Source organism: Mycobacterium sp. NTMscope_MAC_12 (assembly GCF_976985675.1).
In genome coordinates this window covers 1665603-2126975 of sequence record NZ_CDRJYY010000001.1, presented here as the reverse complement: position 1 = coordinate 2126975, position 461373 = coordinate 1665603, and the positions used below count along the sequence as shown (strand labels likewise).

Below are 461373 nucleotides of genomic sequence, written 5' to 3'. Positions count from 1 at the left end.
TGCGCGATGACTTCCGCGCCGGTCAGGGCCCGCTGGACCGCTGCCGCATCACGAACGTCGGCGTCCACGAAATCAGCTGCGCTCGGCCAGCTTTCGGGGCGGTGGCGGGCGATGCCGACGACGTCGTGGCCCTGGGTGAGCAGCCGCGCGGCCAGACCGCGGCCGAGAACCCCGCTGGCCCCGGTGACAGCAATTCTCACTGAATGCCTTTGGTGGTCATGGTGGCTAGTCGTCGTCGTCCAACAGCGCCGCGTTGACCAGATCATCGAGGTCCATGTCGGCGATGTCCTTCTCCGTGGTCACCGGCGCCGCGGACGGCCCACCGCCACTCGATTCGTCGGCCAGCGCCAGCAGCAGCTCCAACACGCCGGCCTGCCGGAGGCGCTTGACCGGAATGGACCCGACAACACGCTGGATCTCGGCTTCGCCCGGCGCCGCGGCCGCCGCGGTGTGTTCCGACGCCCCGAGGAGTTCTCGATGCATGTAGCCGGCCAGCGCCGCGGAATTCGGGTAGTCGAAGATGAGCGTCGGTGAAAGCGGCAGTCCGGTCGCGGCTTTGAGCCGGTTGCGCATCTCGACTGCGGTCAGGGAGTCGAAGCCGAGCTCCTGGAACGCCCGGTCCGGGTGGATCGCCTCCGGGCTGGAGCTGCCGAGCACGGTGGCGATGTGGGAACGCACCAAATCCAGCAGGATCGCCTGCTGCTCGTCCTCGGGTAGCCCTTCGAGGCGTTGCAGCAGGGCAGATTTCGACTTGGCGGCGGCCAGCGAGTCGTCGACCTGACGCCGGGTTGGGGCGTTGATCAGGTCGACGAACATCGGCGGCAATGTGCCCGAGTCGAACTTGACGCGCAGCGCCGCGAGGTCGATGTGGGCGGGCAGCATGAACGGCTCGTCGACGATGAGCGCGGTGTCCATCAGCTCCAGCGCCTGGTCCGAGGACATCGCGACGATCCCGTCCCGGCCAAATCGGGCGAGATCGGCGGCGCCCAGCCCGCCGGTCATGGCGCTGGCCTGATCCCACAGCCCCCAGCCCAGCGAGATCGCCGGCAGCCCGTGGGCGCGTCGATGCGCGGCCAACCCGTCCAGGAACGAGTTGCCGGCGGCGTAGTTGGCCTGACCGGAGGCGCCCGCCAGCCCGGCGATCGACGAAAACATCACGAACGCCGACACATCCAGGTCGCGCGTCAACTCGTGCAAGTTCCACGCCGCATCGACCTTGGACCGCAGCACGGCATTCATCCGCTCGGGACTCAGCGACGTCACCACCGCGTCGTCCAGCACGCCGGCGGCATGGATCACGCCGGTCAGCGGGCGCTGCATCGGGATGTCGGCGATCACCTTGGCCAATGCCTCGCGGTCGGCGGCGTCGCAGGCCACCGTCTCCGCGTGCGCGCCGGCCGCGCTCAGCTCGGCCACCAGCTCGGCAGCACCCGGCGCGTCAAGACCGCGGCGGCTGACCAACACGACGTTGCGCGCGCCGTGGCGGGTCACGACGTGTCGCGCGACCGCCGAACCGGCCATCCCGGTGGCGCCGGTGATCAACACCGTGCCCGACGTCCACGCGTCGGGCATGGTCATGACAACCTTGCCGACATGGCGGGCCTGGCTCAGGTAGCGCAGCGCGGCGGGCGCGCGGCGCACGTCGAATCTGGTCACCGGCAGCGGCCTCAGCACGTCCTCGGCGAACATGGCGGCCAGCTCGTCGAGCATCTGCGCAATGCGGTCCGGTCCGGCTTCGAAGAGGTCGAAAGCGCGGTAGCGCACACCGGAGTGGTCCCGGGCGACGACCTGGGGATCGCGGATGTCGGTCTTGCCCATCTCCAAGAACACCCCGCCGGGCGCGACCAGGCGCAGGGAGGCGTCCACGAAATCGCCGGACAGCGAGTCGAGCACGATGTCCATCCCGCGCCCGCCGGTGACGGCCCGGAACTTGTCCTCGAACTCGAGGCTGCGCGAATCACCGATGTGATCGTCGTCAAAACCCATGGCCCGCAAGGTGTCCCACTTGCCGCGGCTGGCGGTCGCGAACACCTCCAGTCCGATCTGGCGGGCCAGCTGGACCGCGGCCATTCCCACCCCGCCGGCGGCGGCGTGCACCAGCACCCGCTGACCGGGCTGGGCGGTGGCCAGGTCCACCAGGGCGTAGCGCGCCGTGGCGAACACCACCGAAGCCGTCGCGGCGGCGGTGTGTGACCATCCCGCCGGCACCTTGACGAGCAGTCGCTCGTCGGTCTTGGCGATCGTCCCGGTGCCGTCCGGGAAAAGCCCCATGACGCGGTCGCCTACCGCGAAACGCCCATTCTGCGAGCCGGTTTCGGTGATCACGCCGGCGGCCTCGATGCCCATGATCGCGTCCGGATCGGGATACAGGCCCAATGCGATCATGACGTCACGGAAGTTGGCGGCGATGGCCGACAGCGCCACCCGCACCTGGCCGGGCCCCAAGGGCGCGTCGGCGTCGGGAATCCGCTCTATCCGCAGGTTTTCGATCGTGCCGTAGCTGCTCATGCCCAGCCGCCACGGCCCCTCCTCGGGCGGCGTCAGCAGGCTGCCGACCGCCCGGCTGCCGAGCACCCGTGCGGTGTAGACCATCCCGTTGCGCAGCAACGCCTGCGGCTCGCCGACCGCCAACACGGAGGCGATCGCGTCGGAATCCAGTGGCGCATCGGTGTCGACGAGCACGATCCGGCCGGGGTGTTCGGTCTGCGCCGACCGCACCAGGCCCCACACCGCCGCGCCGGCCAAATCGGTGACGTCCTCACCCGGCAGCGTCATCGCGCCCCGGGTCGCCACCACCAGCGTTGCGGCGGCGTCGCGAGACAGCCAGGACTGCAGCACCGGCAGCACGGCCCGCGTCGCCGCGTACACCTCGGTGACCACGTCGCCGGAGACCGGCTGCGATTCGAACAGCACCACCGATCGCTCGGCCCCGTCGTCAACCGATTCGACGGAATCCGGTGCGCCCCAGGCACTGACCGACACCGATGGCACCGTCGATGACGGCTGGGCGGACCAGATCAGCTCGAAGAGGCGATCCGGCCCCGAATTCGACACCGCGGCCAGGAGCTGCTGATCGGTCACCGGACGCGCCACCATCGATGCCACCGAGAGCACCGGCAGCCCCAAGCCATCGGCCAGTTCGATCGACACCGCCGAGGGGCTCACCGGCATGATCCGCGCGCGCACCGCCGCCGCCCCCGCGGCGTGCAACGACACCTGCTGCCAGGAGAACGGCACCAGTATCGAGCCCTGCGCGAGCTCGTCATCCTCGGACGCCAAGATGACCGCGTGCAACGCCGCGTCGAGCATCACCGGGTGGACCCCGAACCCGGTCACCGACACCCCGGCGTCGGCGGGCAGGTTCACTTCGGCGAAGATTTCGTCGCCACGACGCCACATCGACGTCAAGCCACGGAACGCGGGGCCGTACCCGTAACCACGCTCGGCCAGCTGCTCATACCCGTCGCCGACATCCAACGAGACCGCACCCACCGGCGGCCACACGGACAGATCCGCGCTCGGTTGCACCGATCCCGCGCGCAAAACGCCTTCGGCGTGCAACGACCAACCCGAGCCCCCGTCGGTCCGCGAGAACACCGACACCGCACGCGCGCCTGAATCGTCCGGGCCGCCGACCACGACCTGAACCGCAACCGAACCGCCGGCCGGCAACACCAGCGGCGCCGCCAGATTCAACTCGTCGACGATTCCGCAGCCCACCTCGTCGCCGGCGCGGATGGCCAACTCGACGAATCCCGCTCCCGGGAACAGCACGACACCGCCGACGGCGTGATCGGCCAGCCAGCCTTGCGTGCCCGGGGACAACCGGCCGGTCAACACCACCCCGCCCGACGCCGGCAGTTCGACCACGGCGCCCAGCAGGGCGTGTTCGCCGGGGGCCAGGCCCAGGCCCGCAGCGTCCGCCGGGGCGTCGTCGCGCAAGAGCCAAAAGCGCCGGCGGTCAAAGGCATACGTGGGCAAATCGACGAGATTCGCCGTGCCGATTGCTGCGCGCCAGTCCACCGCCATCCCGGCGACGAACCCGTGCGCGACGGCGTTGACCAGGGCCACCGGCTCCGGCCGGTCCTTGCGCAGTGCGGACATCGTCGTCACCGGGTTTTCGGCCAGTGTTTCTTCGATCGACGCCGTCAGGCCGCTGCTCGGACCGACCTCGAGGAATCGGTTGCCGCCGGCCGAATGGGCGAAACGCACACTGTCGGCGAATCGCACCGCCTCGCGGACGTGCCGCTTCCAGTACGCCGCCGTTCCGAAGTCATCGGTGGCCAGATCGCCGGTCACGTTGGAGATGATCGGGATGGTCGGCGTGCCGATGGTCAGGCCCGCGGCCACGGTGCCGAATTCGTCGATCATGGCGTCCATCAACGGGGAGTGGAACGCATGCGAGACAGCGAGTTGGTGGACGCGCCGACCGTCGGCGCGGAGCCGGTCCGCGATCGCGGTCACCGCGTCTTCAGTTCCCGAAATCACCACGGAGGCAGGACCGTTGACGGCCGCGATGCCCGCCTCAGGAACCAGCAGCGGCCGTACCTCGTCTTCGGTGGCCTGCACGGCGACCATCGCCCCGCCCGCAGGCAGCGCCTGCATGAATCGACCCCGGGCGGCCACGAGGACGGCGGCGTTCTTCAGCGACAGAACACCGGCGGCGTGCGCGGCGGACAGCTCGCCGATCGAGTGGCCCATCACGAAGTCAGGGTGTATGCCCCAGGATTCGAGCAGCCGGAACAACGCGACTTCGACCGCGAACAGCGCCGGCTGAGCGAATTCGGTGGTGTTCAAAAGGCTTTCGTCGTTGCCCCACATGACGTCGCGCAGAGGGCGCAGCAGGTGCTGATCCAGTTCGGCCAGGACCGCGTCGAAGGCCTCGGCGAAAATCGGGTACGCGCCGTGCAATCCCCTACCCATGCCGAGCAGCTGGGAGCCCTGGCCGGGAAAGACGAAGACGGTCTTGCCGCCGGGTGTTGCCGTACCGCGAATGATCGAGGGCGCCAGCTCGTCTGCGGCCAACTCGTCCAGCCCGGCCAGCAGGCCGTCGCGGTCGTCGCCGACGATGACGGCACGCTGTTCGAACCTCGATCGGCCCGCCAGCGTCCAGCCCACATCGGCGACGTCGAGATCCGGGTGGGCGCGCAGATGGGTCGCCAGCCGGGCGGCCTGAGACCTCAACGCCGACGGCGATTTCGCCGACACCATCCACGGCAGGACAAACACCTCGGGGCGCTCGGTCACCTGAACGGCGCTCGGGGAGGTCTCAGATGGGACGGCCTCGATGATCACGTGCGCGTTGGTGCCGCTGATACCGAACGACGACACCCCGGCCCGACGCGGACGCTCCGCCCGCCAGGGCCGAGCCTCGGTCAGCAACGACACCAACCCCGCCGACCAATCCACATGCGGGCTCGGCTCATCGACATGCAACGTCGCGGGCAGCGTTTCGTGGCGCATCGCCTGCACCATCTTGATCACACCCGCCACACCCGCGGCGGCCTGCGTATGACCCATGTTCGACTTAATCGACCCCAACCACAGCGGCTCACCACGATCCTGCCCATAAGTCGCCAACAACGCCTGCGCCTCGATCGGATCACCCAACGTCGTCCCGGTCCCATGCCCCTCAACGACATCCACCTCGGCCGCCGACAACCCCGCATTAGCCAACGCCGCACGCACCACCCGCTGCTGCGACGGCCCATTAGGCGCCGTCAACCCGTTAGACGCCCCATCCTGATTGACCGCCGAACCCCGCACCACCGCCAACACCGGATGCCCCAACCGCTGCGCATCCGACAACCGCTCCACCACGAGCATGCCGCCGCCCTCGGAGAATCCGGTGCCGTCGGCCGCGCCCGCATAGGCCTTGCATCGGCCGTCCACGGACAATCCGCGCATCCGGCTGAACTCGACGAAGATGTCGGGCGTGGCGTTGACCGTGACGCCGCCGGCCAGCGCCAGGTCGCACTCCCCCGAGCGCAGCGACTGCACCGCCATGTGCAACGCCACCAACGACGACGAGCACGCCGTGTCCACCGACACCGCCGGGCCCTCCAACCCCAGCACATACGACACGCGGCCGGACGCGACACTCGAGGACTGACCGGTCAGCCGGAAGCCCTCCGCGGTGGGCGCGGCGTGCATGCCGTAGCCCTGCGTGTACACGCCGGCGAACATGCCGGTGGCGCTGCCGCGCAGCGCGCCGGGTTCAATCCCCGCCCGCTCCAAGGCTTCCCAGGAGAGCTCGAGGAAAATGCGTTGCTGCGGGTCCATCGCGAGTGCCTCGCTCGGCGCGATGCCGAAGAAGGCCGGGTCGAAGTCCGCGACGCCGTCGACGAAACCCCCGGTGCGGGTGTAGCAGGTGCCCGGGACGTCGGGATCCGGGTTGTACACGCCGGCCAGATCCCAGCCGCGGTCGGTCGGGAATTCGGAGAGCACATCGCGGCCCTCGGTGAGCATCTGCCACAGATCCTCGGGGGAATTCACCCCGCCCGGATACCGGCACGCCATGCCGACGATCACGATCGGATCGTCCTGGGTGGCGCGCGCGACCGGGGCGTGCTTGATCTCCTGCGGGGCCCCGGCGAGCTCGGTGCGGATGTAGCCGGCCAGGCCGTTGGGTGTCGGGTAGTCGAAGATCAGTGTGGGCGAAAGCGCCAGTCCCGTCGCGGTTTTGAGGCGGTTCCGCATTTCGACCGCGGTCAGCGAGTCAAAGCCCAACTCCTGGAACGCCTTGTCCGGGTCGATCGCCTCGGCGGAGGTGTTGCCCAGCACGGTGGCGATATGCGAACGCACCAGGTCCAGCAGCACGGCGTGCTGCTCGGCCTCGGAGAGGCCATCCAGGCGATGCGCCAGAGCCGATTTGGACTTCGCGGCCGCGAGCGAGTCGTCGACCCGGCGCCGCGTGGGCGCGTTGACCAGGTCGGCGAACATCGGTGGCACCGCGACCGCATGGGCGCGCAGCGCGCCGAGATCGATGCGGGCGGGCGCCAGGAAGGGTTCGTCGACGATCAATGCCGTGTCGAACAGTTCCATCGCCTCGTCCGAGGACAACGCCAAGATTCCGTCGCGGCCCAGCCGGGCGAGGTCGGCGGCGTCGAGACTGCCGGTCATGGCGCTGGCCTGGTCCCACAGGCCCCAGCCCAGCGAGATCGCCGACAGCCCCTGCGCGCGCCGATGTGCCGCCAGCCCGTCGAGGAACGAGTTCGCGGCGCCGTAGTTGCCCTGGCCCGACGAGCCCACCAGTCCGGCCATCGACGAAAACATCACGAACGCCGACAGATTCAGGTCGCGGGTCAGTTCGTGCAGGTTGAAAGCCGCGTCGATTTTGGCCCGCAGCACCGCGTCGACCCGTTCGGGCGTCAGCGAGGTGACCATCGCGTCGTCGAGCACGCCGGCCGCGTGGATCACGCCGGACAACGGCCGCTGCGCCGACAGTTCGGTGATCACCGCGGCCAGCGCCGTCCGGTCGGCTGCGTCGCAGGCGATCACTCGCACCCGGGCGCCTGCCGCTTCCACCTCGGCGATCAGCTCGGCGGCTCCCGGCGCGTCCGGTCCCCGCCGGCTCAGCAACGCCAGGTCTTCGACGCCGTGGTGCGCCACCAGGTGACGAGCCAACGTGGAGCCCGCCATGCCGGTCCCGCCGGTGATCAGCACCGTGCCCGAGGCCAGGCCGACACCCGGTCCGGTAGGCACAGTCATGACGACCTTGCCGATGTGACGGGCCTGGCTCAAATAGCGCAACGCCGCGCGACCGCGGCGGATGTCAAACGTCGTCACCGGCAACGGTTTCAGGACCCCGGCGTCGAACAGTCCGGCGAGCTCGATCATCCACTGGTGCATCCGGGGACGTCCGGGCTCGAACAGGTCGAAGGCGCGATAGCGGACGCCCGGGTACTCCTGGGCCACCACGCCCGGATCGCGGATGTCGGTCTTGCCCATTTCCAGGAACATGCCGCCGGGAGCGACCAGGCGCAGGGAGGCGTCGACGAATTCCCCGGCGAGCGAGTCCAGCACCACGTCCATGCCGGCCCCGCCGGTGACCGAGCGGAACTTGTCCTCGAACTCGAGGCTGCGGGAATCCGAGATGTGGTCGTCGTCGAAGCCCATGGCCCGCAAGGTGTCCCACTTGCCTCGGCTCGCGGTGGCGAACACCTCCAGGCCCAAGTACCGGGCGAGCTGGACGGCCGCCATCCCGACCCCACCGGCGGCGGCATGCACCAGCACCCGCTGCCCGAGCTTGACCTCGGCCAGGTGGATGAACGCCATGTACGCGGTGGTGAAGACAGCGGAAATGCCGGCGGCGTCGGCGTAGGACCAGTCGGCGGGCTTGCGCTGCAACAGGCGGACGTCACCGGGTACCAGGGTGCCGCTGCCGTCGGGGAAGAACCCGTACACCGAATCGCCGACGGCGAATTCGGTGACTCCCGGCCCGACCTCGACCACCACCCCGGCGCCTTCGCCACCGAGCAGCGCCTCATGGGTGAACATGCCCAGGGTGATCATGACGTCGCGGAAGTTAGTGGCGATCGCGCGCAGGGCCACGCGAACCTGACCCGGCTCCAGCGGAGCGTCGGCGTTGGGAACCGGCTCGAGTTGCAGGTTTTCGAAGGTGCCCGCGCTGCTGATGCCCAGCCGCCACGGTCGGTCTTCGGGCGGTGTCATGATGCCGTCGACCGCGCGGCTGCCGCGCACCCGCGCGGTGTGGGCCTTGCCGTCGCGCAGCAGCACCTGGGGTTCGCCGACCGCGAGAACGGTCGCTACCGCGCTATCGTCCAGCGGGGCATCGGAATCCACCAGCACGATCCGGCCGGGGTGCTCGGTTTGCGCCGCCCGCACCAGCCCCCACACGGCCGCGCCCGCCAGATCGGGTACGTCCTCCCCCGCCAGTCCCATCGCGCCGCGCGTCGCGACGACCAAGACCCCGGCGTCATGCTCGGTCAGCCACGACTGCACGGCGGCCAGAACCTCATGTGTGCGGCGATACGATCCGGTGACCGGATCCTCCTCGGCCGCAAAGGATTCGAAGACCTCGTGCGCTGGCAACTCCCCGGTGGACGCGGTCGCGGGCGCCCACTCCACCTCGAAGAGCCGGTCCGGGCCCGAAGCCGACACCGCCGCGCGCAGCTGCCGCTCGCTCACCGAGCGAGCCACCATCGCGCGCACGGACAGCACCGGCAACCCCAGGCCGTCGGCCAGCTCGATCGACACCGCGCTGGCGGCGGCCGGCGCGATGCGCGCGCGCACCGCCGACGCACCCGCGGCATGCAACGACACGCCCTGCCAGGAGAACGGCAACACCACTTCGTCGGTGTGGTCGGCCATTTGGTGGCCGATGACCAGCGCGTGCATGGCCGCGTCGAGCAGCGCCGGGTGCACGCCGAACCCGGTGACGCCCCCGGCGGCGTCGGGCAGCCGCACCTCGGCGAATACCTCGTCGCCGCGTACCCAGGCCGCGGTCAAGCCCCGGAAAGCCGGGCCGTAACCGTAACCGCGCGCGGCCAATTGCTCGTAACCGTCCGCCGGGTCGACCGCGACGGCGCCCGCCGGCGGCCATGCCGACAGATCCGCGCCCGGCTCGACCGAGCCGGTGCTCAGCGTTCCCTCGGCGTGGCACACCCAGCCCGAACCGGCGCCGGGGCGCGAGTAGATCGACACGACGCGCTGACCGGACTCCTCGGCGGGGCCTACCACCACCTGGATGGCAACCGATCCCGACCCGGAACCCTTGGCCGGCAACATCAACGGCGCCTGCAAGGTCAGTTCGTCGACCGTCGAACACCCGACTTCGTCGCCGGCGCGAATCGCCAGCTCCACGAACCCGGCGCCGGGGAACACGACCGCACCGGACACGGCGTGATCGGTCAGCCAGCCCTGCTGGCTGGGCGACAGGCGGCCCGTGAGCACCACCCCGCCCGAGGCCGGCAGCTCGACGACCGCGCCCAGCAGCGGGTGCTCGCTGGTTCCCAGCCCCAGGCCCGTGGCGTCGGCCGCGACGCCTTCGCCGGACAGCCAAAACCGCCGTCGGTCAAAGGCATACGTCGGCAGCTCGACGAAGCCGGCGCCGCCCAGCGCGCCGCGCCAACCCACGCTCACTCCCGCGACGAACGCGGTGGCGGCCGACGTCAGGAACCGGTCGAGGCCGCCGTCGTCGCGTCCCAGGGTGGGAATGACTTTCGCTTCGGAGACCTCGGCGTAGCGGTCGGCCTGGTGGTTGGCGGTGTCCTCGATCCCGGCGACCAGGGCCGGATGCGGGCTGGACTCGATGAACGTCCGGTATCCGTGCTCGCTCGCGCTGCGCACGGCCTGGTCGAACTGCACGGTCTGTCGGATGTTGCGGTACCAGTAGTCGGCGTCCAATCCCGCTGTGTCCAAGCGGTTTCCGGTCACCGTGGAAAAGAACGCGATGCGCGAGGAACGCGCCTCGATACCGGACAGTGCCTCGGCGAGGTCATCGCGGATCGCCTCGACCTCGACCGAGTGCGAGGCGTAGTCCACGTCGATCCGCCGGGTCCTCAGTTCGAGGTCGGCGCAGAAGCCGACGAGCTCGTCGAGCGCGGCGACATCGCCCGATACCACCACGGCCGATCGGCCGTTGACCGCGGCGATGCTGACCCGATTTCCGTAGGGCGCCAACAACTCCCGCGCCCGCTCGGTGCTGCAGGCGATCGACAGCATGCCGCCGGGGCCGGCCAGCGATCGCAGCAGCTTGCTGCGCAGCGTGACCACGCGGGCGGCGTCGCGCAGCGACAAGGCGCCGGCGACGTAGCCCGCGGCGATTTCGCCTTGCGAGTGGCCGATCACCGCATCCGGACTGACCCCGACCGATTTCCAGAGTTCGGCCAGCGACACCATCACCGCGAAGAGCACCGGCTGCACCACGTCGACGCGGTCCATCCCCGGGGCGCCGGGTGCGCCGCGCAGCACGTCGATCAGCGACCAGTCGACGAATTCCGAGAACGCCTCTTCGCACGCCTGGATCTGTCGCGCGAAAACCGGTGCGGTATCCAGCAATTCGACGCCCATGCCCAGCCATTGGGAACCCTGGCCGGGGAAGACGAACACGGTCTTGCCCGGCGGCGTCGCGGTGCCGCGCAGAACCGTCCCGGCCGGGTCGTCGTTGGCCAGCTCGTCCAGCCCGGCCAGCAACCGGTCCCGGTCGCCTCCGACCACCACCGCCCGGTGCTCGAACATCGCGCGGCCGGCCAGCGTCCAGCCCACGTCCGCGACGTCCAATTCATCGTGGCCTCGCAGATGTTCGGCCAGGCGCGCAGCCTGCGCCGCCAGCGCCGTGGGCGACTTCGCCGACAACGCCCACGGGACCACAGGTAGCGCCGGACCGGCTTCCCGCTGCGGGGCCTCCGGGCCCGACTCGATGATCACGTGCGCGTTGGTGCCGCTGATACCGAACGACGACACCCCGGCCCGACGCGGCCCATCCGCCCGCCAGGGCCGAGCCTCGGTCAGCAACGACACCAACCCCGCCGACCAATCCACATGCGGGCTCGGCTCATCGACATGCAACGTCGCGGGCAGCGTTTCGTGGCGCATCGCCTGCACCATCTTGATCACCCCGGCCACACCCGCGGCGGCCTGCGTATGACCCATGTTCGACTTAATCGACCCCAACCACAGCGGCTCACCACGATCCTGCCCATAAGTCGCCAACAACGCCTGCGCCTCGATCGGATCACCCAACGTCGTCCCGGTCCCATGCCCCTCAACGACATCCACCTCGGCCGCCGACAACCCCGCATTAGCCAACGCCGCACGCACCACCCGCTGCTGCGACGGCCCATTAGGCGCCGTCAACCCGTTAGACGCCCCATCCTGATTGACCGCCGAACCCCGCACCACCGCCAACACCGGATGCCCCAACCGCTGCGCATCCGACAGGCGCTCGACGACCAGGATCGCCCCGCCCTCCGACCAGCCGACGCCGTCGGCCGCACCGGCGTACGCCTTGCATCGCCCGTCGGGCGCCAATCCCCGGTGCCGGCTGAATTCCACGAAGACCGTCGGCGTGGCGTTGACGGTCGCGCCGCCGGCCAGCGCCAGGTCGCACTCCCCCGAGCGCAGCGACTGCACCGCCATGTGCAACGCCACCAACGACGACGAGCACGCCGTGTCCACCGACACCGCCGGGCCCTCCAACCCCAGCACATACGACACCCGCCCCGAGGCGACGCTGGAGGTCATGCCGGTCAGCCGGTAGCCCTCGATCTCCTCGGCGAGCATGCCGTAGCCCTGGACGATGAGCCCCGCGAACACCCCGGTGGCGCTGCCGCGCAGCCCGCTGGGGTCAATCCCGGCCCGCTCCAACGCTTCCCACGACAGCTCCAGCAGCATCCGGTGCTGGGGATCCATGGCCAGGGCTTCGCTGGGTGCGATGCCGAAGAAGGCCGGGTCGAAGTCCGCGACGCCGTCGACGAAACCCCCGGTGTTCACGTAGCACTTGTGGCGGGCGTCGGGATCGGGGTCATACAGCGCCCCGAGGTCCCAGCCACGATCGGCGGGAAAGTCCGAGATCACGTCGCGGCCGTCGGCGACCATTTGCCACAGCGACTCGGGGCTGTCGACGCCGCCGGGGAAGCGACACGACATCCCGACGATCGCGATCGGCTCGCTCGACCGCTCCAGTAGCGCGCGGTTGGTGCGCTTCAGGCGGTCAACCTGGACCAGCGCTTTCCGCAGCGCTTCGGTCGCATGCTGGAGTTGGTCCACCATCACTAAAACCTCGCCCTAACCCTCACCTAATGCCTGGCGTCTTGTCCCGCCGGATGCGGTTGTCGCCGATTCACGGGATTTGCTGCACGAGGCGACGCCGTGTTTCGTTCGACCAGCGTCGTGCTGCTCTCCGACCCAAGAATGTTGCTGGTGAGTATGGCCAACTCCGACTGGATTTCAAAACGTCCGCTACTCCCGACTGCTACAGGAGGACCGGCTTGGACAGGTGCGACGCCCCGCTGCGGCGGGATGCGCCACGTAGAGCCCGGTGAGCTCGCTGGACAACGGTCCGCCGTCGACGTGGCCCGTGGTCCATGGCGAGACTGTACCCGGCGAGCCATCGTCGGTGGTCAGGCGCAGTGTCAGACACCCGCTCGGCGCCAGCCGTCGGCGGCCCGGGCGGCATGGATCAGCGCATCGCACAACTGGCGCAGTTGGGTGGCCCCGGCGCCCTCCTCGAGCGCGGTGGCGACGTCCTCGGCGGCGCACCGCACTTGGTAGACGCGATCCGAGAGGTCGGCCGCGTCGTCGGCCGACAGCACCACCGCGTCGTCGGGCACTGCCGCCGCGCCGTGCCGGTGCAACGAGGCCCGTTGCTCGTAGGCCCGCTGCCGGCACGACTGCCGGCAATACTGGCGGCGACGGCCCATTCCCGCGTCGGTGACGTCTCGACCGCACCAGCGGCAGGGCTGCGGGTGGGTACGGCGGCTCACGCCTGCCGACTTTAGTCGGGATTCTCCTGCGATCCCGGTATCATTGATGGTCGCGTCGCGTATGCCGGCTCCCCGCCGGGAACTGCGCAGATCGCCGCAGCGTTGCTAGTCGAGAGAGAATTGCACTACAGGAGCCGGAGGGCTCCGAATACGACTTAAAGGAGTAGCACCCATGGCCGATCGCGTACTGAGAGGCAGTCGCCTCGGAGCCGTGAGCTACGAGACCGACCGCAACCACGACCTGGCCCCGCGCCAGCTCGCGAAGTACCGCACCGAGAACGGCGAGGAGTTCGAGGTTCCCTTCGCCGACGACGCCGAAATCCCCGGCACCTGGCTGTGCCGCAACGGCCTGGAAGGCACCCTGATCGAGGGTGATCTGCCCGAGCCGAAGAAGGTCAAGCCGCCGCGCACGCACTGGGACATGCTGCTGGAGCGCCGCTCGGTGGAAGAACTCGAAGAGCTGCTCAAGGAGCGCCTCGAGATCATCAAGACCCGTCGGCGGGGCTGACCCCGCGGCTCAGGTGCGGTTGTCGGCCCGGGTGGCGCGCGCGCCCGACCGGCGGCCCTGGACACCCCATCGGGTCACCTTGACCAGGGCCTCGCGGATGTTGGAACCGCTCATCTTGGACACGCCGAGTTCGCGTTCGGTGAACGTGATGGGCGCTTCGACGATGGTGAAGCCGTTGCAGATGGTCCGCCAGGTCAGGTCGATCTGGAAGCAGTAGCCCTTGGAGTCGACGCCGTCGAGGTCGATGGCCTCGAGAACCTCGCGGCGGTAGGCGCGGTAGCCGGCGGTGATGTCGTGCACCCCGATGCCCAGCGCCAGCCGCGCATAGGTGTTGGCGGTCCAGGACAGCGCCCAGCGCCGCCACGGCCAGTTGCGCACCGTCCCGCCGTCGACGTAGCGCGAGCCGATGGCCAGATCGGCGCCGTCGTCGACCGCCTCCAGCAGGCGGTGTAGCTGTTCGGGCGCGTGGCTGCCGTCGGCGTCCATCTCGACGAGCACCGAGTAGTCGCGGCCCAATCCCCAGGCGAAGCCCGCCAGGTACGCCGCGCCCAGGCCGTCCTTGGCGGTGCGGTGCATGACGTGGGTGCGACCGGAGTCGGCCGCGGCCAGCTCCTCGGCCAGCTGGCCGGTGCCGTCGGGGCTGCTGTCGTCCACGATGAGCAGGTGCACGTGCGGGCACGCGTCCTTGAGCCGCCGGTGGATCACCGGCAGGTTCTCCAGCTCGTTGTAGGTCGGGATGATCACCAAGACGCGCTGGCTGGGACGATTGCCCGGGGCGTGGGGCGCCGGCTGGCCGGTGGTCATGTAGCTCCTCTGTGTCGCCCGAAATCGAAAGAATGTCGGCCGTCCCCGGTGGGACGGAGTGTCGTCACCCGCCGTCGTCTGCCGGCGTGCGATCCCCGCCCTCGTCGGGCGCGGTGTCTGAGTCGTGCTCGTCGGGCGGGTGTGTGCCCGGGGTCGTACCGGCCGTTTTGGAAGGACGTGTCGATCGACCCGAGGGCCTCGGCCTGAGACGAATCCGACGCGGGAACCATCCATTGTGCCGTATCCCGGCCAAAATGACCGCCCCGGCCGCTGCCACGATGACCCACTGCAGCAACGGCGCCCAGCGGGTTGCCGGCGTCAACTTGGTCTTGAGGCGCACAGGCATGTCCAGGTACGCGGGCTGGAAGAAGTCGGTACGCGCCAACTCGCCGCCGTCGGGGGCGATCACGGCGCTGATTCCCGTGGTGCCCGCGACCACCACGTAGCGGTCGTGCTCGACTGCCCTGACCTTGGCGAATGCCAGCTGCTGTTCGCTCATCTTCTTGTTGAAGGTGGCGTTGTTGGCCGGCACGGCCAGTAGCTGGGCGCCGCCCAGGACCGCGTGTCGGGGGACGCGGTCGAAGATCACTTCCCAGCACGTCGCGACCCCGACCGGAACCCCAGCCATGTGGACCACGTCGCTACCGGGCCGGGGCACCATGGTTCCGGCGCGGCCCGCGTACCCCGACAGATGCTTGAACAGCCACGGCATCGGCAGGTACTCGCCGAACGGCTGCACGATTTCCTTGTCGTGGCGTTCGGCCGGGCCGGTGGCCGGATTCCACACGATCATGGTGTTCGTGTAGTGGGGATCCTCCGGGGGGCGTCCGGGGACTTCGAGCACGCTGCCGATCAGGATCGGGGCGCCGATCGCCGCCGCGGCCTGCGATATCTCCAGCGCGGCATCCGGGTTGACCAGCGGGTCGATGTCCGACGAATCTTCCGGCCAGATCACGAATTGCGGTTGCGGAGCGGCCCCGGCGCGCACGTCGTCGGCCAGCGCCAGCGTCTCGCGGACGTGGTTGTCCAGCACCGCCCGTCGCTGCTCGTTGAACTCGAAACCCAGCCGCGGCACGTTGCCCTGCACCGCCGCGACGGTCACCGACGGCTCACCTCCCGACCCGGTGCCCGCGTGCCGCACCTGCGGCCAGACCATGACCGACGCGAACAGCACCAGGCAGATGCAGATGCCGGGCAGCACCACCGCGGGCGGCGGCGGCTCACTTTCGGCTTGGTCTGCGGCGGCGTGCGCCGGGTGGCCCGAGCGCCACCACTTCACGATCTCCAGCGCGATGGCGGTCGCGCTGAAACCCACCAGCATGATCGCCATGGACAGCAGCGCGACGCCGCCGAGCTGAACCAGCGGCAGGAACGGGCCGTGCGTTTGGCCGAAGGCCACCGACCCCCAGGGGAAGCCGCCGAACGGGAAAACCGACTTCAGCCACTCCTGGGCCGCCCACAGCAGCGCGAACCAGATCGGCCAGCCGGGCAGCCGGCGAACGAGGACGGCGAACAGACCGAAGGCGGCGGGAAACAGCGCCGATACGGCCGCCAGTGCAAGCCACGGGACGGAACCGACCAGGAGCCCGACCCACGGCAGCAGCGGCAGGTAGAAGGCCAGGCCGAAGAGGAACGCGTAGCCCAGCCCGCCGCCCGGCGTCGTCGCGGGGTGAGTCAGCACCCACGCCAGCAACGCCGCGGCGACGACGGCACCCCACCACCAGTTCAGCGTCGGGAAGCTGGCGCACAGCAGCAGGCCGGCCACCACGGCGCCGATCAACCGGGTCAGCCGTGGCAGCATCGCGGCTTGGGCGGCGGGCAACCTCGCGATCACCGCGGCGACCAGCCCGGTCGCCGTCCGGCGCGCCCCGGTCCGCAGTCGATGGGTCAACCTCGCGTGTTCGCCGGGCCGTTCCGGTTCCCCGGGGTGAACGTCGGCGGGTTCGTCGTCGCGCTCCGATTCGGCCTCGTCGCTGATCGGGTCAATGTGCTCGTCCACCGGGTCGGTCCCACCGGTTGGGTCCGGGGACTCGCCTTGGTCCGGGGGCTCGTCGCCGCCCGACGAATGCCTAGCCATGGATGACAGCGCCCCGATGCACCGTTCGCCGGCACCGCGGTAGGGCATCGTTCGGGCCCAAGCGCGGCAACGCGGGCACGCGGGAACGCGGATCGGTCGACCAGCGCTGGACGGTGTCGCGGGGTGCGTGCACCTCCAGCGCCCCCGCATCCCAGATGGCGTACGACGCCGGCGCGCCCGGCGTCAGGGTGCCCGCCTTGCCGTCGCGCACACCGGCGGCCCGCCAGCCGCCGCGGGTGGCGGCAGCAAACGCGGCCCGCGCCGAGACCGCGCTGCCCGCGGTGCGATGGTTGACGGCCGCGCGCACGCTCGTCCACGGGCCTAAACCCGTCACCGGGGCGTCGGAACCTAGCGCGAGGGGCACGCCTTGGGATGCTAACAGCGCAAACGGGTTGAGCCGACTGCCTCGCTCGGCGCCGAGCCGGCGGGCGTACATGCCGTCGGCGCCGCCCCAGAGCGCATCGAAATTGGGCTGCACGCTGGCGATGACGCCCCACTGGCCCAGTTTGGCGGCCTGCTCGGCGTTGATCATCTCGACGTGCTCGAGGCGGTGGCCGCAGCGGGCGACGGCGACCGGCCCGAGGTCCGCGGCGACCCGTTCGAAGGCGCCCACCACGGTGGCGACGGCGGCGTCTCCGATGACGTGGAATCCGGCGGTGATCTTGGCCTCAGTGCACGCCCGAACGTGGGCCTCCACGTCGTCGGGGTCCAGGTAGGAGGTGCCCGTGCGGTCCGGCGCGTCGGCATAGGGCTCGTGCAGCCAGGCGGTGCGCGATCCGAGCGCTCCGTCGACGAACAGGTCACCGGCCAGCCCGCGGGCCCCGGTCGCGTCCATCAGCTCCCGGGCCTGGGCGGGGGTGCGCACCGGCTCGCCCCAGTAGCCGATCACTTCGACACCCTGATCGAGGGCACGCAGTTGCAGCCAGTCGTCGATCCCGCCGATCTGGGGTCCGGCGCACTCGTGCACCGCGACGATCCCGGCCGCCGCGGCGGCCCGCAGTGCCGCGGCGCGGGCCTCGGCGAGCTGCTCGGCGGTCAGCAGGTCGCGGGCGACGGCGCGCACCAGATGGTGTGCGTCGCCGGCAAGCGGGCGCTCCGCGCTGAAACCGGTCGCCGACGGGAGTTCGTCGACGAGCCGTCGCAGGCCCGTCGAGGCCGCCGCGGAGTGCACGTCCACGCGGGCCAGGTACGCCGGCCGGTCGCCGAGGACGGCGTCGAGGTCGCTGGTGCCGGGCGGGGTGTTGTCCGGCCACGACGTTTCATCCCACCCATGCCCCCACACCGGTTCGCCCGGATGGGCGGCGGCGTAGTCGGCGACCATCTGCAGGCACTGCGCGCGCGAGCCGGCCCGCCGCAGGTCCAGCCCGCTCAGGGTTAGTCCGGTAGCGGTCAGATGGATGTGGCTGTCGACGAATCCCGGCGCCACGAAACCGCCGTCGACGTCCTCGATGTCGGCATCGGGGAACATGGTGCGGCCGACCTCGTCGCTGCCCAGCCAGGCGATGACGCCGCCGCGGACCGCCATCGCGGTCGCTTCGGGGTGAGCGGGACTGTGCACCCGGCCGTTGATGAGCAGGGTCACCGGACTATCGGGGCCATTGGTCACGTGCCGTGACGATGCAGGCCGTGAAACGGCCTGAGGAGGAGGGGGACCATCGGTCACGTGCCGTGACGATGCAGGCCGTGAAACGGCCTGAGGAGGAGGGGGACCATCGGTCACGTGCCGTGACGATGCAGGCCGTGAAACGGCCTGAGGAGGAGCGGGGCCATTGGTCACGTGCCGTGACGATGCAGGCCGTGAAACGGCCTGAGGAGGAGCGGGGCCATTGGTCACGTGCCGTGACGATGCAGGCCGTGAAACGGCCTGAGGAGGAGCGGGACCATCGGTCACGTGCCGTGACGATGCAGGCCGTGAAACGGCCTGAGGAGGAGCGGGACCATTGGTCACAGCCCAAAGCTACGTGCAAGGGCAAATGCGGTTTGCCTCGCCGGCTCAGCGCCCGTCGAAGCGCTGGGTTCGCACCGGCCCGACGTCTTGGACGTCGATGACCTCGCCGTCGATGTAGTCGCCGTGGCCGCGGGCGTCACCCGGGTAAGACGCCGCCGGATACGGATTCGAGCGGAAAGTGGTCGCGTAACTGATTCCCGGCATCTGGCGCCGCAACGTGCGCACCGCGATGGCGCCCAACCCGGGGCCGGCCACAGACCGCACCGGCGGAATGAGCAGCAACAACCCCAGCGCCGTGCTGACCAGCCCGGGAATGAGAACAAGAAGCGCGGCCACACTGACCAGCGCGCCGTCGCCAGCCGCGTTGCGTGATCCGGCGAATCCGGAGCGCAATTGCCCGATCCGACGGATGAGGTGGGACCCTGCCATCGGGGCGACGATGCCCCACCCGAGCAGGAACGTCGCCAACAGCGTCAGCAGGGTCCAACCCCATCCGATCGTCGACACCAGCGCGAAGATCACCGCGAGTTCGACGACGGCATAAATCAGCAACAGCCGCGACACCATGTCAGGCCAACGTCTGTGGACCGCGCCCGAGTTCCCGTGGTGCTGTCCCCCGCGATTGCAGTTAGATGACGCTATGACGACGATTCAGATCGATACCCCCGACGGACCGATCGATGCGTTACTGAGCACGCCACCGGGGCAGGGGCCGTGGCCGGGCGTCGTGGTGATCCACGACGCGTTCGGCTACGGCCGCGACAAGCAGTCGACGAACGACCGCATCGCCCGGGCGGGTTATCTGGCGCTCACCCCGAACATGTACGCGCGCGGCGGCCGGATCCGCTGCATCTCCAGGGTCATGAAGGAGCTGCAGACGCAACGCGGCCGAGCCCTCGATGACATCCTCGCCGCGCGCGATCACCTGAAAGCCATGCCGGAATGTTCCGGCCAGGTCGGCATCGCGGGCTTCTGCATGGGCGGACAATTCGCACTGGTGATGTCGCCCAAGGGTTTTGGCGCCGCCGCGCCGTTCTACAGCACTCCCCTGCCCCGCAACCTCGACAAGACGCTCGACGGGGCGTGCCCGATCGTGGCCAGCTTGGGCGGCCGCGACCCGCTGGGACGGGGTGCGCCCGAGAAGCTGCGCAAGACGATCGCCGACAAGAACATCACCGCCGATGTGAAGGTCTATCCCGGTGCCGGGCACAGCTTCGCCAACGAGCTGCCCGCCCAGGGCCTGCTTCGGATCACCGGCTTCGGTTACGACGAGGCCGCCACCGAGGACGCCTGGCGCCGCGTTTTCGCGTTCTTCGGCGAACACCTGGCGGCGGGGGCAACGACGTAGTGTTCAAGCCACTTTCAGCTCGAGCCCCACGTTGTTTTCCATGCCGCCGCGCAGCTTGCTGAAGAGGTTGAACACTTTGCCCACGATGCCGTAGCGCTTGCCAATCGCCTCGTAGACCGCGCCCGTGTGCGACTTGTCGAGGATGACGGCTGTCCCCTCGACGGCCTCGCTGGTCGGTCGGCCGTTCATCGTGCAGGTGGCCAGCGTGACGCGAGGGGTGTTGCGGATCCGCTTGACCTTCCACGACGTTTCCTGGGTGATGACCAGGAGCCGGTCTTGATCCGGGGCGGCCCAGATCGGCGTCGGCTTGGGCCTGCCGTCCTTGGTGAAGGTGGTCAACAGGATGTATTGCGCCTTGGTGAGATCGGCGAAGGTCGGTGTCACGGTGCCAACCTACCGCTGTTGAGACTCAGCGTTGACATCGTCGCCGCTGCGCTGCGATAGTCATAACCACACTTAAACGAAAACGCTATTTTCATTTAAGGTTATGGCACCGACAGAAACGGGCAATCGTGAGCGATCCCAACAAGCCGCTGACGTGGCTGCCGTTCTCCATCGGCGAGGCGGCGTTGTCGGCCGAATCCGATTGCGCCGATCTAGCTCTGGCGTGGTCGCATCTCCTCACTCGGCTACGTGAAGCAGCCCAAATCGTGGAATCCGACCCGGCGAATCACCATCAGATCGACCTTGCCGCCGGAATCCGGCATCTGTTGGTACTGCTCACCGCGGGCATAGACGAAGTGTTGCGGTTCGATCCGGATCCGACGCTGCGCGTTCAACGCACCAGCACAGATGACGTCGTGACCTGGGGAATGGAGTGTCCGGACTGCATCTACACCCGCGCCGTGCTTCGCGGCGGGGAGAGTTATCGATTGTTCGGCAATCGCGGCACCGCACGCTACGTCGGGCTACAGACAATGAATGGGATCGCGGCAACAGCGAACGAGCTGGTTGACGAGCTCGAGATTGATGCCCGCGGCAACTTCGAGGTGGTGCTCTCGGCCTCCGAACCGACGGGGCGAGCAGGCAATTGGATGCCTATCGAAGGCGAACATCCCACGCTGACCGTGCGGCACTTTTTCTACGACTGGGATGCCGAGGTGGCATCGTCGCTGCGCATCGAGCGGCTCGGTGACACGATGGCGGCGACAAAACGTCCGGTCGAACCCGGCGTGGCGCTGTCGAGGCAGCTGGAAGCCCTCGGTGACTTCGTTCGCGACAACCTGACGTTCTTTCTGCAATTTGGTGCCGCCGCACCGGCCAACGGTTTTTTGCCCCCCATCGACCGCACGGATATCGGGGCGGCGGAGAACAGGCCGGTGATCGGGCGGTGGGAGCTGCGTCCGCACCAGGCGCTCATCGTGGAAGTCGAACCGCCAGAAGGCGTTTACTGGAGCTTTTCCATCGGAAACCCGTGGTGGGAGACGATTCACTACGGGCGCCACCAGTCGAGCCTGAATGCCCATCAGGCGGTGGTGGATTCCGATGGTTTGGTGCGCGTGGTGCTGTGTGAACGCGATCCCGGCGTGGCGAATTGGCTCGACACCGCCGGTCACAGCAACGGCCCGATCATCCTTCGTTGCGTGCGAACCAAGACGGCACCGACACCGACGACGCGACTCGTGCCCTTCGCCGATCTTGACGCGGAATTGCCTTCGGATACCGAAAGGGTCAGCCGAGAACAGCGGAAAGTGACGCTCGCGGCACGTGCCCGGGCCGTGCACGAAAGGTTCGGCACATGATGTTCGACGCCGACGAATTGGAGGACGGGGCCCGTGCCGCAACGGGTCTCGAGGACTTCGGCTCGCCCTACTACCGCGACGGACTCGAGCGCATCGTTGAAGCGCTGAACACCGAGGCCGACCTCAACGAGATCGGCCGGGTCATCCAGCACGCCACTGTCAGCAACGCCTTGATCCAGCGCCTCAAGGTTGAGGACACCTACCGGCAACACCCCGAGATCGACGATCAGGTGGTCGGTGGCCCCGTCTTCGTCATCGGGTTGCCCCGCACCGGCACCACAGCCCTGAGCCAATTGGTGGCCGCCGATCCCCAATTCCGGTCGCTTCGGATGTGGGAATCCCAAGCACCCGTCCCGCCGCCGGAGGCCGCGACCCAGCACAGCGATCCCCGGATCGCGCAGGCCGAAGCCGGTCTCAAGATGCTCGACAACATGTTCCCGTTGATGAAGACGCTGTACAACTCCGAGCCCACGGCCCCGACCGAATGCCAAGACCTCATGGGAATGAGCTTTCGCACCTTCCACTTTGACGGGGCGGTTCGCGCACCCGGGTATCTCGCGTGGCTGATGGACTGTGACATGCGCGGGACCTATCTATTCCATCGGCGGGTGCTCAAGCTCCTGCAGTGGCATTGCCCGCCGGTGCTGTGGCACCTCAAGACTCCAGTGCACATGTTCGCCCTCGACGCCCTAGTCGAGGCGTATCCGAATGCGAAATTCCTTTGGAGCCATCGCGATCCGGCCAAGGTGATGGGCTCGGTCTGCAGCCTGATCCGGTATGTGCGCAGCTGGAGTAGCGACCGCACCGATGACGAAGAACTTGGCGCCGAGCAAGTCGACAGCTGGGCAGAAGGCGTGCGGCGCGCCATGGACTTCCGCGGCCGGGTGGGCGATGACCGTTTCGCCGATGTCTCGTTTGCCGATCTGCAGTCCGATCCGGTAGGCACGCTGCGAACCAGCTACGACGCCCTTGGTTTGACCTTCACCGATGGCACCCGTTCTTCCGTCGAGCGTTGGGCCGCGGATCGCCGACCCGGCTCACGTGGCGCACATGACTACGACCTGGCCGACTACGGCCTGACACCCGACGGTGTCCGTGCACGGTTTGCGGACTATCTCGCCTCCTATGACGCGACGGCGTGACCCGGTGAGCGCTCCCCGCACGCGGCGACGCGAGAAGTTGGGTCCTGATCCGACGGTTCGCCGCCAGATCCTGGCTGCGGCGTCGACAACGCTGCGCGAGCATGGAGTCGAAGGACTCAGCATCGCCGCCGTCCTGAAACGGGCCGCGTTGAGCACGCGGGCGTTCTATCGGCATTTCGGTTCCAAGGACGAACTGGTTGCCGCGGTCTTCCTGGAGAGTGCGCACACCGAAAAGCGGCGGCTCAAACGTCGAATGTCCGGTGCTGCAACTGAAATCGAGGCAGTCGCGGCATGGATCGACGCTAGACTCGACTTAGCATTCGATGAGCGCCTCAAGAAGGATCTGCGGCGCCTGTCGTTAGAGGCTCAAACGCAGATCTTCACGTCTCCCGGCGTGGTTCAGCCCGCATATGCGGAGATGCTTGCGCCGCTGCGCGACGCAATTCGGCGCGGCCTACACGACGGCGTCTTCCACGGGGTCGATCCGGTGGCGGACGCCCAGTTCGTCCATGGGGTGGTGTGGGCGGGAATCGACCGGCACTGGACGAAGGCCGCCGGCGCTCGCGACGACCTGCGCCGGGGCATTCAACGGTTCTGCCTGCGCGGGCTCGGCGCCGCGAACGAAGCGATCGAACAAGTGTGTTCGACGTGATGGAAAGGGACTAGCGATGGACCTGGGTCTTGCGGGATCGACGGCCGTGGTCACCGGCGGCAGCAAAGGTATGGGACTGGCCATCGCCGAAACCCTTGCGGCCGAGGGGGCCAGGGTGGCGGTGATGGCCAGGAGCCGGGGTGCGCTCGATGCCGCCGTGGCGTCGCTGCACCAGGCCGGCGCCTCGGACGCCGTGGGGATCAGCGTGGATATGACCGATCCCGCCTCCATCGCCGCGGGTTTCGCCGCCGTCGCCGACCGTTGGGGGCACCTCAACAGCCTGATCCACACAATCGGGCCCGGCGACGGCTATTTCGAGCAGATGGACGACACCCAGTGGGACGAGGCGTTCAGCCTCGGCACGATGTCGGCGGTGCGATCAATCCGCGCCTCGCTGCCGCTGCTGCGCGCCTCGGACTGGGCCCGCGTGGTGACGTTCTCGGCGCACTCGATTCAGCGCCAGAACCCGCGGATCGTCGCCTACACGGCATCGAAGGCGGCGTTGGCCAGTATCACCAAGAATCTGTCGAAAAGCCTTGCCAGGGAAGGCATTCTGGTCAACTGTGTGTGTCCGGGGACCATCGTGACCGCCAGCTTCAGCGAAAACCTCAAAGGCATCCTCGCCGCCGATGGGCTCGATGCCACCGATCCGGTCGACGTCATGACCTGGATCGACAAGAACTTTCACCAGCCCTGTGATCTCGGCCGTGCCGGCCTTCCCGAAGAGGTCGCGTCCATCACCGCGTACCTCGCATCGCGGCGAAATGGCTATGTCACCGGGGCGACGGTCAACGTGGACGGCGGATCGGATTTCATCTGACTCGGCGCGCCCCGCGCGAGCAGACATAGAGTCGCACGGAAGGAACTGGCGCAATGCGATTCCGCGTCTGCTCGCCAGGGAACTAGCCTTCGAGATCGCCCTCGGTTTCCAGTAGCGCCCGGCGCAGCCCGTCGAGGGTTTCCGGTTGCGGCTGCGCCCACATGCCGCGCCCCGCCGCCTCCAGCAACCGCTCGGCCATGCCGTGCAGCGCCCAGGGATTCGACTCCGCCATGAATTTCCGGTTCTCCGGGTCCAAAACGTAACGCTCGGTGAGCTGTTCGTACATCCAGTCGGCCATCACGTGAGCCGTCGCGTCATAGCCGAACAGGTAGTCCACGGTCGCCGCCATCTCGAACGCGCCCTTGTAACCGTGCCGGCGCATCGCCGCCATCCAACGCGGATTCACCACCCGGGCCCGGAACACGCGCGTGGTTTCCTCCGACAGGGTGCGGGTGCGGATCGCGTCGGGCCGGGTGTTGTCGCCGATGTAGGCCGCCGGCGCTTGGCCGGTCAGCGCCCGCACCGTCGCCACCATGCCGCCGTGGTACTGGAAGTAGTCGTCGGAGTCGGCGATGTCATGTTCCCGGGTGTCGGTGTTCTTGGCGGCCACCGCAATACGCCGATATTGCCGGTTCATGTCGTCGACCGCCTCGCGGCCGTCCAGGTCGCGCCCGTAGGCGAACCCGCCCCAGGCGGTGTAGACCGCGGCGAGGTCGGCGTCGTCACGCCAGTTGCGGCTGTCGATGAGCTGCAGCAGCCCGGCGCCGTAGGTGCCCGGCTTGGAACCGAAAATCCTGGTGGTCGATCGGCGTTGATCGCCGTGCTGAGCCAGGTCGGCCTGGGCGTGGGCCCGCACAAAGTTGTCCTCGGCGGGTTCGTCGAGGTCCGCGACCAGCCGCACCGCGTCGTCGAGCATCGTCACCACATGCGGGAAGGCGTCGCGGAAGAAGCCGGAGATCCGCACCGTCACGTCGATGCGCGGGCGCCCGAGCTCGGCCAGGGGTATCGGGGCGAGGTCGACGACACGGCGCGACGCGTCATCCCACACGGGCCGAACGCCCAGCAGCGCAAGCACTTCGGCGATGTCGTCGCCGGCGGTGCGCATCGCCGAGGTCCCCCACACCGACAGCCCCACCGACTGCGGCCAGCGGCCGTGGTCGTCGCGGTAGCGGGCGAGCAGCGAATCCGCCAGTGCCACACCGGCTTCCCACGCCAGCCGGGACGGCACCGCCTTGGGGTCGACGGAGTAGAAGTTGCGCCCGGTGGGCAGCACGTTGACCAGGCCACGCAGCGGGGACCCCGAGGGGCCGGCCGGGATGAATCGTCCGTCCAGGGCACGCAGCACCTGCTCGATCTCGGCGGAGCTGCCGCCCAGCCGGGGCACCACTTCGGTGGCGGCGAACCGGAGCACACGTGCCACGTCGGCGTTGTCGCTGAGCCGTTCGGCCGCATCGGGATCCCAGCCCGAGGCCTGCAGCGCGGCGACCAACGCCCGCGCCGCGGCCTCGGCCGCGTCCACGCTGGTGCGTTCGTCGGTGCCGTCCTCGGCCAGGCCCAGCGCCTGCCGCAGGCCGGGGATGGCGTGCTCGCCGCCGAAGAGCTGGCGCGCGCGCAGGATCGCCAGCACGAGGTCCAGTTCGGCCTCCCCCGTTGGCTTTTGCCCCAGGATGTGCAGGCCGTCGCGGATCTGGACATCCTTGATCTCGCACAGCCAGCCGTCGACGTGCAGCAGCATGTCGTCGAACGAGTCCTCGGCGGGACGCTCGGTGAGCCCGAGATCGTGGTCCATCTTCGCGGCCCGGATGAGGGTCCAGATCTGCTGGCGGATGGCGGGCAGCTTGCCGGGATCCAGTGCGGCGACGTTGGCGTGCTCGTCGAGCAGCTGCTCCAAACGCGCGATGTCGCCGTAGGTTTCGGCGCGAGCCATCGGCGGGATGAGATGGTCGACGAGCACCGCGTGCGCGCGCCGCTTGGCCTGCGTGCCCTCGCCGGGGTCGTTCACCAGGAAGGGGTAGATCAGCGGCAGGCTGCCCAGCGCGGCGTCGGGTGCGCAGGCCGCCGACATGCCCAGCGTCTTGCCCGGCAGCCATTCCAGGTTGCCGTGTTTACCCAGATGCACCACCGCGTGCGCCCCGAATCCGGTGTCCAGCCAGCGGTAGGCGGCGAGATAGTGGTGGCTGGGCGGCAGGTCCGGGTCGTGGTAGATGGCGACCGGATTCTCGCCGAAGCCGCGGGGCGGCTGCACCATCAGCACCAGGTTGTCCGATTGGATTGCGGCGACGACGATTTCACCTTCGGGGTCGTTACTGCGATCGACGAAGAGCTCCCCGGGCGGCGGTCCCCAATGCGCCTCGACGGCGTCGGTGAATTCGGCGGGTAAGGTCGCGAACCACGAGCGATAATCCTTGGCGGACACCCGGATCGGGTTGCCGGCCAATTGCCCCTCGGTGAGCCAGTCGGGATCCTGGCCGCCCCGTTCGATCAGCGCGTGGATCAGGGCGTCGCCGTCGTTCGCCTCGACGCCGGGCAGGTCGCCGACCTGGTACCCGCGATCGCGCATCGCCTGCAGCAGCGCGACGGCGCTCGCGGGCGTGTCCAGCCCCACCGCGTTGCCGATTCGGGCGTGCTTGGTGGGATAGGCCGAGAACACCAGCGCGACCCGCTTGTCGGACGGGGCGACGTGGCGCAGCTGCGCGTGCCGCACCGCCAGCCCGGCGACCCGGGCGCAACGCTCGGCGTCGGCGACGTAGGAGATCAGGCCGTCTTCGTCAATCTCCTTGAAGGAGAACGGCACCGTGATGATGCGACCGTCGAACTCAGGCACGGCCACCTGGCTGGCCACGTCGAGCGGGCTCAGGCCGTCGTCGTTTTCGCACCACTGGGCGCGCCGGCTGGTCAGGCACAATCCCTGCAGTATCGGAATATCCAGGGCGGCGAGATGTTCGACGTTCCAGCTGTCGTCATCGCCCCCGGCGGACGCCGTGGCCGGTTTGAGTCCACCCGCGGCGAGGACGGTCACGACCATGGCGTCGGCGGCGCTCAGCCGTTGCAGCAGTTCGGGTTCGGCGGTGCGCAGCGATGCGCAGTAGACGGGCATCGGCCGCGCGCCGGCGTCCTCGATGGCCTCGCACAACGACTCGACGTAGCCGGTGTTGCCGGCCAAATGTTGAGCGCGGTAATACAGGACGGCGATCGTCGGGCCCTCGATATCCCTCGCATCCGGCCGCGCCAGCTCGCCCCAAGTCGGCGTGACGACCGGCGGGGTGAATCCGAACCCGGTCATCAGCACGGTGTCCGAGAGGAAGGCGTGCAGCTGGCGCAGGTTGTCGACGCCACCGTGGGCCAGGTAGATGTGCGCCTGGACCGCGATGCCGGCCGCCAGCGTCGACAGGCCGGTCAGCTCGGCGTCGGCGGCCTGCTCGCCGCTGACCAGCACCGTGGGCACGCCGCTGGCGATCACCGTGTCGATCCCGCTCTGCCAGGCCCGGTAGCCGCCAAGGATCCGCACCACCACGATGGCGACGTCGGCCAGCAGGTCGGGCAGTTCGTCCTCCGACAGCCGCGACGGGTTGGCCCACCGGTAGTTTTTCCCGCTGGAGCGGGCGCTGATCAGGTCCGTATCGGACGTCGACAGCAGCAGGATGCTCGGTTCAGCCACCCGTCATTCGTACCGCAGCGGCTTCGGACGGCCGAATCGGCACGTAGGGTCCCTCTATGAGCAGAGGATTCGTCGTCACTTTCGCGGTCGGGCTGATCATCGCGTTGTTCGGTGTGATCTGGGCATTGCAAGGGTTCGGGGTGCTTGGCGGCAGCCCGATGAGCAACACCACCACCTGGTCGGTCATCGGGCCGATCACCGCGCTCGTCGGGATAGCGATGGCGGTGATCAGTTGGCGGAAGCTCTCGTCGAAATAGGTTGCTACGCCGGCACGACGGCGAAGTTCACCGTGTGCCAGCCGGTGGCGCCGTCGGGGACGGGATTGGCGCGCTCTTCGGTCTGGACGGCACCGGTGTTGTCGATGGCGCGCACGGTGATGGTTTCTCGCCCGGGGCTTTTCGCCTGCCACGGGAAGCTCCACAACCGCCATGTCTCATTGGAATAACTCGCGCCCAGTTCGGCCGGTTGCCAACCGCCGTCGCCGATGCGGACTTCGACCGCTCGCACGCCACGATTTTGTGCCCACGCAACGCCGCCGAACACCACCGGCCCCACCGGCACCGTCTGGCCGCCCCTGGGCACGTCGATCCGCGACTCCGTCTTGATGGGCGCCTGCGCCGCCCAGCCCTGCCGCGTCCAGTAGGCCTTGGCCCGGTCGAACCGGGTCAGCTCCACATCCACCACCCACTTGGTGGCCGACACGTAGCCATAGAGTCCCGGCACCACCATGCGGGCCGGGTAGCCGTGCTCGGCCGGCAGCGGTTGACCGTTGAGGCCGACCGCCAGCAACGCGTCGCGGCCGTCCGTGACCGCCTGCACGGGGGTGCCGACGGTGAATCCCTCGATCGAGGTGGAGAGCACCATGTCGGCATCGCGGTGCACACCGGCCGCCGCCAGCAGGTCCGCCAGCCGGTAGCCGGTCCAGATGCCCGTTGAAATGAGATCTCCGCCAACGGGATTGGATACACATGTCAACGTGGTCACCGTCTCGACGATGTCGAATCGGGTGAGGTCGTCGAAGCTCAAGGTGATCTCGCGGTCCACCATCCCGTGGATACGCAGGCGCCAGTCGCCGCGGCTGAGCTGGGGAACGCTCAGCGCGGTGTCGACCCGGTAGAAGTCAGCACTTGAAGTGATAAAGCTCGGCAGCGCAACGCCTTTCGGCTGCACCGCGGCGGGTATCGGACGCGCCGGGGATCGTGGCCGGGGTAGGGCGAACGTCTTACGGTCGGCCTCCACCGAATGCGCCAGCCGGGTACCGAACGCCCCCACTACCCCACTGACGACGCCCAGTCCGAGCAACCCGTACATGACCAACCTGCGCCGGCTTGGATCTGCCTGCTGCTGGTCGTCTGCGTCGCCGTCCGGCTCAGGCGAGAACCGTCGGGTGAGCACCCGCAGCACCCCTACGCCGCACGCGGCGCCGACGATGGTGGGGAGCGTGTCGAGTGCCGTCCCGCCTGGTCGCGACAGCACGGCGATGCAGCCAAGGACGCCCGCCGCGGCGATCACTGCGCTGCCGAACGGGCGGCGCCGCGTCTCGAGGGTCCCGGCGATCGCCGCGATCGTCGCGATCACCACGAGCACGACGACGGCCAGGAAGGGTTTGTCCAGCGGACCGAGCGTTTGGATGGCCCACTCTTTGACGGGGCCCGGTGTCAGATCGACGACCGCGGAACCCACGGCGGCGCGGGCATCGGCCCGCGCACCGAAGGGGATGCTGGCCAGTTGGGTGACACCGAGCGCGACGGACGCAGCGGCGACCCCGGCGATCATCCGGTCATTCGACGAAGCCGCGGCCACCGAAGTCACTTTACTCGCGCTTTCTCCCAACCCCGCAAAACTCTTGCGGCACAGTGCTGGTGGCATCGAGCCGGGTAGCGTCCCGCGCCGGGTCTGAGCCTCGCCGGAGGGTGATTCGCGTCGGTCAGTGACCGATCAGGGCCGCAATCCGCGTGGCGACCTCCCCGGCGACCCGCAGCGCCTTCTCGCTCGTGCCGGGCTCGTAGCGATCCGCCACCGGGTCGTAGTCGGCGCCGGCGATGGAACCATGATCGGCGTCGAGCTCCACCAACTCGACCGGCCAGCCCACCCCTTTCAGGCCGGCGGCGAACTCCCTGCTGGTACTGGCGGGGACCGCGTCGTCCGCCAACCCGTGCAGCAGCTTGAACGGCGTGCCCGCGCGGCCGGCCGACAGTGCGTCGGTCGGCACCTGACCGGAGAGCGGGTCGGGCACCATGAACGCGCCGGCCAGGCACACGGTGTGGACGAGGGTGACGTCGAACCGCTCCGCGTTGAGCGTCAGACCCGCTGCGGCGCAACCACCCATGGACCACCCGACGAGCACGATGCCGTTGCCCGGGCCCGCGAAGTCGCGGGTGAAATCGAGCGAACCCAGCAGATCCGCCCGGCCGCCGTCGTCGGCGTGGGAATTCCAGTCCGGCGCCACCACGGCCGCACCGCGCTCGCTGAGCATGCCGGCCAGGGGTCTGAAGGCCGCGCGGGCGTCGGTCTGCATGCCGTGCCACAGCAGGACGGTGGGTCGTCGGGAGTCGCCGAAGACGTCGGCGAGGCGTCCGGGGGCGTATTCCACCGTGTCCACGGCCACGAGTGTGCCCCGGGGACCGTGATCCCAAACGGCGGGTCAGGCGATGCCCTTGCGGTGGAGGTCAACTCGACGCCGCGAAGATCGGCCGGTTTCTAGGTTGACGATTGCACGCCAAGTCGATCCAGCAGCTCGGCGCGATGCCGCTCGGTATGGGCGCCGGGATGACCGGGTGTGCGCCGCGGCTCGTCGATCGTCAGCGTGTGAATGATGCGGCCCTCCTCGAGCACCAGCACGCGGTCGGCCAACGCCACCGCCTCGTCGACGTCATGGGTGATCAGCAACACCCCGAATCCGTGCCGGCGCCACAGATCCAGCAGCAAGGCGTGCATCGTCAACCGGGTCAACGCGTCCAGCGCCCCGAAGGGTTCGTCGAGCAGCAGCAACCGCGGCTCGGCGACCAACGCCCGCGCGAGTGAAACTCGTTGCGCCTGACCGCCGGACAGGGTCAGCGGCCAGGACCCGGCGTGGTCGGTCAACCCGACGTCGGCCAGCGCACGCTCGGCGCGTTGTCGCACCTGCGGCCTTGGCAGCCGGCTGCGGGTGAGGCCGTATCCGACATTGGTGCGCACGTCGCGCCACGGGAGCAGCCGCGGCTCCTGGAAGGCCAGCGCCGGGGCGCCGGCCACCACGCGTTCGCCGCTGTGGTCAGGCGAGAGGCCGGCCAGCACCCGCAGGACCGTCGATTTGCCCGAGCCGCTGCGCCCGACCAGCGCGACGATCTCGCCGCTGCACACCCGCAGTGAAACGTCTTTGAGCACATGGGCAGTGCCGTACCACTTGTCGACGTGGCGCAGCTCGCCGGCGATCTCGGTCCGCACCCGAATGGCGTCGGGTTCTGCGATGAGTGTCAAAGCCTGAACCTTTCAGTGTCGGTAACGCAGGGCGCGGCGTTCGATGATCCGGACGATCGCGTCGGTGATGATGCCCAGCAGCGCATAGATGGTCAGTCCGAAGATGATGATGTCGATGCGTAGGAAATCTCGGGCGTTGTTGATCAGGAAGCCAATTCCCTTGTCGGCGTTGATCTGCTCGGCGACGATCAAGGTCAGCCACGCGATCGCCAGCGACTGCCGGAAACCGACGAGCACCTGCGGCGCGGTGCTGGGCACGATGATCCGGGTGAACCGCTGGGCAAACGAAAAGCCCAGCACTTGAGCGGCTTCCAACATTTTGGGGTCGACCTGGCGGATCGCGGAGAAGGTGTTCAGGTAGAGCGGGAAGACCACGCCCAAGGCCACCAGCAGGACCTTGGGCAGCTCGCCGATCCCAAACCACAGGATGAACAGCGGGATGAGACCCAGGTGCGGCAACGCGCGGATCATCTGCATGGGCGGGTCAACCGTGGCCTCGAGCCAGCGGGACAGCCCGACCGCCGCGCCCGCGCCGACCCCGATCACCCCACCCAGGACCAACCCCTCGACAACCCGGACAGAGGAGACTTGCAGCGCGGCGGCGAGCTGGCCGTCGCGGATCAACTCGACTCCCGCCTCGACGATCAGCGACGGCGCCGGCAGCACATCCTGCGGGATGACACCGATCGCGCTGCCCAGCTGCCACAGCGCCAGCAACGCCAGCGGGGAAGCGATGCGCACGATCTCCCATTTGCGGCGCGCCCATAACCCACCGGGCGCGCCGGCGTGGACGCTCCCAGGCTGTTTCGGCGCAGCGTCGAGCGCGGTGGCAATGCTCACCGTGCCGACGGTAGGGCGCGACCGTTGCCGTGAGTAAGGGTTTACGTCTGCCTGAAGCCAATGTCGGCCGCCGTGTTCAGCCGGTGGCCGTACCGTGGACGGGTGGCCAGGACGCGTGACACCGACGCTTGCCCGGGTGCGCTGCAGGTGCACCAGGCCGCCGACGGCGCCCTGGCCCGGGTGCGGTTACCCGGGGGCATGCTCACGGCCGCCCAGCTGGCGGCGCTGAGCGCCGCCGCCACGCAGACAGGGTCGGGAACGCTCGAACTCACCGCGCGGGGCAACGTGCAGTTGCGCGGACTGACCGACGTCACCGCCGTCGCCGAGACGCTGGCGGCCGCAGGCCTGTTGCCGTCGACCACGCATGAGCGCGTCCGCAACATCGTCGCGTCACCGCTGTCGGGGCGGGCCGGCGGCGACGTCGACGTGCGGGGCTGGGTCGGCGAACTGGACGCCGCGATCTGCGCGGCGCCGCGACTCGCGGACCTGGGCGGCCGGTTCTGGTTCAGCCTCGACGACGGGCGGGCCGATGTGTCCGGTCTGCGCGCCGACATCGGCGTGCACGCGCCGCCGGACGGTTGCGCGCTGCTGCTGGCCGGACGGGACACCGGCGTCCGGCTGGCCGCCGGCGAGGTGATCGAGACGCTCGTCGCTCTCGCGACGCGTTTCGTGGAAATCCGCGAAACCGCTTGGCGCGTCCAGGAATTGGACGACATTCGTCGGCTACTACCCGACGCCGAGCCCGGCGGGACACCTTTTCCCGTCGTCACCAAGCCGCCCGTGGGATGGATCGATCAGGATGACGGCCGGGTGACGCTGGGCGCCGCGGTGCCGCTGGGTGTGCTGCCCGCGCGGGTCGCGGAGTACCTGGCCGCGATCGAGGCGCCGCTGGTGATCACCCCGTGGCGCTCGGTGCTGGTGTGCGATCTCGAGGAATCCGTCGCGGACACCGCGCTGCGCGTGCTGGCCCCGTTGGGACTGGTGTTCGACGAGAACTCCCCCTGGCTGACCGTCAGCGCCTGCACCGGCAGTCCCGGGTGTGCGCACTCGGTCGCCGACGTGCGGGCCGACGCCGCCCAGGCGCTGGACGCCGAGGTCACGCTGCACCGGCACTTCGTGGGCTGCGAACGCGCGTGCGGCAGCCCGCCGGCCGGTCAGGTGCTGGTCGCCACAGGCGACGGATACCGGACGCTTCGAACCTGACAACCCTTAGGGTGAGCGGGTGCTCGACTACATCCGCGATGCCGCGGAGATCTATCGCCAGTCGTTCGCGACCATCCGCGCCGAGGCCGACCTGGCGCGATTTCCCGCCGACGTAGCCCGGGTCGTCGTCCGGTTGATCCACACCTGCGGCCAGGTCGACGTCGCCGAGCACGTCGCCTTCACCGACGACGTCGTCGAGCGCGTCGGCGCGGCCCTGCGGGGCGGCGCCCCGGTGTTGTGCGACTCGTCGATGGTGGCCGCCGGGATCACCACTGCCCGGCTGCCCGCGGGCAACGAGGTCGTGTCGCTGGTGGCCGACCCGCGGGCGGCCGAGCTGGCCGCACGCCGGCAGACCACCCGTTCGGCGGCCGGGGTCGAGCTGTGGGCCGAGCGGCTCGACGGCGCCGTGCTGGCCATCGGCAACGCACCGACGGCCCTGTTCCGGCTGCTCGAGCTGATCGACGAGGGGCTTTCGCCGCCGGCCGGCGTGCTGGGCGGGCCGGTGGGATTCGTCGGGTCGGCGCAGTCCAAGCAGGAGCTCATCGACCACCCGCGCGGCATGTCCTATCTGGTGGTGCAGGGCCGCCGCGGCGGCAGCGCCATGGCCGCCGCCGCCGTCAATGCGATCGCAAGCGACGCCGAATGACGGCACAAGGGACCACGCGAAGCGCCCATAGGGGGACACTGTGGGGCGTCGGGCTGGGGCCCGGCGACCCCGAACTCGTGACCGTCAAAGCCGCGCGGGTGATCGGTGAGGCCGACGTGGTCGCCTATCACAGCGCCCGGCACGGCCGCAGCATCGCGCGCGGCATCGCCGAACGCTATCTGCGGCCCGGCCAGATCGAGGAGCACCTGGTGTATCCGGTGACGACCGAGGTCACCGACCACCCGGGCGGCTATTCCGGCGCGCTCGAGGACTTCTATGCCGAGGCCACCCGACGGATCGCCGCGCACCTGGAGGCCGGCCGCAACGTGGCCCTGCTCGCCGAGGGCGACCCGCTGTTCTACAGCTCGTACATGCATCTGCACACCCGGCTGACCGAGCGATTCAACGCGGTCATCGTTCCGGGTGTGACGTCGGTGAGCGCCGCGTCGGCGGCCCTCGCGACGCCGTTGGTGGCCGGCGACGAAGTGCTGTCGGTGCTGCCGGGCACGTTGCCCGTCGCGGAACTGACCCGCCGGCTGGCCGACGCCGACGCCGCCGTGATCCTGAAGTTGGGGCGCTCGTATCACGCTGTGCGCGAAGCGCTTTCGGCGTCCGGGCAGCTCGACGACACGTTTTACGTCGAACGAGCCAGCAGCGCCGGGCAGCGCATCCTGCCCGCGGCGGACGTCGACGAGACCAGCGTGCCGTACTTCTCGCTGGCCATGCTGCCGGGCGGCCGCCGGCTGCACCGACGCTCCCCCGATAGGCGGGCGGCCGGCAGCGTCGCGGTGGTGGGCCTGGGCCCCGGCGACATGGACTGGATGACACCGCAGAGCCGGCGGGAGCTCGCCGCGGCGACCGACCTGATCGGCTACGGCGGCTACCTGGATCGCGTGCCGGTGCGCGACGGCCAGCAGCGGCACCCCAGCGACAACCGCGACGAACCCGAGCGTGCGCGGCTGGCCTGCGCACTGGCCGAGCAGGGCCGGGCCGTGGCGGTGGTGTCGTCGGGCGACCCGGGGGTCTTCGCGATGGCGACCGCCGTGCTGGAAGAGGCCAAACAATGGCCGGGCGTGCGGGTTCGGGTGATTCCCGCGATGACCGCCGCCCAGGCTGTGGCCAGCCGGGTCGGCGCCCCATTGGGCCACGACTACGCGGTGATCTCGCTGTCCGACCGGCTCAAGCCGTGGGACGTGATCTCCGCGAGGCTGCAGGCCGCCGCGGCCGCCGACCTGGTGCTGGCCATCTACAACCCCGCGTCGAAGACGCGGACCTGGCAGGTCGGCGCGATGCGCGACATTCTGCTGGCCCACCGCGAACCGGGCACGCCGGTGGTGATCGGCCGCAGCGTGTCGGGCGACGACGAAGACGTCCGCGTGGTCCGGCTGGCCGATCTCAATCCCGCCGAGATCGACATGCGCTGCCTGCTGATCGTCGGTTCGTCGCAAACCCAGTGGTATTCAACGGATTCCACCGACCGGGTCTTCACTCCCCGGCACTATCAGCCATCTGGCTAGTCGCGGTCCCAGGTGCTCGGCATCATCGGCACGCTGGGGCCGTCGCTCAACCCGTCGCGGGTCAGCGTCGCCAATCCGGCGGCGCAGGGGGCGTCGGATTTGGCTGCGGCACCGGCGAATCCGAGCCGCCCCGCACTGTCCTCAGAGGGCCTGGCGGCGTTCGGATCGTCGGCATCGACGCCCGGATCCAAATCGGAGTCCAGGTCCATGAATTCGTAGCGGTAGGCGCGTTCGGTGGCGGTTCCGCCGCGGCGCCGTCGGGCCCGGGCCTTCTTTTTGGCCGCGGTGGCCGCGGCCGCGGCGGCGGGCGCGTCGAGGTCGTCGGAGGACGGCTCCTCCGACTTTCGGCGTGACCGACTGCTCGCGCTGCCGCGCGCCGAGAGTCCCGACAGCCCTACCGCATACAGGGCGTTGGACAGGCCGGCGCCGATTCCGTCGGTCGCCGTCGGGCCGAAGCCGACCCCCGGTCCGCCACCGGCCGGGCCGCCGCCGGCCGATCCGGCGACCGTCGTCGCGGGCGCGGTGGACGGTGTCGGCACGTGGCTGACACTGGCGGGCGCGGTGGCAATCGTCGGCGCCGGAGCAACCACCGGTGCGGGCGCCGCCGCGACGGCCGGCAGGGGCGGGGCAGACGCGAGCGGGATCCCGACGCTGATCGCGGTGACCGCGGCCGCCGCCCCACCGGCCGCGGCCGCCCCGATGGCGGCAACGACGACCGGCGCGAGCACCACCGCCATCTGGATCGCCAGCTGAATAAACGGCCAGAAGATCATCAGGGTGTGGAAGATGGCCCAGCCGAGCGCGATCGACAGCGCCGGGGACAGTCCCAGCTGCCCGAAGAATGAGGCGAGACTGTTGACCCACGGCACCGGCGGGAAGGGCCACCCACCGGGGTTGAGGTCCTTGGACACCGGCCACGCGAAATTCTGGGTGTACTGCTGCAGCCACTTGGTCAGCTGGTCCATCCAGGACGGGTAGGTCTGCGTGGTGGCCTGCTGCTGGGCGCTCGACGTGTCGGCATTGTTGAGGTTGGAGCCGGAATTTGCCGCCGGCGCCACGGCAGCCGCTTGCATCGCTGCGACGCCGGCGGTGCCCGCCTCGGCGCCCGGGACGACGATCGTCGGCGCGGGAGTGGTCGGCGGGACCGCGGCCAGCGCAGATTCACTGACGGCCTGGTAGGTGGTCATCGTCGTGGCGGCCTGCACCCACATGCGCGCGTAGTCGGCTTCGTTGACCGCTATGGGGATGGTGTTGATGCCGAAGAAGTTCGTGGCGACCAGTGCGCCGTGGACGGCGTGATTGGCGGTGAGTTCGCCCATCGTCGGCATGGCGGCCAACGCGGCGGTGTAGGCGGTGGCGGCGGTCTCGTGCAGGCTCGCCGCGGTTGCGCTCTTGGCCGCGCTCTCCACCAGCCAGGCCTGGTAGGGGACGTGGGCGGCCACGTACTGCTCGGCGCTGGGCCCGTCCCACGCGCCGGCCTGCACGGTGCCCAGCAACCCGGTGAGCTCGGCCGCCGCGTTCGCATAGTCGGTGCTCATCGACGTCCATGCCGTCGCGGCGGCCAGTATCGGGGCGGGGCCGGGGCCGCTGCTGAGCAAGGTCGAGTGCACTTCGGGCGGAGACGCCGCCCAGATCGGGGCGGTCATCGTCGGGGGCCTTCAGGGAAGGACACGGATACCTCGTCGGTGAAATCTCGTGGATGGGCTGGCGATGCGGACGACCAGAGGTCGGTTGCCACGGCCGTTTAGTTCCCCGCCGTTTCGTTCGGGCACCAAATTCCGGGAGTCTTTGCGCGCGGACCGGCCATGCTGCAACGATGCAGCGATGCGGTGTGACGTTGCGCGTGAGGCGCTGTCGGCTCGGTTGGACGGCGAGCGCCCCCAGGTGCTCGCGCAGCAGGTCGACGCGCACCTCGAGTCGTGCCGCAGTTGCCGCTCCTGGCTGATCGGGGCGGCGGCGCAGACCCGTCGGCTCGCCTCGGTTGCGCCCGGCGAGGGACCCGACCTGGTCGACAAAATCATGGCGAGCATCGGCGAGCAGCCCTCCGGACACCAGAGTTGGATGCGCTGGTTGCGGTCGCACTACCGACGCTGGGGCCTGATCGCTGTGGGCCTGTTCCAGGTGGCGATCGCCGCCGCCCAGATCAGTGGGGTCGATTTCGGCATGGTGTCGGGTCACATGCACGGCGCGATGTCGGGCGAGCACCTGATGCACGAGTCCACGGCGTGGTTGCTGGCGTTGGGTCTGGCGATGGTCGCCGCCGGCATCTGGCCCGCCTCCGCGTCGGGGGTGGCGGCCATCACCGGTGTGTATTCCGTTGCGCTGCTTGGTTATGTGATCGTCGACGCCTTCGACGGACAGGTCACGGCCACCCGGATCGCCAGCCACATGCCGCTGTTGTTGGGTCTGGCATTCGCGTTGTTGGTGGCGCGGGAGCGCGTGGGCTCGCACCGGCGGCACGGTTCCGATGGCTCGGTCGACGCCGACGATCCCGCCTGGGCGGCCGACGCTTCCAGCGGTCGGAGGCGCGGGCATCTGCGGCCGATCAATCGCGCCGCGCGCGACCACACCGCGCCCTCTACGACGACCCGTCGTAGGATCGGAAAACCCGCGCAACTAAGGTGGTTGAGCATGATCGCGCCGAGCGACGACGAGGCGGTAACCGAGCTCGCTTTGTCCGCCGCTCGCGGGAACGCGCGAGCGCTCGAGGCGTTCATCAAGGCCACCCAGCAAGACGTGTGGCGGTTCGTCGCCTACCTGTCCGATGCCGGCAACGCCGACGATCTGACCCAAGAGACGTTCCTGCGCGCCATCGGCGCCATCGAGCGATTCTCTGGACGCTCGAGCGCCCGGACGTGGCTGCTGTCCATCGCCCGCCGGGTCGTGGCCGATCACATCCGCCAGCTGCAGTCGCGGCCGCGCGCCGCCCTGGGCGCCGATCCCGAACACGTGGTGCGTGGCGACCGCCACGCACGCGGATTTGAGGACCTCGTAGAGGTGACGACGATGATCGCCGGCCTCAATCCCGAACAGCGGGAAGCGCTTTTGCTCACCCAGTTGCTCGGGCTGCCCTACGCCGACGCCGCCGCGGTGTGCGGTTGCCCGGTGGGCACCATCCGGTCCCGGGTCGCGCGGGCCCGCGATGCGTTGCTGGCCGACGGCGAGCGCAGCGACCTAACCGGCTAGCGCGCCAACCCATTCGGCGGCCTCGGCCACGGTGCCGACGGTGGACACGCCCTCCGGTAGCGGCGGCCGCGCCACCATCACCACCGGTACATCGAGCGCGGCGGCGGCATCCAGTTTGGCGCGCGTCATCTGCCCGCCGCTGTTCTTGGTGACGAGCGCGTCGATGCGGTGCTCGCGCAACAGCGCGACTTCGTCGTCGTAGCGGTACGGGCCGCGCGAGAGGACCAGCTGGTGATGATGCGGCAGCGAGGCGCTGTCCGGTTCGGTGACCGCCCGGATCAAAAACCACGCGTCGCTGTCGGTGAAAGCGTTGACGCCGGAACGGCCGGTGGTGAGGAAGATGCGCGAATAGCCTTGGCGGGCAACCGTTTGTGCCGCATGGGTGTCCGACGCGACGACAAGGGCCGCGCCGGGATCCCAGGCCGGGCGTGCCAGGATCAGGTGGGGTATCCGTAATTCGCCGCACGCGGTGGCTGCGTGCGCCGTCATCGTGGCCGCGAACGGATGGGTGGCGTCGACGACGGCGTCGATGCTTTCGTCGCGCAACCAGCGCCGCAGGCCGTCCACGCCGCCGAAGCCGCCGATGCGCACGGGGCCGACCGGCAGCGCCGGGTCCGGCACCCGGCCCGCCAGGGAGCTGATGACGTCGATGCGGGGGTGCAGGGCTTTCGCCAGCGCGCGCGCCTCGCCGGTGCCGCCGAGCAGCAGGACGCGCATCAGTGCCTGCTCCCCCGGGTCCGCCCGGTCGAATACAGATAACTGTCGGTGAATTCGCCCGCGGTCAGCGCGTCGCCGACGACGATCACCGCGGTCTTGGTGATGTTGGCCTCATGCATCTGGGCGGCGAGGCCGGCCAGGGTGCCGCGCAGCACGGTCTCCTGCGGCCAGCTGGCGAAAGCCACGACGGCGGCGGGGGTTTCGGGGCGGTAGCCGCCGTCGAGGAGTTGCGGAACGATGGCGTCGATCTGCGCGGCCGCCAAGTGCAGGACCAGGGTGGCGCCGGATCGGGCGAGCGTCGCCAGGTCTTCGCCGGGCGGCATGGCCGTCGACAGGGTCGCCACCCGGGTCAGTGTCACCGTCTGCGCGACGCCGGGGACGGTGAGTTCGCGTTTGAGGGCGGCCGCGGCGGCGGCGAAAGACGGTACGCCCGGCACGATTTCGTAATCGATGCCCAGCGCGTCGAGGCGGCGGCACTGCTCGGCCAGTGCGCTGTACAGCGACGGGTCACCCGAGTGCAGCCGCGCCACGTCAAGCCCGGCGGCGTGCGCCTCGCTGAGCTCGGTGATGATCTGCTCTAACGTCAACGGGCCGGTGTCAACGACTTTCGCGTTCTCCGGGCAGAGGGCGAGCAGGGCGTCGGGCATGATCGACCCGGCGTACAGGCACACGCGGCACGTTTGGAGGAGGCGTTGACCGCGGACAGTGATCAGGTCGGCCGCACCCGGGCCCGCGCCGATGAAGTACACCGTCATTTGGTCATCGCCCACTGGGTGACCGGGTAGTGCGGCTGCCAGCCCGTGAAGGCGCCCAGCGCCGTGCCGTGATAGTGCTGGAAGCGTCGCAGCGTGCCGCCGAGGCGCGCATATGCCTGCGTGACAGCGGCTTCCGACTCGGTGGTGACCACGTTCGCGACAAGTCGCCCGCCGGTGGGCAGGTGGTCGAGGCAGGCGTCGAGCAGGCCGGGCCGGGTCAGTCCGCCGCCGATGAAGATCGCCGACGGCGGCGCGGCTCCATCGAAGGTGCCAGGGGCGTCGCCGCGTACCTCGATGCCGACACCGAAAGCCGCGGCATTGCATTCGAGGTTGTGCCGGCGTCGTTCGTCGCGTTCGAATGCGATTGCCCCGCAACCCGGTCCGCTCAGGCACCACTCGACGCTGATGCTGCCCGAACCCGCGCCGACGTCCCATAACCGCTCCCCCGGCCGCGGCGCCAGGGCGGCCAGTGTTACGGCGCGGATCCCCTGTTTGGTGATCTGGCCGTCGTGGGTGAAGGCGTCGTCGGGCAGGGGCGAGACGCGTTCGTCGGGCAGGTAGCGCACGGCGATCACGTTGAGGTCGTCGACGTGTTCGGGGGCGCCGTCGGCCCAGTCCCGCGCGGTGCCGTCGCGGCGGTGTTCGTCTGGGCCGCCGAGGTTTTCGAGCACGGTGAACTGCGAATCGCCACGGCCGTGCGCGGTGAGCAGGGCGGCCAGCTCGGTGGGTGTGGAATGGCTTTGTGACAGCACGATCGCCTGGCCGCCGCGGCGCACGGCGGTGTGCGGGTGCGCGGTGACCAGGCTGATGACCTCGGTGTCGTGGACGTTCCAGCCCATCCGCGCGCATGCCAGCGTCACCGAGGACACGTGTGGCAGCACCCGCACCTTCTCGGGGCCGTATAGGCGGATCAGCGTGCCCCCGATGCCGTGCAGCAGCGGGTCGCCGCTGGCGACCACGTGGATGTCGTCGTCCACCGGCAGCGCTTTCAGGGCGGGCAGCATCGGCGAGGGCCACTCCCGGCGGCGCGCGGGCACCGTGTCGTCGAGCAGGCCAAGTTGGCGCTGGGAGCCGTAAATAACTGTGGCCCTTCGTAATTCGGCGCGCGATGCTTCGGCGAGCCCGGCCATGCCGTCGGCGCCGATTCCGACGACGACGATCATGAGCGCCGCCGCCCCGGCTCGCGGATCATCGAGGCATCCTGCGCCAGACGAACGCGGGGAGCAATCGCATCACGGCGGCCGCGGGTCCCAGGGCCCATGGGATCCACACGGTGCGGCGGCCTTTGGCCAGTGCCCGCGCGGTCGCGGCGGCCACCTTCGTGGGCGTGCTGGGCAGGGGCGCGGGCGTCATGCCTTCCGTCATACGCCCGATGACGAATCCCGGGCGGGCGATCAGCACCCGCACCCCGGTGCCGTGCAGCGCGTCGGCCAGACCGTTGGCGAAGCCGTCCAGGCCGGCTTTGGCCGAGCCGTAGACGTAGTTGGCGCGCCGCACCCGGGCACCGGCGATCGAGGAGAACACCACCAGTCGGCCTTTGCCGGCGTTGCGCATGGCGGCGGCCAGGTGGGTGAGCATGCTCACCTGGGCGACGTAATCGGTGTGCACGACGGCGACCGCGTGCGCGGCGTCGGTCTCGGCGCGAGCCTGGTCACCCAGGATTCCGAAGGCCAGCACCGCGGTGCCGATGGGCCCGTGGTCGGCGACGACCGAGGCGACCAGGGCGGCGTGCGAGGCCAGGTCGTCGGCGTCGAATTCCCTGGTGTCGACCGCGGAGGCGCCGGCCGCTTTGAGCGCGCTGACCTGTTCAGCGAGCTGATCGGCGCGGCGCGCGGCCAGCACCACCGTCGCCCCGGAGGCCAGGCGTCGCGCCAACTCGACCCCGATTTCGCTGCGTCCGCCCAGGATTAGTACCGGACCCGCGCCCGTGTCGTCCACGGCTGCGATTATTACCTGCGCTAGCGTGAGCGGTGATGGCGAATACCACTACCCGGCTCACCGACGAGGCCCTCGCGTTTCTGTCGGAGCGCCATCTGGCCATGCTGACCACGCTGCGAGCCGACAACTCGCCGCACGTGGTGGCCGTCGGTTTCACCTTCGACCCCAAGACCCACATCGCGCGGGTCATCACCACCGGGGGTTCACAGAAGGCGGTCAACGCCGATCGTGGCGGGCTGGCCGTGCTGAGCCAGGTCGATGGTGCGCGGTGGCTGTCGCTGGAGGGCCGGTCCAAGGTCAACAGCGACGCGGACGCGGTGCGCGACGCCGAGCTGCGCTACGCCCAGCGCTACCGCACGCCGCGCCCCAACCCGCGGCGCGTCGTCATCGAGGTTCAGGTGGAGCGGGTGCTGGGTTCGTCGGATCTGTTGGACCGGGGCGCGTAGCGCGCCGATCGAATCTACAGAGTTTCAATTTAGTTACCGACGCTCGAAAAGCGGCTTTCCGTCCGGATCGATCGTCGACGATTCGATTTGGTCGATTGTCGCCGACAGATACAGCGCGAGTTTCTTTAGTTCCGCCGTGGCAGTTATTTTGTCGGCGCTTCCGATCGCTACCGTCGAGCCGTCGGGAGCGATTAGAGCAAAGCGCTCGACACCTTCGTATTCGCGCGTTTCAATACTGAAGTTCGAGCATACTTCGTTGGCCGGCATTGGCACGCCCACCCGAGGCAGACTCCGTGCACTGCGGATATATGTACCGAACCTTCCGAACAGGTACTTCTCAATCACATCGAGGGATGGAGCGGCTAAAACAAAGCCCTCAGATTCCATTCGATCGGAATCAGTAATGACTAACCAGCCGTCTTGCTTTCTTCCAATGAAGAGCCGATTCTCGCCTAGAGCCGACCAAAATACAGGCCGCCCGTCAGGTGTATTCGAACCAGATGTGAGTGCGTAATCAGCCAATTTGGCCCATTGCTCAAGGCGTTGGGAGGCTCCGATACCGCCCATCATCTCAACACATCGAATTTCATGAACGCGGCCATCTCGAGCACCCGACTTGTAGCGCTTTCACTCGGTATTCTTAATATCGCTCCAAAGCCCAAACAGCGGCTTGCCGTCGGCCGAGAGGTAGGAGTTTTTGATTGCATCGACAGATGCGTCAAGATAGTGCGACAGTTCCACTAGCCTATCGACTGCCGCAATAGCCACTGCCCTTCCATCATGATCGATGAGAGCACGCCGCTCTCGGCCGGCGAAATTTACCTTGCTAATGTCATATCCCGGCCGCAATTCGTCGCGCTCAAACGGCGCCCTGATAGACGGTAGTTCGTCACCCCGGACTACAGAACCCAGTTCGCCGTATAAGTATTTTTCTATAACTTGCATCGATTCTGCTGCCAGGTCATACGTCTCGGGTCCCATGCGGTCAGACGAAGTGACGACGTACCAATCATCGACCAAACCGATAAAGTTTCGAACCTCACCACCCTTATTCCAAATGATGGTCCGGTTATCGTTAGTTTGCGACCCTTGTATCAAGTCCAAGTCGGCGAGGCGCAACCAGGCTTGTAAGTCTGGAGTTAGATCCACACTTGTCGTCACTTTCGCAATACCCCTTTCCTAATCAGATCTGCGACGCGACGCACTGCACCCTCGTCATCGAATACTCGCACCTGTATCGAGCCGCCCGGTTGACCTACGCCAGGGCCGACCTCCGACACTTCGATGGTCCAGCCATCTGGTAACTCGCCGAAGGTATACGCGTTGTACGGGTCACGACGGGAACTGACGTGAAGGGCCCGCTCTTCCCATGAAGCTGGTTGGCCATCCTCCACCACCGCCAAATACTTGCCATCTGTCTTGCCGATGCGATCAAGTAAAGGTCCGTAGTCTCGTAGATAGGATTCAGCGTTCGCGTAGGCGACTCGCGTCCCCGGTAAAGCACCGTCGTTAAGCGGAAAATTGAACCAGGACTCGCCGTTATCCCCCACTTTGTTGAAGCGCTCTGCATATTGCTCTTTGGTGTAAGGATGCCCTTCGGGATCGCGACCGAATGGCGCTTCGGGATCACGAATCAGCTTGGCAACATCGCCGTCGATCTTGGAAGCGTCGACTGGATCGTCGGTGAAATCCCAATGATTGTCCAGCGGCTCGCCATAGTGGGGGTCAAGTTCCTCGTCTGGCAACCGATGCCATCCGTCGCCAGACGACTCGTGCGAATGGACTGGATCCTGGCGTTCGCCGCCGGAGGAGTCGCCATGACCGTGTCCCGACGGGTCGTCACCGTTCGGGACCTTGCCGTCCGGCCGATCGCCCGATGGACCCCCATTGCCATCGCCATGTCCACTGGCATCGCCGCCGCGTGGCTCTCCCGGCGTGTGTCCACCCGGAGGGCCGCCGTCGCCAGGCCCATGCGCGCCACCGCCGCTCGGCGTTGGTAGTTCTGCCGGGCGGCCGCCTGGAGCCTCGAAATGGGGCGCCGCCGATGAAGGCGACGGCGCCGGCGAGTGGGCGGAGACAGCTGCGGCATCTCCGGAAGATCCGCTGGGCGACACCGGAACCTGTGCTGGCGAATGCTCGAGCAGTTGCGGAGTCGCCGACGGCAGCCCGTCGCCAGCAGCCTGCACAGACGGAAGGCGTGAACCGACGGCGGGCGCCGAGGCTGGTTCATGCGGGCCACCCGGGGGTTTCGCGACTGGATCATGGGCGCCGCCGGCAGGCACGGATACCGGCTCACGCGGCTCCTCCGCCGGCACCGACGCGGGTTCGTGCGGGCGGCCGGATGGTGTGGACACCAGATCGTGCGGGCCGCCCGGAGCGGTCGGCGCAGCCGGAGGAGCGGGCTCGGTCGCCGGTTCGTGCGGACCAGAACCACCCGGCGGAGGAGTAGGAGCCGGCCCAGGTGCCGGGTCATGCAGGCCCCCAGAACCACCGGGCGACGCCGCCGGGGCGGGTGCCGAACTGGGGTCATGCGGACTGCCATTGGGGCTGCCCGCGGGAGACGGCGAATCGCCAGCCGGGCCAGCCGAACCCGGGGAGGTTGGCGCGGGCGTTGACCCTTGAGGCGCAGCCGGTGCGCCATCGGCGGGCCGCGGCGCCGATTCGACCGGCGGCTCAATCGGCTTGCCGGGCAATGCCACCGGAGCGCCACTCGCAGGAGGCTCAACCTTCGGCAGGTCCTTCGTGACTCCTTCAAGGTTTTTGGTCAGGTCGCTGCCCGTTTTTGTGATGTCGGTCAGGGCTCCCCGCGCGCTGGTGATCCCGCCAAGCGCTTCGGACCCTTTTCCGCTGACACGCCCGGCGGCGCCGGCGGCCTCCGCCTCCGCTTCGGCGCCGCGTGCCGCCGCACCCGCACCGTCGGCCGCCGCGCCCGCCTCACCAAAACCGGGCGCGATCAGCGCGGCGACGTCGAACACGTTTTCACCGGCGGCCAATCCCGGCCGGTCGCCGGTCCAATCCTCGGCATGCACCAGGCCTTTCAGCTCCTGCTGCCGCGTTTCCGCGAACTCCTCGGGATTGAGGGCAGCGTTGAACAAACTCCCTTTCCACGCGTTCTTCGCCAGCCCGGTCCAGGTGGCGCCCGCACCCTGAGGGTCGACGGCGAGCCAATGCGGGCTCAGGTCGACGAGGCCTAACCCCATGCCGACCGCGCCTTTGAGAACACCCTCATGGGCGTTGATATAGGTATCGAATACGGTCGCCACCGGATTGCCGACGTCCTCACCCAAGAACTGGACGAGACCCCGCCGCGCGTACTTCTCGCACGTGACGACTTGGCGATCGGCCGCTTGCATGAGCAACCTGATCCCCTGTTCGCAGGCCCGCGCTTCCTGTCCGAGATGATGGAGTACGTCGTTGATGTCCTTGGCGATCTTTTTGATCTCGTCCCACGCGTCGCCGTCGATAATCAGCATGATGTCGTGACCGAGGTCGCCCAAAGATCCGATCCGGTGCAGCAGGTCCCGGATCGCATGCTGGGCATGGTCGACCCGGTCGGCAAACTTATCGATGGTGGTCGCGAGCTTGCCGCACTGCTCTCCGATAGACGCTGCCGCAGAACCTATTTCGTTCAGAGCGTTATCGATCTGTTCGCCTTCAGGAATGTGTTGGCTATCGAACAGCGCCTTCGCCCCGTTGAGAGTTCCCTGAACCCCTTGGGCCGCCCCAGCGAAGCCACGCCAACGCGAGGCGGCACCACGCAAGCCCGCCACATCACCGTCGGGCCATAACTCGAGGACGAGCGACTGCACGACCGCCCACAGCAGCGGTGGCGGCTCGCCGGGCCCCATCGTTCCCGGAGCTTTGGGCGCCGCGAGCTCGGCCGGCGGAGACGGCGACTGCAATACGCCGCCACCGCCGCCCAGCGTCGAAGCCGCATCGACACTCGAGTAGTTCGCCGCCCCCTGCTGGATGACGGCCCCGCATTGCCGGCACGCGTTGACGGCCGCCGCCATCGCCTTCAGCAGCGATTCCGCCGTGTCTTGATACGCCAAGCCGAATACCTCGCCGGCGCGGTCCACACCGGTGTGGGCCGAGAAACCAGCGGTAAGGATGCTCAGACTTGCGGCAAGGCCATCACCGGCGGCAACCACGGCGCTGCCCGCGGCATACATCGCCTCCGGATCAACTGCCAAGGGAGCCACAGGCGAAATTTTCGCTCAGGCCCGCCCGTCGTCGCTACTCACCCAATGCTCGCTGCCGCCAAGCTAGCCGCGCCACCCGGGCGCCACAACTCACTCATCCACAGCGTCACCCGACCGGAACCACGATCAGTTCGTGCGGCCGGTTGTTGACGGCCAACGCGCCGTCCTCGGTCACGACGACGATGTCCTCGATGCGCGCCCCCCAGCGGCCGGGGAAGTAGATGCCCGGCTCGATGGAAAACGCCATGCCGACAGTCAGCGGCAGGTCGTTGCCGGCGACGATGTAGGGCTCTTCGTGCACCGACAAGCCGATACCGTGCCCGGTGCGGTGCACGAAATACTCGGCGAGGCCTTCGGCGGCCAGCACATCGCGGGCCGCCGCGTCGACCTGTTCGGCCGTCACGCCCGGACGGACCGACTCATAAGCTGCGCGCTGGGCGCGCTGCAGCACCGAATATTGTTGAGCTACTTCCGGATTCGGCTCACCGAGGCTGTACGTGCGCGTCGAGTCGGAGTTGTAACCGGGTTCATAGGCGCCGCCGATGTCGACGACGACGATGTCGCCGGCCTGCAGTTCGCGATCCGAATATCCGTGGTGCGGGTCGGCACCGTGCGGCCCCGATCCGACGATGATGAACGCCACCTCCGAATGCCCTTCGGCCACAATGGCGTCCGCGATGTCGGCGGCGACGTCGGCCTCGGTGCGGCCGGGCACCAGAAACTCGGGCACCCGGGCGTGGACCCGATCGATGGCCGCTCCGGCTTTGCGCAACGCGTCGACTTCGCACTCCTCCTTGACCATTCGCAGCGTGCGCAGCACATCGGTGGCCAGAACCGGCAGCACGCCGAGCACATCGGCCAGCGGCAGAAGATGCAGCGCCGGCATGGAATCGGTCACTGCGGTCGCGGCGGGGGCAGCGCCCAGCGCGGCGCACACCAAGTCGTAGGGATTGTCACCGTCGACCCAATCGCGCACAGCCAGCCCGAGTTCGGCGATGGCCGACCCTTTGAGCGAGGCCAGCTCCAGCCGCGGCACCACCACCGTGGGGTCACCGGACGCGGGCAACACCAGCGCGGTGAACCGCTCCATGGTCTGGGCGCGCGACCCGACGAGGTAGCGCAGGTCATACCCGGGTGTGATGACCAGCCCGGCCAGACCCGCGTCGGCGGCCGCGGCGGCGGCCGCGCCCAGTCGGCGGGCATACACAGCTGCGTCGAAGCGGTGTGACTCCATGGCAGCCAGGCTAACCCGCCCGCCGAACGTCGACTCGTTGCGCCGATTTCGCCCGTGGGTCGACAGCGAGTCGACGTTCGGCGGCGGGAGACCGCGGGCGGCGTGAGACCATAGCGGGCATGCCAGGACCACTAGTGCTGCTCGATGGCGCCAGCATGTGGTTCCGTTCGTATTTCGGCGTGCCGTCGTCGATCACCGCCCCAGACGGCCGGCCCGTCAACGCCGTTCGCGGATTCATCGATTCCGTCGCATTTGTGATCACCCAGCAGCGCCCCAGCCGGCTGGTGGTCTGCCTCGACCTAGATTGGCGGCCGCAGTTCCGGGTCGACCTCGTGCCGTCCTACAAGGCCCACCGCGTGGCCGAGCCCGAGCCGCCGGGCGAACCGGACGTCGAGGAGGTTCCCGACGACCTGACACCCCAGATCGACATGATCGCCGAACTGCTTGACGCCTTCGGGATCCCCACGGCGGGCGCGGAGGGCTTTGAGGCCGACGACGTGCTGGGCACGCTGGCCGCGCGGGAACGCGACGACCCGGTCGTCGTGGTGAGCGGCGACCGCGACCTGATGCAGGTGGTGGCGGACGATCCCGTTCCGGTGCGGGTGCTCTACCTCGGTCGCGGGCTGAGCAAAGCCACGCTGCTCGGGCCCGCCGAGGTGGCCGAACACTATGGTGTGCCGGTCGAGCGTGCCGGGCCCGCCTACGCCGAACTCGCGCTGCTGCGCGGCGACCCGTCCGACGGCTTGCCGGGCGTTCCGGGCGTCGGTGAGAAGACGGCGGCGGCGCTGCTCGCCCAGCACGGGTCGCTGGAACAGATCCTGGCCGCCGCCCACGACCCGAAGTCGAAGATGCCCAAGGGTCTGCGGGCGAAACTGCTGGGCGCGCTGGACTACATCGAGGCGGCCGGCCACGTGGTGCGGGTGGCCACCGACGCGCCCGTCACCTTCTCGACCGCCAGCGACAAACTTCCGCTGGTCGCCGCCGATCCCCGCCGAACCGCCACGCTGGCGACCGAACTGGGTGTCGGCTCGTCGATCGCGCGCTTGCAGAAAGCGCTGGACGCCCTGCCGACGTAACTACTGCGGGCGGCCGACCTCGTAGGTGCCCTTGTTGTCCTGGAAGGTCACCGTGACGTGCTTCGGGGCGCCGTCGATGCTGACGTCGCAGTCGAACGTGGCGCCCTTCTTGACGGTCGGGTTTTGGCCGTGGTTGCACTTGACGTCTTTGACGTTCTTGGCGCCGTAGCCGTTGGTCTCGTCGCTGAGGACCTGCTGGACCCCGGCCTGCGCCTTGCTGACGTCCAGCTTGGTGGTGACGAAGAAGCCCGGCTGCCAGAAGCCCAGCACCAGCACGACGACGACGAGCAGCAACGCGATCCCGCCGCCCACACCGGCGATCAGCCCGACCGGTCGCTTCTTGCCGGGCTGCTCATATGGCGGGTACTGCTGCGGGTACTGGCCCGGCTGGCCGTACTGACCCGGCTGGCCGTATTGACCGTATTGGCCCGGCTGCGGGTACTGGCCCGGCTGCGGGTACTGGCCGGGCTGCGGGTACTGGCCCGGCTGCCCGTACTGACCCGGCTGGCCGTATTGGCCGGGCTGGCCGTACTGCCCGGGCTGGGCGTAGCCCGGCTGCTGGGGGTACTGCTGGGGATAGGCCTGTTCGGCCGGCTGCTGGTACTGCGGGTAGTCGGCGGGCGGCGTGTAGGCGGGGGCCTGCCACGAGGCTTCCTGGGTCGACTGATCCTGCCAACTCGGCGCCACCTGGGTCGGGTCCGACGAGTGGTCGCTGCCTTGACCTTGGCCAGGCGGTTGCCACTGCTGGTCCGATCCCTGCGGTCCGCTCATCTTTCTCCTCAGCCCCTTGTGTCTCGGCATGAACTATCGGCGTTTAACGGTAGCTCCGGCCTAGCCTACCCGGCGTCAACTGCGACGACGCCGCGCCGAATGTCGTTGATGGCCCGCTTCGCGGTGGTCCGGACCTCGGCGTCCGGGGCGGCGTTGCGCACCTGATCCAGCAGGTCGAGCGCCTGCCGGCACCACCGCACGAAATCGCCCGCCAACAGCGGCGAGCCGGTGCCCGCCGGGTCGGCCGCCGCCAGCGCGGCGGCCAGATCGCCCGTCCGGGCCCAACGGTAGATGACGGTGACGAAGCCGTCGTCGGGCTCGCGGCTCGGGGCGATCCGGTGCGACTGCTCGTCGGCGCGCAAGGCCATCGACAGCCTCGACGTCTGCTGCAGCGCCTGCCGCAGTTGCTGGGTGGGGGCATCGGCCGCAAACGCCGCGCCCGGCCCGTCCCCACCTCGGGTCTCGTACAGCACCGACGAGACCACCGCCGCCAGCTCCGCGGGCTTCAAGCCCGACCACGCGCCGGTGCGCAGGCATTCGGCGACCAGCAGGTCGCTTTCGCTGTAGATGCGCGCCAGCAACCGCCCGGCGTCGGTGACGCGGGGATCGCCGTCGCGGCCTTCGATGAAGCCGCGCTCGGTGAGCAGTCCGACGATTCGATCGAAGGTTCGGGCCAGCGAATTCGTCGCTGCCGCAACCTTTTTCTCCAGTTGCGCGTTGTCGCGTTCGATCCGCAGATAGCGCTCGGCCTCGCGGACCTGGGCTTCCAGGCCCGGCGTGTTGTGCGACGGGTGACGGCGCAGCTGTTCGCGCAACTTCGCCAGCTCCGGGTCATGAAACTCGCCGTCGCCGTCCCCACGGCCGCGGCGCCTGGCCGGAGTGGTCAGCTCGGCGGCCGCCGAGCGGAGCGCCGACGCCAGATCGCGGCGGACCCGTGGCTGCCGGTGCTCGACCCGCTTCGGCAGTGGCATCGAACCGACCGGCGCGGACACGCCCGAATAGTCGGCCGAGGAAATCCTTCCCGCCCAGCGGTTTTCGGTGAGCACCAACGGCCGCGGGTCGGAGCTGTCGCGTGCCGATTCCAGCACCACGGCCAGGCCACCGCGCCGGCCGTGGGTGATGTTGATGATGTCACCCCGGCGCAGCGCGGCCAGCGCGTCGCTGGCCGCCTGCCGCCGTTGCAGTCGCGAGGCGCGCGACTGCGCGCGCTCCATCTCGGAGATGCGCGCGCGCATCCGGGCGTACTCGAGGATCGGCGCCTTGGGGCCGCCCAGCCCGGTAGCGATCTCGCCCAGCATCGCGGTGCCCCGCTCGATGCCACGCACCAGCCCGACGACGGAACGGTCGGCCTGATACTGCGCGAATGACTGCTCTAGCAAGCGATGTGCCTGCTCGGGGCCCATCTGCTGCACCAGGTTGATCGTCATGTTGTACGACGGGGCGAACGAACTGCGCAGCGGGAAGGTACGGGTTGAGGCCAGCCCGGCAACCGCGGAGGGTTCGGTGGTTTCTTCGGTGGGATTCCAGAGCACCACCGCGTGGCCCTCGACATCGATGCCGCGCCGCCCGGCGCGCCCCGTCAACTGGGTGTACTCCCCCGGCGTCAGGGCCATATGCTGCTCGCCGTTGAACTTGACGAGCCGCTCGAGCACGACGGTGCGGGCGGGCATGTTGATCCCGAGCGCCAAGGTCTCGGTGGCGAACACGGCCCGCACCAGCCCGGCGGTGAAGAGCTCTTCGACCGTGTGCCGGAAGGCCGGCAACATGCCGGCGTGGTGGGCGGCCAGACCCCGCAGCAGCCCCTCCCGCCACTCGTAGTAGCCGAGCACGGCCAGGTCGGCGTCGGCGAGATCGCCGCAGCGGTGCTCGATCACCTCGGCGATCTGCGCGCGCTCCTCCTGAGTGGTCAGCTGCAAGGGCGAACGCAGGCATTGCTGGACGGCGGCGTCACAGCCCGCCCGCGAGAACACGAACGTGATCGCCGGCAGCAGCCCCTCGGAATCCAGGGTCGCGATCACGTCCGGGCGCCCCGGTGTGCGGTAGAAGCGGGGCCGCGACGGCCGTACCGCGCCTCCCCTTCCCGCCTGCCGGCGGGGACCACGCCAGTCGGTCATGCGGTCCGCCTCGCGGCGGTGCGCAATGTGGCGCAGCAGTTCGGGATTGACCCGCGGTTGACGCTCCGCGGCCGGTTTCTCGTTGTCGTAATCGAACAGATCCAGCAGCCGCTTGCCCACCAGCACGTGTTGCCAGAGCGGCACCGGCCGGTGCTCGTCGACCACGACCGTCGTATCGCCGCGCACGGTCTGGATCCAGCCACCGAACTCCTCGGCGTTGCTCACCGTCGCCGACAGGCTGACCACGCGGACCTCATCGGGCAGGTGCAGGATCACCTCTTCCCACACCGGGCCCCGCATCCGGTCGGCCAGGAAATGCACTTCGTCCATCACCACGTGTGAAAGTCCTTGCAGCGCAGGCGAATCCGCGTAGAGCATGTTGCGCAGCACTTCGGTCGTCATGACGACGACGGGTGCGTCGGCGTTGACCGACATGTCCCCGGTGAGCAGGCCGATGCGGTCGCGGCCGTAGCGCGCGGTCAGGTCGGTGTGCTTCTGGTTGCTCAGCGCTTTGAGCGGCGTGGTGTAGAAGCACTTGCCGCCGGCCGCCAGCGCCAGGTGCACCGCGAATTCGCCGACCACCGTCTTGCCGGCCCCGGTCGGCGCGCAGACCAGCACGCCGTGGCCGCGTTCGAGCGCCGCACACGCCCGATGCTGAAAGCCGTCGAGCGCGAAGGGCAGTTCCGCGGCGAAGCGGGTGAGCTCGACCAGCTCCGCGACCTCACGGGGCGCCGACGGTTCAGGTGACATCGTCGTGTTGCCCGGCGGTGACCGACGGCTCCGGTATCGCGGTGGGCCGATCGATGACCGACGCTTCGTCGTCGGGGATCTCCGCCTGGGCTTCGCGTTTGGCCTTGCGCTTGTCGTGGATGCGGGCGATCTGGATGGCGAACTCGAGGAGCACGGACAGCGCCAGTCCGAGCGCGGTCATCGAAAACGGGTCGGAGCCGGGCGTGAATATTGCCGCGAACACGAACATCGCGAAGATCAGACCGCGCCGCCATGACTTGAGCCGTTGGTAGGTCAGCAGCCCGACCGTGTTGAGCATGACGATCAGCAGCGGGAATTCGAAGCTGACGCCGAACACCACCAGCAGATTGATCAGGAACCCGAAGTAGCGGTCGCCGGACAGGGCGGTCACCTGCACGTCGCTGCCGACCGTCAGCAGGAACCCCAGCGCCTTGGACAGCACGAAGTAGGCCAGCGCCCCACCCGCGGCGAACAGCACCACCGCCGGGACCACGAACGCGACGGCGAAACGGCGCTCCTTCTGGTAGAGCCCGGGGGTGATGAACGCCCACAGCTGGTAAAACCACACCGGGCAGGCCAGCACCACCCCCGCCGTCAGCCCCACCTTGAGCCGCAGCATGAACTGGTCGAACGGCGCGGTGGCCAGCAGCCGGCATTGCCCGTCGGCGCTGATGTCAGCGCGCGCCGACTGCGGCAGCGAACAGTAGGGATGGCGCAACCATTCGCCGAGGCTTTCCAGCCCGAAGATCGGATGCGAGTACCAGATGAACCCGAAAATCGTGGTCAGCACGATCGCGGCCAGGGAGATGAGCAGCCGTGTGCGCAGTTCGGTGAGGTGGTCGACCAGCGACATGGTCGCGTCCGGGTTGGTGCGACTGCGTCTGTTGCGCGGGTTGAGGCGCTTCAGCAGGCCGGATGTGCGCGCTGAAACCTTGAATGCTTTCACGATGCTCGTCTAGGGCTCGGTGAGGGGCGCTCGGGCACCGCGACGATGACGGCGGCTACGCCGGACGTGCTTCGCTGTGCCCCTGTTCGCTGGGCTTCGGGGCGTCGACCCGCTGCGATTGCACGGGGGTGGGGTTCGCCGCAGCGGCGTCGCCTTGGGTCCCCAGAGCCGACGTCTCCGCCTTGTTCTCGCTCTGCATTTCCCGGATCTCGGACTTGAAGATCCGCATCGACTTACCCAACGAACGCGCCGCATCGGGGAGCTTCTTGGCACCAAAAAGCAAGATCACCACGACCGCAAGGATCGCCCAGTGCCACGGACTGAGACTGCCCACTTTGATTACCTCCAGACGTTGACCCGATGCTACCGCAGTAGCGCCACGTGGCGGTGGGCCCGCGCCGCGCCGCCCGGGCCACATTGCCTGGACTTTTATGAGCTCAGGGCGTCGTAGGCCGTCACGGCGGCCGCCGCGGCATCCCGGACCCCCTGCGTCAGCGACTCCGGTTCCAGCACCTGCACGGCGGGCCCCAAGCCCAGCACCAGCCGCGTCATCCAATCCTCGGAGGCGTAGGTCATCACGGCCTCGCAGGATCCGTCGGGCAACTCGCGCACGTCGCGCATCGGGTAGTACTCGAACATCCAGGACGCCGCGGGGGCCACCCGTAGCTTGGCGAACGGAAGCGAGGGATCGCCGTCGAACAGCGAGGTGTCGGGTGGCGCGTGCAGCACCGGCTCGGGCGGCGCGGCGGGCTCGTCGAGTTCGCTGGCCTCCACGATCCGGTCGAAGCGGAACAGCCGGACCTCTTCGGCGTCCCGCGACCAGGCCTCCAGGTAGCTGTGGCCGCCGATCAGCAGCACCCGGATGGGGTCGACGACCCGGCTGGTGAGTGTGTCGTGCGAGGCGGAGTAGTAATCGATGGCCAGCGCGTGTTTGGACTGCACGGCCGCGCGCACCGCGGCGGCGGCCCGGCTTTCGACGGGTGCGGGCTCGTCGACGGCGGTCGCCGCGTGGGTGGCCTCGTGGCCGAGGGCCCCGGCGGCATCCTCGATCTTGGCGATCGCGCTGCGCGCGGCTTCGGGGTCGACGACGCCGGGGATGTCGGCCAGCGCCCGCAGCGCCACCAGCAGGCCGGTGGCCTCCGGCGAGGTGAGCTTGAGCGGCCGGTCGATGCCGGCGGAGAACGTCACCTCGATGGTGTCCCCGGAGAACTGGAAATCGATGAGGTCACCCGGGAAGTAGCCGGGAAGGCCGCACATCCAGAGCTGGTTGAGGTCCTCTTCCAGCTGCTTGGCCGATACCCCGAGGTCGGCGGCGGCCTTGGCCCGGGTGACCCGCGGGTTGGCCTGAAAGTACGGGACCATGTTCAGCAGCCGGACCAGGCGGGTGGAGATGGGGGTCATGCGGACACGCCCGCATGCGCCCGCAGCCGGGCCAGCACCTCGTCGCGCAGCGATTGCGGCTCGAGCACCAGGGCGTCGGCGCCGTAGCCGGCGATGTCACGGGCCAGCTGGTCGGTGGATCGGATGTCGAGTTCGATCACCTCGCCGTCGCGCTCACCCAGTCGCCGTTCGCCGACGGGCCTGCCGGCCCGGCGCAGCGCGGTGGCCCGCCCGCCGGCCACCCATACGCGGGCCAGCCCGCCGGCCGGCGCCGCGGAAATGTCCGTGACCGTCTGGGCCACGATCCTGCGCAGGTCGATGCCCTCCGGCACCGTGACCGCGCCCGTCGGGCCGACCGGCGTGACGTCGGGGCCGATCCGGGAGAGCCGGAAGGTGCGGGTGGCGTCGCGGTCGCGGTCGTGGCCCACCAGATACCACCGGCCCTTCTCGGTGACGACGCCCCAGGGCTCGACGGTGCGGGTGGCGTAGGGCTCGGCCCGCGACGACCGGTGCGGAAACTGGACGACCTGCCGGGAGCCGATGGCGGACAACAGGATTCCGAGGACGTCCTCCGAGCCACGCAGGCCCGGCACTCCGGCCGGCGACGCGATGGCGACCGGCGCGTCCGGATCGACGTCGACGCCGGCCGCGCGCAGCTTGAGGAGCGCGCCCTGGGTGGCGGTGATGAGTTCGGGCGACTCCCACAGCTGGGTCGCGACGGCCACCGCGGCCGCCTCGTCCGGGGTGAGGTCGACCGGCGCGAGCGCATAGGCGTCGCGGTTGATTCGGTAGCCCTCGGTGGGGTCCCAGGCCGACACCCTGCCGACCTCGAGCGGGATGCCGAGGTCGCGCAGCTCGTTCTTGTCGCGCTCGAACATGCGGGAGAACGCCTCGGCGCTGGCGTTGTCCGAATAACCCGCCACGCTCGACCTGATCTTTTCCGCCGTGATGTACCCGCGGGTGGACAGCAGGGCGATGACCAGGTTCACCAGCCGTTCGACTTTTGACGTCGCCATTGGCACCAGATTATTCGATGGTCGCCGCCCGGCGCTTCCAGCCGCGCACCGCGTCGCGCAATTCGCAGGAGCCGCGTCAGTCCGTGGCAGGCGGTGCGCCGACGGCGGCTACATGCTGGCGATCAGCCGCTTGACCCGCTCGTCGACCGCACGGAAGGGGTCTTTGCACAGCACGGTCCGCTGCGCCTGATCGTTGAGCTTGAGGTGCACCCAGTCGACGGTGAAGTCGCGGCCGGCCGCCTGGGCGGCGCTGATGAACTCGCCGCGCAGCCGCGCCCGGGTGGTCTGCGGCGGATTGTCGACCGCCTCGGCGATGTCCTCGTCGGTGGTGACGCGGGCCGCAAGTCCCTTGCGCTGCAGCAGATCGAACACGCCGCGCCCGCGCTTGATGTCGTGGTAGGCCAGGTCCAGCTGGGCGATCTTCGGGTCGGACAGCTCCATGCTGTAGCGGTCCTGGTAGCGCTGGAACAGCTTGCGCTTGATCACCCAGTCGATCTCGGTGTCCACCTTGGCGAAGTCCTGGCTCTCGACAGCGTCGAGCTGGCGGCCCCACAGGTCGACGATCTGCTCGATCTGGGCGTTGGGTTCGCGGGTCTGCAGGTGTTCGACCGCGCGGCTGTAGTACTCGCGCTGGATGTCCAGCGCGCTGGCCTGACGCCCGCCCGCCAGCCGCACCGGCCGCCGGCCGGTGACGTCGTGGCTGACCTCGCGGATGGCGCGGATGGGGTTGTCCAGCGAGAAGTCCCGGAACGGCACGCCGGCTTCGATCATCTCCAGCACCAGCGCGGCAGTGCCCACCTTGAGCATGGTGGTGGTCTCGCACATGTTGGAGTCGCCGACGATCACGTGCAGCCGCCGATACTTCTCGGCGTCGGCGTGCGGCTCGTCGCGGGTGTTGATGATCGGCCGGCTGCGGGTGGTGGCCGAGGAGACGCCCTCCCAAATGTGCTCGGCGCGTTGAGAAAGGCAGAACGTGGCGGCCTTCGGGGTCTGCAGCACCTTGCCGGCGCCGCAGATCAGCTGGCGCGTGACCAGGAACGGCAGCAGCACGTCGGAGATCCGGGAAAACTCGCCGGCCCGCACGATCAGGTAGTTCTCGTGGCACCCGTAGGAATTGCCCGCCGAATCGGTGTTGTTCTTGAACAGGTAGATGTCGCCGCCGATGCCCTCGTCCGCGAGCCGCTGCTCGGCGTCGACGAGCAGGTCTTCGAGCACCCATTCCCCGGCGCGGTCGTGGGTGACCAGCTGCACCAGGCTGTCGCATTCGGCGGTGGCGTACTCGGGGTGGCTGCCCACGTCGAGGTAGAGCCGGGCGCCGTTGCGCAGGAAGACGTTGGAGCTGCGACCCCACGACACGACCCGCCGGAACAAGTACCGGGCCACCTCGTCCGGGCTGAGCCGACGGTGGCCGTGGAATGTGCAGGTGACCCCGAACTCGGTCTCGATGCCCATGATTCGCCGCTGCACGTAATCGAGCGTACTGGTTGTCCGAGCGCGACGGTGGGCAAGCCGCGCCTATCGATCCACGAAGTTTGTCGCACGCCCGTTTCCTGGCCACGCCGGGGCGCCTGGGCGATCGACGCCGCGGTGCTGACCAGAGGACTCATCAGCACCTTGAGCACCAGCAGCCACACCAGTACCGGCGGGTGGGAAGCCGCCGGTCGCGCGGTCTACTCCGACGATTCGCCGTTCGAGTCCGGCTCGTCGCCGTCGCCTTCGGCGGACCCGTTCGAATCCATCTCGCGCAGCAAATTTTCCAGGGTGGCGCGGTTGATCCGCCGAAACGCCCGTCGCGGCCGGTTGACATCCAAGATCGCGACCTCCAGGCTCGCCACGTCCAGGGTGGACTGGTCGCCGTTGGAGGATTCACTGCCGGCCCGCAACGCTTTCACGGCGATGCGCGTGGCCTCGCGCAGGTTGGCGTTCTCGGCGTACGAGTCCTTGAGCGCGGTGGTGATCGGCTCGGTGGTGCCACCCATCACGACGAAATGGGGCTCGTCGGCGATCGATCCGTCATAGGTAATGCGGTACAACTCAGGCGGTTTCGTCTCGCCGTAGTGCGCCACCTCAGCGACGCACAATTCCACCTCGTAGGGCTTGGCCTGTTCGGTGAAGATGGTGCCCAGCGTCTGCGCGTAGACGTTGGCCAGCTGTCGGCCGGTGACGTCGCGACGGTCGTAGGCGTAGCCACGGGTATCGGCGAATTGGATTCCGCCCCGGCGCAAATTGTCGAATTCGTTGAACTTGCCCGCGGCGGCGAAGCCCACGCGATCGTAGAGTTCGCTGATCTTCTGCAGCGACCGCGACGGGTTCTCCGCGACGAAGAGCACACCGCCGGCGTAGACCAGGGCGACCACGCTCTTGCCCCGGGCGATGCCCTTGCGCGCGAGCTCGCTGCGCTCGCGCATCGCCTGTTCGGGCGAGATGAAATACGGGAAGCTCACTTTTCACCGCCATCGGGGCCGAAAGTGTCAGCGCGCGAACGGCTTTGGATCACCTCGCGAGCCAGTTCGGCGATGCGGCCCTCGGGCACTTCCAGCGCCCCCTCGGCGCCGATCGTGACCGCCGTGGGATAGATGCCGCGGACCAGATCCGGACCGCCGGTCGCGGAGTCGTCGTCAGCCGCGTCGTAGAGCGCCTCGATCGCGACCCGCACCGCCGAATCGGCGTCGGTGACCTGCGAGTACAGCTTCTTCATGGACGACTTGGCGAAAATCGAGCCCGAGCCCACCGACTGGTACCCCTCCTCCTCCAGGTTCCAGCCGCCGGCCGCGTCGAACGACACGATGCGGCCGGCGCCTTCCGGATCGGCCGCGTCGATGTCGTAGCCCCCCAGCAGCGGCAACGCAACCAGCCCCTGCATGGCCGCAGCCAGGTTGCCGCGCACCATGATCGCCAGCCGGTTGACCTTGCCGGCAAACGTCAGCGGCACGCCTTCGAGTTTCTCGTAGTGCTCCAGCTCCACCGCGTACAGGCGGGCGAATTCCACGGCGATGGCGGCGGTGCCGGCGATGCCGGTCGCGGTGTAGTCATCGGTGATGTACACCTTCTTGACGTCGCGCCCGGCGATCATGTTGCCCTGCGTCGAGCGCCGGTCGCCGGCGAGCACCACGCCTCCGGGGTATTTCAGCGCGACGATGGTGGTCCCGTGGGGCAGCTGCGACGCCGCGCCTTCCGACTGGGATGCCCCGAGGCTGGCCGGCAGCAACTCCGGCGCCTGACGGCGCAGGAAGTCGGCGAACGACGAGAGGTCTATGGCGGGGTTTCCCGGAAGTGCGGAGTTGATGGGTAGGCGATCAGAGAACTGCCAGGTCACTGGCCGCCCTTTTGGACGTACGCCCGCACGAAGTCCTCGGCGTTCTCCTCGAGAACGTCATCGATCTCGTCGAGCAAGTCGTCGGTCTCCTCGGCCAGCTTCTCCCGGCGTTCTTGGCCCGCGGCCGTGCTGCCGGCGAAGTCGTCCTCGTCGCCGCCACCGCCGCCACGCTTGGTCTGCTCCTGAGCCATCGCCGCCTCCTGCGTTGTCTGGGCTTGTTGAATGGCTTTTTCAATTGTCCAGCCACGCTGCCCGTTGGTCTTTCCTACCCTACCGGTCAACCCCGACGTTCCCCGGCTGAACCGGCGTCTAGCTGGTGAGTTGTTCGACCAGTTCCGCGGCGCTGTTCACCGAGTCCAGCAGCGCCCCCACGTGCGCTTTGCTGCCCCGCAGCGGCTCCAACGTCGGAATGCGAACCAGGGAATCGCCCCCCAGGTCGAAGATCACGGAGTCCCAACTGGCCGCGGCGATGTCGGCGCCGAACCGGCGCAGGCATTCGCCGCGGAAGTACGCGCGGGTGTCCGTCGGCGGACTGTCCACCGCTTCGAGCACCTGGTGCTCGGACACCAGGCGCTTCATCGAGCCCCGCGCGACCAACCGGTTGTACAGGCCCTTGTCCAGCCGGACGTCGGAATATTGCAGGTCGACCAGGTGCAGCCGCGGTGCCGACCAGCTCAGGTTTTCTCGCTGCCGGAACCCTTCGAGCAGGCGCAGTTTCGCGGGCCAGTCCAGCAGCTCCGCGCATTCCATCGGATCGCGCTCCAGTTGATCGAGCACGTGCGCCCACGTTTCGACGATGTCGGCCGCGCGCGGGTCGGGGTCGCGGCTGTCGACCAGCTTCGCCACCCGATCGAGGTAAACCCGTTGCAGCGCAAGCCCGGTCAGCTCTCGACCGTCGGCCAGGGCCACCGCGGTGCGCAGCGACGGGTCGCGGCTGATCGCGTGGACCGCGTGCACCGGCCGCGCCAAAACCAAATCGCTCAGGTCGATTCCGTGGGCGGGGCCCTCTTCGATCAAGTCCAGCACCAGCGACGTGGTGCCCAGCTTGAGATAGGTCGACGTCTCCGCGAGGTTGGCGTCGCCGATGATGACGTGCAGCCGCCGGTACCGGTCGGCGTCGGCGTGCGGCTCGTCGCGCGTGTTGATGATGCCGCGTTTGAGGGTGGTCTCCAGGCCGACCTCGACCTCGATGTAGTCCGAGCGCTGCGACAGCTGAAAGCCGGGCTCGTCACCGGAGGGTCCGATGCCGACGCGTCCGGAGCCGGTGACCACCTGCCGCGAGACCAGGAACGGGGTCAGCCCGGCGATGATCGACGAGAACGGCGTCTGCCGCGACATCAAATAGTTTTCGTGCGACCCGTAGGAGGCGCCCTTGCCGTCGACGTTGTTCTTGTAGAGCTGCAATTTCGCGGCCCCGGGCACGCTGGCGACGTGCCGGGCGGCGGCCTCCATCACCCGCTCGCCGGCCTTGTCCCAGATCACGGCGTCCAGCGGGTCGGTGCATTCGGGGGCGGAGTATTCGGGGTGCGCGTGGTCGACGTAGAGCCGCGCCCCGTTGGTCAGGATCATGTTGGCCGCGCCGACCTCGTCGGCGTCGACCACCGGGGGCGGGCCGGCCGAGCGGCTCAGGTCGAAGCCGCGGGCGTCCCGCAGCGGCGATTCCACCTCGTAGTCCCAACGGGTGCGCTTGGCGCGCTGAATGCCGGCCGCGGCCGCATAGGCCAAAACCGCTTGCGTCGACGTGAGGATCGGGTTGGCCGTCGGGTCCGATGGCGAGGATATGCCGTATTCGACCTCCGTCCCGATAATCCTTTGCATGCTTCAAAGACTAGGCGAGGTGCGGAATTGACCTTCTCCCGGGCGTCGGCGCCCTGCAGCCGCCGGTCATCGGTGATCGCGTTTGCTGTTGACGTCGCTGACGGCGGTGATTAGCTTCACGGGATGACCGACCTATCCGGGAAGCGTTACGGCGAAGTGCTTCTCGTGACCCCCGGGGAGGCCGGACCGCAGGCCACGGTTTACAACAGCTTCCCGCTCAACGACTGTCCGGCCGAGCTGTGGTCGAAGCTCGACGCCCAGGCCATCGCAAAAGAACACGGGGCGGCCACGGCGTTGCTCAACGGTCCGCGCTACTGGCTGATGAACGCCATCGAGAAGCAGCAGCAGGGGCCGCAGATCACCAAGACCTTCGGCGGAATCGAGATGATTCAGCAGGCCACGGTCCTGCTGTCGTCGATGAACCCCGCGCCCTATACCGCCAATCAGGTCAACCGCCACACGGTCTTCGTCTTCAACCCGGGTGAAGAGGTCTACGAACTCCTCGATCCCGGCGGGCAGCGCTGGGTGATGCAGACCTGGAGCCAGGTCGCCGATCCCACACTGTCGCGCGCCGACCTGCCCGGCTTGGCCGCCCGGCTCAACCTGCCGCACGGGTGGGCCTACCAGCCGCGCCGGTTGACCGAGGAGTTGCGGGTGGACACCCGGACCCGTACCGCTCACGTCACGCAGGACGACTTGACGAACAGCTACTCGCTCCAGTTGGACTGACGCCGCGTCACAGGCGGTTTGCCATCCAACTCTGGTGCCGCACCGCCGCTTTGCGCGCGGTCTTGGCCAGCGCTCGGTCCGGCAGGTGACGGCCGAGCGCGTCGAGGACCAGCGCGGTCTCCGGCGCCGGATGACGCCAGATGTCGTCCAGCAACTGGGACGGGTCGGATAAACCAGCGAAGAGGCTGCACAACTCCTCGGGCGACTCCAACGACTCCGCGAGGACGTCGACGAGCACGGCAACGTCGACGAAGCTCGCGAGCGTCTCGGCGTCGGCGCGGTCCCGCTGGATCAGCCAGAGCGCGGCGTGGCCGGCGACCGGGCTGTCCAGCAGCTGACGAACGAAGGGTTCGGCGACGTCGAGGTCGAACTCGTTCAGGGCGACGAAGCCCATCGTCCGGCCGGCCGCGGTCTCCATGGTCGCGGCCGCCTCGGTGACCATCTGCACCCGCTCGGCGGCCGGCCGGTCGGACCGCCAGTTTGCTATCAACGGCACTTGAGTGTCCTTGCCCACCAACAACATTGCGCCGATCAGGTCCGTCGCATCCCAGTCGTTGATTCGGTCGAGACGGCGCAGCGCGAACCCGGCGTCCTCCAGGTATTCCGGCACGACGTGACGCCCCAGCGCGGTCAGTGCCACAGTCCCACCGGTCCAATTGCTAGGCCCAAGCGGCTGCCGCCGTTCGAGGGCGTCGGTCCAGTGCACCACACCGGCCTGCCGCAGAACGTCGAAGAGTCGGCCCATGTCGTCCTCGACGTATGCCTCCAGCGTGTCCTCCTCGTCGGCATACCAGCGCGGCGACGGCCGTTGCGCGGCAACCAGCGCGTGCACCCACTCCAGCAAGGATTCGAAGGGAAGTTTCGCGCCGTCTTGCAGCAGCGGCGCCAGCCAACACGCGATCCCGTCGTCGAGCAGGTCGTGCATGACGTTCTGCTCGGGATAGAGCTGCGCCGAATGCAACGACCGCAACGGACGTGACAAGAGGATCGCCGCGAACAGCGACTCCGCCCGCTCCACGGGCGAGCGCGTCCCCCACTCCTGCCCCGGCAGCACCCGGTGGCGATGCACGTCCACCGCGCCCGCCTCGATAGCCACTTGGATGAGGAAATTCAGGCGCCGCAGCGCCGCCGTCGACCGGGCCGGATATTTCAGCTCGCCCAACTCGAAATCCAACACGTCGCCGGTGTCGAGGCGCTCCACCAGCGCGCGACCATCAGCAAGTTCGAGTTCGCCCTTGTCGGTGAGCGGCTTGCCGTCCGGCCCGAGATAGTCGCGCAAGGCATCGAGTTTGGCGAGCAGCGGGACCGCCGTCGCGGCGGCCGCCAGGTCGGTCGCGGACGGCGGAACGTAGAGGAACGGCAGTTCGAAGGGCTCCGGCGCGTCGCCCGGGTCCGGAAGATCCTCGACAACGGTAGGGTCGCGTGCTTCGGCCAGCAGGGTCGGTGCAAGGTCGTCGGCCAGCCTGCGCAACCTCGCGGCGCGGTCGGCACCGCCGACCAGACGCCCCGTTGCCTCCATGAAGTCGACGTATACGCCGACCGCGAAGCACAGGCTGACGGCGTCCTCCGGCCGGCCTTCGAACCGTCGCGGACACCACTCCAGCAAAAATTCCGCGATATCGCCGGGCGCGAAATCGTCGAGAACACCGGTGGAGTCGAAGTAACGCCAGTCCAGAAGGACGGCGACGTCGGAGACGACCGCCTCCCGGTCCGAGTCGAGTCCGGCCCACCAACCGTCGAGCTCGTCCAATAGCACGCCACGAACCTGGTCGTAGGCGTCGTCGTCACCCGGAGCCTCAAAGCGGAGCCGCACGGGTGCGACGCTAGCCGGTGGCGCCGACAAATGTTTACAAGTACTGACCCAGGTTCGACTCGGTGTCGATGGCCCGCGACGCGCTCGAGCTCTTGCCGGTGACCAGCGTGCGGATGTAGACGATCCGCTCGCCCTTCTTGCCCGAAATCCGCGCCCAGTCATCGGGGTTGGTGGTGTTGGGCAGGTCCTCGTTCTCGGCGAACTCGTCGACGATCGAGTCGAGCAGATGCTGGATGCGCAGGCCCGGTTGACCGGTTTCCAGCACCGACTTGATCGCGTTCTTCTTCGCCCGGTCGACGACGTTCTGGATCATCGCCCCGGAGTTGAAGTCCTTGAAGTACATGACTTCCTTGTCACCGTTGGCGTAGGTGACCTCCAGGAACCGGTTGTCGTCGATCTCGGCGTACATCCGCTCGACGACCTTTTCGATCATCGCCTTGATGCAGGTGGTGCGGTCACCACCGAACTCGGCGAGGTCGTCGGCGTGCAGCGGCAGCGCCTCGGTCAGGTACTTCGAGAAGATGTCTTGCGCCGCTTCGGCATCCGGCCGCTCGATCTTGATCTTCACGTCGAGGCGCCCGGGCCGCAGGATGGCGGGGTCGATCATGTCCTCGCGGTTGGAGGCGCCGATCACGATGACGTTCTCCAGTCCCTCCACACCGTCGATCTCGCTGAGCAGCTGCGGGACCACCGTCGTCTCGACGTCCGAGGACACCCCCGTGCCACGGGTGCGGAAGATCGAGTCCATCTCGTCGAAGAACACGATCACCGGTGTGCCTTCCGACGCCTTCTCGCGGGCGCGCTGGAAAATCAGCCGGATGTGGCGCTCGGTCTCGCCGACGAACTTGTTCAGCAGCTCGGGGCCCTTGATGTTCAAGAAGTACGACTTGGCCTCGCGGGCGTCGTCGCCGCGCACCTCGGCCATCTTTTTGGCCAACGAGTTCGCGACCGCCTTGGCGATCAGCGTCTTACCGCAACCGGGCGGACCGTAGAGCAGCACACCCTTGGGCGGACGCAGCGCGTACTCCCGGTACAGCTCCTTGTGCAGGAAGGGCAGCTCCACGGCGTCGCGGATCTGCTCGATCTGGCGGGTCAGGCCGCCGATGTCCAGGTAGCTGACATCGGGCACCTCTTCGAGCACCAGGTCCTCGACCTCGGCCTTGGGGATGCGCTCGAAGGCGTAGCCGGCCTTGGTGTCGACCAGCAGCGAGTCGCCCGGGCGCAGCTTGCGGGGCCGGGTGTCGTCGTTGAGAGCGTCGGGATGACCGTCGGGCAGGTTCTCGGCGACCAGCGGCTCGGCGAGCCAGACGATGCGTTCCTCGTCGGCGTGGCCGACGACCAGTGCCCGGTGCCCGTCGGCCAAGAGCTCACGCAGCGTGGAGATCTCGCCGACCGACTCGAACGTGCCCGCTTCCACGACGGTGAGAGCCTCGTTGAGGCGAACGGTCTGGCCCTTGCGCAGCAGCCCGACTTCGATGTTCGGCGAGCACGTCAGGCGCATCTTGCGGCCGGACGTGAACACGTCGACCGTGTCGTCCTCGTGCGCCCCGAGCAGCACACCGTAGCCGCTGGGCGGCTGCCCCAGCCGGTCGACTTCCTCACGCAACGCCAGCAGTTGCTGGCGGGCCTCTTTGAGGGTCTCCATCAACTTCGAGTTGCGGGAGGCGAGGGAGTCGATGCGCGCTTCAAGCTGATGCACATCGCGGGCGGAGCGGGCGCCGCCTTGCGTGCCGACCGCATGATCGAGTTGCTCGCGCAACATCGCGGCCTCACGGCGTAATTGCTCCAACTCGGCCTCGTCGGCGCTGGACATGTCTGATTCGTGGGGGGTTCCGAATGCTTCAGAACGCTCTGAGCTACCCATCTTGCGCTCCTTTCCCACCCCGAATTGGCGCGGCGGATACTTCAACGCTACCGGCGATTGACGATTGATGTGCGTAGTCAAATACCCACGAAAAGTTAAGATTTTCGTCACGCTGGTAATCTCGGCCACTAATCGTGATGATCGAAAGGGCCTTGGGAGGTGGCAGAGTGACCGCAAAGAGCCTCGCCACAGGCTCGCCTCGCGTCGCAGTCACCGTCGGCGCCGCCGGTGTGACTTCAGTTGCACCCATCGGCCCGACCTTAGCGACATCGCTCCCACCCGAAGCGGCCAGCGCCGCCTAGCCGGCCGACCGACTGGATGCACCGACCACTGTCCGTAGCGCTCAGCACCGCCACCGTCCTGGCGGCGGTCGGGCTCGCCGCGTGTTCGTCGAAGCACCCTGCGAGCGAGTCGTCGACCGTCTCTTCGCTGCCACCGGCCACGTCCAGTCCAGTTGCCGCGCCCGTCACGGCTCCCCTACCACCCCCCGAAGCACTCACCGACGTCCTCGCCCGGCTGGCCGATCCGAACGTCCCCGGCGACGCCAAGGTGAGCCTGGTGGAGGGCGCCACGCCGGAGAGCGCGGCCACGCTGGACAAATTCACCAACGCCTTGCGGGACAACGGCTACCTGCCCATGACATTCGCCGCGAACGACATCGCGTGGTCGGACAAGAACCCGTCGAATGTGAAGGCCAGCATCGCCGTCCACACCGCCCAGGCCAACAACGCCAACTTCACCTTCCCGATGGAGTTCGCACCCTTCCAAGGCGGCTGGCAGCTCTCCCGGCGCACCGCCGAAATGCTGCTGGCCCTGGGCAAGTCGTCGGCGGCCCCGACGTCCGGAGCTCCCGCGGGCCCGCCCGAACCCGCACCGCCGCCCCCGGAATCCCCCGCGCCACCGGCCCCGCCGCCGCCCCCGCCCGAACCCGCTCCCTCCCAGAACCCACCAGGTTGACCCGCGGAATGTGGATCGGCTGGCTCGAGTTCGACGTCTTGCTGGGCGACGTTCGCTCACTCAAACAGAAGCGATCGGTGATCCGTCCCGTCGTCGCCGAATTGCAGCGCAGGTTCAGCATGTCGGCGGCCGAGACCGGTTCGCATGATCTGTATCGACGGGCCGGCATCGGCGTCGCCCTGGTCTCCGGTGATCGCGGCCACGCGGTCGACGTCCTGGATGCGGCCGAGCGGCTGGTGGCCGCGCATCCCGAGTTCGAGCTGCTGTCGGTGCGACGCTCGCTGCTGCGCAGCGACGATATGGACTAGCCGTCGCGGCCCACGCGCTTGCGCCCCAGCGGCGCGGGCGCAACCACCCCGGGCGCAAGCCGTCGCGTGAAGATCAGGAAAGCCGTGTGCCCCCGCATCGAATGCTGCGGCCGCACCGCGAGCCCGACGACGTTCCAACCGCGTTGCAACGTCTCCCAGGACCGCGGCTCGGTCCAGCACTGCTGCGCCCGCAACGCCTCGACGGCGCGTGACAGTTGGGTGACGGTGGCCACATAGATCATCAGCACCCCACCGGGGGTCAGCAGCCGCGCGACCGACTCCAGCACATCCCACGGCGCGAGCATGTCGAGCACGGCGCGATCGAAGGATCCGTCCGGCAGCTCGGAGTCGGCCACATCGCTGACGATCAATTCCCAGTTGTCCGGCACGGCGCCGCCGGAGAACACCGACACGTTGCGTTCGGCGTGTTCGGCGTGGTCGGCGCGCTGCTCGTAGGAGACCACCCGCCCGCCGGGCCCGACCGCGCGCAGCAGCGAACAAGTCAGCGCGCCCGAACCGGCGCCGGCCTCCAGCACCCGGGCCCCGGGGAAGATGTCGCCCTCGTGGACGATCTGAGCCGCGTCCTTCGGGTAGATCACCTGCGGCCCGCGGGGCATCGACATCACGTAGTCGATCAGCAGGGGCCGTAGCACCAAGTACGCGGCGCCGTTGCTGGACTTGATCACGCTGCCCTGCTCGAGCCCGATGACCGCGTCGTGCGGGATCGACCCGCGATGGGTGTGGAACTCGGCGCCCTCGGCAAGCACCATCGTGTAGTGCCGACCCTTGGCGTCGGTGAGCTGAACACGCTCGCCCACGGTGAACGGGCCGGTTGCGGACACGCGGTATAGCGTGCCAGCCGACTCGCCCCCTCGGGTGCTTGGGGGTTGTCGGCGCCCGGTCATAGGCTTCCGACATGATCGTCCAGCCGGAGGCCCCGCAGTCGGTGACGGGCCCGGCGCGGCAAGTGTCCCGCCCCGCGCTGTCACCGTCGCGCGCCGCGGACTTCAAGCAATGCCCCCTGCTGTACCGGTTCCGGGCCATCGACCGCCTGCCCGAGGCCCCGTCGCCGGCGCAGCTGCGCGGATCGCTCGTTCACGCCGCCCTCCAGCAGCTCTACGGGCTGCCCGCCGCGCAGCGCGGCCCCGACACCGCCATGTCGCTGGTGCAGCCCGCGTGGGAGCAGGTGATGGCCGCGACGCCGGAGCTCACCGCCGACCTGGACCCGGCCCAGCACACCCAGCTGCTGGCCGAGGCCCAGGCGCTGCTCGCCGGCTACTACCGCCTCGAAGACCCGACCCGTTTCGACCCGCAATGCTGCGAAGAACGCGTGGAAGTCGAACTCGCCGACGGCACGCTGCTGCGGGGCTTCATCGACCGCATCGACGTCGCGGCCACCGGAGAACTCCGGGTGGTCGACTACAAGACCGGCAAGGCGCCACCGGAAGCGCGGGCCCTGGCCGAGTTCAAGGCCATGTTCCAGATGAAGTTCTACGCGGTGGCGCTGCTGCGGTCGCGCGGTGTGCCGCCCACCCGGCTGCGGCTGATCTACCTGGCCGACGGCCAGGTGCTGGACTATTCACCGGACCACGCCGAGCTGCTGCGCTTCGAGAAGACCCTGATCGCGATCTGGCGCGCCATCCAATCCGCCGGCCAGACCGGCGATTTCCGTCCCACCCAGTCGCGATTGTGCGACTGGTGTCCCCACCAGCAGCTCTGCCCGCTTTTCGGTGGAACACCGCCGCCCTACCCGGGTTGGCCGGAATAATTTGACGCGCACAGTGATTCACGCTCGAGCGAGCCGGCGGCGTAGCAGTCTAGTCGAGCGCCGACATCTCCTGCAGCACGGTCGGAATGAGCTCGCTGACCGTGGGATGGATGTGCATGGTGCGTGAGAGCGTGGTGTAGGGCGCGTTGGCCGACATGACGTCCAGGATGCAGTGAATGGCCTCGTCGCCGCCGACCCCAAAGATGGCGGCCCCCAGGATCTCCTCGGTTTCGGCGTCGACCACGACTTTCATGAAGCCTTGTGTCTCACCCTTTTCGACCGCCCGGCCGACCCTGGTCATCGGCCGCTTGCCGACGAGCGCCTTGCGTCCCGACGCGCGAACCTGATCGACGGTCAGGCCGGCGCGGCCCAGCGGCGGGTCGATGTAGAGCGCGTAGGTGGTGATGCGGTCGCTCACCCGCCGCGGGTCGTCATCGAGCAGATTGGCGGCGACGATCTCGAAGTCGTTGTATGACGTGTGGGTGAACGCGCCCCTGCCGTTGCAGTCGCCCATCGCCCAGATGTGCTCGACGCTGGTCTTGAGCTGGTCGTCGACCACGATGTAGCCGTGGGCGTCGGTCCGCACACCGGCGGCTTCCAGACCAAGGTCGTCGGTGTTGGGGCGCCGGCCGACTGCCAGCAGCAGGTGACTCCCCCGGACGGGAGCGGCGCCGTCGCGGGGGGTGATCTCAAACCCGTTGTCGGTCTTGGTGATTCGCATGTCATCAGCACCGACGATGATGTCGATGCCCTCGGCTCGCAAGATGTCTTCGATGGTGGCCGAGACGTCCTCGTCTTCGCGGGACGCCAACCGCGGGCCACGCTCCACCACCGTCACCCGCGCCCCGAAGCGCCGGTACATCTGCGCGAACTCCAGCGCGATGTAGCTGCCTCCCACGATGACGAGATGCGTTGGCAGCGTGTCGAGTTCGAGGATGGACACGTTGGTGAGGAACTCGACCTCGTCCAGGCCCGGGATGTCGGGCACCACGGCGCGGCCGCCGACGTTGAGGAAGATGCGCTCGGCGCGCAGCACGTCGTCACCGACCCGCACGGTGTGCGGATCGGTGAATACCGCGTGCCCGCGGACGACGGTGCAGCCGTCCATGCCCTCGAGCCAATCTTCGACGCCCTTGCGATCGCCCAGCATGATCTCGTCCTTGCGGGCCTTGACTTTCGCCATGTCCACGCTGATCTCGCCGGTGCCGACGCCGTAGTCCGCGCCGCGCCGCGCCAGGTGCGCGGCGTGCGCGGAGGCCACCAGCGTCTTGGTCGGGATGCATCCGGTGTTGACGCAGGTGCCGCCGATCAGTTTGCGTTCGACGATCGCGACGCGCTGCCCGGCTGCCGTCAGCCGCCCCGCCAACGGCGGGCCCGCCTGGCCCGCACCGACGATGATCGCGTCGAAATGTTCTGTCACTTAACCGCCGTCAGCAGGTACTCCGTCAGCACGTGGCCCGTCACCGCCACGATGACGAATCCCCCGACGATCGCGACCACGTCCTCGAGCAGCGCGATGGGCAGATCCTTGCCCGCCACCGCGGCCAGCCGCTTGCGCGCCTGGTAGCCGCCGAGGGTGCCGAGCACCGCGCCGATGACGCCGGCGCCGAGCGCGGTAAACGTCCAGTGCGGCCAGGCGCCCAGCGCCGCCCCCGCGAGACCGCCCGTGACGATGCGGGCCGCGAAGATCGGCGCCGCCGTGCGGGCCGGGGTCTTGGGCAGCTTGTCGTTGATCAGTTCGCCGACGGCGAGGACGGTGAAGACCACCACCGCGACGATGCTTCCCATCCACGACGCCCAGGTGCCGTGCAGGTCGATCCAACCAAGAAGAGCGGGGGCGGCGGCCCAGGCGACCAGGGCGGGCGCCGTCAGCGAACGCAACCCGGCAACGACGCCAATCAACAAAGCCAGCAACACAACAAGCGCGTGAGTCACGAAGACCTCCTGGAGGACGAAACAGCCGGCGACCTTTTCAGGGACGGCCCACACGCCAACCCGGGCAATCCCCCGAGGCGGACGCTAACACAGCCGCGGCGGTCGCACCGCGTGTGCAATCAGAACCGGCAAAACCTGATATCGGACGCCAGAATCGCCTTGGCGCCGATGGCGGCCAGCTCATCCATGATTTCGTTCACGCCCCGGCGCGGGACCAGCGCCCGGATGGCAACCCAATCCGGATCGGCCAGGGGCGCAATGGTCGGCGACTCCAGGCCCGGCGTGATCGCGGTGGCCTTGTCCAGCACCGAGCGCGGGCAGTCGTAGTCGAGCATCAGATACTGCTGGCCGAAGACCACACCCTGGATGCGCGCCACCAGCTGATCGCGCGCGGCCTGCGTCCCGGACCGGCTGCTGTGGTCGCTCTCGATCAGCACGGCTTCCGAATCGCACAGCGGATCACCGAACGCCACCAGGTTGTGCAGGCTCAGGGTGCGCCCGGACCCGACCACGTCGGCGATGGCGTCGGCGACACCGAGTTGCACCGAGATCTCCACCGCGCCGTCCAGTCGGATGACGGTCGCCTCAATACCGCGCCCCGCCAAGTCTTTTCGCACCAAGTTGGGGTACGCCGTGGCCACCCGCTTGCCGGCCAGATCGGCGATCTTCCAGTCCCGCCCGGCCGGGGCGGCGTAGCGAAAACTCGACGACCCGAATCCCAGCGCCAGACGTTCCCGCACCGGGGCGTCGGAATCGCCCACCAGGTCGCGCCCGGTGATGCCGAAATCCAGCTCGCCCGAACCCACATAGATGGCAATGTCTTTGGGCCGCAGGAAGAAGAACTCGACCTGATTGGCCGGGTCGATGACGGTCAGGTCCTTGGAGTCGGTGCGGCGCCGGTAGCCGGCCTCCGCCAAGATCTCGGTGGCCGGCTCGCTCAGCGTGCCTTTGTTGGGAACCGCAACCCGCAGCATGGTCACAGCTTCCGATACACGTCGTCGAGGGACAGCCCGCGCGCGACCATCAGCACTTGCGTCCAGTAGAGCAACTGGCTGATCTCCTCGGCCAGCGCGTCGTCGGGTTCGTGTTCTGCGGCCAGCCACACCTCGCCGGCTTCCTCGAGGATCTTTTTACCCAGCCCGTGGATGCCGCCGTCGAGCGCGGCGACCGTCGCGCTGCCGGCCGGCCGGGTGCGGGCACGCTCGCCGAGTTCGGCGAACAGATCCTCGAAGGTCTTCACGGCCAGCGATTGTTTCACGCGGCGGTCGGCAAAGTCACGGCGGTTTCGGTCGGGGCCGCCCGGTTCAGTCGAATCCGGCGAGAGTGAGCCGCAGCGCTTGTTCCAATTGTTCGTGAAAAGCCGGGCTTTCGCCGATATCCGAGGACAGCCACCCGTCGAGGACGAATTGGACTGTGGCCAAACTGGTGTGGACCAACAACGCGGGTCGAGTGTCGACCCCCGCATCGACACCCATCCGGTGAGCGACTTGCTCGATCAGCGTGCCGTGATCGGTTTCGCTGACCAAGACGGATTTGCTCAACAGGTGGGGCGCGGTGGCGACGGCGTGACGCCAGGTATCGAGGTTGGCGACGTTGCTGACATCCCTGGCGTGCGTGACGAACAGCTGGATCAATGCTTCGACCGGTGACTCGTGTGGCGGCCGGGCGCTGTACGAACCCACGATCTCGGCGGCCGCCTCCCGAACGGGATCGACGAGCAGGCCCTCCTTGGTGGGCGCATACCGGAAATACGTGCTGATGGAGACCCCGGCGGCCGACGCGATGTCCTCGGTCGTCACCGCCTCGAAGCCCCGCTCGGCGAAGAGCTGGTGCGCGGTCTGCTGGATCTGGGAAAGCAGCTCAGCACGGCGTCGGTCCCGCAACGAACCGGTGTTTGCTGAGGGCATGCCATCACCTTCGTCAATCCGACATTAGAACCCCGCGATGCCGTCCAGCGACGATCTCAGATGAGGGACTCTACACTATTGAAAGTCCCTATCAAATAGGCTAGTGTGATGCAGCACACACCGATGAACTGCAGAGTCTTGGCGCTTGTTGACACTATTTTAATAAAAATAGGGTTCCAACGGCTACCCAACGGCCTCTGCTCGGCGCTCAGGACTTAGGGGTGGGAAGAGGGCCGATGAGCGGTAGCTGGTACGCGATGACCTGTGCCACGGGTTTGCTAGACCGACCGCGGGTCGCGCCGCTATGACGACGGCACAGCTTGACGGCGTTGTCGCCATCCGGAACTGGTCGGTCGGGTACGTCAGACGTCATCCGGTCGCCTCGCTGACGACGGTGGGCGAACAGTTCGTCCTGGGCGTGCGCACCGTTCAATATTTCTTCGTCGACCTGATCACCGGGCGATTTCAATGGCACGAATTCGTCCGGCAGGGCGCGTTCATGGCCGGCACCGCGGTGCTACCGACGATCCTGGTCTCGCTGCCGATCAGCGTCACCCTGTCCATCCAATTCGCGCTGCTGGCCGGCCAGGTCGGCGCCACCTCGCTGGCCGGCGCGGCGAGCGGGCTCGCGGTCATTCGGCAGGGCGCGTCGTTGGTGGCGGCGGTGCTCATGGCGTCGGCCGTCGGGTCGGCCATCACCGCCGATCTCGGTTCGCGCACCATGCGCGAGGAAACCGACGCGATGGAGGTGATGGGGGTCTCGGTGATCCGGCGCCTGGTTGTCCCCCGCTTCGCCGCGGCGGTGATGATCGGTGTGGCCCTCACCGGCGTCGTGTGCTTCGCCGGATTCTTCGCGAGCTACATGTTCAACGTGTACTTCCAGAACGGCGCGCCGGGCAGCTTCGTGTCGACGTTCGCGTCGTTCGCGACGACCGGCGACATGATTCTCGCGCTGCTGAAGGCGATCGTGTTCGGCGCGATCGTGGCCGTCGTGTCCAGCCAAAAAGGCTTGTCCACCAAGGGCGGACCGACGGGCGTCGCGAACTCGGTGAACGCCGCCGTCGTCGAGGCGATCCTGCTGCTGATGATCGTCAACGTCGCCATCAGCCAGCTCTACATCCTGTTGTCGCCCAGGACGGGGCTCTGACGTGACGGCCTCGGCGTATGAGCCTTTCGCACCGATTTCGACGCCGCTCGTCCGGCTCTACCGCAGGGGCAAGGTGCCGATCATCCGGCTCGGCCATCTGCTGGTCTTCTTCGTCCGGGCGGCGGTCGCCGTGCCGCTCGCCGTGCGCCAGTACAGCGGCGAATTTCTGCGGCTCCTGTCGAACATCACCTGGGGCAACGGCTCGATCGTGGTCGGTGGCGGCACCGCCGGCGTGGCGGTGGTGCTCGGCATGACGGTCGGCGCACTCGTCGGCATCGAGGGCTATAACTTCCTCGACCTGCTCGGCCTCGGCCCGGCCACCGGGTTCGTCTCCTCGTTGGTCAACACCCGCGAACTGGCGCCGTTGATGGCATCGCTGGCCTTCGCCATGCAGGGCGGTTGCCGCTTCACCGCCCAGCTGGGATCCATGCGCATCGCCGAGGAGATCGACGCATTGGAGTCGATCGCGATCCGCCCGATCCCCTACCTGGTGACCACCCGGCTGATCGCCTCGGTGGTGGCGATCATCCCGCTGTACGCCGCGTGCCTGGCGATCGGCTACCTGAGCACGCAAGTGGTGGTGGGGATCGGCAGCGGTGGCTCGACCGGGTCCTACCTGCACTACTTCACGCTGATGCTGGCCGGCCAGGACATCGTCTACTCGTTGATCAAGGCCGTCATCTTCGTGTGGATCGCCTCGACGATCCAGTGCTACTACGGGTATTACGCGAGCGGCGGACCCGAAGGCGTCGGCGTCGCCGCGGGGCACGGCATGCGGGCCAGCATCACGGTCGTGATCATCGTGAACATGCTGCTCACCATGGCGCTGTGGGGCGTCGACTCCGGCGCAAGGTTTGGCGGTTAGGCCCGTGGCTAGGTCGGTGGAAGATGCCCAATTCCCTTGAGCTGGACGGACGTGGCCCCTCCGAACGCCAGCTGTTCGGCGTCGGCATCGCCGTCGTGGTGGTCAGCGCCCTGGTCACCGCCGCGATGTTGGTCAAATCCACTGGCAGGCTGGACAATTACGTGCGGGTGGTTGCCGATCTGGTCAACGTGGGCGACGGCCTTCCGCAAAAATCGGACGTCAAATATCACGGCGTGCTCGTCGGAATGGTCGACGACGTCGTCCCGGCCGCGCACGGCAAACCCAACTATGTCCACATCGACCTCAAACCCGAATACGCCAAGTCGATTCCGGCCGCCGTGACCGCGCGCGTGGTGCCGAGCAATGTGTTCGCCGTGTCGTCGGTGCAGTTGGTGGGCTCCCCAAACCAAAAGGGCCCGGGGGCGAAAATCCGCCAGGGCGCGCATATTCCGGAGGACAAGCGGTTGCCGACCGTGTTGTTCCAGACGACGGTCAGCAAGTTGCGCGACCTGCTGGCCGCCGCGGGGCGCGGCCGTGACGACAGGTCGGTGGGGATCCTGGCCGCCCTGGGTGCGGCGACCGACCACCGCCGCGTCAGCCTGCTCAACGCCGGTGCGCAGTTGAATCGCCTTCTCGACCAGCTCAATTCGATCGTCAGCACCGACACCGGTCCGTCGACGGTGTCCGCGCTGCTCGATGCGACGACGGGGCTCGCGCAGACGGCCCCCGACCTTCTCGACGCATTGCATCAGGCCGTCGAGCCGATGCGGACGTTCGCCGAGACGCGCGGACAGCTGAGCTCGCTGCTGTCGGGCGCCGACGACACGGTCGGCACGACGCGCCAATCGTTCGACAACCACATCGACCAACTCATCAGGATCACCGCCGATTTCACGCCGGTGTTCGGTGTGTTGGCGCAGAAGTCGAACAATTTCGTGCCCGCGGTGACGAAATTGGACAACCTTGCCAACCAGTTCATGGAGCAGGTCTGGAACCCGGACACGAATCTGGGCAACATGCGCGCGATGCTGACGTTCACGCCCAGTTCCACCTACACCCGCGCCGACTGTCCACACTACGGCGAGCTGAAGGGGCCGAGCTGCTTTACCGCGCCGCTGATCCCGGTGCGCCCCGATCTGCCCGAGGTGCTGCTGCCGCAGAACTATCATCCCCCCAAGGATCTGGCTCCGCCGCCGGGCACCGTGATCGGTCCGGACGGAAACCTGGTTGCCGTGGGTCCGCCGCTGATCAACCCGACTCCGAATTTGACCGATCCGAATCCCCCGCTGGCCCCAGGGATTACGCCGTCACCGCCCGTTCCCGGCAGCGCGAATCCCGACAACCCGTCGCCGGGGGCGCCGGCGACACCACAACCGCATCAGCCGTGGGTCGCGCCGGTGGCGCCCAAGGCGCCGTGGATTCCGCAGGCGTCGTTTGGCCCCTCGCGTTTCGGGGGGAACGTGGGACCCGTTGGGAGCCAGTATGAACGAAACATGTTGGGTGTGATCACCGGCGGCCCCGCCACGCCGGCCACGGAGCTGCTGCTCGGTCCGGTCGCCCGTGGCACCACGGTGTCGGTAGCCCATCCGTCCGGGGAGGCCAAATGAAATTTCGCGGCCCGCTCATCGCGCTGACCCTGTTCATGATCGTCTCGCTGACGGTGACCTGGCTGGTGTATGTGAGCTTGCGGCGTGACGTCGCCGGTGACACGGCCAGGTATTCGGCGGTGTTCAGCGACGTGTACGGGCTTCGCGAGGGCGACGACGTCCGCATGGCGGGAGTGCGCGTGGGCCGGGTCGAAAAGGTGGAACTGGACGGGAAACTGGCGAAAGTCTCGTTCGTGGTGCAGCAGGAACAACGGCTGTTCGGCAACACCCTCGCCTCGGTGACGTATCAGAACATCGTCGGGCAGCGCTACCTGGGACTGTCGTTGGGCAAGGAAGGCAGCCCCGAGCTGCTTCCGCCGGGCAGCACCATCCCGCTGGAACGCACCGAACCCTCTTTCGACGTCACCACGCTGCTCAATGGCTACGAACCGTTGTTCAGCCTGCTGAACCCCCACGACGCCGACAACCTCACCAAAGGCATCATCGCCTCGCTGCAAGGTGACACGTCATCGCTGGCCACGCTGGTCGGCCAGACCTCCACGCTCACAGAGACATTCGCGGGGCGGGATCAGGCCCTGGGCAGCGTGATCACCAACCTCAACAAGGTGGTGGGCAACCTCGCGGCCCAAAACGACGACCTCGACGGGGTCATCACACAGACCCGCAGCGTCGTCGGTGAGCTCGACCAGCGGCGCCCCGACCTGGTCGCCTCGGTGGGTTCGCTGGCGCGGGTGACGGGTCGACTGTCGACGTCGGCGACCGACGTGTACCCGGCATTGCGCGAATTCATCGATCGCAAGCCCGGTGTCGCCAGACACATCATGGACGTCGAACCGCAGGTGGCGTTCTTCGGCGACAACATCCCGCTGCTGCTGAAAGGCCTTACCCGGGTCGGCAATCAGGGCGCCTACGGCAACGCCTACGTGTGTGACGTGAACTTCATGGGGTTCTTCCCCGGGCTCAACGATGTCGTGCCGATCATCATCAATGCCGCCACGCCGGGAAACAGGGCGTGGCACACCCCGAGGTGCAGGAGCACGGTCGATGGCTGACAAGACTGTGCGGCAACGGCTTTCGGGGATTAAGAAGCGGCCGCTGGAAAGCTACAACAAGACCTGGCTGGGGTTCATCGCGGTCGCGGTGGTAGCGGTGGTCATCGGGGTCATGCTGCTGGTGCATGCCATCGGCGCCGGCTATCGGCACTACACCGCCGAGTTCCTGCAAGCGGCTTCGCTGCGGGCGGGCAACCCCATCGTGGTCGCGGGCATTCCGGTGGGCAACGTCACGAGCATGAAACTCGTCGGCGACCACGTCGAGGCGGGGCTGAAGGTCCGGGACGACATCAAGCTGGGCAAGGACTCCCGGGCGCAGATCAGGGTCACCACGATCCTGGGGTCGCGCTACCTCGCGCTGGAACCCAACGGGCCGGCGCACCTGCCCAAGAACACATTCGACCTGGCGCACACCGAGGTGCCCTACGACCTGCAGGCCGCGTTGCAGGACGCCACCACCACTTTCGAACAGGTCGACTCCGACAGGTTCGCACGGTCGCTGGCGGTGCTCGGCAAGCAACTCGAGGGACTGCCCTCCGTGGTGCCGCAGGCAATCACGAACATCAACACCCTTTCGTCGATCATCGCGGTGCGCCGCGACCAGCTTGGACAGCTGCTGCGCAGCACCGAGCAGGTGACGAACACGCTGCGGCGCCAGCAGGCCGGTATCGGCGCGCTGGTCGACCAGGGGCAGGACCTGCTGGGCCAATTCGTCGCGCGGCGCGCCGTTTTCCACGCGATGATGCAATCCCTCTCGAGTCTTGTCGACACCATGAGCCAGGTCGTGGTCAACGACCGCTCGGGTCTGGACGCGCTGATCAAAGACATGCGCGACTTCACCAACCTGATGTCCGCGCACGACGACCTGCTGCACAGCATGCTGCAAACCAGCCCGATCTTCTTTCGCGAGGCGGCCAACCTCACCGGTGACGGCAACGCGGTCAACTTCAACGCGCCCAACGTGCCCCTGATCGACTCCTGGATGTGCGCGATCAGCGGCCGCGCCAAGCAGTTCGGCATGATCCAGTACTTCAAGGACTGCAAATGAGGGGGTTCGGCGCCAGGGCGCTGGCCATCGTCGCCGCGGTCGCGGTCATCGGCGCGGTGGTCGGCGTCGGTTGGTGGTACCTGCGTTCCGACGAGGACACGATCACGGTGACCGCCCAATTCGACAGCGCCTCAGGACTTTACGAGGGCAACGTGGTGGCGGTGCTGGGCATGCCGGTGGGCAAGGTCACCAAGATCAACGCCAAGGGCGGCTACGTCGAAGTTGACTTCACCGTCGACCGCCACGTCAAGGTTCCCGCCACCGCGCAAGCGGTCACGGTGTCGACCTCCATACTCACCGACCGCCAGATCGAACTCACACCGCCCTACCACGACGGGCCGACCCTGCAGAACCACGACACCATCGGGTTGCCCCGGACCAAGACACCGGTCGAATTCAGCAGCGTCCTCAACGTCCTGGACAAGGTGACCAAGTCGCTCGAGGGCGACGGCCGCGGCGGCGGCCCGATCGCCGACGTGCTCAATGGCGGGACCGAGGTGATCAACGGCAACGGCGAAAAGATCAAAGCGGCGCTGGGCGAACTGTCCAAGGCGCTGCGCCTGTCCAGCGACGGCGGCGCGACGACCCGTGAGCAGATCACCACGATCGTCAAAAACATCAGTACGCTGTTCGACGCCGTGGCCGCCAATGACACGAAATTGCGCGAATTCGCCTCCACCATCCACCAAGTCAGCCAGATCATGGCGGACGAAAATCTCGGCAGTGGCAGCACCGGACGCAAACTCGACCAACTCATCCAGCGGGCCGGCGACCTGCTTGACGCCAACCGCGACAACATCAAGCAGACGGTCGTCAACGGCAATGCCGCGCTGAAGACGGTGACCGAGCAGAGGCGCGACCTGGCCGAGCTCCTGGATCTCGCTCCACTGGTGGCCGACAACGCCTACAACATGATCGACCGGGCCAACGGTGCCGTGCGCGCCCGCTTTTTGACGGACCGATTGCTCTTCGACAGCCAGTACACCAAAGAGATCTGCAACCTGATGGGCCTTCGTCAACTGGGCTGCAGCACCGGGACCATCCAGGACTTCGGCCCCGATTTCGGGTTGACCTACGTGCTCGACGGCATGGCCGCCATGGGGCAGAAATGATGACGGCGCGCACGCGGGGAATGCCGGCGGTGCTGGCCGCGGCCATGGTCACCGCAGGATGCGCCACGAACGGCCTTGCCAGCCTGCCCCTTCCGGCACCGGGGCTGGGTTCGGGAGGGTATTCGCTGAACGCCGTGTTCTCCAACGCGCTCAACCTGCCGATGAACGCCAAGGTCAAGCTCGCCGGGGCCGACGTCGGGCAACTCGAGTCGATGGTTGCGCGCAACTACACCGCCCTCACCAGGCTGCGGATCAGGGAGGGCGTGCAACTGCCCCGCGGCAGCACCGCCGAATTGCGCACCGCGACGCCACTGGGCGACGTGTTCGTCGCGTTGAAGCCGCCCGGCGCGGGTGAGGGGGACGGGCCGCTATTGAAGAACGGCGACACCATCGGCCTGGACTCCACCGCGGCCGCCGCGACCGTCGAGTCGGTGCTGAGCTCGGCGGCGATTCTCGTAAACGGTGGCGCGGTACGCAATTTCACTAACATCATCAACGGTTTCGGCAAGGCGACCGGTGACCAGGGACAGGCGTTCGGAGACATGATCCGCAAGTCCAACGAGTTGCTCGGGACGCTGGATTCGCGATCCGATCAGATCAAGAACGCGTTGAGCCAATTGTCGCGGCTGGCCGACCAACTCGACGCCAAGAATCAAACGATCAGCGACCTGATGGCGGCGGCCAGGCCCGCGACGTCGGCCCTGGCCGCCAACACCACCCAGCTTTCCAATTTGGCCGTCCAGGTGGGCGACACCACGCGGTTGCTGGCCAGGTTCCCGTCGATCGGCGGGACCGACACCAGCGGCCGCAGCGTGATCCGCGACCTGAACACCATCGCCGGGGCCGCCAACGACGTCGCGGTGAGCCCGGACACCAGCTGGCTGTCGGTGAACCGGCTGATCCCTCCGTTGGTCAAATCGACGGCGGGGAACTCGATTTCGGTGCACGTGGGCGTGGACAAGATCATGCTCGGTTCGCTGCCCGATATCGGATACCCCGGTGACATCGGGCTGCACGGACCCCACCACTACAACGTGAACCTGCTCGTGGGCACCCTCAAGTACACCCTGTGGCGGCTACAGGAGCGGGTGGTCGGCCGGGGACCGGATTCGCCGCAGGTTCCCGTCATCCCGGACCCGACCATCCCGGGCCAAATCGATGTCGCCCCCGGACCCCCGCCGGGACCGGTCCCGCCACCGGGGTCGGCCGAACCGCCGCCGGGGCCGCACTCATGATCCGCGCCATCGCCGACTTCGCCAATCTCGTTGTCCGGGCGGTGCGTACGGGCCACCGGCAACAGGTGTGGCTGTCGGTGGCCGGGTTGGCGCTCATCCTGGTCGTGGCCACTGCCTACCTGCTGATCGGCGCCTTGCGGGTGAAGCCCTTCGCCGCGTCCTACCGGGTCACCATACAGTTGGCCGATTCGGGCGGGCTCCTCCCCAACCAGGACGTCGCGCTGCGGGGGGTGCGCATCGGCCGGGTCGAGTCGCTGGAGATCACCGACCACGGGGTGAACGCCGTCGCCACCATCACGTCGAAGGTGCGGATCCCGGCGAACAGCGTCGTGCACGTGTCGGCGCTCTCGCCGGCCGGTGAGCAGTACGTCAACTTCGAAGCCGCGTCCGACGCCGGCCCGTATTTGCACGACGGCAGCCGCATCGCCCTGGACCACACCACGGTCCCGGTCAGCTTGGCGCAGTTGCTGGGCGACGCCGACGGGCTGCTGGCCCAGGTGGACCCGCACAAGATCGAGTTGATCAAGAAGGAACTGAGCCTGAGCAAGGAAGGTCCGGCGAAGCTGACCGCCATCGTCGACGGCGGCACTTTCCTGCTTTCGACGCTGGATTCGGTGCTGCCGCAAACCACCAGCATCATCAAGACCAGCCGGGTCGTGCTCACCCTGGCGAGCGACAAGAACTCCGGCTTGGGCGCTGCCGCAACAGAACTCAACCAAACGCTGACCGGCGTCGCCCGGATGCAGGCTGGCTATCGCCGTTTAACCCAGCAGACACCGCGCACACTTTCGGCCGTCGACAATCTGTTCGCCGACAATTCCGACACGATGGTGCAGTTGCTGGGCAGCATGGCCACCATGTCGCAGCTTTTATATCTGCGGGTCCCGGCGCTCAACGCGCTGTTCCCGGACTATCGTGGGTCGGTACTGGACGCGGTGACGAGCGCGTTTCACGACAACGGAGTCTGGGCGATTGCCGACCTCTACCCCCGCTACGTGTGCGACTACGGAACTCCCTCGCACCCACCGTCGGCCGCCGACTACTACGAGCCGTTCATGTACACCTACTGCCGCGACGACGACCCCGCGGTCTCGATCCGCGGCGCCAAGAACGCACCGCGCCCGGGCGGCGACGACACCGCCGGCCCGCCGATGGGCGCGAACCTGGGCCAGCGAACCGATCCGACCCCCAAGGGCCGCTACACCATTCCCACCCCCTACGGCGGCCCGCAGCTGCCGATCGAACCGCCGCACTAGGCCTGAACCGTCCGAGCCGATCCCTAGGAGATGACCGTGATCGTGACCTCCCAAAAGAATCCGAAGTCCGAGGCCGTCAAAACGGAGCCGGACGTCGGATCGACGGAAGCCGCCCCCGACGGCGTCGACGACGTGACCGCCGGCGAGGCCGAGGAGCAGGCCGACGAGGGTGGTCTGCTCACACGCAAACGTCGCGACTCCGAACGCGGCAAACGGCCCTGGAAGCAATACCTGCGCCGCAGCATACTGCCGCTGTTACTCGTTGCCTCGCTTGCGGTTTCGGGGTTCCTGGGATGGCGGCAGTGGCAAGACCATCAGGTCAAGGTGGCCGGCGAACAGGCCCAGCAGGCGGCCATCGCTTACGCGCAGGTGCTGACGAGCATCGACTCGAACAAGGTCGACGAGAACTTCCGGCAGGTGCTCGACGGCGCCACCGGCGAGTTCAAGGACATGTACACCCAATCCAGCGTGAAACTTCGGCAGCTACTGATCGACAACAAAGCCACCGCGCATGGGGTGGTGGTGGACTCGGCCATCCAGTCCGCATCCACCAACAAGGTCGTCGTGCTGGTGTTCATCGACCAGACCGTCACCAACACGGCCGCTCCCGACCCGCGCATCGACCGCAGCAGGATCAAGATGACCATGGAAAAGGTCGACGGCCGCTGGCGGGCAAGCAAAGTGCAGCTGCTGTGATGCGCCGGCTCATAGCGGCGTCCGTATTGGCAGCCGCCGCAACGCTTCCCACCTTCCCCGCTGCGCACGCATCGGCCCCGTCGTTCTGTGGCGAGCTCGGCGGGAACTGGGACGGCCAATATTGCCACACCTCGGTGACCTCGGAACGCAACGCCGTGCGCGACATCAAGGTCGCGGTGCCCGAGGATCTGGTCGACAATCCGACCACGGGTCCGGTGATCCGCGACTACCTGCACACCCTGGTCAACAATTGGCGAAACGCCAACTCCAGCATGGCCGCCGACAGCTACGGCGAGGAGAACTTCGAAGTCTTCCGGCACGCCAACCTGCTCAGCGCGGTGTTTCATGAGGACTATCATGCCGACGGCCCCCAGCCGAACAACGCCTATCGGACCTTCACATTCGACATGGCAAGCGGAAGACGGGTGCAGCTGGCGGACCTGACGACGTCAGACCCGCTGACCGCCATTCCCCCACTGGCCCAGCCGTTTGTCCAGACCGCGCTCGACCAGGCGCCGCCGCCGCACGACCCGGGAACCTACCCGTTCGTCGTCGACCGCTGGACGCCGGACGAGGTCTATTCGGGGGCGTACAAGGCGTGGGCGGTGACGCCCGACGAGCTGATCCTCTACATGCCGGACTACCCGGTGGGCCACGACAGCCCGATCAACTTCTCACCCGGCCTGCCGCAGTGGTACATGGACGGGGGCACCGTGCAAGCGCATATTCCGCTGTCCGCCTTGGCTTCCGTGCTGCGCGTCTAAGCGCGCGTCGGCTCGCTCGTGTCGATAGGTGTCGACGCGCTGTCCGTTCTGGTGGCCGCGGTCGAGCGGGTCATCGAAGCCGGGCGGATCCGATCGCAGGATCCGACCGCCGCGGCCACCCAAATCCTCAGTGCTACACACGGATTCGTCCTGCTGACTATGGGCGGATTCATCGACACCCAAGGGCTGCAAGACGTGATGGCCCCGATGGCGGTCAACCTGATGGTGGGTCTCGGCGACACCCGCCGGCGCGCCGAACGCTCCCTGGCCGCCGCGATGAAAGCGCGCGTTTCTCCGGCGCACGACAACTGATGACTCGGCCCCGAACGCCACCGCCCGTCAGCGCGATAGGTGAGCTCGCCTCACGCCGGGCTCGTGGACCGCGGCGGGCTCAGTCCTCCGGGTTGTAGGCGAGGTTGGAGCTGAGCCAGCGCTCACCTTCCTTCAGGGTCCAGCCCTTGCGCCTCGCGTAGTCGGCGACCTGATCCTGGGCCATCCGGCCGACCACGAAGTACTGCGACTGCGGGTGTGAGAAATACCAGCCGCTGACGGCGGCCCCGGGCCACATCGCCATCGACTCGGTCAACTCGATGCCGGTCCGCTCCGTAACGTCCATCAACTTCCAGAGCGTCGCCTTCTCGGTGTGCTCCGGGCAGGCCGGGTAACCCGGGGCGGGCCGGATTCCCTGGTACTTCTCGGCGATGAGTGCCTCGTTGTCCAAGTGCTCGTCGGGCTGGAATCCCCAGAACTCCTTGCGGACCCGCTGGTGCATCCGTTCGGCGAACGCCTCCGCCAGCCGGTCGGCGAGCGACTCCAGCAGGATCGCGCTGTAGTCGTCCAGGGCTGCCTTGAACTCCGCGATCTTTTCTCCGCTGCCGAGCCCGGCGGTGACGGCGAAGGCGCCGATGTAGTCGGCCAGGCCGGTGTCCTTGGGCGCGATGTAGTCGCCCAGCGACCGGTTGGGGATGCCCTCCCGGTGCTCACCCTGCTGACGCAGGTGGTGCAGCGTGGTCAGCACCTCGGTGCGGGTGTCGTCGGTGTAGACCTCGACGTCTTCCACACCCGAGCCGACCGCGTTGGCCGGGAAGAACCCGATCACCGCGTTGGCGGTCAGCCACTTCTCCTTGATCAGGGTGTCGAGCATCTCTTGGGCGTCGTCGTACAGCTTGCGGGCAGCCTCGCCCGAGGCCGGGTTGTTGAGGATGTCGGGGAAGCGGCCCTTCATCTCCCAGGCGTTGAAAAACGGCTGCCAGTCGATGTACTCGCGCAACTCCGCGAGGTCGTAGTCCTTGAACTCCCGCACCCCGAGACCCTGGGCGGGCACCGGCGGCGTGTAGCCGTCCCACTCGATCGGGGTCCGGTTGGCGCGGGCCTTCTCCAGCGTGAGCATCGGGCGCTCGTTCTTCTGCGCGTGCCGCTCGCGCAGCGATGCGTAATCCTTCTCGGTGGCCTCCAGCAGGCCCGGCCGCTGTTTGTCGTCGAGGAGGGCCGCGGCGACCGGAACCGAGCGGGACGCGTCCTTGACCCACACCACCGGACCGGTCCGGCGCGGCGATATCTTCACCGCCGTGTGAGCGCGGGAGGTGGTCGCGCCACCGATCAGCAGCGGGATCTCGAGGCCTTCACGTTCCATCTCGACGGCGAAGTTGGACATCTCGTCCAGTGACGGGGTGATCAGTCCGGACAACCCGATGATGTCGGCGTCGTGCTCCCTCGCCGCGGCCAGGATCTTCTCGGCGGGCACCATCACACCGAGGTCGATCACTTCGAAGTTGTTGCACTGCAAGACAACCCCGACGATGTTCTTGCCGATGTCGTGGACGTCGCCCTTGACGGTCGCCATCACGATCGTGCCGTTGGTGTCCTTGCCTGCCCCGGCGCCGGACTCTTCCTTCTCCGCCTCGATGAACGGCAACAGGTACGCCACGGCCTTCTTCATCACCCGGGCCGACTTCACCACCTGGGGCAAAAACATCTTGCCCGAGCCGAAGAGGTCACCGACGACGTTCATGCCGTCCATCAGCGGGCCCTCGATCACCTCGATCGGGCGACCGCCCGCGTCGGCGATCTCGGCGCGCAATTCCTCGGTGTCGGCATCGACGTGTGCGTCGATGCCCTTGACCAACGCGTGCGTGATCCGCTCGCGAACCGGGAGGCTGCGCCACTCGGCTTCCGCCGCGGCGTCTTTCCCGGACTGGTCCGTGCTGTTGAACCGTTCGGCGATCTCCAGGAGCCGTTCGGCCGCGTCCTCGCGACGGTTCAGGACGACGTCCTCGATGCGGTCCCGCAACTCGGGGTCGATCGAGTCGTAGGGCACCAGCGCGCCGGCGTTGACGATGCCCATGTCCAGGCCGGCCTTGATGGCGTGGAACAAAAACACCGCGTGGATCGCCTCGCGGACGGGGTTGTTGCCCCGGAACGAGAACGACACGTTCGAGATGCCGCCGGAGATGTGCACCCCCGGAAGGTTCTCCTTGATCCAGGCGCAGGCCTCGATGAAGTCGATCCCGTACGTCGCGTGCTCCTCGATACCGGTTGCCAGCGCGAAGCAGTTCGGGTCGAAGATGATGTCCTCGGGCGGAAAGCCGACCTCTTCGGTCAGGATCCGGTAGGCGCGCCCGCAGATCTCCTTGCGGCGCTCCAGGTTGTCGGCCTGACCCTGCTCGTCGAAGGCCATCACGACGACGGCGGCGCCGTACTTGCGGCACAGCCGTGCCTCGCGGATGAACTTCTCCTCGCCCTCCTTCATGGAGATCGAGTTGACGATCGGCTTGCCCTGCACGTTCTTCAGGCCCGCCTCGATGACCTCCCACTTGGAGGAGTCGATCATCACCGGGACGCGGCTGATGTCCGGCTCGGCCGCGATCAGCTTGGTGAACCGGTCCATCGCGGCGACGCCGTCGATCATGCCCTCGTCCATGTTGATGTCGATGACCTGCGCGCCGACCTCGACCTGCTGCAGGGCCACCGACAGCGCGGTGTCGTAGTCCTCGGCCTTGATCAGGTTGCGGAACCGCGCGGAGCCGGTGATGTTGGTGCGTTCACCGATGTTCACGAACAGGGAGTCGTCGGTGATGTTGAGCGGCTCCAGGCCCGAGAGCCGGGTGGCCACCTCGATCTGCGGCACCTCGCGCGGCGGTTTGCCCTCGACGACCTTGGCGATCTCCGCGATGTGCGGCGGCGCCGTCCCGCAGCACCCGCCGACCAGGTTGACCAGGCCGGCCTCGGCGAAGTCGGCGATGTAGCCGGCCTGACGCTCCGGGGTCTCGTCGTACTCGCCGAAGGCGTTGGGCAGGCCGGCGTTCGGGTAGCAGGAGACGAAGGTGTCCGCGATGCGGGACATCTCGGCGATGTAGGGCCTCATCTCCGGCGCGCCCAGGGCGCAGTTGAGGCCCACCGCGATCGGCTTCGCGTGCCTGATCGCGTTCCAGAATGCTTCGGTGACCTGACCGGACAACGTCCGCCCGGACGCGTCGGTGATGGTGCCCGAGACGATCACCGGCCAGCGGCGTCCGCGGTCCTCGAACAGTGTCTCGACGGCGAACACCGCCGCCTTGGCGTTCAGCGAGTCGAAGATCGTCTCGATGATGAGGAGGTCGGCGCCGCCGTCGACCAGGCCGTTGGCGGCTTCGAGGTAGGCGGCGACCAGCTGGTCGTAGGAGACGTTGCGGGCGCCGGGGTCGTTGACGTCCGGCGAGATCGACGCGGTCCGCGTCGTCGGCCCGATGGCGCCGGCGACGTAGCGGGGCTTCTCGGGGGTGCTGTACTCGTCGGCGGCCTTGCGGGCCAGGGCGGCGCCGGCGTAGTTGAGCTCGTAGCTCAGGTCAGCCATGTCGTAGTCGGAGAGCGAGATCGCGTTCGCGTTGAACGTGTTGGTTTCCAGAATGTCGGCGCCCGCCTCGAGGTACTCGCGGTGGATCCCCTCGATGATCTGCGGCTGCGTGAGGTTGAGCAGGTCGTTGTTGCCCTGAAGAGCGGTCGGCCACTCCGTGAACCGATCGCCGCGGTAGCCGGCCTCGTCCGGCCGGTCCCGTTGGATCGCCGTCCCCATCGCGCCGTCGATCACCATGATCCGCTGGCGCAGAGCAGCCGTCAGTGCGGCGGTGCAGTCGGGGCGGACGTTCGGCGCGAAGGTGCTCGATGCGGAGGTGTCCAAGGCGGTCACGTGTAATCCTTCCGTAGCGGAAGGCGTCCTTGACTCTGCCGAGCGTGGCGGAAACCGGCAGTACCCGGATCCGTTGCAACGCCTCTCGACGGTGGAAAGTCTACGTCGTCACCCGACGTCTGGACGCCCCCAGCTCGACCCGATCCACGTGGGGCCACGAGCCCCTCGATCCCCAGCTCGCGGATCGTGTCGGCAATGTCGTAGTTACCAAGGTTAACGAGATTGCAGCCGCACGTATTTCGCCTCGACCGCCGCGACGCCGTTGTGGATGCCCGTCGCAGCGTCGGTGTCGGAGCGGTGTTCGTCAGCGGCAGTCACGCCATAAGAATAGTCGTCCTATGTAAAGCTCCCGGTAAAACGCCCGGCGGGGCTCAATTCGCGGCCACCGCGCCCCGAAGATCGGGGCGGAAGGCCGTACGCTAATTCTGTGACCCCGCCCGACGGCCCCCCCTTTGGCCTCCCTAGTGGCAAGGCCGCATTACCCGAACTGCACCAGACCGTCGTCGTGGCCGCGTTCGAGGGCTGGAACGACGCCGGTGATGCGGCCAGCGACGCGCTCGAACACCTCGAGGCCATCTGGGAAGCGGACCCGATCTTGGAGATCGACGACGAGGCGTACTACGACTACCAGGTGAATCGGCCGGTGATCCGGCAGGTGGATGGGGTGACCCGCGAGCTGGTGTGGCCGGCGATGCGGATCTCGCACTGCCGGCCCCCGGGCAGTGACCGCGACGTCGTGCTGATGCACGGGGTCGAACCCAACATGCGCTGGCGCACCTTCTGCGCCGAGTTGGTGGCCATCGCCGACAAGCTCAACGTGGACACCGTGGTGATCCTGGGCGCCCTGCTGGCCGACACCCCGCACACCCGGCCGGTTCCGGTATCGGGCGCGGCCTACTCCCCCGAGTCCGCGAAGCGCTTCGGGCTCGAGGAAAGCCGCTACGAGGGCCCCACCGGCATCGCCGGGGTGTTTCAGGATGCCTGCGTGGCCGCCGGGATCCCGGCGGTGACGTTCTGGGCCGCCGTGCCGCATTACGTGTCCCAGCCGCCGAACCCGAAGGCGACGGTGGCCCTGCTGCGCCGGGTCGAAGACGTGCTCGACATCGAGGTTCCGCTGGCGGACTTGCCGTCGGACGCCGAGGAATGGGAGCAGGCCGTCACCGAGATGGCCGCCGAGGACGAGGACCTCGCCGAATACGTGCAATCGCTGGAACAGCGCGGCGACGCCGAGGTGGACATGAACGACGCGTTGGGCAAGATCGACGGCGACGCCCTGGCCGCCGAGTTCGAGCGCTATCTGCGCCGCCGCCGCCCCGGCTACGGGCGCTAGTGGCGATCGCGAGCGCGGCGGAGCCGGGCGCAGCGGGTCGCCACCATCGACACTGACGGTGCGCCGGCGAACTTGCCGGCGACCGATCAACTACGGAAGCATCGCTTCGCGACCTACCGATTGGACGTTTCATGGCCGCGTCGCCTGGTGACGGCAACCCCCACGAAGTAGTCGGGGACTTCGGCGAAGACGCCGGTTACCGCAAGGGGCTCAAGCCCCGGCAAGTGCAGATGATCGGCATCGGCGGCGCGATCGGCTCCGGGCTGTTCCTGGGCGCGGGCGGCCGGCTGGCCAAGGCGGGACCCGGGATGTTCCTGGTGTACGCCGTCTGCGGGATATTCGTGTTTTTCATCCTGCGAGCACTGGGCGAGCTGGTCCTACATCGCCCGTCGTCGGGCTCGTTCGTGTCGTATGCGCGCGAATTCTTCGGCGAGAAGGCCGCCTACGCCATCGGCTGGATGTATTTCCTCGGCTGGTCGATGACCGCCATCGTCGACACCACCGCGATCGCCACCTATCTGCGGCGGTGGACGACATTCGAATCGATCCCGCAATGGGTGTTGGCGCTGCTGGCCCTCGTCGTCGTGCTGTCGATGAACCTGATCTCGGTGGAATGGTTCGGTGAGCTGGAATTCTGGGCGGCGCTGATCAAGGTTTTCGCGCTCATCGCCTTCCTGGTCGTGGGCATCGTCTTCGTGGCGGGGCGCTATCGGGTCGACGGCCACAGCACCGGGCTGAGCGTGTGGGCCGACCACGGCGGCCTCTTTCCCTCAGGCGTACTCGCGACGCTGCTGACCACCTCGGGTGTGGTATTCGCCTATGCCGCCGTCGAATTGGTGGGCACGGCCGCCGGGGAGACCGCCGAACCGGAAAAGGTCATGCCGCGCGCGATCAATTCGGTGATCGTTCGCATAGCGATCTTTTACGTCGGATCGGTTGCGCTGCTGGCGTTGCTGCTGCCGTACACCTCCTACAAGGCCACCGAAAGCCCTTTTGTCACTTTCTTTTCCACGATCGGCTTCCACGGCGCCGGGGACCTGATGAACGTGGTCGTGCTCACCGCAGCCCTGTCGAGCCTGAATGCGGGGCTGTATTCCACCGGCCGCATCATGCACTCGATGGCCTCGAGTGGCAGCGCCCCCAGGTTCGCGACCCGGATGTCCAAGAACGGTGTGCCGTACGTCGGCATCACGATGGCGGCCGCCATCTGCCTGTTCGGCATTGCCCTGAATGCGGTCAATCCCGGCGAAGCCTTCGAGATCGTGCTCAACATCGTGGCGCCGGGCATCATCGCGTGCTGGGCGACCATCGTGTTGTGTCAACTGCGCGCCTACCGGCTGGCCAAGGCCGGGCTGTTGCAACGACCACGGTTTCGCATGCCGTGGGCGCCGTATTCGGGCTACCTCACACTGGCGTTCCTGGCCGCCGTCCTGGTCATGATGGCCTTCGACAAACAGACCGGCACCTGGACCATCGGCACGGTGGTGGTGGTCATCCCGGCGCTGAGCGCCGGATGGTTCCTGGTGCGCAACCGGGTGGCGGCCGTCGCGTCGCAGCGCGCGGCACAGACCGGCTAGTTACCGAGGCCTTGGTTATAGGCGCTCGTGGAGCGGCCGAGCGCGGCGACCTGGGCGTCCAGTTGGGGCAACAGCTCGGCGGTGGATTTGTGCAGGGGCAGTTCGCCGACCGAACTGGACAGCACCGGCTTGACCCAGCGGAACAGGGCCACCCAGCGCGGGCAGTACACGCGGGTGCGCCGGTGCTGGATGCCCTTGACGAACGCGGCCGCGCATTTGTCGACGGTCGTCGTCTTGTTCAGCGGCCACGGGAAGCTGGCCAGCAGTTGGTTGAACGCGGACAGGTCGGTCTGGGTGTCACGGACCAGCGCGGTGTCGATCCAGGACATATGCGCCGAGCCGACGCTCACGCCGTGGCGGGCCACCTCCAGCCGCAGCGCATTGGCGAACATCTCGACGCCGGCCTTGGAGGCGTTGTAGGGCGCCAGCCCGGGAGCCGCCGTGTACGCGGCCAGCGAGGAGACGATCAGCACATAGCCGCGACGCTCGATCACCGCGGGCAAGGTGGCGCGGACCGTGTGAAAGACACCGAGCACGTTGATGTCGAGCACCCGCTTGAACGCGTCGGGGTCGACCTGGGCCACCGACCCGTAACTCATGATGCCGGCGTTGGCCACCACGACGTCGATGCCGCCGAACCGCTCGACGGCGCGAGCGGCGGCGGCCTGCATCGCTGACAGGTCGCGCACGTCGGCGACCGCGGTCAGCACCCGGTCTTCGCCGAGGTCGGCGGCGAGCGCCTTCAGGTCGGCTTCGTTGAGATCGGTCAGGACGAGCTTGGCGCCCTTGGCGCACAGCCGGCGCGCGACCTCGGCCCCGATCCCCCGGGCACCGCCGGTGATGAAAACGACTTTGTCCCCCAGCGACGTCATGACCGCCAACGTACCGCGCGGTGGTCCGTGTGAAGGCCCCCGCGGGGCTCTCGACCAACTGCGAGGCATCCTCGGTCCGGCTCTACCGGGGTGGGCCAAGGTCGGCGCCGACAGATTTGCGCCCACGGCCACCGCCCGCCATGGATCAGCAGACGGATAAATTACGCACGAATGGAATTAGCGCCCAATTAAATTGACTCCACCGAAAGCACGTTCTATTTAGCGCGCGTCTTACAAATGCCGCGCAGTGTTGCAATGGACGATGCCGATCTCCGGCCAGTGGTGGGGCCAGTCTTTCGCAGCGGCGGTTTTCCGGGTTAACCACTACGCTAACTCGGCGCTTCCACTACTCTATTTCGCTCTCACCTTGCCCGACGACACCAGAGCCGACCGTAGGCTCCCGGCATGACACGCAATTGCGCATGTCGGCGGGGGCCGCTGGATCACGATCGACGTCGTGGCCCCACCGCCAGCGACCTCGGTAGACCGTTCAGGCGGCAACGCCGAACGTTACCGAAACTAAGTCGAATTCGGCCATATCCCCTAAGCCACCGGCGCGCGGTGGCCCCGCCAACCCAGTCACCGCGCGCCGGATTAAACAACGCATCCGCCTGGTCGGCTTGAGTTCGTAAAGGGAGGGATGATGCCCAGAAAATCGACTCCATCTAATCTTCCCGTGTGGAAATTTGTGTCCCATACGAACTTGGGTGATCTTGACACCTATCTCTGGCATCGTCAGGGCAGCAACCTATTCTGCTGGCGCCCGGTGGGAAAGACGTGGAATGCAGCGACAAAGAAGAACGTTGCGGGATGACGGACGTAACTGAATTCGCCGGCTAAAAGACGAAGAAAACAACGCAATCGTAGCTACATCGGCAGCGCGGGCGGAGCACACCAAATTTCTACGCGCCCCGACCAGACGGTCTGCGGAGCCGCCGAGCATCCATCCCCTCGATAAAGAGACGTCCGCCTACGCGTTCAGGCGGGCGAACTGACCTTGCCGGTATTGCTCCACGCACGCCGCCCGCCGAACCTTGCCACTCGTGGTGATCGGTATCGAACCGGGCGTCACCAGAACCAGATCCGCGACGCCGATGCCGTGCGAGTTGGAGACCGCCGAGGTGACTTCGCGCTCGACGACGGTGAGCTTGTCCGCCCCCTTTTCGTGGGACGCGCCCTGGTTCTTGACTTCGATGATGACGACAAGCTTTTCCATGCCCCCCTGCGGAACCGCTATCGCCGCGCACCGGCCCCGGGTGATCTCCTGGACCGTCGCCTCGATGTCGTCGGGTGAGTGGTTACGCCCGTAGACGATCAACAGATCCTTGATGCGGCCGATGATGAACAGCTCGCCGTCGAAAAAGAATCCCGAGTCGCCGGTTCGCAGCCACGGCGCTTCGGGTACGCCGGCCAACGGTGCGGCCAGTCGATCGCCGAACGTGCGTTCAGTCGCGCGGGCCTTCTGCCAGTAGCCCATGGCAACGTTGTCACCGTGAATCCAGATTTCGCCGACGGTTCCCTCCGGGCACTCCATCCTGGTGTCGGGGTCGACGATGCGAATCATCGGTGACCGCGGCGCCCCGTAGCTGATCAGCGTTGTCCCGGTTGCGCGTTCGCAGCGCGCCGCGGTGCCGGTGGCCAGCTTCTCGGAATCGAAGTGCACCATTTTCGGCGGCTGCGCCGGCGTGCGGGTCAACGCGTACACCGTCGCCTCTGCGAGTCCATAGGCCGGCCGTACCGCTTTGTCGGGCAAATTGAAGCGCGCGAACCGCTCGGTGAACCGCCGCAACGTCGCAGGATGCACACGTTCGCTGCCGCTGAGGATGACCAGCACATCGCCCAGATCCAGTCCGGCCATATCCTCGCCCGATGTTTTGCGTGCCGCCAATTCGAAAGCGAAGTTCGGCGCCGCCGAAAATGCGTGACGTTCCGTGGCAAGCGATTGCATCCACCGGGCTGGTCGCTGCAGGAACGACACCGGACTCGTCAGCACAGCGCGAATTCCGCCCAAAACCGGTGCGCACACTCCCAGTATCAAACCCATGTCGTGATAAAACGGCAGCCACGAGACAATGGTCGTGTCTGGTGGGGCGACGCCTCCGTACTCCGCGCAGAAGTCGGACATGACCTGCCCGAAATTTGCCAGCAAGTTCCTATGCGAGACCATCACCCCGGCGGGTTGACGGGTCGATCCGGACGTGTACTGCAAATACGCCAGCCCTAGGTGATCAGAGCCCCCGGCGCCGGACCCTGTCCGGGCGTCCAGGCCCAGCCGGTCGACCTGAACGACGGATGGAACGGGTCCGCCGGATTGCGACTTGACGTATCCGGCAACGGTTTCCGCGGCTGAGGACGTTGTGAGAATGACAGTCGGCGACGCGTCGCGCAGCACCGAACCGACGCGCTCATCGCTGACGCCCCCCAGCGGAAGCGCAAGCGGAACCGCGACCTGTCCCGCGTGCAATGCGCCGAGGAAAGCCACGATGTAATCCAGCCCCTGCGGGGCCATTATCACAGCACGGTCGCCCGTCGACCCGTAATGCTGAAGTCCCCGTGCAACATTCATCGTTCGCCGATGCAGCTGAGACCACGTCAGGCTTTCGGCAATCCCGTTCCAGTCCTGCTCGTAATCAATGAAGGTGAACGCCGTGTCGTTGGGCTGCAAGCTGGCGCGTTCACACAGCAGGTTCGAAATTGACGTTTCAACCATGATCACTCCATCCCGGCTCGGCCGGGGGTCCAAAAGGGTTTGGTGCGTATTTGGCGTCGGTCCCAACCACGTTCGGTGGTCAGGATTTTGCGCAAGGTCTGGACGGTGCGCGCCTCGCCGGCGAGGTAGGCGACACCGGGATAGGCGGGCAGCGGGAGGCTACGTAGGGCGTCGGCGAGCACGGCAGAGTTCGCGGCTGGGGCGTCACCGCGCTCGACCCGGGTCAGGGGGGCGGCCAGGGGAAGGTGGTCGGTGTCGGTCGCGGCCTCGATCACGCCGTAAACCTCGGCGGTTGGGTGCAGAGATCGAAGCATCGCGGCGAACGCGACCGACGCGGTTTCTTCGCCGGAGAAAACGTGGTAGGGCGCGTCGCGGCGGATGACGAATTTGCCCTGGGGCCGGGTGAACTCGGCGTGGTCTCCGACGGAGGTGGCCGTCGCCCAGCGTCTGGCGGGTGTCGCGCCCTTCGGGTGACCGTCGTGGTCGACCATCACGATGTCGAGCGCGCCGAGGTCGGGGTCGACGTTGTAGATGGAATACGCGCGTAGCACCGGGTAGGGGCGCAGCCGCAGAACGGAATCACGCAGACTCGCGACCTGCAGCCGGACATGCTGACCCGGCGTCCAGGTCAGTCCCTGCAGCCGCGGGGCGCTGAACCGGATGCGGCGCATTATTGGTGTCAGCCTTTCGATCTCGCTGACGATTGCAGAGAGGAAAACAGCGTCTCGCAGCGTACTGATGAGCGGGAAACGTTCGATGAGTGTGGCCACGAAGCACTCCAAAAGGTTTTCGGTGGTCGACGGTTGGGCGCCGGTCCGCTCAGTAGTTGTTGCAGGTGCTGAAGACGCGCTGGACGAGGTCAAACTGCTGGTCAGCGCCTGGCTGGCCGGCCAGCATCTGGGCCATCTGCTGGCGTTGACTCGGCGGCGAGGCGAGGAACTGACGCAAGAAGGAGACGCTCTCCGGCGAAGAGTTGAATTGCGCGGCGGCTTGCGGGTCCGCCGCCTGCAGCGCCGAGATCACCTGCCCGTAATTGCAAGTGGTGTTGACGAAAGGAGTCAGGTCCCGATCGGCGGTCGCGAGGCCGGCCCCGGCGGTCAACGACAATGCCAGGCCGCAAACCCCGACAGCGAATCGGGTCAACGATGGCGTGGCCAATTGGACACCTCCTGAACTGGAGTGAACTCGAGGTGCAATTCCTTGAGGCGCCTGAACAACAGGGTGCGGTCCCAATTGAGCCGACGAGCGCCGGGGGGACCGTGCTCGGCCTCTGAAAGCCGAATGTCGCGCGTCCGGGCCAGGATTCGTTCCAGGCTCACGCGCACTTCGGCGCGCGCAATGGGGGCGCCCGGGCACGTGTGAACACCACGGCCGAACGCCATGTGATGCAATATGTTGGGGCGGTCGAGGCGGAATTCGTCAGGATCGTCGAACCGCCGTGGATCGCGGTTTGCCGCACCGTTCATCACCAGTACGCTGGTGCCGGCTTGCACATCGAGGTCGCCGATCCTGGTGGTGCGCCGCGCCAGGCGGAAATTCGATTTGATCGGACTTTCGAAGCGCAGCATCTCCTCGATAAAGGCGGGAATCTTTGAATTGTCTTCGCGCAGCTGCTCTTGCAAGTCCGGTCGCTCCGCCAGCGTGAGCATCGACAGACTCAGCAGGTCGATCGTCGTGCCGTGGCCGGCGGCGTACATGAAGGTGGCAACGCGGGCGACGTCTATCGCGTCGGGTGTCGTGCCGTCGGGAAACTTTGCCAGCGCAAGCTCGGTGAGGATGTCGTCGCGCGGATTGCGTCGCCGTTCCTCGACGTACTCGACGAACCACTCCTCTTTCACGCCAACAAAACCGCTGCGATCGCCTTCGAGTCTGCTGGCTCGCGCAGCGCTGCGGAATCGCTCGCGGTCGGCCTCGGGTACGTCCAGCAGGTCGGTGATCGCGTCGAGCGTGAACGGGAAGTTGTAGTCGAAGACGATCTCGCACTTGCCCTTCGCGACGAAGCGGTTGAGTTGTTCGTCGGCAAGACGCCACAGGAAGTCCTCGTTGTTCTTGAGCTGCTTCGGCGTGAACAACCGGCTCAACAGCGACCGGTGCGCGGTGTGCTTCGGTGGATCGAACGTAATGAAGTAGTCGCCGAACGTAACCCTCTTGCGGTGCCGCTCGATCACATCCGAGATGTCGTCGCTGTCGGTTTTGGTCGGAATCCCCGACCATGGTCCGCTGACGATATTGCATACCGAGAAGGTCTTCTCGGCGTCGCGCTGCACCGCGAGGGCCTCGTCGTATCCCGACACCATCACCACGCCGTGCGCCGGCTCACGCCATACCGGGCAACGACGGATCGCGTCGTAGTAGTCGTACGGGTCGTCGACGACCGACTTGTCGGTGAAGAAGTCGACGTTCTCGAGTCCGCTCCGAGCGGACTTTCCTGTGATCGTGTGATCAGTAGCCATGATTCAAACCCTTTCAGCCTCACGCCGCGTCCGCGGGCGCCAGCTTTTCGCACAGCAGTTCCGCCAGACCGCGAATGGTGCCAATGGCGGCGATGTCGGCGGGCGTCACGCGGATGCCCGTTTCGTTCTGGATGCGGGTAAGTAGTTCGAGGCCGCCCAGCGAGTCGAGGCCGTACTCGGACAGCGGACGGTCGGGGTCGATGTTGCGACGCAGGATCAGGCTGACCTGGTCGGAAATCAGGCGCCGCAGCCGGGTAGGCCACTCGTCCAAGGCCAGCTCCTCGAGCTCGGCACGCAGTTTGCTTGTGCCCGTTGCGCTTTGCCCGTTGGAGCGGAACGCTTCGGCGAAGGGACTGCGCTGGGCGAAAGCGGTCAACCACGGTGTGCCCGTTATCGGGGCATAGCCCGTGCACGCGCGGTCGTGGCGCAGCAGCGCTTCCAACGCATAAGCGCCTTCGTCGGGAGCTATGGCGGCGGCGCCTTCGGCCAAGGCGGTGCCGCGCCCTATCTGCGCCCAGGCACCCCACGCGATCGCGGTGGCCGGCAGACCCCGAGCCCGGCGCCAGCGGGTGAAGGCGTCCAGCCAGCTGTTGGCCGCGGCGTAGGCACCCTGCCCGGGCGACCCCACCAGCGCGGCGGCCGAGGAGAACGAGCAGAACCAGTCCAATGGCTGCGAAGCGGTCGCGGTGTGCAAATTCCATGCACCGTAAACCTTTGGCGCCCAGTCACGCTCGATGAGCTCGTCGGTGATGTTGGTCAGCGTGGCATCCTCGATCACCGCCGCCAGATGCAGTACGCCGCGCACCGGAAGCCCGGTGGCGGTCGCCGTGGCCACCAAACGCTCAGCCGTGCCGGCCTCGACTATGTCGCCGCACTCCACCGCGACGTCGGCACCGATCGCGCGGATGCGCTCGATCGTCTCCCACGCCTGGGGAGTTGGTTGCGAGCGCGAGGACAGCACGATACGCCCGCAGCCGGCCCCCGAACCAGGCGAAGCCATCTTCTCGGCCAAGAACAGCCCCAGGCCGCCAAGCCCGCCGGTGATGATGTAGGCGCCATCGCGGCGGAAGACCCCGACCCGCTCCGGCGGCACCACGACGCGGCTGCGGCCGGTGTGCGGGACATCGAGCACGAGCTTGCCGGTGTGCTGGGCGCCGCTCATCGCCCGAATCGCGGTGGCGGCGTCGGCAAGCGGGTAGTGCGTGCTTTGCGGCATCGGCAACGAGCCGTCCGCGGTGAGCCGGCACACCGTGTTCAGCAAGTCTCGCAGCCGGTCCGGGTGGCTGAATGACATCAACGCCAGGTCAAGGGCGTAGAACGTCAGGTTGCGCCGGAACGGGAAGAGCCCCAATCGGGTGTCGCCGTAGATGTCGCGTTTGCCGATCTCGACGAATCGTCCACCGAATGCCAGCAATTCGATGCCCGCGCGCTGGGCGGCGCCGATGAGCGAGTTGAGCACGATGTCCACGCCATAGCCGTCGGTGTCACGGCGTATCAGGTCGGCGAACTCTACGCTTCGCGAGTCGTAGACGTGCTCAATGCCCATGTCGCGCAGTAATTGTCGACGTTGCTCAGTGCCGGCGGTGGCGAAGATCTCGGCACCCGCGGCCCGGGCGATGGCGATTGCCGCCTGTCCGACCCCGCCGGTCGCGGAGTGGATCAGCACCCGGTCACCGGACCCGATTCGGGCCAACTCGTGCAGCCCGTAATAGGCGGTGGCGTGCGCGGTCGTCACCGCCGCCGCCTGGTCATCGGCCAGGCCGGCCGGCAGCGTGACAGCCAGGCGCGCGTCGCAGGTGAGGAAGGTACCCCAGCAACCGTCGGCGCTCAGGCCCCCGACGTGATCACCCACCTTGTGGCCGGTCACGTCCGGTCCGACCGCGGTCACCACGCCGGCGAAGTCGGTGCCCAGCTGCGGTAGCCGACCCTCGAAAGCGGGGTAACGGCCGAACGCGACGAGAACGTCGGCGAAGTTGATGCTGGACGCGCTGACCGCGACCTCGATCTGTCCCGGTCCCGGTGGAACGCGGTCGCAGGCAACGAGTTCGAGTGACTCCAGATCGCCGGGGGTGCGGATCTGCAGCCGCATCCGGTCGCACTCGTGGTTGGCGACGGCGGTTTGTCGCTCCTCGGGGAGCAGTGGAGCAGGGCACAATCGCGCGTGGTACCACGCGCCGTTGCGCCAGGCGGTCTCGTCCTCCTCCGACCCGCAGAGCAGTTGCTGGGCCAGTTGCTCGGCATCGGTGGATTCGTCCACATCGATCTGGCTGGCGCCCAGATGCGGGTGTTCCATGCCGATCACGCGGACCAGGCCGCGCAGCCCGGCCTGCCCGAGGTTGGGCTCGTCGTTGGACACCACGGTTTGGGCGTTGCGGGTCACGACATACAAGCGCGGCGGTTCGCCAGGAAGGTCCGCCAACTCACGGGCGATGCGCACCAGATGTTGCACGTAGTCCCGGCCCAGAAGCGCACCCTGGTCGTCAGCGTCGCCGTTTTTCGGCCCGGTGAGAATCACCACACCGGTGAATCCATCGGCGCGCAAATGATTTCCGAGCTGCTCCGCATTTGAGATGTGGTCGATCTGCTGCGGCCACGACATCGTGGTGCAGTGCACCCCATGGTTTTTCAGGGCGTCGGCTAACGTGCTGGCCCCCACATCCGCGGTGGTGGTAGTGCTGATCAGCAGCCAGCTTCCGGCGTCGGTGTGGTCCGGCTCGGGCAATTCTCGTTGCCGCCATTCGATGGTCAGCAGCCGCTCGGCCATAACGCGATCCTTATTGCCGCTCTCGGACGCGCTGGCGCCCACTCGCAGCCCCCGCACGGTTACCAGGACTGCCCCGTGCTCGTCGAGCACGTCGATGTCGGCCTCGACGCCGGAGGTATCGGCTTTGGTCACGCGGGTGTAGCAGTAGTGAGCGTTGCGGGCAGCGCTGTAGGAGCGGAGTCGACGGATACCCAACACCAACCCCAGCGCACCTTCGCCCAGGGCCTGGACGTCCGGATGAGCTTCAACGGACTGGAAACAGGCGTCCAGCAGTGCGGGGTGCACGCCGTAAGCCGCTTGTTGCGAGCGGATTTGGCGGGGTAGCGCCACCTCGGCCAGGACGGTGCCGGTCGCCTCCTCGCCGGTGTGGACGTCTCCCAGACCGGCGAACGCGGGACCGTACTGAACTCCGCGTTGGTCCATGCGCCTGCGTACCTCGGCGCCGTCATCGCAACTTCCATGCTCGGCGAGCAGCGCGGGCACGTCATACGCGGGCGGCTGCTCATCCGCTGCGGCCCGGAGGACTGCGGCAGCATGCCGCGTGTGTTCGCCGCCCTGATTCGACTCGACGGTGAATTCGACGACGCCCGGGGAGGACAACGACGCCGAGGCGCCGATCGTGGTCTGCTCATCGAGCAGGAGCGCCTGCTCGAAGCGGATGTCACGAACCTCGACCGTCTCGCCCAGCACGGTACGCGCGGCGGCTAACGCCATCTCGCAGTAGGCGGCCCCCGGAAGCACGACCACATTGCGGATCTGGTGGTCGGCGAGCCAGGGCTGGGCGGCGGTGCCGACCTCGGCCTGCCACAAGTGGCGCTCGGGCTCCTCCTGCAGGTGCACGTGCGAGCCCAGCAGTGGATGTACCGAAACGGTGCAACCACCATGTGGTGGGGAGTCCTGACCGTCGCCGCTCAACCACAGCCGGCGGTGCGTCCAGGTCGGCAGCGGCGCGTCGACGAGCCGCCCGGTCGAATAGAGCACGGAGAAATCGACCGCGGCGCCCGCCCCGTGCAGATCCGCCACAAAGCCCAGCAGCCCGTGCGGAAGCGCTTGTTCGCGACGCATACCGGCCAGTGCGGCGATCGGCATCTCGCGACTGCGGGCGGTCTGCTCGAGGGCGCGGACCAGCAGGGGGTGTGGCGCCAGCTCGGCGAAGACCCGGTAGCCGTCCTCCAAAGCCGCCTGCACGGCCGTGGCGAATCGCACCATCCGGCGCATATTGTTCGCCCAGTAGCGGGCGTCGCAGATTGGCTGCTCGCGCGGGTCGAACAATGTCGCCGAGTAGTAGGGAACTTCCGGCGTCATCGGGCTGATCTCTGCGAGTACGTCGGTCAGCTCGCCCATGATCGGATCGACCTGGGGCGAATGGAAGGCGACATCGGTGGGGACCTCGCGCGCCATCACATCACGCTGCTCCCAGGCCGCGACCAGGTCGCGAACCGTTGGCGCGGCGCCGGCAATCACCGTGGACTGCGGCGAGGCCACCACCGCCACCACCACGTCGTTGATACCGCGTGCCGTCAGTTCCGAAAGCACTTGCTGCGCGGGCAATTCCACCGATGCCGTGGCTCCGGAACCGGCAACGCGGGACATCAGCCGCGAGCGGCGGCAGATCACCCGCACCCCGTCTTCCAGCGATATCGCACCCGCGACGACAGCTGCCGCGGCCTCGCCGAGGGAGTGCCCGATCACCGCGCCCGGGCACACTCCGTATGCCTTCATCGTCGCGGCCAGCGCGACCTGCATGGTGAACAGCGTCGGCTGGACCCGGTCTTGACCCGTCACGACCCGCGGCGCCGAAATCGCCTCGGTCACCGAGAATCCCGACTCCCGGGCGATCAGTGGCTCGGCTTGCGCGACGGTGGCGGCAAACACCGGTTCGGTCGCCAGCAGGTCTGCACCCATCGCCGCCCATTGCGAACCCTGCCCGGAGAACACCCAAACCGGCCCGCGGTCGTCCTGTCCGACCGCGGCCGGATACGGAGCATCGCCGTCGGCAACCTCGCGCAGAGCCACGACGAGCCCGGCGCGGCTATCCGCGATGACCGCGGTGCGTACCGGGCGGTGCGCGCGGCGGCGCGCCAGGGTGTAGGCCAGGTCGGGCAACGCCAGATCGTCATGTGCTCGCACCCAGTCGGCGAGCCGGCCGGCGGTGTGGCGCAGTTCATCGGCCGAGGTGGACGACAGCGGGAATATCAGCGGTTCCGTCGTCGACGATTCGGCCTGGGATACACCGGTTTTCACAGCCTGTTCGGGTGCTTGTTCGACGATGGCGTGCACGTTGGTTCCCGACAGGCCATACGACGACACCGCCGCCCTTCGTGGGTGGTGCCCGTTGGTGACCCAGGGTGTAGTCTCCTGCGGCACAAAGAGTTTCGTATCGATTTTGGCTAGGTCATCGGGTAACCGGGTGAAGTGCAGATTCCGGGGAACCACACCATGCTGCAGCGCGAGGATCGCCTTCATCATCCCGAGCGCTCCGGAGGCCGCCTGCGCATGGCCGAAGTTGGTCTTCACCGACGCCAGCGCGCAGGGGCCCTCGACGCCGTAAACGGTGGCCAGGCTGGCGTATTCGATCGGGTCACCCACCGGGGTGCCGGGCCCGTGCGCCTCGACCATGCCAACCGTGCCGGCGTCCACACCGGCGGCGGCCAAAGCCGCCTGATACACCGCGGTCTGCGCGGTCTTCGACGGGGTGGCGATGTTCACCGTATGACCGTCCTGATTTGCGGCCGTCCCGCGCACCACGGCAAGGATCCGATCACCGTCTCGTAGCGCGTCGGACAACCGCTTGAGTAGCAGCATCACGCTGCCCTCGCCGCCCACGAACCCGTCGGCCGCGACGTCAAACGCGTGGCAGCGTCCGGTCGGCGACAGCATGCCCTCGGCTGACCCCGCGGCGAACTTCCGCGGGTCCAACGCCAGCGTGGCGCCACCCGCCAGGGCGAGGTCGCTTTCGCCCTCGTGCAGGCTGCGGCAGGCCAGGTGTATCGCCGTCAGGCCGGACGAACACGCGGTGTCCACAGTCAATGCGGGGCCGTGGACCCCCAGCGCGTAGGCGATGCGCCCGGACGCCAGGCTGAAGTTGCTGCCGGAAAAGCCGTACGCGCCCTCCACGGAGTGGGCGTCGGCGGCCAGCAATTGGTAGTCGCCATGCGTCAATCCCATGAACACACCGGTCAGCGAGTCGGCGATTCGCTCCCGCGTAAGACCGGCGTGTTCCATGGCCTCCCATGAGGTCTCCAAAAGCAGCCGGTGTTGCGGATCCATCGCGGTCGCCTCCCGCTCGTTGATCCCGAAGAACTCGGGATCGAAGCCGGCGACGTCGTCGATGAATGCGCCCCACCGCGATACCGACCGGCCCGGCACACCCGGCTCGGGATCGTAGTACTCATCGGCATCCCAACGGTCGGGCGGGATTTCGGTAACCAGGTCGTCGCCGCGCAACAACGCCGCCCACAACTGCTCCGGCGAGTCGATAGCTCCGGGTAGGCGGCACGCCATGCCGATCACGGCAACAGGAGTGACAGGAACGGTGCCGATCGCGGGCGGAGATTCGGCCGCGGGCGAGCGCTGCATGACGTCGTCGATCGGGTATGTAGTCATTTCGCCTCCTCACAGCGACGGCCGAGCGGCTTGTCCGTTGCGCGCACACCGTCAGGTGCAAATGGAACTCGGAGACGGCGGCCATGCAGGATGAGCGATCGGCTGCCAGAGTCGTCGAACGTATTGATACTCACCAGTCCTCCAAAGTTCGCTTTTGCATGAGCCGAACAGATCGGTGCACTCGCTATTGCTGGCCGGGCGCTCTAAGGCATGGCCCGGAAGGACTCGACGATGTGCATGATCAGAGCGTCGTGGGTTTCAATCCTGTTGTCAGGCTTATTAAGTCGGTAGCGTAGTCAGGGCCGACACATAGAGTGGCGGGCGTAAGGCGACCGAGTGGTGGCCGTGTCTGCCGTAGACGTTTACGCAACCGAAAATAAGGTGCTAGCGAGGATTGCGTTCTGCAACAGTGGTTTTCGTCGAACGCGCCGGCTAGGCGGCTCTGCCGTGCAGCAGCCGCTCAGCGTTCAGCAGATGTAGCCGGCGTAGAGCTACCTCTCCCCTGCGTCGATGGACTCCTTGACTTCCTGCGCGCGGGCCACCTGCGCGGCGGTGTACCCGATCAGCAGCGCCACCCCACCGAGCAGCAAGACCACCCCGGCCAACCACAACAGGCCGTAGGTGTAGCCGCGGTCCAGCGCATGCAACTGCGCGGCGTTCATGGACTTCACCGGACCTACGGCGCCGCCCAGCCGCAGTGTGCGCGACGTGATGGCGGCCTGGATGATGACCAGCACCAGCGGTCCGCCCAAGGTCTGCAGCATTACTGCAATCGCCGAGGTCGGCCCGATCCGGTCGACGCCGACGCTGGCGATCACCGACAGCGTGAGCGGGACGAAGATCGCGCCGACACCAATAGCGCAAACGATGAGCGGCAAAACAAGATTCGGAAAGTACGGCATGCCGCGGTTGAAGGTCGAACCGTACAGCGTCGCGATCAGGATCAGGCTGCCGCTGGCGAGTACCACCACACGCGGCGGGAACCACATCACCAGCTTCGACGCCACACCCACCCCGATGGCCACCCCGATACCGAACGGGATGAAGGCCACACCGGCGCGCAGCGGACTGTAGCCCATGATGGTCTGCACATACATGCCGACCAGCACGGTCAGGCTGAAAAGGACGCCACCGCTGAGGAACATGGCCGCGAACGCGGCCAGCCGGTTGCGGTCGAAGAACAGGCCGAACGGCACGATGGGGCTCTCGGCGGTGCGCTCCGCCACGACGAACGCCACAAGAGCGGCCACAGCCACCAAGCCTGAACCGATCGTGATGGTCGACAGCCACCCCTCCTCCGGGCCCATCGACAGACCGAACACCGCGGCGGTACAGGTCAACGTGGCCAGGACGGCCCCGGTGGCGTCGAGCTTCATCCGCTCCTTCTGGGTTTCCTCCAGCATGATGGCGGCCAGGCAGATCACCGCCAGCCCGATCGGCACGTTCACCAAAAACGCCAGCCGCCACGACACGTCGGTCAGCGCCCCGCCCACCACCAGGCCCAGCACCCCGCCGAGACCCGACATCGCGCCGAACACCCCCGTTGCGACGTTACGTGCCGATCCCCTCGGGAACGTGGTCGCGATCAGCGCCAAATTGGTCGGTGCCATGATCGCCGAAGCCGCGCCGTGCAGCAGCCGTGCCGATATCAGGGTGCCCCCGTCCCAGGCGATGCCGCACAAGGTCGAGGCGAAAGTGAACAGCGCAACCCCGAGGATGAAAGCGCGCTTGCGGCCGATGGTGTCACCCAGGCGGCCACCCAACAGCATCAGGCCACCGAAGGTCAGCATGTAGGCGGTGATCACCCAGCTCCGCCCGGCGTCCGACAAGCCCAGCTCGTTCTGGATCCTGGGCAGCGCGAAGATCGCGACGGGGCCGTCCATCGCCACCATCAGCTGCATGCCGCCGATCGCGACAACCAGGGCGACGAACCGGCGAGACCGCAGCAAAGCCGGCAAATGCCTTTTCGTGGGGCGCAGCGTGGTCGGTTCGACGGACATCTCGAACCGCTACTTCGCTGCGGCGCTTTGACTGAGGATGGCGCCGAAACGCTCTTTGTCGCGGTACGTCGAGGCCCGGCCGAAAAAGTTTTCGAGCCGGAAGAGCAGGTTTCGTACGGTTTGAAAGAGCCAAATGCACGCTCCCACAACGGATCCCCGCCGCTGCGCATCGCTCATTGCCACGTTGCCGAGCAAATCATAATCGATTCTTTGCATGGAACCTGGCCCTCTTTGTGATGCCGACTTGTCCGAATCCTGGAAAGCGCTTTCGGTGCAATCATTCTGCGCGCGCACCTTCAGGTTCTAAGAGAATCTTGAGTTGTTGGCCATACAGGACGAGCGATGCGGGGTCCATCATTTCTTGGTGCCTACAGTCGACCGGGTATCTGTTTATGTCGCCCGTGACATAAGGACGCCAACTTTGCAGAAGAGGAGGCGAACTCTGATCGCCCTCGTCCCCCACAGCGGAAAATATGGTTATATCGCCATCGAAGACACCGGGTTCGTGGCCTTCAGACAACGCCCGATTATTCTCAATGTTCTGAACGCCCAAATCCAGAAGCGGTTTGTACCGAGCAAATTCGACTATTCCTTGTTCGCGAAGTAGTTCTTCAACCCGGTCATAAGTAAGCGGCTCATCCTGATCGGGAAGGTCTATACGACAGAACCGCAAAACCTCTGCTAGCACGTCCTGCTCGTTCAGGATTGGCAGAGTGGCACCGCTATCGATGAAGAGTAAAGCGTCGAGAAGGATAAGGTTTGCGATCGAGCATCCACGTCGCTGGAGCTCGGTGGCAATCTCATGGGCGACAACGCCTCCAAACGACCAGCCGAGAAGGTTGTAGGGCCCGGTAGGATCAACCGCTTGGATCCGATCGGCATAGTTTTTCGCCATATCGCAGATTGACGCAGCTCTAGCCTCGCCATTTTGCGGGTTTTGTTGAATTCCAATGATCGGGCAGTCCAAATAATTACCGAGCGCATAGTACGGCCAGACCAGGCCACTACCGGGATGAATGCAGAACAGCGGATCACCGGTACCCTCCTTGAGGAACTCAACCGGGACTACTTCCACCTCGGTGGCACCTTGACCTAACTGCTGGCTCAAGCTCCTAACGGACGGCGCGTGGAACAATGTGCGCACTGCGAGGTTCGCATCCAGGCTGGCGTTGATCGCGGCAATCAGGCGCATTGCCGATAGTGAGTCTCCGCCCAAATCGAAGAACGAGTCATCGACACCGACCCGCTCGAGCCCGAGGACTTGGGCATAGATGGCGGCCAGGATCTCCTCGGTGAGGGTGGCCGGGGCACGATACCGATCAACATCGGTGTATTCCGGTGCCGGCAGGGCGCGCCAGTCCAGTTTGCCGCTGACCGTCAACGGCAGCGCGTCGATCCCCACCACCGCCGCTGGCACCATGTAGGCGGGGAGCCGCTGACCCAACCGGGCACGAACATCGGCCGGGTCGGCGGTCCCGGTGATATAGCCGATCAGGCGCTTGTCACCGGGGCGGTCCTCGCGGGCGATCACGGCCGCCTGCTCCACCCCGTCGAGTGCGGCCAGCGCCGCGCGCACTTCACCGAGTTCGATGCGGAACCCGCGGACCTTGACCTGCTCATCGGCGCGTCCCAGATACTGCAGCTGCCCGTCGGCGCCCCAACGCACGAGGTCCCCGGTGCGATACATCCGTGTCCCTGGCGGCCCGAACGGGCAGGCCACAAACCGCGACGACGTCAACCCGGCCCGGCCCACATAGCCAATACCGACCCCGGCGCCGGCCACATACAACTCCCCGACCACCCCGACCGGCACCGGACGCAACCACTGGTCCAGCACGAACAACGCCGCGCCCGGTAACGGCGAGCCGATCGGCGGCACCCCCGAACCCGCGGCCAACGGCGCACTCCTGGACACACACACCGTGGTTTCGGTTGGGCCGTACTCATTGACCATCACCCGCCCCGGCGCCCACCGCGCCACCACCTCGGCCGGGCACGCTTCACCGGCCACCAGCAACGCCATCGACTCCAACCCCTCATGGGGGAGCATCGCCACCGCAGACGGCGACTGGCTTAATACACCGACCTGTTCAGCAACCAGCAAGGCGTGCAAGTCTTCCGGCGAGCGTGTAGCCGACTCGGGCACGATCACCAGCCGCCCGCCGTGCAACAACGAACACCAGATCTCTTCCACCGAGGCGTCGAAGGCCAAGGAATGCGACTGCGCCCACGAGTGTGCCTGCAGGTGGATATCCGGCGACCCGAACAGCTGGGTGACGTTGTGGTGGGTGATGGCCACGCCTTTGGGCACACCGGTGGTGCCAGACGTGTAGATGAGGTAGGCGATGTGGTCGGGAGCCGGCGCCGGCAGTGCCGTGCTGGGCTGGGCGTCGACAGCGGCGTCGTTGATGTCGATGACCCGCAGGTCGTACCCGTCAAGCCGGTCTGCCAGCTCGGTGGTGGTGATCGCAGCGATCGGCGCGGCGTCGGCCACGACGAATTCGATGCGCGCGTCGGGATGCGCGGGATCGATGGGCAGGTAGGCCGCCCCGGCCTTGAGCACCGCCAGTATCGCCACGACCGCCTCGGCGCAACGGTTGAACATGAGCGCCACACACTGCCCCGGGCCCACCCCATGACGGGCCAACAAGTGCGCCAATCGGTTCGACGCCTCATCGAGCTCTCGATAGGTCATCGAGTGGCCTTCGAAGGTCACCGCCAGCGCTTCGGGCGCGCGCGCGACCTGAGCGGCGAACACCGCCGGAATCGACAGCCCCGTCGCCGGCTGGGTCAACACCTCCCGGTTACCGGTCTTGTCCAGGTGGGCGTGCTCGGCGGCATCCAACAGGTCAACCGACGACAACCGCTGGCTGGGATCGGCGGTCATGGCCATCAACACCCGCTGCAGCCGTTCGATCAGCGCCTCGATGCTGGCCGCGTCGAACACATCGGTGCGAAACTCCACCGACCCGCCGATTCCGGCGGGCTCACCGCCGGAATTCCAGCGTTCGCCCACCGTGAATGTCAGGTCCATGCGGGCGACCTGGGTGTCCGCCGCCAGCGGTGTGACCTGCAGATCACCCAAGGCCAACCCGGCGGGGACCCCATCCTCCCGCGCGATGTTCTGCCAGGCCAACACCACCTGCACCAGCGGCTGATGGGCCAGGCTTCGGGTCGGGTTGAGCCGCTCCACGAGCACCTCGAAGGGCACATCTTGGTGCTCGTAGGCGGCCAGGCTCCGCGCCCGCACCTGATCCAACGTTTCGGTGAAGCTGGGATCGCCGGCCAAGTCGACCCGCAACACCAAAGTGTTGACGAAAAAGCCCACCAACCCATCGAGTGCGGGATCATCACGGCCGGCGATCGCGAATCCGACCGCCACATCACTGCTGGCGCTGAGCTTGGCCAGCAGCACCGCCAGGGCAGCCTGGATCACCATGAAGCTGGTCGCGTTGTGCTCGCGGGCCACACTGCGCACCCGCTGCTGCAGCTCGGCTGGCCAATCCACGACCACACTGGCGCCGCGGTAATCGGCCACCGGCGGATAAGGTCGGTCGGTCGGCAACGCCAGGCGCTCGGGCAGCCCGGCCAGCTCGTGCTCCCAATAAGCGAGCTGCGCAGCGATCGGGCTGTCGCTGACGGCCACGTCACCCAGCTGCGCGCGCTGCCACAGCGTGTAATCGGCATACTGCACCGGCAACGGCGCCCAACCCGGCGCCTGCCCGGCACACCGGCTGGCATAGGCCACCCCCAGATCAGCCACCAGCGGGGACATCGACAATCCGTCGGCGGCGATATGGTGTACCACGGCCACCAGCACGTGTTCGTCATCGGCGACGCGGAAAAGCCTTGCCCGCAACGGAATCTCAGTGGCGAGATCAAACGAGTGACGCACCGTGGGATCGATGGCCTCCTGCAGCCGGGCCGGCGGCCAGCCAGTGGCATCGACGACGTCCCAACGGAAGTCGGCGCGATCCGCCGGGATGACCACCTGTTGGGGTATCCCGTCGACCGCCGGGAACAGGGTGCGCAGGCTCTCGTGGCGGGCCACCACATCGGCCAGCGCCGCCCCCAACGCCTCGGCATCCAGGTTTCCGCTGAGCCGCAACGCCGCCGGGATGTTGTAGATCGGAGAAGGCCCCAGCAGCTGGTCGATAAACCACAACCGTTGCTGGGCAAACGACAACGGAATCAGCTCGGGCCGCTCCACCGCCACCAACGGCTCGCGTCGGTCCCCATCGCCACCGATGCGGAGCGCCAACTGGGCTACCGTGGGCGCCTCGAACACGGTGCGCACCGAAAGATCGGCATTCAGACCCATCTCAATCGCGGCGATCACCCGCATCGCCAGCAGCGAATCCCCACCCAAATCAAAGAAGGAGTCGTCGACGCCGACGCGTTCCAACCCCAGCACCTCGGCGAACACGCCGGTCAAGATTTCCTCGACCGGGCTAACCGGAGCGCGATAACTGGCATTCTGATACCCGGGGGCCGGCAGGGCGCGGGTGTCGAGTTTGCCGTTGGGGGTGAGTGGCAGCGCGTCCAACACCACCACCGCAACCGGCACCATGTATTCCGGCAACCGCTCGATCAGCGCGGTACGTAGCCCGCCGGAATCGACTGTCCCGGTGCTCGATTCGGTGATGTAGCCGACGAGGCGTTTGTCGCCGGGGCGGTCCTCGCGGGCGATGACGACTGCTTGCTCCACCCCATCCAGGGCGGCCAATGCGGACTGAATCTCCCCGAGTTCGATGCGATAGCCGCGGATTTTGACCTGCTCATCGGCACGCCCGAGGTAATCCAGCTGCCCATCGGCGCGCCAACACACCAAATCCCCTGTGCGATACATGCGTAGCCCCGGCGCCCCGAACGGACACGTCACAAAGCGCGAGGCGGTCAGTGCGGGTCGGCCCACATAGCCGGTGGCCACGCCGGCGCCGGCCACATACAACTCCCCGACCACCCCGACGGGCACCGGCCGCAGCCACCCATCGAGCACAAACAACGCCGCCCCCGAAACCGGCGCACCGATCGGCACCGCACCCGAGCCGGCCTTCAGCGGTGCGCTGATCGCCACACACATCGTGGTCTCGGTCGGACCATAGGCGTTGACCATCACCCGATTTGGCGCCCACCGATCCACCACCTCCACCGGGCACGCCTCACCGACCACCGCCAACGCCACCGACTCCAACCCCTCAACCGGCAACGCGGCCACCGCCGACGGCGTCTGCGTCAACACACTGACCCGCTGCTCAACGAGCACCCGGTGCAGCTCTTGCGGGGAAGCGGTCACCGGCTCGGGCACCACCACCAGCCGCCCACCGCGCAACAACGCACCGAAGATCTCCCACACCGACACATCGAACGCCAACGAATGACACAGCGCCCACACCCCCGCCCCAGGCAGGCCGGCATCCAACGACCCCAACAACTGCGTCACATTACGATGAGTAACCGCAACACCTTTGGGCACCCCGGTGGTGCCCGAGGTGTAAATCAGATACGCGACATCGTCGGGATCCGGCCCCGCCAACCCCGTGCTGGGCTGGGCCGCAACAGCGGGATCACCCACGTCGATGACCACCACGTCATACCCATCGAGACGCTCGACGAGCTCGCCGGTGGTGACCACGGCGATCGGTGCGGCATCGGCCAGCACAAACCCCATCCGCTCGGCCGGCACTCCCGGGTCGATCGGCAGATACGCCGCCCCCGTCTTGAGCACCGCCACGATCGCCACCACCGCCTCGACCGAACGCGAAAACAGCAGCGCCACAGCCTGTCCCGGCCCCGCACCCCGGCCCACCAACACCTGCGCCAACCGATTCGATACCTCATCCAACTCCCGATAAGTCACCGACACGCCCTCGCCCACCAACGCCACAGCATCCGGCGTCCGTGTCACGTGGGCGGCGAACAATGCCGGCACCGACATCGGAACGCTCTGCGGGCTGGCTAAAACCGCTGTATTACCAAGCTCTTCCAGCCGGGCATGCTCACCCGCGTCGAGCACATCCACCGACGAGAGCCGCCCGGCGGGATCGGCCGCCATCGCCACCAACACCCGCTCCAACCGCGCGATCAACGCCTGGATGGTGTCCGCGTCGAACACGTCGGTGCGAAATTCGACCTGCCCCGAAATCCCGGCGGGCTCGCCGGTGTCGGTCCAGCATTCTTTGAGGAAGAAGACCAGGTCCATTTTCGCGGTCTGGGTATCCTCGAGCAGCGGCGTGACCTGAAGATCACCCAAAGTCAGCCCGGCCGCGGGGACGTTGACTTGCCCAGGGAAGTTGTTCCAGCCCAACATCACCTGAACCAGCGGGTGATGGGCCAACGATCGGGTGGGGTTGAGCCGCTCCACGAGCACCTCGAAAGGCACATCCTGGTGCTCGTAGGCGGCCAGGCCGCGTGCTCGCACCTGGGCCAGCAGCTCGGCCACGGTGGGGTCACCGGCCAGATCGACGCGCAGCACCAAGGTGTTGACGAAAAAACCCACCAGCTCATCCAGCGCGGGATCGCGGCGCCCGGCGATCGCGAACCCGACCGCCACATCGCTGCTGGCGCTGAGCTTCGACAGCAGCACCGCCAGGGCGGCCTGCGTCACCATGAATCCGGTCGCGTTGTGCTCGCGGGCCATCCGCGCGATCTGCTGCTGCAACAACGCCGGCCACTCGACGGTCACCCTGGCGCCGCGCTGATCGGCCACCGGCGGGTAGGGCCGGTCGGTGGGCAGCTGCAGCCGCTCAGGCATCCCGGCCAGCGTCTGCTCCCAGTAGGCGAGCTGCGCAGCGATGCGGCTTTCGGTGTCATCGAGATCACCGAACTGCGCGCGCTGCCACAGCGTGTAATCGACATACTGCACCGGCAATGGCGCCCAATCCGGCGCGCGCCCCGCGCACCGGCTCGCATAGGCCACACTCATGTCACGCACCAGCCGGGTCGTCGACCAGCCATCCGCGGCGATTTCGTGCACGACCGCCACCAGCACGTGTTCGTCGTCGGCGACGCGGAAAAGCCATGCCCGCGACGGGATTTCGGTGGCCAGGTCAAACCGGTAGCGCACCGCGGCGCGGAGGGCTTCCTCCAGGCGGGCGGCCGGCCACTCGGCGGCATCGATGACCTCCCAGCCGAAGTTGGCCTGCTCGGCGGGCACCACCAGCTGCTGCGGGATCCCCTCGGCCGCCCGGAACATGGTGCGCAGGCTCTCGTGGCGGCCCACGACATCGACCAGCGCCGCACCCAGCGCGTCGGCATCGAGGTGCCCACTGAGCCGCAACGGCAGCACGACGTTGTAAAGCGGTGACGGCCCCTGCAACTGGTCGATGAACCACAACCGGCTTTGGGCAAACGACAACGGAATCACCGGCGGCCGCTCAACCGGCAGCAGCGGCTCCAGTCCTCCTCCCTTACCGATGAGGGGCGCCAACTGGGCGACCGTCGGCGCCTCGAATACGGCACGCACCGAAAGATCGGCATCCAGATTGGTGTTCACGGCGGCGATCAGGCGCATCGCGGACAGCGAATCCCCACCCAGGTCGAAGAACGAGTCGTCGACCCCGACCTTGTCGATCCCCAGCACCTCGGCATAGATTCCGGCGACGATTTTTTCGGTCTGGGTCTGCGGCGCCCGGAATGCCGTGGTGGCAAACACCGGTGCCGGCAAGGCCTTTCGGTCGATCTTGCCCGAGGATGTCATCGGGAACTCGTCGAGCACCACAATGTGCGTCGGCACCATGTATTCGGGCAACCACGCGCTCAACTGCTGACGCACCGCGGTGATTTTGGTGTTGGTCTGCGGGTCATTGGCGCAACTCGTGACTCGGTGGGGCCCGTCAGGCGGCAGATACAGATCGGTCAGCGCCGAGGTCTGCTCAGCGTCAGCCGCAGTGATGAACACCGCGTCCACGGTGCCCGGCTGGGCGCCCCAGGTGACCGCGACGTGATATCCGGCGCTCTCACCAAGGCCGTGCAGTTGTTCTGGGACAACGGCATCGGCACCGTCGGCGAGGGCCAATGCGTCGGCAAGCGCCAGTCCGTCGACAAGGGCGTGTTCGATGTGGACGTCGCTGATCAGTCCCGCGCGGGGGATCTCGGTAATGCGGACAGTGTGGGGACGCTGGGCTACCAACCGGTCGTGCAGCCCGCGCAGGCCGGCGCACTGGGCCCACGCCCAGCTGTCTGCGCCGGCCAGTGAGCGCACCGGTGCGGGGGATTTATAGATGACGAGGTCGTAGCGATACCGGTTGAGTTCGTTGTCGGCCATCCCGCGCTTGACTTCGATATCCAGCCCGGCCACCGATGCATGGCCGGCAGCCCAGTTAGTGAAATACTCTGGGGCCAAAAGCAATTCGGCTTCGCCGAGCATGGCGCGCTGAACTCGTTGGCGAATCTCGTCGGCGTCGGCGTCGCCGTCGGCGGTGCGGGCGAGCGCGATGCCGGTTTGAAAAGCGCCCTGCAGGCTGTGGTTGCGCACATCGCCGATGAACAGTGCCCCGCCCGCTGCCAGTAACCGCATCGCGACCGCCAGCACATCGCTCAGATACCGCGCGCTCGGGAAGTACTGCACCACGGAGTTGAGCACCACCAGATCGAAATGGCCCTCCGGCAACCCATCGGCGACATCGGCGGGCTGCACCCGCAACCGCACCCGATCCCCCCACGACTGCCCGGCCACGTCGGCCTGCAGCCTCTGGATCGTCGGCGCGGAGAAGTCCGTAGCCCAGTACTCGGCGCAGACCGGGGCCAACTGGGAAAGCAACAGCCCCGAACCGACGCCGATCTCCAGCACCCGCGCGGGATGCAACTGAAGGATCCGATCCACCGTGGCCGAACGCCACTCCCTCATCTGTTCGAGCGGGATCGGATCGTCGGTGTAGCTGCTGTTCCAGCCGCGGAAATCCATGCCGAATTCCGGCGCGTCCACGTCAGCGGCATACGCCTCGTCATACAGGTGTTGCCACGCTTCGACGGTTTCGGCGTCGTGTTCGGCGGTGGTGGTCTGCTCGAGGGTGACATAGGCGACCAGATGCGAGCCGGTTCCGCTCTCATGCACGGTGGCGGCCGCCCGGGCAACCTGCGGGCAGCCCAGCAGGGTGTTTTCGATTTCGCCCAGTTCGATGCGGTGTCCGCGCAGCTTGATTTGTGCGTCGGCACGGCCGAGATAGTCCAGGGTTCCGTCGAGCGCCCAGCGCACCAGGTCGCCGGTGCGATACAGCCGCGCGCCCGCGGGCCCGTAGGGATCGGCCACGAACCGTTCCGCGGTCAGACCCGCCCGGCCCAGATAGCCGCATGCCACCGCCGGTCCGCCCAGATACAACTCGCCGACCACCCCGATCGGGGTCGGGTTCAGCCGCGCGTCGAGCACCAGTGCGCGCATCCCGGGGAGCGGGGTGCCGATGCGGACCGGCTGCCCCGCCGACAGCGGCGCCGTGGTGGCCCAGATAGTGGCCTCGGTGGGGCCGTAGCCGTTGAACATGCGGCGCCCCGGCGCCCACGCGGCCACCAACTCGTCGGGGCAGGCCTCACCGCCGACGATCAAGGTGGACAACACATCTAACCGGCTCCGATCCAGCGACGACAGCAACGTCGGGGTCATCACCGCCGCGTTGACCCGTTGCTCCTGCAGCAATGCGGTCAAAGCCTCGCCGGCGTACACCTCCGGCGGCGCAACCACCAACGCTCCCCGCGATCCCACCGCGACCAATAACTCACCGAGCGCGGCGTCAAATGTCGGGGAGAGCACAGCCAGCATGCGGGTATCCGGGCCCAGCCCAAACGGTTCGCGGTGCGCCGCGGCTACCCCGGGCAGACCGCCGTGGGTGACCGCCACCCCCTTCGGGGTGCCGGTGGACCCCGACGTGAAGATCACATAGGCGGTGTTCTCCGGTCCCAACGCCGCCAGTCGGTCGGTGTCGGTGATCGGCTCGGCGCATCGCCCGGACAGGTCCAGGCCGTCGATGCGCAGCACCGGGCGCGCCCCGGCGCCGGCCACGGTGTCGGCATCGCCGGTCAACACGCACACCGCGCCCACCGAGTCCAGCACCGTGGCGATCCGCTCGACCGGGTGAGCGGGGTCCACCGGGACATACACGCCGCCGGCTTTCAGGACCGCCCAGCACGCCACCACCAGCTCCGCGGACCGGCCGATCGCCACGCCCACCGCGCGTTCCGGGCCGACCCCCGCCTCGATCAGCACCCGCGCCAGCCGCGTCGACCACGTGTCGAGTTCGCGATAGGACAAGCTCCGGGCGCGATCGACGACCGCCACCGCGTCCGGGTCGGCGGCCACCGCCGCGTCCAACAACTCCGGCGCCACCCCCGCCGGTGCCCCGACCCCGGCGCCAGACCACCGCGACAGCACCAGATCACGCTCGTCGGGATCCAGTAACGCCAGATCACCCACCACCGCCGACGCATCCGTCACGACGGCTTCGATCACCCGTGTGAACCAGGTGACGAAGCGCTCGATGGTGGCCCGGTCATACAGGTCCGTGGCATAGGTGACGACCCCGGCGGCCATCGGCGCGGTCGGGTCCTCGGAGGGCACCTCCCGCAGATCGACATCCAGATCGAATTTGGCGGTGCGGCTGTCCACCGCCAGTGGCTCGACGGTGACCCCGTCGAGCGCCACCTCGGGGCGCACATTGTTCTGGAACGCCAGGGCCACCTGGAATAGCGGATGATGCGCCGTGGAGCGCACGGGGTTGAGTTGCTCGACCAGCCGCTCGAACGGCACATCCTGGTTGCTGTAGGCGTCCAGCGCCTTCTGGCGCACCTGCTCGAGCACATCGCTGAACCGCTGTGCAGAGTTGACACCGACCCGCAGCACCCAGGTGTTGACGAAGAACCCGACCAGCTCATCGAGCGCCGCATCCATCCGTCCGGCGATCGGGGTGCCCATCGTCACGCCCTCGCCGGCCCCGGCCCGGTGCAACACCACCACCATGGCCGCCTGCAACACCATCGAGGCGGTCGCGTTATGCGCCGCCGCCAACGCCTTGATCCCCGCCCACAGTCTCGGGTCGAGGTGCATGTCCACGGCATCACCGCGGTAGCTGGGCACCGGCGGGCGCGCCCGGTCCGCCGGCAGCGACACCACCTCGGGCAGATCAGCCAACTCCTGCCGCCAATAAGCCAACTGCCCGGCGATCACGCTGTCGGGATCAGACTCGACGCCCAACCAATCCCGTTGCCAGAGCGTGTAATCGGCGTACTGCACCGGCAATGGCGCCCACTGCGGGGCCTGGCCCCGCCGCCGCGCCAGATAGGCCTGGCCGATGTCCCTGGCCATCGGCGCCAGTGACCACCCGTCAAAAGCGATGTGGTGCACCACAATCCCCACGACATGCTGTCCGGGGCCCACCGCATAGATCTGCGCACGAATCGGGATCTCGGTCGCCAGATCGAACCGGTACCCCGCCAGCGCCACCAATTCGCCGATCAGATCCTGCTCCGGCAATGACACCACTGCTGGGCCCCCGCGCCGCCACATCCCGGCCTCGGCCGGCAGCACCTGCTGGAACGGCACACCGTCGATGTCGGGAAATATGGTGCGCAGCGCCTCGTGGCGGGCGATCACATCATCGACGGCCGCCGTCAACGCCTCGACATCCAGCGCCCCGCTGATCCGGAACGCGGTCGGCATGTTGTAGGTCGCCACCCCGCCCTCGAACCGGTCAAGGAACCACAACCGGCTCTGCGCATACGACAACGGCACCATCGTCGGCCGCGCGCCGGCCACCAACGGCTTGCGCCCTTCCCCGTCCAAGCCGATACGGGGCGCCAACTGGGCGACGGTGGGCGATTCGAACACGGTGCGCACCGCAAGGCCGGCGTCGAGGGTCTTGTTGATCGCGGCGATGACCCGCATCGCCGAGAGCGAATCGCCGCCCAAATCAAAGAAGGAGTCGTCGATCCCGACCCGCTCGAGGCCGAGTACCTGGGCGTAGATGTTGGCCAGGATCTCCTCGGTGGGGGTGCTCGGGGCGCGGTAGCGATCGCCCTCGGTGTATTCGGGTGCCGGCAGGGCCCGGGTGTCCAGTTTGCCGTTGACCGTCAGCGGCAGCGCGTCGATCACCACCACCGCCGCCGGAACCATGTAGGCGGGGAGCCGCTGACCCAACCGGGCCCGAACAACGGCCGGGTCAGCGGCTCCAGTGATATAGCCGATCAGGCGCTTGTCACCGGGGCGGTCCTCGCGGGCGATCACGGCCGCCTGCTCCACCCCGTCGAGTGCGGCCAGCGCCGTGCGGATTTCGCCGAGTTCGATGCGGTACCCGCGGACCTTGACCTGCTCGTCGGCACGCCCCAGGTAATCCAGCTGCCCGTCGGCGCCCCAACACACCAGGTCCCCGGTGCGATACATCCGTTGGCCCGGCGCTCCGGCGCCGCCGAACGGGCAGGCCACGAACCGCGACGCGGTCAGACCCGCCCGGCCCAAGTATCCGTACGCCAGCCCGCCGCCGGCCACATACAACTCCCCGACCACCCCGACCGGCACCGGACGCAACGACGCATCCAGCACAAAGAAGCCAAGATGCACCAACGGCACCCCGATGGGGCTGACACTGCGGTCGACGTCGACGACGCTGATCTCGCGGAACGAGGCATGCACCGTCGTTTCGGTGATGCCATACATGTTGATAAGCCGCGGTGATCGGCGGTGGCGGTCCAACCAGGTTCCCAGGCGCTGGGGTTCGAGCGCCTCGCCGCCGAACACCACCGTCTCCAGCCTCAGCTGAGGTCCCAGCTCGGGTGCGCGCGCTTCGGCGGTTTGCAGCGCATAAAACGCCGACGGCGTCTGACTCAATACGCTGACCTGTTCGGCGATCAGCAACGCGTGCAGGTCTTCGGGTGAGCGTGTCACGGACTCGGGCACCACCACCAGCCGCCCACCGTGCAACAGCGCACCGAAGATCTCCCACACCGAGTAGTCGAAGGCCAGCGAATGGCACTGCGTCCACACCTGCTCTGGCGACAGTTCCAGGTCGGCGCTCAGCGCCGTCAGCAGCCGGGTCACGTTGTGATGGGCGACGGCCACCCCCTTGGGCACCCCGGTGGTGCCGGAGGTGTAAATCAGGTAAGCGATCTCGTCGGGGGCCGGCGCCGGCAGGCTCGTGCACGAGCAACCGGAAATGCGCGGGTCTCCGACGTCGACAACCGGCAGGCCACAGCCGTCGAACCGGTCGGCCAGTCCATTGGTGGTGATCGCGGCGATCGGTGCGGAGTCGGCGACCATGAACTCCATCCGCTCGGTCGGATGCGCCGGATCGATCGGCAGATACGCCGCCCCGGTCTTGAGCACCGCCATCACCGCCAGGACCGCCTCGGCCGACCGCGGCAACAGCAGCGCCACACACTCCCCCGGGCCGGCGCCCAGGGCGACCAGCAGATGCGCCAACCGGTTCGACGCCTCATCGAGCTCTCGGTAGGTGCTCGAGTGACCTTCGAAGGTCACCGCCAGCGCTTCGGGCGCGCGCGCGACCTGAGCGGCGAACACCGCCGGAATGGACGCCGCGGTTGGGACCGTCCGGGCCAACACCGCCCGGTTACCGGTCTTGTCCAGGTGGGCGTGCTCGGCGGCATCCAGCACATCCATCGACGACAACCGCCGGGTGGGATCGGCGGTCATGGCCGCCAATACCCGCTGCAGGCGCTCGATCAACGCCTCGATGCTGGCCGCGTCGAACACATCGGTGCGAAACTCGACATCCCCGGCGATCCCGGCGGGGTCACCGGCCTCGGTGAACCGTTCGGCCAGCGTGAATGTCAGATCCATGCGTGCCGACTGAGTGGCCACTGGCAAACGCGTGACCTGTAGATCGCCCAGGTCCAGCCCGGCGGCGGGGTCGCTGGTGTGCCCGGGGAAGTTCTGCCAGGCCAACACCACCTGCACCAACGGGTGATGGGCCAGGCTTCGGGTCGGGTTGAGCCGCTCCACCAGCACCTCGAAGGGCACGTCCTGGTGCTCGTAGGCGGCGACGCTGCGCGCCCGCACGTGCGCGAGCACATCGGCCACGGTGGGATCGCCGGCCACATCGACGCGCAGCACCAGGGTGTTGATGAAAAACCCGACCAGCTCGTCGAGCGCTGGGTCGCGCCGCCCGGCGATCGCGAATCCGACCGCCACATCACTGCTGGCGCTGAGCTTGGCCAGCAGCACCGCCAGGGCGGCCTGGATCACCATGAACTTGGTCGCGTTGTGCTCGCGGGCCACCTGTGCAATCCGCTGCTGCAGCTCGGCTGGCAAATCCACGACCACGCTGGCGCCGCGGTAATCGGCCACCGGCGGATAAGGTCGGTCGGTGGGCAACGCCAGGCGCTCGGGCAGCCCGGCCAGCTCGTGCTCCCAATAAGCGAGCTGCGCAGCGATCGGGCTGTCGCTGACGGCCACGTCACCCAGCTGCGCGCGCTGCCACAGCGTGTAATCGGCATACTGCACCGGCAACGGCGCCCAACCCGGCGCCTGCCCGGCACACCGGCTGGCATAGGCCAGTCCCAGATCACGCACCAGCGCGGTGATCGACCAGCCATCCGAAGCGATGTGGTGCACCACCGCCACCAGCACGTGCTCGTCGTCGGCGACGCGGAAAAGCCTTGCCCGCAAGGGGATTTCGGTGGCCAGATCGAACGTGTAACACGCTGCGGCGTTAACCGCCTCACTCAGCCGCCCTGCCGACCAGCCGGTGGCATCACTGATCTGCCAGCCGAAATCGACTTGTTCGCTTGGGATAACCACCTGCTGCGGTGTTCCGTTAGGCGCCGCAAACAGCGTACGGAGGCTCTCATGGCGGGCGACCACATCGGCCAGCGCCGCCCCCAACGCCTCGGCATCCAGGTTTCCGCTGAGCCGCAACGCCGCCGGGATGTTGTAGATCGGAGAAGGCCCCTGCAATTGGTCGATAAACCACAACCGTTGCTGGGCAAACGACAACGGAATCAGCTCGGGCCGCTCCACCGCCACCAACGGCTCGCGTCGGCCCCCATCGCCACCGATGCGGAGCGCCAACTGGGCTACCGTGGGCGCCTCGAACAGGGTGGGTACCGAAAGATCGGCGTCCAGGCTGGTGTTGATTGCGGCAACCAGGCGCGTCGCGAGCAGCGAGTCGCCACCCAAATCGAAGAACGACTGGTCGACCCCGACGCGCTCGATGCCGAGCACGTCGCCGTAGATGCCGGCCAGGATTTCCTCGACCGCGCTGGCCGGAGGGCGATAAACGGCATTCTGGTATTCGGGTGCGGGGAGAGCGCGGGTGTCGAGTTTGCCGTTGGGGGTGAGTGGCAGCGCGTCCAACACCACCACCGCAACCGGCACCATGTATTCCGGCAACCGCTCGGTCAGCTGGGGGCGGATCTCGGTCGGGTCCGCGGTCCCGGTGATGTAGCCGACGAGGCGTTTGTCGCCGGGGCGGTCCTCGCGGGCGATGACGACTGCTTGCTCCACGCCATCCAGGGCGGCCAATGCGGACTGAATCTCCCCGAGTTCGATGCGATAGCCGCGGATTTTGACCTGCTCATCGGCACGCCCGAGGTAATCCAGCTGCCCATCGGCGCGCCAACACACCAAATCCCCGGTGCGATACATGCGTAGCCCCGGCGCCCCGAACGGACACGCCACAAAGCGCGAGGCGGTCAGTGCGGGTCGGCCCACATAGCCGGTGGCCACGCCGGCGCCGGCCACATACAACTCCCCGACCACCCCGACGGGCACCGGGCGCAGCCACCCGTCGAGCACAAACAACGCCGCCCCCGAAACCGGCGCACCGATCGGCACCGCACCCGAGCCGGCCTTCAGCGGTGCGCTGATCGCCACACACATCGTGGTCTCGGTCGGACCATAGGCGTTGACCATCACCCGATTTGGCGCCCACCGATCCACCACCTCCACCGGGCACGCCTCACCGACCACCGCCAACGCCACCGACTCCAACCCCTCAACCGGCAACGCGGCCACCGCCGACGGCGTCTGCGTCAACACACTGACCCGCTGCTCAACGAGCACCCGGTGCAGCTCTTGCGGGGAAGCGGTCACCGGCTCGGGCACCACCACCAGCCGCCCACCGCGCAACAACGCACCGAAGATCTCCCACACCGACACATCGAACGCCAACGAATGACACAGCGCCCACACCCCCGCCCCAGGCAGGCCGGCATCCAACGACCCCAACAACTGCGTCACATTACGATGAGTAACCGCAACACCTTTGGGCACCCCGGTGGTGCCCGAGGTGTAAATCAGATACGCGACATCGTCGGGATCCGGCCCCGCCAACCCCGTGCTGGGCTGGGCCGCAACAGCGGGATCACCCACGTCGATGACCACCACGTCATACCCATCGAGACGCTCGACGAGCTCACCGGCGGTGACCACAGCGATCGGTGCGGCATCGGCCAGCACAAACCCCATCCGCTCGGCCGGCACTCCCGGGTCGATCGGCAGATACGCCGCCCCCGTCTTGAGCACCGCCACGATCGCCACCACCGCCTCGACCGAACGCGAAAACAGCAGCGCCACAGCCTGTCCCGGCCCCGCACCCCGGCCCACCAACACCTGCGCCAACCGATTCGATACCTCATCCAACTCCCGATAAGTCACCGACAGACCCTCGCCCACCAACGCCACAGCATCCGGCGCGCGCGTCACGTGGACGGCGAACAACTCGGGAATCGACACCGGCGCGATCGCCGACTCGGTCAGCACCGCCCGGTTACCGATCTCACCCAACCGGACACACTCACCCTCACCGAGCACATCCAGCGACGACAACCGCCCGGCGGGATCGGCCGCCATCGCCACCAACACCCGCTCCAACCGGCCGGTCAAATCGCGGACGTCACAATGAGAAAGCCATTGCCCGGCGCCCCCGAACCCACTCGTCTTCGCGCCCGGCTGCAGGCCGAGAAACAGCCGATCATGGTCGCTGAAAAAGTCCAGCCCACATTGATCGACGAGATTCGTATGGGTCAGGGTGCCCGAAATCGTAGCACCGGCAATATTCGCCAGATTTGTGGTCGGAATGAAATTGAGAATTACGCGATTCGAGCCCTGGGCGGAGCCGCGGGGCCGCTTGTAGTCAATAAGGTGGACCGGGAACCGCTGATGGTCCAGCGCTTCTCGCAGTCGCGTGTCGACATGTTCACAAAAACTGGCAACCGTGGACCCCGGCGAGGCTTTCAGCGCCAGTGGGACGAACCCGGTAATCATTCCGGGCACCGTCTGTGTCTCCGGACGCACCCGCCTGCTTACCGGAAAATCGAACACCACGTCCGAACTCTCGACGCCGCACCCGCCCACCAGCAGCGCGCATGCCGCAGCGATCACCGACGAGCGACGCACCCCCAACGCCTGCGACAACTCTCGGATCCCGGCGACGGCAACAGGATCCAATTCCACCGGTGCAGATGGTTCATAGGGATCACGTCCGTCCGCGGCGGACGCCAACTGATAGCTCGGTTCGCTTTCGGCCGGCAGGTTCTTGGTCCAGTAGGCCTGATCATCGAGATAATCGGTGGACGCTTCGTATTCTGCTTCGCACGCAATGAGATCACTTAGCGACCCAAAAAAAGCGGGGGGAATCGGCGCGCCCGAAGCCATGGCATTGTAGACATCTCCGATCCGATGGCAGACAAGAGCGAGGCCGATTCCGTCGGCCACTATATGGTGGCAGCATACGTAGAGATAAAATTCATCTGGCCGCGTCTGCATCAACGCAAATTTGAACAGGGGCCCACTGAGCGGCATTACCGCGCCCTGAATCGAGGATGCCAGCCGATAGGCTTCCTGGACAGGATCCTGCGAGCCCATGAGCTCATAGCGAGCAAGCTCAACATCTGGGTAATCAACCGTCGTTTGAAAAACCTGGGCATCCACCTGGAAAAAGGCGGCTCTAAGCGGTTCGGCCTCGCGCACCACTTGACGGATCGTGTGCTCGAGCAACCAAGGGTCTATGGTGCCCGCGATTCGCAGAAGGTAGCCCAGCTGCCACCTCGCACCGCGGCGATCCGTTTCCTGCGCAAGCCATATATCCAGTTGCCCGCGCGTCAGCGGGAATGGCCCACCATCAGGTTCCGTCAGTTGTTCGCGCCCAAGCGGCAGCGCCCGGTCATCGATCGTCATCGGATAGCCTTTGCGGTTTACGTGCCGGAAGCCTGGCGCTGTGCCGCCAGCCTGCTGCGTAGAGTCTTCGGCCGGATATCGGGCCAGTTCTGTTCGATGTACTCGAGGCACGCGGCGCGATCCGCTTCGCCGTAAACCATCTCCCAGCCGGCTGGTACCTCGGCGAATGCCGGCCATAGGCTGTGCTGTTCTTCGTCGTTGATCAAGACGAAAAAGCTGCCAGTGTCGTCGTCGAACGGATTGATACTCACCGGTCCTCCAAATTTCGTTGTGGCATGAGCCGAACAGTTCGGTGCACTAACTGTTTCCGACCGGGCGCTCAGGGGCTTGCCACGGAACCGGTCTCGACGGAGTGCATGATCCAGAGCGTCGTGGGTTTCAATCCTGTTGTCAGGCTTATCAAGTCGGTAGCGTAGTAGGAGCCCGCACATCGAGTGGTAGGCGCAAGCCGACAGAGTGGTGGCTGTGGCGTATACAGAAAATTACGCAACCGAAAATTGGCGCATTCGCACGGATTACATTCTGTGACAGCGATTTTCGTGACGCCGTCGGCTTTGGCTCCGACTAGGCAACCCTGGTACCTCCCGAGACGACGGTGCGGGTTCGTGCCGAACACTCGCGCGGCGTGCTGACCTCGTCTTATGTCCCGGTCTGTGCCAGATGGGCATCGGGACGAGCTGGTGACACGCGCGCGTGACACAGCCACACCTCGCTATTCGCCTGCGCAGGAGGAGTTTTCGTTGTTCAATTGGTCGCGGCTACCGGGTGGTGGACGAACCACGGTGGTGAGGCTGCCTGCTGGCAGCCTCACCGACAACCTGTTGCTTCACGACGCATCTCGGCTGATCAGACGGATGAGTTCGTCGCGGTGGTTGACGCCGAGTTTGGTGAACAGACGGTAGAGGTGCCCCTCCACCGTGCGCACCGAAATGACCAGCCGGTCGGCGATCTGACGGTTAGACAGTCCGGCAGCGACCAGCAGCACGATCTGACGTTCACGGCCACTGAACGGAAGGGGGCGCGCCGCGGCCTCGAGCGCCGGAGTACGCACTCCGCACTGGCCGGCCAAAACGTGCGCCCAGCTCGACGATTCGACCTCCTTGCGCCGCTCCCCTCGGCGGGCGTGCTCGGTGGCCGCTTGGGCCGACGCATCGGCGGCAAAAGCCAATGCGCCGAGATCGGCGAATTTGTGTGCGGCGACATCCAGCACATCGCCGTCGTGTTCCGCCAGACCGCGGGCATGGTCGGCGACCGCCTGGGCCGATGGCGAGTTCAACATTCGGGCGAGCTCCTCCACTCGCTTGGCCTGCGAACCGTCCCCGAAGCGCACGGCGGCATGGCGCGCCCGCATCTCCGCCACGTACATCTTGGCCGCCCCCGCGACTTCCGCCGCCTGCATCGCATGCGCACGGGCGGCCGCCGTGTCACCGGCAGCTGCCCGCTCCCAGGCCCGGGCCAGCTCGAGTTCGGGCAAGAAGACTGCAACGTGGGGTCCATACGTTTCCTCCGCGCGCCGCAACGCCGCGGCGGCCGCCGCGCCGTCGCCCCGCGCCCCCTCGGCCTGCGTCAGCAGGGCAGCCACCACGAGCAACCACGGCGACGGAAAGCCCTGGGACAGCAGGGAAATAGACCGGGCAAGTGTGGTGCACGCCGACGGCAGCTCGCCGCGGGTTACCTGCAGGAGCCCGAGCATCGCGTCAACCATGGCCTCCGCCGCGGGAAGACCGGTTGCCAGCGCGGCGTAACGCCTCTGGATTCGGTCGGCCGCCGGATAGTCACCGGCGGCGGTCGCCACCATGACCTCAGCCAATCCGATGGCGAACCGCTGTGCACCCGCCCGGCAGAGTGCCGTCGCGCGGACGCCGGCGGCGGCAATGCGGCTGACTTCGGAAAAGCGCCCGGCCGCCAGCAGGGCGCCGCATGTCGCGACGGCCGCCCACACGGTCGCGATCGGCGCTACGTCGGCCTCGCACAGACGGGGCCCGAGCTCGAGCGTCGTCTCAACGTCGCCGCGGAAGAACCCGATCGACATCTCCAGCGCGGTGATCAGCTGGAGGGCGCCCTCGGTCACGAGACGCGGTTTCACCTCGGCTAGTACGCGTGTCGCGATTTCGGCGTCACCGCAACCCCACGCCAAGTTGGCGGCGCGCAGACAGCCCCATCGCGCGATCAGCCAGTCGTCGGCGTCACTGAGGTCGACGCCCAGAAGGATTGACTCGGCCTCCTCCCCGCGCCCCTGCCAACTCACCGCCTCGGCAAGCACCAGAGCGGCCGGCAGACCACCACCGCGATCGACCGCGAACTTGGCCAGTTCCTCACCCAGCACCACATTCGACATCGCCAGGGCACTGGCCGCCGCGTTGATTGCCACGTCGAGGTCGGGCTCCAGGTCGCTTCGCATCATGAACTGGGCCAACCGGATTCGGCCGCGCGGATCGGAGAAATGTGAGCGCCGCCCGCTTGCCCGTAGGTGCCTTCGAAGAGTTTTCGCCAAGATTCCGTTGAGTTGCCGCGAACGCACTATCCCTGCATGGCGGGTCGCCGCTTCACCGAGCATGGGGTGATTGAGTTGCGCCAGGGTGTGGGATCCGTCGACGACCAACTGGATCAGGCCACGACGCTCGAGGTGTGCCATCGCGTCGGCATCGCAGACGTCACGCAGGATCTCGCACTCCAGCACCTCGGCGGTGGCCAAGATCTCCACCACCTCCAACTCCTCTGGAGTCAGCGATTGCAACCGGAACTCCAAAGCGTCGTGAAGTTCGCGATCCGCGCGCAGCGGACCCTGAAGTTGCCAGCCCTGCTCGGTTTGAACCAAGGTCCCACTTTCGCGGGCCGCGGTCAGAAAGCCCCGCAGTAGCAACGGATTTCCCGCGCTGCACTCGTACAACTCGTCAACCAATCGCGGATTGACCGGACCCCCCAGGACTGTGCCCGCCAACAGCTCGGTCTGCTCGTGGGTGAACGGGTCGACGTGAACGGTCAACAACAGGCGCTCCTTCAACAACACGGTCAGCGCGTCCAGCACCGGCTCACCGGACCGGATCGTCACGATCAACCGCGTACTGCTTCCGGCCGCAAGCTGATTGACCAAGGTGGCCGACAACGGATCCAGCAACTGGGCCTCGTCGACTACCACCACCAGGTTCTTGTCCTGACTCAGGGTCTGATGCGCGGCGGCCAGCATGATCGCCGGCTCGTGGCCCACCCCTAGGCTCACCGCGCGAGAAAAGGCGCCCAGGGGCACGGCCGAACCCGTTTGGGTGCCCAGCGCAAATCGCACCGTTCGCCCCGCCGATTCCACCGCCTTCGCGAGCATGCGCGCCAGTGTCGACTTACCCATACCGCTGTCGCCGACCAGCGCCACCCCGTGGAACTCGCCGTTGTTCAGCGCCGCCAGCGATCGCCGCAACTCCACATCGCGCCCCACAATGGGCCATGTCGACCCATTGACCCTCTGTGTCAAATGATCTGTCTCCCCACTCCCACCAAGCCGCCGACACGGCGACCAGAATGTTGCTGGGTCGCGTACCGGCGGCCGCGAGCCAGTGACGCGCCGGACGAGACGCCCTGAGCGCGCTGCCGCTACATGAACCCCGAATTCGCGGCCGCCAGATAAAGCCTTAAGGGGTCACACGCGATCGAGGTCGTGCCCGAGCGGCCCGATGCGTGTCGGCCCTCGACGATCAGCGACTCCCCCGGCGGGATCGTCTCTGCAGGTCCGGGAGGGTCGGCCTCGTCGTTGACGATCGCGACCGTGCGCTTGCGACTGCGAATCATGTGCGGGAGCGTATGGCCGCTCAAGCAGGCATCGTCGGAATCCGCTCGCAAGTCGAGTGGTGTGCCCGCGGAGTTAGAGTGGCGGCCCCGTGAACTCCATAGGTCGCCGATGAAAGCTCAGCCGGTCCGAGGGTGATCGTGGCTTTCGTAACCCAGCGACTCGTCGATGCGACGTGATAACTCGCTCGGGACGGGAGGCTCCCTGCGGGTCAGGCAGATGAGCTGCTCGCGAGTGTTGATCCCGAGTTTGGCGAAAAGCCGATAGAGGTGTCCCTCCACCGTGCGCACCGAGATGACCAACTGGTCCGCGATCTGCCGGTTGGACAAACCGGCCGCGACCAGCATGACGATCTGGCGCTCACGTCCACTGAAGGGCAGTGGGCGCGCCGCGCTCTCGACCGCCGGTGTGCGCGAGCCGCAATGGCTGGCTAACGCGTGTGCCCGGGTCGACGACTCAAATTGCTTGCTGCGATCGCCTCGGCGGGTGTGCTCGCTGGCCGCCTGCGCCCACGCGTCCGCGGCAAAGGCCAATCCGCCCAGATCGGCGAACTGTCCTGCGACGGCATCGAGCACAGCGCCGTCGTGTCGCGCCAGACCGCGGGCATGCACGGCGACCGCCTCGGCCAGCGCGGTGCGGAGAATACGAGCAAGTTGCTCCAGACGCGTGGCCTGCGAACGATCGCCGAAGCGCACGGCGGCATGGCGTGCCCGCATCTCGACCGCATGCATCCCGGCCGCGCGCGCGATCTGTGCCGCGTGCGTCGCGTGTCCTTGGGCGGCCGTCGTGTCACCGGAGGCTGCCCGCTCCCAGGCCCGGGCGAGCTCGAGTTCGGGCAAGAACACCGCGACATGCGGTCCGTAGGTTTTCTCCGCTCGCCGCAACGCTGCCGCGGCCGCCGCGCCGTCCCCCCGCGCCCCTTCGGCCTGGGCGTGCAGGGCGGCCACCACAATCAACCACGGCGACGGAAAGCCCTGGGCGAACACCGCAATCGCGCTCGTGAACGCAGCGCACGCCGACGCCAGCTCACCGCGGGCAATCTGCACGCATCCCAGCATCACGTCCACCATGGCCTCCGCGGCAGGAAGACCCGCGGCCATTGCGGCATAACGCTGGTAGATCCGCTCGGCCGCCGCATAGTCACCGGCAGCCGTCGCGGCCATGACCTCGGTGAGGCCGATGTTGAATCGATGCGGGCCCAATCCGCACAGCTCGGCTGCACGCACCCCGAGGTCTGCGATGCGGCGAACCTCGGAAAACCGCCCGGCCGCTGCCAAAGCACCGCATGTCGGGAAAACCGCCCACACGGACGCTATCGGCAGTTCATCGGACTCGCACAGGCTCGGCCCCAACTCAAGCGTCGTCTCAACGTCGCCGCGGAAGTAGCCCATGGCCAGTTCGAGCGCGTCGATCAGCCGGACGCCCGCCTCGGCTGCCACACGCTTTTTCACATCATCGAGTGCTTCGGTGGCCGCCTCGACGTCTCCGCAGCCCCAGTACAAGTTGGCAGCGCGCAGGCAGCCCCACTGCGCGATCAGCCATTCGTCGCCGCCGTCGGGTTCGGCGTCGACCAGCACGGCATCGGCCTCCTCGCCGCGCCCCTGCCAACTCACCGCCTCGGCAAGCACCAAGGCGGCCGGCAGGCCACCGCCACGATCGACCGCGAACCTCGCCAACTCCTCGCCCAGGACCAGATTCGACATCGCCAATGCGTCCACCGCCGCGCTGATGACCGCATCGAGGTCAGGCCGCAAGTCGCTTCGCATCATGAACTGGGCCAGCCGAATTCGGCCCTGCGGGCCGGGCAACCTCACCAGCCGGCCCCCTGCCCGCTGATGTTTTTGAATAGCTCGCGCCAATTTGCCGTTGAGTTGCCGGGCGCGCACCATCCCGGCGTGCTGGGTCGCCGCTTCGCCAAGCATCGGGTTATTCAGCTGCGCCAAAGTGTGTGATCCGTCGGCGACCAACTGGATCAGACCACGGCGCTCGAGATTTGCCACCGCTTCGGCATCGCAGATGTCACGCAGGATCTCCCACCCCAGCAGCTCACTGGTGGCCAAGATCTCTACCACCTCCAGCTCCTCCGGGGTCAGCGATTGCAGCTGGAACTCCAGAACGTCTCGAAGTTCGCGATCTGCGCGCAACGGACCCTGAAGTTGCCATCCCTCCGCCGTGCGAACCAAGGTCCCGCTTTCGCGCCCCGCGGTCAGAAAGCCGCGCAGTAGCAACGGGTTTCCTGCGCTGCGGTCGAACAACTCGTCAACCAATCGCGAGGCGACCGGACTGCCCAGCACCGCGCCGGCCAGCACCTCGGTCTGCTCGCGGGTGAACGGGTCGACGTGAACTGTCAACAGCAGGCGCTCTTTCAACAACGCAGTGACCGCATCCAGCACCGGCTCGCCCGACCGGATCGTCACGATCAACCTCGCGCTATGGCCGGCCGCGAGCTGGTTGATCAGGGTCGCCGACAGCGGGTCGAGCAGCTGCGCGTCGTCGACCACCACCACCAGGTTCTTGTCTTGGCCCAGGGTGTTGTGCACAGCGGCCAGCATGACGGCCGGTTCGTTCACCGCTCCAAGGCTCACCACGCGCGAGAACGCGCCCAGCGGCACAGCGCAGCCCGTTTGAGTGCCCAACGCGTAGCGCACCGTGCGGCCCGCCGACTCGACCGTCTTGGCCAGCATGCGCGCCAGCGTCGACTTGCCCACGCCGCTATCGCCGACCAGCGCCACGCCCTGATATTCCCCGTTACTGAGCGCCGCCAGGGACCGCCGGAGCTCCTTGTCGCGCGCCACTATCGGCCACGCCGAATCGGTTTCCCCCCGCATCGGAAACCCCTAGCTTTGTTGAGGGGGCGTCGGCGCCATGACATTTCGCAACGCCTGACACCTACCCCGGGAATTGCGTCGTGGATCGCAGACGAGCCGACGACCGGCCCGAGCTGTAGCAGCCACACGACGCGGTTGTGGCCGATCGGGATCGCCACCCCGCGGTCGACGCAGCCGTCTGCCCACCAACAGCCACGCCGCCACGCTTCTGGTACGCACCGGACCTCACTCCTTCTATGGCCCAGCAATTACTCGAAAATATACCTGACATTCCAGCTCCCAGCAAAAGCTTTTGACCCCACGTAATTCGACGTAGGTGTAAATTAATGTGCTGGTTATACAGCTGTTTTATAGAACCTCGGCCGCGGTCCGGGCAGGCCGCTCAGCAAACAATACTTTCATGGTATGGGTTAGCCGGGAAGGCCGACGGAAACGACGGTGGGCACTGCTGCTCGCGCCAGTCCCCACCGTCGCTGCGGTTACAGGGCGACGCCCAGGAGCGCGTCGACCGCGATCGCCACCAAGCGTGGCGCCTCGGTGTCGTGGCCACCGTATTCCAGCGCATCGGTAGTCCAACCATCAAGCGCGGCAAGCGCTTTGGGGGTATCGAGGTCGTCGGCCAAATATTGGCGCACCCGCGCGATCACGTCGCCGGCGTCCGGGCCGGCCGGAAGCGCGGTCGCGGCGCGCCAGCGCTGCAGGCGGGCGATGGCCGCGTCGAGCACCTGCTCGCTCCAATAGCGATCGCCGCGATAGTGCCCGGCCAGCAGCCCCAGCCGGATCGCCGCGGGTTCGACGCCTCGTGCGCGCAGTTGCGACACCAGCACCAGGTTGCCGCGGCTCTTGGACATCTTGTGCCCGTCCCAGCCGATCATGCCGGCGTGCACGTAGTGACGCGCGAATCGCCTTTCGCCGCGGACACATTCGGCGTGCGCGGCGGTGAATTCGTGATGCGGGAAGATCAGGTCACTGCCCCCGCCCTGGATGTCCAGACCGCTGCCGATGCGGCTGAGGGCGATCGCCGCGCACTCGACATGCCAGCCGGGCCGGCCGTCGCCGAACGGTGAGGGCCAGCTGGGCTCGCCGGGCCGCGCGGCCCGCCACAGCAGGGCGTCGAGCTGATCCGTCTTGCCGGGCCGCTGCGGGTCGCCGCCGCGCTCGGAGAACAGGCGCAGCATGGTTTCCCGGTCATAGCCCGACTCGTAGCCGAACTGGGGCGTGGCGTCGGCGCGGTAGTAGATGTCCGGGTATTCGCCCTCGACCACGTACGCCGCCCCGGACGCCAGCATCTTCTCGACCAGTTCGACGACCTCGGCGATCGCCTCGGTGGCCCCGACGTAGTCGCGGGGCGCCAGCATGCGCAGCGCCGCCATGTCCTCACGGAACAGCGACACCTCCCGCGCGGCCAGGTCCCGCCAGTCGATGCCGTCGCGCTCGGCGCGCTCCAGCAGCGGATCGTCGACGTCGGTGACGTTTTGCACGTAGTGGACGTCGTGGCCGAGGTCCAGCCATTGCCGGTTGATCAGATCGAACGCCAGATACGTTGCGGCGTGGCCCAGATGGGTCGCGTCGTACGGGGTGATGCCGCAGACATACATCGTGGCGGTCGAACCGGCCGCCACGGGACGCACCTGCCGGTCGGACGTGTCGTACAGCCGAAGCTCCGGGCCGCGTCCCGCCAACGCGGGAACCTGTGGGGAAGACCACGACTGCATGGCAATCAGCCTAAGCGCGCCGACGTTGAGCCCCCGAACTGCCCGGTCACTCCGGCCCCCGAAGCTATATCCCCTCCGGGCGTTTTGTGGTTTGCTAAATCCGGTATCGAGCAAATTCGCTCAACGTCGACGAGCGAGGTGGTTGCGATGTCGACTCATACAACTGACCGCACCGGCACCGCGGCCGCGGCCACACACCAAGAAATCGTGGTCACCTGCCCGGCGACGCGACAGGTCGTCGGTCACGTCCCGGTGGCCGCACCCGGCGAGGTCGAGGCCCTGGCCGCCCGGTTGCGGACGGCCCAGCCGATGTGGCAGCAAATGGGGGTCCGGGGCCGGGCACGGTGGCTGGGCAAGTGGCGGGACTGGATGCTCGATCACCGCGATGACCTGCTGACACCGCTGCAACTCGAAACGGGCAAGTCCTGGGGCGACACCGGCGTGGAGATCTCCGCGGTGCAGATCATCAACTATTGGATCGACAACGCCGCCGAATTTCTCGCCGATCAGGCGGTGCGCCCCTACGGTGCCGCCAACGCGGGCAAGAAGCTGACCCTGGCCTACGAGCCCTATCAGCTCGTCGGCGTCATCACCCCGTGGAACGGGCCGCTGTCGGTGCCGCTGCTCGACGTTCCGGCCGCGCTGATGGCCGGGTGCGCCGTGCTGTCCAAACCCTCGGAGTTCACCCCGCTCGCCTGGCGGGTCGCGGTCGAGGGCTGGAAGCAGATCGGCGCGCCCAATGTGCTGGACGTCGTGTTCGGTTACGCCGAAACCGGTGCCGCACTGGTCAATTCGGTCGACTACGTGATGTTCACCGGTTCGGTCAACACCGGTCGGCGCATCGCCGTCGCGGCGGCCGAGCGGCTGATCCCCTGCAGCCTGGAACTCGGGGGCAAGGACGCGATGATCGTGTGCGCCGACGCCGACATCGACCGCGCCGTCGACGGCGCGGTGTGGGGCGGATTCGTTTACACCGGACAGGTGTGCATCTCGGTGGAACGGGTCTACGTCGAGGAGCCGGTCTACGACGAGTTCGTAAAGAAGTTGGTAGCCAAGACATCTGCGCTGCGCAGCGGCATGGACGCCGGACACGACTACTCCTGCGAGGTGGGATCGATGACCACCGAGCAGCAGCTCGAGATCGTGTCCCGCCACGTCGACGACGCCGTGAGCAAGGGCGCCAACGTGCTCGTGGGCGGTAAGGCGAGCGACGGTGGCAGCGGCGGCCTGTTCTACGAGCCGACCGTGCTGGTCGACGTGAACCACGACATGGCCTGCATGCGGGAGGAGACCTTCGGCCCCACCCTGCCGGTCATGAAGGTCCGCGACGTCGAGGAGGCCATCGCGAGGGCCAACGACTCCAATCTGGGGTTGTCCGGCAGCGTGTGGACGCGCGACAAAGACAAGGCGATGGCCGTTGCGCGGCAGATGAATACCGGCAGCGTCAACATCAACAACGTCGTCACCAGCCTCCTGCAGTTCGGTCTGCCGATGGTCGGATGGAAGGAATCGGGGATCGGCTCGCGCTCCGGCGGCGCCGACGGCATCCGCAAGTACTGCCGCCAGAAGGCCATCGTCGCCGACCGGGTCGCGATGAAGAAGGAACTGCTCTGGTACCCCTACAGCCGCAAGAAGGGCGCCGTCGTGGAAAACGTTGTCCGCATGCTGTCGGCCAAAGATTGGCGACGCCGGCTGGGCCGTCGGGCTCCCTAGCGCCACGCGTCGCGGATGGCGCCCAGCAGGATCGGCGCCAGCTCGGCGCGGCACATGACGAAGTCGGGCAGGTAGGGGTCGAGCTGGTTGTAGCGCATCGGTGATCCGTCGAGCCGCGAGGCGTGCATCCCGGCGGCCATCACCACCCCGGCGGGGGCGGCCGAGTCCCACTCCCACTGGCCGCCGGCGTGCACGTAGGCGTCGACGTCGCCGTCGATGATGGCCATCGCCTTGGCGCCCGCCGAGCCGATCGCGACCGGCTGGATGGGCAACGTCTGCCGCATCCGGTGCAGGACCGCCGGGGGCCGCGTGGCGCTGACGGCGATGCGGATGGTGTCGGTGACGCCGACGCGCGCGGCGCCGGCCGTCACGGTGTCGCTGCGGTAGACGATGTTGCCGCGGGCGGGCAACGACACCGCAGCGTCGGTGATCTCGCGCTGGCCGTCGCTGGGCCGCTGCCACAACGCGATGTGGACCGCCCAGTCGTCGCGGCCCGGCGTGGAGAACTCGCGGGTGCCGTCCAGCGGGTCGATGATCCACACCCGGTCGTGCTGGAGCCGGGACAGGTCGTCGTAGGCCTCCTCGCTGAGCACCGCGTCGCCGGGCCGCTCGACCCGCAGCCGCCGCAGGATCAGTTCGTTCGCCAGGCTGTCACCCGCGTCGCCCAGCGCCCAGGGATAGCCGAACCCGACTTCGTCGCGGACCTTGAGCAACAACTCCCCCGCTTCGGCGGCGAGATCGGCGGCCAGCGCGGCATCGGTCATCTCGTCCGACTGGTCGCCGGGGGCATCGCTCACCGGTTCAGTATCGCCGACACCATGCCGCGGCCTTCACGCGATGGCGGCGACCCGCCGCGCCCGGCCGCGCCGCGCTTGCGATCGCCGCTAAACGCGATGGCGATCACCGCTAGAAAGCCGGCCACGGAATCGGGCGATGCCGATTGGGTCCCGGCATCACCGGATTGTCCAGCAGCGCGTGCGCACGCATCCGCAGCGCGGCGATCTCCGCGGAAGTGATGTGCTCGGCCAGTTCGTCGCCGAACGAGCCGGTGAGGGCCTCGGCCAGCCCGGCGACGGCCTTGCACGTTTGGCCGTCGATCGGCTTGCCGGCCCACCCCCACAGCACGGTGCGCAGCTTGTCCTCCACGTGCAGGCACACGCCGTGGTCGACCCCGAAGATGTGGCCGTCGAGGTCGCGCAGGACGTGGCCGCCCTTGCGGTCGGCGTTGTTGACCAGCACGTCGAACACCGCCATGCGCCACAGGCGAATGTCATCGGCGTGCATCAACACGACCTCGTCGCCGGCGTAGTCGTGGGCGCGCAGCACCGGCAGGTAGCCGGGCTGGGCCTTGCCGGCGGGAAACAGGTCGACCAGATCCGGGCCCGGCCGCGGCTCGGTGTCCACCGTGTCGCCGGGCTGCTGCACCCACTGCTGCAACATGCCCGGGCCCGCCGGCCCGTGGCGAATGATCGTGTAGGGCACGATGTTCCAGCCCAGTTGCGCCGACACCAGGTACGCGCTCCGCTCGCGGCCGGCCAACGTCCCGTCCGGAAAGTCCCACAGCGGCGCCTCGCCGGCGACCGGCTTGTAGACGCAATGCACCGCGCGCTCGTCGAGCGTCGATTCGCACAGGAAGGTGGCGTTGCTGGCCGAGCGGATCCGTCCGATGACCGTCAGCTCGCCGTTGCGCAACACCTCATGGTCGTCATATCTCGGGGTCATCGTCAGACCCGAGCAGCGCATTGCGCCGATAGCCGTTGGCGCGTGCGCAGATATGCCCCTCCGGGTCCAACGGTTCGTCACACAGCGGGCACGGCGGACGCCCCGCCGAGATCACACGGTTGGAGCGGGTGGCGAACTGCCGCGCCGACTCCGGTGTCAAGAACACCCGCACCGCGTCGGGACCCTCCTCGGTGTCGTCGAGCACCACCGACGCGTCGAACTCGGCGTCGGTGACGGCGAGCAGCTCGACCACCACGGTCTGGGCCTCCGAATCCCAGCCCAGGCCCATGGTCCCGACCCGGAACTCGGCGTCCACGGGCGTGACCAGCGGATCGAGGTCCTCGATCTCGGCGGGCTCCGGCGGGACGGGCGTGCCGAACCTGCGGTTCACCTCGAGCAGCAGCGCCCCGATGCGCTCAGAGAGCACCGCCACCTGCTGCTTCTCCAAAATCACCGACACCACTCGGGCGTCGTGCACCGCCTGGATGTAGAACGTGCGGTTTCCGGGCTGGCCAACGGTCCCGGCCACGAAGCGGTCGGGGGTGCGGAAGACGTGAATTGCGCGGGACATGGCACCTCCAAAATACCGGCTGTTGCCGTCGCCGTGCGATCCGATAGTGGTGGCGGCCGAATTAATCCGTCGAACCACCGACCACGGCGTCGCTGGACGGCAGCCCGGCGGCCGGTGGTGCCTGCGGCTCGCCGTTGGACTGCCCGTCCGTTTCCGGCTTCGCCTCTTCCTTCGGCGGCGGCCCGGCCCGCAGCGCGGCGGACAGCCGCGCGCCGGTGTGGTTGACGTGCAACACAAACGGGCGCAGTTCGGTGTAGCGGATCACGCTCACCGACGCCGGGTCGGCGGTGACGCGCTGGAACCCGTCCAGGTGTAAGCCGTAGGCGTCGGCGATGACCGCTTTGATGACATCACCGTGAGTGCACGCGACCCACAGCGCGTCGCCACCGTGTGCCGCAGCCAGCCGGCGGTCGTGCTCGCGGACGGCGGCCACCGCGCGCGCCTGCACCTGCGCCAGGCCCTCGCCGCCGGGAAAGACCGCCGCGCTGGGATGGGCCTGAACGACCTTCCACAACGGCTCGCTCACCAGCTCGCCGATCTTGCGGCCGGTCCATTCTCCGTAGTCGACTTCGGCGAGCCGGTCTTCGACGAGCGGCGTGAGACACAGCGCGTCGGCCAGCGGCTCGAGGGTGCGACGGCAGCGCAACAGCGGCGAGGTGATCAATTCCCGAATCGGCAGATCACCGATCCGGTCGATCAGCCCGGCGGCTTGTTCGCGGCCCTTGTCGTCGAGGTCGACGCCCTCCGAACGACCGGCGAGAATGCCCGCGGTGTTCGAACTGGATCGGCCGTGTCGCAACAAAATGACGGTCATGTCGACCACGACGCTACCCGTGTGGGACTCCTACGCCGCGCTTGCGATCACCACTAGCGCGAAACCGGCTCCGCGTGCGCCACCGAGTCGCGCACCGCCGCGCTCAGGCTGCGTTCGTCGGTGAGGTCGATATCGACGAGGCCGCGGACCGCGGTGGCGACCACCTCGTCAGCCTGCGGAACGGGCCCGGCCAGGCGCGGCCGGTAAACCTCGACGACCAGCGATCGATTCTCGATATGGAACGAGAAACTTCGCCCATCACCGACTTGTCCGTATCCGCTAGCGAAAATACCTGTCGACATGTCTTCGACAGCAAACTCTTTCTGCGTCATATGACGGTCAGCGGTGACGGCCATGAGCCGACGATACCTCGCCGGTACGGCGGGAGGCGGGCAGCATGGCCCGGCGGGGCGCGACCGCGTTCCTTAGAATTTGTGTTCCACCGCCGCACCACGAGGGAAGCAATTGCTGTCACGACCAGAGCGCCGCAGGCTTACAGCTCAAAGCGGTTTGTTGAGCCTTGCGGTTTTGCTGGGTGCGACGGTCGGTTGTTCGTCGAATCCGCTTGCCGGCGCGCCGCGGACCATCGAACCCGCGCTGGCGGCCGTGTCGCCGCCGGTGTCGCAGCCGCCGGCCGGCGCGGTGCGCCCGCTGGCCGGCCACGCCGCGGCGGCGGTGCTCGATACCGGCACCCATCAGCTGGCCGTCCTGGCGCCGGGCTCCGACCCGGCAGCGCCGGGCAGCATCACCGTGTTCGGCGACCCGCAGGCGCCACCGCGCGTCGTCGACCTACCGGGCCCGGCCACCGCGGTGACCCATGACGGCCACGGAACGGTCTACCTGGCCGCGCGTGGCGGCTACTTCGCGGTCGACCTGTCCACCGGCCGCACGACGCAGGTGAGCGTCACCGAGGCCGCCCAGACCGAGTTCACCGCGGTGGCCCAGCGCGCCGACGGCAAGCTGGTGTTGGGCAGCGCCGACGGCGCCGTCTACACCCTGGCCTCCCCCACGCCGGCCGCGGTGACCAGCGCGAGCGTCGCCAACCGCAATAAGATCTTCGCGCGCGTCGATTGGCTTGCCACACAAGGCAATACGACGGTGGTGCTGGACCGCGGGCAGACGTCGGTGACAACGATCGACGCCGACGGTCACGTCCAGCAGGCCCTGCGGGCCGGCAGGGGTGCCACCACGATGGCCGCCGACGCGCTGGGCCGGGTGCTGGTCGCCGACACCCGCGGCGGCCAGCTGCTGGTGTACGGCGTGGACCCGCTGATTCTGCGGCAGGCCTACCCGGTTCCGCAGGCGCCCTACGGCCTGGCCGGTTCCCGCGCGTTAGCCTGGGTTTCGGCGACCCTTTCCAATATCGTCATTGGTTACGACCTGTCCACCGGAATTCCCGTCGAAAAGGTGCGTTACCCGACCGTGCAGCAACCCAACTCACTGGCCTTCGACGAAGCGTCAGACACTTTGTACGTGGTGTCGGGATCCGGTGCGGGAGTTCAGGTCATCGACCACGCGGCGGGTACGCGTTGACCGCGGCGCGGCACAGCCGCCTGCCCGCGGGCTGGGACACCGAGATGTCCGACGAATACGAATGGGCGCCGCTGCGGCTGCCCCCGGACGTGACCCGGGTCAGCGCGTCGACCCGATTGTCCATCGAGGCCGAATACCGCGGCTGGGAGTTGACAAGGGTACGGCTCTACACCGACGGCAGCAGACGAGTGCTGTTGCGCCGCAAGAAGTCTCGTCTAGACGGCGCCGGCTACGACGGGCGACGGCCCGACCAGCCGGAACTGTGACACCCGACCGGCCACGCGAGGGCAGCCGCCGACTGTACGGCCTGCTGCGAGGGCTGTTTTTCGTGATCCCGCCCGAACGCATCCACACGCTGGTTTTCGCCCTGCTGCGCGGAGTCACGGCCGTCGCCTGGACGCGCCGGGCCCTGCGCCGGCTGCTGGCCCCGACCGATCCGGCGCTGGCCAGCACCGTGTTCGGGGTGCGTTTCCCGGGGCCGCTTGGCCTGGCGGCCGGCTTCGACAAGGACGGCCTGGGCGTGCTCACCTGGGGCGCGCTGGGTTTCGGGCATGCCGAGGTCGGCACCGTCACCGCCCACCCGCAGCCCGGCAACCCGGCCCCCCGCATGTTCCGGCTGCCCGCCGACCGGGCGCTGCTCAACCGGATGGGTTTCAACAACCTCGGTGCCGGCGCGCTGGCGATGCGGCTCGCGCGCCAGCGGCCGGAGGTGCCGATCGGGGTCAACATCGGCAAGACGAAGGCAACGCCGGCCGATCGGGCCGTCGACGACTACCGGGCGAGCGCCCGGCTGGTGGGCCCGCTGGCCTCTTACTTGGTGGTCAACGTCAGCTCGCCGAACACCCCCGGGCTGCGTGATCTGCAGGCGGTCGAGTCGCTGCGACCCATCCTGTCGGCCGTCCTCGCGGAGACGACCACACCGGTGCTGGTGAAGATCGCGCCGGACCTCTCCGATTCCGACGTGGACGAGATCGCGGACCTGGCGGTCGAGCTGGGCCTGGCCGGCATCGTCGCCACCAACACCACGGTGTCGCGCGACGGCCTGAAAACCCCGGGGGTCGAGGCGCTGGGCGCCGGCGGCATCTCCGGGCCGCCGGTGGCGCGCCGCGCGGTCGAGGTGCTGCGCCGGCTATACCGCCGGGTCGGCGATCGCCTGGTGTTGATCGGCGTGGGCGGCATCGAGAACGCCGACGACGCCTGGGAGCGGATCACCGCGGGCGCCTCGCTGCTGCAGGGCTACACCGGCTTCATCTACGGAGGAGGCTTGTGGGCCAAGCAGATTCACGACGGCATCGCCCGGCGGCTGCACGACGGCGGGTTCGCCTCGCTTGCTGACGCGGTCGGCTCGGCGGCGCGGGGTTGAGCCCCGCGAGACTGTAACCACCGACGCATTTCCCGAGTGCACCCGTCGGTGGTTACAGTCTCGCCGTTAGGACTGTTCGTAGGTGGCGTGGATGACCGCCCGGGCGATGGCGTGCTGGAACAGGTTGAACCCCAGGAAGGCGGGGCTGGCGTCCTCGGGCAGATCCAGTTTGTCGGTGTCCACGGCGTGCACGGCGATGTAGTAGCGGTGCGGGCCATGCCCGGCCGGCGGCGCGGCGCCGAGGTAGCGGCGCAGCCCGGCGTCGTTGACCAGCGTCAGCGCGTCACCGGGCAGGTTGCTGCCGTCGCCGGCGCCCTCGGCCAGCTCGGTGACGTCGGCGGGCAGGTTGGCCACCGCCCAGTGCCAGAACCCGGAGGCCGTCGGCGCGTCGGGGTCATAGACGGTGACGGCGAAGCTGCGGGTCTCGTCCGGGAATCCCGACCAGCTCAGCTGGGGGCTGACGTCTTCACCGCCGGCGCCCATGATCCCGCTGACCTGGGGCTTGGCCAGCGGCTGGCCGTCGGTGACCGACTGCGAGGTCAACGTGAACGTCGGCAGCTTCGGCAGCGATGCGTACGGGTCGGGCGCGGTGCTCATGGCAGTCCTCTCGAATGATCGGCTTGCGTTCGTCAACTAGCAGTGGGTCAGGAAGTGGGTCAGCACATCGGTGCCGAACCGCAACGCGTCGATGGGTACCCGTTCATCGACGCCGTGGAACAGCGCGGTGAAATCCAGATCCGGCGGCAACCGCAGCGGGCTGAAGCCGAAACAGCGAATACCCAAGCGCGCGAAGGATTTCGCGTCGGTACCACCGGAGAGCATATACGGCACGGTGCGTGCGTCCGGGTCGAGCGCCAGCACGGCGTCGTTCATCGCGTCGACCAGGTCACCGTCGAAGCTGGTCTCATAGGACGAGAAGTCCTTGATCCACTCGCGGGTCACGTCGGGCCCGAGGAGCTCGTCGATCTCGGCCTCGAAGGCCTCCTTGCGGCCGGGAAGGATGCGGCAGTCCACCACCGCCTCGGCGATCGCCGGGACGACGTTGGCCTTGTACCCGGCCTTGAGCATCGTGGGGTTCGCGGTGTCGTGCAGGACGGCCTTGAGCATGCGGGCCATCGGGCCCAGCTTTTCGACCGCTCCCCGCAGGTCGCCCGAGTCGGTATCGAACGTCAGACCGGTTTCCTCGCTGACGGCCGCGAGGAACTGCGCGACGGTGTCGGTCAGCACCAGGGGAAACTGGTGGCGGCCCAGCCGGGCGACGGCCTCGGCGACGGCGGTGACGGCGTTCTGGTCGTGCACCATCGATCCGTGGCCGGCCGGGCCGCGGGCGGTGAGCCGCATCCACGACAGCCCCTTCTCGGCGGTCTCGATCAGGTAGAGCCGACGTTCGCCCCCGTCGCGGCGGGGCACGGTCAGCGAGAACCCGCCCACCTCGCCGATCGCCTCGGTGACGCCGTCGAACAGATCCGGCCGGTTGTCGACCAGCCACTGCGCCCCGTAGGTCCCGCCGTGCTCTTCGTCGGCGATGAACGCGAAGACCAGGTCGCGCGGGGGCACGATGCCGGCCCGCTTTAACTGCCGGGCCACCACGATCATCATGCCGACCATGTCCTTCATGTCGATCGCGCCGCGGCCCCAGACGAAGCCGTCTTTGACCGCGCCGGAGAACGGGTGCACGCTCCACTCGGTCGGCTCGGCCGGCACCACGTCGAGATGCCCATGGATCAGCAGCGCGCCCCGCGACGAGTCGGCACCGGGCAGGCGGGCGAAGACGTTGCCTCGGCTCGGGGCGCCGGATTCGAGGTACTGCGGCGTATAGCCGACCTCGGCGAGCTGCTCGGCGACCCAGTGGGCGCACTCGGCCTCGCCCTTCGTCGTCTCCGGTTCGCCGGTGTTGGTGGTGTCGAACCGGATCAGCTTGCTGACCACCTCGACCACGTCGTCGCTCGGGATGGTCGGCTGCTCGGTCGCCCCGCTGTGAATGGTCACAACCCCCTTTCCTACCATTGGTCGGGCCGAGCACCGAGCCGTCCCGAGGAGCTGGATTGGGTTCGCGGCGGGCGATCCGATAGCCTTAGCTGCCAACCCATGCTGGTTTGGCCTTGTCCGAGTGGCGGAATGGCAGACGCGCTAGCTTGAGGTGCTAGTGCCCTACTAATGGGCGTGGGGGTTCAAGTCCCCCCTCGGACACACGACTGAGCCGAATGGAATGAAGGCTCGCATTCATTCCTGAGGCGATGGAGTGTGTTGAGCGGCGAAGCCGCGATCACACCCACGCTGATGTCGATTGGGCATCGCTTGATGTCCTGATTCTGCCCTCCGGCGCGATGGAACGGTGTCTTACACAGTTTCATTTGTGCAGTTCAGCAATCCATGGTCTCCCAGCGTCTCGACGGTGAGCCATGAGGCACGAAGGGGCGACTTGGAGGTGCGCGGACTGATCGACTGAGCATCAGACGATATGGCACCGCCGCCGCCGCTGGCGGCACCCAGCACTCACGGTCATAGCGTGACACCCAAATCGTCGCGAACACGACCGAGGAGATCCTGCGCCAGAGCTGCGAAGCTGGGCGCTGTGGTGGGGTTGCCGCCGTCGACCGCCGCGGCGGCCTGCGGCAGAACCGAAGTAGCTGACGTGCCTTCCTTTTCGAGAAAGCCCAACGCGCGGATGCTGACATCTCGCGCGTGTGATTCGGCGATATGCAGGCGAAAACCGACAGTCAGATCATCGGTGTCGACAGCTTGAAGCAGACGCAGCATATCCAACGCGTCTTTTTGCTTGACCCGCTTGCCCTCGGCCTTGATGTCGTTGAGCCGTTCCTCGAACTTGATGATCTTGGCGACCAAGAGTGCGGCCGGTCCTGCCACATTGACCTCAACACAGCGATGATCGTCGGGGTCTAGTGTCCTGAGTCATGAACTACCCCAGGTTTAGTTCCTACTCGGTTGCGAGGGCCGGGGTCGGCTGGCTCGCAGGGTGTGAGGTGCCGGTGAGGGCGGCCTCGTACTCGGCGGGTGGAACGTAGCCGAGGGCTTCGTGCAGGCGTTCCTGGTTGTACCAGGCCACCCATTCGGCGGTCGAGAGTTCGACATCATCGATGCACCGCCAGGGCTTGCCGCGGTTGATGAGCTCGGTCTTGTAGGCGGCGTTGACCGCTTCAGCGAGGGCGTTGTCATAACTATCGCCACGCGACCCGACCGAGGGCGCGATCCCCAGTTCAGCCAGCCGGTCGGTATAGGCCAGCGATAGGTACTGGGATCCGCGGTCGGAATGATGAACCAACTCGGATAGATCGGTATTCGACTGCCACACAGCGTGATTGAATGCTTGAAGCGGGAGGTCTTCGGTGCGCATCGTGGCCGAGACCGCCCAGCCAACGATCTTCTTGGTGCACGCATCAGTGACGAACGCGGTGTAACAGAACCCCTGCCAGGTCCGCACGAACGTGATGTCGGCGACCCATAGCCGGTTCGGTGCAGCGGCCCGGAATTGGCGGTTGACCAGATCGGCCGGCCGGATCGCGGCCGGGTCGCTGATCGTGGTGAACACCGGCTTGCCCCGCTGGGCGCCGCGCAACCCGGCCTTGCGCATCAACCGGCGGGTTTGTTCACGGCCCAGCTGCCAACCACGCCGTGTCATCGCCGCGTGCATCTTCTTGACCCCATACACCGAGTAGTTCTGCCGGTGCACCGCCTCAAGGTCAGCGATCAGCTGCTCATCGCGGATCTCCCGGTCCGACGGTGGTCGGGTCCGCGCGGCCCGATAACCCCGCGAGGTGAGGAATCCGGGGATAGCTGCCCGCAGCACACGGCAGATGAGCTCGACCCCGAACTGATCGCGATGAGCATCGATGTAGGCGATCATTTCGTCGCGGGGCGGTCGAACTCCGCGGCAAAAAACGCAGACGCTGACTTCAAAATCTCGTTAGCCCTGCGCAGTTCAGCGTTCTCGCGCTTGAGCTTACGGATCTCGGCATGCTCAGAACTGGTCATGCCCGGCCGTTCACCAGCATCGACTTGGGCCTTGCGTCGCCACCGACGCACCGACTCCTCCGAAATATCGAGTTTGCTGGCGACAGACTTTATGGCCTCGAACTCCGACACTTCCGAGGCTTCCATCACAGTGTCCAACAACCGCAACGCACGCTGCCGAAACTCCGGCGAATACTGACGGGGCATAGCTTCCAATCCTCCTATAAGGATCGGAACTAAACCTGGGGTAGTTCATCATTAATTTTGGTGCAGTAGTTTGCGATGCTTGCCAGGATCTGGTCGGCGGTTTTGGTCCAGACGTAGGGTCGCGGGTTGTCGTTCCAGGTGTCGATCCAGGCGCGGATGTCGGCGTTGAGTTGGCGGACCGAGGTGTGGGTGCCGCGGCGCAGTTTCTTGGTGGTCAGCTCGGCGAACCAGCGTTCGACGAGGTTGAGCCAGCTTGAGCCGGTCGGAGTGAAGTGCAGTACGAACCGGGGATGTGTTGTCAGCCAACGCTTTACCGCAGGAGTCTTGTGCGTGGAGGCATTGTCGAGAACGACGTGGCAATCCAGGTCGGCGGGCACTTGTTCGTCGATCTTTTTCAGGAAGGCCAAGAACTCCTGGGAGCGGTGTCGGGCATGCAAAGAGCCGATGACTTTTCCGGTGGCCAGGTCCAGGGCGGCATACAGGCTCGACGTGCCATAGCGGACGTAGTCGTGGCTGGCCCGTGCTGGCGTGCCGGGCAGCATCGGGAACACCGGTGCGGTGCGGTTGAGCGCTTGGATCTGGGTCTTTTCATCGACGCAGAGCACCAGGGCGCGCTCGGGTGGGTCCAGGTAGAGCCCCACGATGTCGCGGACCTTGGCCACGAACAGCGGATCCTTGGACAGTTTCCACGAATCCTGCTTGTGCGGCGCCAATCCAAACGCCCGCCACACCCGCGAGACCATCGACTGACTCAACCCGAGGTGGGTGGCCATCGAGCGCGTCGACCAGTGCGTGGCATCGGGCGGGGTGGTCTCCAACGTCGCGGTGATCAACGCTTCGATCTGCCCATCGCCGACCACCCGAGGCCTACCCGGCCGCGGCTCGTCAAGCAGGCCATCGCAGCGCTGCTCAACAAAACGGTTACGCCACCGCTTGACCGTCGAGCGTGAGATTCCCATCCGGTCGGCCATGTCGGAATTGGACTCACCATCAGCGGCCGCCAACACAATTCGCGACCGCAACGCCAACCCCGCCGCACTCGTTCGTCGCCGAGCCCACCCCTCTAACTCGGCACGTTCAGCATCAGTCAACACAATCTCAGCAGCACGCGGAGTGGGCATCACCCAGTTTAACAACTGAGCCGTAATTAACGACTCAGGACACTAGCGCATGCAGGGTACGCGGGCCGTGGTCGACGAGGGCGGGTTCCAAACCGGCTGTGGGTCTGGCAGCCCACTTCTCGTGCCCGACCAGCCGCGCTGAGCGTGCACCTTTGGCAGTGCGGCCGGACTGAAACGGCGCAACCATGATGTCGACTGCCACTTCGCCGCGGCCCACCCATCGACCAGGGTTTGCACCCTGGTTGAAGCCCACAGCTGCCATTGCGGCAGTGATCTCAGGGCTAGTCTTCAGCGACTCCGCATTGAGGGCCAGGTCGCCGTCGGTGGTCATCGGCGGTTCAACAAAGTCGCCAGCACCAGTATGTAGATACACGGCTTGAGCGCCGACGACGATGATCGTCGGCAGGTGCCCATCGAGCGCGTCAAGAGCGTCGAGCAGTACAGCTCGCGCCGCGACATACTCCGGTGCGTGAACGAATTCATTCTCTCCAGGCATCGTCGCTCCTTGCCAATATGTCGATGAGCTGCTCAGCCTCTTGGGCGAGGCGGCCTTTGGGAAGGGTCAGCAGGTCCGCGAGCACCTGGGAGATGGGTACGACGCGCAATCCCGTCGCGGTGATGTCCACACTGGTTAGCAATGTGCGATCTCGCGGGGTCGTGATCATGACGTTGCTGGTGGCACGGTCACTGCGGACCAGCCCGAAACTGCTGGCGGCACTGGTGATGTCATCGGCGTAGAGCGTGAGCACGGTCAGAGGAACAACCGAGGTGATGTCCGCGGGAAGATACTCGCGGGCGGCAGCCGACCCGGTGGCGGTTATGTCGTCGCGCCCCCGAATTCGGTCGAGGGTGCGTGCGACACCGCGTGGCGCGATGTAGTCCAGGACGACACCATTGCCGTTGGTGAAGCTATAGTCGGTCACCCAGCGATCGAGGAGGGTGCGTTTCCGTACGCGGGTGATGGTGCCGTCCTCGGATCGCTCGATGGCGCCGGCATCGACCAGCGTTGGCATCAGTTTGGAGACCGCTGCAGCGCTGCTCGACGATAGATCCGCAAGTTCGCGGATCCCCAACGGTGGTTGTCGGTCGAGGAGGGTGCGGATGGTGCGCGCCGTAGCGGGGCCGGTGAGTCGGACGGTGGCCGTCGACTCTCGGGGCCGCGGCGGTTTGGGCGCACCCTCTAGGCGGATCAGCACCGGCGGATTGGAGGCCGTCAGACTAACCCAGCCGGTCGTATCCAGGTAGCTGATGTTGGCCTCGTCCAGTTCGCGCCGGAGCGGCGGGCTGACGTACTCGCTGACGTACAGCAGAGGAGCGTCGCCGAAGGCGGCGGCCATGGTGCGCAACTGCCTTGTGATGTCCTGCACCGAGCGGCGATTCGTCGACAGCTTTACTTCGGCCAGGAAGCTGACGGCGGCGCCGTCCTCGGTGGTCAATGTCATCCGGAAGTCGACGGCGCGGTCCGGTTCGATGCCGATCCTCCAGGACGGCGGCAGTCGCGAGCGCAGCGTCTCGACCGCTGCGTTACGTACAGCCGTTTCTCCAATCATCGCATTTCGCATCACGAGAAACATGGTACTTTGCGAAACAGGGAAAGCACAGAGGCAACGGTCACCGAGCCTGGGTCCAACAGCAGCAAGATGAGCGCCTGGCAGATGGCACAGTCCCGCATTTCGCGGAGATATTGAGTTCGCCTACTCCCAAAACAGCGGCCACTACCAGATCGGGAGCGGAACCAACGAGGTGACGCTGGCTGTCGGCAATACGGATTGGGCACGGTCTACGTGCTCACGGATCCGTCCGACATAGCCAACGTCGCGGTCATCAACAGTGCGCGAACGAATTGCTGACGGACATGTCTCGGTTCGATACAAGTAGCCGGATCATCGACGCGGCACCAGGCGACGCGGTCGTGCTGCACAACGGGAGCGAGTTCTGGGCGCTGGTGTACATCGTGAAGGTGTTCGCACGACAGGCGTTGAATCGCGAACTGGCGATCGAGTTCCGGTACGCGAGACCGCCCACCCCAAATTTCAGCGGGTTCGTCTTCCCTGGGACAGACGCGGGCCGGCGCGGGCGAGACGCCCGACCTTGCCGGCGCAGCCGCAGCCAATCGCCGGCCGCCAGAAAGCTGACTGGTCAACGACCAACTCGAAGACCCCACCGTGTCGCAGGTGGACAAGTCCCCCTCGGACACATCGTTCTTGCGGTCGGATTGACGGTGCGGCGACCAATTTCATTGGTGATCACCGGCGTAGCGGCACGGGGACGGAGTCCCCCGTCTTCTCAGCTCATCGCCATCCTGGACGGGCCCAACACTTGTCCTTAGCACTGAAGCCTCAGTCGCCGCGCGGTCCCGGGTGTCGGAGGTGCGCGTAACACTGCGTCCAAGGCGTAGCTCGCCGCCACGCCCTCTCGTCGGTTCGAACCGGAAAGGCTGACATCGTGAACGTACTTGCAGCGTGGGGCTTATTTCTCATGGGTGGATCCATTTTCATCGGGTTGACATACTCCATCGTCTCGGTGGGTTTCTCAGCGGGGATATTTCAGTACCAAACGTTGGCTGTCGACGCTTTTCGTGAGAGGTTCGCCGAGATCACCGGCGGGACGGTCGAGGATTACGTCAAAGCGATTCCACGCTTCCGCAAGTTCTTCTCCCGAATTTCCTCTGATGACGGGCCGATCAGAGGCATTGGCGACGGGGTGCGGATTCTGATAGGCAGACCGGTGCGACTGACCAACGAACGACGGTGGGAAGTCTTCGACGCGCTCCAACACGGCCCAGCGTGGCGCATAACCGAAGACACCGAAAGGCGGCTAGTTGCAGTCGCGCTCTACTGCGCGAACCTACCCATCACGCAACCGCCACCTGACAGCCTGAAGGGGAAGGCGTTTAGTGGACAGCGGCAGGCGGAATTCCTTGTCGCACAGACGAAAAACGACATCGACGACGCCCAGAGCGTCGAGGAGCTTTTCACCGTGTACCAGACTTACCGGGCGGTGGTGCGGCGCAAATGGTTCCATGCGCTTACCGGGGGACACCGAAAGATTCTCAAAGCAAGAGCAACACCACAGCTCATCTTCTGGAAGAAAATGTTCGCCTACTCCGGCGGGGGAACCGGTGCCGGTACCCTCCTTTTCCTGTATTCGGCGGCGCTCCGGAACGACACCCTGCGGCACCTATCCTGGCCCACTATCGGCGGAGGGATTGGGCTGGTCCTCTTCGCGACAGGGGTTGTGAAGTCATACAACCGAGGCCGCATGGTCGACCATGACCGTACGAAATTTCGGCTATTTGCCCAGAAACAGCCGTTGGTTGCCACAGGCGTGATGTCCGGACAGGTCGTGCTGGCATTCTTCGCCGGAATCATGATGTTGGTCTTGCTATTGCTTGCTCTGTACTTCTTCCAGGGGTTGGTGCTCGGCTTGAGCCTGAGATTGATAGGTGACCAGCCATAATCAGCCTGCTAACCCGATCGGTCTGGGCAGTCACGATGGCCCGCCTTCGAGCGCATGCATTCGCAATATTCGGCTGATGCGCGGTGCAACGAGGTAACCACACCAATAGCTCCCGCCGGCGTTCACCGCCCTAATCGCAAGCCCGCAAGTCGCGTCATAGGCGGGCACAAGCCCCCACCCTTGCTGCGGCCAGCGTATGCAACCGCGGCGATCTTAACCCCAAGTTAATCCGCAGGCTCCAAACACCTTCCCGCGCAACCGTATTGCGCTACCGCAGGCCATCCACCGAGCATGCACCTCACACGGGGGCTTTCCCACGTAGGCTGGTAGACGACCAATGAACCGACCGAACGGCTTTCTCCGGCGAACGGCGACACGCAGTTTTTGTGACCGCCGCGAGGCCGGCCGCGCGGTGGCCGAAGAGCTGACGGCCTACCGCGGCCGCGACGACGTGCTGGTGTTCGGGCTGGCGCGCGGCGGCGTGCCGGTGGCCTGGGAGATCGCCGCCGCCCTGGGTGCCCCGCTGGATGTGTTCCTGGTGCGCAAGCTGGGGGTGCCGAACTGGTCGGAGCTGGCGATGGGTGCCCTGGCCAGCGGTGGCGGCCTGGTGATGAACGACGAGGTCGTGGCCAGCTTGCGCATCACCGACGCGCAGGTGCGGGAGGTGATCGACAGCGAGACGTCCGAACTGCTCCGGCGCGAACACGCCTACCGGGGCGGCCGGCCGATCGCCGACCTGCGCGACCGGGTCGTCATCCTGGCCGACGACGGGATCGCCACCGGCGCCAGCATGCTGGCCGCCGTGCGGGCGGTGCGCGCCGCGGGCCCGAGATCAATCACCGTTGCGGTCCCGGTGGGGCCGGAGTCGACCTGCCGCGACCTCGCGCGGGAGGCCGACGACGTGGTGTGCGTGACGATGCCGCCCGGATTCGAGGCGGTCGGGCAGGTCTACGACGACTTTCATCAGGTCAGTGACGACGAGGTGCGCGAACTTCTCGCCACGCCGACCGACTAAGCGTTACTTGGCGGGCTCGTCGCTGCGGCCGTCGGCCGCGACGCTGGACTCCTCCGTCGGCTCGGTCGCCTCGGTGGCGGCCTCCGGTTCGCCCTGCGCGGGCACTTCCTCGGGGTAGTCGACGTAGTCGTCCTCGTCGGGATGGGTCTCGCCCGCATCCTGATCTTCGTCACCGCCGGGCGGGCGCTGCTGGCGCTCCCGCAGGGCGTCGAGGATCAACAGGACCACACCCACCACGCTGGCGGCGATGCACACCCAGGCGACCAGCTCGTTGCTCGTGACGACGGCGAACACCAACGCGACGAGCCCGATCAGGGCCAATACCAGCGCAATGACGAGCATCGGGCATCCTCCAGGCGACGAGCGGGACTGCGGTGTTCAAGACCTAGTGTGCCAACCCCGAAGCTCGGCGAGCGTCCGGCACGGCTGAAAGACTAGTTGTTGCCCCGGTTGAATTGCTCGAACCCGCCGGCATCCGCGCTGGAGTCCACGGGCGCCGCCGACCCTCGCTGGCCGAGCTCCTCGAGCTGAGACTCCAGGTAGGTCTTGAGCCGGGTGCGGTATTCACGCTCGAAGGTGCGGAGCTGCTCGAGGCGACCTTCCAGCACCGTGCGCTGCTGGTTGATGGTGCCCATGATCTCGGAATGCTTGCGTTCGGCGTCGGCCTGCAGGGCGTCGGCCTTCTCCTGGGCCTGGCGCAACTGGGTCTCCGAGCGGGACTGCGCGTCCGCCAACATCGCGTCGGCGCGCTGCCGCGCCTCGGCCACCGTGGTCTCGGCGGTGCTGCGGGCCTCGCTGAGAATCTGGTCGGCGTTGGCGCGGGCGTCGGACAGCATCTTCTCCGACTCGGCCTGCGCGGTGCTGGTGAGCCGGTCGGCGGTGTCTTGGGCCAGGCTCAGCACCCGAGCGGCCTTCATGGCCTGTTCCTCGTTGTTGACCGCCGCGGCCGGTGCGGCGGGCGCGGCGGCGGCCTTGACGGGCTCCGGCTCGGGCTCGCGGACAGGGATGGCCTGCGTGGGCGCGGCGGCCGCGGCCGGGGCGGCGGCCCCGCCGCCGGACGCCAGCTCCTGGTCGAGCTCTTCGATCCGTTGGCGCAGATCGCTGTTCTCTTCGATGAGTCGCGTCAGCTCGGCTTCCACCAGATCGAGGAAGGCATCCACCTCGTCTTCGTTGTAGCCCCGCTTGCCGATCGGTGGCTTACTGAACGCCACATTGTGGACGTCGGCTGGTGTAAGCGGCATTGTTTCGTCCCCTCAAGTTCCTGTCGAACGTTCTGGAAAGTGTAGAACGCAGTGGTAGCCGTAGTGCAACTGCCGTCCATCCTGTCACACCAGGCGCGACGGTTGCTGATTAGCCCAATAAATAAGAGCCAATTTCAAACAGTGAGGCCAATAAAATCCGAAACCTTAGAAATTTTAAATCGCGGGAACCAAACCGACGCTAAAACGTGTCCGGACCGTCTCCGGGACGGAACGGGGGCTCAGGCCGCGGGCCGGAATCGGGTCACGCCGCGGCGCCGAACGCCAGCTGCATCCCGATGAACGCGACCAGCAACAGCACCATGATCGACAGATCGAAGCGGACCGCTCCGATGGTGAGCTGGGGGATCAACCGGCGCAGCAGCTTCACGGGCGGATCGGTGATCGACATGATGATCTCCAGCACCACCACGGTGATCCCGGTGGGATGCCAGTCCCGGCTGAACGAGCGGATGAACTCAACGACGACCCGAGCGATGAGCAGCAGCCAGAAAATGAACAGCGCAAACCCAAGGATCTGAAAGAACAACACCAACTGAAGTGCCCCGACCTTATCGATGAGATGCCAAGCGCCGCGGACGTGCGCGGCGCCTGCCAGCCTACCGACTCCGGGTTACCGGCCCCACCTCACGTGGCCTCGGGAGTCGTTCACCCATTCGAGTGCGCGATCGGCCACCCGAGACGGGCCATCGCCGAGCGCGGCGGGTGCGTCTATTGGTAAGCGTAGAAACCGGTTTCGGCGATCCGGCGGCGCTCCTCCGGGGACACGTCCACGTCGGCGGGCGACAGCAGGAACACCTTGGTCGCCACCTTGTCGAAGGATCCGCGCAGCGCGAAGGCCAGGCCGGCCGCGAAGTCGACCAGCCGCTTCGCGTCGGCGTTGTCCATCGACACCAGGTCCATGATCACCGGGGTGCCGTCGCGGAAACGCTCGCCGATGGTGCGGGCCTCGCTGTAGTCCTTCGGACGCAACGTGGTGATCTTCGACAGCGGGTGGCCCTCTTCGAACATCATCGCCATCCGGCGCGGGTCCATCGCCAGCGCGCCGCGGGTGGAGTTGCGCAACCACGAGCCGAAGCGGGGTCCGCCCCTCTCGGCCCGGTCGAACTCGCGCGGGTGCACGGCGCCGTAGCGCGGCTCCTCGCCGTAGCCACCGCGGTAGCCCGCGGGCGCCACGTAGTCGGCGGGCTCGCGGCGCGGGTCGTCGTAGTCGTCGCCGTCGTAGCGGCCGTATCCCTGGAAAGTCTCGTCAAATCGCGGGCGCGGGAAACCGCGGGACGGCGCGCGGTCGTCGTAATACTCGTCTTCGTAGTCGTCCATTGGGGCCATACCGAAATAGGCCTTGACTTTGTGCAGTGTGCTCATTGCGTTGACCCTTCTAGCCCCTGGGATTCCTGGTGTTAGTGATAAAGCTGTTACTGCAGTGACTACTTACGGTGACGGTAACCTCCGACGGCCCAATAGGGCGGTACCGACACGCACACATGTCGATCCGTGTTTGACGGCGATTTCGAAGTCGTCGGACATGCCGGCGGACAGGCCGACCGCGTTCCGGTGCGTCTCGAGCACCCGCCGATGTTCGGATTGGAGCCGGTCAAAGGCCTCGTCGGGATCGGAGTTCAGCGGCGGGATGGCCATCAGGCCGGCCAGATCCAGATTGGTCGCCTCCTCGACCCGCGCGCACATCTGATCGACGGCCCCCGGCCGAGAAATGTCGACGCCGCCGCGGGACTCGTCGCCGTCGAGGCTGACCTGAACATAGATCCGCATCGGTTCGGTGCGGCGGCCTTCGGCCAGCGCCGCCGCGACGCCCCGGTCGAGCGCGGTCACCAGGTGCGCACTGTCGACCGAGTGGGCGGTGTGGGCCCAACGGGCCACCGACCGCGCCTTGTTCCGCTGGATATGACCCACCATGTGCCAGCGCGGATTTCCCACGTTCGACCGTTCAGAAGCCGCCAGCAGCCGAGTGACCTCGGCCACTTTTGCCGTCGCTTCCTGGTCCCGCGATTCGCCGACGGCCCGGCAACCCAATCGGGACAAAGTCACGACGTCGGTTGCTGGAAAAAACTTGGTCACCGGTAAAACTTCGATCTCCCCGACATTGCGGCCCGCCGCTTCGGCCGCCGCGGCAAGGCGTGAGCGCACCGCCGCCAATGCGTGGGTCAATTCCGATTCGCGGTCTCCCCCATTGGACATGTCCACCGCCATCGCGGTCACTCCATCCAGACCAGCGAGGCCAGCCGGCCCGTCGGTGCATCCCGGCGGTGGCTGAACAATGTCGGGTCGGCCACCGTGCACCGCGGATCGATGTCGATTGCGGTGACGCCCAAACCCTTGAGCTGGCAAGCGATTCCGGCCCGCAGATCGAGTCCGGGCGTGCCGGCCGCGGTGGTGGTGCGGCTGCCGGGCAGCGCCGCTTCGACCTCGTCGGCCATCGCCGCCGGCACCTCGTAGTTCTGGCCGCTGACGGCCGGACCGAGCAGGGCCGAGATGTCCTCGGGCTGCGCTCCCAGTTCGAGCATCGCCGCCACGGTGCGCGCCACCACGCCGCGCTGGGCGCCGACGCGCCCCGCGTGCACCGCCGCGGCCACACCGGCGCGCGCGTCGGCCATCAATACCGGAACGCAGTCGGCGGTCACCACCGCCAGCGCCAGTCGCGCGGTTCGGGTCACCAGCGCATCGGTGTCTTCGAGCGTGGCCTCCGGTGGCGCCTCGACCACCTCGACCCGATCACCGTGGACCTGGTTCATCCACACCACGCGCCCGGGGCGCAGGCCGACGGCGCCCGCCAGCCGCGCCCGGTTTTCGGCGACCGCCGCCGGGTCGTCACCAACGTGGTCACCCAGATTGAAGGTGTCGAAGGGGGGCTTCGAGACACCACCGGCGCGGGTGGTGGTCACCCGCCGGATGCGAACGCTCACGTGACCAGTATCCGGAAGCCCTTGCCCGCCAGGCTGCATCGACGTAGGGCCCCTATGCTTCGACGCCGGTTTGTCGCGCAGTGGCAAGCAAATCGAGACCTCAGCGGCGCATGAACGGCGGCACATCGACGTCGTCGTCATCGCCGCCGATATTCAAGGTCGAACCGTTCGTGTGCACCGGCACGCTGACCGCGTCGACCGGTTCGAACAACGTCGAGGTGAGCTTGCCGGCCTTCGCCGACTCGATGCGGTGCGCGCCGACCTTCTCTTCCTTGTCGGCGTTGCCACCGATGACGGGTTTGCGGCCGGGGCCGGTGGCGTCGAATCCCGCCGCGATGACGGTGACGCGCACCTCGTCGCCCAGCGAGTCGTCGATGACGGTACCGAAGATGATGTTGGCGTCCTGGTGCGCGGCGTCCTGCACCAGCGAGGCCGCCTCGTTGATCTCGAACAGCCCCAGGTCGCTGCCACCGGCGATCGACATCAGCACGCCCTGCGCGCCTTCCATCGACGCCTCCAGCAGCGGGGAGTTGATGGCGATCTCGGCGGCTTTGAGCGAGCGGCCCTCGCCGCGCGCCGAGCCGATGCCCATCAGCGCGGTGCCGGCGCCGGACATGATGCCCTTGACGTCGGCGAAGTCGACGTTGATCAGGCCCGGGGTGGTGATCAGGTCCGTGATGCCCTGGACACCGTTGAGCAGCACCTCGTCGGCGCTGCGGAAGGCGTCCATGAGCGACACCGCGGCGTCACCCATCTGCAGCAGCCGGTCGTTGGGGATCACGATCAGGGTGTCGCAGCTCTCCCGCAGCGACGCGATGCCGCTTTCGGCCTGGTTGCCGCGCCGCTTGCCCTCGAACGAGAACGGCCGGGTGACCACTCCGACGGTCAGCGCGCCCAGCTTGCGGGCGATGCTGGCGACGACGGGGGCCCCGCCGGTGCCGGTCCCGCCGCCCTCACCGGCGGTGACGAACACCATGTCCGCCCCGCGCAGCAGCTCTTCGATCTCGTCCTTGGCGTCCTCGGCGGCCCTGCGCCCGACCTCCGGGTCGGCGCCGGCGCCCAGCCCGCGGGTGGAGTCGCGCCCGACGTCGAGTTTGACGTCGGCGTCACTCATCAACAGCGCCTGCGCGTCGGTGTTGATCGCGATGAACTCGACGCCTTTGAGGCCCTGTTCGATCATTCGGTTGACGGCGTTGACGCCGCCGCCACCGATACCCACGACCTTGATCACGGCCAGGTAGTTGTGCGGGGGGGTCATCATTCGTCTTCCTCCCTGATGGGCTCGGCTCTCCCGGTGGTGGGCTCCTCCGGACGTTCGCGGTCCTCCCTGGCAAACCCTCAACCTCAACCATAGAGTTAGAGTTATGTCAAGTAGTTCCGCGCAACCAGAACGGTATGGGCATGGCGCGCGCTAACCCCGCAGGCGCGCCGACGCGCGTCCCGCAAATTTTGCCCATTTTTCCGCCGCTGAGCGGGCGTGAGCGCTGCTCGACGGCGCCGCGGCGCGCGCGACGTGACGAAGGTCGCTACTTGACCGTCGGCAGGTCCGGGCTGGACACGTCGTAGGTCTTGCCGGGCTGGGTCAACAGCGCGGACAGCTTCTCGGCCTTCTCGTCGGTGCGGTCGGTGGTCCCCCAGATCACCACCCGGCCGTCGCCGAGCGTCAGGGTGATCGAGGCCACCGAGGGCGCCGCGATCCGGCCGACCTGGTCCTGAACCTCGGGACGCAGCGCGGTGAGCACCTGCAGGGCGGCCTTGGTGGCGGGGTCGTTCGGCCCCGGATCGGCGACATCGAGGTAGGGCAGCGCCGGTGGCGGCGGCCCGGTCGCGAAATCCACGCCGTCGCGGTCGAACAGGTGTGGCCCGTCGGGAAAGTCTTTGACCGCCACCGGGACTCGCTCGACGATCGTGATCCGCAGCGCGGACGGGTACTGGCGCTGCACGCGCGCGCTGGCCACTCGCCGGATCGCCGCCACCCGATCGGCGACCTGGTTGGTGTTGATCTGCAGCAGCGGCGTTCCGAGCCGCACCTGCGCCGCATCCAGGACCTCGTCCCGGGTCACCACGCCGGTCCCGACGACGACGATGTTGCGGGCCGACATCGCCGGCGTGAAATAGAGCACCAACGCCAACCCGATGCCGACAATCACCAGCAGGATGGTGACCAACAGCATCTTGAGCCCCCGAACAACGCCCCGCGCAACGGGTTTGGGTTCGTGGACCGGCCGTCCGGTGGCCCTGCGCTTGGCTTCACGGCGCGCCTCTTCGATGGCCATGGCGCGGGCCTGGGCGGCGCGGCGCTCGGCGCGTTCCCGGCGGGCCCGCCGGCGCGGCCCCTCGACCTCCGCCGGATCGGGGGTTTGATCGGCCTGTGGATCGGGTTCCGCCGGGTCGGTGCCCGTGCCGGTGAAGAGCGGCGCGGTGACCGCGTCGTCCGGGACCGGGTTGTCGGCCTGCATGGCCCCGGGCGGTTCGGGGGTCGGCTGGGTCATCGCCGCGCCCCCGGCGCGCCGCGGTTGGCCCGCCCCCGCAACGCCGTGACGATCTCGGGCCCCAACAGGGTCACGTCGCCCGCCCCCATGGTGACGATGACATCGCCGGGCCCGGCGACCGCGGCCACCTGCTCGGCGGCGGCGGAGAAGTTCGGAAGGTAGCGCACCGGGACGCTGACGTGCTCGGCGACGCTGGCGCCGCTGACGCCGGCCAGCGGTTGTTCGCGCGCGCCGTAGACGTCGAGGACGAAAACCTCGTCGGCGGCGTCCAGCGCGTGACCGAACTCCTGCGCGAAAGCCTTTGTCCGCGAATACAAATGGGGCTGGAACACCGCGATGCTGCGGCCGTCACCGCTCTGCTCGAGCAGGGTTCGGACCGCCGCCAGCGTGGCGACGATTTCCGTGGGGTGATGGGCATAGTCGTCGAACACCCGCACCGGCTGCCCATTGCCCGCGGCGCCGACCAGCTCGAACCGGCGGCGCACCCCCTCGAAGCCGGCCAGCCCGTCCAGCACCGCGTCGACCGGGGCGCCGATCTCGAGCGCCGCCAGCAGCGCGCCCATCGCGTTGAGCGCCATGTGGCGTCCGGGCACCGACAGCCGCATCACCCGCGGGTGCTGCTCGGGGTCCAGCTCGGGGGCCAGCTGGATCTGCGCGACCGCCTCGGTGCCCTGCTGCTGCCACGACAACAACTCGGCGGCCAGGGGTTCACCGGATTGCGAAGTCCCCGAGCCGGATCCGTAGCGCAGGACCCGAATGCCCAGTTCGGCCGTGCGCCGTGCCAGCTCCGCCGCCCCGGGATCGTCGACGCAGACCACCAGCGCCCCGCCGGGGGCGAGCCGGTCCACGAAGGCGTCGAACACGTCGACGTAGGCGCTGGCACTGCCGTAGAAGTCCAGGTGATCGGTCTCGATGTTGGTGACCACCGCGACATTGGGCGTGTACTCCAGCAGCGACCCGTCGCTTTCGTCGGCCTCGGCGACGAAACAGTCGCCGCTGCCGTGGTGCGCGTTGGTCCCGGCCTCCCCCATCTCGCCGCCGACCGCGAACGACGGGTCGCGCCCGCAGTGCTGCAGCGCCACGATCAGCATCGACGTCGTGGTCGTCTTGCCGTGGGTGCCGGTGACCATCAGCGTGGTGCGGCCGTCCATCAGCTTGGCCAGCACGGCCGGCCGCAGGATCACCGGAATGCCGCGCCGGCGGGCCTCGACGAGCTCGGGGTTGGTTTTCGGGATGGCGGCGTGGGTGGTGATGACCGCGGTGGCGCCGCCGGGCAACAGATCCAGCGACGACGCGTCGTGCCCGATGTTGATCTGCGCGCCCCGGGCCCGCAGCGCGTGGATGCCGCGCGACTCCTTGGCATCCGAGCCGGAGACCAGCCCGCCGCGGTCGAGCAGGATGCGGGCGATGCCGGACATGCCGGCTCCCCCGATGCCGACCATGTGCACCCGCTGCAGCTCGGGCGGCAGCTGCTCGGTGGTCATGGCTTCCCTCCGGCCGACAAGCGGCCGAGCCGTGCCTTCCTGGCGATGTCCAGCGCCGCCTGGGCCACCTGGCGCGCCGCGTCGGGATGTCCCACCCGCGCGGCCGTCGCCGTCATCGCCGTCAGCCGCGGCGGGTCGCCCACCAGGCCCGCCACCTCCCGGGCGACCAGCTCGGGCGTCAGGTCGGCGTCGGCGACCACCATGCCGCCGCCGGCGTTGACCACCGGCAGCGCGTTGAGCCGTTGCTCGCCGTTGCCGATCGGCAGGGGCACGTAGATCGCCGGCAGGCCCACCGCCGAGACCTCGGCGACCGTCATCGCCCCGGACCGGCAGATCACCAGGTCGGCGGCGGCGTAGGCCAGGTCCATCCGGTCGAGGTAGGGCACCGCCACGTACGGCGGATCGCCCGGCAGTGGTTCGCGCAGGTCGAGCGTGTTCTTGGGGCCGTGCGCGTGCAGCACGGCCACGCCGGCGGAGGCCAGCCCGGCGGCCGCCCCGGAGACGGCCCGGTTCAGCGAGGCCGCCCCCTGCGAGCCGCCGAACACCAGCAGCACCCGCGCGTCGTCGGCGAAACCGAAGTGCCGGCGCGCCTCGGCGCGCAGCGCCGCGCGGTCCAGCGAGGTGATGGCCTCGCGCACCGGCACCCCGACCACTTCGGCGCCCGGCAGGCCGCAGTCGGGCACCGCGGAGAGCACCCGCTCGGCGCTGCGGGCGCCGACCCGGTTGGCCAGCCCGGCGCTGGCGTTGGCTTCGTGGATCACCACCGGGACCCGACGGCGGCGCGCGGCCGCAAAGGGCAGGTCCCGCGCGGCGAGATAGGCCGGCAGCGCCACGTATCCGCCGAAGCCGATCACCACGTCGGCGTCGACCGACCGCAGCACGGCGCGGGTTTCCCGGACGGCCCGCCACACCCGCGAGGGCAGGCGGGCCAGGTCGCCGCTGGGCTTGCGCGGCAGCGGCACCGGCGTGATCAGCTCGAGGTCATAGCCGCGCGCGGGCACCAGCCTGGTCTCCAGCCCCCGCGCCGTGCCCAGCGCGGTGATCCGGACCTGCGGATCGAGCGCGCTCAGCGCGTCGGCGACGGCCATCGCCGGCTCAACGTGGCCGGCCGTTCCGCCGCCGGCCAGCACGACCGACAGCGGCTTAAAAGCCGGCAACGCGGCACCGGCGGGCAGAGGGTCTGCCCCCCGCCCGCCGGTCGGCTCGTTGACCGTGTCGTTCACCCGTAACGCTGACCTTCCAATGCGCGTGTGCGCCGTTGCTGGCGCCGGCCGGCGGCCTGATTGGCTCCCAGGTTCGCATAGCGCTGGCCAGATCCATGATGCCTCGCCCGGGAGCGGGCGCTGCCCGCAGACTGGCGGGCCGGGCGGCCGGCCGCTCGCGGGGACGCCGACCGCAGCGGCGCCTCGGCGTTGCGGGGCGTCTTGCGCCCGGGTGACCCGGCGCCCTTGCGCGGCGCGCCGCCCGCTTGCGGGGCCGATTGCGGGCGAGACCGCTTGCGGTCGCGGAACGCCTCCAGCCGCGTCGGCGAATAGGGCTCGGGCGGCGGGAGCCGCAGGAGCCGGTTCACCTTGTCGTCGCGGCCGGCCCGCAGCGCGGCCACCGCCTCGGGTTCGTGACGGGCCGCGTTGGCCATGATCCCGATCATGAAAAGCGTTGCCGCGGTGGAGGTTCCACCCGCGGAGATGAGCGGCAGCTGAATGCCCGTCACCGGGAGGATCCCGATCACGTAACCGATGTTGATGAACGCCTGACCCAACACCCACATCGTCGTGGTGGCGGTCAGCAGCCGCAGGAACGGGTCGGCCGAGCGGCGGGCGATCCGCATCCCGGTGTAGGCGAACAGCCCGAACAGGACCAGCAGCCCGAACGCGCCGATGAAACCGAGCTCCTCGCCGATGATCGCGAAGATGAAGTCGTTGTGGGCGTTGGGCAGGTAGTTCCATTTGGCGGTGCCCTGGCCCAGGCCGTCGCCGAAGATACCGCCGTGGGCCAGCGCGAATTTCGCCTGCCGGGCCTGATAACCGGTGTCCTGCGGGTCGTTCTCGGGGTTGATCCAGGACCGCACCCGGTCGGAGCGGTAGCCGGCCGACATCGCCAGGACCGCCCCGGCCATGAAGACCGCGAGCAGCGAGGTGGCGAAGACGCGCAGCGGCAGGCCGGCGTACCAGAGCAGGGCGAGCAGGATGATGCCCAGCGACACCGTCTGCCCGAGGTCGGGCTGGGCGACGATCAGCGCCAGCGCGATCACCGCCGCCGGCACCAGCGGGATCAGCAGTTCGCGCAGGCTGGCCCGCTCCAGGCGGCGGGCCGCGAGCATGTGCGCTCCCCAGATGGCGAAGGCGATTTTGGCCAGCTCGGAGGGCTGCATGGAAAAGCCGGCGACCACGAACCACTTGCGGGATCCGTTGGCCAGGTTGCCGATGCCGGGAACCAGCACCAAGACCAGCAGGATGACCGTGACGACGTAGCCGGTGAAGGCGACGCGACGGATGAACCGCACCGACATCCGCAACGAGGTGTAGCAGGCGACGAGCCCGATCACCGTCCACAGGACCTGCTTGCCGAAGATGATCCAGGCCGACCCGTCGGCGTCGTAGGACCGCACGCCCGATGCCGAGAGCACCATGATCAGGCCGAGCGTCGTCAGCAAGCCGGCGATGGCGATGATCAGGTGAAACGAGGTCATGGGACGGCCGAGCCAGGCGCCGAACCGGTTGTGCGAACCGCCGTCGGCGCCGGCCGCCTTGTCCTTTTTCGCCTTGGGCGCCTTCGGGGCTTTGGGCGGCTTGCCGGCCTTGTCGGCCTTGTCGGCCTTGTCAGCGTCGTCCGGGGGCGCCTCGGTGACCTCGGCCGCGTCGGTGACTTCCGCCGCCGAGTCGCCGTCCCCCGCGGGCCCCGTCTCGGTCCCGCTGGTCGCTTTACCCCGGCCCAGGAACCGGGTCAGTGCGTTACCCACGCCCGCCCTACCGGATCGCCGCGCGCACGGCGGCCGCGAACGCGTCGCCCCGGTCGGCGTAACCCGCGAACTGGTCGAACGATGCGCCCGCCGGTGCCAGCAGGACCGTGTCACCCGGCTGTGCCAGGTCACGTGCCGCGGCGACCGCCGCGGTCATGACTGCAGTGCCGAGATCCCCGCCCACCTGTTTCACTTCAGTCACATCTGCACCAGAAACCACTGCAGTCGCATCCATACCAGCATCCTCGCCTGTCACAACGTGGAGGACGGGGACATCCGGCGCGTGTCGCGATAACGCCTCTGCAACCTCGCGCCGATCCCGGCCGATGAGCACGGCCCCGACCAGCCGCGACGCGATCCTGGCGACCTCGGCGTCCACCGATGCGCCCTTCAGCAAGCCGCCGGCGATCCAGACGACTCGGGGGTAGGCCAGCACCGACGCCTCGGCGGCGTGGGGATTGGTGGCCTTGGAGTCGTCGACGAAGGTGATGCCGTCGGCGACGGCCACGACCTCCGCCCGGTGCCGGCCCACCCGGAAGGTCGCGAGCGCGGACGCGATCGCCTCGGCCGGCACCCCGACACTGCGGGCCAGCGCGGCCGCGGCCAGGGCGTCGAGCACGCCGACGGGGCCGGGCACCGGTATCGAGTCGACGGGCAGCAGGGTCAGGTCGTCGGCGAAGGCGCGGTCGATCAGGTGGCCGTCGCGCACGCCGAGTTCCCCCGGGCCCGGCTCGCCCGACCGAAACCCGACGCGCACCGGCGCCCGCGCGGTCCGCAGCAGCGCCGCGGCCCGGGCGTCGTCCAGCCCGACTACCGCCACCCGCCCGTCGAGCACCCGGGCCTTGGCCGCCGCGTAGTCGGCCATCGTGCCGTGCCAGTCCAGGTGGTCTTCGGCGATGTTGAGCACCGCGCCGCCCTCGGGACGCAGCGAGGGCGCCCAGTGCAACTGGAAGCTGGACAACTCGACGGCCAGCAGCTCGGCGGGCTGGTCCAGGACGTCGAGCACCGGGCTGCCGATGTTGCCGCACAACAGGTTTGCGCGCCGCGCGGCGGTCAGCATGGCGTGCAGCATCGACGTCGTCGTCGTCTTGCCGTTGGTCCCGGTGACCACCAGCCAGCGGCGCGGCGGCCCGTAGTGACCCGCGGCGTCCAGCCGCCAGGCCAGCTCCACATCGCCCCAGACGGGCACGCCCGCGGCCGACGCGGCGACCAGCAGCGGCGTGGCCGGCGAGAAACCGGGGCTGGTCACCACCAGGGCGTAGCGGGAAATCCGCTCGGCTGCCGCCGACGTCGTAGCGGTCGCCACCCCCGCGTCGGCGTACCCGCGCAGGGTGGCCGCGTCGTCGTCGCACAGGGTCGGCACCGCGCCGAATCGGGTCAGGGCCGCCAGCACCGCCTTGCCCGTCACCCCGCCGCCGGCCACCAGCACCGAGGCGCCCGGCGCCAAGGGGTCAAGACCGCTCATCAGGCACCGATCGCGGCCAGCCACTCACCGTAGAAAAGGGCCACACCCAGCCCGCAGGCGATCGCGGTGAGCAACCAAAAACGGATGATGACCGTGGTCTCGGCCCAGCCGGCCAATTCGAAGTGGTGGTGAAAGGGCGCCATCCGGAACACCCGGCGCCCGGTGGTGCGAAACGTCAAGATTTGCAACACAACTGAGAGGACTTCGGCGACGAACAGCGAACCCAGCACGACGGCGAGGATCTCGGTGCGGCTGGTGACCGAGATGCCCGCGATGATGCCGCCCAACGCCAGCGATCCGGTGTCGCCCATGAAGATCTTGGCGGGCGCGGCGTTCCACCACAGAAAGCCGATGCAGGCGCCCGCGGTGGCGGCGGCGACGATCGCCAGGTCCAGCGGATCGCGCACGTTGTAGCAGCCCAGCCCGGGCGCGGTGACGCACGCGTTGCGGTACTGCCAGAACGTGATCAGCACGTAGGCCGCGGTGACCATCGCCATGGTGCCCGCGGCGAGCCCGTCCAGGCCGTCGGTGAAATTGACCGCGTTGGACCAGGCGCTGACGACGACCACGCAGAACAACACGAACAGCGCCGGAGCCAGGGCGACGGTGGCGATCTCGCGCACGTAGGACAGGTCCGCGCTGGCCGGCGTCAGGCCGTTGGCGTTGCGGAACTGCAGCACCAGCACGCCGAAGATCACCGCGGCCGCGACCTGCCCGATCGTCTTGGCAGTCTTGTTCAGCCCGAGATTGCGCGACCTGCGGATCTTGATCACGTCGTCGAGAAACCCGACGCCGCCGAGCACGGTGGCCAGGCTCAGCACCAGCAGACCCGACGCGGAGATGCCCTCGCCGTCAAACGCCAGCCCGGCCAGGTGCGTTCCCAGATAACCGGCCCAGATGCCGGCCAGGATCGCGACGCCGCCCATCGACGGCGTGCCTCGCTTGGCGTGGTGGGTCGGCGGGCCGTCGTCGCGGGTGTGGTGGCCGAACCCCTGCCTGGTGAACAGCCGGATCAGCGCCGGTGTCAACAGGATCGAGACGGCCAGCGCGATGGCGACGGCGATGAGGATTTGTCTCATGGGCGGGCTCCGCCGTCTTCTGAGCCTTGTGAAGTCAGGGCGTCGGCGAGCGCGCCCAGACCGGCCGCGTTGGAGGCCTTGACCAGGACGACGTCGCCGGGTTGCAGCTCGGCCCGCAGCAGCGCCAGGGCGGCGTGGCTGTCGGCCACGTTGACGGCCCCCTTATCGGCTGAGCCCCACGAACCCTCCATGACCGCTCCGTGGTGCATGGCGCTCATCGACCTCCCACTTCCCACGACAACGAGTCGAGACACATCTAAGCGCACGGCCAGCCGGCCGATGCGATCGTGCTCGGCTATCGCGTCCTCACCGAGTTCGGCCATCTCGCCGAGCACCGCCCAGCTCCTGCGCTTTGACTGCGCACCTTCGCCGCCGCCGTGGGCGATCCAGGCCAGTGCCTGCAACCCGGCGCGCATCGAATCAGGGTTGGCGTTGTAGGCGTCGTCGATCACGGTGACGCCGTCGCCGCGGGTGGTGACGTGCATCCGGTGCCGCGACACCGGGCCGGCCCCGGCGAGCGCGGCCGCCACCTGGTCGACGTCGGCGCCGCATTCCAGCGCGACCGCGGCGGCGCACAGCGCGTTGGTGACCTGGTGATCGCCGTAGACGCCGAGCCGCACCTGCGCCTGCCGGGTCCCGGAGTCGTCGCGGTGATGCAGCGTGAAGCACGGCCTGGCCAACTCGTCGAGCGAGACCGGCCCGGCCCACAGCCGGCTGGGGCCCGCGCTGGTGTTCTCGGCGCGGCTGACCCGCACCACCCGGGCCGCGGTCACCTCGGCCATGGCCGCCACCGCGGGGTCGTCGGCGTTGAGGATCACCACCCCGGATGTCGGAACAGATTGGGGCAGTTCGGATTTCGTCTGTGCGATGGCCTCACGCGACCCGAACTCGCCCAGGTGTGCGGTGCCGACGTTGAGGACCACCCCGATCGACGGCGGGGCGATGTCGGCCAGCGCGGCGATATTGCCGGGGTGGCGCGCCGACATCTCGAGGACCAAGAAGTCGGTGTCGGGCGTCGCCCGCAGCACCGTCCACGGATGTCCCAGCTCGTTGTTGAACGACCCCGGCGGGGCCACCACCTCACCCAGCGGCGCCAGCACGGCGGCCACCAGGTCCTTGGTCGAGGTCTTTCCCGACGATCCGGTGATCCCGACGATGGTCAGCCCGCCCGCCACCAGTTCGGCGGCCACCGCCCGGGCCAGCTTGGCCAGCGCCGCCAGCACCGCCGCGCCGGAGCCGTCCGGGTCGTGCTCGAGCACCCCGGCCCGCGATCCGGACGCCCCCTCGGGGGCGACGACGATGGCGGGAACCCCGACCGGCCGAGCGGCCAGCACCGCCACCGCACCGGCCGCGACGGCCGCGCCCGCGTGGTCGTGGCCGTCCGACCGGGCGCCCGGGAGCGCCAGAAACAGCCCGCCGGGTACGACGGCGCGCGAATCGAATTCCACCGTCCCGGTGACGTGGCGTTGCGCGGCGTCCTGCGGCGAGACGTCGGACAGGGTGCCGCCGACGATGTCGGCGATCTGGGCGACCGTCAATTCGATCATCGTTGCGCCCCGTCGAGGTCCCGCAGCGCCTGCGCCAGCTCGACCCGGTCGTCGAAGGGCCGGGTGTGCCCGCCGGTGCGCTGGCCGGTTTCATGGCCCTTGCCGGCGATCAGCACCACGTCGCCCGGGCGCGCCCAGGCGACCGCGTGCCTGATCGCGTCGCGCCGGTCGGCGATCTCGACAATGTCTGCCGCACAACCACTTTCGGCCGCACCGGCCAGGATCTCACGGCGGATCGCGGCCGGATCCTCGCCGCGCGGATTGTCGTCGGTGACGACGACCAGGTCGGCCAGCTCGGCCGCGGTGGCGCCCATCGGTGCACGTTTGCCCGGATCGCGCTCGCCGCCGGCGCCGAACACCACCGCCACCCGGCGGTCCGGACGCGCCAGGGTGGTCAGCACCGCGCGCAACGCGCCGGGTTTGTGGGCGTAGTCGACCAGCGCCAGGAAGTCCTGGCCGGCGTCGATCTCCTCCATGCGTCCCGGCACGCGGGCCTGCAGCAGCCCCGCCGACGCCTCCTCCGGGGATACCCCCACCGCGTCCAGAATAGCCAGTGCGACAAGGCAATTGGCGACGTTGTAGTGGCCGGGCAGCCGAACGCCGAGTTCATGCGGCGCCCCGGCCGCATCGAGGACGGTGAACCGTTGTCCCCCGGCGCCCATCGGGGCCACGTCGACGGCACGCCAGTGCGCGGGTTGGCCCTCGGCGCTGACGGTGATCGCGTCGCCTGCCCGGGCCGCCATCGCGCGCCCGGCCTCGTCGTCGACGCACACCACGGCGCGCCGGGCCCGCAGCGGGGAGTTCGGGTCGAAGAGCAACGCCTTGGCCTCGAAGTAGTCGGCCATGGTCTGGTGGAAGTCGAGGTGGTCGCGCGACAGGTTGGTGAACGCGCCGACCGCGAATCCGGTCCCGTCCACGCGGCCCAGTGCGAGCGCGTGGCTGGAGACCTCCATGACGACGGTGTCCACCCCCTGTTCGGCCATCGCCGCCAGCATCGCCTGCAGCGCGGGGGCCTCCGGCGTGGTCAGCGCGCTGGGAATGTCGGCGCCGTCGATGCGGATGCCGATGGTGCCGATCAACCCGGCCCTGCGGCCGGCGGCGCGCAGGGCGGACTCGACCAGATAGGTCGTGGTGGTCTTGCCCGACGTGCCGGTGATTCCCACGACCGTCACCCGCTCGGACGGGTTGCCGTACACCGTGGCGGCCAACCCGCCGAGCACGCCGCGGGGGTCGGGGTGAACCAGCGTCGGCACAGATTGCCCTAAAGCGCCCATCTCGGCGACCCCGGCGGCGTCGGTGAGCACCGCGACGGCGCCGCTGTCGATCGCTTGGGCGGCGTAGCGGGCACCGTGGGTGGTCGAACCGGGCAGCGCGGCGAACAGATCGCCGGACACCACATCCTGAGCACGCAGCGTCACGCCGGTGACCAGTAGGTTCGGGACGGCCCGATCGCCGGCCGACGCGGCTCCGATGTCAGCCGCCAACGCCGGCAATCGCACGCCCGCTGCGGCGCTGGGCCGCAGCGCACCGGGCACCGACACCCCGTCACCACCTCCGTCAGCCATGATCGGCCATGACACCCTACCTAGGAGCACGGGCCGACGAGACGCTCCCGCGCCCGGGCGGCGGGGTTACGGTCTTTTGCGCCGGTCGAGCAGGGGAAGCCAGACGGTGTCGACGATCTCTTCGATGGCTTCGTCGGGCAGAGGCCGCAGCGTCATGAGGACCTCGTAGCGGAACAGGTCCACGGGCAGGCGCGCGATGCGCTCGGTCATCTGGTCGGGTTGGATTTCACCGCGATCGATGGCGCGTTGGATCGCCTGCTCCAACGCGCCGTCGCGCCGCCCGCGCACCAGCGTTTCGAGATCGGCCAGGCTGCTGCCGGTCTGCTGGTAGAAGCCGCCGAGCCGGGTCAACAACGGCACCACCAACGCCACCCTGACCTTGTTCGCTTGCCGCAGCAATGCGATCACGTCACCGCGCAGGCTGCCGGTGTCGGGGGCGACCACGACGTCTTTGGCCACCTCATGCGCCACCGCGGCGAGCGCGAGTTCCTGCTTGTTCGGCCAGCGCCGGTAGAGCACTGCGCGGCTGGTGCCCGCCCGTACCGCGACGGCGTCGATCGTGAGCTCGTCGTAGCCGCGTTCGGTCAGCTCCGTCCACGCCGCATCCAGCAAGGCCTCCTCCAATGCGGGGCCCCGGCGCCGCCGAACCACGCCGGTCGAGTTAAGAGACATTGCGTTTCCTAGCGTTCGGGCTTATGTTCTTTGGATACAGTCCGTATCTTATAGGATTCAGGGGTGGAATCGATGCGCATTCTCGTCTCCGGTGCCGGAATCGCAGGTTTGAGCGCGGCGATAAACCTCAGCGCCGACGGCCACGACGTCACCCTGGTCGAACGCGCCAACCACTTGCGGGTGAACGGCTCCCCTATCGACGTTCGCGGGGATTCCATCGACGTCGCCGACAAGATGGGCGTGCTCGCACAGATCCGCGCTCACCGGGTCGACATGACCGAACGCGTGCAGTTCATCGACGAAAGCGGCGCCGTGGTGGCCGAACCGCCACTCGACGAGTTCAACGACTCCGCCGGCGACATCGAAATCCCGCGCGAAGACCTCACAACCATCCTGTACAACCGGCTGGGGCCGTCGGTAGAGCTGCGGTTCAACGAATCCATCAGCGGACTCGATGACGATGATTGCCGCGTCGATGTGCGGTTCAATTCGGGCAACCGCGAGCGCTATGACCTGATTGTCGATGCCGACGGAATGCATTCGGCGGTGCGACGGCTGACATTCGGACCCGAGCAACAGTTTCTGCGCCATCTCGGCTTTTATGTCGCACTGGCCGAATTGCCCGGCTACACGCCGTCCGGGCGCGACAACCCGATGTACAACTTCCCCGGGCGCCTGGCCGGCATCGCCGCCTATAACGACAAAGCCTTGGCGGTCTTCATGTTTCGATCGCCCTGGATCGACTACGACTACCACGACCTCGCGGCCCAGAAGCAGATCCTCGTCGACGCATTCGCCGGCCACAGCGAGTGGCGGGTACCCGATCTGGTCGACGCCGCGGTCGCCGATCCGGAACTGTATTTCGATTCCGTCAGCCAGATTCACCTGCCCACCTGGCATCGCGGCCGCGTCGTCCTCGTCGGGGACGCGGCGCACTGCGCCTCGAGCCTGTCGGGCCGCGGCACCAGCCTGGCCCTGACCGGCGCCTGGTTTCTCGCTCGAGCGCTGCGCGACCATCCCGGCGACCTCGGCCAAGCGTGGCAGCAATACGAACGCGACCAGCGACCACACGCTCTTCGCTGCCAGGCCACAGCGGCGCCCGGCGGCGAGTTCCTGATTCCAGCCACCCAAGACCAAATCGACGCGCGCAACCGCGATTTCACCGTCGCATCGGGGCGCGGGCGGGAAGTCTAGGTGGCCTGCAAGGTCAGCGGCGGGCCCGGGTCCGGCGACAGCGGCACGTTCTCGCGCTGCATGAGCCAGCCGGCGATGTTGTGGAACAGCGGGGCCGCCGAGTGGCCCGGTGTGCCGTCGGCGTTGCGCTCCGGGTTGTCCATCATGATGCCGATGACATACCGGGGGTTGTCGACGGTGGCCATGCCAGCGAACGTGATCCAGTAGACGTTGTCGAAGTAGCAGCCGCAGGCCGGGTTGATCTGCTGCGCGGTACCGGTCTTGCCGGCCATCTGGTAACCCGTCACCGCGGCGGCGGGACCGGTGCCCTGCTGGTATCCCATCGGGTCGTGTTGCACGACGGCACGCAGCATGTTGCGCACGGTCTGGGCCGTCTGCGCCGACACCACCCGCACGCCATCCGGACGCGGTTCCTCGGTGCGGGTGCCGTCGGGCGCGATGGTGGCCTTGATGATCCGGGGCGGGATGCGCACCCCGTCGTTGGCGATCGCCTGGTACATGCCGGTCATCTGCAGCAGCGTCATCGAAAGACCTTGGCCGATGGGCAGGTTGGAGAAGGTGCTGCCCGACCATTGGTCGATTGGCGGCACCAACCCGGCGCTTTCGCCGGGCAGGCCCACGTTGGTGCGCTGCCCGAGCCCGAACTTGCGGACCATGTCATAGAAGCGCTCCGGGCCGACCCGCTGGGCGAGCATCAAAGTGCCGACGTTGGAGGACTTTCCGAACACGCCCGTGGTGGTGTAGGGCATCACCCCGTGGTCCCAGGCGTCGTGGATGGAGACCCCGCCCATCTGGATCGAACCGGGGACCTGCAGCACCTCGTCCGGATTGGACAGGCCGTACTCGATGACCGAGGACGCGGTGATCACCTTGTTCACCGAGCCGGGCTCGAATGGCGACGACACCGCCGGGTTGCCCAGCTGTTTGTCGCCCTGCCGCCCGATGTCCTGGGAGGGGTCGAACGTGTTGTCGTTGGCCATGGCCAGGACTTCGCCGGTCTTCGCGTCGAGGACCACGGCCGAAACATTGTGTGCGCCAGACACATTCTTGGCCTGCTGCACCTGCTGCTGCACATAGAACTGGATGTCGTCGTCGAGGGTCAGCTGGACCATCGAGCCGTTGACGGCCCGATGCCGGTTGCGGTAGCTGCCGGGGATGACCACACCGTCGGACCCGCGGTCATAGGTGACCGAACCGTCGGTTCCGGACAGCACGGAGTCCATGGCCTCTTCCAGCCCCAGCAGACCGTGGCCGTCCCAGTCGATGCCGCCCACGATGTTGGCCGCCAGCGATCCGCCCGGGTACTGGCGCAGATCCTGGCGTTCGGAACCGACCTCGGGAAATTTGTCCGAGATCGCGCTGGCGACAGCGGGATCCACGGCTCGCGCCAGGTAGACGAAATTCTCGTCGCTTTGCAGCTTTTTCAGCAGGGTCGCCGAGTCGGGCTTGTTGCCCAGGCGACCCGAGACGTCCTTGGCGATATCGCGCAACCGCTGCTGCGGGTCGGGGGCGGCCGAATTCTTGGCCTTGGCCTCGTCCAGCTGCTTGTGAATGCGTTTCGGCTGGAACGTCAGCGCACGCGATTCGATGGTGAAGGCCAGTTGATCCTTGCGGCGGTCGATGATGCTGCCGCGCACCGCCTTTTCCACGTCGGTGACCTTGAGCTGTCCGGCGGCCTGGGCCCGCAGCGACGGGGCGCTGGTCACCTGCAGGACGAACAACTGGGCGGCGGCCACCAGCATCAGCACCAGGATGACCACATTGCCGGCGCGATGACGGAAAACGAACGAGCCGCCGCGGCTGGCCATTTGCGCGATCTGACGGGTGCGCCGCTCCCGCGCCGAGTGACCGGCCCCCACCGGCTCGGGCCGCTGCGCTCCGCGGCCATCCTTGGGCTGCTTGGCTTTCCGGAATCGCTTCGGTTCCCGGACGTCGCGACCCTGGTCCGCTTGCTGCGGTTTCGCCCGGCGCTTGGACTGCCGGACGCCGTTGCCCGCCAAGTCCTTACGGGGACCGCGCGTCGGGCGTGCGGCCTGCGACCGGCGTGCCCGTGGGGAGTCGCCGCGGCTCACCTGGGAGCACCTGGCGGCGCACCGGCGGGCCCGGGCAGGGTGCCGGTACCCGGTTGCGGCATCGGAGCGGCGGGGGCGAACGGCTGGGGGTTAACCGGGCGACCCAGCTGCACCGGGACCGGAACCTCCGGCGGCAGGGGCGCGGGCAGCTGGCCAGAAGCCGGAATGGGCAGGCCGCCCAACGGAATCGGGACCTCGGCCGGTACCGGCGGGGCCGCGGGCCTGGCCGGCATCGGAAGGCCCGGCGTCGGCAGCGCACCGGTTACCGGCCCGCCGGGCATGCCGGGCAGCGCACCGGTAACGGGCCCACCTGGCATGCCGGGCAGCGTACCGGCAGCGGGCCCCCCGGGGGCGCCAGGCGCGCCGGGCACCGGGGGAACTGCCGGCGGGAAGTGCTGGCCGCCCACCGTCGAGGCGCCGTCGGGTGCGCGCAGCAGCGCTTCGGGGCCCGACCGAGCCGGGGCGGGGCCACCGGGGACCGGTTCGAGCCGCATCGGGACCTCCGCGGCGGGCGCGGCCGGCTTCGGGGGTTGCGGCGCCTCGTCGGGGAGCTTGGTGTTCAGCGGCGGCGGCGGAACACCGTCGGCCGGCTTGGGGGTGCCCACCACCACCCAGTTCCCGGACGGGTCCTGGACCAGGTGCGCGGTGTCTCTGGTGGGGATCATGCCCTGCTTGCGGGCGGCCTCCGCCAGCGCCGGCGCGGCTTCGGCCTCGCGCACGTCGCGCTCCAGCGCTTCCTTCTGCTGCTGCAGCAGTCGGGTCCGCTCGCGGGCGTGGCTCAACTTGTAGGAGCGTTCGGCGGAGTCGGTGGACAACCACAGCGTGAGCCCGAGCCCGACGCCGAGCGCACCGATGACCAACACGACGAACGGAACCTTGCTCGCGAGTGTCCGCGGCCGCAGGTCGATCGATGCCAGCCGGACGGCCAGACGTTCGGTGAGCTTCGGACGAACAACTTTGGGCGCCTTGGCTTTCCGGGCCTTGGCCCGCGCCTTGGCCTGGCTGGCGTTCTTGGGCCGGGCCGAGCGCTCAACGGGCCGGGCGACGGGGCTGCTCTGCGGCCCGGCCTTGGGTGCGCGGGTTTCGCGGGTGGGCGCCGAGGTCCTGGCGCCGCGGGTGCGCCGCGCCGCGCCGGGTTCCGGCGCCGGGCGCCTACCCCGTCGGGCAGCACCGTCGCGGGCGCCCCGGCGGTCGCTGCCACCGCGTCGTTTCGACGTCTCGCGGTCCGCTTTCATCAATCGCCTTTCCCGGTCGCCTGCTGTGATTCCATGCGCTGCAGAGCCCGTAGCCGCACCGCGGCGCTGCGCGGATTGCGTTCGATCTCGGTGCCGTCGGCACGCCCGGCACCCTGCGTCAGGGCCCGGAATCGCGGCTGGTGACCCGGAAGTTCGACCGGCAGGTCTACCGGGGTGCGGGAAGCGACCGCCTGGGCGAACAACCGCTTGACGATCCGGTCTTCCAGCGACTGGTAGGCCATCACCACGATGCGCCCGCCGACGGCGAGCGCGTCCAGCGCGGCCGGAAGTGCGCCGCGCAGCGAATCCAATTCGTCGTTGACCGCGACCCGCAGCGCCTGGAAGGTGCGCTTGGCCGGGTGCCCGCCGGTGCGCCGGGCCGCGGCCGGAATCGCTTCGTAGAGCAGGGCCACCAAGTCCGCGGTCGACGTGAACGGCTCCCGGGCCCGCCGGCGCACGACGTACGCGGCGATGCGCCGCGCGAACCGCTCCTCGCCGTAACGGTGCAAGATGTTCGCCAGCTCCGCCTCGTCGTAGGTGTTGAGGATGTCGGCGGCGGTCAGCGGCGCGTCGGGGTCCATCCGCATGTCCAGCGGCGCGTCCTGGGCGTAGGCGAAGCCCCGGTCGGCGCGGTCGAGCTGCATGGACGACACCCCGAGGTCGAACAGCATGCCGTCGACCGATTCGGTTGCGGCATATCCGGATTCGATGAGTGCCGTGGCGACGCCGTCGTAGCGGGTGCGTACCAGCGTGACCCGGTCGGAGAATCGCGCCAACCGTGATCGGGTGATGTCCAGGGCGCTGGGGTCGCGGTCGAGTCCGATCAGCCGCAGCCCCGGCAGGTCGGTGAGGAACCGCTCCGCGTGCCCTCCCGCGCCGACGGTGGCATCGACCAGGGTCGCCCCCGTCCCGTCCGGGTGGTGGCGGGTCAATGCGGGCGTGAGCAGTTCGACGCAACGCTCCAGCAGGACGGGCACGTGCCCGCCTGATCCCGATGGCGGCGACCCGCTGCGCCCGGCTGCATCCTTTAGTGGCGACCCGCTGCGCCCGGCTGCGCCGCGCTTGCGGTCGCCACGGCCGCGCTTGCGATCACCGCGCCCTGAATTGTCAGCCACCGCAACGCCTCCCCGGATCTGCCGCCACCCGTCGCCCGCACGGACCGGCAGGGCCCGAGCGTGCCGGAAAAGGTGTGGCGCCCCTGCATCGAGGTCCCTGACCGAAAGCGCGAACCTGGCGTTGGGGAAGTACGCCAGGGTCGGTTCGGGCAGAGGCCACGTTGCACGGGCATGCGCCTCAGATGATGTCGCCGAGTGCTTCATCGCTGGCCGCGGAGAAGTTCTCTTCGTGGGTTTGCTGGTAGTCCTGCCAGGCCTGCGCATCCCAGATCTCGAGGTAGTCGACCGCGCCGATCACCACGCAGTCCTTGGACAGGCTCGCGTAACGACGGTGGTCGGCCGACAAGGTGATGCGCCCCTGGGCGTCGGGGTGCTGCTCGTCGGTGCCGGCGGCGAGGTTACGCAGGAAGGCCCTGGCGTCAGGGTTGCTTCGCGAGGCCTTGCTCGCCCGGCGGGCCAGTTGCTCGAATTCCGCGCGCGGGTAGACGGCGAGACTGTGGTCCTGGCTCTTGGTGACCATCAACCCCCCTGCCAGCGCGTCACGGAACTTCGCGGGCAACGTCAGCCGCCCCTTGTCGTCGAGTTTGGGCGTGTAGGTGCCAAGAAACACCAGCTCACCTCCCGTTCGAGGTCACCCAAACACTGCAGCCACCATACCCCACAATCCCCCACTTCGCCCCATTGATGGAGTGTCGCCGTGGCGTTTTCCGGGTTATCCGTCGTCACGGGGTCCTCAGCGGCCCACAAGGGGCGTGTCGGGCACCTCTCGCGCCACGATTTCCGGCGCCGGGGACAGCGCATCTATCAGGGAAAACGCCGCGAGTGGGGCGTGGTGGGGAACGTGGGTGGGGCCCGGTGGGGCTTCACCGCCGTCGCGCGCCTCGATCGGGCCTCGATCGAGCCGCAAATCGGCATCGACGGTTGCGCGCACCGCCGAGGGCTTGGTGAAAACCGGGGAAAGGAAAACGGGGCAGCCGGTGGCTACCCCGTGTGTGAAAGGTCGGCGTTAGTCGTCGAAGCGGCGGCGGAACCGATCCTCCATGCGGCTGGTGAAGGACCCTCCGCCCTTGTTGCGGCGCTGGCGCAGCGAGCTGGGCGCCGAGCCGGAATGGTCCGGCCTGCCTGACAACCGGGGGCCGGTGATGCCGAACACCACTCCGCCGAACATGACGATGAACCCGAAAATGCTGAGAATGGGGACGCTGCCGCCGATCCAGGTGGCCTTGAACGCCACACCCGAAACCAGCATCGCCAGACCGACGACGAACAACGCCACGCCCTGCAGGCGACGACGGGCCGTGGGCGCGCGAAAACCCGCGCCCCGGACGCTTGACGCGAACTTGGGATCTTCGGCGTAGAGAGCGCTCTCGATCTGATCGAGCATTCGCTGCTCATGATCGGAGAGTGGCATTCGTCCCTCCTTGCCGACAGTTTGGCACGTCACTATCGATAGCGCGCGGATGCCCGTTGCGCGGGCAACTAATTGAATGATACGAGGTCAACCTGCCCCATACCACTGGTTCCGCGCCGATTCTATCCCGGCCAGATCGCGGCATTCCGCGAGACCGGAACGCCCGTGCGCTACAACCGGCTTCCCGAACCGGGCCGCCCGCCGCTTCGGTGTCACGACCGCTCGTCACGCCGTCGCGTCGGGGTCCGATAATGATCGATAGCAGCCTGGTCCCCGACGACCACGCAACGCCGAAGCAGCGAATGAGTCTGATCACGCATGAGGAGGGCACCGCGCGTTGGCGATATTCCTCATCGATCTGCTCCCTCACGATATGGAGCGTCGCCTCGGGGACGCCCTGGCGGTGTACGTCGACGCGATGCGCTACCCGCGCGGCACCGAGCAGCAGCGCGCCGCGATGTGGCTGGAGCACATTCGCCGCCGTGGCTGGCAAGGGGCCGGCGTCGTCGAAGCCGAGGTAGCCGACGGCGAGGGCGCGCCGATGCCCTCGCCGGAAGATCTGGCCAAAGCCCCGTTGCTCGGCGTGGCCTACGGCTATCCCGGGGCGCCGGGGCAGTGGTGGCAGCAGCAGGTCGTGCTGGGCATGCAGCGCGGCGGGTCGCCGCCCCAGGAGATCGCCCGCCTGATGAACAGCTATTTCGAGCTGACCGAGCTGCACATTCATCCCCGCGCCCAGGGCCGCGGCCTCGGCGAGGCGTTGGCCCGGCGGCTGCTCGCCGGGCGCCCCGAAAAGAACGTGCTGCTGTCGACGCCGGAAACCAACGGCGAGCCCAACCGCGCCTGGCGGTTGTACCGACGGCTGGGCTTCACCGACGTCATCCGCCGCTACTACTTCGCCGGCGACCCGCGGGCGTTTGCGATCCTGGGCCGCGAACTACCGCTGTGACACCGCGGAACCGGGCGCACATCGCAAGCACCGCTTCGGTGTGGCGCTTATTTAAGTGGCACACCGTGTCTGGCACGATGACCTGGTGCGCGCCAGCTCCCCCCGCTTGAAAGCCCCCCGGGCCCGACGGCGCCGGCTGCTGGCCGTCGCGATGTTGCTGCTGCTGGTGCCGCTGGCCACCGGATGCCTGCGGGTCCGGGCCTCGCTCACCATCTCCCCCGACGACCTGGTCTCCGGCGAGATCGTCGCCGCCGCGAAACCCAAGACCCCCAAGGACACCGGACCGCAGCTGGACAGCAACAACCTGCCGTTCAGCCAGAAGGTGGCGGTGTCGAACTACGACAGCGACGGCTACGTCGGCTCCCAGGCGGTGTTCTCCGATCTGACGTTCGCCGAGCTGCCGCAGCTGGCCAACATGAACTCCGACGCCTCCGGCGTCAACCTGACGCTGCGCCGCAACGGCAACCTGGTGATTCTGGAGGGCCGGGCGGATCTGACCTCGCTGACCGATTCGGAGGCGGACGTCGAGCTGACGGTCGCCTTCCCGGGGGTGGTGACCTCCACCAACGGTGACCGGGTCGAACCCGACGTGGTCTCCTGGAAGCTCAAGCCGGGCGTGGTGAGCACCATGACCGCCCAGGCCCGCTACACCGACCCCAACACCCGTTCGTTCACCGGCGCGGTGGTGTGGCTGGGCATCGCGTCCTTCGCGGCCGCCGGCGTGGCGGGGCTGCTGGCGTGGGTCAGCCGGGACCGGTCACCGCGACTCACCGCGCCGCGCGACCAGCCGCCACCCAGCTAGCCGCGCGGGCTACCCCTGCTGGGCGGGTGACCAGTACGCCAGCATCTCCGCGAAGGTCTGGAACGCCGGACCGGAAATCCCGTAGGTCGCCTCCAGATGGATGCTCAGCGGGAAACCCAGGTCGGCCACCCCGTCGATGACGCGCTTGTAGAGGTCGACCATCAGCTGACGCTTCTGCGGGGGCTCGCAGGCGGCGAGCTTGCGGACGAAGTCCTGCTCGGCGGCGACCGCGGCGTTGCCCGGGTCCTGGATGAGCCAGTTGATCAGTCCGACGCGGCTTTCCATCTTCGGCACGAACCCGAAGGACAGCAGGATCTCGGGCCGGTGATCGGTTTGCCTGGCGAACTCGCTCAGGAATCCCACGATCGCGTCGGAATACAGCAACTGGGTCATGCCGTAGGTGGCGCCCTGGTCGCACTTGAAGTTGAACCGGCCCTGTTCGCCGTCGCGGGTGGGGATCAGGATCACCCCGCGGTTGGCCACCAACTCGCGATAGATCGACAGGGCGTCGGTCGGGGCGACGCCGGAGCCCTCGCCGTCGTTCATGGTGCGCGGCACGCCGACGAACACCACGCCTTCCATTCCGGCCGAGGACAACTCGGTCAGCCGGCCCCGCAGCGACGGCTCGTCCATGAACGCGGTGACCTGCGTGCACAAGCCCTTGATCCCGGTCAGTTCCGGCTTGACGACCGACCAGAAGTCGAGCACATCGAGCTTGGGCTTCATCTGAATGGGACGGTCGTCGTCCTCGGCGATGATCCCGGGGATCATCACGTGCCGGATCCGGCCGTCCAGGCCGGCCTCGGCCGAATGCCGCACCACTTTGTGCGCCTCCTCGAGTGCCCGCTCCCGACCTTCCTCGGCGTTGGGTGGCACCAGTTCGAGCGCAATGGTGTTGAGGGTCACGCGGCTTCTCTCCGTCCGACGACTATGGGCCCGGGGCGTCTCTCGGCGGCGCAGTATCCGCGCGAGCCCCAGCGCACCCGCCAGCATAGGGGCGGGTTAGTGAGGCAGTCGAAGCAACTGGGTGCACCGGGCGACCTCACGCGGGACCCACCCCGGGCCGCGCGACGAATACACTGGTCGGGCCTGGAACACCCAGCCAGCCGAGCAGAAAGGGGCGCCGCGCTGAGCGTCAAAGCCACGGCAGCGGCGGCAACCGTCGAGTTGACCGGCGCCATCACCGAACAGTTGCGGCGGTATCTGGACGAGCGGCGCGCCGAGACCGCCTACATCGGCGACGACTACAACGGCCTGATCGCCGCGCTCGAAGATTTCGTGCTGGGCGGCGGGAAGCGGCTACGCCCCGCGTTCGCCTACTGGGGCTGGCACGCCGTAACCACCGACGAACCCGATGAGCAAGTGCTGCTGCTGTTTTCCGCGCTCGAACTCCTGCACGCCTGCGCGCTGGTGCACGACGACGTGATCGACGACTCCTCCACCCGGCGGGGACGGCCGACCACCCACGTCCAGTTCGCGACCCTGCATCGCGATCGGGGCTGGCAGGGCTCACCCGAGCGGTTCGGCGCGTCGGCCGCCATCCTGCTCGGTGACCTCGCCCTGGCCTGGGCCGACGACATCGTCTTCGGCGTCGACCTCACGCCGCAGGCCCAGCGCCGCATCCGCCGGGTGTGGGCCAACATCCGCACCGAGGTGCTCGGCGGGCAGTACCTTGACATCGTCGCCGAGGCCAGCGCCGCCGCCTCGATCGCGTCGGCGATGAACGTCGACACCTTCAAAACCGCCTGCTACACGGTGTCGCGACCGCTGCAGCTCGGCGTGGCCGCCGCCGCCGACAGGCCCGACGTCCACGACATCTTCAGCCAGTTCGGCACGGACCTCGGGGTGGCGTTTCAGCTGCGCGACGACGTCCTGGGCGTCTTCGGTGACCCCGCGGTGACCGGCAAGCCGTCCGGGGACGACCTGCGATCCGGCAAGCGCACCGTGCTGCTGGCCGAGGCGGTGGAGTTGGCGGAGCAGTCAGACCCGGTGGCGGCCAACCTGTTACGGACCTCGATCGGCGCCCGGCTGACCGACGCGCAAGTGGATCAGCTGCGCGACGTCATCGAGTCGGTGGGCGCCCTGGCCGCGGCCGAACAACGGATCGCCACGCTGACCCAGCGGGCGCTCGCCACGCTGGCCGCCGCGCCCATCAACACCGCGGCCAAAGCCGGGCTGTCCGAATTGGCCAAGATCGCCACGAACCGGTCCGCCTGAACCGATGACGACTCCGACCGATACCCCGGCCGACGACGCGCCGGCAGCCAAACCCCCTCGCGGCGAACGGTTTTCGCAGCTAAGGGCGTTTGTGGCGGCCGATGAATCACGACCGGCCAAACTCGGCTTGCTGGGGTCGGTGCTGATCACCCTGGGCGGGCTGGGCGCGGGCAGCACGCGGCAGCACGACCCGCTGCTCGAGTCGATTCACATGTCCTGGCTGCGCTTTGGCCACGGCCTGGTGCTGTCGTCGATCGTGTTGTGGACCGGCGTCGGCCTCATGCTGATCGCCTGGCTGGGCCTGGGCCGTCGGGTGCTGGCCGGCGACGTGACCGAGTTCGTCATGAAGGCCACCACCGGCTTCTGGCTGGCGCCGCTGCTGGTGTCGGTGCCCGTCTTCAGCCGGGACACGTATTCGTATCTGGCGCAGGGCGCACTGCTGCGCGACGGCCTGGACCCCTACGCCGTGGGCCCGGTCGCCAATCCAAACATCTTGTTGGACAACGTCAGTCCCATCTGGTCGATCACGACCGCCCCCTACGGTCCGGCGTTCATTCTGGTGGCGAAGCTCATCACCGTCCTCGTCGGCAACAACGTGGTGGCCGGCACCATGCTGCTGCGGCTGTGCATGCTGCCCGGTCTGGCGCTGTTGATCTGGGCGACCCCCCGGTTGGCGCGGCACCTGGGCTCCGACCCCTCGACCGCCCTGTGGATCTGCGTGCTCAACCCGCTGGTGCTCATCCATCTGATGGGCGGGGTGCACAACGAGATGCTGATGGTGGGCCTGATGGCCGCCGGCATCGCGCTGACGTTCGGCGGCCGCCACGTGGCGGGCACCGCGCTGATCACGGTCGCCATCGCGGTCAAAGCCACCGCCGGCATCGCGCTGCCCTTCCTGGTGTGGGTGTGGGCGCGGGATCTGCGCGACCGGCGCGGATACCGGCCGCTGCGAGCGGTTCTCGCGGCCGCGGCGGCGACGCTGCTGGTCTTCGCGGTGGTCTTCACGATCCTGTCCGCGGTGGCCGGGGTGGGCCTGGGATGGCTGACCGCGCTGGCCGGTTCGGTGAAGATCATCAACTGGCTGACGGTGCCGACCGCGGCGGCCAACCTGATCCACGCGATCGGCAGCGGGCTGTTCCCGGTGAGCTTCTATCCGCTCCTGCGGGTCACCCGGCTGGTGGGCATCGCGATCATCGCGGTCTCGCTGCCGCTGTTGTGGTGGCGGTTCCGCCGCGACGACCGGGGCGCGCTCACCGGCATCGCGTACTCGATGCTGATCGTCGTGCTGTTCGTCCCCGCCGCGTTGCCGTGGTACTACTCGTGGCCGCTGGCGGTCGTGGCTCCCCTGGCCCAGTCACGACGGGAGGTGGCGGTCATCGGCGGCGTGTCGACCTGGGTGATGGTGATCTTCAAACCCGATGGCTCGCATGGCATGTACTCGTGGCTGCACTTCTCGCTGGCCACCGCCGTCGCGCTGATCGCGTGGTACAGCCTGCACCGAACGCCTCAGCTGCCGGCCGAGCAGGCCGAAGTCACCGCCGGGTAGACGCCGGCTCAGTAGGCCATCGCCTGCGCCCGGCGCACCACTTCGCGGGCCTGGTGGGCGTGCAGCGCATCGACGGGGCGGGCATTGCTGATGGCATCCTTGGTGCCGTCGCGGGTCACCGTCAGCGACGGGTCGCGGGTGAACAACCAGCGCACGATCTCGGTCTCGTGGTAGCCGCCGTCGTGCAGGATCGTCAACAATCCCGGCAGGCTTTTGACCACCTCACCGGATTGGGTGAAGAACACCCGCGGCACCACCACGTCCTCGCCGCGCCGGACCGCGACCAGATGGCCGTCCCGGAGTTGTTGGTGCACCTTGGATACCGGGATTTTAAGCAATTCGGCGACCCGCGGCAGGTCGTAGATCGGTTCGTCGGGATCTAGCACATCGTCGCCGGCAGGAATACTGCTCATCCGCGCAAGTGTAAGCCTTGATACGCGCGTTGAGCCCGTGTTCTACCGCCCAATCATCGTGGCGCACCTACGATGGCCCCGTGGCCCAAGCTCATCCGCCCGGCCGGGCCGGTCCGCCTCGTCCGCGGGCCGAAGCCGGGACGGCGGACCCGTTGGACAACGCGTTGCTGGACGGCCGCTACCTGATCCAGGCGAAGATCGCCAGCGGCGGGACCTCGACCGTGTACCGCGGTCTCGACACCCGGCTCGACCGTCCCGTCGCCGTGAAGGTGATGGACTCTCGCTACGCCGGCGACGAGCAATTCCTCACCCGCTTCCAGCGCGAGGCCCGCACCGTGGCCCGGCTGAAGGATCTCGGGCTGGTCGCGGTCTACGACCAGGGCTCCGACGGGCGGCACCCTTTTTTGGTGATGGAGCTCATCGAGGGCGGCACCCTGCGCGAGCTGCTGGGCGAGCGCGGGCCCATGCCGCCGTACGCCGTCGCGGCGGTGCTTCGTCCGGTGCTCGGCGGGTTGGCCGCCGCGCACCGGGCCGGCCTGGTGCATCGCGACGTCAAGCCGGAGAACGTGTTGATCTCCGACGACGGCGAGGTGAAGATCGCCGACTTCGGGTTGGTCCGTGCCGTCGCCGCCGCCGGAATCACTTCTACCAGTGTGATTTTGGGCACCGCGGCGTATCTGTCGCCCGAACAGGTGCGCGACGGCGACGCCAGCCCGCGCAGCGACGTCTACTCCGCGGGCATCCTCGCCTATGAGCTGTTGACCGGGCGCACCCCCTTCACCGGCGACTCGGCGTTGTCGATCGCCTACCGGCGGCTGGACACCGACGTGCCGGCGCCCAGCGCGTCGATCGACGGCGTGCCCGCGCAGTTCGACCAGTTCGTGGAACGGGCGACGGCCCGCGACCCGGCCGACCGCTACGCCGACGCGGCCGAGATGGGCGCCGACCTCGACGCGATCGCCGATGAGCTTGCGCTGCCGGACTTCTCCGTGCCGGCACCACGTAACTCCGCGCAGCACCGGTCGGCCGCGCTCCACCACGACCGGACGGACCAGCGCCCGGCCATCGCGCAGCAACCCGGGCCGCCCCCGTCGGCCCCGGTGCGTCAGCCCACCCGCCAACTGACCCGGGGCCCCGAGGAGTGGCCGCGGGCGCAGCAGCCGGCGCCCGCCGGCGACGACGACCCGGACGATGACGACGACGATTACGAATATGAGCCCGTCGCAGGAGAATTCGCGGGCATCCCGATCAGCGAATTCGTGTGGGCGCGCCAGCACAACCGGCGCATGGTGCTGGTGTGGGTGGCGTTGGTGCTGGCGTTCACCGGGCTCGTCGCGACCGCGGCGTGGACCATCGGAAGCAACCTCAACGGGCTGCTCTAGCGCGAGCCGGCCTCAGTCGCGCAGCATCTCGGCGACCAGGAAGGCCAACTCCAGCGACTGCTGGGTGTTCAGCCGCGGATCGCAGGCGGTCTCGTAGCGGCCGACCAGGTCGGTGTCCGAAATGTCTTGCGCCCCACCGAGGCACTCGGTGACGTTCTCACCGGTGATCTCGACGTGGATGCCGCCGGGATGGGTGCCCAGCGCGCGGTGGACCTCGAAGAAGCCCTGCACCTCGTCGACGATGCGGTCGAAGTGGCGGGTCTTGTAGCCGTTGGACGACTCGTGGGTGTTGCCGTGCATGGGATCGCACTGCCAGATCACCTTGTGACCGGCGGCCTGGACCTTCTCCACGATCGGTGGCAGTAGGTCGCGCACCTTGTTGTTGCCCATCCTGCTCACCAATGTCAGCCGGCCGGGCTTGTTGTGCGGGTCGAGCCGCTCGACGTATTCGACGGCCAGCTCCGGGGTGATCGTCGGGCCGATCTTGACGCCGATCGGGTTGGCGATCACCTCCGCGAAGGCGACGTGCGCGCCGTCGAGCTGGCGGGTCCGCTCGCCGATCCACACGGTGTGCGCCGACAGGTCATACAGCTGAGGCTCGCCGCTGTCGTTTTCGGACAGGCGCAGCATCGCACGCTCGTAGTCGAGCACCAAAGCCTCGTGGCTGGCGTAGATTTCGGCGGTCTGCAGGTTGCGGTCGGCCACCCCGCAGGCGCTCATGAAGCGCAGGCCGCGGTCGATCTCGGTGGCCAGCGCCTCGTAGCGGGCGCCGGCCGGCGAGGTTCGGACGAATTCGCGGTTCCAGTCGTGGACGCCGTGCAGCGAGGCCAATCCCGAGGACGTCAGCGCCCGAACCAAATTCATCGCCGCGCTGGCGTTGGCGTAGGCGCGCACCAACCGCGACGGATCATGCTCGCGCACAGCGGCGTCCGGGGCGAAGCCGTTGATCATGTCGCCGCGGTAGGACTTCAACCCCAGCGCGTCGACGTCGGCCGATCGCGGCTTGGCGTACTGCCCGGCGATGCGGGCCACCTTGACCACCGGCATGCTCGAGCCGTAGGTCAGCACCACCGCCATCTGCAGCAGGGTGCGCACGTTGCCCCGGATGTGGGGTTCGGTGTTCTCGGTGAACGTCTCCGCGCAGTCACCGCCCTGCAGCAGGAACGCCTCACCCCTGGCCACCTGGGCCAACTGCTCCTGGAGGCGGACGATTTCCGACGGCACCGTCACCGGCGGCACGCTCTCGAGGACCGTGCGCATCGCCGACGCCTGATCGGCGGGCCAGCTGGGCTGCTGGGCTGCCGGCTTGGCCAGGGCGGCGTCCAACCGCGCCCGCAGATCGCTCGGCAGCGGCGGCAGCGGCGGCAGCTGGTCGATCGGTATGTCGACGGTCCAGTTCATCGGTCCATCGTAACCGCGGCGCGGGCGCCCCTGGTCACGGTTGATCAGCGTGAACGCCGTCGATCCGGGCTCGGCCGTCTCAGTCGCCCGCGGTGATCAACCGGTAGCGGCGGAGCTGATCGCGGGCGTCGACCAGCGCGTCGTGCGCATCGGGCGACCGCGGCGGCATCCGCGGGCTGCCGCGGTCTTCCCACAGCTGCCGCAGCTCCCGGGTGAAACGGGGGATGGCGCGCGGCAGATCGGGCATCGGGCCCCACAACTGGCACAGGGCGACGTGGTCGTAGGCCGCCACCCACGCCCACAGTTCGATCGGCTCGCCGCCGCTGACACCGAAGAACTCCTCCAGGTCCTCGCGGATCCGCCTGCGTGAGCGCCACAACTGCGACGCCGGGGGCGGCAGCTTGGGCAGCACGTTGGCACGCACCCACGGCCCGGCTCGCTCGGGATCGAATTCGGTGGACACTGCGTAGTACTCGCGGCCGTCCTCGGCGGCCACCCCGATCGAGACGAGCTCGATGGTGCGGCCGTCCTCGATGAATTCGGTGTCGTAGAAGTACCGCACCTAGGGAGATTATCTGCCGATCAGGATGGGACCGGTGGGAGCCGGCGCGGGATGAATCTCGTCGTCCAACCTGGCGTCCACCGCGTGTGGGTCCGGAAACCGGGGCGTGCCGGCGATGGCGCACTGCAAATACAGCTTGGCCCGCACCACCGGGCGGCGCAGCCGCCTTTCGCGCTGCAACGCGCGGCGCATCTTGTCCGGCTGCGTGGAGTACCGCCAGCGGGCCCACGGCGCGTGCGGGCGCGACAGCCGGATCGCCCCGATCACCAGCAAGATGACCAGGAACATGCCCAGCAGGCCGGTCCAGACCTTGCCCTTGAGCACCACCACGACGGCCAGCGGCAGCGTCAACGCCATGGCGCCGCCCACCGCGGCCCGCAGCGGCCAGGAGTTCGCGTCGTGCCAGATCGGCAGGAAGAACATCAGCGGGTGCAGGCCCATCACCAACAGCCCGGCCACCGCCACGGCGGCGAAGACCGCATCGACCGATGTGCGGCCGTCCTCGGACCAGTAGACGTCGGACAGGTGCAGGATCAGCGCGTACTCGTCGAGGACCAGGGCGGCCCCGATCCCGAAGAAGGTGGCGGCAGCCATGAACTGGGGTTCGTGCCCGTCGATGGACAGGGTGACCAGCGTCAGCCCGGAGAGCAGCGTAAGGACCACCCCGAACGTGACGTGGTGGATGTGCACTCCCCCGATGTGAACGTTGCGCGGGTGCCACCACTTGGTGGGCCGGCCGTTCTCGACGCGATGACGGATCAAACGCACGAACGTCCGCGTGACGAAAAACGTCAGGATGAAGGCCACCAGGCAGCACAGCAGTGGCAGGTGGCCCCGGTCGTGAATGTCATGTTCGAACCATCGGGACAGCTCGTCGACGAACGAGTGGAGCACTCTTGAAACCTACGCCTTCGCGCGCCGGAGTCGTGGGAGCCGCGCTGCACCAGGCATGTCCGGGCGCGCGCACCCATTACGCTGTGGTGCGACATGAGTACACGGCAGGCGCCCGGGGCGGGCTTTGCAGGTAAGCGTGGCCCCCGGTGGGCGCTGGTGTGGGGCCTGGCTTGGCTGGCGGCCGCGGCGGGGCTGAGTTACGCGGCGTGGCAGCTGTTCGGGCACACCCCGTATCGCATCGACATCGACGTCTATCAGATGGGCGCCCAGGCCTGGATGGACGGCCGCCCGCTGTATCGCGGCGACGTGTTGTTCCACACACCGATCGTGGATCTGCCGTTCACCTATCCACCGCTGGCCGCCATCGTGTTCTGCCCGTTCGCCTGGCTGCACATGCCGACCGCCAGCGTCGCGATCACCGCCCTGACATTGGTGCTGCTGGTCGTGTCGACCGCGATCGTGCTGACCCGGCTCAACGTGTGGAGCGACTCCACCGTGCTGCCCGGCCCGCCCTGGCTGCGCCGGTGGTGGCTGGCCGTCGTCGCCGCCGCGGCCGCGACGATCTGGCTGGAACCGATCAACTCGAACTTCGCCTTCGGTCAGATCAACGTCGTGCTGATGACGCTGGTGATCGCCGACTGCGTGCCGCGCCGCACGCCGTGGCCGCGCGGTCTGCTGTTGGGGCTGGGCATGGCGCTGAAGCTGACGCCGGCGGTGTTCCTCCTGTATTTCCTGCTGCGCCGCGATCACCGCGCGACGTTGACCGCGCTGGCGTCGTTCGTGGGGGCGACGCTGCTGGGTTTCGCCCTGGCCTGGACCGACTCGTGGGAGTACTGGACGCACACCGTGCATCACACCGACCGGATCGGTTCCGCGTCGCTGAACACCGACCAGAACATCGCCGGCGCCCTGGCCCGGCTGGGGCTGGGACAACAGGAACGCTTCCTGCTGTGGGTGGCCGCGTCGCTGCTGGTGCTGGCGCTGACGGTGTGGGCGATGCGGCGGGTGCTGCGCGCCGGCGAGCCCACGCTCGCGCTGGTCTGCGTCGCGTTGTTCGGGCTGGTGGTGTCGCCGGTGTCGTGGTCACACCACTGGGTGTGGGTGCTGCCCGCGCTGCTGGTGACGGCGATCTTGGGCTGGCGGCGCCGCAACGCGCTGCTGATGGTCGTCAGCGCCGTCGGGGTGGCGCTGATGAGGTGGACGCCGATCGACCTGCTGCCCAAGCATCACGAGGCGAGCGCGGTCTGGTGGCGCCAACTCGCCGGGATGTCCTATGTGTGGTGGGCGCTGGCGGTCATCGTGGCGGCCGGCTGCACCGTCACCGCCCGCGGGGTTTCGCGGGAGAGCGCCCCGCAGCCGCTGGCGCCGGCTACCGCCGTCGGCTAACCGGCAGCGGTCTCGGGAATCCGCTCGGCCTCGCCGTCGGCCGCGTCACCGCCGCCGCCCTTTTTCAGGCTGGCCGCGTAAATGTCGACGTACTCCTGGCCGGACAGCCCCATCAGCTCGTAGATCACTTCGTCGGTGACGGCCCTCTCGATGAACCGGTTGCCGGCCAGCCCGTCGAAGCGCGAGAAGTCCATCGGCTCGCCGAAGCGAACGGTGACCCGGCCGAACCGCAACATGTTGGTCCCGGGCGGGTTGACGACGTTGGTGCCGATCATCGCGACCGGGATCACCGGCACCCCGGTCTGCAGGGCCAGCCGCGCCAGCCCGGTCTTGCCCTTGTACAGCCGGCCGTCCGGGGACCGGGTGCCTTCGGGATACATGCCCAGCAGCTTGCCCTGGCCCAGCACCTGTTGGGCGGTGGTCAGCGCGGCGCGGGCGCTGTCGGCATCGGTCCGGTCGATCGGCACCTGCCCGACGGCGGTGAAGAACCACCGCTGGAACCATCCCTTCAACCCGGTGCCGGTGAAGTATTCCGACTTCGCCAGGAAGGTGATTCGGCGCCGCACCACCAGCGGAAGATAGAAACTGTCCATCACGGCCAGGTGATTACTTGCCAGTATCACCGGTCCGGAACTCGGAACGTGTTCTAAGCCTTCAACTTTCGGCCGGCCCAGCAGAGTCAGCAACGGGCCGAGGAGCACGTACTTGAACAGCCAGTACCACATGGCCCTCCCTCTCGGCTACGCCCCGCTGATGTTCTGCGCCAACTGTACCTATCCCCACACGAAGGGACCACCTGCGACGCAGGCTCCTCACTCGTCGAGCGTGACCGGGATGGGCTGATAACGGGTCCGCGGGGCGGTGTCGCCGGTGTCGGTCGCGCCGCCGGGCGGACCGTCGGGCGGGGGCTCCGGTGTCGGTGTGGACGCCCGGTCGATGTCACTGGCATCACTGACGATGTCGCGGATCACCTGAAGCAAGGCGACGCTGTGGTCGGCGATCGCGGTGAGCAAGGGGTGCTGGTCGCCGGTCGCCAACGCGGCCAGCGCGCACACCGGGCACCACACCTGCTGGCACTTGCCGGTGCCGGGTCCGGCGCCCGCCGTCAGCGCCGCCGCCGCGCGCACGGCGGGGTCGATTCCGTCCAGGATCGACTGGGCGAGCCTGCGTAGCTCCGGACCGATTTCGGGATGAGCCCCACTCACTTAGGCCACACCTCCGGATCTGGTCGAAAACGCACCGTCAACTCACTACCGCGCACGCGTGCGTCGAGCACCGTGCAGCGCCGGAGCACGGACGCCAACTTCACCCTGCGCCGCAATCCGCCGGCGCTGATGATCAGGTCGTCATCGACGCGCCCCAGGGTCAGCGCCGACGGATCGAGTTGCGGCAACGCTAGCCGCAACCGGTAGACGGACCCAAGTCCCGTCCCGGATTCGAGGTCGACGGTGGGCCGCAACGGGCCCGGCGGCGCGGTGCCCCCCCGGCGGCGGGCGGCATCGAGCAGCGCGCCCAGCGCCTTGGCGCCAATCGGCTCCCCGGACAGGTGCGGGGTCATCACGAGGGCCACCTCGCCGATGGTGGCGTCGAGTTCGTCGAGCACACCCTGCTGCTCGGCGATGCGTTCGGTGTACCAGTAGAAGGCCGGGTGCTCGGGCAGGTTGCGGTACTCGTACGAGTCGTCTTGCAGCAGAACCTGGTTCACGATCAGCTCTTCGACGCGCACGCCCATCAAGGCCAGCGACCCCAGCGTCCGGGCCGCCTCCGCGGCGACCACCCGCTCGGGGGTCAACACCAGGTGCGCGCTGACCAGCTCGCCGTCGGTGAGCAGCGCGCCGAGCGTCTCCACGCTAGAGCTGATGCGCTCGAGCAGCTCGACCACCGCCGCCGACCGGGCGTCGTCGGCCGTGACGGACAGGCGGCGATGCCGCGGCCACGCCCGCTCGACGTACAGCCCGAAGGTGGCGGGCAGCGTCAACATCCGCAGCGCGTCCGCGGTGGATGCGCAATCGACCACCACGCGATCCCATCGCCCCGAGCCGGCCAGCTCGCCGACGGCGTACAGGCCGAGCACCTCCTGAACACCGGGCAGCGCCGAAAGCTCTTCGGGCGCAATGGTGCTCAATTCGGACTCGGGGAACCGCCGGTCCAAGGTGGCGACGACGTCACGCCAGCGGACCTCGAGCAGGGCGAGGCTGTCCAACGCCAGCGCATCGAGGAACCCGCCGCCGGCCTCCGCGTCGTCGGCGAGCACCCGCACGAGTTCGTCTTGGCTGGGCGGGACGGGGGTGCCCAGCACATCACCCAGGGAGTGCGCCTGGTCGGTGGACACCACCAGCACCCGCTGTCCCGCGCTCGCAGAACTGACCGCGGTGGCGCACGCCAGGGTGGATTTGCCTACCCCGCCTTTGCCAACGAAGAGGCTGATGCGGGCCGGGGCGGGCTCAGCCGTCTCACTCAGCCTCGACTCGTTTCTTCAGATCCTTCAACGCGGTGTCGGTCAAACGCCGCTCGGCCTTGCGCTTGAGCAGGCCGATCATCGGCATGGCCAGGTCAACGGAGAGTTCGTACGTGACTTCGGTGCCAGATCCCTTGGGCGCCAACCGATATGAGCCCTCAAGCGAGCGCAGCAGCGAGCTCGACACCAGCGTCCAGCTGACGGATTGGCGATCTTTGGGCCATTGATAGGACATGACCATGGTGTCTTTGAGGACGGTGGCGTCCATGACGATCCGCGCCACCTTCGGGTAGCCGTCGGCGTCCTTCTCCTGGACCTCGGCTTCCTTGTACTCCGAGATCCACTGCGGGTAGGAGTCGATATCCGCGATCACCTTCATCACGGTGCCCGGGTCGGCTTCGATGTAGATGGTTTGTGTCGTCTTCTCCGCCACCTGGTTGCTGCCCTCTCTCCCGCAAGCCGATCTGCCCCGGCCGCTCCGAACCTGCCGTGCGGGGACCCCCGTGGGTCTCGGTCCGAAACGGTACTCTCTGCGCGGACCTGACCCGGCTAAACTACCGGAGAAACTCCGACCGGACGTGACCGTTCCAGTGTCGTCTTGACCTCAAAGGCCATTTTTTTGCCCGCCACTCGGCGGCGGTGGGTCATTTTCGCCAGGTTCAGCTTGGCCAGCTGCCAGGCCGCCACCCCGCTGGGCTCGGCGTGCAGAAAGTAGTGCAGCACGACCCCGTCCAGCGACGGTTCCAGCCAGACCTCCATGGTCCCCGTCAACGCGCCGGTGACCGACCACCGGATGCCCTTGTCGCCGCGATCCTCGACGACCTGCAGCCGCAGGTCGGGCCACCAGCGGCGCCAACTCGCCCGATCTGCGACCGCGGCGCCCACCCGTGCGCCGTCGGCGGCGACAAACGTCTCATCCGCGATCTGGATGCTGTTCATGCCCACAGCTTCACACACCGGGCCGCGCCGGCCCGCCGAGGGCGGCCAGGCGTCGCGGCAGGCAATCGCGGTCCCGACCGCACCGACCGTGGCCATGCTGGCTCGTTGCTCGGATTAGGCTGGGCGACAGCAACCCGGCTGCCGGGAAACGTCACGAGGTCAATTGAGGTCATAAGAGTGCGTGAGTACAGCGTCCCCGCCCGCTTTCCGGTCGACGATGACGACAACATCGCGGCGATGGTGTTCGAACACGAGCGCGACGATCCGGACTTTGTCATCTACCAACGTCAGCTCGACGGCGAGTGGACCGACGTCACCTGCACCGAGGCGGCCGATCAGATCCGCTCTGCCGCACTGGGTTTGATTGGCCTGGGAGTGCAGGCCGGCGACCGCGTGTCGATCTTCTCGGCCACCCGCTACGAGTGGGCGATCCTCGACCTGGCGATCCTGGCGGTCGGTGGGGTCACGGTGCCGATCTACGAGACGTCCTCGGCCGAGCAGGTGCGCTGGGTGCTGCAGGACTCCGAGGCGGTGCTGGCGTTCGCCGAGACGGACGAACACGCGGCGATGGTCACCGAGCTGACCGCCGAACTGCCCGCCCTGCGCCGGGTGCTGCACATCGACGGTTCGGGCCCCAAGGCGCTCGACCAGCTCGTCGAGGCCGGCGAGTCGGTGGAACCGGCCGAGCTGACCGCGCGCCAGGAGGCCCTGCGGGCCGCGGATCCCGCGACGCTCATCTATACCTCGGGCACCACCGGGCGGCCCAAGGGCTGCCAGCTGACGCACTCCAACCTGCTGTATGAGACCCGCGGCGCCAAGGAGAGCCTGCCGACGCTGCTGGATGAGGGCCAGCGGCTGCTGATCTTCTTGCCGCTGGCGCACGTGCTCGCGCGCTCGCTGACCTTGTCCGCGTTCGCCAACAAGGTGACCGTCGGATTCACCAGCGACATCAAGAACCTGCTGCCGATGTTCGCGGTGTTCAAACCGACCGTGGTGGTGTCGGTTCCGCGGGTGTTCGAGAAGGTGTACAACACGGCCGAGCAAAACGCCGCCAACGACGGCAAGGGGCGGATCTTCGCCATGGCCGTGCAAACCGCCGTCGACTGGAGCGAGGCCTCCGACCGCGGCCGGCGGGGGCCGGTGCTGCGCGCCAAGCATGCGTTGTTCGACCGGCTGGTGTATCGCAAGCTGCGCGGGGCGCTGGGCGGCGACTGCCACGCGTCCGTGTCGGGCGGCGCGCCGCTGGGGTCGCGACTGGGGCACTTCTACCGCGGGGTGGGTCTGACCATCCACGAGGGCTACGGGCTGACCGAGACCAGCTCCGCGATCACGGTCAACCAGGTCGGCAACGTCAAGATCGGCACCGTCGGAACGTTGTTGCCCGGCAACAGCATGCGCATCGCCGACGACGGCGAGCTGCTGGTGCGCGGCGGCGTGGTGTTCAGCGGCTACTGGCGCAACGAGCAGGCCACCGCCGATGCGTTCACCGACGGCTGGTTCAAGACCGGCGATCTGGGCGTGCTCGACGACGACGGCTTTTTGAAGATCACCGGGCGCAAGAAGGAGATCATCGTCACCGCGGGCGGCAAGAACGTCGCCCCCGCCGTACTCGAGGACCGGCTGCGGTCGCATCCGCTGATCAGTCAGGCGATGGTGGTCGGCGACGCCAAGCCGTTCATCGGCGCGCTGATCACCATCGATCCCGAGGCGTTCGACGGCTGGAAACAGCGCAACCAGAAGGGATCCGGCACGTCGGTGGCCGATCTGGCCACCGACCCCGACCTCGTCGCCGAGGTGGACGCGGCCATCAAGGACGCCAATCTGGCGGTGTCACACGCCGAGTCCATCCGCAAGTTCCGCATCCTGCCCGTCGATTTCACCGAGGACACCGGTGAGCTGACTCCGACGATGAAGGTCAAGCGCAACGTGGTGGCCGAGAAGTTCGCCTCCGACATCGAGGCCATCTACCAAGCGGACTGACCGCGCCGCTATCCGAGCAGCTCGCCCAGCCGTGCCGCCAGGGTGTCCCAGCGCCACTGGGCCGTCACCCATTGGCGCCCGGCCGCGCCCATCGCGGCGCCCCGGTCCCGATCCGTCAGCAACTCGGCGACGGCGTCGGCGATTTCGGTCACCGAGCAACCGTCGACGACGAGCCCGGTTTCGTTGTGCCGCACGGTTTCCGGGGCTCCCCCGGACTTTCCGGCGACGACGGGCACGCCGCTCGCCGAGGCCTCCAGGAACACGATGCCCAGCCCCTCGACGTCCAACCCCGCTCCGCGGGTGCGGCAGGGCATCGCGAACACGTCGGCCAGCGCGTGATGCGCGGGCAGTTCGGCGGCCGGTACGCCGCCGGTGAAGATCACCTCGTCGGCCACCCCGCAGTCGCGGGCCAGCGTCTGCAGCGATTCCAGGTAGGGTCCGCCGCCGACGATGACCAGGGCGGCCCCGTCGACGCGCCGCCGGATCGCGGGCAGGGCCTTGATGAGCATGTCCTGGCCTTTGCGCGGCACCAGCCGGGACACGCACACCACGGTGGGCCGCTCGCCCAGCTGGTAGCGCTGACGCAACTCGGCGCGGGCCGCCGGATCGGGCCGGAACTTGTCGGTGTCCACCCCGGAGGGCAGGTATTCCAGCGACGCTTTCGGCCCGAAGGCCGGCGCGAACCGCGACCGCGTGTAGCGGCTGACGAACGTGACGATGTCGGTGTCGTCGCCGATGCGGCGCAGCACGGACCGCGCGACCGGCAGCATCGACCAGCCGACCTCGTGACCGTGCGTGCTGGCCAGCACCCGATTCGCCCCGGCCCCACGAGCTCGCCGGGCCAGCAGCGCCAACGGCGCGGCCGCCCCGAACCAGACGGTTTCGATCCCGTGGTCGGCGATCAGCCGCCGCATCCGGGCGTCGACCGCCGGGCCGGGCAGCATCAGGGTGCCCGGATGGCGCACCACGCGGTAGCCGGCCGCCTCGTCGTATGCCTCGGCGCCCGTCCATTCCGGCGCGTACACCGTCACCGAATGCGACCCGGCCTCGACGAGTCGACCGACGAACTCACCGAGGTATGACTGGATGCCGCCCCGGCGGGGCGGAAAGTCGTTGGTTACCAGCAGGACCCGACTCACCTGCGACAGGCTAGCGTGGCGGCGCTGCGGCCCGCGCACACGGCCCGAGCCGGGCGGCGCGCGCTAGTGCGTCAGCCACTGGCGCCAGGCGGTGAGCAGGCCCGCCTCGCTGGTGTCCAGCACGTCGTGGGCGGCGGTCGCCATGTCGGCGCGCCGGATGCCGCAGGTCGCCAGGTAGAGATCGTGCAGCTTCGGCGCCCCATAGGCCTCGGCCACGAACCGGGCGAACAACCAGGCGCGGTCATAGGCCAGCGAGCGCGGCGCGCCCGGCACATCCAGCTCGCTGTCCGACGGCAGCGTCATCGGCAGCATCCCCTCGGTGGGTACCGGCGTCGGGGGCCGGCCGACGAAGTCGGCGACGCCTTCGGTGAGCCAGCGGGGTGCGTCGGCGACGGTGTCCGCGCGTGCGGCGTAGTGAAAAAGCTCGTGGGCCAACACGATTCGCAGGGACGCCGCACTCATGTGGGCGGCGCCCGGCGCGAACACGATCCGCTGGCCGAGGGCGACCCGGTGAACGGGATCGACCCGGTCGGAGACGGTGGCGGCGGCGATGTCGGCCCACTGGGCGGGCGGTCCCCCGCCGGCGGCGGCGCGAAATTCCTCGTCCGTGCCCGCGGCGACCACCGAGATTTCGCGCGCCCAGTCGACGCCCCAGAACGCCTCCACGGCGGTGATCGCGTTGCCCATGTCGGAGGCCACGCGCGACAACAAGCGCTCGCTCGACGGGCCGCCGAGCCCCAGCAGCCGGACGGTGCGGTAACCGACGACGATCGACTTCGTCGTGGCACTGACCTGGCTGCGCGCCGGCGTGATCAGCTGTGGGGGCCGGATCCGGCTGTTGCGTTCGGCGCCGAACGGCACGGCCGCGGCCACGATCAGCTCGACGACGAAGACCCAGGCCAGCAGTATCGGGAGCCGCCGCCGCAGCGCGGGATGTCTAGTAACGGCGGGCGTCGTAGATCGGGCCCGAGGAGTTCATCGGCACGACCTGTACCGGCACACCGTAGGTGGAGGAATGGATCATCATGCCGTCGCCGATGTAGAGGCCGGCGTGTGAGGCATCGGAGTAGAAGGTGAGCACGTCACCGGGCTGCAGGTCCGACAGCGACACCGGCTGGCCGCCGTGGGCCATCGCCTGGCTGGAGTGCGGCAACGAGATGCCGGCTTGCTGGAACGCCCACATCACCAGCCCGGAGCAGTCGAACCCGCCGGGCGCGGCGCCGCCCCATACGTAGGACGAACCCACCTGGGTCAGCGCGGCCTGCACGACGGTGGCGCGGTCACCGCCGCCGACCCCACCGGGAGCCAGACCGGGCATGCCGCCGGGAGGCGGAGCCTCGCCGGGCGCCTGCCCGACGCCCGGGGGTGCCGCTTCCGGCGCCGGGGCGCCGGGGGCCGGCGCCGCCGCGGGGACGGCCGGTGCGGGATTGGCGAGCGCGGTGCGCTGGTCGGCGGTCAAGGACATGTATTGCGACTTGACCACCGCGATCTGCACCTGCAGCTGACTTTGCTTGGACTGCAAGCTCGCTCGCACCGCGGCGGCCTGCTCGGCGGCGCTCTTGGCGTCGGCGGCGGATTTCGCGGACTCCCGCTCGGCCTTGGCGGCCTGCTCGCCGGCGATCCGGTAGCTCTTCATCTGGTTGGCCATCTGCGTGGCCATCACCCGCTGCACCGCGAGCTTGTCGATCAGCCCCTGCGGCGAGCCGGCGGTCAGGATGGCCTGCATGCCGTCGACGCGGCCACCCATGTAGGCCGCGGCGGCCAGGTTGTTGACGGAGTTCTGGTACGACGCCAGATGGGTCTTCGCCGCGTCGACGGCGGCCTGGTCGTCGTTGTGCTTCTTGTCGGCCGCGCGCTGGGCGGCCAGCTTGTCGTTCAGGTCGAGCTGGGCGCTGTGCATCGCCTCGGTGGTCTGTTCGGCCTGGCGGGACAGCTCGTTGAGTTTTGCCATGGCGTCTTGGGCCGGGTCCGCCCATGAGGGGGCGGTCACCATACCGCACAGAATCGCGAAGCCAGCTAGCGTCCCTAGGGCCGAACGTGTCAGGACACGCGCAACCAGACACCTAGAGTCAAGCCTCAAGATTTGCTTCCTTAAACGGCCATCGACGAATCCAGGTCGTCGAGCGGGTTTAGGTCTCAAACAGGTTACGAAACGATATCGGCGTTTGTCCAAAGCGGGCGGTTAAGAAATTAGAAAGAATTCTGTCATTTTCATGTGATCCAGTCCGCCTGACCCGAGGGCCTTTGGCGGACAAGGAATTTAGGCTACACCAGATCCGCGGTCCCGACGAATCGGAACGAGGCGAAGCCGCGGCGCCAGGCCGACCTCGGCGAGAACTTCCAATGCCGCTTGTTCGTCCTGCAATAAAGTATCCGGGACCCCGAGTATCACGCTGACCACACAGTCGCGGCATCCGGGTCCGCGCACCGCGCAGTCGTCACAGTCGATCACCACCGGCGCGCCCGGCTCTGGCGGCGGCAACGCGACGTTGGTGGGTCCATTACTCGGTGCCATCGGGATCCGTCCTCTCGGTCTTGCTCCGACGAACATCACGCCGGTCAGCCCGAACGCTAACCGCGGGCACCGACATCTCCCCGCGGCCGCGGCGTGGATCGCCGCGGATGTCGGTCGTCGTGCTTAACGTCACCCCCGTGGCTGCACGTGGCGCGACTCAGCTGAGCTTCGCCGACGTGGGGTCGCCCTTCACGCCCGACGAGCTCTCGTTGCGCGACACCACCTTCGTCGTGGTGGACCTCGAGACCACCGGCGGACGCACCAAAAGCACGGCCGGGACGGTGCCGGACGCCATCACCGAGATCGGGGCGGTCAAGGTGCGCGGCGGCGTGGTGCTCGGCGAGTTCGCCACCTTGATCGATCCGCAGCGCAGCATCCCGCCCCAGATCGTGCAGCTGACCGGCATCACCACGGCGATGGTGTCCGACGCGCCGACCATCGACGCCGTGCTGCCGATGTTTCTGGAGTTCTCCCGCAACGCGGTGCTGGTCGCGCACAACGCCGGCTTCGACATCGGCTTCCTGCGCGCCGCCGCCCAGCGGTGCGACATCGCCTGGCCGCGACCGCAGGTGCTGTGCACCGTCCGGCTGGCCCGCCGGGTCCTCAGCCGCGAGGAGGCCCCCAGCCTGCGGCTGGCCTCCCTGGCGCGGCTGTTCGCCGTCACCACCCAGCCCACCCACCGCGCCCTCGACGACGCCCGCGCCACCGTCGACGTGTTGCACGCCCTCATCGAGCGGGTGGGCAACCAGGGCGTGCACACCTACGCCGACCTGCGCGCGTATCTGCCCGACGTGACACCGGCGCAGCGGAGCAAACGGGTTCTCGCCGAGGGGCTTCCGCACCGGCCGGGGGTGTACCTGTTCCGCGGACCGGCCGGCGCGGGGCCCCCGCGTAGCTGGGGAGTGCTCTACATCGGCACCGCCGTCGACCTGCGGCGGCGGGTCTCTCAGTACTTCACCGGTGCCGATCCGCGCGGCCGCATGAAGGAGATGGTCGCGCTGGCCGGCGCGGTCGACCACGTCGAGTGCGCCCACGCGCTGGAGGCCGGCGTGCGCGAGTTGCGGCTGCTGGCCGCGCATGCCCCGCCCTACAACCGCCGATCCCGGTTCCCGCAGCGCTGGTGGTGGGTGGCGCTGACCGATGAGGCCTTCCCCCGCCTGGCGGTGGTGCGCGCACCGCGCCACGACCGCGCCGTCGGCCCGTTTCGGGCCCGCGCCGACGCCGCCGACACCGCCGCCCTGCTGGCCCGCTTCACCGGGCTGCGAACCTGCACGAACCGCTTGGGCCGCTCGGCATTACACGGACCGCTGTGCGCCGAGGCGGAGGTGTCGCCGTGCCCGGCCGCCCGCGACGTGACCGCCACGCAGTACGCCGCGGCCGTCGCGCGCATGGCGGCGTTGGTCGACGGCGCGGACAACACCGCGCTCACCGCCGCCGTGCGCCACGTCGCCGCCCTCGCCGAGCGGCGTCACTTCGAGAGCGCCGCGCGGCTGCGCGACCGCACCGCCGCCGCGGTCGCGACGCTGTGGCGCGGTCAGCGGTTGCGCGCCCTGGCCGCGCTGCCCGAGCTGGTCGCCGCCGCGCCCGACGGCCAGGGCGGCTACCACCTCGCCGTCATCCGCCACGGCCAGCTCGCCGCCGCCGGCAACGCCCGGCGGGGGGTGCCACCGATGCCCGTCGTCGACGCGATTACCGCTGGCGCACAAGCGATTCTGCCCGCGCCGGCCCCACTGGGCGGCGCGCTGGTCGAGGAGACCGCGCTGATCGCGCGCTGGCTCGACGGCCCCGGCGTGCGCATCGTTCGGGTCGAGGGAACGGGGGACGGCGCGGGGTGGGCGTCGCCGCTGCGATCCGCCGGCGCCTGGGCGGCCTGGGCGGAGGCGGCGCGCTCGGCGCGGCTCGCGGCCGAGCAGGCCCTGCGCGATTCAGACCTGCTGGCCGAACCGCACCCATCGCGCGAGCAGCTGTTCGGCCGCGCCGGAATCGATGGCCTTGGCGGCGCGGGCCAACCCGTCCTCCCACGCCGGCAACCATTCGGCGCGACTGGATAACCCGGCGTGGGCCACGATCGCGCCGGCCGCGTTGAGCACGACGGCGTCGCGCACCGGCCCCTTGCCACCGGCCAGCACCGCCCGCACCTCCGCCGCGTTGGCCTGCGCGTCGCCGCCCAACAGGTCGTCGAGGTCGGCCCGGGGGAACCCGAAGCCGGCCGGGTCGAACGTCAGCCTGTCCACGGTGCCGGCCTGCACCCGCCAGATCGTGCTGGTGGTCGTGGTCGTCAACTCGTCGAGCCCGTCGTCGCCGTGCACCACCAGGACGCTGGACCGGCGGGCCGCGAACACCCCCGCCATCACCTCGGCCAACTCGGCGAACGCGCAGCCGATCAAACCGGCGCGCGGCCGGGCCGGATTGGTAAGCGGCCCAAGGAGATTGAACACCGTCGGCACACCGATCTCCCGGCGCACCGCGGAGGTGTGCCGGTACGACGGGTGGAACAACGGCGCGAAGCAGAACCCGATGCCGAGCTCGGCGAGGCTGCGGGCCACGTCCTCGGGACCGAGGTCGATGCGAATGTCGAGCGCCTCGAGCGTGTCGGCGCCCCCGGACAACGACGACGCCGCCCGGTTGCCGTGTTTGACCACCGGCACGCCCGCGGCGGCCGTCACGATCGCCGCCATCGTGGACAGGTTCACGGTGTTGACGCCGTCGCCGCCGGTTCCGACGATGTCGACGGTGTCCTCGGGCATCCCGCCCTCGGGCATCGGCAGCGCGTGGGCGAGCATGACCTCGGCCAGCTCGATCACCTCCGCCGACGTGGGCACCTTCACCTGCATCGCGACCGCGAAGGCCGCGATCTGGGCGGCGCTCGCCTCGCCGGTCATGATCTGGTCCATGGCCCAGGCGGCCTGCCCGCGCGTCAGGTCCTGACCGCCCGTCAGCCGAGCCAGGACGCGCGGCCACGAGGTTGCGGACGCGCCGGACGGCGAAACCTCAGATGACAAAGCCACGCGCCGATGGTCCCACGCTGACCACACCAGCCCCAACCGTCGGCCCCGAGCGGCCCCGCACACACGCGCGCGCGACGCGCCAGACATCAAATTGCGCCCCGGGTGGAGATCAACAACTACAAAGCGTCATACTTGCGGATGTGACCAGCGCTGTCGGGACCTCAGGTACTGCCATCACGTCGCGCGTTCATTCGCTGAATCGACCCAACATGGTCAGTGTCGGCACCATCGTCTGGCTTTCCAGCGAGTTGATGTTCTTTGCCGGCCTGTTCGCGATGTACTTCACCGCGCGTGCCCAATCGGGCGGAAAGTGGCCGCCACCACCGACCGAGCTGAACCTGTACCAGGCCGTCCCGGTGACCTTGGTGCTGATCGCGTCGTCGTTCACCTGCCAGATGGGGGTGTTCGCGGCCGAGCGCGGCGACGTGTTCGGGCTGCGCCGCTGGTACGTGATCACCTTCCTGATGGGCCTGTTCTTCGTCCTCGGGCAGGGCTACGAGTACTACCACCTGATGGGTCACGGGACCACGATCCCCGGCAGCGCCTACGGCAGCGTGTTCTACCTGGCCACCGGGTTCCACGGCCTCCACGTGACCGGCGGTCTCATCGCCTTCATCTTCCTGCTGGCCCGCACCGCGATGAGCAAGTTCACCCCGGCGCAGGCTACGGCCAGCATCGTCGTCTCGTACTACTGGCATTTCGTCGACATCGTGTGGATCGCGCTGTTCACCGTGATCTATTTCATCCGATGAGCAGGCGCTGGACGAACAGGAGTGCTCGGTTGAAGAAGCTGGGGTCTACCCGATCCGGTTCGCGGAGCGGTCAGCCGCAACAAGCGCAGCGTGACCGCTCGCGACGGCGGCTGCGCCGCCGCTTGTCGGGCGGGTTGCTGCTGCTCATCGCGCTGACCATCGCCGGTGGTCTGGCCGCCGTCCTGACCCCCCGTCCGCAGGTGGCCGTCGCCGACGAATCGAACTCGGCGCTGCTGCGGACCGGCAAGCAGCTCTTCGACACGTCGTGCGTGTCCTGCCACGGCGCCAACCTGCAGGGCGTGCCCGACCGCGGCCCCAGCTTGATCGGCGTCGGCGAGGAAGCCGTCTACTTCCAGGTGTCGACCGGCCGGATGCCGGCGATGACCGGCGAGGCGCAGGCGCCCCGCAAGGAGCCGATCTTCGACGAGGGGCAGATCGACGCGCTGGGCGCCTACGTGCAGGCCAACGGCGGCGGCCCCACGACCGTGCGCAACCCCGACGGCAGCCTGGCGATGCACTCGCTGCGCGGCGAGGACCTCGGCCGCGGCGGTGACCTGTTCCGGCTCAACTGCTCGTCGTGCCACAACTTCACCGGCAAGGGCGGGGCGCTGTCGTCCGGCAAGTACGCACCGGACCTGGAGCCCGCCAACGAGCAGCAGATCCTGGCGGCCATGCGGACCGGTCCGCAGAACATGCCGAAGTTCTCCGACCGCCAGCTGTCTTTCGAAGCCAAGAAGGACATCATCGGCTACATCAAGGCGGTGACCGAAGAGCGTCAGCCCGGCGGCTACGGCCTGGGCGGATTCGGGCCCGCACCCGAGGGCATGGCCGCCTGGATCATCGGGATGGTCGCCGCGATCGGGCTGGCACTGTGGATTGGGGCACGCGCATGAGCGACACCGCTAAGCAGGGAAACGTTCGCGGCTCCGACACCGGCGGGAGCCCCCAGGGCGCCGGCGCGAAGGAGCCCGACGACGCGGCGCTGGCCGCGATGTCGCAGCAGGAACTGGTGGCGCTGGGCGGCAGGCTCGACGGCGTCGAAACCGTGTTCAAGGAAAACCGTTGGCCGGTCGAGGGCACCAAAGCCGAGAAGCGCGCCGAGCGCGGCGTCGCCCTCTGGCTTTTGCTGGGCGGCGGGTTCGGGCTGGCGCTGCTGCTGATCTTCCTCTTCTGGCCGTGGGAGTACAAGCCCAAGGAGGACCCGGGCAGCTGGCTCTACACGCTGACCACTCCGCTGTACGGCCTGACCTTCGGGATGTCGATCCTGTCGATCGGGATCGGCACCATCCTGTACCAGAAACGCTTTATCCCCGAAGAGATTTCGATTCAGGACCGGCACGACGGCGCCTCGCGCGACGTCGACCGCAAGACGGTGGTGGCCAACCTGGCCGACGCCTACGGCGGCTCCACCATCGGGCGGCGCAAGCTGGTCGGGCTGTCGCTGGGCGTGGGCCTGGGCGCGTTCGGCCTGTCCACCCTGGTGGCGTTTGCCGGCGGCCTGATCAAGAACCCGTGGAAGCCGGTGGTGCAGACCGCCAACGGCAAGAAGGCGGTGCTGTTCACCTCCGACTGGACCCCGCGCTACCGCGGCGAGACCATCTACCTGGCGCGCGCCACCGGCAGCTTCGCCGGGTCGCCGTTCGTCAAGATGCGGCCCGAGGACATCGACGCCGGCGGCATGGAAACCGTCTTCCCGTGGCGGGAGTCCGACGGTGACGGCACCACCCCGGAGTCGCAGGAGAAGCTGCGCGCGATCAACCAGGGTGTGCGAAACCCCGTGATGCTCATCCGAGTTCGCCCCACCGACATGCACCGCGTGGTCAAGCGGCAGGGCCAGGAAAGCTTCAACTTCGGTGAGCTGTTCGCCTACACGAAGGTCTGCTCGCATCTGGGTTGCCCCGCGTCGCTGTACGAGGAGCAGTCCTACCGCATCTTGTGCCCCTGCCACCAGTCGCAGTTCGACGCGCTGCACTTCGCCAAGCCGATCTTCGGGCCGGCGGCGCGGGCGTTGGCGCAACTGCCGATCACCATCGACACCAACGGGTATTTGGTCGCCAACGGTGACTTCATCGAGCCCGTCGGACCGGCATTCTGGGAGAGGACGACAACATGAGTCCCAAACTGAGTCCCCCGAAGATCGGCGACGTCCTGGCCCGTCAAGGCGAGGACATCGACACGCGCTACCACCCCTCGGCGGCCGTACGCAGACAGCTCAACAAGGTGTTCCCCACCCACTGGTCGTTCCTGCTGGGCGAGATCGCGATGTACAGCTTCATCGTGTTGCTGCTCACCGGGGTGTACCTGACGTTGTTCTTCGACCCGTCCATGGGCGAGGTCACCTACAACGGCGCCTACCAGCCGCTGCGCGGTGTGGACATGTCGAAGGCTTTCGCGTCGACGCTCGACATCTCCTTCGAGGTGCGCGGCGGCTTGTTCGTCCGTCAGGTCCACCACTGGGCCGCGCTGATCTTCTCGGCGTCGATCATGGTGCACCTGGCCCGCATCTTCTTCACCGGCGCGTTCCGCCGGCCGCGTGAGGCCAACTGGGTCATCGGTTCGCTGCTGCTGATCCTGGCCATGTTCGAGGGTTACTTCGGTTACTCGCTGCCCGACGACCTGTTGTCGGGCATCGGGTTGCGCGCCGCCCTGTCCTCGATCACGCTGGGCATGCCGGTGATCGGCACCTGGCTGCACTGGGCCCTGTTCGGCGGTGACTTCCCCTGCGGCGGCGTCGGAAACGAATGCGCCACAGCGGGTTACATCATCCCCCGCATGTACGCCCTGCACATCCTGCTGCTGCCCGGCATCATCCTCGCGCTGATCGGGCTGCACCTGGCCATGGTGTGGTTCCAGAAGCACACCCAGTTCCCCGGACCGGGCCGCACCGAGCACAACGTGGTCGGCGTGCGCGTGATGCCCGTGTTCGCGGTCAAGTCCGGCGCGTTCTTCGCCGCGATCGTCGGCGTGCTGGGGCTGCTGGGTGGTCTGCTGCAGATCAACCCGATCTGGAACCTGGGGCCCTACAAGCCATCTCACGTCTCGGCGGGCTCGCAGCCGGACTTCTACATGATGTGGACCGAAGGCTTGGCCCGTATCTGGCCGCCGTGGGAGTTCTACTTCTGGCACCACACCATTCCGGCGGTGGTGTGGGTGGCGCTGATCATGGGCGGGGTTTTCGTCCTGCTGATCATCTACCCGTTCCTGGAGAAGCGGTTCAGCGGTGACTACGCGCACCACAACCTGCTGCAGCGTCCGCGCGACGTGCCGGTGCGCACGTCGATCGGCGCGATGGCGATCGCGTTCTACATGGTGCTCACGCTGAGCGCGATGAACGACATCATCGCGTTCAAGTTCGACATCTCGCTGAACGCGACGACGTGGATCGGCCGCATCGGCATGGTGATCGTTCCGCCGATCGTCTACTTCGTCACCTACCGGTGGTGCATCGGCCTGCAGCGCAGCGACCGCGCGGTGCTCGAGCACGGCATCGAGACCGGCATCATCAAGCGGCTGCCGCACGGCGCCTACATCGAGCTGCATCAGCCACTCGGCCCGGTCGACGACCACGGCCACCCGCTGCCGCTCGAATACCAGGGCGCGGCGCTGCCCAAGAAGATGAACAAGCTGGGCTCGGCCGGTTCGCCGGGCAGCGGCAGCTTCATGTTCGCCGACCCGGCGTCCGAGGACGCGGCATTGCGAGAGGCGGCGCACAGCTCCGAGCAGCGCGCCCTGACCGCACTGCGCGAACACCAGGACAGCATCGCGGGTTCGACGAACGGCGAGTCCGGCAAGCACTAGCGCGGCCAAGCCCGGCTCCCCATCGGCCCCGGTGGCCGACGCGGGAGCCGGGCAATCCAGCACCCCGCAATCGGCCACAAGCGCGCGAGACATCAGGCATTGCGACGACGCCCGGCGTGTCGTCGCATTGCTTATGTGTCGATGATCTACGTGTCGGCGGCGGTATCGCGTCGTCGAGTTGAGTGGCGGCGCGCGGACCCGCCGCGCCTGCGCTCCCCCGCGAGATATCGCTTAGGAGCGTGCGAAGCCCGATGCCGACGAAACCCTCTGCGCTAGGCGGCGATACGCGTCAGCGCTCGGCGATCACGCGGCGCAGCTGCCGGATATGCAGCCACTCGACCGCCGGCATCGCGGCGGTGATGGCGCCGGCGAACACATACGACACCCAGGACGCGCCGTCGTGGCCGACCGCCATCAGGTAGGTCGCCGTCGCGACCGCGATCAGCGCCGCACCCATGGTGCCGGTCAGTATGACCGTGCCGCGCAACCAGACTCGGTCGACCGTCTCGCCTGACCACTCCGCGTCCGTTTTCTGCGGCGTCGCCTGCACCGTGGCCTGCCGCGCCCGCTCGGCCGACGTGCGCGGCGCCTGAGACATCAGGCGCACCGGCGGCCGGTTCGGCGCGGTCATGGCCCGGGCGGCCGGCTCGGACTGAGACATCCGCCGGGCCCGCAACAGTATTGGGATCGCGCCCGCGATGATCAGCGCGGAAACGATGATGACCGCGTACAACACCCAGGTCGTGTGGGGGCTGCTGGCCGATTTGTGAAAGCCCCTGCCCAGGTCGGTGAGTGCGACGGCCGCCGCCACGCTGACGCCCAGCAACACCAGGTAGACGGCGGCGCAGGCGCCGAGCAGGATGCGGTCGATCACCTCGGGCGCGATGGTGTCGTCGCCCATCCCGCGGCGATACGCCGAATACTTGCTGACCATCAGCAGCTCGTCTGCGGCGAGTCGTTGCTGTTCGACGACAGCACGGTTCCGTCGCTGGTCGTGATCGAGCAGTTGAGCCTGCTGACCCGGAACAGGCTGGAGGCCTCCACCGAGCCCACGTCCGATTGCGAGATCGGGGTGACGGTCATCGACCAGGGGATGTACACGTTGTGCTGGGTGCGCCGCCGCCCGGACGCGTCGACGTAGGTCACCGAGATGATGTCGCCCGGGGCCTTGGTGCCGGTCACCGAGTAGGTGACTTGCCGCGGCCCGGTGGGTGTCGTGGGCGGCGGAGGCGCTGCCGCCGTGGAGGTCGCCGGCGGCGCCGGGGCGGGTGCGGGCGGGGGCGCCGGTGCCGGAGAAGGCGTCACCGTCACAGTCTGGGTCTCCGTTGCTGTCGGGGGCGGTGGCGGTTCGGTCGTGGGTGGGGGCGGCGGCGGGGGCGGTTTGGTGGTCGTGATCTCGTCCTGCATCGGCGGCGTGGACGGGGCGGTGGTGGTGTTCGGGTTGGCCAGCTTGGTGGTGTCGGTGCGGGCGAACAACAACGACACCGACACGACGAGTGCGATCGCGGCCACGATCGCGGCGATCCCCACCACCCATGGCCAGCGCGCGGTGCTGCGTTCGTCGTCGTCCTCGGCTTCTTCGTAGTCCTCGTAGTCGTAGAGCCCCAGATCGGCGGGCAGGTAGGGGCCGCTGGTGAAGTGCTCGGACTCCGGAGCCGAGTAAGCACGCGAATATGCGTCGGTCTGGTCGGCGGCGGGCAGTTCGGCGCTGTCCTCGAAGGGTTCTGCCGCGCCCTCGACGTCGTGGTCCGCGCCGGGCTCCCCGGCGTCAGCGGGCTCGTCACCGGCGTCGGGGTGGTGGCTGATCGGGTCGACAGGATCGGGTTCGTCAGGTTCCCATCCCGGGGGTTTCGACCCGCTCATTTCTGCCCTTTGCCTACCCTGTTCGACTGCATCACCTGCGCGTAAAACTCCGCGGTCACCTCGTTGCCGGGCGCGCTGGGAAACTTCTCATTGCCTGGGCGAAACACTACCGAACCGAAAACGGGCAGAGCCGCCGTGGCGAACAGCGCAAGCGATCACGTGATCGGATTGTGACCTTTATGCCGCGAATCAGTGCTTCTCAGGACCCAGGTAGTACTCGAAGACCAGTCCGGCCACCGACGTCAGGACGAACATCACCCCGGCGAAGATCAGCCACGGCAGCCACAGCCCAATGCCCACCGCCACCACCGAGCCCGACAGCGCGATCAGGATCGGCCACCAGCTGTGCGGGCTGAAGAAGCCCAATTCCCCTGCTCCGTCGCTGATCTCGGCGCCTTCGTAGTCCTCGGGCCGGGTGTCGAGCCGCCGCGCCACGAACCGGAAGAAGGTGGCCACGATCAGCGCCAGGCCGCCGGTCAGCGCCAGCGCGGTGGTGCCCGCCCACTCCTCCCCTCCGGTGGCGAACAGCGCGGTCAAAACCCCGTAGAGCACCGCAACCACAAAGAAGAACCCGGCGATGAACTCGAATAGCCTGGCTTCGATATGCATTTGGTTTCCTAACCTACTGGCTCAGCTGGCCACGGCGGCTGTCGAACGGGTGCGTGGTAACCGCGGCCGGAGGTTGTCCGATCGCCTGCAGCGCCGCGGCGTTGCTCTTGCCGTCCATCCGCTGCTGTAGATAGGCCTTGAAGTCGTTGGGCGACACCACGCGAACCTCGAAGTTCATCATCGAGTGATAGGTGCCACAGAACTCGGCGCAGTGGCCCACGAACGCCCCCGGGGTGTTGATCTCTTCGACCTGGAAGACGTGCACGGAGTTGTTCGCGTCGGCGTTCGGGATGACGTCGCGTTTGAACAAGAACTCCGGAACCCAGAAGGTGTGGACGACGTCGGCGGACGCCAGATCGAATTCGATGCGCTTGCCGGTCGGCAGCACCAGCACCGGGATCTCGTCGCTGGTTCCCAGCGTCTCGACCTTGTCGAAGTTCAGGTAGGTACGGTCCGAGGTGTTGAGGCCGCGGACGGGGCCGACCAGCTCTTCGCCGTGTGCGTCCTTGCCTTCCGGCTTGGACACCATCGCCTTCTTCCGGGCCGGGTCCGCACCGTCGTAGGTCAGCGTGCCGTCTTTGAACGCGACGCGCTGATACCCGAACTTCCAGTTCCACTGGAAGGCCGTGACGTCGATCACCACTTCGGGATCCTTGGCGATGTGCAGCATCTTTTCCTGCACCACGACGGTGAAGTAGAACAGCACCGAGATGATGAGGAACGGCGTCACCGTGAGCGCCAGCTCCAAGGGCATGTTGTAGCCGAATTGGCGGGGCAGCTCGGTGTCGGTCGCCTTTTTGCGATGGAACGCCGAGGACCAGAAGATCAGGCCGTAGACGATGACGCCGACGACCAGCGAGGCGATCACCGCGCCGATCCACAGCTCCCGGTTCAGGTGCGCCTGCGGCGTGATGCCCCTCGGCCAGCCCAGGGCCAGCGCGTCGGCCCAGCTGCTGCATCCGCTCAGGAACATCGCGAGCACACCCAGCGTCACGGCCAGCGCCAGCGGCCGCAGACGGCGGGAAAGACCCGTGGCAGAGCCTCCAGGACGGCGCTGAAACCTACCCTGCGACAAAGGTTGCGAACGGTCCTGCTCGCGAGGGGTCACGTTGGCGCCTCCTGCTCGGATATCGAATACTACGCAGCGTAGACCACGCGCCTGAGCCGGGCGACGAAACCCCGGCCCGCCAGTCACGCGACGTGCCGGGTCCGACGTCCACGAGCGGTCGCGAAGTGCGGCATACTGGGGCGCCGTGTGTGGTCTGCTGGCGTTCGTTGCCGCCCCCGAGGACGGGGACAAGGAGGCGGCCGCGGCCCGCGCCGACGATGCGATCGCGCGCGCGTCGCATTCGATGCGCCACCGCGGGCCCGACGAGCCGGGCACCTGGGTGGATCCGGACACCGACGGCTCGGTCGTGTTCGGCTTCAACCGGCTGTCCATCATCGACATCGCGCATTCGCATCAGCCGCTGCGCTGGGGGCCGCCGGAGGCGCCCGACCGTTACGTGCTGGTGTTCAACGGCGAGATCTACAACTACCTGGAGCTGCGCGACGAACTGGCCACCCAGCACGGCGCGGTCTTCGCCACCGACGGCGACGGCGAGGCCGTCGTCGCCGGCTACCACTACTGGGGCACCGATGTCTTGACCCGGTTACGCGGCATGTTCGCCTTCGCGCTGTGGGACACCACCACCCGCGAATTGTTTTGCGCCCGGGACCCTTTCGGCATCAAGCCACTGTTCATGGCGACCGGCGCCGGCGGCACCGCCGTGGCCAGCGAGAAAAAGTGTCTGCTGGATCTGGCCGGGTTGGTCGGCTTCGACACGGGCATCGATGACCGGGCGGTGCAGCACTACACCGTCTTGCAGTACGTGCCCGAGCCCGAGACGTTGCACCGCGGGGTGCGCCGGCTGGAATCGGGCTGCTACGCGAGGATTCGTCCCGACCGCCTGCAACCGGAGGTCACCCGGTACTTCGCGCCGCGGTTCGCCGCCACCCCGATCGTCCGCGGCAGCGAGCAGGCCCGGTACAACGAGATCACCGCGGTGCTCGAGGACTCGGTGGCCAAGCACATGCGCGCCGATGTCACCGTCGGGTCATTCCTCTCCGGGGGGATCGACTCCACGGCCATCGCGGCGCTGGCCATCCGGCACAACCCGCGGCTGATCACCTTCACCACCGGCTTCGAGCGGGAGGGATTCTCCGAGATCGACGTCGCGGTGGCCTCGGCGGAGGCGATCGGCGCGCGCCACATCGCCAAGGTGGTCACGCCGGACGAGTTCGTCGCCGCCCTGCCCGAGATCGTCTGGTACCTCGACGAGCCGGTCGCCGACCCGGCGCTGGTGCCGCTGTTCTTCGTGGCCCGCGAGGCCCGCAAGCACGTCAAGGTGGTGCTGTCCGGCGAGGGCGCCGACGAGTTGTTCGGCGGCTACACGATTTACCGGGAGCCGTTGTCGCTGAAGCCCTTCGACTATCTGCCCCGGCCGCTGCGGCGGTCGATGGGCAAGGTGTCGCGGCCGCTGCCGGAGGGCATGCGGGGCAAGAGCCTGCTGCACCGCGGCTCGCTGACGCTCGAGGAGCGTTACTACGGCAACGCCCGCAGCTTCTCCGACGCGCAGCTGCGCGACGTGCTGGCCGGCTTCCGCCCGGAGTGGACCCACACCGACGTGACCGCGCCGCTGTACGCCGAATCGGCGGGCTGGGACCCGGTGGCCCGCATGCAGCACATCGACCTGTTCACCTGGCTGCGCGGCGACATCCTGGTCAAGGCCGACAAGATGACCATGGCCAACTCGCTGGAGCTTCGGGTGCCGTTCCTGGATCCCGAGGTGTTCGCCGTGGCGTCCCGGTTGCCCGTGGAGGCCAAGATCACCCGCACGACCACCAAGTACGCGCTGCGCCGCGCGCTGGAGCCGATCGTCCCCGCGCATGTGCTGCACCGGCCCAAGCTGGGGTTCCCGGTGCCGATCCGGCACTGGCTGCGCGCGGGCGAGCTGCTGGAGTGGGCCTACGAGTTGGTGGCGTCGTCGCAGGCCAGTTCGGTCGTCGAGTTTGTCGACCTGGACGCCGTGCGCCGGATGCTCGACGAGCACCGCAGCGGCGCCGGCGATCACAGCCGCAGGCTGTGGACGCTGCTGATCTTCATGCTCTGGCACGCGATCTTCGTCGAGCACAGCGTGGTGCCGCAGATCAGCGAGCCGCTGTATCCGGTGCAGCTCTAGGCCCGGCCCGGCCTGGGCTTCGAGTGTGAATCCTGGGCTTTCATCGTGAACCCTGGGCGCGGCTTGTCGGCGTGTCGCCGCCGTCAGCTCACACGCGACGCCGTGAGTTCACACTCGAGGCGGCCCGGGCGAGAAATGGCGTCAGCCCAGCACTCCGGCGATCTCGGCGGCCGCCTCGTCGCCGTAGGCGTCGGCCAACCGCGTCTTGGCGGCCTCGCGGTCCCACGCCCACTCCTGGGTTCCGGTCGACTCCAGCACCAGCACGGCCACCAGCGAGCCCAGCTGCGCCGACCGTTCGAGGTTCAGCCCGGCGCTACGCCCGGTGAGGAAGCCGGCCCGGAACGCGTCGCCGACGCCGGTGGGGTCGGTCTGGCTGGTCTCGGGGACCACGCCGACGTGGGTGGTGGTCCCGTCGCGCTCGACGATGTCGACGCCCTTGGCGCCGAGTGTCGTCACCCGCAGGTCCACCTTCTTCTGGACGTCGGCCTCTGACCAGCCGGTCTTGGAGAGCAGCAGCTCCCACTCATAGTCGTTGGTGAACAGGTAGGCCGCGCCGTCGATCAGCTTGTCGATCTCTTCGCCGGACAGGCGGGGCAGCTGCTGGGACGGGTCGGCGGCGAACGGCAGGCCGAGCTTGCGGCACTCCTCGGTGTGCACCACCATCGCGTCCGGGTCGTTGGCGCCGATGATCACCAGGTCGGGTTTGCCCACGGACGATGCGACGTCGGCGAGCTTGATGTTGCGGGCCTCGGACATGGCGCCGGGATAGAACGACGCGATCTGGGCCATGTCCTCGTCGGTGGTGCACACGAAGCGCGCGGTGTGCGCGGTCTTCGAGATCAGCACGTGGTCGCAGTTGACGCCGTGGCTCTGCAGCCAGTCGCGGTACTCGCCGAAATCGTCACCGGCCGCGCCGACCAGCGCCACGTCGCCACCCAGCACACCGATGGCGAAGGCGATGTTGCCCGCCACGCCGCCGCGGTGAATCACCAAGTCGTCGACCAGGAAGCTCAGGGACACCTTCTGGAGGTGCTCGGCCAGCAGGTGCTCGGAAAACCGGCCGGGGAACCGCATCAGATTGTCGGTCGCAATCGAACCTGTCACCGCGATCGTCACGAAATCTCCACCCTTCGTTAGTAAGGTTATCTAGCTTACTCACGCGCCCAGGACCGTCGTCGCGTGCACGGTCGCCGCAAGGTCTGCGCTAGCCTCCCTAGGGAACTCACTCAAGTCGCCGGGATCACAATGCTTGGGCCGCAACCCGCTTGCAGTCCCGTCTACCACCGTAGGAGAACCACGATGGCAGGCCCGCACTCGCCGAACCACCCTGTCGGCGGCGGCAGCGGCGGACCGAGCGGACATGAGCGCCCCGGCGAATCCCAGCCACTCGAGTTCCCCGATGACCCCAACGCCGCCGGCCCGGGCTTCGCCCCGGCTCCGCAAGCAGGACCGCCGTCGGCCAATTATGCCGGGCCGCCAACCGGACCGGCGCCGTACCCGCCGCCACGCTCCAAGCGGCGGCTGATCGTCGGCGTGGCGCTGGCCATCGCGCTCGTCGCGGTACTGACCCTGGCCATCGTGTACGGGGTGCGCACCAACGGGGCCAACACCGGCACCACGTTCTCCGAGGCCACGGCGAAGACGGCGATTCAGGGGTACCTGGACGCGCTCGAGCACCGCGACGTCAACGAGATCGCCCGCAACGCGCTGTGCGGCCTCTACGACGCCGTCCAGGACAAGCGATCCGATCAGGCGCTGGCCAAGCTCAGCAGCGACGCGTTCCGCAAGCAGTTCTCCGAGGTGGAGATCACCTCGATCGACAAGATCGTGTACCTGTCGCAGTACCAGGCTCAGGCGTTGTTCACCATGCGGGTCTCGCCGGTGAGCGGCGGCCCCATGCGCGGGCCGGTGCAGGGCATCGCGCAGCTGCTTTTCCAGCGCGGCCAGATCATGGTGTGCTCGTACGTGCTGCGCACCGGGGGCTCGTACTGAGTTTCGCTCGCCGCGAGCCTGCAATGGCCGACAAGCCCTACTCGGGGAATGCGTCGCCAGTTGCAGTCTCGCGGTGAGGTCAGTTGAACGAGTCGCCGCAGGCGCAGGATCCGCCGGCGTTGGGGTTGTCGATGGTGAACCCCTGCTTTTCGATGGTGTCCACGAAGTCGATGGACGCGCCGTCGACGTAGGGCGCGCTCATCCGGTCCACCGTCAGGGTCACACCACCGAACTCCGCGATCAGGTCGCCATCCAGCGACCGGTCGTCGAAGAAGAGGTTGTAGCGCAGCCCAGCGCACCCGCCCGGCTGGACCGCGATGCGCAGCGCCAGGTCGTCGCGACCCTCCTGGTCCAGCAGCGACTTGGCCTTGGTGGCGGCGGCCTCAGTCAAGATCACGCCGTGGGTCTTGGCGTTCGCCTCGTTTTGCACCGTCATTGCTTCTCCTACATGCCTCATTGTTGAGTGGGACCGATCATGCCCGGCACCGCCGACTTGCGCCGAGCGACCCGGACTGCCGGAAAGTCCACACCATCAACGGTACCTTGCAGGACCGCTATTCCCGAGTCGCGCCGCCACAACGGAGGCCAGACCCATGAGCTGATTGGCCGCGTCGGCCTGCGCCAGTCGCACCGATCCGGCGTGTTCGGCGATGGACAACGCGGCCATGATGCCCGACGAGCGCACCGTCGCGTTGTCCAGATCGACCTGGCCGGCCAGCACCACCACCGGGATCCCCCGCGGCCGGGCCGCGTCGGCCAGAAAGCCCACCACCTTCCCGTGCAGGGACTGCTCGTCGAAGCGGCCCTCGCCGGTGACGATCAACTCCGCCGTGTCGAGGTCGTCGGACAGCCGGGTGTGTTCGGCGATGATGGCGGCCCCGGACTCACACCGCCCGCCCAGGGCGAGCAGCCCGGCGCCGATGCCGCCGGCGGCCCCCGCGCCCGGCTCGGCGCTCACGTCGCGTCCGGCCACCGCTTCCAAGATGAGCGCCCACGCCTGCAGCCGCACTTCCAGCGCCGCGACGGTGGCCGTGTCGGCGCCCTTCTGCGGCCCGAACACCCGCGCCGCTCCCCACGGGCCCAGCAGGGGGTACTCGGTGTCGGAGGCGGCGATCAGCTCCACGTTGCCCAGCTGGCGGCGCGCGGTGTCCAGGCCGCCCAGCTCGGCGATCATGCCCTGGCCGCCGTCGGTGCACGCGCTGCCGCCCAATCCGACGACGATCCGCGTCGCCCCCACCCGCAGCGCCTCGGCGATCAGTTGGCCCACGCCTTTGCTGTGGGCGGCCATGGCGGTCTCCGGGGTGGGCCGCCCGCCGATCAGCGTCAGGCCGCAGGCCTGGGCGCACTCCAGGTAGGCGGTCGCCGACCCGGGATCGAAGACCCATTCGGCCTCCACCATGGCTTTTAGCGGCCCCGACACCCGCAACCGGCGCATCTCCCCCAGCCTGCTGGCCAGCACCTCGACGAAGCCCGGCCCGCCGTCGGACTGCGGCGCGACGATGAACCGGTCGCCCGGACGCGACCGGGTCCAGCCGGTCGCGATGGCGGCGGAGGCTTCCAGGGCCGACATGCTGTCGGCGTAACAGTCCGGGGCCACCAGGACTTGCATCGCGGGTAGCTGAAGACGGCCGGGGGCCAGGCCGGGGGCAGCATCATCCGAGGCCATCGACCCGTCGTCCATCAAAGGCAGCCGTTCATCACGTGTAAGACTAGGGCCAAGTGAGGCACTAACGCAGGTCTAATAGCAAGGCATTCCAGGCGAATTCCGGCGCGCGTCGTCCGCGAAGTAACCTGGCCCCTGTGAAGCTTTTGGGCCGCAAGAAGGGCCAGGACACCGACCTCGACGACAGCGTCGCCGCGTTGGCCGCCTCCGACGTTGCTGGCGCCGCGGATGACACACCCCGCCGGACCGGGCCCAAAGGGCGCCCCACGCCCAAACGCAACGAGGCCCGGCGCAACGCGAAGAAGGGCCCCGTCGCGCCCGCACCCATGACCTCAGCGGAGGCGCGGGCCCGGCGCAAATCGCTGGCCGGTCCCAAGCTCAGCCGCGAGGAGCGCCGCGCCGACAAGACCGCGAACCGCGCGCGCATGTCGGAGCGCCGCAATCGCATGATGGCCGGCGAAGAGGGCTACCTGCTGCCGCGCGACCAGGGCCCGATCCGGCGCTACGTGCGTGATGTGGTGGATTCCCGGCGCAACCTGTTGGGCCTGTTCATGCCGTCGACCCTGTTCTTGATGTTCGCCATGTTCGGCGTCCCCCAGCTGCAGCTCTGGGTGTCTCCGGCGATGCTGGCGCTGATGGCGGTGATGAGCGTCGACGGCCTGATCCTGGGCCGCAAAGTCAGCAAGCTGGTCGACACGAAGTTCCCCAACAACACCGAAAGCCGTTGGAAGCTGGGTCTTTACGCCGCCGGCCGCGCCTCCCAGATGCGCCGGCTGCGGGCGCCGCGGCCGCAAGTCAAGCATGGCGCCAGTGTCGACTGACCCTCGCCTGAAGGCCGGCTGACGCCGGTGCGCACCCTGGTGCTCGGCGGGATCAGGTCGGGCAAATCACGGTGGGCGGAGGAGGCCATCGCCGCGGGGTTGCCGCCCGGCCGGCCGGTTCATTACCTGGCCCCGGGGCCCGCCGGTGACGACGATGCGGCCTGGGCGCATCGGGTCGCCGCGCATCGTCACCGTCGGCCCGCTCATTGGTCGACGATCGAAACCCAGGACATCGCAACGCAATTGCGCGAATCCCCGCACACGCCCACCCTGGTCGACGACCTCGGCACCTGGCTGACCGCCGCGATGGACCGCGACAACGCATGGGAGGGCGGCTCGGTGGCGGCGACGGTGGATGACGTGCTGTGCGCGGTCGGCGCCTTCGCCTCGACCCTGGTGCTGGTCAGCCCCGAAGTCGGGCTGACCGTCGTGCCGACCACCGCGTCCGGGCGCCGATTCGCCGACGAGCTCGGCAGCCTCAACCAATGCCTGGCCCGGCTGTGCGATCGGGTGGTGCTGGTGGTGGCCGGGCAGCCGGTGCCGATCAAGCCGTCGGGGGCCTGATGGAATTCGCCCCCGTGTCGCCGCCCGACGCGGGCGTCGCCGCCGCCGCCCGCGCCCGCCAGGACACCCTCACCAAGCCGCGCGGCGCGCTGGGCCGCCTCGAGGACCTGTCGGTGTGGATCGCGTCGTGCCAGGGGCAATGCCCGCCAAGGCAATTCGAGCGCGCCCGGGCGGTGGTGTTCGCCGGTGACCACGGTGTCGCCCGGTCGGGGGTGTCGGCGTACCCGCCCGAGGTGACCGCCCAGATGGTCGCCAACATCGACGCCGGCGGGGCCGCGATCAATGCGCTGACCGGCATCGCCGGGGCCAGCGTGCGTGTCGCGGATCTGGCGGTCGACGCCGACCCGCTGAGCCCGCAAATCGGCGCCCACAAGGTGCGCCGCGGCAGCGGCGACATCACCGTGCAGGACGCGTTGAGCGACGACGAGACCGCGCGGGCGCTCGCGGCCGGCGCGGCCATCGCCGACGAGGAGGTCGACGCGGGAGCGGACCTGCTAATCGCCGGCGACATGGGCATCGGAAACACCACGGCCGCAACGGTTTTGGTGGCGGCATTGACCAACGTCGAGCCCGTGGTGGTGGTGGGCTTCGGCACGGGGATCGACGACGCGGGGTGGGGACGCAAGACCGCCGCGGTGCGCGACGCCCTGTTCCGCGCGCGCCAGGTGCTGCCGGATCCGGTCGCGCTGCTGCGCTGCGCGGGCGGCGCGGATCTGGCCGCGATGGCGGGCTTCTGCGCACAGGCCGCCGTCCGGCGCACGCCGCTGCTGCTCGACGGCATGGCCGTGACGGCGGCGGCGCTGGTGGCCGAGCACCTGGCTCCCGGCGCTCGCATGTGGTGGCAGGCCGGTCACCGGTCCACCGAGCCGGGTCACGCGTTGGCGCTGACGGCACTGGATTTGGACCCGATCCTCGACCTGCGCATGCGGCTGGGCGAGGGAACCGGCGCCGCGCTGGCGCTGCCGGTCCTGCGTGCCGCGGCGGCCGCCCTGTCATCGATGGCGACGTTCACCGAGGCCGGCGTGTCCAACCGCCCCGAGCCGCCCCCTCCCCCGCCGTGATCCGTTCGCTGGCAACGGCTTTCGCGTTCGGGACGGTGCTGCCCGTCCCCGGTGCCCGGGCCGCGCCGATGGGCCGCGGCGCCATGACGGCGCTGCCGGTGGTGGGCGCGGCCCTGGGGGCGCTGGCCGCCGCCGTCACCTGGGGTGGGGAGCTGGCCTTCGGCCGGTCCAGCCCGCTGCCCGGACTGCTCGCGGTCGCCGCACTGCTGCTGATCACCCGTGGCCTGCACGTCGACGGCGTCGCCGACACCGCCGACGGCCTGGGCTGCTACGGGCCGCCGCAGCGCGCGCTGGCCGTGATGCGCGAGGGATCGACCGGGCCGTTCGGGGTGGCCGCCGTCGTCGTGGTGGTGCTGCTGCAGGGGCTGGCGTTCTCGGCGCTGGGAGCGCGCGACGCGGTGCACGGCGCCGTCGCGATTGTCGTGGCGGTCGTCGCCGGGCGGGTCGCCGCGGTGCTGGCCGGTCACCGCTCGATGCCGGCGGCCGAGGGCAGCGCGCTGGGCGCCGCGGTCGCCGGGAGTCAGCCGACGGTGGTGGTGACGGCCTGGGGCGCGGTGCTGCTTGCGATTTCGCTGGCGGCCGGGCCGCGGCCGTGGCAGGGGCCGGTCGCCGTGCTGCTGGGCCTGGGCTGCTGCGCGGTGCTGGTGCGGCACTGCGCGCGCCGCTTCGGTGGCATCACCGGCGATGTGCTGGGCGCCGCGATCGAGTTGACGACGACGGTGTGCGCGGTGGCGCTGGCGGGCCTGGTGCGGTTGTAGCGCGCCGAGCGCCCGGCTGGCGGGGCGCTCGGGCGGCAGGGCCGCCTACCCGAGCCGGGCCATCCAGCCGTGGGTGTCGGCGAAGGTGCCCCGCTGAATCCCGGTCAGCGTGTCGCGCAACGCCATCGTCACCTCACCGGGCTGGCCGTCGGCGATGGTGAACTCGGCGTCGCCGTACTTCACGTGCGCGACGGGTGTGATGACCGCGGCGGTGCCGCAGGCGAACACCTCGGTGATCTCGCCGGCGGCCGCCTTCTTCTGCCATTCGTCGATATCGATCTTGCGTTCCTCGACGGAGAATCCGGCGTCAATGGCCAACTGCAGCAACGAGTTCCGCGTGATCCCGGGCAGCAGCGAGCCGGACAGCTCCGGGGTGACCAGCCGCGCCGACCCGCCGCTGCCGAACACGAAGAAGATGTTCATCCCGCCCATCTCTTCGACGAAGCGCCGCTCGACGGCGTCCAGCCACACCACCTGGTCGCAGTCGTTGGCCGCGGCCTCGGCCTGGGCGGACAGCGAGGCGGCGTAGTTACCGCCGAACTTGGCCGCGCCGGTGCCGCCGGGGCTGGCCCGCACGTACTCGGTCGACACCCAGACCGTGACGGGGCTGATGCCGCCCTTGAAGTAGGCACCCGCCGGCGAGGCGATCAGCAGGTAGCGGTATTGCCGGGAGGGCCGCACACCGAGCCCGGGCTCGGTGGCGATGACGAACGGCCGCAGATACAGCGCCTCTTCCCCGCCGGCCGCCGGGACCCAGGCGTTGTCGACGGCGATGAGCTGGCGCAGCGATTCCATGAACAGCTCTTGGGGCAGTTCGGGAATCGCCAGCCGCCGCGCCGACGACTGCAGCCGGGCGGCGTTGGCCTCGGCGCGAAACGAGACGATCGAGCCGTCCGCCCAGCGATACGCCTTGAGGCCCTCGAAGATTTCCTGCGCGTAGTGCAGCACGATCGACGAGGGGTCCAATTCGATCGGGCCGTAGGGGACGACACGCGCGTCGTGCCAGCCCCGGCCGTCGTCGTACTCGATCGACACCATGTGGTCGGTGAAGTATTTGCCGAAACCCGGCTCGGCCAGGATGGTTTCGCGTTCGGTGTCGGTCGCCGGACGTGTCGAGCGCGAAACCGTGAACTCGAGGGAGCCACTGGTCATCCGCTGATTGTATATCCGCCTGCCGAATCGGATTTCGCCCGCGCAGGCGGCGCGGCTAGCGGGTTTTCACCGCGACGAACGGCGGGCGCACCACCTCGCAGGCGGCGGGACGGCCGCGGACGTCGACGGTGATCTCCTGGCCGTCCTCGACCCCGGCGTCGGTGTCGATGAGCGCGAGCGCGATGCCAGCCTGCAGCGTCGGGGAGAAGGTGCCCGAGGTCGTCACCCCGACGGGGGTGTCGCCGGCCAGCACCGTCTGCCCGGCGCGCAGCACGCCACGGCCGACCATCCGCAGCCCGCGCAGCAGCCGCCGCGGCCCGGCCTCCTTCTCGGCCAGCAGGGCGTCGCGGCCGAAGAACGCGTCCTTCTTCCAGCCGATCGCCCAGCCGCAGCGGGCCTGCAGCGGGGAAATGTCGAGCGACAGTTCGTGCCCGTGCAACGGGTAGCCCATCTCGGTGCGCAGCGTGTCGCGGGCACCCAGGCCGGCCGGCTCGCCGCCGGCCGCGCGGACCGCGGCGGCCAGGGCGTCGAACACCACCCCGGCGGACTCCCACGGCGGCAGCAGCTCGTAGCCGTGCTCGCCGGTGTAGCCGGTGCGGCAGACCCGCACCGGCACGCTCGCGAACTCGGTGTCGGCGTAGGCCATGTAATCCATGTCGGTGGGCAGGCCCAGCTCGCCGAGCACGTCGGCCGATCGCGGCCCCTGCACCGCCAGCACCGCATAGGAGCGATGCAGGTTGGTGATGGTCAGTTCGGGTGGCGCGGCCGCCTGCAGCGCCTCGACCACGGCGGCGGTGTTGGCGGCGTTGGGCACCAGAAAGATCTCGTCGTCGTCGACGTAGTAGGCGATCAAATCGTCGACGACTCCGCCGGATTCGGTGCAGCACAGGGTGTATTGAGCCTTGCCGGGCCCGATCCGGTTGAGGTCGTTGGTGAGCGCGGCGTTGACGAACCGCGCGGCGCCCGGCCCGCGCACCGACGCCTTGCCCAGGTGGCTGACGTCGAAGAGGCCGACCGCGTTGCGCGTCGCGTTGTGCTCGCTGACCGTGCCCGCATACGACACCGGCATCAGCCAGCCGCTGAATTCGGCGAAGCTGGCACCCAGGTCGCGGTGACGGTCTTCTAACGGTCCGTGCAGAAGGTCGGCTTCGTTGCTCACGACTCTTCACCCTAAGGGGCCGCGACGGGCGGCCCGTTAGGGTGAAGCGGATGAGCACAGAACCCGGTTACGCCTCCCCCGTTGTCACTGTCGCCTCCTCGCTGCCCCGGCGCGCCGCCGCGTCGACCGTGCTGATCGTGCCCGTCGTCTCGACCGGCGACGACGACAAGCCGGGCGCGGCCGTCACCGAGGCCGGACCGTTCCTGTCCTCGGATGCGATCGCCGAGATCGAGTCGGGGCTGCGCGCGCTGGAGGCCACCGGTGGCGCCGACCAGGTGCACCGGCTGGTGGTGGGATCGCTGCCGGTGTCCAGCGTGCTGACGATCGGTCTGGGCAAGCCGCGGCCCGAGTGGCCGGCCGACACGGTCCGCCGCGCCGCCGGGGTGGCCGCGCGGTCACTCGGCACCACCGCGGCCGTCATCACCACGTTGGGCGAGCTGCCCGGCGAGGGCATCGCCTCGGCCGCCGTCGAGGGCCTGATCCTGGGCAGCTACCGGTTCACCGACTTCCGCAGCCCCAAGACCGCTCCCAAAGACAAAGGGCTGGGCAAGATCACGGTGCTCGCCTCGGAAACTAAAGGCGCCAAGGACGCCAAGAGGGACGCCGCGCACGGTGCGGCCGTCGCGACCGCCGTCGCCACCGCCCGCGACTTCGTCAACACCCCGCCGAGTCACCTGTTTCCCGACGAATTCGCCAAACGCGCAAGGGCTTTGGGGGAATCGGCCGGCCTCGAGGTCGAGGTGCTCGATGACAAGGCGCTACGCAACGGCGGCTACGGCGGGATCATCGGCGTCGGCCAGGGTTCGTCTCGGCCGCCGCGGCTGGTGCGGCTGACCCACCGAGGTTCGAAGCTGGCCAAGAGATCCAAGCAGGCGAAGCGAGTCGCCCTGGTGGGCAAGGGCGTGACGTTCGACACGGGCGGCATCTCGATCAAGCCGGCGGCCGGGATGCACCACATGACCTCGGATATGGGCGGGGCCGCCGCGGTCATCGCGACCGTCACGCTGGCCGCGCAGCTGCAGCTGCCCATCGACGTGATCGCGACCGTCCCGATGGCCGAGAACATGCCGTCGGCGACGGCGCAGCGCCCGGGTGACGTGCTGACGCAGTACGGCGGCATCACCGTCGAGGTGCAGAACACCGACGCCGAGGGCCGGCTGATCTTGGCCGACGCCATCGTGCGCGCATGCGAGGACAACCCGGACTACCTGATCGAGACGTCGACGCTGACCGGCGCGCAGACGGTGGCGCTGGGCAGCCGGATCCCCGGCGTCATGGGCAGCGACGAGTTCCGCGACCGGGTCGCCGCGATCTCGCAGCGCGTGGGCGAAAACGGTTGGCCGATGCCGCTGCCCGACGAACTCAAGGAAGACCTGAAGTCCACGGTCGCCGACCTGTCGAACATCAGCGGGCAGCGCTTCGCCGGCATGCTGGTCGCCGGGGTGTTCCTGCGCGAGTTCGTCGCCGACGGTGTGGGCTGGGCGCACATCGACGTGGCCGGCCCGGCCTACAACACCGGCGGCCCGTGGGGGTATTCGCCCAAGGGCGCCACCGGCGTGCCGGTCCGCACCATGTTCGCGGTGCTCGAAGACATCTGCGAAAACGGCTAGCGAACGGCTGAGGCTACTTCGTCAGCAATGAGAAGACGGCCCGCCGCACCGTGCGGCGCGGCCACCCGGTGACCCCGTTGGCGGCCAGCGCGGCGTTGGCCGCATTGCGCCCGCAGGCGCCGTGCACGGAACCACCCGGGGTCGCCGAGGCGCTGCCCAGATACAGCCCCTGGACCGGGGTTTCGGCCCGGCCCATCCCGGCGACGGGACGAAAGATCAGCATCTGCTGAAGCTGCGCGGTGCCGCCGTTGAGCGCGCCCAAATGCAGGTTGGCGTCGCTGGCCTCCAGGTCCGACGGGCGTTGCACGAACCGGTCGATCACCGCCGCGCCGAAGCCGGGCGCATGCTCCTCGATGACCCGGTCCACCGATGCGGCGAGCCGCTCGGCCGACGCGTCGTCGGCGACATTGCGCGGCAAATGCGTGTAGGCCCATACGCTTTCGGTGCCCGTCGGCGACCGGGTCGGGTCGGCGGTGGTGGTCTGCCCCAACAACATGAACGGATGCTCGGGCACCGTCTTGGTGTTCAGGTCGGCCATCCAGCGCACCAGCCCGTCGCCGTCGGCCCCGAGGTGGACGGTGCCCACCCCGCGCAGCCGTTGCGCTCGCCACGGAACCGGTTCGCGCAGCGCATAGTTCACCTTGACCACCGGCGGATCCCACACGAAGTGCTCGAGGTCGCGCCGCACCTTGGGCGGCACCGCGTCGGCGGGCAGCATGTCGCAGAACAGTCGCGGTGCCGTCACGTCGGCCACCACCGCCCGGCGCGCCCGCACGGTGCGCCCCCCGGCCGTCGTCACCCCGACCGCCCGCCCGCCCCGTACCTCGATGCGAGACACGTTCTCGTTGCACTCGATTCGCGCGCCCGCGGAGCGGGCACGGTTGACCAGGGCGGCCGTCAGCTCGCCGGAACCCCCGACGGGCACGGGCCAGCCGCAGTCCTGGGCGAGCATGGTCATCAGGAATCCCATGGCGCCGCTGATGGGCGCCTCGGGTGGGACGTCGGCGTGCATGGCGTTGCCCAGCAACAAGACTCGCGGCGCCTCGCCGGCGAACAGCTCGCTCACCATCGTGTTGGCGGGCTGCACCAGCAGGCGCGCCAACCGGATCGCTTCCGACGTGCCGAGTTCGGTCAGCAGCCGCAGCAGCGGCCGCACGGGCGGGAAGGGCGCCAGCATGGCGTCGAGCAGTGGGGACTTGATGCGCTCCCACAATTTCACGACACGCCACCAGTTTTCGCCGTCGGCGGGCTCGCGGCGTGCGAATTCCGCGGCGGTGCGCGCCGGGTCGCGGTAGATGATGGGCGGGTCGTCGTCGGCGCCGCTGCGGGGATGGCCCACCACCGCCGGCGCGTGTGACCACCGCAGGCCGTGGTCCTCGAGCTGCAGCGCGGCCATCGCGGGCGAGGCCACCGTCATCGGGTAGTACGAGCTGAACAGGTCGGTGATGTAGCCCGGCGTCAGCTCGGCGCTGCGCACCGCGCCGCCGGGTTCCGGCTGGGCCTCCAGCACCAGCACGTCCCACCCCGCGTCGGCCAGCATCGAGGCGGCGACCAGCCCGTGGTGCCCGGCCCCGATGACGACCGCGTCGGCGGTGTCCCGCACGATCACTTCACCTGGCTCGGCTCCAGACGTTCCGCCAATGCCGCCAGGCGCGACAGGCACTCCTTGTTACGCGGGTAGGCCGCGGCCAACGCGACCGAATCGGGAACGAGCGCCATCGGGCCTTCGACGGGCACCTCGATCATTTCGACCCGGCACCCCTGCGCCGTCTCGTGCAGCAGCATCGTGATCCGCGCGGCACCCATCGGCCCCAGGCGCGCACAGAGCACCAGCTTGTGCGGCGGTTCGCTCTCCTCCACGATCGTCGCGTCGTTGATCACCAAGGGCCAGATTCCGATTGAATGCCTGATCGAGGAGCCGGCCTCCGGCCAGTTGGGATCCACGGCCCGCATGCGACTGTTGCCCACCACCCATTGGGTGTAGGTCCAGCCCTGCGCAAGCACCTCCCACACCCGTTCGCGCGGGACGGGCACCTCTCGCGTTGGAGTGATCACCACACGTCCTTTCCCTCTCGGCTACCGCGGCGGGATACCCACGAACCGGGCGCTGTATCCGCCGACGCCGGGTTTACCGGCGGTGCGCCGGGGTTAATCTCCCTAGCGGTCGTAATCCCCGGCAGGAATGGCGAAAGGCGAACTATGACGGTGCGACGGTTGATCATCGGTGTGGGCGCCGTGCTGTTGTTGGCCGGAATCATCGGGCTGTTGGCGCCGGTGTCGGTGTCCGACAGCAACGGCCATTCGGTGGGGTGCGGGAACGCCGTGGCGACCGATCTGTCCGCGGCCCGCAGCGCGAACAACAGCAATGGGGCGAACATCCCGATCCTCAACCAGATCGTCCCGCACACCGACTTTGTCGCGCAGTGCCAGTCGTCGGTGGGTGGCCGCCGGGCGTGGTCCATACCGCTGGCGGTGCTCGGGGTCATCGCGATCGGCGCGACGTTGTTGACCGGACGCCGCGGGACGACCGCGGGCCCGTAGTCGTTTCAGATCACCCGCATCCGCGCGGCGTTACGCAAGCCCTGCGGCGCCACACGCGAAAGCCCGTACAGCGCATAGGCTTCCGGCGCGACAGGGCGGATCGGCTTCTTCTTCTTGACCGACGACAGGATCGCTTCGGCGACCTTGTCGGGGCCGTAGCGCCGCAGCGCGAACATCTTGCCCAGCTGCCCGCGCCGCCCGTCGACGGCCTCGGCCAGCTTTCCGGCGGGCGCGTCGAACCGGGTGGTCTTGATGATGTTCGTGTCGATGACGCCGGGGCAGATCGTGGTCAGGCCGACGCCGGCGGCGTCGAGTTCGGCGCGCAGGCAGTCCGAAAACATGTAGCTGGCCGCCTTCGACGTGCAGTAGGCGCTCAGCGACTGCAGCGGCGCGTAGGCGGCCATCGACGACACGTTGACGATGTAGCCGCCGGTGCCGCGCTCCACCAGTCGCCGCCCGAAGGAGCGGCAGCCGTTCACCACCCCGCCGAGGTTGACGTCGAGCACCCGGTCGAACTGCTCGGCCGGGGTGTCGAGGAATCCGCCCGCCTGCCCGACGCCGGCGTTGTTGACGACGATGTCGGGAACGCCGTGCTCGGCGCTGACCCGCTCGGCGAACGCCTCCACCGCGTGGGCGTCGGACACGTCGAGCACGTAGGCGTGCGCGACCCCGCCCCGGGTAGCGATCTCGGCGGCGGTGGCCTTGACGGCGGCTTCGTCGATATCGCTGATGACCAGCTCGGCGCCTTCCCGCGCGAACGCGAACGCGGTCTCGCGCCCGATCCCGCTGCCGGCGCCGGTGACCGACACGAGGGTGTCGCCGAACGCTCCGCGGGGGCGCCCCACCTGCGCGCGCAGCAGCGCGCGGCTGGGTTGCTTGCCCTCGGTCAGGTCGGCGAAGTCGTGCACCGCCGCCGCCATCACCTGCGGGTGCGACATCGGGGAGAAGTGACCGGCGCGGATGTCGCGGCGCCACAGCCGCGGCACGAAGCGCGGGGTGTGGTCGTATCCGTACGGCCGCACGTACTTGTCCTTGGTGTTGACGATCAGCTGCACCGGCACGTCGATGACGGCGACGCCCTCCTTGCGGCCGGAGAACGAGCGAAAGTAGTTGGCGGGATACGTTTTTACCGACTGGGCGGCGTCTCGCGCGAGCTTGTCGGAATGATGGATCTGCTCGACGGGAATGTTGTCGACCGCGTTGCGCCGCAGCGCCGGGATCGACAGCGTCAGCCGCAGGAACAACGGGGCCAGCACCGGGATCGAGAACAGCAGCATGTACGTGAACCGCAGCGCCTGGCTGATCGCCCGGACGAAGGTGCGGGGACGCCAGGGCGCCCGCAGGCCGGTGAAGATGTAGTCGACCAGCTGGTCCTGGGCGGGTCCGGAGACCGACGTGAACGTGGCGACCTGGTCGCCGGCGCCGGGGCGCTTGAGGTAGTGCCACACCCCCACCGAGCCCCAGTCGTGGGCCAGCACGTGCACGGGCCCGCCCGGGCTCAGCTCGCCGGTCACCGCGGCGAAGTCGTCGGCGAAGCGGTCCATGCTGTAGGCCGACACGGGCTTGGGCACCGAGGACAGCCCGACGCCGCGGTTGTCGTAGCGGATGATCCGGAACCGATCGGCCAGCAGCGGCACCACGCCGTCCCACAGCACGTGCGAGTCGGGAAAGCCGTGCACCAGTACCACCGTCGGGCCCGCGGGGTTGCCCTCTTCGTAGACGGCGATGCGCGCGCCGTCCGCGCTGTCGACGAAATGCTGGGGTCGTTGTTGTGATGGCGGCATCGGACCTCCCCGCTCTGGCTGCAGTGGCCACACCGTAGCAAGCGTGATCGGGGTCACCCGGCCAGCGCGCGGTGTCTGCCCTGGATGTGTGCCGACGAAGCCGCAGTGACAGGATAGTTTTGGATTGCGACTTCGCCTTCCACACGCGAGCTGAACGACCCGCCCCGACCCACGAGCGATCGAGGAGTCAAAAAAGATGGCCTTCTCCGTCCAGATGCCGGCACTCGGTGAGAGCGTCACCGAGGGGACGGTCACCCGCTGGCTCAAGCAGGAAGGCGACACGGTTGAACTCGACGAGCCGCTCGTCGAGGTGTCGACCGACAAGGTGGACACCGAGATCCCGTCGCCGGCCGCGGGTGTGCTGACCAAGATCGTCGCCCAGGAAGACGACACCGTCGAGGTGGGCGGCGAGCTGGCCGTGATCGGCGACGGTTCCGAGAGCGGCGGGTCCCAGGCCCCGAGCCAGCCGGAGCCGCAGGCGCAATCGGCGCCCCCCGCCCAGCCCGAGGCGCAACCCGAGCCCGAGCCGCAGCCCCAGGCTCAGGCCCAGCCGGAGCCCCAGCCGGCCCAGCAGAGCTCCGGTGGCGGCGACGCGACCCCGGTGTTGATGCCCGAACTCGGTGAGTCGGTGGCCGAGGGCACCGTGACCCGCTGGCTCAAGAAGGTCGGCGATTCGGTCCAGGTCGACGACGCGCTCGTCGAGGTGTCCACCGACAAGGTGGACACCGAGATCCCCTCACCGGTGGCCGGTGTGCTGATCAGCATCACCGCCGAGGAAGACGCCACCGTGCCCGTCGGCGGCGAGCTGGCCCGCATCGGCACCGGTTCCGACGCCGCTGCCCCGGCGGCCCCCGCCGCGCCGCAGCCGCCGCCCGCACCTAAAGCCGAACCGAAGCCCGAGCCCGCCCCCCAGGCGCAGCCGAAGCCGCAAGCCGCGCCGGCCCCCGCGCCGCAACCGAAAGCTCAGCCCGAGCCGAAAGCCCAACCGGCACAGGCCCAGCCGCCGGCGCAGGCGCCGGACTCCAGCACCGACGGCACGCCCTATGTCACGCCGCTGGTGCGAAAACTGGCCGCGGAGAACAACATCGACCTGACGTCGGTCACCGGCACCGGGGTGGGCGGTCGCATCCGCAAGCAAGACGTGCTGGCGGCCGCCGAGCGCAAGCAGCAGGCCGACCGGGCGCCCGCGGCGGCGCCGGCCCCCGCGGCCCCCGCCCCCGGCGAGGCCCGCAAGGCCGCTCCCGCGCCGTCGCCGGCGCTGGCGCACCTGCGGGGCACCACCCAGAAGGCCAGCCGGATCCGCCAGATCACGGCCAACAAGACGCGCGAATCCCTGCAGGCCACAGCGCAACTCACCCAGACCCACGAGGTCGACATGACCAGGCTGGTCGGGTTGCGGGCCAGGGCCAAGGCGGCGTTCGCCGAACGCGAAGGCGTGAACCTGACCTTCTTGCCGTTCATCGCCCGCGCGGTGATCGACGCGCTCAAGATCCACCCGAACGTGAACGCGAGCTACAACGAGGAAACCAAGGAGATCACCTACTACGACGCCGAGCACCTCGGCTTCGCGGTCGACACCGAGCAGGGGCTGCTCTCCCCCGTCGTGCACAACGCGGGCGACCTGTCGCTGGCCGGGCTGGCCAGGGCGATCGCCGACATCGCCGCGCGCGCCCGGTCGGGCAACCTGAAGCCCGACGAGCTCTCCGGCGGCACCTTCACGATCACCAACATCGGCAGCCAGGGCGCGCTGTTCGACACCCCGATCCTGGTTCCGCCGCAGGCGGCCATGCTGGGCACCGGCGCCATCGTCAAGCGCCCCCGGGTGATCGTCGACGAGTTCGGCAACGAATCGATCGGGGTCCGCTCGATCTGCTACCTGCCGCTGACCTATGACCACCGGCTCATCGACGGCGCGGACGCCGGGCGGTTCCTGACCACCATCAAGCACCGGCTCGAAGAGGGAGCGTTCGAGGCCGACCTCGGACTCTGAGGGGACGGCGAAGGTGGCTGGTCAGAAGTCCGTCGTTGCGATCGCGGGTTCGTCCGGCCTGATCGGCTCCGCCCTCGCCGCGGCCCTGCGCGCCGCCGACCACCGGGTGCTGCGCATCGTGCGCCGCGCACCGGCGAACGGCGACGAGGTGCACTGGAACCCCGAGAGCGGCGACCTCGATCCCGACACGCTGAGCGGCGTCGATGCGGTCGTCAACCTGTGCGGCGTCAACATCGGCAAACGCCGATGGTCGGGCGCCTTCAAGCAAAGCCTGCGGGACAGCCGCATCGGCCCGACCGAGGTCCTGGCGCACGCCGTCGCCGACGCCGGGGTGGCAACCCTGATCAACGCCAGCGCGGTGGGCTTCTATGGAAACACCAAGGACCGCGTGGTCGACGAAAACGACCGTGCCGGAAGCGGTTTCCTGGCCCGGCTGTGCGAAGACTGGGAGGCCGCCACGCTGCCGGCGCAATACGGCGGCGCCCGGGTGGTGCTGGCGCGCACCGGGCTGGTGTTCTCCCCCGCCGGTGGCGCGCTGGGGCGGTTGCGGCCGTTGTTCCGGACGGGGCTGGGTGCCCGGCTGGGCAGCGGGCGGCAATACATGTCGTGGATCACGCTGGAAGACGAAGTGCGAGCGCTGCTGTTCGCGATTTCGAACACCGCGCTGTCCGGGCCGGTGAACATGACGGGGCCCGCGCCGGTCACCAACGCCGAATTCACCACCGCGTTCGGGCGGGCGGTGAACCGCCCGACGCCGTTGATGCTGCCCGGTTTCGCCGTCCGGGCCGCGCTGGGAGAGTTCGCCGACGAAGGCCTGTTGACGGGGCAGCGGGCCATCCCGTCGGCGCTGGAGCGCGCCGGTTTTGCGTTCCACCACAACACCATTGGCGAGGCGCTCGGCTACGCGACCGCCCGGCGCGACCACGACTAGTGCCACCGCGCGTCACCTCGGGGCGCGCGGGCCGAGTACCGTCGCGAATGTGATCGATTCCATCCGGTCCAGCCGGTCCCTCATCGACGTCCGACAGCTCGGAACCGTCGACTACCGCGTGGCCTGGCAGCAGCAGCGCGAGCTGGCCGACGCCCGGGTGGCGGGCGGCAGCGACACCCTGCTGTTGCTCGAGCACCCGGCCGTCTACACCGCGGGACGGCGCACCGAGCCGCACGAGCGGCCCACGGACGGCACCCCCGTCGTCGACACCGACCGCGGCGGCAAGATCACCTGGCACGGACCCGGCCAGTTGGTCGGGTATCCGATCATCGGCCTGGCCGAACCGCTCGACGTGGTCAACTACGTGCGGCGGCTCGAGGAGGCGTTGATCAAAGTGTGCGCCGACCTGGGCCTGGACACGGTCCGCGTCCAGGGCCGGTCCGGCGTGTGGGTGCCCGGCGTTGACGGCCGGCCCGACCACAAGGTCGCCGCGATCGGCGTGCGGGTGTCGCGCGCCACCACCCTGCACGGGTTCGCGCTCAACTGCGACTGCGACCTCGGCGCCTTCAGCCCCATCGTGCCGTGCGGCATCAGCGACGCCGGGGTGACGTCGTTGTCCGCCGAGCTGCGCCGCCCGGTCAGCGTCGACGACATCCGCACGAGCGTCGCCGACGCCGTCTGCGACGCGCTGGACGGGGTGCTGCCGGTGCGCGAGCACGACGGCGCCGCGCGCGTAGCATCAGCGATGTGACTGTCGCACCCGAGGGACGCAAACTGCTGCGCCTGGAAGTGCGCAACGCCGAAACCCCGATCGAGCGCAAACCGCCGTGGATCAGGGTGCGGGCCAAGATGGGCCCGGAATACACCCAGCTCAAGAGCCTGGTCCGGCGCGAGGGCCTGCACACGGTCTGCGAAGAGGCCGGCTGCCCCAACATCTTCGAATGCTGGGAGGACCGCGAGGCGACCTTCCTGATCGGCGGTGACCAGTGCACCCGTCGCTGCGACTTCTGCCAGATCGATACCGGGAAGCCGGCCGAGCTGGACCGCGACGAGCCCCGGCGGGTGGCCGACAGCGTGCGCACGATGGGGCTGCGCTACGCCACGGTCACCGGGGTGGCCCGCGACGACCTGCCCGACGGCGGCGCGTGGCTCTACGCCGAGACGGTGCGCGCCATCAAGGAACTCAACCCGTCGACCGGGGTCGAGCTGTTGATCCCCGACTTCAACGGCGAGCCCGGCCGGCTTGCCGAGGTGTTCGAGTCACACCCGGAAGTGTTGGCGCACAACGTCGAAACGGTGCCGCGCATCTTCAAGCGCATCCGGCCCGCGTTCACCTACCAGCGCAGCCTCGACGTGCTCACCGCGGCGCGTGACTTCGGGCTGGTCACCAAGAGCAACCTCATCCTCGGCCTGGGTGAAACCCCCGACGAGGTGCGCACCGCGCTGGCCGACCTGCGTCACGCCGGCTGCGACATCATCACCATCACCCAGTACCTGCGGCCCTCGGCGCGTCACCACCCCGTCGCGCGCTGGGTGAAGCCGGAGGAGTTCGTCGAGTTCGCGCAGCACGCCGAGCAACTCGGCTTCTCCGGGGTGCTGGCCGGACCGCTGGTGCGCTCGTCGTATCGCGCGGGCCGGCTCTATCAGCAAGCCGCCGGGGCCCGCGCCTCGGACGCGGCGGCACGGTAGCCGAATTTGCCTGGCGCGGCCCTACGTATCCTTTGACTATGGCTAAATCCCGCACTGCCGCTGAGAACAAGGCCGCCCGAGCGCAGGCGCAGGCTGCCCGCAAGGCCGCCGCGCGGGAGCGCCGCACCCAGTTGTGGCAGGCGTTCAATCTGCAGCGCCAGGAGGACAAGCGCCTGCTGCCGTACATGATCGGCGCCTTCGTGCTGATCGTGGGCGCCTCGGTGGGCGTCGGGCTCTGGGCCGGCGGGCTGACGATGATCACCTTGATCCCGCTCGGCGTGGTGCTGGGCGGGCTGGTTGCGTTCATCGTCTTCGGACGCCGCGCCCAGAAGTCCGTCTACCGCAAGGCCGAGGGCCAAACCGGGGCGGCGGCATGGGCATTGGACAACCTGCGCGGCAAGTGGCGGGTGACGCCGGGCGTCGCCGCGACCGGACACTTCGACGCCGTGCACCGGGTCATCGGCCGGCCCGGCGTGATCCTGGTCGGCGAGGGGTCGGCGACCCGCGTGCGCCCGCTGCTGGCGCAGGAGAAGAAGCGCACCGCCCGCCTGATCGGGGAGGTGCCGATCTACGACATCATCGTCGGCAACGGCGAGGACGAGGTGCCCCTGGCCAAGCTGGAGCGCCATCTCACCCGGTTGCCGGCCAACATCACCGCCAAGCAGATGGACACGCTGGAGTCCCGGTTGGCCGCCTTGGGGACGCGGGCCGGGGCCGCCGTCATGCCGAAGGGGCCGCTGCCCAACGCCGGCAAGATGCGCGGCGTGCAGCGCACGGTGCGCCGCAAATAGCCGCCATCGGACTCAGCGGCGAACCACGGCCGTCGCGGTCAACCGGTCCTGCAGCCCGCGGCCGTCCCAGTCGGTGAACAACGCCGGGACCACCGTGCCGACCAGGAGGCCGCGCACCACCGCGCGGCCGACGCCGACCATCCCGCGCCCGTCCACCGCCACCACCTGCAGACCCAGCGCCAGCTGGCCGGGCGTGAAGCCGAACAGTCGCACCGAGACCACGCCCAGCACAAACCAGATGACCAGCTCGGCGGTGGCCAGCGCCCCTTCGGGGAACCACCCGAACCGCATGGCCAGCGCCGCCAGACCCAAAGCGATCAGCCAGTCGATCGTCAGCGCGCCCAGCCGTCGCCCCATCCGCGCCAGCGAGCCCGGCCCGCTCTGGGGCAATCCCAGCTTTTCACCGGGGTATGCGGATCGCGATTCCGGCATCATCGCCGCGGACCGGGGTCCGAATAAATCGACGGCCAGGTCCGATACGGCGGGCGGACGGTGCGCTCCGTCACCAGAAAAGATACGATCTTGCGATCCATGGCCCCACAATAGAACCGCCGCCAAAGCGGCCACTTTTTGCGTGTGGCATGGTCACGTAACGTGCGCGCAACATCGGGTTGACTGACGGGCAACATCTGCTCCCTAGCGTCAGGCCGCGGATCTCACCAAGTAAAGGAGCACTCTGTGACGGAAAAGACGCCCGACGCCGTCTTCAAACTCGCGAAGGACGAGAACGTCGAGTTTGTCGACGTGCGGTTCTGTGATTTGCCCGGCATCATGCAGCACTTCACCATTCCGATTTCGTTTTTCGACGAGAGCGTTTTTGAGGACGGCTTGGCATTCGACGGCTCGTCGATTCGCGGATTCCAGTCCATTCACGAATCCGACATGCTGCTCCTGCCCGACCCGGCGACGGCGCAGATCGACCTGTTCCGCGAAGCCAAGACGCTGAACCTGAACTTCTTCGTGCACGACCCCTTCACCCTCGAGCCGTACTCGCGCGACCCGCGCAACATCGCCCGTAAGGCCGAGAACTACCTGATCAGCACCGGCGTCGCCGACACCGCGTACTTCGGCGCCGAGGCCGAGTTCTACATCTTCGACTCGGTGAGCTTCGATTCGCGCACCAACGGCTCGTTCTACGAGATCGACGCGATCTCTGGTTGGTGGAACACCGGCTCGCCCAACGAGCTCGACGGCAGCCCCAACCGCGGCTACAAGGTCCGCCCCAAGGGTGGCTACTTCCCGGTCGCCCCCGTCGACCACTACGTCGACCTGCGCGACAAGATGCTGTCGAACCTGATCACGGCCGGCTTCAGCCTGGAAAAGGGCCACCACGAGGTGGGCACCGGCGGCCAGGCCGAGATCAACTACAAGTTCAACACGCTGCTGCACGCGGCCGACGACATGATGCTCTACAAGTACATCGTCAAGAACACGGCCTGGCAGCACGGCAAGACCGTCACGTTCATGCCCAAGCCGCTGTTCGGTGACAACGGCTCCGGCATGCACACCCACCAGTCGCTGTGGAAGGACGGCAGCCCGCTGATGTACGACGAGACCGGGTACGCCGGCCTCTCGGACACCGCCCGCCACTACATCGGCGGCCTGCTGCACCACGCGCCGTCGCTGCTGGCGTTCACCAACCCCACGGTGAACTCCTACAAGCGTCTGGTGCCCGGCTACGAGGCCCCGATCAACCTGGTCTACAGCCAGCGCAACCGCTCGGCCTGTGTCCGGATCCCGATCACCGGCACCAACCCCAAGGCCAAGCGGCTCGAGTTCCGTTGCCCCGACTCGTCGGGCAACCCGTACCTGGCGTTCTCGGCCATGCTGATGGCCGGCCTGGACGGCATCAAGAACAAGATCGAGCCGCAGGCACCGGTCGACAAGGACCTCTACGAGCTGCCGCCCGAAGAGGCCGCCAACATCCCGCAGGCGCCCACGCAGCTGTCCGCGGTGATCGACCGGCTGGAAGAAGACCACGAATACCTCACCGAGGGCGGCGTTTTCACGCCCGACCTCATCGAAACGTGGATCAACTTCAAGCGCGAGAACGAGATCCTGCCGGTCCAGATCCGGCCGCACCCCTACGAATTCGCGCTGTACTACGACGTTTAAGGACGCCTGAGTCGGCTTGACGAAACCACCCGCGCGGCGCTCGCCTCGCGGGTGGTTTCGCGTTCAGCCGCCGGAACCTGCCCCTTGGGCGCGTTCCGCTGGAGTGACCTATTTGGTGTCGGTGACGACGACGACCTGACGGATGAACGTGTCTTCCACGGCGGCGTGGAGGAGAAAGTCGGCGACGTTTTCCCGAGAGGTTGAGGGGAGGATCGGCAACGTCGTGACGTCGTCGAGCGCCATCGCGGTGTAGCGGCCGCCGACCCCGTCGTTCAAGGCCCCGGGGTATTCGAGGGTCCATTTCAGGCCGCTGGCTTTCAAGAGCACTTCGGACGCCGCTTTGTCTTCGTACTTCTTGCGCAGCGCCGTGCGAAATATCAGGCCGGCGAGAAACGATGCCTTGGCGAGGGAGTCGCCGACTCCGAAGGCCGACACGATCACGAACCGGTCAACACCCGATGTTTTGGCGGAGGCGATGACGGCGCGGACGGTGTCCGTGATCAGCGTCGGCGTTTTGCGGACGTTCTTGACGCCGAGTGCGCTGATGACCGCGTCGTGCCCTCGGGCTGCCGTGGCGATGTCGGCGGCGTCGGTGACGTCGCCGCCGACGATGTGGGCGCGCGGGTCAACGGTGGCGTCGGCCCGCCGAACCAGGGCGGTGACCTGGTGACCCTGGTCGAGCGCCTTTTTGACGAAGAGGCGGCCAGTGCGGCCGGTTGCTCCAAGGACAAGAAACTTCACAATAATTCGCTTTCTCTAGAACGGGTGAAACGGATGAACGGGCGTGATGGTGAGCGGGGCCCGCATAGCGGTAACCACCCGTCCATCGCTCGCTATATCGTCAGGAACATTGACTATCATGATCCGTGTTTCTGACTAATGTCAAGTGTTCATAACAGTGTTGGCCCCCACCGACGTCTATGCTGGTCATTGATGTTTACTAAACTGATGGTTCGTCGGAGGCCGTGCGTGCATCAGCAGCGGGTGCGAAGTCACCCACGGGACGCAGGGTGCCGGGACGCAGTAGCGGTGGACGTAAGGTGTGAATTTCGTTGGACCACGTGGGCGATGGAGCCGAGGGCGGCATGAACGACGAGCAGCGGATTGACCTAGGGGTGTCGTTGTTCATCCCGTACCGGCACACCGAAGACCGGATTTTCCGGGCGCTCCAGGATGCCGGATTCGACGACTGGACCCTGGCCCAGTGCCGCGTGTTTCAACGCATCGCCCCGGACGGTTCGCGCCTCACAGACCTCGCCGAACAGGCGCAAATGAGCAAGCAGAGCGCGGGCGTGCTGGTCGATCAACTCGAACGTTTAGGCTATGTCCGCCGGGTCCCCGACCCCGCGGATGGCCGCGCCCGGTTGATCGTGATCGAGCGACGTGGCCGGCGCGCGATCGAGGTAGTCACGGCAACACTCGACAAGATCCACGCGGAGTGGAAGGCCTACCTGGGTACCCGCAACTTCACACTGCTGCAACAGATCTTGGATCAGCTCCGCGAGATCACCGACCCCTACGCGCGGTAAAGCCGCCGTGTCTCCTACCCGTCGAGTGACAGGTCCTTGCGAAAGCGCTGCATGCCGTCGATCTTGTCGTCCAGGCCGGCGTCGGGCCCGGCGTAGAACATCCACGGCATCGTGATGATCCCGGTGATGCCGCCGGCCTCCGCGCGCTGATAGTCGGCGGTCGTGAACGCGTCGGTGAGCGGGGTGAGAACGGTGAAATCGTCCATGGACAAACCGTTTTCGGCCCGCATCTCCCGCAGCCGGCCGATGGCGTCGAGGGCCCGCTCGGTGTTGATCAAGTCCCCGATCCAGCCGTCGTTGCGGGCGGCGCGGCGCAGCGCGATCTCGCTGAGCCCCCCGACATACACGGGAATGGGCGGCGGGGTGGGCTGCATGTCCAGCCGCGGCGCGGAATAGAACTCGCCCTCGAACTCCGTCCAGCCCGGCGACCACAGCGCCCGCATCAGCTCGATGATTTCATCGGTGCGCTTGCCGCGGGCCTCGAATCGCTCACCCATCAACGCGAATTCCTCGCGACACCAGCCCACGCCGATACCCAGCTCCACCCGGCCCGACGCCAGAACCGCCGCGGTACCAATGGCTTTCGCCGCCGAATACGGGTTGCGCATCGCGGGGATGTAGACGGTGTTGACGAACCGCAGCCGCGTGGTGACCTGGGCGAGCGCACCGACGAGCACCCAGGGGTCCGGCCAGTCGGTGAAGGGCTGCCAGCGCCGCTGGCCGTCCTTGGTGTACGGGTACGGCGTGTCCAGCGTCTCCAGGTTGACGACGTGGTCGGGGATGCCGATCCCGTCGTAGCCGAGTTCGTCGGCCGCCTTGGCGAGCTCGATGATCTCGCGGGTGTTCAGGAAGGCGCTGCTGATGTAGAACTTCACTGCGCCTCCTGCGCCCAGGCCGGCTCGATGAAGACGCCGTCGGCCTCGACGGTGACGCCCGCGGCGTCCGAAATGGTGCCGCGTGCAAAGACTTTGCGGCCCTGTTTGCCGTCGACCCACGCATCGCAACGAAGCGGGCCGAGCGGGGTGCCGCGCAGATACTTGACGGTGATGGTCCCGGTGAACCGCGCCTTGGACAAGCCCTCGCTGGCCGCCTCGCCGAGCATGTGGTCGAGCACCAGGGCGCTGACGCCGCCGTGCACCAGTTTCGGCGGTCCCTCGTAGGCCGAGCCCAGGACGAACTCGCTCCAGCAGCGCCCGTCGCCCTCGTGGTTCACCACGATCGGCGGGGCGATGGGGTTGCACACCCCGATCGCGGCGTTGCCCAACGGCAGCGGGCGGCCGTTGACGCGGTAGCTCACGCCCATCGCGCGGGTGCGTTGCCGCAACGACGCGGTGACGGCCTCGATCGCCGATCGCGCGTCGGCGACGACGTCGTCGCCGACCTCGGTCCGGATGGTCGCGTCGACGAGCTCGCGGACCGCATCGGCCAATGGGGCATACAGCGCGGTCACGCGATCGGCTTCCGTCGCGCTGAGCACCTCGAATGTGGCGTCCAACGCGCCGGCCTCCTGACTCAACTTCCAAACACCTTGCGCACGACGGCTTTTGCGCGCCGCGTCACCCGTAAATAGTTGTCCAAGAACTCGCCGCCCTCGTCGGTCGGCCAGCCGGCGGCCACGGCGACCGCGTTCAGCTGGCGTCCGTGGCCCGGCAGCTGGTCGGTGGGCTTACCGCGGACGAGCACCAGCGCGTTGCGGGCCCGGGTGGCGGTCAGCCAGGCCTGCCGCAGCAGCTCCACCTCGTCGGCGGGAACCAGCTCGGCCGCGGCGATCGCATCCAGGCACTCCAGCGTCGACGTGGTGTGCAGCGCGGGGATCTCGTGGGCGTGCCGCAGCTGCAGCAGCTGCACGGTCCATTCGATGTCGGCCAGTCCCCCGCGACCCAGCTTGGTGTGCGTGTTGGGGTCGGCGCCGCGCGGCAGCCGCTCGGCGTCGACGCGGGCCTTGATGCGGCGGATCTCGCGCATCGCCTCCGGCGACATCTCGTTGGGTGGATAGCGCGTCTTGTCGGCCATCAGCAGGAACCGCTGCCCCAGCTCCTCGTCGCCGGCGACCGCGTGCGCGCGCAGCAGCGCCTGGACCTCCCACGGCTGCGCCCACTGCCCGTAGTAGGCGGCGTAGGAGGCCAGGGTGCGCACCAGCGGGCCGTTGCGGCCCTCGGGCCGCAGGTTGGCGTCGACCTCCAGCGGCGGGTCGACGCTGGGGGTCCCCAGCAGGGTCCGGACCTGTTCGGCGACCGTGGTCGCCCAGCGCACGGCCACGGAATCCTCGACACCGGGCGCGGATTCGCACACGAACATCACGTCGGCGTCGGACCCGTAGCCCAGTTCGGCGCCGCCCAGCCTGCCCATGCCGATGACGGCGATGGCCGCCGGCGCCTTGCCGTTTTCGGGAAGGTTGGTCCGGATCATCGCGTCCAGCGCGGCCTGCAGCACCGCCACCCACACCGACGTCAGCGCCTTGCACACGTCGACGACCTCGAGCATGCCGAGCAGGTCCGCCGACGCCACCCGGGCCAGCTCGCGACGCCGCAGGGTGCGCGCGCCGGCGATCGCCCGCACCGGGTCGGAGTAGCGGCAGGCCGAGGCGACCAGCGCGCGGGCCACCGAGGCCGGGTCGGTCTCCAGGAGTCGCGGCCCGGTCGCCCCGTCGCCGTAGTCCTGGATGACCCGGGGCGCGCGCATCAACAGGTCCGGCACGTACGCCGAGGTGCCCAGCACGTGCATGAGCCGCCGCGCGACGGCGGGCTGATCGCGCAGCGTGGCCAGATACCAGCTCTCCCCGGACAGCGCCTCGGACAGTCGCCGGTAGGCCAGCAGCCCGCCGTCGGGGTCGGGCGTGTACGACATCCAGTTCAGCAGCCTGGGCAGCAGCACCGACTGCACCCGGCCCCGCCGGCCGCTGAGGTTGACCAGCGCCGACATGTGCTTAAGCGCGGACTGCGGGCCCTCGTATCCCAGGGCGGCCAGCTGGCGCTCGGCGGCCTCGGAGGTCATGCCGTGCGCGATCTCCAGGCCGGCCGGGCCGATCGATTCCAGCAGCGGTTGGTAGAACAGCTTGGCGTGCAGCTGCGACACCCGCAGGTTCTGGTGCCGCAGCTCCTCGCGCAGCACCCCCGCGGCGTCGTGGCGGCCGTCGGGCCGGATGTGGGCGGCCCGCGCCAGCCAGCGCACCGCCTCCTCGTCGTCGGGCTCGGGCAGCAGGTGGGTGCGCTTGAGCCGCTGCAGTTGCAGCCGGTGCTCGAGCAGCCGGAGGAACTCGTAGGAGGCGGTGAGGTTCGCCGCGTCCTCGCGTCCGATGTAGCCGCCGTGGCCCAGCGCGGCGAGCGCGTCCACCGTCGACGCCACGTGCAGCGACTCGTCGCTGCGCCCGTGCACCAACTGCAGGAGCTGCACGGCGAATTCGACGTCGCGCAATCCGCCGCTGCCGAGCTTGATCTCGCGGCCGCGCACGTCGGCGGGCACCAGCTGCTCGACGCGGCGCCGCATCGCCTGCACTTCGACCACGAAGTCCTCACGCTCGCAGGCGACCCAGACCATCGGCATCAGCGCGGCCAGGTACCGCTGCCCCAGCTCCGCGTCGCCCACCGCCGCGCGCGCCTTCAGCAGCGCCTGGAACTCCCAGGTTTTCGCCCACCGCTGGTAGTAGGCGATGTGCGACTCGACGGTGCGGACCAGCTCGCCGCTGCGGCCCTCCGGTCGCAGCCCGGCGTCGACCTGAAAGAACGCCTCGGAGGCCAGCCGCATCATCTCGCCGGCCACCCGGGTGGTGAGGGCGTCGGCGTGCTCGGCGACGAAGATGACGTCGACGTCGCTGACGTAGTTCAGTTCGCGGGCACCGCATTTGCCCATCGCGATGACCGCCAGCCGCGGCGGCGTCTTGTCGCCGCACACGGTGCTCTCGGCCACCCGCAACGCGGCGGCCAGCGCGGCGTCGGCCAGGTCCGACAGGTGGGCGGCCACGACGGTGAACGGCACCACCGGTTCGTCCTCGACCGTGGCGGCCAGGTCGAGCCCGGCCAGCACCAGCAGCTGATCGCGGTACAGGGTGCGCAGCCGCACCATCGCCGAACCGGGGTCGGCCAGCGCCTCCTCGACGCACGCGGTGAAGTTCGCGGACAGCTGGTCGTGGGTGGGCAGTGTGACGTTGCCGCGCAAGAGTTTCCAGGACTGCGGCTGGGCGATCAGGTGATCCCCGAGGGCCAGCGACGCGCCGAGCACACCGAACAGCCGCCCGCGCAGGGGGCGTTCGGCGAGCAGGGCGGCGTTGAGCTCGTTCCACCCGGCGTCGGGGTTCTCGGCCAGCCGGACCAGGGCGAGCAGGGCGGCGTCGGGGTCCGCGGCGCGCGACAGCGACCAGAGCAGGTCGACGTGGGCCTGGTCGTCATGGTCATGCCAACCCAGCTGCGCTATGCGTTCGGCCGCTTGCGGATCGACCAACCCGAGCCGGCCGACGCTGGGCAGCCTGGGGCGCTGCGTCGCGGGTTTGGTCACGACCACGACCGTATCGCAACCGGCCGATCTTCAGGCACGGCGGCGCATGAAACCGCTACAGCGACAGGTAGGTATTCAGTTCGTACGGGGTGACGTGGCTGCGGTAGTTCGCCCACTCGGTGCGCTTGTTGCGCAGGAAGAAGTCAAACACGTGCTCCCCCAACGTTTCCGCGACCAGCTCGGAGGACTCCATGGCGCGAAGCGCGCTGTCCAGGCTGGTGGGCAGCTCGCGGTATCCCATCGCCTGGCGCTCCGCGGGGGTCAGGTCCCACACGTTGTCCTCGGCCTGCGGCCCCAGCACGTAGCCCTTCTCCACCCCGCGCAGCCCGGCGGCCAGCAGCACGGCGAACGTCAGGTACGGGTTGCACGCCGAGTCGGGGCTGCGGACCTCGACGCGCCGCGACGACGTCTTGTGCGGGGTGTACATGGGCACCCGCACCAGCGCGGAGCGGTTGGCAGCCCCCCACGACGCGGCGGTCGGCGCCTCGCCGCCCCCCACCAGACGCTTGTAGGAGTTGACCCATTGGTTGGTGACGGCGCTGATCTCCGAGGCGTGCTCGAGGATCCCGGCGATGAAGGACTTGCCCACATCGGAGAGCTGCAGCGGGTCGTCCGGGCTGTGGAACGCGTTGACGTCGCCCTCGAACAGGCTCATGTGGGTGTGCATCGCGGAGCCGGGGTGCTGCCCGAACGGCTTGGGCATGAACGACGCGCGGGCGCCGTTGTCGATCGCCACTTCCTTGATGACGTAGCGGAACGTCATCACGTTGTCGGCCATCGACAGGGCGTCGGCGAAGCGCAGGTCGATCTCCTGCTGGCCGGGCGCGCCCTCGTGGTGGCTGAACTCCACCGAGATGCCCATGAACTCCAGCGCCTCGATCGCGTGGCGGCGGAAGTTCGAGGCGGAGTCGTGGACCGCCTGGTCGAAGTAGCCGGCGTTGTCGACCGGAACCGGCGGCGTCCCGTCGTCGGCGCCGGGCTTGAGCAGGAAGAATTCGATCTCGGGGTGCACGTAGCAGGAGAAGCCCAGGTCGTTGGCCTTCTGCAGCTGGCGGCGCAGCACGTGCCGCGGGTCCGCCCAGGACGGCGAGCCGTCCGGCATGGTGATGTCGCAGAACATCCGCGCCGAGTGGTGGTGGCCGCTGGGCGAGGCCCACGGCAGCACCTGGAAGGTGGACGGGTCGGGGTTGGCGACGGTGTCGGATTCCGAGACCCGCGAGAAGCCCTCGATCGAGGATCCGTCGAAGCCGATGCCCTCCTCGAAGGCGCCTTCGAGTTCGGCCGGGGCGATCGCGACCGACTTGAGGAAGCCGAGCACATCGGTGAACCACAGCCGAACGAAGCGGATGTCTCGTTCCTCGAGCGTGCGCAGCACGAATTCCTTCTGGCGATCCATAACTCGAACAGTATGCAACGGCTGTTAAATCTGCGTTACCGATGCCCGCTCAGAACCGTTGCGATGGCCACCGCGGGGCCGTCGGTCGCTGGTCAGGACCGGCAGCTGTAGCCGGCCGGCGGCGGGGTGCCCGCGACCAGGTAACGCACCACGGCGTTGTCCACGCATTGATCGCCGTTGAACACCGCCGTGTGCTGCGTGCCGTCGTAGGTGATCAGCGGGCCGCCCAGCTGGCGGGCCAGGTTCACCCCGGCCTGATACGGGGTCGCCGGGTCGTGCGTGGTGGAGACGACGACGACCTTGCCCGGCGCCATGGGCGGTGCGGCGTGGGGCGCCGACGTCGGCGGGACGGGCCACAGCGCGCACAAATCGCGGGGAGCGTTTCCCGTGAACGGCCCGTAGCTCAGGAAGGGCGCCGCCTGGCGGATCCGCTGATCCGCGGTCACCCAGCTGGCCTGGTCGGTCGGATTCGGGGCGTCGACGCACCGGATCGCGTTGAACGCATCCTGGTCGTTGGAGTAGTGCCCGTCGCGGCCGCGTCCCTGGTAGTCATCGGCGAGCAGCAGCAGGTCGCCGGCGTCGGTGCCGCGGGCCAGGCCGAGCAGGCCGCTGGTCAGGTATTTCCAGTGCGTCGGCGTGTAGAGCGCGTTGATGGTGCCGGTGGTCGCGTCGGCGTAGCTCAGCCCGCGGGGGTCCGCGGTGCGGCCCGGCTTGGTGGCCAGCGGGTCGACCAGGGCGTGGTAGCGGGCGACGAACTGGGACGGGTCGGTGCCCAACGGGCAGCCCGGCGAGCGGGCGCAGTCGGTGGCGTAGTCGTTGAAAGCCGTTTGGAATCCGGCCATTTGGTTGACGTTCTCGTCGATGGGGCCGACGGTCGGGTCGATGGCACCGTCGAGCACCATCGCCCGCACGTGGTTGCTGAACTTCTCCAGGTAGGCGGTCCCCAGCTCGGTGCCGTAGCTGTATCCCAGGTAGTTGATCTGTTCGTCGCCCAGCGCCTGGCGCACCGCGTCCATGTCACGCGCGACGGACGCGGTGCCCGCGTTGGCCAAAAACGCGGCGCCCATGCGGTTCACGCATTGCTGGGCCAGCTGCCGGTAGAGCTGCTCGATGTGCGCGACGCCGGCCGGGCTGTAGTCGACCATCGGCTCTCGCCGATACGCGTCGAATTCGGCGTCGGTGCGGCAGCGCAGCGAAGGAGTGGAGTGGCCCACGCCGCGCGGGTCGAAGCCGACCAGATCGAAGTTGCGGCCGACGGGCGAGTTCTCCAGGTCCGGCGCCATCGCGGCCACCATGTCGACCGCCGAGCCGCCGGGACCCCCGGGATTGACCAGCAGCGATCCCATCCGTTGCCCGGTCGCGGGCACGCGGATCACCGCCAGCTTGGCCTGGGCGCCGCCCGGGTTGTTGTAGTCGATCGGGACCGACACCGTGGTGCACCGCGCGGCGGGGATATCGCTTGTGTCCGAGACGAATTGGCCGCAGCTCCCCCAGCCCTGCGGCGCCGCGGCCGCCGGCGGGTTCGGGGCCGGGGTCTGCCCCGCGCCCGGTTCGGGCGTGGCGCCGGCCACCGGCAGCGCGGCGACGGCCGAACCGCCCAGCACAAGGCCGAACGAAAGCAGCGCCGAGCTCACGGGTCTCAGGCGCGACATGGCTGTCATCGTTGCAGCCGCGGGTCCCCGTGGCAGCGCGAAACGATTACGCCTTGGTCTCGGCTCTCAGCCGGTTCGAGCCCGCACCGAGCGTGCAACCACGGCGACGAATCGACGAAAATCCCGCCGTGAGTACACGTTCGGCGCTAGCACTTGGCGCCGCTCGGCGGCGTCGTGCCGCCGACCAGATAGGCCGTCACGTAGTTGTCGATGCAGCCATCGCCCTGGAAGACGACCGTGTGCTGGGTTCCGTCGTAGGTCAGCAGCGAGCTGCGCAGCTGGTTGGCCAGGTCGACGCCGGCCTTGTAGGGAGTCGCCGGGTCGTGGGTCGTCGACACCACCACCGTCGGCGCCAGGCCGGGCGCGGAGATGGTGTGCGGCTTGCTCGTCGGCGGTACCGGCCAGAACGCGCAGGTGCCCAGCGGCGCGTGGCCGGTGAACTGCCCGTAGCTCATGAACGGTGCGATCTCCCGGGAGCGGCGGTCTTCGTCAATCACCTTGGCCCGGTCGGTAATCGGCGGCTGGTCCACGCAGTTGACCGCCACCCGCGCGTCGGTGGCGTTGGTGTAGTGGCCGTGCGAGTCGCGGCGCATGTACATGTCGGCCAGGGCGAGCAGGGTGTCGCCGTGATGGTCGACGAGTTCGGAGAGGCCGTCGGTCAGGTGATGCCACAGGTTCGGTGAGTACAGCGCCATGATGGTGCCGACGATGGCGTCGCTGTAGCTGAGTCCGCGCGGGTCGTTGGTCGGGACCGGCCGGCCGACCATGGGGTTGTTGGGGTCGACCATCGGGTCGACCAGGCTGTGGTAGACGTCGACGGCCTTGGCCGGGTCGGTGCCCAGCGGGCAGTTCGGTTGTTTCGCGCAGTCGGCGGCGTAGTTGTTGAACGCGTCCTGGAATCCCTTGGCCTGCCGCAGGTCGGCCTCGATGGGATCGGCGTTGGGGTCGACGGCGCCGTCGAGGATCATCGCCCGCACCTTGTTCGGGTAGGCCTCGGCGTAGGCCGAGCCGATCCGGGTGCCGTAGGAGTAGCCGAGGTAGGTCAGCTTGTCGTCGCCCAGCGCGGCCCGGATGGCGTCGAGGTCCCTGGCGACGTTGACCGTCCCGATGTTGGCCAGAAAGCCCTTGCCCATCTTGTCGACGCAGCGGCCGACGAACCGCTTGGTCTCGTCCTCGATGTGGGCCACACCGGCCGGGCTGTAGTCGACGTTCGGCTCGGTGCGCAGCCGGTCGTTGTCGGCGTCGGAGTTGCACCAGACCGCCGGGCGCGACGCGCCCACCCCGCGGGGATCGAAGCCCACCAGGTCGAACCTTTCGCGGACCCGCTTGGGCAGGGACTGGACGACGCCCAGCGCCGCTTCGATGCCGGACTCCCCGGGCCCGCCGGGGTTGATCACCAACGAGCCGATCTTGTCCCCGGTCGCGGGGAAACGGATCATCGCCAGCGTGGCGTCGTCGCCGTCGAGGTTGTCGTAGTCGACCGGCACCGCGAGCTTGCCGCACAACGCGCCGGCCGGGAGCTTGACCTTCGGGTTGGCGGCCCGGCACGGCGTCCACTCCACCGCCTGGCCCAGCTTGGGTTCGGACATGACGGCGCGTCCCAGCACCACGCGTTCGCAGCCCGCCAGAAGCAGCGCCACGGCAGCGATCGACGTCCACATCAGCAGCGTGCGCGCGCTCGTGCCGCGGCGAGACGAACCCATGCCAACATATGCTGCCAGAGGAAACCTGAGATCCTGATCAGCGGCACCGCCGCGCGCGGAGCATGGCCTGTCTCACACTGTCGCGCCGTTTCAACCGCGCCGAAGAAATGGCAGAATGACACCGTCAGACGAACCCGGGGACCCGTTTTGGGCCACGAGGATCGACCCGACCACCCACTAGGGACAATGATGTCTGAGCACAACGTTTACGGTGCCAATTCGTCTGCGCCCGCGCAGCCGCTCACCAAGATCCGCACCCACCACCTGCAGAAGATGAAGGCCGAAGGGCACAAGTGGGCGATGCTCACGGCCTACGACTATTCGACCGCCCGCATTTTCGACGAGGCCGGCATCCCGGTCCTGCTGGTCGGCGACTCGGCGGCCAACGTCGTCTACGGCTACGACACCACCGTGCCGGTGTCGATCGACGAACTGATTCCGTTGGTCCGCGGCGTGGCGCGCGGCGCCCAGCACGCCATGGTCGTCGCGGACCTGCCGTTCGGCAGCTACGAGGCCGGGCCCGCCGCCGCGCTGGCCGCCGCCACCCGGTTCATGAAAGAGGGCGGCGCGCACGCGGTGAAGCTCGAGGGCGGTGAACGGGTCGCCGAGCAGATCGCCTGCCTGACCGCCGCGGGCATCCCGGTGATGGCGCACATCGGGTTTACCCCGCAGAGCGTGAACAGCCTGGGCGGCTTCCGGGTCCAGGGCCGCGGCGACGCGGCCGAACAGACCGTCGCGGACGCGATCGCCGTCGCCGAGGCCGGGGCGTTCTCCGTGGTGATGGAGATGGTGCCGGCCGAGTTGGCCACCCAGATCACCGGCAAGCTGACGATTCCGACCATCGGGATCGGCGCCGGACCGAACTGCGACGGGCAGGTGCTGGTGTGGCAGGACATGGCCGGCATGAGCAGCGGCAAGGCCGCCCGCTTCGTCAAACGGTTCGCCGACATCGGCGGGGAATTGCGCCAGGCCGCAACGCAATATGCGCACGAGGTCGCCGCAGGGGTTTTCCCCGCCGACGAGCACTGCTTCTGACCCCGCGCGTCAGCGCACGATGGCCGGCACGCCGCGGTGCGCGCCCGGACCGCCGATCTGAGGGTCCCGCCTCGTTGACAACGTTACCCCGGTCACAACGAAACCGCCGAAAAACGTTGTGTGGCAGGCATGTACGATTGCTCTTAGGAGACGATCCGGACTCTAAAGAGCAAAGGTGGACCACATCGACCGGGGGGACCGTGGTGGCTTCGTACACCGTCGAACGGTGCTGAAGTTCCCGCTGCTAGTGGCAGGAGGCATCGTTTTGGCCCGCACACCGCACGCGTCCGCGCAGCCGCCTCGCACCTCGCCGCAGGCAAGCCGGTGGTCGCCCGAGCGGGCCAACCGCTGGTATCAGGCGCAAGCCTGGCCGGTGGGCGCGAACTACATCACGTCCAACGCCATCAACCAGCTGGAGATGTTCCAGGCCGATACCTTCGATCCCCGGCGCATCGACACCGAATTGGGTTGGGCCCAAACAAATGGATTCAACGCGGTGCGGGTCTTTTTGCACGATCTGCTCTGGGCGCAGGACCACCGAGGGTTCCAGGGCCGTCTCGCGCGGTTCGTCGACATCGCGGCCCGCCACGACATCAAACCCCTGTTCGTCCTGTTTGATTCGTGTTGGGATCCGTTCCCCAAGCCGGGCCCGCAGCCCGCGCCCCGGCCCGGCATCCACAACTCCGGCTGGGTGCAGAGCCCGGGCGCCGCGCGCCTCGATGACCGCGGCTACGTCCGCACCCTGCGCGGCTACGTCACCGGAGTCCTGACCCAATTCCGCAATGACGACCGCATTTTGGGCTGGGACCTGTGGAACGAGCCGGACAATCCGGCGGACACCTACGCCTCGGTGGAACGCAAAGACAAGGTCGACCTGGTCGCCAACCTGCTCCCCCAGGTGTTCGAGTGGGCGCGGTCGGTCGATCCCCGCCAGCCGCTGACGAGCGGCGTGTGGCACGGCGAGTGGGCCGACCCGGCGCGCCGCAGCGTCATCGCCGGGATCCAGCTCGACAACTCCGATGTCATCACCTTCCACTGCTACGGCGAGCCGGCGGCGTTCGAGAGGCGCATCGCCGAGCTCGTCCCGCTGGGGCGCCCGATCCTATGCACCGAGTACATGGCCCGGCCGCTGGGCAGCACGGTGCAAAACATCCTGCCGATCGCGAAGCGCGCCAACGTCGGCGCATTCAACTGGGGATTCGTCGCCGGGAAAACGCAGACGTACTTTCCCTGGGACTCCTGGGACCACCCGAACCCGGATCCGGCGATGCCGCAGGAATGGTTTCACGACTTGCTGGGACCCGACGGACGGCCGTTCCGCGACACCGAGATTCAGACGATCCTCGAGTTGAGCGACCTGGCAATGCATCTGCGGCCGCCGCCGGCCAGCTGACCGGAAGGCTTCAGCGGCACCGATTCTGGAAGTCGGTCAGCGGCTGGCGGATGCCCTCGAGGTCGGCGTGGGTCTGCGGGTTGGCATCCATGTACTGCTTCAACTGATCGCGCATGTCGCTGCGCGGTTGGCCCTTCAAGCTGGTGAAGTAGTCGTTGACGTCCGGGTGCGTGAACAGGTACGCCGACGTGGCCGCGGCGACGCCCGACGAGACCTGGGCCAGATCGGCGGCCGTGCAATTGGGTTGCGACGTGGGCGCCGGCTCCGGATCGTCCATCGGCACGTCCGCGGCGGCCGAACCGGCTGTCGCGAAAAGCATTGCCACACTGGCCGCGCAGGCCGCCATTCCGCCGGCAACGGCCCGGGCTGCCGGGCGAACACAAGACCCCATGCAAACGCTCCTTCGTCGGCCACCGCACAAGGCGAGCGGTATTCGTATCGCAAACCATAAGGGGTTTGCGCGCCGCGCACGCGCGAATCAGGCGCCAAACAAATGCAGGCCCGCGGTAGGGTCGGGCCGTGGCGGAAGTCCTTCAGACCCAGGTTTGTGTTGCCGGTGGGGGCCCCGCCGGCCTCGTTCACGCGCTCCTGCTCGCCCGCGCCGGGGTCCGGGTTGTCGTCTTGGAGAAGCACAATGACTTCCTGCGCGACTTCCGCGGCGACACGGTGCATCCCAGCACCCTGCGGATCATGGACGAGCTTGGGCTCGTCGATGAGCTCCTGCGCCTGCCGCACACCAAAATCGACCGTGTCGCGTTCGACACCGACGGCACGATTCGCACCTTCGGCAACTTCGGTGTGCTCAAGCGGTTGGGCTTCAAACAGCCGTATATCGCGTTGATGCCGCAGTGGGATTTCCTCGACTTCCTCGCCGAAAAGGCCTCTGCCTACCCGGAATTCACGCTGATCCGCAACGCGGAAGTCAAAGACCTGATCTTCGACGGCGATCGCGTGATCGGGGCGCGCACACCCGACCTGGAGGTCCGCGCCGACCTGGTCGTCGGCGCGGACGGGCGCAAATCCGCGGTCCGGGCCGCGGCCGGGCTGCAGACCGCTGCGGCGCACTCCCCGATGGACGTGTTGTGGTTTCGGCTCAACTGGCGCCCCGGCGATCCGCAGGAGCTGTACGGGGTGGCCCGCAAGGGCTTCACCATGGCGTTGATCTACCGGGGCGACTATTGGCAGATCGCGTATCTGATGCCGAAGGGGTCCGACCCCCGCGACGGGTCGCTGGAGGCGTTCAAAGAGCGCGTCGTGGCGGCGCGGCCACAGCTACGCGAACACGTCGACGACCTTCGTTCCTGGGACCAGACCAGTCAGCTCGACGTGCGGGTGGACCGGCTCGAGACGTGGTGGCGCACCGGCCTGCTGTGCATCGGCGACGCCGCCCACGCCATGTCGCCGATCGGCGGCGTCGGGATCAACCTCGCCGTCGCCGACGCGGTGGCGGCGGCCAACATCCTGAGCGTCCCACTGAGCAACGGACGGCTGCGCGACACCGACCTCGCCAAGGTGCAGCGCCGGCGGGAGCTGCCCGCCCGGGTCATCCAGGCGATCCAGGTGTTCGCCCAGGATCGGGTGATCGCGCCCAATTTGAACGGTGGTGACCTGTCACCTATCCCGATCCCCGCGATCGTGGGTCGGGGCCCGCTGCGATCCATCCCGCCGATCGCCTTCGGGCGGGGCCTTCGCCCCGAACACGTCCGCACCCCGAACGTGCACACGGCCTAACGCTTTCCGGCCCCGCCGCCCCAGCGATATTCACATTCTCGGCCCGCCCGCCGCGCTGTGACGGCACAATGCACTGAGGGGTCGGAAGGAGAGTGCAGATGAACCGCCGCCGCGGGCTTGCCGCACTGCTGGTGTTCTCGGGCGTGGTGTCCGTCCCCGCAATCCTTACCGCGGTGCCCTCCGCCGATCGGGTCGAGGCGACCGTGTGCGTGGGCGCGGGCCGACGCGTCTCGGTGAGTGGCTGCACCAACATCGCTGACAACATCGCCCGCTATGCCCCGCCGCCCGCGGCCTATGCGCCGCTGCCGGAGGACGACACGTCGGCTCCTCCCCCTCCTCCGCCGCCGCCATAGCGCCGTCACCGCGGTGTGGCAGGCTATGGGTCTCATCCCCCACCGTCCACCGCGTTCAAGGCCGCGGCGACGCGCCGTCAACGGAGCGAAAGATGCCTGCACAAACGCCGCAGACCTCGCGTCACCTGGAGGTAGAGCGCAAGTTCGACGTCGTCGAGTCCACCGTGTCCCCGTCGTTCGAAGGGATCGCCGCGGTCGCCCACGTCGAGAAGTCGCCGACGCAAACCCTGGATGCGACGTACTTCGACACGCCCGCACATGACCTCGCGCGCAACAAGATCACCCTGCGCCGCCGCACCGGTGGCTCCGACGCGGGGTGGCACCTCAAGCTGCCGGCCGGGCCCGACGCGCGCACCGAGGTCCGCGCGCCGCTGGACGCATCCGGCCCCGACGGGAACAACGCCGTGCCCACCGAGTTGACGGACGTCGTGCTGGCGATCGTCCGCGACCGGCCGCTGCAGCCGGTCGCGCGCATCACCACCGAGCGCGAGAGCCAGGTGTTGTACGACGCCGCGGGCGTCGCGCTGGCCGAGTTCAGCAACGACCACGTCACCGCATGGTCGACGCGGGGCTCCGATGACAGCGCCGGAGCCGCCGCCGATGAAACCGGTGCGCCGCCCACCGAGCTGGAGTGGCGGGAGTGGGAATTGGAGCTGCTCGAAGCGGGCGGTCAATCCAACGGGGCGGCCGGCACCGAGCTGCTGAACCGGTTGAGCAACCGGCTGCTGGACGCCGGTGCCGCGCCGGCCGGGCACGGCTCCAAGCTGGCGCGGGTGCTCGGCACCCCGCCACCGCCCGACGGCGCGCAGCCGTCCGAGGATCCGTTGCAGCGCGCCATCGCCGAGCAGGTCCGCGAGCTGCTGGTGTGGGATCGCGCCGTGCGCGCCGACGCGTATGACTCCATCCACCAGATGCGGGTGACCACCCGCAAGCTGCGCAGCCTGCTGCGTGATTACCAGGATTCGTTCGGGTTGCCCGAGGAGGGATGGGTGCTGGACGAGTTGCGTGAGCTCGCCGGGATCTTGGGGATGGCGCGCGACGCCGAGGTGCTCGCCGAGCGATACGAGCGTGACTTGGACGGGCTCGCACCGGAATTGGTGCGCGGTCCGGTGCGCGAACGCCTGGTCGGGGGCGCCCAGCGTCGCTACCAGACCGGGCTGCGCCGGTCGTTGATCGCGATGCGCTCGCAGCGTTACTTCCGGTTGCTCGACTCCCTGGAGACGATTGCTGCCCAAACCCCCGTCGCCGCCGCGGCCGAGGAACAGGCCCCGGTGACCATCGACGCCGCCTACAAGAAGGTCCGCAAGGCAGCGAAGGCCGCCGCCCGGGCCGCGCGGGAGCAGCCCGGCGACCACCACCACCGCGACGAAGCGATACACCGAATCCGCAAGCGCGCCAAGCGTCTTCGGTACACCGCGGCCGCCACCGGCGCGGCGAAGGTGTCCGAGCAGGCCAAGGCCGTGCAGTCGCTGCTCGGCGATCATCAAGACAGCGTGGTCAGCCGTGAACACCTGCGCCAGGAGGCGGAGATCGCCCACGCCGCCGGCGAAGACACTTTCACGTACGGGCTGCTGTATCAGCGGGAGGCCGACTTGGCGCAGCGGTGCCGCCGCGAACTCGACGGCACCCTACGCAAACTCGCCAAAGCGGTGCGCAAGGCGGGCCACTAACCCGGTCGCGAGACTGCAGCCACCGACGCCCCCACTCGGCGAACGGGTCGCTGGTTGCAGTTTCGCGGAGGCTGAAGGCGGACGAGTTGGCCTGTAAGCCGGATTCTGTTCCCCACCGCCGCGCGTGAGCAACGGCGGTGCGGCGGCGACCATCCATCTGGACACACCGTCACCGGGTGCCTCGAGCGGCCTACCCGCAGGCTCGGGCGAGCAACCCTCGAACGCCTGCGCGGCCGCACCAGCGGTGCGGCCTTCTTGGCCTTGCTTCGGGTGGGGTTTGCCGAGCCACCCCGGTCACCCGGGATGCTGGTGCGCTCTTACCGCACCGTTTCACCCTTACCACCGCGAGGGTGGCGGTCTGTTTTCTGTGGCACTTTCCCGCGAGTCACCTCGGATTGCCGTTAGCAATCACCCTGCTCTGTGAAGTCCGGACTTTCCTCGAACCGCCTTGCGACGGCCCGCGGCCGCCCGGCCAACTCGTCCGCGACGATAAACGGTACCCGCTGCGCGGGGCCGGGGCCAGCAACCGTTTACCGTGGAGCCGGGTCACGAATCGGAAGGACGCGGATGTCCCGGTGGAAAAGGCGTGTCGATTCAGGCGATTGGGAGGCTATCGCCGCCGCGGTCGACGAGTACGGCGGGGCGCTGCTACCGCGACTGGTCACGCCCAGCGAGGCGGCGCGGCTGCGCAAGCTCTACGCCGACGACGCCCTGTTCCGTTCCACGATCGACATGGCGCCCAAGCGCTATGGGTCCGGGCAGTACCGCTATTTCCACGCGCCCTACCCCGAACCGATCGAGGATCTCAAACAGGCGCTGTATCCCCGGCTGCTGCCGATCGCCCGCGATTGGTGGGGCAGGCTGGGCCGGGACGCACCCTGGCCGGACCGCCTCGACGACTGGCTGGCGGCCTGCCACGCCGCCGGCCAGACCCGGTCCACGGCCCTGATGCTGAAATACGGTGCGGGCGACTGGAATGCGCTGCACCGGGACCTCTACGGGGACTTGGTGTTCCCCTTGCAGGTGGTGATCAACCTCAGCGACCCGGCCACCGATTACACCGGCGGTGAATTTTTGCTGGTCGAGCAGCGACTGCGGGCTCAATCCCGGGGCACCGCAACGCAATTGCCGCAGGGGCACGGCTACGTCTTCACCACCCGGGAGCGGCCGGTGCCCTCGGCCCGCGGCTGGTCCGCGGCGCCGGTGCGCCATGGTGTGTCCGTGGTTCGCACCGGGCAGCGCTACGCGATGGGGCTGATCTTTCACGACGCGGCGTGAGGATCATTCGTCTCGTCGCAACGCGATCACGTGGTCGGGCACCCTGGCCGTTTCCCCGTTGACGGTCATCTCGCGCTCGACGGAGTCGGCCCGTAACCGAGTCCAGGCGGTCGAATCCAGCCGTAACGAGGCGATCACCTCCTCGATGCCGAGGAAGGAGTGATCGTGGTGCTGCGCCCACGGCGGCACCGCCCCGTGGTCGACGATCAACAGCACGCCACCGGGATTCACGCGGCCGGCGGCGTTCCGTAACACGTTTTCCCGGTCGAGGCGGGCCGGCGAATGAAAATACTGGGCAGAGATCAGGTCGAACATCCCTTGCGGGAAGCTCTCGTTGAGGTTGTGCCGCTGAAATTCGATGTGGGCGGCCATATTCCGCGCCGATGCGGCCGCGCGGGCGCGTTGCAGCGCGGTGTCCGAGACGTCGACGGCCACCACCTGCCACCCGCGGTCGGCGAGCCACAGCGCGTCGGCTCCCTCTCCGCAGCCCAGGTCGAGTGCTCGGCCCGGCGCCAGGTCGGCGGCCACCTCCGCGAGCCGGGGGTTGACCCGTCCGCTCCACACCCGCTCGAGTGACCGGTAGCGCTCTTCCCAGAACTGCTGGGCGTCATCGGGTTTGCAAGAACTGTCCATACCGCGAGCTTGCCCATTCCGCCAGGAGTTGCCAAGCTGAATTGCCATGCAGGCAAAAACCGACCCCGACATCGACCTCCTGGTGCGGCGGAGGCTGCGGGAGCTGCGCGTGCAGCGGGGCATGACGCTGCAGGAGGTCGGCGAGAAGGCGGGCATCAACGTCTCGACGCTCAGCCGGCTCGAGTCCGGCAAACGCCGCCTGGCGCTGGATCATCTGCCGCGGCTGGCCCGGGCTCTCTCGGTGAGCACCGACGAGTTGCTGCAGACCTCGTCACCGCCGGACCCGCGGGTGCGCGGCGCGGCGCACACCCACCACGGCGTCACCTACTGGCCGCTGACCCGCCAGGGTCCCGCCGGCGGCCTGCACGCGTTCAAGGTTCGCGTCAGCGCCCGGCGGCGCAACCCGCCCGCCGACCTGCCCGTGCATGAGGGGCAGGACTGGATGTACGTGCTTTCCGGCCGGATGCGGCTCATCCTCGGCGACCGCGACTTCACCATCGACCCGGGCCAGGCCGTCGAATTCTCGACGTGGACGCCGCACTGGTTCGGCGTGGTGGACGGGCCGGTGGAGGCCATCGTGATTTTCGGCCCGCACGGCGAGCGGCTGCACCTGCACAGCTGACCGGTACGGCGTTAGCGTGGAGCGATGGACCGGGGCTCGGAATACCGCGTGGCACCGCCGCACAGCGCGCCGGGCGTGACGTCGATGGTCGGATACCGGACCTTCGATGTTCCCGAGACCGTGCACCGCGGCATGCCGTCCTCGATGTTGACGTTCATCGTCAGCCTCGACGACGGGGTGGAAGCCGGCGACACCGCCGACGCACTGGCCGTCGCGCGCCCCAACCCGTTGCTGCTGAGCGGGCTGCACGTGCAGGCCAGCCACGTGCGGCAGCGCCGCGGCCAGGCGGGCGTGCAGCTGGCGGTGCATCCTCTCGCATCACGCGCGCTGTTCGGCGTGCCGAGCGCCGAGCTTCCCGTGACCGACTACGACGCGACCGCCGTGCTGGATCGCGGCGGCCTGGAATTGCATGATCGCGTGACCGAGGCGCACGGCTGGCCGGACGCGTTCGCCGTGGTGGCCCGCTACCTCATCGAGGCGCGGCGGCGCCGCGAGAGCGCGACCGTGCGTCCCGAGGTCGCGTATGCCTGGCACCTGCTGGAGCGCAGCCGGGGCCGGATACCGGTGGCCGCCGTGGCGGAGACGGTCGGCGTGACCACCCGGCACCTGACGACGCTGTTCGGCCAGGAGGTCGGCCGCTCGCCCAAGACGGTGGCGATGCTGATGCGGTTCCAGCACGCGACGGCGCGCATCGCGGCGTCGGCGCGCCGGTACGGACGCGTCGGCCTCGCGGGGATCGCGGCCGCCACCGGGTACAGCGACCAGGCGCACCTGACCCGCGAATTCGCCCGGTTCGTCGGTGTGCCGCCGCGGCGGTGGCTGGCCGACGAGTTCCGAAACATTCAAGACGGCGGCCACTCGTTTCGAGCACAGTGGGACCATGACCGCTTCGAATCCGACCGTCTGGTTGACATTGCAGGCCCATGACGCACCCAAGCTGATCGATTACTACGTCGAGACATTCGGCTTCGTCCTCGCGGCCCGCTACGGCCAGGGCGAGACCGTCGATCACGCGCAACTGAACTGGCCGCACGGCAGCGGAGGGATCATGCTGGGCACCCACAAGCCCGACGCGCAGTGGTGCCGCGAACCGGGCACCGCCGGCGGCTACGTCGTCACCGCCGATCCCGACGCGCTCTACGAACGGGTGCTGCAGCATAAGGCCGAGGTGGTGCGGCCGCTCGCCGAAACCGACTACGGCGCACGCGAATTCACCGTCCGCGATCCCGAAGGCAACCTGTGGTCCTTCGGCGACTACGGCGGCGCGTCGCCCTCAGCCGGCTAGATACGCCGTCTGGTTCACCAACCGCACCGAAGAGGCTCCGTCGGAATAGAATTCGGCGATGCTCAGCGAGGCCAGGTCGAGGTGCAGCCGGTACAAGATGCCTGGCCCGGCGTCCAGCGCCTCCCGCAGCAACATCTTGATCGGCGTCACGTGGGACACCACCAGCACCGTCGTGCCTTGATGTGCGGCGAGGATGCGGTCACGGATGCTCGACACCCGGTCGAGCACCGCGTCGAAGCTCTCGCCGCCCGGCGGGGCGGTGCTGGTGTCGCGCAGCCAACGACGGTGCAGTTCGGGGTCGCGCTCCGCGGCCTCGCCGAACGTCAACCCCTCCCAGGCCCCGAAATCGGTCTCGATCAGGTCGTCGTCGACGGTCACATCAAGTCCCAGGGCCTTGGCGGCCGCCGCCGCGGTGTCGTACGCCCGTTGCAGCGGGGAGGCGAAGACCGCCGAAATCCCGCCGCGCTGGGCCAGATACCGCGCCGCCGCGTCGGCCTGCCACCGCCCCACTTCGGTGAGCGCCGGGTTGCCGCGGCCCGAATAGCGGCGCTGCACCGACAGCTCCGTCTGCCCGTGGCGCAGCAACAGCAGCCGGGTGGGGGTGCCGCGCGCGCCGGTCCAGCCGGGCGCCGCCGGAGCCGGCGCCGGTGCCGCCGTCGGCGCCGGTGCCGCAACGGTTTTCGCCGCGTCGGCGCCGGGGGGCTCGGGTGTGCCGGCCGGCTCGGACTTTGCCGCCGCACCGTTGGCCTCGGCCGCAGCGTCCATCGCCTCGTTGGCCAACCGATCGGCGTGCGAATTGCGCTCCCGCGGAATCCACGAGTAGCTGATCGTGTCGAACCGCGCCGCCAGGCGTCGGGCCTGGGCGTTGAGTTCGATCAGGTCGGGGTGCTTGACCTTCCACCGCCCGGACATCTGTTCCACCAGCAGCTTGGAATCCAGGTACACCGCGGCCTCGGTGGCGCCGAGCTTCAGGGCGTCGTCCAAACCGGCTATCAGGCCACGGTATTCGGCGACGTTGTTGGTTGCCCGGCCGATGGCCTGCTTGTTCTCGGCCAGCACGCTCGCGCGGTCCTCGGTCCACACCACGGCGCCGTACCCGGCCGGCCCGGGGTTGCCACGTGATCCGCCGTCGGCTTCGATGACAACCTTCACTGGTCGAACCCCTTGACCCGCAGCAGGATCGCGCCGCATTCCGGGCAGCGCACCACATCGTCCTCGGCGGCCGCCGAGATGCGGGACAGTTCGCCGCGGTCGATCTCGATCCGGCAGGCCCCGCACCGCTTGCCCAGCAGCTGCCCGGCGCCCGGCCCTCCCCCGGCGCGCTGCCGTTCGTACAGGGCGGACAGGGCGGGGTCCAGTGCGGCGTTCAGCGAGTCGCGTCGCGACGAATGAAGCTCGCGGGCTTCGGCGATTTCGGTGAGCGCGGCGTCGAGGGCCTGCTTCGCGTCGGCGATTTCGGCCTCCAGAGTCTCGACGGCCCGCTGCTCGGCGTCCAGCTGGGACTGCAGCTCCTCGCGACGTTCCATCACCTCCAGCAGGGAATCTTCCAGGCTGGTCTGGCGACGCTGCAAGGTCTCGAGCTCGTGCTGAAGGTCCGCGAGTTGTTTGGCGTCAGTCGCCCCCGACTGCAGCAGCGCCCGGTCACGATCCTCGCGCTGGCGCACCGAATCGATCTCCGATTCGAGACGTTTGACGTGAGCGTCGATGTCTTCCAGGGCAATCCGCACCGCGCCCTGCCGGTCGCCGGCGGCATCGCATTCCTCCTGCAACCGCCGGCACGCCTCTTGCTCCGGCAGATGCGCGGCCCGGTGCGTGATACGGGACAGCTCGGCATCCAGTTTCGACAACTCGAGCAGCGAACGTTGCTGTGCTACTTCGGCTTTCATGACCCTTCTCCCCCGGACTCGTTATCACCGTGCTCGACATTCCAAGGGTCGGTGCGAATCGAGCTCACTCGCACCGGAAGCTCCGCACCGAAACGTGACCGCAGCAGGCCGGCGGCCTGTTCACACCATGGGAATTCACTTGCCCAATGCGCCACATCGATCAGGGCGACATCGGAGGCGCGACGATGCTCGTCGGCCGGGTGGTGCCGCAGATCGGCGGTGACGTAGGCCTGCACCCCGGCGCCGGCCGCGGCGGCCAGCAGCGAATCGCCGGCGCCGCCGCAGACGGCGACCCGCGACACCGGCATCTCGGGATCACCCGCCGCCCGCACCCCCCACGATGTCCGCGGCAGCGCGGAGCGCACGCGGGAGACGAAGTCGCGCAACGGTTCCGGGCGGGCCAGCGTGCCGATGCGGCCCAGCCCGGCGTCGCTGGGCGGCGGGACCATCGCGAAGATGTCGAACGCGGGCTCCTCGTAGGGATGGGCGGCGCGCATGGCCGCCAGCACCGGCCCCCGGGCCCGCGCGGGCGCGACGACCTCGAACCGGTCCTCGGGGACCCGCTCGACGTTGCCGACGCTGCCGACGGCGGGCGCGGCGCCGTCGTGCGGCAGGAACTGCCCGATACCGGTGACGCTCCAGCTGCAATGCGAGTAGTCGCCGATGTGACCGGCCCCTGCCTCAAACACCGCCGCCTGCACCGCTTCTGCGTTCTCCTTGGGCACGTAGATGACCCACTTGTCGAGGCCGGGCGCGCCGGTCGCCGGCTCCAGCGGGGCCTCGACACGGAGCCCGAGGGCGGCGGCCAGCGCATCGGACACACCCGGGCTAGCCGAGTCGGCGTTGGTGTGCGCGGTGAACAGCGAACGCCCGGTCCGGATCAGCCGGTGCACGAGCGCGCCCTTGGGCGTGCTGGCCGCCACGGTGTCCACCCCCCGCAACAGCAGCGGGTGGTGGGCCAGCAGCAGGCTCGCGTCGGGGACTTCGTCGACGACCGCGGGCGTCGCGTCGACCGCGACGGTCACCGACTCCAGCACGTCGCCGGGGTCACCGCACACCAGGCCGACCGAATCCCACGATTCGGCGAGCCGCGGCGGGTAGGCCTCGTCGAGCACCGCGATGACATCGGCCAGCGTCACGCTCACCGGCACACCTCCGAGATCGCCTGCACCAGCAGCGGCCACTCCGGGCGCACCGCGGCCCGCAGGTACCGCTCGTCCAGGCCGACGAACGTATCACAGCGACGGATGGCAATTCCCCTGTCGTGCAGTCGTTTTCGCAATCGAACGGCCTCCTGCGCGCGAAACAGCACGAACGGAGCTTGGCCGTCGACCACGTCGGCGCCCACCGACGCCAGCCCGGCCACCATCTCGGCGCGCAGCTGGCCCAGTCGCGCCGCCCCGGCCGCCGCGTCGGCAACGGCCTGTGGGCCGCAACACGCCGCGATGGCCGTCAGTTGCAGCGTGCCCACCGGCCAGTGCGCCCGCGCAGCGGTCAGGCGCGCCAACACCTCCGGTGACCCCAGCGCGTAGCCCACCCGCAGTCCGGCCAGCGCCCACGTCTTGGTCAGGCTGCGCAGCACCAGCACGTCGGGCAGCGCGTCACCGGCCAGCGACTCCGGCTCGCCTGGGATCGAGTCGGCGAAGGCCTCGTCGACCACCAGGATCCGGCCGGGCCGGCGCAACGCGAGTAGCTCCTCGCGGCGATGCAGCACCGAGGTGGGATTGGTGGGATTGCCCACGACGACCAGGTCGGCGTCCTCGGGGACGGCCGCACCCGCGAGGCCGAAGGGCGGCCGCAGCACCACGTGGTGCACCGGAACCCCGGCGGCGGTCAGCGCCGCCGCCGGCTCGGTGAACGCCGGCGCGACGATCGCCGCCCGCGCCGGGCGCAGGTTGCCCAGCAGGGCGAACCCCTCGGCCGCCCCGGCCAGCGGCAGCACCTCCTCGCGGGCCCGGCCGTGCCGTGCGCCGGCCGCGTCCTGCGCCGCGTGGACGTCGTCGCTGCTCGGGTAGCGCGCCAGGTCGGGCAGCCGCGCGGCCAGCCGTCGCAGCAGCCATTCCGGCGGTTGGCCGTGACGGACGTTGACGGCGAAATCCAGCATCCCGGGCGCGACGGCCTGATCACCGTGATAGCGCGCCGCAGGCGGGCTCAGGTTCAGACTCGCCATCCGTGAAACACTAGTGCGCCGCGCGGGCGAGCCGGACGAACACCGGCAACACCGTCGCACCCGCCCGCGCCCATCGAGGACAATGGTGAGGTGACAGGCACAACGTCCACCGATCGCCAAGCCCCAGGGGCGCAGCTGGTGATCTTCGATCTCGACGGCACGCTGACTGACTCCGCGGAGGGCATCGTGGCCAGCTTCCTGCATGCGCTCAACCACATCGGCGCCCCGGTGCCCCCCGGCGACCTCGTCGCCCAGATCGTGGGCCCGCCGATGGACGACACCTTCCGGTCGATGGAGCTCGGCGACGACGCCGAGGAGGCGATCGCGGCCTTCCGCGCCGAGTACGGCGCCCGGGGGTGGGCGATGAACGCGCTCTTCGACGGCATCGAGGCGCTGCTGGTCGACCTGCGCGCCGCCGGCGTCCGGCTGGCCGTGGCCACCTCGAAGCTGGAACCCACCGCGCGGCGCATCCTCGCCCACTTCGGGCTCGACCAGCATTTCGAAGTCATCGCCGGGGCGAGCCCCGACGGCTCCCGCAAAGCCAAGGTCGAGGTGCTCGCCCATGCGCTTTCGCAGCTGGAGCCGCTGCCCGAACGGGTGCTGATGGTCGGTGACCGCAGCCACGACGTGCACGGCGCGGCCGCGCACGGCATCGACACCGTGGTGGTCGGCTGGGGTTACGGCAAGGCGGACACGTTCAGCGGGGTGACGCACGCCGCGACCATCGACGAGCTGCGGAGGGCCCTGGGTGTCTGAGCGCGAGCCGCTGCACGTCACGTTCGTGTGCACCGGCAACATCTGCCGATCGGTGATGGCCGAGAAGATGTTCGCCGACCAACTGCGCCGCCGGGGTCTGGCGGACGCGGTGCGGGTGAGCAGCGCCGGAACCGGCAACTGGCACGTCGGCGAGTGCGCCGACGAGCGGGCCGCCGGCGTGCTGCGTGCCCACGGCTACCCGACCGAGCACCACGCCGCGCAGGTCGACGCCGAGCACCTGGCGGCCGATCTCGTGGTGGCCCTGGACCGCAACCACGCCCGGATGCTGCGGCACCTGGGCGCCGACGAGGACCGCGTCAAGATGCTGCGGTCTTTCGATCCGCGCACCGGCGCGCACACCCCCGACGTCGATGACCCCTACTACGGCGACGCAAGCGACTTCGAACGCGTCTACGCCGTCATCGAGGCCGCGCTGCCCGGCCTGCATGACTGGGTCGACGAACGCCTCGCGCAGAACGGGTCGGGGTGATGCGCAGGCTGGCGTTCGTGCTGCGCCCCGGCTGGATCGTGCTGGCACTGGTGGTCATCGCGTTCGCCTATCTGTGCTTCACGGTGCTCGCGCCGTGGCAGCTGGGAAAGCACAGCAGGACCTCGCAGGAGAACCACCAGATCGAGCACTCCCTGAACACCGCGCCCGTCCCGGTGAAATCCCTGCTGCCGCAGCAGAACTCGGCGGCCCCCGGGCAGCAGTGGCGTCAGGTCACCGCGACCGGCCATTACCTGCCCAACGTCCAGGTGCTGGCCCGGTTGCGGGTGATCGATTCCAAACCGGCGTTCGAGGTGCTCGCGCCCTTCGTCGTCGACGGCGGACCCACGGTGCTGGTCGACCGCGGTTACGTGCGCCCGTTGGAGGGATCTCGTGTTCCGCCCATCCCCCGCCCGCCGGCCGAGACGGTGACCATCACGGCGCGGCTGCGCAACTCAGAGCCCGCCGCCGCGGGCAAGGATCCGTTCGTGGGAGGCGGTGTGCAGCAGGTGTATTCGATCGACACCAGTCAGGTCGCGGTGCTGACCAAGGTCCCGCTGGCCGGGCCCTATCTGCAGTTGGTCGACGGTCAGCCCGGTGGGCTCGGGGTGGTCGGTGTGCCGCAGCTGGATGCCGGCCCGTTCCTGTCCTACGGCATCCAGTGGATCGCGTTCGGGATCCTCGCCCCGATCGGGCTGGGCTACTTCGCGTATTCCGAGATCCGGGCCCGCCGCCAGGAAAAGCAGCAGGGCCCCTCATCGGAGGCGGAGCCGGCGGAACAGGCGCCGCGGACGGTGGAGGACAAACTCGCCGACCGTTACGGCCGCCGCCGGTAACCGGCCAGCACCCCGGCCACGAGCGTGGCGCCCGCTTGCACCAGCGACGACAGCGTGACCGCCCGTCGCAGGTCGGCCACCGTGGGCTCCCGGCCGTCGCCGAGCGTGGGCCGGATCTGCAGCTCGTGGCGGTATTGGGTGGGCCCGCCCAGGCGCACACCCAGCGCCCCCGCGAACGCCGCCTCGACGACACCGGCGTTGGGGCTGGGATGGCGGCCGGCGTCGCGCCGCCACGCCCGCGCCGCGCCCGACGGTGAGCCGCCGACCAGCGGCGCCAACGCCACCGCCAGCGACGCGGTCACCCGCGCGGCCAGGTAGTTGGCGACGTCGTCCAATCTGGCTGCGGCCCAGCCGAATCGGAGGTAGCGCGGCGAGCGGTAGCCGACCATGGAGTCCAGGGTGTTGATGCCGCGGTACGCCAGCACCGCGGGCACGCCGCCGGCGGCCGCGTAGAGCAGCGGCGCCACCTGGGCGTCGGAGGTGTTCTCGGCGACCGATTCCAGCGACGCCCGGGTCAGGCCCGCACCGTCCAGCGACGCGGGGTCGCGCCCGCACAGCGACGGCAGCAGCGCGCGGGCGCCCTCGATGTCGCCGCGCTCCAGCAGCTCCGACATGGCCAGCCCGGTGCGCGCCAACGACGTTCCCCCTAGGCAGGCCCAGGTGGCCGCGGCGGTCATCGCGATCGAGCACGGCCGGCCGCCGCGCCCCGCGGCCCGTTGCGCCGCCGCGCCGAGCAGGCCCAGCGACCCGATCAGCACGCCCACGTGGACGGCGCCGGCGCTCCTGCTCTCGCGGTAGGTCAGGTTCTCCCACGCGGCGGCGGCCCGGCCGAACGCGGCGACGGGGTGGCCCCGGCGCGGGTCGCCCAGCGCGCGGTCGGCCAGGTAGCCGACCAGCACGCCGGCCAGGCGGGTGCGCGTCGCAAACACCTCGGCAGCGTCTCACACCGGAATTCACGAGCCCCATGAGGCATCGGCGAGAAAGCGAGGGTCGTGTCGCTTTGCCTGTGGGACAGGCGATCCCGGGAACGCCGGAGCCGCCGGCCCGTCGAGGGCTAGAGTCGACACCATGGCTTTCCCAGCGCTCAACCACGTCGCGGTCACGGTGCGTGATATCGAGGTCAGCGGCCCGTGGTACCGCAACCTGTTCGGCGCCGACCCGGTTCTCGACGAGCACACCGACGCCGGCTTCCGGCATCTGGTGTGGATGCTTGGCGGCGGCACGGTCTTCGGCATTCATCAGCACGACCGCGCGGCCCCCGACGAGGAATTCGACGAGCTGCGGGTGGGCCTGGACCACGTCGGCTTCGGCTGCGCCGGCCGCGCCGAGCTGGAGAGCTGGGTCACCCGGCTGGGCGAACTGGGCGTCGGCCACGGCGGCATCGTGGATGCGCCCTACGGCTCGGGGCTGAGTTTCCGCGACCCCGACGGCATCGCGCTGGAGTTCTTCGCCCCGTCCGGGACCTAAGCCCCGCCGACCCTAAGCCCCGCCGGACCTAAGCCCGCCCGAGTGTGCATTTCACGACGCGCTCTCGGCGTGTCGCGTCGTGAAATGCACACTCGCGAAAGGCAAGTCAGCGCACCGTCGCGAAGAACGCGCGGAGATCCTCGACGAACAGGTCCGGTTCCTCGAACGCGGCGAAATGCCCGCCGCGCGGCATGACGGTCCAGTGGGTGATGTTGTAGACCGGCTCGCACCAGCTGCGCGGCGCCTTGAGCAGTTCGCCGGGGAAAGCCGCGACGCCCGTGGGCAATTCGACGCGATCGCCCCTACCCCAGACCGCGAAGCTCTCCCAGTACAGGCGGGCCGAGGACGCGGCCGTGTTGGTCACCCAGTAGACCATCACGTTGTCGAGCAGCTCGTCGCGGCTCACCGCGTTCTCGGGATGTCCGTCGCAATCCGCCCAGTCCCAGAACTTTTCGACGATCCACGCCAGCTGGCCCACCGGCGAATCGGCCAGCCCGTAGCCCAGCGTTTGCGGCCGGGTCGACTGCTGCTTGGAATACCCGGTGCCCCATTTGCGGTGATTGGCCAACCCGGCCATCGCTCGTTGCTCTTCCTCGGTCGGATTCGACAGCGCTTCCTTGGTGGGTCTACCGACCGGCATGTTCAGGTGAATGGCCGCGCAGTGGCCCCGATTGCGGCCGATCTGGGTGGTGACCGCGGCGCCCCAGTCGCCGCCCTGGGCACCGTAGCGGTCGTAGCCGAGGCGCAGCATCAGCGTTTCCCACGCCTCGGCGATCTTCTCCACGCCCCACCCCGCGCCGGTGGGTTTTCCGGAGAACCCGTAGCCCGGCAGCGACGGACAGACGACGTGGAAGGCGTCCTCGGCGCGTCCCGATGCGGGGTTGGTCAGCGGCTCGATCACCTTGTGAAACTCCACGATCGAGCCCGGCCAGCCGTGGGTGATCACCAACGGGAAGGCGTCGGAGTGCGGCGAGCGCTGGTGGATGAAATGGATGTCGAGCCCGTCGATCTCGGTGATGAACTGGTCGAAGCGATTGAGCCCCGCCTCCCGCGCCCGCCAGTCGTAGTCGTTGGCCCAATAGTCGGCCAGCTCGCGGGTGTAGGCCAGCGGCATGCCCTGGCTCCAGTCGTCGACGCATTCGGCCTCGGGCCAACGGGTTCGGGCCAGCCGCGCGCGCAGATCGTCGAGAACCTCGTCGGAAACATCGATGCGGAACGGTTTCACGCGTTTCATAGTGCCGCCTTGCCCGCCAGGCCGTTCAGGGGCCTCGCCCGAACACACCAGCGACGGCTACAGAAACGCCCGGTTGCCGTACCGGTCCAGCGAAACGAGTTCTCCGACCGGCCGACGCGTGGTGGGACCGTACTTGCCGATCGGCCAGCCCAAGGGAATCACCGCGCACGGAATCACATTGCGCGGCAAACCCAAGGCGCGCCTTGCCAATAGCGTGCTCCACAGCGGCATGGTGATCAACGCCGCACCCAACCCGGCGGCGCGTGCCGCCAGCAACAGGTTCTGAATCGCGGGATAGATGGATCCGTAGGCGCTGCTCGCACCTATTGGGGGCCAGGGCGCAACGACACCCTTCAGGCATGCCACCACGACCACGGGGATGTCTTCGAAGTGGTCCGCCTGCCATCGCACAGCTTTCAATACCCGCAGCATCTTGTCGTCCCCGCGGCGCTGCAGGGTTCGCCGGTAGATGGGACCGAAGGCCTTCATGGCGGTGCGATTCAAGCGACCGAGCTTCGCGACTACCTCACGGTCCTTGACGACGATGAACTCCCAGTTCTGCGCGTTGGAACCGGTCGGCGCCTTCATCGCCAGTTCGAGCAGATGCAGCACGAGCGAGTCGTCGACGGGATCGGACTTGAGGCGACGGATCGCGCGCTGGGTCCGCATTGCCTCTTCAAGAGGCATGTTCAGGGGTCCTTGTTGGGTCATGACGATGATTCAACACGGCCGGGCCACTGACGGTCGCCCGCGCGCCCCGGTGCGCCGGGCGCGCACCGGCACGCGAGGATGTGAGCATGGATCCCAGGCTGACGGCGCGGGTGGAGCACTCTCGGCCGATCCCGTTGCTCGTCTGGGAATTCGGCGAGCCCCGGCTGTGCATCTCGTCGGGCCCGCTCGGCGGCGGCGTCGGCGCCCGCGACTGGTTGGTCAACGCGACGGTCCCCCTGGATTACGACCGGACGGACCCGGACCGCCACCTGACCGAGATCGGCGCCGCGGTCGGGCTTGTCGGCACCGGCTGCGGGCTGCTCACCGCGGTCGACGTGACCCGCCACCACCGCGCCGCCGACGGCGGCGTGCACGCCACCGCGACCGTCGGGCTCTCCAGCCCGGCCTGGGCGGCCGCCCCCGACCGGCACTTCCGCCGGGAGGTGCCGGCCGGCCTGCGCACGACGGCGTTCACCGACTACGAGATCGTCGAGTACCGGCCGCTCACCGACGGCGACGGCTACCGGGTGGGGACCATCAACATCGTGGTCGCGGTGCCGGTCCGGCTGTCCGGGGCGGCCCTGGTCAACGCGGTGGCCACCGCCACGGAGGCCAAGACGCAGGCGTTGCACGAGGCCGGGGTGCGCGCCACCGGAACGGCGTCGGACGCGGTCGTCGTGCACTGCCCGACGGACGGGGCCGAGGAGACCTACGGCGGGCCGCGCTCGGTGTTCGGCGCCCGGATCGCCCGAGCGGTGCACGCCGCGGTGCTCGCCGGCGCCCGGTCCTGGATATCGGGGCCCGAACACCCCGAGGGCCGCTCGCGAGCGTAACGACACGGCGAAATCCGGGGCCAAAAATCGCAGCCAGGTTACACTCGCGAGCCGCCAAAATTGGTGGGCGCGGACGGTATCGAACCGCCGACCGCTGGTGTGTAAAACCAGAGCTCTACCACTGAGCTACGCGCCCGTTGCTGCGGGCAGGCTACCCGCCCGCCGGCCAAGTCCCCAAAATCAGGCCCTCAAGGCCGCCAAGGCGTCGGTCCACAGCCGCTGATCGCGTGACTCGCCGGGCTGCTTCATCTCGGCGAATCGAATGATCCCGGAGCGGTCGATGACGAACGTCCCGCGATTGGAGTAGCCGGCGTCGTCGTTGAACACGCCGTAGCTCTGGCTGACCGCGCCGTGCGGCCAGAAATCCGACAGCACCGGGAAGGTGAAGCCGCTGTCCAGCGACCAGACCCGGTGCGTGGGCGGCGGACCCACCGAGATCGCCAGCGTCGCGCTGTCGTCGTTCTCGAAGTCGGGCAGGTGATCCCGCAGCTGGTCCAGCTCGCCCTGGCAGATCCCGGTGAACGCCAGCGGGAAGAACACCAGCAGAACGTTCTTGGCGCCGCGGTAGGAGCTCAGCGTGAAGCGCTGTTGGTTCTGGTCGCGCAGAGTGAAGTCCGGGGCGGCGGTGCCGACCGGCAACATCAACGCTTCCCGGCCCGGGACTTGGGCTGCACCAACCGGCTGGCGGCCCAATCGCCCAGGTTGACCGACGAGGTCGGCATCAGACCGGCGGTGGGGGCCGCCTCGGCGATCTCGGCCGGCAGCACGTGCCCGGGCTTTCCCGTCTTGGGGGTCAGCACCCAGATCACGCCGTCCTCGGCGAGCGGGCCGATCGCGTCCATCAGCGTGTCCACCAGGTCGCCGTCGCCGTCGCGCCACCACAGCAGCACGACGTCGACTACCTCGTCGGTGTCCTCGTCGAGCAGTTCGCTGCCGCAAGCCTCCTCGACCGCCGCGCGGATCTCATCGTCGGTGTCTTCGTCCCAGCCCCACTCCTGGACAACTTGGTCCCGTTGGATGCCCAGTTTGCGAGCGTAGCTCGGGGCGTCATCCGCCGCGACCACCGTGGAGCCTCCTTCAATTCCCTCGCGATGTGCGATTCGGGATTATCGTCGCACAGCGCGAACCCGGTTCACACTGCCACCTCATTACGTTGCCAAGCAGAGTTTGATCGCCTTCTTTTTCGTGTCGTTGAGCTGATCGACGCGTTTGTTGAATTCCGACGTCCCCGCGTGTGTGCCAATGGCGTTGGCCACCGAGTGCGCGGCGTCGATGTAGGCGTTGAACGCGTCCTTGATCTGCTGCGACATCGCGTCACTGAAGCTGTTGGCCACCGTGGTGGCGCTGTCGTTGAGGGCGTCGATCGCCGGGCCCTCGGTGGGGCCGGTGCCGCGGCCCGAATTGAACGCCTGCACGAATTCGTTGGTCTTGTCGATCGCGTTCTTGCTGGTGGTGATCAGCGAGGCGCAGGCGGTGCGCACCGCCTTGGTGGTCAGCGACTGCTGGCGCTGGGACTCCCGGACGCTCGACGTGGCCGACGAGGCCGACACCGACGCGGACACCGACTGGCGGTAGGCCGGGGCCACTTTGGTGTCCGGGGTCGCCGTTCCGTTGGTGACGGAGGTGCATCCCACGATGCCCATCAGCGCGGCGGCGACACAGCCAAGGGCCAAAGCGCCACGCCGGGGGAAAGCCCCCACCTGCCTCGGGGGGACGGCACGCCACCGGATGAGCACGGGCCTGACGTTACCGGGTGGCTTGTACACCCGCCCCATACACGCCGAGTTGGTGTGCCCGATCGGGTATTCGATGGCGGCTGCCCGCCCGAAACACCGGTGCGGCACGATGGTGGAGAGGGTGCGACCCGCCCTCACGTCACACATCCCGCCAATTACAGGAGTAGTGGGTTGACAACCGAATTCGTGCGCCACGACCTGGCCACAAGTCCCAACAACGCCACCGAACCCGACCGCGTCCGGGTGATCCGCGAGGGGGTGGCTTCCTACCTCCCCGACATCGATCCCGAAGAGACCTCGGAGTGGTTGGAGTCCTTCGATGAACTGCTGGAGCGCTCCGGCCCGTCGCGGGCGCGCTACCTGATGTTGCGGCTGCTGGAACGGGCGGGCGAGCAGCGCGTTGCCATTCCGTCGCTGACGTCCACCGACTACGTCAACACCATCCCGACCGAACTGGAGCCGTGGTTCCCCGGCGACGAGGACGTCGAACGGCGCTACCGGGCGTGGATCCGCTGGAACGCCGCCATCATGGTGCACCGCGCCCAGCGCCCGGGAGTCGGTGTGGGAGGCCACATTTCGACCTACGCGTCGTCCGCGGCGCTCTACGAGGTCGGCTTCAACCACTTCTTCCGCGGCAAGTCTCATCCCGGCGGTGGGGACCAGGTGTTCATCCAGGGCCACGCGTCCCCGGGGATCTACGCGCGGGCGTTCCTGGAGGGGCGGCTGACGACCGACCAACTCGACGGCTTCCGCCAGGAGCACAGCCACCCCGGCGGCGGCCTGCCGTCCTACCCCCACCCGCGGCTGATGCCCGACTTCTGGGAATTCCCCACGGTGTCGATGGGTCTGGGCCCGATGAACGCGATCTATCAGGCCCGGTTCAACCACTACCTGCACGACCGCGGCATCAAGGACACCTCCGACCAGCACGTGTGGTGCTTCTTGGGCGACGGCGAGATGGACGAGCCGGAAAGCCGCGGCCTGCTGCACGTCGGCGCGCTCGAGGGCCTGGACAACCTGACGTTCGTGATCAACTGCAACCTGCAGCGCCTCGACGGCCCGGTGCGCGGCAACGGCAAGATCATTCAGGAACTCGAGTCGTTCTTCCGCGGCGCCGGCTGGAACGTCATCAAGGTGGTCTGGGGACGCGAGTGGGATGCCCTGCTGCACGCCGACCGCGACGGCGCGCTGGTGAACCTGATGAACACCACGCCCGACGGCGACTACCAAACCTACAAGGCCAACGACGGCGCCTACGTGCGCGACCACTTCTTCGGGCGCGACCCGCGCACCAAGGCGCTCGTCGCGAACATGAGCGACTCCGAGATTTGGAATCTCAAGCGCGGCGGCCACGACTACCGCAAGGTCTACGCCGCCTACCGGGCCGCCGTCGACCACAAGGGGCAGCCCACGGTGATCTTGGCCAAGACCATCAAGGGCTACTCGCTGGGCGCGCACTTCCAGGGCCGCAACGCCACGCATCAGATGAAAAAGCTTGCGCTGCAAGACCTCAAGGACTTCCGCGACGCCATGCGGATACCGATCAACGACGCTCAGCTGGAAGAGGATCCGTACCTGCCGCCCTACTTCCACCCCGGCTCCGACGCCCCGGAGATCCGCTACATGATCGACCGCCGGCGCACGCTCGGCGGCTACGTTCCCGAGCGCCCGACGAAGGCCAAGGCGTTGCGGCTTCCCAGCCGCGACATCTACGCCGCGCTGAAGAAGGGATCGGGAACCCAGGAGGTCGCCACCACCATGGCGACGGTGCGCACCTTCAAGGAAGTGTTGCGGGACAAGGAGGTTGGGCCGCGGATCGTCCCGATCATTCCCGACGAGGCCCGCACCTTCGGCATGGACTCGTGGTTCCCGTCGCTGAAGATCTACAACCGCAACGGCCAGCTGTACACCGCCGTGGACGCCGATCTGATGTTGGCCTACAAGGAAAGCGAAGTCGGCCACATCCTGCACGAGGGCATCAACGAGGCGGGGTCGGTGGGGTCGTTCATCGCGGCCGGCACGTCGTATGCGACGCACAACGAGCCGATGATCCCGATCTACATCTTCTATTCGATGTTCGGGTTCCAGCGCACCGGTGACGGCCTGTGGGCGGCCGCCGACCAGATGACGCGCGGCTTTTTGTTGGGCGCCACCGCGGGACGCACCACGCTGACCGGCGAGGGGCTGCAGCACGCCGACGGGCATTCGCTGCTGCTGGCGAGCACCAATCCGGCGGTGGTCGCCTACGATCCGGCGTTCGCCTACGAGATCGCCTACATCGTGGAAAGCGGGCTGGCCCGGATGTTCGGGCAGGACCCCGAGAACGTGTTCTTCTACATCACCATCTACAACGAGCCGTACGTGCAGCCGCCCGAGCCGGAAAACTTCGATCCCGAGGGCGTGCTGCGGGGCCTGTACCGCTACCACGCCGCCACCGAGCAGCGCGCCAACAAGGCACAGATCCTGGCGTCGGGGGTGTCGATGCCGGCGGCCCTGGACGCCGCGAAGATGCTGGCCGCCGAATGGGACGTCGCCGCCGACGTGTGGTCGGTGACCAGTTGGGGCGAGTTGAACCGCGACGGCGTCGCGATGGACAGGGCGAGGCTGCGCCACCCGGACCGGCCGGCCGGCGTCCCGTACGTCACCCAGGCCCTGTCGAACGCCGTCGGCCCGGTGGTCGCTGTCTCGGATTGGATGCGTGCGGTTCCCGAGCAGATCCGGCCGTGGGTGCCGGGCACCTACGTCACCCTGGGCACCGACGGGTTCGGCTTCTCCGACACCCGGCCCGCGGCGCGGCGCTACTTCAACACCGACGCCGAGTCGCAGGTGGTGGCCGTGCTCGAGGCGCTGGCGCGCGACGGCGAGATCGACCCCTCGGTGCCGGTCGCCGCCGCCCGCCAGTATCGGATCGACGACGTCCAGGCCGCCCCGGAGCAGACGTCCGACCCGGGCGTGGCCTAAGGGCGGCGGTCGCCCGCCGGGCCGTTCCCCGGGCCATTCACCCCTTGGGCCCCCTTACCGAGCGTGACGCCAGCGTCACGTTGGGCGTCGAGCGTGACACCAGCGTCACGCTCGGCGCCCGAGGGGACCCACCCCGCAGGCGCCACGCGCCGCCTTTGGCGGAAACTTCCAGAAAAGTCGCGTAGGTTTTAGGGGTGAGTGACAACCCCTTCGCCGGTCCGTTCGCCAAGCACCCCCGGTCGCCGCTGGAAAACCTGGACGCGGTGCCCGAATCGGTGCTGCGGAGGCTCAAGCAGTACTCCGGGCGGCTGGCCACCGAGGCGGTCGCCGCCATGCAGGATCGGTTGCCGTTCTTCGCCGACCTGGAGGCGTCCCAGCGGGCCAGCGTGGCGCTGGTGGTGCAGACGGCCGTCGTCAACTTCGTCGAGTGGATGCAAGATCCGCACAGCAACGTCAGCTACACCGCGCAGGCCTTCGAGCTGGTGCCCCAGGAGCTGCAGCGCCGCATCGCGTTGCGCCACAGCGTCGACATGGTCCGCGTCACCATGGACATCTTCGAGGAGGTGGTCCCGCTGCTGGCCCGCTCCGAGGAGCAGCTGACCGCGCTGACCGTGGGCATCCTGAAGTACACCCGCGACCTGGCGTTCACCGCGGCCGGCGCGTACGCCGACGCGGCCGAGGCGCGCGGCACCTGGGACAGCCGGATGGAGGCCAGCGTGGTCGACGCGGTGGTCCGCGGCGACACCGGCCCGGAGCTGCTGTCCCGGGCGGCGGCGCTGAACTGGGACACCACGGCGCCGGCGACGGTGGTGGTCGGAACCCCGGCCCCCGGACGCGACGGGTCGACCGGCCCGGGCGACAGTGAGCGCGCGAGTCAGCGCGTCCGCGACATCGCCGCGCAACACGGCCGCGCGGCCCTCACCGACGTGCACGGCACCTGGCTGGTCGCCATCGTGTCCGGGCAATTGTCGCCAACCGACAAGTTTCTCGGCGATCTGCTGGTCGCGTTCGCCGACGGCCCCGTGGTGGTCGGGCCGACGGCGCCGATGCTGACGGCGGCCTATCACAGCGCCAGCGAGGCCATCTCCGGGATGAACGCCGTCGGCGGTTGGCGCGGGGCGCCGCGCCCCGTGCCGGCCCGTGAGCTCCTGCCGGAGCGGGCCTTGATGGGCGACGCGTCGGCGATCGTGGCGCTGCACACTGACGTGATGGGGCCGTTGGCCGACGCCGGTCCGACGCTGATCGAGACTCTTGACGCTTACTTAGATTGTGGCGGCGCGATTGAAGCTTGTGCCAGAAAGTTGTTCGTTCATCCAAACACGGTGCGCTACCGTCTCAAGCGGATCACCGACTTCACCGGCCGTGATCCCATGCAGCCGCGTGATGCATATGTGCTGCGAGTGGCGGCGACGGTGGGCCAACTCAACTATCCGACGAATCCCCCCAGCGCCGCCAACAACGCCATGCCCGCGGTTCCGCTGCCGCTCAAAGGGGCTGTCGCCGGTCAAACCGGGTGATAGTGACCCAGGCGACAGGTCGCGGGACGATATCAAACCCGTAGCTTACGGAGCCGTTTTGTAGGGTGTACACAAAAACCTAAGACGAGGTTCATAATCTGTTACACCCGCCAAAACCGTTTCCACAGTGTTCTCTTAAACACGTGATTGCATTGCTTGCGCCCGGACAGGGTTCGCAGACCGAGGGGATGCTCTCGCCATGGCTGGAGCTCGCCGGCGCCGCTGACCAGTTGGCGCTGTGGTCCAAGGCCAGTGGCCTCGACCTCGTGCGCCTGGGCACCACCGCATCGACCGACGAGATCACCGACACCGCGGTCACCCAGCCGCTGGTCGTCGCCGCCACGCTGCTCGCCCACCAGGAGCTGGCCAAGCGCGGTCTGCTCGCCGGTCAGGACCTGGTCGTGGCCGGCCACTCGGTCGGCGAGATCGCCGCCTACGCGATCGCGGGCGTGATGGCCGCGGACGACGCCGTCGCCCTGGCCGCCACGCGGGGCGCCGAGATGGCCAAGGCGTGCGCCGTCGAGCCCACCGGCATGTCCGCGGTGCTCGGCGGTGACGAGGCCGAGGTCCTGGCCCGCCTCGAGCAGCTCGACCTGTTCCCCGCCAACCGCAACGCCGCCGGGCAGATCGTCGCCGCCGGATCGCTGGCCGCGCTGGAGAAGCTCGCCGAAGACCCCCCGGCCAAGGCCCGGGTGCGCGCGCTGGGTGTGGCCGGCGCGTTCCACACCAAGTACATGGCGTCGGCGCTCGACGGCTACGCCGCCGCGGCGGCCGCCGTCCAGACGGCCGAGCCCACCGCGACGCTGCTGTCGAACCGCGACGGCAAGCCCGTCACCTCGGCCGCCGCGGCGATGGAGGCGCTCGTCGCTCAGCTGACCCAGCCGGTGCGCTGGGACCTGTGCACCGCGACGCTGCGCGAGCTGGAAGTTGGTGCGGCCGTGGAGTTCCCGCCTGCGGGCACGCTCACCGGTATCGCCAAACGAGAACTTCGGGGAGTTACGGCTCGTGCCGTCAAGTCGCCCGCAGACCTGGAGGCTTTGGCTGAGCTGTAAGTCAGCCGCATCCAGTACAACCACATAACACGTCAGTTCGACTAACTCACAACACATTACGAAGGGAAGCACGCTGTGGCTGTCAGCCAGGAAGAAATCATCGCCGGTATCGCCGAGATCATCGAAGAGGTAACCGGTATCGAGCCCTCCGAGGTCACCCCGGAGAAGTCGTTCGTCGACGACCTGGACATCGACTCGCTGTCGATGGTCGAGATCGCCGTGCAGACGGAGGACAAGTACGGCGTCAAGATCCCGGACGAGGACCTCGCCGGTCTGCGCACCGTCGGTGACGTCGTCTCCTACATCCAGAAGCTCGAGGAAGAGAACCCCGAAGCTGCCGAGGCGCTGCGCGCCAAGCTGGAGACCGAGAACCCCGACGCGGTCGCCAACGTCAAGGCAAGGCTGGAAGCGGACACCAAGTGAGTAAGCCTTCCACTGCTAACGGCGGTTACCCCAGCGTTGTGGTAACCGCCGTCACGGCGACGACGTCGATCGCGCCGGACGTCGAGAGCACGTGGAAGGGTTTGTTGGCCGGCGAAAGCGGCATCCACGTCCTCGAAGACGACTACATCACCAAGTGGGACCTGCCCGTCAAGATCGGTGGACACCTCAAGGAGCCCATCGACGAGCAGATGAGCAGGCTCGACATGCGGCGGATGTCGTACGTCCAGCGGCTGGCCAAGATGCTCAGCACCCAGCTGTGGGAGACCGCCGGCAACCCGGAGCTCGACCCCGACCGGTTCTCGGTCGTGGTCGGCACCGGCCTCGGTGGCGCCGAAAGGATCGTGGAGAGCTACGACCTGATGAACGAGGGCGGCCCCCGCAAGGTGTCGCCGCTGGCCGTGCAGATGATCATGCCCAACGGCGCGGCCGCCGTGGTGGGTCTGCAGCTCGGCGCCCGCGCCGGGGTGATCACCCCGGTGTCGGCGTGTTCGTCGGGCTCGGAGGCGATCGCCCACGCGTGGCGCCAGATCGTCATGGGTGACGCCGACGTCGCCGTGTGCGGTGGCGTCGAGGGCCCCATCGAGGCGCTGCCGATCGCGGCGTTTTCGATGATGCGGGCCATGTCGACTCGCAACGATGAGCCCGAGCGCGCATCGCGGCCGTTCGACAAGGACCGCGACGGCTTCGTGTTCGGTGAGGCCGGGGCGCTGATGCTCATCGAGACCGAGGAGCACGCCAAGGCCCGCGGCGCCAAGCCGCTGGCCCGGTTGATGGGCGCCGGCATCACGTCGGACGCGTTCCACATGGTGGCCCCCGCGGCCGACGGTGTGCGTGCGGGTCGGGCGATGACGCGGTCGCTCGAGCTGGCGGGGTTGTCCCCCAAGGACGTTGACCACGTCAACGCCCACGGGACCGCCACGCCGATCGGTGACACCGCGGAGGCCAACGCCATCCGGGTCGCCGGTTGCCAGCAGGCGGCGGTCTACGCGCCGAAGTCGGCGCTGGGCCACTCGATCGGTGCGGTCGGGGCTCTCGAGTCGGTGCTCACGGTGCTGAGCCTGCGCGATGGCGTCATCCCGCCCACCCTGAATTACGAAACCCCCGATCCCGAGATCGACCTGGATGTTGTTGCGGGCGAACCTCGCTACGGCGATTTCCGTTACGCGATCAACAACTCGTTCGGCTTCGGTGGCCACAACGTGGCACTCGCCTTCGGGCGTTACTAAAGCTGGCGTCCGGCGACGACGCGGGCCGCAAAGGGCCCGAGGAGGAGCCGGACACCACGGAAGGTGGTGACCCGCTTCCCCCGCCCTCGCCGGGAGAGCGATCACCACGAAGCACGAAAGGAACGTTCGCAAGACCCATGACAGAGCTGGTTACCGGGAAGACACTCCCGAACGTGGTCGTCACTGGCGTTGCCATGACGACCGCACTGGCGACTGACGCCGAGACCACCTGGAAGCTGTTGCTGGACAGCCAAAGTGGTATCCGCAAACTCGAGGATCCGTTCGTCGAGGAGTTTGACCTGCCGGTGCGCATCGGCGGTCATCTGTTAGAGGAGTTCGATAGCCAGCTGACCCGCGTCGAGCTGCGCCGGTCGGGCTACCTGCAGCGGATGTCGACCATCTTGAGCCGGCGGGTCTGGGAGAACGCCGGCTCGCCCGAGGTCGACAGCGACCGCCTGCTGGTGTCGATCGGTACCGGTTTGGGTTCGTCGGAGGAGATGGTCTTCAGCTACGACGACATGCGCGCTCGTGGCATGAAGGCCGTCTCCCCGCTCGGCGTGCAGAAGTACATGCCCAACGGGGCGGCCGCGGCGGTGGGCCTGGAACGGCACGCGAAAGCCGGGGTCCTCACGCCCATTTCGGCGTGCGCGTCCGGCTCCGAGGGCATCGCCCAGGCGTGGCGCAACATCGTGTTCGGGGAGGCCGACATCGCGATCTGCGGTGGCGTCGAGACCCGGATCGAAGCGGTGCCGATCGCGGCGTTCGCGCAGATGCGGATCGTGATGTCCACCAAGAACGACGACCCGGTCGGCGCCTGTCGCCCGTTCGACCGCGACCGGACCGGCTTCGTGTTCGGCGAGGCCGGCGCCCTGATGGTCATCGAAACCGAAGAGCACGCCAAGGCCCGCGGCGCCAACATCCTGGCCCGCATCATGGGCGCCAGCATCACCTCCGACGGCTACCACATGGTCGCCCCGGACCCCAACGGCGAACGCGCCGGGCACGCGATGACCCGCGCCATCCAGCTCGCCGGCCTGTCCCCCAGCGACATTGGTCACGTCAACGCGCACGCCACCGGCACCTCGGTCGGTGACGTCGCCGAGGGCAAAGCCATCAACAACGCGCTGGGCCCCCACGGCGGCAACGCGGCCGTCTACGCACCCAAGGCGGCCCTGGGCCACTCGGTGGGCGCGGTGGGTGCCGTGGAATCGATCCTGACCGTGCTCGCGCTGCGCGACCAGGTCGTCCCGCCCACACTGAACCTGGAAAACCTCGACCCCGAGATCGACCTGGACGTGGTGGCGGGCAAACCCCGCCCCGGCAACTACGACTACGCCATCAACAACTCGTTCGGATTCGGCGGACACAACGTGGCCATCGCCTTCGGGCGGTACTAAATCCCAAGCAACACACCGGAATCAGGAGACCTGCGATGACTATCACGGCCCCCGAGGCGGTTGGCGAGTCGCTCGACCCCCGCGACCCGCTGTTGCGCTTGAGCAATTTCTTCGACGACGACAGCGTCGAACTGCTGCACGAGCGTGACCGCTCCGGCGTGCTTGCCGCCGCCGGGACCGTGAACGGTGTGCGCACCATCGCGTTCTGCACCGACGGCACCGTGATGGGCGGCGCCATGGGCATCGAGGGCTGCACGCACATCGTCAACGCCTACGACACCGCCATCGAGGAGCAGAGCCCGATCGTGGGCATCTGGCACTCCGGCGGGGCCCGGCTGGCCGAGGGCGTGAAGGCACTCCACGCGGTGGGCCTGGTGTTCGAGGCGATGATCCGGGCGTCCGGCTACGTCCCGCAGATCTCGGTGGTCGTCGGCTTCGCGGCCGGCGGCGCCGCCTACGGGCCGGCGCTGACCGACGTCGTCGTCATGGCGCCGGAAAGCCGGGTGTTCGTCACGGGTCCGGACGTGGTGCGCAGCGTCACCGGCGAGGACGTCGACATGGCGTCGCTCGGTGGTCCCGAGACCCACCACAAGAAGTCCGGGGTGTGCCACATCGTCGCCGACGACGAGCTCGACGCCTACGAGCGCGGCCGCCGGCTGGTCGGATTGTTCTGCCAGCAGGGCCATTTCGACCGCAACAAGGCCGAGGCCGGTGACACCGACATCCACGCGCTGCTGCCCGAGTCGGCGCGGCGGGCCTACGACGTGCGCCCGATCGTGACCGCGATCCTCGACGACGAGACGCCGTTCGACGAGTTCCAGGCCAACTGGGCGCCGTCGATGGTGATCGGGCTGGGCCGGCTGTCGGGCCGCACGGTCGGCGTGCTGGCCAACAACCCGTTGCGCCTCGGCGGCTGCCTGAACTCCGAAAGCGCCGAGAAGGCGGCACGTTTCGTGCGTCTGTGCGACGCGTTCGGCATCCCGCTGGTGGTGGTCGTCGACGTGCCGGGTTATCTGCCCGGTGTCGACCAGGAGTGGGGCGGCGTGGTGCGCCGCGGCGCCAAGCTCCTGCACGCGTTCGGCGAGTGCACGGTTCCCCGTGTCACCCTGGTCACCCGAAAGACCTACGGCGGGGCCTACATTGCGATGAACTCCCGCTCGCTCAACGCGACCAAGGTGTACGCCTGGCCGGACGCCGAGGTCGCGGTGATGGGCGCGAAGGCCGCCGTGGGCATTCTGCACAAGAAGAAGCTGGCCGCCGCTCCCGAACACGAGCGGGAGGCGCTGCACGACGAACTGGCCGCCGAGCACGAACGGATCGCGGGCGGCGTGGACAGCGCCATCGAGATCGGCGTGGTCGACGAGAAGATCGACCCGTCGCACACCCGCAGCAAGCTCACCGAGGCGCTGGCGCAGGCGCCCGCGCGCCGCGGCCGCCACAAGAACATCCCGCTGTAAGTCACCTACTTACCGCGGACGTAACGCCACGGCGAAAAATCGCGACAGAAGTCGCCGCCACGTTACGCCCGCGGCCGGCCCAGGATCGTCGAGAGCGCTTGGCGTAGTGCGCTTTCCGGATCGGCCGGCAGCGTCTCCGCGCGCCACGCGACAAATTCGTCCGGGCGCACCAACAGCGCCCCATAAGGCCCGAGCCCGGTTATCGTCGCCCACTCGTCGCCATCGATGCGATGCGCGGCCACCGACGCCGAAGCGGCTGCGGCACACCATCGCTCGTCGGTGGCCAATACGGTGAACCCGGGGCCCAGCAGATCGAGCGTCGACACCCCGTCGCGCACCCACACGTGCGGAACCCTTGTGCCCGGTTGCCCCCGCAGCTCCTCCACCACCGCCACGGCGTCCGGGTCCGCGGGTACCGGCGCACCGGAAATGACTGCGGCCAAGCGGTATTGATAGCCCGCCAACAACGCGAATATCGGCGCCTCCTCGTCCGGCGGCAATTGGGGCCGGTCGTCGTCCAGCCTGAGCAGCGCCAACGACGGGCCGGTGAGCGACTGGCGCGCGTTGAAGCGTCCGACCGGGTGCCGCTCGGCGTGATAGGTGCTCAGCAAGGCGGGATCGGCCAAGCCGTTCACCACCGCGGCGAGCTTCCAGGCCAAGTTGTCCGCGCTCTGGATGGCGGTGTTGGCGCCCCCGGCCTTGAAAGGTGGCATGGTGTGGGCGGCGTCGCCAACGAAAAACACTCGCCCGCAGGCAAATTGGTCAGCGACTCGCTCGTACGGTTGCCACGGCACAATCTCGATGACGTCGATGTCGATCGGCTCGCCGACGGCCTTGGTGAGCAGCTCGACGCACCGCTCGGGGGTGAATTGCTCGGCGGTTTCCCCTTCTCTCGGCAGGTAGGTGGTGATGAACATGCCGAGGTCGCCCTCGGCCACCAGAAAGATCCCGTCCACGTCGGGGTTCTTGACCTGCACGCCGTCCCCATCGCGCAGACCCGGAACGAACCGTCTCCAGGGCGCCTTGAAGTAGACGAAGAGGACAAAGATCGGTAGCGCGCCGTACCCCGACGTGGTCACACCGAGCGAGTCGCGGATGGGGCTGTGCACGCCGTCGGCGGCGACGAGGTATTGGGCCCGCACCGTCTCGGTATTTCGCGAATCACGCTGCCGCACAAGCACTGTCACACCGGCTTCGTCCTGTTCCAGCGACACCAGCTCCGTGGCGTAACGGACCTCGCTTCCTCGCCGGCGGGTATCGACCAGCAGCATCGGCTCTAGCTTGCTCTGCGGGCAATACTGCGCGGGCGGTTCCGGGCTGAGTCCCGCGAAGGGCGCGAAGATGGCGTCGACGTCCATGGCGGGCGCTTGGTCCACGCTGTTCAGCGTCGGCTTGACCACCATGGCGGAAACACCGTCGGCGACCGCGTGCGCCTGGTCACTCAACCCCAGTCCGCGCAAGATCTCCAGGCTGCGAAAGCTCAGGTTACGGGCTTTCGGATAGATGAAGACTTCGCGTCGCTTCTCGATCAGCATCGACCGAACCCCGTACTTGGCGAGCAGAGCGGAGGTGGCGAGCCCGGCCGCGCCGGCGCCGACGATGAGCACAGGAACACGAGACGCCATCTCGCCCCTTCCCGATGCGCAAATCCCAAGTATCGAGATCGCTATCCCTGCACCGCAGCGTAGTGGAGGATCAACACGTGAGCCTCTCAGCACCGGCAATGCTGCACATCGCGTTCGAGGAACCGCGGCCCGGGCTGGCCGAGGGCGGCATCCCCCTCGGCGCCGCCCTGTTCACCGCCGACGGCGGCCTGGTCGGGCGCGGCCGCAATCGCCGTGTGCAACAAGCGGATCGGGCGAGTGGTACGAAGACATGAGAAGGGCGCCCTAGCCGAACCGCGCCAGAAACTCCTCGGCCACCGCGACGGCCCTTTCCCGGTCGCGCGGCACCAGGCCGATCCTCGTCCGCCGGTCGAGGATGTCGCCGACTTCCAGCGCACCCTCGTGAGTGATCGCGTACTCGAATTCCGCACGGCTCACGTCGATGCCGTCGGCGGCCGGCTCGGTGGGCCGCTCACAGGTGGCGGTCGCGACGACCTTGGCCGCCTCGGCGCAGTAGCGCGACACCAGCGACTCGGGCAGCCCAACGTCCGGCGCCGCCGTGATCCCCGGGTTGGCCGGCGCCCCGATCAGCGGCAGGTTGCGGGTCTGGCATTTCGCGGCGCGCAGTCGCCGCACCCGGACGGCGCGATCCAGCACATCCTGTGCCATGTAACGGTATTCGGTCAGCTTGCCGCCGATCACGCTGATCACCCCGGACGCCGATTCGACGACGGCGTGTTCGCGGGAGACGTCGGCGGTGCGCCCATCGCCGGTGTCGATCAGCGGGCGCAGACCGGCGTAGGCGCCGATCACGTCGGTGGCGGTGAGCCGGGTCCCCAACGCGGTGTTCACGGTGTCGAGCAGGAACGTGATCTCGTCGACCGACGGTTGGGGCACGTCAGGAATCGGTCCGGGCGCCGCCTCGTCGGTCAGGCCCAGGTAGACCCGGCCCAGCTGTTCGGGCATGGCGAACACGAAGCGGTTTAGCTCGCCGGGAATCGGAATCGTCAGCGCCGCAGTCGGATTGCCGAACGCGGCGGCGTCGAACACGAGGTGCGTGCCGCGGCTGGGCCGCAACTTCAGCGACGCGTCGATCTCCCCCGCCCACACCCCGGCCGCGTTGACGACGGCACGAGCCGTGACGTCGAAGGACTCGCCCGTGCGCGCATCGGTCAACCGCACCGAGGTGCCGGTGGCCTGGGAAGCCGAGACGTAGGTGAGAATCCGGGCGCCGTGCTGCGCCGCGGTGCGCGCGACCGCGGTGACCAGTCGGGCGTCGTCGATCAATTGTCCGTCGTAGGCCAGGAATCCGCCGTCGAGGCCGTCGCGTCGCACGGTCGGCGCCATCTCCACGACGCGCCGTGCCGACACCCGCCGCGACCGGGGCAGCGTCGAGGCCGGCGTGCCCGCCAGCGCCCGCAAACAGTCACCGGCCAGGAACCCACCCCGCACCAGCGCCCGCGTGCCCGGGCCCATCGACGGCAGCAGCGGCACCAGCTGCGGCATCGCCCGGACGAGGTGGGGGGCGTTGCGGGTCATCAGGATTCCGCGCTCGATGGCGCTGCGGCGGGCGATGCCGACGTTGCCGGTCGCCAGGTAGCGCAGCCCGCCGTGGACGAGTTTGGAGCTCCAGCGGCTGGTGCCGAACGCCAGATCGTGCTTTTCCACCAGCGCCACCCGCAGCCCGCGCGCCGCGGCGTCCAACGCGATCCCCGCGCCGGTAATACCGCCGCCGATCACCACGACGTCCAACGGCTCGCCCTCGGCGAGCGCGGTCAGGTCGGCGGTGCGCCGCGCGGCGTTCAGGGCGGTCGGGTCGGGGATCACGACAGGTATCCGTTCAGCGAGTGGGCAAGTTCGGCGGTCAGGGCGTCGGCGTCGAGCATCGGTTCGACGATGCGCGCCGACTGGATGGTCGACTGCGCGATCAGCAACACCATGGTGGCCATCTGGACCGGGTCGCCGCCCCGGACGCTGCCGTGGCGCTGGGCGACTCGGAGGCGGGCGGCCAGGGCCTCGATCAACATGCGCTGGCTGGTCCCGAGCCGCTCGGTGATGTAGGTGGTCGCGAGCTCCGAGTGCAGGACCGACGTCACCAGCTGGTCGCGGCGCAGCAGGTCGGCCACCGTAACGATTTGTCGCACAAGCGATTCCCGGTCGTCGCCGAGCAGGGGCGCGTCGCTCATCGCGTCGGTGACGTGCCGGGTCAAGAGCGCCGCGACCACCGAGTGCGTGTCCGGCCAGCGCCGGTACACCGTCGGCCTGCTGACCCCCGCGCGTCGGGCTATCTCGGCGAGGGTCACCCGGTCCACACCGAAGTCGACCACACAGCTGGCGGCCGCCGCGAGGATCCGCTCACCGACATCCAGCTCGTTACGGATTGACAACATATGTAATACTGTAACGCATGACGCATCCCGAGGGGCTCTTACCGCCCATGAAATGGAACGCGTGGGGAGATCCCGCCGCGGCCAAGCCCCTCTCGGAAGGGATCCGGTCGTTGCTGCAGCAGGCTGTGGGGGTCGAGGGGTCCCCCGCGGCCGAACTGCAGCCCGACCAGGTGGAACTGCGCCCGTCGGCGTTGTCGCCGACGGACCGCGAGGCGCTGGCCGCCATCGTCGGCGCCGACTACTGCCGCACCGCGGACTCCGATCGGCTGCTGCATGCCGGCGGCAAGTCCACCGTCGACCTGCTCAACCGCACTCAACCCGGCCCGCAGGACGCGCCCGATGCCGTGCTACTACCCGCCGACGAGGACGACGTCGCCGCGATCCTGCGGCACTGCAGCGAGCGCCGCATCGCCGTCGTCCCCTTCGGCGGGGGCACCAGCGTGGTCGGCGGCCTGAATCCGCATCGCGGCGAGTTCGGCGCCGTCGTCTCGCTCGACCTGCGTCGTCTCGATCGACTGATCTCGCTCGACGAGGTGTCCGGCCAGGCCGTCTTCGAAGCGGGCATCACCGGGCCCGACGCCGAACGACTCCTTGGCGCGCAAGGGTTTTCGCTCGGCCATTTCCCGCAGAGCTTCGAGTACGCCACCATCGGCGGCTTCGCCGCGACCCGCTCCTCCGGGCAGGACTCGGCGGGCTACGGCCGGTTCAACGACATGGTGCGCGGGCTGCGCGTGATCACCCCGGTGGGCACCCTGGATCTGGGTCGCGCACCGGAATCGGCCGCGGGCCCCGACCTGCGCCAGCTGCTGATCGGCTCGGAAGGAACCCTGGGCGTCATCACCCGGGTGCGGCTGCGGGTCCACCGCGCCCCGGCGGCCGTGCGCTACGAGGCCTGGTCGTTCCCCGACTTCGAGACCGGCGCCGCGGCCCTGCGGGCCATCACCCAGAATGCCACCGGCCCCACCGTCGTTCGCCTGTCCGATGAGGCCGAGACGGGGGTCAACCTGGCCACCACCGAGGCGATCGGCGAGTCCCAGATCACCGGCGGATGCCTGGCCATCACCATGTTCGAGGGCACCGAGGAGCACGTCGAAAGCCGGCACGCCGAAACCGGCGCGCTGCTCGCGGCTCGTGGCGGAACCTCGCTGGGCGAGCGACCCGCGCGGGCGTGGGAGCGCGGCCGGTTCGGCGCTCCCTACCTGCGCGACTCGCTGCTCGCGGCCGGTGCCCTGTGCGAGACGCTGGAGACCGCCACCGACTGGTCGAACGTCACCGCGCTGAAAGCCGCTGTCACCCAGGCACTTACCGACTCGCTCGCCGAGACCGGCACCCCGGCGCTGGTGATGTGCCACATTTCGCACGTCTACGCCACCGGCGCATCGTTGTACTTCACCGTCGTCGCGGGGCAGCGCGGCAATCCGATCGAGCAGTGGAAGACCGCCAAAAAGGCCGCCTCGGATGCGATCATGGCCACCGGCGGGACGATCACCCACCACCATGCGGTCGGCGCCGACCACCGGCCGTGGATGCGCGACGAGATCGGCGAGTTGGGAGTGCAGGTGTTACGCGCGGTCAAGGCGACTTTGGATCCGGCCGGAATCCTCAATCCCGGCAAGCTGATTCCGTGACACCGCTGCGCCGGCGCGAGATCGGCAAGGTGATCGCGCTGACCAACCCGGTCTCGGGGCACGGCGCCGCCGTGCGTGCCGCCCAGCTCGCGATCGCCCGCCTGCACAAGCGGGGCGTGGAGGTCGTCGAAATCGTCGGCGACGACGCCGAAGACGCGCGGCACCTGGTCGCCGCGGCGCTGGAGAAGGGCGCCGACGCGGTCATGGTGACCGGCGGCGACGGCGTGTTCTCCAATGCGCTGCAGGTGTTGGCGGGCACCGACATTCCCGCCGGAATCGTCCCCGCCGGGACCGGTAACGACCATGCCCGCGCATTCGGGATCCCCACCCAGGACGCCGAGGCGGCCGCGGACGTCATCGTCGACGGCTGGTCCGAAACCATTGACCTGGGCCGGATTACGGATAGCGACGGGGTAAGCAAATGGTTCGGCACCGTGGCGGCCACCGGCTTCGATTCGCTGGTCACCGATCGCGCCAACCGGATGCGCTGGCCGCACGGACGGCTGCGCTATTACGCCGCAATGCTCGCCGAGCTATCCCAGTTGCGGCTCTTACCCTTTCGCATGGAGCTCGACGGCACGCGAGAGATCAACGCCGACATCACGCTGGCCGCGTTCGGCAACACCCGCAGCTACGGCGGCGGGATGCGGATCTGTCCGGCCGCCGATTACACCGACGGCCTGCTCGACATCACCATGGTGCACTCGGCATCCCGCACCAAGCTGGTCCGCCTGTTCCCCACCGTGATGAAGGGCACGCACGTCGACCTCGACGAGGTGAGCACCGCGCGGGCCCGATCGATCCACGTCGAGTGCCCCGGCATCAACGTCTACGCCGACGGAGACTTCGCGTGCCCGTTGCCGGCCGAGATCTCGGTGGTACCGGGCGCGCTGCAGATCCTGCGGCCGGCCAAGCGATAGGTCGCGTTCTCCGGGAACCAGAAGCGCTAGCTGTCTGGAGAGTCGCCGAGTGCTTGCAGAGAAGCGCTCAGGCGCGCCGCCAACCGACTAACCGACCCCCCGGCTCAGCCAGCTCACCTCGCCGCCGTCGCCGCCGTCGCGATACGCCTCGAGCGCCTCGTCCCAGGCCGTGCCCAGCACGGAATCCAGTTCGGCGGCCAGGGTGTCGGCGCCCTGGGCCATCATCGCGCGCAGCCGCATCTCCCCGACCATGATGTCGCCGTTGGCGCTCATCGCCCCGCTCCACAAGCCGAGCTGTGGGGTGTGGCTGAACCGATGGCCGTCGACTCCGGGGCTGGGGTCCTCGGTGACCTCGAACCGCAGCACGGACCAGGAACGCAACGCGTTGGCCAACTTCGCGCCGGTGCCGACGGGACCGACCCAGTTGGTGACGGCGCGCAGCTGACCGGGCATCGCAGGCTGGGGCGTCCAGTTCAGGTTCGCCTTGGCCCCCAGGGTCGACGACAACGCCCACTCGACATGCGGGCACACCGCCGCGGGCGAAGCGTGCACGTACACCACGCCGGTCGTCACGTCGGCGAATTGATTCGACGCTCGCATTTCCTGCTCCTTCGGTTCCACGAGGGACGTCTTCCCCAACGGCCTGTGGACCCGACAAGCAGGGCAGCTTGCTGAAATCTTCGATTTTTTCTGTGTCGTGCGTGTCTATTGTGCCTCGTGATACCCGTGTTGCGCTAGTGTGCAGTCCGAATTAGCTGTATTCGGCTATCACGGCGTCGGAAATGTCCGGCCACGGCCGCAGCGCCCACTCCCCGAATTCGCGGTCGGTAAGCACCACCAGCGCGAGGTCGATCTCCGGATCTGCCCAGATAAACCCGCCTGCCTGGCCGAAATGGCCGTACGTTCGCGCCGAGTTCCGCGCGCCGGTCCAGTGCGGCGATTTCGCGTCGCGCAGCTCAAATCCGAGCCCCCAGTCGTTGGGCCGCTGCACCCCGTATCCGGGCAGAACGCCGTCCAGACCGGGAAATTGCACGGTCGTGGCCTCGGCGTGCAGGCCTGCCGAGACCGTCACCGGGCGCAGCAAGTCCGCGGCGAACGCGGCCAGGTCCGCCACGGTCGAGGTCGCGCCGAACCCGGCGGCCACCGCGCCCCCGTCGAGCCGGGTCGCCGCCATGCCCAGCGGCTCGCAGACCGCCTCGGCCAGGTAGCGGGCGAAGTCGATGCCGGTCTCGCGTTCCACGGTCTGGCCCAGCACGGTGAAGCCCTCGTTGGAGTAGATGCGGCGGGCGCCGGGCGCGGCCAGCACCTTCTCGGAGTGCATCGACAGACCCGAGGTGTGCGCCAGCAGGTGGCGGATGGTGGAACCGGGCGGGCCGGCGGCCATGTCCAGGTCGACGGCGCCCTCCTCGATGGCGACGTGCACGGCCCGGGCCGCCAGCGGCTTGGTCACCGAGGCCAGCTCGAACACCCGCTCGGCGTCGCCGTGGCCGGCCAGCACGCCGCTCGGCCCGACGACGGCGGCGGCCGCTGCCCCGACCGGCCAGTCGGCCAGAGCGTCGAGGGCCGCCATCACTTCCGTGCGATGTAGTAGTTGTTGATCGGGTCCGCTTCGATCTCGGCGACCCGCACGTCGTCGAACCCGGCATCGCCGAGCATCGCGACGGCCAGTTGCGTTCCCCAGGCGGTGCCCAGCCCGGCGCCGTCCAATGCCAGCGACACCGTCATGCAGTGCATCAGCGACGTCGTGTACAGGTAGGTGCTCATCGGCACGCCGACGTTTTCCTCCAGCCGGCTGGACGCCTTGATGTCGGCCATCAGCAGGACGCCACCGGGCCGCAGCGCCCGGTAGATGTTCTCCAGCACCCGCGCCGGCCGAGCCTGATCGTGGATGGCGTCGAACACGGTGATGACGTCGTAGGCCTCGATCTTGTCCAACTCGGGCAGATCGTGGCTTTCGAACGTGGCGTTCGTCAGGCCGCGGTCGGCGGCCTCGCGGATTCCGGTGGCGATGGCCTGCTCGGAGAAGTCGATGCCGGTGAAGCGGCTCGCCGGAAACGCCTGTGCCATCACGTTGATCGCGTGGCCGCTGCCGCAGCCGAAGTCCGCCACGTCGGCGCCGGCGCGCAGCCGCTCGACGAGGCCGTCCACCAACGGCAGCACGACGTCGACGAGCGAGGCGTCGTACATCGCGCCGCTCTCCTCGGCCATCAGCTGATGGAAGCGCGGGAACTCGCTGTAGGGTAGGCCACCGCCGGCCCGGAAACACCCGATGATTTTCTGCTCGACCTCGCCGAGCAGTGGCAGGAATTGGGCTACCACGGCGAGGTTTTGGGGCCCGGCGGCGCGGGTCAGCACGCCGGCGCGGTGGGCGGGCAGCCAGTAGGTGGCGGTGTCGGGGTCGTACTCGACGACGTGGCCGGTGGTCATGCCGCCCAGCCACTCGCGCACGTAGCGCTCGTTGAGCCCGGCCGCCTCGGCAATCTGCGCGCTGGTCGACGGCGCGAGTCCGGCCATGGTGTCCAGCAGGCCGGTCTGGTGCCCGATGCTCAGCAAGATCGTGAGGCTGGCGCCGTCGAGGGTCGCGGCGATTCGTTCGGTGAATTCTTCGGTGGTCTCCCAAGCCGTCACGCCCTGCGACGCTACACCGGCCCGATGGGTGGACAGCCCGCCGCGAGATGTATGGCGGCAAACAGTAGGTTGGAGGCCATGAGTCAGACAGTGCGCGGCGTGATTTCACGCAAGAAGGGCGAACCCGTCGAACTGGTGGACATCGTCGTCCCGGACCCCGGGCCGGGCGAGGCGCTGGTCGACGTCATCGCGTGCGGGGTGTGCCACACCGACCTGACCTACCGCGAGGGCGGCATCAACGACGAGTACCCGTTCCTGCTCGGCCACGAGGCCGCCGGCACGGTCGAGGCCGTCGGCCCCGGGGTGACCGATGTGGCGCCGGGCGACTTCGTGATCCTGAACTGGCGCGCGGTGTGCGGCCAGTGCCGGGCCTGCAAGCGCGGCAGGCCGCACCTGTGCTTCGACACCTTCAACGCCACCCAGAAAATGACGCTGACCGACGGCACCGAGCTCACGCCCGCCCTGGGCATCGGGGCGTTCGCCGACAAGACGCTGGTGGCGGCCGGCCAGTGCACCAAGGTCAATCCGGAGGCCGACCCGGCGGTCGCCGGGCTGCTGGGCTGCGGCGTGATGGCCGGGCTGGGCGCGGCGATCAACACCGGCGCGGTCAACCGCGACGACACCGTCGCGGTGATCGGCTGCGGCGGCGTCGGCGATGCGGCGATCGCCGGCGCGGCGCTGGTGGGCGCGCGGCGCATCATCGCCGTCGACACCGACAACACCAAGCTGGACTGGGCCCGCAAGTTCGGCGCCACGCACACCGTCAACGCCCGCGAACTCGATGTGGTCAAGACCATCCAGGACCTCACCGACGGGTTCGGCGCCAACGTGGTGATCGACGCGGTGGGCCGCCCCGAAACGTACAAGCAGGCCTTCTACGCCCGCGACCTCGCCGGAACCGTTGTGCTGGTTGGTGTTCCGACCCCCGACATGACGCTGGAGATGCCGCTGGTGGACTTCTTCAGCCACGGTGGCTCGCTGAAGTCGTCGTGGTACGGCGACTGCCTACCCGAACGCGACTTCCCCACGCTGATCGACCTGTACCTGCAGGGCCGGCTGCCGCTGGAGCAGTTCGTCTCCGAACGCATCGGGCTCGGCGACATCGAGGAGGCGTTCCACCGGATGCACAGCGGCGAGGTGCTGCGCTCGGTGGTGGTGCTCTGATGGCGGCCGCGGACAACGCCGTCGAGGGCCTGGTCACCCACGGAACGTTCGAACTCGACGGCGGCAGTTGGGAAGTCGACAACAACATCTGGATCGTCGGCGGCGATTCCGACGTCGTGGTGTTCGACGCCGCGCACGCCGCCGAGCCCATCCTGGCCGCCGTCGGCAAACGCAACGTGATCGCGGTCGTGTGCACCCACGGTCACAACGACCACGTCACGGTGGCGCCCGAACTCGGCGCGGCCCTGGACGCGCCGGTCCTCCTGCACCCCGGCGACGACGTGTTGTGGCGAATGACACACCCGGACAAGGACTTCCGCACGATCGCCGACGGCGACACGATCGATGTCGCCGGCACCGAGCTGCTGGCGCTGCACACGCCCGGGCACTCCCCCGGCTCGGTGTGCTGGTACGCGCCGGAGCTCGGTGTGGTGTTCAGCGGGGACACCCTGTTCTCCGGCGGGCCGGGCGCGACCGGCCGCTCCTATTCGGATTTCCCGACGATTCTGCAGTCGATCTCCGGGCGGCTCGGTACCCTGCCCGGCGACACCGTGGTGCACACCGGCCACGGCGACAGCACCACCATCGGCGACGAGATCGTGCACTACGAGGAGTGGGTGGCGCGCGGCCACTGATCTGCACGCCGAACTGACCACCGGCCCAACCATTATCGTTGCCCTATGCAGCCCGAACCGCCGATGCCCGAATCGAGCATTGTGGTCCGCCCCGAGCCGACCTTCACCGAGGCGTCGCGGCTGCGGGCTGCCGGCCTGGCGAAGGCGATCGCGGTGTTCGAGCGGGCCGCGGAACACGTTGCACTGCCCCGCTCGCCGCAGCCCATCGTCCTCGCCGACTATGGCGCCGCCAACGGCCACAATTCGCTGCGACCGCTGTCGTCGGCCATCACGGTGCTGCGCCGGCGCACCAGCCACGACCACGCAATCCTGGTGGCGCACACCGACGTACCGCACAACGACTTCACCGCGTTGTTCGGCACGGTGGCCGACGACCCGGAAAGCTACCTGCACCTCGACGGGGCCACGTTCACCTCGGCGATCGGCCGGTCCTTCTACAACCAGATCGTGCCGTCCAAGACCGTCAACCTGGGCTGGACGTCCTGGGCGACGCAGTGGCTGAGCCGAACACCCTGCGAGGTGCCCGATCACGTGCACGTCTCGCGCACCACCGACGACGCGGTGCGGTCCGCCTATTCCGACCAGGCCGCGCTGGACTGGCATAACTTCGTGGCGTTTCGCGGGCGGGAACTGGCGCCGGCGGGCCGGGTGGTCGCGCTGACGCTGGCCGCCGACGAGGACGAGACGGCGGGCTTCGCGCCGCTGCTCGACGCGATCGTCGGGGCGCTGGACGAACAGGCACACGACGGCCTGCTGAACCCAGATGAGCTGCGGCGCATGACCATTCCCACCTTCGCCCGCAACGAGAAGGACTTTCGCGCCCCGTTCGCGCCCAAGGGGCGGTTCGAAGGCCTGATGATCGAGCACCTCGAGATCTTCAACGCCGAGGATCGGTTCTGGGCCCGCTTCCAGACCGACCACGACGCGCACGCCTTCGGTGCGCAGTGGGCGGCGTTCGCGCGGGCCGCGCTGTTCCCCGCCCTGGTGCGCGCGCTCGACGGCGGCATCCACGACCCGCGGGCCGGGCAATTCATCGAGCAGCTGCAGGACGCGGTCGCCGAGCGCCTGTCAAGCGCACCCGAGCCGATGCGGATCCCGCAGGCCCTGGTTGTGCTGGTCAAGGGCGACGGGTCGCGCTGAGGAGAGTTTCGGCACGGCCGCGCAACGGGTAATCCCCAGCAATCGTCGAATCTGCGATGCAAGGGGGTAGCTGCATGAGCGTGCAGGACGATAAATCGTCCGGTCAGGACGACGAGCAACGACTGACCGAAAAGCCGGAGCCGGACGAGGACGACAAAAAAGAGGCCGCCAAAATGATGGAGGCCTACGAGGACAAGCCCACCATCGTGCTGCCCGGCACCGGCGGAAGCGTGTCCGGCACCGCGGTCAACGAGTGGCTGGACGAGGACGGCAATCCCAAGCACGAAGTCGCCGAGGGCACGGACGCCCAGGCGAATGCCGACGAGGGTCGCGAGGAAAAGGACCTGCAGGAACAGATCGACAAGGACAAGGCCCTCAACGAGAAGCTGAGGGAAGCCGCGACCGCGGAGAACAAGGGCGAAAAAGGTATCACCGAAAGGTAATTCCCGAACGCGGGTCAGTGGGCAGGCAACGCGTTGATGCCCAGGCCGCCCTGGATCTCCTGAATGATCTGGTTGACCCGGTCGAGCCCGGGGATGGGCTCGTTGAGCACGGGTATCGGTGGAATCGGCGGGAGCGCCGCGCGGCGTGGTGCTATCGGAGGTGCGGGCGGGGCCGCCTGAGGAGTTGCCCGCGGCGTCGTGGTCATCGGCGTCTCGGTCTCGGCCGGCGGGTTGGTATCGGAGGTCGACGGCACCGGAACGTCCACGGGCCCGGGTTCGGCGGTCGCGCTTTGCGGCGCCGGCGCGGCCGGCGTCGTGGTCAGCGCGGGCGCGGGCGTCGTCGCCGATTTGTCCTGCGAGTTGAGCCCGACGGCCAGCGCGGTGCCCACCAGCAGCACCGCCGCGGCGGTGATCAGGAGCGCGGCCGCCGGCAGCAGGCGCCACCGCGCGAACAGCCCCTTGCGCCGCGCGGCCGGGGCGGCGATGCGAGTGGTCGCCGCGTCCGCGTCGGGCGCGACGCCGTCCGGTACGACGCGCGACTGGTGAGCCGTGGCCGACCAGGCCCGGATCGGCATGGGCGCGGGATTCGCGGGCGGCACCTGGGCGGTCGCGGTGCGATCCGGTCTTGCCGCCCGGGCCGTCGCGGTGGCGGGGGCGGCGGGTGCCGCAGACGTCGCGTCGCCGGCGCCGCGCGCCACCCGCAAGGCGGCGCCGACGGCCGCGGCGAGTTGGGGCCGCGGCGTGGTGGCGACCGGGACGCGAAAATGCCGCGCCAGCGTGGTGGTGACGGCCGGCAGGTTCGCCCCGCCGCCCGCCGCGACCACCGCGACGAGGTCGCGGATTCCGTTGCGCGCCAACGTTTCATCCAGCCGCGCGAGGAGGCCGGTGAGCGCCGGGCGGATCGCGTCGTCGAGTTCGTGTCGGGCGAGCCGGATTTCGCCGCGCGCCCCGGTGAGCCCGTTGGTCAGCGTCGTCGCGGTGCTCGAGGACAGCTGTTCCTTGGCGACCCGGCAGCCGCTCCTCAGCCGGCTCAGCGAGCCGATCGCCGCAGTGCCCGTGGGGAATGCGCCGGTGGTCGGCATGTTGGCCACGACGACGCCCAGCAGCGCCTGGTCGATCAGGTCGCCGGAGAAATCGTGGTGCCGCACGGTCGGCGCCAGCGCCCGGTAGTCGCCGTCGGCGTCCATCAACGTGATGTTGGTGCCGCTGCCGCCGAAATCGCACACCGCCACGGTCCCGCGCGCGGGTATGCCCGGGTGGGCCCGCACCGCGAGCAGCGTCGCGGCGGCGTCGGGAATCAACAGGATGGGGCGCGCGCGGCCCGACCATTCGGGGATCTCGCTCAGCGCGGCGCCCAGGGCCTCCACCGCGGGCGACTCCCAGTGGGCCGGGTAGGTGACCGCGACGTCGTCGGGCAGGGGGCGTCCGCCCGTCGCGGCGTAGGCCAGCGCCCGTAACCCGTCGGCGAGTAACACCTCGCTGCGGTGCACCGAGCCGTCGGGGGCCACGAGGCCGCGCGGGTCGCCGATGCGGTTCACGAAGCCGGTGACCACCACGCCCGGCCCTTGCAGTCCGGGGTTTTCGGCGGGGATGCCGATCTCGGCGGGGCGGTCCGGATACAGCGTCAGGACGGGTTTGCGGGTGATGGCGTTATCGGCGGTCGCGGCCGCCAGGTTGGTGACTCCGATCGATAGGCCCAGTGCGGTCCCGGCTCCATTGGCCATAGTTCGATCCCCGTTGCTCGCAGCACCAATTCGCGCCCGGCCAGCGCCCATTGCCTAAACGATCATTGTGCCGCCAAAACCTGTATCCGGTGTCGGCGGCAGCTATGTGGCCGCTGTGCGCCGGTCAGCGAATGTTGCCGGCGCCGGCGATGAGCGGCAGGTCGAGCGGGGTGACCCAGCCGGGCCGCAGGTCGTTGACCGCCGGCACCGCGTTGAGGGCCCGCAGCCCAGTCGCCAGGCAGCCGGCCGCGGCCGCGTCCCGCCCGGAGCCGTCGGTGAACCGGAACGCGGTCTCCTGGAAGATGCTCGGGGTCCCCTCGATGTCCACGCGGTAGACGTCGTTGTCGTGGCCCGTCGGCCAGTCCGGGGCGGCGTCGAGTCCGATGCGGTTGACGTGTTCGAGCTGGATGCGGGTCTCGCCCTGATACACGCCGTTGATGGTGAACCGGACGGCGGCGACGTGGCCGGGTTTGATGACGCCCCGGGCGGAGTTGCGCTCCGTCGGCGTCACCCACTTGTCCCAGGTGGTGGTGATCTCGTCGAGCATGATGCCGGCGGCGTGGGCGATCATCGGGACGGTGGCGCCCCACGCGAAGATCAGCATGTCGCGGTCCTGCAGCATGGGTTTGAATTCGGGCTCGCGACCGATGCCCATCTCGAATTCGTAGTCGCCCTCGTAGTTGGTGTAGTCGAGCAGTTCCGACGCGCGCACGCGCCGGATGTCGGAGCACAGGCCCATCAGCGTCATCGGGAAGAGGTCGTTGGCGAATCCGGGGTCGATGCCGGTGGTGAAGCAGGACGACTCGCCCAGTTCGCAGGCCTCGGTGATCGGCTCGATCCAGTTCGGCGGGTTCAGGTGCATCGTCGGCCACACCCACGGGGTCATCGCCGTCGAACACACGTCGATGCCGGCGCGCAGGAACCGGGTGATCAGCAGGATGTTCTCTTTGGCGTGCATGGCCGTCGGGCCATAATGCACCAGCGCATCGGGCTTCAGCGCGATCAGCGCGTCGATGTCGTCGGTCGCGAGAATGCCCACCTTCTCGCCCATTCCGCAGATCTCGCCGACGTCGCGGCCGACCTTGTTCGGGTTGCTGACGCCGACGCCCACCAATTCGAACAGCGGATGTTTGACGATCTCGGCGATCACCATCTTTCCGACGAAGCCGGTACCCCAGACCACCACACGCTTTGAGCCGTGTTCCGACATGCTTTGACGCCACCTTTCCGCTCACCAGCCCCCGCTTCGGGCTTCACATTAAGCTTCCCTACCGTCGCCCGTGGTGACACGATGCAATTCATGACGAAGCACCTGACCGGACCTGCGATCGTGTTGGCCGTCGGTTTCGGGTTTGCGAATGCCTGCGGCGTGGCCGACGCCCTGCCTCAGATGCCGCAGATCCGCTATGAGGTCAACGGGCCCGCGGTCGCCGAGTTCATCTACTACCAAACCGACACCGGGCAGCTGCATCAGGTGAATGCGCCGCTGCCGTGGTCGACGGAGTTCACCGGGTTCGGCGGGGAGGTGTTCACCCTCAGCGCGCAGGGGCCGGGCCCGATCTCCTGCAAGATCTTGGTCGACGGCAACGTGGTCAGCGCGGCGACGGCGACCACCGGGGTGCCCGCCAGAACGGTGTGCACCCACTGACCGAGCAGTCCCGGCACGACACGAGGAGGTCCAGGTGAGCCTCAAGACGGGTCCCAGGAAAGGCCTGGCGGCGCGGACGAACGGGGCGCCACCGCCCGAGATTCCGCTGGCCGACATCCATCTCGAGTCGCTGGACTTTTGGGCGCTGGACGACGACGTCCGCGACGGCACCTTCGCCACGCTGCGCCGCGAGGCGCCGATCTCGTTCTGGCCGGCGGTCGAGTACGAGGGGTTCGAACCGGGCGACGGGCATTGGGCGTTGACCAAGCATGACGACGTGTATTTCGCGAGCCGTCATCCGGACATCTTCAGCTCCAGCCCCAACATCACGATCAACGACAACACCCCGGAGATCAGCGAATACTTCGGCTCGATGATCGTGCTCGACGATCCGCGGCACCAGCGGCTGCGCGCGATCGTCAGCCGCGCGTTCACCCCGAAGGTGGTGGCGCGCATCGAGGCGTCGGTGCGCGAGCGGGCCCGCCGGTTGGTCGCCTCGCTGATCGCCGATCATCCCGACGGCGAGGCCGAGCTGGTCAGCGAGCTCGCGGGTCCGCTGCCGCTGCAGGTGATCTGCGACATGATGGGCATCCCGGAGGAGGACCATCAGCGAATCTTCCACTGGACCAACGTGATTCTCGGGTTCGGCGACCCGGACCTGGCCACGGATTTCGGGGAGTTCCTTCAGGTGTCGATGGACATCGGCGCCTACGCCAGCGCGCTGGCCGAGGACCGGCGGTCCAATCACCACGACGACCTGACCACCAGCCTGGTGGAGGCCGAGGTCGACGGGGAACGGCTCACGTCGGCGGAGATCGCGTCGTTCTTCATCCTGCTGGTGGTGGCCGGCAACGAGACGACGCGCAATGCGATCAGCCACGGCGTGCTGGCGCTGTCGCGCTATCCCGCCGAGCGGGACAAGTGGTGGTCCAATTTCGATCGCCTGGCGCCGACCGCCGTCGAGGAGATCGTGCGGTGGGCGTCGCCGGTGATCTACATGCGCCGCACGTTGACCCGGGACGTCAAGCTGTCCGGCACCAAGATGAAGGCCGGCGACAAGGCCACGCTGTGGTACAACTCGGCCAATCGCGATGAGTCGACGTTCGATGATCCCTGGGTGTTCGACGTCGCGCGCACCCCCAATCCGCATTTCGGCTTCGGCGGCGGGGGCGCGCATTTCTGCCTGGGCGCCAACCTGGCTCGTCGCGAAATCCGGGTGGTCTTCGACGAATTGCGCCGCGAGATCCCCGATATCGTCGCGACGGACGAACCGGCGCGGCTGCTGTCGCAGTTCATCCACGGCATCAAGACCCTGCCGGTCGCCTGGACCCCCCCGCGCTAGGTCACCTCTTCTCGCGAGCAGACGCAGAATCGCACGATATCGCGTGCCGCCGTGCGATTCTGCGTCTGCTCGCCGAGGAGCGCGGGCTTACGCTGACCACGTGACCATCCCCGCGTTTCCGCCGTCCGAGGTGCTGGCCGCGCGCCAGAAACTCGTGCTCGACCATTTTCACGACGAGGTCCGCCAGGATTGGGACGACGTGTTGTCGACGTTCCCGCATCCCCGCTACGAGCTGATCCCGCAGATGCTCGTGCACGACGGCGACGCGGCGGTGCGCCGCTACTACGCCGACACCCGGACGGCGTTTCCCGATCAGGATCACGAAATCATCGCGCTGCGCCACAGCGCTGACGCGGTGATCGTCGAATTCTGGCTGATGGGCACGCACCGCGGCTACCTGGGCAAGGTCCCTCCGACGGGCAGCCGGTTCCGCGTCCGCATGACCGCCTACTTCGTCTTCGACGACACGGAAACGCTTGTCTGCGAACGCATTTACTTCGACTCTCTGACCATGGTCAAACAGCTCCTGGGTGGGCTGGACATGAAGAAGCCGGCGAACTGGTGGCTGGCCGCGCGCTGCGTGCGCGGCTTCCTGTCGATGTCTTCGGGAAAACCGGACCCGGCGCTGACCGACACCTCCTAAACTGCACCGCTAAGAGCAAGGGAGGCTGCGATGCGGGCTGCACGCCTTCACCCGGTGGGCGCTCTCGCCGTCGCCGCCGTGCTGATGCCCACCGCCACCGCCGCGCCGTTGCCGCCGGGCTCGCACACCGAGAAGTGGATCGCCCTGCGGGTTGGTGAGTGCGTGACGGACCTGCCGCCGGCCGATGGGAGCCGCGTCGACGTCACCGTGGTCGATTGTGCGACAGCGCATTTGGCCGAGGTGTATCTGCGCGCCCCGATGGCCGTTGACGGCGCGATCGCCACCGTCGCCAATCGGGACTGCGCGGCCGGGTTCTCCCCCTACACCGGCCAATCCGTTGACAGCGGCCGCTTTTCGATCACCTTTCTCATCGACTCGAACCAGGACCGCACCGGCGCTGACCCGACCCCGAGCACCGTCATCTGCTTGCTGCAGTCCGCCAACGGGCAACCGTTGACCGGATCGGCGCGCCGCTGAGGCGCTAGGCGATCACGTAGTCGCTGAGCGGGAAGGTCTGCGCTTCGCGCACCGAATTGAGGGTCGACGTGGGCCGCAGTAGCGATGCCTCACCGCTCGGGCTGAAGTAGTACGACCGCGACGTGGCGCAGTCGCCGCTGTAGAACACCGAACTGTCCAGCAGTTTGGTCATCCGCTCCATGAACCGGTCGTTGGCTTCCTCGGTCACCTCGAAGGTCGTCGCGCCCCGGCGCTTGACCTCGCCGAGCAGCCGGTCCATGTGCCGCATCTGGTATTCGATGGTGTGGAAGAAGGACAGTCCGGAGAAGGCGAACGGGCTCGCCAGGCCCAAATAGTTCGGGAAGTACGGCACGGAGACGCCCTGGTAGGCCTGGAACCTGGTCTCGCGCCACCACTTACCGAGATTGCGTCCCTTGCGGCCGATCACCTCGATGGCCGGGAAGTTGGCCTCCCACAGGTCGAAACCGGTCGCCAGGACCAGGGTGTCGATGACGGTCTTGCGCCCGTCGGTGGTGACGATGCCGTCCGGCTCGATCCGCTCGATCGAGTTGGTCTCCAGGTGCACGTGCGGCTTGGCGAACGCGGGATAAAAGCTGTTGGACAGCGTGGGCCGCTTGCAGCCGCAGTCGTAGTCCGGGGTGAACTTGGCCCGCAGTTCCTTGTCCCGGATCCACCGGAATCGGTTGATCTTGGCCAGGTCGGCGGCCGAAATGTTGCCGCGCCCCCGCGACTCCCGATAGTGGAGCGCCCCGACGACCATGATGATTTCCAAGATGATGTCGGTCACCCAGCGCAGCGCGCGCTGCGCCGCCGGCAGCCGGGCGAACAGGCGTCGCACCGCCGGCGGGAACTCGAAGTCGGGCTTGGGGATGATGTGGGTCGCGGTGCGCTGGTAGACGGTCAGGTCGCTGGCCTGCTTGGCCAGCTCGGGAATGAGCTGAACCGCCGAGGCGCCGGTCCCGATGACCGCGATGCGGCGGCCCGTGTAGTCGTAGTCGTGGTCCCACGCGGTGGTGTGGACGATCTTGCCCTCGAAGCTGGTGATGCCGGGGATGTCCGGCAGCCGCGGCTGGGACAGGAAGCCGGTCGCGGTGATCAGGAAGCGGGTGGTCAGCTTTTCGCCGCCGGCCAGCGCCACCCGCCAGACCTCGGCGTCCTCGTCCCACTCGGCGCCTTCGACGGTGCTGTTGAACCGCATGTGGCGGCGCACGTCGTACTTGTCGGCGACGTCCACCGCGTACTGCTTGACCTCGGCGCCGGGCGCAAACAGCCGTGACCAGTCCGGCTTGGGCTCGAACCAGTACGAGTACGTGGTGGAGGGGATGTCGACGGCGATGCCCGGGTAGTGATTGACATGCCAGGTCCCGCCCAGGTCGTCCTCGCGGTCGAGGATGACGAAGTCGTCGAAGCCAAGGCGTTTGAGCTGAATTGCGGCGCCGATGCCGCCAAAACCTGCACCTACGATGATTGCGTCGAAACGGTCTGTGTTCACAGCCTTGCTCCGTGCTACCTGTTTCCGTACTTAACGAATCATAAGCTTTCCCTAAGATACGTCACTCTAATAGGGCGCCACGCCGAGCGCACCTGAGCGTTGCCGGTATGTGACCATGCCGACACCTGTGCGCCCGCTCAGCAATGTCGGATCGCCGCCGCCCGCCGTCGCCGAGTGGTGTTGAACGGAAAGGGGATCGAAGGTGACTTCGCCGAAACCCGTTTCGCCCGTTGCCATGTCGCCGGCCCCTCGATTGGCCGTGTCTCGCGATGTGCGGCTACCCTCGATAAACGACATCACACGACGGCCTAAAGTGTTTTTTGTGTAACCCGAGCGCGCAATGGCTATGTCGGTCCGATGGAGGCGACGAAGCCGCCAACCACCGCCCGCCGCTGCGCCCCGGTATACAGGAAAACGTCACGAAATCGTCGGCAAGTTGACAGTTTGGGAGGGGCTCGCATGGGCACGTTGGACGGCATGATCCCGCGTCGCATTGTTCGTTCTCTTGGTCCAGCAGTAGTCATCGCAGCATCGGGGATCGCCGCCTCGGCCGTCTCCGGTTCCCTCATCCCCACCGCCGCGGCCCAATGTCCGGACGTGCAAGTGGTCTTCGCCCGCGGCACCGGCGAAGAACCCGGCGTCGGCCCCACCGGCCAAGCCTTCGTCGACGCCCTGCACCAACGCGTCGGCGACCGCTCCTTTGACGTCTACCCCGTCAACTACCCCGCCACCGACCAATGGGACACCGGCATCGACGGCATCCGCGACGCCGGCGCCCACGTCAATTCCATGGCCCACGACTGCCCCAACACCAAAATGGTCCTCGGCGGCTACTCCCAAGGCGCAGCCGTGATGGGCTTTGTCACCTCGGCCGCCGTGCCCGAAGGCATCGACCCCGCCACCGTCCCCAAACCCCTCGACCCCGCGGTCGCCAACCACGTCTCCTCGGTCGTGCTCTTCGGCATGCCCAACGTGCGCGCCATGAACTTTTTAGGCGAACCCCCCGTCGTCATCGGCCCGATGTACCAAGACAAAACCCTCAAAGTCTGCGCCGTCGAAGACCCCGTCTGCTCAGACGGCATGAACTTCGCCGCCCACAACACCTACGCCGACGACGGCTCCATCATCGACAAAGGCGTCGCCTTCGCCTCCAGCCACCTCGGCACGGGCGGGGCGGCCCCGGCGCCGACGGGTGGGGGCTTCGGCAGCTGAGTCAGCCGGTCGGTGCTTTGGCGCTGAGAAAGGCGACGATCCCCCGGGTGACCGCGACGGCATACGCCGCCCGGCCGTCCACGCTTTGCATCCGCGCGGCGTCGCCCGCGTTGTTCATGTTGCCGAGTTCGACGAGCACCGCCGGGTACTGAGCCAGGTTCAGCCCGGCCAGGTCGTCGCGCCCGTACAAGCCGTCGGAACCGATGTAGTTCGCCGGCGGTAAACCCGACTGGGCCAAGGCATCCCGCATCGCGTGGGCCAGCTGCACGGCGGGCCCGGCCTGGACGTCGCCCAGCGGCGGGCTCGAGTAGTTGACGTGGAATCCGCTGCCCGACGGGGGTCCCCCGTCGGCGTGGACACTCACGATCGCATCCGGGCGCATGGCGTTGGCCGCCGCCGCGCGTTGGTCGATGCACGGGCCGACGCCGCTGTCGCTGTCGCGCGACAGCTGGGTGCGAACGCCCATCTGGTTCAGCGCGTCGCTGACCAGCCCCACCACCGCCCAGGCGAACGTGTGCTCGGGATAGCCGTCGCCGGCCGCGGCGCCCGAGGTCTGGCAGGGCTTGGTGCCTCCGCGGCCGTTGGGCACCTGCTGGTTGATCGAGGCGTCGTTGACGGCGTTGTGGCCGGGGTCGAGGAAGACGGACATGGCCGCGATGCCGGCGGCCGCGCGGGGGGCGGGCAGGACGGCGGCGGCGGCGAGAACCACCGGCATGACACCGGCGATCTTCAGGACATCGCGGCGTGATCGCAGCCCGCCTTGGCGATCGCTCACCGGGCGATGGTAACAACCGGCCACCTACATACTAAAAAGTATGTTACGGTCGTCGGCATGTCCGTGGTCGACAGCCGTCCCCTGCACGGCATCACCGACGAATTCGTCACGCGGCTGGCCGATCGCGCCGAGGAGGCCGAGCGGTTGCGGCGCCTCCCCGCGGCGACCGTCAGCGATTTCCGGCAGACCGACCTGTTCCGCCTGCTGCTGCCGTCGCGCTTCGGCGGCCTGCAGGCCTCGTTTCCCGAACTGCTGCAACCGATTCGGCGGATGGCGCACGGCTGCGCCTCGAGCGCCTGGACGCTGGGTTTCTACGCGCTGCACAACTGGATGCTGTCGTTGTTCGATCCGCGGGCGCAGGAGGAGGTGTTCGCGTCCGGACCGGTGCTGGCGCCGGCTCCCCTGGCCCCCACCGGCCGCGGCATCCCGGCCGACGGCGGCGTGCGGGTGACCGGCCGGTGGTCCTGGGCGACGGGCGCGATGGATGCCGATTGGATGATCGTCGGCGCGCTGATCGAACGCGAGGACGGGATCGATCCGGCGCTCGTGGTGCTGCCCGCCGACCAGGTCGAGGTCGTCGACACCTGGCACACGGCCGGCATGCGGGGCACCGGTTCGCATGACCTGGTCGTCGACGACGTCTTCGTCCCCGAGCATCGGCTGGTCGCCGTGGCCGACATCTACGGCGGCACGGCGCCCGGCGCGCGTGCGCACGGGGTCCCGACGTACCGGTGGCCGATGGTTCCCGCGCTGGCACTGACGGCGTCGATGCCCGTGCTCGGGGCGGCCGAACGGGTGACCGAGCTGTTCGCCGAGCGGCTCGGCGGACGGGTGCTGGCCTACAGCGGGGTGGCGCAAAAGGATCAGCCGGCCGCGCAGATCCGCCTCGGCGATGCGCGGGTGCGGCTGAACGCGCTGCGGGCGCTGATCGCGGCGACCGCCGACGAGATCGAGACGATCGTGGTCAGCGGCGAGCGGGTGAGCCGGTCGGTGCGGGCCGACGCCCGGCTGGCGGCCGCGCGCACCGTGCACGAGTGCCGGGCGATCATCGCCGATCTCATGGAAGCGTCCGGCGCCAGCGCCCATTTCCTGTCCAGCCCGCTGCAGCGCGCCAAGCGCGACGTCGACATCGCGTCGGGGCATGTGGTGTTCGACTACGACACGAGCCGAGAGTTGGCCGGGGCGTTGGCGATTGGCGCGAAGATCTCGCCGATCTCAATGATCTGAGCGCGCGACGCCCACCTCGGAGAGCATGAGGTCGAGGAACCGCTCCCGTTGGGACAGCGATTGCGCCTGCTCGGGCGAACTGGTGAGGTGCAGCAGCCCGATGCCGGCGGCGAAGGTCAGCTCAGCGCGCAGCCTGGCGTCCTCGAGGCTGAAACCGTAGTCGTGGTAGGCCTTCACCACGGTGCGCAGCAGGAGCCGGTCGGCGGCGCGGATGTTCTCGGCGGCGATCGGGTCCAGGCGGGCCCATTCGCGCATCGCCCGCTCGAGCACCCAGTACTGGGGGCTGACCAGGGTGTGCGTCAGGGCCGACAGGCGTTCCCGGGGTGGCAGCTCGTCGAGCTCGGAGAGCGCCTGGCGGTCGCGTTCGAGAAACTTGTTCCACGATTCGACCAGCGCCGCCCGGTAGTGGTCGATGTCTTCGAAGTGCCAATAGAAGCTGCCGCGGGTGACACCGGCCTGCTGGCAGAGGCGTTCGACTTTGAGCGCGCGTACACCCTCTTCGGCGAGCACGGTGTAGCCCACCTCGAGCCAGTCCTCGGCCGATAGGCGGGTCGACGGCTGCTTGCGCACCACCACACGGTGGAGATTACGGGAAGGCCGAGTGGCTGGTGGAGGAACCGCAGGTTAGCGTCGCGTCATCGGGTCGGCGGCATGGGGAGCCGGGCGGTGTCGTCGAGGTCCACGTCGAGGGCGTTGAGCATCAGGGCCAGGCCCGCGTATCGGTTGATGACCATCAGCGCCTCCATGGTGGCGTCCGACCCGAGGGCGTCGTGCACTCGAGCGAAAAGCTCGGGTGCGACGCGGCGGGTGGAGACCAGCTCGGTGGTCAGGTGCAGCACGGCCAGCTCGGTGGGGTCGAAATCGCCGGTTTGCCAATCGGATTCGGAGGTGAGGGCGTCGATGGTGTCGCTGTCGATCCCGACCGTTTGCGCGACGTCTCTGTGTTGGCCGAGCTCGTAGGCGCAGTCCATGAGATAGGCGGTGCGCAGGACGATGAGTTCGCGCAGCCTTCTCGGCAGCACCGGGCTGGTCAGGGCGGCGTCGCCGGCGACCATCCAACTGGTGAACACCTTCTCGGCGTTGGCCAGTGCGCGGTAGACGTTGAGATTGCCCCGCCGTGCGGTCAATTCGCGGGCGAGTTCGGGCATGTCCTCGGGGTCGCGGTACGGGATGCGGGTCATGCGGGGGCGTCGATGTCGAGGTTGACGGCGTTGAGCACCAGCGCCAGGCCGTAGTAGCAGCTGACGATCATCAGCAGTTCGGTGAGCGCCTCGTCGCCGAGGAGGGCGTGGGCTTTGCCGAAGGAGTCGTCGGACAGGCGTCGGCTGGTGCACAGCTCGGTGACGGTGGCGATGACGAGGCGTTCGTCGCCGCTGAACCCGGCCGCGTCGAGGTCCGCTCTGTTCTGGAGGGCGTCGATCTGTCGGTCGGTGAGCCCCGCCCTTTGGGCGAAGACCACGTGCTGGGCGAGCTCGTAGGGCGAGTCCTGCAGGTGGGCAACCCGCAGGATGATCACTTCGCGCATCCGCGGGGTGAATGTCGGGCTTTCAAAGAGCTGCCCGGCCATCTGCGCCCACTCTTCGAACACGTTGGGGGCGTTGGCGATCAGGCGGAGCACGTCGAGCGTGTCGGGGCGTTCGAGGAGCTCTTTGATGCGTTCGGGTTGCTCGTCTGCTTTGGCGAGCGGCATGCGGGTCACGGGTGGTCCTTTGGCGGGGCTTCCTCGAGCTTAGTCTCGGGCATGGCAGTCCACTGAGGCGACACCAAGTACGTTCAATTGCAACGGTTCTGGTATCGCGCCTTCTGTTGCGGTGCTGCACTACGATCTAGGCAGTGGGAGGTACGTCGCGCCCGACGGTCAGCTCTATCGGCGTTCGAATTTGGTGGAGGCGAAGGTCCCGACCACGTGGAAGGGCATGCTGATCGCCTCAAATTGATGATGGCGTGCTCATCGGCACAGGGCTCGCCCTACGCCGGCAACGCGAGTACGGTTCCGGCGAGCCTTTACAGGTCGACCTAACAGACAAGTTCGCGAGACGAGTGGGGAACCGGGCTGTTGCCGAATCGCAGAGCGCTAGCGGTCAGTTACTGAGCCACTGCTTTACGCCGCCGTGGCCCGAGCACGTACCCGTGTGGTGTGTGCTGAACGAGTAGTCGCCATCCCGGCAGATTGCGGTGGCTCCGTCAGGAACCCCGCCGCTACCCACTAGGCCCGGAGCACCCCTGGGGGTAAACCCGACGATGGGCGCGAGATACATTGTCCGTCCGAGTTTTGGTAGTAGCCCATCCCACAACCAGCCAGAACCGTGGTCTGCCCGCCAGGGATACCCCCCAATGCGACATATAGCGGCCCCCATGAAATAGCCGCCACAGCGATTAGAAGCTGAACCCGCATGCCTCACCTCGAAAAAGAGATCCTGAAATTAGCCCGCGTACGGCAATCGGAGCGTAGCCGGCTTAGGGTGGAGTCCACATGAAAATGATGAATTCGCCGATTGACTCAATTCACAAATCAGCCCATGTGGCCGTCAACCATATGCCGCCTCGAGTCAACGCATTGCGCCCCGGCGAACCACGCCATCTGCGTACCGGGGGGATCCCGTCGCACCGGCGCCCAACGTCGCGACAGCGCTAAGCCCTCGCGTCCGCACTCCGCGCCGTGTGCGGATGCATCGCGCACACGCTGTAGGTGGTGTGGCCTGCCCAGACGATCAAGGCGTCGCGGGCGATGAGCGACGTGCTCCATCCACGGATTTGCCGCTTCCATGCTTCATTTTGTGGCAGTCTTACACCCGGTGTTCGACGATAGGGGTTATAGGTTGCCAGAGCCATCCGAAATCGTATCGCGTTTGCTCGCGCGTCTACAGTCTGCTCGAGAAAGGGCCGGGATTTCACCCGATGACTTAGCGTCGGACTTGATCCTTGGCCCCGGCTGGATTGAGCGATTTGAGTCGGGAGCGTCGGTACCCGATATCGACACTCTGTATGTGCTCATCGATCGGATTGGCGTCGATCCAGCCGCGATATTCGCCGAGGCCCACGATGAAAGCGCGGAAGCCAGTGCGGCGGAGCTCAGTCGTCTTATTCGAGCTGAAGAAGTCGGTGGCGACCTTGTTATCCACTTCACTTACGCCAACCATGACGCACAGTACCGGCTAGCCGGGGCGACGCTTGAACAGTTTGAGGAGGTTCTCCTTACCCTCCGCAACGGGCTCGCTCGACTCGTCGCGGTCGACACAGATAGGAACGCCGAGACGCAGATCAAAACGTCTGCTGTCGCCTCCGCCTTTATGAAGGCTGTCTCGCTGTGGCCGCAAGCGAACCCCTCAGATGTGTGGTGGTTCATAATTTATCGCGCCTACTGCGATCCATACAATCACCCGGCAGCCTATGCACGATTATCCTTCGAGCAATCCTGGAAACGAACCGGTGGATGGGCGTTAGAGGAAATTTGTGTTCGTCACTATGCGCCCGAACTTGCCAAACACGGCATCACCATAGAGATTGCAACCGGCCACCGAAAGCAGACCTTACTTTCGGAGCTTAAGATAGGTCGCCGGCTGATTGTTGACAAAGTCGACGTCATTCTCACTGGTCCTGACGATGTGGTTTTCGGTGTTGTTCACGTGAAAGCTAGCTTTGCTGAGAGGCGTACTGACGATGTGCCAATGTCCGAAGCGTTGGTAAAGAGCGGCTATTTCTCGCCTCTATGGACCATGGACTGCAAGTCGGGACCGAGTCCTCGACCCTACAACCGTGGCGAACTAGGTTCCGCCACTGGCAATCGAAGTGAGAAACGGGTCGGTATCGAAGATGAGGCGGAATTCAGCGCTTGCTACTCGTACAACCGCAATACCGCACCGACGGCCCACCCACCTGAAAGGGCAGCGGACATCGTACTATGTGACTTCAACAACCCAAACGACTCGTTCACAAAGGGCGTCTTAGCCGGTTGGCAGAAATTCCAGTCATCCCGGAAATAGTTGCGGTGTGGACTCGGCCGCGAGCAATCGCTCATTGGATGCTTGAACCTGCTCGGCGTCGATCTCAAATCCTAGATACGAACAGCCTAAAGCAAGCGCCGCGAGGCCGGTTGTTCCGCTGCCGGAGAACGGATCAAGCACCACCACGTCATCTCCTGTGCGACCAAGCGCGTCGATGCACTGGCGGGGAAGGGCTAACGGAAAGCGAGAGTAATGCGCGAGCCCGTCAATCTTCTCATTTGGAAACTCCCAAACACTCTTAACCGGAGGGGACGTCTTGAATGCATGCCGTTCGTCGCGAGCAAAAAGATAGATTGACTCGTGCGCCCTATGTGGCCTTCGGCATCGACCTTCGGGCATGGGGTTCTTCTTACGCCAGATTACTTCCCCACGGAACAACCAGCCATCGTCACTCATACCGATCACCATGCGATACGGCAGGGCGAGCAAGTTCCCATAGGTTAGCCATCCGGTGTCCTTCTTTAAGAAAGCCTTTCGTTTGGCGCGCGGCTTAACATATGCAGAGTTCGTCGCATTTAGGCCGACCTTGTCGGGCCCCAAAGAGCTGTACGCGTGGTCGTCCAGCCGCCAATTGACGGGCGTGTTGTATGCGTCCCCGATGTTGATCCACACCAGCCCGTCTTGTTTTATCTTCGGCTGGATGACACGGAATATCTTCGTCAGTGCTTCGACGTAGTCGCGAGGATCGTCCTCGACACCCATCCCGCCTGACATCCGCTGACCCCAATACGGAGGTGAGGTCACCAGCACGTCGATGCACTCGTCGGGCAGGTTAGCTGCGAGTTCGGTGCAATCACCCTGCACCACGCGGTTACGCAGGTAGGGGCCAATTTTGTACTGATCGGTCACTGACGGCCTTTCGTCGGTTTGAATGAATGCTACGACCGACCTACGACACTGTGTGGCAACCGCAGCAGCGCGTGTGGATTAAGGCGAGGCGGGCAGACGTCGACGCTCCTGGCATCGTAGATCGCAGCCACTACTTTGCTGTCGCGTCGTTCGGTTCGAGTTCTACTTTGAGCCTGCCACTCTCTGAACTTCAGCTTCATCGTTGCGGCGCACCTTAGTCAAACCGACGCGGAGAATGGCGGCCGGACTTGGTCAAATTCCCATGCTGAGCATGGGGTCCGAACCGCACCCACGTCCTTGGCGCTGCACGCGACCTACGGACTGGCGGCGAACCCGACGGATACCTAGCACGGTCGCGGTGGCAGCACCTTCAACCACCCGTCCGAAAGCAACTCCAACAGCTGCCCATCCGGATCCCGAATCATCGCCGCACCCGCCGACACTGACGCATCGACCACCGCTCCCCCAAACTCCGCCACCCGAGCCAGCACACCTGGAAGGTCCGACACCGACAACGAGATGTGCGTCAGCCCGATCTGATCCATCATCCGCTCCGAGCCGGTATGCACCTGACGCTTCGAGTAGTCCATCAGCTCGAGCACGAACCCGTCCCGCACCAGATAGGTCGCGTGCACGCCGAGCGGCTCCGGCAACCCCACCAGCTGGGACGTCGCACTGTCGGGCGGGTCGAGCTCCCACCAGAACTGAAATCCCAGCAGTCCCTCGTAGAAGCGCCGCGACCGCTCGCGATCCGTCACGCATAACCCAACGTGATTGAAAACCGTTCGATGACTACTCAACCCAACCTCCGCAGCAAGTCAGACCCCTGACGAACGCAATCGCTACCGCCCTGTAACCAAGCTTCTCCACGCCACTCAAACGCGTAATAATGCAAAAATAAACCAATACGCGCCCGTCACCGCCAACTAAGCAGACCGCTTCCGTGGGAGAGCTTTTCGATGGTCACACGCCCGAAGGTCCGGCCCGACACCACCGTCGACTTCGACCATCACTCCGACGCGTTCAACCTCCACGAACTGGCCGTCAATGCCGAACTGCGGCAACGATGTCCGGTCGCCTGGAACGAGAACTACGACGGCTTTTGGTACCTCAGCAGCTACGACGCCGTCAGCCACACCGCCCGCGAAGGCGACACCTTCGCCCACAAATACGAACCCAGTGCCCCCGACGGCGTCGACTACCAGGGCGAGATGGGCGTCCCGCGCCCCGACGGCCAACCGGCCCTGGGCATCGGCGAGGTCGACGGCCCCTACCACCAAGCCCTCCGGCACGCGCTAGCCCCGTTCTTCTCCCCCGGCGCGGTCGAGAAACTCAAGCCGTTCATGGAGCAATCCGCGCACTGGTTCCTCGACCAACACATCACAACAGGGCAGACGGACCTGGTGCTCGACTACGCCAGCCCGGTCCCGGCCATCCTGACCATGAAGCTGATGGGCCTGCCCTACGACAATTGGCACTTGTACGCCAACCTCTTTCACTCCGTCATGGCCGTCCCCCAAGACAGCGACGAGTACACCGACGCGATCGCCAAAGTCCCCGCCATGATGCACGAAGTCATCGAATTCGCCACGGCCCGACGCAGCAACCCCAAAGACGACCTGACCAGCTTCCTGCTGCAATTCGAATTCGACGGCCATCGCCTCACCGACGAACAGCTGCTCAACATCCTGTGGAACCTCATCGGCGGCGGCGTCGACACCACCACCTCGCAAACCGCACTTACGCTAAGGCACCTGGGCACTCACCCCGACCTCAGACAGCAACTCATCGACCACCCCGAGCTCTACCGCACCGCCACCGACGAATTCCTGCGCTACTTCTCCGTCAACCAAACCCTCAGCCGCACAGTCACTCACGACGTCGTCCTCGGCGGCCAATGCCTGAGAAAGAACGACCGGGTCGTCCTCAGCTGGCTCTCGGCCAACCACGACGAAACCGAATTCGACCGGCCCGACGAGATCATCCTCGACCGCACACCCAACCGCCACGTCGCTCGGGCTGGGACCGCACCGCTGCATCGGATCGCACCTCGCCCGGCTGATGTCGGCAGTGATGGTCAAGGCCGTCCTCGACCGCATCCCCGACTATCAGGTCGACGTCGAAAACGTCCACCAATACCTGGGCAACCCGAGCATGACCGGGCTGGGCAAGCTCCCGGTCACCTTCACCCCCGGAACCAGCCGGGACACGTCACGCCCGTGGTGACAGCTCAAAGCGCTTGAGCGACAACACCGTCCACCAGTTCCTCGGGAGCCTGGGCGATGCCGACAGCCTGCAGGTGCCCGCCGATCGCAAGCGTCGCGATGCCGTGCACCAGCGACCAGAGCGGCCCGGCCACCTCGCGGGGATCCTGAGCCGCGACGATCCCGGCCTCCTGGCACCGGGTGATCGCGTCGAGCAGGTCCCCGAACGCCTGCTCTCCGGCCACCGCAAGGCCCTGCTCGGCCTTCAGCGACGCCCCGAACATCACCTGATAGTGATCGGGATGGGCAATGGCCCACCGCACATAGGCGCGACCGAGTTCCGTCACCCGTTGCTTCGGATCCGACACGCGCTCGGCCGCCGCGGCCAACTCGTCGTGCAGTTCGCGGAATCCCTGTTCGGCGACGGCGGCCAGCAGCTCGGCCTTGTCGGCGAAGTGCCGGTACGGCGCCGCGGCGCTGACCCCGGCGCGCCGCGCCGCCTCCGTGAGGGTGAACCCTTTCGGCCCCTTCTCGGCCACCAACGACAGCGCGGCGCTGGTCAGCGCGCGCTTGAGATCGCCGTGGTGATAGCTCTCCCGCCGGCGCGCGGTCGGCCGCTTCACTGCCATGTTGACGACATTAACATTAGGGATTATGTTAATGGCATTCACATCGGCGACCAAGGAGACGAGATGGCGAATCTGCTTGACACCACATCCACGCTCGCCGGCGACCGCGACCGGGAGCGCACGGCCGACCTCCTCGGCCAGGCCCTCGCGCAGGGCTACCTGCAGATGGACGAGTACGACCGCCGGCTACAAGCCACTTTCCAGACGCAGACCGACCACGAACTCCACGATCTCCTCGCCGACCTGCCGCTCGATCGCATCCGGCGCCAGGATCCCCGCCGGCGCGCCGCTCGCGTTGCCGCGGCCCGTCGCGGCGTGCGCGCCCACCTCGCCGCGTACCTCGCCATGGTCGTCATCGTGCTCGCCGTCTGGGCGGGCGTCGCGCTGACGACGGACGCCACCTACTTCTGGCCGATCTGGCCCATCCTCGGCGCGGGAATCGGGCTCGTCAGCCACGCCGTGTCGATACCGCGCCTGAAGCAAAGCCGTTGGCAGCCAGCGCTTTCGGCCGTTCTTGCGCCGGGCTCGTGCGCAGGGCGCTATCACATCCGCTAGCACGCTCGAAAGACATGTGCCACCCGCCGCGGTGGCATGGCAGGGTACGCCAAAGACGTTGACTTCCCAGTGATTACGACGCCGTGGCGTACTGCAGCACGGGTTCCGACGAATCGACGTGACCGTAGCTGATGATCCGCAGCCGGTGCGGGCGAATCTCGTAGACGACGCCGTCGACCGGGTTGGTGACGTCGAAGCCGTCCTCGACGCGCTGGGCATGAGAAAGCTCGATGTGGGCGCCATCGCGAATCCGCTCGCCGCGGTAATAGTACGTCCCGCTGAGGTTTTGACACACCACGGCCAGCGACTGGGCGGTGCGCACCACGGCGGCCGGCGGATTGCCCGGGTCGCAGCGGGCCGTCTCGCCGACGAACCCCAACCCGTCGGCGCCCTTCACCGGACGCGACAGCGTCGGCGTCAGCGGTGGCGGCGGGGTCGACGGGGCGGGAGGCGCCGCCGCGTGCACGGTCGAAGGCGGCGCGGCCGAACTGTTGTGGTGAGTCCCGACAACGGATTTCACCGACAACACCAACCCGGCGATCAGCAGCACCGTCGCGACCGCGGTCACCACGAGCGGTGTGCGTCCCTCAATCAGCCGACGAGCCGGCCGCGAAGACGCGGGAGGCGACTCGGGGCCGTCGCCGGCGTCAACGAAATCCGCCGACACCATCGGCAACGGGCGCGTCCGCGGAGGCCCGCTCACGCCCGCCGCAACCGAAACCGGCTCGTACGCGGCGAACACCGCCTCGCTGGCGGCGCGGGCAAGTTCGCCCGCGGATGCGTACCGCGCCGTGCGCTGTTTGGCCATGCCTCGGGTGATGATGTCGTCGTAGTCGCGGCCGACACCGCGGCGCATGATGCTGGGCCGCGGCGCCGGCGACAGCAGGTGGGCGCTCTTGAGCTCCCCCGGGTCGGTGCCCTCGAACGGCGGCTGGCCGGTGAGGCACTCGTAGAGCACACACGCCAGGGAGTAGACGTCGGTCTGCGCCCCGACGCGTCCGGTGGTGAACCGCTCGGGCGCCATGTACGTGCGCGAAAGGGACTCGTCGCCTGCGGCTTCAACGATGCCGAAGTCGGCCAGGTAGGTGAAGTGGTCGTGGGTGAGCAGGATGTTTTCGGGTTTGACGTCGAGATGCACCAACCCGGCCGCGTGCGCGGCGTCCAGCGCGCGCGCCACCTGCGCGGTGATCGATGCCGCGCGCGAGGGCTCCAGCGCGCCCTGCTCGCGCAGCAGGTCCTTGAGGCTGCCCCCGTCGTCGACCAGGTGCGTGTCGATGAACGGCACCCCGTCGATCTCGCCGAAATCGTGCAGCGGCAGCACATGCGGCTCCTGCAGTCGCGTCACCTTGCGGCATTCGCGCCAAAGGCGTTGCTGGAAGCCAGGGTCCGCGGCCGTCTCGCCACGTAACAGCTTGAGCGCGACCATCCGGTCCTTAACCGTGTCGTAGGCCCGATAGACCTCGCCCATTCCCCCGGCACCGATCTGCGATCGCAGCTCATACGGCCCGAACCGGGTACCGAGCCGCGAACCGCGGGACGAGGAAACCACTGCGCTATCCTTCCGCAACGTTGAAGACAGTCCAGCCCGCGTGTTCCCAAATCGGGCATCGACATAACGTGCGCAGGCTCACGCGTGTCGCAACCGCACGGCAGCGCCGGCCGCAGCTACGGTGCACCGGCGTCCCCCACCCTCCCGATACAGTGAGTGCCTGTCCGACGGGAGAAGGTGGGCCTTCGATGACCGACATGACAGCGCGATTCGCGACGATCGTCGGCGCGCACCACATACTAACGGGCGACGCCATCTCCGACGACTACGCGCACGACGAGGTGCTGACCAAGCCCCCGCAACGACCCGCGTACCTGGCCAAGCCCGCGACCGCCGACGAGGTGGCGCAACTGCTCAAGGCCGCCTCGGACAACCACGTGCCGGTGACGGCCCGCGGCTCGGGAACCGGCCTGTCGGGCGCGGCGATTCCCCGCGCCGACGGGCTGCTGATCTCCTTCGAGCGCATGAACGCCGTGCTCGAGGTCGACGTCACCAACCAGGTCGCAGTCGTCCAGCCCGGCGTGACGCTCACCGAACTGGACGCCGCGACCGCGGGCACCGGGCTGCGGTACATGGTCCACCCCGGCGAGCTGTCGTCCAGCGTCGGCGGCAACGTCGGCACCAACGCCGGCGGCATGCGCGCGGTCAAGTACGGCATCGCCCGCCACAACGTGCTCGGCTTGCAGGCCGCGCTGCCCACCGGCGAGCTCATCCGCACCGGCGGCAAGATCGCCAAGGTCTCCACCGGCTACGACCTGACCCAGCTCATCGTCGGCTCCGAAGGCACCCTGGCGCTGGCCACCGAGGTGATCGTCAAGCTGCAGCCGCGGCTGGACCACAGCGCCACCGTGCTGGCCCCGTTCGCCGACTTCGACCAGGTCATGCAGGCGGTGCCGAAGATCCTCGCCAGCGGCATGGCTCCCTACATCCTGGAATACATCGACAACGTGACGATGGCCGCGCTTGTCCATACCCAGAACCTGGAGCTCGGCGTTCCCGACGACGTCCGCGACAGCTGCCAGGCCTATCTCGTTGTGGCGCTTGAGAACCGGACCGCCGACCGGTTGGACGAGGATGTCGAGACGACGGGTGAGCTGCTCGCCGAGTTGGGCGCCGTCGACGCCTATGTGCTCGACGGCGGTGCGGCGCGCAAGCTCATCGAGGCGCGCGAGAAGGCGTTCTGGACGCTCAAGGCGCTCAACGCCGACGACCTCATCGACACCGTCGTGCCGCGGGGCGCGATGCCGAAGTTCCTGTCCGCCGCGCGCGATTTGGCGACGGCGGCCGGCGGCGCCGCAGCCGGATGCGGGCACGCCGGCGACGGCAACGTGCACCTGGCCATCTTCTGCCCGGACCCCGCGACACGGAAGAAGTTGTTGACCGATATCTTCGCGCTGGCAATGGAATTGGGCGGGGCGATCTCCGGCGAGCACGGCCTCGGGCGCGCCAAGGCCCCGTACTTCGTCGAACTCGAGGACCCCGTCAAGGTGGACCTGATGCGCCGCATCAAGGCCAGCTTCGACCCAGCCGGGATCCTCAACCCCGATGTGGTGTTTCGCGTCGGGTGACGCGTAATGCCGTCAAATGCCCTAGCGGACAAGCACGTTGTCGAGCGCCCGCAGGGCCGCCGCGGCGCGCCCGATGCCGTACTCGGCGCAGAAGCGAATCACGTCACGGACGTCCTCGGCGCTAAGACCGGCGTCGAGCGCGAGTTCGACGTGACGGCACAGCGACTCGTCGAGATCCTGCTGGCCGACGTCGGAGCTGAGCGCCATGATGGCGCGCTCGCGCCTGCTCAACAGGTCCTCCGACCACGCCCGCGATAGCTGCCAGTCGACGAATTTGGCGGTCCATTCGTCGGGGATGTCGGGGCGCCCCGCCGCGACGCTGCCCGCGCCGAGTTCCGCTTGCTCGCCGAGATCGCTTGTGTCGATTCCTGTTTCGATCGCGATCTCCGTGAGCCGGGCCAGCGCGTCCGCCGCCGCGGGGTAGCCCGAGTACGGGGCGACGAACCGGATCGCGGCCAACAACTCGGCGTAGGTGACACCGTGCATCGCTGCCGCCGTGACGTGCATCCGGAAGGCCAGCCCCAGATGCGCGCGGCACATGTCGAGCGTGATGGTCTGCAGCAGCTTTTCGCGAACGCTCGTCCCCGGCAGCCCGAACGTGAACGCGGCGACCTCGAGTCCGAGCTTCTCGAATTGCGGATCCAGTTCCCCCAGCGGGCTGCTCGGTAGGTCCATCGTCAACGCGCCGTTGCCAATTGGCTCACGATGTCGAGGCGCAGGAACTCCGGCGCCTTGATCACCCTGCGCAGCATGAACCGGATGAACGCCGGCATGTCGGTCGCGTCCTCGTCGCGGAACACGACCGGGGCGCCGAGCTGATACCGCCGCCTCTGGGTCTGCAGTTCGCAGCCCCCGGCGGCGAGAACGTTGCGCACCCAATCGGTTTCGGGACCGTACGTTAGCGCGATCACAAATCCGTTGTGGCGGCGAAAGACCCACAGCGGGGTGCGGAAAATGCGCCCCGATTTGCGTCCGCGATGGACGACCACACCCCATCCCGGCGCCCACGGGGCGATGAACTTGGTGAACCGATTGAGGCCGATCTTGTTGGCCCGGGCGACCCATCGCGGTGCTGGCATCTCCTTAACTCCTCACTTGGGGAATTTATGAGTCCACGCTAACTCCCGGGCATCCGGAAGTCAACGACTGTAGAATTTCTGGATTGTGCCCCCCATTGGACGACGCCCGGGCAACCCCGACACCCGGAACGAGATCGTGGCGACCGCGCGACGGCTGTTCGCCAATTCGGGATACGACAAGACCTCGGTCCGCGACATCGCCGCCGGCGCCGGCGTCGACCCGGCGCTGATCCGGCATTATTTCGGCAGCAAGGCCGAGCTGTTCCGGTCCACGATGGGGTGGCCGTTCGACCCCGCCGAGATCAGCGCGCACCTCGCCGACGGCGATCGCGAGGAAATCGGCGCGCGCCTGACGCGGGTGTTCTTCACAGCGTGGGAGCAGCAGGACTCCCGCGCTTCCCTACTGGCGATCCTGCGGGGCGCCGCCACCCACGACGAGTCGGCCGCCCTGGTGCGTCAGTTCATTCAGGGCCGGCTGTACCCGCAGATGGCCAAACTCCTGACGGGGTCGGACACCGAACTGCGTGTCGATCTGGCCATGGGGCAACTCCTGGGCATCGCCTACCTGCGCCACGTTCTGCAGGTCGAGCCGATCGCGTCGGCTCCGGTGGACGAACTCGTTGCGCGGGTCGCCCCGATCGTCACCGCCCACCTCACGCCACGGGGTTAGCGGGCAGAAGATGTGCCGTCGCACGGAGAGACGGCACATGTGACTCAGCCGGGCCGACGGCAGCCGATTAGCTCGGCCCGGTGACCATCGGCATCAGGTAGTTGCGCACATACGTGCGGGTGTCATCGATGGTGGCCAGGTTGATGCCGGTGTGCGGGGTGACGATGAATGACAGCGTCAGCCGGGTGTGCAGTTCGGCGACGGTGCGCAGGTGGCGCTCCTGAGCCGCCGTGGTTTTCGACGTGCCGTAGAGCGCGGCGCGCAGCAGCCCCATGGCGTGCTCGGTGGCGAAGTCGAGGATGGCGCCCGCGTCGATGGTCAGACTGGGCAGAATCGTTTCGGGCTCGGTGCGGAGCAGCTTCTTGAGCAAGGCGTGTTCGCGCATGAACGTCACCGAGAACACCGTGCTGTAGACCATGCGGTCTTCGAGCGTCGCTCCACGCTCCCAGGCCTGCGCGTCGCCCTCGAGGAAGCGGCGCGCCTCGGCCAGCACGACGGCATCGATGAGCGCCGCCTTGGTCGGGAACCGCCGATACAGGGTGGCGCGCCCCACGCCGCTGCGCCGCGCGACGTCTTCCATGGTGGTCCGGCGCATCCCCACCAGCTCGGCCTGTTCGGCGGTGGCGGCCAGGATGCGGGCGGTGATCTCGTCGGGGTTGTCGACCTGCGCCAGCACGACGGGATCGGGTTCGGTGAGTCGCCGCACGAATTCCGCCGTTCGCGTCGAGGTCACGAATCCTCCTTGCCCGCTCGTCGCGGTCGTCGTATCGTAGCGATCAGAACATGCGAGACATTTAGGGTCTCATTGTATCGCAGGGGCGAGCGGGGTTGAGGTTCCGGGAGGGATCCGTATGCGTGTCGGACTCAGGGCCCGGTGGGCGGCCATGCACGGCGTGCCGCGGGCGTACTTCGCCGTCCAGGCCCGCCGCGGCGACCCCCTCGCGCGGCTGCTGCGCAACGGAACGGCCGGCGAAGACCGCTATGCGCTGATGGAACAGATCCGGGCGCGCGGACGCGTGGTGCGCTCCCCGTACGTGTGGGCCAGTGTCGACCACGCCGTGTGCCGACAAATCCTGCGGGACAAGCGCTTTGGTGTCACCTCGCCGACCGAGATGGAATTGCCCCGCCCGCTGAAGGCGCTCATCGCCAAGACCGACCCCGGTGTGGCCAACCCGGTCGAACCGCCCGCCATGGTGATCGTGAATCCGCCTGATCACACCCGCTACCGGCAACTGGTGGCACAAAGCTTCACCCCGCGCGCGATCGACTCGCTGGACACTCGGGTCGCCGAAGTGACGATGGAGTTGATCGAACGCGTCGCCGCCACACCCCAGCCCGATTTGATCGCCGACTTCGCGATGCAACTGCCGGTGGCGATCATCGCCGAAATCCTTGGCCTGCCGCCCGATTCGTATCCACGCATGCTGGGGTGGGGCCGCAGCGGCTCCCCGCTGCTGGATATCGGGATCGACTGGAAGACCTACCGCGACGCCATCGACGGGCTGCGCGGCGCCGACGACTACCTGCTCGAACACTTCCACAGGCTGCGCGCCGCCCAGCAGAGCGACAATCCGTTCGGCCGCATGGCCGCCGACGGCTCGCTGACCGACCGCGAACTCACCGCCAACGCCGCGCTGATCGTCGGCGCGGGCTTCGAGACGACGGTGAACCTGATCGGCAACGGCATTGTCCTATTACTGCAGCACCCCGAGCAATTGGCGCTGCTGCACGACAATCCGGACCTGTGGCCGTCCGCCGTCGAGGAGATCCTGCGGCTCGCCAGCCCGGTTCAGATGACCGCGCGCACCCCGAACTGCGACGTCGACATCGCCGGCGCCCACATCGCGGCCGGCGACATGGTCGGACTGTTCCTCGGCGGCGCCAACCGTGACCCGAAGGTGTTCACCGATCCAACGACTTTCGATATCACCCGGGCCAACGCGCGCGACCACCTCGCGTTCGCATCCGGCATCCACGCCTGTCTCGGGGCCGCCCTGGCCCGCATCGAGGGAGCGACCGCGCTGCGCGCACTGTTCGAAAGTTTCCCCGATCTGCGCCTGACCGCTCCCCCACAACCGCGAGGGCTGATCAACTTGCACGGATACACCCGGCTGCCGGCCCACCTCGGCGGTCGCAGAACGACTTCCGCTGATCTGCCGGTGTAAACCTCAGCTACGCAACGACTCTCGACCCAACGCCGGCGTCACGGAGGCGTCCACGTCGGTTTCTTCATTGTCGGCGAGCCAGCGTTCGGCGTCGATGGCGGCCGCACAGCCGCTGCCGGCGGCGGTGACGGCCTGGCGGTAGGTGCGATCCACCAGGTCCCCGGCGGCGAACACCCCCTCGAGCGAGGTACTGGTGGTACGCCCACGCACCAACACATACCCGTCCGCGTCGGTCTCGAGCACCTCGCGCACCAACTCCGAGCGCGGATCATGACCGATCGCCACGAACACCCCAGTCACCGCCAGCGTCGACTCCTCACCGGTCACCGTGTCACGCAGCCGCAACCCGGTGACCGTCTCGGCACCCTGCACCGCCTCGACCGCCTTATTGGTCACAAACGTGATCTTGTCGTTGGCCCGCGCCCGCTCCAACATGATCCGCGACGCCCGAAACTCCTCCCGGCGATGCACCAACGTCACACTGCGGGCAAAGCGGGTCAAAAACGTGGCCTCCTCCATCGCCGAATCCCCACCACCGATCACCGCGATGTCTTGATCTTTGAAAAAGAACCCATCACAGGTCGCACACGACGACACCCCACGCCCCAACAACTCCTGCTCACCAGCCACGCCCAGATAGCGGGCGGCGGCGCCCATCGCCAAAATCACCGCCCGCGCGCGCACCGTCTCGCCTTCGCTGGTGGTCACCGACTTCACCGCCCCTTGCAGTGACACCGATTCGACGTCTTCCATCCGCAGATCGGCACCAAACCGCAGCGCCTGCTCCCGCATCTGATCCATCAACTCCGGGCCGGTAATGCCGTCACGAAAACCCGGATAATTCTCCACCTCGGTCGTCGTCATCAACGCCCCACCAAACGACGTCCCCTCAAACACCACCGGCGCCAACTGCGCCCGCGCCGTATACAACGCCGCGGTATACCCCGCAGGACCCGAACCAACAATGATCACGTCGTGGACGTCGGAGGAACTCATAAGCGGCCACACTACTGCGAGTCCGATCGGTGCCGCGGCCAATCCCTCTGGCCGCCAAAGGCAAAGACGTGAAGCAGCGCACACAACCAGCGGTTGTGTCCCCACAACAACCGCACCTCTACTGACGTCGCCGTAGCTCGTGCACTATGGAAATCGCGACCCGTGGGTCCAATGACGAACCTGCGGGTGCCACAGACCCAACATCATCGCGATGCCCGGTAGCCACGAAGGCCCTGCCCGCCTCTGGCCGCCCGCCGCCAATCTGAGCCGCCGCGAGGAAGTTCGCGAAGGAGATACACCGCATGACCACCGCACGTCCCGTCAAGACCCGTAATGAGGGTCAGTGGGCGCTGGGGGATCGCGAGCCCCTCAACGACACCGAGAAGATCAAGAACGACGATGGGCCGCTGAACGTCCGCGACCGCATCATCAACGTCTACTCCAAGCAGGGTTTCGGCAGCATCGCCAAGTCCGACCTGCGCGGACGCTTCCGTTGGATGGGCCTCTACACCCAGCGCGAGCAGGGCTACGACGGCAGCTGGACCGGCGACGAGAACACCGACAAGATCGAAGCCAAGTACTTCATGATGCGGGTTCGCTCCGACGGCAAGGCGATGACCGCGCACACAATGCGCACACTGGGCCAGATCTCGACCGAATTCGCCCGCGACACCGCCGACATCAGCGACCGGGAAAACCTGCAGTTGCACTGGGTCCGCATCGAGGACGTCCCCGAGATCTGGCGCCGCCTCGACGCCGTCGGGCTGCAGACCACCGAGGCGTGCGGCGACTGCCCGCGCGGCATTCACGGTTCGCCGCTGGCCGGCGACTCGCTCGACGAGGTGCTCGACCCGTCGTCCGCGATCGACGAGATCGTCCGCCGCTCGCTGAACAACCCCGAGTACGCGAACCTGCCGCGCAAGTACAAGACCGCGGTCTCCGGTTTGCAGGACGTCTCGCACGAGACGCATGACATCGCGTTCGTCGGCGTCCACCACCCCGAGCACGGCCCCGGCCTGGACCTGTGGGTGGGCGGCGGTCTGTCGACCAACCCGATGCTGGCCCAGCGGCTCGGCGTCTGGGTTCCGCTGGCCGAGGTGCCCGACGTCTGGGAGGCCGTCACCCAACTGTTCCGCGACTACGGCTATCGGCGGCTGCGCGCCAAGGCCCGGCTCAAGTTCCTGGTCAAGGACTGGGGCGTGGAAAAATTCCGTGACGTCCTGGAAACCGAATACCTCAACCGCAGGCTGATCGACGGCCCGGCCCCAACGCCGGTCAAGTACACCATCGACCACGTCGGGGTGCAGCGAATCAAGAACGGCCTCAACGCTATTGGCGTCGCGCCGATCGCCGGGCGCGTGTCGGGCAGCACCCTGTCGGCCGTGGCCGACCTGATGGAGAAGGCCGGCTCCGACCGGGCGCGGTGGACCCCGTTCCAAAAGCTGGTCATCCTCGACGTGGCCGACGACAAGGTCGACGAGCTGGTTGCGGGCCTGGACGCGCTGGGCCTGCCGTCGCGGCCGTCGTCGTGGCGCAAGAACACCATGGCGTGCACCGGAATTGAGTATTGCAAGCTGTCGTTCGCCGAAACCCGGGTTCGCACCCAGACTTTGGTGCCCGAGCTGGAACAGCGCCTGGCCGATGTCGAGTCTCGGCTGGACGCGCCGATCAGCGTGCATCTCAACGGCTGCCCGAACTCGTGCGCCCGAATCCAGGTCGCCGACATCGGGTTCAAGGGCCAGTGGATCGACGACGGCGACGGCAATTCGGTCGAGGGCTTCCAGGTGCATCTGGGCGGCGGCCTGGGCGAGCAGAGCGGCTTTGGCCGAAAACTGCGCCAGCACAAGGTCACCAGCGACGAGCTGGGTGACTATATCGACCGGGTGACCCGCAAGTACCTCGAAAAGCGCGACAGCGGTGAGGCTTTCGCGTCCTGGGCGCTGCGCGCCGAGGAGGACGACCTGCGGTGAGCACCCTCGTCCTCACCGCGCACGGCAGCCGCGACCCCCGGTCGGGTGCCAACGCCGAAGCCGTGGCCGACCGCCTGCGGGTGATGCGGCCGGACCTCGACGTGCGGCTGGCGTTCCTCGAGCTCAACGCCCCGAACTTCGTGGACGTGCTGGCCGGGTTGCCGGACAGCCGCCGCGCCGTCGTCGCGCCGTTGCTGCTGGCCAGCGCCTACCACGCGCGCCTCGACATCCCCGAACAGATCGCCCGCGCCGGGGCCCGCGGGATACGGCAGGCCGACGTGCTCGGCGAGGACGACCGGCTGGTCACCGTCCTGCGCGAGCGCCTGACCGAGGTCGGAGTTTCGCCCCTCGATGACGACCTCGGGGTGATGGTGGTCGCGATCGGTTCGTCGAACCTGGCCGCCAATGCGCGCACCGCGAAGGTGGCGTCCCGACTGGCCGCCGGCACCCGATGGGCCGGCGCCACAACGGCGTTCGCTACCCGGCCCGAGGCGTCGGTGGCCCGGGCCGCCGACCAGTTGCGCCGCCGCGGCGCGCGCCGGCTGGTGATCGCGCCATGGTTCCTGGCGCCGGGATTCATCACCGACGGCGTGTCAACCTTCGCCCGCGACAACGGCATTCGAATGGCCACCCCGCTGGGCGCGCACCGGCTGGTGGCCGAGACCGTGCTCGACCGCTACGACGAGGCGCTCGCGGCGGACGCCGCGGCCTGAGCGCTTCCCCGCCCCTACCCTTCCCGCCGAGCGTCCTATGCCGTTGCGCGGCTGATGATGTGACTCAACAGGTCGCGGATCGCCCCGGGCGGCGGGGTACGCCCGCCGACCCAGATGGCCCGAAACTTCCGGCGCAGATCCAGCTTGGGGATGTGGACCGCGTGCAGACGGCCGACCGCCAGGTCATCGGCCACCGCCAGCCGGCTCATGGCCGCCGGGCCCGCGCCGGCCAGGACGGCGGCGCGCATCGCCGCCGACGACGTCAACTCCAGCACGGGTGCGGCTTGCTGCGTGTCCTCACCGAGCACCTGGCGCAGCGCCGCCGCCAGCGAATCGCGGATGCCGGAATGGAGTTCGCGAGACACCAACGGCGTCTGCGCGAGCTCACGCGCGGTCACGATCCGCGACCGTCGGGCCCACTTGTGGTCCGGCGGGACGACGATGACCAGCTCGTCCTCCCCCACCACGCAGCTACCCAAACCCTTTGGCGTGCCAGGGTTTTCGACGAATCCGAGATCGGCCGTCCCGTCGCGCACCGAGGCGATGGCGTGGTCACTGTTGGTCGCGGTCAGAATGACCTGCGGCGCAGTTTCGCCGCGTCGCGCCGCATCGGCCTGTAGGGACAGCAGCCAGTGCGGCATGAGCTGTTCGGAAATCGTCTGGCTGGCCGACACCCTGATGCGTTCGCGGCCCTCTTTGCGCAGCGAGCCCAGGCCGGCGTCGATCTCGTGGGCAACGTCGAGCAGGCGGGTCGCCCAGTCCGCGACGATCAGGCCCGCGGGCGTCAGCTGCGAGCCGCGCGTTGTCCGGACGGCCAGGGTGACGCCGATCTGGGCCTCCATGGTGGCCAGGCGCCGCGATATCGCCTGCTGGGTCAGTCCCAGCTCGCGCGCGGCGCGGCCGAGGCTGCCGGTCTCGGCGATCGCCAAAAACGCCTCGAACGAGGACAGTTCGGGCAGCCGAGGGCTGAGTGGCATGGTGCGGCGCTCACAATCAAATCGTGTGACCACAACTATAGCTTGTGACACCACAACGCCAAACCTCTACTCACGCCCCGCGCGGACCGGAAGCATGGGGACATTGCCGCCTCGAAAGGGCCGGTGAGCCGCGCGGATGCCGCCGCGCTAAATTAGCCAGCCTGACCGAGTTGCTGCGGCCCGCAGCCGGCCGACCCCGCTAGCCAGACGGAAGGACAACATTCGTGGCCTACGTGATCGCCGAACCCTGCGTCGACATCAAAGACAAGGCATGCATCGAGGAATGCCCGGTCGACTGCATCTACGAGGGCGCCCGGATGCTCTACATCCACCCCGACGAGTGCGTGGACTGCGGCGCCTGCGAGCCGGTGTGCCCGGTCGAGTCCATCTTCTACGAAGACGACCTGCCCGACGAGCACAGCGGATACCTGCAGATCAACGCCGACTTCTTCACCGAGCTCGGCTCGCCCGGCGGAGCCGCGAAGGTCGGCCTGACCGAGAACGACCCCGCCCCGGTGAAGAACCTGGAGAGCAGGGCCGAGGCGTCGTAGCCGCGCGCTAATCCCATCCGGACAGGCCGAAGGTGTCGCTGGGTCGCCGCCCGGCCAGTTTCTGGACCACCCACTGGTTCATCGACACTCCCTGTTCGGCGGCTTCCACGGCCAGGCGGCCGTGCAGCTCCGGGGACGTTCGGACGACGATCGTGCCGCTGTAGTTGCGGTCCGCCATCGGGATCGGCGGCGTTTCGCCGCACGCCAGCATGGCCTGAACGTGCCGGTCGACGGCCTCCTCGATCTCAACCATCGCCTCCGGCGCCGTCCGCCCCTCGCGCCGCATGAACGGCAACTCGAGACACGAGGCGTCATATCTGTCGTAATGCCGTGACCAGGCAACGCGGTAGGTGTAGTGGTTCACGCCGGGTTTGGTAGCACGGGCGCTAGCGTTTTCGCGAGTCACTCATCCCCACCCGGAGAGCGCGCGGGAAGACACGAGGCCCCAAAGCCACGCTCCCCGGAGCCCGGCCGCCTCTCCAGACCAATGCGACCGTCCCGGATCCGCTAGCACCGGCGCTAGCGGATCCGACACGAACCCACACGTTTCGTAAGGTGAGGCAATGCGGACAGCTCGAATCACCCACCTCACCCGGCAAATAGGGTCGCTGGCGGTCACCGCGGTGACGGCGGCGTCCACCCTCAACGCCTACCGCCCCCTGGCGCGCGGCGGCTACCCGTCGCTGTACTCCTGGATGGTCGGGCTCGTCGTCACCGAGTTGCCGCTGCAGACGTTGGTGAGCCAGCTCGGCGGGCTGGCCCTGACGGCACGCCGCCTGACGCGGCCCGTGCGGATAACGGCCTGGTTGGTCGCCGGGCTCTCGGCGCTCGGCTTGCTGAACCTGAGCCGCGCGGGCCATCGCGCCAACGTGCCGCTGACCGAGGCGTTGGACAGCGGGCTGGGAGCCGACCGGCTCACCGAATCGGCCAGCCTGTGGCGCCGGCCGAGCGGCAGCGGCACCGCCAAGACGCCCGGACTGCTACGGATGCTGCGGATCTACCGCGACTACGCCCACGACTCCAACATCAGCTACGGCGAATTCGGCGGCGCCAACCACCTCGACATCTGGCGGCGCCCCGATCTCGACCCGGCCGGCAAGGCCCCGGTGCTCTTCCAGATCCCCGGCGGCGCCTGGACGACGGGAAACAAACGCGGACAAGCGCATCCGCTGATGAGCCACCTCGCCGAACTGGGCTGGATCTGCGTGGCGATCAACTACCGGCACAGCCCGCGCAACACCTGGCCCGACCACATCGTCGACGTCAAGCGCGCCCTCGCCTGGGTCAAACAACACATCGCCGAATACGGCGGCGACCCCGACTTCATCGTCATCACCGGCGGCTCGGCCGGCGGCCACCTCTCGTCGCTGGCCGCGCTCACCCCCAACGACCCGCAATTCCAGCCGGGCTTCGAGGACGTCGACACCCGCGTGCAGGCGGCCGTGCCGTTCTACGGCATCTACGACTTCACCCGATTCGACAAGACGCTGCACCCGATGATGCCGGGGCTGCTGATCAAGTCGATCATCAAGCAAAAGCCCTCGACGCACTTGCAGACGTTCGAAGCGGCGTCGCCGGTCAACCACGTCAACGCCGACGCTCCCCCGTTCTTCGTCCTGCACGGCCGCAACGACTCACTGGCCTACGTCGAACAGGCGCGCACGTTCGTCGAAAAGCTGCGCCAAGCCAGCGCGCAGCCGGTGCTCTACGCCGAATTGCCTTTCACACAACACGCTTTCGACATCTTCGGCTCGGTCCGCGCCGCGCACACCGCCGTGGCCGTCGAGCAATTCCTCGCCGAAATCTACGCGCGCCAACGCCAGGTCGCCGTCGCGTAACCGCTACCGCCGCAAGGACTTACCGCACGGTCACGGTGAGGGTGTAGACGCACCCCGGTTTGGCGTCCTTATCCACAAAGCTGTTGTACGTCGCGCCAATCGTGGTGGTCCCCGGCCGCATGGCCGCGAACGTCCACGTCTCGGTGCCCGGCGCCCCCAAGGCGTCGGAGGCCGGCGGCACGAACTCGTGACTGAGCTGCCTGACGATCGCGGAATCGCCGATCTTGGTGTCGGGCGTCCACCGGTAGGGCGTGGTGTAGTTCGAACCCAACTCCACGACCAACGTGTTGCCGACGTCCAGGGTGATGCTCTGGCTGATCTCGCTCTGGGTCAGCACTTCGGTCATGGGGACCTGGAGGGTCTTGGTCGACGGCGGATTCCGGGACGCGAAGTGGCAGCCCACCACCGATGACAACATGAGCACGGCGACTGTTGCCAGCAGCCTCACCTTCACCAGATCCCCCTTCATTTCCGCTCCGGAGCCTAATAGGTCTGACCCAGACCGAAGATAGGCGCCGACGCCGTCGCGCGTGACCCCGACGGGTCGGCATTGGGTCGCGCGGCCCGCGCAGCCGCCCGCCGTCTCATCCGGCAGGATGGGCTGGTGTTTGGCCTCGAACTGATCGTCGCCCTGGTCTCCACCGTCATCGTGGGGACGGTCATCGGTCGGCGCTATCGCGTGGGTCCCCCGGTGCTGCTCATCCTGATGGGCGTGTTGCTGGGTCTGGTCCCCCATTTCGGTCACGTGCGAGTCAACGGCGAGATCGTGTTGCTGCTGTTTCTCCCCGCGATCCTGTACTGGGAGGGCCTGAACACCAGCTTCCGCGAGATCCGCGCGAACGCGCGCATCATCGTGTTCCTCAGCGTCGCCCTGGTGATCGCCACCGCGGTCGCGGTGTCGTGGACGGCCCGGGCGCTGGGCATGAATCCGCACGCGGCGGGCGTGCTGGGCGCGGTGTTGTCGCCCACCGACGCGGCGGCGGTGGCCGGTCTCGCGAAGAAGCTGCCACGGCGGTCGCTGACCGTGCTGAAGGCCGAGAGTCTCATCAACGACGGCACCGCCCTGGTCTTGTTCGCCGTCAGCGTCCACGTCGCGATCGGCGGGGCCGCGATCAGCCCACCCGAGGTGACCGCCCGGTTCATCGGCTCCTACCTCGGCGGCATCGCCGCCGGACTGCTGGTCGGCGGCGCGGTCACCCTGCTGCGCAAGCGAATCGACGCGCCCCAGGAGGAGGGGGCGTTGAGCCTGGTGACGCCGTTCGCGGCCTTCTTGCTCGCCCAATCGATGGACTGCAGCGGGGTGGTCGCGGTCATGGTGTCGGCGCTCGTGCTGGCCTACGCCGGACCCGTGGTGATCCGCGCGCGCTCGCGGCTGCAGTCCTCGGCCTTCTGGGACATCGCGACCTTCCTGCTCAACGGCTCGCTATGGGTCTTCGTCGGTGTCCAGATCCCGGGCGCGCTGCGCGGCATCGCCGGCGTCGACGGCGGCATTCGCCACGCCCTGTTCGTCGCGCTGGTGGTCACCGCCGTCGTGATCGTGTCCCGCATCTTCTGGGGCGAGATCACCACGCTGCTGATCCGGCTCATCGACCGACGCCAAGCGCAACGCGAACGTCGGGTCAACTGGCGCCAGCGGTTCGTCACCGTCTGGGCGGGATTCCGTGGGGCCGTATCGCTGGCCGCCGCGGTCGCCGTGCCGATGACCACGCTCAACGGCACGCCGTTCCCGGACCGCAGCCTGCTGATCTTCATCGTGACCGTCGTCATTTTGGTGACCGTGCTGGTCCAGGGCAGCACCCTGCCGGCCGTGGTCCGATGGGCGAAAATGCCCGAGGACGCCACCCACGCCGAGGAACTGCAACTCGCGCGTTGTCGGGGGTCCCAGGCCGCCCTCGCCGCCCTGCCGACGGTCGCCGACGAGGTCGGCATCAGCGACGACCTGCGCCGGCGGCTGCAAATCGAATACGAGGAGAAGGCCGCCCTGGTGCTGGCCACCGAGGACGGCTCGCCAGACCACCGCATCCTCAAGGGCCGCGAGAAGGTCCGACAGGTGCGCCTGGGCGTGCTCGAACACAAGCGCCGCGAAATCACCGCCCTGCGCAACCAGAACCTGATCGACGACATCGTGCTGCGCGAGCTGCAGAACGAGATGGACCTCGAGGAAGTGCAACTCCTCGCCGCCGCGGCCGACGAGGACGAGGACGAATAGGGGCCCGTCGGTGGCCGACCGTACAGTCGGCCGCATGCTGCAGACCGTCGCCATCCGCGGATATCGCTCGCTGCGCGAGGTGATCCTGCCGCTGGGCCGGCTGTCGGTGATCACCGGCGCCAACGGGTCCGGCAAGTCGTCGCTGTACCGCGCGCTGCGACTGCTGGCCGACTGTGGTCGCGGCGAGGTGATCGGGTCGCTCGCCCGCGAGGGCGGGCTGCAATCGGTGCTGTGGGCGGGCCCCGAGCAGCTGGCCGGCGCGCGACGCACCGGCAAAACCGAGGGCACCGTGCGTACCCGTCCGGTGTCTCTCGAAATGGGCTTCGCCGCAGGCGATTTCGGCTATCTGGTGGATCTGGGCATCCCGCAGTCCGCCGGAAAGTCGGTGTTCGCCCGCGACCCGGAAATCAAACGAGAGCTGTTGTTCGCCGGCCCGGTGCTGCGGCCGAGCACGACGCTGGTGCGCCGGACTCGGGGGTTCGCCGAGGCCCGCGCGGACTCCGGTGGTGGGTTCGACGAGTTGTCCCGATCACTGCCGTCGTATCACAGCGTGCTCGCCGAATACGCCCACCCGCACGCGCTTCCCGAGCTCGCGGCCGTGCGAGAACGGCTGCGCGGGTGGCGGTTCTACGACGGCTTCCGGGTCGACGACGGGGCGCCCGCGCGGCATCCGCAGGTCGGCACCCGCACCCCGGTGCTCTCCGACGACGGCAGCGATCTCGCGGCGGCGATCCAGACGATCCTCGAATCGGGGTTCGACGACCTCGGCCGTGCGGTCGCCGAGGCGTTCGACGGCGCCACCATCTCGGTGGCCATCCACGACGGGTTGTTCGACGTTCAGCTGCGACAGCGCGGCATGCTGCGCGCGTTGCGCGCCGCCGAGTTGTCCGACGGCACATTGCGTTTCCTGCTGTGGGCCGCGGCGCTGCTCAGCCCGCAACCGCCGTCGCTGATGGTGCTCAACGAGCCGGAGACCTCGCTGCACCCGGACCTGGTGGCGCCGCTGGCGTCGCTGATCCGCACCACCGCCGCCAAGTCCCAGGTGGTGGTGGTCACCCACTCCCGCTCCCTGCTGGAGTTCCTGGACGCCGTGCCGCTGAGCGAAGACTCCGACGGAGCCCTCGAGATCGAGCTGTACAAGGACTGGGGCGAAACACGCATCGGCGGCCAGACGCTGATCACGACGCCGCGCTGGGATTGGGGTGCGCGCTAGGCGCTCTCGGCTCCTGCGGTGAATGTCCGCGCGCCCTCGCGGCGAGTGTGAATCCTGGGCGTTGCGAGTGAATCCTGGTCGGCCTTTCACGGCGGGTCGCCGCCGTGGCTTCACTCCGGAAGCCCTCAGCGCACACTCAACGCAAATTGCCTTCCGGGCAATATTGCCTATCGGGCATGTTTTGCGTACGGTGGCACCTATGTCCGGACTGCGCGAGCGAAAAAAAGCCGACACCCGTCGCGCGCTCAGCGATGCCGCCCTGCGCCTGGCTTTCGAGCGCGGGCTGGACAACGTGACGCGCGAAGACGTCGCCAACCTGGCGGGCGTCTCACTGCGCACGTTCAACAACTACTTCAGCGGCAAATATGAGGCGGTGGCCTACCGGCAAGCCGAACGCCTGCGCCGCAGCATCGCATTGCTGCGCGCGCGCCCCGCCGACGAGCCACTGTGGACGGCGATCACCCACGCCGTGCTGGAGCCGCTGGAGGACGACTTCGGCGACGTGTACGGCGACGAGAACCGGGCGCCCAGCCGCCAGGAACTCGTCGAGGTGCGAAAGCTGCTCATGCAGCCACAGGTTCGAAACTCGGTGCCGCAGCACCTTTTCGACGAGTTCCTCCACGTCATCGCCGAACGCACCGGCACGGACCCGAAGCATGATCTGTACCCGCGATTGGTCATGGCCGTCGTGCGGGCCGTCGGCGACGCCGCGGCGGACGCCTATGCGTGGGCCGATCCCCCGGTGGCGATCACCGCGCTGATCCGCTCGGGCTTCGCCGACGTCGAGGCGGGGCTACCGGAACCCACCAGAAAGAAGGCAGCTCATGGCTGACGAACACGCCGACGTCGTCATCGCCGGCGCGGGCCCCAACGGGCTGATGCTGGCCTGCGAGCTGGCATTGGCCGGTGTCAGGCCCGTCGTGCTGGACGTCCTCCCCGGGCCCAGCTCCGAACCGAAGGCCAACGGCCTTGTCGGACAAGTCGTTCGGATGCTCGACATGCGCGGGATGTATCAGGACTTCACCGGTGACGAGGGGCCGCCCCAGCCCAGCCCGGGATGGATGTTCGCGGCCATGCCGCTGGTCTTCTCCAAGGGCCACGACAACCCGATGTACGCGATGCTCATGCCCCAGCCCCGGCTCGTGCGGCTGCTCGAGAAGCGGGCCCGCGACCTCGGGGTGGATGTGCGCTGGGGCCATGGCCTCGTCGGGATCGTGCCGGGGCCGGAATCCGTTGCGCTGCACGTCTCGTCACCCGAAAGCGACTACGCCATCGCCGCCGGTTACGCCGTCGGAGCGGACGGCGGGCGCAGCCTGGTGCGCAAGTCCCTGGGCATCGACTTTCCCGGCACCACCTCAGAGATGGTCGGTCGGCTGGCCCACGTGCACATTCCCGACGAGTACCGCCGCCCGGACATCGCCAGCATCGAGGTTCCGGGATTCGGTCCGCTTCGCTTCGGGCACAGTCGCTTTGACCGGGGCGGGATGATCTATGCCGAGTTCGAGCCGGGTCGTGCGTTGCTCGGGACCATCGAATTCAGCCCGCCGGTGGACGAGGTGCCGATGAGCCTGGCTGAGCTGCGCGAGAGCGCTCGCCGCGTGCTGGGTGTCGACGTTCCGTTCGAGGCGCCGAAAGGACCGGGGCCGCACGCCCTTCGGCGCATCAACGGGCAGAACACTCGGCACGCCGAACGCTACCGCGACGGCCGGGTCCTGCTGCTCGGCGACGCCGCGCACGTGCACAGCGCGATGGGTGGTCCGGGGCTGAACCTGGGGCTGCAGGACACCGTGAACCTGGGCTGGAAGCTGGCCGCCGAGATCAATGGCACGGCGCCGCCCGGATTGCTCGACACCTACCAGTCCGAGCGCCATCCGGTCGGTCAGCGCGTCATGATGCATTCGCTATCCCAGATCGCGCTCATGGCGCCGGGGCCCGAAGTCGCCGCGCTGCGAACGTTGTTGGGCGAGCTCTTCACCTTCCCGGACACGCAACGGCACATGGCGGCGCTGCTCGCCGGCTCCGACGTGCGGTACGACGTGGGCGACGACCACCCGCTGTCGGGCCGCCTCGTGCCGGACCTAACCCTCGATGACGGCCGACGGGTGGCCGAAGTTCTCCACGATGGCCGGCCGGTCTTGCTCGACCTCGGCGGCGGCTTCGCGAACGCGGCGCAAGGCTGGGCCGGCCGCGTCGACGTCGTCGCCGCGAGCGTCGCCGAGCCACCCGCCGCGGCGCTGCTGATCCGGCCGGACGGCTATGTGGCCTGGGCGGCCGACGGGTTCGGGGCGACGCACGCAGAGGCCCTCCGCGCGGCGTCGCGCCGCTGGTTCGGGCCGCCGGCGAACGGATAGCGCCGCGCGCAAGCGAAATTCACAGACTGTTCAGACGGGCGTCGGGTCGGCATTGGTGAGTGCACATGCGCACCGCGTGTCCTCGCCTAATGCGCGTTGTACAGGTCGCCAATTTCTACGGCCCTCGCTCCGGTGGCCTGCGCACCGCGATCGACCGGCTGGGCGCCGAATATTGCGCCCACGGTCACGAGGTCTTCTTGATCGTTCCCGGCCAGCGCACCGGGCACGTCCAGCTGTACACCGGCGTGGTGCGAATCACCCTGCCCGCCAGGCTGATTCCCTTCACCGGCGGCTACCGTGCGGTGATGCCGGGACCCGTCAAGGCCCTGCTGGCGGCGCTGCGACCCGACGCGCTGGAGGTGTCGGACCGGCTCACGCTGCGATCGCTGGGCCGGTGGGGACGCGATCACGGCGCCACGACGCTGATGATCTCCCATGAACGCCTGGATCGCCTTGTGGGCCAAATCCTTCCGCGCCGGGCCGCGCGGAAGTTCGCCGACGTGGCCAACGCTCGGACCGCCGCGAACTACGACACCGTGGTGTGCACCACCGGTTTCGCGCGCGAGGAATTCGACCGGATCGGCGCCCGCAACACCGTCACCGTCCCGTTGGGCGTGGATCTGCAGACATTCCATCCGCGCCGCCACTCGTACCTGGTGCGCCGGCGCTGGGCGGCGCCGACCCAGCTGCTGCTGGTCCACTGCGGCCGGCTGTCGGTGGAAAAGCGCGTCGACCGCAGCATCGACGCGCTGGGCGCGTTGTGCCACGCCGGCGTCGACGCGCGGCTCGTGGTGGTGGGCGAGGGCCCGTTGCGGGCCCGGCTGCAACGCCAGGCCGCGCGGCTACCGATCGACTTCACCGGTTTCATCTCCGATCGCCACGTCGTGGCGCAACTGCTGGCCTCGGCCGATGTGACGCTGGCCCCGGGACCGCACGAAACCTTCGGGCTGGCGGCGCTGGAGTCGCTGGCGTGCGGAACCCCGGCCGTCGTCTCGCGCACGTCGGCGCTGACCGAGATCATCACCCCGGACAGCGGCGCGTCGGCCGACAACGACCCGGCCGCCATCGCAAAAGCGGTCAGCGCCATCGCTGGCCGGCCCGAACGGCAACGCCGCATGTCCGCGCGGCGCCGCGCCGAGGACTTCACCTGGCATCGGGCCGCGACCGGAATGCTGGCGTCGATGGGTGCGCCGGCCTTTGACGGCGGCGCCTCCGAACGGACCGCATAGCCGCTCACACCGTGCCATTCGGCTGGCTAGTCTCGATACAGACGACAAGGAGGAGCCGGTGCAAGCACGCGATCAAGTGTTGATCACCGCCGCCGAGTTGGCCGGCATCATCGAGGCCGGCGGCGCGGTGAGCGTCCTGGACGTGCGGTGGAGGATCGACGAACCCGACGGGCGCGCGGCCTACCTGGACGGCCACATTCCCGGGGCGGTGTATGTCTCGCTCGAGGACGAGCTCAGCGACCACTCGATCTCCGGCCGCGGCCGCCATCCGCTGCCGTCGGGACGCGACGTGGAGGCCGCCGCGCGTCGCTGGGGGATCCGGCAGGACGCGCCGGTGGTGACCTACGACGACTGGAACCGCGCCGGTTCCGCGCGCGCATGGTGGGTGCTGAGCGCGGCCGGACTGCAAAACGTCCGCATCCTCGACGGCGGCTTGGCCGCCTGGCGCTCGGCCGGCTACGGTCTCGAGGCCGGACCCGTCGAACCGCCGACCGGCAATGTGACTGTGCCGCACGGTGATTTGTACGCCGGGAGCCGTCCCACGCTGACGGCCGAGCGGGTGGCCGAGGGCACCGTGACGCTGCTCGATGCGCGAGCGCCGGAGCGCTACCGCGGTGACGTGGAACCCCTCGACGCCGCCGCGGGACACGTTCCCGCCGCGAAGAACCTTCCCAGTGTCGCGGTCTTGGGGGCCGATGGCACGTTCCTCGGCGAGGATGCAGTTGCGCAACTGTTATCCGATCGCGGGATCGAGCGTCACGACACGGTGGGCGCCTACTGCGGGTCGGGTGTCACCGCCACGGTCGCGATCGCGGCGCTCGCCGCGATGGGGCGGGAGGCGGCCTTGTATCCGGGGTCGTGGTCGGAGTGGAGTTCGGATCCGTCCCGTCCGGTGGAGCGCGGCTGAATCACGTTGTGCACGGCAGCCTTTTGATGCCGTGGAAGAACGACGAGCGCAGCCGGTCGGGCGGTCCGGTGACGGCCAGGCCGGGCACGTTCGGATAGAGCTCTTCGAGCATGACGCGCAGCTCGAGCCGGGCCAGTTGCGCGCCGAGGCAGAAGTGCACTCCCCCGCCCCCGAATGCGGCGTGACCGGCGTCGGGGCGGGTGATGTCGAACTGGTCCGCCCGGTCGAAGACGTCCTCGTCGCGGTTGGCGGACAGGTAGTGCATCAGCACCCAGTCGCCGGGGGGGATTCGCTGCCCGCGGATCTCGACGTCGCGGGTCACGGTGCGCCGGAAGTGCATCACCGGGGTCGCCCAGCGCAACAGCTCTTCCACCGCGGGCTTGATCGCCGCGGGATCGCGGGCGAGCAGCGCCTGTTGCTCGGGGTGCTCGGCGAGCGCCAGGATGCCGTGGCTCAACGTGTTGCGGGTCGTTTCGTTGCCGGCGATCGCCAGCAACAGGAAGAACTCGTTGAGCTGGTCCCGGTTGAGCTTTTCGCCGTCGACCTCCGCGGCGAGCAGCGCCGACAAGATGTCGCCGGTGAGGCCGTGCTTGCGCCGATGCTCCACCAATTCCCCGCAGTAGGCGAACATTTCGGCGGCGGCCTGGCCCAGCGCCTCCGGCGTGGGGGCGTAGTCGGGATCTTCGATGCCCAGGCTGCCGATGGCGTTGCTCCAGCGGAAGACGTCCATCCGGTCCTCGGCGGGAACGCCGAGCACGTCGGCGATCACTTGCAGCGACATCTCGGCGGAAATGTCTGTCACGGCGTCGAATTCGCCCTTGTCGATGATGGAGTCGACGATGTCGCGGGCCACGAGCCGCATCCGCGGCTCCAGCCGCTGCACGTTGCGCACGGTGAAGCCCTGGTTGATCAGCTTGCGGAAGTGGATGTGACGCGGCGGATCGATGCCGGGCAGCATCGCCGAGTTGGGGCCGGCCTCGGCCTCCACCAGTGTGTTGCCCTTGCTGCTGCTGAAGGTGTCCGTGTCGCGGCTGACAAGGCGCACGTCGGCGTGTTTGGTCAACAGCCACGCCCTGGGCAACCCGGGCAGCTGCACCGGGTGTACCGGCGAGCTGGTCCGCAGCCTCGTCATCGCGTTGTACGGGGCGCCGGTGACGAAGGTGTCGGGGTCCAGCACGGCGGCCGCGTCGCGGTCGGCCGCGGTGTCCAGGTTCTGTGGGACCAGGGATTTCACCAGCGTGGGTTTGGCAATGCTCATCGCCGATCCGTTCCTCCTCGTAGCGAGGCCCTGATTCCGGCGATGATCACCTCGAGGCCCGCGCGAAAGTGGTTGGCGGCCTGGCGCTTCCCTCGTTGCCCGGGCCGCGTCTCCTGCAGGCCCACCGAGCCGAGCAGATAGGTGTACAACACCGAATGGGCCGCCGCCGCAACCGGTTTGGTCAGGCCCGCCTCGGCGAGCAGCGATCGGCTGAGCGTGTCGAGCCGACGGGCCGACTCGCCGCCGCCGCCGGTTTGCAGGACGCCCGCGATGCCGGGCACCGACAGGATGACTTCGCGGGCGGCGCAGTAGAGCTCGGCCAGCCGGGTGTCCCACGGCCCCGTCTCGATGACCGGGATGTCGGCCAGCACCGATTCGGCGAGCAGATCCAGGCAGGCCTGCTTGCCCGGCACGTGGTAATACACCGAGGGCACCGCGGCGCCGAGCTCGGCCGCCAACTCGCGCATCGTCACGCCCTGCACGCCGACGCGGCAGGCCAAATCCCGCAGGGACGCCACCACGCGCGCGCGGTCGAGTTCGCCATAGGGTCGGCGCACCGCGGCCGTCATCGCGACCCTCGCTTACTCGCAGCGGCCGGTCGACTCGTGCCAGATTCGAGCACTGTTAGAATCTACCCCGGTATGAATCATCCTGGGAAGAGCACGTTATGACCGGCCGGCCGGCCAAACTGTCGGTGGCCACCCCGGTCGTGACGATGTTCCCCCAGAGCAGCGGCGACTGGGAAAAGAACGCGACCATCGAGGACCTGGCGCAGATCGCCGAGGCCGCCGATCGGCTCGGCTACCACCACCTGACCTGTAGCGAGCACATTGCGCTGCCCGCGGCCGAGACGGACCGCCGCGGCACCCGCTATTGGGACCCGCTGGCGACCTTCGGCTACCTTGCCGCGCGCACGCGACGAATTCGGTTGGCCACCAACGTGCTGGTGCTCGGCTACCACCACCCGCTCGAGATCGCCAAACGCTACGGCACCCTGGACCAGGTCAGCGGCGGCAGGGTGATCCTGGGGGTCGGCGTGGGCAGCCTCAAAGCCGAGTTCGATCTGCTCGGCGCGCCGTTCGACGACCGCGGTCGGCGCGCCGACGACGCCCTGCGGGCCCTGCGCGCCGCACTGTCGGCACCCGAACCCGAATACCACGGCGAGTTCTACTCCTTCGGCGGCATGGTCGTCGATCCCTGCGCGACGCAGGACCACGTCCCCATCTGGATCGGCGGGCAAACGCTGCGATCGCTGCGCCGCGCCGCCACCCTCGCCGACGGGTGGGCACCGTTCAACGTGAACCTGCGCCAGGCGCGAGACTGGCTGAGCCGCTTCGAGTTCGGCCCCGGTTTCGCCGTCGTTCTGCCGCCTCCCGCGCTGCTGGATCCGATCGGCGAGCCGGAACGGACCCGCGACCTCGTCGGCGAGACCGCCGCGCACGGCGCGACCATCGTCAGCGCCGCGTTCCGCCACACCTCGCTGCCGCATTACCTGGAGAACCTGCAGGCCCTCGCCGAACTCCATCCCCCGTCCGGCGGCGCCACGTAGGATCCGCTGTCCACCATCGGCGCCTACGAGGCGCAGCAGGTGGGCTGCGATTCGTCGGCGGGCCCGAACGTCTCGGAATCGGCCTTCACGGTGTAGATCTCCCAGCGCTCACCGCCCGGTCCGCTCACCCACACCTTGTCTTGGGTGGCGTAGCAACAGGACGAGTCGACCTCTTCGTCGGTGAGCAGTCCCGTCTCGGCGAGCCGCCTGTTCTCGGCGAGCACGGCGTCGCTGGAGGCGACCTCGACCCCGAGATGGTTGAGGGTGCCGCCGTGGCCGGCGTTTTCCAGCAGCACCAGTTTGAGCGGTGGGTCGGCAACGACGAAGTTGGCGTAGCCGGGTTTGATCTTGGCCGGCTGGACGTCAAAAAGCTTGCTGTAGAACGTGATCGCCTCGTCAAGGTTGTCGACGTTGAGGGCCAGTTGAATACGCGACATGGTTACCGTCCTTAAGTTCGTAGGTGCAGTTGCTTCGTGTTGCTACGTTGTGCTGTGACCCGGGTGGGTCGGGTGAGGCTTTGCGTTATCTCGCTGGCCTGATGGTGCAGCTTGAAAGGACTGGCCGCCCGGCCTGCCTGGACTTCCTCGGGCCGCTGATTGAGATCTGCGATGTGATCGCTCGTTTAAGGAAATGCTGGCGGGGTCGTCCGTGGGGATTATTTTGGCAGACAAGCGAAAAGGGGTTCGATGACGGCGGGCCAGGTATGGGCTGGTGTAGATGTCGGCAATGAACAGCACTGGGTGTGCGTAGTGGACGACAGCGGCGCCGTGGTGTTGTCGCGCAAGCTGGTCAACGACGAGGGGCAGATCCGTGAGCTTGTTGCGGAGGTCGACGCGTTGGGTGCGCAAGTGTCCTGGACAGTAGACCTGACCACGGTGTATGCCAGTCTGCTGCTGATGGTGCTGGCTGCGCTGGGCAAGTCGGTGCGCTATCTGTCGGGCCGGCAGGTATGGCAGGCCTCGGCCACCTACCGTGGCGGTGAAGGCAAAGCTGACGCCAAAGACGCCCGGGTGATCGCCGACCAATCCCGCATGCGCGGTAGCGATTGCCGGTGTTGCATCCCGATGACCACCTGATCACCGAACTGCGGATGCTGACCGCCCACCGCGCGGATCTGGTGGCCGACCGTACCCGCACCATCAACCGGTTGCGTCAACAGCTCGTTGCGGTGTGTCCGGCGTTGGAACGCGCCGCCCAACCGACCTCTGACCGTGGCTGGATCGTGCTGCTGACACGCTACCAACGCCCGAAAGCCATTCGTCAAAGCGGTGTTTCGCGGCTGACCCGGATGCTGACCGACGCCGGGGTGCGCAACGCATCCACGATCGCAGCGGCTGCGGTGGCTGCCGCCAAAACACAGACAGTTCGCCTGTCCGGCGAACACGTCGCCGCTGGGCTGGTTGCCGAGTTGGCGCAGGGGGTGATTGCCCTCGATGACCGCATCAAACAAACCGATGCCGACATCGAGGACCGATTTCGCCGCCATCCACTCGCCGAGGTGATCATCAGCCTGCCCGGCATGGGATTTCGGCTCGGCGCTGAATTTCTGGCCGCGGTCGGCGATCCCGCGCATATCGGATCGGCCGACCAGCTCGCCGCCTGGGCTGGGCTGGCACCGGTGTCTCGAGACTCGGGAAAACGCACCGGACGACTGCACACCCCCAAGCGCTACAGCCGCCGCCTGCGCAGAGTGATGTACACGTCCGCACTTACGGCCATCCGCTGCGACCCGCAGTCCCGGGTTTACTACCAGCGCAAACGAGACCAAGGCAAACGACCGATCCCGGCAACGATCTGCCTGGCCCGACGCCGCACCAACGTCCTCTATGCCCTCATCCGCGACAACCGCAACTGGCAACCCGCCTCACCCCCGATCACCGAATCAGCGGCTTGACTTCTTCATTGAGAGTCCTTTCGTGGCGGGTACATCGATCGTCATCGTGATCCCGAGCAGCTCCCGGATGAGGGCATACACATGCTCGGCGATGTCCTCGCGAATGGCCCGCACCGTCTCGACCGGCTGGCCGGCGGGATCGAGCAGGGGCCAATCGCGGTACGAGACGCCCGGGAAGAACGGACAGGTATCACCGCAGCCCATGGTGATCACCACGTCACTCGTCCGCACCACGTCGGCGTCAAGCGCTTTCGGGACGTCGGTGATATCGATGCCCCATTCGGCCATCACGGCCACCGCCGCGGGGTTGATCTGATCGGCGGGTTCCGTCCCGGCGGAACGGACGTCGATGCGGTCGCCGGCCAGGTGGCGCAGTAGCGCGGCGGCCATCTGAGAACGACCGGCGTTATGCACGCAGACGAACAGAACGCTGGACCTGTCGGCGCTCGACCGGGAACTGTCGGCCGCACCAAAGAGCCGCGGGCGCAAGGCCAGGGAAACGTAAACCAGCGCGACCAGGATCGGAACTTCGATCAGGGGTCCGACCACGCCGGCCAGGGCCTGACCCGAGGCGGCGCCGTAGGTCGCGATCGCCACCGCGATCGCGAGCTCAAAGTTGTTGCCGGCGGCGGTGAACGCCAGGGTTGTGGTGCGCGCATAGCCGAGCCGCAACAGCACCCCCAGCGCATATCCACCCGCCCACATGATCGCGAAATACGCCAGCAGTGGCACCGCGATCCGGGCGACATCCCAAGGCCGGGAGGTGATCTGGTGGCCCTGCAGCGCGAAGAGAATGACGATGGTGAACAGCAACCCATACAACGCCCAGGGCCCGATCCGGGGCAGGAAGCGGCCCTCGTACCAACCGCGGCCCCTGGTGCGTTCGCCCAGACGGCGCGACAGGTACCCGGCCAGCAGCGGCAGCCCCAGGAAGATGAGCACCGATTTCGCGATCTGCCAGGCGGACACGTCGATTCCGGTGGTGCTCAGACCCAACCACCCCGGCAGCACCGACAGATAGAACCAGCCCAGGGCGGCGAACATGACAACCTGGAAGATCGAGTTCAGCGCGACCAGGACGGCGGCGGCTTCGCGGTCACCGCAGGCGAGGTCGTTCCAGATGATGACCATGGCGATGCAGCGCGCCAGCCCCACGATGATCAGCCCGGTGCGATACTCCGGTAGATCCGGCAGCAGGAGCCAGGCGAGCGCGAACATGACCGCGGGTCCAACCAGCCAGTTCAGCGCCAGCGATGTCACCATCAATTTGCGATCCGCGGTCACGGTGTCCAGCTGGTCGTACCGCACTTTGGCCAGGACCGGGTACATCATCACCAGCAGCCCGATCGCAATCGGCAAGGAGATCCCGTCGACCTGAACGGCGCTCACGGCTTTACCCAGGCCCGGGACAAGCCGGCCCAGCAGCAGGCCGACCACCATCGCCATCGCGATCCATCCCGGCAGGAAGCGATCCAACGTCGATAGCCGCGCGTTTACCGGTTGGCTCATGACCCGCATCCCGCGGCCGACAGGGCGTCAACATGCAACACCGACGAAAGTTGTTGCAACGCTTCGGGGACCACCCAGTAGTACACCCACGTGCCGCGTCGTTCGCAATCCAAAAGCCCCGCAGACCGCAGCGTCTTCAGGTGATGGGAGATCGTCGGCTGCGACACGTCGAATGTCGGGGAGATCTCGCAAACACAGGCCTGACCGCCCGGGTGGCTGGCGACCAGGCTCAACAGCCGTAACCGCACCGGATCGCTGAGCGCCTTGAACATCGCCGCCAGCTGCGCGGCTTGCGGCTCGGCCAGGGCGGCCGCCCCCAGCGCGGGGCAACACCCGGTTTGATTCGACATTGGTCTATATAAACACATATCGAATCAGGATGCCAGGTTCTATAGTCCTCATGACCGTCTAACGGAGGACCGATATGACAAACCTTCAGCGGTGGATCGTTCGTGCGGCTGCCGCGCTCGGTGCGCTGGCACTGGGGGCGAGTCTGCCGGCCTGTTCCGGCAAGGAAAGTCACCCGGCCGCTCCCACAACTTCGACTCCGGCCTTGACGAGCACGACCGTCATGATCGACGGGAACAAGCACACACTCATCGCCGCGGTCGACTGCACAAGCTCGGCGGCCCAACCGAATGCGTCGCCGCCGGAATCGGGAGACCTCACCACCCGGATCAGCGTGCACGACGACGCGGCGTCGGTGTCCCTGGCCGTCTCGGACGAACGGCCCCCCACCGTGGACGGCTTCGCGATTTCGCTCAAGCTCGACAATGGCCAGTATCAGCTGCCGTATCAGGGAACCAATTCGCCGACGCAAGTGCAGGCGACCAAGGACGGTAAGAGCTACACGATCACCGGCACGGGCCAGGCGACCACGCCCGGGCAAAGCGGTGTGCGCGACGTGAGATTCGGCCTCCACGTGACATGCCCTTAGTCGTCGCGGTTGTTTGCCGCGATCTCCTCTGAGAGGCTGACAGCTTGGACATCTTCGCGCAGTGGCAAAACGGCGGCACCGAACTTCGCTGGCGGTCGACCACCGCGGCCAACGATGCCAGAGAAGTCGCGATTTTCAGCCGCCGGTGCGGCACCCACGGCGCGCCCGCGCTGGTGCTGGTGCACGGCTTCCCGACGTCGAGCATCGACTACTTCGCCCTGACCGCCGAGCTCGCCGCGGAGTTCGACATCTACCTGCTCGACTTTCCCGGCTACGGGCTCTCCGACAAACCGCCCGCGCCGTACGTGTACTCGCTCTACGACGACGCCCGGCTGCTGGTCTACGCCATCACCGAGGTGTGGCAACTCACCGACTACCGCATGCTCACCCACGACCGCGGCAGCAGCGTCGGCATGGTCGCGCTGGGCATGCTGGCGGCCCTTGATCCGCCCGCGGTGCCCGCCGACCTGATCGTGACGAATGCCAATATCTACCTTCCACTTTCGAATCTGACCGCGTTCCAGACCGCGCTACTCGATCCCGGGACCGGGCGCGCCACCGCGGCGGCGACGACACCGGAGATGCTGGCGGCCGGGATGGGCGCCAGCACGTTCATGCCGCGACGGACATTGGACGATCCGGAGATCGCCGCCTTGGCCAAATGCTTCGCCCACAACGACGGAATCCGCGTGCTGCCCGACACCATCCAATACCTCAACGAGCGCGCCGCCGACGAAACCAGTTGGCTGGAAACGCTTTCCACGAGCGATGTCAACACCACCGTGGTGTGGGGCGTCCACGACAACGTGGCACCGTTGCGGGTTCCCAACCACGTGTGGCAGACGTATCTGAGGAACAAGCCCGGCCGCAACCGGTATTGGCTGGTGCCGGGCGCCGACCACTATCTGCAGTGCGACGCCCCGAGGCAACTGGCGCAGATCGTGCGCCTCACCGCCCAGGGCGAAGATATTCCGTTGCAGACGCTGGGAAACCAGCCCGACGGCGCGGTGCTGGTCGACCAGAGCGCGCCCTAGCCGCGCCCTAGCGGCGCCTTAGCCGCGCCCAGCGTGACGCCACAGTCACGTTCGGCGCCGAGCGTGACCGCACAGTCACGCTCGCGGGCGAACGGGCCGAAAGTTATCCCGTCACGACGGGCAGGCGCGCCCACCCACGCACGCTCGCGGTGTGCGCGCGTTCGGCGTTGGCGTAGTCGACCTCCCAGTCCGGCCAGCGTTTGAGGACCTCTTCGAAGGCCACCCGCGCCTCCATCCGGGCCAGCGCCGAGCCCAGGCAGAAGTGCAGGCCCTGCCCGAAGCTGAGGTGGCCGCCCGCCTGCCGGTGGATGTCGTAACGGTCCGGATCGGCGAACCGCCGCGGGTCGCGGTTGGCGGAACCGTTGAGCAGCAACATGAATGAACCCTCGGGCACCACACGGCCGTACTGCTCGGCATCCTGCGCCACATACCTCGCCTGGACCGGCGACGGGGGTTCGAAGCGCAGCGTCTCCTCGATCGCGCCCGGGATCAGGGACGGCTCGGCGACGAGCTCGCGGCGCTGCTCGGGATGGTCGGACAGCAGCTGTCCCATGAAACCGATGAGCCGGGCGGTCGTCTCGTTCCCGGCGCCGGCGATCATCGCGGTGTAGGCCAGCACCTCGGTGCGCGACAGCGGGCGCCGGGTCCCGTCGGGCTCGTCGATCTCGGCCCGCAGCAGCTCCGTCATCAGGTCGTCGGAGGGATGACTGGCCCGCCATTCGATGTACTCGGCGAACAGGGCAATGGAATTCGCGAAAACGTTCGCATCGACCGCAGCGGGGTCGCTGTCCTTCGACAATTCGATGTTGGCGACGCTGCGGTCTCGGATCTTTTCCTGATCGGCCTCGGGGATGCCCAGCAGGTAGCCGATGGTCCGCATCGGCATCATCGCCCCGAGATCGGCGATGAAGTCGAAACCCCCGGCGCCGACCAGGGGGTCCAGCTCACGGACACAGAATCCGCGCACCAGATCCTCCACGGCCAGCATCCGCCGGGGCGTGAAAACACGCGACAGCAGGCGCCGGTGCAGGTCGTGCAACGGAGGATCTTCGAACAGCAGAATCCCCGGCGGCACTTCGATATTGGCGAACAAGATATCGGCGGTGGTGCCCCGGCCGGATCGGTAGGTCTGCCAGTTGGGCAGCTCGCGCGCCACGTCGTCGTAGCGGCTCAGCGCGTAGAAGTTGTACTTCTCGTTGTAATACAGCGGCGCTTCTTCGCGCATCCGCTTCCACACCGGATAGGGGTTGTCATCGATCGCGGAGTCGAAGGGGTCGTAGTACAACTCGATCGCGCTCGTGTCTGTCATGAACCAATTCCTCTGAGTAGAGCGGCTTTTGGAGAGCTCAGCCGTTCCTGTGCAGGAAGCCGTGCAAGATGGCCTGGATGAGTTCGTCGACGATGGTCTCCCTCGACGGCGGTTCGGTCCCGAGGTAGGTCGACCGCAACGCCGCCATGCCGGCGATCATCGCGACCGTCGAGTGGGCGGGCAGGTCGGGATGGTCCGAGCGCAGCCCGCGCAGGTGCATGCCCTCGGCGCTGATCTGACCGAGCGCCGTGACCGCCTGCCGGATCTCGGCGATGCCGGCGTCGGCCTTTTCCTCCTCGGACAGCGCCTCGGAAGCCATCAGGGTCAGCAGCAGACCCTGATGTTCGACGAACACGTCGTAGAGCTGCCCCACGAAACGACGCGCTAGCTCCTCCTCGTCGGTCTCCTCCGGGACGACCGACTGCCAGGTCTGGCGAAATTCCTCGACGAAATCGGTAAAGGGCAGGACGAGCGCCTCACGAAACAACGCCGCCTTGGAGCCGAAGTGGCGGAACAACAGGTGCTCGGTAACCCCCGCGGCCTGGGCGATTTCACGCGTCGTCGTGCTGCGATAGTCCTGGCGGGCAAAGCGGGCCCGGGCGGTGTCGAGCAACAGCTGGCGCGGAGCCCCGCGGGGCCGGCGCACCGAGGCCGACGCCGCGCCGCGTTTCGTGGTGGACGGCCGCTGGGCCACGTCGCTGCCTCCTCACCCGATGGTTGACTGCCTTTAGGATAGTGTGCACTATCTAACGAGTCGAGCGCGAATCGGAAGGGGTTGCGACTGTGGGCGCCGTCATCATGCTGGGCACGCTGTTCGGATTGATCGTCGTGATCTTCGGGCTGGTGCTGCGCTTCGACCCCCAGGCACGCCGCAGCCAAGGGCGCGACCAGTGAGCTCCCAGATGACACCGGTGATGCAGGCGGCCAGCGACTTCGCGCTCGTCGGGGGCATCACGTTCACCGCCCTGGGGATCTATCTGAGCGTTCGCCAGCGGCGCGTGCACCCCCTTCTGCTGCTGTGCATCTCGGCGATGTCGTTCTCGTGGATCGAGGCCCCCTACGACTGGGCGATGTACGCGCAGTTCCCGCCTGCCATCCCCCGGATGCCGTCGTGGTGGCCGCTGAACATGACGTGGGGTGGGCTGCCGCTGTTCGTCCCCGTCGGCTACGTCTCCTACTTCGTGCTGCCGGCCGTGACCGGCGCGGCGCTGGGGCGATGGGTGGCCGCCCGGTTCGACTGGCGCAGGCCCCAAACGCTCTTGGTGGTCGGCCTTGTCGTCGGCTTCTGCTGGGCGCTGTTCTTCAACGGGTTCCTGGGCGCCAAACTCGGCGTGTTCTATTACGGCCGCGTGATTCCCGGGCTCTCGATCCGCGAGGGCACCCTGCACCAGTACCCGCTCTACGACTCGCTGGCGATGGGCATCCAGATGATGCTCTTCACCTACCTGCTGGGCCGCACCGACGCCCAAGGGCGCAACGTCATCGAGATGTGGGCTCAGAACCGGGCGAAGAACCGCGTCGCCTCGTCGATCCTGTCCGTCGTCGCGGTGGTGGTCATCGGAAACGTCCTCTACGGCGCCGTTTTCGCGCCCCACCTGGTGACGAAGCTGGGCGGCTGGGTGACCACCGAGCCGCCCGGCCAGCTATTCCCGGGCGTCCCGAACCAACCGCGCTAGCCGACGAAAAATTACGACAGAGCCTCGGGCAGCACGACCTCGCCCACCCGCTTGAGATAGGTCCACGCGATGTCCGGGGGCAGCCCGCCGCACAGCGGCGACAGGTTGAGCACCTGACCGGCCTTTACCCGCGAAATCGCCTCGGGGACAGAGATGATCACGTGCGACGTGCCGGTCTCGCGCAGCTCGTCGACGGTGTTCACGTGCGAGAAGCCGGCCGTCGTCTCGTCGCCGGGGTTCCACGCGGCATAGGTTTTCACGTCGTGCAGCAGGTGATCGCCGATCTCTTTCCACGCCTGATCGACGTCTTCGGCGACGAACACGACGGAGGGGGTGTTGCGGTCGGGAAACATCGTCGGGCCGGGCGTGTGGCCGTGCTCGCGGCAGGCCTCCTCGTAGGCCTCCCGGATGCCCGGCGCGTTGGCGTTGCCCAGCATGCCCAGGCCGTACCTGCCGGCCCGGCGGGCCGCCGCCAGGGTTCCCCCACCCCACATCAGGCCGGGGCCCCCGGGGGTCAGCGGGCGCGGCGTGACCGTGATCCGCCGCCCGTCTTCGACCACGGTTTCACCGGCGAGCAGTCGCCGCAGCAGCGCGAGTTTCTCGTCGCAGACGCGGCCGCGCTTCTTGATGGGCACGCCGAAGTGCTCGAACTCTTCCGGCCGGTACCCCAGGGCCAAGATGTAGGACGCCCGCCCGTTGCTGATGATGTCGAGGACCGCCATGTCCTCGGCGAGGCGCACGGTTTCGTAGAACGGCAGGATCAGGATCAGGCTCAGCGCCAGGCGCTGGGTGCGCGCCGCCACCGCCGAGGCCAGCAAAAACGGTGACGGCAGGTAGCCGTCCTCGGAGCCGTGGTGCTCACACAGCACGGCGGCGAGACCGCCGTGCTCCTCGGCCCAGGCGGCCATTTCGGGCGCCGCGGCGTACAGATCGGTTGGGGCCGCGGCCCATTCGGGATCGCGCATGTCGAAGCGCAGTGTGTACACGGCAGACTCCTAGGTGGCCTAATCTTGGTGATGCACGTTACACCTTCAGTCGAAGGCGTAAAGCGGCAGCGTCATGGGAATGTCCAGCGAGCTGAGCAGGCCCGCGGGCGCCGCGACCACATATGGGATCGCGTTGACGACCCGCATCGCCGTCGACGCCATGGCGGCGTGCCCGGCGCCGTGGCCCGCGGCCTCCCCCATCGTCATCTCGCAGTGCACGTCGGGATCGCCGTCGATGTCGACCCGATAGGTGGCGTCGGACTCCGAGGTCGGCCAATCGGGCGCGACGTCGCGGGCCATCCGGATGACGTGCTCGATGACGATGGCCTCGCGGCCGTTCACCACGCCCGCCGCCCGCGTCCGCACGGCAGCGCAGGTGCCCGCCTTGATGGTGCCGAATGCCACCTCGATGTCGCGGTCGGTCAGCCGTCGGTCCAGCGACCCGCGCACCACCTCGACCCCGAGACCGCTGGCGATCAGGTATATCGGTGCCTTCCAAGCTATTTCGATGAATCCGGGGGTGGCGAGCATCGGTTGGAAATCCAGCGGGTGGCCGAAACCCATCCCGTTCATCATCACGTCGGCCACCGGATAGTGGTCGTTGAGGGCGACCTCGCTGGCCGTGATGGTCTGGATGTGCTTCGACTGCGTGGTCATCAGCAGCGCGAGCTGATCGGAGGCGAAGCCGGGAAAGATGCCCGACACGTAGAACGAGGCGCCGCCGGCCGTGGCCGCCGCCTCGAGCTGGTCGCGCCAGTCCGGGGCGAAATACGACGGCGGGTGCACCAGGCTGGTCGACGACGTCGACACGACGTTGATGCCGGCCGTCAGCAGCCGCACATAGTCGGGCACTGCCGCCCCGTCGCGCTCCGGACCGGTGGCCGCGTACACCACGCAGTCCGGGGCCAGGGCGATCAGGGCGTCGGCGTCGTCGGTGGCCGTCACGCCGAGCGGGTCGCCGCCGGCCAGCTCGCCGGCGTCGCGACCGACCTTGTCCGCCGAATGTACCCATACCCCAACGAGTTCCAGATCCGGGCGTCGGCGGACGGCGTCGATCGCGACCTTGCCGACGCCGCCGGTGGACCACACGACAACCCGCATAGCGCTTCTCCTCACCTGTTCTGCGCCGAGGGTGAATCCTGCGACGCGACACGCCGCCACGGCGTCGTGGAATTCACTCTCGCGGCCCCGCTGAATCGTGCGCGCGGGTGGCGGCGCGCGCGGCGCGTTCTAGATAGGGCCAGGCAACGTCGGGTGCGATGCCGCCGCACAGCGGGTGCAGTGGCAGCGGCCGGCCGCCACGGACGTACTCGGTTGCCTCGTCGGGAGTGAAGATGCGGTAGGGGCCGCCCTCGTCGCGCAGCGCGTCCACGCTGTCGGCCCGGGTGATGCTGACCACCGAGTCGTCATCGGGGCGGTAGGAAGCGGCCATCACGGCGTCGTGCACCAGGTGCGGACCCAGGACATCCCAAGCCCGGTCCACGTCGTCGGCCACGAAAACCGTTGTGGGATGGCCGGGGACGGGAAACTGGACGATGCCGGGTTCATGCCCGTGGGCCCGGCACTGCGCCTCGTAGAAATCCTTGAGGGCCGGCGAATCCGTTTGGGACACGAAGCCCAGGCCGAGCCGGCCGGCGCGCCGCGCGGCGGCCTCGCCGCCCCCGGCGATGAGCATCATCGGCCCGTTGGGCGACGCGCACGCGGGCGTGACACGCACCGTGCGGCCCTGGTATTCGACGGCCTCACCCCGAACCAGCGGGCCGAGCACGGCGAGGATTTCGTCCGCCTTTCGCCCGCGGGTGGCCATGTCGGCGCCGAAGTGGTCGTACTCGTCGCCGCGGTGACCGACGCCGAACACATAGGACACCCGCCCCCGGCTGATCAGGTCCAGCACGGTCATTTCCTCGGCCAGCCGGACCGGGTCCCACAGCGGAATCGGCACCGCCGCCAGCAGGATTGCCAGCGTTCGGGTCCGGGCCGCGATGGCCGACGCCAGCAGCAACGGCGCCGGCAGGTGGCCGTCGTCGGCGCCGTGGTGCTCGGAAAGCACCGACATCACGGCGCCGCGCGTCTCCGCCCACGCGCACATGTCGATGGCCGCCGCATACAGATCGGTGGGCGGCGCGCCCCACCCGGGGGCGCGCATGTCGAACCTGAGCGTGAACATCAACTCCCGCCCGCGCTCCGCCGAGGATCGGGTGAAGTGCCCACCTCACAGCGACAGCGCGGTCCCGAATCGTCGCCCGGAGGCGGGAAAAATCTTGATTCGGCGCTCACCGCTGCAGACTAACCTAAAATTTGTTCGTTAAGATAGTGCTTGCTTTCCTAACATGAGCGCGCGGACCGTCCACGCACGTCGCGAACACACGAAAAGCGCGGCGGCCCTTGGCCTTACACCGCCGGCGGGCGGATGAACCTGAGGAGGAACGAGATGACAACACATCGCGTGGTGGTGTGGGCGACCGGCGGCATCGGCTCAATCGCTATCCGCGCCCTCTCGCGGCGCCCCAATCTGGAACTGGCCGGCGTCTGGGTGCACTCGGACGAAAAGGTCGGCAAGGACGCGGGCGAACTGGCCGGGGGCGAGCCGATCGGCCTGGAAGCCACCAACGACGCTGACGCGCTGATCGCGCTGAAGCCCGACTGCGTCATCTACGCGGCCAGCGGCCCGGAACGCGACGCGTTGGCCATCCCCGACTACGTCAGGCTGCTCGAGGCCGGGATCAACGTCGTGACGACCAGCACCACGCGGCTGGTCAACCCGCACGCCTACGAACCCGCGGAATGGCGCGACCAACTCGTCGCCGCCGCCAAGCAGGGCCAGGCGTCGCTGTACGCGTCGGGGATCGAGCCGGGCTTCGCCGCCGACTACCTGCCGCTGGTGCTGTCCACCCAGTCGTCGTTCATCGAAAAGATCCACTCTTTCGAGATCGGCCTCTACGACGACTACGGGGTGCCCGACATCATGAGCGACGCGCTGGGTTTCGGCCGTCCGCTCGACTACCAACCCTGGATCAGCTATCCCGGCGCGATCGCCGGCGAATGGCAGGGGCAGATCCGGTTGATCGCCGACGCGTTGGGGGCCGAAGTCCAGGAAGTCCGCGAGAGTTTCGATCGCGCCGTCACCAACCGGACGCTGGAAGTCGCGATGGGTACCGTCGAGGCCGGAACCTGTGGTGCGCTGCGGATGCAGGCGATCGGCGTGGTCGACGGTCGGGAGGCCATCATCATCGAGCACGTCACCCGGCTCGCCCACGACGTGGCCCCCGACTGGCCCCGCGGGATCGGCGATCTGTCCTATCGCGTCGTGATCACCGGCGACCCCGACCTCGACTGCACCCTGGCGGCGACGCTGCGGGATCCCCGCCGGGCCGGAATCGCGGGCATGACCTCGGGGGCGGGCGCCATGGTCGCCACCGCGATGCGCATCGTCAACGCCGTGCCGTATGTCGTTGCCGCCCAGCCGGGCCTGCTGAGCTCGGTGGACCTGCCGTTGACGATTCCAAAGCACGCGTTCGCCACTTAATCTGCCCGAGTGACGTTTAATCCCCTCGAGGAGCTCACGCTCGAACAACTGCGGCTTCGGACCAGCATGAAATGGTGTGCGCATCCCGCCGATGTCCTACCGCTGTGGGTCGCCGAGATGGACGTCAACCTGCCGCCGACGGTGGCCGACGCGCTGCGCAGGGCCATCGACAACGGCGACACCGGATACCCCTGCGGCACGGCGCTGGCGGAGGCGGTCGGCGCGTTCGCGGCGCGGCACTGGCAGTGGCATGACCTGGAGGTGGGCCGCACCGCGCTCGTTCCCGACGTCATGCTCGGCATCGTCGAGGTGCTGCGCCTGGTCACGGATCGCGGTGACGCCGTCGTCGTCAATCCCCCTGTCTACGCACCGTTTTACGCGTTCGTGGCGCACGACGGCCGCCGGGTGATCGAAGCGCCGCTCGCCGATGGGCGGATCGATCTGGACGCGTTGGAGGAGGCCTTTTCCCGGGCCCGCGCGACGCACGGGAACGTGGCGTACCTGTTGTGCAATCCGCACAACCCGACCGGCACGGTGCACACCGCCGAGGAGCTGCGCGCCGTGGCCGAGCTCGCGCGCCGATACGGCGTCCGGGTGGTGTCCGACGAGATTCACGCGCCCGTCATCCTGCTGGGATCGCGGTTCACCCCCTTCCTGACCGTCCCCGGAGCGGAGAACGCCTTCGCGCTGACGTCGGGGTCCAAGGCCTGGAATCTGTCCGGACTGAAGGCGGCCCTGGCCATCGCCGGGCCGCAGGCGGCCGCCGACCTGGACCGGATGCCGGAGGAGGTCAGTCACGGGCCCAGCCACCTCGGCGTCATCGCCCACGCCGAGGCGTTTCGCAGCGGTGACGATTGGCTCGACGCGACGCTGAGGGGCCTCGACGAGAACCGCAAACTGCTGGGCGAGTTGATCGCCGAGCACCTTCCAGGCGTGAAATACCAATGGCCACAAGGCACTTACCTCGCGTGGCTGGACTGCCGAGCACTCGGTGTCGACGAAGAGGTCAGCGATGGCCTCGCGGTGGTGGCCGACCTGTCCGGACCCGCCCGCTGGTTCCTCGATCACGCCCGGGTGGCGCTCAGCTCCGGCCACGTGTTCGGCACGGGCGGAGCCGGGCACGTGCGACTGAACTTCGCCACCTCGCGCGCCATCCTCACCGAGGCCGTGTCGCGCATGGGCCGCGCCCTCGCCGCGGCTCGATAGCGCCGCGGGCGCGGCCTTCGGCTACGCGGAGATTTCTTCGGCCCCTCGCCCCAGGTTCCGGAACCCTTCGGCGGGCTCTTTCATGCCCAGGGTGAACGGCAGGGTGTTGAACTCGAGCTTCATGGTCGCGCCGAGTCGGCGCAACAAGTTGCGCTCGGGCGCCACGGCCGGAACCTGCAGCGCCGCGAGGTCGATGTAGTGGGTCGACGTTTCGCCGATGCCGTCAAACACGTGGAGCATGGGTGTGCACAGCCCACGCATCTGCTCGTCGAGGCATGCCGCGACGGGATCGGTCATGAGCACGTATTCGGCAACCGGCACCGTGTTTTTCAGCATTCGGTGCACCAGGATGACATCGAGGCCGGCGAGCTCGGTATGGCGTTTGACCCTCTGATCCGCCACCTCGCCCACGTGCACTACGAACTTGAGCGACAGGTTCTCCAGCTGCGAGCAACTCGCACACTGGCAGGCGATGTCGTTTTTCAGACGCTCCCGCCGCTCCAGGAACGACGTGCGCATCCGTGACAGCCGCTCGCACACCACCACTTTGGCGTTGGTGTCCGGCGCCCAGAAGAACGCGGCGTCGCCCTCGAGCTTGGCGAGTTTCAGACCCTTGGCGGCGTTGATGACCGACTCCAGCAGGCCGGCGACCGTCAGCTGGGCATGGGCAAGGTGCGTCCGGTTCCACTGCATGTAATGCGTGTAACCGCCGATGTCGGCTATGAGCAGAACCGCGCGCCGAATTGCCATGAATAAGCCAGTTTAGTGGCCTGCGCGGCCTAGCTCAATGAATCTCCCACTAGACGAAAGCGCGCCGGCGAGAGAGGCTAGCAGAGGTGCCGGTTCACCGGAGGAGCTGATATGCATGTGCTGCGAACCCCGGACTCCCGATTCGAAAACCTGGAGGGCTACCCGTTCGTAGGGCACTACCTCGACGTCAAAGCAAGCGACACCCGGCCGCTGCGCATGCACTACCTCGACGAGGGGCCGATCGAAGGGCCCCCGATCGTCCTGCTGCACGGCGAGCCCACGTGGAGCTATCTCTACCGCACCATGATCACGCCCCTGGCCGACGCCGGGAACCGCGTGCTCGCGCCCGACCTGATCGGCTTCGGTCGTTCGGACAAGCCCAGCCGGACCGAGGATTACACCTACCAGCGGCACGTGGAATGGGTGATGATGTGGTTCGAGCACCTCAACCTCACCGATGTCACGCTGTTCGTGCAGGACTGGGGATCGTTGATCGGGCTGCGCATCGCCGCCGAGCAGCCTGACCGCGTCGGGCGGCTGGTGGTGTCCAACGGGTTCCTGCCCACCGCCCAACGGCGCACCCCGGCCGCCTTCCACGCCTGGCGCGCCTTTGCGCGCTACTCCCCCGTGCTGCCCGCGGGCCGCATCGTCGGCGCCGGGACCGTCCGCCGGGTGTCCTCGAAGGTGCGGGCGGGGTACGACGCCCCCTTCCCCGACAAGACGTATCAAGCCGGGGCCCGCGCGTTCCCCCAGTTGGTCCCCACCTCGCCCACCGATCCGGCGATTCCGGCCAACAGGCGGGCGTGGGACGCGCTCGGCCGGTGGGACAAGCCGTTCCTTGCCATCTTCGGCGCCCGCGACCCCATCCTGGGGCAGGCGGACACACCGCTGATCAAGCACATTCCCGGCGCCGCGGGCCAGCCGCACGCCCGCATCAACGCCAGTCATTTCATCCAAGAGGACCGCGGACCCGAACTGGCCGAACGCGTCCTGTCGTGGCAGCAGGCCTTGCTCTGAGACGCCCTTATGCGCAGGGGCTCTTTTGGGGAGCGAGCGCGACGGGAACTACGCGCGACCGGCAACCGCGGAGAAGCTGTACCGGCCGATGACGATCTTGTAGGATGATAATCCTTGCGCCGGCAACGCTTCACACGTAAAGCTTTGCGGCGCAAACAGTCCAGTACTCGAGGAGCCGACGTTGCCCAAGCCGATGAGTGAACACCACTCCGGCATCGCTGAACTCGACGAACGAATCCCGTTTCTCCTCGCGCAGCTCGGCGCCTATGTCAGCAGCGACTTCCAGCGCCGCCTTTCATCGATAGGGGCCGATCCCCGCACGTACGCAGTTCTGCTGGCACTGGCCAGCGCCGACGGCCAGTCCCAGCGTCAGCTCTCCGAACGCCTCGGGATCCACCGCAATGCCATGGTCGTGGTCATCGACCAGCTTGAACAGCGAGGGCTCGCAAAGCGGTTGCCGCGCCCGGAGGATCGGCGCGCGGTCGCTGTCACGCTCACCGCCAAGGCCCGCCGCCTGCTGCCCGCACTGCATGAGCAGGGCCGCGACCTCGAAAACGAGATAGCCGCGCCCCTGTCCGCGAAAGAACGCGCCACGCTGCGCCGCCTTCTTCAACGCGTCGCCACGGGCGCAGGGCTCATTCCCGGAGTCCATCCCCAATTGGCATGATCGCCGGTCATTGACCGAGTGGCGCGACGAGCAAAGCGCTCGTCAGCCGCTTCCCCGCGTCATACGACGCGAAATCACCGCCACCTTGCTGCCGACGCCGATTCAGCGCGGCCTCAGTCCCCCTCCATTCAAGTCTGGCACCACAAATTATTGTCATGTATCGTGATAATCATCAATCGTGACTACTTGGGGAAGTGAACGATGAAGACGGTCATCTTCGGCGCCAACGGGCCAACCGGCCGACTCGCCGTGCGGTGCGCGCTGAGGGCCGGCCACGCCGTGACCGCCGTGACGCGTCATCCACACGAATTCCCCATCACCGACCCGCAATTGACGGTTGTGGGGGCCGATGTGCGGAACGACTCCGCCGTCCGTGCGGCCATCGCGGGAGCCGATGCCGTGGTCTCGGCGCTCGGGGTGCCGTTCACCCGCCACCGGGTCGACACCTATTCGGCCGGAGCGACCAACATCGTCAGCGCCATGCGTGCGTCGGGGACGCGCCGCCTCATCGTCGTGAGCTCCACGTCGGTACATCCCACGCGACGCCTTCACGCCCCGCTCATGGTGCGACTGGTCGACCCCGTCATCAGGACGACGATCGGTAAGACGGTGTACGACGACATGCGTCGCATGGAATCCATCGTGTGCGGCAGCGGCCTCGATTAGACGATCGTTCGGCCGTCCGGCCTGTTCGACCTGCCCGAACCGACCGATTACAGCAGCGGACCCGTCGAACCGGTGGGCGCGTTCACCGCACGCATCGACTTGGCCGACTATCTGGTTTCCCTCGTCGCCGACTCGACTTCCGTCGGCCGCATCGTTGTCGTCTCGACGACCCAGTCGACCCCGACCCTGTGGCAAATGGTGCGCCGAGAGGCGCTGTCCGCCAAAGACTCTGACTCGATACCGAAACGATGAATCCCCCGAGGAGGGCACGGTGCACACCGCATATCTGATCGTGACATTCATTGCGATCGTCTTCGATGGATTCTCGGGAGTCGCGGCGCTGGTGCACTTCGCGCCGATTCTGCCCGGGATGCAAAGCGCGGGCGTGCCGGTGTCGTGGTTGAGGTTTCCTATCGGCACCCTGAAGACGTTGGGAACCGTGGGACTCATTGTGGGCCTGTGGATTCCCGCGATAGGCATTGCCGCTGCCGCGGGGCTGGTGATCTTTTTCGTGTGTGCGGTGTACACCCACGTGCTGGCCCACGACATCAGCGGTCAGATGATGTTCGGCGGATTCCTGCTGGCGCTGAACTGCGCCGCCCTCGGTGTCGCGATCGCAGCACACCCGGCGGTCCTGTGAACGCCGATGTGCGGCAAGGCCCGACCGCACGTGCGCCGCTGCTGTTGGCGCGCGCCAGCACCGCGTTGATGGTGGTGCTCGCGCTCGTACAGGCAATTCTGGCGGGCGACTTTCTCGGCGGCCAGTACGACGCGCTGATGCTGCACGCGCTCGTGGCGAGAGCGATCACCATCACGTCCGCGGTGCAAGTCGTCATCCTCGCCTGGATCTGGCGCCTCGGAGGCCCGCGGGGCGCGTTCTTGGGCGGCGTGGCGCAGACGTTGTTGCTCGTCACCGAGTTCGCCGCAGGCGAATTGCGGTTGACCGCCGTACACATCCCGCTCGGTGTGCTGCTCGTCGCCGGGATTGTCCAAGTGGCGACGGCGATCTGGCGTACCCCACTACCGGCTCGGCGCCCCGCCGCCGGCGAGGTAACGCCGTGAAGCGGCGCACCCTGCTGCGCGCCGGCCTGCTCACGGCGGGCGTCGGTGTCGCAGGAGCGGGATGGCCCGCGGCGCAGATGGCGCTGGGTCCCGCCGAGCCCGGCAAGCTGCTGCGCAGCCAGGTACCGCCGCCGCCGCGTTACCAAGCGCGGTTGCCGATCCCAATTCAGCTGTCCCCCATCGCCAGCGACGCCGCGAGCGACTATTACGAGATCACCCAGTGCGCCGCCGATCTGCCGATACTGCCCGGCCTCACGACGCACGCCTGGACGTATGGCGGAACCTTTCCCGGGCCCACAATCGTCTCTCGGTCGGGTCGGCGCACTGTGATCCGCCACCACAACGCCTTGCCCGTTCCCGTCGCTGTGCACCTTCACGGCGGCCACACCCCACCCGACAGTGACGGCTATCCGCTCGACCTCATCGAGCCCCAGGGCGCGAAGATTACTGACGGCGACAGCGGCATGGGCTCGGGGATGTCACGCAACTCCGTTGTCGGGCAACGCGAATACGTCTACCCCATGCAGCAACGCGCGGCGACGCTGTGGTATCACGACCACCGAATGGGCTACACCGGCCAAGCCGTCTGGCGAGGGCTGGCCGGATTTCACATCGTCCACGACGATGAAGAGGCCGACCTCCCACTGCCGAAAGGTGATCGCGACATCGCTCTGATGATCACCGATCGATCGTTCGCCGCGGACGGCTCGTTCCAGTACCCGCTCACCGACGGAGGTGACGTCGCCGCCCCCTATATGAACGGCGTGCTGGGCGACGTCGTACTGGTCAACGGCGCGCCGTGGCCCGTGCTGGACACCGACCCCGCGCGGTATCGATTCCGAATACTCAACGCCTCCAACGCCCGCCGCTACCGATTGCGGCTCGACCCACCGCCACCCGAGGGACCGGCATTCACCCAGATCGGCAGTGACGGTGGCCTTCTGGCCGGTCCGGTCACGCATGACGAGATTGACATCGCGCCGGCCGAACGCTTCGACGTCGTCGTCGACTTCTCGCGCTATCGTCCCGGCACCCGGGTACGGCTCCTCAACACCCTTGGTACACAGACCACTACGCAGGTGATGCGCTTCGACGTCATCGGCACCGACCGATCGGACGAATCAACCGTTCCCGAACGGCTCAGCGAAACCTGCGCTCCCCTGGACCGCAGGCGTGCCACCACCACCCGCACCTTCCTGTTCGGACAAGGCCGATCCGGTGTGTGGACGATCAACAACAAGCCCTACGCGCCCGGCTCCCCGGTCGCGACACCGCGCATCGGCGACGTCGAAATCTGGCGTTTCATCACCGATGTCCGGCATCCAATCCACGTCCACCTCAACCCGTTTCAAGTCGTGTCGCGCAACAACAGGCCACCGGGGCGCTTCGATCACGGTTGGAAAGACACCATCGACGTGGCACCGGCCGAAGCCGTGGAAGTGATCGTGCGGTTCACCGACTATCGCGGAACCTATCTGGTGCATTGTCATAACCTCGAGCACGAGGACATGGCCATGATGGCCGACTTCGTCACGGTTTAGCGATCGCTTGGACGCAGGCCGGCGGGGGATGTCAACGGGTAACCGCGAGTACGGCTTCCGCGAGCTCGGGACGGCACACCACGACGTCGGGTAGCTTCGGGTCCGGCTGGTTGTAGGCCAGGGCGGATCCGTCGATACGGGAGGTGTGCAGCCCGGCGGCGCGTGCCACCGCCACCGGGGCCGCGGAGTCCCATTCGTACTGGCCTCCGGCGTGCACGTACACATCGGACAAGCCTTGGACGATCGACGCCACCTTGGCGCCGGCCGAACCCATTGCGACCAGGACGCCGTCCAGGGCGTCCCGGACGTTCAACGCGATGGCGGGTGGGCGGGTGCGCGAGACCACGATGCGCGGCTTGCCCGGCGCCGCCGGGGGCGACGCGATGTCGGGAGTGGCGAACGTGATGCCCTGCGCCGGCAGCGCCACGGCGCCGGCAGTCAGCTCGCCGGCCTCCCAGAGCGCGACGTGCACCGCCCAATCGTCGCGCCCGAGCTCGGAGAATTCCCGCGTCCCGTCCAGCGGATCGACGATCCAGACACGCTCCGAGCGCAACCGCACCGGGTTGTCGGCGCCCTCCTCGGACAGCACCGCGTCACCGGGGCGCTCCGCGGCGAGCGCCGCCATCAGAAAGTCGTGGGATCGCTTGTCCCCCGCCGCTTTCCGTTCGCTCGCCTCCGCATCGGCGAACTCTTGCCGGACCCGGAGCAGCAGCTGACCGGCCTCGGCGCCCAGCCGCGCGGCCAGATCATGATCATTCATCGGTGTCTCCACGGAATCCTCAATAAGTTGGCAGTGATGACCAACTTTACCCTGAGAAGTTGCGGCGGGCCGGCGCCACCCCCGACGAAGAATTCGTCCGTAATCTGGTGGACGTGAGCGGCAACGCCAACGTTCCTTTATCGCAGCGGTTGCGGCACATCTCGCGGCGGCGCTTGATCGCGATCGGCATTGCGGCGGTGGTGCTGGTCGGGGTATTGGCCGTCGTGGGGGTGCGGGTAACCGAAGGCAATCAACGCGCGACGGGCCCCACTACCAGCCCACCGCCGTCGGCGCCGGAGAGCTTCGCCATCCCCGGCTGCTATAACCCATCCGTCCCGCCGGTCCCGCGTCCCAAGAAACTCAACGTCCTGGGCTGCGCCAGCGTGGCGATTGCGCTGCAGGACATGTCGTGGATCTCCTGGGGACCCCAGGGCGCCGACGGGACCGGCACGGCCGTCTTCAAGCTCTGCGACCCGAATTGCGCGACCGGATCTCAGCTGACCGAGCCGGTGGTCGTGCACGCGTGGAATCCGCAGCCGCCCCGGCGCGAGGCCATCTGCCAGGCCGGCCTGGAGATCTTCGCCGACATGATCCTGGCGTTCCCCAAAGACGTCCCACCGCCGGCCGTGCAGCAGATGAACACCCAGTACGACGGAAAACCGGCGGTGCACTTCGCCAACTACGCCAGCGGCGACACGCGCGGCACCCAGTTCATCGGCTACACGTTCTGTAACTGACGCGTGGCTGGGCCTGAAGGCGGCCGACCCGCGCTAGACCTCGATGACGACAGCGCCGCCCTGGCCGCCGCCGGCGCACATCGCCGCGACGCCGATACCGCCGCCGCGGCGGGCCAGCTCGTAGGCCAGCGTGGTCACCATGCGCGCGCCCGAAGCCGCGATGGGGTGGCCGAGGCTGCAACCACTGCCGGAGAAGTTCACCTTCTCCTCGTCGAGGCCGTACTCCCGGCATGCCGCGATCGGCACGGACGCGAACGCCTCGTTGATCTCCCACAGCGCCACGTCGCCGGGCGACAACCCGGCGCGCTGCAACACCTTCCCGATGACCTTGACCGCACCCAGGCCGCAGTCCCGCGGCGGCACGCCCGCGGCGGCCCACGCCCTGACCGTGCCCATCACGTTGAGCTTCTCGGCCTCGGCGTACTCGCGATCGACCAGCGCGACCGCGGCCGCGGCGTCGTTGGTGCCGCTGCTGTTGCCCGCCGTGATCGAGAAGCCCTCGATCTCAGGGTGCAACACCTTGAGGCCGGCCAGCTTTTCGACAGTAGTGTCCCGCCGCGGGTGCTCGTCGACGGCGAACTCGATGACCGAACCGTCCGCCTGCGAAATCTTCAGCGGCAGGATCTCGTCGACGAACTTGCCCGCATCCTGAGCCGCGACGGCCCGCTGATGCGAGCGGGCCGCCCACGCGTCCATCTCTTCGCGCGTGATGCCGACCGTCTGGGCGGTGTTCCAGCCGACCGTGATCGACATGTCCTTGGCGGGCGCGTCGGGCGTCTCGACGTGCGTCGGCGGCATCCAGCGCTCCTCGAACTTCAGCTCGGGCCCGGGGATGCGCCAGTTGGTCAGCGGCGTCATCGACAGCGACTGCACGCCGCCGGCGATCAGCACCCGTTCCATGCCGGAGCCGATCTGGGCCGCCGCGTTGCCGATCGCGGTGAGGCTGCCCGCGCAATGCCGGTTGACCGACTGGCCGGGGACATGCTCGAGGCCGGTCGCGGTGGCCGCGTACCGCGCGAGATCGCCACCGCCGTAATGGGATTCGGCGAAGATGATGTCGTCGATGGCGGCCGGGTCGACACCGGATCTGCGCACCACCTCGGGAAGCACCGCGGTGATCAGCGTCTCGGGCGGCGTGTTGACAAGCGTCCCCTTGAAGGAACGGCCGATCGCCGTTCGAACGGCTCCGACGATTACGGGTGTACCCATGTTTTCAACCTCGAGCGGTCTGGCGGCGTTCAGTCGCGGCGAATCGTTTCAAATACTGTATAGACAATAGTATTGGTCTAAGTTCGGTGGGGGCCGGTCTGTGACCGCGCTAACAATTAAGCGGTTAGTACACGTTTCCAGGAGGCCTCCCCGTTGAAAACCAAAGGCGCCTTGGTCTGGGACCTCAACGAACCGTGGGTGATCGACGAGATCGAGATCGGCGATCCCCGCCGCGGCGAGGTGGCGGTCCAGTTGGAGACGGCCGGTTTGTGCCACTCCGACCACCACTTGCAGACAGGTGACTTCCCCATCCCGAGCTTCCCGGTGCTCGGCGGGCACGAGGGCGCCGGCATCATCACCGAGGTCGGCGACGGCGTCGAGCACCTGGCCGTCGGCGACCACGTGGTCATGTCGTTCATCCCGTCCTGCGGCAAGTGCACGCCGTGCCAGGTCGGACTGCGCAACCTGTGCGACTTGGGCATGGGGCTGCTGTCGGGGGCGTCGGTCTGCGACGGCTCCTTCCGGGTGACGGCCAAGGGGCGCGATGTCGTGCCGATGTCGCTGCTGGGCACCTTCGCGCCCTACGTGGTGGTGCACCACACCTCGGTGGTCAAGGTCGACCCCGCGATCCCGTTCGACGTGGCCTGCCTGGTGGGCTGCGGGGTGACCACCGGCTATGGCTCGGCGGTGCGCAGCGCGGCGGTCGGGCCCGGCGAGGACGTCGCGGTCGTCGGCGCCGGCGGCGTCGGTGTCGCCGCAATCCAGGGCGCCCGCATCGCCGGGGCCCGCCGCATCTTCGCGGTCGATCCGTTCGAATGGAAGCGCCAGCAGGCGTTGAAGTTCGGTGCGACCGAAGCCTTCGCGGACGTCGCCACCGCCGCCGCAGCCATCGCCGAGACGACGTGGGGCGCGATGTGCCCCAAAGTGATTGTCACGGTGGGTCATTGCGACGGCCGCGACGTCGAGGCGTGGATGGGCCTGACGGCCAAGGGCGGCACGTGCGTGCTGACGGCCATGGGCAACGTGATGGCCACCGACACCACCCTCAACCTGGCGGGGCTGACACTGCTGCAGAAAAGCTTGCAGGGCAGCCTGTTCGGCGGCGGCAACCCGCAGCACGACATTCCGGCGATCCTGGAGCTGTACAAGTTGGGTCAGCTCAACCTCGATGACATGGTCACGCGCGAGTACAGCCTCGAGGAGATCAACGACGGCTACCGCGACATGCTCGAGGGGCGCAATGTCCGCGGCATCATCCGCTTCACCGACGCCGACCGGGCGTAAGCAGTGGAACGCAATGGGCACAATGTCTTCATGACAACCAAACCCCTCGCTGGCGGTGACGCCACCCAGCAACTCGCCTACCGTGTGGCGGCGATGCTGCTCGGCATCGGCACCCTGCACTTCGTGGCGCCCAAACCGTTCGACTCGATCATCCCCGTCGAACTGCCCGGCAGCCCGCGGCTCTACACCTACGGATCCGGAGTGGCGGAGCTGGCGATCGGGGCGCTGCTGGTGCCGCGACGCACCCGGCGAACCGCCGCGCTGGCCGCCGTGGCCCTGTTCGTCGGGGTCTTCCCGGGCAACGTCAACATGGTCCGGTTGTGGTGGAACAAGCCGTGGGCGATGCGGATCGTCGCCCTGGCGCGGCTGCCGCTGCAGATTCCCATGATCACCACCGCGCTCAAGATCCGGCGCGACAGCTGACGCGCGCGTCGCGGTATCACCCGCCCCTATGACCACGGAGGTCACACCGGGCGCGTCGGCCCGCCGGGGAGGGGCATGTTGCCCCTGTGACCGGGGCGCTGTGACGTCGCTACCGCAAAGCCGTTGCGGCGCAAGCGGTTGATCGTCGAGGGAAGGACCAGTGGACAAGACAGCCATTGCCGCGGCGCTCGCGATTGCGGCCGCCTTGATGGTGGGCATCGGAGACGTCGCCCAGCAGCGATCCGCTCAACAGGTCACCGACCAACCGGTGGGCACCGTGGCGCTGTTTCGCCGGCTGCTGCGCGATCGCCGATGGTGGGCGGGCAGCCTGGTGGCCGCCGCCGGCTTCGGGTTCCAGGCCGCGGCGCTGGGCGTGGGCTCGGTGGTGCTCGTGCAGGCGCTGTTGGTGACGTCGCTGCTGTTCGCGTTGGTCGTCAGCGCGAGGGCGAACCACCGCAGAGTCACGCGCCGGCAAGGGATTTGGGCCGCGTTGCTGGTGGCCGCGGTCGCGGTGATCGTGACGGTCGGTGACCCTCAGGCGGGGACCCCGCGCGGGTCGGTGCAGACCTGGACCATCGTGGCGCTGGTCATGGGCCCGGCACTGATCCTGTGTGTGATCGGCGCGCGCATGTTCCCCGGTTCGGTCGCCGCGTTGTTGCTGGGCCTGATGTCCGGTTCGCTGTGGGGACTGTTTTCGGTCGTGACCAAGGGCGTCGTCGACCAGCTCGACCGCGGCGTCCCGGCGTTGGTGCGGACGCCCGAGATGTACGTGTGGATCGCACTGGCGATCGCGGCGACCGCCTGGGAGCAATCGGCGTTTCGGGCCGGCCCACTCACCGCGTCGCTTCCGGCGGTGACCGTCGCCGAGCCCGTCGTCGGATCGATGCTCGGCGTCACCGTATTGGGCGAGACGCTGCACACCGACGGCGCCGGCCTGGTGGCCTTGGGCATTTCGATCGCCGTGATGGCGGCGGCGACGGTGGCGCTGGCCCACAGCCAGGCCACTTCCGCCCCGTCGGGTGACGAAAACCCTAGTCTCTCAAGGGAAACGGCCTGATCAAGCCAGGGGCGAGCCGACCCGGTGCGCGGTGCCGTCGGGATCGACATAGGCGAATTCCCGCAAGCCGTAGGGCGTGTCCTGCGGCGCGACCAAGCGGCCCTCGAGGTTCTCCAGCGCGGACCACTCGGCGTGGAGGGCGTCGGCGTCGCTGACGTAGAAGTACACGCTCGCGGCGGTGCGCAACGGGTCGTGTTCGTCCCATTCGCTGAGGTGCAGCGACACCGACCCGCGGTCGACGAAGCCGTAGCGGTCCGGGCCGTCGTATGCGCGGGCGTCGAACCCGAGTCGCCGGTAGCGGTCCAGGGCGACATCGAGACTTCGAACGGGGACGATCGGCGCGACGGAAGCGAAGTTCACTGCGGACACCCCGCGAAGATAGCGCTTCGCTGCGAACCGGCACGCCACGCCCGGTGCTGTCGTATGCTCCCCGCAAACGACCCCTGAGGAGTCGGCTCAAGCAGGAAGGGCACCCACCATGCGTCAGCTAACTGCCGCCGTCGCCGTCGCTGCTGCCGGGATCCTCGTCGCCGGCTGCGGTGACAGCAGCGCGGGCGACGCCGCCGCGTCGTCGAGCGGCACCACCGCGTCGCCGAAGACTCCCCTCGCGAAGGGTGCGCTGCCCGATGTGATGCTCACGCCCGACGACATCGACAGCGCGCTGGGCACCAGGGGAACGACGAGCGATCCGCCGTTCACCAACCTCGGCGAAGACCCGGTGCACCGCACCGACTACACCTTCCCGCCCGAATGCAAGTACACGATCCATGCCGGGTTGGCCTCCGAATACGCCGACAGCGGAAGCACCGCCGTGTACGGCTACCACGACCTCGCGCCGACTCCCACCGGCGCCAGCCAACTGGAAAGCCCTGACGTCTACCAGTTTGTGGTGTTGTTTCCCTCCCCCGAACAGGCGAACGCCTTCTTCACCACGTCGTCCCAGCGCTGGCCCGCCTGCGCCAACCGCCAGGACACCGTCCCCGCCGACGGCACCCACCCCGAACTCCAGTGGAAGGTGGGGTCGGTGTCCAACGCCAATGGGGTGCTGAGCGCTCCGGTGACCGTGACCGTCAACGGGGACGGCACGAACGTCACGATGCCCTGTCAGCGGGCCCTGACTGCCCGCCGAAACGTCGTCATCGACGTCGACGCGTGCCGCAAGGACGCCGGGGACCTCGGCGTCACCATCGCCAATCAGATCGCCGCCAAGGTCGACAAGCAGTAGCGGCCCGGGCGCGCCGACCCCAAACGCCTTCTGCCTTAAGCCTGTTGGCGGTGCCGTATGCGGCGGGCCACCTCGCCGTAGCGCTCGAAGCGATCCTGGTCGGCCACGGAGTTGTACATCACCAAACGCGTCGCCATGCCGGCGTATTTGTCGGTCAACGCGTCGGCCAACCCGTCCCAGCTTGACTCGGTGGCGAAGACGGCGATGTGGTCGTCGCTGACCTGGGCCGCCATGCCGGCGAAGTCTCCGGCCTTCTGCTTCTCCCGGATCCGGGCGGTCGTCCCCTCGAAACCGGCCTCGTCCCAAATGAACGCGTAGTTGGGCGTGCTGCCGTAGAACGCCATGCTGGCGCGCACGACTTCGCGCTGCTTGTCGCGCTCTTCGTCGCTGTCGCCGACGATCGTCATGACGGGCACGATGATCGCGAGGTCCGACACCGAACGCCCGGCCTTCGCCGCCCCCTCGGCGACCGTCGGCAGCACGTGACGGGCCAGGTATCCCGGCTCACCGATCGGGTGGACGTGCACCCCGTCGGCGACCTCGCCGGCCATCCGCAGCATCCACGGATTCACCGCCGCGATATCGACTTTCGGGTCGGGAGCGCCGATGGGGCCCGGGCTCCACTGCGGGGTGATGAAGTCGAGATCGTAGAAGTCGCCGTGGTGGTCGAGCGTCCCCGAGCGAAACGCCGCGAAACACGCCTTCACGGCGAGCAGGTAGTCGCGCAGCCGGGGCCCGGGCCGCTCGAATGCCGTGCCGTAGCGCCGCACGACGTGGGTGCGCACCTGAGTTCCCAAACCCAGCCGGAACTTTCCCTTGGTCGCTTCCTGCAATTCCCATGCCGCGGCGGCGGTGACGAACGGGCTGCGCGGGAAGGCCACCGCGACACCCGTGGACAGTTCGAGATCGGGCGCGGCCTGCGACGCGACGGCGGCGTTCAGGTAGGCGGTGCGACCCGTCTCGGTGAACAACAGACCGGAGAAGCCGGCGGATTGGGTCCGGCGGGCAAGCTCGCCGATTTGACCGAGCGGCTGGGGCGTCGTCATCGCGTCGACATGCATGGGGGGAGCCTACGTGGCCGACCGCGCGCGTCGATCGTCGATTCAGCGCTTCATCGGCCGGCGGCTCACCGGGGCGGTAAAGCCTTCGGTGTCATCGAAGAAGGCCCACTGCCCGTCGTCGTTGACCTCCATGCGCCAGCCCAGCTCGGTGTTGCCGCCGACCGAGTGGACGAACCAGGCGTGGGCGGCCTCCGCGTTGGCGAAATTCTTCGTCGCGACCACCCGCCCGTGCGGGTCGATGACGCGAAACTCAGCCATGGGACCTAATTATCCCCGCCCGCGGCGTTTCAATCCGCAAAACTTCGTCATCTGGCGGCGACAGCCCGGTCTACACCGTGCGGGCCAACCGATCGGCCAGCATCTCGGCAAACCGTGCCGGATCGTCGAGCGCGCCACCCTCGGCGAGAAGCGCTGTGCCGTACAGCAATTCGGCGGTCTCGGCGATCGACGGGTCGTCACTGCGGTCCTGGTGCGCCTGGCGCAGGCCCGTGACGAGCGGGTGGTTCGGATTGAGTTCGAGGATCCGCTTCCCCACCGGGATGTCCTGCCCCGAGGCGCGGTAGAGGCGCGCGAGCGCCGGAGTGATCCCGAAGGCGTCGGTGATCAGGCAGGCGGGTGAGTCGGTCAGGCGGGTGGAGAGCCGAACCTCCTTGACGTGGTCGGCCAGGGTGTCCTTCATCCAGGTGAGCAGGTCGGCGAATTCCTTCTGCTGCTCTTCGCGCTCGGCCTCGCTCTCCTCGCCCTCGGCGCCCAGGTCCACCTCGCCCTTGGCGATCGACTGCAGCGGCTTGCCGTCGAATTCGGTCACCGTTCCCACCCAGACCTCGTCGACCGGGTCGGTGAGCAGCAGCACCTCGTAGCCCTTGGCTTTGAACGCCTCGAGGTGCGGCGACTTGAGGATCTGCTGACGCGTCTCCCCCGTGGCGTAGAAGATCTGCGTCTGACCGTCCTTCATGCGCTCGACGTACTCGGCGAGCGTGGTCGCCTCCTCCTCGCTGTGTGTCGAGGCGAACGATGAGATCTGCAGCAGCGTTTCCTGGTTGTCGAAGTCCGACAGCAGGCCTTCCTTGACGACCCTGCCGAATTGGGTCCAGAACGTCCGATAGTCGTCGGGGCGCTCGGTCTGCAGATCCTTGATGGTGGACAGGACCTTCTTGGTCAACCGGCGCCGGATGGCCTTGATCTGCCGGTCCTGTTGCAGGATCTCACGCGAGACGTTGAGCGACATGTCTTGTGCGTCAACCACACCCTTGACGAAGCGCAGGTATTCGGGCATGAGTTGGTCGCAGTCGCCCATGATGAACACGCGCTTGACGTACAGCTGGATGCCCGTCTGGGCGTCGCGGTTGAACAGATCGAACGGCGCGTGCGACGGAATGAACAGCAGCGCCTGGTATTCGAAGGTGCCCTCGGCCTTCATCGCGATGACCTCGAGCGGGTCGTCCCAGGCGTGCGCAATGTGCTTGTAGAACTCCTTGTACTCCTCATCGGAGACCTCGTCTTTGGGCCTGGCCCACAGGGCCTTCATCGAGTTGAGGGTCTCGGTCTCGATGGTGACGGTCTCCTCGCCACCTTCCTCGCTGGCCGGTTCTCGGCGCTCGACCTGCATGCGAATGGGCCAGGCGATGAAGTCGGAGTACTTCTTGACCAGGCCGCGGAGCTTGAACTCCGAGGTGTAGTCGTGCAGCTCATCCTCGGCGTCTTCGGGCTTGAGGCGCAGGGTGACCGACGTCCCCTGCGGCGCATCGTCGATCGATTCGATCGTGTACGTGCCCTCGCCGCTGGATTCCCATTTGGTGGCGTCGCTCTCGCCGGCCTTGCGGGTCAGCAGTTCGACCTTGTCGGCCACCATGAAGCTCGAATAGAAGCCGATGCCGAACTGGCCGATGAGTTCCTCGGAGGCGGCCTCGCTCTTGGCGTTCTTGGCCTCGCGGAGTTGCTGGCGCAGCTCGGCGGTGCCCGACTTGGCCAGCGTGCCGATCAGGTCGACCACTTCGTCGCGGGTCATGCCGATGCCGTTGTCGCGGATGGTCAGGGTGCGCGCCTGGTGGTCGACGTCGATCTCGATGTGCAGGTCGGACGTGTCGACGTCGAGGTCCTTGTTGCGGAAGGCCTCGAGCCGCAGCTTGTCCAACGCGTCGGAGGCGTTGGAGATCAGCTCCCGCAGGAACGAGTCCTTGTTGGAGTAGACGGAATGGACCATCAGATCCAGCAGTTGGCGAGCCTCTGCCTGAAACTCCAACTGCTCGACGCGCGCGTTCATGACTTCTCCTACATCTCCTTTCCAGGGCCGGACGGTCTCAAATTTACCGAGCCGCCGGCCGTCGGTGTTCGGTGGACCCGTCCTGCTCGGGGGTGAGCGCTCTACGCTGAACGCATGTCTGTTGCTCAACGCGAACGCGCCGCCCTCGTGGACACCATGCGCGGCGTCGGTCCGGACGCGCCCACCCTGTGCGAGGGCTGGACGACGCGGGACCTGGCCGCCCACCTGGTGATCCGGGAGTATCGCCCCGACGCCGCCCCGGGCATCCTGATCCCGTTTTTCGCCTCCCACACCGCCAAGGTGCAAAACCAGGTGAGCGAGCGAAACGAGTGGGACGAGCTGGTCGACAAGGTCGCCGCCGGCCCGCCGGTCTACTCACCGCTCAAGCTGCTCGACCCGGTGGCCAACGTCGCCGAGATGTTCATTCATCACGAGGACGTGCGCCGCGCGCAGCCGGGCTGGCAGCCGCGCGCGCTGGAGCCCGCGCTGAGCACGATGTTGCGGCGCACCCTGCCGCTGATGGCCCGTTTGACCCTCGCCAAGGTGCCCGCCCGGGTGGCGTTGCGCACCCCGGAGGGCAAGACGCTGCTCACCGCCGGTGAGGGTCCGGCGGTCACGGTGACCGGTGCGCCCGCGGAGCTGTTGCTGTTCTCCGTCGGGCGCGCGGCGCAGGTCGAGTTCGACGGCGACGCCGCGGCGGTGCAGGCGGTTCGCGATGCGCCCAAGGGGCTATAGCGCGGGCCGTCGCCGCCGAGGAACCGCGGGAATCGCGCCGCGGGCGTAACGCCACGGCGAAAAATTCAGCGGAATCTCGCCGTGGCGTTACGCCCGCGGCGAGCAGGGATTGTCACCCGAAGGTCTCGCGCAGGTCCTTCTTGATCACCTTGCCGAATTGATTGCGCGGTAGCGTGTCGACGACCACGAGATGTTCGGGGTGCTTGTAACGGCTCAGGCCCCGCGATTGGCAGTGTTGCACAAGGGATTCCAATGTCACACCGTCGGTGGTGGCGGGTACGACGACGGCGCAGACGCGTTCGCCGGTGCGCGAATCGGGGATTCCGATGACGGCGACGTCGGCGACGGCGGGATGGGTGGCGAGCGCATTCTCGATCTCGAGGGCGGAGATGTTCTCCGCGTTGCGGATGATCGCGTCTTTGGTGCGACCGGTGACGCGGACGTTGCCGCCGGCATCGATCAGGCCGAGATCGCCTGTGCGCAGCCAGGCGTCGCCGTCAAACGCCTCGACGTCCAGCGTCGGATCGGCATAGCCGAGGAAACATTGCGGCCCTTTGAGTCGCAGCTCCCCTTCCTGCCCGGCACCCAGTTCGATTTCTCTGCTGTCGACCACGCGGACCTTGACCCCGGGCACCGGCGGGCCGACGGTGTGGTCGAGCACCTCCGGCGGGGCGGTCAGTGAAGGCGAAGTCGCGCACGGAAACTCGGTCATCCCCCACGCGTTGGCGATCCCGGCGATGCCGAAGGTTTCGCGGACCTGCCGCCCCAATTCGGCGGTGATGGGCGCGCCTCCCGCCAGACAACCCCGCACGGACGAGAACAGCGGCCGATCACCGTGGGCGCGCTGGGCTTCGAGGAACGCCACGAAGAACGGGGTCGCCGTGCCCAGGAACGTCGGGTTGTGGGCGGCGATGGCCAGCGGCGTCGTCGCGGGGTCGAACGACTCGAACAGCGCCAGCCGCATGCCGGTCAGTAACGCGGTGGCCAGCATCGCCGCCCCGCCGATATGAGCGATCGGGAAGGCGATGGGGTCCACGTCGCTGCTCGTGGCCCCCACCATGCCCACCACTCCCGCCGAGCCGGCGATGACCGAGCTGTCCGTGTGGCGGATCCCTTTGGGAGCCGCGGTGGTCCCGGATGAGTAGTAGACCCAGCGGGCGTCGTCAGCCGATCTCGGGGGCGCGGGCAGGGAGCCGGGGTGGTCGCGGGGCAGCCGCAGCTCGCCGGCCGGCGGCGTTTCCAGGTCGATGGCGACGACCTCAAAACCCTTGTCCCGCGCCAGGTCGCGAGCCAGGCCGCCGTGGTCGAAGCCACGCCAAACCTCCGGTACCACAAAGAATTCGGTGTTCAACTGGCCGGTGATGAAGCCGACCTCGCTCTCCCGCAGCAACGGGATGATCGGGTTTTGCACCGCACCGAGCCGGGCCAGCGCGGCCATCACCACCATGGTTTCCAGCGTGGTGGGCAGCTGCCAGGACACCACGGTTCCCGCGCGGACCCCCCGTTCGGCGAGGGCGGCGGCGGTTGCGCACGCGGCGTCGTGGAGCTGGCGTGCGGTCAGGCTGCGTCCATGCTCGTCGGCGAGAAGCGGCCGGTTCGAATCCCGTTGCGCCGCATCGGCGATCAACGCCCAGAACGTGCCGTTCCCAGCCAACGTCACCGCACCGACGGGTCGGTGGAGGGAGGACGAAATCCCGACTGCGCGACGGCGACCGACACCCCGGTGCCGATCGGGCCCTTCTCGTCGACCAGGACCGCGGAGCCGCTGGCCACCCCGTCGTGGCTGTGATGCGTGAGGGAGGCCAGCCCGATGTGCGCGCCCTCGGGCAGCCGGACCAGCGTCAGCGTGTAGTCGACGTTGATGAACTCCAGGGAGTTGGTGCCCCAGTTGGCGATCGAGGCCGTGATGTCTCCGGCCATCGCGGCGCGGGTGAAGGCGGACAGCGGTTCATCGTCGACCAACGGGCGATCCTCGTGCAACCAGGTGTATTTCGGGCCCTCGGTCTGGGGCCAGTCCGGGTCGGGGTTCTGCACCTCCGAGCCCCAGCCGTAGGTGCGCATGAACAGCGTCGGGTAATCCTGGCCCGACGGTAGCGGCGGCATCTGCACCGGCGGTGACCAGACCTGTCCGCCGGGCTGGGGTCCGCGCCGCAAGAACAGCGCGCTGGCCTGTGCCACCGGGGCGCCGTCCTGGATGATGACGGCCTCGACCAGCCGCAATCGCCGTCGGTCCTGGCGCACCTCGGTGTGCACCTCGAGCGGTTTGAGCGCCGTGGGCCGGGGCAGGTCCACGGTCAGCCGCGCCGGTTGCAGGTGCGCGTCCGGAGCGGCCCGCTCGACCGCCCACGCCAGGAGCCCGCCGACGACGTGGCCGCTGAGCGATGGACCCCAGCCGCCGCGCGCGATTCGCGTTGGCACGAAATACTTTTCGTCGCGAACGAAATACGGCGCCGGTTCCGCCCATTGAGCTTCATCCGGAACGACATTGGGCTCGGCCACTGCATGACCCTTCGCGTCAGGGGATCGCGGAACCCTGCTGAGACCCGCAACCGTGAATGTTACAGTTGCGCTTCCAGTCGGCGAATGCGCCGTGCCGGTCAGTCGATGGCGGCGCCTACCAGGTGACCGATCACGTAGGTGATCGTCAGCGCGAGGCTGCCCCCGATGGCGTTGCGGAGCACGGCGCGAAGCTTTGGCGCCTCGCCCAGACCGGCCGAGACCGCGCCGGTGACCACCAATGCCGCGAGCACCGCCGCCATGGTGACGGGGATCCTCCACGTGGTCGGCGGGGCCAGGATGGCGGTCAACGGCAACAGGGCGCCGATCGCAAATGACAGCGCCGACGACGACGCCGCCTGCCACGGATTCGTCAACTCGTCGGGATTGATGCCGAGTTCGACCTCGGCGTGGGCCAGCAACGGATTCTGATCCGTGAGTTCCTCTGCCACGGTGCGGGCGGTGGCCGCCGTCAGGCCTTTCGCTTCGTAGAGCGTGGCGAGCTCGTCCAGTTCGGCAGCGGGATCGTCGCGCAGTTCGCGGCGCTCCTGGCGCAGCAGCGCTTTTTCCGTGTCGCGCTGGGTGCTGACGGATACGTATTCTCCGAGTGCCATCGACACCGCTCCGGCGACCAGTCCGGCGCTGCCGGCGGTCAAGATCGGGCCTCGCAGGGTCGTGGCCGCCGCGACGCCTACGACGATGCCCGCGGTGGAGACGATCCCGTCGTTGGCGCCCAGCACGCCCGCGCGCAACCAATTCAGCTTCGACGACACCGATCCGACGTGCGGTTCGGCGGGATGTGACGTACTCGACACGGCGGCAACGATATAGAGGAAAACCGTGGCCGACTAGCCAACCTAGCCTTGCCAAACCGGCGCGTCCGGCTACCCACCCACACACTGCAGGGGCCAAACACAGCTAGTCCATAGGAAAGCTATCTAGCGTCTGGGTTGTGCCAGGGGGAGGTTCCGAACGCATCCCTGGTGGAAGAAGTCCCTAGTGGATAGGTGAAGCATCGTGAAGTTGAAGCAACTTGTCGGAGGGGTGACCATCGCCGGAGCGCTCGGTGCTGCGGCCTTGGGAATGGGCGCCGGGTTTGCCAACGCCGCACCGGGCGGGCCGCCACCGGGCCCCGGTGGTCATGGCGCACCGCAACCCGGGGGCTTTCACGCTCCCACCGGGCCGAATGATCCCGGCGGCCCTGGTGGTCCCGGCGGCCCAGGTGGTCCGGGCGGGCCCGGTGGTCCTGGCGGTCCTGGCGGTCCTGGCGGTCCCAATCATCCCGGTGGTCCCGGAGGCCCGGGTGGGCCCGCCGGTCCCGGTGGTCCCGGTGGTCCGTGGCATGGCGATGACCAGCGGGGCTACTTCCACGGCGCCCCGTGGGGCGACGGGCCTGGCCCGTGGGGCCCCGGCGCGCCGCCGCGACCGGCGTGGGATCGGCCGCTCCCCCCGCCTGGCGGTCCATGGGGTTATGGCCCGATCAACTACTGGGGCTACCAGGAAACGCCGTACTGGAACCCCCGTTTCAACCAGTGGGGATTCGACTTCTTCGGGGTCTGGATTCCGCTGTAAAGATCGCTGAACGCGATGCCCGCCTCGCCGATTGGCGAGGCGGGCAGCGTCGTCTATACCGTTGGCGACAAACACATTTCGTGCTCGACGCGAGTCTCAGCTTTTGGTGCCGACGGTCAGCAGATCGGACACCAGGCGCGTCCAGACCGGCCGCGGGATCCGGTGCTGGTCGCTGATCACGAACCCGGCGTTTTCGAACAGCGCCCGCATCTCGGGCGCCGACGTGTTGTGTTGCGGCTTCCACCGATTCTGCGCTGATGACTGCAGCCGCGGTTGCCGCGTGCTCAACGCCGAGACGGCCACCAGACCGCCCGGCGCGAGCACGCGATGGAACTCGCGCAACGCCGCGGGCTGGTCGAAGAAGTGGAATGCCGAGGTCGTCACGACCGCGTCGAGCGCACCGTCGTCAAACGGAAGTTGTTCGGCCGGACCGCGCAACCACTGCACCCGATTCGATCTGGCCCGGGCTTGGTTGAGCATGCCGTCGGACATGTCGACGCCATAGATCTCGTCGGGATTCAGTTCACGCTGGATGCGGTCGCTGAGAATTCCTGTGCCGCAGGCGATATCAGCGATCTTTTGCGCCCCGTGGTGACGCAGCTGATCTATCACCTCGTTGTGCGGCGGCCGGTACACCCACTGTTGCAGAAACGGCAGGTCGTAGGCCGGCGCCAGAAAGCTCCACATCCGCGTGACCGCTTCGTTGAGCCCGCGGCGCTGCGGCGCGGTCACTTGGCCAGCACCGAGCTGTAGTAGATGGTGTCGGCCACCGAGACGGAGTCGTTGGTCTGCGGGATCGACTCGAGGCCGGAGTCGGCCAGCAGCTGACTCATCTGGACGCCGACCGACTGCCATCCCAGGTTGTCCAGGTAGACGGCGACGTCGTTGCGCTCGCCCTGGTAGCCGAGATCGCCGAATTCCAGGTCGAAGCCGTGCTCACGCCATTTCGCGGTGGCCCTTCGCATCATCTCGTGCGCCTTCTCGGTGTCTACCTCGGACATGTCTGGAATAGCTTCGCACGCCAGCCGGCTGCCGTCAGCGCTCAGTGCGGTGATGTTGTCCAGTAGGCGGTCTTGGGCCTCCGGCGGTAGATAACCGAAGAGGCCCTCCGCGATCCATGCCGTGGGCCGGCTCGTGTCGAAGCCCGCGTCCACCAAGGCTTTTGGCCAGTCGTTACGCAGATCGACAGCGACCGTGCGCAGCTCGGTCTGCGGTGCTGCGCCCAGCTGCGCCAAGGTGGTGGCCTTGAAGTCGATCACCTGGGGCTGGTCGATCTCGAACACCGTCATGTCGGCCGGCCAGGCCAACCGGTAGGCGCGCGCATCAAGGCCGGACGCCAAGATCACCGCCTGCCGGATCCCGGCCTGCGTCGCTGCCTGGAAGAACGAGTCGAAGAAACGGGTGCGGGCGGCCATCGCGGCGGGCATGTGTTCGAGCTTCCAGCCGGATTCATGGTCGTCGACGTCGGCGGCGACCAAGTCGCCGGAGACCCAGCGAGTGAAGAAGTCCACGCCGACGGCACGAACCAGAGGCTCGGCGAACCGGTCCTCGATCAGCGGGTTGTCGGCGTTGGTCGCGATCGCCCGGGCGGCTGCCACCATCGTGGCGGTCGCGCCCACACTGGTCGCGAGATCCCAGGTGTCGTTGTCTGTGCGTGGCATGCGGCTCTTGTCCCCCTCGGAATCACCGGTTACTTAGCCGGTATAACGACCGATGGGCCGGTGGAGTTCCCGGCGGCCGACCATCCGGCGAGATCCCCGGTGCGAGCGTTGCGTCGCCGCAGCTAGACGGGCTTTTAATGCGCTCCGGGGTGGCCGGGCGCGCCCGGCCCGCCGGGCCCTCCAGGTCCGCCGGGGCCACCCGGTCCGCCGGGGCCGCCCGGTCCACCGGGGCCACCCGGTCCATTTGCGGCCGGCAGCAGGAACACGCACTCATTCAACTCGACGCTCCAGCCCCAGCCCGGGGCGCAGTCACCGTCGGCGCGGGCGATCGCCGGCGTCCCGGGCACCGTCACCGGTAACCCGGCCAGCGCGAGGGCGAAGGCGCCGATTAGGGAGCGCCGCAGATACTGTCTCATCGCCGACCTCACTTTGTCTTCGGGCAGGGCGGGCGGTGATGGCTCGTCGCATCGGGCCAGACCCGCGCACATCATTGTGCGGCAGTCGGTGCGTTAGTGTGCCGAATTGACGGGCTTGAATATTGTTGGCAGCGAGGGTCTTCAGTCGCTCATCAATTCGAAGACCGGGATGACGCGATCGGTGCGCTGCTGGTATTCGCCGAAGCCGGGTGCGCGCTCGACGATGACGGGATAGATCGAATCTCTTTCCTCGCGCGGCAATTCGCGCGCGGTCACCGACTTGGGAGCGTCGGAGCCGATCTCGATGGATACGTCGGGAATGGCGCGGATGTTGTGCACCCAGGCGGGATGTTTGTCCCGGCCCGCCGCCGAGCCGACGATATAGATTTTGCCGTCGATGTCGAAGTAGGCGACGGGGTTGACCCGTTGGGCGCCGCTGCGCGCCCCCTCTGACGTCAGCAACAGCAGCGGGAAGCCCTCGAACTGCCCCCCGACCTTGCCGCCGTTGCGGCGGAACTCCTCGATGTTGTTCTCGTTGAATTCACGTTCCGAGCTCAGCGCGTCGTCAGCCATCATCCCATCGTGGCACGCGGAGGACGTATGGGCCAGCGAGAATCGTCCTTAAGTTGCGCCGCAAGAATATTCGGCACCGAGCGGGTGCGTCACCGCATCCTGGTCGGCGGCGCGGGCACGATGGCGGTGAGCTCGGTCAGACCGCTGACCTTGAGGACGGGCATCAGGATCGGGTGCGCGACCAGCTCGATGCGGTCGGCGTGGGCGGCCAAGGCGTTGATGGCGGCGCTGTCCAGGTACTCCACGGCGCTGAGGTCGACAAGCAGCGCCCCGTCGCCGCCGGTGGCGGCGGTGGACAGGGCCAGGGTGAAGACGTCGATGTTGCTCAGGTCGATTTCCCCGGCCGCGACCAGCACGAGTTTCCCGTCGCTGCCGCGCGCGGTGTCGAGCGTGAGCGGCGTGGTCATCAGGTGATCCTGGCCGAGAGGTGAACGGTGGTTCCGTCGTTGGCCGTCCGGATGTCGACGTCGTGCATCAGGCTTCGCATCAGCGGGATGCCCCGGCCGCGACGATGGTGCGAAGCCGGCTGCGGCGCCTTCCACGAACCGGTGTCCGTGATCGTCAACTTCACCTGATCGCCCACCGCGATCGCGCCCAGGCGGATGAGGCCCTGCGGTCTGTGCCGGTGGCCGTGCTCGATCGCGTTGGCGACGGCTTCCCCGGCGGCAACCAGCACGTTCAGCGCCTCTTCGGGCCCCACCCGGACGCGGCTCAACCAATTGCGCAGAGCGTTGCGGGTGGGCGCGAGTTGGCTGACGTCGGCGGGGAAGTTCAGCTCCAGCGGGGCCGGATGGCGGTAGAGCAGCAGAACGACGTCATCCTGGTACCCGCCCTGTGGCGCGACGCGGGTCATGATCTGGTTGGCCAGCTCGTCCAGTCCCAGCCCGAGGGCGTCCTGCGCGATGCCGGCGACGCGGGAGATGCCCCGATCCAGCGGACTGCGGCGACGCTCGACCAGGCCGTCGGTGTAGAGCAGCAGGGTCGCGCGCGCCGGTATGGTCACGCGGGCCTCCGGGCGCGGCCAGTCGCGCCGTATTCCCAACGCGATGGTGTGGCCGTCGTCGAGCATCTGGGTGGTGCCGTCGCCGTGCACCAGGATGGGCGGCGGGTGCCCGGCGCTGGAATAGACCAGTTCGCCGGTGTCGGGGGTCAGCACCGCGCAGACCGCGGTGGTGCACTGCGCGCCGGGCAGCCGTGCGGCGAAGCGATCCATCCCCGCGAGAGCCGCAGCGGGGCTTGGGTTTTCGAATAACAGCGCCCGACAGGCGCTGCGCACCTGACCCATCACGGCGGCAGCGGCGAGGCCATGGCCGACACAGTCGCCGACAACCAACGCGATGCGCCCGTCCTCGAGGTCGACGATGTCGTACCAGTCGCCGCCCACCTGCAGCGGCCGGGTGGCCGCCTGATAGCGCACCGCGAACCCGCTGGGCAGATCGGCCGGGCCGAGGATCGCGTGCTGCAGGGCCAGGGCGGTTTCGCGCTGCTGGTCGACTTGGTGCACCCGCTGCAGGCCCTGGCCGAGGCGGCCGGCCAGCACGGTGAGCAAGGTCTGGTCCTCGAGGGTGAACGGGCGTTGCTCGGTCAGGTCGATGCAGACGACCAGCACGCCCTCCGGGTGCTGCAGCGCGATGCCCGCCGTTCCCGGCTGGATCGCGGTGGGGGTGAGGAAGTCGCCGTCGCGCAACGATCTGAGCGCCTCTTGTGTGTGGGGCGGCAGGTCGGCCCACTGCGTGGGCTCACCGACCGACACCACCTGCGGTGCGCCGAAGGCCGTCTCCGTGGACGAGCTGTACGCCGGGAACGTGACGGCCAGGACCCGGCGCGCCCGCCAGAGCCGCCGCAGTTCCTCGGCGGCGGCGTAGACCGCTTCCTCGACGGTATCGGCTTGGGCCAGTTCCTGATTGATCGCATGTTCGCGGCCCGCCGCCAGCGCCAACGCGATCGCGGCGTGCCGGGCGAAGTCACTGACGAGGTCGAGGTAGTCGTTGCCGAACGGGGGCTGGTGCGGGTCGCGCGCAACGGCGATGACACCGAGCACCGCGCCGTCCGCGATCAGCGGGATGACGATCGCCGGGCGTTCACCGACATCGGTGAATCCCTCGATCGGGTACTGGAAGGAATCGGTGATCAGCGGTAGGCCGCGGCGTGCCACACCACCCGTGGTGGAGCCTTCCATCGGAACCTGCCGGCCGATCACTTCCGACGAGTAGCGTCCCGCCGTTGCGGCCACCACCAGGGTTTCGACGTCGTCGACGGGCGATTCGGGCTCCCGCGGCACCAGCAGGATCGCCTGCTCGGCGGAGGCCAACTCCAGCGCCCGGTTGACGATGAGCTGCAGTGGCCCCGTCTGTGGGTCGCCGGACAGCAGCGCGGTCGTGATCTCGCGACTGGCCTTCGTCCATTTCGCCGTTTCACGCTCCCGCTCGAAGAGCCGTGCGTTGTCGATGGCGGCGGCGGCCGCCGTGGCCATCGCTCGTACGGCGCCCTCCTGGGAGTCGGTGAAGACGCGGCCGGGCCGATCGTCGGCCAGGTAGAGGTTGCCGAAGTTGGCCGCCCGCACCGTGATCGGGATTCCGAGGAATGCCCGCAACGGTGGGTCGTGCGCGGGCAGCCCGGCTGTCTGCGGATAAGTGCTCAGATCGTCGACGCGCAGCCCTTCGCCGACCGGGAGGTCGCCGAGCCGTCGCGCCGCGTCGGCGTCGATTCCCGCGTGCACGAAAGAAACGAGGCTGCCGTCGGGTGCGCGGATACCGAGGGCGGCGTAGCGGGCGCCCGTCAGTTCCATCGCCGCCTTGAGGACCCGATGCAGCGTCACGTCCAGGTCCAGATCGGAGCCGAGCTCGACGATGACCCGCACCAGTTGTTCCATCTGGTCGCGCGCCGCCTCCAGCTCATCGAGCTGGTCGTGCATCTGGCCCACCAGTTCGCGCCGGCCCTGCCAGGTGAAGGCGGAGTCACTCCGGTCGCTGTCCATAGGCACCAAGGTAATGCGTGGTGTTGCCGGCGCGCGGGTGCTGGGGCCTTTACTGAATCTTGACCGCGTATTGAATTGCCCCACCGACGATAGGCGAGGTGAGTACCCTTTTAGCGGTGGAACTGGGGGTTTTAGGCCCTCTCCAGGTCCGGCAAGGCGGAGCGGCCGTCGGTATCCCGGGCGCGAAACCTCGCGCCATCCTCACGATGCTCGGGTTGCACGATGGTTCCGTTGTGCCGGCCGACACGCTCGTCGAGTTGCTGTGGGGTGAGGATCCGCCGCGCACCGCCGCCAAAGCGTTGCAGACCCACATCTCGTCGCTGCGCCGCATCCTGGGTGACGGCTTTGTCCTGACGCAGGGGGCGGGTTGGGTGCTCGCCGACAGCGAGGTTGATGCCTCGCGCTACAAATCGGCAGCGCGACTGGGGCGCGAGGCCGCCACCGCGGGCGACACCAGCCAGGCGGTGGCCCGATTCGAGGAGGCTCTTGCCCTCTGGCGCGGAATCCCCGAACTTCCCGATGGCCGGCGCGGAACGTCCGAAAAGACGCGGTGGATGGAGGGGCATGCCGCGCTGGTGGAGGATCGGGCGGACGCGTTGCTGGCGACGGGCCGAGCCGCGGAACTCATCGGCGATCTCGAGGCCGCGATAGCTGATGCTCCGCTGCGCGAAAGGCGGTGGGGCCAGCTGATGCTCGCCCTCTACCGGGCCGGCCGGCAAGGCGAAGCCCTTGGCGCCTACCAACGGGCGCGTGCGCTGCTTGCCGACGAGCTCGGCGTCGATCCCGGGCCCGAACTTCGCCGGCTGGAGGCCGCGATCGTCGCTCAGGACTCTTCGCTGGATATTGCTGTGGCACAACATGTTCCGTCGGTGACACGGGCGGTGACGTTCCTTCTCACCGATATCGAGGGGTCGACGGCAGCTTGGGAGGCGGACGCCGACGCGATGGCGGTGGCGCTCGCCCGCCACGACGAGCTGATCGAACACGTGGTCACCTCACGTGGCGGTCGGCTGATCAAGACGCGCGGCGAGGGCGACGCAACCTTCTCGGTCTTCGAACGGCCCTCTGCGGCCGCCTCGGCCGCGGTTGAGTTGCAGGACGCGATCGCTCATGAGCCGTGGGCCTTGCGGGAACCCATCCGCATCCGGGTGGCGCTGCATACCGGTGAGGTCGAGCTTCGCGACGGCGACTACTTCGGCCGGGCCGTCAATCGGGTCGCGCGGCTGCGGTCGCTGGCCGAGGGTGGCCAGATCCTGTGCTCGGGCGCGACCGCCGAGCTCGTCATCGACTCGCTCGCCGACGACGTGGTGCTCACCGACCTCGGGATGCGCCAGCTGCGGAATCTCGCACGGCCCGAGCACGTTTTCGAGTTGCGGCTGGAAACCGCCGAGCAGCGTCCCGAGCCGGCGGCGGCCGAAACGCCGATGGAGCGGCCGGGACTTCCGGCGGTGCTCGTCGGCCCCGGGCCGTTCGTCGGACGTGGCCGCGAACTCGAAGGGCTGCTGTCTGCGTGGCAGAGCGCGCTGGCGGGCGGTGTGCGCACGGTGCTGATCGCCGGCGAACCGGGCGTCGGCAAGACGCGCCTTGCGGGTGAATGGTCGCAGCGGGCCTATGACCAGGGCGCGGTCGTGCTGTACGGCCGGTGCGACGAGGACCTCGGAGCGCCCTATCAGCCGTTCGCGGAAGCGTTGCGTTCGCTCGTGCCGTGCATGGGCGCTGACCGGCTGCGGGGGCTGCGCGGTGTCGAAGCGTTGCTGCCGCTCGTGCCCGGGCTGACCGATGTGGTGCCCGATCTCGCTCCCCCGTCGCACGCGGATCCCGACACCGAGCGGTACGCACTTTTCGATGCCGTCGTTGCCCTGCTGGAGATCGCCTCCGCGAGCGCGCCGGCGCTCTTGATCCTCGACGATCTGCACTGGGCAGCCAAGCCGACGCTGCTCCTGCTGCGGCACCTGCTGCGCTTCGGCGACCACGCCCGCGTCCAGATCGTCGGCACCTACCGCAGCACCGATCTCGACCGCTCCCACCCCCTGGCGGCGATGCTCGCCGATCTTCACCGCGACGACACGGCCAACCGGCTCAGTCTCGGCGGCCTCGACGAGGATGACGTGACCACCTACGTCACCGAAGCCGGCTACGACGACGAGGAACTCGCGCACGCCCTGGCGTCGGTCACCGGCGGTAACCCCTTCTTCCTCATCGAGGCCCTGCGCCACGTCGACGAGAGTGGCGGCGCGTGGGATCAGAGCACCCTGCCGCAGGGCGTTCGAGAAGCCGTGAGCCGCAGACTTTCTCGGCTGCCGGTCGAGACCAACAAGGCGCTTGCCGCGGCCGCGGTGGTCGGGAGCCGGTTCTCCGTGGAGCTGGTCGAGCAGGTGGTCGGCAACGACCTCATCGACGCGTTCGACGAAGCGCGCAAGGCCGGCATCGTCGTCGAAGAACCGGGCGGCAACTATCGGTTCAACCACGCTCTTGTCCGCCAGTCGCTGCTGGCCGAGCTGGCGTCCGTGCGGCGCATGCGATTGCACCAGCGCATCGCTACGATACTGGAGACGCTGCCGGGCGCCGACGATGATCTGCTGGCCGAGCTGGCGCACCACTACTTCGAATGTGCTTGGGCGGGAAACGCAGCCAAGGCGATCTTCTATTGCCGGCGCGCGGCAGACCAAGCGATGGCACGACTCGCCTACGAAGGTGCCGCCGACCTGTACCGCCACGCCTTGCACGCGCTGGAAGAGCTTGACGACGAGCTGCCCGATCGTGACGATCAGACCGCCGAGCTGTTGGTCGCGCGCTGCGAGGCTTTGTTGGCCGCCGGTGATGTGGCGTCGGCAGCGGGCGCGGTCTCCCAATTGCGCGCGGCGACAGTCGATTCTGCTCGGCTCGCAGCGTGGGCCACATGCTTCGACGGGCAATTGTCGATGCTGATTCACCCCGAACGGTTGGACGAGGTCGAAGCCGCGCTGGGCGCGGCCGCCGCCAAACTCGCCGAGCTCGCCGACGCCGCCGGAGAAGCCAAGGCGCACACCGTCCGAGCGGGATGCCTCGCCCGCCTGGGACGAATCGCCGACTGCGAAGTCGCTTTGGACGACGCGCTGAACGCAGCGCGGCGCGCGGGCGAACACCGCCGGGTAAACGCGGTTTTGGCGGGCGCTCCTCTGGCGGCGCTGTGGGGCCCCAACCCCGTTCCGCGCGCCGGGGGGCGGTGTCTGGATGTGGTGCGGCTGCTTCGGATCACGACCGACTCCCCTGCCGTCGAGGCCACTTCGACGCGATGCCAGGCCGTGCTGGAGGCCTTTCGCGGCCGCGCCGCCGCGGCCAGACGGATGATCGACTCGGCCCGGCGCACGGTTAGCGAGCTCGGCTTGCGTCATGCGCTACTGGAGGTGGAGCAGTTCGCCGGTATCGTCGAGCTCGTCGTCGACGATCCGGCTGCGGCTGAACCGCATCTGCGCAAGGCCTACAACGGTTTTCGTCGCATGGGATTAGACGCCGATACCGCCGAGACCGCCGCGTTGTTGGGCCGCGCATATCTTGCTCTCGACCGCGAATCCGAGGCAGACGAATTGTGTTCGGAAAGCGAGCGTCTCGCCGGTCACGCGCTGAAGGCCTCGATCGCGTGGCGCACCCTTCGCGCACACTTGCTGGGGCGCGGCGGTGACTACGCCGCGGCTCGGCGAGTCGCCGAGGCGGCGGTGACGTTGGCCGAACGCACCGACGCCCTGGTTGATCACGGCGACGCCTGCCTGACGCTGGCGACGGTTTTGGGGGGCGGCGGCGACGTCGTAGCGGCGCGAGCCGCCGCCGAGCAAGCGGTCGAGCTGTACGAACGCAAAGGCGCTGCGGCGCTTGCGGAAAGGGCGCGCGCGATCCGCGGCGAGAATGTGAAGCGGAGTGCATCCGCTCGACCAGAACCGTCGAAGGTCGAGTTGGACAACGCATGCGTGCGGGCGGGCGAACGCGTGGCGTCCGCGATAAATCGTGAGGCGTGGGACGAGTTCGAGCGACTCTTCGCGCCGGACGGATTCATCGAGAGCCGCCGCAAAATTGTCGGGTTTGGACCGATCGACGTCCCATCGGGCGAGTTTCCACAGATGAACAGGCGCGTTTTGGAAAAAGTCCCTATGCGGGTCACCCAGATGGTTATCGCCGTGCGAGGCGAGCGTCTGGCGCTCGCTCGATTGGTGATAGGCGCGGACGATGTCGGCCCTGGGGCGCCGCAGGACGAATTCCTGCTGCTTTATGGCATCGATAACGATGGCCAGATCTCCCTGCAGGTGTGGTTCGACCTCGAAGACCTCGACGCCGCAATGGCCGAACTCGATGCCGCATACGGTCAATTCGAGGAGATACATCCTCGAGCGCAACTCGAGAATGTCGCGACGCGGGTATACGAGCGCTTCTGGTCGCACTTCTCCGAACGCGACTGGGCTGCCGTAGGAGCCATTGTCTCCGAAAGACTTTCCGGTGCCGATCACCGACGAGTGGTGAATGCCGGGGACCGAGGGAGTCGAGAATCCGTGATCAGGGATCTGCAGGTGGCTGCCGACCTCGGCTTCACCATTGGGATAGCGGACGTCGTGGCGACCCGCGGCGAGCGCCTCGCCCTGACCCAGGTGCGTGCGTCCGGTCGAGCTCCCGAGACGATTCAAAACGATGCCTTCAATCTCGTCGAGGTCGACGCCGATCAGCGAATCACGTCGATCGTTATCTATGACCTGGACGACTTCGACAGTGCCATAGGCGAACTCGAGACCCGCTACGTCGCGGGCGAAGCTGCACCCTACGCACGCACGTGGGCAGTCATCACGCGGAGTTGTGCGGCGTTGAACCGGCGGGAACCTCCGCCGACAACGCCAGATTGGGTGAACATCGATCATCGGCGTGGGACATCCATTGCGCCCGGTGAAGTACCTGAGTGGCTTAGCACCGCCTGGAGTCTTCGGTCTGACCTGAGCACCTTCATCGAATCGGTGCATCGCATGAACAACCGTGGCGCGGTCGTCACCCAGATGGCTCATGAGATCTCACAAGATGGGTTCCACGCCGAATGGCGAGTGATCAGCGTTCACACGGTCAACGGCGACCTGATAGATCGCTTCGAGATGTTCGATGAGTCCGACATCGACGCCGCGATCGCGCGATTGGATGAGCTCAGCCGACCGGCACCGCGGCTGGAAAACGCTGCGAGCCAGATGGCGGAGCGCTTCTTCGCGTACTTCGCAGGCGGCGATTGGGACTCCGTGGCGACGATACTGGCCGACAATGTTTCGCACGACGATCGCCGGCACGGGGTGAACGCTGGGGTTCTACACGGTCGAGATACCCAAATTGCAAACCTGCAAGCTATCGCTGAGGTCGGGATCACGAATTTTTCGTCGACAGTCATTGCGACCCGCGGCGCGCGTCTCGCCCTCGTCCGTACCCGTTCCTCGGGCCCAGACCGAGCGCCCGACGGCGTCCTCACTGAGGAACTCGGAGTCGTCGAGATCAACTCCGACAACCAGATGGCAGCCTACGTCACGTTCGACCCCGGCGACTTCGACTCCGCCATAGCCGAACTCGACGCCCGCTACGCCGCCGGAGAGGCCGCTCCGCACGCGGGAACGTGGCAAGTCATCACACGAGGCTATGCCGCGGTCAATCGGAACGAAATTCCCGGCATGACACCGGATTCGGTATTCGTAGACCATCGAGCGGTCATAGCGACGGAGCGGGAGGATCTGACGGGATATCTTCCCGCCCTGTGGGACCTCACGCCAGACGTCAGAGTCTACGTCGAAGCGGTACATCGGCTGAATGAGCGGGGAGCGGTCATCACCCATACGGCACGCGGCACTTCGGAGGAGGGCTTTGACGCCGAGTGGCGGACAACCATCGTTGGCATAACCGACGGCAATCTCTACCGTCGCGTCGAGGTCTTCGACGAGGCAGACCTCGACGCCGCGCTCGCCCGCTTCGATGAGCTGCACCAGCAGGCACCGCGGCTGCAAAACACGGCAAGCCAAGTCAGCGACCGCTTCCTGGCACACTTCGCGGCGCGCAACTGGGATGCGATGGCAGAGATGACGGCTGACGACTTTTCGAGTGACGATCGTCGTCGGGTTGTGGGCGCGGGAGTCCAACTGGGCCGGGATGCCGATATCGACAATATGAAGGCGTGGGCTGACATCGGGATTGCGAAAATGACATCACACGTCATCGCGACCCGGGGCGACCGCCTCTTCCTTGGCCGCACCCGTTTCTTCGGCCCCGAGCAGGGGCCCGACACGTTCCACAGCGAGGTGCTCGGCCTCGTCGAGATCGACACCGAAAACCGAGTCGTTGCGCGGGTCGTATTCGACACCAACGACCTCGACGCGGCGTTCGAGGAGCTCGACGCTCGCTACCTTGCCGGCGAAGCGGCCGCCCACGCGCACACGTGGTCGCTGCTCATGGCGGGCGACGCCGCGCTCAACAGGTATGAGATTCCGGCCCACACCGAGGACTGGGTCAATATCGACCACCGGCGGGCGACCGCTTTCCCGCCAGGTGACCTCATCGGATACCTCCGTGCCGGTTGGGACTTCGCCCGGGACATCAAGAATCACATCCTCGCGGTGCATCGCATGAACGACCGAGGAGCAGTCGTCACCCACTGGGCGCATGGCACCATGGAAAACGGATCCGACGTCGAATGGCGGGAGATCGCCCTTTTCACGTTCGAAGGCGATCTGGTCAGCCGGGGCGAGTTGTTCGACGAGGCCGATTTGGATACCGCGATCGCGAGGTTCGAGGAGTTCGGCCGGCCGACAACCGAGCTCGTGAATGCGGCTGCCCGAGTGGCCACGAAATTTCTAGCGCACTATGCGGTCCGCGACTGGAATGCAATGGCAGAACTGCTCGCCGAGGACGTTTTCTCAGACGACCGTCGTCGAGTCTTGAATGCCGGGGTTCGGCGTGGTCGCGACGCAGAGATGGCGAATTGGCATGCTACTAGTGAAGTCTGGAGCACCCATGCGGTGTCGACCGTCGCTATCCGCGGAGAGCACCTCGCGCTTTTCCGCAACGCCTTTACAAACCACGACCAGTCCTCTGAGGCGTATTCCGCTGCGGCGTTCGCCGTTGTCGAGATCAACGGTAACAACCGAATTGCGGGATACGTCGTATTCGAGGCGGACGAACTCGACACGGCCATCGCAGAACTCGATGCGCGGTACCTCGCGGGAGAAGCGGCTCCATACGCGAGCGCCTGGGTGTGTGCCCTGGACATCCTCCGCGAGCTCAACAGCCACGAGCCGGGACCGATGATCGAGCGACTTGCATACACCGATCATCGACGAGTCCCGTTCGCGGATGGAGACTTCCGGCGGGCGATTGAGGAGCTGTGGCTCCTCGTACCAGACGCCCGCTATTGGGCGACGGCAGTACATGCTCTCGATGCCCACGGCGTTGTCGCAAGCGCCATCATCGAAGGCACTGATGCACGGGGGAACGAATTTCAATGGGTCCGCTCCTTTTTGCTCGATCCCCACGAGCCACGGTTGGAGATATACGAAGAAAGCGATGTCGACAAAGCGCTTGCCCGGTTTGAGGAATTGCGCCCGATGCCGCAGCGGCTAAATAATGCGGCAACCCGGGTTGTCGAGAAGTTTCTGGCGCATTTTGCCGTCCGCGGTTGGGACACAATGGCAGAACTACTCGCCGACGGGTTCTTCTCAGACGATCGCCGTCGCGTCTTAAACGCCGGGATCCGACGCGGACGAGACCTTGAGATGGCGAACTGGCGGGCCAGCGCCGATGTCTGGATGACTGATGTGAGATCGACCGTGCTTGCCACCCGCGGCGAACGCCTCGCCCTCTGTCGTTTCACCTTTGCAAGCCAAGGCTCGCTGCCCGAGGCATCTCAAGCTGCGGCGCTGGGCATGATCGAAATTGACGATGACAACCGAATCGTGGCAAGCGTGGTGTTCGACCCCGACGACCTCGACGCGGCCATCGCAGAACTCGACGCGCGGTACCTCACCGGGGAGGCCTCCAACCACTCCCACACCTGGACGCTTGTGACCCAAGCCTTCGTGGCGCTGAATCAGCGGAAAATCCCGGCGACGACATCTGATTGGGTAAACATCGATCATCGACGACTCGTGCCGATCGGCACGGGCGATCTGGCGACATACCTCTCTGTCGCATGGGAACTTTCGTCGGAGTCCCACCTCTACGTCGCCGCCGTGCACCGCCTGGGCAACCTTGGCGTGGTGATCACCCATGTCGCGGTTGGGACTTCGCCCGAGGGGTTCGACGCCGAGTGGCAGGTGATCGACGTGATGACTTTCGAAGGCGATCGGATCAATCGCTGTGAGCTATTCGACGAGTCCGACCTCGACGCCGCGCTGGCGAGGTTCGATGAGCTGCACGGCCAGACGCGGAGCCTGGAGAACGCGGCAAGCCGCGCAGAACACCGGCTCTTTGACCGCTCGAGCACCCACGATTGGGCGGCGATAGCCGAGATCTTGGCCCCGGACAGTTTCGTCGACGATCGACGTCGGGTGGTAAACGTCGGCTTCTGGGACGGTCGCGATGTTGTGATGGCAAATATGCGAGCACTGGCCGAGGGCCTTGCGCAGGTATCCTTGACGGCGATCGCGACTCGCGGGGAGCGCCTCTCGCTCGCCCGCGTCCGCTCGTTCAATCCTGACTCGCGGCAGGAGGGATTTGCCGTAGAGTTGCTGGGGATCGCGGAAATTCACGCCGACGGGCGGATCGCCGCCCACGTCTTTTTCGACGTCGACGATATCGATGCAGCCTTCGAAGAACTCGACGCCCGCTACCTCGCCGGCGAAGGCGCCGCCCACGCGCACACGTGGTCGGTTATCTTGCGAGCCCTCCACGCGTTCAACGGACACGAGCTGCCCGCGACGACGCCGGACTGGGTGAATGTCGACCACCGCCGAGGAAGAGCGTTCTCCCCCGGCGAGCTGGTCCCATACATTCGCGCCACATGGGAGCTGGCGCCGCAGGCCAAGTTCTATATCAATACGGTGCATCGGCTGAGCAATTTCGGAGCAGTCTTCACGCAGTCGTCGCGTGGTGCTTCGCAGGACGGCTTCGACCTCGAGTGGCTCGAAGTCAACGTTCTGACTGTGAGCGGTGGCCTGATCAACCGCATCGAAACGTTCGACCAGGAAGACCTCGACGCCGCGCTCGCGCGGTTCGATGAGCTCACCGGCAAAGATCAGCCGAAGTGACAGCGCCACAACTCAATCCGTTGTATCTACTGGCAGACAGTCAGCTGCTGTTCTGGAAGGGCGACGGCCGGCTGCTACTGGAAGCGGCGCTCGACGGATTGGCCCGAGACAAACCGTTGAGCGCCGCCTACGTCGGGGCCTCCAATGGCGATCGGCCGGAGTTCTACGAAATCTTCGAGGCGGCCGTCGATGCCGTCGGGATCACCGACCATTGCATGATCCATTCGTCCTTCGGCCCCGCCGACCGCGCCTTCCTCGAGAACACCCAATTGATCGTCCTCGCGGGCGGGGATGTCCGCCTCGGCTGGAACACCTTCGAGGAAACCGGCATGAAGGGGACGGTCCTAGACCGCTACGCCAAAGGGGCTGTCCTCGTCGGGATTTCGGCGGGCGCCGTCCAGCTCGGACGCTATGGAATCGTCGAGACGCCGGTATCACGCGGGACCGACGTGTTCGACGTGTTCAATCTCGTCCCCATGGTGATCGACGTGCACGACGAGCGAACCGAGTGGGCGCGGCTGTCGCGGACAATCCAATCGCTGCACGGAAAAGCGACCGGGCTCGGCATCCCTTCTGGCGGCGGAGTCGTCGTGCACCCTGATAGCACCGTCGAGCCCCTGCGTTATCCCGCGCACAAATTCGTCTACGACGGCACCCGCGTCGTGCACTCCCTGTTGAGTCCACCGCTCATCGCTTAGAAGTGGTGCCGCGTCGTCGTGGGCGGTGCGCTGCCAGCACGTCGGCGTTCGCCGCCGTCTGCGCCTGGGCGGCCAGCGTCGATGCCTTGTTGGCATGCGCGATCGCTTCGGCGTCGTTAGTGGATTCCTTGCCGTGCGCCGCCGCCAAATGCCGCTTGGCCTCGTCGAGCCGGGCCTGCGCCTCGGCGCCGACGCTGTCGTGGTGCCGGGCGACGTAGTCGGAGATTTGGCGCAACCGGGCATCCGCGGTGGACAGCGCCTGCGGCAACGAATCACCGCTCCCCTCAATGCTGGCCTGTCCGCCGCCAAGACGGGCGCGCCGCCGCCGACGCGCGCGATAGAGCACGAGAAGCAGCACAACAACCGCGACGACGATGACACCGATCGCGACCAGCGGCCAGATCGGCTTCGACGAGCTCGCCGGCTTGGCCGAACTCGCCAATTTGTCCAACCCGTCGGCCGCGGCGACCGCCGCACCGCTCCAGTCTTTGGCGCCCAGCACGGGCTCAATTTGATTGCGCCGCAGACTATCCAACCCCGCGGCGGTCGGGCCCTGCACCTGCGGCGGCACGGTGAACGTGTACGTCTTGGTGTTCGTCGCGATGCCCAGCAGTGCATCCTGGCCGCCCAGTCCGCTGGCGCTGCGGGTGCGATCGGCCCAGTTGTCGGGCTTGAACCGGTTGAAGTTGTCGACGTAGACGACCCACAGTTGAATGTGGCGATCGCTGTAGAGCCGGTCGATGGCCTCGCTGACCGCGGCCCGACCGGAATCGGTCAACACCCCCTGGGCGTCGGTGATGTGATCCGTGAGCTTCGACGGCGGCTGCGCGGCGGCGGGGCTTACCAGCAGCAAGCCCGCGGTGAGGATCGTCAGGACGGCACCGAACAGGCGAACAATCCGCATACAGGTAACTTAGCCGCCAATTCGCGTTGGGTCAGGAGGCGCCGCATCGGCGACCAACCGCCGTGAATCGCCTTTTCGCACGTCAGCGACCAGCAGAATTCGCCCGATACTCGCGCCCGGCGCGACTGCCCACGCACTGGACACCCACTGGTTACGCGCGTAACCTCTGTCGCGCAACGACAGCATTTTGGCGAGCGAAAGGCCACTGAGAACCGTGAGTAACGCCATTGAGGTCTTCAACCCGTCCACCGAGGAGCTGATCACCGAGGTCCCCGACTCCGACCAGGCGGCCGTCGACGCCGCGGTGGCCCGCGCGCGCGAGACCTTCGAGTCGGGCGTGTGGCGCAAGGCGCCCGCGTCGCACCGAGCGAACGTCCTCTTCCGCGCCGCGCGCATCATCGAGGAACGCACCGACGAGCTCGCCGCGCTCGAGGGCCAAGACAACGGTATGAACCTGACCGCCGCGCGGCACATCATCCCGGTGTCGGTCGACATGCTGAAGTACTACGCCGGCTGGGTCGGCAAGATCCATGGCGAGTCGGCCAATCTGGTGTCCGACGGCCTCCTCGGCACCTGGGAGACTTACCACACCTTCACCCAGCTCGAGCCGGTAGGCGTCGTCGGGCTCATCATCCCTTGGAACGGGCCGTTTTTCGTCGCGATGCTCAAGGTCGCGCCCGCCCTCGCGGCCGGCTGCAGCGCCGTCCTCAAGCCCGCCGAAGAGACGCCGTTGACCGCGCTGAAGCTCGAGGAGATCTTCCGCGAGGCGGGCTTGCCCGACGGCGTCCTGAACGTCATCACCGGCTACGGCGAGACGACGGGCGCCGCGCTCACCGCGCACCCGGACGTCGACAAGATCTCGTTCACCGGGTCGACGGAGGTCGGGCGGCTGATCGTCAAGGCGGCCGCCGGCAACCTCAAGCGGCTGACGCTCGAGCTCGGCGGCAAGTCGCCGCTGATCATGTTCGACGACGCCAATCTCGACAAGGCGATCTTGGGGGCGGGCATGGGCCTGCTCGCCGGTTCGGGGCAGAACTGCTCGTGCACGTCGCGCATCTACGTCCAGCGCGGCATCTACGACGAGGTGGTGCAGCGCCTCGCCGAGTTCGCCCAGATGCTGCCGATGGGCGGCAGCGAGGATCCCGATTCGGTGTTGGGGCCGCTGATCAGCGACAAGCAGCGCAAACGGGTGGAAGGCATCGTCAACGACGGCGTGGCCGGCGGCGCGCAGGTGATCACCGGCGGCAAGCCGATGGACCGCAAGGGCTACTTCTACGAGGCGACGATCATCACCAACACCACACCCGACATGCGGCTCATCAAGGAGGAGATCTTCGGGCCGGTCGGTTGTGTGATCCCGTTCGACGACGAGGACGAGGTAATCGCCGCCGCGAACGACACGCACTACGGGCTGGCCGGCTCCATCTGGACCGAGAATCTCTCCCGCGCCCACCGGATGGTGAATGAGCTTCGCGCGGGCCAGGTTTGGGTGAACTCCTCACTCGCGGCGGACCCGTCGATGCCGATCAGCGGCCACAAGCAGTCAGGGTGGGGCGGCGAGCGCGGCCGCAAGGGCATCGAGGCCTATTTCAACACCAAGGCGGTCTACATCGGTCTGTGACCGATTGCCCTGAGCTCGGCGGGCGTAACGCCGCGGCGAGATAATTGCTGATTTTTCGCCGTGGCGTTACGCCTGGCGCTTCTGGTCGTGCAGACTCTGGGCCGCAATGGCTTTCAGCGCGACGCGATGAGGGTGTTGCCCTCGTCTTGGCACCCCGCGATGAAGTCCGCCGGCGAGTCGACCCGGGCCATCATCCCGGTTTTGAGGACGTTCGCGCGGAGACGGTCACAGTACTGGTACAGGTCGGTGCCGGGCGGCAGCTGCACGTGGCGGTTGAGGACCTGGTCGTCGATGGCTTGTTTGCCTTGGTTGTACGAGGGGGACCCGGGGTCGGCGCCCGCAGCGGGCGCGAAGACAACCGCGGCGGCGCTGATCACCGCCGCCAACGTCAACCCGCGAATGCGACTCACGCAGACAATCTTACGTCGAATTTGCTGCCAACACATCCGCCTCGATGCGGGGGACGGCGGCGGGCTAGAAGGTCCACGAGCCGGCGGGTTGAAGTACGAAGCCGCGGTTCAGGATTGGATCGATGCAGGCGGTCAGCCGGTCAGCGCCCACGACGCACGTGATGTCCCCTTTGGTGATCTTCTGGCCGACGTTGAGCAGCGGCGACGTGATGACCGGGCACCCGGTGCCCTTCTGAAAACTGTAGGGATTGAGGTCCGTCGGAAGCGATGACGGCGATCCCACCGCCGAGCAGCCGTCGCCGCCGACCGGGGCGTTGTCCGGCAGCCCGGGTAGTGGTCCGTCACAGCTGGCGCTGACGTGATCGCCGGGCTTGGGCGGATTGGGCAGGATGCACTGCAGTCCGTCGGGCGTCGCAAAATAGGCTGCGCCACCGGCGCGGGCGGCGGCGGTATAGGGCGCGGCATCGACCGCTTGAAATGCGTTCAGGTCGGGGAATTTCGGCGGCGTGGCCGTCGCGACCCCGGGGGCGTTGCGGGAACAACCCAGGCCCAGAACCACAACGGTCCCTGTTATCGCCGCTAGGGCCACCCTGCTCAGCATGCGGTGTCACCCTTCCTAGTGTTGGACGCCAAAGGTTGTCGTCCACGTGTTGGGATCATAGGTCGGTCCGGGCGGCCAGGTGCTCACTCGAAGCTGAACCGTCTCGAGGCCGGTCGCCGGATCGAGCGTCGTGCCCATGACGGTGGGCCCGTAGACCGTCGGAAGCTGGTTCGGGGCCACCAGCGTTTGGGGTGTCGCCCCCATCAGGCCTTGCGGGGTGGCGGCCGTGATGCCCTGCACGGGCCCGCCGTTGGTCGCGCCGACGAGCATGAATCCACCGCCTTTGAGCGAGATCAGTTGGCTTTCACGATCGCCGGGGAGGCTGACGGTGCCGACGCGCTGCAAGTTGTTGATCCAGCTGTTGGGTTTGGCCGGATCGATGGGTCCCGACACCCACATGCCACGGGTGGTGTCGCCGACCCGGTTGCTGGTGTTGCCGACGATCACCATCTGCTTGGTGGCGGGATCGTAAACGCCGCTGGCTTGGTAAATCCCCGGCAGATCACCGACTTTCACGGGATGGGTGGGATCGGTGTAATCCCATACCGATCCGTTGGTCGCGAATTCGTTGAACCCGGGGGTCACGGTCCCATCCGGGTGGCTGAAAAACGCGTAGCGATGGCCGTCGGGACCGAGCGCGGTCCCGGTCGGCAGCGGGCGGGTGCCCGGCGGCCCTTGCGCGAGCTCCGAGGCCGGGCTGCGGGGAAAGCCATCTCGGGGATCTCCCCCGAAGGTGGGGCCCTGGCCGTCTTGAAACTGGTCTTGTAGGTCGTAGGTGTTCTGCTCGTGCTTGGGGGGTCCGGCCGGTCCGGTGATCCTGGGGTCGGTGGGCGGAGAGCCTGGTCCGTCGCCGAAGCCCGCGGGCTTGAATTCGGCGACCGCGGCGGCATCCTGCGGGGTGAGGTTCCCGTTCGCCTGCGCTTGACGCAGCGATTTCGTGTAGGTGTCGCGGATTGAGTTCACCTGTTTGAGGGCGTCACGCGTGTCATCGGCGGCGTCGGCTTTGGCGTCCTTGATCAAGGTCTCGAGTGCCCGGCGGCTCTTCGCGTCGAGGGTGGGGTCTTGCAGATCTTTGGTGGCCGCGCCGATCAGTTTGTCGAGCAATTGAAGCTGCCGTTCCAGCGTGGCAATCTCCGCGGAGCCCTCTTTTTGCGCGGCGGCCAGCATGGCGGCGATGTTTTTCAGATCAGCGGCGATCTTGGGCAGCTGTTCGGTCTGCAGGCGAAGCGATTTGGTCAGCCGCTGTACTTCTTCGGAGCCGTTGATCGGGTGATCGCCGTTCTGGTGGTTCCAGGCCTCGTCGAAGCGCTTGCGGGCCTGCTCGAACTCGTCTTGGGCCGCGGTGGAGCATCGGCCCGCGGCATGGAAGGCCTCCGCCAACTGGGAAATCTGAAAGGGGTTACCGGCCTGCAAACTCTGATTGACCGCCCAGGGATCGCCGCCGGCCTGGGCGACCAGATCGGCAACGCTCAACCAGTTCAGTTGCATCGCCCCGCCCATATGTGCTTTCGACCAGCTCTGACGCTACCGTCGCTGGTTCCCCTCCGCCCCTATTCCACCCGAGATCGCGCCGTAATTCACTTCAGTGCCTTGATCTTGAGGGCCGCGAGCGTAACGCCACTGCGAAAGTCAGGCTAATTTTTCGCAGTGCCGTTACGCTCGCGGCGCTCGGTCGGGGGCGCGCTTCAATAGCATTGCGACCAGGAGGACATGATGGCGCGCTTCAAAACCGAAATGGAAGCCTGCCCGCACTGCCGACGCCCAGCCGAGGCCACGGTCGAATACAGCTACGACAACGACGGCAAAGTCACCGGCAGGCGGGTGCGGGACGTCAACTGCCGCTACGCGGCTTGTCCGGGTAGCGAGGTGCCGCCGCACTGGGGCTAGGCGATGTCCTCCCTCGGCCGGTATACGTCGGACTTCTTGTCGGGAAGGAGATCATCCTTCTTGGGGGCTGCGACACCGCCAGTGCAACTGATACCGCGCTCGACTGGCCTTCGGAATGTCAAGGATCAGCCGAAGTAGCTGTCGAGCATCAGCCGAAACACCGTGCATCACCCGAAGGCGAAACGACAAGCATCAACCGACGTCATACAAAGACTTGGTGGGGCGGGCGGGGCTCGAACCCGCGACCAACGGATTATGAGTCCGCGGCTCTAACCAACTGAGCTACCGCCCCGACGGGGTAGTTCCGTAGGAAACCGTAGTCGAAGACCGAAGCCAGTATCCGTCGGGCGGCGCACGCCCGCATCACAAGTCACAGAGCGATGGGCGCCGCGTCCCGGCGGCGCCCATCGACCAGAGCCTCAGGCTGGAGACGGCCCTTGCGCGGCCTGTCCCTTGATCGCGGGAATCATTTCCGGCGCGTAGACGAAGATCGCGGACTCGACCTCCCACTCGGCCTGATCGGGCTTCAGGGGGGTCGTGTTGGTCACCATGTTCACGAGTCGCTTCCCGGCGGCCAACGGATTGTCAGCGCTGCGCACCTGGTCGGCGAACCAACGGCCCTCGGCGGTCATGTTGCAGTCGTTGAACTCGGCGGAGTGGATCAACTTGTTCTGAGCAAGCAGGTTGATGTACTGGTCGTCCTTCGGGGTCATGTTGCAGGCGGCCGCTGCCTGCGGCGCTGACAGCAGCGCTTCCCCCAGCATCGACGTCGCCACCACGGCGCCGGCAGCCCCCAACGCCAGCATCTGCCCGCGCGAGCGTGTACGTCTGACGGTCATCTTTCGAACTCCTTCGCGTAGAAATTTGCTGATCCACCTATCGCACACACATGGGTACACGGACAGAGCGCACGACAAACGGCGGCATTACCAACAATGGGTGAACAAAGACGATTGAAAAGAGCGGCGCGAGAAAGCCATTCGAGCGATAGCCCCGATCATGGGATCGACGAGCTCTCAACCAGCACGACGGCTTCCGGCATCGTCGTCAGCTGCTCAATATCTCGCTATTCGATTACCTGACAAGGTCAACACACCAGCGCAGATAGCTAAAGTCGTTGCAGCCGTTGGTTATTCGTAGCGCGAAGCGCGGGTTTAGGACTCGGTCGGCCAGTTTTGTTTCGCGGCCTGATCCTTGATCTTCGGGATCACTTCCGGCGCGTACACATAGATCGCCGACTCGACCTCCCACTCGGCCTTGTCGGCCTTCAGCGGCGTCGTGTTAGTCACCATCGTCACCAGATCCTTGGCCCTGGCGAACGGATCGGCTGAGCTCTTCACCTGATTGGCGAACCAACGGCCCTCGGCGGCCTCATGACAATCGCTGTACTCGGCGGTGTGCACCATGTTGTTCTGCGCCAGCAGGTTGATGTACTGGTCATCCGCGGGGCTCAAATCGCATGTCGCCGAAGCCAGGGGTGCTGACAGCACCGCGCCGCCGAGCATCGAGGCGCCCAGCGCGAGGCCGGCAGCCCAGACCGATGTCACCCGCGTGCGCGAGCGCGTACGGCTGCTTGTCATGTTCGAACCTCCCTCTGCGCGCAGAACACAATTGGCTCCGACGCAAACCCAAGCTACGAATGCTGCACAACGAACCGGGAAATCCATCGGCACGGCGGCTGATGACGTACATCCCATGGCCTACCCGGCGGGGGCCACGCTGCCATTTCGCTACCGTCACGTCTCGGTGGTCATTTCAGTGTCGGCGACGGGGCTTAAGTTAGCGAATGACCCCCTCACACAGCGAAAACGCACGCTTGCGCGTCGATGTACGAATGGTTAACATTTCGTGCCCTCGCCCCCGGACGGGCACATCGCTCACCCGCTCGCGGCGCCGCTGCGCAAACGTTGCGGGCCCCTACTGCCGGGCGTCGTGGCCCAGCGGCAAACGCCGGATGGCGGGCGGCTACCGGGTTCGCACCCGCCACCGTCAGCTAAATACTGTTTGCCCGTCGGCGTCGATCAGATACCGCTCAGTGCCGCTTTCGACGCGCGGGGCGTCGGCGCCCAGCGACACGGCCACCTTATTGCTGGCATTACGCATGACGTCGAACGTGAGCTCGACGGATTCCGCCTCGGAGAAGCGGGAGCGCACCTCGGCGGCATCGTCGGCGGCGAGGTGCGCAGGGGTCCAAATTAACGCATCCGCATAGCGCAGCGCAGCTTTTGCGCGGTCGTCGAGCAAACTCGACGATTCGAAGCGCTCGATCTCCTCGTAGAGCGTTTCCGAACCGCCGGCGTCGAGCGCGCCGCCCTCGCGTAGCGAATTGCACAGCCGGCAATTGTGTTGCGCCGCGCCCCGCAGCCGCACCAGTTCCGAGGTCACCGGGTCCAGCGCGCGCATTCGCGCCACGGCGATTAAAAAGTCGTTGAACACCAGATCCGACGGGACGCTGGTGTGATCCCATCTGACCGGTCCGGCCACCCAGCCCAGATACTGCGAGCCGACGCCGAGCGCTTCCAGCCCGGCCCGCACCCGGGGGACGAAGTCGGCGATGTACATCTGCACGACCACCCCAAAAGTGCGGTCCCCGAGGTGCTTCCACAATCGGGATCGTTGCTCGGCGGTGATCGACGAGACGTCGGCGCTGAATTGTTCGGCGAATTCGACGACGGCGACCTCGGCATCCGATTCCGGGTCGCCCACCTCGACGGCCGCGGGCAGCGGCGGCAGCGACACCGTCTGCGCGCACACCCGCCGGATCAACGCCGCGATGCGCGCATCGCCGGGCGCCCCGGGAAACAGCGCAACCAGGCGCGTGAGCTGGTCTTCTCGAACCGAAACCGGGGCCGCCATTCGTCACACGCTAGAGCGCGCCGTGCCCGGCGGCAATGAATCTATTGGGCCTGGCTCACCGAGGACATGTGGAAGTCCGGAATCCGCAGCGACGGCATCGCGGCGCGGGTCGCCCAATCCCCCCATTCGCGCGGCAGGGTCTTCTCGCTCGCGCCGGCCTCGGTGGCCCGTCGCAGCAGGTCCAACGGGCTTTCGTTGAACCGGAAATTGTTGACGGCCGCGGTCACGCGTCCGTCTTCGATCAGGTAGACGCCGTCGCGGGTGAGCCCGGTGAACAACAGTGTGGTGGGGTCGACGACCCGGATGTACCACAGTGTGGTCAACAGCAGGCCACGCTCGGTGGCCGCGATCATGTCGTCTTGAGTGGCCGTGCCCCCGGTCATCACCAGGTTGTCGGCGGCGACCGCGACCGGGGCGTCGTATTTGTCGGCCGTGGCCCGCGGGTAGGCCAACGCGTTGATCACCCCGTCGCGGATCCAGTCCACCTGGCCGATCTCCATGCCGTTGTCGAACACCGACAGCGTCTCCGAGGAGCTGCTCGCCGCGACGAAGGGCGTGCAGGCAAGGCCGGGCGCCATCGGATCGGAGAACAGCGTGATCGGCAGGTCGGTGAGCCGCTCCCCCACCCGGGTTCCCCCACCGGGCGCCGAGAACGCGGTCCGACCCTCCTGCGCACCGCGGCCGGCCATCGACCACGCCATGTAGATCATCATGTCGGCCACCGTCGACGGCGGCATGATCGTCTCGTAGCGCCCCGCTGGCAGCTCGACGCTGCGCTGCGCCCAGCCCAGCCTGGTGGACAGCTGCTCGAGCAGCGAATCGATTGGCACATCGACGAAGTCGGGCGTCCCGACACCCGCCCACGCGCTGGCGTCACCGCGTTTGGCGTTGATCTCCACCGCACCGGTGGGCTGGCTGAAACGCCGGCGCAACCCGGTCGACGACGCCAGGAACGTCGTCGAAACACTATGGTGTGCAAAGCCGTAGAGCCGATCCGCGCCCCGAAAGCCGCGGCCCAAGGAGTCGGCCACATCGGCGAAGACCAGTGGCCCTGTGCCCGGCACCGGCGCGTCCCAGTCGGCGGGCACCCCGCTGTCGACGAGCAGCGGTGCGGCATCGCCGGCCTCCGGCGCCGAGCCGGCGGCCTCCTGCGAGGCCGCCACCAGTCCGGGAAGCACCCGCGGATCCGCCTCGGCGGACACCACCGTGCCGATGCGCGCGCTGGCACCCCGGCGCACCACGGAGATCACCGACACGCTGCGGCTCACCGAAACCCCGTTGGTGGTCATCGAATTGCCCGCCCACCGCAGGGTCGCCTCGACCTTGTCGCTGACCAACACCATGGTCTCGTCGGCGCCGCCAAGCTTGGCCGCCTCGTCGAGCACGATGTTGACGACGTGCTGCGCGGTGATCATCGCCCACCCTCGGTCCGGGTGTTGAGCACGTTCACGCCGCGGAAGAGCGCCGAGGGACACCCGTGGCTGACCGCCGCGATCTGCCCGGGTTGGGCCTTGCCGCAGTTGAACGCCCCACCCAGTCGCCAGGTGGACGGACCACCCACGGCCTCCATCGAATTCCAGAAGTCGGTAGTCGTGGCTTGATAGGCGACGTCGCGCAACTGGCCATCGAGGTGGCCGTCGCGAATCCGGAAGAACCGCTGGCCCGTGAACTGAAAGTTGTAGCGCTGCATGTCGATTGACCATGATTTGTCGCCCACGATGTAGATGCCGTCCTCGACCCGGCCGATCAAGTCATCGGTGCTGATGTCCTCGGGGGCGGGCTGCAGCGATACGTTGGCCATGCGTTGGATCGGCACGTGGTGCGGCGAGTCGGCGTACGAGCAGCCGTTGGAGCGCGGCTGCCCCAGGCGCTGGGCGAACACCCGGTCCAGCTGATAGCCGGTGAAGATCCCGTCACGCACCAGATCCCAGCTCTGCGCGGCCACTCCCTCGTCGTCGTAACCGATGGTGGCCAAACCGAATTCGTCCGTCCGGTCCGCGGTCACGTTCATCACCGGCGACCCGTACCGCATGGTGCCCAATTTGTCCGGCGTGGCGAACGACGTTCCCGCGTAGGCGGCCTCGTAGCCGATTGCACGATCGTATTCGGTTGCGTGCCCGATGGATTCGTGGATCGTCAACCACAGGTTGCTCGGGTCGATCACCAGGTCGGTGCGCCCCGGAACGACGGTGGGCGCCTTGACCTTCTCGGCCAGCAGCGCCGGCAGCTGCGCCAGCTCGTCGGTCCAGTTCCAGACCTCGTCGCCGGCCAGGACCTCCCAGCCCCGGCCCATCGGCGGGATCAGCGTGCGCATGGAGTCGAAACTGCCCGCCGCGGGGTCGACGGTCACCGCCTCCAAGGTGGGCTGGATCCGGACGCGCTGTTGGGTGATCGAGGATCCGAAGGTGTCGGCGTAGAACGTCTGTTCCTTGACGGCGGTCAGCACCGCCGACACGTGATCGATGCCGTCGGCGCTGAGCAGCCGCCCCGAGTACTCCTCCAGCACGGAGATCTTGTCGGTGGTGGAGACGTCGAACGGGTCGATGCGGTAGTTCGACACCCAGGTCGCGTCGGCGTAGACGGGTTCGGGCGCCAGTTCGACGCGCTCGGTGCTCAGCGCCGCCAGCGTGGTGGCGACGTGCACCGCGCGCCTGGCGGTTTCGGCGGCGACCGACGGCACCAACTCCGCGTGCGAGGCGAATCCCCAGGTGCCGTCCACGATCACTCGGACCGCCAAGCCGACCTCGCGGTTGATCACCGAGGTCTCCAGCGCGCCGTCGCGCAGCTGGACGATCTCGGTGGTGATGCGATGAACCCGCAGGTCGGCGTACGTGGCCCCGGCTGCGGTGGCGGCCGAAAGCGCGGCGTCGGCCAGTTCGTGGCGCGGCAGGTCGAGGAAGTCGGCATCGATCCCCCGGTTCGGTGTCACGGCTCCACCGTAACGGCCGCTCACCCCACACCGCGGCAGCGCCCGCTTTAATTACCCCATGGCCAGCGCCGAACGCAGGATTCGTCCTCGATCGACCGCGTTGGGCTATGCGCTGCTGGCGCCGAGCTTGTTCGGCGTCCTCGCCTTTCTGCTGTTGCCCATCCTGGTGGTGATCTGGCTGAGCCTGTGCCGGTGGGATCTGCTGGGACCGCTGCGCTTTGTAGGCCTGTCCAATTGGCGGTCGGTGCTGACCGACGGCGCGTTCGGCAATTCGCTGATCGTCACGGCGATCTTCGTGGCGATCGTGGTGCCGGCGCAGACGGCGTTGGGGTTGCTGGCCGCGTCGATGCTGGCCCGCCAGCTTCGTGGCACCGGCCTGTTTCGCACCGTGTTTGTGCTGCCATGGATTTGCGCCCCGCTGGCGATCGCGGTGTTGTGGCGGTGGATCCTGGCTCCCACCGACGGGGCCGTGAGCACGGTATTGGGACACAGCATCGAATGGCTCTCCGATCCCAGCTTTGCGCTGCCGCTCGTGTCGGCCGTCGTGGTGTGGACCAACGTCGGATACGTCTCGCTGTCGTTCCTGGCGGGCCTGCTGGCCATCCCCGACGAGGTTCACGCCGCCGCGCGCACCGACGGCGCCAACGCGTGGCAGCGGTTCTGGCGCATCACCATGCCCATGCTGCGGCCAACGACCTTCTTTGTGCTGGTGACCGGGATCGTCAGCACCGCACAGGTTTTCGACATGGTGTACGCCCTGACCGGCGGTGGGCCGGCGGGCAGCACCGACCTGGTGGCCCACCGCATCTACGCCGAGGCCTTCGGTTCGGCCGCGATCGGCCGGGCATCGGTCATGGCGGTGGTGCTGTTCGTGATCCTGATCGGCGTCACGCTGCTTCAGCACCTCTACTTCCGGCGGCGGATCAGCTATGACCTCACCTAGCCGCCGTTCGACAACGATGCGGGCTCGAGGCGGGGGTACCTCCCGCTTGCGGGGGCGCGTCGGACCGTCGACCATGGCCAACGCGCTCATCTATGCCGGGCTGACGCTGGGTGGGTTGATCACGTTGGCGCCGTTCGCGCTTGGGCTGATGACCGCGTTCACCTCGGCGCACCAATTCGTCACGAGCACGCCGCTGCGGCTGCCGCGACCACCCACGCTCGAAAATTTCACCAACCTGGCCGGGGCCGGGTTCGGCCGCGCGGCGGCGGTCACCGCGTTGATGACGGCGGTGATTCTGGTGGGCCAGTTGACCTTTTCCGTGCTGGCCGGATACGCGTTCGCGCGCTTGCAGTTTCCCGGGCGCGACGCGCTGTTCTGGGTGTACATCGCGACGCTGATGGTGCCGGCAACCGTCACGATCGTGCCGATGTATCTCATGATGGCCCAGCTCGGTCTGCGCAACACGTTCTGGGCGCTGGTGCTGCCGTTCATGTTCGGCTCGCCCTACGCGATCTTCCTGCTGCGCGAGCACTTTCGCATGGTTCCGAATGACTTGGTCAACGCCGCCCGCCTGGACGGCGCCAATACCCTGGACGTAATCGTGCACGTGGTGATCCCGTCCAGCCGGCCAGTCCTGGCCGCGCTGACGCTGATCACCGTGGTCTCGCAGTGGAACAACTTCATGTGGCCGTTGGTGATCACCAGCGGGCACAAGTGGCGGGTGCTCACCGTCGCAACCGCCGACCTGCAGTCGCGGTTCAACTCACAATGGACCTTGGTGATGGCGGCCACCACCATCGCCATCGCCCCGCTCGTCGCACTGTTCGTGGCCTTTCAGCGCCACATCGTCGCGTCGATCGTCGTCTCGGGGCTCAAGTGACCCGGCCCCGGTTTTCCACGCTGGTCGCCGCGGCGGTTGGGGTGGTCGCGGTGCTGTTGGCGGCCATGGCGGTGCTGCTGGATTACTCCGCTCAGCCTCATGGCGGCAAGACCATTGTGACGGTGCGCATTTGGGACGATCAGATCGCCACGGCCTATCGGCAATCGTTCCAGGAGTTCAGCCGCGCCCATCCCGACATCGAAGTGCACGTCAACTTGGTGGCGTACTCGACCTACTTCAACACCCTGCGCACCGACGTGGCCGGCGGCAGCGCCGACGACATCTTCTGGCTGTCCAACGCCTACCTCGCGGCTTACGCCGACAGCGGCCGGCTGCTGGATATCGGTGCGGCGCTGGGACCCACCGCCGCGTCGGACTGGGAGCAACCGGTCGTCGGGCAGTTCACCCGCAACGGCACGCTTTGGGGCGTGCCGCAGCTGACCGACGCCGGGATCGCGTTGTACTACAACGCCGATCTGCTGGGCGCCGCCGGCATCGACCCCGCCCGGCTGAGCATCTTGCGGTGGAGCCCCGACGGAGACGACACGCTGCGGCCCATGCTCGCCCGGCTCACCGTGGACGCCGACGGAAACCGCGGGGATACCAAGGGGTTCGACGCCGGGCGGGTGCGGCAGTGGGCATACAACGCCGCCAATGACCCCCAGGGGATCTACCTGAACTACATCGGGTCGGCCGGCGGCGTGTTTCAGCGCGGCGACGAGTTTGCATTCGACAATCCGGGGGCCGTGACCGCCTTTCAGTATCTGGTTGACCTGATCAACCGCGACCACGTCGCGCCTCCCGCCGCCGACACCAATGACAACGGCGACTTTTCCCGCAACCAATTCCTGGCCGGCCGGATGGCGCTGTTCCAGTCGGGTACCTACAACTTGGCCCCGGTGGCCCGCGACGCCCGCTTCCATTGGGGTGTGGCGCTGATGCCGTCGGGCCCGGTGGGCCGCGTCAGCGTCACCAACGGCATTGCGGCGGCGGGCAATGCGGCATCACGGCATCCCGACGCGGTGCGCCAGGTGCTGGCCTGGATGGGCAGCAGACAGGGCAACGAATATCTGGGCCGCTACGGTGCGGCGATCCCCGCGGTGTCGTCGGCCCAGCCGGTCTACTTTCACTACTGGGCCGCCCGAGGCGTCGATGTCACGCCCTTCTTCACGGTGCTGAACGGGCCGCGCATCGCGGCCCCCGGGGGCGCCGGGTTTGCCGCCGGCAATGACGCCCTGCAGCCGTATTTCGACGAAATGTTCTTGGGCCGCGGCGACGTCGCGTCGACGTTACAGCGGGCTCAGGCGGCGGCCAACGCCGCCGCGGCGCGCCAGTGAGCGCCTGATCATTGCGAGCCGCTCGACGCCTCGCCGACCGTGTCGTCGTTGAGCGCGCTGTGGTGGCGGCCCCAGACGAAATAGAAAACCAACGCCAGCAAGACCCAGCCGCCGAACGCGATCCAGGTGTACCAGTGCAAGCTGGCGAGGATGTACCCGCAGGCCGCCACCGAAAGGGCCGGCGTGACAGGGTAACCCGGGACCTTGAAACCCCGCGGCAAGTCGGGCTCGCGCACCCGTAAGACGATCACCCCAACAGAAACCACGACGAACGCGGTCAGCGTGCCGATCGACACCATGTCCGCGAGTTTTTGCAGCGGAACGAAGGCGGCCAACATCGAGGCCGCCAGCGCGACGATCACCGTGTTGTTCACCGGGGTCATGGTGCGCGGGTTCACCGTCGCGAACCTTGCCGGCAGCAGCCCGTCACGCCCCATCGCGAACAGGATGCGCGTCAGGCCGTACATGGTGACCAGCGTGACGCTGAAGATCGAAATGACCGCGCCCGCAGCGAGGATCGAGCTGGCCCAGCTGCCGTGCGTGACGTTCTCGAGAATCGTTGCCAGCCCGGCCTCCTGCTGATCGGCGAAGGCTTGCCAGGGCTGCGCGCCCAGCGCGGCCACCGCAACGAAGACGTAGACGCCGGTGACGGTCAGCAGCGCGGCGATCAACGCGCGCGGCATGGTTTTTTGCGGGTTGTTCACCTCGTCGCCCGCGGTGGACACGGCGTCGAGACCGATGTAGGAGAAGAAGATGGTGCCCGCGGCCGACCCGATGCCCGCGACGCCGAACGGCGCGAAGTCCTGCAGATGGTGCGCGTCGAACGCGGTAAAGGCGACGACCATGAATACGACGAGCACGCCGAGCTTGATCATCACCATGATCGCGTTGACCTTCGCCGATTCGCTGGCGCCGCGGATGAGCAGCAACGCGCACATCCCGATCAGCATTATCGCCGGCACGTTCAAATAGCCCGGTTGCGTATCCCACGGCGCGGCCGACAGGGCATGTGGCAGTTGAAATCCCACCACATTGCTCAACAACCTGTTGAGGTAGCCGCTCCAGTTGACCGCGACCGCGGCGGTAGCCACCCCGTATTCCAGCAGCAGGCACGCGGCCACACCGACCGCCACCACCTCCCCGAGCGTGGTGTACGCGTACGAGTACGACGAACCCGAAACCGGCACCGCCGACGCCAATTCGGCGTAACACACGGCCGCGAGGCCGGCGGCGAGGCCCGCGAGAAGGAAGGAGACGATGACTCCCGGCCCGGCCTCCGGCACGGCCACGGACATGACGAAAAAGATGCCGGTGCCGATCGTCGAGCCCACCCCGAACATGGTCAGCTGAAAGGTGCCGATGCCGCGCTTGAGGCCCTCCGCGGCGCCGGGCGCGACATGCGCGCCCACCACCGGGCGCCGCCGCAGCATCTGCTCCTTCAGGCCGACCGACGTGGCTGCCAATTGCGCCTCCTGTTTCCGGTTCGGCAATCAGCGCCGGCCAAGCAGCCGCGGCCCGCGGGAGGGCCGCGGGCGTGCCTGGTGTGGGCGGCGGGAGGCGTACGGCTTTCCTCCGAGCCCGGTGGCCGCCGAGTGGTGCGCCCCGGGCTCGGTCCAGGTGCCCGGATCGTCGAAGGTGCGCACCGGCTTCCCGCCTAGTGAAGCTGGAGCATCGAGTCGATGACCACCCCGGTGGCCCCGGCGGCCGCGGTGATGGCCAGGGTCACCCAGTCCGCAAATTTCGGCCGCGCGGGGGCGGCCGACAGCTGACCGGTACCGCCTCGGGCGGTGATGGCATCGCCCATTTCGTCGGCGCGCCGTAACGTCACAACGATTGCCGCCGTGAGCAAGTCGATCATGTCCCGGGCCTGCTGGCGACGGCGGGCCCGGCGGCTGCGCGGTGTCTGGTTGGGACGCAGGCGCCGCGCGGCGTAGAGCACCTGGAATTCTTCGATCAACATCGGGAAGGCACGCAGCGCGAGCGCCAGGGCAACCGCCCATTCGTCGCTCGGGATCCGCAACCAGCGCAGGGGGCGGCCCAAAGCGGCTAGCGCCGGCCCCATTTCGGCGACGTTGGTGGTCCAGGACAGCATCGCCCCCAGCCCGATCAACACGATCGACAGCCCGGTGACCCGCACGAAGTGCAACGTCCCGCCCAGCCCGATGTGGACGCCGGCGATCGAGACCACAGGGCTGCCGGCACCGAGCGCGGCGGTGATGCCGCCCACCGCGAGGGCAATCCAAATCCAGCGCCGCGGCGAGGGCAGCGCGCCGCGGGGAATGTGCGCGAGCCGGGCCGCCGTGATCAGCAACACCAGCATCAGCCCGACGGTCGCCCATCCCGGGTAGAAGGTCAGCAATATCGAAACGCCCAGCACCACCAACAGTTTGGTGCCGGCCCACAGTTGATGGATCTTCGACGTTCCCGGCACCGGGACCAGCAGGACAACCGGACGGGGAGTACGCCGCGTCCTTCCCGCCTTCGCGTCCGCGGGCGCGGTCACGGCATTCCCCCCGCCGCCGTCGATGCCGTCTCCAACGACCCGTTGCGCAGATACAGGGATCGCGGGCAAAGCTCCTCCAGCCCGACGATGTCGTGGGAGATGACCACTACCGTCAGACCTCGTTCCCTGCGCAGATTCTCCAGCAGCCGCAGCAGGCCGCGCTGACTGCCGACGTCCAATCCTGCCAGTGGTTCGTCGAGGACCAGCGCCCGCGGGGACCGGGCCAGCAGCCCGGCCAGCACGACGCGGCGCATCTGGCCGCCGCTGAGCTGGTCGATGCGCCGCTTGCCCATCGCCGGGTCCAGACCGACCGACATCAGCGCCTCGGCCACCCGGTCCTGGTCGAGATGCGAAAAGCCTGCTGCGGAGGCGACTTCGGCGTCGACGTGGTCGCGCATCAGCTGCAACCGCGCGGACTGGAACGAGAGCGCGACCTCCCCGACGTGCTCGTGGGTGGGCTCGCCGTCGATCAGGCAGGTGCCGCCGGTCGGAGTCGTCAACCCGGCCATGATCCACGCCAAGGTCGATTTCCCCGACCCGTTGCCGCCGTGGATCAACACCCCGTCGCCCTGCTCCACCACGAAGCTGATATCGCGCAGGGCGACCTTGGCCCACGGTGTGCCGCTGGCGTATTCGTGGCTGACGTCGACAAGCTCGAGCACCGGCGTGTGCGAGCGCGGTGTGACCTGAGCCGTCTGCGCGGGCGTGCTCGGCGTTTCGACGTTGACGGTGTTGTCCGGCGAGTCGCTGAGCCTGATGATGCGGTCGGCGGACGCGGCCTCGTTGTCGTAATGGGTGATGTGCACCAACGCGCTCTGGTGGCGTTTCGCGAGACCAGAGAGCACGCCCAGCAACGCGTCTCGCCCCTGCTGGTCGACCATCGTGGTGACCTCGTCGGCGATGAGGAGTGCCGGATCCCGCGCCAGCGCCGCCGCGAGCGCAAGACGCTGCAGCTCTCCCCCGGACAGGCTTCCGGTGTCGCGTTCGGCGAGTCCCTCGAGCCCGACCTCGCGCAGCAACTCGCCGACATCGATCTGCGCCCCCGCCGGCAACCCCCACACCACGTCGTCGGCGACGCGCGTGCCCAGGACTTGACTCTTGGGGTGCTGCAAGACAATTGCGGTACCGCCCATTTCGCCCAGCCCCACCGCGCCCGGGCGGTCGATGGTTCCCGACGTCGGCTCGCGGCCGGCCAGCATCAGCATCAACGTGGTCTTGCCCGAGCCGTTGGCCCCGGTCACGGCGATGTGTTCGCCGGGCCGGACATCGAGGCTGACCTCGCGCAGCGCGTCTCGATCGGCGCCGGGATACCGGAACGACACGTTGTCCAGCCGCACGGGGACCGGCCCGACCGGAGCGCCGCCGGCCTGCGCGTCCTCGGAAACGTCCAGCTTGTGCACGTCGGGGATCTTGCGCATCCGCTCCAAGAGGCGAGACAGCGCCGACCAGCTGATGAACGAAACGATGACGACCAACAAGACCATGTACGGGAAAATCAGTAGCGGCCAATGGTGTATCCCGCCGGCGACGTATCGCTTCAGCGCGTCGCCCACGCCCTGCAGGTGTACCCAATTCAGGAATGCCGCGACCCCGTTGGCATTGGCGGTGATGACGTCGAAGAACAGCTGCCGCAGCCGCGTCAGCACCGCCAGCACCGCGACCCACCCGGCGCCCCAGAGGACTCCGGCGATCAGCGACAACAAGGCGACCGTCGGCGTGCCCCGGCCCTTGCGTTTGACGATTCCGCACAATCCGCCGACCCAGGCGCAGTCGACGAGCATGAACAGGCTGCCCAGTCCGGCGATCAAAAAGGCGATCACCCCGCCGGCTACCGTCGCGGCCATCAGGGCCCGGGGACGGTAGCGGTAGGCCAGCAATCCCATGGGGACGGTTCCCAGCACGCCCAGCCCCTGAGCGAATGGGATTACCGCGGCGAGGATCTCGATCGCCGCGCAGAGGGCCCCCATAACCGCGGCCTGTGCCAACTCATTCGGACGCAGCGCCCCTTCCCCAGGTTGCCGGAAACGCAGCAAGGTCACTTTGGCGATTCTGCCAGTCCCCGGAGGGAGTGTCCGCTGCAGAAGGGTGTTCGCGCGGCACGCGACGGCATTTTGGCCTCGCTTAGCAAAGCTATGCAACCATGGATACATGGACAACGTCGTCGATACCGCAAAGCTCGAGGGAGCGCAGGGACTGGGGGCCGATCTGCTCGCCGTGGTCGCGCGGCTCAACCGTCTGGCCACCCAGCGCATCCAGATGCCGCTGCCGGCAGCACAGGCAAGGCTGCTGGCCACCATCGAGGTTCACGGCGAGGCCCGAATCGGTGACCTCGCCGCCGTCGACCACTGTTCGCAACCGACGATGACCACGCAGGTGCGCCGCCTCGAGGAAGCGGGCCTGGTGACCCGCACGGTCGACCCCGGCGACGCGCGCGCCGTCCGAATCCGCATCACCGCTGCCGGAAGGCGCACGCTCAACGCGGTGCGGGCCGACCGTGCCGCGGCGATCGAACCCCAATTGGCGCTGCTCGACTCCGGTGACCGCCAGGTATTGATGCAAGCGGTCGACGTGTTGCGCCGGCTGCTCGACGATGCCTCCCTTGCCACCTCACTCGCGGGCCGCCGAAACCCGCTGTGAACGCCGCAATGCTGGTGAGCGGACCGCGAGCACGGGTAAACACGTAACCGAACGGGCGACCGGCGCCTGACGGCGAGACCAACTCAAGACCGGTGACGAAAGGTGGCGGCCATGCCGACCGAGGCTTCGGCCGTTCCGGCCTCCCCGCTGACCGTGTGGGCCGGACCGACCAGGTACGTCTTCGCTCCGGGACGCGACGTGCTCGTCGGCTACGGCCCGGCCTGCGACATCCCGCTGGAGCGCCTCGGAAGCCCCGCGCCGGTGCCGCCCGCACCGCACCCCGATGTGGTGCTGCGGTTCACCGGAGCCCAGTGGGTGGCCATCGATCTGAGCCACCGCGGCATCTTCGTCGACGGATTCCGAGTCCCGACGGTCGAGATCCGCGACGGCCTGGGGATCACCATCGGCGATCCCCAGCACGGTCCGCGCCTCGCCTTCCAGGTCGCACCCGCGCCGCCGGGACACCCGCCGCCCGGCGGGCCCGATCCGCGGGTCCCCACCCAAAGCGCCACCCAGCGCATGCCCGTGGTGGCGCCCCCGCCACCCGCCGGCCCGCGACCCGCACCGCCGCCCCCACCGGCACCGCCTCCTCCGGCGGCGCCGCCGCCTCCCGTTCAGCCACCAGTCGGACCGACGCACCCACCCGTCGCACCGGCCGAGCAACAAAAAGGCCCCGGCCTGATCGAGCGGGTGATCACCTCGAAGCTGCGCGCCCAGCGCCCCTCCGTCCGCACCGACGAAGCCAACTCCACCTTCCGCCTGCCGCTACGAACGGCGGCGCGCACCACCGGGGTGACGGCGCACCGGCTGGGCGTTGAAGTCGACGGGCAGCAGCTGCTGTCGGGCACCTCGTTCACGGCGCATCCCGGCACCATGACCGCCGTCATCGGGCCGTCCGCCGCGCGCAATTCCGCGCTGCTGGCCGTGCTGACCGGCACCAGGACACCCAGCGCCGGGCGCGCCACGGTCGATGGGCACGACGTACACGCCGAACCGCTATCCATGCGCAGTCGCATCGGGATCGTCGCGCGCGACGACCAGCTGCATCGGCACCTCACCGTCGAACAGGCCCTGAAGTACGCGGCCGAACTTCGGCTACCGGCGGAGGCCTCGACCGAGCAGCGCGAGCGGGTGGTCGGCCAAGTGCTCGACGAGCTCGACCTGACGCCGCACCGCGCCACCCGGATCCGCAAGCTCCCACCCGAGGTGCGCCGGTGCGCCGCCCTGGCGATCGAGCTGATCACCCGGCCGAGCCTGCTCGTGGTCGACGAACCCACCGCCGGGCTGGATCCGGCGCAGCAGCGTCACGTCATGGCGGTCCTGCGGCGCCAGGCCAATATCGGCTGTGTCGTCGTGGCCGCGATCTCGACGCGCGCGTCGCTCGCCGACGTCAACACGTGCGATCAGGTGTTGGTACTCACGGGAACGGGCAAGGTCGCGTACCTGGGCACGCCCCAGCAGGCCGAATCCGCCGTGGGAACCGGCGACTGGTCGCAGGTCCTCGCCCGGGTGAGCGCCGATCCCGACGGGACGCACCGCGCCTTCCGCGCGCGGCCCCAACCATTGACGACCCCGCCGGAGGTCGCCGCGCCGTGGACGCCACCGGCCGGGCTGCCCCGGCACCGCCAGATCCGGGTGCTGGCCCGACGCGAGGTGCGCCTGCTCCTCGCCCATCGCAGCTATTTCGCGTTCCTGGTGATCCTGCCGTTCGCGCTGGCGGGGCTGACGCTGCTGATACCGGGCGACGCGGGCCTGACGAGGCCCGGGCCGGGCAGCGCCAACGCGCACGAAGCCATCGAAATCCTCGCCGCCCTCAACGTCGGCGCGGTGATCCTGGGCACGGCCCTGACCATCCGCGCCCTGGTTCTCGAGCACCGCATCTTCCGCCGTGAACAGCAGGCGGGGCTGACCGCGCCGGCCTACCTGGCCGCCAAGGTCACGGTGTACGGACTGGCCGCGGCCCTCTGGACGGCCGTCATGTTCGCGATCGTCGTCGCCGTCCGGGGCGGACCGGCGGGCGACGCCGCGTTACTGCACAACCCCACCCTCGAGCTCTACGTCACCGCGGCGGCCACCGCGATCGTGTCCGCGGTGATCGGCCTCACCCTGTCGGCGCTGGGCAAGGCGCTGCGGGAAGTCCTGCCGCTGGTGGTCCCGGTGATCCTGGCATCCGCGCTCTTCAACGGGAGCCTGGTGCAGCTGGTGAGCCTGTGGGGGCTGCAGCAGGTCAGCTGGTTCGTCCCGGCCCAGTGGGGTTTCGCGGCCTCGGCGTCCACGGTGAATCTACGCAGGACCGACACGCTGGCCGCCAACGTCCTGACCTGGACCCACTACAGCGGCTGGTGGGTGTTCGACATGGTGATGCTCTGCCTGTTCGGTGCCGTCGCGGCCGGGTTCACGCTCTACCGGCTGCGCTCGCCGCTGCCCGGCGAGCACCACACGTCGGCCCGGACCACCTGAACCGTCGTTCTTGTTCCCCGCGGCGCGAACCGCGCATTACTGTCGGCCTATGGCGCCAGAAACGACAAGCACCGCAGAACATCTCCGCAACGCGCTGGACGGGCGGTGGCGTGATGTCCGAAACCGGATGCGGACGACGCTGACCGAGGACCTGTTCCGCCCGCACTACACCCCCAACACGGTGATCGCCCGCACCAAGGTGGCGGAGCAGATGAGGATCATGGCGGCGTTCGGCGCGGCCGCCGACAGCTTCCGGAAAGAACACGGCGGCACCGGCGACGTCGGCGCGGCGATCACGATGATCGAGATGCTGGCGATGTCGGACTTGTCGCTGATGGTGAAGGCCGGGGTGCAGTGGGGGCTGTTCGGCGGTGCCGTGGAGAACCTGGGCACCGAGCGCCACCACGAGACCTACGTGCCCAAGATCATCAGCCTCGAGTTGCGCGGCTGTTTCGCGATGACCGAGACCGGGCACGGCAGCGACGTGCAGTCGCTGGAGACCACCGCGACCTACGACGCCGAGACGCAGGAGTTCGTCATCGACTCCCCCACCCCGTCTGCGCGTAAGGACTACATCGGTGGTGCGGCCGAAACAGCAACCATGGCAGCGGTTTTCGCGCAGCTGATCACCACCGAGGACGGCAAGCCCGTCAATCACGGCGTGCACTGCGTGCTGGTCCCGATCCGCGACGAGGACGGCAACGACCTGCCCGGGGTGACCACGTCGGACTGCGAATACAAGGGCGGACTGCCCGGAGTGGACAACGGCCGCATCGTGTTCGATCACGTCCGCGTTCCGCGGGTCAACCTGTTGAACAAGTACGGCGATGTCGCGCCCGACGGGACCTACAGTTCGCCGATCGAGAACCCGAACCGCCGGTTCTTCACGATGCTGGGCACCCTGGTCCGCGGCCGGATCACCGTGGGCGGCAGCGCCGGCGCCGCCGGGCGGGTGGCGCTGGATATCGCGACCCGATATGCGTTGCAGCGCAGGCAATTCAACGCACCCGACGACAGTTCCGAGGTCCTGATCATGGACTACCTGGTGCACCAGCGGCGGCTGTTTCCGTTGATCGCGAAGTCCTACGCCCTGCAGTTCGCGCAGAACGAGCTGGTCAGCAAATGCCATGACGTCCAGAGCGCGGACGCGCCCGACGCCGACGAGCAGCGCGAGCTGGAAGCCCGCGCGGCCGGGTTGAAGGCCGCCAACACCTGGCATGCCAGCCGCGCGATCCAGGAATCCCGCGAGGCGTGCGGCGGCGCGGGCTACATGGCCGAGAACAGATTGATCGGGCTACGGGGTGACACCGACGTCTTCACCACGTTCGAGGGCGACAACCACGTGCTGACCCAGCTGGTGGCCAAGGAGCTGCTGACGGCGTACGCCGACGACATCAAGAGCATGAGCCCGGTCGAATGGGTGCGCTTCGCCGCCAACACCGTCGGTGAACGCGTCATCAAACGCACTGCGGCAGAAGCGATCATCCAAACCATCGTCGACACCCGCCAAGACAGTGAGGAAGAGGGCAGCCTGTTCAACCGCGGTACGCAGATCAAGATGTTCGAGGACCGCGAAGAATATCTGCTGGCGTCGGTGGCGCGCCGGCTACAGGCGAAATCCAAAGAGATGTCGGAATTCGACGCGTTCAACTCGGTGCAGGATCACGTGCTGCACGCGGCGAGCGCCCACATCGACCGAGTGGTGCTCGAAGCGTTCGTCGCCGGGATCGACGCCTGCGAGAACGAAGAGGCCTGCGAACTGCTGGGGTACCTGTGCGACCTGTACGCGTTGTCGGTGATCGAGGACGACAAGGCGTGGTACATCGAGCACCGGTATCTGTCCACGGAGCGCGCCAAGGCGGTCACCCGGGGGATCAACGACCGCTGCCGGGTGCTGCGCCCGCACGCCGCGACACTGGTCGACGGCTTCGGGGTTCCCGAGCAGCTGCGTTACGCCGAGATGCTGCACCCGGAGAACCTGGGGGACGCCGTCACGAGCTGACGGGCGGGACGAAACCGGTAAGCGTCGTCGAATTCGTTGGCGTGACGGGCTATTGGTTCGGGACCGTGCCGACGGTTTGCAGCTTGCCGTCCGGGCCGATCCGGAACTTCACCGTCCCGATCCCGCTGGGACAGCACAGCTGATCATTTCCCTTCTGCCACTGGTACTGAACGGTCACGGTGTCATCCGAGGGCGGCAGCACGGTGATGTACGGCTTTGGGTTCGGCGTGGCGGTCCCGAGCGACCGGTTGTGGTCGAAGAAGAGCAGCTGCTGGGGAGTCGACTCGCTGGCGATCGTCGGGATGATCTGCACCCACGACAACCGGCAGTTGCGGGTATGGCCGCGCCCGATTTCAACCCAGATCGTGCCGGGGATCGCGATGGGGACCGCGGTGATCGCCTGCCGCACGGTGTCGGCGGTCGGCCCGTCGGAAGCCTTGCAGGTGTCGGGTTTGGCCTGCGGTGGCGCCGCCGGCTTCGCGCCGCAACCGGAGGCCAGCAAAACCAGCAGGATCACAATGAGCGGACGCACGCGGTGAGCTTAGCGAAGACTGTGAATGTTCCGTTGGTTTGGTCGGAAAGCCCGTTCTGACAAGCGTCGCGCGGGGCGCGCGACGTAACCTCGGGCGGGGCGAACGGTCAATGGTGACCTGCGATAACGCGATCCCCCGCCGCGAATTCCCCCGGCGATTTCACACCGGCGTGTCGGCCGTTGAGAGAAAAAAGTAAACGGGGGGAAATTTCGGGGAGCGGTGCCGAAACACGCCTGCTCCACAATGAACTCACGCGATACGGAGCTAACCCGTACGCATTCGACGAAAGGGACGCAAGCGTGACCACGGAGTCCATGGCGCAGCAGAACGCCGTGAACACCATGTGCGCGTACTGCGGCGTCGGCTGCGGCATGGTGTTGCAGATCACAACGAATCCGGAAACGGGTCGCGGTCACGTCACGAAGTCGGTTGGCAACAAAGAACATCCGGCGAACTTCGGGCGGCTGTGCACCAAGGGTGCCACCACCGCGGACATGCTCGGCGCGCCGGGCCGCATGGACTCGGCGTACGCGCGCGCCGATCGCGGCGAACCGCTGGAGCCCGTCGAGATGCACGATGCGATCACCCAGTGCGCGAGGCGGTTACGGGCGATCATCGACGAACACGGCCCCGACGCGTTCGCGATGTACGTGTCCGGTCAGATGTCCATCGAGGCGCAGTACCTGGCGAACAAGCTGACCAAGGGCTTCATCGGCACCAACCAGATCGAGTCGAACTCGCGACTGTGTATGGCCAGCGCGGGTTCCGGCTACAAGCTCTCGCTGGGCGCCGACGGGCCACCCGGTTCGTATCAGGACTTCGAACACGCCGACGTCTTCTTCGTCATCGGCGCCAACATGGCCGACTGCCACCCGATCCTATTCCTGCGCATGATGGACCGCGTCAAGGCCGGCGCAAAACTGATCGTCGTCGACCCGCGCCGCACCGCCACCGCCGACAAGGCGGACCTTTTCCTGCAGGTCGCCCCGGGGACGGATCTGGCGCTGCTCAACGGCCTGCTGCACCTGATCGTCGAGAACGGCCACACCGACCCAGAATTCATCGCCGAGTTCACCGAGGGCTGGGAGGTGATGCCCAGCTTCCTGGAGCAGTACACCCCCGACAAGGTCAGCGAAATAACCGGCATCCCCGAGGGCGACATCCGCGCGGCGGCCCAGATGATCGGCGAGGCCGACAATTTCGTGAGCTGCTGGACGATGGGTCTCAACCAGAGCACCCACGGCACCTGGAACACCAACGCCATCTGCAACCTGCATCTGGCCACCGGGGCCATCTGCAGGCCCGGCAGCGGGCCCTTCTCCCTCACCGGCCAGCCCAACGCGATGGGCGGCCGCGAGATGGGTTACATGGGACCGGGTCTGCCGGGGCAGCGGTCGGTGGCCTCGGCCGACGACCGCGAGTTCGTCGAAGACCTGTGGGGCATCCCCCGCGGAACGCTGCGCACCGAGGTCGGCACCGGCACCGTCGACATGTTCTCCCGGATGGCCGGCGGACAGATCAAGGCCTGCTGGATCATCTGCACCAATCCCGTTGCCTCCGTGGCCAATCGCAAGACGGTGCTGGCCGGGCTGGAGCGCGCCGAATTGGTGATGGCCCAGGACGCGTTCCTCGAGACGGAGACCAACGAATACGCCGACGTGCTGTTGCCGGCGGCCCTGTGGACGGAGTCCGAGGGGGTGATGGTCAATTCCGAGCGAAACATGACGCTGTTCCAGCCGGCGGTTCCCGCTCCGGGCCCCGCGATGCCGGATTGGCGGATCATCGCCCGGATCGCCTGCGAGATGGGCTTTTCGGAGGCGTTCAGTTACGACTCCGCCGAGGAAGTCTTCGAGGAAATCAAGCTGTTTTCCAACCCGAAGACCGGTTACGACCTGCGCGGGGTGAGCTACGAGCGGCTGCGTCAGGGTCCGGTGCAGTGGCCGTGCGCGCCGCAGAGCGACGGCGACCGCAACCCGATCCGCTATCTGAACGACGGTGTCAGCCAAACGCAGTTGATCCGCGACGACGGCGGTGTGCCGCGGCTGGCCTTCCCGACACCCACCGGCCGTGCCGCGTTCTTCGCCCGCCCGCACCTGCCGCCCGAGGAAATGCCGGACGACGACTACCCGTTCCTGCTGAACACCGGGCGCCTGCCGCATCAATGGCACACCATGACCAAGACGGGCAAGGTGGCCAAGCTCAACAAGCTCAACCCGGGGCCGTTCGTCGAGATCCACCCCGGCGACGCCGCCCGGCTTGATATTGCCGACGGGGATCCGATCGAAATCGCTTCTCGCCGCGGCCGCGCCGTGCTGCCCGCACTCGTCAGCGGCCGGGTACGCCCCGGCAACTGCTTCGCGCCGTTCCACTGGAACGACGCCTTCGGCGAATACCTGTCGATCAACGCCGTCACCAACGATGCCGTCGACCCGATCTCCAACCAACCCGAGTTCAAGGCGTGCGCCGTCACCTTGACGAAGGTCAGCGTCTCCCAACCCGATCCGGGTGCCGCGACAACGGCGATCACCGACACCCCGCAACCCGCGGCCGCGCAGGTACGAGAGATCAGCATGACCCAAGTCGACGCCCTCGGCGAACTGCTCGGTGTGGCAACGCTGCCCAAGCCGGAATTCAACGAGCTCGGCCGCGCCTACCTTGCCGGGATGCTGACCGGCCTGCGCTCGGACGCCGGCCGCCGCACCGCGGGGGTACCCACGCTGCCGCCGAGCGCGCCGTTCGATTCCGGCACGCGGCTGTGGGTGGATGGCCTACTGGCGGGCTTGTTCTCGCGTATCGACGGACCCCAGCCGGTGGCATTGCCCGTGGCGTCCCCTCCGATGGCGGCCGCCGAGCAACCGCCCGTCGCGCCGGCCGATCCTCAACCCGCGCCCGAGCGTGCCCCCATCGTGGTGCTGTGGGCGTCGCAGACCGGGACCGCGGAGGAGCTCGCCGCCGACATCGCCGCACAACTGGGCGACGCCAAGCTGCCGGTCTCTTTGCACAGCATGGACGACTTCCCGCCGGCCAAGCTGGCGACGACGCGGGAGCTGTTGCTCATCACGAGCACGACCGGTGACGGCGATGCGCCCGACAACGGTGCCGGCCTGTGGCGGGCGCTGACGTCCGAGAGCGCGCCGCGATTCACCGATACCCGCTACGCCGTGCTCGCGCTGGGTGACTCCAATTACGACGATTTCTGTGGCCACGGACGCAATTTGGACGCGCGTCTCGCCGAGCTCGGCGCGACCCGCCTCGCCGGCCGGGTCGACTGCGAACCCGACTACGACGACTCCGCGGCCAAGTGGCTGGGCGACGTCATCGACGCGCTGACCCGGACACCCACCTCCGTCGGCAGCGACGGCAGGGCGGCGGCGCCGGCCCGCGCCTCCGCGATGGCGGCGCGCTCGCGCCCGAATCCGCCCGCAGCAACCGCGTACAGCAAGAAGCATCCGCTGATCACCGGCATGGTCCGCAACACCATGTTGAGCCAGCCGGAGTCGGCAAAAGACGTGCGGCACTTGGTCTTCAGCCTGCCGGAAGAAACCGTGACCTACGAGGCCGGTGACGCGCTGGGGGTGTGGCCGCGCAACAGCGACCAGCTGGTCGACGAATGGCTGTCCGTCACCGGGCTCGACGGACAGACCCCGGTCGAGGTCGGCGAGCACGGGCTGATGTCGTTGCGCTCCGCGCTCACCGAGCGCATCGAGATCGCCCACATCAGCCGGGACCTGGTGCGGTTCGTGCAGGAGCGCACGGGCGATGCGACACTCGCGGAGCTGCTGAAGCCGGAAAACAAACGGGCGCTCGCGGATTGGTCGTGGGGGCGCCAGTCCATCGACCTGCTGGCGCAGCTGCCGGTCATCGCGTCCGCGCACGAGTGGCTGCGGGTGCTCAAACGCCTTCAGCCGCGGCTGTATTCGATCTCGTCGAGCCCCAAAGAGTGCCCGGGCGAGGTTCACTTGACCGTCTCACCGGTGCGCTACAACTTCCAGGGCGTCCCACGCCGCGGGGTGTGTTCCACCTACCTCGCCGACCGCTCCCCCGGCGATCGAGTTGCTGTCTATCTGCAGGCGTCAAGCAATTTCCGCCCGCCGAGCGACCCGGACACGCCCATGATCATGATCGGTCCGGGCACCGGCATCGCGCCCTTCCGCGGCTTTCTGCAGGAGCGACGCGCGCTCGGCCACGACGGACCCAACTGGCTGTTCTTCGGCGAGCAGCACGCCGCCACCGACTACTACTACCGCGACGAACTCGAGCAGATGCGCGACGACGGCTTCCTCACCGAGTTGGACCTCGCGTTCTCCCGGGACCAGCAGCACAAGATCTACGTGCAGCACCTGATGCGCAACCGCGGGGCGCAGCTGTGGAGCTGGTTGCAGGACGGCGCCCAGCTGTACGTCTGCGGTACCGCCGACCCCATGGCCAAGGACGTCGACCGCGCGCTCTGCGACATCGCGGCCGAATTCGGCAACCTCGACCCGGACGCGGCGCAGGCGTACGTCCAGGCGCTGAGCGCCGACAAGCGCTACCACCGCGACGTCTACTAGCGCCGATTCCCCCGCTGACGTCGAACTTGTAATACGGCGGAAACATCGCGCATCCGCCGATGAAACATCCGAGTCGCACGATGCAGTCATAAGGTCGCGCACCTGAAGGGGTCGCCATATGGCTCGGGAGTCTGATGGACCCGATCGGGTCATCAAGAACGGCTGCCCGTTGCGATGCCGCCTGCGACACGTCGGCGTGGCGGAGGAGCGGGTGGATTGGGCGGGGCTGCCCGTCAACCTGGACTTCGCGTTCTCGCGTGATCAGCGCGACAAGGTCTATGCGCAACACCTGATGCGCAGGCGCTTGTGCGTCTGCGAGATCGCCGCAGGGCAGGACGGCGCGGAGACGCTGCGGGTCACCTGAACGCTCGCGGCGCCTACCGCCTGGGCGGATCCGGCTGCCCGTACACCGCCACCACCACGGTGCGGTCCACACTGTTGGCCGACCACACCCCGATCGCGGTGTTGGCGCAGTCGCGGATGATCGCCATGTCGTCGGGGTTGTAGTACCACTGGTTGACCAGTTCGAGGCTGCTGATCGCGATGGCCGGGTTGGTGGCCACCGTCTCGGCCGCCCTGCCGCGGAAGCCCGCGGCATTGGCGCGGTCCTGCGGCGTCGATCCGTCGGAGCCGGTGTCGTCGTTGATGTTTCGGTTGTTGATCATGTCTTCGGCATGCCATTCGGCGGCCAGGGTAAGCGCGTTGTTCCTGACGACGTCGTTCGTGCAGCCCGCCTGATGCTGCAGCGTGTAGACGGCGGAGACTACCGCGCTGTTGAGTCGCTTGTTGTCGGCGTGCACGGCCGGGGCCAACAACGTTGAGGCCCCGGCGAGAAGGACGGCGGCGGACAGCGCGCTGCCTGGGCGGCGAATCGGCACGGACATGTGCTTTCTCGGATCACACGGGGTCGAAGCGCGAAACCAGCCATCGGCCGTTGACCTTGTCCAGTGTCATCCGAACGACGGGCTGGGTGTCGGTGGGGGCACCGTCGCCGATGGTGACGGTTTGGTCGACGAACACCAGCGCCACGGCGTGGTTCGCGGTCACCGAAACCGACGCCGCGGCATTGGCTTTCGCCGCCGACGAGATGCGCTTCTCCTTCGCGCCGGGAATGACGACCTGCCGGGTGAGCTCCGCGTAGGCATCCTTGAACTCACCGGTCAGCCGCTCGCGTGCCGCGGCGAGATCCTTGTCCACCGAGTCGGCGCGATAGGACAACAACGCGACCGCGTCGTCGCGGGCGGCCTGCACCGATTCGGCGCGCACCGCGGCCAGGTCAGCGGACGACCCGGCCCACCACCTGAGGTAACCCGCGCCCAGTGCCAGCACCAACGCCAACCCCGGCAGGATCCCGTAGGCGACGATCCGCGACCAGGCGATCGGGCGCCTGTCTCGTGTGGGCGTCGGGGTGGTCTCGGCATCGTCGATGCCCGGTTCCGCCTCGGCCGCAGCGGCTTTCACATCCTCGCTCACCGTGGTCATGGCACGAACACCACGTTGGAGACCTTGGCGTCAGAGGCGTCCGGGCCGACCGATCGGACCTCGATGCGCATCCGCCATTCCCGCGGCGCCTCCTCGCCGCCGGCCGTGCGCGACTTCACCGCAACCGCCACCAGCACCTGGGCCGAGTCATCGCTTTGGGATTCCAGGCCCGCATCGGTCACGGTGCCTTCGGATTTCGACTGTGCCGCCTTCACGACCTCCATGAACGGTTTGGACCGCTGTTCGAAGTCATCCCGGAATGCGCCGGTGGCCGAATCGAGGATGCGCTGCACGTCGGTGTCGACCTGGGTGTAGTTGATCGTGGTGAGGTTCACCGCGCCCTGACGGGCGGTCGCAACGTACAGGTTGCGGCGGGCCTGGGCGTCATGCTGCTGGTAGGCGCGGTAGCCGAGCCAACCGCTCAGGCCGGCCAGTGTCGCGACGATGAGACCGCCGGCGACCAAGGCGGTTACGACGGCCGAAAACCGCTGCTGCTGAACGCGTTCGCGCCAGCGGGTGAACCTGCCTCGTGGGCGGCTTTCGCCGGGGTCGTGGCCCGGTTCGGCGATGCGCTCCTCGGCCTCGGTCGGGCCGGGGCGTTCGGCGACCTCGGTCGCCGCGTCGTTGTCGTGTGTCATCGTGCTCCTTCGAACTCTCAGGGTTGCGGGACGAGCAGTGATTGCCAGCTCTTGGCGCGCGGGTGGGCCAGGTCCGACTCGGTGTAGCGGCGCCCGTCGGGTCCGATGTAGTCGCCGGTGGCCGGGTCGTAGGTGGCCACGGCTATCGGCGCGGGCGGTGGCGCGGTGGCCCGCGGAGCCGGCAGCCGCGAATCCTGCCCCGGGGGATACAGCGGCACGCCCTGACCGCTGGTCGTGGCGTTCGGGTCCCCCTTCCAGTTGTAGCCGTCGTTGAGCGGCACGTACTCCTCGTCGCTGTCGCATAGCTCGACCGTGGGCGCCCTTTTCCATGGCTTGCTCTCACACGGAATGTTGCGCACCCCACGGACATTGAACTCCGAGTCCTGGGGCACCCGGCAGAACAGGTCGGCCGCCGGCCGGTCCGGGGCGTCGACGCTGGCCGGTGAGCGCCGCTGCTGCGGCGGCAGATACCCCGTCGTGCACGGGGGCGGCAGGTTGAGGTTGAGGTTGAAGTCCAGCTGGGCGCCGCGGTACTCCTGCTTGGTGTTGGAGCTCGGCACGATGATCGCGGCCATGGCCGCGATGCCCTGCGGGAGCAGCACCAGGAGTTGCTCGATGTCGTGGCGGTAGACGACGGCGATGTCGCCGAGGCTCACCAGGTTGGCGAAAAGCACTGGCAGCGCGGGTGTCACCCGATCCAGGAGGGCGCGGCCTTCCTCGATGCCCGACGCGCCGTTCGTTAGCAGGTCTCGCACCGCGGCGTCCTGCGCCTTGAACTGCGCCATGATGGCCGCGGTGTGGCGGGCCCACGCGGTGATCGCGCCCGACGTCTCGACTTGGGAGTCGAGTACCGCCGGCGACTGATCGATGAGGGCGGCGAGCGGGTCGACGGTCCGGCCTCCCGCGATGGCCAGCGCGGTCGATCCGTCGACGATGCGGGACAATTCGGGTCCAAGGCCGCCGACCGCGCGGTTCGTCTCGTCGATCACGGTGCGCAGGTTGTCGCGCGGAATCGCTTGCAGTGCACGGTTGGTCATGTCGAGCAGGCGCCCGATGTCGACGGGGACGTCGACATGGCCCGCGGGGATGACGTCACCGGCCTGCAGCGGTCGGGCGTGTTCTCCGCCGTTGCCGGGCTGCGGGGTCAGCTCGATGTACTGCTCGCCGATGGCCGAGCGGCTGTGCACCGACGCCTGGACGTCGGCGGGCACTGTGACCCCTGACCTCATGGCGAGCACGGCGCGCACTCCGGTGGCGGTGACGTCGACCGACTTGACCTGCCCCACATCGGTGCCGCGGTAGGTGACGACCGAGGTCTGGTAGAGCCCACCCGATTGCGGAAGGTCCACGGTGACCTTGTATTCGCCGATCCCGAACAATGTGGCGGGCAGCTTCATGAAGTTGAATGCCATTGCGCCACAAGAGACGACGGTCACCAGCGTCAGGATCGACAACTGGATCCACGTGCGTCTGGTCAGTCGAAGCATTCAGTACCCCCCGAAGTGGTACGGGTAGGTCAGCGGGTTGCCCCCGGTGACCGGGCTCGGCTGCATGCCGATGGTGCGACCCCACTGCAGCTCGAGTTGGGTGAGGTTGCCTTCCCAGCGCGACCCGGTGAAAAGCCCTTGGTCGATGCGGCTCAGCGTCAGATCGACCACCAGGGTGAGGTTGGCGTAGTCGCCCCGGAACCAATTCCGCACTGTCGACGTCGGCCAGGGATAGGTCGCCAAGCCGTCCAGGCCCCGGGTGAGCGAGGGCCCGGCGTCGGCGAGCGAGCGCAGCACCGGCGCGATGTTGCGCAGGTTGTGTACCAGCGATTCCCTGCTCTGATGGACGGTATCGGCGGCGATCGCGCTGAATTTGCCGACCTGGTCGATGGTCTCGGCGATCTTGGCCCGTTCCTTGGCCAACACCTCCAGCGCCTTAGGCACGGATGTCAAGGCCTTGTCGACGACCGGGTCGTTGCCGGCAACCTGACCCGCCAGAGCGTTGAGGTTCTCGGCGGCGGCGATGATGTCGTCGGTCTGGCCGTTGGTGCGGGCGATGAACTCGTCCAGCTGGCCGAGCAGACTGCGCATGTCGTTTTCGCGGCCGGCGAATGCCTTCACGACCGCTTGGTTGATTTCCTGCAGCTGCCCAATTCCGCCGCCGTTGAGCAGAATCGACACGGAGGCCAACGTCTGCTCGGTGGTGGGATAGAGGCTGGCGCGTGACAACGGGATGACCGACCCGGCTGTGAGCCGGCCGACCGGCGGTTCGTCTTTGGGCGGCGCGAGTTCGATGTGCATCGAGCCGAGCAGGCTGGTCTGCCCGAGCTTGGCCGTCGAATTGGCCGGCAGGTGGACGTCGCCGTCGATGCGCATGGTGACCAGCGCGTGCCAGTCTTGCAGCTCGATCCTGGTGACGTTGCCGACGTTGACGTCGTCGACCCGGACCCGGGTGTTCTCCTGGATGGTCACCACGTCGGGCATCTGCGCCTGAATGGTGTAGGAGCCCGGCCCTCCCCCGGCCGTTCCGGGCAGGCTGAACGAATTCAAACCGCGCCATCCGCACGCCGAAAGCGCGGCGACGCAGAGCATTCCGACGAGTGCCGCGGCCGCGCGTCTCATGACGGCCCCGTCGGAAGCATCAGATCCTGCAGGACCTGAAGCGAGTTGGTCGTCGCGCTCGGCGCTGGCGGGGGCGGTGGCTGCTCGGGCGGCGGGGGCGGCGCGTCGGTCGGTGGGGACGCGTCGGGTGGCGGGGGCGGCGTGTAGCCGGGTCGCAGCCAGTCCTCGCTGTAGGTGATCTCGCTGGGGCGGGCCTGCGTCCCGACGAACGGATTGATCCCCGCCGGAATATAGTTGTAGATGCGGTTTTTGATGATCGGGTTGAGGTACTGCAGGCACAGTTTCGAGACGCGGGCCAACCGCGCCCGCGACGCCGCTTCGATCGAGCTGCAGATGAATTGCGGGATGTCGGCGAAGTTGTTCAGCGCCAGGATGCCGGTCATCGCGCTTTGCGCCGGCTGGTAGATGTTCAGGAAGTTCTGGAACACCGTCGGGGCGATATGCAGGATCTGTTTGATATCGCCGCGGCTGTCGTTGAGCGCGGTCGTGATCGAACCCAGCCGGTCGACCGTGACGCCCATCGCTTCGCGGTTCTCGGCGAGGAAATCACGCACGTCCGTCAGCGCGCCATCCAGCGACTTCAACGCGGCGCCGACCTCGTTCGGGGTGTTCGACAGCAGGGTGGTCACGCCGGCCAGGTTCTGGTTGAACGAGGCGAGCAGATCGCTGCTGGAGTGCAGCGCGGATACCAACAGCTGCAGGTTGCGCACCGTGCTGAAGATGTCGTCGGCGTGGTCACCGAGCGCCGAAATGGCCTGGGACAGTTTGATGACGGTGTCGCGGGCGGTGTCGCCCTGGCCGCGCACGTTGTCGGCCGCCGAGTCGATGAGCTCGCCGACGGAGTTCACCCCGCCGGGGCTCGTGGGTTGCAGCGCGTCGGTCAGCTTTTCCAGCTGCCGGCGGAAGTCATCCCATTCGACGGGAACCGCGGTGCGGCTGAGCGGGATCGACGCGCCGTCGCTCAACTTCGGGCCACCGGAGTATGCCGGGACGAGTTGGATGGCCCGCGACGTCACCAGCGATGGGGACAAGATGGCGGCGCGCGCATCGGCCGGGACCGAATACTGCTTGTCGACCGAGAACGTCACCCTGGAGCTGGTGGGCTGGGGCTCGATCTTGTCGATGACCCCGACGGCGACGCCGAGGATTCGGACCTCATCCCCGACGAACAGACCGTTGGCCTCCGCGAAATACGCCGAGTAGGTGTTCTTCTCGACGTCGTCCCACAGCCTGCTCGCGACCAGAACCGACGCCGCGGCCAGCGTCAGGATCAGGCTGATCGCGGTGACTTTGCGAAGGGTGCCCCGGCTCATGTTCACGGCTCGTCGAAATCGTGTGGCGAGGGCGGGGGGATGGTCCGCACGGGTGGGGTCGACGGTGGCGGCGACGGCGGCTGTGACCACAGCGGCACCGGCGCGTTCTCCGGCGGTACGGGTGGGGTTCCGGTGGGCGGATCGACCGCCTCCGACGGCAGCTTCTGGTTGGGATCCAGGAACCGGTCGTACATGTCCGCATCGAGGACCGGTCCACCGATCTGGCCGGGAACCAGGTTGGCGACATAGGCCTTGAAAAATGGCCCGGAACCCAGGCATTCGCCGAAGGACATCGCGTACCGCTTGAATTTGGGCAGCGTCTTTTGGATGTCGTCTTTGCGGTTGTCCAGGATTTCGAGGACGCCGTTGAGCTTGTCGAGTGCTGGTTTGAGTTGGCTTCGGTTGTCGTTGACCAGCCCGGAGATCTGGCCCGACACCGCGGTGAGATTGTTCATCAGCGCGTCCAGCGAATCGCGTTCGTCGAGCAGCGCGGCCAGCAGCGCGTTGGAGTTCGCGACGAGCCCGGCGATTTGTTGGCTGCGCTTGCCCAACACCGCCGAGACTCTGTCGGCGTTGCCCAGCAGGCTCCTCAGCTGTGCGTCGCGGCCGTTGAGGGTGTCCGAGAACCGGGCGACTCCCTCCAGCGCCGGCTTGAGATCCGCAGGCGTCGCCTTCAGCGTGTTCGCCAATGTGGTCAGGGCCGTGGACAATTGGGCGGTGTCCAGCCCGCTGATGGTGGTCGTCAGATCGCCCAGCGCGTCCGGCAGGTCGTAGGGCGAGGTGGTGCGTTCCAGCGGAATGGTGCCCGAAAGCCGGCCGTCTCCGCGCGGAGTCAGCTCGAGCATCTTGGCGCCCAGAATGGTTTCGGTCTTGATCGCCGCCTCGGTGCGGTCGCCCAGTTCGACGCCCTCGCGCACGGTGAAGCCCACCCGAACCTTGGTGCCTTCCAACCGGAGGTCGGAAACCCGCCCCACGCCCATGCCGGAAACCCGCACCGCGTTGCCCGGTTTGATGCCGCCGGCCTCGGCGAAGTACGCGGCGTAGTCGTTCGTGTTCTTGATGAAGGGCAGCCTGTTGTACTGGAACGCGACGACGGTCACGCAGGCCAGGATGACGGTTCCCATCACGCCCAACACGAACGGGTTGCGCGGGCCGGGCGACGTGAGTTTGGGGATCTTCACCTTCATCGCGGCGTGCACCGCCCACTGGGCTGGCCCAAGAGCTTGACGAAGATCGGGTTGCCGCCCTTGCCATTCAACTTGAGCAACACTTCGCAGAAGTAGAAGCCGAAGTAGTCGCCGTTGAGCCCCTGCCGGGCCAACACCTGGTAGATGTCGGGGAGCTCTTTGAGCAGGTTGTCGACGTAGTCGCGGTCGGAGAGTACCTGTGCGGACATGCGATCCGTCTCGTGCACAACGTCTTTGATCGGCTGGCGGGACTGAGCGAGCAGATCGGTGATCGAGCCGGCGGCCGCGTTGATGTAGGCGAGGCCGGTGGAGATGTCGTTTCTGCGCTGCGACAGACCCTCCACCAGCTGGGCGAGCTTGTCCAGGCCGTCGGAGAACTCGTGGTCGCGAGCGGCGAAGGTGTGCAGCACGGTGTTCAGGTTGGTGATCAGCTCGCCGATCAGCTCGCTGCGCCCAGCCAGGGTCGAGGTCAGTATCGAGGTCTGCGACAGCACCGAAGCCAGGGTTCCGCCCTGCCCCTGGAAGATTCGCAAGAGTTGACCGGACAGGGCGTTGACCTGATCGGGATCCAGTGCGCGGAACAACGGGCGGAACCCGCCGATCAGCGCGTCCAGGTCAAGCGCCGGCGAGGTCCGCGCCAGCGGAATCGTCGCCCCCGGCGGGAGTCGCCGCGGCGGCCCCGGGCTCTCTTCGAGCGCGAGATAGCGGTCGCCGATGAGGTTTTCGTACCGCACGACCGCCTTGGTGCCCTCGGTGAGTCGCACGCCCTTGTCCACCTCGAAGCCGACGGTGACCGTGCCGTCGTGATGCAGGCGCAGCTCGCCGACCTTGCCGACTTCCACCCCGGCGATGCGCACGAAATTGCCGGACTTGAGGCCGGAGATATTCGTGAACACGGCCTGATAGCCGGTGCGATCCTCGAAGCGCAATTGGCCGAACACCGCGACGAGCGCGAAGGTGAACAGCAAGCAGACCGTCGTGAAGATCCCGACGCGCAGGACGATGCTGGAGAGCTTTCTTCTCATGGCGGCGGCTGCCCCCCGCGCCAGAAGTAGCGCGGCGCCTCGGGTGGGTTCTTGGTGGTGGGGAACCAGTTGGCCCACCACGGATTGCCCGCGGCTACGTTGGTGCGGATCTCGTTCGGGGCCGCCCCCCAACCGGTGTCGGTGACCAGCGCGCGCACCGGGAAGTTCGCGCTCGGGTCGGGCAGCGATCCGCAGCTGGGCTTGCCGCCGGGGCCGCCGGTGGCGTTGACCTTCGGCAGGTGTTTGGGAAATCGGTAGGGGTCGTCGCCGAAAAGCAGCGCGGCGTCCAGGATCACCGAGTACCCGTTGCCGCCCAATGCATCTCGGCCGCCGTGGTCCACATACCACTGGGCGCCCTGGAACAGGCACGTGTAAGTCGGCGAGTACTTCTGCAACAGCGCGATGGTGGGATCGAGCAGGTTCATGGACCGCACGATGTTCGACTCGTTGGGGCCGATGACGTTGATGCCGGTCTGGCTGAAGCCGACGGCCGACAACAGCAAGGAATCGAGTGAGCGCTGCTCGTCGGTGACGGTCGCGCTGGTGGTCGCCGCCGAGTCGAGGATCGACAGGATGTTCTGCGCCGCATCGGAGTAGATGGCCGCGGTCTTGCCGAACAGCCTCCAGTCCTGGTGAATCGTGTCCATGCGCGAGTTGACGGTGAGCAGCACGTTGTTCGCGTCGGTGACCGCGTGTCCGATCCGATCGCCCTTGCCGCGGACCGATTGCGCGAAGGCCGACAAGATCGCGTTGAGTTTGGCCGGGTCGAGCGCCTGCACCACCGATTGCAGGTTCTCGAACACGGTGTTGACCTCGACGGTGACATTGCGCGAGCGCAGCACCGCGCCGGGCTTCAGGGCGGTAACGCTGGGCTGGGAAGGGACGATCAGGTCGACGTATTTGGAGCCGAAGGCCGTGGTCGATTTGATCTCGGCCTCGAGGTTGTCCGGCAGGTATCTGAAGGCATCCGGGCGGATCTTCAGCTGCAGCCGGGCCGTTTTCACGTCGGTGCCGATCGAGGCGACCTGTCCGACCTGGACGCCGCGCAGCTTCACCTTGGCGCCGTCTTCCATCACCAGTCCAGCCCGGTCAGAGACCAGCGTGAGCGGGACGAAGGCCGCGAACTTGCCGGAGAACGACGCCGCGGTCAGCGCGACTAGGCCGCCGACGAGGATGAACAGCGTTAACGCCCACCATATTGGGTCGATCCTGCTGGTGCGGGTCCGGTTTCGCTGCTGCGATCGCCCGCGGTGCGTGTGGTTGCTCATGCGGCTAGCCGGACAGGTTGAAGTTGCCGGACTGCCCGTAAACGGACAGTGAAATCATCAGGCACACAAACGCGGTGACGATCATCGATGACCGGACCGAGCGGCCGACGGCCTCCCCCACGCCGGCCGGCCCGCCGGTCGCGGTGAAACCGTAGTAGGTGTGCACGACCATCACACCCGTCGCCATCGCCAGAGCCGACAGGAACGACCAAAGCAGGTCGTTGGGGCGCAGGAACGTGGCGAAGTAGTGCTCGTAGACGCCTCGCGACTGCCCGTAGACGTAGATCGTGAGCAGTTTCGCCGCGATGAACGACATCAGGACGGCGACGGCGTAGAGCGGGATGACGACCAGGATGCCGGCGATGATCCGGGTGGAGGCCAGATAGGTGACCGCCCGGATGCCCATGACCTCTAAGGCGTCGATCTCCTCGTTGATGCGCATCGCCCCCAATTGCGCGGTGGCACCGGCGCCGATGGTGGCCGCCAACGCCAGACCGGCCGTGCAGGGCGCGATCATCCGAACGTTCAAGAACGCCGACAGGAAGCCGGTCAGCGCCTCGACGCCGATGTTGGACAGCGTGTCGTAGCCCTGCACCGCAACGAGGGCACCGGTGGTCAGCGTGAGGAAGCCGATGATGCCGACCGTGCCCCCGATCACGGCCAATGCGCCTGTGCCCATGCCCATCTCGGCGATCAGGCGCAACAGCTCTCCGGGGTAGCGGCGCACCGCATCGGCAGTGGAGGCCAGGGATTGGCCGTAGAACACGGTCTGTTCGCCCAGCTTGCGGGTCGAGCCCACCATCCTGGGTCCCAGGGTGACGAACCACGACGGTTCGCGTGCGGCATCGGTCATTTGGCCGTCACCTTCACCCCGAGCGCGGTCGTCAGGATGTTGATGAAGAAAAGCGCCATGAAGGAGAACACCACGGTCTCGTTCACCGCATTCCCGACGCCGGTGGGTCCGCCGCCCACCGATAGTCCCTTGTAGCAGGCGATCAGGCCCGCGGACAGGCCGAACAGAGTCGCCTTGATCAGTGAGATCACGACCTGCGGCAGCCCGGTGACCAGCGTCATCCCGGCGATGAACGCGCCCGGCGTGACGTGCTGAACGAAGACCACGAAGATGTAGCTACCGGTCAGCCCGGTGACCGCGACCACCGAGTACAACAGGACCGCCACGAACGTGGCCGCGATGATGCGCGGAACCACCAGCGCCTGAACGGGATTGACGCCGATCACCTTCATCGCGTCGATTTCCTCGCGGATGGTGCGCGCACCCAGATCCGCGCACATGGCGGTCGACCCGGCGCCCGAGACGACCATCGCGGTGACCACCGGGCCCACCTGGGTCACCGAGGCCAGGCCGGCACCGGCGCCCGAAAGGTCTCCGGCGCCGATCTCCACGAGCAGAATGTTGAGCACGAAAACAATCAGCACCGTGTACGGAATCGACAACATGATGGTCGGGAAAATGGAAACCCGGGCGACAAACCAAATCTGCTCGAGCACTTCACGCCACGCCCACGGACCGCGCACGGCGGCAACCAACGCCTCGGCGCTGAGCAGAAAGAATTGCCCTAACGCGGTCATGGGCTTCGCCACGGTCGTCGCGTTCACGCTGTTCGCCCACCCCAACGGCGGTCCTGGTGACTCAACTCGACCCCCATGTTCGTAACAGACGTTTATGCGTTCGTAATTGGCTGGCGCTCAAGCAAACAGCACCTTTTACTGCGCCGCCAATGCCTGCTCGTGCGCGCAGATCAGCGAATGTACGGGCAAAACAATGCCCGGCGTTAGATTTGCGATCAACAAGAAGAAATGTGGCCGCGGCCGGTAACCCAATCGACGAATGGCCCACGGCGGCGCACGCGGTCGGTGGCGACGGCGCGCACCCGATCTCCCATCGTTGCCGGAACCGGCCTGCGGCACAGCGCAAGTCGGGGCGAACCGGCACGCGTCGCTCGCGACGCGTTGCGTCTGCTCCGAAAACCGTTGCGCACTCACGGCCACCGTCCCGTTCGACTATCCCCGCCGAACGCCACGGTTCGGGCAAGTGTGGTTCAACGCAACGGTTTCACTCGGGCTGACCGTGATCGCGCTACCGGAGATGGGATGCGGCGTTTCCGGTTAGACTCTGCGGGTGACAAATAGGCCGTCGTCATATCTGGTGTTGGCGTCGCAGCGCAGTGGCAGCACGCTGCTGGTCGAATCGCTGCGCGCGACCGGCGTGGCCGGCGAGCCGCAGGAGTTCTTTCAGTACCTACCGGCCACCAGCCAGTCGCCGCAGCCGCGGGAGTGGTTCGCCGGGGTCGAGGACGAGTCGATCCTGAGCCTGCTCGATCCGCTGGACGCGGGGACACCCGACCTCGCGCCGCCCGAGATCTGGCGCGCCTACATTCGCACCGTCGGACGGACGCCGAACGGGGTGTGGGGCGGCAAGCTGATGTGGAACCAGACGCCGCTGCTGCTGAACCGCGCCAAGGACCTGCCGGACCGCAGCGGCGACGGCCTGCTGGCGGCGATCCGCGACGTGGTGGGCGAGGAGCCGCTGCTGATTCACGTCTACCGTCCCGACGTGATCTCGCAGGCGGTGTCGTTTTGGCGAGCGGTGCAGACACGGGTCTGGCGCGGAAGGCCCGACCCGGCGCGTGACGCGCGCGCCACCTACCACGCCGGAGCGATCGCGCACGTCGTCACCATGCTGCGCGCGCAAGAAGAGGGCTGGCGGAATTGGTTCGCCGAAGAAAATGTCACCCCGATGGAGATTTCGTATCCGGTGTTGTGGCGCAACCTGACCCAGGTGGTGGGATCCATCCTCGAGGCGCTGGGCCTTGACCCGCAGCTGGCGCCGGAGCCGGTGCTGGAACGCCAGGCCGACCATCGCTCCGACGAGTGGGTGGACCGCTACCGTGCCGACGCCGAGAAGCGCGGCCTGCCAACCTGAGCGACCGCCCCGGGCGAGCTAGATTCTGGCCGAGCCAATCACTTGGCCGCGGCGGCGCCACGGGCCACGATTCCCGTCAGCAGGATGCGGCTGCACAAGCCGCCAATGTCGCCTGGGGAGTCGCGTGAGGAGTGGCCATCGTGGGTGAAGGCGTGCCAGATGACGACGCGCTGCGGGGCCCGAACGGGTCGGCGAGGCTCGGCGCGATATCGGTGGACTGGTGGGCGACCGTCGTGGCGGGCGTGATCGTCGCGTTGGCGGTGGCCGACGTGCTTCCGAAGGTCCCATGGTGAGCGGCGTGAGCACGCTGCGCGCGGAGCCCGGCGAAACGCCTGCCGAGGCCACCTTCACCAGTACCCGTCCGCTCGACTATGTCCCGGGCGTCCTCCTGCTGATCGGTGTGGGGTTGCTGGGCAAGCACGCCCAGATCTGGTGGAACGCGCTGGCCAAACACCAGCACTGGACGGTGCCCGACATCGAATACGTGTTGTGGGCGATCGTGATTGGGCTGCTCATCACCAATACCGTTGGCCTGCACCCGATCTTTCGCCCCGGTGTGCTGACCTACGAATTTTGGCTCAAGGTCGGCATCGTGGCGCTCGGCTCGCGTTTCGTGCTGGGCGACATCGCCAAGCTCGGCGGGATCAGCCTGGTGCAGATTCTGGTGGACATGACCATCGCGGGAACGATCATCATCATCGTGGCCCGCGCGTTCGGATTGTCGGGCAAGCTCGGCTCGTTGTTGGCGATCGGCACGTCGATCTGCGGGGTGTCGGCGATCGTGGCGGCCAAGGGCGCGATCCGGGCCCGCAACGCCGATGTCAGCTACGCGATCGCGGCGATCCTGGCGTTGGGCGCGGTATCACTGTTCGTGTTGCCGCCCCTGGGCCACGCGATCGGGCTCACCGATCACGAATTCGGGCTGTGGGCAGGACTTTCCGTGGACAACACCGCCGAAACCACCGCCACCGGCTACCTGTACTCCGACCACGCCGGCAAGATCGCCGTGCTGGTCAAGTCGACCCGCAACGCGCTGATCGGTTTCGTCGTGCTGGGCTTCGCGCTGTATTGGGCCGCGCGCGGGCAGGCCGACGAGATCGCGCCGGGCGCCCGGGCCAAGGCCGCGTTCATCTGGAACAAGTTCCCGAAGTTTGTGCTCGGCTTCCTGGTGGTGTCGGCGATCGCCACCGCCGGCTGGCTGACCAAGGGCCAAACCGCCAACCTCGCCAACGTGTCGAAATGGGCGTTCCTGCTCACGTTTGCGGGTGTGGGGCTCAACACCGACATCCGCCAGATCGCACGCACCGGCTGGCGCCCGCTCGTCGTCGCGGTCATCGGCCTGACGGTCGTGGCCACCGTCTCCCTCGGCATCGTGCTGCTGACGTCGCGCCTGTTCGGGTGGGGTATGAGCGCCTAGGGCACGGCGCGGAAATCATGCCGAAACCATCGCCTCGAGCCAGATCGAGGCGATGACCAGCCCAGACAACGCAGATCCCGGCTGAGCCCAGCGGGCGGGAGCCTCGACTGTCCTATAGTGGAGACTATGCAACACTCCGTACAGCTGCGCTTTGTCCCGTCGCGCGTCGCGGACTGTTCGTGTCGCTGTTGTTGATTTCCGCACGCCTCTGACATTGTAGAAATCCGCGCGCTCGCCCATGTCAGGGCGGTTTCGGTGTATTTGTCCGGCGGCGTCAAGACGCGGACCACGGAGACCTTTCAGGAAAATTTGCGACCGATGACCGTATCGTCCGAGCCGATTCACGCCCTAGCGGGAGGTAGCCGCGGCGGCCCTGATCAGGCTCGACCCGCCTACCCGGCGCTAGCGATCCCGACCGAGATGAACATAGAGTTCGATATTAGCTGGCAGGCTGAGAGGCCTGGTCCTACATCGTTGGAGACAAAAGGTAGATGAGCATCGCCGAGAATGTCACGGAACTGATCGGAAACACCCCGCTGGTCCGGCTCAACCGGGTCACCGACGGTGCGGTCGCCGACGTCGTCGCCAAGCTGGAATTCTTCAACCCGGGAAACAGCGTCAAGGACCGCATCGGGGTCGCGATGATCGACGCGGCCGAAAAGGCGGGCGTGATCAAGCCGGACACGATCATTCTCGAGCCGACAAGCGGGAACACCGGCATCGCGCTGGCGCTGGTGGCCGCCGCACGCGGCTACCGCTGCGTGTTGACCATGCCGGAGACGATGAGCGTCGAGCGGCGAATGTTGTTGCGCGCGTTGGGCGCCGAGATCGTCTTGACACCCGGGCCCGAGGGCATGCCCGGCGCCATCGCCAAGGCCGAGGAATTGGCCAAGAGCGACCAACGGTACTTCGTGCCGCAGCAGTTCGAGAACCCGGCCAACCCCGAAATCCACCGCAAGACAACGGCAGAAGAAGTGTGGCGCGACACCGACGGCAAGGTGGACATCTTCGTCGCCGGGGTCGGGACCGGCGGCACCCTCACCGGGGTGGCTCAGGTCATCAAAGAACGTAAGCCCTCCGCACAATTCATCGCCGTCGAACCGGAGGGGTCCCCGGTGCTCTCCGGTGGACAGAAAGGGCCGCACCCCATCCAGGGCCTGGGCGCCGGCTTCGTCCCGCCGGTGCTGGCGATGGATCTGGTGGATGAGGTCATCACCGTCGGCAACGAAGAGTCGATGGCCCTGGCCCGGCGGCTGGCCGCCGAAGAGGGACTGCTGGTCGGCATCTCCTCGGGGGCCGCGTTGGCGGCCGCCCTGAAGGTCGCTCGGCGCCCCGAGAACGCCGGAAAGCTCGTCGTCGTCGTGCTGCCCGACTTCGGCGAGCGCTACCTGAGCACGCCGCTGTTCGCCGACCTGGCCGACTAATCATGCTCGACGCCATCCGCACCGACATCCGGGCAGCCAGGGAGCGAGACCCCGCCGCCCCGACCACGCTGCAGGTGATCTTCGCCTACCCCGGGGTGCACGCCATCTGGTTTCACCGCATCAACCACTGGCTGTGGCTGCGCGGGGCGAGGCTGATCGCGCGCATCCTCGCCGAGATCACCCGGATCCTGACCGGCGTCGAGATCCACCCCGGCGCCGTCCTGGGCCCCGGGCTGTTCATCGATCACGCCACCGGCGTGGTGATCGGCGAGACGGCGGAAGTCGGTGAGGACGTGACGATCTACCACGGTGTCACCCTCGGCGGCAGCGGCAGGGACACCGGCAAGCGCCATCCCACCATCGGCGACAGGGTGATCATCGGCGCCGGCGCAAAGGTCTTGGGCGCGATCAAAATCGGCGACGACAGCCGCATCGGCGCCAATGCCGTGGTGGTCAAGGAGGTTCCATCCAGCGCGGTGGTCATCGGAGTGCCCGGACAGGTCATCAGCCGCAGCCGTCCCGGCAGTCCGGACGACTCGATGATGCCCGATCTCGTCGGTGTCAGCCTGCAGTCATTGCTGACCCGGGTGACCAAACTCGAGGCTCGGGCGGACGGCGCGCAGACCAACCACGTCATCCGGCCCCCCGAAGCCGGAGTTTGGTACGGCGAGGACTTCTCCATCTGAGCGGACCGGCCCCCAAAGACCAGCATTGGCACGTTCTTTAGCGATGAGCTCGGCAAAGTATTGCTCACGCTGAACATAACCCCGCTTCGGAATGCATCGTCGCCCACGGCGTTGCACAGTGGGTTATGGACACGATGCACGACGGCGCCGCGACGCCAGGTTCCGCAGGCCGGTCATGACCGGACTGCATCTGGCCGTGGGACTCGACGGCTACGGGTGGCACCCCCACGCGTGGCGATACGCCTTCGCGCACAACGCAACCGGCGGCGGACAACTCAGCGGGCGATACTGGGCCTCGCTGGCGGCCACCGCCGAACGTGGCCTGCTCGACTTCCTGACCATCGACGACAGCCTGGATGCGCAGCCGGGCCGCCGGCCCGAAATCTCGCCCCGGCGCCTGGCCGGCCGCGCCGACGCCACACTGGTGGCCGCGCGCATCGCGCCGGTCACCGAACACATCGGCATCATCCCCGTCGCGACCGTCACCCACACCGAGCCGTTCCATGTCTCGAAAGCGATTGCGACGCTTGACCATATCTCGCACGGCCGCGCCGGCTGGCAGGTGCGGGTGAGCCCGACGGCACACGAGGCGGCGCTGTTCGGCCGGCGACCCGCCCCCGACGGCGACGAGCTGTTTCGCGAGGCCGCCGACGCCGTGGAGGTGGTGCGCCGCCTCTGGGACAGCTGGGAGGACGACGCCGTCATCCGTGACGTGGCGACCGGACGCTACATCGATCGCGACAAGCTGCACTACATCGACTTCACCGGCGAGCACTTCTCGGTCAAGGGACCGTCCATCACCCCTCGCCCGCCCCAGGGCCAGCCGGTGGTGGCGGCGCTGGCGCACGCGCCGCGAGTCTACGAGTTCGCCGCCGCCAACGCCGACCTGGTCTTTGTCACCCCACGCGACGAGGACTCGCTGCGTGCCATCCTGGCCGAGGTCGGACAGGCGCAACGTGCGGCGGGCCGCACGATCCGGGTCTACGCCGATCTGGTGGTGTCGCTGGGTGAGGATCCGCTGACGCCGGGCGCGGCCATACCCTCCGACGCGCACGTCTTCCGTGGCAGCGCAAGCGATTTGGCGGAGCTGCTGCTCGCCTGGCAGCACGCCGGGGCCGACGGGGTGCGGCTGCGACCCGCGGTCAACGCGATCGATCTGCCCGCGATCGTCGACGGCCTGGTGCCGCTGCTGCAGCGCGCCGGGCGGTTCCGCACCCGCTACCGCGAGGGCGAGACGCTGCGCGAGCGCCTCGGCCTGGCGCCCGCCCCCAACCGCTACGCGACGGCGCCGTCATGAGCCTCACCCCCTTGTCGATCCTGGACCTGGCGCCCATCAGCGCCGGCAGCGACGCCGCCACGGCGCTGCGCAACACCATCGATCTGGCCCGGCACGCCGAACAATGGGGCTACAAGCGCTACTGGCTCGCCGAGCACCACTTCGTCGCGGTGGCCAGCTCGTCACCGGCGACGCTGATCGGCCAGATCGCCGCGGCCACCGAACATATCCACGTCGGATCGGCCGCCGTGCAGGTCGGCAACACGACGGCGCTCGCCGTAGTCGAAAGCTTCGGCATCCTGGACGCGTTGCATCCGGGACGGATCGACATGGGCCTGGGCCGGTCCGGGCAACGGCGCAAAGAGGCCGCCACGGCGCTCGCCGCCCCACCCGACCGCGCGCCGCAGCCGTGGCGGGACGTCGACGGCCTGCTCATCCCCACACCGTTCGACCAAACCCCGCTGATGAAATCCGAACGGATGCGGGCGCAGGCGTCTGTGCTTGCCCAACCGTGCGCGCAGCCAGCGGATTTCGCCGAGCAGGTCGCCGATATCGAAGCGATGCTGGACGGCACCTACGCCGTCGATGGCCATCCGCTGCGGGCCGTTCCCGGCGAACACGCGCAGCTGACACCGTGGATCTTCGGCAGCACCAAGGGACAGAGCGCCGAGGTGGCCGGCGCCCGCGGACTTCCGTTCGTCGCGAGCTACCACATCACCCCCGGCACCGCGCTCGACGCAATCACCGCGTACCGCAACGCCTTCCGGCCGTCCGCCCGACTGGCGCGACCGTACGTCGTGGTGTCGGCCGACGTCGTGGTCGCCGAGGACAGCGCCACCGCGCGCTACCTCGCGTCCAGCTACGGCCACTGGGTGTATTCGATTCGCAGCGGCCGGGGCGCGATCCCCTACCCGGATCCCGACTTCTGCGAACCCCTGACCGAGGCTCAGCAGGCGCTGGTGGCCGACCGCACCGCAACACAATTCGTCGGCAATCCCGATGAGGTCGCCGACCGGCTCGAGCTGCTGCGCCGGGTCACCGGCGCCGACGAACTGGTCATCACGTCCGTCACCCACCGGCACGCCGACCGGCTGCGCTCGCATGAACTGATCGCCAAACGATGGGGGCTGACCGGATGACCGTTCGAGATGCGGGACAGCGCAAGCAGATACACCTGGGCGCCCACTTCCCCGGGGTGAACAACACCACGGTGTGGTCGGATCCGAGCGCGGGCAGCCAGATCGCGTTCGAATCGTTTGTGCACCTTGCCAAGACCGCCGAGCGGGGGCTGTTCGACTTCTTCTTCCTGGCCGAGGGATTGCGGCTGCGCGAGCATCGCGGCAAGATCCACGACCTCGACGTCGTCGGCCGGCCCGACACGTTCACCGTGCTCGCCGCGCTCGCCGCGGTGACCGAGCGACTCGGTCTGGCCGGCACGATCAACACCACATTCAACGAACCCTACGAGGTGGCAAGGCAATTCGCGTCGCTGGACCACCTTTCCGACGGCCGCGCGGCGTGGAACATGGTCACCTCCTCCGACGCGTTCACCGGGGAGAACTTCCGCCGCGGCGGATTCCTCGCCCACGCCGACCGCTACCACCGGGCCGAGGAATTCATCAGCGTCGCGCGCAAATTCTGGGACAGCTGGGCGCCCGACGCCGTGATCGCCGACGTCGACGCCGGAACCTACGCCGACCCGGCCCGCATCCACGTCGTCGACCACCTCGGTCCGCAATTCGACGTCCGCGGCTCGGCCTCGCTGCCCGCCGGCCCGCAAGGCCACCCCGTGCTGTTGCAGGCCGGTGACTCCAGCGACGGCCGCGACTTCGGCGCCAAGCACGCCGACGCCCTGTTCACGCTGCACGGTTCGCTCGAGGCGGGGCAGCGCTACTACGCCGACGTGAAGGGCCGCGCCGCCGCCCGCGGGCGCGACCCCGACCGGCTCAAGGTCCTGCCCGGCGCGACGTTCGCGCTCGGTGACACGCCCGGTGAGGCGCAGGACAACGCGCGCCGCATCCGCGAGCAGCAGGTCAGCGGGCCGACGGCGATCGCGTTCCTCGAGCAGGTGTGGGGCGTGGACCTGTCGGCCTACGATCCCGACGGGCCGCTGCCCGACGTCGATCCCGTCGAGAACCCGAACATCACGCGAGGTCGGGTCCGGCACGGCGATCCCAAGACGGTCGCCCAAACCTGGCGGGCGCGAGCGGAAGCCGAGAACCTGTCGATCCGCGAGCTGATCATCGAGGTGACCAGCCGCCAGCAGTTCGTCGGGACGCCGCAGCAGGTGGCCGAGGAGATCGACCGCTACGTGCAGTCGGATGCCTGCGACGGCTTCATCCTGGTGCCGCACCTGACGCCGCACGGCCTCGATGAGTTCGTTGACAAGGTGGTGCCACTGCTGCAGGAACGAGGCAGCTTCCGCACCGAATACCGCGGCCACACGTTGCGCGAGCATCTGGGTTTGGCGCCGACGGCGGCGTGGGCGGGAAATCCGACGGATATCGCGATCGGGCAGTGACGGCCGAGTCGCTTGGTGAAATCTGCTCCCCCGCCTGGACTCGAACCAGGAACCCTTCGGTTAACAGCCGAATGCTCTGCCAATTGAGCTACAGGGGACTAACCCGATCGCGGGACGACTCTAGCGTACTGGCACGACCACGCCCAACTGGCGCGGGCCGCCCGTGGCGATCGCAAGCGCGGCGCAGCCGGGCGCAGCGGGTCGCCACCATCGAGCCCCGTGGCGATCGCAAGCGCGGCGCAGCCGGGCGCAGCGGGTCGCCACCATCGAGCCCCGGTCGATCGCAGCCGGGCGTAGCGGGTCGCCACCGACTTGGCCCAGTCGACCGCGCGCGCACCCCGCCCGGTGAGGCAGGATGGAGCCATCGATAGTCGGGAGGAACGCTTTGATCCGGTATGTCGCGGTGCTGGGACTGGGTTACGTGCTGGGCTCGAAAGCCGGTCGTCGGCGATACGAGCAGATCGTCGGCACCTATCAGGCGCTGACCAGCAGCCCGGTGGCCAAGTCGATGATCGAAGGGGGACGCCGCAAGATCGCGAATCGGATCTCCCCCGACGCCGGCTTTGTCACGCTGGCGGAGATCGACGACCGAACCGCCATCATGGAACGCGACGTCGAGCCGCTGCCCGACGAGGAGCTCGAGTCCTCTACTCGTCGCCGCTAGCCTGCTCGAGCAGGCTGCGCCGGTAGGCCTCCATCGCCACCAGGTCGCCGAACAACGCGTGATACTCGTCGCCCTGTTCGATCGGCGACATGCGCTGCAACTTCGACTTCACCTCGGCGATCTGGCGGCCCATCCACACCTCTTGCAGCCGGGCCAGCACGCCGGCGATGTAGCGCGGCATTTTCTCCTCGTCGACCTGGATGGCCTCGACACCCAGCTCGCTGATCAGGGCCGCCGTCAACGGAGACGAGGCCCGGTCGCGCACCGCCTCGAGCCACTGCGCCCCGGTGATCCCGCCCGACGTGCCGCCGGCGGTCTCGATGGCCGCGCGGATCGCGGCGTACCCGGGGTGGGTGAAGCTCTCGACGGTCAGCGTGTCGAACACCGGGCCGGCCAGCGCCGGGTACTGCAACGCCGACTTGAGCGCCTCCCGCTGAGGCCACAGGGTGGGGTCGCGGGGGTCGGGGCGACGGGCGGCGGGCTGGGCCGCGGCGGGAGGCTGCTCCGCGCGCCGCGACATCTTGGGTCCGGCCGCGCCGCGGGCCGCGGTTTTGGAGTTCTTGGATTGGCCGCGCACCCGGTCGATGACCTGCGCGACGTCGTCCCAGCCGACCCACCCGGCGAGCTGGCGGGCGTACTCGTCGCGCAGCGTCGGGTCCTTGATCTGGCCGACCATGGGCACGCAGCGGCGTAGCGCGGCCACCCGGCCCTCGGCGCTGTCGAGGTCCATCTCGGCGAGCGCCGACCGGATCGCGAACTCGAACAACGGCGTTCGCCGGGCCACCAGGTCGCGCAGGGCGCCGTCGCCGGACTTCAGCCGCAAGTCGCAGGGGTCCATGCCGTCCGGCGCGACGGCCACAAACGACTGTCCCGCCAGGTTCTGCTCGCCGCCGAAGGCCTTGAGGGCGGCGGCCCGCCCGGCCGCGTCGCCGTCGAACACGTAGATCAGCTCGCCGCGAAAGAAGCTGTCGTCCATCATCAGTCGGCGCAGCATCCCCAGGTGCTCGTCGCCGAAAGCGGTGCCGCACGACGCCACGGCGGTGGTGACCCCGGCCAGATGCATCGCCATCACGTCGGTGTAGCCCTCGACGACGACGGCCTGGTGGCCCTTGGCGATGTCGCGTTTGGCCAAGTCGATGCCGAACATCACGTTCGACTTCTTGTACAGCAGCGTCTCGGGGGTGTTGATGTACTTGGCTTCCATCGGGTCGTCGTCGAACAACCGCCGGGCACCGAAACCGATCACCTCGCCCGACGAGGAACGGATGGGCCACAGCAGGCGGCGATGGAAGCGGTCCATCGGCCCGCGGCGCCCCTGCCGCGACAGGCCGGCCGCTTCCAGCTCCTTGAACTCGAAACCCTTTCGCACCAAGTGCTTTGTCAATGAGTCCCAGCCGGACGGCGCGAACCCGCAACCGAAGTGACGGGCGGCCTCGGCATCGAAGTTGCGCTCGGTCAGGTACTGGCGCGCCGGCGCCGCCTCGTCGGATTCCAGCGCCGCCGCGTAGAACTCGGCCGCGGCGGCGTTGGCCGCGACGAGGCGGCTGCGACTTCCGCGGTCGCGCTGCACGCTGGTCGCCGGGCCGGAGTAGGTGATGGTGTGACCGACCCGGTCGGCGAGCATCTCGACCGCCTCGACGAAGCTGACGTGCTCGATCTTCTGGATGAACGCGTACACGTCGCCGCCCTCGCCACAGCCGAAGCAGTGAAAGTGGCCGTGGTTGGGGCGGACATGAAACGACGGCGACTTCTCGTCATGAAACGGACACAGCCCCTTGAGCGAATCCGCGCCCGCGCGCCGCAATTGCACGTAATCGCCGACCACTTCGTCGATGCGTACCCGTTCGCGGATGGCGGCGATGTCGCGATCGGGAATCCGGCCGCGGCCCCGGGCGCGCCCGTCGCCCTCGCTCCATGAACCTGCCGGGCTTGACATCGGCTCAGTCTAAGGGCGCGGCGGGGAAGGCTAGCCGGTTCCGATGACACCGCACGCGACGCGATCCATCGCGTTCTCGGTGTCCTGGGCGCCGTGCAGCATCAGCGCGGTCTTGGTACCGGCCAGCAGGTCGTCGCGGGTGAACGAGTCGGTGGTGGTGACCAGGTAGGCCGCGCCGTCCTGGCGCACCTCGAGCGTCGCCAGATCGCCGCTCTCGGGCTTACCGGTGTGGCCGGGGGCCTGGTAGTGGCCGCCGGCGGACAAGAAGTTGCCCGGCGCGCCGCCGGTGGGGGCCACCGAGTTCGGCTCGCACTTGCCGATCTCGTGGACGTGCAGGCCGTGCAGGCCGGGGGTCAGGATGCCGGTCGCCACCGTCTTCACGGTGACGGTCACATAGTTGCCGGTGAAGTCGAAGGTCGCGGTGGCCGCGGTCCGGCCGTCGGGCGTCTTCAACTCCGCGCTGAGCGAGCCGCCGGCGGGTGCCGGCGTCGTCGTCTCCCCGGAGGAGGTCGGGGCGGCGGACTTCACCGGCGGGGTGGTGCCCGGCTGGCTGCTCTCGTGCTGCGGTGAACTGCAGGCAGTCATGGCGACGACGGGAAGGCCCATCACGAGGGAGGCCATCAAGGGAGAGCCGCTGAATTTCTTCATATCGGGCAGCCTAACTCGCGGCGGCCGCGCCGGTTCCCGGACCGGACGAGTGGCGGGCGACGATCCACTACGGACCGGCCTGGCGGGCGTCGATCCGTTCCAGCCGGCCCTCGGTGTAGGAGGCGATTTGATCGACGATGACCCGCCACCGGGCGGCGTCGTCGGCCGCGGTGTTGAAGGCCGCAGCAAAGACCGGGTCGAGGGTTCGGGGTGCTCCCGCGTACAGCCACTGCGCCACCCGGTGGATGCGCTCACGCTGCCCGGCCTGGGTTTCCTGATGCCGCGGATCGGACATGATGAACTGCAGCGCCAGGATTTTCAGCAGCGCGACCTCGGCCCGCACCAGATCGGGAACCTGCAGCTCGGCCCGGTAGCGCACCAGCGGTCCGGGTCCGGCCGCCGCGCGAGTGGTGGCGATGGCGGCCGAGGCGAACCTCCCGACCAGCTCACTGGTCAGCCGCTTGAGTGCGACCGACGCCGCGAGCGTGGCGTCGTACTTGCCCACGGCGGCGACCACCGGCAGCGCCGACAGCCGTCGCGCGGCCGCCATGAAATCGTCGGCGCGCACCCGGGAAAACTCGGTCTCACCCAGTTTGGCCAGCGCCGCGGCCTCGTCATCGTCGGCGAGCACCCGCAGGTCGATGCGTTGGGAGACGACGCCGTCCTCCACGTCGTGCACCGAGTAGGCCACGTCGTCGGCCCAGTCCATCACCTGCGCCTCCAGGCACATCCGGCCCTCCGGTGCGCCCGACCGCATCCAGGCCGCCGGCTCGCGGTCGGCGTCGTAGAACCCGAACTTGCGGGCCGCGCTTCCCGCCCCTTCGCCGCGGGGCCACGGGTATTTGGTGACCGCGTCCAGCGACGCGCGAGTCAGGTTCAGCCCCGCGCTGTTACCTTGTGCGTCAAGCACTTTGGGCTCGAGGCTGGTCAGGATTCGGAAATTCTGGGCGTTGCCCTCGAAGCCGCCGTAGCTCGCAGCGACCTCGTCGAGCGCGCGCTCGCCGTTGTGCCCGTAGGGCGGGTGGCCGATGTCGTGGGCCAGGCCCGCCAGGTCGACCAGGTCGAGATCGCAGCCCAGCCCGACGGCCATTCCCCGCCCGATCTGGGCGACCTCGAGGGAGTGCGTCAGCCGGGTGCGCGGCGTGTCCCCTTCCCGCGGCCCGACGACCTGGGTCTTGTCGGCCAGCCGGCGCAGGGCGGCGCTGTGCAGGACCCGGGCGCGGTCGCGGGCGAAGTCGGTGCGGTGCTGGCCTTCCGTGCCCGGCAGACCCGCAGTCTTGGCCGCTTCGGTTACCCGTCGCTGACGGTCGAAGTCGTCGTAGGGGTCGCGCTGATTCCTGGTCACCGACGCACAGTCTGCCAGGGAATGCGCGCCCAAGGCTGGCGCGACGGGCCTGCATCGTCGCGGGGCTGTGCTGCATTGCCCCACTCCTCAGCAGGCCTACGGGCCTGCATCGTCGCGGGGCTAGATTGGCCGTATGCGCACCGCTCGCCTGCTCGCCATGCTCGCGACGCTCTTCACGGTCGGCCTCAGCGGCGGGCTGCTGCAGGCACCGCCCGCCGGCGCGCAACCGCCATTCCGGTTGGCCGACTACATCACCGACAACGCGGGAGTCTTATCGGATTCCGGGCGCAGCACGGTCACCGCCGCCGTCAACAAGCTGTACACCGACCGCCACATCCGGCTGTGGGTGGTCTACGTCGGCGACTTCTCCGAGCAGACGCCGACGGGATGGGCGCAACGCACCGTGCGCGCCAGCGACCTGGGCGGCTACGACGCGCTGCTGGCCGTCGCGACCACCAGCCGCGCCTACGCATTCCTGGTGCCGTCCACCATCAAGAGCGTCAACGCCAATCAGGTTGACAACTTGCGGCGCAACAAGATCGAACCCGCCTTGCACAGCGGCGACTGGAGCGGCGCCGCCGTCGCGGCGGCCAACGGACTCGACGCGTCGCCCGGTTCGTCGGGGCGGGTGATCCTGCTGGCCACACTGGCGGCCATTCTCATCGCGCTGGCGGGCCTGCTGCTGGTGATGCGCTATCGCGGCAAACGCCGGCGGGCCGCGGCGTTGGCGGCCGCACGCCGGGTCGACCCCACCGACGTCGACGCGCTGGCCGCGCTGCCGCTGGAGACGCTCGACGACCTGTCCCGCACGCTGGTGGTGGACGTCGACAACGCGCTTCGCACCAGCGCCAACGAACTGGACCTGGCGGTCGGCGAATTCGGCGAGGAGCGAACCGAGCCGTTCACCCGCGCGGTGACCAATGCCAAAGCGGCTCTGTCCCAAGCGTTCACGGTGCGCCAGCAACTCGATGACAGCACACCGGAGACGCCGGCGCAGCGGCGCGAACTGCTCACCCAGGTGATCGTGTCGGCGGCGCGGGCCGACCGCGAGCTGGAGTCACAAACCGAGGCGTTCGAGCAGCTGCGCGATCTGGTGATCAACGCCGCGTCACGGTTGGACGCGCTGACGCAGCAGTACGTGGAACTCACCAGCCGCCTCGCGCCGTCGGAGCAACGGCTGGCGGCGCTGCACCACGACTTCAGCCCCGCCGCACTGACTTCGGTGTCCGGCAATGTCACGACGGCCAAGGAGCGGCTGACGTTCGCCGACCGCAACATCGGCAACGCCCGTGAGCTTGCCGCCCGCGCCGTCACCGGTGGGCAAGCCGGTCTGGTCGACGCCGTCCGGGCCGCCGAGTCGGCCCTCGGGCAGGCGCGAGCGCTGCTCGACGCGGTGGACAACGCGGCCAACGACATTCAGCACGCGATCGACCGGCTGCCATCGGCCATGGACGACATCAAGAACGACATCGCGCGCGCGAACGAACTGCTGCAGAAAAAATCCGCGCACACCGGCGATCTGGTGGCGGCCCGCGACGCGGCCACCCGGGCCGTCGAGAGCGCCCGCGCCGGCGGTTCCGACGATCCGCTGGGCGCCTTCGGACAGCTGACCAAGGCCGACACCGCGCTGCACGAGCTGCTGGGCACCCTGGCTGAAGAGCAGGCCACCGCCGAGCGACTCAACCGATCGCTGGAGCAGGCGTTGTTCACCGCGCAAACACGGGTGCGCGCGGTGTCCGACTACATCGACACGCGCCGCGGCAGCATCGGCCCCGACGCCCGCACCCGGCTGGCCGAAGCCAAACGCCACCTGCAGGCCGCGCAGGACATGGGCGCGACGAACCCGAGCGAAGCGATCGCGCATGCCAATGCGGCGTCGACGCTGGCCTCTCATGCCCAGTCGCTGGCCAACGACGATGTGCAGACGATGCAGCGCGCCTACACCCGTCGCGGCGGCAGTGACATGGGCGCGATGCTCGGCGGCATCATCATCGGCGACCTGCTCAGCGGCGGCATGCGTGGCGGATTCGGCGGCTGGAGCCCGACGTCGTTCGGTGGCGCCCCGGGTTCTTCCGACGGCGGTTTCATGGGTGGCGGCGGCCGATTCTGAGTCGCCGCGCTGCTACCGCGGCGAGTTCGGTTCGCTACGTACCGGCGTTCAGCCGGCTGCCGGGGAATGCGGTATGACGCCGACGGGCCGCGGCGCGGCTTCGCCTTCCCATCCGCCCCAGACGCCGTCGGCGACCGCTGTCGGGCGGGGCGCGTCGAGTGTCTCCTCCGCGGTCTCGGCGCTCGCGTCGGACTTCGGCGCCCAGTGGTCGTAATCGTCCGGTGGAACGACCACCCCCCACTTGAGCGGCACCGATAAGCCACCGAGCACGCCGGACTCACCGCGTACTGCCGCCACCGTGTCGTCAGGTAACGGCGAACCGAGAGGCAAAAGCACCCCTGCCCCCTTCCACAGCCGGTCAAAGCGTTCGGGCGCTGTGGCGAAGTTATTTACACCAACCGGTCACATCGTAAGACAAACCGAAGAAGATATGCGGGAATTGCCAATTTTCCTTTAATTTGAGCCGGTGTCGGACCACGCCGACCCATCGCCTGGCCGGTCAGGACCGCCGCCGTGTGGGCCACGCGCGCCGGGAACTGTCGGGAACTCACCCGGCTCCGGACAACCCGTTCCCCGCAAACCCCTTGCCGCACAGCACCTTAGGGCGGTCAAGGGTGATCGGGATCGAGCGGTCGGCCACGAGTGCTCGACGGGGTCCGACGCGTTGCGCCGCTCGCTTGCGCCTCGGGCAACGCATGCGGGCGGGCGCGCCGTTGCTGTTTTTACGGGAGGTATTAGATGAATTCGCGCAATGCGATACGGCGCCTGTCGGCGTCCAGGCGAACTTAATCGATTTCCGTTTCTCACCGCCGTGCACACCATGCACATCCGCAACAACGGCATCGGTCACTATCGGGTCCGCGGCACCACTTTGGGCCGGGACCGCACCACCTCGGCCTTGGTGCCGCGGTCCTCGCCCTTCGGGTTTTTCTCACCCACCGGCATGGCCGTCATCGGCGGGCCGCTGCCCGGGCCGGCCGCCCCCGCCGTCGCCGCCGTCGCCGGCGCTCCGCCGGCCACGCCCGACATCGCGGGCGCGGGCACGTAAGCCGGCATCGACCCTTGCCACGCCGCGGGCACCGACATCGCCCCGACGAACCGCGCGGTCCCCAGGCCCGCCGACGCGACGCCGAGGGCGCCCAATCCTCCGCCGGCCAACGGTTGCAGATCGGACAGCACGCTATGCGCGCTGTGCGGGGCCTCGCCGGCCACGTTGGTGGCACTGAGCAAAACCGGCGCCGGTGCCGCCGCCGGCGCGACGGTCGCCGGAGCGGTGCTTTGGGCCAGCGCCACCATGGGCGGCATCAGCGCGCTTGCCGGGTACATTCCGGCCTGGGCCACCGTCGTGAGGGTCGCCACCGGCGTCGAGGTCATCAACGACGTCAGCGACGAGACGGCCGGCGAGAGCGCCATGAACACCGACTGCAGCTGAGATGCGAACGCGGTCCCCAGCGAGGACAAGCCCTGGAAGAACTGCGACGCTAAAGTCAGGGGCGCCGTCACCAGGTCGGCCAGGCCCGCCAGGCCCGCGGATGCCGCGCCGCCGCCGAGACCCGCGGGCGGCGGGGTGAACGCCGGCAACGTCTCCACCAGCGTTTGGGCCCCCGCGTGATAGCCCACCATCGCGGCCACGTCCTGCGCCCACATCTCGACGTACTCGAGCTCGGTCTGTGCGATCGCCGCCGTGTTCTGGCCGAAGAAGTTGGTCGCGATCAGGATCAGCAACCGGGCACGATTCGCCAGCACCGCCGGCAGCGGCACCGTCGCGACCACCGCCCCCTCGAACGCCAGCGCCGCCAGCCGGGCTCGGATCGCGGCCACCTCCGCCTCCGCCGCGGCGATCAGCAGCCATTGCACGTAGGGCGCCGCGGCGGCCGTCATCGATGCCGACGAAGGACCCGTCCAGGGGCCCGCCGCCAGGTCCGTCACCACGGTGTTGAACGAGGACGCCGAGGACGACAGCTCCGCCGCCAATCCGTCCCACGCGGAAGCCGCCTCGAACAGAGGACCGGAACCGGGGCCGCCGACTATCAAGGCCGAGTTGATTTCCGGAGGGAAGAACAAGAACGCGGGAATCATCCACACCCCAACCGACCGAGTCAACGGCTCCTGCGTCAGACGGCCCGACATCCGCCCGCGGCTCAACTGGCTATCTACTTATGCCCCACGGCAGATCCTAAGGCACCGCCACCACCGACGGCCGGACTTTTAAGCAAACCTTAATTCGCAAATGCGGCCCGGCGACGGCAGTGACTAGCAGCCTTTGAGGCGCGCCGCGAGGTAATCGGCGACGGTGTTCATCGCGACTCGCTCCTGGGACATGTCGTCGCGCCGGCGCACCGTCACCGCGTTGTCCTCGAGTGAGTCGAAATCCACCGTCACACAGAACGGCGTGCCGATCTCGTCCTGGCGGCGATAGCGCCTCCCGATCGCACCGGCGTCGTCGAAATCGATATTCCAAAACTGGCGCAGTTCGGCGGCCAGGTCACGGGCCTTGGGGCTCAGATCGGCATGGCGGGACAGCGGCAGCACCGCCGCCTTGACCGGGGCCAGCCGCGGGTCCAGCCGCAGGACGGTGCGCTTTTCCATCTTGCCCTTGGCGTTCGGGGCCTCGTCCTCGACGTAGGCGTCGATCAGGAAGGCCATGAACGACCGCGTCAAGCCGGCCGCCGGTTCGATGACATACGGGATGTAGCGCGCGTCGGTCGCCTGGTCGTAGAACGACAGGTCGACGCCGGAATGCTTTGAATGAGTCGACAAATCGAAATCGGTACGGTTGGCGACGCCCTCCAGTTCACCCCACGGGTTACCGGCGAAGCCGAATTTGTACTCGATGTCGACGGTGCGATCGGAGTAGTGCGACAGTTTGTCGGCCGGGTGTTCAAACAACCGCAGGTTCTCCGGATCGATACCCAACTCGACATACCATTGCAGCCGGGTGTCGATCCAATACTGGTGCCATTCCTTCGCGGTCGAGGGCTCGACGAAGAACTCCATTTCCATTTGCTCGAACTCGCGCGTCCGGAAAATGAAGTTGCCCGGGGTGATCTCGTTGCGAAAGCTCTTGCCGATCTGGCCGATACCGAACGGCGGCTTCTTGCGGGCGGTCGTCACCACGTTGGCGAAGTTGACGAAGATGCCCTGCGCCGTCTCCGGACGCAGATAATGCAAGCCCTCCTCGGTCTCGATGGGTCCCAGGTAGGTCTTGAGCATCATGTTGAATTCGCGGGGTTCGGTCCACTGTCCGGGCTCGCCGGTGTCTGGGTCGCGGATGTCGGCCAGTCCGTTGGGCGGCGGGTGGCCGTGCTTGGCCTCGTACGCCTCGATGAGGTGGTCGGCGCGGTAACGCTTGTGGGTGATCAACGACTCCACCAGCGGGTCGTGGAAGACCTCGACGTGGCCCGAGGCCACCCACACTTGCCGCGGCAAGATGATCGACGAGTCCAGGCCGACGACGTCGTCGCGTCCGCTGACCACCGCGCGCCACCACTGGCGCTTGATGTTCTCTTTGAACTCCACACCCAACGGACCGTAGTCCCACGCCGACCGGGTTCCGCCGTAGATCTCCCCCGAGGGGAAGACGAAGCCGCGCCGCTTGGCCAGGTTCACTACGGTGTCGATGACGGACGCCACGGGGCGGTGCACTCCCTTTCCGGGGTTGGGTGGGCGCGCCTGGCGGTCGAGCGCCGTGCGCAGAGCATCAGTCATGGTAGCGATCGGCGCCGCGGTCTTTGACATGCGTCATCATGCATGTGACAGTGGAGGCAGCCGATACGGCGGAGACTTTCCCACTACCTGGCACTTCTCGAGGTGATGCCGCTCCCATGATGTCCCCCTCACGTTCTGCGTCGATGCCGGCGGCCACCGACGGCGGCATGGGAACGGACCTGGACGCGGTCGCCCATGACCACGGCGGACTCGGCGCCGGTGGGCACTCCGGACTGGTCGATTACCCGGTCCCGCCGCCGCGGGAGATCCTCGATGCCGCGGGCGAGTTGTTGCGGGCGCTGGCGGCGCCGGTGCGCATCGCCATCGTGTTGCAGTTGCGGGAATCCCATCGCTGCGTGCACGAACTGGTGGACGCGCTCGGCGTGCCGCAGCCGCTGGTCAGTCAGCATCTGAAGATCCTGAAGGCGGCGGGCGTGGTTGCCGGCGAGCGCTCCGGGCGCGAAGTGCTGTACCGGCTCGCCGATCATCACCTCGCCCACATCGTGGTGGACGCCGTCGCGCACGCGAGCGAGGACACCCCGTGACGTCAGGGGCGAGCGTCCGCTCGACCCGTCAGCGCGCGGCGATTTCCACACTGTTGGAGACACTCGACGAGTTCCGCTCGGCGCAGGATCTGCACGACGAGCTGCGCCGGCGCGGCGAGAACATCGGGCTGACCACCGTCTACCGGACGCTGCAGTCGATGGCCGCGGCGGGCATGATCGACACGCTGCGCACCGACACCGGCGAGTCGGTCTATCGCAGGTGTTCGGAGCACCATCACCACCACTTGGTCTGCCGCAGTTGCGGATCCACGATCGAGGTGGGCGATCACGAGGTCGAGGAGTGGGCGACGGCCGTGGCCGCCAAGCATGGCTTCTCCGACGTCAGCCACACCATCGAAATCTTCGGCACCTGTTCAGACTGCCGGCGCTGACCCGATTCAGCCTGTCAGTGTGCGGCGTATCTGGGCGCCGGTGTCGAGCACCAACAGGATCAAGGTCCGCAAGGCGTCGTCGGTCAGGCCGGCGCCGGGAAAGTTGTAGCGCAGCATCACGTCGGCGCTTTTAGCCGCGCCCTTGCCCGAATTGCGCTGCACGGCTTTGTCATTGACCTTCTCGATCAGGGTGACGCTGCCGAAGTTGCTGTCGCGCGCCTGCTTGGCCACCTGGTCGCTGATCTTCTTGGTCAGCGGCAGGTCCCACGCCAATATCTGGGTGAGCGAGACCAGGTCGAGGTCCTCGGCGATATTCACCACCCGCAACGACGCGATGGTGCCGTCATGGTGGACCGTCAGCGCGCCATCGGTCTCCTCCTGCAGCGCAACGACATCGCCGAGGATCGACGCCAGACGCTCCTGCAGTGATGGCACTATGCGCTCCCGAACCGGCGATCGCGCGAGGCGTATTCCTCGCAGGCCGCCCACAAGTCGCGCCGGTCGTAGTCGGGCCACAGCTTGTCCTGAAAGACGTACTCGGCGTATGCGGCCTGCCACAACATGAAATTGCTGGACCGATGCTCCCCCGAGGTCCGCAAGAACAGGTCCACGTCGGGAATGTCGGGCCGCTGCAGGTGATTTGCCACCGTCGACTCGGTGATGCGCTCCGGGTTCAGCCGTCCGGCCGCGGCCAGGCGTGCGATTTCCTTTGTGGCATCGGCTATTTCGGCGCGACCGCCGTAGTTCACACAGTAGTTGACGGTGATGACGTCGTTGTCCTTCGTCAGGTCCTCCGCGATCGCCAGCTCGTTGATCACGCTGCGCCACAGGCGCGGCCGCGAACCGACCCAGCGGATCTTGACCCCTATCGTATTCAGGTTCACCCGGCGCATGCGCACCACGTCACGGTTGAAGCCCATCAGGAAGCGGACCTCTTCGGGTGAACGCTTCCAGTTCTCGGTCGAGAAGGCGTAGAGACTGAGCCATTTGATCCCGATTTCGATTGCCCCACAGACGATGTCGATGACGACCGCCTCCCCGGCGCGGTGGCCGTCGGTGCGGCTCAGCCCCTGCTGGGTGGCCCAACGGCCGTTGCCGTCCATGACGATGGCCACATGGTTGGGCAACCGCTCGGCCTCGATCCTGGGCGCGGCCGCCCTGGAGATGTGCTGCGGCGGCCGGCACGGGCCACCGTCGGCGGACGGCGGCAGCTCCGGGAACACGACGGGCCAGGTCGACTTGTCGGGGAAGACCGGATAGTCGTCGGGCGCGGGGGGCAGCTGCGGGAAACCGCGGTTCGTCACTTGCGCCCCACCCGGTCCCCATCAACCGTCCCGTTAGCCACAGTCCATATCCTGCCCGATCAGCGTCGCGCGCTGATCGGCGATGGTGCGGTCGACGTGATACGTCCGTTCTACGAGCGGCAACGTCTTGAGCTTCCGCTCCAAATGCCATTGCAGGTGCGCCGCCACCAGACCGCTGACGTAGTTGCGGTGCGACTGCGGCGTCTTTTCGGCGAAGTCCCAATCGCCGTCGTGCAGCGCCGTCATCAAATCCAGCACCCCCGGCGGCGGCGTCGTCGAACCGGCCGGGCGGCAGTGCGGGCAGACGCTGCCACCGGCACCGACATGGAACGCGCGATGGGGACCGGGCGTGGCGCAGCGGGCGCACTCGCTCAGCGCCGGCGCCCATCCGGCGATGCCCATCGCCCGCAGCAGGTAGGCATCCAGCAGGAGGTCCCGGGACCGGCGGCCGTCGGCCACCGCCCGCAGGGCGCTCACCGTGAGCCCGTGCAGGGCGGGGGCGGGCGCCCGCTCCTCACCGGCGAGGCGTTCGGCGGTTTCCAGCATGGCGCACCCGCAGGTGTAGCGGCCGTAGTCGCTGACGATGTCGGTGGCGAACGCGTCGATCGAGACGACCTGGGTGACGATGTCGAGGTTGCGGCCGGGATGTAACTGCGCGTCGATGTGCGCGAACGGCTCCAGCCGCGCACCAAATTTGCTGCGGGTGCGACGCACGCCCTTGGCCACCGCGCGGACCAGCCCGTGATCACGGGTCAGCAGGGTGACGATCCGGTCGGCTTCGCCGAGCTTGTGCTGGCGCAGCACAACAGCTCGGTCTCGGTATAGCCGCATCCCAATAGTTTTGCACCCCGCCGCGACATTGCGGGTATCCGCGCCGTTAGTCTCGTACCCCGTGATTGGCGCTTCTGGGTCGGGTTTTGGGGCCCTTTCCGGCTCGGGTCCCGGATCCGGCCGCCGGCGCCTGCCCACGCTGACCGATTTGCTCTATCAGCTGGCCAGCCGCTCGGTGACGTCCACCACGCTGGTGGGTCGTTCGCTGCACGCCATCCACGCCAGCCAGCCCACGCTGAACGCCTTCCGGGTGGTGCTGACCGAGTCGGCACTGGCCGACGCGGCCGAGGCCGACCGGCGCCGCGCGGCCGGGGACACCGCCCCGCTGCTGGGCATTCCGATCGCCGTCAAGGACGACGTCGACATTGCGGGCGTGCCCACCGCGTTCGGCACCGAGGGGCGGGTCGCGCCGGCGACGCACGACGCCGAGGTGGTGCGCCGCCTCAAGGCCGCCGGCGCGGTGATCGTGGGCAAGACGAACACCTGCGAACTCGGCCAGTGGCCGTTTACCAGCGGGCCCGGTTTCGGGCATACCCGCAACCCCTGGTCCCGGCGGCACACCCCCGGCGGATCGTCGGGCGGCAGCGCCGCGGCGGTGGCCGCGGGTCTGGTCACGGCCGCCATCGGGTCCGACGGCGCCGGCAGTATCCGCATCCCCGCGGCGTGGACGCACCTGGTGGGCATCAAACCGCAGCGCGGGCGGATCTCGACCTGGCCGCTCCCGGAGGCGTTCAACGGCATCACGGTCAACGGCGTGCTGGCCCGCACGGTGGCCGACGCGGCGTTGGTGCTCGACGCGGCGTCCGGCAACGTCGAGGGCGATCGGCACAAGCCCCCCGCGATCACCGCCTCCGACTATGTGGGGAAGGCGCCCGGCCCGCTGAACATCGCGCTGTCAACCCGATTCCCCTACACCGGCTTCCGGCCCAAGCTGCACCCGGAGATCCTGGCGGCGACGCGCGCCGTGGGTAACCAGCTCGAACTGCTGGGCCACACCGTGGTGCCCGGCAACCCGGACTACGGCATGCGGCTGTCGTGGGACTTTCTCGCCCGGTCCACCGCGGGTCTGCGGGATTGGGAGGAGCGCCTGGGCGACGGCGTCGTGCTGGACCCCCGCACCCTGTCCAACCTGCGCATGGGCGCGGCGCTGGGGCAGGCGATTCTGCGCAGCGCCCGCCGCCACGAGGAAGCCGACCAGCGCCGGGTCGGTTCGATCTTCGACATCGTCGACGTGGTGTTGGCGCCGACCACCGCCCAGCCCCCGCCGCTGGCGCGGGCCTTCGACCGGTTGAGCGGCTTCGGCACCGACCGGGCCATGATCGCGGCCTGCCCGCTGACGTTCCCGTGGAACGTCCTGGGGTGGCCGTCCATCAACGTTCCGGCGGGCTTCACCTCCGAGGGCTTGCCCGTCGGCGTGCAGCTGATGGGCCCGGCCAATAGCGAGGGCATGTTGATTTCGCTGGCCGCCGAGCTGGAAGCCCTGTGCGGATGGGCGAGCCAGCAGCCCCAACCCTGGTGGAACCAGAGCGCGGACACCCCGGAGGCACCGGCGCCCAGCGGCTGAAACACCGCCCCGCGCCCCGTCGTCTTTCCAGGTCGCGCGGGGAATTTCCGGCCGACAAGTCGGGTACACGTTCGGCATGGACCAATCCGACGCCCCACTGCTCGATGCGCTGGCCGAGTATCGCGAAAAGAACCGATACGGGTTTACGCCGCCGGGCCACCGGCAGGGCCGCGGCACCGACGATCGGGTCCTGGCAGTCCTGGGCCGCGAGCCCTTCCTCGACGACGTGCTGGCCAGCGGCGGCCTGGATGACCGCCGAACCAGCAACAAATACCTGAAGAACGCCGAAGACCTGATGGCCGAGGCCGTGGGCGCGGACACCGCCTGGTTCTCCACGTGCGGCAGTTCACTGTCGGTGCGGGCGGCGATGTTGGCGGTCGCCGGCGGCGAGGGCAGCCTGCTGGTCGGCCGGGACAGCCACAAGTCGATCGTGGCGGGGCTGATCTTCTCCGGTGTGCAGCCGCGCTGGATCACCCCACGCTGGGACGCCGCGCACCACTTTTCTCATCCGCCCTCCCCGGAGCAGGTCGAAGAGGCCTGGGACAAGCACCCCGACGCCGCCGGTGCGCTCGTCGTCAGCCCCAGCCCGTACGGCACGTGCGCCGACATCGCCCGGATCGCCGAGGTATGTCACCGGCGCGGCAAGCCGTTGATCGTCGACGAGGCGTGGGGCGCGCACCTGCCGTTCCATGAGGACCTGCCGACCTGGGCGATGGACGCCGGCGCGGACGTCTGTGTGGTCAGCGTGCACAAGATGGGCGCCGGCTTCGAGCAGGGGTCGGTGTTTCACCTGCAGGGTGACCTGATCGATCGGGATCGCCTGTCCGCCTGCGCGGATCAGTTGATGACGACCAGCCCCAGCGTCCTTTTGTACGCGGCCATGGACGGGTGGCGCCGGCAGATGGTGCAGCATGGCCACGAATTGCTTGGTGCCGCACTCGATTTGACGCGACGCGTGCGGGAGGAGATCGAACTCATCCCTGATGTGGCCGTGCTCGACGATGAATTGCTCGGCGCGCAGGCGTCCCACGACCTGGACCGGATGCAGGTGCTGATCGATGTATCGGCAACGGGCACCTCGGGTTATCAGGCCGCCGACTGGCTACGGGCGCACGCGCACATCGACGTGGGCATGAGCGACCATCGCCGCATCCTGGCCACGCTGTCGATGGCCGACGACAAGGAGACCCTGGGGCGTCTCACCGACGCGCTGCGCGCATGGCGCACCGCCGCCGACGAGTTCGAGCCGCCGCCCTGCATCGCGCTGCCGTCGCCCGACGAGATGCAATTGGAGTCCGTCGAATTACCGCGCGACGCGTTCTTCGGGCGGGTGGAGGCGGTGCCCTCGGACCGCGCCGCCGGCCGCATCGCCGCCGAGCAGATCACGCCCTATCCCCCGGGCATTCCCGCCGTCGTGCCGGGTGAACGCCTCAATGATGCTGTGCTGGATTATCTGTGCTCGGGCGTCAGTGCCGGCATGAATCTGCCCGACGCGGCGGACCCGTCGCTGAAGACCATCCGCGTGCTCGCCGGGTGGCGCGGCCGCTAAAAGCCCAGGCGGCCAAGCTGTTTGGGGTCGCTCTGCCAGTTTTTGGCGACCTTGACGCGCAGGTCGAGGTACACCTTGGTGCCCAGCAGCTTCTCGATCTGGTGGCGCGCGGCGGTGCCGACGTCACGCAGCCGGGCGCCGCCCTTGCCGATGATGATGCCCTTCTGGCTGTCGCGTTCGACGTAGAGCAGCGCGTGCACGTCGATCAGGTCGTCGCGGTCCTCCCGCGGGTTGACCTCGTCGATGACCACCGCCAACGAATGCGGCAGCTCGTCGCGAACCCCCTCGAGGGCCGCCTCCCGGATGAGCTCGGCCATCAAGACCTCTTCGGGTTCGTCGGTCAGTTCCCCGTCGGGGTAGTAGGCAGGCCCGGGCGGCAGCGCCGCGGCCAGCACGTCGGTCAAGACGTCCACCTGCGTCCCGGCCACCGCCGACACCGGCACGATCTCGGCCGAGCCGCCGACCAGCTCGCTGACCGCGACCAACTGAGCGGCGACCCGGTCTTTGGGCGCCTTGTCGATCTTGGTGACGATGGCGACCAGTGTGGCCTTGGGTGCGGTCGCGCGGATCTGCTCGACGATCCACCGATCCCCGGGCCCGATCGCCTCGTCGGCCGGGATGCACAGCCCGATCACGTCGACCTCGGCGTAGGTGTCGCGCACCAAGTCGTTGAGCCGCTTGCCCAGCAGGGTGCGGGGGCGGTGCAGACCCGGCGTGTCGACCAGGATGATCTGGAAGTCGTCGCGGTGCACGATCCCGCGGATGGTGTGCCGGGTGGTCTGTGGCCGCTTCGAGGTGATCGCGACCTTGGTCCCGACGAGCGCGTTCGTCAGGGTCGATTTCCCGGTGTTGGGACGGCCGACCAAACATACGAAGCCGGAACGGAATTCAGTCATGCTGCGGGGATTCCTCGCCATTGGGTGAGCCGTTGGGTGAGCCGTCGGGTGAGCTATTGGGTGAGCCGTCGGATTCGACGGGGCTGAGCAGGACGGTGCCGATGCGTACCCGCCCCCGGTGATCGGTGCCGCCCTCGGCGTGCAGCCGCAAACCGTGCGAAATCACCTCGGCGCCCGGCAGCGGCACCCGGCCCAATTCCAGGGCGAGCAGGCCGCCCACGGTGTCGACGTCGAGGTCGTCGTCGAACTCGACGCCGTAGAGCTCGCCGAGGTCTTCGATCGGCAGTCGCGCCGACACCCGAAAGTGTTTGTCGCCCAGGTCTTCTATCGGCGCCGTCTCCGCCTGGTCGTACTCGTCGGCGATCTCACCGACGATTTCTTCGAGCACGTCTTCGATGCTGACCAGCCCGGCGATCGCGCCGTACTCGTCGACGAGCAGGGCCATGTGGTTACGGTCGCGCTGCATTTCGCGCAGGAGGGCGTCCAAGGGCTTGGAGTCCGGCACGAAGACAGCCGGCCGCATCACCTGCGCCACCGGCGTGGTCCGCCCGCCGCCACCCGACAAAAAGGTCTGCTGGACAAGGTCTTTCAAGTACACGACCCCGACGACGTCGTCGACGTTCTCGCCGATCACCGGGATGCGTGAATGCCCGCTGCGCACCGCCAGGTTGATCGCCTGGCTGGCGAACTTGTCGCTTTCGATCCAGATCATCTCGGTGCGCGGGACCATCACCTCGCGGGCCGGGGTGTCGCCGAGCTCGAAGACCGACTGGATCATCCGGCGCTCCTCGGCCGCGACCACGCCACGCTGCTGGGCCAGGTCGACGACCTCGCGCAGCTCGATCTCGGAGGCGAACGGCCCGTTCCTCAACCCCCGGCCCGGGGTGACCGCGTTACCCAAAACCACGAGCAGCCGGCTGATCGGCATCAACAACCACGAGATCGCTTGCAGCGGAAGCACCGTCGTCAACGCGATGGAATAGGCGTTTTGACGGCCGAGGGTGCGTGGGCCCACCCCCATGACGACGAAGCTGGTCACCACCATGATCGCCGCGGCGCCGAACAATCCCCACGTCAGCCCGAAGTTGTCGTAAAGGAACACCACCAGCAGCACGGTCGCGGTGATCTCGCACGTGATCCGCAGCAGCACAACGAGGTTGATGTAGCGGGGACGTTCCGACATCACTTTGGACAGCGCCACCGCGCCGGGCCGCTCGTCGCGCACCATCTCCTGAACGCGGGCCAGCGACACCGTGCTGATGGCCGCATCGATCGCGGCGAACAGCCCGCCCAGCGCGATCAAGGCGACCGCGCCGAGCAGCTCGGACCAGCCGGTCAACGGTCACACCTCGATGTGGTCATTGAGTCCCCTAGGGCATCACGAGGACTCAGCGGCGTCGTCCTCGCTGCGGTGCCGGCGGTTGAGCAGCCAGGCGACCAGGCCCACCACCACGGCGAACCCACCGAAGCGCAGCGCCATGGTCCACGCGGATTGGTGGGGTTGACCGGGTTCCTGGTGGTGAACGGCGAGCAGCACCAAGAAGCTGCCGTCGTCGGTGAGGCCGACGCCCGGCGTCGGCTGGGTTTTGATCACCCGGATCTGCGCGGGGGCGCTGCTGGAGTTGTCGATCTGTCCCCAGGCCAAGGTGGAGTCGTCGAGCAGGAACGTGTCCTGGCTGCCCGAGGGTTGGCTACCGTCGTGACCCACCACCGCCACGTGGCCGACCTCCACGGTCTCGCCTTTGGCGGGAACGGACACGACGACGTTCTCATACAGCTTCGGGGGCGCCGGCGGCCTGTAGTCCGGTGGCGGCGGCCCGTTGTACCCGTTGAGCGGTATCGAGCCCCCGCCGTAGAAGCTGCCCGACGCGACATAGCTGTCGCCGACCGCGGTGAAGGGGACGACGCCGACGGTCGCGGCGTCCAGCACCATCCGCGCCCCGCGCGGGAGGTAAAGCTGCTGGTAGGCGCCGTTGTAGAAGTAGCGGAACGTCATCGCCTGATTCAGCGGGTTGTACAGGGTCGGGCGGCGGTAGGCGTCGTCGTAGTCGAGGTAGTCCCAGTGGCGCGGCCGGACGAACCGGTGCTCGTCGACCTTGAGGACGTCGACGTTCTGCCGGTGGGAACTCACCACGTTCTGCACCTGCTGGTTGAAATCCACCTCGGTCGGCGGCTTCGGCGGGTTGGCGGGGTCAGCGCGGGTCACCGGCGCGGCCTTGGCCGCCGCGATCGCCAGCGAGGGCGCTTCGAGCCCTCTCGGCGGCGCGACCACCGGGGCGTTGCGTGGCGCATCGGGGCCCGGCGGATTGATCTCGAGCACCGGGACGGTGTTCTGACCCGAGTTGGGCGGCGGAAGGACCACCGGTTGCTGCACCGGCGGCGGGGCCGGGGGCGGCTCGTACGCCGGGATGGGCACTTCCGGAACCGGCGTCGGCGCATTGCTCGGGGGGCCCTGGACACCGCGCTTGTCCTCGTTGCACACGTTCGCCGTGTGATAGGCGTTCACGTAGAACATGCAGCGCTGGCAGGACACGGGGTTGGAGCCCGCGCCGGCGCAGGGAGCCGCCTGCGCGACCGTGCCAGGGATGGCGACGACCATCGAGATCGGCGCGAACGCGATGGCAGCCGCCACCAGAATCCAGAGTCGGCTCAATTGTCGAAATACCTTGACTTGTCCAGCAATCGGCGGTCGCGCTCTTCCTGGCGGTCCTGGCGGTAGGCCTCGACCTGGTCGGCGACCCACTCTTCGAGCAACCGGTCCTGCAGCGCGAACATCTCCTTTTCCTCATCCGGCTCGCCGTGGTCGTAGCCGATCAGGTGGAGCACGCCGTGGATGGTCAGCAGCGCCAGCTCGTGCCCCAGGCTGTGCCCCGCCGCGGCGGCCTGACTGGCCGCGAATTCCGGGCACAGCACGATGTCGCCCAGCATCGAGGGCCCCGGCTCGGGGGCGTCCGGGCGCCCGCCCGGTTCGAGCTCGTCCATCGGGAAGCTCATCACGTCGGTGGGCCCGGGCAGGTCCATCCAGCGCATGTGCAGGTCGGCCATCGCCGCGGTGTCCAACAACACCATCGACAGCTCGGCCGCCGGGTTGACGTCCATCTTGGCGATGACATACCGCGCGACGCTGATCAACTCGGCTTCGGAGACGTCGATGCCCGACTCGTTGGAGACCTCAATGCTCATGGAACCCGCTCACCGCACCATCATCGGCGACCGCGCGAGCCCGACGCCCGGCGCGCCGCCCGGTTCATGGTCAGGTCGGGTTCTTCGAACTTGGCATAGGCGTCGACGATTTCCGAGACCAGCCGGTGGCGCACCACGTCCACGCTGGTCAGCTCCGCGACGTGGATGTCGTCGACGCTGTCGAGGATCTCCATCGCCGCGCGCAGGCCCGACTTGGCGCCACCCGGAAGGTCGACCTGGGTGACGTCGCCGGTGACGACGATCTTGGATCCGAAGCCCAGGCGGGTGAGGAACATCTTCATCTGCTCGCCGGTGGTGTTCTGCGCCTCGTCCAACACGATGAACGCGGAATTGAGGCTCCTGCCCCGCATGTACGCGAGCGGCGCCACCTCGATGACCCCCGCCGACATCAGCTTGGGGATCAGCTCGGCGTCCATCATGTCGTAGAGCGCGTCGTACAACGGCCGCAGATACGGATCGATCTTTTCGCTGAGCGTGCCCGGCAAGAAGCCAAGGCGCTCACCGGCTTCCACGGCCGGACGGGTCAGGATGATGCGGCTGACCTGTTTGGTCTGTAAAGCGTTGACCGCCTTGGCCATCGCCAGGTACGTCTTGCCGGTGCCGGCCGGGCCGACGCCGAAGACGATGGTGTTGGCGTCGATGGCGTCGACGTAGCGCTTCTGGTTGAGCGTCTTGGGCCGGATCGTCTTCCCGCGCCGCGACAGGATGTCCAGCGTCAACACCTCGGCCGGTGACTCGTTGTCGGTGCCGGCCAGCATGGCGACGCTGTGCCGGATCACCTCCGGGGTCAACTGCTGCCCGCCGGCGACGATCGCGATCAGTTCGGAGATCACCCGTTCGGCGAGCGCGACGTCGGCGGGCTCACCGGAGATGGTCAGGGTGTTGCCGCGCACGTGCAGATCGGCGTCCAGGGTGCGTTCCAGGGAGCGCAGGTTCTCGTCTGCCGAACCCAGCAGGCCCATGACGGTATCGGGCGGAACATTGATGCTGCTGCGAACTTGAGCGTCGGCCTGGAGGGCTCCGGCTGCGTCAGCAGCGCTGGTCTCGCGGGGCGTCACGTGGTTTTCGATGCCTGCCTTGTGTGAAGTGCTCGCCGATCCCGGCGTTTTCTAGCGCTTTTATCCTACCGCCGGGGCGTCGCTGACCCCAATGTGCGGCACGCCGCGAGTGCGCAGCGCCGCGGCAGGGTGTTCGCCGGAAGGCCCTTGTCCAGCACCTTGTGGGCGCTCACAGGCTCGAGGGGTCGTCCCATCGCGGCGTCAGCACCCCGAGCGCGCCGAGCGCCACGGCCGCGGCGGTCGACGTCCGCAGCACCTGCGGACCCAGCCGCACCGCCGTCGCGCCCGCGTCGGACAACGCCACGATCTCGTCATCGGCGATGCCGCCCTCGGGGCCGACCACCAGGAACACCGTCCTCGCGCGCGCGAGGTCGAGGTCGGCGAGCCGCTCGGTGGCCGACTCGTGCAGAACCAGCACCGTCGCGCCGCCGGCCACCTCGTCCCGGAGCCGCGAGATCAGCGCCGCGGTGGACAGCACACCGTCGACCGACGGGATGTGCGCCCGTCGGGACTGCCGCGCCGCCGAACGGGCGACCGCGCGCCAGCGGCGCAGACCCTTCTCGACCCGGGCGTCGTGCCAGTTGGCCACGCAGCGGGCCGCCTGCCAGGCCAGGAACCCGTCGGCGCCCGCCTCGGTGGCCAGTTCGATGGCCAGCTCGGAACGCTCCGATTTCGGCAGGGCCTGCACCACCGTCACCGGCGGGCTCCCGGGTGCGACGCTCCAGCGCTCCAGCACCCGCGCGCGCAGCCCGTCACGCCCGGCGTGCTCCACCTCGCAGTGCGCCAGGCCCCCGGCGCCGTCGCCGAGCACCAGCCGCTCGCCCGGGCGGATCCGCCGCACGCTGGCGGCATGAAACCCCTCGTCACCGGCCAGGACGGCCAGCGCGCCGGTCTCGGGCAGATCGTCGGCGTAAAACAGGGTCGCGACCATCGGCGCGGCGCGGCTAGCGTCCGGTGAACGTCTCGCGGAGCCGGCTGAACAAGCCGCCGCCGGCGTGGGTCGAGCGCACCTCGGGGACGTCGCGGCTGCGGCGCGCCTTCAGTTCGCGCAGCAGTTCGGTGTCGCGGCTGTCCAGGCGGGCGGGAACCACCACCTCGACGTGGACATGCAGATCGCCGCGGGTGCCGGTCCGCAGGTGCGGCATCCCGTGGCCGCGCAGCGTGATGACCGAAGCCGGTTGCGTGCCAGGCGGGATGGTGATTTCGCTGACGCCGTCCAGGATGGCGTCGACGGTGACCGTGGCGCCCAGCGCCGCGTCGACCATCGGCACCGACACGGTGCAGTGCAGGTCGTCGCCTTCGCGGACGAAGACGTCGTGGCCCTGTTCGTGAACCTCGACGTACAGGTCGCCGGCCGGCCCGCCACCGGGTCCCACCTCGCCTTGGGCAGCCAGCCGCACGCGCATGCCGTCGCCGACACCGGCGGGAATCTTGACGCTGATCTCCCGGCGGGCCCGCACCCGGCCGTCCCCCATGCACTGGTGGCACGGGTCGGGGATGACGACGCCGACGCCGCGGCAGGTCGGACACGGCCGCGACGTCATCACCTGGCCCAGCAGGGAGCGCTGCACGGTCTGGACTTCGCCGCGACCGCCGCAGGTGTCGCACGGCACCGGCGCCGAGTCGCCGTTGGTGCCCTTGCCCTGGCAGCGGTCACACAACACCGCGGTGTCGACGGTCACCTGCTTGGTGACGCCGGTCGCGCACTCCTCGAGATCGAGCCGCATCCGCAGCAGCGAATCCGAGCCCGGCCGCACCCGCCCGATGGGGCCGCGCGAGGACGCGCCACCGCTGAAGCCGCCACCGAAAAACGCCTCGAACACATCGCCCAGGCCACCGAAACCGCCACCGAAACCGCCACCGGCCGCGGCCGCGTTCTCCAGCGGATCGCCGCCCAGGTCGACGATGCGCCGCTTCTCGGGGTCGCTCAGCACCTCGTAGGCGACGCTGATCTCCTTGAACTTCGCCTGCGCGGCCTCGTCGGGGTTGACGTCGGGATGCAGTTCGCGCGCCAACTTGCGGTACGCGCGCTTGATCTCCGCGTCACCGGCGTTTCTGCTCACGCCGAGCAGCCCGTAATAATCGCGTGCCACGCCTGACTCTCCTATACCTGGTCTTTCTCCGCGCCTACCCACACTGCGGGTGCGCGTTCATCGAGCACCCAGGACTTCGCCGATATATAGGGCAACCGCAGCAACGCTGGCGATAGTTCCCGGATAGTCCATCCGGGTGGGCCCCAGCACACCCATTCCCCCGTAAACGGTGTCGGAGGTGCCGTAGGCGGTGGTTACCACGGAGGTGCCCAGTATCTGCTCGGCGGCCGTCTCGTGGCCGATGCGCACCGTCACCTTACCGGCTTGCTGCTGGGCCGCCAGCAACCGCAGGACCACGACCTGCTCCTCGAGCGCTTCCAGGATGGAGCGCAGCGAGCCACCGAAATCGGCAGCGTTGCGGGTCAGGTTGGCGGTGCCGCCCATCAGCAAGCGTTCCTCGGTGTGCTCGACGAGTGACTCCAGCAACACCGTCGCCGATCGGCCCACGGCATCACCCAGGCCGTCCGGGCTGCTCAGCTGTCCGGCGAGGTCGGCCACCGCGATCGAGGCGGCCGATAGTTTCTTGCCCACCAGCGCCTGGCCGAGCATCTCCCGCAGCTGCGAGAGTTCGTGGTCGTCGATGACGTTGCCGAGTTCGACGACGCGCTGGTCCACCCGGCCGGAGTCGGTGATGACGACCATCAGCAGCCGCGCGGGCGTCAGGGCGATCACTTCCAGGTGGCGCACGGTCGACGACGACAGCGTCGGGTACTGCACGACGGCCACCTGCCGGGTCAGCTGCGAGAGCAGCCGTACCGCGCGGCGCAGGACGTCGTCGAGGTCGACACCGGACTCCAGGAAGCCTTGGATCGCGCGCCGTTCGGCGGAGGACATCGGCTTGACGTCGTCGAGCCGGTCGACGAATTCGCGGTAGCCCTTCTCGGTGGGGACCCGCCCGGAGCTGGTGTGCGGCTGGGTGATGTAGCCCTCGGCCTCGAGCACGGCCATGTCGTTGCGGACGGTCGCCGATGAGACGCCCAGGTTGTGGCGCTCCACCAACGTCTTGGAACCGATCGGTTCTTTGGTGGCGACGAAGTCGGCGACAATGGCCCGCAGCACCTCGAACCGACGGTCATCGGCAGTTCCCACTGGTCGTCACCTCCTTCGATGGCTGTTAGACCGGGTCCATTTTACGGTCTCGGGCTCGCTCGGCCTCACCACTGGAGCGCGAGCGGAGGCAAAAGTCCCTCTTCGTCGGCGTGCCGCGGTGCTTTGCGTCTGCTCGCCGGGACCACCGGTGTCCGACTAGCCTTTCCAGCATGAACCGGTCGGATCAGGACGACGCGTCGGGAGAGATCGGCCGATGATTTTCAAGGGCGTGCGCGACGGTAAACCGTATCCCGAGCACAACCTGTCCTATCGGGATTGGTCCCAGATACCGCCGCAGCAGATCCGGCTCGACGAATTGGTCACCACCACAACGGTGCTCGCGCTGGACCGCCTGCTCTCGGAGGACTCGACCTTCTACGGCGATCTGTTTCCGCATGCGGTGCGGTGGAAGGGCATCACCTATCTCGAGGACGGCCTGCACCGCGCGGTGCGCGCCGCGTTGCGGAACCGCACGGTGCTGCACGCCCGCGTGTTCGACATGGATATGCCGCTGGGCCAGCCCGGGTGAGTTAGTGGCCACGTTCGGGCCTTCCCGCGTGTCGACCTAGTGAGGACGTTGGTTCACGACCACAACTTGCCAGGAGGATCGCCATGCCACGGCTACAGGGAGTCTCCGACCGCGACGCCGGACTGGGCGCCAAGATCGCCTTCTTCTTCACCCGCCGCAAGCTCGCCCAGATGACCGGGCTGGAAACCGCGGGAATGCTGGAGCCGCTGCGGATGTATGCCCACATTCCGAGATTGCTCAACGCCTACGGCAAGTTGGAGCAGGCCGAATCGAAGTTGGACGTTCTCAGCCCGCGCCACCGCGCGCTGGCCGAGCTGAAGTCGGCGACGACGGTGCGTTGCGCATATTGCATCGACCTCGGCTCACAGATCGCCCGGCAATGGGGCATCACCGACGAAGAACTGCTGGGGATGGCCAATTACCGTGACGCGCCGTGCTTTTCCGATGTCGACAAGCTGATCCTCGACTACGCGACCGCGATCAGCCGCACGCCGGTCGAGGTGAGCGATCAACTTTTCGATGCGCTGCGGACGCATTTCGACACCGCCCAACTCGTCGGCCTGACCCACGTCATCACGTTGGGCAATCTGCGCGCCCGCTTCAACATCGCGCTCGACATCGGGTCCTCGGGCTTTTCCGGCGACCGCGTGTGCGCCCTGCCGGAGACCGATCGGCCATGACAAAACCGGACGCATCACCGCCGTCACTGCGGGCACTGGCGGCCCGCTTCGAGGCGGCCCGGCCACGGTTGGGTGCCCTCGCCTACCGCATGCTGGGCTCGATCGACGACTCCCAGGACGCGGTGCAGGAGGCCTGGCTGCGGTGGAGCGGCAGCTCCGCGGAAACAATCGCCAACCCCGAGGCGTGGCTGACCACCGTGGTCGCCCGCATCTGCCTGAACATGTTGCGCGAGCGCCGAACTCACGGCGGCGAGGAGCTGGCCGGCCGCCTGCCCGACCCGATCGTGGAAGCCGACGACGAATTCGACCCGGAACACCGCGCGATGCTGGCCGACGCGGTGGGGCTGGCGCTGTTCGTGGTGCTGGACACGCTGTCGCCGGCGGAGCGATTGGCCTTCGTGTTGCACGACGTCTTCAGCGTGCCGTTCGATCAGATCGCCACGGTCGTCGACCGGACGCCGGAGTCGGCCCGCAAGCTGGCCAGCCGGGCGCGCCGGCGGATCGAGCGGGCCGACCCGGAACCCGACGGCGACCTCACCGCCCAGCGCGAGGTGGTGGACGCCTTCTTCGCGGCGGGGCGCAGCGGTGACTTCGACCGCCTGGTGTCGGTGCTGCATCCCGACGTGGTGCTGCGGGGTGACTTCGGCCCGGCCGCGGCGGCGTTCCGGGCCGACGGCGCGGACTCGGTGGCCAGGCTGGCCCGCGCCTACGCGGGTCCCGACCGCGAGGTCCGCGCGGCGACCGTCAACGGCGCCGCCGGCGCCGTCATCTTCGTCGGGGGACGCGCGGCGTCCGTCATGGGATTCGTGGTGCGCGCCGGCCGGATCCGGGCGATCGATGTGCTGGCGGATCCGGCACGCGTCGCGAAACTAGACCTGCGCGCGCTCGGCGCCGATCACTGACCGGCGGCCTGCAGCAGCTCCATCGCCGACGCCCGCGACAGCACCCAGCCGCCCTGGTTGACGAAGGTGACGTTCTGGGTGACCTGTGACGTCAGCTTGGGGCCGGAGACCGACACGTCGGCGGTCGCCGAACCGGCGGCGGTCGGTTGGATGTTGGTCACGTCGAACGACAGGGGCAGGTCACCGTTTTTCGCGGCCTTCTGCAGCTTCTTGTCGGCGACGTGGGCTTCGATGCCGCTGATGCCGCCCTGCACCAGGTTGCTCTTGTTGCTAAACGACACGCTCGGGTCCGCCAGGCTGTTGAGCAGGCCGGTCAGCTGATCGGGCGTCGGGACGTTGGCCCCCGCGACCGGCTGCGCCGGCGGCGGATCCTGCGGAAGCGGCGCGCCGATCGTGGCGAAGTGCACCCCGACCTGTGTGCTCGGCGCCGACATCGAGGTCAGGCCGGCGGCCGCGCCCCCGACGATCGCCAGAGCTGCCACGCTGGTGGCAAGCGTTTTAACGGTTTTCATGGTTCCCCCTTTTGGTGGGCACGAATGTTGACGCACGGGTGGTGTCAGCGTGCCCTTTGCGTCTCGTACTTCGTGTCCCGGCACCGATACGTTACGGCGACCCGTTGTGCAAACAACATGAGCAACCTGTGCGCGCGCTGTGCGGGCGTGGCCGTAGATGCCGTAGCTGCCGAACCCCATGCGCCCGCGGAAGCCGGCGCATGGGGTGTCCATAAGACATCTGGCGAATCCGCCAGACTGGCATCGGGTTTGCGCGGTAGGCACCGCGCGGTGATCAGTTGGTGGCGGTCGCGGCCTGAATCAGAGCGATCGCCGCGTCGTGCTGCAAGACCCAGTTCCCGCCTTGGTTGACGAACGCGAGGTGCTTGGTGACCGGTCCGGCGAACTTCGGGCTCGTGATGGCGACGTCGGCCTGGGCCATGTTCGGACCCGCCGGGGCGATGTTGGTCACGTTGAACTGCTCGGGGAAGTTCCCGTTGCGGTAGGCCTTTCGCAGGTCGTGGTCGGCCACCATCCCCTCGTTTTGACTGACGCCGTTTTCAACGAAGTTGGCCTTGTCCCTGTAGTTGACGCCGGGGTCGGTTACCTGGTTGCAGAGAGTGGCCAACTGATCGGCCGTCGGCAATTGCCCAGGCGCGCCCGGCGGCGGGGGCGGAGGCGGCGGCGGGTCTTGCGGCAGTGGCGCTCCGAACGCCGCCAGCTGCACATCATGCGCGCCGATCGGCGCTGCAACAGAAGCCACGCCGGCGGCGGCGCCGCCAATGGCGGCCAGCGCCGCCACGCCCGTGGCAATGGACTTCACGGTTTTCACAGGTCCCCCTTCGATGCACATGAACCGTTGCGGGATTTCGCGGATGCGCCGCACGCGGTCACACGTCTTCATGGTTGAAGATGGTGTAAGTGTGCATGGTGACACCCGCATTTGTGTCTCAGGTTGGTCACGTTACGACGACGCTACGGCGGCGACGCGGGAAAACACGCTGAATGGCCTGTGCCGCAAGTGTGTAGCGGCCGTCCCTTGCCTGCTGTTGCGAGGGCCAGTGGCGGGTTACTCCCCCGCGAGCGCCTCAATCAGGCTCTTGGGGCGGATATCTGACCAATTCTGTTCGACGTAGTTTAGGCAGTCCGCGCGGCTGGCTTCCCCGAAGACCACCCGCCAGCCCGAAGGCGTGTCGGCGAAGGTCGGCCAGAGGCTGTGCTGGTCCTCGTCGTTGGCCAGCACCACGAAGGTCGCGTTCTCGTCGTCAAAGGGGTTGGTGCTCATCATGTCTCCTTCTCAGGGGATGCTTGGACGGACTGACGGTGGAACCCAACACCCGATCGGATAGCAGTCCAAGGCAGCTCAGGTTCGGGAACCCGGGCCCCTGGGTGAGTCCCGACAGGTTCGGCAAGAACAACTTGGGTGTGACGTCCGTGACGGCCAGGTCATAACCTATCGCCTCCTGCAGCCGCTCCGAAGTCAGGGGCCCACCCAGTCCGAGTTCGAGCAGATCAAGCGCTTCCTGGCTGAACAATGGTGCGAACCACAAAGAGTCGGCGCCGGAGCCGTCGATGACGAGATCAAACCCGTGGACCGTCTCGAGGTTCTCGCTGCCGCGGTTGGTGGACAGCGTCAGCCGGATCTGCCCCTGCCTGCCGACCGCGTGGGCGACGCGGCCACGCAGGTGATGGATGCGGTCATCGGCCAGCAACGCCTCCTGCACGTTCGACGAAAACACCCCCCGGTCCGTGCGGGCCAACGCATCACGACGTTCGGCCAGGGTGAGGGCCGGCCAGTTGGTGGGATCGGAGAACAGCGAATTCTCGAAAAACCCCTCGCCGCGCGTGAACAGTGTCGCCTGCGGGGAAATGACCGTGATGCTCGAGACCCGGTGCCGGAACAGCTCATTGAGCATCGCCGCGGCCGTCTCACCACCGCCGATCACCGCGACCCGCTCTGCACTGATCCGGTCGTGATTGGCGGCGCGGTCCCAGAACTGGGCGATCGAGAGCACGCGCGGATTGCCGGGAAGCAAGGACTTTTCGGCCTGGCCCGGGCCGGTGATCATCAACGCGTCGGCGTGCACGGTGGTTTCGTGGGTGTGGATCGCCCACCGGTCCCCGGTGACAGCCAGCCGTTCGACCTCGCCGTGCACCACATTCATGCCCACGTGGTCGGCGACCCAACTCAGATACTGGCTCCACCGGCGATGCGCCGGCGCCGGCCTGCCGCGGTCGATCCACTCGGCGAACGACGCCGTGGCGATCAGATAGGACTGCCAGCTGTAGCGGGTCATCCGCTCGTCCAACTCGGCGTTACGGCGCGGCACCAGCGCCGAGCGGTAGGGAAAGCCGACGTCCTTTTCCGGGCTGGTGCCCAGCCGATGCGCGCCGTCCGTCCAGCCGCCGCTGGCCTGCCAGTTCGCCGCGACGCCGATCCGTTCCACGGCGACCACGTCCGGAACCTCGACGCCCATGTCGCGAAGCACCGATGCCTTGGCCGCGACGGCCACCGCCTTGGCGCCGGCGCCCACGATCGCGAGTGTGCTCATTTCACCATCTCCCGCAGCGAATCGATCCAAAGTCCTTGCAGCGCAGTCATGTCTGCGTCCGTGAGAATGTCGGGCAGCGCGCGCCACTGCGCCGCCAGCACCCGCTCCCCGCCGTACGTCAGCACTATCGCCGCGATGGTGAGCTCGTGGCGCACCGCCTGCTCGGGCTCCGGCACCGGCGACACCCCCGCGAGCAGCTCGCGTTCGAGCGTCAGCCCGGTGCCGCCGTCGGTGTGGGCGGCGCCAAGGTAATTCAGCAACACTTGCGGCGGCGGGAAACCGGCGAGCCGCTCGGCGGTGTCGTCCCGCAGGTAGCGCAGCAACCCGAAGTCGAGCCCATCGCCCGGGATCGCGGCCAATTTCTCCGCCACCCTGTGCGGGTCGGCCGAGTCCACCCGCACGGGGTAGATCGAGCTGAGCAGCCCCACCGTGTCGCCGGTGTCGATGGTGTGCGCGCCCGGACCGTCCACCAAGCTGTCGGCGCGGCCGTGGGTTTCGAGCGCCAGCAGCGGGGGCGCCGTTGCCTGGCCACGTAGCCGGCGCCAGCTCGTCACTGTCGCCGCGGTGGCGGCGATTAACAGCGTGGGTAACGGCAGACCCGAATTCAGCAGCCGCCGGGTGAGGTCGGCGTCGGTGGGGACGTTGCGGACGATCAGATCGCGCGCCCGATCACGGTCCGGGTCGAGGCGCCGGGCGCCGAGGTCGGGATCGTCGCCGGCCAACTCCGACGCCCAGTACTGCACCGTGTCCAGGCCGCGCGCTCGCGCGGTGAGCGCCTCGGCCCAGCGCCGATAGCTGGTGTGTTCCCGAATGGGTGCCGGCGGGTGACCGGTGGCCGCGGCGGTCAGGGCGGCACCGAGTTCACCGAGGATCACCCGCCACGACGCCGGGTCCAGCGCGACGACGTGCGCGGCCAGCAACAGCACGCTCTCTCCGGCCGGGGGCCGGAGCCACACCGCGGCCAGCAGCGTTCCGCGTTCGGGGTCCAACCGGTCGACCGCCTCGGCGACGTGGGCCGGTACCGCCGCGCCCAGATCTCCGCCCACTGCAACCTCTTTGAGTTCGCTCAGGACGTCCGCGGCCGGTACCGGAACCAGGGTCATGGTGGAGCGATCGACCCGGGTGCGCAGCACCTCGTGGCCGTTGACGATGCTTGCCAGCGCGGCGTCGAGTTGTTCGCGGCGCAGCGTCTCGGGCAACCGGATGGCTTCGGTCTGGGCGAGCCGGCGCGGGTCGCCGTGTTCGTAGAGCCATCGGCCGTTGGGCAGCAACGGCATTGGTCCGGTTGTCTCGTCCACCCGCTGGGCGGTGGCCGCGGTTTCCGAGTCGACCGCGTCGGCCAGTTCGCGGACGTTGGTGCAGTCGAGGACGAGCCTGGCGCGCAGCGCGATTCCGCGGGCCCGCGCCGCCTGTACCACCGACAAGGCCATGATGCTGTCCAGTCCCAGCTGCAGGAAGTCCGCGGTGACGTCGACGCGCGGGTGCCCGAGCAGTTCGGCGAGCAGTTCGGCCAGCGCGGATTCGGTGGCGGTCTCGGGTGTTGCCGCGCCGCCGACGGACTCGGCGACGTCGACGGCGGCCAGCGCGGATTCGTCCAGCTTTCCGTTGGGAGTCAACGGGATCTCGTCGACCAGGACGATGCGCTGCGGCACCATGTAGCGCGGCAGCCGGGTGCTGAGCATGCCGCGCAGGTCGGGCACCGTCGGCTGGTCGCCGGTGGGGTCGGTCGCCACGTACGCGGTCAGCCGCGGCGCGCCGCGGTGCTGATGCACGAGCACCCCGGCGTGCCGGACGGCGGGATGGGATTCGAGGGCGGCGGCGATCTCCCCGGGCTCGACGCGGTGGCCACGGATTTTCACCTGGGCGTCGGCGCGACCGATGTATTGCAGTGTGCCGTCGGGCATCCGGCGCACCAGGTCGCCCGTTCGATACATCCGCTGCGCGGGTGCGAACGGGTCGGCGACGAAGCGCGCCGCGGTCTCGCCCGCGCGGCCCAGATAGCCGCGGGCCAGCTGGGTGCCGCCCAGGTACAGTTCGCCCGTCGCGCCGCACGGCACCGGACGCAGCCCGGAATCCAGCACGTACCCGCGGGTGTGCCGGGTCGGCCGCCCGATGCAGGGCTCGTCGTGCTCGGCGATCGCGGCGACCACCGCCTCGACCGTCGTCTCGGTCGGCCCGTAGCAGTTGAACGCCGCCATCGATGTGGTGGTGCACGCCTTGCGGATTCGGGCCCAGGCGACGCTGCCGAGGGCCTCTCCCCCGAGCGCCAGCACCGTCAACGGCGCATCGGTCAGCAGGCCGAACGCCTGCAGCTGGGCGAACATCGACGGGGTGGTGTCGATCATGTCGATGCCGTGCTCGGCGATCAGCGCGACCAGCGCCTCGGCATCGGTCTGGGTGTGCTCGTCGACCACATGCACGCCATGGCCGTCGAGCAGGGCGACCAACGGCTGCCAGGCGGCGTCAAAGGCGAACGACCACGCGTGGGCGATGCGCAGCGGACGGCCCAGCCGCGCGGCCGCGGGCCGCAGCACGCGGTCCAGATGGTCGTCGGCGTAGGCCCCCACCGCGCCGTGAGTCCCGATGACCCCCTTGGGTTCTCCCGTGGTTCCCGAGGTGAACACGACGTACGCGGCCCGCTCGAGCGGGACGTCGACCGGGTCGAAGCCGTGGTGCGGTCCGCCGGACTCGAGCAGCTGCGCGGTCAGCTCCTCGTCCAAGACGATCGACGCGCCGGACTGGCGCAGGATCGAGGTCACCCGTTCCGGGGGCATCCCCGGCTCCATGGGCACGCACATGCCGCCGGCCTTGAGCACCGCGAGCATCGCGACGACGTACCGCGGGCCCCGGAAAAGCCTTATGCCGACCGGTGTTTCGGGCGTGACACCGCTGCGGGCGAGCTGAGCGGCCAGCCGGGTGCTCCGGTCGTCCAGCTCGCGATAGCTCAGCGTGCCACCCGCCCAGCTGACCGCCGGGCTGTCCGGCGTCCTGGCCACGACCTCGGCGAACCGCGCGTGAATGCACCGCGGTGACGTCGCGGCGGGCGCGCCGGCGGCACGCAGCGGGGCTGCCTCGTCCTCGAAGAGGACGCTGACCTCACGCAGCGGACGCTCCCACCCCTGCAACAGCCGCTCGGCGGTGGACAGCACCCGCTGCCCGAACGTAGCGGCCGGAATGGCGCCCAGGGCGCCGTCGATCACTTCGATGAGCACCACCAGTTCGCCGGCGTCCATGTGGGCGGCGATGGCGATCGGGAAATGCGACAGGTTCTGAAGGGCGGACGGCCGGAATGTCGCACCGCCGGCGGTCAATTCACCGCCGGAGGACAGTCCGTTCATCGGGAAGTTCTCAT

Annotated in this window: 390 protein-coding genes, 4 tRNA genes, 1 other RNA gene, 9 pseudogenes and 1 other annotated feature (2 of these 405 running past the window's edge); of the genes and pseudogenes, 165 read left to right on the top strand and 239 right to left on the bottom strand. The window is 68.1% G+C overall.

The features are described from left to right. The 3 genes from AC0KS4_RS09705 to AC0KS4_RS09695 all read right to left on the bottom strand — a co-directional run. A protein-coding gene (locus tag AC0KS4_RS09705; protein WP_238957959.1) for a sugar epimerase family protein crosses the window boundary here: on the bottom strand, positions 1–200 show its beginning. Its footprint begins 2410 nt before the window's first position; the window shows 200 of its 2610 coding nt (coding positions 1–200); the start codon lies at positions 198–200; its stop codon lies off the left edge, out of view. A gap of 25 nt (positions 201–225) precedes the next feature. Further along, positions 226–12735, bottom strand: a complete 12510-nt coding sequence (locus tag AC0KS4_RS09700; protein ID WP_238957958.1) for a type I polyketide synthase — start codon at positions 12733–12735, stop codon at positions 226–228. A 362-nt stretch (positions 12736–13097) separates the two neighbouring features. Further along, entirely contained in the window at positions 13098–13448 is a 351-nt protein-coding gene (locus AC0KS4_RS09695) for a hypothetical protein (protein ID WP_238957957.1), read from the bottom strand. Positions 13449–13620: 172 nt separating this feature from the next. Between AC0KS4_RS09695 and AC0KS4_RS09690 the strand changes: the two genes are divergently transcribed. Next, positions 13621–13956: an RNA polymerase-binding protein RbpA gene (locus AC0KS4_RS09690; protein WP_007770897.1), complete on the top strand. Its 336-nt coding sequence runs from the start codon at positions 13621–13623 to the stop codon at positions 13954–13956. Between the two features lie 9 nt (positions 13957–13965). On the opposite strand, the pseudogene lnt reads toward AC0KS4_RS09690, so the two are convergent. From lnt to AC0KS4_RS09675, 3 genes and pseudogenes are all read right to left on the bottom strand, one after another. Next, a pseudogene (gene lnt, locus AC0KS4_RS09685) lies at positions 13966–16561 on the bottom strand (apolipoprotein N-acyltransferase). Between the two features lie 268 nt (positions 16562–16829). Then, on the bottom strand, positions 16830–18362 hold the full coding sequence (locus tag AC0KS4_RS09680; protein ID WP_238958049.1) for an amidohydrolase: 1533 nt from the start codon (positions 18360–18362) through the stop codon (positions 16830–16832). Between the two features lie 468 nt (positions 18363–18830). Continuing rightward, the gene (locus tag AC0KS4_RS09675; protein ID WP_238957956.1) at positions 18831–19352 is read right to left on the bottom strand and encodes an FxsA family protein; all 522 of its coding nucleotides are present in this window, start codon (positions 19350–19352) and stop codon (positions 18831–18833) included. 73 nt (positions 19353–19425) lie between these two features. On the opposite strand from AC0KS4_RS09675, the gene AC0KS4_RS09670 reads away from it, so the two are divergent. After that, positions 19426–20133, top strand: coding sequence for a dienelactone hydrolase family protein (locus AC0KS4_RS09670; protein WP_225326827.1), 708 nt, complete (start codon positions 19426–19428; stop codon positions 20131–20133). Between the two features lie 3 nt (positions 20134–20136). Here AC0KS4_RS09670 and AC0KS4_RS09665 read toward each other — a convergent pair whose 3' ends face one another. Beyond that, entirely contained in the window at positions 20137–20517 is a 381-nt protein-coding gene (locus AC0KS4_RS09665; RefSeq protein ID WP_238957955.1) for a PPOX class F420-dependent oxidoreductase, read from the bottom strand. A 128-nt stretch (positions 20518–20645) separates the two neighbouring features. Between AC0KS4_RS09665 and AC0KS4_RS09660 the strand changes: the two genes are divergently transcribed. The 4 genes from AC0KS4_RS09660 to AC0KS4_RS09645 are packed head-to-tail and all read left to right on the top strand — an operon-like array spanning position 20646 to position 24489. Beyond that, entirely contained in the window at positions 20646–21875 is a 1230-nt protein-coding gene (locus AC0KS4_RS09660) for a DUF1214 domain-containing protein (RefSeq protein WP_238957954.1), read from the top strand. Then, complete coding sequence (locus AC0KS4_RS09655; RefSeq protein WP_238957953.1) at positions 21872–23017, top strand: sulfotransferase family protein; 1146 nt, start codon at positions 21872–21874, stop codon at positions 23015–23017. The genes AC0KS4_RS09660 and AC0KS4_RS09655 overlap by 4 nt, the downstream gene beginning before the upstream one ends. Positions 23018–23021: 4 nt before the next feature. Further along, on the top strand, positions 23022–23669 hold the full coding sequence (locus AC0KS4_RS09650) for a TetR/AcrR family transcriptional regulator (RefSeq protein ID WP_238957952.1): 648 nt from the start codon (positions 23022–23024) through the stop codon (positions 23667–23669). A gap of 16 nt (positions 23670–23685) precedes the next feature. After that, positions 23686–24489 (top strand): SDR family NAD(P)-dependent oxidoreductase, encoded by an 804-nt coding sequence (locus tag AC0KS4_RS09645; protein WP_238957951.1) that lies wholly within the window; start codon positions 23686–23688, stop codon positions 24487–24489. An 82-nt stretch (positions 24490–24571) separates the two neighbouring features. Here AC0KS4_RS09645 and cobN read toward each other — a convergent pair whose 3' ends face one another. Further along, entirely contained in the window at positions 24572–28147 is a 3576-nt protein-coding gene (gene cobN, locus AC0KS4_RS09640; protein ID WP_238957950.1) for a cobaltochelatase subunit CobN, read from the bottom strand. Positions 28148–28203: 56 nt separating this feature from the next. Here cobN and AC0KS4_RS09635 point away from each other — a divergent pair, with 56 nt between their 5' ends. Further along, positions 28204–28404 (top strand): hypothetical protein, encoded by a 201-nt coding sequence (locus AC0KS4_RS09635; RefSeq protein ID WP_238957949.1) that lies wholly within the window; start codon positions 28204–28206, stop codon positions 28402–28404. Between the two features lie 4 nt (positions 28405–28408). Here AC0KS4_RS09635 and AC0KS4_RS09630 read toward each other — a convergent pair whose 3' ends face one another. The 4 genes from AC0KS4_RS09630 to AC0KS4_RS09615 form a co-directional block, all read right to left on the bottom strand. Beyond that, entirely contained in the window at positions 28409–29923 is a 1515-nt protein-coding gene (locus AC0KS4_RS09630) for a molybdopterin-dependent oxidoreductase (RefSeq protein WP_238958048.1), read from the bottom strand. A 151-nt stretch (positions 29924–30074) separates the two neighbouring features. Continuing rightward, positions 30075–30749: an alpha/beta hydrolase family protein gene (locus tag AC0KS4_RS09625; protein WP_238957948.1), complete on the bottom strand. Its 675-nt coding sequence runs from the start codon at positions 30747–30749 to the stop codon at positions 30075–30077. A 98-nt stretch (positions 30750–30847) separates the two neighbouring features. Then, complete coding sequence (locus tag AC0KS4_RS09620; protein ID WP_238957947.1) at positions 30848–31606, bottom strand: ABC transporter ATP-binding protein; 759 nt, start codon at positions 31604–31606, stop codon at positions 30848–30850. A gap of 12 nt (positions 31607–31618) precedes the next feature. Continuing rightward, positions 31619–32446, bottom strand: coding sequence for an ABC transporter permease (locus tag AC0KS4_RS09615; protein WP_238957946.1), 828 nt, complete (start codon positions 32444–32446; stop codon positions 31619–31621). A 102-nt stretch (positions 32447–32548) separates the two neighbouring features. Between AC0KS4_RS09615 and cobG the strand changes: the two genes are divergently transcribed. The 3 genes from cobG to AC0KS4_RS09600 are packed head-to-tail and all read left to right on the top strand — an operon-like array spanning position 32549 to position 35812. Then, entirely contained in the window at positions 32549–33649 is a 1101-nt protein-coding gene (gene cobG / locus AC0KS4_RS09610; RefSeq protein WP_238957945.1) for a precorrin-3B synthase, read from the top strand. A 19-nt stretch (positions 33650–33668) separates the two neighbouring features. Next, positions 33669–34295 carry a precorrin-8X methylmutase gene (locus AC0KS4_RS09605; RefSeq protein ID WP_238957944.1) on the top strand — a complete coding sequence of 209 codons (627 nt, stop codon included), beginning with the start codon at positions 33669–33671 and terminating at the stop codon, positions 34293–34295. After that, positions 34292–35812, top strand: coding sequence for a precorrin-2 C(20)-methyltransferase (locus AC0KS4_RS09600; protein WP_238957943.1), 1521 nt, complete (start codon positions 34292–34294; stop codon positions 35810–35812). Before AC0KS4_RS09605 ends, AC0KS4_RS09600 begins: the two co-directional genes overlap by 4 nt. Here AC0KS4_RS09600 and AC0KS4_RS09595 read toward each other — a convergent pair. Continuing rightward, complete coding sequence (locus AC0KS4_RS09595) at positions 35809–37458, bottom strand: PPE family protein (RefSeq protein ID WP_238957942.1); 1650 nt, start codon at positions 37456–37458, stop codon at positions 35809–35811. The two genes, AC0KS4_RS09600 and AC0KS4_RS09595, sit on opposite strands and share 4 nt — an antisense overlap. Positions 37459–37522: 64 nt before the next feature. Between AC0KS4_RS09595 and AC0KS4_RS09590 the strand changes: the two are divergent. Together AC0KS4_RS09590 and sigC are read left to right on the top strand one after the other, a co-directional pair. Continuing rightward, positions 37523–38314 (top strand): annotated as a pseudogene (locus tag AC0KS4_RS09590) (DUF2275 domain-containing protein); the annotation flags it as partial. 129 nt (positions 38315–38443) lie between these two features. After that, a complete protein-coding gene (gene sigC / locus AC0KS4_RS09585) occupies positions 38444–38998 on the top strand; it encodes an RNA polymerase sigma factor SigC (protein WP_225323297.1) in 555 nt (184 codons plus the stop codon). Here the strand turns inward: sigC and AC0KS4_RS09580 are convergent. Genes AC0KS4_RS09580 through AC0KS4_RS09565 form a run of 4 tightly spaced genes read right to left on the bottom strand, consistent with a single transcriptional unit; the run spans position 38987 to position 42408 of the window. Next, complete coding sequence (locus tag AC0KS4_RS09580; RefSeq protein WP_238957941.1) at positions 38987–39715, bottom strand: cobalt-precorrin-6A reductase; 729 nt, start codon at positions 39713–39715, stop codon at positions 38987–38989. The genes sigC and AC0KS4_RS09580 overlap by 12 nt on opposite strands. Continuing rightward, entirely contained in the window at positions 39715–40470 is a 756-nt protein-coding gene (gene cobM / locus AC0KS4_RS09575; RefSeq protein WP_238958047.1) for a precorrin-4 C(11)-methyltransferase, read from the bottom strand. The genes AC0KS4_RS09580 and cobM overlap by 1 nt, the downstream gene beginning before the upstream one ends. Continuing rightward, positions 40467–41633 carry a precorrin-6y C5,15-methyltransferase (decarboxylating) subunit CbiE gene (gene cbiE, locus AC0KS4_RS09570; protein WP_238957940.1) on the bottom strand — a complete coding sequence of 389 codons (1167 nt, stop codon included), beginning with the start codon at positions 41631–41633 and terminating at the stop codon, positions 40467–40469. Before cbiE ends, cobM begins: the two co-directional genes overlap by 4 nt. Before the next feature lie 25 nt (positions 41634–41658). Next, positions 41659–42408 (bottom strand): SDR family NAD(P)-dependent oxidoreductase, encoded by a 750-nt coding sequence (locus AC0KS4_RS09565; RefSeq protein ID WP_238957939.1) that lies wholly within the window; start codon positions 42406–42408, stop codon positions 41659–41661. Positions 42409–42443: 35 nt separating this feature from the next. Between AC0KS4_RS09565 and AC0KS4_RS09560 the strand changes: the two genes are divergently transcribed. Beyond that, a complete protein-coding gene (locus AC0KS4_RS09560) occupies positions 42444–42854 on the top strand; it encodes a F420-dependent biliverdin reductase (protein WP_225326843.1) in 411 nt (136 codons plus the stop codon). A gap of 33 nt (positions 42855–42887) precedes the next feature. Here the strand turns inward: AC0KS4_RS09560 and AC0KS4_RS09555 are convergent, their stop codons facing one another. The 4 genes from AC0KS4_RS09555 to AC0KS4_RS09540 form a co-directional block, all read right to left on the bottom strand. Further along, positions 42888–43424 (bottom strand): TNT antitoxin family protein, encoded by a 537-nt coding sequence (locus AC0KS4_RS09555; RefSeq protein WP_238957938.1) that lies wholly within the window; start codon positions 43422–43424, stop codon positions 42888–42890. 57 nt (positions 43425–43481) lie between these two features. Then, entirely contained in the window at positions 43482–44015 is a 534-nt protein-coding gene (locus AC0KS4_RS09550) for a TNT antitoxin family protein (RefSeq protein ID WP_225326845.1), read from the bottom strand. Then, a complete protein-coding gene (locus AC0KS4_RS09545) occupies positions 44012–47056 on the bottom strand; it encodes a glycohydrolase toxin TNT-related protein (RefSeq protein WP_308193099.1) in 3045 nt (1014 codons plus the stop codon). Before AC0KS4_RS09545 ends, AC0KS4_RS09550 begins: the two co-directional genes overlap by 4 nt. 106 nt (positions 47057–47162) lie before the next feature. Continuing rightward, on the bottom strand, positions 47163–48290 hold the full coding sequence (locus AC0KS4_RS09540; protein ID WP_238957937.1) for a M24 family metallopeptidase: 1128 nt from the start codon (positions 48288–48290) through the stop codon (positions 47163–47165). 119 nt (positions 48291–48409) lie between these two features. On the opposite strand from AC0KS4_RS09540, the gene AC0KS4_RS09535 reads away from it, so the two are divergent. Further along, complete coding sequence (locus AC0KS4_RS09535; RefSeq protein WP_225326847.1) at positions 48410–49366, top strand: 5'-3' exonuclease; 957 nt, start codon at positions 48410–48412, stop codon at positions 49364–49366. Here AC0KS4_RS09535 and AC0KS4_RS09530 read toward each other — a convergent pair whose 3' ends face one another. The 11 genes from AC0KS4_RS09530 to dop form a co-directional block, all read right to left on the bottom strand. Continuing rightward, positions 49367–50137: a DUF4333 domain-containing protein gene (locus tag AC0KS4_RS09530; protein ID WP_238957936.1), complete on the bottom strand. Its 771-nt coding sequence runs from the start codon at positions 50135–50137 to the stop codon at positions 49367–49369. It abuts the gene before it with no gap. 65 nt (positions 50138–50202) lie between these two features. Then, positions 50203–53001 carry a DEAD/DEAH box helicase gene (locus tag AC0KS4_RS09525; RefSeq protein ID WP_238957935.1) on the bottom strand — a complete coding sequence of 933 codons (2799 nt, stop codon included), beginning with the start codon at positions 52999–53001 and terminating at the stop codon, positions 50203–50205. Continuing rightward, positions 52991–53947 (bottom strand): twin-arginine translocase subunit TatC, encoded by a 957-nt coding sequence (gene tatC / locus AC0KS4_RS09520; RefSeq protein WP_225326850.1) that lies wholly within the window; start codon positions 53945–53947, stop codon positions 52991–52993. The genes AC0KS4_RS09525 and tatC overlap by 11 nt, the downstream gene beginning before the upstream one ends. A 55-nt stretch (positions 53948–54002) precedes the next feature. Next, positions 54003–54281, bottom strand: coding sequence for a Sec-independent protein translocase subunit TatA (gene tatA / locus AC0KS4_RS09515; protein ID WP_238957934.1), 279 nt, complete (start codon positions 54279–54281; stop codon positions 54003–54005). A gap of 95 nt (positions 54282–54376) precedes the next feature. Beyond that, complete coding sequence (locus tag AC0KS4_RS09510; RefSeq protein WP_238957933.1) at positions 54377–55348, bottom strand: helix-turn-helix transcriptional regulator; 972 nt, start codon at positions 55346–55348, stop codon at positions 54377–54379. After that, complete coding sequence (locus tag AC0KS4_RS09505; RefSeq protein ID WP_238957932.1) at positions 55345–56343, bottom strand: helix-turn-helix transcriptional regulator; 999 nt, start codon at positions 56341–56343, stop codon at positions 55345–55347. Before AC0KS4_RS09505 ends, AC0KS4_RS09510 begins: the two co-directional genes overlap by 4 nt. A gap of 108 nt (positions 56344–56451) precedes the next feature. Further along, on the bottom strand, positions 56452–57810 hold the full coding sequence (gene pafA, locus AC0KS4_RS09500) for a Pup--protein ligase (protein WP_225326854.1): 1359 nt from the start codon (positions 57808–57810) through the stop codon (positions 56452–56454). Between the two features lie 203 nt (positions 57811–58013). Next, the gene (gene prcA / locus AC0KS4_RS09495; protein ID WP_225326855.1) at positions 58014–58787 is read right to left on the bottom strand and encodes a proteasome subunit alpha; all 774 of its coding nucleotides are present in this window, start codon (positions 58785–58787) and stop codon (positions 58014–58016) included. Continuing rightward, positions 58784–59659, bottom strand: coding sequence for a proteasome subunit beta (prcB, locus tag AC0KS4_RS09490; RefSeq protein WP_238957931.1), 876 nt, complete (start codon positions 59657–59659; stop codon positions 58784–58786). Before prcB ends, prcA begins: the two co-directional genes overlap by 4 nt. Continuing rightward, the gene (locus AC0KS4_RS09485; protein ID WP_009953377.1) at positions 59656–59850 is read right to left on the bottom strand and encodes a ubiquitin-like protein Pup; all 195 of its coding nucleotides are present in this window, start codon (positions 59848–59850) and stop codon (positions 59656–59658) included. Before AC0KS4_RS09485 ends, prcB begins: the two co-directional genes overlap by 4 nt. Positions 59851–59968: 118 nt before the next feature. Next, complete coding sequence (gene dop / locus AC0KS4_RS09480; protein WP_225326857.1) at positions 59969–61477, bottom strand: pup deamidase/depupylase; 1509 nt, start codon at positions 61475–61477, stop codon at positions 59969–59971. Between the two features lie 123 nt (positions 61478–61600). Between dop and AC0KS4_RS09475 the strand changes: the two genes are divergently transcribed. Next, positions 61601–62206, top strand: a complete 606-nt coding sequence (locus AC0KS4_RS09475; protein WP_225326858.1) for a hypothetical protein — start codon at positions 61601–61603, stop codon at positions 62204–62206. A gap of 7 nt (positions 62207–62213) precedes the next feature. Here the strand turns inward: AC0KS4_RS09475 and AC0KS4_RS09470 are convergent, their stop codons facing one another. Together AC0KS4_RS09470 and arc are read right to left on the bottom strand one after the other, a co-directional pair. Then, entirely contained in the window at positions 62214–64019 is a 1806-nt protein-coding gene (locus tag AC0KS4_RS09470) for a hypothetical protein (protein WP_238957930.1), read from the bottom strand. Between the two features lie 34 nt (positions 64020–64053). Next, positions 64054–65883 carry a proteasome ATPase gene (arc, locus tag AC0KS4_RS09465; protein ID WP_225326860.1) on the bottom strand — a complete coding sequence of 610 codons (1830 nt, stop codon included), beginning with the start codon at positions 65881–65883 and terminating at the stop codon, positions 64054–64056. 318 nt (positions 65884–66201) lie between these two features. Here arc and lppK point away from each other — a divergent pair, with 318 nt between their 5' ends. Beyond that, positions 66202–66840, top strand: a complete 639-nt coding sequence (gene lppK / locus AC0KS4_RS09460; RefSeq protein WP_225326861.1) for a lipoprotein LppK — start codon at positions 66202–66204, stop codon at positions 66838–66840. 8 nt (positions 66841–66848) lie between these two features. After that, positions 66849–67148, top strand: a complete 300-nt coding sequence (locus AC0KS4_RS09455; protein WP_225326862.1) for a DUF503 domain-containing protein — start codon at positions 66849–66851, stop codon at positions 67146–67148. Here AC0KS4_RS09455 and trmI read toward each other — a convergent pair. After that, entirely contained in the window at positions 67145–67990 is an 846-nt protein-coding gene (gene trmI / locus AC0KS4_RS09450; RefSeq protein WP_238957929.1) for a tRNA (adenine(58)-N(1))-methyltransferase TrmI, read from the bottom strand. The two genes, AC0KS4_RS09455 and trmI, sit on opposite strands and share 4 nt — an antisense overlap. 74 nt (positions 67991–68064) lie before the next feature. Between trmI and AC0KS4_RS09445 the strand changes: the two genes are divergently transcribed. Beyond that, the gene (locus AC0KS4_RS09445) at positions 68065–68916 is read left to right on the top strand and encodes a RecB family exonuclease (protein WP_238957928.1); all 852 of its coding nucleotides are present in this window, start codon (positions 68065–68067) and stop codon (positions 68914–68916) included. Between the two features lie 49 nt (positions 68917–68965). Here the strand turns inward: AC0KS4_RS09445 and AC0KS4_RS09440 are convergent, their stop codons facing one another. The 5 genes from AC0KS4_RS09440 to AC0KS4_RS09420 form a co-directional block, all read right to left on the bottom strand. Continuing rightward, positions 68966–70336 (bottom strand): FAD-containing oxidoreductase, encoded by a 1371-nt coding sequence (locus AC0KS4_RS09440; protein WP_238957927.1) that lies wholly within the window; start codon positions 70334–70336, stop codon positions 68966–68968. Further along, positions 70333–70851: a DUF4126 domain-containing protein gene (locus tag AC0KS4_RS09435; RefSeq protein ID WP_238957926.1), complete on the bottom strand. Its 519-nt coding sequence runs from the start codon at positions 70849–70851 to the stop codon at positions 70333–70335. Before AC0KS4_RS09435 ends, AC0KS4_RS09440 begins: the two co-directional genes overlap by 4 nt. A gap of 119 nt (positions 70852–70970) precedes the next feature. After that, on the bottom strand, positions 70971–71825 hold the full coding sequence (gene hisG / locus AC0KS4_RS09430) for an ATP phosphoribosyltransferase (RefSeq protein WP_225326867.1): 855 nt from the start codon (positions 71823–71825) through the stop codon (positions 70971–70973). A 2-nt stretch (positions 71826–71827) separates the two neighbouring features. After that, positions 71828–72109 carry a phosphoribosyl-ATP diphosphatase gene (locus AC0KS4_RS09425; protein WP_009953388.1) on the bottom strand — a complete coding sequence of 94 codons (282 nt, stop codon included), beginning with the start codon at positions 72107–72109 and terminating at the stop codon, positions 71828–71830. A 46-nt stretch (positions 72110–72155) separates the two neighbouring features. After that, positions 72156–72758, bottom strand: a complete 603-nt coding sequence (locus AC0KS4_RS09420; protein WP_238957925.1) for a TetR family transcriptional regulator — start codon at positions 72756–72758, stop codon at positions 72156–72158. 304 nt (positions 72759–73062) lie between these two features. Here AC0KS4_RS09420 and AC0KS4_RS09415 point away from each other — a divergent pair, with 304 nt between their 5' ends. Genes AC0KS4_RS09415 through AC0KS4_RS09365 form a run of 11 tightly spaced genes read left to right on the top strand, consistent with a single transcriptional unit; the run spans position 73063 to position 83852 of the window. Beyond that, positions 73063–73905, top strand: coding sequence for an MlaE family ABC transporter permease (locus tag AC0KS4_RS09415; RefSeq protein WP_225326870.1), 843 nt, complete (start codon positions 73063–73065; stop codon positions 73903–73905). Position 73906: 1 nt separating this feature from the next. Next, positions 73907–74770 carry an ABC transporter permease gene (locus tag AC0KS4_RS09410; protein ID WP_014711536.1) on the top strand — a complete coding sequence of 288 codons (864 nt, stop codon included), beginning with the start codon at positions 73907–73909 and terminating at the stop codon, positions 74768–74770. Positions 74771–74793: 23 nt separating this feature from the next. Continuing rightward, a complete protein-coding gene (locus AC0KS4_RS09405; protein WP_238957924.1) occupies positions 74794–76377 on the top strand; it encodes an MlaD family protein in 1584 nt (527 codons plus the stop codon). Continuing rightward, positions 76374–77429, top strand: a complete 1056-nt coding sequence (locus tag AC0KS4_RS09400; protein ID WP_225326872.1) for an MCE family protein — start codon at positions 76374–76376, stop codon at positions 77427–77429. Before AC0KS4_RS09405 ends, AC0KS4_RS09400 begins: the two co-directional genes overlap by 4 nt. Further along, positions 77422–78477, top strand: a complete 1056-nt coding sequence (locus AC0KS4_RS09395) for an MCE family protein (protein WP_238957923.1) — start codon at positions 77422–77424, stop codon at positions 78475–78477. Before AC0KS4_RS09400 ends, AC0KS4_RS09395 begins: the two co-directional genes overlap by 8 nt. Beyond that, positions 78474–79589 (top strand): MCE family protein, encoded by a 1116-nt coding sequence (locus AC0KS4_RS09390; RefSeq protein ID WP_225326874.1) that lies wholly within the window; start codon positions 78474–78476, stop codon positions 79587–79589. The genes AC0KS4_RS09395 and AC0KS4_RS09390 overlap by 4 nt, the downstream gene beginning before the upstream one ends. Then, the gene (locus AC0KS4_RS09385) at positions 79586–80824 is read left to right on the top strand and encodes an MlaD family protein (RefSeq protein ID WP_238957922.1); all 1239 of its coding nucleotides are present in this window, start codon (positions 79586–79588) and stop codon (positions 80822–80824) included. The genes AC0KS4_RS09390 and AC0KS4_RS09385 overlap by 4 nt, the downstream gene beginning before the upstream one ends. After that, on the top strand, positions 80821–82080 hold the full coding sequence (locus AC0KS4_RS09380; RefSeq protein ID WP_238957921.1) for an MlaD family protein: 1260 nt from the start codon (positions 80821–80823) through the stop codon (positions 82078–82080). The genes AC0KS4_RS09385 and AC0KS4_RS09380 overlap by 4 nt, the downstream gene beginning before the upstream one ends. 30 nt (positions 82081–82110) lie before the next feature. Continuing rightward, a complete protein-coding gene (locus AC0KS4_RS09375; RefSeq protein WP_238957920.1) occupies positions 82111–82776 on the top strand; it encodes a tetratricopeptide repeat protein in 666 nt (221 codons plus the stop codon). After that, positions 82776–83540 carry a mannan-binding family protein gene (locus AC0KS4_RS09370; RefSeq protein WP_275254687.1) on the top strand — a complete coding sequence of 255 codons (765 nt, stop codon included), beginning with the start codon at positions 82776–82778 and terminating at the stop codon, positions 83538–83540. The genes AC0KS4_RS09375 and AC0KS4_RS09370 overlap by 1 nt, the downstream gene beginning before the upstream one ends. Positions 83541–83558: 18 nt before the next feature. Then, entirely contained in the window at positions 83559–83852 is a 294-nt protein-coding gene (locus tag AC0KS4_RS09365; RefSeq protein WP_238957918.1) for a hypothetical protein, read from the top strand. A 79-nt stretch (positions 83853–83931) separates the two neighbouring features. Here the strand turns inward: AC0KS4_RS09365 and metH are convergent, their stop codons facing one another. Beyond that, positions 83932–87705 carry a methionine synthase gene (metH, locus tag AC0KS4_RS09360; RefSeq protein ID WP_225326881.1) on the bottom strand — a complete coding sequence of 1258 codons (3774 nt, stop codon included), beginning with the start codon at positions 87703–87705 and terminating at the stop codon, positions 83932–83934. Between the two features lie 427 nt (positions 87706–88132). On the opposite strand from metH, the gene AC0KS4_RS09355 reads away from it, so the two are divergent. Further along, on the top strand, positions 88133–89035 hold the full coding sequence (locus AC0KS4_RS09355; RefSeq protein ID WP_225326882.1) for a PAC2 family protein: 903 nt from the start codon (positions 88133–88135) through the stop codon (positions 89033–89035). Between the two features lie 131 nt (positions 89036–89166). Next, on the top strand, positions 89167–90612 hold the full coding sequence (locus AC0KS4_RS09350) for an amino acid permease (RefSeq protein WP_238957917.1): 1446 nt from the start codon (positions 89167–89169) through the stop codon (positions 90610–90612). Here the strand turns inward: AC0KS4_RS09350 and AC0KS4_RS09345 are convergent. The 14 genes from AC0KS4_RS09345 to mshC form a co-directional block, all read right to left on the bottom strand. Then, complete coding sequence (locus AC0KS4_RS09345; RefSeq protein WP_238957916.1) at positions 90609–91484, bottom strand: SDR family oxidoreductase; 876 nt, start codon at positions 91482–91484, stop codon at positions 90609–90611. The two genes, AC0KS4_RS09350 and AC0KS4_RS09345, sit on opposite strands and share 4 nt — an antisense overlap. 970 nt (positions 91485–92454) lie before the next feature. Next, entirely contained in the window at positions 92455–94194 is a 1740-nt protein-coding gene (locus AC0KS4_RS09340) for an AMP-binding protein (protein ID WP_238957915.1), read from the bottom strand. A gap of 2 nt (positions 94195–94196) precedes the next feature. Beyond that, on the bottom strand, positions 94197–94964 hold the full coding sequence (locus AC0KS4_RS09335; RefSeq protein ID WP_238957914.1) for a siderophore-interacting protein: 768 nt from the start codon (positions 94962–94964) through the stop codon (positions 94197–94199). A gap of 49 nt (positions 94965–95013) precedes the next feature. Continuing rightward, positions 95014–95352, bottom strand: a complete 339-nt coding sequence (locus AC0KS4_RS09330; RefSeq protein ID WP_238957913.1) for a hemophore-related protein — start codon at positions 95350–95352, stop codon at positions 95014–95016. After that, positions 95334–96647 (bottom strand): cytochrome P450, encoded by a 1314-nt coding sequence (locus AC0KS4_RS09325; RefSeq protein ID WP_238957912.1) that lies wholly within the window; start codon positions 96645–96647, stop codon positions 95334–95336. The genes AC0KS4_RS09330 and AC0KS4_RS09325 overlap by 19 nt, the downstream gene beginning before the upstream one ends. A gap of 19 nt (positions 96648–96666) precedes the next feature. After that, entirely contained in the window at positions 96667–103017 is a 6351-nt protein-coding gene (gene pks2, locus AC0KS4_RS09320; RefSeq protein ID WP_275254684.1) for a sulfolipid-1 biosynthesis phthioceranic/hydroxyphthioceranic acid synthase, read from the bottom strand. Between the two features lie 491 nt (positions 103018–103508). Next, a complete protein-coding gene (locus AC0KS4_RS09315) occupies positions 103509–105017 on the bottom strand; it encodes an MFS transporter (RefSeq protein ID WP_225326889.1) in 1509 nt (502 codons plus the stop codon). 9 nt (positions 105018–105026) lie between these two features. Then, entirely contained in the window at positions 105027–105311 is a 285-nt protein-coding gene (locus AC0KS4_RS09310; RefSeq protein ID WP_225341279.1) for a hypothetical protein, read from the bottom strand. Further along, positions 105295–123135 carry a non-ribosomal peptide synthetase gene (locus AC0KS4_RS09305; RefSeq protein ID WP_238957911.1) on the bottom strand — a complete coding sequence of 5947 codons (17841 nt, stop codon included), beginning with the start codon at positions 123133–123135 and terminating at the stop codon, positions 105295–105297. The genes AC0KS4_RS09310 and AC0KS4_RS09305 overlap by 17 nt, the downstream gene beginning before the upstream one ends. 17 nt (positions 123136–123152) lie before the next feature. Then, a complete protein-coding gene (locus AC0KS4_RS09300) occupies positions 123153–123386 on the bottom strand; it encodes an MbtH family protein (RefSeq protein ID WP_225330361.1) in 234 nt (77 codons plus the stop codon). 575 nt (positions 123387–123961) lie between these two features. Next, complete coding sequence (locus AC0KS4_RS09295; RefSeq protein WP_238958044.1) at positions 123962–126547, bottom strand: helix-turn-helix transcriptional regulator; 2586 nt, start codon at positions 126545–126547, stop codon at positions 123962–123964. A gap of 173 nt (positions 126548–126720) precedes the next feature. Next, on the bottom strand, positions 126721–126915 hold the full coding sequence (locus AC0KS4_RS09290) for a hypothetical protein (protein ID WP_225330360.1): 195 nt from the start codon (positions 126913–126915) through the stop codon (positions 126721–126723). 117 nt (positions 126916–127032) lie between these two features. Then, the gene (locus AC0KS4_RS09285) at positions 127033–129741 is read right to left on the bottom strand and encodes a helix-turn-helix transcriptional regulator (RefSeq protein ID WP_225330359.1); all 2709 of its coding nucleotides are present in this window, start codon (positions 129739–129741) and stop codon (positions 127033–127035) included. A gap of 479 nt (positions 129742–130220) precedes the next feature. Then, a complete protein-coding gene (gene mshC, locus AC0KS4_RS09280; RefSeq protein WP_238957910.1) occupies positions 130221–131456 on the bottom strand; it encodes a cysteine--1-D-myo-inosityl 2-amino-2-deoxy-alpha-D-glucopyranoside ligase in 1236 nt (411 codons plus the stop codon). A gap of 147 nt (positions 131457–131603) precedes the next feature. Between mshC and AC0KS4_RS09275 the strand changes: the two genes are divergently transcribed. After that, the gene (locus AC0KS4_RS09275) at positions 131604–133169 is read left to right on the top strand and encodes an aldehyde dehydrogenase family protein (protein ID WP_225330357.1); all 1566 of its coding nucleotides are present in this window, start codon (positions 131604–131606) and stop codon (positions 133167–133169) included. Here the strand turns inward: AC0KS4_RS09275 and AC0KS4_RS09270 are convergent. The 5 genes from AC0KS4_RS09270 to AC0KS4_RS09250 all read right to left on the bottom strand — a co-directional run bounded on the left by AC0KS4_RS09270 (position 133166) and on the right by AC0KS4_RS09250 (position 136632). After that, positions 133166–133933 carry a 3'(2'),5'-bisphosphate nucleotidase CysQ gene (locus AC0KS4_RS09270; RefSeq protein ID WP_225330364.1) on the bottom strand — a complete coding sequence of 256 codons (768 nt, stop codon included), beginning with the start codon at positions 133931–133933 and terminating at the stop codon, positions 133166–133168. The two genes, AC0KS4_RS09275 and AC0KS4_RS09270, sit on opposite strands and share 4 nt — an antisense overlap. A gap of 142 nt (positions 133934–134075) precedes the next feature. Then, positions 134076–134891 (bottom strand): SCO1664 family protein, encoded by an 816-nt coding sequence (locus AC0KS4_RS09265; protein ID WP_255641715.1) that lies wholly within the window; start codon positions 134889–134891, stop codon positions 134076–134078. Continuing rightward, complete coding sequence (locus AC0KS4_RS09260) at positions 134875–135462, bottom strand: DUF3090 domain-containing protein (protein WP_225330356.1); 588 nt, start codon at positions 135460–135462, stop codon at positions 134875–134877. Before AC0KS4_RS09260 ends, AC0KS4_RS09265 begins: the two co-directional genes overlap by 17 nt. A 61-nt stretch (positions 135463–135523) precedes the next feature. After that, the gene (locus AC0KS4_RS09255; RefSeq protein WP_238957909.1) at positions 135524–136276 is read right to left on the bottom strand and encodes a histidine phosphatase family protein; all 753 of its coding nucleotides are present in this window, start codon (positions 136274–136276) and stop codon (positions 135524–135526) included. A gap of 53 nt (positions 136277–136329) precedes the next feature. Next, complete coding sequence (locus AC0KS4_RS09250; RefSeq protein WP_225330354.1) at positions 136330–136632, bottom strand: hypothetical protein; 303 nt, start codon at positions 136630–136632, stop codon at positions 136330–136332. A 109-nt stretch (positions 136633–136741) separates the two neighbouring features. Between AC0KS4_RS09250 and AC0KS4_RS09245 the strand changes: the two genes are divergently transcribed. Genes AC0KS4_RS09245 through AC0KS4_RS09235 form a run of 3 tightly spaced genes read left to right on the top strand, consistent with a single transcriptional unit; the run spans position 136742 to position 139172 of the window. Then, a complete protein-coding gene (locus AC0KS4_RS09245) occupies positions 136742–137809 on the top strand; it encodes a YncE family protein (RefSeq protein WP_238957908.1) in 1068 nt (355 codons plus the stop codon). Beyond that, positions 137806–138075, top strand: a complete 270-nt coding sequence (locus AC0KS4_RS09240; RefSeq protein WP_225330236.1) for a DUF5703 family protein — start codon at positions 137806–137808, stop codon at positions 138073–138075. Before AC0KS4_RS09245 ends, AC0KS4_RS09240 begins: the two co-directional genes overlap by 4 nt. A gap of 32 nt (positions 138076–138107) precedes the next feature. Further along, positions 138108–139172, top strand: a complete 1065-nt coding sequence (locus AC0KS4_RS09235) for a quinone-dependent dihydroorotate dehydrogenase (protein WP_225330248.1) — start codon at positions 138108–138110, stop codon at positions 139170–139172. A 66-nt stretch (positions 139173–139238) separates the two neighbouring features. On the opposite strand, the gene AC0KS4_RS09230 is transcribed toward AC0KS4_RS09235, so the two are convergent. Further along, on the bottom strand, positions 139239–139769 hold the full coding sequence (locus tag AC0KS4_RS09230; RefSeq protein WP_225330237.1) for a YbhB/YbcL family Raf kinase inhibitor-like protein: 531 nt from the start codon (positions 139767–139769) through the stop codon (positions 139239–139241). A gap of 36 nt (positions 139770–139805) precedes the next feature. Further along, a complete protein-coding gene (locus AC0KS4_RS09225; protein ID WP_225330249.1) occupies positions 139806–141179 on the bottom strand; it encodes a M20/M25/M40 family metallo-hydrolase in 1374 nt (457 codons plus the stop codon). A gap of 97 nt (positions 141180–141276) precedes the next feature. Between AC0KS4_RS09225 and AC0KS4_RS09220 the strand changes: the two genes are divergently transcribed. Then, positions 141277–141362 (top strand) — tRNA-Leu (locus AC0KS4_RS09220). Positions 141363–141674: 312 nt separating this feature from the next. On the opposite strand, the gene AC0KS4_RS09215 is transcribed toward AC0KS4_RS09220, so the two are convergent. From AC0KS4_RS09215 to AC0KS4_RS09195, 5 genes are all read right to left on the bottom strand, one after another. Beyond that, entirely contained in the window at positions 141675–142019 is a 345-nt protein-coding gene (locus AC0KS4_RS09215) for a hypothetical protein (RefSeq protein ID WP_238957907.1), read from the bottom strand. 91 nt (positions 142020–142110) lie between these two features. Beyond that, a protein-coding gene (locus AC0KS4_RS09210) for an IS3 family transposase (RefSeq protein WP_472408499.1) occupies positions 142111–143351 on the bottom strand; the annotation gives its coding sequence in 2 pieces (ribosomal slippage) (positions 142111–143064 and positions 143067–143351; 1239 coding nt in all). Further along, positions 142959–143076, bottom strand: a sequence feature (AL1L pseudoknot). Its footprint overlaps the gene before it by 118 nt. A gap of 29 nt (positions 143352–143380) precedes the next feature. Beyond that, on the bottom strand, positions 143381–144472 hold the full coding sequence (locus AC0KS4_RS09205) for an IS630 family transposase (RefSeq protein WP_238957904.1): 1092 nt from the start codon (positions 144470–144472) through the stop codon (positions 143381–143383). 34 nt (positions 144473–144506) lie between these two features. Further along, positions 144507–144968 (bottom strand): hypothetical protein, encoded by a 462-nt coding sequence (locus AC0KS4_RS09200; protein ID WP_238957903.1) that lies wholly within the window; start codon positions 144966–144968, stop codon positions 144507–144509. Beyond that, positions 144952–146034, bottom strand: a complete 1083-nt coding sequence (locus AC0KS4_RS09195) for a hypothetical protein (protein WP_225330250.1) — start codon at positions 146032–146034, stop codon at positions 144952–144954. Before AC0KS4_RS09195 ends, AC0KS4_RS09200 begins: the two co-directional genes overlap by 17 nt. An 883-nt stretch (positions 146035–146917) precedes the next feature. Between AC0KS4_RS09195 and AC0KS4_RS09190 the strand changes: the two genes are divergently transcribed. Together AC0KS4_RS09190 and AC0KS4_RS09185 are read left to right on the top strand one after the other, a co-directional pair. Next, the gene (locus AC0KS4_RS09190) at positions 146918–147931 is read left to right on the top strand and encodes a hypothetical protein (protein ID WP_238957902.1); all 1014 of its coding nucleotides are present in this window, start codon (positions 146918–146920) and stop codon (positions 147929–147931) included. Between the two features lie 331 nt (positions 147932–148262). Then, positions 148263–148946, top strand: a pseudogene (locus AC0KS4_RS09185) (phosphoribosyltransferase); the annotation flags it as partial. Between the two features lie 3 nt (positions 148947–148949). Here AC0KS4_RS09185 and AC0KS4_RS09180 read toward each other — a convergent pair. From AC0KS4_RS09180 to AC0KS4_RS09105, 16 genes are all read right to left on the bottom strand, one after another. After that, a complete protein-coding gene (locus AC0KS4_RS09180; RefSeq protein ID WP_238957901.1) occupies positions 148950–149288 on the bottom strand; it encodes a phage holin family protein in 339 nt (112 codons plus the stop codon). A 92-nt stretch (positions 149289–149380) separates the two neighbouring features. Then, on the bottom strand, positions 149381–150187 hold the full coding sequence (gene wag31, locus AC0KS4_RS09175; RefSeq protein WP_225330241.1) for a DivIVA-like cell division protein Wag31: 807 nt from the start codon (positions 150185–150187) through the stop codon (positions 149381–149383). Positions 150188–150449: 262 nt separating this feature from the next. Further along, positions 150450–150740: a YggT family protein gene (locus AC0KS4_RS09170; protein ID WP_003878110.1), complete on the bottom strand. Its 291-nt coding sequence runs from the start codon at positions 150738–150740 to the stop codon at positions 150450–150452. Positions 150741–150916: 176 nt separating this feature from the next. Further along, a complete protein-coding gene (locus AC0KS4_RS09165; protein WP_238957900.1) occupies positions 150917–151570 on the bottom strand; it encodes a cell division protein SepF in 654 nt (217 codons plus the stop codon). A 66-nt stretch (positions 151571–151636) separates the two neighbouring features. After that, complete coding sequence (locus AC0KS4_RS09160; protein WP_238957899.1) at positions 151637–152413, bottom strand: YggS family pyridoxal phosphate-dependent enzyme; 777 nt, start codon at positions 152411–152413, stop codon at positions 151637–151639. A gap of 5 nt (positions 152414–152418) precedes the next feature. Continuing rightward, entirely contained in the window at positions 152419–153126 is a 708-nt protein-coding gene (gene pgeF, locus AC0KS4_RS09155; protein ID WP_238957898.1) for a peptidoglycan editing factor PgeF, read from the bottom strand. Between the two features lie 100 nt (positions 153127–153226). Continuing rightward, the gene (gene ftsZ / locus AC0KS4_RS09150; protein ID WP_225330251.1) at positions 153227–154384 is read right to left on the bottom strand and encodes a cell division protein FtsZ; all 1158 of its coding nucleotides are present in this window, start codon (positions 154382–154384) and stop codon (positions 153227–153229) included. A 268-nt stretch (positions 154385–154652) separates the two neighbouring features. Then, on the bottom strand, positions 154653–155618 hold the full coding sequence (locus AC0KS4_RS09145; RefSeq protein ID WP_238957897.1) for a cell division protein FtsQ/DivIB: 966 nt from the start codon (positions 155616–155618) through the stop codon (positions 154653–154655). Continuing rightward, positions 155615–157102, bottom strand: coding sequence for a UDP-N-acetylmuramate--L-alanine ligase (gene murC, locus AC0KS4_RS09140; RefSeq protein ID WP_225330246.1), 1488 nt, complete (start codon positions 157100–157102; stop codon positions 155615–155617). Before murC ends, AC0KS4_RS09145 begins: the two co-directional genes overlap by 4 nt. Further along, on the bottom strand, positions 157099–158325 hold the full coding sequence (gene murG / locus AC0KS4_RS09135) for an undecaprenyldiphospho-muramoylpentapeptide beta-N-acetylglucosaminyltransferase (protein ID WP_238957896.1): 1227 nt from the start codon (positions 158323–158325) through the stop codon (positions 157099–157101). Before murG ends, murC begins: the two co-directional genes overlap by 4 nt. Then, on the bottom strand, positions 158322–160061 hold the full coding sequence (ftsW, locus tag AC0KS4_RS09130) for a putative lipid II flippase FtsW (RefSeq protein WP_238957895.1): 1740 nt from the start codon (positions 160059–160061) through the stop codon (positions 158322–158324). Before ftsW ends, murG begins: the two co-directional genes overlap by 4 nt. A gap of 7 nt (positions 160062–160068) precedes the next feature. Next, positions 160069–161526, bottom strand: a complete 1458-nt coding sequence (murD, locus tag AC0KS4_RS09125) for a UDP-N-acetylmuramoyl-L-alanine--D-glutamate ligase (protein ID WP_238957894.1) — start codon at positions 161524–161526, stop codon at positions 160069–160071. Then, on the bottom strand, positions 161526–162605 hold the full coding sequence (gene mraY, locus AC0KS4_RS09120; protein ID WP_238957893.1) for a phospho-N-acetylmuramoyl-pentapeptide-transferase: 1080 nt from the start codon (positions 162603–162605) through the stop codon (positions 161526–161528). Before mraY ends, murD begins: the two co-directional genes overlap by 1 nt. Then, positions 162602–164152, bottom strand: coding sequence for a UDP-N-acetylmuramoyl-tripeptide--D-alanyl-D-alanine ligase (locus tag AC0KS4_RS09115; protein ID WP_238957892.1), 1551 nt, complete (start codon positions 164150–164152; stop codon positions 162602–162604). The genes mraY and AC0KS4_RS09115 overlap by 4 nt, the downstream gene beginning before the upstream one ends. Next, complete coding sequence (locus AC0KS4_RS09110; RefSeq protein ID WP_238957891.1) at positions 164149–165717, bottom strand: UDP-N-acetylmuramoyl-L-alanyl-D-glutamate--2,6-diaminopimelate ligase; 1569 nt, start codon at positions 165715–165717, stop codon at positions 164149–164151. The genes AC0KS4_RS09115 and AC0KS4_RS09110 overlap by 4 nt, the downstream gene beginning before the upstream one ends. A gap of 66 nt (positions 165718–165783) precedes the next feature. Further along, positions 165784–166389 carry a TetR/AcrR family transcriptional regulator gene (locus tag AC0KS4_RS09105; protein ID WP_225329792.1) on the bottom strand — a complete coding sequence of 202 codons (606 nt, stop codon included), beginning with the start codon at positions 166387–166389 and terminating at the stop codon, positions 165784–165786. A 63-nt stretch (positions 166390–166452) separates the two neighbouring features. Here AC0KS4_RS09105 and AC0KS4_RS09100 point away from each other — a divergent pair, with 63 nt between their 5' ends. Then, on the top strand, positions 166453–167583 hold the full coding sequence (locus AC0KS4_RS09100; RefSeq protein ID WP_308193098.1) for an FAD-dependent monooxygenase: 1131 nt from the start codon (positions 166453–166455) through the stop codon (positions 167581–167583). On the opposite strand, the gene AC0KS4_RS09095 is transcribed toward AC0KS4_RS09100, so the two are convergent. From AC0KS4_RS09095 to AC0KS4_RS09070, 6 genes are all read right to left on the bottom strand, one after another. Further along, positions 167580–169583 (bottom strand): peptidoglycan D,D-transpeptidase FtsI family protein, encoded by a 2004-nt coding sequence (locus tag AC0KS4_RS09095; RefSeq protein ID WP_255641727.1) that lies wholly within the window; start codon positions 169581–169583, stop codon positions 167580–167582. The two genes, AC0KS4_RS09100 and AC0KS4_RS09095, sit on opposite strands and share 4 nt — an antisense overlap. Positions 169584–169651: 68 nt before the next feature. After that, positions 169652–170890 (bottom strand): cell division protein FtsL, encoded by a 1239-nt coding sequence (gene ftsL, locus AC0KS4_RS09090; RefSeq protein WP_238957890.1) that lies wholly within the window; start codon positions 170888–170890, stop codon positions 169652–169654. After that, the gene (rsmH, locus tag AC0KS4_RS09085; protein WP_425326388.1) at positions 170890–172023 is read right to left on the bottom strand and encodes a 16S rRNA (cytosine(1402)-N(4))-methyltransferase RsmH; all 1134 of its coding nucleotides are present in this window, start codon (positions 172021–172023) and stop codon (positions 170890–170892) included. Before rsmH ends, ftsL begins: the two co-directional genes overlap by 1 nt. A gap of 160 nt (positions 172024–172183) precedes the next feature. Further along, positions 172184–172615, bottom strand: a complete 432-nt coding sequence (gene mraZ, locus AC0KS4_RS09080) for a division/cell wall cluster transcriptional repressor MraZ (protein WP_067100969.1) — start codon at positions 172613–172615, stop codon at positions 172184–172186. Between the two features lie 123 nt (positions 172616–172738). Next, positions 172739–172936, bottom strand: a complete 198-nt coding sequence (locus AC0KS4_RS09075) for a hypothetical protein (protein WP_238957888.1) — start codon at positions 172934–172936, stop codon at positions 172739–172741. 75 nt (positions 172937–173011) lie between these two features. After that, positions 173012–173416, bottom strand: coding sequence for a DUF3040 domain-containing protein (locus AC0KS4_RS09070; protein WP_225329787.1), 405 nt, complete (start codon positions 173414–173416; stop codon positions 173012–173014). Positions 173417–173753: 337 nt separating this feature from the next. Here AC0KS4_RS09070 and AC0KS4_RS09065 point away from each other — a divergent pair, with 337 nt between their 5' ends. After that, positions 173754–174362: a GNAT family N-acetyltransferase gene (locus AC0KS4_RS09065; protein WP_238957887.1), complete on the top strand. Its 609-nt coding sequence runs from the start codon at positions 173754–173756 to the stop codon at positions 174360–174362. Positions 174363–174513: 151 nt separating this feature from the next. Next, positions 174514–175164: a lipoprotein LppM gene (lppM, locus tag AC0KS4_RS09060; RefSeq protein WP_225329802.1), complete on the top strand. Its 651-nt coding sequence runs from the start codon at positions 174514–174516 to the stop codon at positions 175162–175164. Between the two features lie 9 nt (positions 175165–175173). Here lppM and AC0KS4_RS09055 read toward each other — a convergent pair whose 3' ends face one another. After that, positions 175174–176070, bottom strand: a complete 897-nt coding sequence (locus tag AC0KS4_RS09055; protein WP_238957886.1) for a mycobacterial-type methylenetetrahydrofolate reductase — start codon at positions 176068–176070, stop codon at positions 175174–175176. Between the two features lie 261 nt (positions 176071–176331). Between AC0KS4_RS09055 and idsA2 the strand changes: the two genes are divergently transcribed. Both idsA2 and AC0KS4_RS09045 read left to right on the top strand, forming a co-directional pair. Further along, a complete protein-coding gene (idsA2, locus tag AC0KS4_RS09050) occupies positions 176332–177381 on the top strand; it encodes a bifunctional (2E,6E)-farnesyl/geranyl diphosphate synthase (RefSeq protein ID WP_238958042.1) in 1050 nt (349 codons plus the stop codon). Positions 177382–177385: 4 nt separating this feature from the next. Next, on the top strand, positions 177386–178927 hold the full coding sequence (locus AC0KS4_RS09045; RefSeq protein WP_238957885.1) for an alpha-(1->6)-mannopyranosyltransferase A: 1542 nt from the start codon (positions 177386–177388) through the stop codon (positions 178925–178927). Between the two features lie 8 nt (positions 178928–178935). Here the strand turns inward: AC0KS4_RS09045 and AC0KS4_RS09040 are convergent, their stop codons facing one another. Beyond that, a complete protein-coding gene (locus AC0KS4_RS09040; RefSeq protein WP_238957884.1) occupies positions 178936–179340 on the bottom strand; it encodes an Rv2175c family DNA-binding protein in 405 nt (134 codons plus the stop codon). An 80-nt stretch (positions 179341–179420) separates the two neighbouring features. Here AC0KS4_RS09040 and AC0KS4_RS09035 point away from each other — a divergent pair, with 80 nt between their 5' ends. Next, positions 179421–180722, top strand: coding sequence for a protein kinase domain-containing protein (locus tag AC0KS4_RS09035; protein WP_238957883.1), 1302 nt, complete (start codon positions 179421–179423; stop codon positions 180720–180722). Between the two features lie 12 nt (positions 180723–180734). Here the strand turns inward: AC0KS4_RS09035 and AC0KS4_RS09030 are convergent, their stop codons facing one another. The 3 genes from AC0KS4_RS09030 to AC0KS4_RS09020 all read right to left on the bottom strand — a co-directional run bounded on the left by AC0KS4_RS09030 (position 180735) and on the right by AC0KS4_RS09020 (position 183579). Beyond that, positions 180735–182123 carry a class II 3-deoxy-7-phosphoheptulonate synthase gene (locus tag AC0KS4_RS09030; protein WP_225329781.1) on the bottom strand — a complete coding sequence of 463 codons (1389 nt, stop codon included), beginning with the start codon at positions 182121–182123 and terminating at the stop codon, positions 180735–180737. A gap of 79 nt (positions 182124–182202) precedes the next feature. Further along, the gene (locus AC0KS4_RS09025; protein WP_225329780.1) at positions 182203–182685 is read right to left on the bottom strand and encodes a polyadenylate-specific 3'-exoribonuclease AS; all 483 of its coding nucleotides are present in this window, start codon (positions 182683–182685) and stop codon (positions 182203–182205) included. Positions 182686–182694: 9 nt separating this feature from the next. Further along, positions 182695–183579, bottom strand: a complete 885-nt coding sequence (locus tag AC0KS4_RS09020) for a hypothetical protein (RefSeq protein WP_238957882.1) — start codon at positions 183577–183579, stop codon at positions 182695–182697. Between the two features lie 93 nt (positions 183580–183672). Here AC0KS4_RS09020 and AC0KS4_RS09015 point away from each other — a divergent pair, with 93 nt between their 5' ends. Then, positions 183673–184965 carry a glycosyltransferase 87 family protein gene (locus tag AC0KS4_RS09015; RefSeq protein WP_238957881.1) on the top strand — a complete coding sequence of 431 codons (1293 nt, stop codon included), beginning with the start codon at positions 183673–183675 and terminating at the stop codon, positions 184963–184965. Here the strand turns inward: AC0KS4_RS09015 and AC0KS4_RS09010 are convergent. The 5 genes from AC0KS4_RS09010 to AC0KS4_RS08990 all read right to left on the bottom strand — a co-directional run bounded on the left by AC0KS4_RS09010 (position 184962) and on the right by AC0KS4_RS08990 (position 188362). After that, positions 184962–185690 (bottom strand): lysophospholipid acyltransferase family protein, encoded by a 729-nt coding sequence (locus AC0KS4_RS09010; RefSeq protein WP_238957880.1) that lies wholly within the window; start codon positions 185688–185690, stop codon positions 184962–184964. The genes AC0KS4_RS09015 and AC0KS4_RS09010 overlap by 4 nt on opposite strands. An 87-nt stretch (positions 185691–185777) precedes the next feature. Beyond that, on the bottom strand, positions 185778–186170 hold the full coding sequence (locus AC0KS4_RS09005; protein ID WP_225329776.1) for a hypothetical protein: 393 nt from the start codon (positions 186168–186170) through the stop codon (positions 185778–185780). After that, entirely contained in the window at positions 186167–187426 is a 1260-nt protein-coding gene (locus AC0KS4_RS09000) for an ArsA family ATPase (RefSeq protein WP_238958041.1), read from the bottom strand. Before AC0KS4_RS09000 ends, AC0KS4_RS09005 begins: the two co-directional genes overlap by 4 nt. After that, positions 187419–187856, bottom strand: a complete 438-nt coding sequence (locus AC0KS4_RS08995) for an SRPBCC family protein (RefSeq protein ID WP_225329775.1) — start codon at positions 187854–187856, stop codon at positions 187419–187421. Before AC0KS4_RS08995 ends, AC0KS4_RS09000 begins: the two co-directional genes overlap by 8 nt. A gap of 116 nt (positions 187857–187972) precedes the next feature. Beyond that, a complete protein-coding gene (locus AC0KS4_RS08990; RefSeq protein ID WP_225329799.1) occupies positions 187973–188362 on the bottom strand; it encodes a polyketide cyclase / dehydrase and lipid transport in 390 nt (129 codons plus the stop codon). 177 nt (positions 188363–188539) lie between these two features. Between AC0KS4_RS08990 and AC0KS4_RS08985 the strand changes: the two genes are divergently transcribed. Further along, positions 188540–190342, top strand: a complete 1803-nt coding sequence (locus AC0KS4_RS08985; protein WP_238957879.1) for an AMP-dependent synthetase/ligase — start codon at positions 188540–188542, stop codon at positions 190340–190342. A gap of 8 nt (positions 190343–190350) precedes the next feature. Here AC0KS4_RS08985 and pimB read toward each other — a convergent pair whose 3' ends face one another. The 4 genes from pimB to AC0KS4_RS08965 form a co-directional block, all read right to left on the bottom strand. After that, positions 190351–191481 (bottom strand): GDP-mannose-dependent alpha-(1-6)-phosphatidylinositol monomannoside mannosyltransferase, encoded by a 1131-nt coding sequence (pimB, locus tag AC0KS4_RS08980; protein WP_238957878.1) that lies wholly within the window; start codon positions 191479–191481, stop codon positions 190351–190353. Between the two features lie 63 nt (positions 191482–191544). Beyond that, on the bottom strand, positions 191545–192360 hold the full coding sequence (locus AC0KS4_RS08975; RefSeq protein ID WP_238958040.1) for a DUF4157 domain-containing protein: 816 nt from the start codon (positions 192358–192360) through the stop codon (positions 191545–191547). A gap of 58 nt (positions 192361–192418) precedes the next feature. Beyond that, a complete protein-coding gene (ripC, locus tag AC0KS4_RS08970; protein ID WP_238957877.1) occupies positions 192419–193561 on the bottom strand; it encodes a peptidoglycan hydrolase RipC in 1143 nt (380 codons plus the stop codon). Positions 193562–193741: 180 nt separating this feature from the next. Further along, a complete protein-coding gene (locus AC0KS4_RS08965; protein WP_225330657.1) occupies positions 193742–193996 on the bottom strand; it encodes a hypothetical protein in 255 nt (84 codons plus the stop codon). Between the two features lie 107 nt (positions 193997–194103). On the opposite strand from AC0KS4_RS08965, the pseudogene AC0KS4_RS08960 reads away from it, so the two are divergent. Further along, a pseudogene (locus tag AC0KS4_RS08960) lies at positions 194104–195984 on the top strand (DEDD exonuclease domain-containing protein); the annotation flags it as partial. On the opposite strand, the gene trpD reads toward AC0KS4_RS08960, so the two are convergent. After that, complete coding sequence (gene trpD / locus AC0KS4_RS08955) at positions 195922–197004, bottom strand: anthranilate phosphoribosyltransferase (RefSeq protein WP_238957876.1); 1083 nt, start codon at positions 197002–197004, stop codon at positions 195922–195924. The pseudogene AC0KS4_RS08960 and the gene trpD sit on opposite strands and share 63 nt — an antisense overlap. A gap of 140 nt (positions 197005–197144) precedes the next feature. Here trpD and ctaE point away from each other — a divergent pair, with 140 nt between their 5' ends. The 4 genes from ctaE to qcrB are packed head-to-tail and all read left to right on the top strand — an operon-like array spanning position 197145 to position 201554. After that, a complete protein-coding gene (gene ctaE / locus AC0KS4_RS08950; protein WP_225330283.1) occupies positions 197145–197756 on the top strand; it encodes an aa3-type cytochrome oxidase subunit III in 612 nt (203 codons plus the stop codon). A 29-nt stretch (positions 197757–197785) separates the two neighbouring features. Then, on the top strand, positions 197786–198649 hold the full coding sequence (gene qcrC, locus AC0KS4_RS08945) for a cytochrome bc1 complex diheme cytochrome c subunit (protein ID WP_238957875.1): 864 nt from the start codon (positions 197786–197788) through the stop codon (positions 198647–198649). Then, positions 198646–199869 (top strand): cytochrome bc1 complex Rieske iron-sulfur subunit, encoded by a 1224-nt coding sequence (gene qcrA, locus AC0KS4_RS08940; protein WP_225330281.1) that lies wholly within the window; start codon positions 198646–198648, stop codon positions 199867–199869. The genes qcrC and qcrA overlap by 4 nt, the downstream gene beginning before the upstream one ends. Further along, complete coding sequence (gene qcrB, locus AC0KS4_RS08935; RefSeq protein ID WP_238957874.1) at positions 199866–201554, top strand: cytochrome bc1 complex cytochrome b subunit; 1689 nt, start codon at positions 199866–199868, stop codon at positions 201552–201554. Before qcrA ends, qcrB begins: the two co-directional genes overlap by 4 nt. Positions 201555–201843: 289 nt before the next feature. Here qcrB and AC0KS4_RS08930 read toward each other — a convergent pair whose 3' ends face one another. The 4 genes from AC0KS4_RS08930 to ctaC form a co-directional block, all read right to left on the bottom strand. Continuing rightward, complete coding sequence (locus AC0KS4_RS08930; RefSeq protein WP_225330279.1) at positions 201844–202488, bottom strand: DUF2561 family protein; 645 nt, start codon at positions 202486–202488, stop codon at positions 201844–201846. Beyond that, positions 202488–203417, bottom strand: a complete 930-nt coding sequence (locus tag AC0KS4_RS08925; protein WP_225330278.1) for an MmpS family transport accessory protein — start codon at positions 203415–203417, stop codon at positions 202488–202490. The genes AC0KS4_RS08930 and AC0KS4_RS08925 overlap by 1 nt, the downstream gene beginning before the upstream one ends. A 189-nt stretch (positions 203418–203606) precedes the next feature. After that, complete coding sequence (locus AC0KS4_RS08920) at positions 203607–204026, bottom strand: cytochrome c oxidase subunit 4 (RefSeq protein WP_067172677.1); 420 nt, start codon at positions 204024–204026, stop codon at positions 203607–203609. 13 nt (positions 204027–204039) lie between these two features. After that, on the bottom strand, positions 204040–205134 hold the full coding sequence (gene ctaC / locus AC0KS4_RS08915) for an aa3-type cytochrome oxidase subunit II (RefSeq protein WP_225330277.1): 1095 nt from the start codon (positions 205132–205134) through the stop codon (positions 204040–204042). Positions 205135–205279: 145 nt separating this feature from the next. Here ctaC and asnB point away from each other — a divergent pair, with 145 nt between their 5' ends. Continuing rightward, positions 205280–207247, top strand: coding sequence for an asparagine synthase (glutamine-hydrolyzing) (asnB, locus tag AC0KS4_RS08910; RefSeq protein ID WP_238957873.1), 1968 nt, complete (start codon positions 205280–205282; stop codon positions 207245–207247). Between the two features lie 141 nt (positions 207248–207388). Here the strand turns inward: asnB and AC0KS4_RS08905 are convergent, their stop codons facing one another. After that, the gene (locus AC0KS4_RS08905; protein ID WP_225330275.1) at positions 207389–208363 is read right to left on the bottom strand and encodes a carbohydrate kinase family protein; all 975 of its coding nucleotides are present in this window, start codon (positions 208361–208363) and stop codon (positions 207389–207391) included. Positions 208364–208546: 183 nt separating this feature from the next. Here AC0KS4_RS08905 and AC0KS4_RS08900 point away from each other — a divergent pair, with 183 nt between their 5' ends. Beyond that, positions 208547–209239 carry an Rv0361 family membrane protein gene (locus tag AC0KS4_RS08900; RefSeq protein WP_238957872.1) on the top strand — a complete coding sequence of 231 codons (693 nt, stop codon included), beginning with the start codon at positions 208547–208549 and terminating at the stop codon, positions 209237–209239. A 79-nt stretch (positions 209240–209318) separates the two neighbouring features. Here the strand turns inward: AC0KS4_RS08900 and AC0KS4_RS08895 are convergent, their stop codons facing one another. Together AC0KS4_RS08895 and AC0KS4_RS08890 are read right to left on the bottom strand one after the other, a co-directional pair. Continuing rightward, positions 209319–209675: a HesB/IscA family protein gene (locus tag AC0KS4_RS08895; protein WP_225330273.1), complete on the bottom strand. Its 357-nt coding sequence runs from the start codon at positions 209673–209675 to the stop codon at positions 209319–209321. Between the two features lie 96 nt (positions 209676–209771). Beyond that, positions 209772–210848, bottom strand: coding sequence for a glycerate kinase family protein (locus AC0KS4_RS08890; RefSeq protein ID WP_225330287.1), 1077 nt, complete (start codon positions 210846–210848; stop codon positions 209772–209774). A gap of 251 nt (positions 210849–211099) precedes the next feature. On the opposite strand from AC0KS4_RS08890, the gene AC0KS4_RS08885 reads away from it, so the two are divergent. The 4 genes from AC0KS4_RS08885 to AC0KS4_RS08870 are packed head-to-tail and all read left to right on the top strand — an operon-like array spanning position 211100 to position 214106. Further along, positions 211100–211723, top strand: a complete 624-nt coding sequence (locus AC0KS4_RS08885; protein ID WP_225330286.1) for a DUF3043 domain-containing protein — start codon at positions 211100–211102, stop codon at positions 211721–211723. A gap of 27 nt (positions 211724–211750) precedes the next feature. Beyond that, a complete protein-coding gene (locus AC0KS4_RS08880; protein WP_238957871.1) occupies positions 211751–212287 on the top strand; it encodes a bifunctional adenosylcobinamide kinase/adenosylcobinamide-phosphate guanylyltransferase in 537 nt (178 codons plus the stop codon). Then, a complete protein-coding gene (cobT, locus tag AC0KS4_RS08875; RefSeq protein ID WP_238958039.1) occupies positions 212284–213348 on the top strand; it encodes a nicotinate-nucleotide--dimethylbenzimidazole phosphoribosyltransferase in 1065 nt (354 codons plus the stop codon). The genes AC0KS4_RS08880 and cobT overlap by 4 nt, the downstream gene beginning before the upstream one ends. Next, positions 213345–214106: an adenosylcobinamide-GDP ribazoletransferase gene (locus AC0KS4_RS08870; protein ID WP_238957870.1), complete on the top strand. Its 762-nt coding sequence runs from the start codon at positions 213345–213347 to the stop codon at positions 214104–214106. The genes cobT and AC0KS4_RS08870 overlap by 4 nt, the downstream gene beginning before the upstream one ends. Positions 214107–214151: 45 nt before the next feature. On the opposite strand, the gene AC0KS4_RS08865 is transcribed toward AC0KS4_RS08870, so the two are convergent. Next, the gene (locus AC0KS4_RS08865; RefSeq protein ID WP_238957869.1) at positions 214152–215258 is read right to left on the bottom strand and encodes a branched-chain amino acid aminotransferase; all 1107 of its coding nucleotides are present in this window, start codon (positions 215256–215258) and stop codon (positions 214152–214154) included. Positions 215259–215313: 55 nt separating this feature from the next. After that, positions 215314–216417 (bottom strand): glycine cleavage system aminomethyltransferase GcvT, encoded by a 1104-nt coding sequence (gcvT, locus tag AC0KS4_RS08860; RefSeq protein WP_238957868.1) that lies wholly within the window; start codon positions 216415–216417, stop codon positions 215314–215316. 50 nt (positions 216418–216467) lie between these two features. On the opposite strand from gcvT, the gene AC0KS4_RS08855 reads away from it, so the two are divergent. After that, a complete protein-coding gene (locus AC0KS4_RS08855) occupies positions 216468–218027 on the top strand; it encodes a leucyl aminopeptidase (RefSeq protein WP_238957867.1) in 1560 nt (519 codons plus the stop codon). Between the two features lie 13 nt (positions 218028–218040). Here the strand turns inward: AC0KS4_RS08855 and AC0KS4_RS08850 are convergent, their stop codons facing one another. Both AC0KS4_RS08850 and AC0KS4_RS08845 read right to left on the bottom strand, forming a co-directional pair. Beyond that, a complete protein-coding gene (locus AC0KS4_RS08850) occupies positions 218041–219636 on the bottom strand; it encodes a phytoene desaturase family protein (protein WP_238957866.1) in 1596 nt (531 codons plus the stop codon). Then, positions 219633–220082 carry an SRPBCC family protein gene (locus AC0KS4_RS08845; protein WP_225330034.1) on the bottom strand — a complete coding sequence of 150 codons (450 nt, stop codon included), beginning with the start codon at positions 220080–220082 and terminating at the stop codon, positions 219633–219635. Before AC0KS4_RS08845 ends, AC0KS4_RS08850 begins: the two co-directional genes overlap by 4 nt. Positions 220083–220226: 144 nt before the next feature. Here AC0KS4_RS08845 and AC0KS4_RS08840 point away from each other — a divergent pair, with 144 nt between their 5' ends. Continuing rightward, positions 220227–220568, top strand: coding sequence for an aminopeptidase (locus AC0KS4_RS08840; protein WP_238957865.1), 342 nt, complete (start codon positions 220227–220229; stop codon positions 220566–220568). 5 nt (positions 220569–220573) lie between these two features. Here AC0KS4_RS08840 and AC0KS4_RS08835 read toward each other — a convergent pair whose 3' ends face one another. After that, on the bottom strand, positions 220574–222352 hold the full coding sequence (locus AC0KS4_RS08835; RefSeq protein WP_238957864.1) for an SDR family oxidoreductase: 1779 nt from the start codon (positions 222350–222352) through the stop codon (positions 220574–220576). Between the two features lie 196 nt (positions 222353–222548). Between AC0KS4_RS08835 and sucB the strand changes: the two genes are divergently transcribed. Genes sucB through AC0KS4_RS08810 form a run of 5 tightly spaced genes read left to right on the top strand, consistent with a single transcriptional unit; the run spans position 222549 to position 227753 of the window. After that, on the top strand, positions 222549–224342 hold the full coding sequence (gene sucB / locus AC0KS4_RS08830) for a 2-oxoglutarate dehydrogenase, E2 component, dihydrolipoamide succinyltransferase (RefSeq protein WP_238957863.1): 1794 nt from the start codon (positions 222549–222551) through the stop codon (positions 224340–224342). Positions 224343–224355: 13 nt separating this feature from the next. Further along, on the top strand, positions 224356–225273 hold the full coding sequence (locus tag AC0KS4_RS08825; protein ID WP_225330038.1) for a TIGR01777 family oxidoreductase: 918 nt from the start codon (positions 224356–224358) through the stop codon (positions 225271–225273). Positions 225274–225322: 49 nt separating this feature from the next. Continuing rightward, positions 225323–226024, top strand: a complete 702-nt coding sequence (gene lipB, locus AC0KS4_RS08820; protein ID WP_238957862.1) for a lipoyl(octanoyl) transferase LipB — start codon at positions 225323–225325, stop codon at positions 226022–226024. Next, positions 226021–226962 carry a lipoyl synthase gene (lipA, locus tag AC0KS4_RS08815; protein WP_225330040.1) on the top strand — a complete coding sequence of 314 codons (942 nt, stop codon included), beginning with the start codon at positions 226021–226023 and terminating at the stop codon, positions 226960–226962. Before lipB ends, lipA begins: the two co-directional genes overlap by 4 nt. Positions 226963–227000: 38 nt before the next feature. Further along, on the top strand, positions 227001–227753 hold the full coding sequence (locus AC0KS4_RS08810; RefSeq protein ID WP_225330041.1) for a DUF4191 domain-containing protein: 753 nt from the start codon (positions 227001–227003) through the stop codon (positions 227751–227753). A gap of 12 nt (positions 227754–227765) precedes the next feature. Here AC0KS4_RS08810 and AC0KS4_RS08805 read toward each other — a convergent pair whose 3' ends face one another. Continuing rightward, complete coding sequence (locus tag AC0KS4_RS08805; RefSeq protein WP_238957861.1) at positions 227766–228188, bottom strand: RDD family protein; 423 nt, start codon at positions 228186–228188, stop codon at positions 227766–227768. Between the two features lie 243 nt (positions 228189–228431). Here AC0KS4_RS08805 and glnA (AC0KS4_RS08800) point away from each other — a divergent pair, with 243 nt between their 5' ends. Then, positions 228432–229868 carry a type I glutamate--ammonia ligase gene (glnA, locus tag AC0KS4_RS08800; RefSeq protein ID WP_238957860.1) on the top strand — a complete coding sequence of 479 codons (1437 nt, stop codon included), beginning with the start codon at positions 228432–228434 and terminating at the stop codon, positions 229866–229868. 108 nt (positions 229869–229976) lie between these two features. Here the strand turns inward: glnA (AC0KS4_RS08800) and AC0KS4_RS08795 are convergent, their stop codons facing one another. Further along, entirely contained in the window at positions 229977–230609 is a 633-nt protein-coding gene (locus AC0KS4_RS08795) for an NAD(P)-dependent oxidoreductase (RefSeq protein WP_238957859.1), read from the bottom strand. Between the two features lie 344 nt (positions 230610–230953). Here AC0KS4_RS08795 and AC0KS4_RS08790 point away from each other — a divergent pair, with 344 nt between their 5' ends. After that, positions 230954–231397, top strand: coding sequence for a MarR family winged helix-turn-helix transcriptional regulator (locus tag AC0KS4_RS08790; protein WP_238958038.1), 444 nt, complete (start codon positions 230954–230956; stop codon positions 231395–231397). Positions 231398–231411: 14 nt separating this feature from the next. Here the strand turns inward: AC0KS4_RS08790 and AC0KS4_RS08785 are convergent, their stop codons facing one another. From AC0KS4_RS08785 to AC0KS4_RS08760, 6 genes are all read right to left on the bottom strand, one after another. After that, on the bottom strand, positions 231412–232272 hold the full coding sequence (locus tag AC0KS4_RS08785; RefSeq protein WP_472408509.1) for a TIGR03619 family F420-dependent LLM class oxidoreductase: 861 nt from the start codon (positions 232270–232272) through the stop codon (positions 231412–231414). Then, positions 232269–232913, bottom strand: a complete 645-nt coding sequence (locus AC0KS4_RS08780) for a PaaI family thioesterase (RefSeq protein ID WP_225330045.1) — start codon at positions 232911–232913, stop codon at positions 232269–232271. Before AC0KS4_RS08780 ends, AC0KS4_RS08785 begins: the two co-directional genes overlap by 4 nt. Further along, on the bottom strand, positions 232910–235894 hold the full coding sequence (locus tag AC0KS4_RS08775) for a bifunctional [glutamine synthetase] adenylyltransferase/[glutamine synthetase]-adenylyl-L-tyrosine phosphorylase (RefSeq protein WP_238957857.1): 2985 nt from the start codon (positions 235892–235894) through the stop codon (positions 232910–232912). Before AC0KS4_RS08775 ends, AC0KS4_RS08780 begins: the two co-directional genes overlap by 4 nt. A 49-nt stretch (positions 235895–235943) precedes the next feature. Further along, positions 235944–237284 (bottom strand): type I glutamate--ammonia ligase, encoded by a 1341-nt coding sequence (gene glnA / locus AC0KS4_RS08770; protein WP_225330047.1) that lies wholly within the window; start codon positions 237282–237284, stop codon positions 235944–235946. 92 nt (positions 237285–237376) lie between these two features. Continuing rightward, the gene (locus tag AC0KS4_RS08765) at positions 237377–238945 is read right to left on the bottom strand and encodes an alpha/beta hydrolase (protein ID WP_238957856.1); all 1569 of its coding nucleotides are present in this window, start codon (positions 238943–238945) and stop codon (positions 237377–237379) included. 137 nt (positions 238946–239082) lie between these two features. Continuing rightward, a complete protein-coding gene (locus AC0KS4_RS08760; RefSeq protein ID WP_238957855.1) occupies positions 239083–240639 on the bottom strand; it encodes an alpha/beta hydrolase in 1557 nt (518 codons plus the stop codon). Between the two features lie 189 nt (positions 240640–240828). On the opposite strand from AC0KS4_RS08760, the gene panB reads away from it, so the two are divergent. Both panB and AC0KS4_RS08750 read left to right on the top strand, forming a co-directional pair. Beyond that, positions 240829–241674, top strand: coding sequence for a 3-methyl-2-oxobutanoate hydroxymethyltransferase (gene panB / locus AC0KS4_RS08755; protein ID WP_238957854.1), 846 nt, complete (start codon positions 240829–240831; stop codon positions 241672–241674). Between the two features lie 184 nt (positions 241675–241858). Beyond that, positions 241859–243067, top strand: a complete 1209-nt coding sequence (locus AC0KS4_RS08750; RefSeq protein ID WP_238958037.1) for a glycoside hydrolase 5 family protein — start codon at positions 241859–241861, stop codon at positions 243065–243067. Between the two features lie 10 nt (positions 243068–243077). On the opposite strand, the gene AC0KS4_RS08745 is transcribed toward AC0KS4_RS08750, so the two are convergent. After that, complete coding sequence (locus AC0KS4_RS08745; protein WP_425326373.1) at positions 243078–243458, bottom strand: heme-binding protein; 381 nt, start codon at positions 243456–243458, stop codon at positions 243078–243080. A gap of 128 nt (positions 243459–243586) precedes the next feature. Here AC0KS4_RS08745 and AC0KS4_RS08740 point away from each other — a divergent pair, with 128 nt between their 5' ends. From AC0KS4_RS08740 to AC0KS4_RS08730, 3 genes are all read left to right on the top strand, one after another. After that, positions 243587–244798 carry an FAD-dependent oxidoreductase gene (locus tag AC0KS4_RS08740; protein ID WP_238957853.1) on the top strand — a complete coding sequence of 404 codons (1212 nt, stop codon included), beginning with the start codon at positions 243587–243589 and terminating at the stop codon, positions 244796–244798. 98 nt (positions 244799–244896) lie between these two features. After that, positions 244897–245151 carry a hypothetical protein gene (locus AC0KS4_RS08735; protein ID WP_225329029.1) on the top strand — a complete coding sequence of 85 codons (255 nt, stop codon included), beginning with the start codon at positions 244897–244899 and terminating at the stop codon, positions 245149–245151. Between the two features lie 92 nt (positions 245152–245243). Further along, the gene (locus AC0KS4_RS08730; RefSeq protein WP_238957852.1) at positions 245244–246821 is read left to right on the top strand and encodes a CYTH and CHAD domain-containing protein; all 1578 of its coding nucleotides are present in this window, start codon (positions 245244–245246) and stop codon (positions 246819–246821) included. Between the two features lie 78 nt (positions 246822–246899). On the opposite strand, the gene rnpB is transcribed toward AC0KS4_RS08730, so the two are convergent. Continuing rightward, positions 246900–247301: RNase P RNA component class A (gene rnpB / locus AC0KS4_RS08725), an RNA gene on the bottom strand. 87 nt (positions 247302–247388) lie between these two features. On the opposite strand from rnpB, the gene AC0KS4_RS08720 reads away from it, so the two are divergent. Beyond that, positions 247389–248099 carry a 2OG-Fe(II) oxygenase gene (locus AC0KS4_RS08720; RefSeq protein ID WP_225329027.1) on the top strand — a complete coding sequence of 237 codons (711 nt, stop codon included), beginning with the start codon at positions 247389–247391 and terminating at the stop codon, positions 248097–248099. Positions 248100–248102: 3 nt separating this feature from the next. Here the strand turns inward: AC0KS4_RS08720 and AC0KS4_RS08715 are convergent, their stop codons facing one another. After that, the gene (locus tag AC0KS4_RS08715) at positions 248103–248732 is read right to left on the bottom strand and encodes a class I SAM-dependent methyltransferase (RefSeq protein ID WP_238957851.1); all 630 of its coding nucleotides are present in this window, start codon (positions 248730–248732) and stop codon (positions 248103–248105) included. Positions 248733–248778: 46 nt separating this feature from the next. Between AC0KS4_RS08715 and AC0KS4_RS08710 the strand changes: the two genes are divergently transcribed. The 3 genes from AC0KS4_RS08710 (at position 248779) to AC0KS4_RS08700 (ending at position 250639) form a co-directional block, all read left to right on the top strand. Next, positions 248779–249354: a helix-turn-helix domain-containing protein gene (locus AC0KS4_RS08710; RefSeq protein ID WP_238957850.1), complete on the top strand. Its 576-nt coding sequence runs from the start codon at positions 248779–248781 to the stop codon at positions 249352–249354. 84 nt (positions 249355–249438) lie between these two features. Beyond that, complete coding sequence (locus AC0KS4_RS08705) at positions 249439–250281, top strand: helix-turn-helix domain-containing protein (protein WP_238958036.1); 843 nt, start codon at positions 249439–249441, stop codon at positions 250279–250281. Next, positions 250235–250639, top strand: a complete 405-nt coding sequence (locus AC0KS4_RS08700) for a VOC family protein (RefSeq protein WP_238957849.1) — start codon at positions 250235–250237, stop codon at positions 250637–250639. The genes AC0KS4_RS08705 and AC0KS4_RS08700 overlap by 47 nt, the downstream gene beginning before the upstream one ends. Here AC0KS4_RS08700 and AC0KS4_RS08695 read toward each other — a convergent pair. The 4 genes from AC0KS4_RS08695 to cobC are packed head-to-tail and all read right to left on the bottom strand — an operon-like array spanning position 250628 to position 254695. Next, complete coding sequence (locus AC0KS4_RS08695) at positions 250628–251791, bottom strand: bifunctional RNase H/acid phosphatase (RefSeq protein WP_225329023.1); 1164 nt, start codon at positions 251789–251791, stop codon at positions 250628–250630. The genes AC0KS4_RS08700 and AC0KS4_RS08695 overlap by 12 nt on opposite strands. Then, complete coding sequence (locus AC0KS4_RS08690; RefSeq protein WP_225329022.1) at positions 251788–252525, bottom strand: zinc ribbon domain-containing protein; 738 nt, start codon at positions 252523–252525, stop codon at positions 251788–251790. The genes AC0KS4_RS08695 and AC0KS4_RS08690 overlap by 4 nt, the downstream gene beginning before the upstream one ends. Then, complete coding sequence (locus tag AC0KS4_RS08685; protein ID WP_238957848.1) at positions 252522–253670, bottom strand: Nif3-like dinuclear metal center hexameric protein; 1149 nt, start codon at positions 253668–253670, stop codon at positions 252522–252524. Before AC0KS4_RS08685 ends, AC0KS4_RS08690 begins: the two co-directional genes overlap by 4 nt. After that, a complete protein-coding gene (gene cobC / locus AC0KS4_RS08680) occupies positions 253667–254695 on the bottom strand; it encodes an Rv2231c family pyridoxal phosphate-dependent protein CobC (protein WP_238957847.1) in 1029 nt (342 codons plus the stop codon). The genes AC0KS4_RS08685 and cobC overlap by 4 nt, the downstream gene beginning before the upstream one ends. 90 nt (positions 254696–254785) lie before the next feature. Between cobC and AC0KS4_RS08675 the strand changes: the two genes are divergently transcribed. From AC0KS4_RS08675 to AC0KS4_RS08665, 3 genes are read left to right on the top strand one after another with little or no spacing between them, the layout of a single operon-like run. Next, positions 254786–255451 carry an HAD-IA family hydrolase gene (locus AC0KS4_RS08675; protein ID WP_225329019.1) on the top strand — a complete coding sequence of 222 codons (666 nt, stop codon included), beginning with the start codon at positions 254786–254788 and terminating at the stop codon, positions 255449–255451. After that, positions 255444–255941, top strand: a complete 498-nt coding sequence (locus tag AC0KS4_RS08670; RefSeq protein WP_225329018.1) for a low molecular weight protein-tyrosine-phosphatase — start codon at positions 255444–255446, stop codon at positions 255939–255941. The genes AC0KS4_RS08675 and AC0KS4_RS08670 overlap by 8 nt, the downstream gene beginning before the upstream one ends. Beyond that, positions 255941–256774, top strand: a complete 834-nt coding sequence (locus tag AC0KS4_RS08665) for an SURF1 family cytochrome oxidase biogenesis protein (RefSeq protein WP_225329017.1) — start codon at positions 255941–255943, stop codon at positions 256772–256774. Before AC0KS4_RS08670 ends, AC0KS4_RS08665 begins: the two co-directional genes overlap by 1 nt. On the opposite strand, the gene AC0KS4_RS08660 is transcribed toward AC0KS4_RS08665, so the two are convergent. After that, a complete protein-coding gene (locus AC0KS4_RS08660) occupies positions 256756–257703 on the bottom strand; it encodes a cobalamin biosynthesis protein (RefSeq protein ID WP_238957846.1) in 948 nt (315 codons plus the stop codon). The two genes, AC0KS4_RS08665 and AC0KS4_RS08660, sit on opposite strands and share 19 nt — an antisense overlap. Positions 257704–257842: 139 nt before the next feature. Between AC0KS4_RS08660 and AC0KS4_RS08655 the strand changes: the two genes are divergently transcribed. After that, positions 257843–258241 (top strand): VOC family protein, encoded by a 399-nt coding sequence (locus AC0KS4_RS08655; RefSeq protein ID WP_238957845.1) that lies wholly within the window; start codon positions 257843–257845, stop codon positions 258239–258241. 106 nt (positions 258242–258347) lie between these two features. On the opposite strand, the gene AC0KS4_RS08650 is transcribed toward AC0KS4_RS08655, so the two are convergent. Together AC0KS4_RS08650 and AC0KS4_RS08645 are read right to left on the bottom strand one after the other, a co-directional pair. Beyond that, positions 258348–259475: an epoxide hydrolase family protein gene (locus AC0KS4_RS08650; protein WP_238957844.1), complete on the bottom strand. Its 1128-nt coding sequence runs from the start codon at positions 259473–259475 to the stop codon at positions 258348–258350. 57 nt (positions 259476–259532) lie between these two features. Further along, positions 259533–260162 carry a nitroreductase family protein gene (locus AC0KS4_RS08645; protein WP_238957843.1) on the bottom strand — a complete coding sequence of 210 codons (630 nt, stop codon included), beginning with the start codon at positions 260160–260162 and terminating at the stop codon, positions 259533–259535. A gap of 134 nt (positions 260163–260296) precedes the next feature. Between AC0KS4_RS08645 and AC0KS4_RS08640 the strand changes: the two genes are divergently transcribed. Beyond that, positions 260297–261019, top strand: a complete 723-nt coding sequence (locus AC0KS4_RS08640) for an adenosylcobinamide amidohydrolase (RefSeq protein ID WP_425326389.1) — start codon at positions 260297–260299, stop codon at positions 261017–261019. 61 nt (positions 261020–261080) lie between these two features. Here the strand turns inward: AC0KS4_RS08640 and AC0KS4_RS08635 are convergent. From AC0KS4_RS08635 to AC0KS4_RS08620, 4 genes are all read right to left on the bottom strand, one after another. Then, positions 261081–261155: transfer RNA gene (locus AC0KS4_RS08635), tRNA-Val, on the bottom strand. A gap of 44 nt (positions 261156–261199) precedes the next feature. Continuing rightward, positions 261200–261661, bottom strand: coding sequence for a peroxiredoxin (locus AC0KS4_RS08630; protein WP_238957841.1), 462 nt, complete (start codon positions 261659–261661; stop codon positions 261200–261202). Beyond that, on the bottom strand, positions 261661–262083 hold the full coding sequence (locus tag AC0KS4_RS08625; protein WP_225329010.1) for a DUF3052 domain-containing protein: 423 nt from the start codon (positions 262081–262083) through the stop codon (positions 261661–261663). The genes AC0KS4_RS08630 and AC0KS4_RS08625 overlap by 1 nt, the downstream gene beginning before the upstream one ends. Positions 262084–262167: 84 nt before the next feature. Continuing rightward, the gene (locus AC0KS4_RS08620; protein WP_225329035.1) at positions 262168–262755 is read right to left on the bottom strand and encodes a hypothetical protein; all 588 of its coding nucleotides are present in this window, start codon (positions 262753–262755) and stop codon (positions 262168–262170) included. Positions 262756–262926: 171 nt separating this feature from the next. Here AC0KS4_RS08620 and aceE point away from each other — a divergent pair, with 171 nt between their 5' ends. From aceE to AC0KS4_RS08585, 7 genes are all read left to right on the top strand, one after another. Beyond that, complete coding sequence (gene aceE / locus AC0KS4_RS08615; RefSeq protein ID WP_238957840.1) at positions 262927–265716, top strand: pyruvate dehydrogenase (acetyl-transferring), homodimeric type; 2790 nt, start codon at positions 262927–262929, stop codon at positions 265714–265716. Between the two features lie 194 nt (positions 265717–265910). Beyond that, positions 265911–267233 (top strand): PucR family transcriptional regulator, encoded by a 1323-nt coding sequence (locus AC0KS4_RS08610; protein WP_238957839.1) that lies wholly within the window; start codon positions 265911–265913, stop codon positions 267231–267233. Between the two features lie 143 nt (positions 267234–267376). Beyond that, complete coding sequence (locus AC0KS4_RS08605) at positions 267377–268285, top strand: ACP S-malonyltransferase (protein WP_238957838.1); 909 nt, start codon at positions 267377–267379, stop codon at positions 268283–268285. Between the two features lie 75 nt (positions 268286–268360). Beyond that, positions 268361–268708 carry a meromycolate extension acyl carrier protein AcpM gene (acpM, locus tag AC0KS4_RS08600; protein WP_008255908.1) on the top strand — a complete coding sequence of 116 codons (348 nt, stop codon included), beginning with the start codon at positions 268361–268363 and terminating at the stop codon, positions 268706–268708. Then, positions 268705–269955, top strand: coding sequence for a 3-oxoacyl-ACP synthase KasA (kasA, locus tag AC0KS4_RS08595; RefSeq protein WP_225329006.1), 1251 nt, complete (start codon positions 268705–268707; stop codon positions 269953–269955). Before acpM ends, kasA begins: the two co-directional genes overlap by 4 nt. Before the next feature lie 137 nt (positions 269956–270092). Next, positions 270093–271352 carry a 3-oxoacyl-ACP synthase KasB gene (kasB, locus tag AC0KS4_RS08590; RefSeq protein ID WP_225329005.1) on the top strand — a complete coding sequence of 420 codons (1260 nt, stop codon included), beginning with the start codon at positions 270093–270095 and terminating at the stop codon, positions 271350–271352. 35 nt (positions 271353–271387) lie between these two features. Continuing rightward, entirely contained in the window at positions 271388–272809 is a 1422-nt protein-coding gene (locus tag AC0KS4_RS08585; protein ID WP_225329004.1) for an acyl-CoA carboxylase subunit beta, read from the top strand. A gap of 62 nt (positions 272810–272871) precedes the next feature. Here the strand turns inward: AC0KS4_RS08585 and AC0KS4_RS08580 are convergent, their stop codons facing one another. Next, a complete protein-coding gene (locus AC0KS4_RS08580; protein WP_238957837.1) occupies positions 272872–274434 on the bottom strand; it encodes an FAD-dependent monooxygenase in 1563 nt (520 codons plus the stop codon). Between the two features lie 98 nt (positions 274435–274532). Here AC0KS4_RS08580 and AC0KS4_RS08575 point away from each other — a divergent pair. After that, positions 274533–274664, top strand: a pseudogene (locus tag AC0KS4_RS08575) (nucleoside deaminase); the annotation flags it as partial. A 34-nt stretch (positions 274665–274698) separates the two neighbouring features. Here the strand turns inward: AC0KS4_RS08575 and AC0KS4_RS08570 are convergent. Further along, complete coding sequence (locus AC0KS4_RS08570; protein ID WP_472408508.1) at positions 274699–276240, bottom strand: glycerol-3-phosphate dehydrogenase/oxidase; 1542 nt, start codon at positions 276238–276240, stop codon at positions 274699–274701. Beyond that, positions 276237–276803 carry a TetR/AcrR family transcriptional regulator gene (locus AC0KS4_RS08565; RefSeq protein ID WP_225329002.1) on the bottom strand — a complete coding sequence of 189 codons (567 nt, stop codon included), beginning with the start codon at positions 276801–276803 and terminating at the stop codon, positions 276237–276239. Before AC0KS4_RS08565 ends, AC0KS4_RS08570 begins: the two co-directional genes overlap by 4 nt. A 47-nt stretch (positions 276804–276850) precedes the next feature. Here AC0KS4_RS08565 and AC0KS4_RS08560 point away from each other — a divergent pair, with 47 nt between their 5' ends. After that, the gene (locus tag AC0KS4_RS08560) at positions 276851–278431 is read left to right on the top strand and encodes an FAD-binding oxidoreductase (protein WP_338341744.1); all 1581 of its coding nucleotides are present in this window, start codon (positions 276851–276853) and stop codon (positions 278429–278431) included. Beyond that, positions 278428–279351, top strand: coding sequence for a diacylglycerol kinase (locus AC0KS4_RS08555; protein ID WP_225329000.1), 924 nt, complete (start codon positions 278428–278430; stop codon positions 279349–279351). Before AC0KS4_RS08560 ends, AC0KS4_RS08555 begins: the two co-directional genes overlap by 4 nt. 87 nt (positions 279352–279438) lie before the next feature. On the opposite strand, the gene AC0KS4_RS08550 is transcribed toward AC0KS4_RS08555, so the two are convergent. From AC0KS4_RS08550 to AC0KS4_RS08540, 3 genes are all read right to left on the bottom strand, one after another. After that, positions 279439–279951, bottom strand: a complete 513-nt coding sequence (locus AC0KS4_RS08550; RefSeq protein WP_038538591.1) for a DUF3145 domain-containing protein — start codon at positions 279949–279951, stop codon at positions 279439–279441. A 151-nt stretch (positions 279952–280102) separates the two neighbouring features. After that, positions 280103–280921: a serine hydrolase domain-containing protein gene (locus tag AC0KS4_RS08545; RefSeq protein ID WP_238957836.1), complete on the bottom strand. Its 819-nt coding sequence runs from the start codon at positions 280919–280921 to the stop codon at positions 280103–280105. Continuing rightward, on the bottom strand, positions 280921–281979 hold the full coding sequence (locus AC0KS4_RS08540) for a class I SAM-dependent methyltransferase (RefSeq protein ID WP_238957835.1): 1059 nt from the start codon (positions 281977–281979) through the stop codon (positions 280921–280923). Before AC0KS4_RS08540 ends, AC0KS4_RS08545 begins: the two co-directional genes overlap by 1 nt. Before the next feature lie 78 nt (positions 281980–282057). On the opposite strand from AC0KS4_RS08540, the gene AC0KS4_RS08535 reads away from it, so the two are divergent. The 4 genes from AC0KS4_RS08535 to AC0KS4_RS08520 all read left to right on the top strand — a co-directional run bounded on the left by AC0KS4_RS08535 (position 282058) and on the right by AC0KS4_RS08520 (position 285361). Then, positions 282058–283143 (top strand): S-(hydroxymethyl)mycothiol dehydrogenase, encoded by a 1086-nt coding sequence (locus AC0KS4_RS08535; RefSeq protein WP_238957834.1) that lies wholly within the window; start codon positions 282058–282060, stop codon positions 283141–283143. After that, complete coding sequence (locus tag AC0KS4_RS08530) at positions 283143–283778, top strand: MBL fold metallo-hydrolase (protein WP_238957833.1); 636 nt, start codon at positions 283143–283145, stop codon at positions 283776–283778. Before AC0KS4_RS08535 ends, AC0KS4_RS08530 begins: the two co-directional genes overlap by 1 nt. A gap of 45 nt (positions 283779–283823) precedes the next feature. After that, complete coding sequence (locus AC0KS4_RS08525; protein ID WP_238957832.1) at positions 283824–284918, top strand: class I SAM-dependent methyltransferase; 1095 nt, start codon at positions 283824–283826, stop codon at positions 284916–284918. Between the two features lie 74 nt (positions 284919–284992). Next, the gene (locus tag AC0KS4_RS08520; RefSeq protein ID WP_225328994.1) at positions 284993–285361 is read left to right on the top strand and encodes a hypothetical protein; all 369 of its coding nucleotides are present in this window, start codon (positions 284993–284995) and stop codon (positions 285359–285361) included. A 14-nt stretch (positions 285362–285375) separates the two neighbouring features. On the opposite strand, the gene AC0KS4_RS08515 is transcribed toward AC0KS4_RS08520, so the two are convergent. Then, positions 285376–287085, bottom strand: a complete 1710-nt coding sequence (locus AC0KS4_RS08515) for an Hsp70 family protein (protein WP_238957831.1) — start codon at positions 287083–287085, stop codon at positions 285376–285378. Positions 287086–287209: 124 nt separating this feature from the next. After that, positions 287210–288295 (bottom strand): NAD(P)H-dependent amine dehydrogenase family protein, encoded by a 1086-nt coding sequence (locus tag AC0KS4_RS08510; protein WP_238957830.1) that lies wholly within the window; start codon positions 288293–288295, stop codon positions 287210–287212. Positions 288296–288385: 90 nt separating this feature from the next. Between AC0KS4_RS08510 and AC0KS4_RS08505 the strand changes: the two genes are divergently transcribed. The 4 genes from AC0KS4_RS08505 to AC0KS4_RS08490 all read left to right on the top strand — a co-directional run bounded on the left by AC0KS4_RS08505 (position 288386) and on the right by AC0KS4_RS08490 (position 291195). Then, positions 288386–288733 carry an MmpS family transport accessory protein gene (locus tag AC0KS4_RS08505; RefSeq protein ID WP_238957829.1) on the top strand — a complete coding sequence of 116 codons (348 nt, stop codon included), beginning with the start codon at positions 288386–288388 and terminating at the stop codon, positions 288731–288733. 34 nt (positions 288734–288767) lie between these two features. Beyond that, the gene (locus AC0KS4_RS08500) at positions 288768–290075 is read left to right on the top strand and encodes a cytochrome P450 (protein WP_238957828.1); all 1308 of its coding nucleotides are present in this window, start codon (positions 288768–288770) and stop codon (positions 290073–290075) included. Positions 290076–290175: 100 nt separating this feature from the next. After that, positions 290176–290718, top strand: coding sequence for an ester cyclase (locus AC0KS4_RS08495; RefSeq protein WP_238957827.1), 543 nt, complete (start codon positions 290176–290178; stop codon positions 290716–290718). 30 nt (positions 290719–290748) lie between these two features. Further along, complete coding sequence (locus tag AC0KS4_RS08490) at positions 290749–291195, top strand: hypothetical protein (RefSeq protein WP_425326375.1); 447 nt, start codon at positions 290749–290751, stop codon at positions 291193–291195. 4 nt (positions 291196–291199) lie between these two features. Here AC0KS4_RS08490 and AC0KS4_RS08485 read toward each other — a convergent pair whose 3' ends face one another. Together AC0KS4_RS08485 and AC0KS4_RS08480 are read right to left on the bottom strand one after the other, a co-directional pair. Then, entirely contained in the window at positions 291200–292687 is a 1488-nt protein-coding gene (locus AC0KS4_RS08485; RefSeq protein WP_238957826.1) for a flavin-containing monooxygenase, read from the bottom strand. Positions 292688–292753: 66 nt separating this feature from the next. After that, entirely contained in the window at positions 292754–292924 is a 171-nt protein-coding gene (locus tag AC0KS4_RS08480; RefSeq protein WP_238957825.1) for a hypothetical protein, read from the bottom strand. A 222-nt stretch (positions 292925–293146) separates the two neighbouring features. On the opposite strand from AC0KS4_RS08480, the gene AC0KS4_RS08475 reads away from it, so the two are divergent. Next, positions 293147–293899: a cutinase family protein gene (locus AC0KS4_RS08475; RefSeq protein WP_238957824.1), complete on the top strand. Its 753-nt coding sequence runs from the start codon at positions 293147–293149 to the stop codon at positions 293897–293899. Position 293900: 1 nt separating this feature from the next. Here AC0KS4_RS08475 and AC0KS4_RS08470 read toward each other — a convergent pair whose 3' ends face one another. Beyond that, complete coding sequence (locus AC0KS4_RS08470) at positions 293901–294674, bottom strand: Rv3717 family N-acetylmuramoyl-L-alanine amidase (RefSeq protein WP_238957823.1); 774 nt, start codon at positions 294672–294674, stop codon at positions 293901–293903. Between the two features lie 57 nt (positions 294675–294731). Between AC0KS4_RS08470 and AC0KS4_RS08465 the strand changes: the two genes are divergently transcribed. Next, complete coding sequence (locus AC0KS4_RS08465) at positions 294732–295901, top strand: acyl-CoA dehydrogenase family protein (protein ID WP_238957822.1); 1170 nt, start codon at positions 294732–294734, stop codon at positions 295899–295901. Here AC0KS4_RS08465 and AC0KS4_RS08460 read toward each other — a convergent pair. From AC0KS4_RS08460 to AC0KS4_RS08445, 4 genes are all read right to left on the bottom strand, one after another. Then, positions 295890–296423, bottom strand: coding sequence for a TetR/AcrR family transcriptional regulator (locus tag AC0KS4_RS08460; RefSeq protein ID WP_225330583.1), 534 nt, complete (start codon positions 296421–296423; stop codon positions 295890–295892). The genes AC0KS4_RS08465 and AC0KS4_RS08460 overlap by 12 nt on opposite strands. A 113-nt stretch (positions 296424–296536) precedes the next feature. Further along, positions 296537–297082, bottom strand: a complete 546-nt coding sequence (locus tag AC0KS4_RS08455; protein ID WP_238957821.1) for a carboxymuconolactone decarboxylase family protein — start codon at positions 297080–297082, stop codon at positions 296537–296539. Next, the gene (locus tag AC0KS4_RS08450) at positions 297079–297591 is read right to left on the bottom strand and encodes a carboxymuconolactone decarboxylase family protein (RefSeq protein WP_238958032.1); all 513 of its coding nucleotides are present in this window, start codon (positions 297589–297591) and stop codon (positions 297079–297081) included. The genes AC0KS4_RS08455 and AC0KS4_RS08450 overlap by 4 nt, the downstream gene beginning before the upstream one ends. 391 nt (positions 297592–297982) lie before the next feature. Continuing rightward, positions 297983–298159: a DUF3761 domain-containing protein gene (locus AC0KS4_RS08445; RefSeq protein WP_238957820.1), complete on the bottom strand. Its 177-nt coding sequence runs from the start codon at positions 298157–298159 to the stop codon at positions 297983–297985. Positions 298160–298666: 507 nt separating this feature from the next. Between AC0KS4_RS08445 and AC0KS4_RS08440 the strand changes: the two genes are divergently transcribed. After that, positions 298667–299884: a helix-turn-helix domain-containing protein gene (locus AC0KS4_RS08440; protein WP_275254678.1), complete on the top strand. Its 1218-nt coding sequence runs from the start codon at positions 298667–298669 to the stop codon at positions 299882–299884. Here AC0KS4_RS08440 and AC0KS4_RS08435 read toward each other — a convergent pair. Together AC0KS4_RS08435 and AC0KS4_RS08430 are read right to left on the bottom strand one after the other, a co-directional pair. Further along, positions 299870–300754 (bottom strand): DNA-methyltransferase, encoded by an 885-nt coding sequence (locus tag AC0KS4_RS08435; protein ID WP_238957818.1) that lies wholly within the window; start codon positions 300752–300754, stop codon positions 299870–299872. The genes AC0KS4_RS08440 and AC0KS4_RS08435 overlap by 15 nt on opposite strands. Before the next feature lie 344 nt (positions 300755–301098). Continuing rightward, positions 301099–301554: a VOC family protein gene (locus tag AC0KS4_RS08430; protein WP_238957817.1), complete on the bottom strand. Its 456-nt coding sequence runs from the start codon at positions 301552–301554 to the stop codon at positions 301099–301101. A gap of 159 nt (positions 301555–301713) precedes the next feature. Here AC0KS4_RS08430 and AC0KS4_RS08425 point away from each other — a divergent pair. After that, positions 301714–302980 (top strand): annotated as a pseudogene (locus AC0KS4_RS08425) (cytochrome P450). Positions 302981–302984: 4 nt separating this feature from the next. Here the strand turns inward: AC0KS4_RS08425 and AC0KS4_RS08420 are convergent. Beyond that, positions 302985–303581, bottom strand: coding sequence for a TetR/AcrR family transcriptional regulator (locus tag AC0KS4_RS08420; RefSeq protein ID WP_238958031.1), 597 nt, complete (start codon positions 303579–303581; stop codon positions 302985–302987). 69 nt (positions 303582–303650) lie between these two features. Between AC0KS4_RS08420 and AC0KS4_RS08415 the strand changes: the two genes are divergently transcribed. Next, the gene (locus AC0KS4_RS08415) at positions 303651–304142 is read left to right on the top strand and encodes a DUF1707 domain-containing protein (protein ID WP_238957816.1); all 492 of its coding nucleotides are present in this window, start codon (positions 303651–303653) and stop codon (positions 304140–304142) included. Positions 304143–304215: 73 nt separating this feature from the next. Here the strand turns inward: AC0KS4_RS08415 and AC0KS4_RS08410 are convergent, their stop codons facing one another. Beyond that, the gene (locus AC0KS4_RS08410) at positions 304216–305691 is read right to left on the bottom strand and encodes a serine/threonine-protein kinase (protein WP_238957815.1); all 1476 of its coding nucleotides are present in this window, start codon (positions 305689–305691) and stop codon (positions 304216–304218) included. A gap of 188 nt (positions 305692–305879) precedes the next feature. Between AC0KS4_RS08410 and AC0KS4_RS08405 the strand changes: the two genes are divergently transcribed. Then, on the top strand, positions 305880–307259 hold the full coding sequence (locus tag AC0KS4_RS08405) for an FAD-binding oxidoreductase (RefSeq protein ID WP_238957814.1): 1380 nt from the start codon (positions 305880–305882) through the stop codon (positions 307257–307259). 21 nt (positions 307260–307280) lie between these two features. On the opposite strand, the gene AC0KS4_RS08400 is transcribed toward AC0KS4_RS08405, so the two are convergent. Further along, entirely contained in the window at positions 307281–307934 is a 654-nt protein-coding gene (locus tag AC0KS4_RS08400) for a carboxymuconolactone decarboxylase family protein (protein WP_238957813.1), read from the bottom strand. Positions 307935–307936: 2 nt separating this feature from the next. Next, entirely contained in the window at positions 307937–308338 is a 402-nt protein-coding gene (locus AC0KS4_RS08395) for a nitroreductase family deazaflavin-dependent oxidoreductase (protein WP_238957812.1), read from the bottom strand. An 85-nt stretch (positions 308339–308423) separates the two neighbouring features. Here AC0KS4_RS08395 and AC0KS4_RS08390 point away from each other — a divergent pair, with 85 nt between their 5' ends. Continuing rightward, complete coding sequence (locus AC0KS4_RS08390; protein WP_238957811.1) at positions 308424–309008, top strand: TetR/AcrR family transcriptional regulator; 585 nt, start codon at positions 308424–308426, stop codon at positions 309006–309008. Positions 309009–309075: 67 nt separating this feature from the next. On the opposite strand, the gene AC0KS4_RS08385 is transcribed toward AC0KS4_RS08390, so the two are convergent. After that, entirely contained in the window at positions 309076–309741 is a 666-nt protein-coding gene (locus AC0KS4_RS08385) for a TetR/AcrR family transcriptional regulator (protein WP_238957810.1), read from the bottom strand. 118 nt (positions 309742–309859) lie between these two features. Here AC0KS4_RS08385 and AC0KS4_RS08380 point away from each other — a divergent pair, with 118 nt between their 5' ends. Continuing rightward, complete coding sequence (locus tag AC0KS4_RS08380) at positions 309860–311173, top strand: cytochrome P450 (protein ID WP_238957809.1); 1314 nt, start codon at positions 309860–309862, stop codon at positions 311171–311173. A 3-nt stretch (positions 311174–311176) separates the two neighbouring features. On the opposite strand, the gene trxB is transcribed toward AC0KS4_RS08380, so the two are convergent. Next, positions 311177–312169 (bottom strand): thioredoxin-disulfide reductase, encoded by a 993-nt coding sequence (gene trxB, locus AC0KS4_RS08375; protein ID WP_238957808.1) that lies wholly within the window; start codon positions 312167–312169, stop codon positions 311177–311179. Positions 312170–312471: 302 nt separating this feature from the next. Between trxB and AC0KS4_RS08370 the strand changes: the two genes are divergently transcribed. Then, positions 312472–314139, top strand: a complete 1668-nt coding sequence (locus AC0KS4_RS08370; RefSeq protein ID WP_238957807.1) for a nitrite/sulfite reductase — start codon at positions 312472–312474, stop codon at positions 314137–314139. Further along, complete coding sequence (locus tag AC0KS4_RS08365) at positions 314136–314852, top strand: sirohydrochlorin chelatase (RefSeq protein WP_238957806.1); 717 nt, start codon at positions 314136–314138, stop codon at positions 314850–314852. The genes AC0KS4_RS08370 and AC0KS4_RS08365 overlap by 4 nt, the downstream gene beginning before the upstream one ends. A 35-nt stretch (positions 314853–314887) precedes the next feature. Here AC0KS4_RS08365 and AC0KS4_RS08360 read toward each other — a convergent pair whose 3' ends face one another. Then, the gene (locus AC0KS4_RS08360; protein WP_225329546.1) at positions 314888–315829 is read right to left on the bottom strand and encodes a LysR family transcriptional regulator; all 942 of its coding nucleotides are present in this window, start codon (positions 315827–315829) and stop codon (positions 314888–314890) included. 224 nt (positions 315830–316053) lie between these two features. On the opposite strand from AC0KS4_RS08360, the gene fdxA reads away from it, so the two are divergent. Beyond that, positions 316054–316380: a ferredoxin gene (gene fdxA, locus AC0KS4_RS08355; RefSeq protein ID WP_225329545.1), complete on the top strand. Its 327-nt coding sequence runs from the start codon at positions 316054–316056 to the stop codon at positions 316378–316380. A gap of 7 nt (positions 316381–316387) precedes the next feature. Here the strand turns inward: fdxA and AC0KS4_RS08350 are convergent, their stop codons facing one another. Next, complete coding sequence (locus tag AC0KS4_RS08350; protein ID WP_238957805.1) at positions 316388–316744, bottom strand: type II toxin-antitoxin system HicB family antitoxin; 357 nt, start codon at positions 316742–316744, stop codon at positions 316388–316390. A 199-nt stretch (positions 316745–316943) separates the two neighbouring features. Between AC0KS4_RS08350 and AC0KS4_RS08345 the strand changes: the two genes are divergently transcribed. Beyond that, the gene (locus tag AC0KS4_RS08345) at positions 316944–318218 is read left to right on the top strand and encodes an alpha/beta hydrolase (RefSeq protein WP_238957804.1); all 1275 of its coding nucleotides are present in this window, start codon (positions 316944–316946) and stop codon (positions 318216–318218) included. Positions 318219–318237: 19 nt separating this feature from the next. On the opposite strand, the gene AC0KS4_RS08340 is transcribed toward AC0KS4_RS08345, so the two are convergent. Continuing rightward, positions 318238–318672 carry a protease inhibitor I42 family protein gene (locus AC0KS4_RS08340; RefSeq protein WP_238957803.1) on the bottom strand — a complete coding sequence of 145 codons (435 nt, stop codon included), beginning with the start codon at positions 318670–318672 and terminating at the stop codon, positions 318238–318240. A 150-nt stretch (positions 318673–318822) separates the two neighbouring features. Here AC0KS4_RS08340 and AC0KS4_RS08335 point away from each other — a divergent pair, with 150 nt between their 5' ends. The 6 genes from AC0KS4_RS08335 (at position 318823) to AC0KS4_RS08310 (ending at position 326127) form a co-directional block, all read left to right on the top strand. Next, the gene (locus tag AC0KS4_RS08335; RefSeq protein ID WP_238957802.1) at positions 318823–320427 is read left to right on the top strand and encodes a Na+/H+ antiporter; all 1605 of its coding nucleotides are present in this window, start codon (positions 318823–318825) and stop codon (positions 320425–320427) included. Between the two features lie 34 nt (positions 320428–320461). Beyond that, positions 320462–321640 (top strand): AAA family ATPase, encoded by a 1179-nt coding sequence (locus AC0KS4_RS08330; RefSeq protein ID WP_238957801.1) that lies wholly within the window; start codon positions 320462–320464, stop codon positions 321638–321640. Between the two features lie 199 nt (positions 321641–321839). Continuing rightward, positions 321840–322472, top strand: a complete 633-nt coding sequence (locus AC0KS4_RS08325; protein ID WP_238957800.1) for a TetR/AcrR family transcriptional regulator — start codon at positions 321840–321842, stop codon at positions 322470–322472. Continuing rightward, positions 322465–323991: an FAD-dependent monooxygenase gene (locus AC0KS4_RS08320; RefSeq protein WP_238957799.1), complete on the top strand. Its 1527-nt coding sequence runs from the start codon at positions 322465–322467 to the stop codon at positions 323989–323991. The genes AC0KS4_RS08325 and AC0KS4_RS08320 overlap by 8 nt, the downstream gene beginning before the upstream one ends. An 89-nt stretch (positions 323992–324080) precedes the next feature. Further along, on the top strand, positions 324081–325220 hold the full coding sequence (locus AC0KS4_RS08315; RefSeq protein WP_238957798.1) for a glycosyltransferase: 1140 nt from the start codon (positions 324081–324083) through the stop codon (positions 325218–325220). A gap of 58 nt (positions 325221–325278) precedes the next feature. Further along, positions 325279–326127 carry a sulfurtransferase gene (locus AC0KS4_RS08310; RefSeq protein ID WP_238957797.1) on the top strand — a complete coding sequence of 283 codons (849 nt, stop codon included), beginning with the start codon at positions 325279–325281 and terminating at the stop codon, positions 326125–326127. Between the two features lies 1 nt (position 326128). On the opposite strand, the gene AC0KS4_RS08305 is transcribed toward AC0KS4_RS08310, so the two are convergent. Further along, positions 326129–327385 carry a cytochrome P450 gene (locus AC0KS4_RS08305; RefSeq protein ID WP_238957796.1) on the bottom strand — a complete coding sequence of 419 codons (1257 nt, stop codon included), beginning with the start codon at positions 327383–327385 and terminating at the stop codon, positions 326129–326131. Further along, positions 327382–327954, bottom strand: coding sequence for a TetR/AcrR family transcriptional regulator C-terminal domain-containing protein (locus tag AC0KS4_RS08300; protein ID WP_238957795.1), 573 nt, complete (start codon positions 327952–327954; stop codon positions 327382–327384). The genes AC0KS4_RS08305 and AC0KS4_RS08300 overlap by 4 nt, the downstream gene beginning before the upstream one ends. Before the next feature lie 98 nt (positions 327955–328052). Between AC0KS4_RS08300 and AC0KS4_RS08295 the strand changes: the two genes are divergently transcribed. Continuing rightward, the gene (locus tag AC0KS4_RS08295; protein WP_238957794.1) at positions 328053–328934 is read left to right on the top strand and encodes an LLM class F420-dependent oxidoreductase; all 882 of its coding nucleotides are present in this window, start codon (positions 328053–328055) and stop codon (positions 328932–328934) included. Between the two features lie 23 nt (positions 328935–328957). On the opposite strand, the gene AC0KS4_RS08290 is transcribed toward AC0KS4_RS08295, so the two are convergent. Continuing rightward, positions 328958–329371 (bottom strand): ArsI/CadI family heavy metal resistance metalloenzyme, encoded by a 414-nt coding sequence (locus AC0KS4_RS08290; RefSeq protein ID WP_238957793.1) that lies wholly within the window; start codon positions 329369–329371, stop codon positions 328958–328960. Between the two features lie 249 nt (positions 329372–329620). On the opposite strand from AC0KS4_RS08290, the pseudogene AC0KS4_RS08285 reads away from it, so the two are divergent. After that, positions 329621–330828 (top strand): annotated as a pseudogene (locus AC0KS4_RS08285) (IS110 family RNA-guided transposase). On the opposite strand, the gene arsB reads toward AC0KS4_RS08285, so the two are convergent. Then, positions 330817–332337 carry an ACR3 family arsenite efflux transporter gene (arsB, locus tag AC0KS4_RS08280; protein WP_425326376.1) on the bottom strand — a complete coding sequence of 507 codons (1521 nt, stop codon included), beginning with the start codon at positions 332335–332337 and terminating at the stop codon, positions 330817–330819. The pseudogene AC0KS4_RS08285 and the gene arsB sit on opposite strands and share 12 nt — an antisense overlap. Next, complete coding sequence (locus tag AC0KS4_RS08275; protein WP_238957791.1) at positions 332334–332687, bottom strand: ArsR/SmtB family transcription factor; 354 nt, start codon at positions 332685–332687, stop codon at positions 332334–332336. The genes arsB and AC0KS4_RS08275 overlap by 4 nt, the downstream gene beginning before the upstream one ends. A gap of 74 nt (positions 332688–332761) precedes the next feature. On the opposite strand from AC0KS4_RS08275, the gene AC0KS4_RS08270 reads away from it, so the two are divergent. Next, the gene (locus AC0KS4_RS08270; protein ID WP_238957790.1) at positions 332762–333274 is read left to right on the top strand and encodes a lipoprotein LpqH; all 513 of its coding nucleotides are present in this window, start codon (positions 332762–332764) and stop codon (positions 333272–333274) included. A 44-nt stretch (positions 333275–333318) separates the two neighbouring features. Continuing rightward, positions 333319–334308 (top strand): alpha/beta fold hydrolase, encoded by a 990-nt coding sequence (locus AC0KS4_RS08265; RefSeq protein WP_238957789.1) that lies wholly within the window; start codon positions 333319–333321, stop codon positions 334306–334308. Positions 334309–334411: 103 nt separating this feature from the next. Here AC0KS4_RS08265 and AC0KS4_RS08260 read toward each other — a convergent pair whose 3' ends face one another. Next, positions 334412–335617 (bottom strand): cytochrome P450, encoded by a 1206-nt coding sequence (locus AC0KS4_RS08260; protein WP_238957788.1) that lies wholly within the window; start codon positions 335615–335617, stop codon positions 334412–334414. A gap of 37 nt (positions 335618–335654) precedes the next feature. Beyond that, positions 335655–336311, bottom strand: a complete 657-nt coding sequence (locus AC0KS4_RS08255; protein WP_238957787.1) for a TetR/AcrR family transcriptional regulator — start codon at positions 336309–336311, stop codon at positions 335655–335657. 196 nt (positions 336312–336507) lie between these two features. Between AC0KS4_RS08255 and AC0KS4_RS08250 the strand changes: the two genes are divergently transcribed. Beyond that, the gene (locus AC0KS4_RS08250) at positions 336508–337293 is read left to right on the top strand and encodes a spirocyclase AveC family protein (RefSeq protein ID WP_225329526.1); all 786 of its coding nucleotides are present in this window, start codon (positions 336508–336510) and stop codon (positions 337291–337293) included. An 11-nt stretch (positions 337294–337304) separates the two neighbouring features. Here the strand turns inward: AC0KS4_RS08250 and AC0KS4_RS08245 are convergent, their stop codons facing one another. From AC0KS4_RS08245 to AC0KS4_RS08235, 3 genes are all read right to left on the bottom strand, one after another. Beyond that, a complete protein-coding gene (locus AC0KS4_RS08245) occupies positions 337305–338279 on the bottom strand; it encodes an LLM class flavin-dependent oxidoreductase (RefSeq protein WP_238957786.1) in 975 nt (324 codons plus the stop codon). 45 nt (positions 338280–338324) lie between these two features. Further along, entirely contained in the window at positions 338325–339380 is a 1056-nt protein-coding gene (locus tag AC0KS4_RS08240; protein WP_238957785.1) for an NAD(P)H-dependent amine dehydrogenase family protein, read from the bottom strand. Between the two features lie 73 nt (positions 339381–339453). Beyond that, on the bottom strand, positions 339454–340446 hold the full coding sequence (locus AC0KS4_RS08235) for an LLM class flavin-dependent oxidoreductase (RefSeq protein WP_238957784.1): 993 nt from the start codon (positions 340444–340446) through the stop codon (positions 339454–339456). Positions 340447–340710: 264 nt separating this feature from the next. Between AC0KS4_RS08235 and AC0KS4_RS08230 the strand changes: the two genes are divergently transcribed. Next, entirely contained in the window at positions 340711–341805 is a 1095-nt protein-coding gene (locus AC0KS4_RS08230; RefSeq protein ID WP_238957783.1) for an NAD(P)H-dependent amine dehydrogenase family protein, read from the top strand. A 66-nt stretch (positions 341806–341871) separates the two neighbouring features. Beyond that, entirely contained in the window at positions 341872–343011 is a 1140-nt protein-coding gene (locus AC0KS4_RS08225; RefSeq protein ID WP_275254772.1) for a MalY/PatB family protein, read from the top strand. Between the two features lie 21 nt (positions 343012–343032). Here the strand turns inward: AC0KS4_RS08225 and AC0KS4_RS08220 are convergent, their stop codons facing one another. Further along, on the bottom strand, positions 343033–343761 hold the full coding sequence (locus tag AC0KS4_RS08220) for a DUF2652 domain-containing protein (protein WP_238957781.1): 729 nt from the start codon (positions 343759–343761) through the stop codon (positions 343033–343035). Between the two features lie 111 nt (positions 343762–343872). Between AC0KS4_RS08220 and AC0KS4_RS08215 the strand changes: the two genes are divergently transcribed. From AC0KS4_RS08215 to AC0KS4_RS08190, 6 genes and pseudogenes are all read left to right on the top strand, one after another. Next, complete coding sequence (locus tag AC0KS4_RS08215) at positions 343873–344778, top strand: haloalkane dehalogenase (RefSeq protein ID WP_225329519.1); 906 nt, start codon at positions 343873–343875, stop codon at positions 344776–344778. A 181-nt stretch (positions 344779–344959) separates the two neighbouring features. Beyond that, positions 344960–345445 (top strand): MarR family winged helix-turn-helix transcriptional regulator, encoded by a 486-nt coding sequence (locus tag AC0KS4_RS08210; RefSeq protein ID WP_238957780.1) that lies wholly within the window; start codon positions 344960–344962, stop codon positions 345443–345445. Positions 345446–345646: 201 nt separating this feature from the next. Continuing rightward, a pseudogene (locus tag AC0KS4_RS08205) lies at positions 345647–346363 on the top strand (NAD(P)-dependent oxidoreductase). A 19-nt stretch (positions 346364–346382) separates the two neighbouring features. Then, entirely contained in the window at positions 346383–346751 is a 369-nt protein-coding gene (locus AC0KS4_RS08200) for a DoxX family protein (RefSeq protein ID WP_238957777.1), read from the top strand. Then, the gene (locus tag AC0KS4_RS08195; RefSeq protein WP_238957776.1) at positions 346748–347173 is read left to right on the top strand and encodes a hypothetical protein; all 426 of its coding nucleotides are present in this window, start codon (positions 346748–346750) and stop codon (positions 347171–347173) included. Before AC0KS4_RS08200 ends, AC0KS4_RS08195 begins: the two co-directional genes overlap by 4 nt. After that, positions 347170–348714, top strand: coding sequence for a multicopper oxidase family protein (locus AC0KS4_RS08190; RefSeq protein WP_238957775.1), 1545 nt, complete (start codon positions 347170–347172; stop codon positions 348712–348714). The genes AC0KS4_RS08195 and AC0KS4_RS08190 overlap by 4 nt, the downstream gene beginning before the upstream one ends. Before the next feature lie 31 nt (positions 348715–348745). Here AC0KS4_RS08190 and AC0KS4_RS08185 read toward each other — a convergent pair whose 3' ends face one another. Next, positions 348746–349474, bottom strand: a complete 729-nt coding sequence (locus AC0KS4_RS08185) for a 3'(2'),5'-bisphosphate nucleotidase CysQ (protein WP_238957774.1) — start codon at positions 349472–349474, stop codon at positions 348746–348748. A 173-nt stretch (positions 349475–349647) separates the two neighbouring features. On the opposite strand from AC0KS4_RS08185, the gene AC0KS4_RS08180 reads away from it, so the two are divergent. Further along, entirely contained in the window at positions 349648–350211 is a 564-nt protein-coding gene (locus AC0KS4_RS08180) for a hypothetical protein (RefSeq protein WP_238958030.1), read from the top strand. A gap of 33 nt (positions 350212–350244) precedes the next feature. Here the strand turns inward: AC0KS4_RS08180 and AC0KS4_RS08175 are convergent, their stop codons facing one another. Continuing rightward, positions 350245–351420: a thiolase family protein gene (locus AC0KS4_RS08175; RefSeq protein ID WP_225329512.1), complete on the bottom strand. Its 1176-nt coding sequence runs from the start codon at positions 351418–351420 to the stop codon at positions 350245–350247. Between the two features lie 153 nt (positions 351421–351573). Between AC0KS4_RS08175 and AC0KS4_RS08170 the strand changes: the two genes are divergently transcribed. The 3 genes from AC0KS4_RS08170 to AC0KS4_RS08160 all read left to right on the top strand — a co-directional run bounded on the left by AC0KS4_RS08170 (position 351574) and on the right by AC0KS4_RS08160 (position 354184). After that, positions 351574–352704, top strand: coding sequence for an NDMA-dependent alcohol dehydrogenase (locus tag AC0KS4_RS08170; protein WP_238957773.1), 1131 nt, complete (start codon positions 351574–351576; stop codon positions 352702–352704). A 30-nt stretch (positions 352705–352734) separates the two neighbouring features. Next, complete coding sequence (locus AC0KS4_RS08165) at positions 352735–353127, top strand: DoxX family protein (RefSeq protein WP_225329510.1); 393 nt, start codon at positions 352735–352737, stop codon at positions 353125–353127. 160 nt (positions 353128–353287) lie between these two features. Next, the gene (locus AC0KS4_RS08160) at positions 353288–354184 is read left to right on the top strand and encodes a DMT family transporter (RefSeq protein ID WP_238957772.1); all 897 of its coding nucleotides are present in this window, start codon (positions 353288–353290) and stop codon (positions 354182–354184) included. Here AC0KS4_RS08160 and AC0KS4_RS08155 read toward each other — a convergent pair whose 3' ends face one another. Beyond that, complete coding sequence (locus AC0KS4_RS08155; RefSeq protein WP_238958029.1) at positions 354185–354544, bottom strand: bleomycin resistance protein; 360 nt, start codon at positions 354542–354544, stop codon at positions 354185–354187. Between the two features lie 118 nt (positions 354545–354662). Between AC0KS4_RS08155 and AC0KS4_RS08150 the strand changes: the two genes are divergently transcribed. Beyond that, positions 354663–355409, top strand: a complete 747-nt coding sequence (locus AC0KS4_RS08150) for a sensor domain-containing protein (protein WP_238957771.1) — start codon at positions 354663–354665, stop codon at positions 355407–355409. Between the two features lie 35 nt (positions 355410–355444). Here the strand turns inward: AC0KS4_RS08150 and AC0KS4_RS08145 are convergent, their stop codons facing one another. The 3 genes from AC0KS4_RS08145 to htpG form a co-directional block, all read right to left on the bottom strand. Further along, positions 355445–356470: a TIGR03617 family F420-dependent LLM class oxidoreductase gene (locus AC0KS4_RS08145; RefSeq protein ID WP_238957770.1), complete on the bottom strand. Its 1026-nt coding sequence runs from the start codon at positions 356468–356470 to the stop codon at positions 355445–355447. A gap of 42 nt (positions 356471–356512) precedes the next feature. After that, positions 356513–356728 (bottom strand): hypothetical protein, encoded by a 216-nt coding sequence (locus AC0KS4_RS08140; protein WP_225329506.1) that lies wholly within the window; start codon positions 356726–356728, stop codon positions 356513–356515. A 70-nt stretch (positions 356729–356798) separates the two neighbouring features. Beyond that, positions 356799–358733, bottom strand: a complete 1935-nt coding sequence (htpG, locus tag AC0KS4_RS08135) for a molecular chaperone HtpG (RefSeq protein WP_238957769.1) — start codon at positions 358731–358733, stop codon at positions 356799–356801. Between the two features lie 114 nt (positions 358734–358847). Here htpG and AC0KS4_RS08130 point away from each other — a divergent pair, with 114 nt between their 5' ends. Beyond that, complete coding sequence (locus tag AC0KS4_RS08130; protein ID WP_238957768.1) at positions 358848–359468, top strand: TIGR03085 family metal-binding protein; 621 nt, start codon at positions 358848–358850, stop codon at positions 359466–359468. Positions 359469–359580: 112 nt separating this feature from the next. On the opposite strand, the gene AC0KS4_RS08125 is transcribed toward AC0KS4_RS08130, so the two are convergent. The 3 genes from AC0KS4_RS08125 to AC0KS4_RS08115 form a co-directional block, all read right to left on the bottom strand. Further along, positions 359581–361122: a class I adenylate-forming enzyme family protein gene (locus AC0KS4_RS08125; protein WP_238958028.1), complete on the bottom strand. Its 1542-nt coding sequence runs from the start codon at positions 361120–361122 to the stop codon at positions 359581–359583. Positions 361123–361124: 2 nt separating this feature from the next. Next, positions 361125–361967 (bottom strand): thioesterase family protein, encoded by an 843-nt coding sequence (locus AC0KS4_RS08120; RefSeq protein WP_238957767.1) that lies wholly within the window; start codon positions 361965–361967, stop codon positions 361125–361127. 98 nt (positions 361968–362065) lie between these two features. After that, complete coding sequence (locus AC0KS4_RS08115; protein WP_238957766.1) at positions 362066–362779, bottom strand: VIT1/CCC1 transporter family protein; 714 nt, start codon at positions 362777–362779, stop codon at positions 362066–362068. A gap of 202 nt (positions 362780–362981) precedes the next feature. Between AC0KS4_RS08115 and AC0KS4_RS08110 the strand changes: the two genes are divergently transcribed. Then, positions 362982–363536, top strand: a complete 555-nt coding sequence (locus tag AC0KS4_RS08110) for a chitin-binding protein (protein WP_238957765.1) — start codon at positions 362982–362984, stop codon at positions 363534–363536. 96 nt (positions 363537–363632) lie between these two features. On the opposite strand, the gene AC0KS4_RS08105 is transcribed toward AC0KS4_RS08110, so the two are convergent. The 6 genes from AC0KS4_RS08105 to AC0KS4_RS08080 all read right to left on the bottom strand — a co-directional run bounded on the left by AC0KS4_RS08105 (position 363633) and on the right by AC0KS4_RS08080 (position 369163). Then, positions 363633–364268, bottom strand: a complete 636-nt coding sequence (locus AC0KS4_RS08105; protein ID WP_238957764.1) for a class I SAM-dependent methyltransferase — start codon at positions 364266–364268, stop codon at positions 363633–363635. Then, positions 364265–365197, bottom strand: a complete 933-nt coding sequence (locus AC0KS4_RS08100; protein ID WP_238957763.1) for an SAM-dependent methyltransferase — start codon at positions 365195–365197, stop codon at positions 364265–364267. The genes AC0KS4_RS08105 and AC0KS4_RS08100 overlap by 4 nt, the downstream gene beginning before the upstream one ends. A gap of 134 nt (positions 365198–365331) precedes the next feature. Further along, on the bottom strand, positions 365332–365613 hold the full coding sequence (locus AC0KS4_RS08095; protein WP_238957762.1) for a hypothetical protein: 282 nt from the start codon (positions 365611–365613) through the stop codon (positions 365332–365334). Between the two features lie 141 nt (positions 365614–365754). Further along, positions 365755–366186, bottom strand: coding sequence for a nitroreductase family deazaflavin-dependent oxidoreductase (locus tag AC0KS4_RS08090; RefSeq protein WP_238957761.1), 432 nt, complete (start codon positions 366184–366186; stop codon positions 365755–365757). An 89-nt stretch (positions 366187–366275) separates the two neighbouring features. After that, positions 366276–366593, bottom strand: coding sequence for an STAS domain-containing protein (locus AC0KS4_RS08085; protein ID WP_225330094.1), 318 nt, complete (start codon positions 366591–366593; stop codon positions 366276–366278). Beyond that, the gene (locus tag AC0KS4_RS08080; protein ID WP_238957760.1) at positions 366593–369163 is read right to left on the bottom strand and encodes a SpoIIE family protein phosphatase; all 2571 of its coding nucleotides are present in this window, start codon (positions 369161–369163) and stop codon (positions 366593–366595) included. The genes AC0KS4_RS08085 and AC0KS4_RS08080 overlap by 1 nt, the downstream gene beginning before the upstream one ends. A 116-nt stretch (positions 369164–369279) precedes the next feature. Here AC0KS4_RS08080 and AC0KS4_RS08075 point away from each other — a divergent pair, with 116 nt between their 5' ends. Next, positions 369280–378390, top strand: a complete 9111-nt coding sequence (locus tag AC0KS4_RS08075; protein ID WP_472408507.1) for a BTAD domain-containing putative transcriptional regulator — start codon at positions 369280–369282, stop codon at positions 378388–378390. Beyond that, a complete protein-coding gene (locus AC0KS4_RS08070; RefSeq protein WP_238957759.1) occupies positions 378387–379088 on the top strand; it encodes a Type 1 glutamine amidotransferase-like domain-containing protein in 702 nt (233 codons plus the stop codon). Before AC0KS4_RS08075 ends, AC0KS4_RS08070 begins: the two co-directional genes overlap by 4 nt. Here AC0KS4_RS08070 and AC0KS4_RS08065 read toward each other — a convergent pair. Beyond that, a complete protein-coding gene (locus tag AC0KS4_RS08065; RefSeq protein WP_238957758.1) occupies positions 379078–379992 on the bottom strand; it encodes a TPM domain-containing protein in 915 nt (304 codons plus the stop codon). The genes AC0KS4_RS08070 and AC0KS4_RS08065 overlap by 11 nt on opposite strands. Positions 379993–380206: 214 nt before the next feature. On the opposite strand from AC0KS4_RS08065, the gene AC0KS4_RS08060 reads away from it, so the two are divergent. After that, positions 380207–381613: an aldehyde dehydrogenase family protein gene (locus AC0KS4_RS08060; RefSeq protein WP_225330099.1), complete on the top strand. Its 1407-nt coding sequence runs from the start codon at positions 380207–380209 to the stop codon at positions 381611–381613. Positions 381614–381726: 113 nt separating this feature from the next. Here AC0KS4_RS08060 and AC0KS4_RS08055 read toward each other — a convergent pair whose 3' ends face one another. From AC0KS4_RS08055 to AC0KS4_RS08045, 3 genes are all read right to left on the bottom strand, one after another. Next, the gene (locus AC0KS4_RS08055) at positions 381727–382023 is read right to left on the bottom strand and encodes a hypothetical protein (RefSeq protein WP_238957757.1); all 297 of its coding nucleotides are present in this window, start codon (positions 382021–382023) and stop codon (positions 381727–381729) included. 64 nt (positions 382024–382087) lie between these two features. After that, positions 382088–382624 carry a hypothetical protein gene (locus AC0KS4_RS08050; protein WP_238957756.1) on the bottom strand — a complete coding sequence of 179 codons (537 nt, stop codon included), beginning with the start codon at positions 382622–382624 and terminating at the stop codon, positions 382088–382090. 15 nt (positions 382625–382639) lie between these two features. Then, positions 382640–384112 carry a putative alpha/beta hydrolase gene (locus AC0KS4_RS08045; RefSeq protein WP_238957755.1) on the bottom strand — a complete coding sequence of 491 codons (1473 nt, stop codon included), beginning with the start codon at positions 384110–384112 and terminating at the stop codon, positions 382640–382642. A gap of 225 nt (positions 384113–384337) precedes the next feature. Between AC0KS4_RS08045 and AC0KS4_RS08040 the strand changes: the two genes are divergently transcribed. Then, positions 384338–384511 (top strand): 5'-phosphate oxidase, encoded by a 174-nt coding sequence (locus tag AC0KS4_RS08040; protein ID WP_238957754.1) that lies wholly within the window; start codon positions 384338–384340, stop codon positions 384509–384511. Positions 384512–384726: 215 nt separating this feature from the next. Here the strand turns inward: AC0KS4_RS08040 and AC0KS4_RS08035 are convergent. The 6 genes from AC0KS4_RS08035 to AC0KS4_RS08010 form a co-directional block, all read right to left on the bottom strand. Beyond that, positions 384727–384803 (bottom strand) — tRNA-Ile (locus AC0KS4_RS08035). Between the two features lie 127 nt (positions 384804–384930). Beyond that, positions 384931–385350 carry a hypothetical protein gene (locus tag AC0KS4_RS08030; protein ID WP_225330318.1) on the bottom strand — a complete coding sequence of 140 codons (420 nt, stop codon included), beginning with the start codon at positions 385348–385350 and terminating at the stop codon, positions 384931–384933. 315 nt (positions 385351–385665) lie between these two features. Then, positions 385666–386091 carry a hypothetical protein gene (locus tag AC0KS4_RS08025; RefSeq protein WP_225330317.1) on the bottom strand — a complete coding sequence of 142 codons (426 nt, stop codon included), beginning with the start codon at positions 386089–386091 and terminating at the stop codon, positions 385666–385668. 409 nt (positions 386092–386500) lie between these two features. Then, positions 386501–387367 (bottom strand): carboxymuconolactone decarboxylase family protein, encoded by an 867-nt coding sequence (locus AC0KS4_RS08020; protein ID WP_225330316.1) that lies wholly within the window; start codon positions 387365–387367, stop codon positions 386501–386503. Positions 387368–387408: 41 nt separating this feature from the next. Then, positions 387409–388782: a TldD/PmbA family protein gene (locus AC0KS4_RS08015; protein WP_225330315.1), complete on the bottom strand. Its 1374-nt coding sequence runs from the start codon at positions 388780–388782 to the stop codon at positions 387409–387411. After that, positions 388779–390296, bottom strand: a complete 1518-nt coding sequence (locus AC0KS4_RS08010) for a TldD/PmbA family protein (protein WP_225330314.1) — start codon at positions 390294–390296, stop codon at positions 388779–388781. Before AC0KS4_RS08010 ends, AC0KS4_RS08015 begins: the two co-directional genes overlap by 4 nt. A gap of 58 nt (positions 390297–390354) precedes the next feature. On the opposite strand from AC0KS4_RS08010, the gene AC0KS4_RS08005 reads away from it, so the two are divergent. The 3 genes from AC0KS4_RS08005 to AC0KS4_RS07995 all read left to right on the top strand — a co-directional run bounded on the left by AC0KS4_RS08005 (position 390355) and on the right by AC0KS4_RS07995 (position 393456). Continuing rightward, positions 390355–391239, top strand: coding sequence for a carbohydrate ABC transporter permease (locus AC0KS4_RS08005; RefSeq protein WP_225330313.1), 885 nt, complete (start codon positions 390355–390357; stop codon positions 391237–391239). Positions 391240–391312: 73 nt separating this feature from the next. Then, positions 391313–392119, top strand: coding sequence for a carbohydrate ABC transporter permease (locus AC0KS4_RS08000; protein WP_425326377.1), 807 nt, complete (start codon positions 391313–391315; stop codon positions 392117–392119). Continuing rightward, a complete protein-coding gene (locus AC0KS4_RS07995) occupies positions 392116–393456 on the top strand; it encodes an extracellular solute-binding protein (RefSeq protein WP_238957753.1) in 1341 nt (446 codons plus the stop codon). The genes AC0KS4_RS08000 and AC0KS4_RS07995 overlap by 4 nt, the downstream gene beginning before the upstream one ends. Positions 393457–393464: 8 nt before the next feature. On the opposite strand, the gene AC0KS4_RS07990 is transcribed toward AC0KS4_RS07995, so the two are convergent. The 4 genes and pseudogenes from AC0KS4_RS07990 to AC0KS4_RS07975 form a co-directional block, all read right to left on the bottom strand. After that, positions 393465–394886, bottom strand: a complete 1422-nt coding sequence (locus AC0KS4_RS07990; protein ID WP_374109729.1) for an amino acid permease — start codon at positions 394884–394886, stop codon at positions 393465–393467. A 129-nt stretch (positions 394887–395015) separates the two neighbouring features. Continuing rightward, positions 395016–395105: pseudogene (locus AC0KS4_RS07985) on the bottom strand (hypothetical protein); the annotation flags it as partial. A gap of 5 nt (positions 395106–395110) precedes the next feature. Beyond that, complete coding sequence (locus AC0KS4_RS07980; RefSeq protein WP_238957752.1) at positions 395111–395959, bottom strand: CbiQ family ECF transporter T component; 849 nt, start codon at positions 395957–395959, stop codon at positions 395111–395113. Next, complete coding sequence (locus tag AC0KS4_RS07975) at positions 395956–397998, bottom strand: ABC transporter ATP-binding protein (protein WP_238957751.1); 2043 nt, start codon at positions 397996–397998, stop codon at positions 395956–395958. The genes AC0KS4_RS07980 and AC0KS4_RS07975 overlap by 4 nt, the downstream gene beginning before the upstream one ends. A gap of 109 nt (positions 397999–398107) precedes the next feature. On the opposite strand from AC0KS4_RS07975, the gene AC0KS4_RS07970 reads away from it, so the two are divergent. The 3 genes from AC0KS4_RS07970 (at position 398108) to AC0KS4_RS07960 (ending at position 403058) form a co-directional block, all read left to right on the top strand. Continuing rightward, a complete protein-coding gene (locus AC0KS4_RS07970; RefSeq protein ID WP_225330307.1) occupies positions 398108–398596 on the top strand; it encodes a MarR family winged helix-turn-helix transcriptional regulator in 489 nt (162 codons plus the stop codon). A gap of 111 nt (positions 398597–398707) precedes the next feature. Then, a complete protein-coding gene (locus AC0KS4_RS07965; protein ID WP_275254671.1) occupies positions 398708–401056 on the top strand; it encodes an ATP-binding cassette domain-containing protein in 2349 nt (782 codons plus the stop codon). A gap of 49 nt (positions 401057–401105) precedes the next feature. Further along, positions 401106–403058, top strand: a complete 1953-nt coding sequence (locus tag AC0KS4_RS07960; protein WP_225329767.1) for an acyl-CoA dehydrogenase family protein — start codon at positions 401106–401108, stop codon at positions 403056–403058. 49 nt (positions 403059–403107) lie between these two features. On the opposite strand, the gene AC0KS4_RS07955 is transcribed toward AC0KS4_RS07960, so the two are convergent. Then, the gene (locus AC0KS4_RS07955; protein WP_225329769.1) at positions 403108–403575 is read right to left on the bottom strand and encodes an LppP/LprE family lipoprotein; all 468 of its coding nucleotides are present in this window, start codon (positions 403573–403575) and stop codon (positions 403108–403110) included. Between the two features lie 330 nt (positions 403576–403905). Between AC0KS4_RS07955 and AC0KS4_RS07950 the strand changes: the two genes are divergently transcribed. Together AC0KS4_RS07950 and AC0KS4_RS07945 are read left to right on the top strand one after the other, a co-directional pair. Further along, the gene (locus tag AC0KS4_RS07950; protein ID WP_238958024.1) at positions 403906–408141 is read left to right on the top strand and encodes a bifunctional nitrate reductase/sulfite reductase flavoprotein subunit alpha; all 4236 of its coding nucleotides are present in this window, start codon (positions 403906–403908) and stop codon (positions 408139–408141) included. Between the two features lie 151 nt (positions 408142–408292). Further along, on the top strand, positions 408293–408505 hold the full coding sequence (locus AC0KS4_RS07945) for a hypothetical protein (RefSeq protein ID WP_308011593.1): 213 nt from the start codon (positions 408293–408295) through the stop codon (positions 408503–408505). Between the two features lie 13 nt (positions 408506–408518). Here the strand turns inward: AC0KS4_RS07945 and AC0KS4_RS07940 are convergent, their stop codons facing one another. From AC0KS4_RS07940 to AC0KS4_RS07890, 11 genes are all read right to left on the bottom strand, one after another. Next, the gene (locus AC0KS4_RS07940) at positions 408519–409025 is read right to left on the bottom strand and encodes a CAP domain-containing protein (protein ID WP_238957750.1); all 507 of its coding nucleotides are present in this window, start codon (positions 409023–409025) and stop codon (positions 408519–408521) included. A 13-nt stretch (positions 409026–409038) separates the two neighbouring features. Continuing rightward, the gene (locus tag AC0KS4_RS07935; protein ID WP_308193101.1) at positions 409039–409521 is read right to left on the bottom strand and encodes a hypothetical protein; all 483 of its coding nucleotides are present in this window, start codon (positions 409519–409521) and stop codon (positions 409039–409041) included. Positions 409522–409619: 98 nt separating this feature from the next. Further along, positions 409620–410261, bottom strand: a complete 642-nt coding sequence (locus tag AC0KS4_RS07930; protein ID WP_225329763.1) for an Mce protein — start codon at positions 410259–410261, stop codon at positions 409620–409622. A 17-nt stretch (positions 410262–410278) separates the two neighbouring features. Further along, entirely contained in the window at positions 410279–411748 is a 1470-nt protein-coding gene (locus AC0KS4_RS07925; protein ID WP_225329762.1) for an MCE family protein, read from the bottom strand. Beyond that, entirely contained in the window at positions 411749–412870 is a 1122-nt protein-coding gene (locus AC0KS4_RS07920) for an MCE family protein (RefSeq protein WP_225329761.1), read from the bottom strand. Beyond that, a complete protein-coding gene (locus tag AC0KS4_RS07915) occupies positions 412867–414183 on the bottom strand; it encodes an MCE family protein (RefSeq protein ID WP_255642172.1) in 1317 nt (438 codons plus the stop codon). Before AC0KS4_RS07915 ends, AC0KS4_RS07920 begins: the two co-directional genes overlap by 4 nt. A 2-nt stretch (positions 414184–414185) precedes the next feature. Continuing rightward, positions 414186–415370, bottom strand: coding sequence for an MCE family protein (locus tag AC0KS4_RS07910; protein ID WP_238957748.1), 1185 nt, complete (start codon positions 415368–415370; stop codon positions 414186–414188). Beyond that, entirely contained in the window at positions 415367–416395 is a 1029-nt protein-coding gene (locus tag AC0KS4_RS07905) for an MCE family protein (RefSeq protein ID WP_225329758.1), read from the bottom strand. Before AC0KS4_RS07905 ends, AC0KS4_RS07910 begins: the two co-directional genes overlap by 4 nt. Then, positions 416392–417663, bottom strand: coding sequence for an MCE family protein (locus tag AC0KS4_RS07900; protein ID WP_238957747.1), 1272 nt, complete (start codon positions 417661–417663; stop codon positions 416392–416394). The genes AC0KS4_RS07905 and AC0KS4_RS07900 overlap by 4 nt, the downstream gene beginning before the upstream one ends. Positions 417664–417667: 4 nt before the next feature. Then, positions 417668–418516 carry an ABC transporter permease gene (locus tag AC0KS4_RS07895; protein WP_225329756.1) on the bottom strand — a complete coding sequence of 283 codons (849 nt, stop codon included), beginning with the start codon at positions 418514–418516 and terminating at the stop codon, positions 417668–417670. Next, positions 418513–419280 (bottom strand): MlaE family ABC transporter permease, encoded by a 768-nt coding sequence (locus tag AC0KS4_RS07890; protein ID WP_225329755.1) that lies wholly within the window; start codon positions 419278–419280, stop codon positions 418513–418515. The genes AC0KS4_RS07895 and AC0KS4_RS07890 overlap by 4 nt, the downstream gene beginning before the upstream one ends. A gap of 523 nt (positions 419281–419803) precedes the next feature. Here AC0KS4_RS07890 and stf0 point away from each other — a divergent pair. The 8 genes from stf0 to AC0KS4_RS07850 all read left to right on the top strand — a co-directional run bounded on the left by stf0 (position 419804) and on the right by AC0KS4_RS07850 (position 427931). Then, positions 419804–420607: a trehalose 2-sulfotransferase gene (stf0, locus tag AC0KS4_RS07885; RefSeq protein WP_225329754.1), complete on the top strand. Its 804-nt coding sequence runs from the start codon at positions 419804–419806 to the stop codon at positions 420605–420607. A 140-nt stretch (positions 420608–420747) separates the two neighbouring features. Continuing rightward, positions 420748–420900 carry a hypothetical protein gene (locus tag AC0KS4_RS07880; protein ID WP_225329771.1) on the top strand — a complete coding sequence of 51 codons (153 nt, stop codon included), beginning with the start codon at positions 420748–420750 and terminating at the stop codon, positions 420898–420900. Then, positions 420894–422024: a YeiH family protein gene (locus AC0KS4_RS07875; protein ID WP_238957746.1), complete on the top strand. Its 1131-nt coding sequence runs from the start codon at positions 420894–420896 to the stop codon at positions 422022–422024. The genes AC0KS4_RS07880 and AC0KS4_RS07875 overlap by 7 nt, the downstream gene beginning before the upstream one ends. Positions 422025–422515: 491 nt before the next feature. Then, positions 422516–423448, top strand: coding sequence for a cysteine synthase A (gene cysK / locus AC0KS4_RS07870; protein ID WP_225329752.1), 933 nt, complete (start codon positions 422516–422518; stop codon positions 423446–423448). Positions 423449–423450: 2 nt separating this feature from the next. After that, a complete protein-coding gene (gene cysE, locus AC0KS4_RS07865) occupies positions 423451–424134 on the top strand; it encodes a serine O-acetyltransferase (protein WP_225329751.1) in 684 nt (227 codons plus the stop codon). Between the two features lie 175 nt (positions 424135–424309). After that, positions 424310–425431 (top strand): LLM class flavin-dependent oxidoreductase, encoded by a 1122-nt coding sequence (locus tag AC0KS4_RS07860; protein ID WP_225329750.1) that lies wholly within the window; start codon positions 424310–424312, stop codon positions 425429–425431. After that, entirely contained in the window at positions 425428–426549 is a 1122-nt protein-coding gene (locus tag AC0KS4_RS07855; protein ID WP_225329749.1) for an LLM class flavin-dependent oxidoreductase, read from the top strand. The genes AC0KS4_RS07860 and AC0KS4_RS07855 overlap by 4 nt, the downstream gene beginning before the upstream one ends. Continuing rightward, positions 426546–427931, top strand: a complete 1386-nt coding sequence (locus AC0KS4_RS07850; RefSeq protein WP_225329748.1) for an NtaA/DmoA family FMN-dependent monooxygenase — start codon at positions 426546–426548, stop codon at positions 427929–427931. The genes AC0KS4_RS07855 and AC0KS4_RS07850 overlap by 4 nt, the downstream gene beginning before the upstream one ends. A gap of 25 nt (positions 427932–427956) precedes the next feature. Here the strand turns inward: AC0KS4_RS07850 and AC0KS4_RS07845 are convergent. Further along, a tRNA-Asn gene (locus tag AC0KS4_RS07845) sits at positions 427957–428029 on the bottom strand. Positions 428030–428316: 287 nt separating this feature from the next. On the opposite strand from AC0KS4_RS07845, the gene AC0KS4_RS07840 reads away from it, so the two are divergent. Then, the gene (locus tag AC0KS4_RS07840) at positions 428317–428595 is read left to right on the top strand and encodes a hypothetical protein (protein WP_238957745.1); all 279 of its coding nucleotides are present in this window, start codon (positions 428317–428319) and stop codon (positions 428593–428595) included. On the opposite strand, the gene dnaG is transcribed toward AC0KS4_RS07840, so the two are convergent. The 3 genes from dnaG to AC0KS4_RS07825 all read right to left on the bottom strand — a co-directional run bounded on the left by dnaG (position 428579) and on the right by AC0KS4_RS07825 (position 432524). Then, complete coding sequence (gene dnaG, locus AC0KS4_RS07835; protein WP_225329746.1) at positions 428579–430531, bottom strand: DNA primase; 1953 nt, start codon at positions 430529–430531, stop codon at positions 428579–428581. The two genes, AC0KS4_RS07840 and dnaG, sit on opposite strands and share 17 nt — an antisense overlap. Before the next feature lie 30 nt (positions 430532–430561). Beyond that, positions 430562–431179: a superoxide dismutase[Cu-Zn] gene (sodC, locus tag AC0KS4_RS07830; protein WP_225329745.1), complete on the bottom strand. Its 618-nt coding sequence runs from the start codon at positions 431177–431179 to the stop codon at positions 430562–430564. 67 nt (positions 431180–431246) lie between these two features. Next, complete coding sequence (locus AC0KS4_RS07825; protein ID WP_225329744.1) at positions 431247–432524, bottom strand: deoxyguanosinetriphosphate triphosphohydrolase; 1278 nt, start codon at positions 432522–432524, stop codon at positions 431247–431249. Between the two features lie 133 nt (positions 432525–432657). Between AC0KS4_RS07825 and AC0KS4_RS07820 the strand changes: the two genes are divergently transcribed. Next, entirely contained in the window at positions 432658–434634 is a 1977-nt protein-coding gene (locus tag AC0KS4_RS07820) for a TPM domain-containing protein (RefSeq protein WP_238957744.1), read from the top strand. A 48-nt stretch (positions 434635–434682) separates the two neighbouring features. On the opposite strand, the gene AC0KS4_RS07815 is transcribed toward AC0KS4_RS07820, so the two are convergent. The 3 genes from AC0KS4_RS07815 to AC0KS4_RS07805 form a co-directional block, all read right to left on the bottom strand. Continuing rightward, entirely contained in the window at positions 434683–434970 is a 288-nt protein-coding gene (locus tag AC0KS4_RS07815) for a hypothetical protein (protein WP_425326378.1), read from the bottom strand. Between the two features lie 513 nt (positions 434971–435483). Continuing rightward, entirely contained in the window at positions 435484–436713 is a 1230-nt protein-coding gene (locus AC0KS4_RS07810) for a PPE family protein (protein ID WP_238958023.1), read from the bottom strand. A gap of 174 nt (positions 436714–436887) precedes the next feature. Further along, a complete protein-coding gene (locus tag AC0KS4_RS07805) occupies positions 436888–438279 on the bottom strand; it encodes a glycine--tRNA ligase (protein ID WP_238958022.1) in 1392 nt (463 codons plus the stop codon). Between the two features lie 230 nt (positions 438280–438509). On the opposite strand from AC0KS4_RS07805, the gene AC0KS4_RS07800 reads away from it, so the two are divergent. Further along, entirely contained in the window at positions 438510–438887 is a 378-nt protein-coding gene (locus tag AC0KS4_RS07800) for an ArsR/SmtB family transcription factor (RefSeq protein WP_374109679.1), read from the top strand. Next, entirely contained in the window at positions 438884–439279 is a 396-nt protein-coding gene (locus AC0KS4_RS07795) for a Fur family transcriptional regulator (protein WP_238957743.1), read from the top strand. Before AC0KS4_RS07800 ends, AC0KS4_RS07795 begins: the two co-directional genes overlap by 4 nt. A gap of 6 nt (positions 439280–439285) precedes the next feature. Here AC0KS4_RS07795 and AC0KS4_RS07790 read toward each other — a convergent pair whose 3' ends face one another. Genes AC0KS4_RS07790 through recO form a run of 3 tightly spaced genes read right to left on the bottom strand, consistent with a single transcriptional unit; the run spans position 439286 to position 441414 of the window. Beyond that, positions 439286–439714: a hypothetical protein gene (locus AC0KS4_RS07790; RefSeq protein ID WP_225326904.1), complete on the bottom strand. Its 429-nt coding sequence runs from the start codon at positions 439712–439714 to the stop codon at positions 439286–439288. Beyond that, positions 439714–440583, bottom strand: a complete 870-nt coding sequence (locus AC0KS4_RS07785; RefSeq protein WP_225326905.1) for a decaprenyl diphosphate synthase — start codon at positions 440581–440583, stop codon at positions 439714–439716. The genes AC0KS4_RS07790 and AC0KS4_RS07785 overlap by 1 nt, the downstream gene beginning before the upstream one ends. A gap of 33 nt (positions 440584–440616) precedes the next feature. After that, a complete protein-coding gene (gene recO, locus AC0KS4_RS07780; protein ID WP_225326906.1) occupies positions 440617–441414 on the bottom strand; it encodes a DNA repair protein RecO in 798 nt (265 codons plus the stop codon). A 61-nt stretch (positions 441415–441475) separates the two neighbouring features. On the opposite strand from recO, the gene AC0KS4_RS07775 reads away from it, so the two are divergent. Together AC0KS4_RS07775 and AC0KS4_RS07770 are read left to right on the top strand one after the other, a co-directional pair. Next, the gene (locus AC0KS4_RS07775; RefSeq protein WP_238957742.1) at positions 441476–442978 is read left to right on the top strand and encodes an amidase; all 1503 of its coding nucleotides are present in this window, start codon (positions 441476–441478) and stop codon (positions 442976–442978) included. A gap of 76 nt (positions 442979–443054) precedes the next feature. Further along, entirely contained in the window at positions 443055–444527 is a 1473-nt protein-coding gene (locus AC0KS4_RS07770) for an aminotransferase class I/II-fold pyridoxal phosphate-dependent enzyme (protein ID WP_238957741.1), read from the top strand. Here the strand turns inward: AC0KS4_RS07770 and era are convergent. From era to hrcA, 8 genes are all read right to left on the bottom strand, one after another. Continuing rightward, entirely contained in the window at positions 444524–445423 is a 900-nt protein-coding gene (gene era / locus AC0KS4_RS07765; protein WP_238957740.1) for a GTPase Era, read from the bottom strand. The two genes, AC0KS4_RS07770 and era, sit on opposite strands and share 4 nt — an antisense overlap. Next, positions 445416–446762: a hemolysin family protein gene (locus AC0KS4_RS07760; protein WP_238957739.1), complete on the bottom strand. Its 1347-nt coding sequence runs from the start codon at positions 446760–446762 to the stop codon at positions 445416–445418. Before AC0KS4_RS07760 ends, era begins: the two co-directional genes overlap by 8 nt. Positions 446763–446801: 39 nt before the next feature. Continuing rightward, positions 446802–448022, bottom strand: coding sequence for a hypothetical protein (locus AC0KS4_RS07755; protein WP_255641426.1), 1221 nt, complete (start codon positions 448020–448022; stop codon positions 446802–446804). A 50-nt stretch (positions 448023–448072) separates the two neighbouring features. Beyond that, complete coding sequence (gene ybeY / locus AC0KS4_RS07750; RefSeq protein WP_225326911.1) at positions 448073–448606, bottom strand: rRNA maturation RNase YbeY; 534 nt, start codon at positions 448604–448606, stop codon at positions 448073–448075. A 20-nt stretch (positions 448607–448626) separates the two neighbouring features. Beyond that, positions 448627–449685 (bottom strand): PhoH family protein, encoded by a 1059-nt coding sequence (locus tag AC0KS4_RS07745; RefSeq protein WP_225326912.1) that lies wholly within the window; start codon positions 449683–449685, stop codon positions 448627–448629. 169 nt (positions 449686–449854) lie between these two features. Beyond that, positions 449855–450616, bottom strand: a complete 762-nt coding sequence (locus tag AC0KS4_RS07740) for a 16S rRNA (uracil(1498)-N(3))-methyltransferase (RefSeq protein ID WP_238957738.1) — start codon at positions 450614–450616, stop codon at positions 449855–449857. A gap of 13 nt (positions 450617–450629) precedes the next feature. Next, positions 450630–451778 carry a molecular chaperone DnaJ gene (gene dnaJ, locus AC0KS4_RS07735; RefSeq protein ID WP_225326914.1) on the bottom strand — a complete coding sequence of 383 codons (1149 nt, stop codon included), beginning with the start codon at positions 451776–451778 and terminating at the stop codon, positions 450630–450632. Between the two features lie 57 nt (positions 451779–451835). Further along, a complete protein-coding gene (gene hrcA / locus AC0KS4_RS07730) occupies positions 451836–452867 on the bottom strand; it encodes a heat-inducible transcriptional repressor HrcA (protein ID WP_238957737.1) in 1032 nt (343 codons plus the stop codon). Positions 452868–453081: 214 nt separating this feature from the next. Between hrcA and AC0KS4_RS07725 the strand changes: the two genes are divergently transcribed. The 3 genes from AC0KS4_RS07725 to AC0KS4_RS07715 all read left to right on the top strand — a co-directional run bounded on the left by AC0KS4_RS07725 (position 453082) and on the right by AC0KS4_RS07715 (position 454978). Next, complete coding sequence (locus AC0KS4_RS07725; RefSeq protein WP_064933122.1) at positions 453082–453396, top strand: type II toxin-antitoxin system VapB family antitoxin; 315 nt, start codon at positions 453082–453084, stop codon at positions 453394–453396. Between the two features lie 83 nt (positions 453397–453479). Beyond that, positions 453480–454076, top strand: coding sequence for a carboxymuconolactone decarboxylase family protein (locus AC0KS4_RS07720; protein WP_238957736.1), 597 nt, complete (start codon positions 453480–453482; stop codon positions 454074–454076). Further along, on the top strand, positions 454073–454978 hold the full coding sequence (locus AC0KS4_RS07715; RefSeq protein ID WP_238957735.1) for a sigma-70 family RNA polymerase sigma factor: 906 nt from the start codon (positions 454073–454075) through the stop codon (positions 454976–454978). The genes AC0KS4_RS07720 and AC0KS4_RS07715 overlap by 4 nt, the downstream gene beginning before the upstream one ends. Here AC0KS4_RS07715 and AC0KS4_RS07710 read toward each other — a convergent pair. The 5 genes from AC0KS4_RS07710 to AC0KS4_RS07690 form a co-directional block, all read right to left on the bottom strand. Next, positions 454972–455490, bottom strand: coding sequence for an MTB12 family secreted protein (locus AC0KS4_RS07710; RefSeq protein WP_238957734.1), 519 nt, complete (start codon positions 455488–455490; stop codon positions 454972–454974). The two genes, AC0KS4_RS07715 and AC0KS4_RS07710, sit on opposite strands and share 7 nt — an antisense overlap. 274 nt (positions 455491–455764) lie before the next feature. Beyond that, entirely contained in the window at positions 455765–456301 is a 537-nt protein-coding gene (locus AC0KS4_RS07705; RefSeq protein WP_225327039.1) for an MTB12 family secreted protein, read from the bottom strand. 237 nt (positions 456302–456538) lie between these two features. Continuing rightward, on the bottom strand, positions 456539–456754 hold the full coding sequence (locus AC0KS4_RS07700; RefSeq protein WP_225326920.1) for an MbtH family protein: 216 nt from the start codon (positions 456752–456754) through the stop codon (positions 456539–456541). Continuing rightward, complete coding sequence (mbtG, locus tag AC0KS4_RS07695) at positions 456735–458021, bottom strand: NADPH-dependent L-lysine N(6)-monooxygenase MbtG (protein ID WP_225326921.1); 1287 nt, start codon at positions 458019–458021, stop codon at positions 456735–456737. Before mbtG ends, AC0KS4_RS07700 begins: the two co-directional genes overlap by 20 nt. Beyond that, on the bottom strand, positions 458018–461373 hold the 3' portion of the coding sequence (locus AC0KS4_RS07690; RefSeq protein WP_238957733.1) for an amino acid adenylation domain-containing protein. It continues 1081 nt past the right edge of the window; the window shows 3356 of its 4437 coding nt (coding positions 1082–4437); its start codon lies beyond the right edge, outside the window; the stop codon is at positions 458018–458020. Before AC0KS4_RS07690 ends, mbtG begins: the two co-directional genes overlap by 4 nt.

Excerpts from the sequence above, each read along its gene's own strand:
- AC0KS4_RS09040 (WP_238957884.1), bottom strand. The coding sequence starts at position 179,340 with ATGAGCAGTATTCCTGCCGGCGACGATGTGCTAGATCCCGACGAACCG.
- AC0KS4_RS09165 (WP_238957900.1), bottom strand. The coding sequence starts at position 151,570 with ATGAGCACACTGCACAAAGTCAAGGCCTATTTCGGTATGGCCCCAATG.
- AC0KS4_RS07920 (WP_225329761.1), bottom strand. The coding sequence starts at position 412,870 with ATGAGACGCGCGGCCGCGGCACTCGTCGGAATGCTCTGCGTCGCCGCG.
- AC0KS4_RS09635 (WP_238957949.1), top strand. The coding sequence starts at position 28,204 with ATGAGCAGAGGATTCGTCGTCACTTTCGCGGTCGGGCTGATCATCGCG.
- AC0KS4_RS08030 (WP_225330318.1), bottom strand. The coding sequence starts at position 385,350 with ATGACCGTCAGACGTACACGCTCGCGCGGGCAGATGCTGGCGTTGGGG.
- AC0KS4_RS08405 (WP_238957814.1), top strand. The coding sequence starts at position 305,880 with ATGACCGACATGACAGCGCGATTCGCGACGATCGTCGGCGCGCACCAC.
- AC0KS4_RS08705 (WP_238958036.1), top strand. The coding sequence starts at position 249,439 with ATGGTCGGATACCGGACCTTCGATGTTCCCGAGACCGTGCACCGCGGC.
- AC0KS4_RS08380 (WP_238957809.1), top strand. The coding sequence starts at position 309,860 with ATGCGTGTCGGACTCAGGGCCCGGTGGGCGGCCATGCACGGCGTGCCG.
- AC0KS4_RS08990 (WP_225329799.1), bottom strand. The coding sequence starts at position 188,362 with ATGAACAGCATCCAGATCGCGGATGAGACGTTTGTCGCCGCCGACGGC.
- AC0KS4_RS08000 (WP_425326377.1), top strand. The coding sequence starts at position 391,313 with ATGGCCAACGCGCTCATCTATGCCGGGCTGACGCTGGGTGGGTTGATC.
- dop (WP_225326857.1), bottom strand. The coding sequence starts at position 61,477 with ATGCAAAGGATTATCGGGACGGAGGTCGAATACGGCATATCCTCGCCA.
- AC0KS4_RS09290 (WP_225330360.1), bottom strand. The coding sequence starts at position 126,915 with ATGATTCGCAGTCGCAAGCGCACGGTCGCGATCGTCAACGACGAGGCC.
- AC0KS4_RS08345 (WP_238957804.1), top strand. The coding sequence starts at position 316,944 with ATGCGGACAGCTCGAATCACCCACCTCACCCGGCAAATAGGGTCGCTG.
- AC0KS4_RS09255 (WP_238957909.1), bottom strand. The coding sequence starts at position 136,276 with ATGACCGTCATTTTGTTGCGACACGGCCGATCCAGTTCGAACACCGCG.
- panB (WP_238957854.1), top strand. The coding sequence starts at position 240,829 with ATGTCTGAGCACAACGTTTACGGTGCCAATTCGTCTGCGCCCGCGCAG.
- cobC (WP_238957847.1), bottom strand. The coding sequence starts at position 254,695 with ATGGCGAGTCTGAACCTGAGCCCGCCTGCGGCGCGCTATCACGGTGAT.
- AC0KS4_RS08930 (WP_225330279.1), bottom strand. The coding sequence starts at position 202,488 with ATGGTCAGCAAGTATTCGGCGTATCGCCGCGGGATGGGCGACGACACC.
- AC0KS4_RS08080 (WP_238957760.1), bottom strand. The coding sequence starts at position 369,163 with ATGGACAGCGACCGGAGTGACTCCGCCTTCACCTGGCAGGGCCGGCGC.
- sodC (WP_225329745.1), bottom strand. The coding sequence starts at position 431,179 with ATGAAGAAATTCAGCGGCTCTCCCTTGATGGCCTCCCTCGTGATGGGC.
- AC0KS4_RS08235 (WP_238957784.1), bottom strand. The coding sequence starts at position 340,446 with ATGTTCACGCTCAGGTTCGACATGCGCGCCCCCGGGTGGGGCGCGCCG.
- pks2 (WP_275254684.1), bottom strand. The coding sequence starts at position 103,017 with ATGACTACATACCCGATCGACGACGTCATGCAGCGCTCGCCCGCGGCC.
- AC0KS4_RS08790 (WP_238958038.1), top strand. The coding sequence starts at position 230,954 with ATGAACGACGAGCAGCGGATTGACCTAGGGGTGTCGTTGTTCATCCCG.
- AC0KS4_RS09670 (WP_225326827.1), top strand. The coding sequence starts at position 19,426 with ATGACGACGATTCAGATCGATACCCCCGACGGACCGATCGATGCGTTA.
- AC0KS4_RS08735 (WP_225329029.1), top strand. The coding sequence starts at position 244,897 with ATGAACCGCCGCCGCGGGCTTGCCGCACTGCTGGTGTTCTCGGGCGTG.
- AC0KS4_RS08585 (WP_225329004.1), top strand. The coding sequence starts at position 271,388 with ATGACTATCACGGCCCCCGAGGCGGTTGGCGAGTCGCTCGACCCCCGC.
- AC0KS4_RS08530 (WP_238957833.1), top strand. The coding sequence starts at position 283,143 with ATGGCGGCCGCGGACAACGCCGTCGAGGGCCTGGTCACCCACGGAACG.
- AC0KS4_RS09045 (WP_238957885.1), top strand. The coding sequence starts at position 177,386 with ATGACGACTCCGACCGATACCCCGGCCGACGACGCGCCGGCAGCCAAA.
- ftsZ (WP_225330251.1), bottom strand. The coding sequence starts at position 154,384 with ATGACCCCCCCGCACAACTACCTGGCCGTGATCAAGGTCGTGGGTATC.
- AC0KS4_RS07900 (WP_238957747.1), bottom strand. The coding sequence starts at position 417,663 with ATGAGCAACCACACGCACCGCGGGCGATCGCAGCAGCGAAACCGGACC.
- AC0KS4_RS08395 (WP_238957812.1), bottom strand. The coding sequence starts at position 308,338 with ATGCCAGCACCGCGATGGGTCGCCCGGGCCAACAAGATCGGCCTCAAT.
- AC0KS4_RS08700 (WP_238957849.1), top strand. The coding sequence starts at position 250,235 with ATGACCGCTTCGAATCCGACCGTCTGGTTGACATTGCAGGCCCATGAC.
- AC0KS4_RS08175 (WP_225329512.1), bottom strand. The coding sequence starts at position 351,420 with ATGGGTACACCCGTAATCGTCGGAGCCGTTCGAACGGCGATCGGCCGT.
- cobM (WP_238958047.1), bottom strand. The coding sequence starts at position 40,470 with ATGACGGTGTACTTCATCGGCGCGGGCCCGGGTGCGGCCGACCTGATC.
- AC0KS4_RS08095 (WP_238957762.1), bottom strand. The coding sequence starts at position 365,613 with ATGAGACAGTATCTGCGGCGCTCCCTAATCGGCGCCTTCGCCCTCGCG.
- AC0KS4_RS07800 (WP_374109679.1), top strand. The coding sequence starts at position 438,510 with ATGGGAACGGACCTGGACGCGGTCGCCCATGACCACGGCGGACTCGGC.
- sigC (WP_225323297.1), top strand. The coding sequence starts at position 38,444 with ATGATCGCGCCGAGCGACGACGAGGCGGTAACCGAGCTCGCTTTGTCC.
- AC0KS4_RS08315 (WP_238957798.1), top strand. The coding sequence starts at position 324,081 with ATGCGCGTTGTACAGGTCGCCAATTTCTACGGCCCTCGCTCCGGTGGC.
- AC0KS4_RS09345 (WP_238957916.1), bottom strand. The coding sequence starts at position 91,484 with ATGACGTCGCTGGGGGACAAAGTCGTTTTCATCACCGGCGGTGCCCGG.
- AC0KS4_RS09390 (WP_225326874.1), top strand. The coding sequence starts at position 78,474 with ATGAGGGGGTTCGGCGCCAGGGCGCTGGCCATCGTCGCCGCGGTCGCG.
- AC0KS4_RS09195 (WP_225330250.1), bottom strand. The coding sequence starts at position 146,034 with ATGCGAAATGCGATGATTGGAGAAACGGCTGTACGTAACGCAGCGGTC.
- AC0KS4_RS08895 (WP_225330273.1), bottom strand. The coding sequence starts at position 209,675 with ATGACGGTGCAAAACGAGGCGAACGCCAAGACCCACGGCGTGATCTTG.
- AC0KS4_RS09580 (WP_238957941.1), bottom strand. The coding sequence starts at position 39,715 with ATGCGCGTCCTGCTGCTCGGCGGCACCGGCGAGGCGCGCGCGCTGGCG.
- AC0KS4_RS07700 (WP_225326920.1), bottom strand. The coding sequence starts at position 456,754 with ATGAGCACCAACCCCTTTGACGACGAGAACGCGACCTTCGTGGTGCTG.
- trxB (WP_238957808.1), bottom strand. The coding sequence starts at position 312,169 with ATGAGTTCCTCCGACGTCCACGACGTGATCATTGTTGGTTCGGGTCCT.
- AC0KS4_RS09445 (WP_238957928.1), top strand. The coding sequence starts at position 68,065 with ATGATCGTCCAGCCGGAGGCCCCGCAGTCGGTGACGGGCCCGGCGCGG.
- AC0KS4_RS09010 (WP_238957880.1), bottom strand. The coding sequence starts at position 185,690 with ATGTGGTACTGGCTGTTCAAGTACGTGCTCCTCGGCCCGTTGCTGACT.
- cbiE (WP_238957940.1), bottom strand. The coding sequence starts at position 41,633 with ATGATCGTCGTCGTCGGAATCGGCGCCGACGGCATGGCCGGGCTCGCC.
- AC0KS4_RS07770 (WP_238957741.1), top strand. The coding sequence starts at position 443,055 with ATGGACCAATCCGACGCCCCACTGCTCGATGCGCTGGCCGAGTATCGC.
- AC0KS4_RS08415 (WP_238957816.1), top strand. The coding sequence starts at position 303,651 with ATGGCGAATCTGCTTGACACCACATCCACGCTCGCCGGCGACCGCGAC.
- AC0KS4_RS07905 (WP_225329758.1), bottom strand. The coding sequence starts at position 416,395 with ATGAGAAGAAAGCTCTCCAGCATCGTCCTGCGCGTCGGGATCTTCACG.
- AC0KS4_RS08020 (WP_225330316.1), bottom strand. The coding sequence starts at position 387,367 with ATGGCGGCCCCGGTTTCGGTTCGAGAAGACCAGCTCACGCGCCTGGTT.
- AC0KS4_RS08045 (WP_238957755.1), bottom strand. The coding sequence starts at position 384,112 with ATGCAACTGAACTGGTTGAGCGTTGCCGATCTGGTCGCCCAGGCCGGC.
- AC0KS4_RS09305 (WP_238957911.1), bottom strand. The coding sequence starts at position 123,135 with ATGACGATCGATGACCGGGCGCTGCCGCTTGGGCGCGAACAACTGACG.
- AC0KS4_RS07860 (WP_225329750.1), top strand. The coding sequence starts at position 424,310 with ATGACCGGACTGCATCTGGCCGTGGGACTCGACGGCTACGGGTGGCAC.
- AC0KS4_RS09510 (WP_238957933.1), bottom strand. The coding sequence starts at position 55,348 with ATGACCCCCATCTCCACCCGCCTGGTCCGGCTGCTGAACATGGTCCCG.
- AC0KS4_RS08295 (WP_238957794.1), top strand. The coding sequence starts at position 328,053 with ATGACCGGCCGGCCGGCCAAACTGTCGGTGGCCACCCCGGTCGTGACG.
- AC0KS4_RS09395 (WP_238957923.1), top strand. The coding sequence starts at position 77,422 with ATGGCTGACAAGACTGTGCGGCAACGGCTTTCGGGGATTAAGAAGCGG.
- AC0KS4_RS09030 (WP_225329781.1), bottom strand. The coding sequence starts at position 182,123 with ATGAACTGGACCGTCGACATACCGATCGACCAGCTGCCGCCGCTGCCG.
- AC0KS4_RS09405 (WP_238957924.1), top strand. The coding sequence starts at position 74,794 with ATGCCCAATTCCCTTGAGCTGGACGGACGTGGCCCCTCCGAACGCCAG.
- recO (WP_225326906.1), bottom strand. The coding sequence starts at position 441,414 with ATGCGGCTATACCGAGACCGAGCTGTTGTGCTGCGCCAGCACAAGCTC.
- mraY (WP_238957893.1), bottom strand. The coding sequence starts at position 162,605 with ATGAGACAAATCCTCATCGCCGTCGCCATCGCGCTGGCCGTCTCGATC.
- AC0KS4_RS09275 (WP_225330357.1), top strand. The coding sequence starts at position 131,604 with ATGTCGACTCATACAACTGACCGCACCGGCACCGCGGCCGCGGCCACA.
- AC0KS4_RS07930 (WP_225329763.1), bottom strand. The coding sequence starts at position 410,261 with ATGACACACGACAACGACGCGGCGACCGAGGTCGCCGAACGCCCCGGC.
- AC0KS4_RS09675 (WP_238957956.1), bottom strand. The coding sequence starts at position 19,352 with ATGGTGTCGCGGCTGTTGCTGATTTATGCCGTCGTCGAACTCGCGGTG.
- kasB (WP_225329005.1), top strand. The coding sequence starts at position 270,093 with ATGACAGAGCTGGTTACCGGGAAGACACTCCCGAACGTGGTCGTCACT.
- AC0KS4_RS09505 (WP_238957932.1), bottom strand. The coding sequence starts at position 56,343 with ATGGCGACGTCAAAAGTCGAACGGCTGGTGAACCTGGTCATCGCCCTG.
- AC0KS4_RS07990 (WP_374109729.1), bottom strand. The coding sequence starts at position 394,886 with ATGCTGCGGCGGCGCCCGGTGGTGGGCGCGCATGTCGCGCCCGGCGCC.
- AC0KS4_RS08085 (WP_225330094.1), bottom strand. The coding sequence starts at position 366,593 with ATGACCACGCCGCTCACGCTCGACACCGCGCGCGGCAGCGACGGGAAA.
- AC0KS4_RS07820 (WP_238957744.1), top strand. The coding sequence starts at position 432,658 with ATGCGCACCGCTCGCCTGCTCGCCATGCTCGCGACGCTCTTCACGGTC.
- AC0KS4_RS08565 (WP_225329002.1), bottom strand. The coding sequence starts at position 276,803 with ATGTTGTCAATCCGTAACGAGCTGGATGTCGGTGAGCGGATCCTCGCG.
- AC0KS4_RS09230 (WP_225330237.1), bottom strand. The coding sequence starts at position 139,769 with ATGAGCACCGCGCCCGACCCGTACGCATCGCTGCCGAAGCTGCCGACG.
- AC0KS4_RS09370 (WP_275254687.1), top strand. The coding sequence starts at position 82,776 with ATGCGCCGGCTCATAGCGGCGTCCGTATTGGCAGCCGCCGCAACGCTT.
- AC0KS4_RS09200 (WP_238957903.1), bottom strand. The coding sequence starts at position 144,968 with ATGCCTGGAGAGAATGAATTCGTTCACGCACCGGAGTATGTCGCGGCG.
- AC0KS4_RS09160 (WP_238957899.1), bottom strand. The coding sequence starts at position 152,413 with ATGGCGGTGGACATGTCCAATGGGGGAGACCGCGAATCGGAATTGACC.
- AC0KS4_RS09400 (WP_225326872.1), top strand. The coding sequence starts at position 76,374 with ATGAAATTTCGCGGCCCGCTCATCGCGCTGACCCTGTTCATGATCGTC.
- AC0KS4_RS09375 (WP_238957920.1), top strand. The coding sequence starts at position 82,111 with ATGACCGTGATCGTGACCTCCCAAAAGAATCCGAAGTCCGAGGCCGTC.
- AC0KS4_RS07710 (WP_238957734.1), bottom strand. The coding sequence starts at position 455,490 with ATGAAAACCGTTAAAACGCTTGCCACCAGCGTGGCAGCTCTGGCGATC.
- AC0KS4_RS09630 (WP_238958048.1), bottom strand. The coding sequence starts at position 29,923 with ATGATCGCCGGGGTCGCCGCTGCGTCCGTCGCGCTCGGTGTCACCCAA.
- AC0KS4_RS09250 (WP_225330354.1), bottom strand. The coding sequence starts at position 136,632 with ATGGCCGTCACCGCTGACCGTCATATGACGCAGAAAGAGTTTGCTGTC.
- AC0KS4_RS07850 (WP_225329748.1), top strand. The coding sequence starts at position 426,546 with ATGACCGTTCGAGATGCGGGACAGCGCAAGCAGATACACCTGGGCGCC.
- AC0KS4_RS08325 (WP_238957800.1), top strand. The coding sequence starts at position 321,840 with ATGTCCGGACTGCGCGAGCGAAAAAAAGCCGACACCCGTCGCGCGCTC.
- AC0KS4_RS08520 (WP_225328994.1), top strand. The coding sequence starts at position 284,993 with ATGAGCGTGCAGGACGATAAATCGTCCGGTCAGGACGACGAGCAACGA.
- AC0KS4_RS07910 (WP_238957748.1), bottom strand. The coding sequence starts at position 415,370 with ATGAAGGTGAAGATCCCCAAACTCACGTCGCCCGGCCCGCGCAACCCG.
- AC0KS4_RS08100 (WP_238957763.1), bottom strand. The coding sequence starts at position 365,197 with ATGCCACGCACAGACAACGACACCTGGGATCTCGCGACCAGTGTGGGC.
- AC0KS4_RS08090 (WP_238957761.1), bottom strand. The coding sequence starts at position 366,186 with ATGGCTGACGACGCGCTGAGCTCGGAACGTGAATTCAACGAGAACAAC.
- AC0KS4_RS07965 (WP_275254671.1), top strand. The coding sequence starts at position 398,708 with ATGCCGACCGAGGCTTCGGCCGTTCCGGCCTCCCCGCTGACCGTGTGG.
- AC0KS4_RS08465 (WP_238957822.1), top strand. The coding sequence starts at position 294,732 with ATGTCCGTGGTCGACAGCCGTCCCCTGCACGGCATCACCGACGAATTC.
- AC0KS4_RS08665 (WP_225329017.1), top strand. The coding sequence starts at position 255,941 with ATGCGCAGGCTGGCGTTCGTGCTGCGCCCCGGCTGGATCGTGCTGGCA.
- AC0KS4_RS09180 (WP_238957901.1), bottom strand. The coding sequence starts at position 149,288 with ATGCTCGTCATTGCGCTGGTATTGGCCCTGATCGGGCTCGTCGCGTTG.
- murD (WP_238957894.1), bottom strand. The coding sequence starts at position 161,526 with ATGAGCGGTCTTGACCCCTTGGCGCCGGGCGCCTCGGTGCTGGTGGCC.
- AC0KS4_RS08270 (WP_238957790.1), top strand. The coding sequence starts at position 332,762 with ATGACAAACCTTCAGCGGTGGATCGTTCGTGCGGCTGCCGCGCTCGGT.
- AC0KS4_RS08715 (WP_238957851.1), bottom strand. The coding sequence starts at position 248,732 with ATGGACAGTTCTTGCAAACCCGATGACGCCCAGCAGTTCTGGGAAGAG.
- arsB (WP_425326376.1), bottom strand. The coding sequence starts at position 332,337 with ATGAGCCAACCGGTAAACGCGCGGCTATCGACGTTGGATCGCTTCCTG.
- AC0KS4_RS08690 (WP_225329022.1), bottom strand. The coding sequence starts at position 252,525 with ATGAAAGCCGAAGTAGCACAGCAACGTTCGCTGCTCGAGTTGTCGAAA.
- AC0KS4_RS09270 (WP_225330364.1), bottom strand. The coding sequence starts at position 133,933 with ATGACCGATGCCGCGCTGGCCGCCGATCTCGCCGCCGAAGCGGGGGAG.
- AC0KS4_RS09525 (WP_238957935.1), bottom strand. The coding sequence starts at position 53,001 with ATGTCACCTGAACCGTCGGCGCCCCGTGAGGTCGCGGAGCTGGTCGAG.
- AC0KS4_RS08645 (WP_238957843.1), bottom strand. The coding sequence starts at position 260,162 with ATGCCTCTTGAAGAGGCAATGCGGACCCAGCGCGCGATCCGTCGCCTC.
- AC0KS4_RS08710 (WP_238957850.1), top strand. The coding sequence starts at position 248,779 with ATGCAGGCAAAAACCGACCCCGACATCGACCTCCTGGTGCGGCGGAGG.
- dnaG (WP_225329746.1), bottom strand. The coding sequence starts at position 430,531 with ATGTCAAGCCCGGCAGGTTCATGGAGCGAGGGCGACGGGCGCGCCCGG.
- AC0KS4_RS08370 (WP_238957807.1), top strand. The coding sequence starts at position 312,472 with ATGACCACCGCACGTCCCGTCAAGACCCGTAATGAGGGTCAGTGGGCG.
- AC0KS4_RS08260 (WP_238957788.1), bottom strand. The coding sequence starts at position 335,617 with ATGACAGACACGAGCGCGATCGAGTTGTACTACGACCCCTTCGACTCC.
- hisG (WP_225326867.1), bottom strand. The coding sequence starts at position 71,825 with ATGCTGCGGGTTGCGGTTCCCAACAAAGGCACGCTGAGCGAGCCGGCC.
- AC0KS4_RS08650 (WP_238957844.1), bottom strand. The coding sequence starts at position 259,475 with ATGAAACGCGTGAAACCGTTCCGCATCGATGTTTCCGACGAGGTTCTC.
- AC0KS4_RS07855 (WP_225329749.1), top strand. The coding sequence starts at position 425,428 with ATGAGCCTCACCCCCTTGTCGATCCTGGACCTGGCGCCCATCAGCGCC.
- AC0KS4_RS09350 (WP_238957917.1), top strand. The coding sequence starts at position 89,167 with ATGGCCGCGTCGCCTGGTGACGGCAACCCCCACGAAGTAGTCGGGGAC.
- AC0KS4_RS08150 (WP_238957771.1), top strand. The coding sequence starts at position 354,663 with ATGCGTCAGCTAACTGCCGCCGTCGCCGTCGCTGCTGCCGGGATCCTC.
- AC0KS4_RS09265 (WP_255641715.1), bottom strand. The coding sequence starts at position 134,891 with ATGACCCCGAGATATGACGACCATGAGGTGTTGCGCAACGGCGAGCTG.
- AC0KS4_RS08305 (WP_238957796.1), bottom strand. The coding sequence starts at position 327,385 with ATGAGCATTGCCAAACCCACGCTGGTGAAATCCCTGGTCCCACAGAAC.
- AC0KS4_RS08805 (WP_238957861.1), bottom strand. The coding sequence starts at position 228,188 with ATGATGCCGGAATCGCGATCCGCATACCCCGGTGAAAAGCTGGGATTG.
- murC (WP_225330246.1), bottom strand. The coding sequence starts at position 157,102 with ATGACCACCGAGCAGCTGCCGCCCGAGCTGCAGCGGGTGCACATGGTC.
- AC0KS4_RS07720 (WP_238957736.1), top strand. The coding sequence starts at position 453,480 with ATGCCACGGCTACAGGGAGTCTCCGACCGCGACGCCGGACTGGGCGCC.
- glnA (WP_225330047.1), bottom strand. The coding sequence starts at position 237,284 with ATGGATCGCCAGAAGGAATTCGTGCTGCGCACGCTCGAGGAACGAGAC.
- AC0KS4_RS07940 (WP_238957750.1), bottom strand. The coding sequence starts at position 409,025 with ATGTCCGTGCCGATTCGCCGCCCAGGCAGCGCGCTGTCCGCCGCCGTC.
- AC0KS4_RS09415 (WP_225326870.1), top strand. The coding sequence starts at position 73,063 with ATGACGACGGCACAGCTTGACGGCGTTGTCGCCATCCGGAACTGGTCG.
- ftsL (WP_238957890.1), bottom strand. The coding sequence starts at position 170,890 with ATGAAAGCGGACCGCGAGACGTCGAAACGACGCGGTGGCAGCGACCGC.
- AC0KS4_RS07960 (WP_225329767.1), top strand. The coding sequence starts at position 401,106 with ATGGCGCCAGAAACGACAAGCACCGCAGAACATCTCCGCAACGCGCTG.
- AC0KS4_RS08920 (WP_067172677.1), bottom strand. The coding sequence starts at position 204,026 with ATGCATATCGAAGCCAGGCTATTCGAGTTCATCGCCGGGTTCTTCTTT.
- AC0KS4_RS08760 (WP_238957855.1), bottom strand. The coding sequence starts at position 240,639 with ATGGGTTCGTCTCGCCGCGGCACGAGCGCGCGCACGCTGCTGATGTGG.
- AC0KS4_RS08890 (WP_225330287.1), bottom strand. The coding sequence starts at position 210,848 with ATGCAAGTCCTGGTGGCCCCGGACTGTTACGCCGACAGCATGTCGGCC.
- AC0KS4_RS08025 (WP_225330317.1), bottom strand. The coding sequence starts at position 386,091 with ATGACAAGCAGCCGTACGCGCTCGCGCACGCGGGTGACATCGGTCTGG.
- AC0KS4_RS09560 (WP_225326843.1), top strand. The coding sequence starts at position 42,444 with ATGGCGAATACCACTACCCGGCTCACCGACGAGGCCCTCGCGTTTCTG.
- AC0KS4_RS09145 (WP_238957897.1), bottom strand. The coding sequence starts at position 155,618 with ATGACCCAGCCGACCCCCGAACCGCCCGGGGCCATGCAGGCCGACAAC.
- AC0KS4_RS07810 (WP_238958023.1), bottom strand. The coding sequence starts at position 436,713 with ATGATTCCCGCGTTCTTGTTCTTCCCTCCGGAAATCAACTCGGCCTTG.
- AC0KS4_RS07925 (WP_225329762.1), bottom strand. The coding sequence starts at position 411,748 with ATGCTTCGACTGACCAGACGCACGTGGATCCAGTTGTCGATCCTGACG.
- AC0KS4_RS08290 (WP_238957793.1), bottom strand. The coding sequence starts at position 329,371 with ATGTCGCGTATTCAACTGGCCCTCAACGTCGACAACCTTGACGAGGCG.
- AC0KS4_RS09600 (WP_238957943.1), top strand. The coding sequence starts at position 34,292 with ATGACGGCACAAGGGACCACGCGAAGCGCCCATAGGGGGACACTGTGG.
- AC0KS4_RS08515 (WP_238957831.1), bottom strand. The coding sequence starts at position 287,085 with ATGGCCAATGGAGCCGGGACCGCACTGGGCCTATCGATCGGAGTCACC.
- AC0KS4_RS07950 (WP_238958024.1), top strand. The coding sequence starts at position 403,906 with ATGGCGCAGCAGAACGCCGTGAACACCATGTGCGCGTACTGCGGCGTC.
- AC0KS4_RS08240 (WP_238957785.1), bottom strand. The coding sequence starts at position 339,380 with ATGCGGGTTGTCGTGTGGTCCACCGGCGGCGTCGGCAAGGTCGCGATC.
- AC0KS4_RS09325 (WP_238957912.1), bottom strand. The coding sequence starts at position 96,647 with ATGGCTACTGATCACACGATCACAGGAAAGTCCGCTCGGAGCGGACTC.
- AC0KS4_RS08065 (WP_238957758.1), bottom strand. The coding sequence starts at position 379,992 with ATGCGGATTGTTCGCCTGTTCGGTGCCGTCCTGACGATCCTCACCGCG.
- AC0KS4_RS09380 (WP_238957921.1), top strand. The coding sequence starts at position 80,821 with ATGATCCGCGCCATCGCCGACTTCGCCAATCTCGTTGTCCGGGCGGTG.
- AC0KS4_RS09455 (WP_225326862.1), top strand. The coding sequence starts at position 66,849 with ATGTGGATCGGCTGGCTCGAGTTCGACGTCTTGCTGGGCGACGTTCGC.
- AC0KS4_RS07915 (WP_255642172.1), bottom strand. The coding sequence starts at position 414,183 with ATGAGCCGGGGCACCCTTCGCAAAGTCACCGCGATCAGCCTGATCCTG.
- AC0KS4_RS07875 (WP_238957746.1), top strand. The coding sequence starts at position 420,894 with ATGGTGAGCGGCGTGAGCACGCTGCGCGCGGAGCCCGGCGAAACGCCT.
- AC0KS4_RS08360 (WP_225329546.1), bottom strand. The coding sequence starts at position 315,829 with ATGCCACTCAGCCCTCGGCTGCCCGAACTGTCCTCGTTCGAGGCGTTT.
- AC0KS4_RS08535 (WP_238957834.1), top strand. The coding sequence starts at position 282,058 with ATGAGTCAGACAGTGCGCGGCGTGATTTCACGCAAGAAGGGCGAACCC.
- arc (WP_225326860.1), bottom strand. The coding sequence starts at position 65,883 with ATGGGTAGCTCAGAGCGTTCTGAAGCATTCGGAACCCCCCACGAATCA.
- AC0KS4_RS08445 (WP_238957820.1), bottom strand. The coding sequence starts at position 298,159 with ATGTATCTCGCGCCCATCGTCGGGTTTACCCCCAGGGGTGCTCCGGGC.
- AC0KS4_RS08965 (WP_225330657.1), bottom strand. The coding sequence starts at position 193,996 with ATGGCACCGAGTAATGGACCCACCAACGTCGCGTTGCCGCCGCCAGAG.
- AC0KS4_RS08655 (WP_238957845.1), top strand. The coding sequence starts at position 257,843 with ATGGCTTTCCCAGCGCTCAACCACGTCGCGGTCACGGTGCGTGATATC.
- AC0KS4_RS08130 (WP_238957768.1), top strand. The coding sequence starts at position 358,848 with ATGTCTGTTGCTCAACGCGAACGCGCCGCCCTCGTGGACACCATGCGC.
- AC0KS4_RS09110 (WP_238957891.1), bottom strand. The coding sequence starts at position 165,717 with ATGGCTGACGGAGGTGGTGACGGGGTGTCGGTGCCCGGTGCGCTGCGG.
- AC0KS4_RS08505 (WP_238957829.1), top strand. The coding sequence starts at position 288,386 with ATGACGAAGCACCTGACCGGACCTGCGATCGTGTTGGCCGTCGGTTTC.
- AC0KS4_RS08545 (WP_238957836.1), bottom strand. The coding sequence starts at position 280,921 with ATGGCGGCCCTCGACGCTCTGGCCGACTGGCCGGTCGGGGCAGCGGCC.
- AC0KS4_RS09655 (WP_238957953.1), top strand. The coding sequence starts at position 21,872 with ATGATGTTCGACGCCGACGAATTGGAGGACGGGGCCCGTGCCGCAACG.
- AC0KS4_RS08580 (WP_238957837.1), bottom strand. The coding sequence starts at position 274,434 with ATGGCGTCTCGTGTTCCTGTGCTCATCGTCGGCGCCGGCGCGGCCGGG.
- AC0KS4_RS09485 (WP_009953377.1), bottom strand. The coding sequence starts at position 59,850 with ATGGCTCAGGAGCAGACCAAGCGTGGCGGCGGTGGCGGCGACGAGGAC.
- AC0KS4_RS08855 (WP_238957867.1), top strand. The coding sequence starts at position 216,468 with ATGAGCACAGAACCCGGTTACGCCTCCCCCGTTGTCACTGTCGCCTCC.
- AC0KS4_RS08215 (WP_225329519.1), top strand. The coding sequence starts at position 343,873 with ATGCATGTGCTGCGAACCCCGGACTCCCGATTCGAAAACCTGGAGGGC.
- AC0KS4_RS09645 (WP_238957951.1), top strand. The coding sequence starts at position 23,686 with ATGGACCTGGGTCTTGCGGGATCGACGGCCGTGGTCACCGGCGGCAGC.
- AC0KS4_RS08005 (WP_225330313.1), top strand. The coding sequence starts at position 390,355 with ATGGCCAGCGCCGAACGCAGGATTCGTCCTCGATCGACCGCGTTGGGC.
- AC0KS4_RS08900 (WP_238957872.1), top strand. The coding sequence starts at position 208,547 with ATGGCAGGCCCGCACTCGCCGAACCACCCTGTCGGCGGCGGCAGCGGC.
- AC0KS4_RS08720 (WP_225329027.1), top strand. The coding sequence starts at position 247,389 with ATGTCCCGGTGGAAAAGGCGTGTCGATTCAGGCGATTGGGAGGCTATC.
- AC0KS4_RS08040 (WP_238957754.1), top strand. The coding sequence starts at position 384,338 with ATGGCGCGCTTCAAAACCGAAATGGAAGCCTGCCCGCACTGCCGACGC.
- wag31 (WP_225330241.1), bottom strand. The coding sequence starts at position 150,187 with ATGCCGCTTACACCAGCCGACGTCCACAATGTGGCGTTCAGTAAGCCA.
- AC0KS4_RS08865 (WP_238957869.1), bottom strand. The coding sequence starts at position 215,258 with ATGACCAGTGGCTCCCTCGAGTTCACGGTTTCGCGCTCGACACGTCCG.
- qcrA (WP_225330281.1), top strand. The coding sequence starts at position 198,646 with ATGAGCGACACCGCTAAGCAGGGAAACGTTCGCGGCTCCGACACCGGC.
- AC0KS4_RS09260 (WP_225330356.1), bottom strand. The coding sequence starts at position 135,462 with ATGTCCCGCGCAATTCACGTCTTCCGCACCCCCGACCGCTTCGTGGCC.
- AC0KS4_RS09105 (WP_225329792.1), bottom strand. The coding sequence starts at position 166,389 with ATGTCTCTTAACTCGACCGGCGTGGTTCGGCGGCGCCGGGGCCCCGCA.
- AC0KS4_RS09595 (WP_238957942.1), bottom strand. The coding sequence starts at position 37,458 with ATGACCGCCCCGATCTGGGCGGCGTCTCCGCCCGAAGTGCACTCGACC.
- AC0KS4_RS09115 (WP_238957892.1), bottom strand. The coding sequence starts at position 164,152 with ATGATCGAATTGACGGTCGCCCAGATCGCCGACATCGTCGGCGGCACC.
- AC0KS4_RS07715 (WP_238957735.1), top strand. The coding sequence starts at position 454,073 with ATGACAAAACCGGACGCATCACCGCCGTCACTGCGGGCACTGGCGGCC.
- AC0KS4_RS08230 (WP_238957783.1), top strand. The coding sequence starts at position 340,711 with ATGACAACACATCGCGTGGTGGTGTGGGCGACCGGCGGCATCGGCTCA.
- AC0KS4_RS09225 (WP_225330249.1), bottom strand. The coding sequence starts at position 141,179 with ATGGTAGGAAAGGGGGTTGTGACCATTCACAGCGGGGCGACCGAGCAG.
- ybeY (WP_225326911.1), bottom strand. The coding sequence starts at position 448,606 with ATGAGCATTGAGGTCTCCAACGAGTCGGGCATCGACGTCTCCGAAGCC.
- cysE (WP_225329751.1), top strand. The coding sequence starts at position 423,451 with ATGCTCGACGCCATCCGCACCGACATCCGGGCAGCCAGGGAGCGAGAC.
- AC0KS4_RS08925 (WP_225330278.1), bottom strand. The coding sequence starts at position 203,417 with ATGAGCGGGTCGAAACCCCCGGGATGGGAACCTGACGAACCCGATCCT.
- mbtG (WP_225326921.1), bottom strand. The coding sequence starts at position 458,021 with ATGAGCACACTCGCGATCGTGGGCGCCGGCGCCAAGGCGGTGGCCGTC.
- qcrB (WP_238957874.1), top strand. The coding sequence starts at position 199,866 with ATGAGTCCCAAACTGAGTCCCCCGAAGATCGGCGACGTCCTGGCCCGT.
- AC0KS4_RS09385 (WP_238957922.1), top strand. The coding sequence starts at position 79,586 with ATGATGACGGCGCGCACGCGGGGAATGCCGGCGGTGCTGGCCGCGGCC.
- AC0KS4_RS09015 (WP_238957881.1), top strand. The coding sequence starts at position 183,673 with ATGAGTACACGGCAGGCGCCCGGGGCGGGCTTTGCAGGTAAGCGTGGC.
- AC0KS4_RS09540 (WP_238957937.1), bottom strand. The coding sequence starts at position 48,290 with ATGGAGTCACACCGCTTCGACGCAGCTGTGTATGCCCGCCGACTGGGC.
- AC0KS4_RS09535 (WP_225326847.1), top strand. The coding sequence starts at position 48,410 with ATGCCAGGACCACTAGTGCTGCTCGATGGCGCCAGCATGTGGTTCCGT.
- htpG (WP_238957769.1), bottom strand. The coding sequence starts at position 358,733 with ATGAACGCGCGCGTCGAGCAGTTGGAGTTTCAGGCAGAGGCTCGCCAA.
- AC0KS4_RS08145 (WP_238957770.1), bottom strand. The coding sequence starts at position 356,470 with ATGCATGTCGACGCGATGACGACGCCCCAGCCGCTCGGTCAAATCGGC.
- AC0KS4_RS09555 (WP_238957938.1), bottom strand. The coding sequence starts at position 43,424 with ATGATGGGCGGTATCGGAGCCTCCCAACGCCTTGAGCAATGGGCCAAA.
- AC0KS4_RS08400 (WP_238957813.1), bottom strand. The coding sequence starts at position 307,934 with ATGGACCTACCGAGCAGCCCGCTGGGGGAACTGGATCCGCAATTCGAG.
- AC0KS4_RS08455 (WP_238957821.1), bottom strand. The coding sequence starts at position 297,082 with ATGACCCGCATCCCGTACCGCGACCCCGAGGACATGCCCGAACTCGCC.
- AC0KS4_RS09680 (WP_238958049.1), bottom strand. The coding sequence starts at position 18,362 with ATGGCGGTCCGCGGCGGCGTCATCGCCTGGCTGGGCAGCGACGAGGTC.
- AC0KS4_RS09420 (WP_238957925.1), bottom strand. The coding sequence starts at position 72,758 with ATGCCCTCAGCAAACACCGGTTCGTTGCGGGACCGACGCCGTGCTGAG.
- AC0KS4_RS08165 (WP_225329510.1), top strand. The coding sequence starts at position 352,735 with ATGACAACCAAACCCCTCGCTGGCGGTGACGCCACCCAGCAACTCGCC.
- AC0KS4_RS08185 (WP_238957774.1), bottom strand. The coding sequence starts at position 349,474 with ATGAATGATCATGATCTGGCCGCGCGGCTGGGCGCCGAGGCCGGTCAG.
- AC0KS4_RS07725 (WP_064933122.1), top strand. The coding sequence starts at position 453,082 with ATGATTTTCAAGGGCGTGCGCGACGGTAAACCGTATCCCGAGCACAAC.
- AC0KS4_RS08330 (WP_238957801.1), top strand. The coding sequence starts at position 320,462 with ATGCTGCAGACCGTCGCCATCCGCGGATATCGCTCGCTGCGCGAGGTG.
- AC0KS4_RS08840 (WP_238957865.1), top strand. The coding sequence starts at position 220,227 with ATGACGGTGCGACGGTTGATCATCGGTGTGGGCGCCGTGCTGTTGTTG.
- AC0KS4_RS08490 (WP_425326375.1), top strand. The coding sequence starts at position 290,749 with ATGCGGGCTGCACGCCTTCACCCGGTGGGCGCTCTCGCCGTCGCCGCC.
- sucB (WP_238957863.1), top strand. The coding sequence starts at position 222,549 with ATGGCCTTCTCCGTCCAGATGCCGGCACTCGGTGAGAGCGTCACCGAG.
- AC0KS4_RS08550 (WP_038538591.1), bottom strand. The coding sequence starts at position 279,951 with ATGCGAGCGTCGAATCAATTCGCCGACGTGACGACCGGCGTGGTGTAC.
- AC0KS4_RS08050 (WP_238957756.1), bottom strand. The coding sequence starts at position 382,624 with ATGCTGAGCAGGGTGGCCCTAGCGGCGATAACAGGGACCGTTGTGGTT.
- AC0KS4_RS09340 (WP_238957915.1), bottom strand. The coding sequence starts at position 94,194 with ATGGTTGAAACGTCAATTTCGAACCTGCTGTGTGAACGCGCCAGCTTG.
- AC0KS4_RS09285 (WP_225330359.1), bottom strand. The coding sequence starts at position 129,741 with ATGCGGGGGGAAACCGATTCGGCGTGGCCGATAGTGGCGCGCGACAAG.
- AC0KS4_RS08730 (WP_238957852.1), top strand. The coding sequence starts at position 245,244 with ATGCCTGCACAAACGCCGCAGACCTCGCGTCACCTGGAGGTAGAGCGC.
- mshC (WP_238957910.1), bottom strand. The coding sequence starts at position 131,456 with ATGCAGTCGTGGTCTTCCCCACAGGTTCCCGCGTTGGCGGGACGCGGC.
- AC0KS4_RS08480 (WP_238957825.1), bottom strand. The coding sequence starts at position 292,924 with ATGGCAACGGGCGAAACGGGTTTCGGCGAAGTCACCTTCGATCCCCTT.
- AC0KS4_RS09690 (WP_007770897.1), top strand. The coding sequence starts at position 13,621 with ATGGCCGATCGCGTACTGAGAGGCAGTCGCCTCGGAGCCGTGAGCTAC.
- AC0KS4_RS09700 (WP_238957958.1), bottom strand. The coding sequence starts at position 12,735 with ATGGTGGACCAACTCCAGCATGCGACCGAAGCGCTGCGGAAAGCGCTG.
- AC0KS4_RS08765 (WP_238957856.1), bottom strand. The coding sequence starts at position 238,945 with ATGACAGCCATGTCGCGCCTGAGACCCGTGAGCTCGGCGCTGCTTTCG.
- AC0KS4_RS07755 (WP_255641426.1), bottom strand. The coding sequence starts at position 448,022 with ATGGTCGTCGCCATCCCTGGCACGGTCGCGCAGGCGGCTCCCTGCGCC.
- AC0KS4_RS08440 (WP_275254678.1), top strand. The coding sequence starts at position 298,667 with ATGCTTCATTTTGTGGCAGTCTTACACCCGGTGTTCGACGATAGGGGT.
- AC0KS4_RS09315 (WP_225326889.1), bottom strand. The coding sequence starts at position 105,017 with ATGTCCGTCGAACCGACCACGCTGCGCCCCACGAAAAGGCATTTGCCG.
- AC0KS4_RS08525 (WP_238957832.1), top strand. The coding sequence starts at position 283,824 with ATGCAGCCCGAACCGCCGATGCCCGAATCGAGCATTGTGGTCCGCCCC.
- AC0KS4_RS08450 (WP_238958032.1), bottom strand. The coding sequence starts at position 297,591 with ATGCCGCTCGCCAAAGCAGACGAGCAACCCGAACGCATCAAAGAGCTC.
- AC0KS4_RS09070 (WP_225329787.1), bottom strand. The coding sequence starts at position 173,416 with ATGCCACTCTCCGATCATGAGCAGCGAATGCTCGATCAGATCGAGAGC.
- AC0KS4_RS07970 (WP_225330307.1), top strand. The coding sequence starts at position 398,108 with ATGGACAACGTCGTCGATACCGCAAAGCTCGAGGGAGCGCAGGGACTG.
- AC0KS4_RS09205 (WP_238957904.1), bottom strand. The coding sequence starts at position 144,472 with ATGCCCACTCCGCGTGCTGCTGAGATTGTGTTGACTGATGCTGAACGT.
- AC0KS4_RS07895 (WP_225329756.1), bottom strand. The coding sequence starts at position 418,516 with ATGACCGATGCCGCACGCGAACCGTCGTGGTTCGTCACCCTGGGACCC.
- AC0KS4_RS08225 (WP_275254772.1), top strand. The coding sequence starts at position 341,872 with ATGAAATGGTGTGCGCATCCCGCCGATGTCCTACCGCTGTGGGTCGCC.
- AC0KS4_RS08220 (WP_238957781.1), bottom strand. The coding sequence starts at position 343,761 with ATGGCAATTCGGCGCGCGGTTCTGCTCATAGCCGACATCGGCGGTTAC.
- AC0KS4_RS09530 (WP_238957936.1), bottom strand. The coding sequence starts at position 50,137 with ATGAGCGGACCGCAGGGATCGGACCAGCAGTGGCAACCGCCTGGCCAA.
- AC0KS4_RS08745 (WP_425326373.1), bottom strand. The coding sequence starts at position 243,458 with ATGGGGTCTTGTGTTCGCCCGGCAGCCCGGGCCGTTGCCGGCGGAATG.
- AC0KS4_RS08630 (WP_238957841.1), bottom strand. The coding sequence starts at position 261,661 with ATGTTGCCGGTCGGCACCGCCGCCCCGGACTTCACTCTGCGCGACCAG.
- AC0KS4_RS08320 (WP_238957799.1), top strand. The coding sequence starts at position 322,465 with ATGGCTGACGAACACGCCGACGTCGTCATCGCCGGCGCGGGCCCCAAC.
- AC0KS4_RS08510 (WP_238957830.1), bottom strand. The coding sequence starts at position 288,295 with ATGTCGGAACACGGCTCAAAGCGTGTGGTGGTCTGGGGTACCGGCTTC.
- AC0KS4_RS08140 (WP_225329506.1), bottom strand. The coding sequence starts at position 356,728 with ATGGCTGAGTTTCGCGTCATCGACCCGCACGGGCGGGTGGTCGCGACG.
- cysK (WP_225329752.1), top strand. The coding sequence starts at position 422,516 with ATGAGCATCGCCGAGAATGTCACGGAACTGATCGGAAACACCCCGCTG.
- AC0KS4_RS08810 (WP_225330041.1), top strand. The coding sequence starts at position 227,001 with ATGGCTAAATCCCGCACTGCCGCTGAGAACAAGGCCGCCCGAGCGCAG.
- lppK (WP_225326861.1), top strand. The coding sequence starts at position 66,202 with ATGCACCGACCACTGTCCGTAGCGCTCAGCACCGCCACCGTCCTGGCG.
- AC0KS4_RS08475 (WP_238957824.1), top strand. The coding sequence starts at position 293,147 with ATGGGCACGTTGGACGGCATGATCCCGCGTCGCATTGTTCGTTCTCTT.
- AC0KS4_RS08835 (WP_238957864.1), bottom strand. The coding sequence starts at position 222,352 with ATGCCGCCATCACAACAACGACCCCAGCATTTCGTCGACAGCGCGGAC.
- AC0KS4_RS08015 (WP_225330315.1), bottom strand. The coding sequence starts at position 388,782 with ATGATCACCGCGCAGCACGTCGTCAACATCGTGCTCGACGAGGCGGCC.
- era (WP_238957740.1), bottom strand. The coding sequence starts at position 445,423 with ATGACTGAATTCCGTTCCGGCTTCGTATGTTTGGTCGGCCGTCCCAAC.
- AC0KS4_RS08300 (WP_238957795.1), bottom strand. The coding sequence starts at position 327,954 with ATGACGGCCGCGGTGCGCCGACCCTATGGCGAACTCGACCGCGCGCGC.
- AC0KS4_RS07740 (WP_238957738.1), bottom strand. The coding sequence starts at position 450,616 with ATGGTCGCGACCCTGTTTTACGCCGACGATCTGCCCGAGACCGGCGCG.
- AC0KS4_RS08275 (WP_238957791.1), bottom strand. The coding sequence starts at position 332,687 with ATGTCGAATCAAACCGGGTGTTGCCCCGCGCTGGGGGCGGCCGCCCTG.
- lppM (WP_225329802.1), top strand. The coding sequence starts at position 174,514 with ATGTTGCTGCTGCTGGTGCCGCTGGCCACCGGATGCCTGCGGGTCCGG.
- AC0KS4_RS09475 (WP_225326858.1), top strand. The coding sequence starts at position 61,601 with ATGACCGACCTATCCGGGAAGCGTTACGGCGAAGTGCTTCTCGTGACC.
- AC0KS4_RS08560 (WP_338341744.1), top strand. The coding sequence starts at position 276,851 with ATGAAATGGAACGCGTGGGGAGATCCCGCCGCGGCCAAGCCCCTCTCG.